This window comes from Spirosoma koreense (assembly GCF_054777875.1).
In genome coordinates, this window is the sequence record NZ_BAAHAC010000029.1 from 287,039 (window position 1) to 748,411 (window position 461,373).

General features: G+C 51.2%; 380 protein-coding genes, 5 tRNA genes, 1 pseudogene and 1 riboswitch (2 of these 387 only partly in view). Of the genes and pseudogenes, 208 read left to right on the top strand and 178 right to left on the bottom strand.

Annotated features, from left to right (window positions below; all coding sequences use genetic code 11):
- Positions 1–1,490: the 3' portion of a glutamine--fructose-6-phosphate transaminase (isomerizing) gene (gene glmS / locus ACYVC2_RS29065; protein ID WP_461108608.1), read on the top strand. Its footprint begins 364 nt before the window's first position; only the last 1,490 of its 1,854 coding nucleotides appear in the window; the start codon falls outside the window, past its left edge; it ends in the stop codon at positions 1,488–1,490.
- Positions 1,491–1,571: 81 nt separating this feature from the next.
- Here the strand turns inward: glmS and ACYVC2_RS29070 are convergent, their stop codons facing one another.
- Positions 1,572–3,770: a penicillin acylase family protein gene (locus tag ACYVC2_RS29070; RefSeq protein ID WP_461108610.1), complete on the bottom strand. Its 2,199-nt coding sequence runs from the start codon at positions 3,768–3,770 to the stop codon at positions 1,572–1,574.
- 547 nt (positions 3,771–4,317) lie between these two features.
- On the opposite strand from ACYVC2_RS29070, the gene ACYVC2_RS29075 reads away from it, so the two are divergent.
- The 4 genes from ACYVC2_RS29075 to ACYVC2_RS29090 all read left to right on the top strand — a co-directional run bounded on the left by ACYVC2_RS29075 (position 4,318) and on the right by ACYVC2_RS29090 (position 12,364).
- A complete protein-coding gene (locus ACYVC2_RS29075; RefSeq protein ID WP_461108612.1) occupies positions 4,318–4,998 on the top strand; it encodes a hypothetical protein in 681 nt (226 codons plus the stop codon).
- A 367-nt stretch (positions 4,999–5,365) separates the two neighbouring features.
- Positions 5,366–7,933 carry a TonB-dependent receptor gene (locus ACYVC2_RS29080; protein ID WP_461108614.1) on the top strand — a complete coding sequence of 856 codons (2,568 nt, stop codon included), beginning with the start codon at positions 5,366–5,368 and terminating at the stop codon, positions 7,931–7,933.
- 233 nt (positions 7,934–8,166) lie between these two features.
- Positions 8,167–11,031, top strand: a complete 2,865-nt coding sequence (locus ACYVC2_RS29085) for a TonB-dependent receptor plug domain-containing protein (protein ID WP_461108616.1) — start codon at positions 8,167–8,169, stop codon at positions 11,029–11,031.
- A 190-nt stretch (positions 11,032–11,221) separates the two neighbouring features.
- Positions 11,222–12,364, top strand: coding sequence for an acyltransferase family protein (locus tag ACYVC2_RS29090; RefSeq protein WP_461108618.1), 1,143 nt, complete (start codon positions 11,222–11,224; stop codon positions 12,362–12,364).
- Positions 12,365–12,423: 59 nt separating this feature from the next.
- Here ACYVC2_RS29090 and rpoC read toward each other — a convergent pair whose 3' ends face one another.
- From rpoC to mnmC2, 18 genes are all read right to left on the bottom strand, one after another.
- Positions 12,424–16,773 (bottom strand): DNA-directed RNA polymerase subunit beta', encoded by a 4,350-nt coding sequence (rpoC, locus tag ACYVC2_RS29095; RefSeq protein WP_461108620.1) that lies wholly within the window; start codon positions 16,771–16,773, stop codon positions 12,424–12,426.
- 102 nt (positions 16,774–16,875) lie between these two features.
- Positions 16,876–20,745, bottom strand: coding sequence for a DNA-directed RNA polymerase subunit beta (rpoB, locus tag ACYVC2_RS29100; RefSeq protein WP_461108622.1), 3,870 nt, complete (start codon positions 20,743–20,745; stop codon positions 16,876–16,878).
- Positions 20,746–20,996: 251 nt separating this feature from the next.
- Entirely contained in the window at positions 20,997–21,383 is a 387-nt protein-coding gene (rplL, locus tag ACYVC2_RS29105) for a 50S ribosomal protein L7/L12 (RefSeq protein ID WP_461108624.1), read from the bottom strand.
- Between the two features lie 58 nt (positions 21,384–21,441).
- The gene (rplJ, locus tag ACYVC2_RS29110; RefSeq protein WP_461108626.1) at positions 21,442–21,975 is read right to left on the bottom strand and encodes a 50S ribosomal protein L10; all 534 of its coding nucleotides are present in this window, start codon (positions 21,973–21,975) and stop codon (positions 21,442–21,444) included.
- Between the two features lie 3 nt (positions 21,976–21,978).
- On the bottom strand, positions 21,979–22,677 hold the full coding sequence (gene rplA / locus ACYVC2_RS29115) for a 50S ribosomal protein L1 (RefSeq protein WP_461108628.1): 699 nt from the start codon (positions 22,675–22,677) through the stop codon (positions 21,979–21,981).
- A 26-nt stretch (positions 22,678–22,703) separates the two neighbouring features.
- Positions 22,704–23,147 carry a 50S ribosomal protein L11 gene (gene rplK / locus ACYVC2_RS29120; protein ID WP_461108630.1) on the bottom strand — a complete coding sequence of 148 codons (444 nt, stop codon included), beginning with the start codon at positions 23,145–23,147 and terminating at the stop codon, positions 22,704–22,706.
- Positions 23,148–23,311: 164 nt separating this feature from the next.
- Positions 23,312–23,872 (bottom strand): transcription termination/antitermination protein NusG, encoded by a 561-nt coding sequence (gene nusG / locus ACYVC2_RS29125; RefSeq protein ID WP_461108632.1) that lies wholly within the window; start codon positions 23,870–23,872, stop codon positions 23,312–23,314.
- A gap of 93 nt (positions 23,873–23,965) precedes the next feature.
- Positions 23,966–24,157, bottom strand: coding sequence for a preprotein translocase subunit SecE (gene secE, locus ACYVC2_RS29130; RefSeq protein ID WP_012928967.1), 192 nt, complete (start codon positions 24,155–24,157; stop codon positions 23,966–23,968).
- Positions 24,158–24,170: 13 nt separating this feature from the next.
- A tRNA-Trp gene (locus ACYVC2_RS29135) sits at positions 24,171–24,244 on the bottom strand.
- A gap of 184 nt (positions 24,245–24,428) precedes the next feature.
- Positions 24,429–25,616, bottom strand: coding sequence for an elongation factor Tu (tuf, locus tag ACYVC2_RS29140; protein WP_461108635.1), 1,188 nt, complete (start codon positions 25,614–25,616; stop codon positions 24,429–24,431).
- 172 nt (positions 25,617–25,788) lie between these two features.
- Positions 25,789–25,860 (bottom strand) — tRNA-Thr (locus ACYVC2_RS29145).
- A 95-nt stretch (positions 25,861–25,955) separates the two neighbouring features.
- Positions 25,956–26,028 (bottom strand) — tRNA-Gly (locus tag ACYVC2_RS29150).
- Between the two features lie 91 nt (positions 26,029–26,119).
- Positions 26,120–26,205, bottom strand: a tRNA-Tyr gene (locus ACYVC2_RS29155).
- Between the two features lie 114 nt (positions 26,206–26,319).
- Complete coding sequence (locus ACYVC2_RS29160; RefSeq protein WP_461108637.1) at positions 26,320–26,763, bottom strand: hypothetical protein; 444 nt, start codon at positions 26,761–26,763, stop codon at positions 26,320–26,322.
- Between the two features lie 220 nt (positions 26,764–26,983).
- The gene (locus tag ACYVC2_RS29165; RefSeq protein WP_461108639.1) at positions 26,984–27,742 is read right to left on the bottom strand and encodes a metallophosphatase domain-containing protein; all 759 of its coding nucleotides are present in this window, start codon (positions 27,740–27,742) and stop codon (positions 26,984–26,986) included.
- Positions 27,743–27,863: 121 nt separating this feature from the next.
- The gene (locus ACYVC2_RS29170; protein ID WP_461108641.1) at positions 27,864–29,888 is read right to left on the bottom strand and encodes a M13 family metallopeptidase; all 2,025 of its coding nucleotides are present in this window, start codon (positions 29,886–29,888) and stop codon (positions 27,864–27,866) included.
- Between the two features lie 167 nt (positions 29,889–30,055).
- Positions 30,056–30,649, bottom strand: coding sequence for a thioredoxin family protein (locus tag ACYVC2_RS29175; protein ID WP_461108643.1), 594 nt, complete (start codon positions 30,647–30,649; stop codon positions 30,056–30,058).
- A gap of 146 nt (positions 30,650–30,795) precedes the next feature.
- The gene (gene mnmC2, locus ACYVC2_RS29180) at positions 30,796–31,461 is read right to left on the bottom strand and encodes a tRNA (5-methylaminomethyl-2-thiouridine)(34)-methyltransferase MnmC2 (RefSeq protein ID WP_461108645.1); all 666 of its coding nucleotides are present in this window, start codon (positions 31,459–31,461) and stop codon (positions 30,796–30,798) included.
- Between the two features lie 122 nt (positions 31,462–31,583).
- On the opposite strand from mnmC2, the gene ACYVC2_RS29185 reads away from it, so the two are divergent.
- The 3 genes from ACYVC2_RS29185 (at position 31,584) to ACYVC2_RS29195 (ending at position 38,272) form a co-directional block, all read left to right on the top strand.
- On the top strand, positions 31,584–32,057 hold the full coding sequence (locus tag ACYVC2_RS29185; RefSeq protein ID WP_461108647.1) for a DUF4293 domain-containing protein: 474 nt from the start codon (positions 31,584–31,586) through the stop codon (positions 32,055–32,057).
- A gap of 262 nt (positions 32,058–32,319) precedes the next feature.
- The gene (locus tag ACYVC2_RS29190) at positions 32,320–35,583 is read left to right on the top strand and encodes a S41 family peptidase (RefSeq protein ID WP_461108649.1); all 3,264 of its coding nucleotides are present in this window, start codon (positions 32,320–32,322) and stop codon (positions 35,581–35,583) included.
- 208 nt (positions 35,584–35,791) lie between these two features.
- Positions 35,792–38,272 carry a zinc-dependent metalloprotease gene (locus ACYVC2_RS29195; protein ID WP_461108651.1) on the top strand — a complete coding sequence of 827 codons (2,481 nt, stop codon included), beginning with the start codon at positions 35,792–35,794 and terminating at the stop codon, positions 38,270–38,272.
- 71 nt (positions 38,273–38,343) lie between these two features.
- Here the strand turns inward: ACYVC2_RS29195 and ACYVC2_RS29200 are convergent, their stop codons facing one another.
- Positions 38,344–40,773 carry a TonB-dependent receptor domain-containing protein gene (locus ACYVC2_RS29200; RefSeq protein ID WP_461108653.1) on the bottom strand — a complete coding sequence of 810 codons (2,430 nt, stop codon included), beginning with the start codon at positions 40,771–40,773 and terminating at the stop codon, positions 38,344–38,346.
- Positions 40,774–41,141: 368 nt separating this feature from the next.
- Between ACYVC2_RS29200 and ACYVC2_RS29205 the strand changes: the two genes are divergently transcribed.
- From ACYVC2_RS29205 to ACYVC2_RS29225, 5 genes are all read left to right on the top strand, one after another.
- Positions 41,142–41,771, top strand: a complete 630-nt coding sequence (locus ACYVC2_RS29205; protein ID WP_461108655.1) for a TetR/AcrR family transcriptional regulator — start codon at positions 41,142–41,144, stop codon at positions 41,769–41,771.
- 43 nt (positions 41,772–41,814) lie between these two features.
- Positions 41,815–43,176 carry a TolC family protein gene (locus ACYVC2_RS29210; RefSeq protein WP_461108657.1) on the top strand — a complete coding sequence of 454 codons (1,362 nt, stop codon included), beginning with the start codon at positions 41,815–41,817 and terminating at the stop codon, positions 43,174–43,176.
- Between the two features lie 9 nt (positions 43,177–43,185).
- Complete coding sequence (locus ACYVC2_RS29215; RefSeq protein WP_461108659.1) at positions 43,186–44,292, top strand: efflux RND transporter periplasmic adaptor subunit; 1,107 nt, start codon at positions 43,186–43,188, stop codon at positions 44,290–44,292.
- 57 nt (positions 44,293–44,349) lie between these two features.
- Entirely contained in the window at positions 44,350–47,499 is a 3,150-nt protein-coding gene (locus tag ACYVC2_RS29220) for an efflux RND transporter permease subunit (protein ID WP_461108661.1), read from the top strand.
- Positions 47,500–47,669: 170 nt separating this feature from the next.
- Positions 47,670–49,070, top strand: a complete 1,401-nt coding sequence (locus ACYVC2_RS29225; protein WP_461108663.1) for a hypothetical protein — start codon at positions 47,670–47,672, stop codon at positions 49,068–49,070.
- Positions 49,071–49,175: 105 nt separating this feature from the next.
- On the opposite strand, the gene ACYVC2_RS29230 is transcribed toward ACYVC2_RS29225, so the two are convergent.
- From ACYVC2_RS29230 to mdh, 3 genes are all read right to left on the bottom strand, one after another.
- A complete protein-coding gene (locus tag ACYVC2_RS29230) occupies positions 49,176–49,772 on the bottom strand; it encodes a DUF4190 domain-containing protein (protein ID WP_461108665.1) in 597 nt (198 codons plus the stop codon).
- Between the two features lie 171 nt (positions 49,773–49,943).
- The gene (locus ACYVC2_RS29235; protein ID WP_461108667.1) at positions 49,944–50,390 is read right to left on the bottom strand and encodes a DUF2846 domain-containing protein; all 447 of its coding nucleotides are present in this window, start codon (positions 50,388–50,390) and stop codon (positions 49,944–49,946) included.
- Positions 50,391–50,525: 135 nt separating this feature from the next.
- Positions 50,526–51,461: a malate dehydrogenase gene (gene mdh / locus ACYVC2_RS29240; RefSeq protein ID WP_461108669.1), complete on the bottom strand. Its 936-nt coding sequence runs from the start codon at positions 51,459–51,461 to the stop codon at positions 50,526–50,528.
- A gap of 172 nt (positions 51,462–51,633) precedes the next feature.
- Between mdh and ACYVC2_RS29245 the strand changes: the two genes are divergently transcribed.
- The 7 genes from ACYVC2_RS29245 (at position 51,634) to ACYVC2_RS29275 (ending at position 61,730) form a co-directional block, all read left to right on the top strand.
- Positions 51,634–52,113, top strand: a complete 480-nt coding sequence (locus ACYVC2_RS29245; RefSeq protein WP_461108671.1) for a YkvA family protein — start codon at positions 51,634–51,636, stop codon at positions 52,111–52,113.
- 162 nt (positions 52,114–52,275) lie between these two features.
- Positions 52,276–52,479 (top strand): Sec-independent protein translocase subunit TatA/TatB, encoded by a 204-nt coding sequence (locus tag ACYVC2_RS29250; RefSeq protein WP_461108673.1) that lies wholly within the window; start codon positions 52,276–52,278, stop codon positions 52,477–52,479.
- A gap of 157 nt (positions 52,480–52,636) precedes the next feature.
- Entirely contained in the window at positions 52,637–54,091 is a 1,455-nt protein-coding gene (gene gatA / locus ACYVC2_RS29255; protein ID WP_461108675.1) for an Asp-tRNA(Asn)/Glu-tRNA(Gln) amidotransferase subunit GatA, read from the top strand.
- Between the two features lie 152 nt (positions 54,092–54,243).
- Complete coding sequence (locus ACYVC2_RS29260; protein ID WP_461108677.1) at positions 54,244–55,860, top strand: lytic transglycosylase domain-containing protein; 1,617 nt, start codon at positions 54,244–54,246, stop codon at positions 55,858–55,860.
- A 133-nt stretch (positions 55,861–55,993) separates the two neighbouring features.
- Positions 55,994–56,581, top strand: coding sequence for a Holliday junction branch migration protein RuvA (ruvA, locus tag ACYVC2_RS29265; RefSeq protein WP_461108679.1), 588 nt, complete (start codon positions 55,994–55,996; stop codon positions 56,579–56,581).
- Between the two features lie 629 nt (positions 56,582–57,210).
- Entirely contained in the window at positions 57,211–60,348 is a 3,138-nt protein-coding gene (locus ACYVC2_RS29270; RefSeq protein ID WP_461108681.1) for a SusC/RagA family TonB-linked outer membrane protein, read from the top strand.
- An 80-nt stretch (positions 60,349–60,428) separates the two neighbouring features.
- Entirely contained in the window at positions 60,429–61,730 is a 1,302-nt protein-coding gene (locus ACYVC2_RS29275) for a RagB/SusD family nutrient uptake outer membrane protein (protein WP_461108683.1), read from the top strand.
- A gap of 68 nt (positions 61,731–61,798) precedes the next feature.
- Here ACYVC2_RS29275 and ACYVC2_RS29280 read toward each other — a convergent pair whose 3' ends face one another.
- Positions 61,799–62,875 carry a Gfo/Idh/MocA family protein gene (locus ACYVC2_RS29280; RefSeq protein ID WP_461108685.1) on the bottom strand — a complete coding sequence of 359 codons (1,077 nt, stop codon included), beginning with the start codon at positions 62,873–62,875 and terminating at the stop codon, positions 61,799–61,801.
- A 70-nt stretch (positions 62,876–62,945) separates the two neighbouring features.
- On the opposite strand from ACYVC2_RS29280, the gene ACYVC2_RS29285 reads away from it, so the two are divergent.
- Positions 62,946–63,383, top strand: a complete 438-nt coding sequence (locus ACYVC2_RS29285) for a hypothetical protein (protein WP_461108687.1) — start codon at positions 62,946–62,948, stop codon at positions 63,381–63,383.
- A gap of 78 nt (positions 63,384–63,461) precedes the next feature.
- Complete coding sequence (locus tag ACYVC2_RS29290) at positions 63,462–63,803, top strand: hypothetical protein (RefSeq protein WP_461108689.1); 342 nt, start codon at positions 63,462–63,464, stop codon at positions 63,801–63,803.
- A 2-nt stretch (positions 63,804–63,805) separates the two neighbouring features.
- Here the strand turns inward: ACYVC2_RS29290 and ACYVC2_RS29295 are convergent, their stop codons facing one another.
- The 4 genes from ACYVC2_RS29295 to ACYVC2_RS29310 all read right to left on the bottom strand — a co-directional run bounded on the left by ACYVC2_RS29295 (position 63,806) and on the right by ACYVC2_RS29310 (position 69,782).
- Positions 63,806–64,837, bottom strand: coding sequence for a galactitol-1-phosphate 5-dehydrogenase (locus ACYVC2_RS29295; protein ID WP_461108691.1), 1,032 nt, complete (start codon positions 64,835–64,837; stop codon positions 63,806–63,808).
- A gap of 60 nt (positions 64,838–64,897) precedes the next feature.
- On the bottom strand, positions 64,898–66,487 hold the full coding sequence (locus ACYVC2_RS29300; RefSeq protein WP_461108693.1) for an McrB family protein: 1,590 nt from the start codon (positions 66,485–66,487) through the stop codon (positions 64,898–64,900).
- Between the two features lie 68 nt (positions 66,488–66,555).
- The gene (thrA, locus tag ACYVC2_RS29305; protein WP_461108695.1) at positions 66,556–69,012 is read right to left on the bottom strand and encodes a bifunctional aspartate kinase/homoserine dehydrogenase I; all 2,457 of its coding nucleotides are present in this window, start codon (positions 69,010–69,012) and stop codon (positions 66,556–66,558) included.
- A 275-nt stretch (positions 69,013–69,287) separates the two neighbouring features.
- Positions 69,288–69,782 (bottom strand): DUF4126 family protein, encoded by a 495-nt coding sequence (locus ACYVC2_RS29310; protein WP_461108697.1) that lies wholly within the window; start codon positions 69,780–69,782, stop codon positions 69,288–69,290.
- A gap of 941 nt (positions 69,783–70,723) precedes the next feature.
- Here ACYVC2_RS29310 and ACYVC2_RS29315 point away from each other — a divergent pair.
- The 4 genes from ACYVC2_RS29315 to ACYVC2_RS29330 all read left to right on the top strand — a co-directional run bounded on the left by ACYVC2_RS29315 (position 70,724) and on the right by ACYVC2_RS29330 (position 78,702).
- The gene (locus ACYVC2_RS29315) at positions 70,724–72,079 is read left to right on the top strand and encodes a neutral/alkaline non-lysosomal ceramidase N-terminal domain-containing protein (RefSeq protein WP_461108699.1); all 1,356 of its coding nucleotides are present in this window, start codon (positions 70,724–70,726) and stop codon (positions 72,077–72,079) included.
- A 116-nt stretch (positions 72,080–72,195) separates the two neighbouring features.
- Complete coding sequence (locus ACYVC2_RS29320; protein ID WP_461108701.1) at positions 72,196–74,775, top strand: glycoside hydrolase family 9 protein; 2,580 nt, start codon at positions 72,196–72,198, stop codon at positions 74,773–74,775.
- Positions 74,776–74,861: 86 nt separating this feature from the next.
- Positions 74,862–75,155 (top strand): hypothetical protein, encoded by a 294-nt coding sequence (locus ACYVC2_RS29325; protein ID WP_461108703.1) that lies wholly within the window; start codon positions 74,862–74,864, stop codon positions 75,153–75,155.
- A gap of 118 nt (positions 75,156–75,273) precedes the next feature.
- Positions 75,274–78,702: an ATP-binding protein gene (locus ACYVC2_RS29330; protein ID WP_461108705.1), complete on the top strand. Its 3,429-nt coding sequence runs from the start codon at positions 75,274–75,276 to the stop codon at positions 78,700–78,702.
- A gap of 31 nt (positions 78,703–78,733) precedes the next feature.
- Here the strand turns inward: ACYVC2_RS29330 and ACYVC2_RS29335 are convergent, their stop codons facing one another.
- From ACYVC2_RS29335 to ACYVC2_RS29350, 4 genes are all read right to left on the bottom strand, one after another.
- Complete coding sequence (locus tag ACYVC2_RS29335) at positions 78,734–79,945, bottom strand: ATP-grasp domain-containing protein (RefSeq protein ID WP_461108707.1); 1,212 nt, start codon at positions 79,943–79,945, stop codon at positions 78,734–78,736.
- 92 nt (positions 79,946–80,037) lie between these two features.
- Entirely contained in the window at positions 80,038–81,516 is a 1,479-nt protein-coding gene (locus ACYVC2_RS29340) for a leucyl aminopeptidase family protein (protein WP_461108710.1), read from the bottom strand.
- A gap of 9 nt (positions 81,517–81,525) precedes the next feature.
- The gene (locus tag ACYVC2_RS29345; RefSeq protein ID WP_461108712.1) at positions 81,526–82,602 is read right to left on the bottom strand and encodes an alpha/beta hydrolase; all 1,077 of its coding nucleotides are present in this window, start codon (positions 82,600–82,602) and stop codon (positions 81,526–81,528) included.
- A gap of 88 nt (positions 82,603–82,690) precedes the next feature.
- On the bottom strand, positions 82,691–83,119 hold the full coding sequence (locus ACYVC2_RS29350; protein ID WP_461108714.1) for a response regulator: 429 nt from the start codon (positions 83,117–83,119) through the stop codon (positions 82,691–82,693).
- Positions 83,120–83,618: 499 nt separating this feature from the next.
- Here ACYVC2_RS29350 and pseF point away from each other — a divergent pair, with 499 nt between their 5' ends.
- From pseF to pfkA, 10 genes are all read left to right on the top strand, one after another.
- Positions 83,619–84,308 carry a pseudaminic acid cytidylyltransferase gene (gene pseF / locus ACYVC2_RS29355; RefSeq protein ID WP_461108716.1) on the top strand — a complete coding sequence of 230 codons (690 nt, stop codon included), beginning with the start codon at positions 83,619–83,621 and terminating at the stop codon, positions 84,306–84,308.
- 49 nt (positions 84,309–84,357) lie between these two features.
- Positions 84,358–85,389: a UDP-2,4-diacetamido-2,4,6-trideoxy-beta-L-altropyranose hydrolase gene (gene pseG, locus ACYVC2_RS29360; protein ID WP_461108718.1), complete on the top strand. Its 1,032-nt coding sequence runs from the start codon at positions 84,358–84,360 to the stop codon at positions 85,387–85,389.
- A gap of 30 nt (positions 85,390–85,419) precedes the next feature.
- Positions 85,420–85,911, top strand: coding sequence for a GNAT family N-acetyltransferase (locus ACYVC2_RS29365; RefSeq protein WP_461108720.1), 492 nt, complete (start codon positions 85,420–85,422; stop codon positions 85,909–85,911).
- 57 nt (positions 85,912–85,968) lie between these two features.
- A complete protein-coding gene (gene pseI, locus ACYVC2_RS29370) occupies positions 85,969–87,036 on the top strand; it encodes a pseudaminic acid synthase (protein ID WP_461108722.1) in 1,068 nt (355 codons plus the stop codon).
- A 92-nt stretch (positions 87,037–87,128) separates the two neighbouring features.
- Positions 87,129–88,622 (top strand): lipopolysaccharide biosynthesis protein, encoded by a 1,494-nt coding sequence (locus ACYVC2_RS29375; RefSeq protein WP_461108724.1) that lies wholly within the window; start codon positions 87,129–87,131, stop codon positions 88,620–88,622.
- 51 nt (positions 88,623–88,673) lie between these two features.
- Positions 88,674–89,480: an FkbM family methyltransferase gene (locus ACYVC2_RS29380; RefSeq protein WP_461109730.1), complete on the top strand. Its 807-nt coding sequence runs from the start codon at positions 88,674–88,676 to the stop codon at positions 89,478–89,480.
- A 56-nt stretch (positions 89,481–89,536) separates the two neighbouring features.
- Positions 89,537–90,511 (top strand): hypothetical protein, encoded by a 975-nt coding sequence (locus ACYVC2_RS29385; RefSeq protein WP_461108726.1) that lies wholly within the window; start codon positions 89,537–89,539, stop codon positions 90,509–90,511.
- Positions 90,508–91,815, top strand: a complete 1,308-nt coding sequence (locus ACYVC2_RS29390; RefSeq protein ID WP_461108728.1) for a glycosyltransferase family 4 protein — start codon at positions 90,508–90,510, stop codon at positions 91,813–91,815. Before ACYVC2_RS29385 ends, ACYVC2_RS29390 begins: the two co-directional genes overlap by 4 nt.
- A gap of 60 nt (positions 91,816–91,875) precedes the next feature.
- Positions 91,876–92,634, top strand: a complete 759-nt coding sequence (locus ACYVC2_RS29395) for a glycosyltransferase family 2 protein (protein ID WP_461108730.1) — start codon at positions 91,876–91,878, stop codon at positions 92,632–92,634.
- 220 nt (positions 92,635–92,854) lie between these two features.
- Positions 92,855–93,829, top strand: a complete 975-nt coding sequence (gene pfkA / locus ACYVC2_RS29400; protein WP_461108732.1) for a 6-phosphofructokinase — start codon at positions 92,855–92,857, stop codon at positions 93,827–93,829.
- An 87-nt stretch (positions 93,830–93,916) separates the two neighbouring features.
- Here pfkA and ACYVC2_RS29405 read toward each other — a convergent pair whose 3' ends face one another.
- Positions 93,917–94,723 carry a YdcF family protein gene (locus ACYVC2_RS29405; RefSeq protein WP_461108734.1) on the bottom strand — a complete coding sequence of 269 codons (807 nt, stop codon included), beginning with the start codon at positions 94,721–94,723 and terminating at the stop codon, positions 93,917–93,919.
- Between the two features lie 182 nt (positions 94,724–94,905).
- Between ACYVC2_RS29405 and ACYVC2_RS29410 the strand changes: the two genes are divergently transcribed.
- On the top strand, positions 94,906–96,381 hold the full coding sequence (locus ACYVC2_RS29410) for a thioredoxin-like domain-containing protein (RefSeq protein ID WP_461108736.1): 1,476 nt from the start codon (positions 94,906–94,908) through the stop codon (positions 96,379–96,381).
- A gap of 150 nt (positions 96,382–96,531) precedes the next feature.
- Here the strand turns inward: ACYVC2_RS29410 and ACYVC2_RS29415 are convergent, their stop codons facing one another.
- Positions 96,532–97,443, bottom strand: coding sequence for a DUF58 domain-containing protein (locus ACYVC2_RS29415; protein ID WP_461108738.1), 912 nt, complete (start codon positions 97,441–97,443; stop codon positions 96,532–96,534).
- A gap of 223 nt (positions 97,444–97,666) precedes the next feature.
- Entirely contained in the window at positions 97,667–98,101 is a 435-nt protein-coding gene (locus ACYVC2_RS29420) for a septal ring lytic transglycosylase RlpA family protein (protein ID WP_461108740.1), read from the bottom strand.
- A gap of 271 nt (positions 98,102–98,372) precedes the next feature.
- Here ACYVC2_RS29420 and ACYVC2_RS29425 point away from each other — a divergent pair, with 271 nt between their 5' ends.
- The 3 genes from ACYVC2_RS29425 to ACYVC2_RS29435 all read left to right on the top strand — a co-directional run bounded on the left by ACYVC2_RS29425 (position 98,373) and on the right by ACYVC2_RS29435 (position 100,657).
- Positions 98,373–98,699 (top strand): DUF3276 family protein, encoded by a 327-nt coding sequence (locus ACYVC2_RS29425; protein WP_461109732.1) that lies wholly within the window; start codon positions 98,373–98,375, stop codon positions 98,697–98,699.
- A 235-nt stretch (positions 98,700–98,934) separates the two neighbouring features.
- Positions 98,935–100,035 carry a redox-regulated ATPase YchF gene (gene ychF / locus ACYVC2_RS29430; protein WP_461108742.1) on the top strand — a complete coding sequence of 367 codons (1,101 nt, stop codon included), beginning with the start codon at positions 98,935–98,937 and terminating at the stop codon, positions 100,033–100,035.
- A gap of 52 nt (positions 100,036–100,087) precedes the next feature.
- Entirely contained in the window at positions 100,088–100,657 is a 570-nt protein-coding gene (locus ACYVC2_RS29435) for a Crp/Fnr family transcriptional regulator (RefSeq protein ID WP_461108744.1), read from the top strand.
- Positions 100,658–100,665: 8 nt separating this feature from the next.
- Here the strand turns inward: ACYVC2_RS29435 and ACYVC2_RS29440 are convergent, their stop codons facing one another.
- Entirely contained in the window at positions 100,666–101,958 is a 1,293-nt protein-coding gene (locus ACYVC2_RS29440; protein ID WP_461109734.1) for a type IX secretion system plug protein, read from the bottom strand.
- Positions 101,959–102,111: 153 nt separating this feature from the next.
- Between ACYVC2_RS29440 and ACYVC2_RS29445 the strand changes: the two genes are divergently transcribed.
- Positions 102,112–103,056 carry a bestrophin family protein gene (locus ACYVC2_RS29445; protein WP_461108746.1) on the top strand — a complete coding sequence of 315 codons (945 nt, stop codon included), beginning with the start codon at positions 102,112–102,114 and terminating at the stop codon, positions 103,054–103,056.
- 23 nt (positions 103,057–103,079) lie between these two features.
- Here ACYVC2_RS29445 and ACYVC2_RS29450 read toward each other — a convergent pair whose 3' ends face one another.
- Together ACYVC2_RS29450 and ACYVC2_RS29455 are read right to left on the bottom strand one after the other, a co-directional pair.
- Complete coding sequence (locus ACYVC2_RS29450; RefSeq protein WP_461108748.1) at positions 103,080–104,135, bottom strand: PA0069 family radical SAM protein; 1,056 nt, start codon at positions 104,133–104,135, stop codon at positions 103,080–103,082.
- A 114-nt stretch (positions 104,136–104,249) separates the two neighbouring features.
- Positions 104,250–106,238, bottom strand: a complete 1,989-nt coding sequence (locus tag ACYVC2_RS29455; RefSeq protein WP_461108750.1) for an ABC-F family ATP-binding cassette domain-containing protein — start codon at positions 106,236–106,238, stop codon at positions 104,250–104,252.
- A 163-nt stretch (positions 106,239–106,401) separates the two neighbouring features.
- On the opposite strand from ACYVC2_RS29455, the gene ACYVC2_RS29460 reads away from it, so the two are divergent.
- The 12 genes from ACYVC2_RS29460 (at position 106,402) to ACYVC2_RS29515 (ending at position 116,357) form a co-directional block, all read left to right on the top strand.
- Positions 106,402–106,474: transfer RNA gene (locus ACYVC2_RS29460), tRNA-Thr, on the top strand.
- Positions 106,475–106,657: 183 nt separating this feature from the next.
- A complete protein-coding gene (locus ACYVC2_RS29465) occupies positions 106,658–107,965 on the top strand; it encodes a site-specific integrase (protein WP_461108752.1) in 1,308 nt (435 codons plus the stop codon).
- Positions 107,966–108,074: 109 nt separating this feature from the next.
- Complete coding sequence (locus ACYVC2_RS29470) at positions 108,075–108,950, top strand: hypothetical protein (protein WP_461108754.1); 876 nt, start codon at positions 108,075–108,077, stop codon at positions 108,948–108,950.
- 90 nt (positions 108,951–109,040) lie between these two features.
- Positions 109,041–109,361, top strand: a complete 321-nt coding sequence (locus ACYVC2_RS29475; RefSeq protein ID WP_461108756.1) for a helix-turn-helix domain-containing protein — start codon at positions 109,041–109,043, stop codon at positions 109,359–109,361.
- A gap of 244 nt (positions 109,362–109,605) precedes the next feature.
- The gene (locus ACYVC2_RS29480) at positions 109,606–111,162 is read left to right on the top strand and encodes a DUF3987 domain-containing protein (protein WP_461108758.1); all 1,557 of its coding nucleotides are present in this window, start codon (positions 109,606–109,608) and stop codon (positions 111,160–111,162) included.
- Positions 111,147–112,172, top strand: a complete 1,026-nt coding sequence (locus ACYVC2_RS29485) for a BT4734/BF3469 family protein (RefSeq protein ID WP_461108760.1) — start codon at positions 111,147–111,149, stop codon at positions 112,170–112,172. Before ACYVC2_RS29480 ends, ACYVC2_RS29485 begins: the two co-directional genes overlap by 16 nt.
- A 40-nt stretch (positions 112,173–112,212) precedes the next feature.
- Positions 112,213–112,560 (top strand): hypothetical protein, encoded by a 348-nt coding sequence (locus ACYVC2_RS29490; protein WP_461108762.1) that lies wholly within the window; start codon positions 112,213–112,215, stop codon positions 112,558–112,560.
- 104 nt (positions 112,561–112,664) lie between these two features.
- A complete protein-coding gene (locus ACYVC2_RS29495; RefSeq protein WP_461108764.1) occupies positions 112,665–113,186 on the top strand; it encodes a hypothetical protein in 522 nt (173 codons plus the stop codon).
- Complete coding sequence (locus ACYVC2_RS29500) at positions 113,183–113,653, top strand: hypothetical protein (protein ID WP_461108766.1); 471 nt, start codon at positions 113,183–113,185, stop codon at positions 113,651–113,653. The genes ACYVC2_RS29495 and ACYVC2_RS29500 overlap by 4 nt, the downstream gene beginning before the upstream one ends.
- Positions 113,654–113,684: 31 nt before the next feature.
- The gene (locus ACYVC2_RS29505) at positions 113,685–114,089 is read left to right on the top strand and encodes a hypothetical protein (RefSeq protein WP_461108768.1); all 405 of its coding nucleotides are present in this window, start codon (positions 113,685–113,687) and stop codon (positions 114,087–114,089) included.
- Positions 114,082–115,683 carry a tudor domain-containing protein gene (locus ACYVC2_RS29510; RefSeq protein ID WP_461108770.1) on the top strand — a complete coding sequence of 534 codons (1,602 nt, stop codon included), beginning with the start codon at positions 114,082–114,084 and terminating at the stop codon, positions 115,681–115,683. Before ACYVC2_RS29505 ends, ACYVC2_RS29510 begins: the two co-directional genes overlap by 8 nt.
- Positions 115,684–116,132: 449 nt before the next feature.
- A complete protein-coding gene (locus tag ACYVC2_RS29515) occupies positions 116,133–116,357 on the top strand; it encodes a hypothetical protein (protein ID WP_461108772.1) in 225 nt (74 codons plus the stop codon).
- Between the two features lie 740 nt (positions 116,358–117,097).
- On the opposite strand, the gene ACYVC2_RS29520 is transcribed toward ACYVC2_RS29515, so the two are convergent.
- Positions 117,098–117,775 (bottom strand): hypothetical protein, encoded by a 678-nt coding sequence (locus ACYVC2_RS29520; RefSeq protein WP_461108773.1) that lies wholly within the window; start codon positions 117,773–117,775, stop codon positions 117,098–117,100.
- 1,601 nt (positions 117,776–119,376) lie between these two features.
- On the opposite strand from ACYVC2_RS29520, the gene ACYVC2_RS29525 reads away from it, so the two are divergent.
- Positions 119,377–120,192: a T9SS type A sorting domain-containing protein gene (locus ACYVC2_RS29525; protein ID WP_461108775.1), complete on the top strand. Its 816-nt coding sequence runs from the start codon at positions 119,377–119,379 to the stop codon at positions 120,190–120,192.
- 194 nt (positions 120,193–120,386) lie between these two features.
- Here ACYVC2_RS29525 and ACYVC2_RS29530 read toward each other — a convergent pair whose 3' ends face one another.
- The 3 genes from ACYVC2_RS29530 to ACYVC2_RS29540 all read right to left on the bottom strand — a co-directional run bounded on the left by ACYVC2_RS29530 (position 120,387) and on the right by ACYVC2_RS29540 (position 122,200).
- Positions 120,387–120,890, bottom strand: a complete 504-nt coding sequence (locus ACYVC2_RS29530) for a hypothetical protein (protein ID WP_461108777.1) — start codon at positions 120,888–120,890, stop codon at positions 120,387–120,389.
- Positions 120,891–121,157: 267 nt separating this feature from the next.
- Positions 121,158–121,730 carry a hypothetical protein gene (locus ACYVC2_RS29535; RefSeq protein WP_461108779.1) on the bottom strand — a complete coding sequence of 191 codons (573 nt, stop codon included), beginning with the start codon at positions 121,728–121,730 and terminating at the stop codon, positions 121,158–121,160.
- Between the two features lie 215 nt (positions 121,731–121,945).
- A complete protein-coding gene (locus tag ACYVC2_RS29540) occupies positions 121,946–122,200 on the bottom strand; it encodes a helix-turn-helix domain-containing protein (RefSeq protein WP_461108781.1) in 255 nt (84 codons plus the stop codon).
- 163 nt (positions 122,201–122,363) lie between these two features.
- On the opposite strand from ACYVC2_RS29540, the gene ACYVC2_RS29545 reads away from it, so the two are divergent.
- From ACYVC2_RS29545 to ACYVC2_RS29555, 3 genes are read left to right on the top strand one after another with little or no spacing between them, the layout of a single operon-like run.
- Positions 122,364–122,654, top strand: a complete 291-nt coding sequence (locus tag ACYVC2_RS29545) for a hypothetical protein (protein ID WP_461108783.1) — start codon at positions 122,364–122,366, stop codon at positions 122,652–122,654.
- Between the two features lie 40 nt (positions 122,655–122,694).
- Positions 122,695–122,964: a helix-turn-helix domain-containing protein gene (locus ACYVC2_RS29550; RefSeq protein WP_461108785.1), complete on the top strand. Its 270-nt coding sequence runs from the start codon at positions 122,695–122,697 to the stop codon at positions 122,962–122,964.
- Positions 122,965–122,994: 30 nt separating this feature from the next.
- On the top strand, positions 122,995–123,213 hold the full coding sequence (locus ACYVC2_RS29555; protein ID WP_461108787.1) for a hypothetical protein: 219 nt from the start codon (positions 122,995–122,997) through the stop codon (positions 123,211–123,213).
- 86 nt (positions 123,214–123,299) lie between these two features.
- Here the strand turns inward: ACYVC2_RS29555 and ACYVC2_RS29560 are convergent, their stop codons facing one another.
- Both ACYVC2_RS29560 and ACYVC2_RS29565 read right to left on the bottom strand, forming a co-directional pair.
- Entirely contained in the window at positions 123,300–123,461 is a 162-nt protein-coding gene (locus ACYVC2_RS29560) for a hypothetical protein (RefSeq protein ID WP_461108789.1), read from the bottom strand.
- A gap of 43 nt (positions 123,462–123,504) precedes the next feature.
- Positions 123,505–124,416, bottom strand: a complete 912-nt coding sequence (locus ACYVC2_RS29565; protein ID WP_461108791.1) for a hypothetical protein — start codon at positions 124,414–124,416, stop codon at positions 123,505–123,507.
- 409 nt (positions 124,417–124,825) lie between these two features.
- Here ACYVC2_RS29565 and ACYVC2_RS29570 point away from each other — a divergent pair, with 409 nt between their 5' ends.
- From ACYVC2_RS29570 to ACYVC2_RS29620, 11 genes are all read left to right on the top strand, one after another.
- Positions 124,826–125,653 (top strand): hypothetical protein, encoded by an 828-nt coding sequence (locus ACYVC2_RS29570; protein WP_461108793.1) that lies wholly within the window; start codon positions 124,826–124,828, stop codon positions 125,651–125,653.
- Positions 125,654–125,671: 18 nt separating this feature from the next.
- Entirely contained in the window at positions 125,672–126,883 is a 1,212-nt protein-coding gene (locus ACYVC2_RS29575; RefSeq protein WP_461108795.1) for a hypothetical protein, read from the top strand.
- Between the two features lie 60 nt (positions 126,884–126,943).
- On the top strand, positions 126,944–128,236 hold the full coding sequence (locus ACYVC2_RS29580; RefSeq protein ID WP_461108797.1) for an OmpA family protein: 1,293 nt from the start codon (positions 126,944–126,946) through the stop codon (positions 128,234–128,236).
- Complete coding sequence (locus ACYVC2_RS29585; RefSeq protein WP_461108799.1) at positions 128,233–129,174, top strand: hypothetical protein; 942 nt, start codon at positions 128,233–128,235, stop codon at positions 129,172–129,174. Before ACYVC2_RS29580 ends, ACYVC2_RS29585 begins: the two co-directional genes overlap by 4 nt.
- On the top strand, positions 129,171–130,436 hold the full coding sequence (locus tag ACYVC2_RS29590) for a hypothetical protein (protein ID WP_461108801.1): 1,266 nt from the start codon (positions 129,171–129,173) through the stop codon (positions 130,434–130,436). The genes ACYVC2_RS29585 and ACYVC2_RS29590 overlap by 4 nt, the downstream gene beginning before the upstream one ends.
- A gap of 76 nt (positions 130,437–130,512) precedes the next feature.
- The gene (locus tag ACYVC2_RS29595) at positions 130,513–133,995 is read left to right on the top strand and encodes an Ig-like domain-containing protein (protein ID WP_461108803.1); all 3,483 of its coding nucleotides are present in this window, start codon (positions 130,513–130,515) and stop codon (positions 133,993–133,995) included.
- Between the two features lie 104 nt (positions 133,996–134,099).
- A complete protein-coding gene (locus ACYVC2_RS29600; RefSeq protein WP_461108805.1) occupies positions 134,100–134,804 on the top strand; it encodes a hypothetical protein in 705 nt (234 codons plus the stop codon).
- A 35-nt stretch (positions 134,805–134,839) separates the two neighbouring features.
- A complete protein-coding gene (locus ACYVC2_RS29605; protein WP_461108807.1) occupies positions 134,840–137,893 on the top strand; it encodes a tubulin-like doman-containing protein in 3,054 nt (1,017 codons plus the stop codon).
- Positions 137,894–137,904: 11 nt separating this feature from the next.
- A complete protein-coding gene (locus ACYVC2_RS29610; RefSeq protein WP_461108809.1) occupies positions 137,905–138,582 on the top strand; it encodes a hypothetical protein in 678 nt (225 codons plus the stop codon).
- Between the two features lie 1,151 nt (positions 138,583–139,733).
- On the top strand, positions 139,734–139,979 hold the full coding sequence (locus ACYVC2_RS29615; RefSeq protein ID WP_461108811.1) for a DUF418 domain-containing protein: 246 nt from the start codon (positions 139,734–139,736) through the stop codon (positions 139,977–139,979).
- Positions 139,980–140,150: 171 nt separating this feature from the next.
- Positions 140,151–140,462 (top strand): hypothetical protein, encoded by a 312-nt coding sequence (locus ACYVC2_RS29620; RefSeq protein ID WP_461108813.1) that lies wholly within the window; start codon positions 140,151–140,153, stop codon positions 140,460–140,462.
- Here ACYVC2_RS29620 and ACYVC2_RS29625 read toward each other — a convergent pair.
- Together ACYVC2_RS29625 and ACYVC2_RS29630 are read right to left on the bottom strand one after the other, a co-directional pair.
- Positions 140,459–140,863, bottom strand: a complete 405-nt coding sequence (locus tag ACYVC2_RS29625) for a VOC family protein (protein ID WP_461108815.1) — start codon at positions 140,861–140,863, stop codon at positions 140,459–140,461. The two genes, ACYVC2_RS29620 and ACYVC2_RS29625, sit on opposite strands and share 4 nt — an antisense overlap.
- Before the next feature lie 183 nt (positions 140,864–141,046).
- Positions 141,047–142,816, bottom strand: a complete 1,770-nt coding sequence (locus ACYVC2_RS29630; RefSeq protein WP_461108818.1) for an arylsulfatase — start codon at positions 142,814–142,816, stop codon at positions 141,047–141,049.
- Positions 142,817–143,317: 501 nt separating this feature from the next.
- On the opposite strand from ACYVC2_RS29630, the gene ACYVC2_RS29635 reads away from it, so the two are divergent.
- Complete coding sequence (locus ACYVC2_RS29635) at positions 143,318–143,905, top strand: Crp/Fnr family transcriptional regulator (RefSeq protein ID WP_461108820.1); 588 nt, start codon at positions 143,318–143,320, stop codon at positions 143,903–143,905.
- Between the two features lie 114 nt (positions 143,906–144,019).
- On the opposite strand, the gene ACYVC2_RS29640 is transcribed toward ACYVC2_RS29635, so the two are convergent.
- Complete coding sequence (locus ACYVC2_RS29640; RefSeq protein ID WP_461108822.1) at positions 144,020–144,379, bottom strand: nuclear transport factor 2 family protein; 360 nt, start codon at positions 144,377–144,379, stop codon at positions 144,020–144,022.
- Between the two features lie 268 nt (positions 144,380–144,647).
- Here ACYVC2_RS29640 and ACYVC2_RS29645 point away from each other — a divergent pair, with 268 nt between their 5' ends.
- Positions 144,648–146,324, top strand: a complete 1,677-nt coding sequence (locus tag ACYVC2_RS29645) for a hypothetical protein (protein WP_461108824.1) — start codon at positions 144,648–144,650, stop codon at positions 146,322–146,324.
- Positions 146,325–146,573: 249 nt separating this feature from the next.
- Here the strand turns inward: ACYVC2_RS29645 and ACYVC2_RS29650 are convergent.
- The 3 genes and pseudogenes from ACYVC2_RS29650 to ACYVC2_RS29660 form a co-directional block, all read right to left on the bottom strand.
- A pseudogene (locus tag ACYVC2_RS29650) lies at positions 146,574–146,771 on the bottom strand (SDR family NAD(P)-dependent oxidoreductase); the annotation flags it as partial.
- 67 nt (positions 146,772–146,838) lie between these two features.
- Positions 146,839–147,429 (bottom strand): TetR/AcrR family transcriptional regulator, encoded by a 591-nt coding sequence (locus ACYVC2_RS29655; protein ID WP_461108826.1) that lies wholly within the window; start codon positions 147,427–147,429, stop codon positions 146,839–146,841.
- Between the two features lie 26 nt (positions 147,430–147,455).
- Entirely contained in the window at positions 147,456–149,045 is a 1,590-nt protein-coding gene (locus ACYVC2_RS29660; protein WP_461108828.1) for an ABC-F family ATP-binding cassette domain-containing protein, read from the bottom strand.
- A gap of 433 nt (positions 149,046–149,478) precedes the next feature.
- Here ACYVC2_RS29660 and ACYVC2_RS29665 point away from each other — a divergent pair, with 433 nt between their 5' ends.
- The 4 genes from ACYVC2_RS29665 to ACYVC2_RS29680 all read left to right on the top strand — a co-directional run bounded on the left by ACYVC2_RS29665 (position 149,479) and on the right by ACYVC2_RS29680 (position 153,095).
- On the top strand, positions 149,479–150,492 hold the full coding sequence (locus ACYVC2_RS29665; RefSeq protein WP_461108830.1) for a sterol desaturase family protein: 1,014 nt from the start codon (positions 149,479–149,481) through the stop codon (positions 150,490–150,492).
- 249 nt (positions 150,493–150,741) lie between these two features.
- Positions 150,742–151,596: a hypothetical protein gene (locus tag ACYVC2_RS29670; RefSeq protein ID WP_461108832.1), complete on the top strand. Its 855-nt coding sequence runs from the start codon at positions 150,742–150,744 to the stop codon at positions 151,594–151,596.
- Positions 151,597–151,711: 115 nt separating this feature from the next.
- Positions 151,712–152,188, top strand: coding sequence for a hypothetical protein (locus tag ACYVC2_RS29675; protein WP_461108834.1), 477 nt, complete (start codon positions 151,712–151,714; stop codon positions 152,186–152,188).
- Positions 152,189–152,429: 241 nt separating this feature from the next.
- Complete coding sequence (locus ACYVC2_RS29680; RefSeq protein WP_461108836.1) at positions 152,430–153,095, top strand: IS5 family transposase; 666 nt, start codon at positions 152,430–152,432, stop codon at positions 153,093–153,095.
- 90 nt (positions 153,096–153,185) lie between these two features.
- Here ACYVC2_RS29680 and ACYVC2_RS29685 read toward each other — a convergent pair whose 3' ends face one another.
- Complete coding sequence (locus ACYVC2_RS29685; protein ID WP_461108838.1) at positions 153,186–153,863, bottom strand: porin family protein; 678 nt, start codon at positions 153,861–153,863, stop codon at positions 153,186–153,188.
- A 197-nt stretch (positions 153,864–154,060) separates the two neighbouring features.
- Here ACYVC2_RS29685 and ACYVC2_RS29690 point away from each other — a divergent pair, with 197 nt between their 5' ends.
- Together ACYVC2_RS29690 and ACYVC2_RS29695 are read left to right on the top strand one after the other, a co-directional pair.
- On the top strand, positions 154,061–154,387 hold the full coding sequence (locus ACYVC2_RS29690; protein ID WP_461108840.1) for a PadR family transcriptional regulator: 327 nt from the start codon (positions 154,061–154,063) through the stop codon (positions 154,385–154,387).
- Between the two features lie 3 nt (positions 154,388–154,390).
- Positions 154,391–157,075, top strand: coding sequence for an ABC transporter permease (locus ACYVC2_RS29695; RefSeq protein ID WP_461108842.1), 2,685 nt, complete (start codon positions 154,391–154,393; stop codon positions 157,073–157,075).
- Positions 157,076–157,239: 164 nt separating this feature from the next.
- On the opposite strand, the gene ACYVC2_RS29700 is transcribed toward ACYVC2_RS29695, so the two are convergent.
- The 5 genes from ACYVC2_RS29700 to ACYVC2_RS29720 all read right to left on the bottom strand — a co-directional run bounded on the left by ACYVC2_RS29700 (position 157,240) and on the right by ACYVC2_RS29720 (position 161,824).
- Positions 157,240–158,583, bottom strand: a complete 1,344-nt coding sequence (locus tag ACYVC2_RS29700; RefSeq protein WP_461108844.1) for an erythromycin esterase family protein — start codon at positions 158,581–158,583, stop codon at positions 157,240–157,242.
- Positions 158,584–158,641: 58 nt separating this feature from the next.
- Entirely contained in the window at positions 158,642–159,277 is a 636-nt protein-coding gene (locus tag ACYVC2_RS29705) for a hypothetical protein (protein ID WP_461108846.1), read from the bottom strand.
- Positions 159,278–159,624: 347 nt separating this feature from the next.
- Positions 159,625–160,557 (bottom strand): hypothetical protein, encoded by a 933-nt coding sequence (locus tag ACYVC2_RS29710; protein WP_461108848.1) that lies wholly within the window; start codon positions 160,555–160,557, stop codon positions 159,625–159,627.
- Between the two features lie 101 nt (positions 160,558–160,658).
- Positions 160,659–160,982, bottom strand: coding sequence for a nuclear transport factor 2 family protein (locus ACYVC2_RS29715; protein ID WP_461108850.1), 324 nt, complete (start codon positions 160,980–160,982; stop codon positions 160,659–160,661).
- Positions 160,983–161,035: 53 nt separating this feature from the next.
- Positions 161,036–161,824: an SDR family oxidoreductase gene (locus ACYVC2_RS29720; RefSeq protein ID WP_461108852.1), complete on the bottom strand. Its 789-nt coding sequence runs from the start codon at positions 161,822–161,824 to the stop codon at positions 161,036–161,038.
- A gap of 128 nt (positions 161,825–161,952) precedes the next feature.
- Between ACYVC2_RS29720 and ACYVC2_RS29725 the strand changes: the two genes are divergently transcribed.
- Entirely contained in the window at positions 161,953–162,312 is a 360-nt protein-coding gene (locus tag ACYVC2_RS29725; protein WP_461108854.1) for a winged helix-turn-helix transcriptional regulator, read from the top strand.
- A gap of 171 nt (positions 162,313–162,483) precedes the next feature.
- Here the strand turns inward: ACYVC2_RS29725 and ACYVC2_RS29730 are convergent, their stop codons facing one another.
- Entirely contained in the window at positions 162,484–162,876 is a 393-nt protein-coding gene (locus ACYVC2_RS29730; protein WP_461108856.1) for a barstar family protein, read from the bottom strand.
- Between the two features lie 1,285 nt (positions 162,877–164,161).
- Here ACYVC2_RS29730 and ACYVC2_RS29735 point away from each other — a divergent pair.
- Complete coding sequence (locus tag ACYVC2_RS29735) at positions 164,162–166,576, top strand: ABC transporter permease (protein WP_461108858.1); 2,415 nt, start codon at positions 164,162–164,164, stop codon at positions 166,574–166,576.
- Between the two features lie 393 nt (positions 166,577–166,969).
- Here ACYVC2_RS29735 and ACYVC2_RS29740 read toward each other — a convergent pair whose 3' ends face one another.
- Both ACYVC2_RS29740 and ACYVC2_RS29745 read right to left on the bottom strand, forming a co-directional pair.
- The gene (locus ACYVC2_RS29740) at positions 166,970–167,887 is read right to left on the bottom strand and encodes a helix-turn-helix domain-containing protein (RefSeq protein ID WP_461108860.1); all 918 of its coding nucleotides are present in this window, start codon (positions 167,885–167,887) and stop codon (positions 166,970–166,972) included.
- Positions 167,888–167,892: 5 nt separating this feature from the next.
- The gene (locus tag ACYVC2_RS29745; protein WP_461108862.1) at positions 167,893–168,861 is read right to left on the bottom strand and encodes an NADP-dependent oxidoreductase; all 969 of its coding nucleotides are present in this window, start codon (positions 168,859–168,861) and stop codon (positions 167,893–167,895) included.
- A gap of 299 nt (positions 168,862–169,160) precedes the next feature.
- Between ACYVC2_RS29745 and ACYVC2_RS29750 the strand changes: the two genes are divergently transcribed.
- Positions 169,161–170,054: an alpha/beta fold hydrolase gene (locus tag ACYVC2_RS29750; RefSeq protein WP_461108864.1), complete on the top strand. Its 894-nt coding sequence runs from the start codon at positions 169,161–169,163 to the stop codon at positions 170,052–170,054.
- Between the two features lie 92 nt (positions 170,055–170,146).
- On the opposite strand, the gene ACYVC2_RS29755 is transcribed toward ACYVC2_RS29750, so the two are convergent.
- The 7 genes from ACYVC2_RS29755 to ACYVC2_RS29785 form a co-directional block, all read right to left on the bottom strand.
- A complete protein-coding gene (locus tag ACYVC2_RS29755; protein WP_461108866.1) occupies positions 170,147–170,761 on the bottom strand; it encodes an NADPH-dependent FMN reductase in 615 nt (204 codons plus the stop codon).
- Between the two features lie 103 nt (positions 170,762–170,864).
- The gene (locus tag ACYVC2_RS29760) at positions 170,865–171,914 is read right to left on the bottom strand and encodes a helix-turn-helix domain-containing protein (protein ID WP_461108868.1); all 1,050 of its coding nucleotides are present in this window, start codon (positions 171,912–171,914) and stop codon (positions 170,865–170,867) included.
- A 199-nt stretch (positions 171,915–172,113) separates the two neighbouring features.
- Positions 172,114–172,728 carry an NADPH-dependent F420 reductase gene (locus ACYVC2_RS29765; RefSeq protein WP_461108870.1) on the bottom strand — a complete coding sequence of 205 codons (615 nt, stop codon included), beginning with the start codon at positions 172,726–172,728 and terminating at the stop codon, positions 172,114–172,116.
- A gap of 305 nt (positions 172,729–173,033) precedes the next feature.
- Positions 173,034–173,948: a helix-turn-helix domain-containing protein gene (locus ACYVC2_RS29770; RefSeq protein ID WP_461108872.1), complete on the bottom strand. Its 915-nt coding sequence runs from the start codon at positions 173,946–173,948 to the stop codon at positions 173,034–173,036.
- Between the two features lie 54 nt (positions 173,949–174,002).
- Positions 174,003–174,866: an SDR family oxidoreductase gene (locus ACYVC2_RS29775; RefSeq protein WP_461108874.1), complete on the bottom strand. Its 864-nt coding sequence runs from the start codon at positions 174,864–174,866 to the stop codon at positions 174,003–174,005.
- 204 nt (positions 174,867–175,070) lie between these two features.
- Entirely contained in the window at positions 175,071–176,789 is a 1,719-nt protein-coding gene (locus ACYVC2_RS29780; RefSeq protein ID WP_461108876.1) for a PQQ-dependent sugar dehydrogenase, read from the bottom strand.
- A 258-nt stretch (positions 176,790–177,047) separates the two neighbouring features.
- Positions 177,048–177,560 (bottom strand): pyridoxamine 5'-phosphate oxidase family protein, encoded by a 513-nt coding sequence (locus tag ACYVC2_RS29785; protein WP_461108878.1) that lies wholly within the window; start codon positions 177,558–177,560, stop codon positions 177,048–177,050.
- A gap of 388 nt (positions 177,561–177,948) precedes the next feature.
- Here ACYVC2_RS29785 and ACYVC2_RS29790 point away from each other — a divergent pair, with 388 nt between their 5' ends.
- Positions 177,949–178,212, top strand: a complete 264-nt coding sequence (locus tag ACYVC2_RS29790; RefSeq protein ID WP_461108880.1) for a hypothetical protein — start codon at positions 177,949–177,951, stop codon at positions 178,210–178,212.
- A 208-nt stretch (positions 178,213–178,420) separates the two neighbouring features.
- On the opposite strand, the gene ACYVC2_RS29795 is transcribed toward ACYVC2_RS29790, so the two are convergent.
- Entirely contained in the window at positions 178,421–178,972 is a 552-nt protein-coding gene (locus ACYVC2_RS29795; RefSeq protein WP_461108882.1) for an RNA polymerase sigma factor, read from the bottom strand.
- Positions 178,973–179,709: 737 nt separating this feature from the next.
- Here ACYVC2_RS29795 and ACYVC2_RS29800 point away from each other — a divergent pair.
- Entirely contained in the window at positions 179,710–180,345 is a 636-nt protein-coding gene (locus tag ACYVC2_RS29800) for a response regulator transcription factor (protein ID WP_461108884.1), read from the top strand.
- 56 nt (positions 180,346–180,401) lie between these two features.
- Here ACYVC2_RS29800 and ACYVC2_RS29805 read toward each other — a convergent pair whose 3' ends face one another.
- From ACYVC2_RS29805 to pseB, 6 genes are all read right to left on the bottom strand, one after another.
- Complete coding sequence (locus ACYVC2_RS29805) at positions 180,402–181,088, bottom strand: CAP domain-containing protein (RefSeq protein ID WP_461108886.1); 687 nt, start codon at positions 181,086–181,088, stop codon at positions 180,402–180,404.
- Positions 181,089–181,220: 132 nt separating this feature from the next.
- Complete coding sequence (locus tag ACYVC2_RS29810) at positions 181,221–181,871, bottom strand: pseudaminic acid biosynthesis-associated methylase (protein ID WP_461108888.1); 651 nt, start codon at positions 181,869–181,871, stop codon at positions 181,221–181,223.
- Positions 181,872–181,883: 12 nt separating this feature from the next.
- Positions 181,884–182,549, bottom strand: coding sequence for a TylF/MycF/NovP-related O-methyltransferase (locus ACYVC2_RS29815; RefSeq protein ID WP_461108890.1), 666 nt, complete (start codon positions 182,547–182,549; stop codon positions 181,884–181,886).
- 93 nt (positions 182,550–182,642) lie between these two features.
- Complete coding sequence (locus tag ACYVC2_RS29820; RefSeq protein WP_461108892.1) at positions 182,643–184,235, bottom strand: hypothetical protein; 1,593 nt, start codon at positions 184,233–184,235, stop codon at positions 182,643–182,645.
- 12 nt (positions 184,236–184,247) lie between these two features.
- On the bottom strand, positions 184,248–185,444 hold the full coding sequence (gene pseC / locus ACYVC2_RS29825; RefSeq protein WP_461108894.1) for a UDP-4-amino-4,6-dideoxy-N-acetyl-beta-L-altrosamine transaminase: 1,197 nt from the start codon (positions 185,442–185,444) through the stop codon (positions 184,248–184,250).
- Positions 185,445–185,546: 102 nt separating this feature from the next.
- Positions 185,547–186,563, bottom strand: coding sequence for a UDP-N-acetylglucosamine 4,6-dehydratase (inverting) (gene pseB / locus ACYVC2_RS29830; RefSeq protein ID WP_461108896.1), 1,017 nt, complete (start codon positions 186,561–186,563; stop codon positions 185,547–185,549).
- Positions 186,564–186,786: 223 nt separating this feature from the next.
- Between pseB and bla the strand changes: the two genes are divergently transcribed.
- From bla to ACYVC2_RS29845, 3 genes are all read left to right on the top strand, one after another.
- Positions 186,787–187,869, top strand: coding sequence for a class A beta-lactamase (gene bla / locus ACYVC2_RS29835; RefSeq protein ID WP_461108898.1), 1,083 nt, complete (start codon positions 186,787–186,789; stop codon positions 187,867–187,869).
- A 157-nt stretch (positions 187,870–188,026) separates the two neighbouring features.
- Complete coding sequence (locus tag ACYVC2_RS29840; protein WP_461108900.1) at positions 188,027–188,701, top strand: chitosanase; 675 nt, start codon at positions 188,027–188,029, stop codon at positions 188,699–188,701.
- An 11-nt stretch (positions 188,702–188,712) separates the two neighbouring features.
- Positions 188,713–189,531, top strand: coding sequence for a peptidoglycan-binding domain-containing protein (locus tag ACYVC2_RS29845; protein WP_461108902.1), 819 nt, complete (start codon positions 188,713–188,715; stop codon positions 189,529–189,531).
- Between the two features lie 24 nt (positions 189,532–189,555).
- Here the strand turns inward: ACYVC2_RS29845 and ACYVC2_RS29850 are convergent, their stop codons facing one another.
- From ACYVC2_RS29850 to ACYVC2_RS29900, 11 genes are all read right to left on the bottom strand, one after another.
- Positions 189,556–190,140, bottom strand: a complete 585-nt coding sequence (locus ACYVC2_RS29850; protein ID WP_461108904.1) for a hypothetical protein — start codon at positions 190,138–190,140, stop codon at positions 189,556–189,558.
- Between the two features lie 135 nt (positions 190,141–190,275).
- Positions 190,276–190,674, bottom strand: a complete 399-nt coding sequence (locus ACYVC2_RS29855; RefSeq protein WP_461108906.1) for a hypothetical protein — start codon at positions 190,672–190,674, stop codon at positions 190,276–190,278.
- Positions 190,675–190,868: 194 nt separating this feature from the next.
- Complete coding sequence (locus ACYVC2_RS29860) at positions 190,869–191,672, bottom strand: mycofactocin-coupled SDR family oxidoreductase (RefSeq protein WP_461108908.1); 804 nt, start codon at positions 191,670–191,672, stop codon at positions 190,869–190,871.
- A 3-nt stretch (positions 191,673–191,675) separates the two neighbouring features.
- Entirely contained in the window at positions 191,676–192,233 is a 558-nt protein-coding gene (locus tag ACYVC2_RS29865; RefSeq protein WP_461108910.1) for a carboxymuconolactone decarboxylase family protein, read from the bottom strand.
- 26 nt (positions 192,234–192,259) lie between these two features.
- Positions 192,260–192,730 carry a DUF4395 domain-containing protein gene (locus ACYVC2_RS29870; RefSeq protein WP_461108912.1) on the bottom strand — a complete coding sequence of 157 codons (471 nt, stop codon included), beginning with the start codon at positions 192,728–192,730 and terminating at the stop codon, positions 192,260–192,262.
- Between the two features lie 20 nt (positions 192,731–192,750).
- Positions 192,751–193,923: a methionine aminotransferase gene (locus ACYVC2_RS29875; RefSeq protein ID WP_461108915.1), complete on the bottom strand. Its 1,173-nt coding sequence runs from the start codon at positions 193,921–193,923 to the stop codon at positions 192,751–192,753.
- An 18-nt stretch (positions 193,924–193,941) separates the two neighbouring features.
- Positions 193,942–194,211 carry a hypothetical protein gene (locus ACYVC2_RS29880; protein ID WP_461108917.1) on the bottom strand — a complete coding sequence of 90 codons (270 nt, stop codon included), beginning with the start codon at positions 194,209–194,211 and terminating at the stop codon, positions 193,942–193,944.
- Between the two features lie 17 nt (positions 194,212–194,228).
- A complete protein-coding gene (locus ACYVC2_RS29885; protein WP_461108918.1) occupies positions 194,229–195,161 on the bottom strand; it encodes a DUF1684 domain-containing protein in 933 nt (310 codons plus the stop codon).
- The gene (locus ACYVC2_RS29890) at positions 195,136–195,771 is read right to left on the bottom strand and encodes a peroxiredoxin family protein (RefSeq protein ID WP_461108920.1); all 636 of its coding nucleotides are present in this window, start codon (positions 195,769–195,771) and stop codon (positions 195,136–195,138) included. The genes ACYVC2_RS29885 and ACYVC2_RS29890 overlap by 26 nt, the downstream gene beginning before the upstream one ends.
- Positions 195,772–195,833: 62 nt before the next feature.
- Positions 195,834–197,060 carry a sterol desaturase family protein gene (locus ACYVC2_RS29895; protein ID WP_461108922.1) on the bottom strand — a complete coding sequence of 409 codons (1,227 nt, stop codon included), beginning with the start codon at positions 197,058–197,060 and terminating at the stop codon, positions 195,834–195,836.
- A 14-nt stretch (positions 197,061–197,074) separates the two neighbouring features.
- Positions 197,075–197,893: a phytanoyl-CoA dioxygenase family protein gene (locus ACYVC2_RS29900; protein ID WP_461108924.1), complete on the bottom strand. Its 819-nt coding sequence runs from the start codon at positions 197,891–197,893 to the stop codon at positions 197,075–197,077.
- A 361-nt stretch (positions 197,894–198,254) separates the two neighbouring features.
- Here ACYVC2_RS29900 and ACYVC2_RS29905 point away from each other — a divergent pair, with 361 nt between their 5' ends.
- Together ACYVC2_RS29905 and ACYVC2_RS29910 are read left to right on the top strand one after the other, a co-directional pair.
- Entirely contained in the window at positions 198,255–201,479 is a 3,225-nt protein-coding gene (locus tag ACYVC2_RS29905) for a SusC/RagA family TonB-linked outer membrane protein (protein WP_461108926.1), read from the top strand.
- A gap of 27 nt (positions 201,480–201,506) precedes the next feature.
- Positions 201,507–203,039: a SusD/RagB family nutrient-binding outer membrane lipoprotein gene (locus ACYVC2_RS29910; RefSeq protein WP_461108928.1), complete on the top strand. Its 1,533-nt coding sequence runs from the start codon at positions 201,507–201,509 to the stop codon at positions 203,037–203,039.
- Positions 203,040–203,199: 160 nt separating this feature from the next.
- Here ACYVC2_RS29910 and egtD read toward each other — a convergent pair whose 3' ends face one another.
- The 5 genes from egtD to ACYVC2_RS29935 form a co-directional block, all read right to left on the bottom strand.
- Positions 203,200–204,231 (bottom strand): L-histidine N(alpha)-methyltransferase, encoded by a 1,032-nt coding sequence (gene egtD / locus ACYVC2_RS29915; protein ID WP_461108929.1) that lies wholly within the window; start codon positions 204,229–204,231, stop codon positions 203,200–203,202.
- Positions 204,192–205,391 carry an ergothioneine biosynthesis protein EgtB gene (gene egtB / locus ACYVC2_RS29920; RefSeq protein ID WP_461108931.1) on the bottom strand — a complete coding sequence of 400 codons (1,200 nt, stop codon included), beginning with the start codon at positions 205,389–205,391 and terminating at the stop codon, positions 204,192–204,194. Before egtB ends, egtD begins: the two co-directional genes overlap by 40 nt.
- Before the next feature lie 80 nt (positions 205,392–205,471).
- Positions 205,472–205,744, bottom strand: coding sequence for a UBP-type zinc finger domain-containing protein (locus ACYVC2_RS29925; RefSeq protein ID WP_461108933.1), 273 nt, complete (start codon positions 205,742–205,744; stop codon positions 205,472–205,474).
- 96 nt (positions 205,745–205,840) lie between these two features.
- Positions 205,841–207,502, bottom strand: a complete 1,662-nt coding sequence (locus tag ACYVC2_RS29930) for an FAD-dependent oxidoreductase (protein WP_461108935.1) — start codon at positions 207,500–207,502, stop codon at positions 205,841–205,843.
- Between the two features lie 91 nt (positions 207,503–207,593).
- Positions 207,594–209,003, bottom strand: a complete 1,410-nt coding sequence (locus tag ACYVC2_RS29935; RefSeq protein ID WP_461108937.1) for a sensor histidine kinase — start codon at positions 209,001–209,003, stop codon at positions 207,594–207,596.
- 193 nt (positions 209,004–209,196) lie between these two features.
- On the opposite strand from ACYVC2_RS29935, the gene ACYVC2_RS29940 reads away from it, so the two are divergent.
- Positions 209,197–210,093: a ChaN family lipoprotein gene (locus tag ACYVC2_RS29940; RefSeq protein ID WP_461108939.1), complete on the top strand. Its 897-nt coding sequence runs from the start codon at positions 209,197–209,199 to the stop codon at positions 210,091–210,093.
- A 112-nt stretch (positions 210,094–210,205) separates the two neighbouring features.
- Positions 210,206–210,970, top strand: a complete 765-nt coding sequence (locus ACYVC2_RS29945; RefSeq protein ID WP_461108941.1) for an SDR family NAD(P)-dependent oxidoreductase — start codon at positions 210,206–210,208, stop codon at positions 210,968–210,970.
- 12 nt (positions 210,971–210,982) lie between these two features.
- On the opposite strand, the gene ACYVC2_RS29950 is transcribed toward ACYVC2_RS29945, so the two are convergent.
- Positions 210,983–212,056, bottom strand: coding sequence for a hypothetical protein (locus tag ACYVC2_RS29950; RefSeq protein ID WP_461108943.1), 1,074 nt, complete (start codon positions 212,054–212,056; stop codon positions 210,983–210,985).
- A gap of 85 nt (positions 212,057–212,141) precedes the next feature.
- On the opposite strand from ACYVC2_RS29950, the gene ACYVC2_RS29955 reads away from it, so the two are divergent.
- The 6 genes from ACYVC2_RS29955 (at position 212,142) to ACYVC2_RS29980 (ending at position 218,350) form a co-directional block, all read left to right on the top strand.
- Complete coding sequence (locus ACYVC2_RS29955) at positions 212,142–213,359, top strand: putative sugar nucleotidyl transferase (RefSeq protein WP_461108945.1); 1,218 nt, start codon at positions 212,142–212,144, stop codon at positions 213,357–213,359.
- A gap of 56 nt (positions 213,360–213,415) precedes the next feature.
- On the top strand, positions 213,416–214,537 hold the full coding sequence (locus ACYVC2_RS29960; RefSeq protein ID WP_461108947.1) for a DNA polymerase III subunit: 1,122 nt from the start codon (positions 213,416–213,418) through the stop codon (positions 214,535–214,537).
- A gap of 9 nt (positions 214,538–214,546) precedes the next feature.
- Positions 214,547–215,011, top strand: coding sequence for an ATP-dependent zinc protease family protein (locus ACYVC2_RS29965; protein ID WP_461108949.1), 465 nt, complete (start codon positions 214,547–214,549; stop codon positions 215,009–215,011).
- A gap of 54 nt (positions 215,012–215,065) precedes the next feature.
- On the top strand, positions 215,066–215,974 hold the full coding sequence (gene rimK, locus ACYVC2_RS29970; RefSeq protein WP_461108951.1) for a 30S ribosomal protein S6--L-glutamate ligase: 909 nt from the start codon (positions 215,066–215,068) through the stop codon (positions 215,972–215,974).
- Between the two features lie 96 nt (positions 215,975–216,070).
- Positions 216,071–216,625 carry a hypothetical protein gene (locus ACYVC2_RS29975; RefSeq protein ID WP_461108953.1) on the top strand — a complete coding sequence of 185 codons (555 nt, stop codon included), beginning with the start codon at positions 216,071–216,073 and terminating at the stop codon, positions 216,623–216,625.
- Between the two features lie 807 nt (positions 216,626–217,432).
- Positions 217,433–218,350: a TIGR01777 family oxidoreductase gene (locus ACYVC2_RS29980; RefSeq protein ID WP_461108955.1), complete on the top strand. Its 918-nt coding sequence runs from the start codon at positions 217,433–217,435 to the stop codon at positions 218,348–218,350.
- A 323-nt stretch (positions 218,351–218,673) separates the two neighbouring features.
- Here ACYVC2_RS29980 and ACYVC2_RS29985 read toward each other — a convergent pair whose 3' ends face one another.
- The 8 genes from ACYVC2_RS29985 to ACYVC2_RS30020 form a co-directional block, all read right to left on the bottom strand.
- On the bottom strand, positions 218,674–219,078 hold the full coding sequence (locus ACYVC2_RS29985; protein WP_461108957.1) for a hypothetical protein: 405 nt from the start codon (positions 219,076–219,078) through the stop codon (positions 218,674–218,676).
- Positions 219,079–219,154: 76 nt separating this feature from the next.
- Complete coding sequence (locus tag ACYVC2_RS29990) at positions 219,155–220,297, bottom strand: FG-GAP repeat domain-containing protein (RefSeq protein WP_461108959.1); 1,143 nt, start codon at positions 220,295–220,297, stop codon at positions 219,155–219,157.
- Positions 220,298–220,373: 76 nt separating this feature from the next.
- Positions 220,374–222,032, bottom strand: a complete 1,659-nt coding sequence (locus ACYVC2_RS29995) for a glycosyltransferase family 39 protein (RefSeq protein ID WP_461108961.1) — start codon at positions 222,030–222,032, stop codon at positions 220,374–220,376.
- Positions 222,033–222,241: 209 nt separating this feature from the next.
- A complete protein-coding gene (gene metH, locus ACYVC2_RS30000) occupies positions 222,242–226,063 on the bottom strand; it encodes a methionine synthase (protein WP_461108963.1) in 3,822 nt (1,273 codons plus the stop codon).
- A gap of 108 nt (positions 226,064–226,171) precedes the next feature.
- Positions 226,172–226,280, bottom strand: a riboswitch (SAM riboswitch).
- Positions 226,281–226,350: 70 nt separating this feature from the next.
- A complete protein-coding gene (locus ACYVC2_RS30005) occupies positions 226,351–226,713 on the bottom strand; it encodes an SxtJ family membrane protein (RefSeq protein WP_461108965.1) in 363 nt (120 codons plus the stop codon).
- 3 nt (positions 226,714–226,716) lie between these two features.
- Positions 226,717–226,866 (bottom strand): DUF5989 family protein, encoded by a 150-nt coding sequence (locus ACYVC2_RS30010; RefSeq protein WP_461108967.1) that lies wholly within the window; start codon positions 226,864–226,866, stop codon positions 226,717–226,719.
- Between the two features lie 19 nt (positions 226,867–226,885).
- Positions 226,886–228,043 carry an SGNH/GDSL hydrolase family protein gene (locus ACYVC2_RS30015; RefSeq protein WP_461108969.1) on the bottom strand — a complete coding sequence of 386 codons (1,158 nt, stop codon included), beginning with the start codon at positions 228,041–228,043 and terminating at the stop codon, positions 226,886–226,888.
- A 31-nt stretch (positions 228,044–228,074) separates the two neighbouring features.
- Positions 228,075–229,937 carry a carbamoyltransferase family protein gene (locus ACYVC2_RS30020; RefSeq protein WP_461108971.1) on the bottom strand — a complete coding sequence of 621 codons (1,863 nt, stop codon included), beginning with the start codon at positions 229,935–229,937 and terminating at the stop codon, positions 228,075–228,077.
- Between the two features lie 174 nt (positions 229,938–230,111).
- On the opposite strand from ACYVC2_RS30020, the gene ACYVC2_RS30025 reads away from it, so the two are divergent.
- Genes ACYVC2_RS30025 through ACYVC2_RS30035 form a run of 3 tightly spaced genes read left to right on the top strand, consistent with a single transcriptional unit; the run spans position 230,112 to position 232,929 of the window.
- On the top strand, positions 230,112–230,999 hold the full coding sequence (locus ACYVC2_RS30025; protein ID WP_461108973.1) for a Ppx/GppA phosphatase family protein: 888 nt from the start codon (positions 230,112–230,114) through the stop codon (positions 230,997–230,999).
- Positions 230,981–231,964, top strand: a complete 984-nt coding sequence (locus ACYVC2_RS30030) for a GNAT family N-acetyltransferase (protein WP_461108975.1) — start codon at positions 230,981–230,983, stop codon at positions 231,962–231,964. Before ACYVC2_RS30025 ends, ACYVC2_RS30030 begins: the two co-directional genes overlap by 19 nt.
- Positions 231,965–231,972: 8 nt before the next feature.
- A complete protein-coding gene (locus ACYVC2_RS30035) occupies positions 231,973–232,929 on the top strand; it encodes a hypothetical protein (RefSeq protein ID WP_461108977.1) in 957 nt (318 codons plus the stop codon).
- A gap of 79 nt (positions 232,930–233,008) precedes the next feature.
- On the opposite strand, the gene ACYVC2_RS30040 is transcribed toward ACYVC2_RS30035, so the two are convergent.
- Positions 233,009–233,932, bottom strand: a complete 924-nt coding sequence (locus ACYVC2_RS30040; protein ID WP_461108979.1) for a hypothetical protein — start codon at positions 233,930–233,932, stop codon at positions 233,009–233,011.
- 56 nt (positions 233,933–233,988) lie between these two features.
- Entirely contained in the window at positions 233,989–236,106 is a 2,118-nt protein-coding gene (locus ACYVC2_RS30045) for an aryl-sulfate sulfotransferase (protein ID WP_461108981.1), read from the bottom strand.
- A gap of 391 nt (positions 236,107–236,497) precedes the next feature.
- On the opposite strand from ACYVC2_RS30045, the gene ACYVC2_RS30050 reads away from it, so the two are divergent.
- Genes ACYVC2_RS30050 through ACYVC2_RS30060 form a run of 3 tightly spaced genes read left to right on the top strand, consistent with a single transcriptional unit; the run spans position 236,498 to position 239,411 of the window.
- The gene (locus ACYVC2_RS30050; RefSeq protein WP_461109736.1) at positions 236,498–238,120 is read left to right on the top strand and encodes an NADP-dependent glyceraldehyde-3-phosphate dehydrogenase; all 1,623 of its coding nucleotides are present in this window, start codon (positions 236,498–236,500) and stop codon (positions 238,118–238,120) included.
- A 60-nt stretch (positions 238,121–238,180) separates the two neighbouring features.
- Positions 238,181–239,170 (top strand): ABC transporter ATP-binding protein, encoded by a 990-nt coding sequence (locus tag ACYVC2_RS30055; RefSeq protein ID WP_461108983.1) that lies wholly within the window; start codon positions 238,181–238,183, stop codon positions 239,168–239,170.
- Positions 239,171–239,228: 58 nt separating this feature from the next.
- Positions 239,229–239,411: a hypothetical protein gene (locus ACYVC2_RS30060; RefSeq protein ID WP_461108985.1), complete on the top strand. Its 183-nt coding sequence runs from the start codon at positions 239,229–239,231 to the stop codon at positions 239,409–239,411.
- 52 nt (positions 239,412–239,463) lie between these two features.
- Here ACYVC2_RS30060 and ACYVC2_RS30065 read toward each other — a convergent pair whose 3' ends face one another.
- The 11 genes from ACYVC2_RS30065 to ACYVC2_RS30115 form a co-directional block, all read right to left on the bottom strand.
- Positions 239,464–240,426 carry an AAA family ATPase gene (locus ACYVC2_RS30065; protein WP_461108987.1) on the bottom strand — a complete coding sequence of 321 codons (963 nt, stop codon included), beginning with the start codon at positions 240,424–240,426 and terminating at the stop codon, positions 239,464–239,466.
- A gap of 84 nt (positions 240,427–240,510) precedes the next feature.
- Positions 240,511–241,887 (bottom strand): peptidylprolyl isomerase, encoded by a 1,377-nt coding sequence (locus tag ACYVC2_RS30070; RefSeq protein ID WP_461108989.1) that lies wholly within the window; start codon positions 241,885–241,887, stop codon positions 240,511–240,513.
- Positions 241,888–242,019: 132 nt separating this feature from the next.
- Positions 242,020–244,371, bottom strand: coding sequence for a peptidylprolyl isomerase (locus ACYVC2_RS30075; RefSeq protein WP_461108991.1), 2,352 nt, complete (start codon positions 244,369–244,371; stop codon positions 242,020–242,022).
- A 106-nt stretch (positions 244,372–244,477) separates the two neighbouring features.
- Complete coding sequence (locus ACYVC2_RS30080; RefSeq protein ID WP_461108993.1) at positions 244,478–245,257, bottom strand: hypothetical protein; 780 nt, start codon at positions 245,255–245,257, stop codon at positions 244,478–244,480.
- 37 nt (positions 245,258–245,294) lie between these two features.
- Positions 245,295–246,353, bottom strand: coding sequence for an agmatine deiminase family protein (locus tag ACYVC2_RS30085; protein WP_461108995.1), 1,059 nt, complete (start codon positions 246,351–246,353; stop codon positions 245,295–245,297).
- 57 nt (positions 246,354–246,410) lie between these two features.
- Complete coding sequence (locus tag ACYVC2_RS30090; protein ID WP_461108997.1) at positions 246,411–247,094, bottom strand: HAD family hydrolase; 684 nt, start codon at positions 247,092–247,094, stop codon at positions 246,411–246,413.
- Positions 247,095–247,174: 80 nt separating this feature from the next.
- Positions 247,175–247,438: a hypothetical protein gene (locus tag ACYVC2_RS30095; RefSeq protein WP_461108999.1), complete on the bottom strand. Its 264-nt coding sequence runs from the start codon at positions 247,436–247,438 to the stop codon at positions 247,175–247,177.
- 46 nt (positions 247,439–247,484) lie between these two features.
- Positions 247,485–248,189 (bottom strand): 3-keto-disaccharide hydrolase, encoded by a 705-nt coding sequence (locus ACYVC2_RS30100; RefSeq protein ID WP_461109001.1) that lies wholly within the window; start codon positions 248,187–248,189, stop codon positions 247,485–247,487.
- Positions 248,190–248,647: 458 nt separating this feature from the next.
- Complete coding sequence (locus ACYVC2_RS30105) at positions 248,648–249,106, bottom strand: hypothetical protein (protein WP_461109003.1); 459 nt, start codon at positions 249,104–249,106, stop codon at positions 248,648–248,650.
- Positions 249,107–249,439: 333 nt separating this feature from the next.
- A complete protein-coding gene (locus tag ACYVC2_RS30110; protein WP_461109005.1) occupies positions 249,440–251,002 on the bottom strand; it encodes a RagB/SusD family nutrient uptake outer membrane protein in 1,563 nt (520 codons plus the stop codon).
- Positions 251,003–251,033: 31 nt separating this feature from the next.
- Positions 251,034–254,267, bottom strand: a complete 3,234-nt coding sequence (locus tag ACYVC2_RS30115) for a SusC/RagA family TonB-linked outer membrane protein (protein WP_461109007.1) — start codon at positions 254,265–254,267, stop codon at positions 251,034–251,036.
- Between the two features lie 284 nt (positions 254,268–254,551).
- Here ACYVC2_RS30115 and ACYVC2_RS30120 point away from each other — a divergent pair, with 284 nt between their 5' ends.
- On the top strand, positions 254,552–255,835 hold the full coding sequence (locus ACYVC2_RS30120) for an isochorismate synthase (protein ID WP_461109009.1): 1,284 nt from the start codon (positions 254,552–254,554) through the stop codon (positions 255,833–255,835).
- Positions 255,836–255,905: 70 nt separating this feature from the next.
- Here ACYVC2_RS30120 and ACYVC2_RS30125 read toward each other — a convergent pair whose 3' ends face one another.
- Positions 255,906–256,085 (bottom strand): hypothetical protein, encoded by a 180-nt coding sequence (locus tag ACYVC2_RS30125; RefSeq protein ID WP_461109011.1) that lies wholly within the window; start codon positions 256,083–256,085, stop codon positions 255,906–255,908.
- A 51-nt stretch (positions 256,086–256,136) separates the two neighbouring features.
- The gene (locus tag ACYVC2_RS30130) at positions 256,137–256,397 is read right to left on the bottom strand and encodes an adhesin (RefSeq protein ID WP_461109013.1); all 261 of its coding nucleotides are present in this window, start codon (positions 256,395–256,397) and stop codon (positions 256,137–256,139) included.
- A gap of 191 nt (positions 256,398–256,588) precedes the next feature.
- Here ACYVC2_RS30130 and ACYVC2_RS30135 point away from each other — a divergent pair, with 191 nt between their 5' ends.
- Entirely contained in the window at positions 256,589–257,650 is a 1,062-nt protein-coding gene (locus ACYVC2_RS30135; RefSeq protein ID WP_461109015.1) for a glycoside hydrolase family 130 protein, read from the top strand.
- 28 nt (positions 257,651–257,678) lie between these two features.
- On the opposite strand, the gene ACYVC2_RS30140 is transcribed toward ACYVC2_RS30135, so the two are convergent.
- Entirely contained in the window at positions 257,679–258,356 is a 678-nt protein-coding gene (locus ACYVC2_RS30140) for a DUF6624 domain-containing protein (protein WP_461109017.1), read from the bottom strand.
- A gap of 79 nt (positions 258,357–258,435) precedes the next feature.
- On the opposite strand from ACYVC2_RS30140, the gene ACYVC2_RS30145 reads away from it, so the two are divergent.
- The 4 genes from ACYVC2_RS30145 to lysS all read left to right on the top strand — a co-directional run bounded on the left by ACYVC2_RS30145 (position 258,436) and on the right by lysS (position 265,021).
- Entirely contained in the window at positions 258,436–261,405 is a 2,970-nt protein-coding gene (locus ACYVC2_RS30145; protein WP_461109019.1) for a S9 family peptidase, read from the top strand.
- Between the two features lie 44 nt (positions 261,406–261,449).
- A complete protein-coding gene (locus ACYVC2_RS30150; protein WP_461109021.1) occupies positions 261,450–261,827 on the top strand; it encodes a retropepsin-like aspartic protease in 378 nt (125 codons plus the stop codon).
- Positions 261,828–261,980: 153 nt separating this feature from the next.
- On the top strand, positions 261,981–263,093 hold the full coding sequence (locus ACYVC2_RS30155; protein ID WP_461109023.1) for a hypothetical protein: 1,113 nt from the start codon (positions 261,981–261,983) through the stop codon (positions 263,091–263,093).
- Between the two features lie 167 nt (positions 263,094–263,260).
- Positions 263,261–265,021, top strand: coding sequence for a lysine--tRNA ligase (gene lysS, locus ACYVC2_RS30160; protein ID WP_461109025.1), 1,761 nt, complete (start codon positions 263,261–263,263; stop codon positions 265,019–265,021).
- A gap of 60 nt (positions 265,022–265,081) precedes the next feature.
- On the opposite strand, the gene ACYVC2_RS30165 is transcribed toward lysS, so the two are convergent.
- Positions 265,082–265,288, bottom strand: a complete 207-nt coding sequence (locus ACYVC2_RS30165) for a cold-shock protein (protein ID WP_461109027.1) — start codon at positions 265,286–265,288, stop codon at positions 265,082–265,084.
- A gap of 341 nt (positions 265,289–265,629) precedes the next feature.
- Between ACYVC2_RS30165 and ACYVC2_RS30170 the strand changes: the two genes are divergently transcribed.
- Positions 265,630–265,851: a PspC domain-containing protein gene (locus tag ACYVC2_RS30170; protein WP_420150149.1), complete on the top strand. Its 222-nt coding sequence runs from the start codon at positions 265,630–265,632 to the stop codon at positions 265,849–265,851.
- Between the two features lie 44 nt (positions 265,852–265,895).
- On the opposite strand, the gene ACYVC2_RS30175 is transcribed toward ACYVC2_RS30170, so the two are convergent.
- From ACYVC2_RS30175 to ACYVC2_RS30185, 3 genes are all read right to left on the bottom strand, one after another.
- Positions 265,896–266,924, bottom strand: coding sequence for a glycosyltransferase family 2 protein (locus tag ACYVC2_RS30175; RefSeq protein WP_461109029.1), 1,029 nt, complete (start codon positions 266,922–266,924; stop codon positions 265,896–265,898).
- 73 nt (positions 266,925–266,997) lie between these two features.
- Positions 266,998–267,321, bottom strand: a complete 324-nt coding sequence (locus ACYVC2_RS30180; protein WP_461109031.1) for a YbaB/EbfC family nucleoid-associated protein — start codon at positions 267,319–267,321, stop codon at positions 266,998–267,000.
- 515 nt (positions 267,322–267,836) lie between these two features.
- Entirely contained in the window at positions 267,837–269,678 is a 1,842-nt protein-coding gene (locus ACYVC2_RS30185; RefSeq protein ID WP_461109033.1) for a T9SS type B sorting domain-containing protein, read from the bottom strand.
- Positions 269,679–270,065: 387 nt separating this feature from the next.
- Between ACYVC2_RS30185 and ACYVC2_RS30190 the strand changes: the two genes are divergently transcribed.
- On the top strand, positions 270,066–271,358 hold the full coding sequence (locus ACYVC2_RS30190; RefSeq protein ID WP_461109035.1) for a bifunctional 3,4-dihydroxy-2-butanone-4-phosphate synthase/GTP cyclohydrolase II: 1,293 nt from the start codon (positions 270,066–270,068) through the stop codon (positions 271,356–271,358).
- Between the two features lie 72 nt (positions 271,359–271,430).
- Positions 271,431–271,736, top strand: a complete 306-nt coding sequence (gene trxA / locus ACYVC2_RS30195) for a thioredoxin (RefSeq protein ID WP_461109037.1) — start codon at positions 271,431–271,433, stop codon at positions 271,734–271,736.
- 82 nt (positions 271,737–271,818) lie between these two features.
- Here trxA and ACYVC2_RS30200 read toward each other — a convergent pair whose 3' ends face one another.
- A complete protein-coding gene (locus ACYVC2_RS30200; RefSeq protein ID WP_461109039.1) occupies positions 271,819–272,298 on the bottom strand; it encodes a hypothetical protein in 480 nt (159 codons plus the stop codon).
- Positions 272,299–272,465: 167 nt separating this feature from the next.
- Between ACYVC2_RS30200 and ACYVC2_RS30205 the strand changes: the two genes are divergently transcribed.
- Positions 272,466–273,515, top strand: coding sequence for a methyltransferase (locus ACYVC2_RS30205; RefSeq protein ID WP_461109041.1), 1,050 nt, complete (start codon positions 272,466–272,468; stop codon positions 273,513–273,515).
- 109 nt (positions 273,516–273,624) lie between these two features.
- Entirely contained in the window at positions 273,625–274,905 is a 1,281-nt protein-coding gene (locus ACYVC2_RS30210; RefSeq protein ID WP_461109043.1) for an MFS transporter, read from the top strand.
- Between the two features lie 32 nt (positions 274,906–274,937).
- Here the strand turns inward: ACYVC2_RS30210 and ACYVC2_RS30215 are convergent, their stop codons facing one another.
- Positions 274,938–275,549 carry a DUF1684 domain-containing protein gene (locus ACYVC2_RS30215; RefSeq protein WP_461109045.1) on the bottom strand — a complete coding sequence of 204 codons (612 nt, stop codon included), beginning with the start codon at positions 275,547–275,549 and terminating at the stop codon, positions 274,938–274,940.
- A gap of 189 nt (positions 275,550–275,738) precedes the next feature.
- Here ACYVC2_RS30215 and ACYVC2_RS30220 point away from each other — a divergent pair, with 189 nt between their 5' ends.
- Complete coding sequence (locus ACYVC2_RS30220) at positions 275,739–276,110, top strand: HPF/RaiA family ribosome-associated protein (RefSeq protein WP_461109047.1); 372 nt, start codon at positions 275,739–275,741, stop codon at positions 276,108–276,110.
- 142 nt (positions 276,111–276,252) lie between these two features.
- On the opposite strand, the gene ACYVC2_RS30225 is transcribed toward ACYVC2_RS30220, so the two are convergent.
- The 7 genes from ACYVC2_RS30225 to ACYVC2_RS30255 form a co-directional block, all read right to left on the bottom strand.
- A complete protein-coding gene (locus tag ACYVC2_RS30225) occupies positions 276,253–276,843 on the bottom strand; it encodes a hypothetical protein (protein WP_461109049.1) in 591 nt (196 codons plus the stop codon).
- A gap of 158 nt (positions 276,844–277,001) precedes the next feature.
- Positions 277,002–277,865 carry a helix-turn-helix domain-containing protein gene (locus ACYVC2_RS30230; RefSeq protein WP_461109051.1) on the bottom strand — a complete coding sequence of 288 codons (864 nt, stop codon included), beginning with the start codon at positions 277,863–277,865 and terminating at the stop codon, positions 277,002–277,004.
- A gap of 25 nt (positions 277,866–277,890) precedes the next feature.
- On the bottom strand, positions 277,891–278,997 hold the full coding sequence (locus ACYVC2_RS30235; protein WP_461109053.1) for an aldo/keto reductase: 1,107 nt from the start codon (positions 278,995–278,997) through the stop codon (positions 277,891–277,893).
- 94 nt (positions 278,998–279,091) lie between these two features.
- Entirely contained in the window at positions 279,092–280,123 is a 1,032-nt protein-coding gene (locus ACYVC2_RS30240; RefSeq protein WP_461109055.1) for an SDR family oxidoreductase, read from the bottom strand.
- A 279-nt stretch (positions 280,124–280,402) separates the two neighbouring features.
- Positions 280,403–280,591 (bottom strand): hypothetical protein, encoded by a 189-nt coding sequence (locus ACYVC2_RS30245; protein WP_461109057.1) that lies wholly within the window; start codon positions 280,589–280,591, stop codon positions 280,403–280,405.
- Positions 280,581–280,880, bottom strand: coding sequence for a hypothetical protein (locus ACYVC2_RS30250; RefSeq protein WP_461109059.1), 300 nt, complete (start codon positions 280,878–280,880; stop codon positions 280,581–280,583). The genes ACYVC2_RS30245 and ACYVC2_RS30250 overlap by 11 nt, the downstream gene beginning before the upstream one ends.
- Before the next feature lie 170 nt (positions 280,881–281,050).
- The gene (locus tag ACYVC2_RS30255; protein WP_461109061.1) at positions 281,051–283,531 is read right to left on the bottom strand and encodes a ribonucleoside-diphosphate reductase subunit alpha; all 2,481 of its coding nucleotides are present in this window, start codon (positions 283,529–283,531) and stop codon (positions 281,051–281,053) included.
- A 484-nt stretch (positions 283,532–284,015) separates the two neighbouring features.
- Here ACYVC2_RS30255 and ACYVC2_RS30260 point away from each other — a divergent pair, with 484 nt between their 5' ends.
- From ACYVC2_RS30260 to ACYVC2_RS30300, 9 genes are all read left to right on the top strand, one after another.
- The gene (locus ACYVC2_RS30260; RefSeq protein ID WP_461109063.1) at positions 284,016–284,258 is read left to right on the top strand and encodes a type B 50S ribosomal protein L31; all 243 of its coding nucleotides are present in this window, start codon (positions 284,016–284,018) and stop codon (positions 284,256–284,258) included.
- A gap of 79 nt (positions 284,259–284,337) precedes the next feature.
- On the top strand, positions 284,338–285,027 hold the full coding sequence (locus ACYVC2_RS30265) for a response regulator transcription factor (protein WP_461109065.1): 690 nt from the start codon (positions 284,338–284,340) through the stop codon (positions 285,025–285,027).
- A 99-nt stretch (positions 285,028–285,126) separates the two neighbouring features.
- Positions 285,127–286,494 (top strand): ATP-binding protein, encoded by a 1,368-nt coding sequence (locus tag ACYVC2_RS30270; protein WP_461109738.1) that lies wholly within the window; start codon positions 285,127–285,129, stop codon positions 286,492–286,494.
- A gap of 299 nt (positions 286,495–286,793) precedes the next feature.
- On the top strand, positions 286,794–290,474 hold the full coding sequence (locus ACYVC2_RS30275) for a S8 family serine peptidase (protein ID WP_461109067.1): 3,681 nt from the start codon (positions 286,794–286,796) through the stop codon (positions 290,472–290,474).
- 276 nt (positions 290,475–290,750) lie between these two features.
- Positions 290,751–291,593 (top strand): ThuA domain-containing protein, encoded by an 843-nt coding sequence (locus tag ACYVC2_RS30280; RefSeq protein WP_461109069.1) that lies wholly within the window; start codon positions 290,751–290,753, stop codon positions 291,591–291,593.
- 123 nt (positions 291,594–291,716) lie between these two features.
- Positions 291,717–292,985, top strand: coding sequence for a TolC family protein (locus ACYVC2_RS30285; RefSeq protein ID WP_461109071.1), 1,269 nt, complete (start codon positions 291,717–291,719; stop codon positions 292,983–292,985).
- Positions 292,986–293,052: 67 nt separating this feature from the next.
- Entirely contained in the window at positions 293,053–294,132 is a 1,080-nt protein-coding gene (locus ACYVC2_RS30290) for an efflux RND transporter periplasmic adaptor subunit (protein ID WP_461109073.1), read from the top strand.
- A gap of 129 nt (positions 294,133–294,261) precedes the next feature.
- Positions 294,262–297,387: an efflux RND transporter permease subunit gene (locus ACYVC2_RS30295; protein ID WP_461109075.1), complete on the top strand. Its 3,126-nt coding sequence runs from the start codon at positions 294,262–294,264 to the stop codon at positions 297,385–297,387.
- 130 nt (positions 297,388–297,517) lie between these two features.
- Complete coding sequence (locus tag ACYVC2_RS30300) at positions 297,518–298,081, top strand: hypothetical protein (RefSeq protein WP_461109077.1); 564 nt, start codon at positions 297,518–297,520, stop codon at positions 298,079–298,081.
- 9 nt (positions 298,082–298,090) lie between these two features.
- Here ACYVC2_RS30300 and ACYVC2_RS30305 read toward each other — a convergent pair whose 3' ends face one another.
- From ACYVC2_RS30305 to ACYVC2_RS30325, 5 genes are all read right to left on the bottom strand, one after another.
- Complete coding sequence (locus ACYVC2_RS30305; protein ID WP_461109079.1) at positions 298,091–299,491, bottom strand: OmpA family protein; 1,401 nt, start codon at positions 299,489–299,491, stop codon at positions 298,091–298,093.
- Positions 299,492–299,627: 136 nt separating this feature from the next.
- Positions 299,628–300,245 (bottom strand): hypothetical protein, encoded by a 618-nt coding sequence (locus tag ACYVC2_RS30310; protein WP_461109081.1) that lies wholly within the window; start codon positions 300,243–300,245, stop codon positions 299,628–299,630.
- 25 nt (positions 300,246–300,270) lie between these two features.
- Positions 300,271–300,525: a Txe/YoeB family addiction module toxin gene (locus tag ACYVC2_RS30315; RefSeq protein ID WP_461109083.1), complete on the bottom strand. Its 255-nt coding sequence runs from the start codon at positions 300,523–300,525 to the stop codon at positions 300,271–300,273.
- A 2-nt stretch (positions 300,526–300,527) separates the two neighbouring features.
- Entirely contained in the window at positions 300,528–300,782 is a 255-nt protein-coding gene (locus ACYVC2_RS30320; protein WP_461109085.1) for a type II toxin-antitoxin system Phd/YefM family antitoxin, read from the bottom strand.
- A 47-nt stretch (positions 300,783–300,829) separates the two neighbouring features.
- Complete coding sequence (locus tag ACYVC2_RS30325; protein ID WP_461109087.1) at positions 300,830–302,689, bottom strand: ABC transporter ATP-binding protein; 1,860 nt, start codon at positions 302,687–302,689, stop codon at positions 300,830–300,832.
- A 241-nt stretch (positions 302,690–302,930) separates the two neighbouring features.
- Here ACYVC2_RS30325 and ACYVC2_RS30330 point away from each other — a divergent pair, with 241 nt between their 5' ends.
- From ACYVC2_RS30330 to ACYVC2_RS30340, 3 genes are all read left to right on the top strand, one after another.
- A complete protein-coding gene (locus tag ACYVC2_RS30330; RefSeq protein WP_461109090.1) occupies positions 302,931–303,449 on the top strand; it encodes a thioredoxin family protein in 519 nt (172 codons plus the stop codon).
- 148 nt (positions 303,450–303,597) lie between these two features.
- Positions 303,598–304,152 (top strand): low affinity iron permease family protein, encoded by a 555-nt coding sequence (locus ACYVC2_RS30335; RefSeq protein ID WP_461109092.1) that lies wholly within the window; start codon positions 303,598–303,600, stop codon positions 304,150–304,152.
- A 147-nt stretch (positions 304,153–304,299) separates the two neighbouring features.
- Entirely contained in the window at positions 304,300–306,327 is a 2,028-nt protein-coding gene (locus tag ACYVC2_RS30340) for a PAS domain-containing sensor histidine kinase (protein ID WP_461109094.1), read from the top strand.
- Between the two features lie 6 nt (positions 306,328–306,333).
- On the opposite strand, the gene ACYVC2_RS30345 is transcribed toward ACYVC2_RS30340, so the two are convergent.
- The 4 genes from ACYVC2_RS30345 to ACYVC2_RS30360 all read right to left on the bottom strand — a co-directional run bounded on the left by ACYVC2_RS30345 (position 306,334) and on the right by ACYVC2_RS30360 (position 310,449).
- Positions 306,334–306,975, bottom strand: coding sequence for a biliverdin-producing heme oxygenase (locus tag ACYVC2_RS30345; RefSeq protein WP_461109096.1), 642 nt, complete (start codon positions 306,973–306,975; stop codon positions 306,334–306,336).
- Entirely contained in the window at positions 306,930–307,361 is a 432-nt protein-coding gene (locus tag ACYVC2_RS30350; protein ID WP_461109098.1) for a response regulator, read from the bottom strand. Before ACYVC2_RS30350 ends, ACYVC2_RS30345 begins: the two co-directional genes overlap by 46 nt.
- A gap of 11 nt (positions 307,362–307,372) precedes the next feature.
- Positions 307,373–309,610, bottom strand: a complete 2,238-nt coding sequence (locus tag ACYVC2_RS30355; protein ID WP_461109100.1) for an ATP-binding protein — start codon at positions 309,608–309,610, stop codon at positions 307,373–307,375.
- A 125-nt stretch (positions 309,611–309,735) separates the two neighbouring features.
- On the bottom strand, positions 309,736–310,449 hold the full coding sequence (locus ACYVC2_RS30360; protein WP_461109102.1) for a hypothetical protein: 714 nt from the start codon (positions 310,447–310,449) through the stop codon (positions 309,736–309,738).
- A gap of 177 nt (positions 310,450–310,626) precedes the next feature.
- Here ACYVC2_RS30360 and rbsK point away from each other — a divergent pair, with 177 nt between their 5' ends.
- The 3 genes from rbsK (at position 310,627) to ACYVC2_RS30375 (ending at position 314,400) form a co-directional block, all read left to right on the top strand.
- Positions 310,627–311,532, top strand: coding sequence for a ribokinase (gene rbsK / locus ACYVC2_RS30365; RefSeq protein WP_461109104.1), 906 nt, complete (start codon positions 310,627–310,629; stop codon positions 311,530–311,532).
- Positions 311,533–311,571: 39 nt separating this feature from the next.
- Complete coding sequence (locus ACYVC2_RS30370; protein WP_461109106.1) at positions 311,572–313,140, top strand: ADP-ribosylglycohydrolase family protein; 1,569 nt, start codon at positions 311,572–311,574, stop codon at positions 313,138–313,140.
- 69 nt (positions 313,141–313,209) lie between these two features.
- Positions 313,210–314,400, top strand: coding sequence for a hypothetical protein (locus ACYVC2_RS30375; protein ID WP_461109108.1), 1,191 nt, complete (start codon positions 313,210–313,212; stop codon positions 314,398–314,400).
- A gap of 16 nt (positions 314,401–314,416) precedes the next feature.
- Here ACYVC2_RS30375 and ACYVC2_RS30380 read toward each other — a convergent pair whose 3' ends face one another.
- Positions 314,417–315,031 carry an outer membrane beta-barrel protein gene (locus ACYVC2_RS30380; RefSeq protein ID WP_461109110.1) on the bottom strand — a complete coding sequence of 205 codons (615 nt, stop codon included), beginning with the start codon at positions 315,029–315,031 and terminating at the stop codon, positions 314,417–314,419.
- Positions 315,032–315,266: 235 nt separating this feature from the next.
- Between ACYVC2_RS30380 and ACYVC2_RS30385 the strand changes: the two genes are divergently transcribed.
- Positions 315,267–315,446, top strand: a complete 180-nt coding sequence (locus ACYVC2_RS30385; protein WP_461109112.1) for a hypothetical protein — start codon at positions 315,267–315,269, stop codon at positions 315,444–315,446.
- A gap of 103 nt (positions 315,447–315,549) precedes the next feature.
- On the opposite strand, the gene ACYVC2_RS30390 is transcribed toward ACYVC2_RS30385, so the two are convergent.
- Both ACYVC2_RS30390 and ACYVC2_RS30395 read right to left on the bottom strand, forming a co-directional pair.
- Positions 315,550–317,406 (bottom strand): outer membrane protein assembly factor BamB family protein, encoded by a 1,857-nt coding sequence (locus ACYVC2_RS30390; protein WP_461109114.1) that lies wholly within the window; start codon positions 317,404–317,406, stop codon positions 315,550–315,552.
- Between the two features lie 156 nt (positions 317,407–317,562).
- A complete protein-coding gene (locus ACYVC2_RS30395) occupies positions 317,563–318,555 on the bottom strand; it encodes a multidrug DMT transporter permease (RefSeq protein WP_461109116.1) in 993 nt (330 codons plus the stop codon).
- Positions 318,556–318,696: 141 nt separating this feature from the next.
- Between ACYVC2_RS30395 and ACYVC2_RS30400 the strand changes: the two genes are divergently transcribed.
- The 4 genes from ACYVC2_RS30400 to argH all read left to right on the top strand — a co-directional run bounded on the left by ACYVC2_RS30400 (position 318,697) and on the right by argH (position 322,697).
- Entirely contained in the window at positions 318,697–319,140 is a 444-nt protein-coding gene (locus ACYVC2_RS30400; RefSeq protein ID WP_461109118.1) for a DMT family transporter, read from the top strand.
- Between the two features lie 108 nt (positions 319,141–319,248).
- Complete coding sequence (locus ACYVC2_RS30405) at positions 319,249–319,860, top strand: PD-(D/E)XK nuclease family protein (protein ID WP_461109120.1); 612 nt, start codon at positions 319,249–319,251, stop codon at positions 319,858–319,860.
- Positions 319,861–319,964: 104 nt separating this feature from the next.
- The gene (locus tag ACYVC2_RS30410; protein WP_461109122.1) at positions 319,965–321,269 is read left to right on the top strand and encodes an MDR family MFS transporter; all 1,305 of its coding nucleotides are present in this window, start codon (positions 319,965–319,967) and stop codon (positions 321,267–321,269) included.
- Positions 321,270–321,362: 93 nt separating this feature from the next.
- Positions 321,363–322,697, top strand: a complete 1,335-nt coding sequence (argH, locus tag ACYVC2_RS30415) for an argininosuccinate lyase (protein WP_461109124.1) — start codon at positions 321,363–321,365, stop codon at positions 322,695–322,697.
- An 86-nt stretch (positions 322,698–322,783) separates the two neighbouring features.
- Here argH and ACYVC2_RS30420 read toward each other — a convergent pair whose 3' ends face one another.
- Positions 322,784–323,653 (bottom strand): SMP-30/gluconolactonase/LRE family protein, encoded by an 870-nt coding sequence (locus tag ACYVC2_RS30420; RefSeq protein ID WP_461109126.1) that lies wholly within the window; start codon positions 323,651–323,653, stop codon positions 322,784–322,786.
- Between the two features lie 193 nt (positions 323,654–323,846).
- Between ACYVC2_RS30420 and ACYVC2_RS30425 the strand changes: the two genes are divergently transcribed.
- Complete coding sequence (locus ACYVC2_RS30425; protein ID WP_461109128.1) at positions 323,847–324,056, top strand: hypothetical protein; 210 nt, start codon at positions 323,847–323,849, stop codon at positions 324,054–324,056.
- A 58-nt stretch (positions 324,057–324,114) separates the two neighbouring features.
- Here ACYVC2_RS30425 and ACYVC2_RS30430 read toward each other — a convergent pair whose 3' ends face one another.
- Positions 324,115–325,365, bottom strand: coding sequence for an MFS transporter (locus ACYVC2_RS30430; protein ID WP_461109130.1), 1,251 nt, complete (start codon positions 325,363–325,365; stop codon positions 324,115–324,117).
- 57 nt (positions 325,366–325,422) lie between these two features.
- Here ACYVC2_RS30430 and ACYVC2_RS30435 point away from each other — a divergent pair, with 57 nt between their 5' ends.
- A complete protein-coding gene (locus ACYVC2_RS30435) occupies positions 325,423–326,100 on the top strand; it encodes a phosphoribosylanthranilate isomerase (protein ID WP_461109132.1) in 678 nt (225 codons plus the stop codon).
- A gap of 150 nt (positions 326,101–326,250) precedes the next feature.
- Here ACYVC2_RS30435 and ACYVC2_RS30440 read toward each other — a convergent pair whose 3' ends face one another.
- A complete protein-coding gene (locus tag ACYVC2_RS30440; RefSeq protein WP_461109134.1) occupies positions 326,251–326,673 on the bottom strand; it encodes an Hsp20/alpha crystallin family protein in 423 nt (140 codons plus the stop codon).
- Between the two features lie 372 nt (positions 326,674–327,045).
- On the opposite strand from ACYVC2_RS30440, the gene ACYVC2_RS30445 reads away from it, so the two are divergent.
- Positions 327,046–328,386, top strand: coding sequence for a tetratricopeptide repeat protein (locus ACYVC2_RS30445; RefSeq protein ID WP_461109136.1), 1,341 nt, complete (start codon positions 327,046–327,048; stop codon positions 328,384–328,386).
- Between the two features lie 166 nt (positions 328,387–328,552).
- Here ACYVC2_RS30445 and ACYVC2_RS30450 read toward each other — a convergent pair whose 3' ends face one another.
- Positions 328,553–329,323, bottom strand: coding sequence for an AMP nucleosidase (locus ACYVC2_RS30450; RefSeq protein WP_461109138.1), 771 nt, complete (start codon positions 329,321–329,323; stop codon positions 328,553–328,555).
- 104 nt (positions 329,324–329,427) lie between these two features.
- On the opposite strand from ACYVC2_RS30450, the gene ACYVC2_RS30455 reads away from it, so the two are divergent.
- The 5 genes from ACYVC2_RS30455 (at position 329,428) to ACYVC2_RS30475 (ending at position 335,907) form a co-directional block, all read left to right on the top strand.
- A complete protein-coding gene (locus tag ACYVC2_RS30455; protein WP_461109140.1) occupies positions 329,428–329,871 on the top strand; it encodes a type I restriction enzyme HsdR N-terminal domain-containing protein in 444 nt (147 codons plus the stop codon).
- Positions 329,872–329,972: 101 nt separating this feature from the next.
- Entirely contained in the window at positions 329,973–332,336 is a 2,364-nt protein-coding gene (locus ACYVC2_RS30460; protein ID WP_461109142.1) for a penicillin acylase family protein, read from the top strand.
- A gap of 99 nt (positions 332,337–332,435) precedes the next feature.
- Entirely contained in the window at positions 332,436–334,235 is a 1,800-nt protein-coding gene (argS, locus tag ACYVC2_RS30465; RefSeq protein WP_461109144.1) for an arginine--tRNA ligase, read from the top strand.
- Positions 334,236–334,303: 68 nt separating this feature from the next.
- On the top strand, positions 334,304–334,924 hold the full coding sequence (locus tag ACYVC2_RS30470; RefSeq protein WP_461109146.1) for a glutathione peroxidase: 621 nt from the start codon (positions 334,304–334,306) through the stop codon (positions 334,922–334,924).
- A gap of 89 nt (positions 334,925–335,013) precedes the next feature.
- A complete protein-coding gene (locus ACYVC2_RS30475; RefSeq protein WP_461109148.1) occupies positions 335,014–335,907 on the top strand; it encodes a 1,4-dihydroxy-2-naphthoate polyprenyltransferase in 894 nt (297 codons plus the stop codon).
- Positions 335,908–335,915: 8 nt separating this feature from the next.
- Here the strand turns inward: ACYVC2_RS30475 and ACYVC2_RS30480 are convergent, their stop codons facing one another.
- Entirely contained in the window at positions 335,916–338,783 is a 2,868-nt protein-coding gene (locus tag ACYVC2_RS30480) for a metallophosphoesterase (protein ID WP_461109149.1), read from the bottom strand.
- 199 nt (positions 338,784–338,982) lie between these two features.
- Here ACYVC2_RS30480 and ACYVC2_RS30485 point away from each other — a divergent pair, with 199 nt between their 5' ends.
- From ACYVC2_RS30485 to ileS, 3 genes are all read left to right on the top strand, one after another.
- Positions 338,983–339,420 (top strand): hypothetical protein, encoded by a 438-nt coding sequence (locus ACYVC2_RS30485; protein ID WP_461109151.1) that lies wholly within the window; start codon positions 338,983–338,985, stop codon positions 339,418–339,420.
- Between the two features lie 158 nt (positions 339,421–339,578).
- Complete coding sequence (locus ACYVC2_RS30490; RefSeq protein WP_461109153.1) at positions 339,579–340,007, top strand: hypothetical protein; 429 nt, start codon at positions 339,579–339,581, stop codon at positions 340,005–340,007.
- Positions 340,008–340,234: 227 nt separating this feature from the next.
- The gene (gene ileS, locus ACYVC2_RS30495) at positions 340,235–343,750 is read left to right on the top strand and encodes an isoleucine--tRNA ligase (RefSeq protein WP_461109155.1); all 3,516 of its coding nucleotides are present in this window, start codon (positions 340,235–340,237) and stop codon (positions 343,748–343,750) included.
- An 84-nt stretch (positions 343,751–343,834) separates the two neighbouring features.
- Here ileS and ACYVC2_RS30500 read toward each other — a convergent pair whose 3' ends face one another.
- A complete protein-coding gene (locus tag ACYVC2_RS30500; RefSeq protein WP_461109157.1) occupies positions 343,835–344,422 on the bottom strand; it encodes a hypothetical protein in 588 nt (195 codons plus the stop codon).
- Positions 344,423–344,633: 211 nt separating this feature from the next.
- On the opposite strand from ACYVC2_RS30500, the gene recQ reads away from it, so the two are divergent.
- From recQ to ACYVC2_RS30515, 3 genes are all read left to right on the top strand, one after another.
- Positions 344,634–346,766 (top strand): DNA helicase RecQ, encoded by a 2,133-nt coding sequence (gene recQ / locus ACYVC2_RS30505; protein WP_461109158.1) that lies wholly within the window; start codon positions 344,634–344,636, stop codon positions 346,764–346,766.
- A 182-nt stretch (positions 346,767–346,948) separates the two neighbouring features.
- Entirely contained in the window at positions 346,949–348,016 is a 1,068-nt protein-coding gene (locus tag ACYVC2_RS30510; RefSeq protein WP_461109740.1) for a lytic transglycosylase domain-containing protein, read from the top strand.
- Between the two features lie 163 nt (positions 348,017–348,179).
- Positions 348,180–349,427, top strand: coding sequence for a lytic transglycosylase domain-containing protein (locus ACYVC2_RS30515; protein ID WP_461109160.1), 1,248 nt, complete (start codon positions 348,180–348,182; stop codon positions 349,425–349,427).
- A 257-nt stretch (positions 349,428–349,684) separates the two neighbouring features.
- Here ACYVC2_RS30515 and ACYVC2_RS30520 read toward each other — a convergent pair whose 3' ends face one another.
- The gene (locus ACYVC2_RS30520) at positions 349,685–350,395 is read right to left on the bottom strand and encodes a GNAT family N-acetyltransferase (protein ID WP_461109162.1); all 711 of its coding nucleotides are present in this window, start codon (positions 350,393–350,395) and stop codon (positions 349,685–349,687) included.
- A 385-nt stretch (positions 350,396–350,780) separates the two neighbouring features.
- Here ACYVC2_RS30520 and ACYVC2_RS30525 point away from each other — a divergent pair, with 385 nt between their 5' ends.
- Positions 350,781–352,103 (top strand): MFS transporter, encoded by a 1,323-nt coding sequence (locus tag ACYVC2_RS30525; protein WP_461109164.1) that lies wholly within the window; start codon positions 350,781–350,783, stop codon positions 352,101–352,103.
- A 43-nt stretch (positions 352,104–352,146) separates the two neighbouring features.
- Positions 352,147–352,956, top strand: coding sequence for an ion transporter (locus ACYVC2_RS30530; protein WP_461109166.1), 810 nt, complete (start codon positions 352,147–352,149; stop codon positions 352,954–352,956).
- A 4-nt stretch (positions 352,957–352,960) separates the two neighbouring features.
- Here the strand turns inward: ACYVC2_RS30530 and ACYVC2_RS30535 are convergent, their stop codons facing one another.
- The 5 genes from ACYVC2_RS30535 to ACYVC2_RS30555 form a co-directional block, all read right to left on the bottom strand.
- Positions 352,961–354,076: an ABC transporter ATP-binding protein gene (locus tag ACYVC2_RS30535; protein ID WP_461109168.1), complete on the bottom strand. Its 1,116-nt coding sequence runs from the start codon at positions 354,074–354,076 to the stop codon at positions 352,961–352,963.
- A 195-nt stretch (positions 354,077–354,271) separates the two neighbouring features.
- On the bottom strand, positions 354,272–355,567 hold the full coding sequence (locus ACYVC2_RS30540) for a hypothetical protein (protein WP_461109170.1): 1,296 nt from the start codon (positions 355,565–355,567) through the stop codon (positions 354,272–354,274).
- Positions 355,568–355,578: 11 nt separating this feature from the next.
- Positions 355,579–356,391 (bottom strand): carbohydrate ABC transporter permease, encoded by an 813-nt coding sequence (locus ACYVC2_RS30545; RefSeq protein ID WP_461109172.1) that lies wholly within the window; start codon positions 356,389–356,391, stop codon positions 355,579–355,581.
- 40 nt (positions 356,392–356,431) lie between these two features.
- On the bottom strand, positions 356,432–357,283 hold the full coding sequence (locus ACYVC2_RS30550) for a carbohydrate ABC transporter permease (RefSeq protein ID WP_461109174.1): 852 nt from the start codon (positions 357,281–357,283) through the stop codon (positions 356,432–356,434).
- Positions 357,284–357,333: 50 nt separating this feature from the next.
- The gene (locus ACYVC2_RS30555) at positions 357,334–358,620 is read right to left on the bottom strand and encodes an extracellular solute-binding protein (RefSeq protein ID WP_461109176.1); all 1,287 of its coding nucleotides are present in this window, start codon (positions 358,618–358,620) and stop codon (positions 357,334–357,336) included.
- 192 nt (positions 358,621–358,812) lie between these two features.
- Between ACYVC2_RS30555 and ACYVC2_RS30560 the strand changes: the two genes are divergently transcribed.
- A complete protein-coding gene (locus ACYVC2_RS30560) occupies positions 358,813–360,744 on the top strand; it encodes a DNA polymerase III subunit gamma/tau (RefSeq protein WP_461109177.1) in 1,932 nt (643 codons plus the stop codon).
- 112 nt (positions 360,745–360,856) lie between these two features.
- On the opposite strand, the gene ACYVC2_RS30565 is transcribed toward ACYVC2_RS30560, so the two are convergent.
- The 3 genes from ACYVC2_RS30565 to ACYVC2_RS30575 all read right to left on the bottom strand — a co-directional run bounded on the left by ACYVC2_RS30565 (position 360,857) and on the right by ACYVC2_RS30575 (position 367,458).
- Entirely contained in the window at positions 360,857–362,542 is a 1,686-nt protein-coding gene (locus tag ACYVC2_RS30565) for a RagB/SusD family nutrient uptake outer membrane protein (RefSeq protein WP_461109179.1), read from the bottom strand.
- Positions 362,543–362,552: 10 nt separating this feature from the next.
- Positions 362,553–365,543 carry a SusC/RagA family TonB-linked outer membrane protein gene (locus ACYVC2_RS30570; RefSeq protein WP_461109181.1) on the bottom strand — a complete coding sequence of 997 codons (2,991 nt, stop codon included), beginning with the start codon at positions 365,541–365,543 and terminating at the stop codon, positions 362,553–362,555.
- A 793-nt stretch (positions 365,544–366,336) separates the two neighbouring features.
- On the bottom strand, positions 366,337–367,458 hold the full coding sequence (locus ACYVC2_RS30575) for a tetratricopeptide repeat protein (protein ID WP_461109183.1): 1,122 nt from the start codon (positions 367,456–367,458) through the stop codon (positions 366,337–366,339).
- 99 nt (positions 367,459–367,557) lie between these two features.
- Here ACYVC2_RS30575 and ACYVC2_RS30580 point away from each other — a divergent pair, with 99 nt between their 5' ends.
- The 11 genes from ACYVC2_RS30580 (at position 367,558) to ACYVC2_RS30630 (ending at position 375,708) form a co-directional block, all read left to right on the top strand.
- On the top strand, positions 367,558–368,808 hold the full coding sequence (locus tag ACYVC2_RS30580) for a M16 family metallopeptidase (protein ID WP_461109185.1): 1,251 nt from the start codon (positions 367,558–367,560) through the stop codon (positions 368,806–368,808).
- 17 nt (positions 368,809–368,825) lie between these two features.
- A complete protein-coding gene (locus ACYVC2_RS30585) occupies positions 368,826–369,179 on the top strand; it encodes a nucleotidyltransferase domain-containing protein (RefSeq protein ID WP_461109187.1) in 354 nt (117 codons plus the stop codon).
- Positions 369,176–369,577 carry a HEPN domain-containing protein gene (locus ACYVC2_RS30590; RefSeq protein WP_461109189.1) on the top strand — a complete coding sequence of 134 codons (402 nt, stop codon included), beginning with the start codon at positions 369,176–369,178 and terminating at the stop codon, positions 369,575–369,577. Before ACYVC2_RS30585 ends, ACYVC2_RS30590 begins: the two co-directional genes overlap by 4 nt.
- A complete protein-coding gene (ispF, locus tag ACYVC2_RS30595; protein WP_461109191.1) occupies positions 369,574–370,053 on the top strand; it encodes a 2-C-methyl-D-erythritol 2,4-cyclodiphosphate synthase in 480 nt (159 codons plus the stop codon). The genes ACYVC2_RS30590 and ispF overlap by 4 nt, the downstream gene beginning before the upstream one ends.
- Before the next feature lie 24 nt (positions 370,054–370,077).
- Positions 370,078–371,208: an amidohydrolase family protein gene (locus ACYVC2_RS30600; protein WP_461109192.1), complete on the top strand. Its 1,131-nt coding sequence runs from the start codon at positions 370,078–370,080 to the stop codon at positions 371,206–371,208.
- 80 nt (positions 371,209–371,288) lie between these two features.
- Positions 371,289–371,489, top strand: coding sequence for a hypothetical protein (locus ACYVC2_RS30605; RefSeq protein WP_461109194.1), 201 nt, complete (start codon positions 371,289–371,291; stop codon positions 371,487–371,489).
- Between the two features lie 4 nt (positions 371,490–371,493).
- Positions 371,494–371,916: a putative toxin-antitoxin system toxin component, PIN family gene (locus ACYVC2_RS30610; protein WP_461109196.1), complete on the top strand. Its 423-nt coding sequence runs from the start codon at positions 371,494–371,496 to the stop codon at positions 371,914–371,916.
- 9 nt (positions 371,917–371,925) lie between these two features.
- The gene (locus ACYVC2_RS30615; RefSeq protein ID WP_461109198.1) at positions 371,926–373,023 is read left to right on the top strand and encodes a mandelate racemase/muconate lactonizing enzyme family protein; all 1,098 of its coding nucleotides are present in this window, start codon (positions 371,926–371,928) and stop codon (positions 373,021–373,023) included.
- 88 nt (positions 373,024–373,111) lie between these two features.
- On the top strand, positions 373,112–373,669 hold the full coding sequence (locus tag ACYVC2_RS30620; RefSeq protein WP_461109200.1) for a GNAT family N-acetyltransferase: 558 nt from the start codon (positions 373,112–373,114) through the stop codon (positions 373,667–373,669).
- A 60-nt stretch (positions 373,670–373,729) separates the two neighbouring features.
- On the top strand, positions 373,730–375,013 hold the full coding sequence (locus ACYVC2_RS30625; RefSeq protein ID WP_461109203.1) for a serine hydrolase domain-containing protein: 1,284 nt from the start codon (positions 373,730–373,732) through the stop codon (positions 375,011–375,013).
- Positions 375,014–375,066: 53 nt separating this feature from the next.
- Entirely contained in the window at positions 375,067–375,708 is a 642-nt protein-coding gene (locus tag ACYVC2_RS30630) for a cysteine hydrolase family protein (RefSeq protein WP_461109205.1), read from the top strand.
- A 105-nt stretch (positions 375,709–375,813) separates the two neighbouring features.
- On the opposite strand, the gene ACYVC2_RS30635 is transcribed toward ACYVC2_RS30630, so the two are convergent.
- The 3 genes from ACYVC2_RS30635 to accC are packed head-to-tail and all read right to left on the bottom strand — an operon-like array spanning position 375,814 to position 377,765.
- Positions 375,814–375,963 (bottom strand): type II toxin-antitoxin system HicA family toxin, encoded by a 150-nt coding sequence (locus tag ACYVC2_RS30635; protein ID WP_461109207.1) that lies wholly within the window; start codon positions 375,961–375,963, stop codon positions 375,814–375,816.
- A 53-nt stretch (positions 375,964–376,016) separates the two neighbouring features.
- Positions 376,017–376,250, bottom strand: coding sequence for a type II toxin-antitoxin system HicB family antitoxin (locus ACYVC2_RS30640; protein ID WP_461109209.1), 234 nt, complete (start codon positions 376,248–376,250; stop codon positions 376,017–376,019).
- A gap of 18 nt (positions 376,251–376,268) precedes the next feature.
- On the bottom strand, positions 376,269–377,765 hold the full coding sequence (gene accC, locus ACYVC2_RS30645; protein ID WP_461109211.1) for an acetyl-CoA carboxylase biotin carboxylase subunit: 1,497 nt from the start codon (positions 377,763–377,765) through the stop codon (positions 376,269–376,271).
- Positions 377,766–378,047: 282 nt separating this feature from the next.
- On the opposite strand from accC, the gene ACYVC2_RS30650 reads away from it, so the two are divergent.
- Positions 378,048–379,352, top strand: coding sequence for an aminotransferase class I/II-fold pyridoxal phosphate-dependent enzyme (locus ACYVC2_RS30650; RefSeq protein WP_461109213.1), 1,305 nt, complete (start codon positions 378,048–378,050; stop codon positions 379,350–379,352).
- A 145-nt stretch (positions 379,353–379,497) separates the two neighbouring features.
- Positions 379,498–379,680 carry a histone H1 gene (locus ACYVC2_RS30655; protein ID WP_461109215.1) on the top strand — a complete coding sequence of 61 codons (183 nt, stop codon included), beginning with the start codon at positions 379,498–379,500 and terminating at the stop codon, positions 379,678–379,680.
- A 99-nt stretch (positions 379,681–379,779) separates the two neighbouring features.
- On the opposite strand, the gene ACYVC2_RS30660 is transcribed toward ACYVC2_RS30655, so the two are convergent.
- On the bottom strand, positions 379,780–380,193 hold the full coding sequence (locus ACYVC2_RS30660) for a MaoC family dehydratase (RefSeq protein WP_461109216.1): 414 nt from the start codon (positions 380,191–380,193) through the stop codon (positions 379,780–379,782).
- A gap of 141 nt (positions 380,194–380,334) precedes the next feature.
- Here ACYVC2_RS30660 and ACYVC2_RS30665 point away from each other — a divergent pair, with 141 nt between their 5' ends.
- Positions 380,335–381,588: an acyltransferase family protein gene (locus ACYVC2_RS30665; protein ID WP_461109218.1), complete on the top strand. Its 1,254-nt coding sequence runs from the start codon at positions 380,335–380,337 to the stop codon at positions 381,586–381,588.
- Positions 381,589–381,647: 59 nt separating this feature from the next.
- Here the strand turns inward: ACYVC2_RS30665 and ACYVC2_RS30670 are convergent, their stop codons facing one another.
- Positions 381,648–382,079 carry a YybH family protein gene (locus ACYVC2_RS30670; protein ID WP_461109220.1) on the bottom strand — a complete coding sequence of 144 codons (432 nt, stop codon included), beginning with the start codon at positions 382,077–382,079 and terminating at the stop codon, positions 381,648–381,650.
- Between the two features lie 119 nt (positions 382,080–382,198).
- On the opposite strand from ACYVC2_RS30670, the gene fabG reads away from it, so the two are divergent.
- The 3 genes from fabG (at position 382,199) to ACYVC2_RS30685 (ending at position 384,667) form a co-directional block, all read left to right on the top strand.
- Entirely contained in the window at positions 382,199–382,936 is a 738-nt protein-coding gene (fabG, locus tag ACYVC2_RS30675) for a 3-oxoacyl-ACP reductase FabG (protein WP_461109222.1), read from the top strand.
- Positions 382,937–383,146: 210 nt separating this feature from the next.
- Complete coding sequence (locus ACYVC2_RS30680) at positions 383,147–384,025, top strand: diacylglycerol/lipid kinase family protein (RefSeq protein WP_461109224.1); 879 nt, start codon at positions 383,147–383,149, stop codon at positions 384,023–384,025.
- A 48-nt stretch (positions 384,026–384,073) separates the two neighbouring features.
- Positions 384,074–384,667 (top strand): DUF4230 domain-containing protein, encoded by a 594-nt coding sequence (locus ACYVC2_RS30685; RefSeq protein WP_461109226.1) that lies wholly within the window; start codon positions 384,074–384,076, stop codon positions 384,665–384,667.
- 11 nt (positions 384,668–384,678) lie between these two features.
- Here the strand turns inward: ACYVC2_RS30685 and ACYVC2_RS30690 are convergent, their stop codons facing one another.
- Both ACYVC2_RS30690 and ACYVC2_RS30695 read right to left on the bottom strand, forming a co-directional pair.
- Positions 384,679–385,095 (bottom strand): hypothetical protein, encoded by a 417-nt coding sequence (locus tag ACYVC2_RS30690; RefSeq protein ID WP_461109228.1) that lies wholly within the window; start codon positions 385,093–385,095, stop codon positions 384,679–384,681.
- A gap of 56 nt (positions 385,096–385,151) precedes the next feature.
- Complete coding sequence (locus ACYVC2_RS30695) at positions 385,152–386,390, bottom strand: sulfite oxidase (RefSeq protein WP_461109230.1); 1,239 nt, start codon at positions 386,388–386,390, stop codon at positions 385,152–385,154.
- 341 nt (positions 386,391–386,731) lie between these two features.
- On the opposite strand from ACYVC2_RS30695, the gene ACYVC2_RS30700 reads away from it, so the two are divergent.
- The 14 genes from ACYVC2_RS30700 (at position 386,732) to ACYVC2_RS30765 (ending at position 398,719) form a co-directional block, all read left to right on the top strand.
- A complete protein-coding gene (locus ACYVC2_RS30700; RefSeq protein ID WP_461109232.1) occupies positions 386,732–387,292 on the top strand; it encodes a YqgE/AlgH family protein in 561 nt (186 codons plus the stop codon).
- Positions 387,293–387,482: 190 nt separating this feature from the next.
- Positions 387,483–388,091 carry a porin family protein gene (locus tag ACYVC2_RS30705; RefSeq protein ID WP_461109234.1) on the top strand — a complete coding sequence of 203 codons (609 nt, stop codon included), beginning with the start codon at positions 387,483–387,485 and terminating at the stop codon, positions 388,089–388,091.
- 58 nt (positions 388,092–388,149) lie between these two features.
- Positions 388,150–388,617 carry an NADH-quinone oxidoreductase subunit A gene (locus tag ACYVC2_RS30710; protein ID WP_461109742.1) on the top strand — a complete coding sequence of 156 codons (468 nt, stop codon included), beginning with the start codon at positions 388,150–388,152 and terminating at the stop codon, positions 388,615–388,617.
- The gene (locus ACYVC2_RS30715; RefSeq protein ID WP_461109236.1) at positions 388,614–389,177 is read left to right on the top strand and encodes a hypothetical protein; all 564 of its coding nucleotides are present in this window, start codon (positions 388,614–388,616) and stop codon (positions 389,175–389,177) included. Before ACYVC2_RS30710 ends, ACYVC2_RS30715 begins: the two co-directional genes overlap by 4 nt.
- A gap of 6 nt (positions 389,178–389,183) precedes the next feature.
- The gene (locus ACYVC2_RS30720; RefSeq protein ID WP_461109238.1) at positions 389,184–389,765 is read left to right on the top strand and encodes an NADH-quinone oxidoreductase subunit B; all 582 of its coding nucleotides are present in this window, start codon (positions 389,184–389,186) and stop codon (positions 389,763–389,765) included.
- The gene (locus tag ACYVC2_RS30725; protein ID WP_461109240.1) at positions 389,765–390,724 is read left to right on the top strand and encodes a hypothetical protein; all 960 of its coding nucleotides are present in this window, start codon (positions 389,765–389,767) and stop codon (positions 390,722–390,724) included. Before ACYVC2_RS30720 ends, ACYVC2_RS30725 begins: the two co-directional genes overlap by 1 nt.
- 65 nt (positions 390,725–390,789) lie before the next feature.
- Positions 390,790–391,572 carry a sialate O-acetylesterase gene (locus tag ACYVC2_RS30730; RefSeq protein WP_461109242.1) on the top strand — a complete coding sequence of 261 codons (783 nt, stop codon included), beginning with the start codon at positions 390,790–390,792 and terminating at the stop codon, positions 391,570–391,572.
- Positions 391,573–391,655: 83 nt separating this feature from the next.
- Positions 391,656–392,939 carry an MFS transporter gene (locus tag ACYVC2_RS30735; protein ID WP_461109244.1) on the top strand — a complete coding sequence of 428 codons (1,284 nt, stop codon included), beginning with the start codon at positions 391,656–391,658 and terminating at the stop codon, positions 392,937–392,939.
- Between the two features lie 138 nt (positions 392,940–393,077).
- On the top strand, positions 393,078–394,325 hold the full coding sequence (locus ACYVC2_RS30740) for an MFS transporter (RefSeq protein WP_461109246.1): 1,248 nt from the start codon (positions 393,078–393,080) through the stop codon (positions 394,323–394,325).
- Positions 394,326–394,438: 113 nt separating this feature from the next.
- Positions 394,439–394,855, top strand: a complete 417-nt coding sequence (locus ACYVC2_RS30745; protein WP_461109248.1) for a hypothetical protein — start codon at positions 394,439–394,441, stop codon at positions 394,853–394,855.
- Between the two features lie 337 nt (positions 394,856–395,192).
- Positions 395,193–396,890, top strand: a complete 1,698-nt coding sequence (locus tag ACYVC2_RS30750; protein WP_461109250.1) for a sodium:solute symporter family transporter — start codon at positions 395,193–395,195, stop codon at positions 396,888–396,890.
- A gap of 5 nt (positions 396,891–396,895) precedes the next feature.
- Positions 396,896–397,210: a DUF6883 domain-containing protein gene (locus tag ACYVC2_RS30755; RefSeq protein WP_461109252.1), complete on the top strand. Its 315-nt coding sequence runs from the start codon at positions 396,896–396,898 to the stop codon at positions 397,208–397,210.
- The gene (locus ACYVC2_RS30760) at positions 397,207–397,452 is read left to right on the top strand and encodes a DUF4926 domain-containing protein (protein WP_461109253.1); all 246 of its coding nucleotides are present in this window, start codon (positions 397,207–397,209) and stop codon (positions 397,450–397,452) included. Before ACYVC2_RS30755 ends, ACYVC2_RS30760 begins: the two co-directional genes overlap by 4 nt.
- Before the next feature lie 31 nt (positions 397,453–397,483).
- Positions 397,484–398,719, top strand: coding sequence for an MFS transporter (locus tag ACYVC2_RS30765; RefSeq protein ID WP_461109255.1), 1,236 nt, complete (start codon positions 397,484–397,486; stop codon positions 398,717–398,719).
- 47 nt (positions 398,720–398,766) lie between these two features.
- On the opposite strand, the gene ACYVC2_RS30770 is transcribed toward ACYVC2_RS30765, so the two are convergent.
- The 3 genes from ACYVC2_RS30770 to ACYVC2_RS30780 all read right to left on the bottom strand — a co-directional run bounded on the left by ACYVC2_RS30770 (position 398,767) and on the right by ACYVC2_RS30780 (position 402,874).
- On the bottom strand, positions 398,767–399,363 hold the full coding sequence (locus ACYVC2_RS30770) for a hypothetical protein (protein ID WP_461109257.1): 597 nt from the start codon (positions 399,361–399,363) through the stop codon (positions 398,767–398,769).
- Positions 399,360–400,889: an amidase gene (locus tag ACYVC2_RS30775; RefSeq protein ID WP_461109259.1), complete on the bottom strand. Its 1,530-nt coding sequence runs from the start codon at positions 400,887–400,889 to the stop codon at positions 399,360–399,362. Before ACYVC2_RS30775 ends, ACYVC2_RS30770 begins: the two co-directional genes overlap by 4 nt.
- Positions 400,890–401,308: 419 nt before the next feature.
- Entirely contained in the window at positions 401,309–402,874 is a 1,566-nt protein-coding gene (locus ACYVC2_RS30780; RefSeq protein ID WP_461109261.1) for a M61 family metallopeptidase, read from the bottom strand.
- A gap of 221 nt (positions 402,875–403,095) precedes the next feature.
- On the opposite strand from ACYVC2_RS30780, the gene rpmH reads away from it, so the two are divergent.
- The 9 genes from rpmH to ACYVC2_RS30825 all read left to right on the top strand — a co-directional run bounded on the left by rpmH (position 403,096) and on the right by ACYVC2_RS30825 (position 412,142).
- Positions 403,096–403,263: a 50S ribosomal protein L34 gene (gene rpmH / locus ACYVC2_RS30785; RefSeq protein WP_405513662.1), complete on the top strand. Its 168-nt coding sequence runs from the start codon at positions 403,096–403,098 to the stop codon at positions 403,261–403,263.
- A 67-nt stretch (positions 403,264–403,330) separates the two neighbouring features.
- A complete protein-coding gene (gene rnpA, locus ACYVC2_RS30790; RefSeq protein ID WP_461109263.1) occupies positions 403,331–403,717 on the top strand; it encodes a ribonuclease P protein component in 387 nt (128 codons plus the stop codon).
- 71 nt (positions 403,718–403,788) lie between these two features.
- The gene (locus tag ACYVC2_RS30795) at positions 403,789–405,447 is read left to right on the top strand and encodes a S41 family peptidase (RefSeq protein WP_461109265.1); all 1,659 of its coding nucleotides are present in this window, start codon (positions 403,789–403,791) and stop codon (positions 405,445–405,447) included.
- A gap of 102 nt (positions 405,448–405,549) precedes the next feature.
- Positions 405,550–406,134: a Crp/Fnr family transcriptional regulator gene (locus ACYVC2_RS30800; RefSeq protein ID WP_461109267.1), complete on the top strand. Its 585-nt coding sequence runs from the start codon at positions 405,550–405,552 to the stop codon at positions 406,132–406,134.
- A gap of 327 nt (positions 406,135–406,461) precedes the next feature.
- On the top strand, positions 406,462–407,220 hold the full coding sequence (locus ACYVC2_RS30805; RefSeq protein ID WP_461109269.1) for an acetylxylan esterase: 759 nt from the start codon (positions 406,462–406,464) through the stop codon (positions 407,218–407,220).
- Positions 407,221–407,257: 37 nt separating this feature from the next.
- A complete protein-coding gene (locus tag ACYVC2_RS30810) occupies positions 407,258–408,700 on the top strand; it encodes a family 43 glycosylhydrolase (RefSeq protein WP_461109271.1) in 1,443 nt (480 codons plus the stop codon).
- A 605-nt stretch (positions 408,701–409,305) separates the two neighbouring features.
- On the top strand, positions 409,306–410,160 hold the full coding sequence (locus ACYVC2_RS30815; RefSeq protein ID WP_461109273.1) for an SDR family NAD(P)-dependent oxidoreductase: 855 nt from the start codon (positions 409,306–409,308) through the stop codon (positions 410,158–410,160).
- A 173-nt stretch (positions 410,161–410,333) separates the two neighbouring features.
- Complete coding sequence (locus ACYVC2_RS30820; protein WP_461109275.1) at positions 410,334–411,110, top strand: type III pantothenate kinase; 777 nt, start codon at positions 410,334–410,336, stop codon at positions 411,108–411,110.
- Positions 411,111–411,458: 348 nt separating this feature from the next.
- Positions 411,459–412,142 carry a hypothetical protein gene (locus ACYVC2_RS30825; RefSeq protein WP_461109277.1) on the top strand — a complete coding sequence of 228 codons (684 nt, stop codon included), beginning with the start codon at positions 411,459–411,461 and terminating at the stop codon, positions 412,140–412,142.
- Positions 412,143–412,453: 311 nt separating this feature from the next.
- Here the strand turns inward: ACYVC2_RS30825 and ACYVC2_RS30830 are convergent, their stop codons facing one another.
- A complete protein-coding gene (locus ACYVC2_RS30830) occupies positions 412,454–413,473 on the bottom strand; it encodes a LacI family DNA-binding transcriptional regulator (RefSeq protein ID WP_461109279.1) in 1,020 nt (339 codons plus the stop codon).
- Positions 413,474–413,828: 355 nt separating this feature from the next.
- Between ACYVC2_RS30830 and ACYVC2_RS30835 the strand changes: the two genes are divergently transcribed.
- The 5 genes from ACYVC2_RS30835 (at position 413,829) to ACYVC2_RS30855 (ending at position 422,481) form a co-directional block, all read left to right on the top strand.
- Positions 413,829–416,900: a SusC/RagA family TonB-linked outer membrane protein gene (locus tag ACYVC2_RS30835; RefSeq protein ID WP_461109281.1), complete on the top strand. Its 3,072-nt coding sequence runs from the start codon at positions 413,829–413,831 to the stop codon at positions 416,898–416,900.
- Between the two features lie 12 nt (positions 416,901–416,912).
- Positions 416,913–418,325 (top strand): RagB/SusD family nutrient uptake outer membrane protein, encoded by a 1,413-nt coding sequence (locus tag ACYVC2_RS30840; RefSeq protein ID WP_461109283.1) that lies wholly within the window; start codon positions 416,913–416,915, stop codon positions 418,323–418,325.
- Positions 418,326–418,392: 67 nt separating this feature from the next.
- Positions 418,393–420,291, top strand: coding sequence for a LamG-like jellyroll fold domain-containing protein (locus ACYVC2_RS30845; RefSeq protein WP_461109285.1), 1,899 nt, complete (start codon positions 418,393–418,395; stop codon positions 420,289–420,291).
- Positions 420,292–420,408: 117 nt separating this feature from the next.
- A complete protein-coding gene (locus ACYVC2_RS30850; RefSeq protein ID WP_461109287.1) occupies positions 420,409–421,137 on the top strand; it encodes a D-lyxose/D-mannose family sugar isomerase in 729 nt (242 codons plus the stop codon).
- 12 nt (positions 421,138–421,149) lie between these two features.
- Positions 421,150–422,481 (top strand): bile acid:sodium symporter family protein, encoded by a 1,332-nt coding sequence (locus ACYVC2_RS30855; RefSeq protein ID WP_461109289.1) that lies wholly within the window; start codon positions 421,150–421,152, stop codon positions 422,479–422,481.
- A 226-nt stretch (positions 422,482–422,707) separates the two neighbouring features.
- Here the strand turns inward: ACYVC2_RS30855 and tkt are convergent, their stop codons facing one another.
- On the bottom strand, positions 422,708–424,753 hold the full coding sequence (tkt, locus tag ACYVC2_RS30860) for a transketolase (protein WP_461109291.1): 2,046 nt from the start codon (positions 424,751–424,753) through the stop codon (positions 422,708–422,710).
- 543 nt (positions 424,754–425,296) lie between these two features.
- The gene (locus ACYVC2_RS30865; RefSeq protein ID WP_461109293.1) at positions 425,297–426,526 is read right to left on the bottom strand and encodes an alpha/beta hydrolase family protein; all 1,230 of its coding nucleotides are present in this window, start codon (positions 426,524–426,526) and stop codon (positions 425,297–425,299) included.
- Between the two features lie 470 nt (positions 426,527–426,996).
- Between ACYVC2_RS30865 and ACYVC2_RS30870 the strand changes: the two genes are divergently transcribed.
- The 5 genes from ACYVC2_RS30870 to glgX all read left to right on the top strand — a co-directional run bounded on the left by ACYVC2_RS30870 (position 426,997) and on the right by glgX (position 431,194).
- Positions 426,997–427,710: an OmpA family protein gene (locus ACYVC2_RS30870; protein WP_461109295.1), complete on the top strand. Its 714-nt coding sequence runs from the start codon at positions 426,997–426,999 to the stop codon at positions 427,708–427,710.
- A gap of 62 nt (positions 427,711–427,772) precedes the next feature.
- Positions 427,773–427,985 carry a hypervirulence associated TUDOR domain-containing protein gene (locus tag ACYVC2_RS30875; protein ID WP_461109297.1) on the top strand — a complete coding sequence of 71 codons (213 nt, stop codon included), beginning with the start codon at positions 427,773–427,775 and terminating at the stop codon, positions 427,983–427,985.
- Positions 427,986–427,990: 5 nt separating this feature from the next.
- On the top strand, positions 427,991–428,341 hold the full coding sequence (locus tag ACYVC2_RS30880) for a DUF3140 domain-containing protein (RefSeq protein WP_461109299.1): 351 nt from the start codon (positions 427,991–427,993) through the stop codon (positions 428,339–428,341).
- 118 nt (positions 428,342–428,459) lie between these two features.
- Positions 428,460–428,921 carry a ferritin-like domain-containing protein gene (locus ACYVC2_RS30885; protein WP_461109302.1) on the top strand — a complete coding sequence of 154 codons (462 nt, stop codon included), beginning with the start codon at positions 428,460–428,462 and terminating at the stop codon, positions 428,919–428,921.
- Between the two features lie 143 nt (positions 428,922–429,064).
- Positions 429,065–431,194 (top strand): glycogen debranching protein GlgX, encoded by a 2,130-nt coding sequence (gene glgX, locus ACYVC2_RS30890; protein ID WP_461109304.1) that lies wholly within the window; start codon positions 429,065–429,067, stop codon positions 431,192–431,194.
- A 41-nt stretch (positions 431,195–431,235) separates the two neighbouring features.
- Here glgX and ACYVC2_RS30895 read toward each other — a convergent pair whose 3' ends face one another.
- From ACYVC2_RS30895 to ACYVC2_RS30920, 6 genes are all read right to left on the bottom strand, one after another.
- Positions 431,236–431,961 (bottom strand): DUF3891 family protein, encoded by a 726-nt coding sequence (locus ACYVC2_RS30895; protein ID WP_461109306.1) that lies wholly within the window; start codon positions 431,959–431,961, stop codon positions 431,236–431,238.
- A 100-nt stretch (positions 431,962–432,061) separates the two neighbouring features.
- Positions 432,062–432,565 carry a pyridoxamine 5'-phosphate oxidase family protein gene (locus ACYVC2_RS30900; protein WP_461109308.1) on the bottom strand — a complete coding sequence of 168 codons (504 nt, stop codon included), beginning with the start codon at positions 432,563–432,565 and terminating at the stop codon, positions 432,062–432,064.
- A gap of 57 nt (positions 432,566–432,622) precedes the next feature.
- Complete coding sequence (locus ACYVC2_RS30905; protein WP_461109309.1) at positions 432,623–433,033, bottom strand: four-helix bundle copper-binding protein; 411 nt, start codon at positions 433,031–433,033, stop codon at positions 432,623–432,625.
- A 30-nt stretch (positions 433,034–433,063) separates the two neighbouring features.
- The gene (locus tag ACYVC2_RS30910; RefSeq protein ID WP_461109311.1) at positions 433,064–433,240 is read right to left on the bottom strand and encodes a hypothetical protein; all 177 of its coding nucleotides are present in this window, start codon (positions 433,238–433,240) and stop codon (positions 433,064–433,066) included.
- A gap of 307 nt (positions 433,241–433,547) precedes the next feature.
- Positions 433,548–435,020 (bottom strand): two-component system sensor histidine kinase NtrB, encoded by a 1,473-nt coding sequence (locus tag ACYVC2_RS30915; protein WP_461109313.1) that lies wholly within the window; start codon positions 435,018–435,020, stop codon positions 433,548–433,550.
- 64 nt (positions 435,021–435,084) lie between these two features.
- Complete coding sequence (locus ACYVC2_RS30920) at positions 435,085–435,525, bottom strand: response regulator (RefSeq protein WP_461109315.1); 441 nt, start codon at positions 435,523–435,525, stop codon at positions 435,085–435,087.
- A gap of 565 nt (positions 435,526–436,090) precedes the next feature.
- On the opposite strand from ACYVC2_RS30920, the gene ACYVC2_RS30925 reads away from it, so the two are divergent.
- Complete coding sequence (locus ACYVC2_RS30925) at positions 436,091–436,735, top strand: porin family protein (RefSeq protein WP_461109317.1); 645 nt, start codon at positions 436,091–436,093, stop codon at positions 436,733–436,735.
- A gap of 77 nt (positions 436,736–436,812) precedes the next feature.
- Here the strand turns inward: ACYVC2_RS30925 and ACYVC2_RS30930 are convergent, their stop codons facing one another.
- Together ACYVC2_RS30930 and ACYVC2_RS30935 are read right to left on the bottom strand one after the other, a co-directional pair.
- Positions 436,813–438,285 carry a sigma-54-dependent transcriptional regulator gene (locus tag ACYVC2_RS30930; RefSeq protein ID WP_461109319.1) on the bottom strand — a complete coding sequence of 491 codons (1,473 nt, stop codon included), beginning with the start codon at positions 438,283–438,285 and terminating at the stop codon, positions 436,813–436,815.
- Between the two features lie 88 nt (positions 438,286–438,373).
- On the bottom strand, positions 438,374–438,748 hold the full coding sequence (locus tag ACYVC2_RS30935; RefSeq protein WP_461109321.1) for a response regulator: 375 nt from the start codon (positions 438,746–438,748) through the stop codon (positions 438,374–438,376).
- Positions 438,749–439,208: 460 nt separating this feature from the next.
- Between ACYVC2_RS30935 and ACYVC2_RS30940 the strand changes: the two genes are divergently transcribed.
- The 4 genes from ACYVC2_RS30940 (at position 439,209) to ACYVC2_RS30955 (ending at position 441,909) form a co-directional block, all read left to right on the top strand.
- On the top strand, positions 439,209–439,376 hold the full coding sequence (locus ACYVC2_RS30940) for a lmo0937 family membrane protein (protein WP_405518652.1): 168 nt from the start codon (positions 439,209–439,211) through the stop codon (positions 439,374–439,376).
- A gap of 451 nt (positions 439,377–439,827) precedes the next feature.
- Positions 439,828–440,079 (top strand): YtxH domain-containing protein, encoded by a 252-nt coding sequence (locus tag ACYVC2_RS30945; protein ID WP_461109323.1) that lies wholly within the window; start codon positions 439,828–439,830, stop codon positions 440,077–440,079.
- A gap of 46 nt (positions 440,080–440,125) precedes the next feature.
- The gene (locus ACYVC2_RS30950) at positions 440,126–440,500 is read left to right on the top strand and encodes a YtxH domain-containing protein (protein ID WP_461109325.1); all 375 of its coding nucleotides are present in this window, start codon (positions 440,126–440,128) and stop codon (positions 440,498–440,500) included.
- A 278-nt stretch (positions 440,501–440,778) separates the two neighbouring features.
- Positions 440,779–441,909, top strand: coding sequence for an efflux RND transporter periplasmic adaptor subunit (locus ACYVC2_RS30955; RefSeq protein WP_461109327.1), 1,131 nt, complete (start codon positions 440,779–440,781; stop codon positions 441,907–441,909).
- Between the two features lie 148 nt (positions 441,910–442,057).
- On the opposite strand, the gene ACYVC2_RS30960 is transcribed toward ACYVC2_RS30955, so the two are convergent.
- A complete protein-coding gene (locus tag ACYVC2_RS30960) occupies positions 442,058–444,739 on the bottom strand; it encodes a sodium-translocating pyrophosphatase (RefSeq protein ID WP_461109329.1) in 2,682 nt (893 codons plus the stop codon).
- 1,137 nt (positions 444,740–445,876) lie between these two features.
- On the opposite strand from ACYVC2_RS30960, the gene ACYVC2_RS30965 reads away from it, so the two are divergent.
- From ACYVC2_RS30965 to ACYVC2_RS30980, 4 genes are all read left to right on the top strand, one after another.
- Positions 445,877–453,043 carry a right-handed parallel beta-helix repeat-containing protein gene (locus tag ACYVC2_RS30965; protein WP_461109331.1) on the top strand — a complete coding sequence of 2,389 codons (7,167 nt, stop codon included), beginning with the start codon at positions 445,877–445,879 and terminating at the stop codon, positions 453,041–453,043.
- Positions 453,044–453,325: 282 nt separating this feature from the next.
- A complete protein-coding gene (locus ACYVC2_RS30970; protein WP_461109332.1) occupies positions 453,326–456,622 on the top strand; it encodes a SusC/RagA family TonB-linked outer membrane protein in 3,297 nt (1,098 codons plus the stop codon).
- 29 nt (positions 456,623–456,651) lie between these two features.
- Complete coding sequence (locus ACYVC2_RS30975; RefSeq protein ID WP_461109334.1) at positions 456,652–458,082, top strand: SusD/RagB family nutrient-binding outer membrane lipoprotein; 1,431 nt, start codon at positions 456,652–456,654, stop codon at positions 458,080–458,082.
- A gap of 138 nt (positions 458,083–458,220) precedes the next feature.
- Positions 458,221–460,740 (top strand): PIG-L family deacetylase, encoded by a 2,520-nt coding sequence (locus ACYVC2_RS30980; RefSeq protein ID WP_461109336.1) that lies wholly within the window; start codon positions 458,221–458,223, stop codon positions 460,738–460,740.
- A gap of 75 nt (positions 460,741–460,815) precedes the next feature.
- Here the strand turns inward: ACYVC2_RS30980 and ACYVC2_RS30985 are convergent, their stop codons facing one another.
- Positions 460,816–461,172 carry a DUF4406 domain-containing protein gene (locus tag ACYVC2_RS30985; protein WP_461109338.1) on the bottom strand — a complete coding sequence of 119 codons (357 nt, stop codon included), beginning with the start codon at positions 461,170–461,172 and terminating at the stop codon, positions 460,816–460,818.
- Between the two features lies 1 nt (position 461,173).
- On the bottom strand, positions 461,174–461,373 hold the 3' end of the coding sequence (gene nudK, locus ACYVC2_RS30990) for a GDP-mannose pyrophosphatase NudK (protein ID WP_461109340.1). It continues 388 nt past the right edge of the window; only the last 200 of its 588 coding nucleotides appear in the window; its start codon lies beyond the right edge, outside the window; the stop codon is at positions 461,174–461,176.

The following is a 461,373-nucleotide window of genomic DNA, read 5'->3' on the forward strand; positions in this document are numbered from 1 at the left end:
GCGAAACCGATACCGAAGTGCTGGGGCAGTTTATAGAGGACATTTGGGAAAACCTGGGTGATCCGTCGCACGGCAGTACGCTGGAAGAGGCCGTTCGGCTGGCATTGCAGGAGGTGGTAGGCGCGTATGCCATCGTGATCATGAACGAAGCCGATCCGACGCAGTTAATTGCCGCCCGCAAAGGCTCTCCACTCGTGATCGGTGTCGGCGAAAACGAGTTTTTTCTGGCCTCCGATGCCACCCCCATTGTCGAATATACCAAAGATGTAATTTATCTGAACGATTACGAAATCGCCGTGATCAAAGACGGAGATCTCAAAGTGGTAACCCTCGATAATACGACCACGACACCTTATGTCCATAAAATCGAGCTGGAGCTGGAAGCGATCGAAAAAGGCGGGTTCGATCACTTCATGCTGAAGGAGATTTTCGAGCAGCCGCGCTCCATTGCCGATTCGATGCGGGGCCGGGTGCAGGCCGATGCCGGTACGCTTCAACTGGGTGGTCTGCGCGACTATCTGGATAAGCTGGCCAAATCGAAACGCATTGTGATCATCGGCTGTGGCACCTCGTGGCACGCCGGTCTGGTCGCCGAATACATTTTCGAAGAGTTGGCCCGGATTCCCGTCGAGGTCGAATATGCGTCGGAGTTTCGGTACCGGAACCCAATTATCAAAGAAGGCGACATTGTCATTGCCATCTCCCAATCGGGCGAAACCGCCGATACGCTGGCGGCCATTGAGCTGGCTAAATCGAAAGGAGCTACGATTTTTGGGGTTTGTAACGTCGTGGGCTCGTCCATTGCCCGGGCGACCGATGCCGGAGCTTACACACACGCCGGGCCGGAAATTGGCGTGGCCAGCACGAAAGCCTTTACGGCGCAGGTAACCGTGCTAACCCTGATGGCCCTGGCCGCTGCCAAACGCAAAGGCACCCTTTCCGATTCACTGTTCCGTCAACTGCTGGCCGAAATGGAAAGCATTCCGGCGAAAGTAGAGAAAGTGCTGCAGGCGGCCGATAAGATTAAAGAAATCGCCTACATTTTCACCTACGCCCGTAATTTCATTTACCTGGGTCGGGGACTGAATTTTCCGGTGGCGCTGGAAGGTGCTCTGAAGCTAAAAGAGATCAGCTACATCCACGCCGAAGGTTACCCGGCCGCCGAGATGAAGCACGGCCCTATTGCGCTCATCGACGAAGATATGCCGGTGGTCGTAATTGCCACGAAAGACAGTTCGTACGAAAAAGTGGTTTCGAACATTCAGGAAGTGAAAGCCCGGAAGGGTCGGGTCATTGCCATCACTACCGAAGGCGATACGCATTTACCGGCGATGGTCGATTTTACGATCGAGATTCCCAAAGTGCATGACATTTTGATGCCGCTGGTATCGGTCGTTCCCCTGCAACTGCTGGCGTACGACATTGCTGTCATGCGCGGCCGCAACGTCGATCAGCCGCGCAATCTGGCGAAGTCGGTAACGGTGGAGTAATTTGCTCAGATACAGCAAACTGGTTAAAGTATAAGCGTCTGGTGATTCTGCGTTCTAAACGATGAATCACCAGACGACGAGCTACTTCTCACCCGGATGGTACGTTTTTTCGATGTGCTGCTGTACATCTTCCGGATAAAACCAGACATCCTTAAATTTTCCGGCGCAATACAGTGGGGCCTGGTCCGTAAAATGCGTTTCGCCGGGTCGGCTGCTCTGGCCGCCCGTTACGACTGATCGGGCTTTTACCTTCTTCCCGAATTCGACTACCGCCACGAAACTGTTACCCACGTAGCCATATCGTTTTTTTGTGCCTGGATACGTCCGTGCACCATAGGCCGCCAGCGAACCCCAGGCGGAGGGCGTAAAGCCTACCGGTATGCTGGGCTGCTGATCATCATAGGTTTCCTGAATTTTTCCGGTTAGCCGCTGAAACCGGTTGATATCACCCCAGGGTGTTTTCCAGGTTCCGAAATCCCGTGTCAGTTCGGCCAGCGTTTCTTTCAGAGCGGTCACTTTTTCCTGCGGGGTCGTTTGATGGATCACGAAATCGGTGAAACTCAGAAAATCGAGTCGCTTGTCGGCCGGAACACGGCTTCGTGCCAGTCGCTGAATCCGTTCGCCCCAGTAAATCGCCACCGCCGTAGCGACTGAACCAGTGCCGTAGCCTTTATTCCAGTCTTTCAATGTCTGAATCGCTTCAGTCAGGTCATTCGGTTGTGCTGTCGACTCAGCAACAGTCTGATAAGCCGACAGTAGAGCGGGCAGCAGTTCATCGAAGGCAGCCAGATGCGGGTCATCGGCCGCGGCAATCAGCGAATCGAGCGTGAAAACAGGCTTCTGACTCAATACCCGAACGGCGTTGATTCCCCGATAATTTTCGGCGTCGGGTGCCATGTAGGCGGGATACCTGCTTCTTTCGGGACTACTGCTTCCTGACACCGTAAAAGGGGTTGAATTGCAATTCTGAATCCAGCCGCTGGCCGGATTGCGTACCTGAACCAGTTCCTCAACCGAGTGCAGCCCTTTCCAGTCTGTGTCAGGGTTGCTCCCATCGACGGGTTGGCTCCAGTCGAATTTCGGATCGCGTTTGGGCATGAAATTACCGTGCCAGTAGGCAATAGTACCATCGCGATCGGCAAAAACCGTGTTGTTGGACGCATTCCCGTTGAGCTTCATAACCTCCTTGAAACTCGCATAGCCGGTTGCCTTAGTGCGTAGATACGATTGCTCCAGCGCGTTCAGGGGCGTGTTCATCATATTGACGGTGAGCCATTTGCCATCTTTTTCGCCAACTACCGGACCATGTTGCGTCCAGTATAGCGTAAATTCTTTATGCTGGATGCCGTTACCCGTTCTGTAAGGCAGCTTTATCTTCTGCATACGAACCGGCTTGAGCGAGCTGCCATATCGATAAAACCAGTTGGCTCCTTTTTTCTCTACTGTTTCCAGATACTCATCCATCGAGTCGGCACCGCTCGACGTGTGCATCCAGCCACAGTGCTCATTAAACCCCTGATAGATGAAGAATTGGCCCCAGGTAACGGCCCCATAGGCATTCAATCCTGCCTGGCTATTCATGTGCACTTCCGACCGGAAATAAAACGACGTATGCGGATTGATCAGCAGCATGGCGTTTTTGGTGGCGCTTTTAGCTGGAGCAATTGCAAAGCCGTTCGAGCCGACAGGTTCGCGTTCGTACTTGTCAAAATCGTTGACGGAAGTGAATTTGTTGTGCTCATAAAATGCCTTCAGCCGGTCGATGGAAATCACGCTGATGTTCCCGCCAATGCTGCCTTCGCTGAACATCAGCGGCATCCAGGGTTGAAACCGAGTCAGTAAGCGGGGCTTTACGGCCGGATGGGTATAGAGGTAATAATTGGCTCCGTCGGCAAAGGCGTTCAGCAATTGTGTCATCCAGGCCGGGCTTTTTTTGTAAATGGCGATGGCCTGCGTCGAATCCAGAAACAGCCGGGCGCGCAAATCATGGTAAAGCGCGGCTTCGCCCTCTACCTCAGCTAGTCGGCCAATGGCGTCGAGGTAGTTTTCTTCCACGCGGGCAAAATCATCTTCGCACTGCGTGAACAGCACCCCGAACACGACATCGGCGTCGGTTTTTCCGTAGATGTGCGGAACGCCCCAGGTATCGCGCGTGATGGTTATCTGGCGGGCTCGTTGCTGCCAGCGGGCAATTTCGGTCTTGTTAAACGGTTGTCCCAGGGCGGACGTTGCCACCAGCCAGCCGACGAAAAATACTGCCTGTAAAGAAAATCGATTCATTTGAAGATGAGTGCAGGTAAAAGAGTAAGGTCGTTTTGAAAAATCCGTACGCAGCCAATTTGGTAAAAATCCAAACGAATAACAACCGCAGGTCGAAAGCCAACTCAGCCGCTTTTTGCTGCGCCAGTGCAGACGTACCCACAACTAACCCGACAAGAGTCGCCAGGATCAGTCGGTAAGTTGTAGGAATGATAATTTGATAGAACTGGCAACGCATTCGCATGGGGTTGAATGGCTGAATTTCTGCTGAAAAAGCAAATATAGACTACTGACGACGGATTGACCTGGTTCTCGAAAAGCTCATTAAAAACATCAAAATCCATCTTGCCAAATGCCTATCGGCTAATGGTTATAAGTGGCCGCTGCGGCTTTGCCGGATCGGTGTAAGCCGCTCTGAAAAACCGTCCGAATAGACCTGAATTTGTTTGACTTAAGCCTTTGTTTTCAGCGGGTTATTATGTATATTTACCTCCCCAATTTTCCAACAGACAACCATACTAATGAGCCAGATTTCGGTCATAAACCTCCATTTGGCAATCTACTCCGCATGAAAAAAGGACGCTCGCATCCAGCCCAACTTCAGATTGATTTTCTGGCCGCTTATCGCCAGATGCTCGTTAGCCTCGGCAACTCCGAAAATTTGCCGGTCAACGAAAATCTCTTTATGCGTATGACTGACCAGTGGGAGAATACACGTGCTATTCCGGCCAACCTGCTGTTCCAGAAAAGCCCCGTCGAAGCCGTCGTTTTCCGGTTACAGAAAACCGATGAGCGGCTGCGGTTTCCCGATGAGTTCATCGCCGGGGAAATCCGTGGGGAACAGGGTCTGACAGGTTTTTCGGCCAAATTCCGCGAGCAGGGCTGGGTTATTTTGCCCAGCGAGCTGTCGGCTATGTACAAAAACCTGTTTCTGAATATCCTGGCCGCTTCGATCGGTCTGGAATATTTATATCCATCCCGGAAAGAGTTGTTGGCCGAAGCTGAGCGCGTGGCGCTGGCCGCTATGCTGCCGGAAGCCGAAGTGCGTAAGTTCTTTGGGCTGCGCCTGTCGCGTTTTCCAGACAGCTTCCGCAGTGAAGTCGCCAACTACTTTAACCTCCCCTTCGATTATGTGTTGAAACGGGCCAATCACCTGGGCATGGTATCGGAACAGGTTATTGAAGAAGCTAATTCGCAGACGCTACGTTCGCCGATTCTGCGTCGACCACAAAGCAGTCGGGCCGCCTAAGTCTGTTTGCTTATTTTATTTTTCAGCGGGTTAGGGAGTCGTCCTTAACCCGTTTTTTGTTTTGTACTATTTACGTACAGTTTCTAATCGCTTCAACAACCCGTCTTATATATTGACTTATTCCGGGATTGATCATACCCCTGCCAGGAAAATAGACCAATCGAAGTAAATTTTTCCCGATTGAATTTGGAAGTCTTGTCAGGATAGCTGTGTTTTGCAAACCCTATCAATTCAATAGATTATAAGTACTAATAGTCTACCTACAACCGGGAGAATAGGGAGAATACATTATAAAAGCTGCTAAAGGCATCAGGTTTCTTTTCGCTCCGTGATGGTTGCATCACGAGTAGCACCAAACACAATGAGAATGAAACAATTTTTAAAGTCAGTACTTCTGTTGGGGTTCGTTACAATCCCTTTTGTTCTATCCGCTCAGAACGCTCCGGTTATCAATGCGACGATAACCGGTAAAGTTACCGACGCCCGCACCAACGAAAATCTGATCGGGGCTACGGTCGTCATCAAAGGAACCACCAACGGTGGAGCAACGGACCTGAACGGTGAATTTAAGCTGCTTACGGGTCAGAAACTTCCCTTTACGGTTGTCGTATCTTTTTTGGGTTACCAGACTAAAGAAGTCGTCCTGGACACGGATCACGCAGAAATCCGACTCGAAGAAGGCTCAAATCAGCTTTCCGATGTAGTCATCACCTCCCGTCGCCGTCAGGAGTCGGCTCAGGAAGTGCCCATCCCCATCTCGATTGTGAGCGGTAACCGCGCCGAAGATGCCGGTGCGTTCAACGTAAACCGGCTGAAAGAACTGGTCCCAACGGTTCAGTTATACGCTTCCAATGCCCGGAACACTACACTCAACATTCGCGGTTTGGGCTCTACGTTTGGGTTGACGAACGACGGCATCGATCCGGGGGTCGGTTTCTACGTGGATGGAGTTTATTACGCTCGCCCGGCAGCTACGGCGCTCGATTTCATCGATATCGAACAGGTGGAGGTTCTGAGAGGACCTCAGGGAACGCTCTACGGCAAAAACACAACAGCCGGCGCGTTTAACATTACGACCCGCCCGGCCGGGTTTACGCCAGGTGGAACCTTTGAACTGAGTTATGGCAACTATGGATACATCCAGGCCAAAGGATCACTGACGGGCCCTTTGAGCAGCAAGCTGGCGGCACGGGTATCATTTACGGGAACCCAGCGAAACGGAACCTTTTATAATGTTCATACCCAGCTACCCATCAATGATATTAACAACATTGGGGTTCGGGCACAACTTTTATATACCCCATCGGACAATGTAAAGATTACTTTGATCGGGGATGTTTCCCAGCAAAAACCGAATGGGTATGGCTGGCCCGTAGCGGGGGTCGTTCCCACCAAACGTCCGGCATACCGCCAGTTCAACGCCATCATCGCCGATTTGAATTACAAACTCCCATATACCAGCGCTTTTGAACGCATCGTCGATCTTGATACCCCTTCGAAAGCCGATAACAACCTGGGCGGGGTGTCGCTAAATGCCGATATTAAACTGGGGGGTGGTACGCTGACGTCCACAACGGCCTGGCGTCACTGGCAGTGGACACCCTTAAACGATCGAGATTACATCGGTTTGCCCGTTTTCACGATCTCTTCCGGTAACTCAGTCCACGACCAATGGTCGCAGGAGATTCGTTATTCCGGCCAGATTTCACCCCGACTGAGCGGTGTCGTCGGCTTTTTCGGGCTTTGGCAGGATTTAAAATCGGATCCTGTTCAGACCGAGGAAGCGGGTTCGGCCCAATGGCGTTTTGCCCAAAGTTCGACCAGCGCGCTCTGGAAAACACCTGGCCTGTTCGACAACTTTGGCATCCGCACTACCAACCGAATCCGTAGTACGGGCTTAGCCGTTTTCAGCCAGGCCGACTGGGCTATCACGGACAGAATCCACGTGTTACCCGGCATCCGGTATAACTATGACAAAAAGAGCGCGAACTATAAGCGGGAGACGTACGGTGGTCTGCAAACAACCGATCCGGCTTTACTAGCGCTGAAAAACGCCGTTTACACAAATCAGGCATTCGATACGGACGCATCGGAGGACAATTTCTCGGGACAGCTTACCCTGCAATACAGAGCTACCAATGCGCTCAATGCCTTCGGAACCTACGCGATCAGCTATAAACCCGTGGGGATCAACATCGGCGGCTTGCCAACTGCTAACGGGCAGGTATTACTGGATCTGGCCAAAGTGAAGCCTGAGTTTGTCACCCACCTCGAATTCGGTGTAAAAACGAAGCCAACGCCAAACTCAGTTCTCAATCTGGTCGTTTACAATACCGAGATCAAAGATTACCAGACCCAGGTACAGACACCCGAACCGGGGGTAAACCGGGGGTATCTGGCCAACGCCGAAAAAGTTCGGGTCATGGGGGTCGAGCTGGACGGGAACGTGCGAATTGCGAATCAATTGACGCTTAACGCAGCTCTGGCCTACACCGATGGCAAATATGTGTCCTTCAAGAATGCGCCCGTACCCCTGGAAGAAACCGGTGGTGAGCAAGCCTTTAAGGACATTTCAGGTGGTGTGTTGCCCGGTATTTCGAAATGGTCGGGATCCGTAGGGGGCGAGGTAACCTTTAAGGGAAGCCTCATCGGTTTAAAAGGAAATTACTTTTTTGGCCTGGATGGCTTCTATCGCTCCTCATTTTCGTCGAGCCCGTCGCCTTCGCAATACCTGAATATCGACGGCTACTCCCTCATAAACAGCCGGCTGGGTTTTAGAGCCTCGAACGGAATTTCCGTTTTTATCTGGGCAAGAAACCTGCTCAACACAAATTACTACGAGCAATTACTGGCAGCACCGGGAAGTGCCGGCCATTATGCCGGTATCGTTGGTGATCCCCGCACAAATGGTATTACGCTACGATATACCTTCTGATTGTGTTAACAAAAATTAGTACGACTACCCTATAATGTAGTTTAGTGATTCGATCGTAAAGGTCGAGTTTAAAGAAAGCCAACCCATAAAACATTTACTGGCTTTCACTAATTTATCGAAGCTGTTGCTGTTAAATTTACTTAACAGCAACAGCTTTTGTAGTTTTACGCATTTCCGGGCTTTATATGACCTATTTTTTGGGGCAGACGAAGCACACTCTTACATATCCAACTATGCGATTTTTTTTCCTGTTAATAACGCTTACGTTGCTAGGCATCACAGCCAGCCGCGCTCAGTTAAACCTGGCCGGACTGGTTACCGATGCTAAAGGGCGACCGCTGGAAGGAGCCATCATCATTATTCGGGGAACCAACCAGGGAGCGATTTCGAAGGCTGACGGTCAGTTTGCCTTTCTATCTACTGAAACCCTACCCTTCACTATTACCGTATCGTTTATTGGTCATTATCAGGAGAATGTACAGGTACGCGGGAATAACTTTCGCCACATTCTGGTGCAGCTTACCCCCGAGAGTATTTTAACCAACCAGATTACCACAGCCGTCAGCCGAGCCCCGGAGAACGTTCAGGAAGCGGCTCAGACCGTTGAAAAGCTGGGCGTCCAATCGTTTCAGCGTTCACCCGCACTTAGCCCGTTCGATGCGCTTCAGTACGTCAACGGTGTCGATTTTCTGACCCAGAGTCTAACGTTTAAGTCTGTTAACCTACGCGGCTTCGGCTCTACGGCCAACAGCCGGCTACTGCAACTGACCGACGGTATGGATAATCGATCCCCTGGCCTGGGGTTTGGCTTTGGCAATGTGGCGGGGCTGCCCGATCTGGATGTTGAAAGTATCGACCTCGTGGCAGGCGCTTCGTCGGCGCTCTACGGCCCCGACGCCATGCAGGGGCTCATGTCGACCACCAGTAAGAATCCTTTTACCTACCAGGGGCTGAGCGTCCAGGCAAAGGTGGGAATCAACAATGTCGATAAAACGATTTGGGGACCGAAGGCTTACACCGATTTCGGCATTCGGTATGCCAAACAACTCAGCCCACGACTGGCGATAAAAGCTAATTTTCAACGCCTGATGGCTACCGATTTTATTGCGGACGATTACACCGACCGTTCGACCAGCGCCCGGTCTGGCTTTTTTCTAACCGATGCCAGCCGGGGCGGTATTGCCACTGGTATCGGCTATGTACCTATTACTAATGCAAATACCAATTTCGAGTACGACGGGGTCAATATTTATGGAGACGATGTCAACAACGGCGGTGCCTTCCGGTTTCCGGATAACTATGCCAACATCCTGCTAAGCCGAAAATTAGTTACCCGTTCGGGATATACAGAGCTTGATGTATTGGGCAATAACGGTAAAGTGTTTAACAACCGGGCCGACGCATCGCTGCACTACCGATTTCCCAATAGTATGGAAGCTTCGCTGAGCTGGTATTACGGTAACGGTAATTTTATCCGGACGGCAAATTTCCGTGAGTATTTCCCTGATTATCAGCGGCATCAGTTCAAAGCCGAACTGCGGGGCGAAAACTTCTTCCTGCGCGCCTACACGACGCAGCAGCAGGCCGATGGCTGGAACATCGGGCAAACAGCCACCGCTATCAACAACACCTGGAAATCCCTGAATCAGTGGGCAACCGAGTTTGGGCAGGCTTATGTAGAAACTAAAGTCAGCGTTGGTCTGGCTCGTTCTGAGGCCAGCCGGGGGCGTTATGCACCCGGCACGGATCTGTTCAACCGAACCCGCGATGCCTACGCGAATACCTACGTTACGGATTTTATTCCTAATTCGACCATCGCCCGGGGTCGCCGTTTTCGCGATGATTCCCAACTTTGGCATTACGAAGGCATGTATACTTTCAAAGATGTCTTCGACGTCGTCGATCTCATGGCGGGAGCCAGTTACCGGCATTATTCACTGGAGTCGGGCGGCACCCTTTTTCCTAAACAAGCGGACGGGTCTGAATACGGTATGAATGAAGTCGGCGCTTACGTGCAGGCCTCTAAAGAGCTGGTTTTTGATGCCTTGTCTGTGAAGCCAACGGTGGCCGTTCGTTATGATAAAAATCAGTATTTGAAAGGTGTTTTCACTCCCCGGTTGGCGGCCTCGGCGAGTTACGGCAACCATCATTTGCGGGCATCCTGGCAGAGCGCTTTTCATAATCCTACACCCGAGCAGTTGTTTTCTCTGCCTTCGGTAGGGCAAAGCGGGCAGGTCGGTGGCCTGCCTCTAGCCTACGAAGCGGCTGGCTTATCGGGTAATCCGGGTTATTTGCAGGCCGACGTAACAGCTTACCAGGCAAACCCTCAGCCGGTAGCGTCTCCAAAACCGGTGGTCATCGATCCGGCCCGATTTACACCCGAGAAGATGACAACCTGGGAAATCGGCTATAAGACGCTGATCAAGAATAAGATTTTCATCGATGCTTTTTATTTCGCCAGCCGGTATACCAATTTCCTTACCACTCAAACAGTTTACCAGTTGCTGACCCCGGCGACCAGTACTACGGCCCTTCTATCGTCTGCCAACTATCGTACGCTCCAGGTAAATGTCAATAGCCCGAGCGATATGTACGTGCGGGGGGCGGGCCTGAGCATCGAATACGCGCTGGGGGGAGGCTTTACGGCGGGCGGAAACTATACGCACCAGATTGGGCTCATCACCCTGCACAACGAGCAGGGTGCCATCCGCAGTGATCTGGCCGGCGCGCCGGTTGTCAAGCGTAAAATGAGTAATCCGGAAGTGGCGCAGTTGGGACGAAACTACTTCAACTCACCCGAAAACCGGTATAACTTAACCTTAAGTAACGCCCGGCTCACCGATCACCTGGGCGCCAGCGTCATCTACCGCTGGACGGATAAAATGTGGTACGAACAGGGCATCACCGCGGGCGACATCTGGCTTCCGGCCTGGGCGAGTTTAGACGCTCAGATGTCCTATAAATTACCGTCGCTTAAATCCACGATAAAACTCGGCGGAACCAATCTTCTGAATAAATATTATGCGCAGGGATATGGCCTGGCGCAGGTTGGAGGGCTGTATTACGTAAGCATTACGTTCGATGAATCGATGCGCTGACCGGTATCAGGTCTAACTAAACGTGGATAGTCTGTACCTAATGCCTCTGGCCGTGTTTCGGCTTCTGTGCTGAGCATAGGCGGCTCTGAAACGAAGAAACGCCATATTCCCATACGGAGAAGAAATAAACATTACAGTCAATTTATTCCCTGGCTAAGCCACCGTATAGTACCCAATTTCGCTGCTGTTAATGAATAATCATAAACTTGCCACAAAGCCGCATTATCAATTATTAGATGGACTTCGTGGGGTAGCGGCCGTCATTGTGGTATTGTTTCATCTGGCCGAGCCGCTTTCCACGAACCACCTCGACAATGTGGTAAACCATGGGTACCTGGCCGTTGATTTTTTCTTTCTTCTTTCCGGCTTTGTCATTGGGTATGCCTACGACGACCGCTGGGATAAATTAACCATCGGCGGCTTTCTTCGGCGCCGGTTCGAGCGACTTCAGCCACTCGTCGTCTTGGGTATGACGCTCGGTGCCATAGGTTTTTACTTCACCGACTCAACGATATGGCCACTCATTCATACCATTCCAGTATGGAAGCTGATCCTCGTTATGCTGATTGGCTATACGCTTATACCCATCCCACTTTCTATGGATATACGCGGCTGGCAGGAAATGCATCCGCTCAATAGTGTTGGCTGGTCCTTATTTTTTGAGTATATCGTTAATATTCTTTACGCGCTGGGTTTACGGAAATTATCGAATAAAGCATTGGCGTGTTTTGTGGTGCTGGCCGGAGCAGTACTATTGTATTTTGCGGTGACTAACCCCAACGGAGACGTTACCGGCGGATGGACACTTAATGCTGAACACATGCGTATCGGAATCATCCGCAGCTTATTTCCTTTTTTTGCCGGTTTGCTCTTATCACGGATATCACAGCCTACCTATATCAAACATGCGTTCTTGTGGTGTAGCCTGGGGGTTGCGGTTGTTTTGCTGATGCCAAGAATAGGCGGTGCCAAACATCTCTGGATGAATGGTTTGTATGAAGCGTTCTGCATCATCCTTGTCTTTCCACTCCTTGTCTACATCGGTGCCAGTGGTGTGGCCCATACCCAGAGGGAAACTAAAATTTGCCAGTTCCTGGGCAAGCTTTCTTATCCCTTATACATGACCCATTATGTGCTGGTTTATTTTTACGTAGCCTGGGTAAGTAATCACCACGGCATTACATTATGGCAGGCCTGGCCCTATATCCTGCTCACCTTTGCAGGAACAATCGTATTGGCTTATGCCAGTTTGACGTTCTACGACGAACCGGTAAGAACCTGGTTGCGAAAAAAACTGAAGTACGAAAAAGAGAATATGGCTTACCGAGACTAAAAAAACAGCCCCAACCATCTCTGGTTGGGGCTGTCCTATTGTCAACTTTATTTCTACGTTTACACCGTTGCCCGTTTTTTGGTGCGGGCAAACTGTTCGCGCGATTCGGTGATCGTTTCCAGCTCTTCTTTGGAACCGACGATCGCGTTCTGGTAACGACGGATACCGGTACCGGCCGGAATCAGGTGACCCACGATTACGTTTTCTTTCAGCCCTTCGAGCATGTCACGCTTACCGCGGATCGACGCTTCACTCAGTACTTTCGTGGTTTCCTGGAAGGAAGCCGCCGAAATGAAGCTATCGGTACCCAGCGACGACTGTGTGATCCCCATCAGCGTGGGTTGCGAAACGGCGGCCATCGCATCGCGTACGGTCACTAGGGCCATATCCCGACGTTTCAGGCTTGAATTCTCGTCGCGCAGCTGACGGCTCGTGACAATCATACCGGGTTTGAAGTTCGGCGAATCACCGGCGTCCATGACCACTTTAGCATCAAGAACTTTGTCGTTCTCTTCGCGGAAGGCCCATTTATCGACAACCTGCCCTTCAAGGAAGTTCGTATCACCCGAGTCGATGATTTCAACTTTCTGCATCATCTGGCGCACGATGGCTTCGATGTGCTTGTCATTGATTTTCACCCCTTGCAGGCGGTATACTTCCTGAATTTCGTTCACCAGGTATTCCTGTACGGCCGTTGGGCCTTTGATCGCCAGAATATCGCTCGGCGTAATGGCACCATCCGACAGCGGAGCACCCGCCCGCACGAAGTCGTTGTCCTGTACGAGGATGAACTTTGACAGCGGTACGAGGTACTTTTTCTTCGTGCCGTCTTTCGATTCGATGAAGATTTCGCGGTTACCACGCTTGATGGCACCATACGTAACAACACCGTCGATTTCGCTCACGACAGCTGGGTTCGATGGATTCCGGGCTTCGAACAATTCCGTTACACGCGGCAGACCACCCGTGATGTCACGGGTTTTACCCACGTTACGCGGAATCTTCGCCAGCGGCTGGCCAGCTTTGATTTTCTGCCCGGCTTTCACTACTAGGCGCGAACCAACCGGCAGGTTATAGCTCTTCTGCAACGGACCACCGTCATTGTCGGGCAGGTGGAGCGTTAAAGTCGTCGTTCCCTGCACCACGATGGCTGGGTTTTTCGCTTTATCGCGGCTTTCGATGATTACCATTTCCTGGAAGCCCGTCTGTTCGTCGAACTCTTCGCGGTAGGTAATTCCATCTTCAATCGCATCGAAGGTCAGCGTACCGGTCAATTCCGACAGAATAACGGCGTTGTAGGGATCCCAGGCGCAGATATCGTCGCCTTTTTTCACTATATCACCGTCTTTCACGCGCAGGAACGCGCCGTATGGTACGTTGTTGCTGATCAGCACCTGGTTGCGATCGTTCGGGTTCACGATCCGGACTTCGCCCGAACGGCCCATAACAACCGTTTGTGCATTGCCTTCGGCATCTTCCGATTCAACCGTCCGCATTTCTTCGAACTCGATCAGACCATCGAATTTCGCTTTGATCGACGCATCGACCGCGATGTTCGATGCCGTACCACCCACGTGGAATGTACGCAGCGTCAGCTGAGTACCTGGCTCACCGATGGATTGCGAGGCAATGACACCCACGGCTTCACCGATGTCGACCATACGCCCCGACGCCAGGTTGCGACCATAACACTTGGCGCAAACACCCTGCCGCGATTCGCAAGTCAGTACCGAACGAATCTCGACGGTTTCAATGCTCGTCTCATCAATATGAGCGGCAACTTCTTCCGTTACCAGCTCACCCGAGGCTACGATTAATTCTTTCGTGAGCGGATCGTAAATATCGTGGACCGTCGTACGGCCCAGAATCCGTTCAGACAGGGGCTCAACGATATCTTCGTTGTCTTTCAGCGCCGAAACCTGCAGCCCGCGGAGCGTACCGCAGTCTTCTTCGCTGATGATCACATCCTGTGCTACGTCGTGCAGACGGCGGGTCAGGTAACCGGCATCGGCCGTTTTCAGCGCTGTATCAGCCAGACCTTTCCGCGCACCGTGCGTCGAGATAAAGTATTCGAGTACGTCGAGACCTTCTTTAAAGTTCGACAGAATCGGGTTTTCAATGATCTCGCCAACGGAGCCCTGCAGGTTTTTCTGTGGCTTAGCCATCAGACCCCGCATACCACCCAACTGACGAATCTGCTCGCGGGAACCACGGGCGCCCGAGTGCATCATCATATAGATCGAGTTGAATCCGCCCTGATCGGCTTCGAGCTGCTTCATCAGCGTCTCGGTCAGACGGGAGTTTACGCGCGTCCAGATGTCGATAACCTGGTTGTACCGTTCGTTCTCCGTAATCAGACCCATCAGGTAGTTATCCCAAACGCCCTGTACTTCGGCTTTCGCTTCTTCGACCAGCGGCTGTTTGGCTTCCGGAATCATCACGTCGCTCAGACCGATCGACAGACCACCTCTGAACGCCATCTGGAACCCTAGTTCTTTGATTTCGTCGAGGAACTGAGCTGTCCGTGCTCCACCCGAAATCTTGAAGATCAGCGCAATGATCTGTTGCAGCTTTTTCTTCGTAAGCAGTTCGTTGATGTAGCCAACTTCTTCAGGGACAGCCTGGTTGAACAATAACCGGCCAGCCACGGTGTCGATGACTTTAAACACCATCTCACCATTTTCGTCCCGTACACGTACCCGACACTTGATATTGGCGTGCTTCGAGATTTTGCCTTCGTTGATCCCGATAATTACTTCTTCAGCACCGTAGAAGGTCATACCTTCACCGGCAACCGGGTATTCAGGGGTGCTCTTGCGGCCTTTGGTCACATAGTACAGACCTAACACCATGTCCTGCGACGGTACCGTAATCGGCGCGCCGTTGGCGGGGTTAAGAATGTTGTGCGACGCCAGCATCAGCAGCGAGGCTTCCAGAATAGCTTCCTGACCCAGCGGCACGTGAACGGCCATCTGGTCACCATCAAAGTCAGCGTTGAACGCCGTACAAACAAGCGGGTGCAACTGAATAGCTTTTCCTTCGATCAGTTTGGGCTGGAAAGCCTGGATACCCAGACGGTGCAGCGTTGGAGCCCGGTTCAGCAGAACGGGGTGACCTTTCAGCACGTTTTCCAGGATGTCCCAGATCACAGGGTCTTTGCGGTCAACGATTTTCTTTGCCGATTTCACCGTTTTCACGATGCCCCGCTCGATGAGTTTGCGGATGACAAACGGCTTGAACAACTCAGCCGCCATGTCTTTCGGCAAACCACACTCGTGCAGCTTCAGCTCAGGACCGACGACGATAACCGAACGACCTGAATAGTCGACCCGTTTCCCGAGTAGGTTCTGACGGAAACGACCCTGTTTCCCTTTCAGCATGTCGGACAGCGACTTCAGGGCGCGGTTCCCTTCCGAACGAACGGCGTTCACTTTCCGCGAGTTATCGAACAGCGAATCGACCGCTTCCTGCAGCATTCGCTTTTCGTTACGCAGAATTACTTCCGGCGCCTTGATTTCGATCAGCCGCTTCAGCCGGTTGTTCCGGATGATAACCCGACGATATAGATCGTTCAAATCAGACGTAGCGAACCGACCACCGTCCAGAGGGACAAGCGGACGCAGTTCGGGCGGAATAACCGGCACCATTTTGATCACCATCCATTCAGGGCGGTTTTCAATACGGCCGTTGGCTTCCCGGAAGGCTTCGACCACTTTCAGCCGCTTCAGCGCTTCGGCTTTGCGTTGCTGTGAGGTGTCGGTAGCCGCTGCGTGACGCAGCTGATACGAAAGTTCGTCCAGTTGCAGCCGTGACAGCAGCATTTCCAACGCTTCGGCCCCCATCTTGGCGATGAATTTGTTCGGGTCCTTATCGTCGAGGTGCTGGTTGGTGCTGGGCAGTTTATCAATAATGTCAAGGTACTCGTCTTCCGTCAGGAAATCGAGCTGGTTGATGCCATCTTCGGCCTTCACGCCCGGCTGAACTACGACATAACGTTCGTAGTAAATAACCTGGTCGAGTTTTTTGGTCGAAAGACCCAGCAGGTAACCAATTTTATTGGGCAGGCTGCGGAAGTACCAGATATGCGCCACGGGCACCACCAGTTCGATGTGGCCCATACGCTCCCGGCGAACCTTTTTCTCGGTTACTTCTACCCCGCAGCGATCGCAGATAATGCCCTTATAGCGAATCCGCTTGTATTTACCGCAGTGACATTCCCAGTCCTTCACGGGCCCGAAAATGCGCTCGCAAAACAAGCCGCCCATTTCGGGTTTGTAGGTCCGGTAGTTGATGGTCTCCGGCTGTGTCACTTCGCCGTAGGAACTCTCCAAAATAGACTCCGGCGAAGCCAGACTGATCGTCACGCTGGCAAAGTCGCTGTTGAGTTTTTTGTTCTTTTTGAACGACATTGGTTGGAGATTATAGGTTTGAAAGAGAAGCACAGGGCGAAGGGCAGGGGGCAGGGATCGCTTTGCAATACCCATGTCCCTCGCCCTGTGCCCTTTGCTCCGTTACTCTAATGTAATTTCAAGCGCCAGACCGCGCAGCTCGTGCACAAGCACGTTGAACGATTCCGGAATATTCGGTTTCGGCAGGTTTTCACCTTTCACAATCGCTTCGTATGCTTTCGCACGACCCACAACGTCATCGGATTTAACCGTCAGGATTTCCTGCAGGATATTCGACGCCCCGAAGGCTTCGAGTGCCCACACTTCCATCTCACCGAACCGCTGGCCACCGAACTGTGCTTTACCACCCAGTGGTTGCTGGGTAATGAGCGAGTAAGGACCGATAGAACGGGCGTGCATCTTGTCATCGACCAGGTGACCAAGTTTGAGCATGTAAATGATACCGACCGTTACGGGTTGATCGAAACGCTCACCCGTCAGACCATTGTACAGATACGTCCGGCCGAACGACGGCAGACCGGCTTCGTTCAGCTCGTCGGCTACCTGCTGTTCCGTCGCGCCGTCGAAAATCGGCGTCGCATACTTGCGGTCCAGTTTCTGTCCGGCCCAGGCCAGTACGGTTTCGTAAATCTGCCCGAGGTTCATCCGGGACGGTACGCCCAGTGGGTTTAATACGATGTCGACTTTCGTTCCATCTTCGAGGAACGGCATGTCTTCGTCCCGTACGATCCGGGCAACCACCCCTTTGTTTCCGTGACGACCGGCCATTTTATCACCCACTTTCAGCTTACGCTTCTTGGCGATGTAAACTTTAGCCAGTTTCACGATACCCGCCGGCAGTTCGTCGCCCACTTCGAGGGTAAAGCGTTCCCGCTTGAACCGACCCGTGATTTCGCTCCGACGGTTGTTATAGTTTTTCACCAGCGACACAATCATCTCGTTGAGCTTATCGTCGTCCGTCCAGTCGTTCAGATTCAGATCAGCCAGGATGTTTGCCTCTTCCGGAACCGCATAACCGCTTTCGTCACGGTATGGGTTTTTATCCGGGAATAGGTTATCGATGATATTTTTCCGGTTGAACTTCACGCCTTTGCTGACGATTTCGTCACCAAACTTGTGCTTCACGCCGATACTGGTTTTACCATCGAGCAGCGCTACGGTTTTTTCAATCATACGAGCGCGGAAGTCATTCAACTCACGACCGTATTTTTTCATCAGCGCTTTTACTTCGTCTTTATGCTTACCCCGGTCTTCTTTTGCCGGCCGCGCAAATAACTTCGTATCGATGACAACTCCTTTGAGCGACGGTGGTGCTTTCTTGGAAGCATCTTTCACGTCGCCTGCTTTGTCGCCGAAGATGGCACGCAGCAGTTTTTCTTCCGGCGTCGGATCGCTTTCTCCTTTCGGGGTAATCTTACCGATCAGAATATCACCTTCTTTCACTTCCGTACCCACGCGCACAATACCGTTCTCATCGAGGTTCCGAACTGTCTCTTCCGATACGTTCGGGATTTCTGAGGTCAGTTCCTCTTCGCCACGCTTCGTATCACGAACCTCCAGTTCAAATTCTTCGATGTGGATGGAGGTGAAAATATCTTCCCGAACCACACGCTCCGAGATTACGATGGCATCCTCGAAGTTGTATCCCTGCCAGGGCATAAATGCCACTTTCATGTTACGGCCCAGTGCCAGTTCACCCGACTGCGTCGCATAGCCTTCGCAGAGCACGTCTCCTTTTTTCACCTTCTGGCCTTTCAGCACGGTTGGTTTCAGGTTAATGCAGGTATCCTGGTTAGTCCGACGGAACTTGATCAGGTTGTACGTCTTTTTATCTTCATCGAACGTAACAGCCAATTGGTCGTCGTCTAGATTATACCGAACGACAATCTTGGTTGAGTCAACAAACTCGATCACACCATCGGCTTCGGCAATAACCAGCGTCCGGGAATCGACAGCCACCCGGCCTTCCAGACCTGTACCCACAATCGGCGCTTCAGGACGGAGCAGCGGTACTGCCTGACGCTGCATGTTCGAACCCATCAGGGCCCGGTTGGCATCGTCGTGTTCCAGGAACGGGATCATCGAAGCGGCTACCGATACGATCTGGTTCGGCGCAATGTCCATAAAGGTAACGTTGGCCGGTTCAGCCATCGGGAAGTCGCCTTCAAAGCGAGCTTTCAGCCGATCGACCTGGAAATTACCTTTGTTATCGATACCAGCGTTAGCCTGCGCGATGTAATGGGTATCTTCTTCTTCAGCCGTCAGGTACATTACAGGCTTATCCATCGACACCTTACCGTTTTCGATAATCCGATACGGGGTTTCGATAAAGCCCATGCTGTTGATTTTCGCATAGACACAAAGCGACGAAATCAACCCGATATTTGGACCTTCCGGGGTTTCGATGGTACACAGACGGCCGTAGTGGGTGTAGTGTACGTCACGAACCTCGAAACCAGCCCGTTCCCGCGATAGACCACCGGGTCCGAGCGCCGACATCCGACGCTTGTGCGTCACTTCAGCCAGCGGATTGGTTTGGTCCATAAACTGCGACAACTGGTTTGTACCGAAGAAGGAGTTGATGACCGACGACAGCGTCCGGGCGTTGATCAGGTCAACGGGTTTGAAATCCTCGTTATCTCGAACGTTCATCCGTTCTTTGATCGTCCGTGCCATCCGGGCCAGCCCGACGCCGAACTGTGCGTATAACTGCTCACCTACCGTCCGGACGCGCCGGTTGCTCAGGTGGTCAATATCATCGACAACGGCCTTCGAGTTGATCAGACCGATCAGGTATTTCACGATCGACACAATGTCTTCCGTGGTCAACACCTTCATGTCCGACGAAATGTCCAGACCGAGTTTTTTATTGATCCGGTAACGACCTACGTCTCCCAGGTCATACCGCTTGTCGGAGAAAAACAGGCTCTGAATAATCTCACGGGCGGTTTGTTCGTCGGGTGCGTCGGCGTTCCGAAGCTGCCGGTAGATTTGCTCGACGGCCTCTTTTTCAGAGTTTGAGCTATCTTTCTGCAGCGTATTATAAATGATATTATAATCGGCCATGTTCATGTCCTCCTTATGCAGGATGACTGATTTCTGGCCCGAATCCGTAATCACGTCAATATCATCTGCCGAAATGGCCGAGTCGCGCTCCAGGAGCACTTCGTTCCGGCTGATGGAAACTACCTCACCCGTATCCTCGTCTACAAAGTCTTCCGTCCAGGTACGTAACACCCGGGCGGCTAACCGACGGCCGATGGCTTTTTTCAAATTAGCCGGGGTAGCTGGTACTTCTTCCGACAGGCCGAACAGATCAAGAATGTCTTTATCCGATCCGAATCCGATGGCTCGCAACAGCGTTGTTACCGGGAATTTCTTTTTCCGATCGATGTAGGCATACATCACGTTGTTGACGTCCGTCGAAAACTCGATCCACGACCCTTTGAAAGGAATAATCCGGGCCGAATACAGTTTCGTACCATTGGTGTGTTTACTCATCGAGAAGAACACACCCGGCGACCGGTGCAACTGTGAAACAATCACCCGTTCGGCACCGTTAATGACAAACGAGCCTTTCTCGGTCATGTACGGAATGTTCCCCAGAAACACTTCCTGCTCAATCGTTTCGAAATCCTCGTTGTCGGGATCGTTGTTCGACAGGCGCAGTTTAGCTTTCAGCGGCACCGAATAGGTCAATCCCCGATCGATCGACTCGTCAACCGAGTATTTCGGTGGGTCGACCGAGTAATCGATAAACTCCAACTTGAAATTCTCGCGGGAGTCGGAAATAGGGAAGTTTTCCTGAAATACCTTGAACAACCCTTCTTCCGACCGTTGGTTGGAAGGCGTGTCAAGCTGGAAAAAATCTTTGAAGGATTTTACTTGAATATCCAGAAAGTCTGGGTATCCAATCACTGGCTGAATCGTCGCAAAATTTTTGCGCGTACTGATTTTCGCGTTTGTCGCCAAGATTGTGCTTCGTTTAGTGCGTAACCGATTCTTAATGAGTGCGTTGCGAAGATTTGCCACGGCACTCGGACTAAGCGGCTGTTCAGACCCCGGGTGTCACCCAGCCCAAGGGGCGTGAATAGCTAACATAAGGCAATAAAAATAAGTTTGTCTTTTGCAATAGCTTTTAGACAAAAATAGCTCCAAACAGGAAAAGACCAGACGTTGGTCTGGCCTCCCCTATCTGGAGTAATATGCGAATAGGCAGTTGCTTACTTAACTTCTACTTCAGCACCAGCTTCTTCCAGTTGCTTCCGCAGTGCTTCGGCTTCGTCTTTCGCTACGCCTTCTTTCACTGGTTTCGGAGCCGTATCGACTAATTCTTTGGCTTCTTTCAGGCCCAGACCGGTCAGGTCTTTCACCAGTTTCACGACAGCCAGTTTAGCAGCACCAGCCGACTTCAGAATAACGTCGAACGACGTTTTCTCAGCAGCAGCCGGAGCAGCATCGCCACCACCTGCAGCCCCACCAGCTACCATTACGGGAGCGGCAGCTGCCGGCTCAATTCCGTATTCATCCTTCAGGATAGTAGCCAGTTCGTTAACTTCTTTAACCGTCAGGCCTACAAGCTGCTCAGCGAACGCTTTTAAATCTGCCATTGTAGTATTTTCTTAATTTGATTGTGATACAATATTGAACAATAGAATGTCGGAAAAATTAAGCTGCTTCCTCGCGCTCCGACAACGTTTTGAGGATACCAGCCAGTTTGTTGCCACCACCCTGCAATGCCGAAATGACATTTTTGGCGGGCGATTGCAGCAGACCAATGATTTCGCCGACCAGTTCCTGTTTGCTCTTCAGGGCGATGAGCGTATCGAGCTGGTCAGCACCGATGAACAGGCTATAATCGATCGAAGCAGCTTTTAATTGCAGTTTATCGTTTGTCTTACGAAACTCTTTGATAAGCTGCGCCGGTGCTTTTCCATTTTCGGGGTGAAACATCACCGCCGACTGGCCATGCAGCACCGTCTCGTTGAACGGCGTATAATCCGTATCCAGCGTTTCGAGGGCTTTTTTGATGAAAGCATTTTTCACCACTTTGTACTCGATTCCCCGCTCAAAACACATCCGACGTAATGTATTGACTTCAGCAACCGTCATGCCATTGGCTTCCGTGATGTAGAAGAAGGGAACGGTCTGGAACTTACCAGTCAATTCCTCAATAATTGCTCCTTTTTCCTCGCGTTTCATGGCTTATATACCGGCTACTGTGCCTTTGTCAATCGTTACTCCCGGACTCATCGTGCTCGACAGGTTGATCGTTTTTACGTACGTTCCTTTAGCCGACGAGGGCTTCAGGCGGAGTAGCGTAGCAATGATCTCCTGCGCGTTTTCGGCCAGTTTTTCCGGCGTAAACGACACCTTACCAATACTGGTATGAATGATACCGGTTTTGTCGACTTTAAAGTCGATTTTACCGGCCTTCACCTCACGAACCGCTTTGCCGACTTCGGGCGTTACCGTACCCGACTTCGGGTTTGGCATCAGACCACGAGGACCCAGCACTTTACCCAGCCGACCAACTTTAGCCATAACGTTCGGCATCGTGATAATCACGTCAACGTCCGTCCAGCCTTGTTCGATCTTCTGAATGTAGTCGTCCAGACCTACATAATCAGCTCCAGCTTCTTTCGCTTCGTTCTCCTTGTCCGGGGTGCAAAGCACCAGCACGCGAACCGTTTTACCCGTACCATGCGGCAGCGTAGCAACGCCACGAACCATCTGGTCGGCTTTACGCGGATCAACGCCTAACCGAACGTCAATATCCACAGAAGCATCGAATTTCGTATACGAAATCTCCTTCAGAATCTCGGCTGCCTGTTGGAGCGAGTATTCTTTAGCAGCGTCGTATTTCGATTGCGCTTCTTTTTGTTTTTTCGTTAACTTAGCCATTTCTGTGTTTGCTTAGGCAAGTCTGATTAATTCTCAAAGGGCGATGCACCCGTCACCGTAATGCCCATACTGCGGGCAGTACCTGCAACCTGCTTCATAGCCGACTCCACCGTGAACGAATTCAGATCGGGCATTTTCGTTTCTGCGATTGTCCGAACCTGTTCCCACGTTACCGAGCCAACTTTTTTGCGGTTTGGTTGAGCAGAGCCGCCTTTCAGCTTAGCTGCTTCCATCAGCAGAACCGGTGCTGGTGGTGTTTTAATCACGAAGTCAAAGGACTTGTCCTTATAGTACGTAATCAAAACCGGTAATACCATCCCCATTTTATCCTGCGTCCGGCCGTTGAACTGCTTACAGAATTCCATGATATTCAAACCCTTGGAACCCAGAGCCGGACCGATCGGAGGTGCGGGGTTGGCTTGCCCACCTTTGACTTGCAGCTTAACGTAGCCACCTACTTCTTTTGCCATTGTGGTAATTTAGTTACGACCGCATGAGCGGCCCCGCTACTACTTAGGTTCCTAACTGGTTCGTCACATAACCAATCCGCACACCGTTCGCAGCCAATCAACTGGTTTTGACGAGTCACCCACAGAGGGAAGCATAGGATGCCCGTCACGGATACCTGATTAAATCAGCTCTCCTTTTCTACTTGTGCGTAACTGAGTTCTACCGGAGTATTCCGGCCAAATATTTTCACAACGACGTTCAATTTCTTCCGGTCGTCGAATACTTCTTCTACTGTGCCAATAAAACCGCCAAACGGCCCATCGACAACTTTCACATTTTCACCTTTCAGGTAATTGGCCGTCGGAATAACCACTTCCTGCGTTTCCTCATCTACCTTACCCAGAATACGGTTTACTTCAGCCTGACGGAGCGGCACCGGAACCTTCGAGGTAGTCCCGACCTGTGAATTGCCCAAAAAGCCAAGCACTCCCGGCATATTGAGAATCATGTCGAGGGCCCGATTATTACCCAGATCAGCCGAAATCAGAATGTAACCGGGGAAAAAAGACTTTTCCCGAACACGCTTCTTACCGTTGCGCATTTCGTACACCTTTTCCGCCGGGATCAGTACCTGCGGGATCACTTCGTCCAATTTCTGCCGGATAATTTCGTTATCAAGATAGGATTTGATTTTCTTTTCCTGCCCCGACACCGCCCGAATGACGTACCATTGTATGCCGCTCATGTTTGTGGTCATTAAGTGGTCATGAGGTAGTCATTACTTATCATCGACTGTGTATTTACAATGAATGATGCTAATGACAACAAATGACTATTTTTAGAATGACTGATAAAATGCGTTCAGTCCGTTCTCAAATACTAAATCAATCAACCCGACGAGTAGCGCAAAAATCAGCGACGCTACCAGAACCAGCGTGGAGCTGGATTGCAGATCACTGAATTTAGGCCAAGTCACGTTGTGCTGAACTTCCTCCCACGAGGCTTTCAGAAACGAGATAAACTTGTCCATGTATTGTAAGGATTGGCACGGGTGGAGAGATTCGAACTCCCATCAACGGTTTTGGAGACCGCTATTCTACCCTTGAACTACACCCGTAGAATAATCTGTCATTGATGGTCAAAATCATCATTTATTGTAGTCCACAACTAACGACAATAAATGGCTGCCCAGCGAATGACAAGTAATGACTCTTTTTTAATCGGACTGCAAAAGTACGAAATAATATTAAAAAACAAGTGCATTCCCGGGAAGAAATGCACTTGTTCCTAATTACTTAGCCTTAGTCGAGGATTTCCGTTACCTGACCAGCACCTACGGTACGGCCACCTTCGCGGATAGCGAAGCGCAGACCTTTTTCCATAGCGATTTTATTGATCAGCGTTACGTCGATCGTGATGTTATCGCCCGGCATTACCATTTCTACGTTAGCAGGCAGCATGATCTCGCCCGTTACGTCGGTGGTGCGGAAGTAGAACTGCGGACGGTACTTATTGAAGAACGGGGTATGACGACCACCTTCTTCTTTCGACAATACGTAAACCTCAGCTTTGAACTTCGAGTGGGGTTTTACCGAACCGGGTTTGCAGATAACCATACCCCGACGGATATCGGTTTTTTCAATACCACGGAGCAGCAGACCTACGTTGTCACCGGCTTCGCCACGGTCCAGAATTTTCCGGAACATTTCAACACCCGTTACAACTGACTTCAGGTTTTCAGCACCCATACCCAGGATTTCAACCGGATCACCCGAGTTGATAACACCCCGTTCGATACGACCCGTTGCTACCGTACCACGACCCGTGATCGAGAATACGTCCTCTACCGGCATCAGGAACGGAAGATCCGTCTGACGAGGAGGCAGGGGGATAAAGCTGTCGACATTGTCCATCAGCTCTTCGATGGTTTTTACCCATTGGGCATCGCCGTTCAGACCACCCAGGGCCGAACCTTGAATAACCGGGATATTGTCACCGTCGAAGTTGTAGAAGCTCAGCAGTTCGCGGATTTCCATCTCAACGAGTTCGAGCAGCTCAGGATCGTCTACCATGTCTACTTTGTTCATGAAGACAACCAGCTGAGGTACACCTACCTGGCGAGCCAGCAGGATGTGCTCACGCGTCTGGGGCATTGGGCCGTCGGTAGCCGCTACCACTAGGATAGCACCGTCCATCTGAGCAGCACCCGTAACCATGTTTTTCACATAGTCAGCGTGGCCTGGGCAGTCAACGTGGGCATAGTGACGGTTCGCCGTTGCATATTCAACGTGCGATGTATTGATAGTGATACCCCGCTCTTTTTCTTCCGGAGCGTTGTCAATCGAGGAGAAGTCCCGAACTGCGGCCAGACCCTTTTCGGCCAGCACTTTCGTAATGGCAGCCGTCAGCGTCGTTTTACCGTGGTCAACGTGACCAATCGTACCGATGTTTACGTGCGGTTTCGAGCGGTCAAAATTCTCTTTTGCCATGTTTTTTAAAACGCTATTGTGAACTTTTGTGTATAATTGAATGAACTCGCTGAACGAACATTAAACCCAGCGAAATCATTCCGGTTGAGGTCTGACACCAGTTGGGCTTAAAACCGCAGGGACGTCGGCCGGCCGGAGCCATTCCGACAAAAAGGCTTCCGAAGAAGCCCGGAGCCGTTACGGGGACTTGAACCCCGGACCTCTTCCTTACCAAGGAAGTGCTCTACCGCTGAGCTATAACGGCTTGTTGTAAAAATGTATAATGGGTAATGTAAACGAATAATGCTTTTGGCTAGATTCAGCATTACACATTGTTCATTATCCATTTTTCATTAACTGAGCGGAAGACGGGTCTCGAACCCGCAACCTATAGCTTGGAAGGCTATCGCTCTACCAATTGAGCTACTTCCGCAAACCAAGTTAATCGCTGTTAATAAGTAGTCGATGATAGTTTGCCTGATCGGCAGAACCCTATTGACCAAGTACTGACAACTGTCAACTTTTGGTGGGGAGTGGAGGATTCGAACCTCCGAAGGCGTACGCCAGCAGATTTACAGTCTGATCCATTTGGCCACTCTGGAAACTCCCCGAAAAACTAGTGTTAAAGAACTTTTTCCGCCCCGCTTCCGGTTTTGGAGTTGCAAAATTACACGTTTTTACGGTGTTGTCAACAGATGATTTAAAAATAATTTCGACATCGGTTTTATTTGAGCAACTCCGTGAGCCTCTTTCCGTTTGGATACGTCATTTCCGTAATGCGCCATCGACTGGCTATCTGATTTAATTCGATCCGAATCTCCTCTGGCTTATTATTATTCAGGAAGGTTACGTAAACGATGGCTTTCGAACCACCGACGGCGGCTGGCTCTACCCACGTTTTTTTGACTGCCGAATCGGGAGCATCGAACAAGAGATTCGTTTTTGTTCGATTGATCTTACCAGAGCCTTTCTGCGCGTCGTTCCAGATTTGCTCTGCTACTGGCTTAGCAAAAAACTGCTCGATCAGTGAACGGTCTTTCGTTTCCCGAAACGGATTTTCTTTCGTATTGTGCTCGAAATAAAGCGCTCGAACCAGTCGGTCGGCGGCTGAGCGAGGGGCATCAGGTCCGGGTCTCTTTGCTAATAATGCAGCACTGTCTTCAGCCACAGCGGTTGTAGCCGTCGCAGTTTCAGTATCCTGCTTTTGTTTCGTCTGGCAGGCTACACTAACAAATAGCAGCAGTATAGCTAATAGTTTTCTATAGTCAGTTTGCCAGATCGAGAGAGCTGTGGATAGAAAATACCTATATTCAGTTATCATGACTCTTGCATATTTAGGTATTCGAAATCAGCTGAGTAACGGTGAAGCACTCACTATTATCAGAAAGTTATAAGTCTATAATGACTGGTTTTTTGCTGACCGAAAGATACATCTTAGCAGTAATTTGATGGTGCAATTTCCGTTTAATAAAGTTTAGTAAACGAAACAGGTATAGAGAAATGGCTAATCGATAAGCTAGTCTAGCTAGTCTGTTTTGTGCAAGTTTGCCTCCCACCCCAACGTTTGCTGCATTTACATATTGAATTCCCTCGAGGAGTACGTGTCCATATCCAGAATGAATATGCCCAAATACGTGTAAGCGAGGCTTAATACGTTTTTTTACTGCCTTTAATAAATCCTTGCAGCCTTCCTCTGAACCTACTTCGTTTTTGTCTAGTATTCCATAAGGCGGGCAATGTGTAACCAGAATATCGGTATTGGCCGGAATGCGCTGCCAGTATTCATTGATGGCAGAGCCTCGCCGAATGGCATAAATTCCATGTATGCCAAATTTTGGCGAAATAGGTGATACAGGAGAACCCCATATTCGTAGACCTTCTATCGTAACGCTACTATTGTTTAGATATATAGCATTTGTAAGTAACGATTCATGACCAGCACCGTCTTCTCCGAACCCGTAGTCATGATTGCCAGGAACTACAATTTTATAAGGGTGTGGTAGCTCGCCTAACCATTCGTTAAAATCTAAAACGGTCGATTTTTCACCATTTGAGGTCAGATCCCCTGCGTGAATTAATATATCACCGTTCGGAATTGCTAGCTGTCGGTGCAAACTATGGGTATCTGAAATACAGACTATGCGCATAATTTATGCTAAGATTTAGCTCTATGACGCATAACTATAGATAGCGTAACAACACGTTCCTACCGTTTAAATCAGTGGACTTGCTTAGACTCGAAAGTTTAACCAAGTCCACTTTACGAGATTACCAGACCTTGATTCGGTCCTCCGGCTTTTTGTACATCTTATCGCCCGGCTGTACGCTGAAGGCTTGATACCAGGCGTTAATATTCGACAGCGGACCGTTACACCGGTAAAGACCCGGCGCGTGTGGATCGGTCAGAATAAGCTGAGCTTCGGTTTCAGGCCGGACATTGATTCGCCAGACCTGGGCCCACGACAGAAAGAACCGCTGATCGGGTGTGAAGCCGTCGATCATGCTTTTTTTCCCGGACGATTTACCCTGAGCCGTTTTTTTGAAAGCGTCGTACGCGATAGCCAGCCCGCCCAGATCGGCCAGGTTTTCGCCCAGCGTCAGTTGGCCGTTTACCTTGATAGAGTCTAGTACCTTGAAGCCGAAAAACTGCTCTTTCACCTGATCGGCCCGTTTTTTGAAATTGTCGGCATCGGTTTTGGTCCACCAGTCGCGCAGGGTACCGTCAGCGTCGTACTGCCGACCCGAATCATCGAAGCCGTGCGTCATTTCGTGGCCGATCACGGCCCCGATACCGCCATAATTGATCGCATCGTCGGCTTCGAAATCGAAGAAGGGAAACTGCAGAATAGCCGCCGGAAACGCAATCTCGTTATTGACTGGATTATAGTATGCATTCACGGTTGGTGGCGTCATGCCCCACTCCGTCCGGTCGACGGGTTTGCCCAGCCGGTTGATCATGTAATTGTACTGCCACTTGCCTACTGACTTTACGTTTCCGTAAAAATCATTGCGCGCAATAGTAACTCCCTCGTAGGTCTTCCATTTATCGGGATAGGCGATTTTACGCTTGAAGGCCAGCAGCTTCGTCAGGGCTTTTTTCTTGGTGTCCTCGCTCATCCAGTCGAGCTTTTTAATATGCTCGGTATAAGAGGTTTCCAGATTGCTCACCAGAGTCATCATGCGCTGCTTCGCTTCCGGTTTGAAGTACTTCTGCACGTAAAGCTGACCCAGCAGATCGCCCAGCGAGCCATCGATCAGACCACTAATCCGCTGCCAGCGGGGGGTTTGTTCTTTCTGACCGGTCAGTGTTTTCGAGAAAGCGAAGTTCTGTTTTACAAACGCGTCGCTCAGGTAGGGAGCCGCTCCTTTTAGAATGTTCCAGCGCATGTACGTACGCAGGTCTTCGATCGGGGTGGCCGTTACCAGACTGTCGAGCGAGCGATAGAAAGCCGGGCTTTGTACCAGCACGGTATCCTGCCCATTGACGCCTAGTTTCGTCAGCAGACTAGCCCAGTTCATACCAGGCGTCTGTTTACTGAAATCAGCGACAGTCAGTTTGTTATAGGTTTTATATGGATCGCGCAGTTCGACGCGGGGCATCTGCGCCCTGGCCAGCGCCGTCTCAACCCGCATGATAATATCGGCATCCTGCGAAGCCTGGTTAGGTTCCTCGCCAATCAGGGCAAACATCTTCGTCAGGTGATCAACGTAAGCATCCCGGATGTTTTTACTGCGGGGGTCACTCTTCAGGTAATAATCGCGGTCGGGTAGCGTCGTGCCACCCTGACTGAACTGTGGCAGGTATTTGGAGACATTCTTACGGTCCTGGGCGACAAAGAAGCCGAATAACATGCCGTTACTCTGCGTCCGCTGATAAGCCAGTTCATCCAGAAAAGCGGCTTTATTGTTTACTTTATCCACCCGCGCCAGATCCGATTTGACCGGATCGAAACCCAGCTTCTCGATAGACAGGCTGTCCATTCCGCTCGAGTAAAAATCGCCGACCATCTGGTATAACCGGCCTTTGGTGGTTGTTGTCGAAGCTTCTTCCAGCAGCGACTTCATGGCATCGAGGCTTTTCTCGCGCAGTTCGTTGAAACTCCCCCACGAAGTTTTGGAAGCCGGAATAGCATTCTGCCGAAGCCAGTTTCCGTTGGCATACTGGTAAAAATTATCTCCCGGCTTGACGGAGAGATCCATATTGGCTGGATCGATGAATTTGCGGGGAGCTACTGTAGCCACCAGACCGCCCGTTAAAAGTATCGCAGAAAGGAGCGCGACAGACTTATTCATGTATGTTGATTAAGTAATTACCCGATAAAGGTACAAAAATACATAACGCGGACGGTGGGCCGCAGCCGTGGAAACCCATACTCGTGCTCTATCTTAAATAGATGCCTGATCGAGCGTAAGTTTTCACGGTTGCGGCCCACCGTCCGCGTTGTCTGGTGTATTACGAATTACTTGCTCGCCGTGAGCGATGATTGAAACTGGCGGGCGTAGGTTCCGGCTTTGTATTGGTCGAAGGGCTCTTTCTGGTGGTAGTCATTACCGAAATAGGTAATGATCTGGTGGAATGTACGTGGTTCCAGATAGCCCGGAATCGGTTGGATCAGGTTGAATTTCTCATCCAGAAACACCGTCGATGGATAACTCATCTGGTTCTTCAGCATGGCGGCTGCCAACTCATGAACGCCGTGACTTCCCCCCCGAATGAACTTGAAGGTTTCTTTGCCCAGGGTTACATCGGCTGTTTGTTCGGCATTGAAGCGAACCGGATAAAAATTCTCGTTGACATAATCGATGATAGCGGGTTGGGAAAATGTTTTGCGGTCCATCACTTTACACCAGCCACACCAGTCGGTATATACGTCTACGACAAATTTCCGGGGTTGCTTTTTGGTTAATGCATAAGCCTCCTGAATGGTCAGCCACTTAATCTGTTTATGGTCCAGATTGGCTTTGGTGGCGGGGGGCTCGGTCGGTAAAGTCGTGCGGAAGGCACTGGCCGTAACCAGAACAAAAGCCGCAAAAAAGAGAAGCAGACGGTTCATATCAAGTTGGATGTTGTTTACCTGATAACGACAGAAGATTAATAAAATTAGCGATCAGCATCGCTATAATGCATTAAAATCCGGCTATGAACACGTCGTCAGGATTTCTCCCGAACACCAAACTCCGGTGTCCAGGAGAACGTCTATTATTTGATTGCCCGCAGGATATCCCGCTTGTGCGGAGGCCCCGGATGCTTCTCGACCGTCAGGCCAGCCGCCCGCATGTTTCGCTGCACCTCGCTTTTAGAGCAATACGTGGTCAGGATACCACCCGGCCGGAGGAAGCTGGCTAGCTGCTGAAAAATATCGGCGCTCCAGAGTTCCGGCTGAGCCGTTGGCGCAAACGCATCGTAATAAATCAGATCGAATCGTTCGGCCGGCTGGAAATCCTGCAGCCGGCTCTCGTGTTTGAATAGTGTAAAATATGGATTTATCCGAGCAAGCTCATTCCATTCCGATTGATGCAACAACTGTAAATAATGAGTACCCAGCAACTCGTCGTAATTTAGCGGAGCGGCATCGGCTACCGACATCGGAAACGCTTCTACCGCGGTATACACTACCTGACGTTGAGCGACTTCGGCCTCCTGAGCAGTCAGCAACGCATTTAGTCCTGTCCCGAACCCCATTTCAAAAACTTGCAGAGGCTGACCGGAGAATTTCTCAAAAGCAGCCAGCAGGCCAAGTTCAATATAAACCCGCTGCGATTCCTGATAAGCGCCATGCACCGAATGGTAAGTTTTGTCGAGCACCTGGTTGATGGCCGTGTGCGATCCATCGGCGGTTACGATCAGCCGTACGTCTGCTTTCATAATCTATCGTTTTTGGCCTATTTTTGCCTCGGATTAATGTATAATGAATAATGTACAGTGGCTAATGTACGGTTCTTGCTATGCATTGTCCGTTGTACATTTTTCATTATACGTCTATATCAATGATTCAACGCGTTCAGACAATATTTTTGTTTCTTATTGCCATAGCCATGGGGGTCGCCCTGGCCAATCCTATCTGGGAAAAAGCGGGAACCAAACTACCCGAAATGGCACACCTGACGGCGCTCCAATATAGCTATCAGGACGGCGTGACCACCTATGTCAACACCGTCTGGTATTTAGCGCTGCTCATTGCTTTAGTCGGTCTGGTGGCGCTCTACGCTGTTTTTCAGTACCGCAACCGGCTGACACAAACCGCCCTTTGTGCCGTAAATGCGCTGATGCTGACGGCCATCATGGGCATTATCCTTTACCGAACCGTCTATCTGGGAAAAGGCTACGGCAGTCCGGATGATCAGGGAACGTTCCAGGCTGGCTTTTACGCTATCATTGCGGCACTGGTATTCAATGCGTTAGCCAATCGCTTTATCCGACGCGACGAACGGATGGTAAAAGATTCGAATCGGATACGGTAATGCATCCATAATTTGACTGACTGAAAACGGTATCGATCGCGATTTTTCGATCGATACCGTTTTTTAATTAATACTAATGCTGTCAACGCTCCGAACCGGGAACAGATGACGCAATAAAAACCTGATTCAGATTGGTTGGAAACGGCTGAAAGTTGGTAAATTCGGCTGCCAACTAACGGCTTTCAGAAAGCTCCCCGAATCTTCACAGCAAACCTCCGTTTAATCCATGTATCGCGTTAAACGTCTACATTTTTTTCTATCCTTGACCGTCTTATGGGCTTTTAAACCCGTTTCCCTGACCGCTCAGTCAAGCAGGCTAACCCCAGCATTTGCGTATGCAGAACCCGCCTTATCGCCCGACGGTCGGGAGATTGCGTTCGTATCGGGGGGCGATATATGGACAGTGCCCGTTAGTGGTGGCGAAGCCCGGCTCCTGGTCGCTCATGCCGACAATGAGTCGCGGCCGCTCTACTCTCCGGATGGCAAATACATGGCTTTTGGGTCAACCCGCTCCGGCAACGGCGATATTTACCTGCTGACCCTCGAAACCGGCGCCCTGCGTCGGCTGACTTACGACGATGGCGCTGAAACCCTGACCGCCTGGTCGAACGACAGTAAACTGGTTTATTTTCAGTCGACCAGCCGGGATATTTCAGGCATGAACGATATCTACCGGGTGGCCATCACCGGCGGAACGCCCATGCCTGTCACCGCCGACCGATACGCCAGCGAATTTTTCGGAACACCATCGCCCGACGGAACTTTACTGGCTTTCTCGGCCCGGGGAATTGCCGCAGCCCAATGGTGGCGGAGAGGCAGCAGCCACCTGGATCAAACCGAGATATGGACCTGCAAAATCGGTACGAAAAAAGGCGAGAAGCCCGTCTATGAACGGCTGACGGAAGGCGGAGCGAAGGAGTTATGGCCTCTGTGGAGCCCGGATGGGCAGACCCTGTATTATATGTCGGATCGGAGCGGAAACCAGAATCTATGGGCAAAGCCCCTGAAGGGCCAACCGACCATGCTGACTTCTTTTAAAGACGGACGAGTACTCTGGCCGTCCATTAGTCACGATGGGCGTACCCTTGTGTTCGAGCGTGATTTTCAGATCTGGAAATACGATATCGCTGCCAAAAAAGCAGAATCTGTGGCGATCAGGTTACGGGGAGCGGCCGCAGGGCAGGCTGTCGATCATCAGAAACTGACGAATCAGTTTCGGGATCTGGTCGTTTCGCCCGATGGTAAAAAAGTAGCGTTTACGGCGCATGGTGAAGTATTTGCCGTTTCAGCCCGCGACGGAGGAGATGCTGTGCGGGTCAGCGACACACCTGGTCTGGAGTCGCAACTGGCCTGGCTGCCCAACAGCCGCACGTTGCTGTATACCAGCACACGCGACGGAGCCGCCAGCCTGTTTCAATACGACTTCTCGACCCATACCGAAACCCAGCTGACCAATTCTCAGCAGGACGACAGCTCACCCGTCGTTTCGCCCGATGGGCAGTCGGTTGCTTATCTGCGCAATGGGCAGGAACTACATGTGCTGGAATTCAACGGCAAAAAAGATCGTACGCTATATAAAGGATACCTGGGCCGGGCACCCTTTGCGGGTTCGGGTTCGGTGACCTGGTCGCCTGATGGGAAATGGCTGGCCTTTTTTGTGTATGGAGCCAAAACCTTCCGGAATGTCTGGGTGGTGCCCGCTGCCGGTGGAGAGAGTCGGCCCATTAGTTTTCTGGCCAACACCTTCGGCGGCAACATCAGCTGGAGTCCCGATGGTAAATACATTCTCTTCGGAACGAACCAGCGGACCGAAACCGCGCAGGTAGCCCGCGTCGATCTGGTGCCGCGCCTGCCCAAATTCCGGGAAGATCAATTCCGGGATCTGTTCAACGAAGAAGTCCCTCGAAATATCCGTCCCACCACAACGCCTATTGCGCCAAGCCCAGCTGCTACCGAAAAAGCGCCGACGCGCGATACACTGGCCAGTTCGGCAACCCGCCCCAAAGGCACCGCAGCAACAAGCCTTGTTTTCGACGGCATTCGTCAGCGGCTGAGCCTGCTGCCCGTTGGGGTCGAAGTGAATGCTCAATCGATCAGTAAGGATGGGAAGACCCTTCTACTGACCGCCAGCGTGGCCGGCCGGCAAAACTTGTACACGTATCCACTGGATGAGACAAACAGCGAACGGGCCGTTGCCCGTCAGCTCACCACGACGCCCGGCCAGAAGAGCAACGCCCAGTTTACGGCGGACGGCAAAGAGGTCTTTTACCTCGAGCAGGGTCGGATTCAATCGATTACGCTCGAACGACGAGAACCTAAACCGCTGAGTGTAACGGCCGAACTGGACATCGATTTTGCCACAGAAAAATTACAGGTCTTCCAGCAAGCCTGGGATGTGCAGAACAAAGGGTTCTACGACCCAGAGTTTCACGGAGTCGACTGGAAAGCCGTTCGTACCCGCTACGAACCACTGGCCGCCGGTGCCCGTACGCCCGACGAACTGCGCCGGCTGCTGAGCCTGATGGTGGGCGAACTGAATGCGTCTCACTCGGGGGTATCGGGTCCGCAGGGAGCTACGGACATCAGTACCGGACGGTTAGGTCTGCGTTTCGACCGTATTACCTACGAAAATACGGGCAAGCTGCTGATCACCGAAGTTGTCGTACTGGGTCCTGCGGCCTTGGCCGGCTCGGTTAAACCCGGTGATTACCTGCTGGCTATCGACGGAAAAAGCGTCGATGCCAATACCAACCTGGACGAGTTGCTGAGCAACAAAATCAACCACCGCGTCACGCTGGCGGTTGCCTCGGAGCCCAAAGCGACGGCGAAGGAGGTGAGCGTGTTACCAATCAGTTTAGCGACCGAAAAAGCACTGCTTTATAAACAGTGGGTAGAGCAGCAACGAGATTATGTCAGCAAAGCTAGTAATGGACGGCTGGGTTACGTGCATATGTTCGATATGTCGGCCGAATCGCTCAACCAGTTGTATATCGACCTCGATGCCGATAATCAGACGCGGGAAGGCGTCGTCGTAGACGTTCGCAACAACAATGGTGGGTTTGTCAATGCATATGCCATCGATGTTTTTGCCCGGAAAGGGTATATGACCATGACGTCGCGCGGGTTGCCGCCAGCTCCGGCCCGAACTCAACTCGGCCAGCGCGCCCTCGAAGCCCCTACGATTCTGGTCACAAACCAGCATTCGCTCTCCGATGCCGAAGATTTTACGGAAGGCTACCGAACGCTGAAGCTGGGCAAAGTTGTCGGCGAACCCACCGCTGGCTGGATTATTTATACCTCGGCGGCTCAACTGATCGACGGCTCATCGATTCGCCTGCCGTTCTCGCGTATAACCGACAATACAGGCAAAAACATGGAGCTGATTCCGCGCCCAGTTGATATTCCGGTTTCGCGCCCCATTGGCGAGAGCTATACGGATCAGAATACTCAATTGGACGTAGCCGTGAAAGAGCTTATCAAACAGTTGGACGAAGCAAAGCCAAACCGGGTTAGCCAGGGGAAATAAGGGCCATTCGGCATCTATGATGCTAGCCCCTGTCGTAGTGCAAACGGTTGGCTGCCATACTTCGGCTTCATTCCCTCAAACCGTCGAGGTAACAGTTGAGTACGCCCCTCCGGGAGCGTACCCGGTACATGGATAACGCGCTCAACAGGTCTAACTACTATTTTACAGTACCCACTTTTATAATGCCTTACTAACAACCTCTGCCAGCATGAAAAAACGCTTATTTACACTTCTCTACGTACTACTGACCACCGCCTACCAGCTTTCGGCACAAGCGCCCGCCGGAGCCGGTGGTTCTTCCAGCATTTCCAGTTTCACCAATGGTATGGAACGCCATCCGGGCTTCATGACCTTTTACTGGGATGCTAAGAAAGGAAAAGTCTGGCTCGAAATCGACAAGTTCGACACTGAATTCCTGTATTATCCAACTTTGGCCCAAGGTGTTGGCTCCAACGACATCGGTCTCGACCGGGGGCGGCTGGGCCAGGAGCATATTGTAAAATTCCAGCGGAGCGGTCCCAAAGTGCTGCTCATCGAGCCGAACTACGCCTATCGGGCTATCAGCAACGATCCGCTCGAAAAGCGGGCGGTAGAAGAATCGTTCGCCAAATCGGTCCATGCCGGGTTTGATGTTACGGCCGAAGAGGGTGGGAAAGTGCTGGTCGACCTAACTCCGTTTCTGATGCAGGACGCAGTCGGCGCGGTGCAGGCCATCAGCCGGACCAAACAGGGGGCGTTCCGGTTCGATCCGGCGCGGAGCGCGCTGTATCTGCCCCATACCAAGGCTTTCCCCCAGAATACGGAGTTTGAAACGATCATCACGCTCACTGGCGAAAATCCCGGTGCTTTCCTGCGGGAGGTGGTTCCGACCCCGACCGCAGTGACCATGCACCAGCACCATTCGTTTGTGCAGCTGCCCGATGCCGGGTACAAACCCCGCCTGTTCGATCCCCGGATCGGTTACGGTGGCATCGAGTATTTCGATTACGCAACGCCCGTAAGCCAGCCGATCATGAAGCGCTACATTTCGCGGCACCGGCTGGAGAAAAAAGACCCGTCGGCAGCGGTGAGTGAAGCCGTTAAACCGATTATCTATTATGTCGACCCAGGCACGCCCGAACCGATCCGTTCGGCGCTGGTAGAGGGAACATCCTGGTGGAATCAGGCATTTGAAGCGGCTGGTTATAAGAATGCTTTTCAGGTTAAACTGTTACCGGCTGATGCCGATCCGATGGATATTCGCTATAACCTGGTTCAGTGGGTACACCGCTCGACACGGGGCTGGTCGTATGGTGGCAGCATCAGCGACCCGCGCACGGGCGAGATCATTAAAGGAAAAGTTACGCTGGGTTCGCTGCGGGTTCGGCAGGACTACCTCATCGCGCAGGGGCTTGTCGGCGATTACGCTGGGGCTACAGCGCCTTCATCGGACCCGATGATGCAGATGTCGATCGAGCGGCTGCGGCAGCTGGCGGCACACGAAGTTGGGCATACATTGGGTTTACCGCACAACTACATCGCCAGCACGCAGAACCGGGCGTCGGTCATGGATTATCCGACGATGGTTGCCAAGATCAAAGGAGCCAGCATCGACCTTTCGGATGCGTATGCTAAAAACATTGGTGAATACGACAAGTGGAGCATTCGCTATGGCTACGAACAGTTTCCGGCCGGCGCCGACGAAAAGCAGGCGCTGGATAAGATCGTAAACGACATGCACAAAGCCGGGCTGAGTTTCCTGACCGATCAGGATGCCCGGCCGGAAGGATCGGCCCACCCCGGCACGCACCTGTGGGATAATGGCGCCAACGCCGTCGATGAACTGAAGCGCGTATCCGACGTCCGTAAACTGGTGCTGTCCAACTTCAGTGAGAAGAAAATTCCGATGGGAACGCCCATGGCCACGCTCGAAGAAGTACTTGTGCCGATGTATATGTTCCACCGCTATCAGGTCGAAGCCGCGGCAAAAGTTGTGGGCGGACAAACCTACACCAATGCGCTGCGCGGTGACGGTCAGCCGGTTATGTCAACGGTTCCGGTACAGGAGCAGAAGCGGGCGCTGGACGCGCTGCTGGCCACCATCGACCCGGCTTTCCTGGCACTTCCCAAGCCAATTCTCAACCTGATTCCAGCGCGTCCGTTCCGGTACGATCCGAACTTCCGGGAGGTGTTCAAACGCCGAACCGGTATTACCTTTGACCCGATGGCAGCACCCGAAGCCGCGGCTGGTATGACGTTGCAAATGCTGTTCAATAGCGAACGGGTAAGCCGACTCGTGATGCAGTCAGCGCTCGACCCGGCGCAACTCAGCCTGGAATCGATGCTCGATCAACTGCTTGCTACCACCTGGTACAAAGCCGACCCGGCCGATGGGTATCAGGCTGAAGTAAAGCGCCTGACCGACAAGCTGCTGCTACAGAAACTGATCGATCTGGCCAATAACCCGGAAGCTACCTCTCAGGCGCGGGCCATTGCCGGTCTGAAGATGAGCCAGCTAAAAAGCAAGCTAACGGCGTCAGGTGCCAATCCGAAACTAGCGGCTCATCATCTGTTCGCCCTTGATCAGCTTCGCCGGGCGGAAGGCAACGTAGCGGATATCAAACCAACCACTCCGCAAACGCCCCCCGAGGGTATGCCCATCGATCCGGGTCAGGAATGGCTTGCCCCTGCCTGCGACTGGAAACCATAATTCACGAAACGGCCTAAAGAAAAACGGTATCGAAAGCTTCGATACCGTTTTTGGTCTACTGATATTTGGGCTTAAAATTTGTAAGCAACGCTTCCTACGAAACTTCTTAATTTCTGTGGGTTCATGGTGGTGTAACCAATCCAGTAATGCTGGTTGGTCAGGTTATCTACTTTGGCCGAAATCCGGAATTTCGGCTGATCATAGAAAGCGGATGCGTTCAGCACGGTGTAAGCAGGCAAAATAAACTCGCCCATACTAACGCTGTTCTGAATCTTGTTATCACTGGCATAATTTCCCCCAAAGCCAACTCCTAATCCTTTCACCATGTAATCGGGCAGTCGATAGCTTAGCCACAGGTTTGCCAGCACCGGCGAAGAAGCCGTGGTGGGCCGACGACCGTTGACATCGGCATCCGCTTTGTCCAGTTTCGAATCGTTGTAGCTAAAGCCAGCCACTACATTGAATCCGCTGAAGGGATTGGCCACTACATCGACTTCAAACCCTTTGCTCGACTGCTCGCCGTCCTGCGTCTGAGCAAAGCGGGCAGCTGCCAACGGGTTCGGGTCAGTGCGAAGCAGGTTACTGACCCGAATATTGTAATAGCTCAGGGTAGCGCTTAGTTTTCCAGAAAAAGCGTCGAGTTTAACCCCCGCTTCGAACTGGTTCGCCTGTTCGAGTTTGGCGAACCGCTGCGTCAGGCTATCGGAAGCTGTTACGTCGTATGCATTATAAATGCCCCGGTTGTTGAAGCTGTTCTGGTAGTTGGCAAACAGCGACACTTTGTCCTTCAGCGGCTGGTAGACTACCCCAAATTTCGGCGAGAACGCTGTCTGCTCATAGCCTGCTACAGCGCTCCCTTCGGTACCGCCTTTGTTGTTGAAATGGTCGACCCGCAGGGCAGCCAGTACACTCAGGTTGTCTGTGAGGTTCAGCACATCGGACAGAAAAGCGCTAGACGTATTCCGAATGCCGGTGACAGGATAGGTGAAATCAGGAGCTTTGCTGGCGTACAGAGCCATCAGAGCGGCTCCGTTAAACTGGCTGTAATCGCCGTTTGCCGTAATGGGAACAGTGTCGTAGGTACTGCCAAAGAATAACTGATTGGAATTGACGTGCAGGTAGTCCAGCCCCAGCACGATCCGGTTGCGCAGGCTACCCAGCCGAAAATCACCATTGAACAACTGCTGTACTTCCAGTACATCGTTGGTGCTGTTGCGGGTCGATTGATCCGCCCGGACCAGGTTGTTCACACCCAGGGTCGTTCCGCCGGGAATGATGTAGAAATACGGTCCGAAACCATTCGAATAGCTGTGGCTCGAACTGATATTCGTCGATGACGTAAAGGCGGACGACATCCGATAGTTCACCTGGCCGAACAGGTTGGTGCTACGTGAGTGCTGCGTCAGCCCACCCCCCATGTAAGAGTTGCGATAGTCGACGGATAGCTGGTCGGCCCGGGTAGCACCGAGGGTATAGCCCGGAACATAAAAGAAGAAAATCTGTTTGCCCACATTTTCGGAGCGGAAAATTTCCGCATCGAGCTGGACCGACAGGCGTTCGTTGGGCTTGAATAACAGACTCGGAGCCAGCGCAAAATTTCGGCTGAAACCGATTGTCTGAAAAGTGCCCTGGTGACTGAAAGCCGTATTGACGCGCAGCAACAGATTGCGGCGGCTGGTAACGGGGGTGTTCACATCCAGGCTAACCCGCTGAAAGTCATAACTTCCTGCCGACACGGCGACCTCTCCGCCGAAGGTTTCGTAAGGTTTTTTGGTCACCCGGTTTACCAGTCCACCGTAGGACGTAAGCGAACTACCAAACAACGTGGCCGACGGTCCTTTGATCGTTTCCAGTTTTTCGAGATTGACCGCGTCGATGTCGCTGGTAACGTTACCCGCCAGGCCGTTTCGAAGCTGGCTTTGCACAATGAAGCCCCGGGTACTGTAATAGCTGCCGCCGTCGCCGGCCCGACCGGTTGCTTCCCACATTTTCTGGACGCCGGGCGCATTCCGCATGGCTTCATCGACCGAGAACACCAGTTGTTCCGTTAGCAGCTCTTTACCGATGGTGTTGTATACCTGGGGATTTTCCAGATTCCGGAGCGGCATTTTCGACACATAATCGCTGCTGGTGCGGGCGAACCTGTTGATACGGCCAGCCGTTACAATGACTTCCTGCAACTGAGCGCTACTCTCGGCCAGGGTAAAGTTTAGCGTCGCGGCTTCTGAATCGCCGAGCGTAATGGTTACCTCACTTGTTTTTAGTCCGATTACCGAGGCCTGAACCACGTGTGTACCGGCTTTTACCCGATTGATAATGTATTCTCCTTTCGCATTCGTGATCGAGCCCTGCCCCCGCCCTTTCAGACTGACGGTTACATATTCGACCGGATCGCCGTCGGCAGTGGTTATTTTTCCGCGAATGGTACCCAGTTGCTGCGCAATCGACAGCACAGGTAAGCACAAGATTATAAGCAGAATGCGTACAAAACCTAAATTCATTATTCCCAGTAGAGGTTGATTCAGTCCGCAAAGCAACAGCAAAAAACACAGGAATAAAAATTATTTTTAATTAATCTAAATAACCAAAGAAGTATTTGCCAGCGTTTGTGGTCGGTTATCTCACTTGCTCCTGAAGCTAGCTTCCTACCGATCTGATGGTCGTTTAATCAAGTGGATGTGGGGGCTGCAAAAATCAGGAACAATAAAAAGTTAAGTTTGTATTTTTCTCATAAAGACGCTGTTACTCACTTATTAGAATAGCCTTTAATAGTTCATAGACAGCTATTTATAAAATTTTTGAAAAAATTCTTGTTTAACGAAACAAATAAAATCTACCTTTGTTAGATATTTTGAAAGCCGTTAGAAAAATGAGTGTTACTGATCGTCGAACGCGCCAGAAAGCCGAAATCCGCCAGCGTATTCTGGACGCTGCCCGACAAATTGCCCGCGACAAAGACTGGAATGCCGTTACCATTCGGAGCATCGCCGAAGCCATCGACTACACACCTCCGATTGTGTACGAGCATTTTCAGAATAAAGAGGATGTGCTGCTCAACATCGTAAAGGAAGGTCACCTCGCTAACCGCAGGGCATTTGATGAAACGCTGGCGATGGATCTGAACGCCGAAGAAAAAATCGTCCGGCTGTCGATGCTGCAGTGGACGTTTGCCAATGAACAACCTGAAGTATACCGACTGATGCACAATCCCGAGCGGATGGAACAGCAACGGGAAATGGTACGGGAAGGCATGCAGGAAGCTAAGCTAAAGATCGAAAGCCTGTTTCGGGAAGTCAGCCCCGCCACAGATAACATTTCTGAAGTGATTTTCAACTGGTTTTGTCTAATGCAGGGGTATATCAATCTGATTACCAGCATTCAACCTCACCAGGGCGCCAAACTGCTCAAGAAAATCGAAGACCCCAACATGGTAGCACTTTTTAAGCAACCTACCCTCCTCTTCGAGCGGGCCATCCGCCGGTTTATCAAAAGTTTATAAACACCATCTCTCACACTATCAGACATTTAGATTTCATAACCAAATGAAAGGCACAAGGCAGAGGCTACTGATCGTGCTGACGCTGCTGACCACCTGGGCCAGCGCACAGAATGCTCCCTCGGGTGGCTACACACTCGCACAGTGCGTTGAGTACGCACGGGTCAACAACCCCAACATCAAAATCGCACGGGTCAATGAGCAAATATCGACCGTGCAGACGCAACAGGTGATCGGTAAGAATTTACCGCAGGTTTCTGTGGCCGGATCGCTGCTGGACAACGTTAAAATTCCGGTTCAGCTGCTCCCCGGTGAATTCCTGGGGCAGCCCGGCACGTTCATTCCCGTACAGTTCGGTACGCAGTATAGCTCGACACTGACGGGTCGCGTCGATCAGAAAATCTTCGATCCGTCGTTTGGACTGGCACTTAAAGCGGCTAAGATTCAGACCCAGGTGCAGGCCCAGGCGACCCTCCAGGCCGAACAAACTCAGGCTTATAATATCGCCAAAGCATACTACCAGACGCTGGTGATCGACCTGCAGAGACGCCTGACCATCCGCGACCTGAATTCGTCGGATACGCTGTTGCAACAGGAGCAGGTTCGGCTTAAGAACGGTACCACCCGCGAGATCGACTTCGGCCGCATTCAGCTGAACCGCAATAATTTACAGTCGCAACTGGAGCAGTCAAACCGAAACTACGAGCAGGCGATCAATCAACTGAAATTTCAGATGGGAATGCCCCTGGCCGAAACCCTGGCGCTTCAGCCACTGGAGATTGAAAAAGAGCTGCAGGTAGCCGATCTGCCGAATGCGGAAACCCGATTTTTCGAACGGCGGCCCGACTTTCGGCAACTGGTGCTGAACACGCAGTTGCAGGACCTGAACCGCCAGTCGAACAACCGTGGGTATTTGCCATCGCTTGGTTTTTACGGTACCTACGCCACCAACGCCCAGCGACAAACCTTCAGCTTTTTCGATGGAAAGCTACCCTGGTTTAAAAGCTCGACGATTGGTCTGACCCTTGCCTGGACGCCCTTCGATGGCAACCAGCGCCGGTACCGTGACCGCGAAAACCGACTGAATCTCGAAACGCTGCGGTTGCAGCAAATTCTGACCCGCGAGTCGGCCCAGCTGAATCTGAGCAATGCGCAGGTTAGCTACCAGAATCTGGTAACCGACATCCAGCGCGAACGGGACAATATCGAACTCGCCCGCAAAATTCTGAGCGTTACTGAACTGGAATACCGGGAAGGCATCGCTACATCGGTGACGCTGATCGACGCGAAAGATGCCTTGACCACAGCCCAAAACAATTTAGCAAACAAGCTCATTAGTCTATATCAATCCCGGTTAGACTACGAAAATGCGCAGGGTTCTATTCTTGATTACGTTACTCAAAAATAAACAGTTACCATGAAACGAGTTATCATTATTGGAGCGGTAGCTGCCCTGATCGCGCTGATTGCTTTCCGCCTGGTTAATAACAAAAAAAAGATCGAGACCGCGAAGACCGCTACGGCGCAGTTTCAGACCATACCCGTTGTGCAGGTGCAACCCGTAACCTACGAGCGGCTCGATCAGAAACTGTCGCTGCTGGGAACGGTAGAAGCCCAGAACGAGGGAAATATCATCGCCGAAACTCGCGGGAAACTCCAGAACTTCAAGCTGCTGCTGGGTTCGGCCGTTAAGAAAGGCCAGCAGGTCGGTTATATTCAGGACGAAGTGCAGGGTATCGTGGTTGAAAACAACCAGACCGCCGTTGAAAACGCCAAACGCGAACTGGAGCGCTACGAACGACTGCTGAAAGGTGGGGCCGTTACACAGGAAACTTATCAGAAATACAAAGATCAGTATAACACGGCCATTCTGAATGCCAAACAGCAGCAGCGGGTGCTGGGCAACGGTGCCGTCATTGCCCCGATCAGCGGGTATGTTTACGACAAAAAAGTCGAAAATGGCGAGTACGTTGCCGTCGGTGCGGTGCTGGCCTCGGTCATTAATTTGCAGAACCTGAAACTGGTGGTGAATGTGCCGGAGCAGGCGGTTTATCAGCTTAAGCTGGGCGATAAGGCTACCATTACCGCCCAGGCGTTTCCGGGCGTGACCTTTACTGGGTCGGTTCACTACATCAGCCCCAAAGGTGATGATCTGCACAACTATCCGGTCGAGATTTACCTGAGCAACAACAGCAAAAATCAATTGAAAGCCGGCACGCTGGCCAATGCCAGTTTCACCTTTCGCAACGGAATCGATGGCCTGTTCATTCCACGCCGGGCTCTGATTGGTGGTGCCGATAGCGCCAGCGTGTACGTACTGGAGAACAACAATACGGTTCGGCTGCGCAAAATCCAGTTGGGCTACGACACCGGGGATCTGTACCAGGTCTTGAACGGCCTCAAAAAAGGCGATCCGATTGTAGTAAATGGCCAGCTGAATCTCAGCAATGGAGCCAAAGTAACGGTAAGTGGAAATGGGGCAGCTCAGAGCCAGTCAGATACGTCGGTAGCGGTGAATCCTTAACAATCCGGTAGGCGTCAGGCGTTTGCCCGACGAACCACCCTCAAAACAAACAAACGAATGTCAGTAACTGAAATAGCCATTAAACGCCCGACGCTGGTTGTGGTGGCTTTTACTGTCCTGGGTATTCTTGGTTTTATCTCGTATAAAAGCCTGAACTATACCCTTTTGCCGAAATTCGATGCGTCGGTGGTTACGATCATCACGGCGTATCCGGGGGCAGCGGCCGGCGAGGTCGAAAACTCGGTAACCCGGAAGATCGAAGACGCTGTTTCGTCGCTGGAGAACCTGAAAAACATCAGTTCGACCAGCCAGGAAGGGGCGTCGACAATCCAACTGGAATTGACCTCGAATGCGGATCCGAATCGGGCGCTGGAAGATGCACAGCGGAAGGTAAACGCCATTCTGTCGCAACTGCCGGATGAAGTGGAGTCGCCTACGTTGCTGAAGTTCTCGACCGACGATGTGCCGGTCATCCGGATGGGTATCCGGGGTAACTTGGAAGCGACCAAGCTGTACGACCTGGTCGATGACCAGATCCGTACGCAATTGACCAAAGTCGACGGGGTGGGCCAGGTGACGCTGACGGGTGGTCGTGAGCGCGAAATCCGGATTGGGGTCGACCCGAATAAAATCAAGCTCTACAATCTTTCGCTGTCGCAGGTGGTTCAGGCCGTCAACTCGGCCAACCTCGATTACCCGACCGGGCGCATCGAAACCGATCAGGCCCAGTACGCCATCCGGCTGGCGGGTAAATTTACCGACATCAACCAGATCCGGAATGCCGCCCTGAAAACCTCTCCGAATGGCACCAAAGTCGTGTTGAGCGACGTAGCGACGGTGACTGATGGCGTGGCCGACCCAACGACCATCAACCGGATCAACGGGCGCGAATCCATCGGGATCACGATTCAGAAACAGACAGATGCCAACGCGGTGGTGATCAGTCAGCAGGTACGCAGTATTCTGGGCGGCATCGAGAAGCAGTATGCCAACATCGGCCTGAAATTCGAAATCACCAGCGACTCCTCCACCTATACGCTGGCTTCGGCCGAGGGGGTAATATTTGACCTTGAGTTTGCCGTTGTGCTGGTAGCGCTGGTGATGTTGTTGTTCCTGCATAGCCTGCGAAACGCCTTCATCGTCATGGTTTCCGTACCGGCTTCGATCATTTCGGTGTTTGTGCCGATGTATCTGCTGGGATTCACGCTCAACCTGATGACCCTGATGGCCCTGTCGCTGGTCGTGGGTATTCTGGTCGATGACTCGATTGTGGTCCTGGAGAATATCTACCGGCACCTCGAAATGGGCAAAGACCGCCGAACGGCTTCGCTCGACGGGCGGAACGAAATTGGCTTTACGGCGGTGGCCATTACCATGGTCGACGTAGTCGTGTTTCTGCCGCTGGTGTTCGTGCAGGGTCTGATTGCCAATATTATCCGGGAGTTTGCCCTCGTGGTCGTGTTCTCGACGCTCATGTCGCTGATCGTATCGTTCACCATTACGCCCCTGCTGGCGTCACGGTTCGCGAAAGAAACGGATCTGAACGGACCCGGTCTCGGCAAACGGTTTCTCTCCTGGTTCGAAGGCCAGTTCGATTCGCTGAAACACGGTTACGCGCGGCTGCTTGCCTGGAGCCTAGGTCACAAACGCTGGGTGTACATTACGGCAATTGTTTTATTCGTGGCCTCGATAGGTCTGGTAGCCGGTGGTTTTATCGGTACAACGTTCTTCCCACAAAGCGACCAGGGCGAATTTATCGTTCAGATCGAAGGGGAACCGTTCAACAGCCTGGCCGAGACCAACCGCATTTGTCAGGGTATCGAAAAACAACTGATGCAGAACAAGCTGGTTACGAAAGTGAACAGCAACGTAGGGTATTCCAGCTCGGCATCGGGGGGCGGTCTGGGCTCAACGCCTTACCACAAAGCCGAGATTACGGTAACCATCGTTCCTAAAGATCAGCGCACGATTTCGGTCGATCAGTTTGCGGCCCAGACGAAGGCCCAGATTATGAAAACGCCTGGCCTGAACGTCAAATCTGCACCAGTGGGCATTACGGGTGGTGCGAATGCGACGCCGATTCAAATTCTCCTGCAGGGCAATTCGCAACAGGAGCTGCAACAGGCAGCAGCGATTGTTAAACAAGTGGTTAAATCGGTGAGTGGTACGACCGACGTAGAATTGGGTGTCGACGATCCAAAACCGGAGCTGAGAGTCAATCTGGACCGCCGAAAAATGGCTCAATACGGCGTTTCGGTAGCGAACGTCGGGGCAACGCTGCAAACTGCTTTCTCCGGAAATACCGATAGCAAATACCGGATCGGTAGCCGTGATTACGACATCCGCGTGGAACTCAACCAGTTTAACCGCCAAAGTAAGGATAACGTCGGCGACCTGACCGTTCCGGATGCCCAGGGAAATCTGATCGAGATTCGGCAGATTGCGGACCTACAACTCAGTACGGGTGCGACACAGCTGACCCGCTATAATCGGGTGGGTTCATTGTTCGTCAACTCGAACGTCATTGGCCGGCCAACCGGTACGGTGGGTGCTGAGATCGACAACATTCTGAAAACGAAAAAACTGCCTGGTGGCGTTACCTACGCGCTCAAAGGTGATCTGGAACGTCAGTCGGATGCCTTCGGTAGCCTGGGTATTGCCCTTGGTCTGGCCGTTATGTTCGTCTATCTGTTGATGGTGGCCCTGTATAATTCATACTTTCGCCCTTTCGTGGTCCTGTTCTCGATTCCGATGGCGGTTATCGGTGCCTTCCTGGCGCTGGCGCTGGCCGAACAGTCGATTTCGTTCTTCGTTATGCTGGGGATGGTCATGCTGATCGGTCTGGTGGCTAAAAACGCCATCCTGCTCGTCGACTTTGCCAATGCGCAGAAAGAAGAAGGAAAAAGCACCGTCGACGCCCTCGTAGAAGCAGGTCGCGAACGGATTCGCCCGATCCTGATGACCACCATCGCCATGACGATCGGGCTGTTGCCAATGGCTTTAGCTACCGGCGATGGCTCGGAATCGAAGAATGGTCTGGCCTGGGTGCTGATCGGTGGTCTGATCAGTTCACTGTTGCTGACACTGGTGCTGGTCCCGACGGTCTACCTAACTTCCGAAAATATCTTCAACGGTGTTCGTCGGGTATATAATCGGATCGGTGGCAAAAAAGACAAACCCGTTCCGGCCGACCCGGCGAAGGTATAACGAGCCTTAAAAAAGCCTTAAAAAAGCCGACCGAAGCATGCTTCGGTCGGCTTTTTCAGGTTACCCCGTAAGCGGTGCTATGATTTGTGCCAGGTTTCTGCCTTGGCAAGAAAAGCTAGAATTAACTTAGCCAGTACTAGTTTTGTGCCGATACCAAAAACGACACTAGTATGATTTCTTCCAAGGTTGGCTGGGCAGGCGCTTTGCTCATGATCTGTCAGTCAGCATTTGCTCAACAGCCCATTACCGATGCCCTTAAACCGACCGCCGAAAAAAACGAACTTCGCTATAACCTAAACGAATCGGGCACCCACTTTTTCAAAGCGACTTTCCTGAACCAGGCCTGGCTTCAGTTCAATCAGAGCAACCCAGGAACCACGGTTATCGGCGTTCCTAAAGACAATACCTTCTCCATCGGTCTGCGCCGGACCCGCATTCAGTTGTATGGCCAGCTCAGCGACCATGTTTTGTTGTACATGCAGTTTGGGATGAACAACTTCAACTACCTCAACGGTGGTTTCAATCAGACGGCCTCATCGCAGCGCAAAGTCCAGGCTTTTTTCCACGACGCCGTAGGCGAATATCTGGTATTCAAAAATAAAAACTACCTGAATTTGGGGGCTGGTCTGACCATCGTGAACGGTCTCTCCCGCTTTAGCGCACCCAGTGTATCATCTATCATGAGTCTGGACGTACCCGTCTTCGCGCAGGCAACCGTTGACCAGACCGACCAGTTCTCCCGCAAATTGAGTATCTATGCCCGCGGCCAGGTCGGCCATCTCGATTACCGCCTTGCCCTGAGCGATCCGTTTCCAATTCAAACCAACGGTTCTGCGCTACCAACATACGGACCGAATTCTATTTTCGCTCTGAAAGGTCATGAGAAACAATTTCAGGGCTTATTTATGTGGCAGTTCTTCGATAAGGAAACCCATACGGCTCCGGGTTATAACACCGGCACGTACCTCGGTGCCCGAAAAATCCTGAACCTCGAAGCGGGTTTTATCACCCAGAAGAACGCCATGGTGCACGTGGCCGCTCCCGGCGATACGGTCTACGAAAACATGAATCTGTGGTCGGTAGCCTCGTTTCTGGATATGCCGCTGAACAAAGCCAACGGAACGGCAATCAACGCTTACCTCGGCTATTTTCATACCGACTACGGGCAGAACTACATTCGATTCAATGGAGCGATGAACCCCGGCAGCGATATCGTGGCTGCCCAGCGGCCGGGTGCGCTGGGCGGTACCCAGGGAAACGCCTTTCCCATGTTTGGCACCGGTAGCGTTATTTACGGGCAGTTCGGCTATCTGATGAAACAAGACCTGTTCGGGTCTGGCAATGGAACCCTTATGCCTTATATACAGGCACAGCTTGCAAATTATCGGCGGGTTACCAACACGCTCGGCGTTTATAACATTGGGCTGAATTACCTGATAAAGGGTCATAACGGCAAACTGACCCTCGACTATCAGAATCGGCCTTACTACGAACCTTCTTCTGGTTCGTCGCAGCTTTCGGCCGGTGGCCGTCGCGGTCAGTTAACCCTTCAATATCAGGTATTTATTTAACGATGCTGGCCGATAAGGTGGATCACAAAAATCCCCATCCGTTTAGTATGGAGATTTTTGCCTCGCTTATTTAGTAAGAGCCATGGATAAACCCGTTGCATTTAATCAACGGGCAGCTAGCACGACCAGCAGAATCACAGTCGCCACAATACCCAATACTAAACCAGCGACGGCCATCCCCCGGCCCTTTAGGCCAGGCTCTTTTCTAATTTTCGACAAAGCCACCCCTCCGAAAATAATGGCCAGCGGCCCAAGAACGATCCCCAGCAGAAAGAAGCTAAGAATACCGCAAACCAGCGCAGCGATGGCTAAACCACTTGTCTGTCCGGGAACTTCGGTCACGGCTTTCGTCAGAATCAGTTTGCGTAATTGTGCCTTTTTGAGGTGGCTGTTTGTTTGAGTGGCAATCGTTTTTTCGGTTGCCGACGTGCGAACCGGTTGGGTATGCCAGACTGGCTTTGTTTGCTCATTCGGTATCTCCTCACTGGTGGAAGCCAGCATGTCGACAGGTGCAATAACTGCTACTGACTGAGCGGAATCGGATACCGAGCGACTTGGTTCGACGGGTGTTGGGGCAAGGGTACTAACGCGGGAAAATTGTTCGTGCGGAGCTCGCTGATACAACGCCTGCTCACGACGGGCACAGGAGGAAAAACTAAAAACTAGCGTAAGAAAGAACAGGGATCGTACAAAAAATATCATATGTACACAATGGAATAATTAGACCACACAATACAAAAGATATTTATCGTAAAAACAAAGAACAGGTATACTTAACAAGTAAAATTCGAGACCATAAAGGCGATAAATTTTAATATGAGATTCCATACCGATAGTAGGAAAGGCTTCTTACTATCAGTATGGAAAGGCTCATTACTTAGTCAGGGCTTCCTGACAGTTGTCTACGGTCATGCCGCTCATATCGCGCTTGGCCGTGTTTTCCGTTACTTCCGACAGTTCCAGACGAGCGCGGGTAATGCTGGATTTGATGTCGCCCCGGACGAAATACTTCTTTCCTGCTTCTACGTCCAGATCGAGGCCGGTTTCTTTCTTGAACACTTCTACCCCGCCGTTTCGGGCTGTTAGAGCCAGTTTTCCGGGTTTAACCTTGTACTCCAGAAACCGGTTGTTGCTGAGCTTACAGATTTTTTCACCATTCGCAAAAATGCTGTAGTTGATCCCCGAGCCTAAAAACTGGCCACCCCGATAGACGTATACCGTGGCGAAATCATCGGTTGGTGGTGCGATCAGCGAATCGCTACGGAATGCCGTGCCGAGCAGACTGGAAACGAGGAGTGTGAATAAAAACGTTGTTTTCATGAATTAGATAGAATGAATTTAAAATGCGACAGCAAAATTCATATGAGACGAAAGATTCGGTGCGAATGACTTATTTACCGTCAATAAAAACGGCTCCATTTACGGAGCCGTTCGATGAGTGTATGCTTATTGGGATTACAGATTCAGCGTGCTGAGCACACCGTTCATATTCCGTACGGCATCGGCCGATTTGTTGAAAGCCGCCTGCTCTTCGTCGTTCAGTTTGTAATCGATGATTTCTTCCCAGCCATTGCGGCCCAGTACGACCGGTACCCCCAGGCAGATATCCGATTGACCGTACTCGCCTTCCAGCAGTACGCAGGATGGAATCACCCGCTTCTGATCGCGCAGGATGCTTTCTACCATATAAGCACCGGCGGCTCCGGGCGCATACCAGGCCGACGTACCGATCAGACCCGTCAGGGTAGCGCCACCGACCATGGTGTCGGCCGCTACTTTTTTCAGGGTTTCGGCATCCAGAAACTGGCTCACCGGCACACCGGCTTTGGTCGCCAGACGCGTCAGCGGAATCATGGTCGTGTCGCCGTGACCACCGATTACCGATGCCTGCAAATCATTGGGCGAACAGTTGAGCGCCAGCGACAGGTAGGTTTTGAAACGGGCCGAATCCAGCGCCCCCCCCAGGCCAATTACGCGGTTTTTAGGCAATCCCGACGATTTCAGGGCTAGATACGTCATCGTATCCATCGGGTTGGAAATAATGATAAAAATGGCGTCGGGTGAATGTTTCAGAATGTTTTCCGTTACGCCCTTCACAATTCCAGCGTTGATACCGATCAGGTCTTCACGCGTCATACCGGGTTTACGAGGAATACCTGATGTAATGACAACGACATCGGAACCAGCCGTTTTCTCATAATCGTTCGTCGAGCCCGTCAGTTTCACATCGCAGTCGAGCAGCGTCGATGCCTGTAGCATATCGAGCGATTTGCCTTCACTGATGCCTTCTTTGATATCGAGCAGCACAACTTCATGAGCGAGTTCCCGGCGGGCGATGTTGTCAGCGCAGGTGGCCCCCACGGCCCCGGCACCTACTACAGTAACTTTCATAGGGTATTCAGAATTAAAAGGTTATCAAGCGAGCGCAAAAGTAAGGACCTGGCTCAAGACAAACCAACCCATTCGAATTAAACTTCTGGTCCGGTTACGCTGTTTATGTAGTATTCGAATTTTTTGTTAGATATCAACCCTTGTTTGCTTTCATACGTGGGCATCATTCAGCATGGCAGAGAAGAAATCAACCAGTAATAGTAATCTTATCGGGCGAATTTTATCCTCGATCTTTTTTAAACGAGCCAACGCTGGAGCCGTTCGTTATGCCCGGAATACGCGCAGTTTGCTAGGTCTCATTCAGGATGCCATCGAGAAAGGGGGCGGTCTGTCGGGAGCTAATATTGCCGCTTTTCGGGAGCAGTTGGGCCTTGTCACCCGTCTGTTAAAAGCCTATACGTCAGGTCAGTACCGGGCGCTGCCCTGGAAAACCCTGATTCGGGTGATTGCCGTCCTGATTTATTTTGTTTCGCCCATCGACCTGTTGCCCGATTTTTTACCCATCGTGGGCATCACCGACGATATTGCCCTGATGCTCTGGCTGTTTAGCGGTATCAAAGACGATATCGAAAAATTCCGGCAGTGGGAAATGACCGCGGCCGAGCCGGGCGAAGGTGGCCCTCGTGCCGCGCAGACGATTAAAATCGGCTAAGCATTTGCTTTTAAGCCAAAGGGTTGGTTTTCAGACGTCCGTCAACTTTTTTACGAGTAAGCTGAAACCCAATTGGTCGCTGGTACGTAAGTTTCACTACGTTTTAATAGGATTATAAAAGAGACTTTTGTTAATTTTGCATACATTCAAATCCCAGTAATCATGATTTCGGCAAGTATTTTTGCAATTATGGGTTTAGGCGGTCAGGAAATGGTTTTTATCTTCCTGGCACTGCTCCTATTGTTCGGCGCTAAAAAGATTCCCGAACTCGCTCGGGGACTCGGAAAAGGTATCAAGGAATTTAAAGACGCTACGAAAGACGTTCGCGAGAATATCGAAGAAGGTCTGAAAGAGTCGGAAAAATAAATTCTTGTTCAATATACAGACAATCAGACGGTCTCGACCAGGGGCCGTCTGATTGTCTGTTTTTATTAGTTTCCAGTTTGTGGCTGTTGGTGAATAAGCTGTTGTCCTGAATAGTGCATCCGTTCTCCCGGCAAGCCGTAAACACTAAGCGACTACCGTGATCCTTTACCGCAGCTTTTCCTCTGTACAGACCGACCTCACTACCGGTGCCATCACCTGCCGCCAACTGGTGGAGCAATACCTCACCCGCATCGATGAACACCAGCATCTGAACGCTTTTACCGAAATCTACGCTGATGAAGCCCGGCAGCGGGCCGCTCTTGTCGACCAGAAACTAGCCGCCGGAACTGCCGGACGACTGGCTGGTATGGTTATCGGTATCAAAGACGTACTGAGCTACGCAGGCCACAGCGTTCGGGCGGGTAGCCGGATTCTCGATAAGTTTACCGCACAATTTACCGCTACGGCTATTCAGCGGCTGCTCGACGAAGATGTGATTATCATCGGTCGGCAGAACTGCGATGAGTTTGCCATGGGATCCTCCAACGAAAACTCCGCTTTTGGCCCCGTCCGTAATGCAGCCGATCCGAGCCGCGTGCCGGGCGGCTCGAGTGGGGGGTCGGCGGTGGCGGTTCAGGCGGGTCTGTGTCTGGCTTCTATCGGGTCCGATACGGGCGGCTCGGTTCGGCAACCAGCCGCGTTTTGTGGCGTCGTAGGCCTTAAACCGACCTACGGGCGGGTAAGTCGCTGGGGACTGATCGCCTATGCCTCCTCTTTCGATTGCATTGGCCCTATTGCCAACGATGCCGGAGATGCCGCCTTACTGCTGGAGATTATGGCGGGCCCCGATGATTACGACAGCACCGTATCGAGCCAACCCGTCGATGCTTACAATACCGCTCAATTACCCGATCGTCCCTTGCGGATTGCTTACATTCGGGAAGGCGTCGAGAGCGAAGGCGTCGACAAAAGCATACGAGAATCGACTCAGAATCAGATCAGTGCCCTGCAACAAGCAGGCCACACGGTAGAACCGGTCGATCTGACGCTTTTAAATTATCTGCTACCCACGTATTATATCCTGACTACCGCCGAAGCTTCTTCGAATCTGTCGCGTTTCGATGGTGTCCGGTACGGGTACAGAAGTGTGACAGCGAATACATCCACTTCGGACATATCCATGCCGGACCTTTTGTCGTTGTACAAAAAAAGTCGGACGGAAGGGTTTGGTCCCGAAGTTCGTCGGCGAATCCTGCTCGGTACGTTTGCCCTGAGCGCCAGCTACTACGACGCTTATTATACGAAGGCGCAGCAGGTCAGACGATTGATTCGTCAGGAAACCGAACGGCTGTTCGAACAGTACGATTTTTTAGTATCGCCAACCACGCCATCACCCGCGTTCAGATTGGGCGAAAAAACCGATGATCCGCTACAGATGTACCTGGCCGACATTTTTACGGTGCAGGCCAATGTAGTGGGTTACCCGGCCATATCCGTTCCCAACGGCACCGACGCCAGCGGTTTGCCAATTGGGTTACAGGCATTGGCCCCACCTTTCGCGGAAGGAAAGCTGGTCGCCTTTGCGAAGCTATTGGAGAGTATGAATGAATAATGGATAACGCGAGAAATGGATAATGAAAAATGAATAATGGATAATGTACCGTACCAGGCATGTCGCACTAATTATTCATTGTTCATTATTCATTATTCATTATTCATTATTCATTATTCATTAACGATGTAACGAACCTAACCGAAGATCGCATGAAGTATCTGAACCTAAGCTTGCTCAGAACAGGCCTGTTAAGTACAGCGTTGGGTCTGACAATGATGGCTCACGCCGAAAAAGTACCTTCCTCCGAACCTCAGCCACTCCCCGGCTTCAGTCCAAATCAGGACACGCTTATTGTTGCTAATACCGTACCGGACAGCCTGCTCCGCGAACGGCTGGCCAAACTTCAGAAAGATGTTCCGCTAACCTACCACAAAGCGGTTCAGTCGTATATCGATTATTTTACCTTTCGCAAACCGAGCATCACCAAATTAATGCTCGAACGCCAGCCACTCTTCTTCCCGCTTTACGAACGGATGCTGGCCGAATACGAACTTCCGGATGAGTTAAAATACCTCTCCATCGTTGAATCCTCCCTGACTCCACGCGCGGTATCACATTCGGGGGCGGGTGGTTTGTGGCAGATCATGCCCGGCACCGGTCGCGACCTGAAGCTGTATCAGGACGATTACATCGATGAGCGTATGGACCCCGTCAAAGCAACCGAAGCGGCCTGCAAATACCTCCGCGATCTGTACGCTATTTTCGGCGATTGGGAAATGACTCTGGCCGCTTACAACTGCGGTCCCGGCGCGGTAAAGCGCGCCATGCGCCGGTCGGGGGGTAATACCTATTATTCCATCTACGATGCGCTGCCCAAAGAAACCCGTGGGTATGTGCCTCAGTTCGTAGCGTTTACGTATCTCATGAACTACGCGAATGACCACGGTATTTTCGCGGAGAAGTATGAGTACCCGATACCAATGGATACGGTTCATATTTCAGGGTATTTCAACCTGGAAACCTTCGCCAGACACAGTACCATGGCGCTGACCGATTTGCAGAAGATGAATCCGGCGATTACAACGACAATTTTGCCTCCGCACACGGTCCGCTATCCTTTGCGCGTTCCACGGCAGCAGTATAGCTATTTTACCAGCCATCGGCAGGCTATTCTGGATTCAGCTGGTCGGTTGCCCTCCCAAATGGAACATACCCTACTGGCTCAGACGGAAGATATCCGCTATGGAGCCGACTCGATGGGCACCTGGGCTGCGTTGGGCACGAACCCGTTAGCCAATATTAGCCGCGAAGCTACCGGAGAGCTGACTGCCAGCGCAGATAAGACTACGGGTAAAGCTCCAGCCCTGAAGACCCAACTCGCTGTAGCCGAATCGGCCGATGAGCCGGAAGAAGATCTGGAAACAGTGGTGACCCGCCGACCTCGTAAGCAGGTTTACGTCGTCAGGAAGAAAGATAATCTGAACGAAATTGCCGACCGCTACAATGTCGAAGTCTATGACCTGAAACGCTGGAACCATCTGCGCTCCACCGTCATTCACCAGGGTCAGAAGCTGGTTTTACTGCAGGAAGTAGCGGAAACACATTCTGAGCGGCTGGCCGATCAGGGAACTGCCAAACGGCGTAAAAAAGTCGAAGCCATTGCCAAAACCAAACAGTATAAACCCCGCTACCACCGTGTTCAGGACGGCGATACGCTCTGGAATATTGCCCAGCGCTACGACGGGCTGACCATCGACCGGCTTAAAAAAATGAACCACATCCGTAGCAATTCGCTCCGGCCAGGGCAAAAGCTGATTGTGGGTTGATAGGCCAGTAAAACCAGTTTCGGCAAGTGCAAAACACCTAAAACAACCCACGATTTTTAACGCAAAAGTCGTGGGTTTTTCGTATCTTTAACAGTAGACAACGGCCTTAAGAACAGGCTTTTTCAACGCACGAATGATTGCTTATTTAGACGGAATTCTGTCGTACAAAGAACCGACACATACCATTATCGACGTTCACGGTGTAGGCTATCTGGTTCATATTTCGCTCCACACCTATTCCGTTTTACCCGGCGGTGGCGAGCGCATCAAACTCTTCATTCATCACTTATTTCGGGAAGATCTGCAGTCGTTGTACGGCTTTGTCAGCGCCGACGAGAAATCGCTTTTTCTGGATCTGATCGGCGTATCGGGCGTAGGACCGAATACGGCGCTGGGCATGCTTTCGGCCATGCAGCCGGGTGATTTACGGTTAGCTATTCTGGGCGAAAACGTTCGGGCTGTGCAGGCCATCAAAGGAATTGGGGCCAAAACCGCCCAACGGATTATCCTTGAGCTGCGCGATAAAATGAAACGGGCGGGAGTCGTTCCCAATGGTCCGACATACCGGCAACAGGCGGCCAACCCGGTTCGGGAAGAGTCACTGGCGGCTCTTATAGCACTGGGCTTCCCTAAACCGACCGCCGAGAAAAGTGTAGATGAAACATTAACTGCCGAACCGAACCTGACCGTCGAAGAAGTCATCCGAAAGGCCTTACGATAACCATCGACGCCGTTGCCCGCGTAAGAAGAACTCCGGTGATGGCGTCGTAATTGCACCCTTTTTGCTAATCCGTTCTCAACCCGCTTTTGTGCATTGCTGAAACAAAAGCGCAGCGCAGCCTGGGCAGTACCCTAGCATGTGAATCCGCCTTTTTAGCCATTTATAGCGACCTCCTACGGAGGGCTGAAATTTAGTTTTTGTCCATGACCGAATGCGTAAGGAACACCTCTCCGATGAGGGGTTGTTCTTTGCTATGGCTCGACTGCTGAAGCTGCATTCCTACTGCCTCCAAACAATAATCCTTTTTTTCTACGTATAGCCAGGTGATTACCTGAAAGACGTAATACTTTTCTAGCGGTTTGTGCCTGGGCAACAGAGCGCTCAAAGCGACTAATTCAGCCTGTTGTGGTCGATCGTAAAACACATGGGACTTATCGAAGATTGAAATTTACTAAAAAAGGCATTTTGCCATTTATGCAACAACCGTATTCACTCCGTCGTCTTTAGGCCGTTTTTATTCTTATCTTTCCCATTAATTTTCTTTTAATTTTCACGTATCTACCAACTTTTACTACTGCCTTATGGACAACAGGTACAGACCTGTTAGCCAACGTATTCACTTGCTGTGGATGCTCTGGTTAACCCTTTTATTGTGTACAGACAGTTTTGCGCAGGGTACCCGCCTGGTCAAAGGGCGAGTGACCGATGCCAACGGTGCGGGTATTCCCGGCGTTACGGTGCAGGTTCAGGGAACGAATGTCGGCACAGTTACCGACGTGGATGGCAACTATCAGTTCACCCCCGCCGATGGCGGAAACAATACCCTGCGGTTTAGCGCGATCGGCTATCAGCCCGTTATGCAGACGCTGACGGCCAGCTCACCGGCTGCGCTGAATGTAACGTTAAAAGAAGACATTGCCAATCTGGATGAAGTAGTGGTTACTGGCTCGACCATCACGACTACCCGACGCGAACTGGGTAATGCCATCAGCACGATCAAAGCAGCTGACATTCAACAGACGGGCTCAGCGGGGCTGTTGAATTCGCTACAGGGGAAAGTACCCGGCGCGCAGATTACGCAAAACTCCGGCGATCCGGCAGGCTCGATTTCCATCCGGCTACGCGGTGTAAAGTCACTATCGGGCTCGTCCGATCCGTTGTATGTCATCGATGGGGTTATTATTAGCAACCAGAGCGCCAACGTATCGCAGTTGGCCGTGGCTGACCAGATTGGGTCGGCGCAACCGGGAACGAACCGACTAGCCGACATCAACCCTAACGATATAGCCAGTATCAACGTTATCAACGGGGCGGCTGCGGCTGCGCAGTATGGCTCACGGGCCGCCAACGGGGTCGTACTGATCACCACCAAACGGGGGTCGACGGGGGCTCCGCGCGTTACTTTCTCTGCCTCGTTCAACGTCAACGAACTTCGAAAAAGCGTACCGGTCAATTTGTACAACAAAACCTTCGGAAATGCACAGCAACGGCTTTTCCCAATCAATACGTACAACAATGCCAGCGCTCAACAGGCTGCGATTGCACTAAATCCGGCAACGACTTTTCTGCCAATCACCCGGGACGGAACCCAAAACTTTCTGCTTTCGAACGTGGTCGATAATGTTCCGCGCTACAACTACTTCGACCAGATTTTCCGGACGGGCTACGGGACCGACGATGCCATTTCGATTTCGGGTGGGCGCGACAACACGCAGTACTACGTTTCGTTCGGTTATCTGAAAAACGAAGGGATCATTAAAGGCACCGATTTCACGCGCTATAACCTGCGTGCCCGCCTGGATCAACGCCTGACCAACTGGGCAAAGCTATCGGCAGGGCTAAGCTACGTGAACAGCTTTTCCAACGAAAAAGCCAACGGCAACGTGTTCTACAGCCCGATGAACTCGGTGACTATTCTGAACAATATCTACGACATTACCCAGCGCGATGCATCGGGCAACCTGCAGGCCGTGGAAGGCCCCCGCGTGAACCCACTGTCGACCATCGAAGACATGAAGTTCACCCAATCGGTGAACCGCACCATCAGCGATATTCAACTGAACCTGACGCCCCTCAAGGGCTTGAGTGTCGATTACATTCTGGGCGTCGATACCTACGGGCAGGTCGGGCAAAACTACATTCGTCCCTACCCTTACTTGGCTCAGGCTTCACTGGGAGCCAACCTGTATCCGGGCGGGTTTTCGGCAACGGGCAACAATACGGTATTTCAGCTTAATTCCGACCTGAACGTCAGCTACGAACGTCAATTCAGCGAGCAGTTTAAGCTGAACGCGGTGGCTGGGTATAACTATCAGTATTTCCGGTCCGATTACTCTACCTCTCAGGGACAGAATCTCGCGCCTTTTATCGAAACCGTGCGAGGAGCTTCGAGTACGACCGTATTGGCCGATTACAGCCTGGACCGGTTCAACCTGAGTGGTTATTTTCTGCAGGCAACCCTGGGCTACCGCAATCTGGCATTCCTGACTGGTGCTGTCCGTCGCGATCAGTCGTCCAAATTTTCACCCTCCGTTACGAATCAGTATTATCCCAAGGTTAGCGGATCATTTGTCGTATCGGACCTGGGCTTCTGGAAAAACGGAGACTTCAACAAACAGGTCAACAGTCTGAAACTCCGGTTGAGCTATGGCGAAGCGGGTAATCTGTCGGGGGTCGGTTCCTACAGCCGGTTTTACCAGTTCTCGCCGGTGGCGTATCTGGGTAAAAACACCCTGCTGCCCGGCTCACAGCTGGCCAACCCGCTGGTACGACCTGAGCGCATGGCCGAACTGGAAGGAGGTATCGATGTCTCGTTCGTCAATAACCGGATTGGCCTGGGGGTTACGGCTTATAACCAGCAGATCAAAGACCTGATTGTCAACCGCGTGCTGGCTCCTTCGTCGGGCGGGTCGAGTATCGTCAATAACGTAGGAACGATGGAAAACAAAGGCCTGGAAGTGGTGCTGGACGTGGTGCCGGTTAAAACTAAAAACTTCACCTGGGATTTCACGGCTATTTTCAACCGCAACCGCAACAAGGTACTGTCATTGGGTAGCCCGGCCATTGCTATCTCGTCGCCCGCCGGGGCACCGTACTTACTTCAGGGCCAGCCAGCCAGCGTATTTTACGGAACTGGCTATGCCCGCGATGACAACGGTAACCTGATCTATACGAAAGAATATGGATTTCCCCAGTCGGAGCGAGCGTCTTCGCAGGTGGTTGGATCGACGGATTTTGTAAAGGCCCGTACGGCTGAAGGTCAACCGGATACGAAATTCCCAACGGCGAATATTGTCATTGCCAACCCAAACCCTAAATGGACCGGTTCGTTTACTACTAACCTGAATTACAAGGGAATTACGCTACACGTTCTGCTGGATATGGTTCAGGGTGTCGATGTGTTCAACGCCGACCGGCGCACCCGGCAGGGCGTCGGCATGGGCGATTACGTCGAGAAAGAGCTGAAAGGCGAGATCAAACGCGGCTATATTTTCGCGATCTACAACACCGAAGAATGGCGCGTAGAGAGCGGAGCGTATACCAAACTGCGGGAAGTTTCACTCAGCTATGCACTGCCCAAGCTCATCAAGTCGGTCAGCAACATCAATGTCTCGCTCATCGGTCGTAACCTGTACTCGTGGGATACCTACACCGGCTTCGATCCGGAAACCAACGCCGGCGGCACCAACGATCTGCTCCGCGGGCTCGATTTCGGGAACGTGCCCATTCCGCGTACTTATCAGGTTAAATTGTCGGCAACATTCTAAAATAGTAGATAGTGACGAGTTGTTAGTTCGTAATGCCTACGCACCAACAACATGACTATCGACTTATTCTTACTATTCATATGAAAAAATACCTTATCACGTCCTTATTATCGGGCCTGCTGCTGATGCAGAATGCCTGTACGCAGGAATATTTGAACCCCAGTACGGCCAGCCAGCCTCAGGTTGTTGGCTCGGCTGATGGCCTGATTACGGTTTGCAATAGCCTTCAGTACCGCTTTACGGTAGGCGGAGGAGGCAGTGTCATCGGTAGCGTTGTGCCAGGTGGTGGCCTGACCACCGGCGAACTGGTGGTGCTGAATCAGGGAAACGGTGAAGAATTTGCTTTGCAGCAGGGGCAGGCCAACGTGACCAATTCGAACGGGGTTGTCCGTACGATCTGGACCCAGTGCCAACTGGTCCGGGCGAATGCCGACCTGGTTCTGGCGAATACGGGCGTTGTGAACGATCCGGGCACGAAAAGTGGGATTGTCGCTTACGCATCGATCTTCCGGGCATTAGCGCTCGGTACACTGGCAGAATTTTTCCAGTCGGCCCCCATCGTCTCGCAGGACAACTCGCCTTTTGTCGATCGGGCGCAGTTGCTGAAAGAAGCCATTGCATCGCTTGAGTCGGCGGCTACCCAGGTAGCTTCGGCACCTGTATCGGCCAACTTCTCGAGCAAAATCGTGCCGGGCATCGACATTCCGAACACGCTGCAGGCGCTGATTGCCCGGTACGCCATCTTTGCCGGTGATTACGATAAAGCCCTGACGGCAGCCGCCAAGGTCGATCTGACAAAGAAATCGGTGTTTAATTTCGACGACAACTCCCGGAATCCGATCTTTTTCTACGCATTCGGCAACGTAAACGTCGTTGCGCCAACTAATGTCAGCCTGGGGTTGACGGGGGCGCTGGCTCCCGACCCGGCCGACAAACGGATCGGTTTTTACACGCAAACCGCCAACAGCAAAGCCAATCTGGGAACCGGCTTCTACACGTCGAACAGTGCGCCGATTCCGGTGTACCTGCCCGGCGAAATCCTGCTGATTCAGGCCGAAGCGTACGCCCGCAAAAACGACCTGGCTAACGCGGTAACGGCCTTGAACAAAGTGCTTACAAAGACAGCCGCTACGGATGCCTTCGGGTTAGGGGCTGCTCTGCCACCGTATAGCGGTGCTCAAACTCAGGATGCGATCTTGCTGGAAATCCTGCGGAACCGTAATATCGAGCTGGCCTATACCGGAGTTCGTCTCGAAGATAGCCGGCGCTTTGGGCGACCTGGTCCTGGAGCCGCCGGATCGGAACGGAACCGGAACTTCTTCCCCTATCCGCGAACTGAGCGCGATAATAACACCAGCACTCCGCCAACGGACCCAAGCTAAGGAATGCCGTCCATCCCGGTCGGGTGTGTAGAACATAGTAGTCTCACATCCGACCAGGACGGTCGGTATTACAATTTTACCGCTGCACCCGTGCGGGTCGATTCGTAAATGGCCTGAAACAGCGCCACAACCCGACGGCCATCTTCACCCGTAACTGATGGGGGACGATTTTCGCGAATGGCATCGCGGAACTCGGCAATCTGCAAGCCAAAGTAATACACCGTAGCGTCGATGGTGTTGAAGAACGCGGTGTCTTCTTCGACGAATTGCTTCAGTAACAACTCTTCACCCGGCACCGTCCAGAGGTCATTGACGGGTGGGTCTGTAATAGTCGACATCCCGGCGATAAACAATGCTCCGCCGTCGGTCTGCACACCTACCGATGCGCCATTCTGACCGTGAACGTGGACTTTACCGAAAATACCGGGCTTCTGTGAGTTGCTCACGATGATGTTGCCCAGCCCACCATTTTTAAATTTCACGATTGCCAGCGCCGTATCGTCGACCTCGATATACGGATGGTTCAGGTTGCGCCAGACGCCGTACACCTCATCTATCTCGCCCATGTACCACAGCAGCAGATCGAGCTGGTGGGGCGACTGATTGACCAGCACGCCCCCGCCCTCGTCGGACCAGGTACCCCGCCAGGCATCGCTTCTGTAGTAGGCTTCATCGCGCCAGCCCAGCATCTGAATCGTACCGAGTACGGGCTTGCCGATTTTTCCGGAGTCGATTGCCTGCCGAATGCGCTGGCTGGGGGCATAAAACCGGCGCTGACTGATGGTACCCAGATACCGGTTACTCTGTTGGGCAGCTTCGATCATAGCGTCGCAGTCTTCCAGCGACGACGCCAGCGGCTTTTCGACCAGAACGTGTGATCCCGCTTTGAGAGCGGCCACGGTGGGCTCCCGGTGGGCCGGGTGGGTCGTACAAACCAGGCAAAGGTCTACGTTTTCCCGGTCGACCATGTCGTAGATATCACTATACGCCCGGATGTTATACTGGTTAGCGAAATCTTCGGCTTTCTGATACGTTCGTCCATAGACGGCCACAAGCTCGGTGTCGGGGGTTTGCAAAACGGCTTTTGCGTGCAAATGCGCGACTTTACCGGGGCCGATGACGGCAATGCGAAGAGGGGTTGGCATAATAAATTTATGGGTCTTCCAACGAAATGCGCCCAACCGGAGTCATCTACTCAAAAAAACGACGAAAGATATGAAACGATTGGTATTTGGCTTTTCCCTATTAGTGCTAGGGCTGGTCGGTTGTCGTAAAGATCAGGACGTCGATCCTGATTTGTTATACCGCACCTGGCAGTTAACGAAGATGACAACGCTTGACGGAAAACCCGTCACGATTACGGCTAATCCTTCCAATATTCTGACGTTCCGATCGAACGGAACCATTCTATACGGAGCCGACGGGCGCTATGCAATTTGCTGCAATCCAATTGTGTTCAACCGGAAAGACAGTGTACTGGACTTCAAGGATGTGGCCTCCATTACGATCCCCGACGATGTACCCAGGGCTGATTGTAGCGCGGTGAGCTGCGTGATGATGGATGATCACTGGACCATCACGACCCTAACCTCAACTCAACTGGTTGTTTTCGGTAATAACCGCGGGATCGCCGTTTTCCAACCGTATCCCTGACTAAAAAATAGGATCTGGCTTACCGAAGTTGTGGTAGAGCGAGCGGAAATCTGCCCTATCACAACTTTATTCCCTTCAATGAAAACCAGCTTGCTTCTTACGGTGCTGACGGTATGGCTCACCGGTGCGTGCGGGCGTGACGATTCCGTGGGTCCGGCAGAGTTACTGTACAAGCGCTGGCATCCCTTTCAAAGCAAACGGGTTGGCGATGCCGCCTGGGTGCAGTATGATACCGATGCGTATTATGATACAGAATATCGGCTCGACAGCACCGTCGTTTATCGCCGGGATGGGGGCGTTATAACTACACCCTGCTGCGCCGGTAGCCGAAATGACCAGGCTACCATTACCGTCCTGAAAGCCGATCGACTCGAATTACAGACCGGCAACCAGCTTACGCAGTATGAACCGGCCCGATGAGATTACGGTTTTAGCACGACTTTAATCAGCCCTTTTTCTTTTTCGTATAACCGCTTAAACCAGTCGGCTCCTTCTTCGAGTGGTACTTCGGCGCTCAGGATCGCTTCGACGTTGATGCGACCGGATGAAATCAGCGCCAGAGCTGCTTCGTACTCGCCATTAATGGCGCAGGAACCCTGTAGTCGCAACTGCCGGGTAACCACCGCCTGCAGCGGAATCTCCACCGTTGGTGCCAGATTGCCCACCAGCGTGACCGTTGCACCCTTTCGAACGCAGTCAATCGCCGTTTTCACCGTTGGACCCGCGCCCACCACCTCGAAAGAAACGTCGGCTCCTCGTCCATGCGTCAGCGCCTGTACCTGTTTGGCGACCTCGCCCGAACGCGCATTAATCGCGTACGTGGCCCCCAGCGTTTGCGCCAGTGCGAGCCGGTCATCGTCCAGATCGATGGCGATGATGGCACCACAACCCGCCAGTTTCAGGGCCTGAATAATAAACAAACCGATCATGCCCGACCCTACTACCACCGCCGAATCATTGACCTGAATTGGTGTCAGACTCAAGGCATGGAGCGCCACGGCCACCGGTTCGACCAGCGCAGCCTGGGTAAAGCTAACGTTGTCGGGAATTGCGTAAAGGATGTGCTTTGGCACAGCTACAAACTCGGCAAACGCCCCCTGTCGCTTGAAATCAGGAGTCGATACGCCCACCACTTCGCGACCGTCGCTCAGGTTATACTGACCCCGGCGGCTGTACCAGTCGTCGAGCGCGTAGACAGTCGAGTCGAAGGTAACGCGGTCGCCAACTGCCCAGTCGCGCACGTCGGAACCTACTTCGGCAATGATTCCTGATGCTTCGTGGCCCATCACGATAGGCGGAATTCGGCGGCCGCTGCTCCCATCCATGCCGTGTACATCGGAGCCGCAGATACCTACGGCCTGAACACGCACAAGTACTTCATCGGAGCGTATGGCTGGCTGAGGTAAATCCTGAAGATCGAAATGATTGTATTCGGTTAGAACGAGTGCTTTCATAAGGCAGGCGGCTAAGAAGCTAGGTTGATCATTCGTATAAAAAGCGACTTCCCAGCCACTCTACTGCTTTTGGTAGATTGCCACAAACGCGTCGGCCGGTATCTGGTCGTACGCACCCTGCTGGAGCTGTGGGTTCACTTCGTAGGTAACCACTTCATCCAGAACCTCCGGCAGTTCACCAAACAGTTTGGTCGCCGTCGACGCGGTATATTTCTTTTTGACCCGAATCAGCCGATGGTCGGGGGTTTTGCCCCAGGCCGGATTATCGCCCAGCACCAGTTGAATTTTAGCCCAGTCGTTGAAGAAATATTCCTGCAGCAAGGGAATAATCCGGTTCCGAAAAGCGTCGCAGAGATCGGCATAGGCTTTGACGCCAGTCAGGTAAGCATGGCCGATCTGATGATCGCGGTCGAGCAGGCACTCGATGCGCTCGTTTATGGTTCGGAGCAGTTGACTCAGATCGACGCCCTCAATCGTACCCAGTACGGCCGGATCGGGCAGCATCTCCCGAAACGCAAACCGTCGCCGTAAGGCAATGTCCAGAAGCGCAATCGACCGGTCGGTTGTGTTCATAGTACCGACAATAAACAGATTCAGCGGCACGCCGAAACTTTCCCGTGAATAGGGCAAGGTTACCCAGAGTTCGTTTTCAGCCCCCAGCCGCTTATCAGCCTCCAGTAGCGTTATCAGATCGCCAAAAACACTGGCGACGTTGGCCCGGTTAACTTCGTCGATGAGCAGATAACAGGGGGGCGCTTTCTTCAACTTCTGGCTACGATTTTCGGGTGAATCGTTCACGCAATCGGCCAGCGTAGCGTAGCCCGCCAGATTGATCGCCGACAGGCAGGCTTTGTAGAAAATGCCTTTATTGATCTTGTAGATAATCTGTCGGTCAAGCACCTCCGGCCGAATTCCTTCTACAAACTCTTCGTAGCTGTACGAGGGGTGAAACGTAATCAGGCTCGCATTCCTGTCGTGCAGGTAAGGTTGTAAGGCAAACGTTTTGCCCGTGCCCGGTGGCCCGAATAGAATCAGATTATGCGGCTGATCCGGCAAAGCAGGCTCGGGTTCGTAGGCGGCTTCGGGCTCTTCGACAGCATAGCCGTTCAGAAGCCGCTCGCCCAGCGCGGGGTCGTCGGCCAGCCGGATTAAATCACTTAAAAAAGCTTCGTCTTCGGCGGCCTGATAAATGTCGGGGTTATGCCGGGCCGAATGCGGGCCGCGCTTGCTGGTTTCAACCAGTTCGAGCAGACAGTCTTCCCAGCAGGTTCGGAGCGTTGGGTTGAACAGCAAATGAACGTTGGATTGCCCAATGATGACGGCTAAATAATCCGACTTTTCGGTTAGCGGTTCGGGCACCAGTTCTTCAATGCTTTTAAGCCGGTCGTAGCAGGCTTTCTTGACCGTTAGGTGGTATTCGACTTCGCCCCGACGGGGTTTCTGAATGCGAAGTGCCTGAAAAAAGTTGACGCTCGCCACAATCGACGATTTATCCTGCCTGACCACAAACGCCAGCCGGGCATCGCCGTTGGGCAGGTTCACGATGTCGATCAGCTCTTTCAGCAATCCAAAAAATCGGCGGATGGCTTCAGGGTGACCGATGTCGCGGATACGTTCAATAAGAGCTTGTGACTGGGCGTCGGCGATCACAGAAAAATGGCAAATTGTCGTTCACGAAGTTACGATTTTTCAGCGGTTTTCCGGTAAATCTCTAGCATTTACGCCAGGTAACTCCCGATGCTGACCACATCCGCAAACACACCCGAGGCCGTCACTTCGGCTCCCGCACCCGGCCCTTTCACCACCAGCGGTCGGTCTTTATAGCGCTCGGTAGTAAACGAGACGATGTTATCGGCCCCGGTAAGCTGATAGAAGGGGTGTTCTGGCCCTACGGGTCGCAGGCCAATGATGGCTTTGTTGTTCTCGAAGCTAGCCACGAACCGCAGTTTTTCGCCCTTCGTTTCGGCGGATTTCAGCAGATCTTCGAAGTAATCGTTATTACGCTCCAACTCGTCGAAAAAGGCGGGGATAGTTGGAGCCGCCAGGCACGATTCGGGCAATAAGGTTTCAATGGTCACATCTTCCGGTTCTAGGGCAAAACCGGCCTCACGCGCCAGAATCAGGATCTTACGCGCTACGTCCTGGCCGCTCAGATCGTCGCGTGGGTCGGGTTCGGTATAGCCTTTTTCCTTCGCTTCCCGGACCACATCGGCAAAGGAAATACCCGGCCGGAACGTATTGAAAATAAACGACAACGTCCCCGACAGAATCGCTTCGATTTTCAGAAACCGGTCACCGGCCGTCATCAACCCCTGTACGGTATTGATGATCGGTAGACCGGCGCCGACGTTGGTTTCGTACAGAAATTTCACTCCCCGGTTCAGGGCCGTTCGCTGCAAACGCCGGTATTCGCTGTAGGGACCGGAGTTAGCTACTTTATTGGGCGTTACCACCGAAATGTTGGCGTCGAGCAGCGACTCATAAAATTGAACGATGTCTTTGTCCGAGGTACAGTCGATAAAGACCGAGTTAGGCAGGTTGTAATCTTTTATTTTTTCGACAAAAGCGGGCAGCGACGTCGTAACGCCCTCGGTCAGCAGGCGTTCGCGCCAGCCGTCGAGCGAAATGCCCTGCAGATCGAGCAGCATCTTCTTGGTGTTGGTCATCCCCACCACGCATACTTTCAGCAACTTCTCCGAACGCAGAAATTCCGACTGGTCGAAAATCTGCTTCAGCAGGGTTTTACCGATCAGGCCCGTACCGACCAGATACAGGTTCAGTACGCGCGCTTCGGACTGGAAGAAAATGTTGTGCAACGCATTGAGCGCCTTCGACAGGTTGTTTTTGTTGATCACCACCGAGATATTGATCTCCGACGACCCCTGCGCGACAGCCACGATATTGACCCCGTTTTTGCCCAGCACCGAAAAAAGTTTTCCGGCAATACCGGAGCTTTTCTTCATGCCCTCCCCCACGGTGGCAATAACCGACAGGTCGCGTTCGATGACGATGTTGTCGATATGACCGTGTTCGATTTCAACGGCAAACTCCGCGTCCAGAATCGCTTTCACGTTTTCAGCGCCCCGCGGGTCGATGGCAAAACAGATGGAGTGCTCCGAAGAGGCCTGCGAAATCAGAATGACGCTGATTTTGTGAGCCGCCAGCACCCCGAACAATTTGGCCGATACCCCCGCTACGCCGATCATTCCCGATCCCTGCACGTTGACGAGGGCAATGTCGTCGATGCTGGATATACCCGTAATCGTATACTGACGCCGGTCGGCTGTACGGCTAACCACCGTACCGTTATGGGTCGGATTAAATGTGTTCAGCACCCGAATCGGAATATTACGGGCAAAAGCCGGTTGCAGACTGGGCGGGTAAATCACTTTAGCCCCAAAATGGCTTAGCTCCATCGCTTCGGCGTAGGTGATCGTCGGAATGTTGAACGCGTTCGGCACCTTGCGCGGATCGGCCGTCATCATGCCGTCCACGTCGGTCCAGATGTCGATCACTTCGGCATTCAGCGCAGCCCCAATGATGGAAGCCGTGTAGTCGGATCCACCGCGCCCGAGGGTAGTGGTTTCGTTTTTTTCGGTCGAGCCGATGAAGCCCGTTATCATCTGCAAATCCGACGTTTTAGCGAAATACTCCTGAATGAGCTGATTAGTCAGGGTATAGTTTACTTCGGCCTGCCCGAACTGCGCGTCTGTTTTGATCAGTTTTCGGGCGTCGCAGAACTGCGCCGGAATTCCCCGACTTTTTACGCACTCGGTAATGACGGTTGTCGACAGGCGTTCGCCAAAGCTGGTAATCAGGTCGTGGGTCCGGAGCGTCAGCTCTCGGATCAGCGACACCCCCCGTAACAAATCTTCCAGTTCGTTGACAATTCCCCGAATGTGAGCAAAAACTTTACTTTGCTCCTTAACTGGAATCAGGGCTTTGACGACGTTGAAATGGCGGTCCTCGATCCGCCGAATCAATTCCATGTAATCGGTTTCGCCGGTGGTAGCCATCCGCCCGATTTCGATCAGTTGGTTGGTAACACCGCCCATAGCCGAAAACACGACGGCTATCTGATTGCCATTTCCACGGTGATTTTCAATGATTTGAATAACTTGCTTGATGCTCTCCACAGAGCCGACCGACGTGCCGCCGAACTTAAGAACCTGCATTGGTAATACGCGAATGAGTGAATGAGCGAGCGAGTGAACCGGCAGCATAAGCTCCTGCTGATGAGTTCATCCAATCGTCCTTTATAAAGTTGAGGAAGCGTAGAGAACCACAAAGATAAGACAATGCGCGCACCTGTTTCGTCAAATTACCGGATTCATTCGTCGTCAAGAGTATTCCCGGGTGTTTCCGACCCGGTCTGTTGAGCAGGCGGTGTATACAGGCGGTGCCACAGCTCTAAACCGTGGCACCGCCTGTATACACCGCCTGCATCTTTTTATTCATTCACTACTTCCGACGGACTTTCGTTGATCAATTGCCAGCCTGTGCCGATGGCAATGGCATCTTCGGCCAGTGCTACCAGCAAATCCGGCAAATCCTGTTCGTGAGTCAGCCAGCGACGCAGGTAGAAGAAGGCAAATGAACCAGCAGTGGCTCCTAAGGCTCCGATGAGGGCCCCGTACGCAACGGGTTGTCCGTCAGCTTCCGTCAGGGCTCCGCCCACCAGCGCCCCCGAAGCAATGCGTCCCCAGATTTGCGGCTGAGCGATGCGGTCGGGCGCACCGGGTATTTTATCACCAATCAACTCGCCCCCGGCCATGATGGCCAGCGCAGTTGCCACTTTTGGGGATGTGAGAAAATGAAGTTTTGAATCGGTAAGCGGCTCAGGTTTTGTCTGCGACAGTTTGTAGCTGACCAGCGCCGGGGCGGTCATACTACGCATGCCTGCCACGATGCCCATCTGAAAGGCTTTAAGCGCGGTTTGAATCATGATTTCTTTCGTTGAGTGTAGCGGTTGAACCCTACGTTTGAGCATTTGTTCACAAGCGTTTTACCGGCTGTCTGCTTTTGTCAGCGACAAAATGAGCCATTACCCTGTTGAACCGTTCTTCTGCCCGCAATCGAGCCGTTGATTTTACAATTAACGATAGGTTAAAGGCAATTGAAAGCAGTCTGGCACTCATGACCGAAAAACCGATCCACCTTTGCGCCTATTCACATAAGCCCGATCTCTATGATTCATATTCTGGCATAGATTCACATTGACGATTACGCCAAATTCACCATTGCTTTTACAATGCAGGGAGCAAAAGCCTGATACCGGCACGGTTGTCGGCGGACACAAGTGTACTCATCGACCGAACCTAACCAATTGGTTCTACTCTTCGACTGGTCGTCGAGGGCTGATTTCGAGAGTTTTCTAACTGGTCCCGTTGGTAGGGAAACGATGAGAGCCAGTGGTACGATGGGCCCGCCCTTTTCCACATTTATTTGCAAAATTGCGGAACTACCCGCCTGATGCGGAGCCGTCTTAAGCTTGAATATAAGCGCGGCAGTAATTACTTTTTCCTTTATACGTTATTTTAAAAGTCCCATTTTATATAAATTCGAGACTTTTTTGTATATTATTCAAAAAAATTGCAAACATTGTTAAAAAAAAGAAATCCAGACTCAGCGGTTTTTCGTAAATGTGTCGAACTGGACAAAGTCGGACGGTTCAATAAAATTGTATAAGCTACTGATCAGCGATTCGGCATTGGCAACGACCAGACCGTTTCCGGTAAAAAACATATTGAAGATCTAATAGGGAGGCCGGGAAACCGGCAGGGTGATGTGGAAGGCATCGGGGATTTTCTCCGGTGCCTTTTTGCTTTTCCGTACCACCGTTTTTTTGTTGCTTGCGTGTAAATCCGCTCTTACGGCGTCGTTCCTATGAAATTCCTGCGTATTTTTTTGAAAGTGCTGTTAGGCCTCGTGGTATTCATCCTTCTGTTCCTGGCCGTCAGCCTGGCGCCGGTCGATGAAACGCCGTATCAGCAGATGCCCTATTACCAGCAAACGAAACAACGACTGGCTCAGCTTCCGGCTCCTCCGGTAGCCAAAACACCCATACAAGCCGGTTGGGCCAAAGCGAATATAACCCCAGCCTATACAACTCCAACCGGCGGCTACGGCGCCCGACGCGGCAAGCACTGGCACGTGATCAGCGACTCTATTTTTGCCCGTGCGATTGTGCTCGACAACGGTAGTACGAAAGTAGCGATGGTCGGTCTGGATGTCCTGATTACGCCCCCGACGGTTGTGGAAGCGCTCAAAAAACGCCTGCCCGAAGTGGGACTGCGCTGGGAGAATATGTACATGGGCGCTATTCATTCGCACAACACCATCGGTGGCTGGGCGCCGGGGCTAGTTGGTCAGTTGATTGCTGGCGGTTACGACGAAAAAATCGTAACCCTGATTACCGACGGCGTACTGACAGCCATTCGGAACGCTCAGACCAATATGGCCCCGGCAACGGTCGGTTTTGGGCAGGTCGACGCAACCGATCACATCTACAACCGCATTGGTTTTTCGGGTCCAACGGGCCCGCTCGACGGCATGATCCGGCTGCTGAAGCTGCAAAAAAAATCGGGTGAATCGGCGCTGCTGTGCACGTTTGCCGGCCACGCAACTCTCTTCGAAGACAGCATGTGGAATTACCTCAGCCGCGACTATCCGGGTTCGCTGGTGGATCGGCTGGAGAAGAAGTCGGCCGACTTTGCGGTATTTATGGCCGGAGCCGTTGGCAGTACTGGTCCCGAAGCGCGCGGCAAAACCGACTTTCAGGAAATTCGAAACTACGCGGGCGATCTGGCCCTTCGCATCGAGCGCACCGTGCCGGGCATGTCGTTTAAGTCCGATAGTACGCTGGAAATTCTGACTCTGCCGATGGCTTTGCGCGAACCCCATCCGCGCGTAATTGGCAACTGGCGCGTTCGGCCGTGGCTGTTCTACGCCATTTACGGCGACTACCCCTCCGACCTGAAAGCCCTGCGCATCGGCAAAACCGTTCTGCTCGGCACACCCTGCGATTTTTCGGGCGAACTCTCGGCGGAATTACAACCGGTAGCGGCTAAAAAAGGCGTTAACCTGATGGTTACCAGTTTCGATGGCGGCTATATTGGCTATGTTACTCCGGATAAATATTACAACCGCCAGACCTACGAAACCCGTGACATGAACTGGTTTGGCCCTTACAACGGCGCTTATTTTGAGGAAATGATGGTAGGGTTGCTGAATAAGTTATAACCGAATCCAGAACCTTCAAAATAGCCACAATCTAAGAAGCTTATAGTGAAGCGATTATAGCAAGCTCCCATTTAGTTATTAACCGGTTTTCTGCCCCCTAACTGCACGTTAAAAAAATGTTCATTCGCTCGGCGCTATTTATCGCCCTCCTTATTAGCCTATTGGCTATCGACTTTCCCGACGAGCCATCGGCCGTTATTCGCGTAAATCTGCTTGGGTATCGACCTGGGTTTCCGAAGGTAGCCGTTTGGGGAAGTCTGACCGATCGAACGCTGGCTGACTTTCAACTCGTCGATGAGCAGACAGACCAGGTCGTTCAGCAATTACATACGGGAAAGAAATTTGGGACGTATGGACCGTTCCGGCAAACCTACCGGCTCGATTTCTCGGCTTATCGCAAACCGGGCCGCTATTACCTGCGGACGGCCGACGGAACGCGCTCACCAACGTTTCGCCTTGGTGACGATGTCTACGACGGGGCAGCTGATTTTTGCCTGCGCTACATGCGTCAGCAGCGGAGTGGTTATAATCCGTTTCTGAAAGATTCCTGCCATACGCACGACGGCTACACAATGTACGGACCTATGCCCGACAGCACCCACATCGATGTCTCGGGTGGCTGGCACGATGCTACGGATTATTTGCAGTACGTGACGACTTCGGCCAACGCCACGTACCATCTGCTGGCCGCTTTCCGTGACTTTCCCGGCGTATTCGAAGATCACCACCAGGCCAACGGACTGGATGGTACCAACGGTCGGCCCGACGTGCTCGACGAAGCCCGATGGGGCCTCGACTGGCTTCTAAAAATGCACCCCAAAGACGACTGGCTCTTTAATCAGCTCGCCGACGACCGCGACCATACCGGTTTCCGGCTGCCGAAAGAAGACCCGTTCTACGGCAAGGGTTTCGAGCGACCCGTTTATTTTGCGACGGGTCAGCCGCAGGGGTTATTTAAGTACAAAAACCGGGCGACGGGCGTAGCCTCCACGGCCGGAAAAGTGAGCAGTGCACTCTCGCTGGGCTATCAACTGCTTCGCAAACAACCCGTTGACAAGGCCGAGCAGCGGTACACCGATTTGCTTCAGAAGCGTTCCCGGACGGCTTATCAGCTCGGTTTGGCAAAGCCGGGAAACTGCCAGACGGCTCCAGGTCGGGCCCCTTATTTCTACGAAGAAGATAATTACACCGACGACATGGAGCTGGCTACGGTCGAGCAGTTGAACGGCCTAAAAGCAAGTGGCGATCAGGCTGGAACCTGGCTGAAAACGGCCTTCGATTTCGCCCGCGCGGAACCCGTGACGCCCTGGATACGGAACGATACAGCCCGGCACTACCAGTGGTACCCGTTCGTCAACGTCGGTCATGCCGAGCTGGCGAAAAAGCTGACGGGTACTCGTCGGGCAATGGTTACCGATTTTTATAAATCCGGCATCGAAACCATCTGGGCGCGCGCCCGGCAAAATGCGTTTTACCGGGGCGTGCCGTTTGTCTGGTGCAGCAATAACCTGACGACTTCCTTTGCAACCCAGTGCTTCTGGTACCGCCAGCTCACGAACGATACGCACTACCTGGCCTTTGAGCAGGCGAATTTTGACTGGCTGTTTGGCTGCAATCCCTGGGGAACCAGTTTCGTGTATGGGCTTCCGGCCAACGCCGACACACCCACTGACCCGCACTCGTCGTTCACGCATTTGCGCAACTATCCAATCGATGGAGCGCTGGTCGATGGGCCCATTCGCGGGATTATTTACGGAAAGTTACTGGGTATCGACCTGCACCGCCCAGATGCTTATGCGGCTTTTCAAAGCGATGTAGCCGTGTATCATGATGACTACGGCGACTACAGCACCAACGAACCGACCATGGATGGCACTGCTACGCTCATTTATTTACTGGCCGCCAAACAGGCTGAAAAACCGCTGGCCTCCCCAAAAGCCACTAGCCCTAAAAAATCGACTGATCCGGTCAGAAAAGCCGGCCAGCCAGCGGCTTCCGGAGCGCACGCAACTTATCTGAAAGGAGCCAAAATCAGGGGAGATACGACGGCTCGGCGGCTGGCGCTTGTATTTACGGGCGATGAATTTGCCGACGGTGGTCCGGTTATCGCCCGAACGTTGCGAAAGCATGGGGTTCGGGCTTCGTTTTTTCTGACCGGACGATTTCTGCGAAATCCCGCCTTTTCGTCGCTGATTTACCAGCTGGTTCAGGATGGACATTACCTTGGTCCGCACTCCGACCAGCATTTGTTGTATTGCGACTGGACGAAGCGCGATAGCCTGCTTGTCAGTCATGAGCAGTTTCTGATCGATCTACAGGCTAACTATGCAGCGTTGAGCCGATTCGACCGAGCGAAAAAAAAACGGCTGTTTTTACCTCCCTACGAGTGGTATAACGACAGCATTGCCTCCTGGACCAAAGCAGCAGGAAGCCAGCTTATCAATTATACGCCGGGTACGTTGAGCCATGCCGACTACACCACACCTACCGACCGGAATTACCGCAGCAGCGCTACCATCCTGGCTTCCATACAGGCTTACCAGCAGAAGCACCCGGCCGGTCTGAACGGTTTTATTTTATTGATGCACCTCGGTACCGCACCTGCCCGTACCGATAAACTCTATGACCATCTGGACAATTTTCTGACCGATCTGCGCAAAAAAACGTATCAGCTTGTCCGGGTCGACGCGTTGTAAAACTTAATACGGCGAAGTTAGTTGATGTAGGGGCGCTATATCCGGCTCAATCGGTACGGGTGCTTACTCAACAAACGATCACTTCTATGCGTCTGATTATTATTTGCTTCGCGCTGAGTCTATCCGGCTCGATTTGTTACGGCCAGTCCGATTCGACGAAAACGGTTAAACAGCCCGTTGAAAAACAGGTCGCTATTCCTGGCGTCGACACCCCCGTTTCTGGCGGAGGGATGACCGCGCAGGAACCTCTGAATGGCGACACCGCTCCCTTAACCAACCCAAAGAAACGCAAGGGAAAGACCCAGCCACCGAGCGATCCGCGCTCTTTTGGGGTTTCGATACCGGTTGGCAAAACCAAAAAGGACACTCTCAGGCAATAATGAAGACGTACTCCTTAAAAAACGGGGCTGATAGTGTCAGCCCCGTTTTTTAAGCCGTCGCATTACTGTTTACAATCTCTAATGAAGGTTGTACATTGCTGTAATAAATAGTAGCTGAATGAGTCAGGCCATAACTGAAATCGAATCATCGGAACAATTTTTAGCGGGAGGAGGAGAAATGGGGAAACTGATCCGGTCGATGGACTGGTCGACAACACCCCTGGGCTCTATATCTACCTGGCCCCAAAGCCTGCGAACTTCCGTCAGTTTATGCCTTTCCTCAACCTTTCCGATCCTGATTGCCTGGGGCCCCGAAACCATCCAGATTTATAACGACAGCTACCGGCCGATCTGCGGAGCTAAGCACCCGGAATCGATGGGCCAGAATTTCCGGATTTGCTGGGAAACGGCACTACCCGTCGTTGGCGACGCTTTTTCGCGGGGCCAGCAGGGCGAAGGAACGTACATAAAAGACCAGCGGATGTTTCTGGATCGATATGGCTACCTGGAAGAAGCCTTTATGACCTTTTCCTTTGCACCGATCCGCGATGAGTCGGGGGAAGTGGGAGGCATTTTTCACCCCATTACGGAAACAACCGATAAGATGCTGAGCGCTCGTCGGACGCAGGTTCTGCGGGATGCAGCCGCGTTGACCAGCCAGGCGAAGACCAACGCGGAGATTTACGCCAGCCTGAAAAATGGTCAGGTCGATTTTGCCCTTGATCTACCCTACCTCCTGTTTTACGAGCTGGATGAAGAAAGTCAGCACGCGCGGCTGGTCGACACGGCCGGGCTGGCGGTGGCTCATCCCCTGCCGGCCGGTCTGGAGGAGTTGAATGTGACCACAACCGATTGGTTAACGGATCTGACGCAAACCCAGGTTATCGACGATTTAGCGCATCGGGTAGGTCAGCTCGTCGGTGGACCTTATCCGGATTCACCCCATACAGCGGTTCGACTGCCCATTTTTCTTTCAACCAAAGAACAGCCGATCGGTTTTCTGCTGGCGGGTGTAAGTCCACACCGAGCGCTCGATTCGGATTACCTGACGTTTTATGCCCTACTGGCGAATACCATCAATACTGCTTTCTCCAACGTCTATGCCTATCAGGAGGAGCAGAAGCGAGCCGAAGCGCTGGCGGCTATCGACCAAACTAAAACGGCATTTTTCAGTAACATCAGCCACGAATTCCGGACGCCACTGACGCTGATGCTGGGCCCACTGGAAGAACTGCTCCACGACACCACGATTCAGCATTCAACCTATAAAGAACCGCTGGAAGCTACCCACCGCAACGCCCTGAGGCTCCTGAAGCTGGTGAATAACCTGCTCGATTTCAGCCGGATTGAAGCCAACCGCATGAAAGCCAGCTTTCGGCCAGTCGATCTGGTAAGTTTAACCACCGATCTGGCCAGCAGTTTCCGGTCATTGATCGAGGGAGCCGGTTTGCAGTTTGCCGTAACGTGCCAGCCCCTACCAGCCGGGGTGTACGCCGACCCGGAAATGTGGGAAAAAATCGTGCTCAACCTGCTTTCCAATGCGTTTAAATACACCTTGCAGGGCAGCGTTCGGGTCGAATTGACCGCAGAAGGGGAGTCGGCGGTTCTGCGCGTTTCCGATACCGGCATTGGCATTCCAGATCGGGAAATCCCGCACATGTTCGAGCGGTTTCACCGAGTTGCACAGGCAGGCGGCCGAACCTACGAAGGCAGTGGCATCGGCCTTTCGCTGGTTCATGAACTGGTGCGTTTACACATGGGCACGATCAGCGTAACAAGCCAGGAAGGCGAAGGCAGCACCTTTACCGTCCGCTTGCCGCTGGGAAAAACCCATCTGCCGGCCAGCCAGATAATCGAAGAGGGGTATCAGAACGAAATGAGCCGGTTGGCCGATTCGTTTCTTAAAGAAGCAGGAACGATACAGGCCGACCCAAAACAACCATCCGCGCCTGACGAATTCGTGGCCGACCCGGCGACGAGCATTTTGATCGTGGACGACAACGCCGACATGCGCGCCTATCTGGCCCGGCTGCTGGAATCTCACTTTACCGTACATACAGCCCTGAACGGAGCTGATGCACTCGAACAACTCACGCGCCATAGTCCGCAGCTTATCCTGAGCGACATTATGATGCCGGTTATGGACGGGAAGGAACTCCTGCATCGGCTAAAGCGAAACCCCGCTACCGCGCATATCCCGCTAATCTTTCTGTCGGCTCGGGCTGGTCAGGAAGCCCGGATCGACGGGCTTGAAGCCGGTGCGGACGACTATCTGGTGAAACCATTTTCGGGGCAGGAGCTGCTCACCAAGGTGCGAGCACAAATTACCCTGAACCAGTCACGCCGGCAGGGCGAAACCCGCCTGCGCAGTCTGGTTCAGCAGGCTCCGGTGGCTATGTTACTGGTCAAAGGAGACGATCTGGTTATCGAGCTGATCAATCAGGCTATGCTTTCACTCCTCCACCGGGAGGCAGATGTGCTGGGAAAGCCCTTACTGGAAGCGCTTCCGGAACTCAAAGATCAGGCATTTGTCGATCGTTGCCTGAGAGTCTATCAAACCGGCCTTCCGGATCAGGGTTGGACCGTACCCATACCTCTGCAGCGGGGGAACACCATGGAAACAGGCTATTTCAATATTCTGCTGACCCCTTATTATGAAGGCGACAAACGGGTGGGTGTGCTGGAGGTATGTACCGAAGTGACGGAACTGGTTCAGGCAAGCCAGGCGCTGGCCGATAGTGAGTCACGTTATCGCCAGTTGTCCGCCGAGTTGGATGAACAGGTGCAGCAGCGTACTGAGCAGCTACAGCTTTCGGTGTATGATCTGCAGCGATCGAACGAAAATCTGCAACAGTTCGCTTACATCGCTTCGCACGATTTGCAGGAACCCCTGCGTAAAATTCAGTCCTTCGGCGATTTGCTTCGGGATAAGTACGCAGACCGATTGGGAGAAGGAAGTCAGCATCTGGAACGGATGCAGACAGCTGCCAGCCGCATGTCGACCCTGATCAGGGATTTACTGAGTTTTTCGCGCATTTCCACGCGCCAGGCATCGACGGAACTGATCGCACTGCCCGACCTTATCGAAGACGTGCTGGTCGATCTGGAAATAACGATTGGCGAGGCTGGCGCTACGGTTCAGGTGGCCCCCTTACCAACGATCATGGGCGATCGCTCACAGCTGAGCCAGCTTTTTCAGAACCTGCTTTCGAACGCCCTGAAATTTCACAAACCCGGGATAGCCCCGCTAATTACCATACAGGAACACACTGTAGCAGCCACCGATCTGCCACCTGCCGTCAAACCAAGCCGGCTTGCTGCCCTGTATCATCGCATCGACGTGTCGGACAATGGCATCGGTTTCGATGAGAAGTATGTAGACCGCATTTTCCAGGTATTTCAGCGCCTGCACGGCCGGAATCAGTATCCGGGTACGGGAATTGGCCTGGCTATCTGCGCTAAAGTTGTCACGAATCATGGGGGTTCCCTCATTGCTACCAGCCGCCCGGGCGAAGGGGCTACGTTCAGCGTATACCTGCCGCAGTAAGGACGGTGGCCATCGGATCGCCGATCGACTATCAGTTCGTAGGCTTTTCCGGTACGGGGGCCGATGCGTGAAATTCCTCGTAGATCCGGTGCATGTAGTTGTCCAGTAGAGTCAGAATCCGTTCCCGTTCACTAGACTGGACAATCAGACCGACGTGGTATTCGCGTTTGATGCGCCAGAAGATTTCCGATTCGGTAAATACCGACAGATCAGGCCATTGCTGCCGGGCTAGCGACACAATCAGACCGGCGTAATTTCCGGAGTCGACAGGAGGAACATAATGTTCTTTGTGGGCGACGGCAACTTCGAGCTTGGCCCATTCGCTCCACAGGTTTACACCCGATGCCGCTTCTACCATCTCGGCAATATGGGCTCCGCCTACCCGCGAGGCCGTTTCAAGAAAGTAAAGCTCACCATCGTGATCGCCCCGAATAAACTCGGTATGTGAAGCGCTGTACTTCATTCCGAACGCGGCCAGCACCTGATCGTTCATCTGGTGCAGCGCGTCGGTTTCGGGCGTACCAAGCGTCAGCGTATTGGTGCGAAATACTCCTCCGCCATGCGCCACCTCCATCGGTGTAGCGAGGTATTGACTCACGCGGGTGAAAACAGCTTTGCCATCGACCGACAGCGCATCGACGTGGTACACCTTTCCGGGCTTAAACTGCTCGATCAGGTAGTGGTGCCGCTTATCGCCCAGTAAATGAATGGCCGACCAGGCTTCCTCCAGCGTATGTACTTTCCTGATGCCTGTCGTAGAGGCTTCGGAGCGGGGTTTGATAAGCCACGGTGCGTCTGTACTTTGCAGAAAATCGGTAACGGTCTGGTCGTGAAAAAGCGGACTGAAAGGCGGTATGCGAATGCCAGCCGAAGCCGCGCGCAGGCGCATCGCCAGTTTATCGCGGAAATACCGGGAAGTCGTCTGGCCCATCCCATCGATCCGGAACGTCTCTCGGATCAGCGCTCCTTTTTCGACGTCGAAATCGTCCAGCGCTACTACACGGTCGATTTGGCGCGATCGCATCGCATGAGCCAACCCGAGTATCATTTGCTCCAGATCTTTGGGTTCGTTGCTTGGCGAGGAGAGGTAAAAGAACTCATCGATCGCTTCGTGCGGCCAGGCTTCGTTGGCCAGTTTCTGGTCCGTCAGCAGGTAGACGGTGTTCCCCAACGCCTTGCAGGTACGCATAAAATCGTGCCCCTTAAAAAAGGTGGCAATGCACAAAAAAGACAACTGGCTCATAGTCGTGTAATTGGTCGTTTGTCTCTTAATTTATATGCCTTGTTGCTAATACTACCGCAAAAGATGCGGGTATTGACCCGTAGAACAATTTTTTATTGGCCCGATTTAGCAATTAACCTACGTATATACGCTGTTAACAACCGAATACCAAATCCGGTTGCATTTTTCTGCGAACCGAATTCGTTGTCGGTAAAGGCCATGCCCGCAATATCCAGATGCGCCCAGGCCGGATGTTTCTCCGTAAAGACCTCCAGAAATTTGGCCGCACTGATGGCGCCTGCCATGGGTTTTCCACTGAAATTTTTCACGTCCGCGATGTCTGACTTGATGTCTTCCCGATAGGCATCCCAGAGAGGTAACCGCCACAGCCGCTCACCGGTTCGATCGGCGGCTTCACTCAACTGGCTGGCCAGCTCATCGTTCTGCGTAAACAGACCAGCGGCCTGATAACCGAGCGTAGCAATTACACTTCCGGTCAGCGTTGCCAGATCGATGAGTACGTCGGGCTGGTAATGTCGGATCATATACCCCAGCCCATCGGCCAGAATAACCCGCCCTTCGGCATCGGTGTCGATTATTTCAATGGTTTTGCCAATGTACGACGTAATAACGTCACCAGGCTTGGTAGAGCGGCCATCTATCGCGTTTTCGGTAGCCGGAACGATTCCGATCAGATGAACGGGCAGTTTAAGCTTAGCCACCACCTCCAGGGTTCCGAGGACGGCGGCTGCTCCGCCCATGTCGCTCTTCATCAGGTGCATGTTCGTCGACGACTTAATCGAAATACCGCCCGTATCGAACGTCACCCCTTTGCCGACTAACCCGACGATGGGAAGGTTAGCGACGCCTTCCGGCTTATACTCACCAATGATCAGTACGGGCGGCACATCGCTGCCCTGACTGACACTCAGCAGCGCGCCCAGCTTCTGCTTTTCCAGTTCGGCTTTGTCGAGCACTGTTACGGTATAAGCATGCGTATGTCCAGAGGCCACAGCCCAGTCGGCCAGGGTTTGGGGCTGTTTGTAATTGGCCGGTGCATTCATCAGGTCCAGCATCTGGCGCTGCGTATGGGCAATCGCTTCGCCCCGATTCAGGGCTTCCTGAGCCGGCTCCAGCTCAGAAGCCTTCACGAAAATGGTTAGTTGCCCCGCTTCGGAGAAAAAAAGAGGGTTTTGGGGTTTATCGGTCTGATAGCGTTTCAGGTCGTAACCTCCTCCGCGAACACCCAGCACCACGGCTTCGACGATTTCGCCACCGAAAGCGGTCAGATCGATACCCATCTGAACCGGCAGTTTATCTTTCTGATCGAAAAACAGCTTCCGAAACGCCCGTAACCAATCCAGTTGCCCCGGATCACTGCCCAGACCCAGCAAGTAAGTTTTGCTGCCCGCCGGCGTATAAACGGGCAGCATATCTTTGGCTTCGGCCTTAAAATCGCGCTGCAGAACCGAATCGGGCAGGTTCAGTTGCTGCGCCAGTTGGGCCAGTTGGCCCGGTAGGGTTCCGGTCTGTAGAATAGGAACAACAACGTCTTGACCAGACGGGCGTAATGTGCTTAGGGTAATGTTCATAAGGTAGTATCAATAAAATAACCACTCGACCGCTTTCGGAAATTCGCGGCTCCAGTGCGATTCCTGATGCGTTCCGGTTGGATCGACCGATAAAAAAATGTCGATTGGGTTGCCACCGTAGTTCTGGCGGGCCAGCGCATCGTTGAAGCGCTGAATATTGGGAACCATATACTGGGATTCCTGTTCACCCCCGTAAGCATAAATTTTCATCGGCACAGGCGACTGAAAGCGAATCGCATCGAAATAAATTTTGGGCGAAATCCACAATGCAGGCGAAAACACCATCAACCGTCCGAATACCTCGGGGTGTAATAGGCCGGCATAAATACTGATCAGCCCACCCAGCGAGCTGCCGCCAATGCCCGTATGCGCAGCATCGGGCAGGGTTCTGAACGTTCGGTCGATGATGGGTTTGAGCGTCTGGCAGATAAAGTCCAGATAATATTGTCCGCGACCGGCTCCGGCGCGAGTCCGATACAGGGTAAATTCCCGAATGCGTTCGTCGTTGGCGTGGTCAATAGAAACCAGGATTACTTCGTGATGGCGCCGGGAGGCCAGCACCGCCATTTTCTGATCGATCTCCCAACTTCCGTAGCCAGACCCGCCACCAAACAAATTCTGGCCGTCGTGCAAATATAACACAGGATAACGCCGGTCGGTCTGGTTATAATCGTACGGAAGCAGCACGTGTACCCGCCGGGGCCGGTTCAGCTCAGGCACTCTGAAATCGTCGCCCAGCAGCTCGATTTTAGGCATGAAAACCGGATCGAACGGCAGACCAAACCAACGCCAGTGCGGTACGTACTCCGGCCTGACATCATCCGCACGCGACACGATCCGGTTCCCTACCGGGCCTGCCGAGGCATCCAGCTCGACATGATCCCAACCACCGCGGGTGTATTTGTATTCCAGGGTTTCGGGCAGGGGCATTCCCTCCGGAAAGGTGTACACAAACTGACCGGGCCCGACGGCCTGCATCTGAAACTGGGCTACATCCGGAAACCAGTCGCAGAAATTTCCCGACACGAATACGGGTCGGTCGTCGATGACCGGGGTAGTCAGCGCTAAACGTAGTGGTGGAGCCATATGTACAGAATCGGATACCGGGGGAAGTTGGTTCAGATTCTGTCTAAAAAGTCAGCCTGCAGGCCCGACAAAGATCGTTTGGAAAACCTCAGGCCAACTCCCATTTTTCTGTCAGCCCCTTCACCAGGCTCACCAGTTGATTGTAGCTGGTTGGCTTGATTAAAAACTGATCGGCGCCCAGGGCAAGGCTACGCTGCAGATCAGACTTATCGGAGGACGTGCTCATGATCACAACGGGCAAATGGGCAAACGCAGACGTGCTCCGAATTTGAGTGAGCGTATCGAATCCGTTCTGACGCGACATGTTGATGTCGAGCAGTATCAGCCGGGGAAGTTTGTCACAGGTGGCTAATTCGGGCAGTAACTGATCGCCGTCGTTGAGGGTCAGCACATCGATCGGTTTTTCAGTATCGCTAAAAGCGGACTGGATGAAGATTCGGTCATCTTCGTCATCGTCAACAACCCATACGGAAGGGGTAGTCTGTAGCATAAACCCTGTAAACAAGTGAAAAGCCATGACGAGCCGCTTTTAGGTGAAACGTAAATCGCTAAGCTTATTAAAAGATAACTCCTGAAGTAGAGAAAGAATCGGCAACGATAAACCCTACGTGCAAATTGGGATGCGCCCCTGAACGGCGTTATCTCTATGTAACGAAAAATACCCGCCGACTGGTGTGTAAACGGCGACGAACAGATCAAAAATAACGCTTAGTTTGCCAAATAACTAACGCTTATCACGACAATTAAGCAAAAATTAATAGCGGTTATTTATCGATTAAAATTTTGATAAACAGCGCTCTACGTCCGTGTGTGAAAGTACATGGACGCTATCACCCGGTGCCATTTTCGTCTCCTCCCCCACGCAGGGCTTGCGGGCCTGCTGCGTGCGTCCTAAGCCTATTCAGGGGCTACCGGGAAGCTGTACCGACCCGGTTCAATAAGCCTGGTTATTACCCGGCGTCCTTCCTGGCAGGAGCAACCACCGCCATTGGTTATATTTGCCCAAAAACCGTCGAATGAACAACCTGGCGATCATCCCGGCACGGGGAGGCAGCAAACGTATTCCGCGCAAAAATATCCGTCCGTTTCTGGGGAAACCCATCATGGCGTATGTTATCGAAGCGGCTCACCAGTCCGGGCTGTTTACGGAAGTGATGGTCTCTACAGACGACGACGAAATTGCGGAGATTGCCCGACATTACGGTGCGTCGGTCCCTTTTATGCGAAGCGCGGCAAGTTCCACCGATCTGGCCACTACGGCTGATGTACTTACCGAAGTACTGAAGCAGTATCAGCAGCAAGGGCAGGTATTCACCTACGCCTGCTGCCTATATCCTACCGCGCCGTTTGTCACCTCCCGCTTGTTGAACGAAGCCTTTTCAGTAATGACAGACAAACAGCTAGACACTGTCTACCCTATTCAGCGGTTCGGTTTCCCGATTCAACGGGCCGTATTTCTGCGAAATTCGACCGTGCAGTGGGTGCAGCCCGAACATGCCCTGACTCGTTCGCAGGATCTCGAACCGACTTACCATGATGCCGGACAGTTTTATTTTGTTCACATAGCTTCTTTTGCGAAAACACAGCGATTGATTACCAATAACTCTGGTGGTATCGTTATTTCTGAATTAGCCGCTCAGGACATTGACAGTGAAGACGACTGGCAGATTGCAGAGCTTAAGTTCAGCCTTACGCTTCGCAGCTAACCGAGTCTGTACGATGATTTGTTGTTTTCTTTACCTTATTCCCTAACCCATGCCCGGTCTACTCTTCCGCGCCGATGGAAACGCTCAGATCGGTCTGGGCCATGTCATGCGCTGTCTGGCGCTTGCCAATATGCTCGAGGGTCTTTTTACAATGCGGTTCGTTATCGTCGAACCGACGCCAGCGGTTCGGTTGTTGCTCGAAACAGCGAATATGACCGTTATTGCGTTGCCCAACTCGGCGGATGAAGCGGTTTTTCTGGCCCAAATTCAACCGGATGAACTCGTCGTGCTGGATGGTTATTCGTTCGACGAGTCGATTCAACGAGCGGTCCGGCAACGGGCCCGGAAGTTGGTTTTCATTGATGATCTGATCGAAGGGCATCAGGTTGCCGATCTGGTGATCAACCATGCCGGGGGGCTTGTTCAGACTCAGTACGAAGCCGAGCCGTACACGCAATTTTGCCTTGGTCCACAGTATGCGCTGCTAAGGCCCGAATTTTTACGGACCGTAGGGTTTGGGCCGGCTCCGGCCGACGGGACTATTTTTGTCAGTTTAGGCGGTGCCGATCCACAAAATACGTCACTGACGGTGCTGGAAGCCATTCGGCAGGTCGACCCTACTCTATCGGTACATATTATTCTGGGCCCCTTTCATCCGAACCGTCCAGCCATCGAGTCGTTCCGGAGCCAGTTGCCGAACCTCACCATTCTGCAAAATCTGGATGCCGCGCAGATGGTCGATGAGCTGCGGTCGTGCAGTTTGGCAATTACCGCCTGCAGCACGATTGCTTATGAAGTCTGTGCAGTCAATCGCCCGCTGATTGCGGTAGTGACGGCCGACAATCAGGCACAACTGGCCCAGTTTTTATCCGAAGAAAAACTGGCTTTGTCGGTTAATTTCCCAACGTTGCTGACCCGTTCGATTCCGGTCATCGCGCTGGATAAGCTCCTGAAACTATCCATTCAATCGGCTCAGTTTTCACCCGAACCCGTTGCCGAAACCCTTGCCAGTCAGCGCCGTTTTTTCGACGGTCGTTCACCAGAACGATTGCGGGAACGATTTCAGGAATTAAGTATGTAATTCGGCAAACACGCTTGTTCTGTTCTTACCATGCTCATCTACCGCCCAGCCCGCCTGACCGATGCCCAATTGTATTTCGACTGGGCCAACGACCCGGATACCCGACGACAATCGTTCAACTCCGATCCGATTTCGCTGGAAACGCATTTAAGCTGGTTCACGCGCAAGCTGGCCGACCCGCATGCTCTGCTGCTGGTTTTCGAAGATGAACTTGGTCAGGCAGTCGGTCAGGTGCGCTTCGAACGGACGCCCGTTGCCGATATGCCCGACGAAGTGGTCATCAGCTTATCCGTCGACGTCCATCAGCGTGGGAAAGGATTGGCTCTTCAATTGATCGAGCAGGGTTGTTCCGTATGCCGGTCGCATTGGGGCGAAGTGACCGTTCATGCGTATATCAAGCCCGAGAACCGAGCCTCTGCGCAAGCCTTCGAGCGGGCCGGTTTCACATTGTCGGGCGAAAGCGGTAAATTTGGGAACCCCGGCCAGGAAAGACCGAGTTTATTGTACAGTAAAACCTTATAGAATGGACCACTACCGCGGGTATGTTCTGGTCGAGAACCCATAAGGTTTCCTTCAATTATGATGAATAACCAACCGATTCAGGTTGCCCAGTTTACCATTAGCCCGATGCACCGGCCGTTTGTTATTGCCGAAATGTCGGGAAACCATAACCAGTCGCTCGACCGGGCGCTGGAAATCGTAGACGCTGTAGCCGATGCGGGTGCGCATGCGCTCAAGCTCCAGACCTATACCCCCGACACGATTACCTTCAATGGGGCATCTGAGGAGTTCTACATCCGGGATACCAAATCGCTCTGGGCCGATAAGAATCTGTATAAATTATACGCCGAAGCCTACACACCCTGGGAGTGGCATAAGCCTATTTTCGAGCATGCCCAAAAACGGGGGATGATTGCCTTCAGCTCTCCGTTCGACACCACAGCGGTCGATTTCCTGGAATCGCTCGACGTGCCGCTCTACAAAATTGCGTCCTTCGAAAATACCGACCATATCCTGCTCAAGAAGGTCGCCCAAACGGGCAAACCGGTCATCATGAGCACGGGTGTGGCTTCGGTTGCCGACCTCGACGAGTCGGTGAAGGTTCTCCGGGCCAATGGCTGCCAGGACCTGATCCTGCTCAAGTGCACGAGTACCTACCCCGCCACACCCGAGAGTACGAACCTCCTCACCATTCCGCACATGCGCCAGCTATTCGATGTACCGGTTGGTTTATCTGACCATACGATGGGCATCGGCGCGGCAGTAGCGGCCGTGGCGCTGGGTGCGGTAGTACTGGAGAAACACGTTACCCTGCGTCGGGCAGACGGGGGTGTCGATTCGGCTTTTTCGCTGGAACCCGACGAACTGAAAAACCTGGTCATCGAAACCGAACGGGCGCAGCTGGCCATGGGACAGGTGAGTTACACGCTAACCCCCAAAGAAGAAAAAAGTCTGCAGTTCAAGCGGTCGTTGTACGTGGTGCAGGCGATGCAGGCCGGTGATGTATTCACGCCCGACAATGTCCGCAGCATCCGTCCGGCCAACGGCCTGCACACCCGTTATTACGACGACATTATCGGCAAAAGCGCCACCCAGGCTATTGAAGCCGGAACCGCGTTGGCGTGGCCACTAATTGCCAATGAATAATGGATAATGAAAAATGGTAATGAGCAGGATTTTCCATCCCTGATACCATTATCCATTTTTCATTATCCATTATTCATTATTCATTGATCTACATGGGTATCATTAAACGGCAGACCATTCAGAGTTCGGTATACGCGTATGCAGGCGTGGCAGTGGGGTTTCTGACGCAGGGCATTTTCTTTCCGAACCTGTTCAGCAAGGCGCAGGTTGGCCTACTAAATCTGCTGATTGCGCTGGCGCAGGTGTTGGCGCAGTTCGCCAACCTGGGCACGAACGGAGCCGGTGGCCGGTATTTTCCTTATTTCCGGAACCCCGACCGGCAGCACAACGGGTATCTGTTCGTTACCAGCCTGACAACCTTAATCGGTTTCGGGTTGTGTGTGCTGGCCCTCTGGCTGGCACGCCCCTGGTTCATTGAAAATAATCAGGCGCAGTCGCCTTTGTTCATCGATTATTATTACCTGCTGATTCCGCTAACGCTGTTTACCGTTTATTTTACCGTATTCGATAATTACGCCCGGCTGCTGTATGACCCCGTTACGGGCACCATGCTCCAGCAATTTGCGCAGCGGCTGTTTATTTTGATCGCTGGTGGAATCTACTGGCTGGGCTGGGTCTCTTTCCCGCAGTTTCTGGGCCTGTGGATGCTGGCTTTCTTTCTGCAAACCCTCCTGATGATCTTTAGCGTTGCCCGCGACGAAGCCCTGTTTCTGAGCCGCCGGTTTCTGTCCATCGATCCGGAATTACGCCGAAACCTAACCCGGTATGCGGCCCTTACACTTACTACGGCGCTCTCCTCGCAAATCATTCTGACCATCGATAAGGTGATGATCAACAACGCCAAAGGGCTGGATGCCACGGGCGTTTATAGCATTGCGGCCAATTTTGCTACGGTGATCGCCGTTCCGGCGACGGCCCTGTACAAAGTATCGGGAACGCTGATTGCGGAGTCATGGAAAGTGAACGACCTCAAAAACATTACGGATATTTACCGAAAAAGCTGCCTGAATCAGCTCATTGCAGGCTGTCTGGTTTTTGTGGGCGTAGCCGCCAATTTGCCCAATGTTTTTCGTTTTCTGCCCGCTGGCTACGAAGCGGGTTATTACGTCATCTTGTGGCTGGGTCTGGGCAAACTGATCGACATGGCAACGGGTATCAACGGCATTATTCTAAACACGTCGCGGTACTATATCTACGATTCGCTGTTTTTTGTAGCGCTTACTCTGTTCACCATTGCCATCAATACTTATTTGATACCGCGTTTTGGCATGAACGGCGCAGCGATCGGCGGAGCCCTGGCGACTTTTCTCTATAACCTCGCCCGGACAACCTTCGTTGGTTTTGCGTTTCGGATGCAGCCGTTCACCTGGCGCAACCTGACTGTGTTGGTACTGGGAGCGGGCGTCTGGTGGATATCGGTGCAGGTTTCTTACCCAGGTCTGGCCGATCCTAAGTGGCGAGTCATTCTGGATGTTGCCTGGCGCTCGGCCCTGATCACGGTCTTGTTCGGTGCGGCCGTAATCGGGTTGAAACTATCGCCGGAAGTGAATCAGACGGTGACAGATTTAAGAAAGCGTTTTTTATAGCGGTATACGTTGTCCTGCTGATAAAGCATGCACGACAAAACAGAAATCAACATGTGGGTTTTTCGTTTTTTATTTACCGAAACCGCCCGGCTCCTGCGCTCGGTGGAAGGACGTCGGTTACTGGGTCTGGCCCTACGCTACGGCGGAAAGCCCCGAAACCAGCCCGTTGGAATTTCGTTCGGCAGGTTCCGGTTTCAGGTTCCCGACGCCTTATCCTTTCTCTGGCAGTTCCGCGAGATTTTCGTGGATGAGTTTTACCGGTTCTATACGACCAGTCCGGCTCCCGTTATTTTCGACTGCGGTACCAACATCGGCACGAGCGTCGCGTATTTCCGTCAAGCTTACCCCAAGGCCCGTATCGTTGCGTTTGAGGCCGATGAATCCATTAGTGCTATCTTACAGGAGAATCTACGCCAGAACCAGATTACGGGTGTCGATGTGGTTACTAAGGCCGTCTGGACCGACGACAACGGTATTTGGTTTGGCAGTGACCAGGCCGATTCGGCTTCTATTTTTTCGCAAACCGACCGCAAACTCGTGCCTTCCATCCGCCTGCGCGATTACCTGCTGCGCGAAGCCCGCATCGACATGCTCAAGATGGATATCGAAGGGGCTGAAACCACCGTATTGACCGACTGTCGCGATGCACTGGCTCACGTTCAGAATCTGTTTGTGGAGTTTCACGCCTATCTCGATCATCCGCAAACCTTGTCGGAAGTGATCCAGGTACTGGAAGCAAGTGGATTTCGCTATTATCTCAATACCAGTCAGTACCGCCATGCGCCCCTGGTCAACCATCGTTATAAAGGCAACGACAGCATGGATTTGCAATTGAATATCTTTGCGTACCGAAAATAGTCATTCATGGTCATTGGTAGTCATACATCGCCCACAATGTATGACTACCAATGACCATGAATGACTCGAATCAAATGATCGATAAAATTCTTTCCCGCCCCGAGTTCCAGACCGAGCCGCCCGTGCTGGTGGATATTGGGGCCTCCGGGCAGTTACATACGCGCTGGAAAGCATTCGCCAAATACGCCGTCTGCATCGCTTTCGATGCCGATGACCGTGATTTTGGCTATGTCGAAAGTGAGTCCGGCCACTTCCGGAAGCTGTATACGTTCAATCACATTGTAACGGATACCGACACCGAAACGGCTAATTTTTACCTGACCGAATCGCCCCATTGCTCCAGTCTGCTGCGGCCCCGGCCCGACCTGGTTGAGGAGTATGCGTTTGCGCCCAAATTCGAGCCTACAAAAGTTGTCCAGCTTAAAACCCGCAGTCTGCGCTCGACGCTCGACAACCTTAAAATCAGACAAGTCGACTGGTTCAAGACCGACTCGCAGGGAACCGATCTGCGGCTGTTCCGCAACCTCGGGGATGACCGCACCCGAACTGTGCTGACGGCGGAGTTCGAACCCGGCATTGCGTCGATTTATGACGGCGAAGATAAACTCTACACGGTGCTGCAATACATGGAAGAAACGGGTAGCCACTGGCTCGCCGAACTGCTGCCGAAAGGATCACCCCGCATTACACCCGCGCTACTGGATAGTTTCACGAGCAATCCGCTGGTGAAGAAGTTTGTCTTATTTTCGCTCAGAAACAGCGCCGTTTGGGGCGAAATGACGTACCTCAACCGCTTTGCCGACGAACGCATTCTTACCCAGCGAAATCTGATGCTGGGCTGGGTGTTTGCCACAACGCTGAAACAACACGGGTTTGCGCTCATTCTGACGCAGAAAGCCAAAAGCCGTTTTACGGACTCCATTTTTGCCGAGATGGAAGCATATTCACGTCGGCGGATATGGGGGCGCGTGTTTAGACTGGGATTCTGGCCCGAGGTAGTGAAGAAGTTCGATAAACTCTTCGGGCGGTGAGAGTCACGCACCTAAGCACGTACCATCTGTTCGGGGGCGCGGCTGTAGCGGCCAACCGGCTGCACCGGGCCCTGCAAAAGCAGATAGAGAACAGCCCCGTGGTTGAGAGTACCATGCTGGTTGGAACGGCCAACCGACTGGAACGACACCGTCCGGCACCGGGCGTTATGTACCTGGCCAATAATTTTCTGGCGGAACAAACGGCCTTCGGGCGGTTTGTTGCCGAACGCCTGTACTTTCTGCCCCACGAGCGCGATACCTCCGTGCGGTTTCAGTTTTCGCCCGCCCGCTTCGGCGCTGCGCTCGACTTTCATCCGGCTATTCAGCAGGCTGATCTTCTGCATCTACACTGGATCAATTTTGGCTTTTTGTCGCTGGGTGGGCTTCGGTCGCTTTTTTCGCTGGGCAAGCCCATCGTCTGGACCCTGCACGACCAGTGGGCGTTTACGGGTGGCTGTCATTATGCGCGCGGTTGCGATCATTTTCTGGAGCATTGCCAGCACTGTCCTTACCTGAAAAAGCCAGCCAGTCAGGATTTATCCTACCGCGTTTTCGAGCAGAAAGAAAGCCTGTTCAACCAGGCCAGCATACACTTTACCCCGCCAAGTCAGTGGCTGGCCAGCGAAGCCCGACGGAGTGCGCTCATCGGTAGATTTCCGTTCACGGTGATTCCCTATGCGATCGACCAGACGCTGTTTCGGCCCCTTTCCCGAGCAGAAGCCAATGCCCGGTTTGAGTTACCCAGTACAGACCAGCCCCGCTTGTTGTTCGGCAGTGCCAACGTGACTGACCCTCGAAAAGGGTTTCGTTATTTTGCCGAAGCCTTGACCTTGCTGCATCGGCAACAGCCAGACCTCACCCCCGAAATCCTGGTCTTCGGAAAAGGGCGCTCGTACCTGTTCGATGAACTGCCGTATCCGGTTCGGCATCTGGGATTGCTGACCAGCGAAGAAGACACCGTGGCGGCTTACAATGCTGCCGATGTCATGATCGTTCCTTCACTGGAAGATAACCTGCCCAACACGGTCATCGAATCGCTGGCCTGCGGAACGCCCGTCGTAGGCTTTCGGACGGGTGGCATTCCGGAAATGATCGATCATCAGCACAATGGTTATCTGGCAGCGGCTGGGTCGGCGCAGGAATTAGCCGACGGACTAGCGTTTGTTCTTACCCATTCACAAGCCGATGAACTCCGAATCAACGCCCGGCAGTCGGCCCAGGATCGCTTTTCGGAAGCGGTTGTTGCCAGGCAGCACATAGACCTCTATCAGCAATTAATCCAGGAACAAACGAAAATGAGCTAATGAACAATTAAGCCTTGGCTGGTATTCCTAATTTTTCATTATTCATTCTTCATTTATTCAATGCCTACGGTTTCCATCATTACGATCACTTACAACGCCGAGCGCTTTCTGGAACGCACGATTCAAAGCGTGGTGCACCAACAGGCGACGGACTACGAATACATTGTGATCGATGGAGCTTCGACCGATTCGACCCCGGACATCATCAGGCGTTATGAGCAATACATTACCCACTGGGTGTCGGAGCCAGACCAGGGGCTTTATGACGCCATGAACAAAGGATTGCATCGGGCGAGAGGCCAGTACGTCTGGTTTATGAACGCGGGCGACGAGTTGTATGATCCGCAGACACTACCTACCCTATTGGCCAGTATTTCAGCTACGCAGGCCGACGTTTACTACAGCGATGCGCTCTTCGTTCGTGACAACGGCAACCGACGTACGGGCACGCCTATTGGCCTTCGCAGTCAGGTGACCCCGCATACGCTACCCGAGCATTTGACCTGGCAGGATATGGCGCTGGGCATGAAAGTCTGTCATCAGGCGTTTATTCCTAAACGAACGCTTGCCCCCGACTATCTGACCACTAATTTAAGCGCCGATCTCGATTGGGAAATTCGTTGCCTGAAAGCCGCTGCAACCATCGAATGTCTGCCATTTGTCTTATGTAAATACCTGATGGGTGGCCTGTCCGTGCAACAACACCGCCGGTCGCTTATCGACCGATTCAGGGTTTTGGTAACGCATTTTGGCTTATTTGTAACGATTCGGAACCATCTGCGCATTGCGGTAAGAGCCCGGCAATTCAGACGGCAGTAGACTTTTCGAAGTACCAGAAAAATGGGTAATGATTAGACAGCGGAGGCCGTACGCTACCTGTAAAATGAGAACAGGAGCGTTTCGTGAAATTTGTGTGAAAACAATGGGATAATTCCTAGATGCATGTCTTAAGATCGGGAAATGCCAATAAATTTGTGAGGTCTATTGGAGTACTCGCCTAACCTTTTTGTGAAATTTCCTTAAAAAATTGTCCTTACCTATGAAACGAATAGCTGTTTTTACCTCGGGTGGCGACGCACCGGGTATGAACGCCTGCATCCGGGCCGTCGTCCGGGGGGCGGTCTATCACGGAATTGAAGTGTTCGGCATTCGCCGGGGGTACAGCGGAATGATAAATGGCGATATTTTTCAGATGTCTTCGCACTCCGTTAGTAACATTGTTCAACGCGGAGGCACGATTCTGAAATCAGCCCGCAGCAAAGAGTTCATGACGCCCGAAGGTCGGGCGAAAGCGTACGAGCAGCTGTGTAAACACGAAATAGAAGGCCTGGTGGCCATCGGTGGCAACGGTACCTTCACGGGCGCTACGCTTTTTTACGACGAATATGGCATTCCGACCGTGGGCGCTCCCGGCACCATCGACAACGACCTGTACGGAACAGACCACACCATCGGCTTCGATACGGCGGTCAACACGGCGTTGGAAGCGATTGACAAAATCCGGGATACCGCCGACTCGCACGACCGGATTTTCTTTATCGAAGTGATGGGCCGCGACTCGGGCTATATCGCCATTCAGTCGGGAATTGCCGGCGGAGCCGAGATGGTGATGGTGCCCGAAGTGCTTACGCCGATTTCGGAAGTGGTCGAAACGCTTAAGTCAGGCTGGAGCCGTCAGAAATCGTCGTCTATCGTAGTCATTGCCGAGGGCGAAGAGGCCGGTATTGCTACCGAAATTGCCGAAAAGATTCGTCAGCAGGTCGAATCGTCTATCGACATGCGGGTGACGACGCTGGGGCATATTCAGCGGGGTGGCATTCCGACAGCCTACGACCGGATTCTGGCGAGTCGTTTAGGGCTGGGTGCGCTGGAAGGGCTCATGAACGGCGAGAAGAACGTCATGGCGGGTGTAGTCAACAACGAGTTAGTTTACACACCCTTCCGCGATACTATCCGCCTGCCCAAACCCATTAGCGAGGACCTGCTCCGAATGGTGAAGATTTTAAGCGTGTAAGTTTCAATGAATAATGGATAATGAACAATGAATAATTTGCCCACCAGGACCATTATCCATTGTTCATTATCCATTATTCATTATTCATTAAACATATCCCATCACTTTATAGGTCAGGTAGCCGACCTGCTCGCGGATCAGGTAGTACGAATTAAAAAAAGCTTCTTCGTGTGGCAGTAGCCATTCGCCCGGCGCAAACGATCGGCGACCACTCAGGAAACTGCTGGGAAAGGGATCGACAGCAATGCCTTCCTTTTCGAAACAGGCAATCGCCCGGCGCATATGCCAGGCCGACGTAACGAGCACGCACCGATTCTTTCGAAACGTCTTCCGCAGGATTTGGGCCGAGTAGACAGCGTTTTCGTGCGTATTCCTCGACTTACTTTCTAAAAGAATATCCTCCGGCCTGACACCAGCCATGGCCAGAAACCGGGCCACCGTTTGTCCTTCGTCGCTGACGGCCGCTATCTGAAAGGGCAAGTCGCCCGTGCCGCCACTGATCAGGATTTTCTGTACGGCACCGGTCTTGTAGAGATACAAGGCCTGTACCGCCCGGTCGGCTTCGCGACCCAGCAAAACACGTTCTTCTGTCTTTTTCGTATTGCCTGGAATTTCTTTCATGGTGTTGACCATACCGCCCGTCAGCAGAACAGCTACCCGTGCAGTTGAATCTGTCGATGCTGGCACGTTGGCCTGGATGGGGTATTCCCAACCTATGGCCAGTTCATTCATCAGAAATGAATTGCCAAACGCCCAGAAGATTACCAGCGTAAGCCCAACCAGTTGCCGACGCAGACGCAGCCTTTTCGTGAAGAATGCCATCAATAACGCGGCAACCAGCCATCCGGCGGGGGTAAGCAGGTAGGTAATCGTTTTGGAAAAGAAATAAAACATAGACTATAAAAGGCCTGGCAAACGTTCTGTTAGCAATAATCCTGACTAGAGATCGGTTTGGGCTTTGGCTTAAAGAAACTCGTAGTCAGGTTGTTAAATGAGGTTTCCAACGCCTTGAACCACCGACTGATTTACCTAACTTTGTTCTCATCAGAATCTGCGAAGATACGTACCCGCTTTTTATGAAAAACCTGCTTCTGGCTGCGTTACTTACGTTATTTATCGTTCCGGCTACACAAGCGCAATCGACCGGTGAAACCCCATCGAATGGCTTTCACATCACCGGTCATATCAAAGGCCTGAAAGATACGACCTGCATTTTGGCCCACTATCTGGGGGCAACGCAGTATATTCCGAAAGACACGGCTCGCGTGGACGGGGCGGGGAATTTGGTATTTGAAGGTAAAAAAAGCCTGCCTCAGGGTCTTTACCTCGCCGTATCGCCCAGGAATCGCTACTTCGAACTGCTCATCACAGACGATCAGGAGTTTTCCTTCGATACCGACACGATCAATGCCATCAAAGCAATGAAAATTACCGGCTCGAAAGAGAACGAGCTATTCTATACCTACCAGCAGCAACTGGCGAAATTGTACAGCGAAGCGCAGGGACTAAACGCCCAGAAAAAAACGCCGGCGGATGCGGCTGCTTCAGCGGCTATCGATAAGCAGATGAGCAGCCTACAAAAACAGGCCAATGATTTCCGGGAAAAATTTCTGAGTGACAATTCGGCTACCTTCACGGTCAAGCTAATCAAAGCCAGTGCCGAACCCGAGGTGCCGCCCGCGCCTAAACTTGCCAACGGCCGGCCAGACTCAGCCTGGGTATTCAGTTACTTCAAAAATCATTTCTGGGATAATTTCGATTTTGCCGATGAGCGATTCGTGCGGACCCCGTTTTTGCAGCGAAAAGTGGACCGCTATATTCAGGAGCTGACGGTCCAGAATTCCGATTCGCTCATCAAAAGCGCCGATTACGTGGTGAGCAAAGCGCTGGCAGGTAAAAACAAGGAAGTAAAATACTACACTATTTATTACATCACTCAACCGTATGAGCAACCGAAGGTAATGGGCACCGACGGTCTGTTTGTGCATATGTTCGAGAAATATTACGCAACTGGTATCATGACCGTTTCCGATTCGTCGACGCTGAAAAGCGTGGGCGAGCGCGTAGCTTCCATAAAGCCAAATCTGGTGGGTAAGATCATGGTGGCGCCGGTGGTGACCGATACGCTCCGTAAACCGATCATCCTGCAGAATATCAAAGCCGACTACACGGTTGTATTTTTCTATTCACCGACCTGCGGCCACTGCCGGGAAAGCGCGCCCAAACTGCAGAAATTCGCGGATGCCTACAGAGGAAAAGGGGTTGAGGTACTGGCCATTACCATCGATCCGGACCTGAAAGAATGGAAGAAGTTCATTCACGAGTTCAAGCTCGGTAATGCCATCAACGGTGCTGACCTCGCCAACCGGACGAACTACTCCAAACAGTATGACGTCTGGACCACCCCGACGGTATATATGCTCGACAAAGACAAGCGGATCATTGCCCGTAAACTCCCGGTCGAGCAGATTGAAGACTTTATGCTGTTCTACAAACGCCAGCACCCCACCCCGAAAGCGCCTGCCAATGCCAAAGCGAGCGTGAAAAAGTAATACATAAGCCACCGGTGTAGCTGTATGTAACGTAAATTACAGTTAACCAGTGTTTGTCCTCCTGACGAAGGAAGGATCTAATGTCGCCAAATGATTTAGTCAGGAAGCCATAAGATCCTTCCTTCGTCAGGAGGATAAAAGCTTCAGGTATTATTTCATTTTCGTTCGTTTCACCAGGTAGGCGGTCAGAATCTGATCGAATCCCTGCGCTATATCGGCTTCGATAAAATCGATTTTATACTGACCGCACCGCATTTTCAGCTCCTGAAAATAAGTCCGCACCGCCTGTTGGTAGGTCTCCCGGACCTGACCCGGCTGAACTTTCACTTTCTCCCCGGTTTCGAGGTCGATGAATTCGTACGGGCGCTCATCGAATGCGAAATTCTCTTCGGTTTTCTTGTCCGTAACGTGGAACAGCAGTACCTCGTGCAGGTTATGCCGCAGGTGCTGGAGAGCCGAAAACAAGGCGTCCGATTTTTCACTGTTATCGAACATATCGCTGAAAATAACCACCAGCGACCGTTTGTTGATTTTTTCTGCCACCTGATGAATAACATCGGCGGCCGCCGTTTTTCGCAACGGCTTGGGTTGCTGCATCAGCAGATCCAGTTGCGTGAACAGCTTATGTACGTGCGAAGGCGTCGACTTCACGGGCGTTTGCACATCGATGGTATCGGCAAAGGTGGTCAGGCTGACTGCGTCTTTTTGTCGTTGCAGCATATAAGCCAGGCACGCAGCCGCCATTACGCTAAAGGTTATCTTTCCGTAATTGGCCTCCGGATAGTACATCGACGAGGAGGTATCGACCAGTAAATGGCAGCGTAGGTTAGTTTCTTCCTCATAACGTTTGACAAACAGCTTTTCGGTCTTGCCAAACACTTTCCAGTCGATGTGTCGGGTCGTTTCACCGGTGTTATAAAGCCGATGTTCTGCAAATTCCACCGAGAATCCGTGGAATGGTGATTTATGAAGACCGGTAATAAACCCTTCGACCAGCTGGCGAGCCAGAAATTCGACATTACCGAACGAGCGTACCTGACCCAGATTAAGCGATTGTTTCATGCGTCTTTACTTGAAACCGGTAAAGGAATGAATAATGGATAATGTAAAATGAATAACGAATCCAGGAAGCTGCTTGCCGCTGCCCATTACTCATTTTACATTATCCATTATTCATTCCCACTAAGCGTTTACAATCTAACGCAAAAAGCGACCCGTTCGACATCTCCGGCAGGAATTGCACAGGGAAATAGCGAACGGGTCGGGGAGCGGTAACCGGCGTTTTTTAGAGCGCGGGTTCCAGCATAGACTGATAAGCAATAGGAGCGCTGAAGGCTGAAGGAGACAGCGCAATAGCGTGACCTTTTCCAACGACACGCAGCGAAACGTTGGCAATGCCTTTCGAGACCATGCCAAGTGCATGAGCGGCTGCGTGGGTTAGGTCGATGATCCGGCCTTTCGAAAAAGGGCCCCGATCATTGATTCGTACAATTACTGACCGTTGGTTGTCGAGGTTTGTGACTTCCACCAACGTGTTGACGGGTAGGGTTAGATGGGCGCCCTCAAGGGCATTGGAGCTGACACGCTCACCATAATAGGTCTTCCGACCATTGAACTTCTTGGAATAAAAAGACGCTTTGCCTTTCTGTATGAGGCCCGGAAGGACCTCCGCCGATTTTATGTTGCTAAAAAACAACATAAGGGATACGATTAAACTCATACAGCTTTTGGTTACGTGAAAAAAATAGACGGATGTATGCTGATGACAACGCACATACCTTCCGTCCCCAAAAAGTGCAATTCCTGTAAAACAAAGATAGGTTACAGAGGCTTAATAACCAAGGATTTAGCGAAAAAACTGTGGAACGGCCGCCACAATCAGCGAACGTTTCGTGGTTTTTTCTCCACGAAATATATTTGCCAGGTTTCTTTTTGTTCTTTGCTGATTGCCCGTACTTTAGCGGTTGTGAACTGATTAAACCTTTATGAATGTGGACGAAAGAGACCGGGAGAAGATCTACTCAAAGCGGGTTCGGGCGGGAAAACGAACTTATTTTTTCGACGTTAAATCGACCCGTACCAACGATTATTACCTGACCATCACCGAGAGTCGGCGTCATCCGCAGGGCGATGGGTTTGTCTATGAAAAACATAAGATTTTTCTCTACAAAGAAGATTTCGATAAGTTTATCGAAGCCCTGAACGAGACCGTAGATCACGTTAAAACGGAGTTGATGCCGGATGTCGATTTTACGCAGTTTGCCCAGCGGGAACGCGATGAACAGGACGACTTCGCCAGTGAACTCAAATGGGAATGATCGCTTTACCACCTACTGCATGATTTAGACTTTACTTTCTTACTTCTCCCTGGTTCAAACGGGCTTTTTTCCTCAAAATCAAAGTTAGCCATCGGCACCAATGCCGGAGGCTTTTTTTGCGGTCCGCCGTTGCAGGTGTATTTTTGCGAAAAACTTAAAGAGCGAAAGCGCGGGAACGAAACAGAACGACACCTGCTGAGTGGTATTCTCTCATTCACCCATTCGCAATTGAACTATGGGACTACAATGTGGTATCGTGGGCCTGCCCAACGTTGGCAAGTCGACGCTGTTTAATGCAATATCGAGCGGAAAGGCCGAAGCGGCCAATTATCCGTTTTGTACGATAGAACCGAATGTCGGCGTAGTGACCGTACCCGATGAGCGCCTGATAACGCTCGAAGACCTGGTAAAGCCCCAAAAAGTGGTACCAACCATTATTGAATTTGTCGATATTGCGGGCCTGGTAAAAGGAGCCAGCCAGGGAGCCGGGCTGGGAAACAAGTTTCTGGCCAATATTCGGGAAGTCGACGCCATCGTCCACGTGATCCGGTGTTTTGAAGATGAGAACATCGTTCACGTGGAGGGAAAGGTGAATCCCGTAGCTGACAAGGAAATCATCGATGCAGAACTGCAACTGAAAGATCTGGAGTCGGTCGATAAGAAAATTCAGCGCATCGATAAAGCGGCCCGCGTGGGCGATGCCAAAGCCAAAGCGGAACTGGAAATTTTAAAACAATACAAAACCGCCCTCGAAGCCGGCAAGAGTGCCCGAACCGTACAGGTATCGCCCGAAGATCAGGAAGCGGCCATCGGCGACATCGCGCTGCTGACCGTGAAGCCGGTTATCTACGTGGCTAACGTAGACGAAGCCTCGCTACCGAACGGCAATATGTATTCGGATGCCCTGCGCGATGCCGTTAAAGACGAGGGGGCCGAAGTGATCGTCATCAGCGCCAGCATCGAAGCCCAGATCGCCGAAATGGAAGATCCGGATGAGCGCGAGCTGTTTCTGGGCGAATACGGGCTGACCGAATCAGGCCTGAGCAAGCTCATCAAAGCATCTTATAAACTACTGGGTCTGATTACCTATTTCACGGCGGGCGTCAAAGAAGTGCGCGCCTGGACCATCCACCGGGGCTGGAAAGCGCCCCAGGCCGCCGGCGTGATCCATTCCGATTTCGAACGTAAGTTTATCCGGGCGCAGGTCATGAAGCTGCCCGACTTTCAGCAATTCAGGACCGAAGCGGGCGTTCGGGAAGCGGGTAAGCTGGCCGTCGAAGGCAAAGAATACGTTGTGCAGGACGGCGATATTATGGAGTTTCTGCACGGAGCTTAATCCAGGAAGGGCGGACATCAAGTCCGCCTTTTTTGTATCGATAAATAAGGGAATGGAACCACTTCTGGCGCTTCTTCAATCGATTTACCCCATCTCCGACGCTCTTCGGGAAGAATTACAACGGCTGCTGAAGCGGGAAGAAGTCCACAAAAAGGAGTGGCTTTTACAACCCGGCGAAGTCAGCAACAAAATTTATTTCATTCAGAAAGGCTTGGTTCGCGGATATTACCTGCAGCAAGACAAGGAAGTTACGGTCTGGTTCATGAAAGAAAATGACCTGATTATCTCCATCGTCAGTTTTTACACGCGGCAACCTTCGGAGGAGTACATCGAACTACTGGAAGACGGCGTTGTCTGGTCGATCACGTATGCACAACTGCAGTCGCTTTTTCACCAGTTTATTGAATTCAACTTCGCCAGTCGGGTACTAACCGAGCGGTATTATGCCCTAAGTGAACGGCGGGCCCATACTTTACGCGTCGCTTCAGCGCCGGATCGCTATCAGCAGTTAGTCCAGGAAATCCCGGATATTTTCAACCGGACTTCGTTGAAGCACATTGCTTCCTTTCTGGGTCTCGCGCCCGAAACCATCAGCCGCATAAGAGCCAGGAAACTGACATGACGCAGGCGCTATTTCCGTTTGTTTACACCCAGACGCTTGTAGGCAATTAGCTGATCGGCACGGGAAGCTGGTGGGCGGTGATAAACAAAGATTTCGTAGTCGTTTTCGGTCGAGGAATAGCTGCCCTCAATGTAATTTTCGTCGACCCGGGGCGGCTGCCCCGTTGTTTTTACGATGTAATCGTAATTGTAAACACCCTGTTTGAGCAAAACCGAGCTCCGATAAGCGCCCAGCAGTGCATCGTAACTCATCTTGTTGCGATCGTTCAGTTGCCAGAAATTGAAAGCGCCATTGACGAATACGTCGACGCCCGGCACCTCAGCAATTTTAAGGGTGAAGACCGTTTCGATATAATCCGCATTGGTAGCCCCGTTGCTCGTTTCGCGGTGGTCGATCACGAACTGACCGTTGAAATCGTCGCTCTGGATGTACACTCCCCGGCTACGCGGCTGGTCGACCTGGACATAAGCCGTCGTATGGTCGGCTGGTCGGTCGATTCGATCGATGTAATTGGCGCGCGACAGTACAGTTCGGGTATCGAAAAAGCGGAACTCATTGCCTCCAGGCATGGTGTTGCTCCGATCGATCAGCCGGTACTCCAGGGTTTGGTCGAACGCCTGCACGTTGGTCGGACGCAATCCCCGGATTTCGCGGTCGTCGCGGTAGTTCTGGCGAATAACTACTTTAAAATCATCCTGTGGCGAGATCACCTGATACCCTTTGTAGTTGATGCTCAGATCAATCTGCTGATCGGCAAATTGACGGGCCGGATCAGACGAAAAACGCACGTCGGCCGCCACGTTGATGCGATTCTGGTAGGTGCTGAACCTGCGCGTAAAAATAATGTTGTTGCGGTTCCGCTCATCGTAGACGACAATCAGGTAATTACCGGGTAGCTTTACGCGCGGCAGGGTAAACCGGTAATGAAAATACGGAATCTTCGTGTTGATCGAAGTCTGATACTCCGTGATTGGGTTGTCGTTATATTCATAGGTAAACTCGATATCGTTCAGAATAGACCGCTGCCAGTCGGCATTGCAATGCACAAGCCGGGCACGAAACGAGCGGTAAGTGGCCGTCAGATCATCGAACTCCAGTTGGAGCGTGACCTGCTCATCGAGGGAAATAACCGGTGGGTTCAGAGTCAATGCCGGGTCGTTCGGGTTGGCACTGACCTGCGGAAACAACAGAACGGTCTGAACCTGTGGATCGTAAATGTGATCAATCGTCTGTAGCTGTTGTGCCAGCAGCGAAGTGGTTTGCAACCACAGGACCAAACCAATAGATAAGCGGAAAAGCATGCGCATGTAAGCTGATTTTTATCGAACAGGGGTTGCTACCTAAACGCTGGCAAACCGGTCGGATGATACAAATTTGTGAACACTGGCTGGATTTACCGTTGCGAACGTCGGCAAAATCGCGTATGATTAAGGTTTACTCGACTATCCAAAACTATGGTCAATTATAATCCAAAAGAATGGTATCGGTTCATCATCACGTTCAACCGGGCCGATACAGTCCGTAAACTAATGCCGGCACTCATCGGTGTAGGGCTTTATTCGTTCGTTATCGTTCACATCATCGAACTCCTCGATCTGAGCGCGAACCCCCACCTGAAGAATTTTTCGCTCATGCATACGCTGCTGAGCTTTGTGATTTCGATGCTGCTGGTCTTTCGGACCAACACAGCCTACGATCGGTGGTGGGAAGGCCGAAAACTTTGGGGAGCCCTGGTGAACAACAGCCGGAACTTGGCCCTGAAAATGGATCAGTTGCTGGAGGATACGCACGCCGAAGCGCGCCAGTTCTTCCGGGCCATGATTCCTAACTTCGCTTTCGCCCTGAAGAATCACCTGCGACAGCAGCCCTATGAGGAAGAATTTACCGGAACGACAACGTTTACCATTCAGAACCTCAACCTGAATGAACACGTACCCCAGCAGATTGCGCTCATTCTTTTCGGTAAAATCGCTGAACTTCAGCGCCGGGGCGTGTTGCTCCCTGAGCATCTGGTCATTCTGAACCCCGAAATCGATTCGCTGATGGACATCTGCGGTGCCTGCGAGCGCATCAAGAACACCCCGATTCCATTTTCATACAGCTCGTTTATTAAAAAATTCATTTCTATTTATTGCCTGACCCTGCCCATCGGGTACGTATCGAACCTGCATTATCTGGTGATCCCGCTGGTGCTTTTTGTCTTTTACGTGCTGGCCAGCCTCGAAATCATCGCCGAAGAAATTGAGAACCCCTTTGGTACGGACGCCAACGATCTACCGCTGGAGACGATCTGCAAGGGCATTCAGAAAACCATAACCCAGTCGTTCGACCATCAGATCACCTTGGGCGAAACCGAGCCGGTGAATACGAAGCTGCGGGGATTTTCGTACGAGAAGTAAAGCCAGCCAGAATGTTCTGGCCATTACTCAAATAACCTTATCTGGCCAGCCGGGCGAAACAAGGCGGTCGTGAGTTGCGGAGGCTGACGGTCGCTGAGGTATTTCTGGCAGGCAATCCGGTGCAGTTGCGCGATGTGCTGTGCATAATGGCCTTCACCCGCCATGCGCGTGCGGAAGCGCGAGTCATTCAGTTGACCACCGTGGCAATCCGCAATCTGATTCAGCACGCGCTCCGCCCGGTCAGGAAATGTTTTTGTGAGCCAGTCCGTAAAGAGCGGTCCTAGCGCTCCATTCAACCGAACGACCGTATAAGCCGCCCAGCAGGCACCCTGATCAGCGGCCTGTTTGATAAGCCCGGGAATTTCCTGATCGTTCAGACTGGGAATGATCGGAGCCGTCATAACCCCCACCGGCACGCCCGCCTGATGCAGCTTATTCACCACCTTCAGCCGTTGTGCGCCCGTAACCGTTCGTGGCTCCATCAATAACCGCAGGCTTTCGTTCAGGGTCGTTATAGAAATCGCGACACTGACCAGCTGCAGCTTGGCCAGAGGCTGAAGCAGATCCAGATCGCGGAGAATCAGGGCATTTTTCGTGATGATCGATACGGGATTGCGGTAACGAAGGCACAGCGCGAGCATCCGGCGCGTAAGCTGATAGGTTCGTTCGGCAGGCTGGTAACAATCGGTATTGCCCGAAAAATGGATGACGACGGGTTTATACGAGCGCGACTGAAACTGCTTCTCCAGCAATTCCGGCGCATTCTTCTTGACCATGATTTTACTTTCAAAATCCAGCCCTGCCGAGAAGCCCCAGTATTCATGGGACGGACGAGCGTAACAGTAAATGCAGCCATGTTCGCAGCCCTGATACGGATTGATCGACGCCTGAAAGCCTACGTCCGGGCTAATCGGTCGGCTGATGATTTGTTTAGCGGTCTCATCGAAAAATTGCGTTTTAACAGTTGGCTCCGGGAAATCGTCATCGAAATGAGCTTCCAAACCGGGCTCATAGCGATGCGACTCGAAGCGATTAGCGCTGTTAAATTGGGCTCCCCTACCCTTTCTGAAGTTGTCCATAACGCCACAAATAAAACATAAATATATTTTACTTGTATTATACAATTCAACTTTTACACAAAGAAAAGCCGGACCATTCGCGAATGATCCGGCTCAATTAGATAGGGTAATGACTTAAACTAGTTTCTTTTCTACTTCTTCGGCTTCCAGCATAGCTAGTTCCCATTCATCCTGAAGTTCGTTGATCTGGGCGATTATGCGTCGATACTCGTCATTTTTGGCTTGCATCAGTTTGTCGTCTCCGTAGGTAGACGGATCGGCCAGTTCGGCTTCAAGGCGTTTCTTCCGATCTTCCAGTTGAGCAATTTTAGTTTCTGATTCCTGGGCCTGGCGGGTCAGATTCTTAAGGGTTTTGTGCCACTCTTTCCGCTCCTCGTCCGATGGCCGACCGGTCGTAGCGGCCTTTCCGTTTCCGTTGGTCGAATGCCCATTGGTGGCGGGTGCCGGACTGACTACGTGTTGAGTTTTGGTTTGTTCAACCGGCTTGGCTGGCGTTATACCTTGCGCTTTGCGCTCTTCCTGCCACCATTCATATTCGTCGTAGGTTCCGGGGTATTCCTTGATCTGCTCGTCTTCGATATACCAGATTTTATTGGCAATCTGCGACACAAAATACCGGTCGTGGGAGACAACCACGTACGTCCCTTCGTACTGCTGCAATGCCTGAATCAGGATATTGACCGACTGCATGTCGAGGTGGTTGGTCGGTTCGTCGAGCAGCAGGAAGTTGGCCTGAGAGAGCAGTACTTTAGCCAGCGCTACGCGTGATTTTTCACCACCCGACAGCACTTTAATTTTCTTGAATACGTCGTCGCCCGAAAACAGGAAGCAGCCTAGTACCCCCCGCAGCTCACCGTCGGATTTGGTTGGGTTTGCCTGTTTGAGCTCGTCCAGCATCGAATCTTCGACGCGCAGTGACTCAAGCTGGTGCTGGGCGTAAAAACTGAACGAGACATTATACCCCAGCACCCGATCGCCGTCGATGGGTTCCGATCCGGAGATAATGCGAAGCAGTGTGGATTTGCCGCGTCCGTTGGCCCCGATCAGGGCTACTTTATCGCCCCGCTCAAGCCGGGCTGTTGAATGGGTCAGAATCCGTTTTTCGCCATATGCCTTCGAAATATCGTCCAGGTGCAGGATATGCCGACCAGGCTGCTGAGAGAAGTTGAATTTAAAATTAACCCGAGCATTGCTGTCGATCACATCGTCGACCAGTTCCATGCGTTCGAGTTGTTTGACCCGGCTCTGGGCCTGTTTGGCCTTGGAAGCTTTCGCCTTGAATCGTTCGATAAACCGCTCCGTTTGCCGAATCTTGGCTTGCTGGTTTTCAAAAGCGCCTTTCTGGATTTCGTTTCGCAGTGCTTTTTCTTCCATGTAGTACGAGTAGTTACCCGCATAGTAATTCAGCTTCGCGCCCGATACTTCGACAATGGTATCGACAACGTTATCGATGAATTCGCGGTCGTGGGAAACTACGATCACAGCCCCTTCGTAATTCTGAACGTATTTTTCAACCCACTGAATCGACGGTAAGTCCAGGTGGTTGGTCGGCTCGTCAAGCATCAGCAACGATGGTTTCTGGAGCAGCAATTTGGCCAGCATAACCCGCATCCGCCAGCCACCCGAAAACAACTTCAGTGGTTTGTGCAGATCGTCGGTCGAAAAGCCTAGCCCTTCCAGAATCTCTTCGGCTCTGGACTGGATCGTATAGCCATCGAGTGCGTCGAATTCTTCCTGAACCTTTCCTAATTTATCGACCAGCTCGTCCCGATAATTGGTTTCCATTTCGTGGAGCAACTCATCGATCTTGATCTGGAGCTCATTCTGCCGGGCAAACGCCTGCATGGCTACCGACAGAATGGAATCGTCGGTCTGATACGACAATAGATCCTGATTGAGGAACCCGAGCGTAACATCGCCCGCTTTGGAAATGGTGCCCCCGTCGGGCTGATATTCGCCATTGATAATCCGGAGCAACGTCGATTTGCCAGTCCCATTGAGGCCAATCAGACCGATTTTCTGGTTGGGCTTAATGTGCAGCGACGCATTTTCGTAGAGTGCCCGGCTACCGAGGTAGTAAGAGAGGTTTGTGATGGAAATCATGGATGCAAATTTACCAAAAATAGAACGGATACTTGCATTCTTAAATTCCAAACGGCTATATTTGCACCCGCTTTGGTAATGAATAATGTAAAATGAGCAATGAAGAACGGATGTCACTGAAGTTCATCATTCATTATCCATTAACAAGTATTCATTAAAAATTGCCTCCTTAGCTCAGCTGGTAGAGCGACGCATTCGTAATGCGTAGGTCGCAGGTTCGAATCCCGTAGGAGGCTCTCATTTTACATAAAGGCTAATCAGTTTTGGAGCGCAAAAGCTCACAATCAACTGGTTAGCCTTTTTTGCTTTATCACACTTTACGAATAATAATACGGTTTGATAAAGTAAATCCGTCAACTGATCCGTCAACCGTATTCCCTTTCTTTGTATCTTAGTCTTGACCAAACCAGGCAAGACGAATGAAAAGTATCTCCGATCAGGATATTAAGTTCCTGCTCAAAGAACCACGTGCTACTCACCCTACACTCATTTCGCTGTTTTACCGGTACGAGAACAAACGATTTGTTTATTCGACCGGCCTGACTATTGTCCCCAATCAATGGGATGCCGTAAGCCAGCGAGCCCGTACCGATCAAAAAAACCGCGTTGCCCGGGAGCCCTTCGAGATCATCAATGCCAACCTTGATCGCTGGCGCTCTGCGTTGAAAAAAGTACTGACATCGCTCCAGCTTGCCCAGATACCTCTTGGCAACGAAACCATAAAACAACACCTCGATACGGAGTTGGGCCGTTCGAAAAAGGCCAAATTGGTGGAGGTGGCTCCTGTAAAACAGGAATCATTTCTGGAGTATATCGAGCGGTTTGTGAAAGAAGCGCAGACAGGTAAGCGGCTCAACTCCCGTAGTGTCCATTACGCTGGCTATACGTTGGCGGGGTATATGAAGCTGAAACGAATTCTGGAGCGCTACCGGCTAGAGACTGGCAACTCGGTCGAGTACGATGCCTATAACCTGGATTACTACAATGCTTTTAAGTTATGGCTTACAGGACGTGGCCTGACGCTGAATTACGTAGGTACGTTGCTGAAAGATCTGAAGGTTATGTTGAAGCAGGCACATAACGACGGCATGCATACCAATCTAATTTTCCAGCATCGAGATTTTAAGAAATTAGTGGAAGATGTAGACAATGTCTATCTGACTGATGATGAACTGACTCACCTGTATAACCTAGATCTATCCAGTAACCCCCGGCTCGACCGGGTTCGTGATCTATTTCTGATTGGGTGCTATACAGGTCTTCGGTTTTCCGACTTCTCGGAACTTCGCCCAGAAAACATCACTCATAACGGCCGTATTCTAACGCGAAAGACAATGAAAACCTCCGAACGGGTTTCTATTCCGCTCAACCCCAAGATTCTGTCTATTCTAGCTAAATATGAAGGAATTCCTCCGCGAACAATTTCTAATCAGAAGTTGAATGATTATCTGAAAGAGTTGTGCCGTCGGGCTGATATAACCGATGCGGTAGAAGTGAGCAGAACAAAAGGAGGCAGGAAAGAAACGCGCTATCTGGAAAAATGTGATATGGTTACAAGTCATTCAGCCCGCAGATCCTTTGCAACAAATGCTTTTCTAGCCAAGGTTCCTACCGTTTCAATCATGAAGATTACTGGCCATCGTTCAGAGGCTGTGTTCTTACGATATATCAAAATTTCGTCAGAGCAGAACGCATTATTGATGCTAGAACATGCTCACTTCCAGTAATGTATCAAAGCGGCACATAGGTACTAACAAGTGAGTTTCTTAACTCTTAAAAAATGCTAATTGACCAGGTTAAAATATAAAATTAATACGGCTAGACTAAGTCACGAAGATGCAAGTACTAAGAAATACACTAGAAGAGTTAAGAGCTAACGATACACTAGAGTGCTCAGAAAACCTTCATTATTTAGTTATCAAGTGGCAGTTAGCTGTTGACTACTTTGAGCCGAATAGAGACAGAATAAATAAAATATTACTGGATAGTCAAGTTAAGAGGCAAATGCCCAAGCCGGGGGAAATCCCAAGCGCTCTCAATACACTAAAAAATCGAATTGATAAGATCAACTCTTTAGCTAAAGACTTTATCGAAGAGATGCGGCTTAATTCATATGAGTTAAGTGAGGGAGCTAAAAGAAATACATATGCCGTGGATTGTGCCACGTTTATTGAAAACTGTGAAGAAACAAGGAAAATTTTATGGTCTATTATCGATTCAATAAAAGATGAAAATTATAGTGCGTTGAAAGAAATTAGTTCAATTCTATCATCTTTTGCATCCAGTTTTCGCATTGGTCCATTTATAGATTCGTTCGAGCGATATTATTATAAAATTGAGGAATCATTTACTGATATGGAGGTAGACGATGACCAGACATCCGAAGAATCAGGCGCGGAGGTATTATCGACAACACAAGAGCAAGAGAATCAAGATCTAGGACTAAAACTTAAGTGGAATTGCAAACCCGCTATTGCTGGATATATTATATCCGAACTAATACGAGCCAGGTATATTGAGCCACCAACAACGAATGGAGAGTTAAGTTTTGCAAAGTTGGCTGGAATCTGCCAACAGATATTTGACATAAAGTATAACGGAAAACCTACCACCCTTGATCATTTGAAAAAAGTAGTCAATCCTGAATCCAATACATTACCTGATTATAAGCGTGCTAAGCTGAACTTACCCGACCTAGAGCAATTAACTTAACGAGTTAAGTCTACTGTCGCGACAGTAACGAGATATTTAGCGCTTGCCCTGACTTACCAACTTTGAGCCATAACCAACCCAGTTATGGTCATGTACGGCACAGTCATCCAATTAACAATGACGCCTGATCAGTTAAGCCAACTGTTCGATGAGCGTCTCGCAAAAGCACTTGCGAATTACACGCCCCCTACCCCTGAAGGTGCCAACCTTCCAGAACTTCTGACACGGCGGCAGGCAGCCGAAACATTACAGGTTTCTTTCACTACTCTTCACGACTGGGCAGTCGATACTGAAGAGCGTCCCGCAGTTTTAGTTCCCCTTAAAATCAACGGTCGGGTTAGATACCGCCGTTCTGATGTATTAGCAGCGCTAAAAGAGTCACGTCGATTCAAAAAGCTACAAACAGCATGATGGCTTTAGGGATACCTCACATCCAACCGGTGTTGCTCATCCATGTGGCCACCGAACTACGGGCTTCTAGCTATAAAATCTGGTCAGTTCTGAAAATTGATGCCGGTATCGAAGTCCGAGCCGAGCATGGTACTCGCCAGATCAGGCTAATCGTTCCTCGGCCCGGAACAAAATCAGTTAGCGACGTTACCACTGATCGTATCGCCCACTCGCACATTGTCCACACCTTGGCTGAATTACGCAATTGGCTGCGAGTACTGGACTTATCAGATTCCATTACTGCCTGATAAAAAAAGAGCAGACTAGCTCGCTACCACGACAAAGCTATCCTGCTCCTAATCAATTAATATCGATGCAAGCTACCCATAATCAACTAAATAGTCAACCTGCGGCTAACGTAGTCATTCCCCCCGGTACAGACTTTAATGTCCCAAAAAACATGGTGTCTCAGAATTGGGACGCAGGACAAATGGGACACGCAGACGAAAAACCGTTTGTTGGATTTAGTGAAGAGATTATCCATAATCTTCCTCTACCATTGCAAGAGGCCTGCCAACAATTCACAACAACTCAGGACCAGGGGACCTTTCTAGTCAGTGCAATCGGGGTAATTAGCGGACTACTACCCAATGTCATTGGCTTTTATGACGGCCGAACAGTAGGCCCCAATTTATATGTCTTCGTGGTTGCGCCATTCGGAACCGGCAAAGGTGGACTCGAGTACGCTCGACAACTAGGAATGTCCGTCCACAAGCATAAGCGTGAGTTGTTCGAGTCAGAGAAAAAGGAATACCAGCTTCAACTCCATCAATACGAACAGGCTTTACAGGCTTTCAAAAAGAACAAAGCACCGGCTGAAGCAGCACCGGTACCGCCAAAACGGCCGCCTAATCAGATGCTGTTCATTCCGGCCAACTCGTCAAAAACAGCGATAATTCAGGCCATTGCCGAGAATGACGGTCGAGGACTCCTCTTCGAAAATGAAGGGGACACACTAGCCGATGCGGTTCGTCAGGACTACGGAAATTTCAGCGATGTACTCAGAAAAGCCGCTCACCACGAACCTGTAAACTTATTGCGACGTGGGAATGATGGCGAATACATCGAGGTCCTTAGCCCTCATTTATCCCTGGTTTTGTCCAGTACCTTCGGCCAACTACTTAACCTCATTCCGAATGCTGAAAATGGCTTATTCAGCCGGTTTATTTTCTTTCAGCTGAATGCCACCCCTGAGTTTAAAAACGTGTTCGACCAGCGAAAGTCGGATTACGGCACCTTCTTCAGTCAGCAGGGCGACTACTATCAGAAACTGTACAATACGCTGAACAATCGGAAGCCGGACGATCCGGTTCAATTTGCCCTGACCCTGGAGCAGCAGGATAGATTCTGGTCTTTTTTTCAGGAGATGAAAAGGGAAACGGTCGAAAACGTCGGCCTTGATTTCGCCGGTTCGGTCAACCGCCTGGGCCTGATCTTTTTTCGAATCTGCATGGTCTTGAGCTTTCTGCGGGCGTACAGCGAAACGGATCGGCTCCCACAATATATAAGCTGTACAGATACTGATTTCACAAATGCCATGCGCATAATTGCCATCCTCAAGCTTCACGCGCTCAGCATCTATTGGCAGCTACCGAAAGCCAAAATCAAATCCTTGGATGAAGAAAACGATGAGACCAAACTGGAGCAAAAACGGAGGTGCCGGGAGCTGCACAAAACTGGACATACATACCGACAGATAGCCGAACTAGTATTAGGCTCTGCCAGCAAACGACAAACCGTTTATCGATGGTGTCAACTGTAACCATACCGGCAAAAAACGGCTGTCCCACTTGCGGGACGCGGGACAAATGGGACACGCCGGATAACAACATTGTCCCACTTGTCACATGTCCTGGTTCTGGGACACCTTGTTTTTCGGATTCAATTCTGAATGTCGAGGTTAGTCGCTTTGCCAACTTCAATACGCCTGGCAACCCCGCCAGTGTCAACTTACTGACTTGGTTGCACTCCGACGAATACGCGCCGACGGTTGAAAAAATACAGGCGCTTTCGACCAAAGAAGAACGGGATAATTTAAAAGCGACGTTAGCAGCCATCACTCCTTCCGGGGTATTTACATACCGCGAGGCCAGCCAGTTAGTTCATCACTCTGGGTTTTTACAATTTGACATTGACGGAAAAGATCACGCCCACATCGGCAATTTCGTTCACCTCAAACGCCTGATCGCCAACATTAATGTTGTTGCCTATTGTGGGCTATCCGTTTCTGGAACCGGTTTTTGGGGGCTGGTGAAGATAGCCTACCCTGAAAGACATAGCCAGCATTTCGATGCGCTTTACCGCTTGTTCAGCCAGTACGGAATTATGCTGGATACAAAACCCCGAAGTGTCGCTAGTCTGCGGGGCTACAGTTATGATCCCGACGCGTATTTCAATCATCAGGCCGCTACATTTCAAATCTACGACGAACCCGTCCGCGACAGGCCCAGCACTTTTCGTCCATCCGATGAGCGAGATGAGGCTAGAAAAGTAGAAGCCTGTATTGCCTACATCATTCACCATCAGCTAGATATCACGGGGGATTACGGCCAATGGCGTGACCTGGGGGCTAGTCTATTCAAGGCCTTTGGCGAACAAGGTCGAGACTACTTTCATCAGATCAGTCAATTCTACCCTAGCTATTCCAGTGTAAAAACGGATCGTCAGTTCAACGCCGGGCGCACATTAACTCAATTTGGATTGGGTACCTTTTTTAAGATCTGCGATCTACACAGCATCCACTGGAAAGATTTACTACCCGCCACTCATTGACAATCTAGCTCTTTCGCACAACCAGTAAACTACAAATACCATGCTTGAAACCAATCAACAAATCACTCTGCCATTGCGACCTATCGATGGTCATAAGCGCGCCAAGTTTACATCTGCTTTTCACCCCTTTGTCGATCAACATCCGGCAGTAAGCCAGTACCTGGCCGCTCCGGCTACCTACTACGAACGCGCCTTTCAGGGGGGCGAGCGGGATATTGAGGTATTGAAACTCCTGAACAGGGCCGATGCCGTCAGTCTGGAAGTTCGCCGATGGATGGCTACCCACCACGCCGACTGGCAGCGGCTGGATCGGGCGCTGGATAGCTTTCTGACCCACTCAGCTTCGGCAGCACAAACACTCATCCCTCAGGTGCTGGACCAGATTTAACACAAGCTGCTGCGCAAGGAATGGTACGAACTGATGGGCCTTTATCAGCAGGTCCGATCCTACGTCGAACAGAAGATGACTGTCCAACCCGATCACGCCAAACGATGAAGAAATCCACGCCAATTCCGACCCCACCGGCCTGGCTATGGGCCACCATCGGTGAGCGGCCCGCTTTCTGGACCCAGCCCCACCGGCTACTGGTCGATGTGCAGGGTACGGCGGTTTATGATCAGATTATTCAGGAATTATTGACGACGGGAAGCGTCTATTTCGAGGATGCCGATATGGTTGTGGTGATGGCATCCATGACAGCCGAGGAGAAAAAGCGGCTGACCCAGCTGAAACGCCTGGAGCGGGCAGGTTGGTTGCTCGATTCGTTTAGCAGCCGGGTGAGTCTGTATTACAGCCAGCAGCATGTAGGGTGCTTTTCGATGCAGGAAATGATGAGTCGGGGCTTTTACCCCCGGCCAGCTATTGCTAGTGATCGTCGCAACTATCCGGTCTACGAGGAGGGGCAACTGGTGGACTGTTTCGTGCCCATCGCCCATTGTCACGAGGCATTCATGCACTCAGCCTTGTCGCCCACTACTCCGGTTTCACTCCCGTTTATAACTGACCTCCTATGAAAACCACACGCCAAAAAAGACTGTCCCTGCTAAGCGAGACTTACCGGTATTCGCTGGTTTATAACACCCACGTCAAAGATGGTCCGAATGATCATCCACTGCTGACGCCCGCCATTCGGCTCCGGCTACCCTTGGATTGTACCCCCGAACGTCTTCGACAAATGCCCCTGACGGCAACCGGCCAATCAAGCCAACATGCATGCTTATGGTGGGCGAAATTAGTCCGCACTCCGCTACCCAGTATCTTTTACGATGCTGTCACCGAAGGGCAAGGAAGGTACTATCTTTTTTTCTACTTCCCCGACCTGCCACCCGCTAGCAAATTCGGCCTGGTGGAAGTAAGAGTGCCCCTGTTTCAGCTCACGGTGCTGGAGATAAACCGAAAGACGCCACGCCCCCCAGATCTGTGGCCCCTGTTGAGTCGCCAACTCGAAGAACTAACCCTACCCACGGCCAGCCGGTCATGAATGAACCACAGAACCGTAAACATGAACGACGATGAATGATAACGCAACCCCGCCGACGAATCCACTCAATAGCAACCGACCCCAGCTATTGCTGACTTACCTCAACCAGTCGCCCGGCTACAATCTGGCAGCCCTGCGAGGCAATGCGGGTGATTTGGCGACGGTGTTTATGGCCCATGCTGAACAGGTCGAATTCAGCCTGAAGCGCTACCTCTACGGGGATCGAACCCAACAGCAACTGTTTTCCCAGATTCAGGATTTTGTCAACCTGGATCGACAAGCAGCGACCGATTCGATTGGTCACTCGATATTCTACGTGTTTAGATCACTATTTGCCTTAGAAGCTTACGAACTACTCTCAATCTACGAGCTGCTTTGCGAGGCTATTGCCGACCAGTTTCACATTACACTAATAGACCCCGACGATAATGTCTAACGTACTCAATAACTACAGCCCCATGCAGTCGGCGCTGGCATTGCTCCAGCCCACGGTATCGTACGCCCAGAAACGAGCCGATGCTGACCGCAACCTGATGTATCAATCGGGCTTGGCGCAAATGGCGCAGCAGGACGCCGAAGCCGCTAAGCAGCAACAACTCCTGTTGAAACAGCAGCAGGCCCAGCTCGCCAGCGTACCCTTTCTGGAGCAGGACCAACGGCGCTGGCAGAGTTTGCTGGATCAGGGCAAGCAGAAGATTCGCTCGCGGATCGAGAAGGACTTCGGCGGTGACTATGAACAATACGCCCGGAGTGGTATGCTCGATCAGGACATGCAGAACATGGCCCTCGAAGCCCAGCGCCACCCGTTGTACGCTGGCTCGCTGCAACGCCGGAGTAACTTCTTACAGGCTCAGAAGGATGCGCAGGATGGGAAGATTTACCGACCCGTACAGTACCGGCTCCGTAATGGTCAGGTGAAAGTAGCCCCCTGGGAACAGGCATATCAGGACTTTGCGGACGATAACACGGAAGACTTACCCTACAATGGCGGCTTTAAAGTCGACGGCAAGTGGCAGAAGCTCATCACCGACAACTACTCGCCACGAGTCGGCCAGCTCGGTAAGTTTAAAACCGACTACGCCACGCCTGATGAGGTACTGACGGCACTGACGACCGGCGAAGGGTTAACGGCGCAGGATGCCGCAGAGTACTACCGACGCACGGCTCCGCTGCTGGGCCGGGTTCAATACAAAGTCGATGTCAGAAATCCGTATGAGGAGGAGCGTCTTCGTCAGGGATGGTCGAACATCGGCCTGCGCAAGCAGCAGCTCGCCGAGCAAAAGCGGCACAACCAAAAGTCAGAACAACAGGCGGGTCAGAGTCAGATCGACATGTGGGATGCAACGTTCAATAATCCCGACAATGTCATTACCCGGCAGGGCGGACAACCCAGTACGGTGAACGTAACCCTGTTCGATCCGAACATGCAGGCCACCGGTTCAGGTAAGTTGCAGGGATTCACCGGTAAGGTCGTCGGACCCGCGCTACTCGAAGCTACAGGAGCGAAGTACGATAAAAAAACGGGTTACTGGCAGGGGGCTGGTGGACAGGCGTATGTCTCGGTGCCGAATGCGGCGGGTGGGGTTGATCTTCGCCAAACTGATCTAAGTGGACTCAATTACACAACGAAGCCAGGTAACATATACCGCTATGAAACCCAGCCCACCGAGTACGAACGGGCAACGGGACGCAAGCCCTACCGCTACATGCAGGAGCAGACGATTGTTATTTCTTCGGATGAGGCTAAAAAAGCCCGCTCGGGTAATTTGTTTGCTAGTCCCCTGAGCCTGGGTAATGATTACTCGTCAGGCTTCAACCCGTTTGGCAACAGTGATACGCCGACGAGCAAAGGGGCGTACACCACTCGAAAGAACGAGAAGGGGAATACTGAGTACTTGTTTCGGATTCTACAACCGGTCGAACCCACGATGCTCGACCGGCAATCGGCGACTTGGAACAACATGCAGACTCAAACCAAAACCGGCCAAGCTGTACTAAGTGATGCGGATGATGATCTGAATTATTATTGATTTTTTGCAATTAGCAACGATCAAATCCTACTGCCTTGATAAACGAAGGCAGTAGGGTTTTACATTATGGGTAGCTGAGTTGAGTTTAGCTCAGATTATCCACAGGCGTTAAGGATTCGTAGTGTATATCTATCTGTTGGCTTGAAAACTAGACATTAGAATCCTGGATAGCAACTTGATAGCGATATGTCAGCAATAAGACACATTATAATGCATTATATATTTATTGACTTAGTAAAATGAGCGTTTACCAAAGTAGTATTTATATTATACTTACGTATTTTAACTAAAAAATAGCAGGCTCTTTAACGGAAATGGGCATTATAAGAAAAATTAATATCGTATTTCTTTCCAATCTCTGGTTATGTATCTCTTGTCAATCCAAGGCTAACTTTGACCAGAAAGGATGGCGGGAGCGAAAGGACATATGGTATCCCCGTAGGGAACGAATGGTGAACGACTTACTTTCAGACTATAAAATAAAGGGTAAAGGCATCGGTCAGGTCGTTGAATTATTAGGGCAACCAGATGGCGTTAATAGTAATACCATTTTTTACAAGATCACCGAAGAATTCAACTCAGATATTGACCCAATAAAGGGTAAGCATCTTGTTCTATTTTACAACAAAGATTCGACCGTGACGAATGTTAGATTAGAAGAATGGGGTAAGTAGCTATGCTGATTTCCTAAAAACGCTTATATAACAGTTTTATTTCTGAATTTTTTGTACTGTTTGTATAGTAAATAAACGACTACTATCACGTTAATAATATTCCAAATGCTTAGAGAAATTGAAATTATCCTATCAAATGACGTCATGCTTGCCCAACTCCAGTACTCACCTTTTGACTCATTATAATTATCATCGTAAGCCATCATAGAAATTCCTAGAGCAGAATACATAAATAGATCGACTAAAACTAGAAATACGACGATCAAAATTGCTTTAATTTTAGACATGTATTTAGAATTAAAATTTCAAACTAAGGTACATTGTGCCAATTTTTAATTAATCCTAAAATCTGATCCCTGTTTGCCAAGAGCAGGCCTATAACGATCAGGTATTGAAAGATTACTATACCATTTGCTATTGACTTGTACTTACTACTAGGGCCATTAGTGATAGGTAGCATATGTAGATAATTAGTAACTGGATCGACCTTAATTACCTGGTTTTCTCTATCATATAAATAGTGAAATAATGCCCTAAGCGGAAAATTGAGAAATAGTATTATAATTACTATGTACTTAAGTAGAGCCATTGCTTATATTCTGTTTCTGTTACATAATCTACTTGAGGTTAATCAACGCGTACAATTTTTGGCTATAAACGCTTATACCCTTCGCAATCTCAATCTCTGGTTATGATGACATACCGTGCCAAATTATCATCCTAACTACTGGGTGCCGTAATTAATAATAAACCTTAAACGTGTGATACTCATCAATCCCGGGAATCGTCACAGACAGAATATAATAATTTTTCTCCTTGGTCAGAATCTGATAACGGTATTTATCACCAGGTCGATTGTAGTTCTTTCTAAGTCTATTATTGCTCTCTATAAATTCTATCTCGAATTCACAGTCGCCGATCCAGTAAAATTTTAGCTTCGAATAAGTGTCATCTTTAAATTTGTCTACCCAGTACCCATCTTGGATGGCCAACTGAACGGTATCGCCTTTATCATCGTAATAGAAGTAGTTCCCGATTTTCAGGAACGCTTCGCAGGCTGGCTTATCGAGAATGCCCACGGGCTTTTTTTCTATCAGAATCATATCATCCTTGCTCCCATACTTTCTCTGAAGAATATGCTGGTATTCAGGACACACGCGCTGCAGACGCGCTGTAATAAAATAGTACACATCCTCCTTTTCATATTTAGAATACTTTTTCAGTAAGGGGATGATGTGCTGTTTATTGATTTCATCGATTCGAAATTTGTCTGGTCGATGTTGGTTGTCCAACAGCGTATTACAGACTTCCTCGAAAAAAGAGTCTTTTATTTGATCGATCTGAGAAAAACAGGGGTTGGAAAGGCAAAAGAGTTTAACCAGGCAACAAAAATATTTACGCATAAAGGCTTCGAGCATGTCAATAGATAAACTTAAGAAGGACTTATTAGAGTGGGTCGCCAATAATGGCTGAGCGAAAAATGGCTCCCTTTTTCGTTACTACACAAGGCCCTAAATAACTGAGTTACAAAAATAGTTAAGCTGACTTCTCAACCTTAAATAATTTACCCATCTGACCATTTTTCTTTTACGCTCGTCTTTTATGTTCAACGCACGTTAATAATACCATTCTATAGATATAAATCATTGAGGTGTTCAAGGTTTAATCGATTCGCCATTTGACCGCATTAGCAAAGAACTTGTCCGATTAGTGGAGCTGTCAGGATTCCTGACGCTGGTAGAATGCTGTTTTTGACGGGTTGACACTTAAGTGGAGGACTAGAGATCAGTTCGTCTACGGCTATGATTAGCTCAAGAGGAGCCTGCTTACTGACATGGTGACAGATAAGCGGAGGACTATCCATATTTATCCATATCCACCCACATCTCCTCCCTGTCTATTTACACCCCTGCTCAGCAACCCATATCCACCCCCTGTCCAGTAAAAAACAGCCCCCGCGCTTTTACTTTATATCCCGTGTAGAATTTCCCCAGTCACCGAGCTTATGATTGCATAATGCCCTATCGAACCGCCAAAACAGGCTCTACCAGCTAGTTAGGATTATATTGTATCTGAGCTAAGTCCTTGTCTATACCAATAACGTAATAGGTTTTTATCGATAGAGAACAGCGAAATTATAACGCTATTGGTATAGATTTTTTCGCCTGCATAACTGGCATGTAGTGCGGGTAACCTGGGACTCCTGCCGTTTTTTTTGCAACCCCCGGTAAGCAATGCATACCCATAGAAAAAGAAACTACCTAGGCAAAGGGTGTTCATCTTTTGAACAGGCTTGGTGGCTAATAATATCAGACGGCTGTGCAATCATTGAATATAACATAGCCATTGCTCCATAAGACTATCCCCCCGGTTCGGCCAATCGACGGCCCGTTTTTCCCCTACGCCCGGCTAGTCGTTCCGATGAGGTCAAAGGAATCACTTAGGGTCTAATGTTTATATCTGCCTACTGGTGGGTATGGTTTTAGGATGCAAAGCAATTACGTTAGTCAGGGTGCAGAATGTCAGCGGGGGTTGGGCTGTGAATGCAGTGTGTAAAACAATTAACGTCCTTGCTGCTGTAGTTGGCTCGGCCAATCCAACTTTGGTTTGGCTATATGCCTGCCACTGACCTGGATTCACTTCGGGAATACAAAGAAACTTAGTAGAGTAGAAAATAATGAAATAAACGCCATTTTAGATCAGTAAAAGCCTGGCTCTTTTTGCCCTTCTTATATACCAATACAACTACTCTCTCTTTACCATGATTAAACTTTACGCCACAATAGTCGGGCTTGTGTGCCTATTCTGCAATCTGAACGCTTTTGCCCAGCGGAGCACTGACCCTGCTGTTACTAGTCGGGACCTTCAGCCTGCTCCATTGGAAAACGTTGGCTCAGTCTTCTCAATGACCTTTACCATAGGCAATAATGGCGTTGTTCCGATCGCTGGGAATAAGGCTGATAACCGCATGGGTTTTGCCATCTGTTTTAGTAAGTGTAATTTGTCCACTGCTAATCCCATGGATGCTATCTCGGGGGAGCTGTTAGATTATTTTAATATCCGTGTCAATTCAGTGACTGGCTGTATTGATGGGGTGCAGAAGAACATTGCTATTCCTGCTTCCCAGGTATATAACATCGTTCTCTCAATGGTAGTGACACAGGCCTCTTCTGAGCCATACGTCAACAATATCGGCGCTTCCTGTACGATTGCTCCTAACGTGTCGGCTATTCTTCAGCCAACCGATAATGACTTTTCATCTATTTATACTCACACAACAACCTTAGAGCTTCCCGTTTCCCTGGTCAACTTCACCGTTAACGCCCAGCAGGATCACACCGCATTGCTCAACTGGAGCACTTCCTGGGAGCGGGGCAACCAAAAATACGTGGTCGAACGCAGCAAAGACCTGACCCACTTTGAAGCTGTCGGCGAGGTTATTGATGTGGCAGGCACCAGCACCAGCATCAGCGTCTACCAGTTCGTAGATGCTAGCCCGTACCGAGGCACCAGCTATTACCGCCTGCGGCAGGTAGACCATGATGGCAGCAGTCAGACATTTGATGCCCGATCAGTGGTCATCGATGGTCAGTATGGAGTGTATCCAAATCCAGTGGTGAGCCGTAGTGGCTTCACGCTGCAACTCGATGAGCCCGAAACGGCCGGGCTGCGTCTATATTCCATCACTGGCTCGGAGACGGGTCTGACGCGAAAAACAGCGGGTGATCAGCAAGTACAGCTCACTCCTGCTGCCGGTTTGTCCCCCGGTCTTTATATCCTGAAAGTTCAGGAGCGAGGCACGGTCCGGGAGCATCGACTTATGGTTCAGCCGTAGCAAACTGAAAGCAAACTGAGCGTTCCTGCTGCGCTGTGGAAGATGATTGTCGTATTACCGGTAGGTTCTCGGACTAGCCTTGTCTAACCTGTCGCAGCAGAATAACAATTGGTGATAATCAGACCGGCCTGTTTGGCTGTAGACGGATAGCCCGTAAAACCAAGTTGAGATTTTAAGCAAATACATACTGTCGCTCAGTAGGGGTAGAGTGAAAGTTTCAACCCTACATTCCGTTTGTACAAGCTTTTCACCGTATCGATGGCGTAGTTGGCTGTAACATGAAACTCGCTAATCTGGATGTAATTATCCTGGGCAGTGTTAGGCGAGAGATAATAGGTTAGGTAGCCGACGGTATCATACTTGACGAACAACCGGTTGTTCCTGGCGTCGCCGATATAGTGCTGATTAGTGATTTCATTGTAGCGATGTTGCAGGGTATCATTTTTGTAAAAAGCCACATAGTTTAAAGACCGGTCCCACCCTTTGGGATTGTCCTCTATGGCTTGAGCCAATTGTTTAGTGTAGCCAACCATCTGGGGCGTGATGATGCCGCTAGGCGTGGTTGTACTCACCCAGTCAAAATAACCTCGGGTAAAGCCGTATAGATCAACTGGCGTGATGGAGTGCTTGCAGGTGATGAGACTGAACAGCAACGTACATAAGCTAATACGCATCGAGCGAAGCAGAACGGCTTTCATAAACTAGCTCTTTACACATGTGACTCCTTTAGACTAGCGAAGGTTGTAATCTGTCTATTCTAATCAACCCTAGTGGCTACTGATAAATTAGCGGAACAGTAGTGCCCCTGTAAGCTGCTTGTAATCAGCGTCGATTTGAAATCTAAGGGTAATTAGCTGTGGGAGTCGGGAGATTCTGGGGTGAATAGTTGCTTTTTGGCAACTTTTTTTTGCCGATGTTTCGGCTTACCTATGAGCAGCAGGGGTTTGCTGTTCAGGACAGTATCCTCACAGTCGTATTAACTGATAGGATAACCCTATTTGCCAATTCTGATTGGTGAAAGAGTAAGTGCCACTACTCGTTAGCTGATACATAGTCAATGCCCTGAAATAGCCTCCTGTTATGCCTATTCGGTTAAATTGGTAACGAGCCCGACCTGTTAATCCAAATTCAGCAGGCTTCCCCTCAGACCTATTGAGGAGTATATTCAATTCCGGTCCAATAAAAAGAGTCAGCGGATTGATGGGGCTAAACCCGACTGTTGGGCTAATGCCGAGGTAATTGTAGGGGATTGTTACTGTCTTGCGTTCTAAGTTTTGAGTCTGAAAACCTTTCTGCTGAAAGTGCATCTCCACCTGGCTGGTCCAGCGGTCTGACAATTGATGCTCATAAGCCAAGCTTACATAAAAGCCTGCTTTGGGTTCGGGCGGGATGACTCCAATCAACAGTGGATTTTCTATTGCCACGATTGTAGCTGAATGGATATAGCCAGCACCTAGATTGACGTGGTTCTTTGATTGAGCTGCCAACTTAAAATGGCTGCTTAGTACAATGGCTATCGAAAAGAAAAGATACTTCATTGTGTAATGTCTAGGGTTCAAATCGATAACTGCCTGATAATGAGAATTACCATTTTCGCTGGTAATTAACAAACAAGTCAGAATTTAATGATTATAGAATAGGAGAAAGAGAGGAGAAGTTGCTAAATGGCAACTTTATAGGCACACCCCGCCCTGGGGAGTGAAACCAGGAGCTGTTTGTTAGTTCCTGTCGGCATAGAGGATGGCACTTCTTTTTACTCTTTAACTAAGGCACTCCGTCGAAACAAATAACCTTTTCCCAGCGGGTTCTGCCGGATGTCTTTCGCGGAAATTTTTCCAGCTTTGATGGCATTGTAAAGCGTCTTTCGCCCTTTTCCGCAAAGTTTTAATACTTCAGCCTCGTTGGCCCATACATCCGAGAGCATCTTAGGAACTCGCTGCTGACTAAACTCTTGCTGAATAACAATGCGAATGGTAGCCGCAATCTGTTCAAGGGTTGGATTTTCCATAAATTTATAAGATTAAGTATGCTAAATGAAAGGCATTTAGGTTAGCAAATTACCACTTAATCAATATCAGATCATTTATTTTTTTATATCAAATTTGATATATTATCTTTGCTATTGTCAAACAAGAAGAGACGGCAACTCTATAAAACGGCGATCTAACCTTATGGCACATGCAGCCCAACATTTCAATCTTATGTTTTCCTTACCTATCTCAACACATGTGGGAAAGCATGATTCGGACTCTCAGTTTGAAGTTCTGATGTATTCTTTGGATATGTACCGGGAATACACATTGAATTTAGCTGAAAAGAACATAGCCCTTGGCGATGAAGAAACGTACTTAAGATGCTTAGGGACAGTCAAAACAATCAACGAAATGACTATTAGATTGGCCAGCACTCTATGCTTGGCTGACCAATTCCGAGTAGGAGAAGCAGTTGAGCTATCTGCTTAACTGGCATAATCAGACAGATTGCAAACGAAAACATATCATTATGAGCGAGGAGTATAAAGAACTATCTAAAGAGCAATCTCAATCGGTTTGTCGTAATCTTAGCAAGCTAGCAACAGATTTGCGCATCAAGCAGGAGGCCATTGCTGAAAAAACGGGCTACAAGCAAGCAAACATATCCCGTCTATTCTCAGGTCGTTATTCACCTCGTTTAGAAATCATTTTCACGGTTTTGAATGCTATCAATGAGCTGTCAGGTAAGAATTATACTTTGAAAGATATCGACCTATCAACTGATAACTCAATTCGATAGCCGTCTATCACTTTCTAAACAACAATCATTATGACTATCTCCGGCGAAGAATTTTTAGAAAAACTACGAGTGCTTTGTAGAGATTATGGCGTTCGTGAATTTGGCATTTACGGGCGCTTCAGTCCGAAACTAAACGGTAAAGCCTCAAATTTACCGCCCGGCCGCATGATCTGGCTGGAAGGCGATCAGGTAGTGGCCGAAGAAGCCGCCTACCACTTTCAGCGCAAAGCCGACGGATTTATGTATTAGAGTCTGCCATTTAGAACTCGACATACGTGTCGAACCGTTGACAATCAAACGCCCACACTGCGCAGTGTGGGCGTTTTCTATATTTACTATTCTGAGCAGGCAACGCATTCTTCACCGTTTCGCTGAGCCTCTATGCTGTAAGCCGTCTGCGCCATATTGTCTTTAATGAACTTATTGAACAGGGTTGAATGCGTGACCTGTTGACCTCTGCTTAGGCCGTATTTGCTGGCTACCTGTTCGGTGACCATGGCAGGATTTGTAACGAACCATTAAATACATGTTATAATAGAATTAGTATGAAGAAACTCTACCTAAGGATAAAGAGAGGTCCGGATTATTTTTTAATGTCAATACCAACGAGTCATTCTTCCAAACATAGTAATTACTTGCTGAATCCTGCGCTGGACCATACTTAGCTACTAGCAACGTGGAAAGCCTATAGAAAGCGGTCGAATCCTGTGGCTGAAATTCGATGCGGTCCAGCCTGCCATCTTTTAACCAATAGTTAAATCTACCTCCTTCCTTAGCATATTTGGTTTTTTCGGCGTGGTAGCTACCATCAGATTGGCTCCTCAGCTTCGTTCGCTCTTGATGCTTAATTTCTTCTAGCGTTGAACCAATGCTTAAATTTTTAATTGTAAGCGCAGTCTTAGGGGGTGATGCTAGTTTTTGCTTTGAATTATACAAGTGGGCAAGAATCAAAAATGTAATGAGGATAATTAGCTTTAGAAAACCTTCGACACGAGACAAAATTCGTTGTTTATCATTATACGGAATGGTCACTGATTTGTCAACGACTAGTTTACTTCCTTCATACCGACGTCCTGTTTTGTATCGGCGATCGGAAACATAAATGTTCTCCTCTTTTATTCCATAGCTATAATTTGTAAATAATGGTCTGTATATCCATACCACGAATAATAATACACTCACTGGTATTGTAAACCAGAAAGAAGCAAAAGCTACCCAAAACAGAAAAAGAAACGAACTGATGAATGTGAATGCTATAATACTAACAGTGACGCGAGTCACTGTGGGCAGTTTTACTTCCGCAGCCGAAGCAGCATAACTACTCCTCCCGACCTTGCTTGAGCTATACGGAAGTTGAAAGGTTAGACCCGGAATTCCGGTTCGAACTGAAGCGCTATGTTTGTTAAAAGTGACTCGTCCAATTTTTAATCTTGGTCGGTATCTAAAACCCATATATGTCTTTTTGATGCAAATAACATCTATCGCTATATACAATGTAGGAAAATTTGCTTAAAGGGTTATTTAACTAGTCCTCAGGCCCTAACAACATTCATTCTAAATATTGCTATCATTAAGTATGAAATGAAACAAGTGTCATTCGAAACGATAAATATGAAAACGTATACATATTGTACTTACCGAATAGTAAACCTATTTGTACACTCAAACAGGTAATCATAGATTTATCCCTAGAAGCTTAAAAGATTGGAGGTTTTAAGGGAAATTTAATGTCGAATTGAATGTATAAATTGAATAGATTTAGACTAGAATGGCCTTAATTATATTGCTTATTCTGCCTTGCAGTATATATATTTCTATTTTTAGTTAATTACAATTGCTATCCACCTGTAACTGTAAGTATATGAAGCAAAACTACTTTCCCTTACTTTTTCTTGCCTTACTTTTCTCAAGTTGTAGCCAACGGGCAGTGGTTCGTTTCACTCAAAAACCACCAGAATTAATTTCGGCGGATGTTTTAACCGAGATTATGCTCGTCAATAAGTCCCCCAGAATTGTACTCCGTGTTCCCAACACCCGGAAAGGTGTCACCAACACTCAGGGAACCAATAATCAACAATCAAATGGAATCAATCCTGTTGTTGTTAGACAGGCTAATGGTAATCGATCGGGCGCTAAGATTCAATACGTCGAATCACAATACGATGAAACAGCTTTGTACAACGCCATTGAAAAACAATTATTTAAAGAAGGGTTGAGTGTTCGCGACCGTGGCTTATTCAATGAAGTTCTGGATGACAATCAAATTGCGGATTACTCAAAAATCAATTCATTAACGAATACTGATCTTATTCTGGAGCTCGTCAGACTAGACGATAGAGTGGGATATTCTACTAATGTTTGTTATACAGACCCAGATGATCAACAAAAATTGATAAGCGAATATCGTAATGTAGGCGGTGCCTCCGTAGAGTTCAAGCTGGTGTATGTTAAAACGAATGAAATCGTTGGTTCTTACAAGATTCATTCAACGCCATGCCTAGAGGGTTGCCGGGGTTTTTACAAAAAGGGAGGCTCAAAAGGCATCTTTATCAGTAGCCCTTGGCTAAAATCGGGCGAAAAAGAGCAGATCCGTAAACTTAACCGCAAGGCTTATCAGGAGCTTGACCAGGATGCTTTAGAGGCATTTATTGCCAATGCTACACATCAATTAGTAAAAACCATGCGCTAATATTTTATAGAGCCATTCATGAAACAACTTATACTGTCCACGCTTTTTACCGTTTGTTTTACTTTGTCCTTGTCGGCCCAGGATGCTATCTATACAGCGAACGGAAACCGACTTGATAATGCACAACTTATTGATATAACAGAAGATAAAGTTTCTTTTACTGTTCAAAGGTCTGGTCAAACAAATACGTTAAACTTTCAGCGGCAAAACGTCCTTTTCGCCTTTAATAAGATGGGAAATTTTTTGGTCATCAACGACCTTAGTCGCGATCTAACGGAGGCTAGGAAGCAACTAAAGGACTATTTGTCAGGACCAACTAGACATGAAGGAAAAGATATTATTGTAAAAGCCGTTCCCTTAACTGTACTACCTGCCATTATCTCCTACGAAAGCGATGACGTTGTTAATTATAGGAACATTGATGGTAAACCAGCGTCAATATCCAAGAGTGAATTAGTTTTGATAATATACAAGGACGGTCGCCATAAGTTACTGCGTGAGGCTACCGATGTTGCTCCCTTGTTAAATGACGTAAAAAAACAACTAGAAACCGACGGTCCAACAATAGTCACCCCGGCCGCATCCACGTCTGCTGCTCCTTCGTCTCAACCTGATAAATTAAGTCCTACTACCCAACCAACTGCAACAGCGCCAACTAAAGAGTTCCAACAAAAAGCAGATGAATCGGCGGTTTCAACAGAAGTTAAAACAGTATCAGGAAGGCCTAGTCTAGATGAAGCTGACTATCAACTTTATCGTAAGAAAGCCTTACAAAAGGTCGATGAGTTTGTATCCTATTTGAATATAATCACCGACAAAAAACTGCCAACATACGAAAAGGATAAAGCAATAGCCCAAGCCGCCAAATTATTTATGCCAGCGGCAACTATCGAAGTTACGTCCGCTAACAGACCCGGTTCTCGTCGCTACCCTATACGGGAGTACCTGGTTAGGCTTAAATTATTACCCTATAGTTCTGCCAAAATCGAGTGGTCAGAAGTACAATATATTAAAGAAATGTCACAGGCTGTTGACGGTAACTACTACGGCGTCATAACAGGCCAGCAAACGTTCATGGGCTATGGCACAAATAACGATAATGTCGTCTATAGCGACGTAACGCAAAAAAGGGTTCGGGTTAAACTTGAGCCTTATCAGATCCTATTCGATGGCAAAAATATTACCAAATGGAATCTGCTATTAGGCAATATTGGTGTGGCTGCTCAATAACCAGGAATGACCGTGACGAATCTATTGATAGGCTTGTATTTGAGCAGTACAGCGATCTGTATGCAAGTGACAGATCCAGAATCTTGCTTTCATTTAGAAGGCAAAGTGATTGATTATAAGACGCATGAACCTCTAAACAAGGCTGACTTATTTGCTAAACTCCCTACCGGGTTACGTAAGGTAAGCGTCAGTAAATATAATGGTCAGTTTTTGGCAAGCATTCCGTGTGAAGCAAAAGCAATTATAATAGAAAGAACAGGATATCGACGACAAATACTAACACTGCACTACCCTGATAATCATCTACCGACAAGGCGAGTAACAACGTTGATTCCCCTCGTTACTGTTGATCACCAAGACAGGGACAAAACCTATCTTCAAACTGAACAAACTGAGTACGTTCAACAAATCAGCGATCCTAAATCAGATAAAAATACAAAGCTTTTACAGCATGGTATATTCACTATCACAGATGCCGTTAGACAAACCCCTCAACAAGCCCATGTTTGTTTTTACTTTACTAAGAATAGCGAAAAAAAATGCATTGAAACAGATTATAAAGGGCAGTTAAAGTTAGATTTTAATCAGGCAGATATAATAGCAGTAGAAGTTGAAGCGGCAGGTTACCAGACCTACAAGGGTAACTTACTTGTTGAGAAATTGGATGGTCGTACAGTTAAGCATAATATAGGTCTACAGCGTGAGCTAACAATAATCTCTATTCAGGATGATAAGGCTACCAGCTGTGAGTTGATTGGACAAAATAAAACGGTTTCAATAGCAAGCGTACAAGGGCGATCAGGGTGGTTTAGCTCATTTGACGTCTCGCCCGGAAACTACGAATTAGTAGTAAAGCAGACTAAACAAACCATACGCCAGACGGTAAAACTTTATGATGGACTTAATTATAAACTCTTTGTGCCATTAAAATCCGACTCAGCTATAACGAGCGGAAATGTGACAAGAGTTAGTGTCCCTCCGAATAAACGTCCGGCTTCCAGGCTTCTGCTACCTGATAGCATACCAGTAATTTATTTTGAACAGGGAAGTTATCAGCTTCGATCTGATTCGCAGGAGGTACTGCGAGAAGTTGCTCACTATTTAAAGAACAACAGGCATTATTTAATTGAAATTGCTGGTCACACAGATAACGTTGGAAATGAGCGATTGAACAGAAGTTTATCTGAATTTCGGGCAAACGTTACGGCTATTTTTTTAACCCGACAGGGTATTGATGAAAGCAAGGTAACTAAGCTTGGTTATGGAAGTCAATACCCGATTTCGCCTAATGATACAGAAGCGAATAAAGCGCTTAACCGTAGGGTTTCGCTAAAATTAATTGCTACTCAATGAAGAAACTCTACTTACAAAATCAATTTTTCTGGCAAATTTTTCTATTAAGTGGGGCTATTGGATGCCATCAAGAGCCATTGGTGCCAAAATCGGCTATACCATTTACCTGTCGAATTGGCCAACTGATCAGCATTGATGAAGCCACTCGCGATACAACTACGTTCAGCTATAATGCTTTTGGCAATGTGGAGAGAAGCCTTTATCGAAAATGGGTGAGTAATCAGTTGGTAAATAATACTGAGCAGACGTTTTCCTTTACGGCAGATCATTATTTGTTCACCCAATCAGATCGGATTACTACTCGGTCTTCAAATGGCAATCAATCTCAGGAGATTAAAGGGTACTTATATACTTATCAAAACAATAAGCTTCAAGAAGTCAAGCTTAATAATGGTTTAAACAATGCCACGATTGGCTATAAGCAATATACGTACGAGGGCGATTTGCTTAAAACTTACACTGAAACAGACGGGAATAAATCTATTATTAAACGCTATACCTACGATGGAACAGGTAAGCTGATGAAATTGGAAACACCTACTTCAAAAATCAGCACGGTGATAACCAACGGAAGGATTAGCCAGCAGGTCTATCCAGACAGTACAATAAATACATATGAATACGACTCCCAAGGGCAGCTAATTAAACAAATCACTACTTTCTCTGGCAGTAGGTCACAATATATGTATACGTATGACAACAATCCCTACTGGACCAAAACTCAACTAAATCAGCGAGGTATACCCTCCCCTGATCTAGGTGAAGGTATACAGGTACATAACCTGAAGACCTCTACCTTCCAGCGATACCTTAATGACAAGTTAATACTGGAGCAAAAGTTAACCTATAATCACGCCTACAATAAACAAGGATATTCGCAAGGTTTTGGCCGAAGTGATGGGTTTCGTCAGGTTAACTATTACACCAACTGCCCATGAAATACCTCTATTTAATTGTCCTGTTTATTGGGTTTGCATCTGTGCCATCTTCCGCTCAGAAGAAAACGACAAAGGTATATGTTGCCCAAGTAGATGACGCACCAAAGGCCCCTTCTGCGGTCCAAAAACGACGCGACGATGAGATAACTTTTCAGGCTAAAAGTAAAATCAACAACAACCTTTTAGACCTATTTAACACGTTAACAGCTGATAGCCTTGGCGATTCGGAACGGAACGCTGTTATTAATAATAGCTTTTTACCAAATCCCGCCCAGATATTTTATTCGGACGGGGTCATTATTGAAGATGACATCGATCCTGCCCATAATTCAGCTGAAAATACAGTCGACTTAGGTGTTGAAAGGTACCTTCGAAACCTTGACTTATTTTATGCGAAATCGGATACGTTCTCAATTGTCTTTTCTCAGGTAATCACCTCAAAAGTTGAAGAAGCAAAAGATTTCCCATACATAAAGGTGTTTTTTACATCTTATTTCAAAGGAAAATATACGCAGGGTAATATTGCTTACCGCCCTGTACAGCGTGTCGCAGAATTAAGAGCAGAGAGAATTGACGGAAAATGGCGGACATTTATTGTAAGATTAGGTTTTCTGAAGCCAGGCGAAGGAATAAGTACAACTCCATCAATTGGTAAAGATAGTGACCTTGGCTCCCTTATTAACAGCCCAGAAATGATATTTCAAAGCCGGAACAATCCAACTGATTCTATCACAGTTAAATGGGATAACTCACGGCTTAGTGTAGTCCGGTCATCAACTTCCTCCATACCCTCAGGAATCTTTAAACGAAGTAAATCAGAAGACAAAAGCGCGGGTAGCATTAGCATTAAACTTAGTCGTGAAGACCACCTACTTACATTTAATTCGGTAAATGGTCATCCAATTTCTTTTGATTTAAAGTCAGCAATCAAACCACCAAATTATCGCTTACGTGGCTGGCTTCAGATAGCTTCTGGAATTATTTCTTTAGGGGCGAGCTATGCCGGATACAGCTCCCTTCACAATAGCTACAATGACTATGCAAGTAAACTAACGGCTCTGAATGCTGAATACGCAGTTTGGCAGTCACTTTCTCAGCAGCCTGGCTCCAACCCGGTTGCACCTATGCCCTTTTCTGATTATGCTAGACCTGGTATATATGCCGTATACGGAGGGGGTATTGTTGGTGGTGGGTTACTTATCAACGGTATCAGGCAATTAATAAAAGCTGGTCAAGGAAAAGCAAAAATTCAGAGAAGATAAATCCGCTATAGATCTGCACAGAATGAATAGAGCAATATACATACTTTGTCAGTCCTTAACAGTCGTTCTGTTCTGTTTGACGACTTTAAAAGCCCAGACATTGAAACTTTATTATGGTGACCCTCAAAGAGATCCACAGGAAGCTTTTGATGGCAATGTCTTCCGAGCTGGATCTCAAATTGGTAACGCATATATCTATGCAGTACTGGATTCAGGTGCTAGGTCATTTCAGATTTTTTCTCCAGGGGAAAATGTAACAAAGACAATAACATCTACTGGCGGATTCACCATACTACCGATAAGTAGTATGGTAATCGATAAAGATAAGATTCTTAATTTTTCAGGCACGGTAACTGGCTCCGTGTCAATAACAGTGAAGACTTTAACTATCAGCACATTAAGTGCCAATGTTTCTACTGAGGTGGCACCCGGATCGGAACTCACCGTATCATATATTACTGGAGCAGGTACCTTTCCTGTAGACCTTGCCTTAGGTAAATTTAAGGTTCAACTATTGGACGTAAATGGAAACTACGTAGGTGACCTATTGAATTCTACAGACCAATACGCAGGTAAAGAGAAATCTAGTTCAAGTGGTGGGGGAACTAGATTTATAAAGGCAACAATCCCTTCCGCTATTAATACTGGCACTTACCGAGTTCGGGTAATAACACAGGGATTAATATCGAACGTCATTGGCACGCCCAGCAGTGCCTTTTCTATACGCAGTAGCACACAAGCAATTGCTACAAGCGGAGTGGGAACAAGTAGTTTCTGCTCTGGTGCAATTGTTTCCTTTCCATTTTCAACGACGGGGGCATTCCCCACAGGGAACTTGTTTAAAGTTCAAATAACTGACGCAACCGGTACCATCACACAAGATTTGACTGCATCGAGCGCAACTTCTCCTATAACTGCTCAACTGCCGTCCACACTTTCCGCGGGCTCATACAAGTATAGAATTACTAGTACGACAACGAGTGTTGTCAGTAATACTAGCCCTATAAATGTATCTATACTCCCTACTCTTTTTATTTCAGGAAGCGCTAGTATTGTAGCTGGTAACCAGGCTACTGTTAGAGTCAATCTGACAGGTACTCCCCCATTTACTGTTGAATATGTTGACTACAGTTCAGACGTATTTCCGGGCTATAGCCGGGTATTAATGTCTTCGCTTAGCTCTTTTAATATAACACCAACCCTTTTTACTACTACGACATACGATAAGGGCTATATCAAAAAATTTTCAGATAGCGGCTGTGGGAATGGCACCGTAATCTCTGGTTCTGCACAAGTTAATGTAACCCCAATAACCATTACGACTGGAACAATTTCAGGCACATATTGCCCTGGATCTGCATTTTCGGTAGCATTCACAACCAGCAGTTCCTTGCCTGCTGATGCTGTTCCACAAGTTCAGATTTCAGATGAAAACGGCAGTTTTCTCAATGGTCAGATTATTGGTACAGGCACGAGAACAAGTCCTGTTAGTGCGACAGTACCCCTGGTTTTAGCTTCGGGCACTGGCTACAAAGTGCGCATCGTTTTAAAACAGCCAACTCAGCAGGGAGCCGTTGACTATAATAATGCAATCGTTACGACATCTGCATCATTAGCAATTAGTCGACCAGATGTTCCTAAAGTAGCTGACATCTATTTTTGCCAGGGTTCGTCGCTCAACCAGCTAACCGCTACTGGATCAAATTTAAAATGGTACGCTAATAGTTCAACAACGCAAGCACTGCCTAGTGCACCAATACCGCCCAACGATCGTACTAGCCAGTATTTTGTCAGCCAAACAGTCAATGGATGCGAAAGTCCACGTGCTACTATAAATGCATTTTTAAAAACTACACCTTCAGCGCCAGCGATAAGTAGCGTTGCGCTTTGCCAAGGGACGCAAGGCCAGTTATCTACATCAATTCCAAATGCATTATGGTATACAAGCGCTTCCGGAGGTGTGGGCACCCCGCAGCCACCGCCAATAAATAGTCAAAATTCTGGAAACCAGACGTTCTACGTTACGCAAACAATCGACGGTTGTGAAAGCCCACGTGCCGCGGTTACCATAACTATAAATCCGATTCCTGCTGCACCAACCGCGCAGATCCCTAACCCACTTTGCCAGTATGCGCCAAGTATAAGCCTTTCTGCGAATGGACAGAATTTATCCTGGTATGATCAAAAAGGAAAATTAGCGGGTGCACCTAGTCCGGAAACATCAACATCAGGCACTAAATCATATTCTGTTACTCAGACAATAAACGGATGTGAGAGTCCACGCACTCTGATTCAGCAACTGATACGCCCAGCCCCAGCAAACCCAACGGTGAGTTCTGTTCGCTACTGCGTAGGGGATGCTCCTCGCTCACTTTCAGCTACTGGTACGAACCTAAGGTGGTATACACTGGCCACTGGGGGCAGTAGTTCACCTACTTCGCCCGCGTTTTTTACTGAATCCGCTAACGTATTTACTTTTTACGTATCACAAACGGATGATAATTCCTGTGAAAGCCTAAGGCAACCATTATCTGTCTCTGTAGTGGCCGCTCCATCACCTCCATTAGTTACAGCGAATCAAGTAGTTTGTCAGTTTGCCAAAGTAGGACCCTTATCGGCCTCGCCTAACAACGGATTGATATGGCAGGGTACAGGAATCGCTGGGACAAGTGAAATCGCGCCTACGCCAGTTACTACCCAGCCTGCAACGTTTACGTATTCTGTTTCGCAGAAAGCGGGTAGCTGTACAAGCCCTCCCTCAACGATAGTATTTACTGTTCGCAAGACGCCGGACGCCCCTAAAGTAGTTTCTCCTACTGCTTACTGTATTGGACAAAATAACTCTCCCCTTACCGCAGCAGCCGACGGCCAGCTTACTTGGTATACGAATCCTGACCACAGCGGATCTTCATTCTCGCAGATTGTACCTAATACCCAACAGGCTAATGTAACGACTTATTATGTTACCCAGACTGATGCCTTCAAGTGTGAAAGCCCTAACAGCATAGTAGAAGTCCGTGTTGCTGAAAAGGCGACTGCTCGACTAACAGGTGACGGTGAAATCTATCCTGGAGATAGCACTGCAATTCGTGTTCGACTGACTGGTGACGGCCCCTGGAAATTCACAGATTGGAATAATAAACAAGTTACTACCTCTGACTCATTGTATGTCATTTGGGAAAAGCCCAAAGCTACTCGCACTTACACTATCACCAATTTAGCCAGTTCATGCGGTGTAGGAGAAATAAAAAACAACTATACCATAGTGGTTAGGACGCCACTTGCTACTCAGATAGTAACTGAACCAGTTTTGGTTAAAGTTTATCCTAACCCTACTAACGGCGACCTATTCATAGAATGGAGTTCGGAGTCAAAACAGTTGATTAGTCTACAAATTGTAAATGTTAATGGTATAGTTGTCAAAGAAATTTCAAGGCAATCTACAAGTGTTTTACAAACAGAAATTCTCAACATAAGTAACAGCCCAACTGGCACATATTTTTTGCGGGTAAAAACAGCTCAAAATGGAATATCCACACGAACCGTGTTGAAGAAATAAGATTATTATTCCCAATAAATAATATGTAAATGTCTACACTAATCGAATTACTAAGTCTATTGTTAAAGGGCGTTTCGTTGCTAACGTTAGATAAGTCGGCCTTTATGATCACAATTTTATCTGCATTTATTTTAGCTGGTTTGTCTTGGTATTTATGTAACAACTATGTAAGACTTTGGAATAAACGTTTTCGATTAACTACAACACATCAAGTACTGGCAATACTTTCCAGCATTATGACTTTCTTTTTTGTATTGGCTTTCGGAGGGCTTAAGTATATGAGGACTGTTACAGATAATATTGTAAGCTTTTGGGAAGCCAATGAAATTAAGGCTGATAAGAATTGGAGCAATTCCACATTTAAAGAGGCTTTTTATAAAGTAAAAGCTCTGAATATAGAAGACTTTAGTGAATATATCTCACCGGAAAGTGGTGGTGTTAAGATACCGGCTAACAAAAAGCTAGCCCAAGAGACAGCAGCAAAAGTTTATGCGATAGCAGCAAGTGATCATTTTAGTCATGACCATAGATTTCTTAGCAAAATTATTTGGTCTGATCCTGAGCAGTCAGCAGAAAAAATTTCGAGAGATGTGATAAGCTACTTCAAGGTTAATCCAGGCAGTAGTTATTCAACTGAGGATGCAATTAATATTGCCGCTGAAACAATCAAAACCCAGCTTAGTCAACAAACGCAAAGAACTGTAACTATTTCAAGAGTATTCTTGATAGTACTATATTTTTTTGTCATAGCCATACCGTTGGGACTTATTGGTTACGCTGCTTATAAAGATATTCGCATTCAAAAATAAACCTCATTTAGCAGCAGCTTCAAGACATACTGATTATGGCAAATCATTTACTAATCGGCCTTGGTGGTACAGGTGGGAAAGTCATTCGTGCTTTTCGTAAAACTATTTATCAAGAATTTCGTAAAACCAGTCCTGACAAAACCCATATAGGCTATTTGTACGTCGATTCCAGCGAAGAACTGATGGGCATTGAAGACCCTACCTGGAAAATTCTAGGTAAGAGCGTTCAACTAGGTGAAAATAGTAAAGTTCGTATAAAGGGACAAGACCTTAAATCTGTGCTTAGCTCCGTCGACCAATATCCTGGTATTCAGCCGTGGATTGGAGACCGCTCCATTTGGAATGACGTCTTGGGTAGCCTAGTTGGTGATGCTGCCGGTGGGCAGAAGCGACGCTTAGGCCGTTTCCTTATGGCAACGAATATCCAAGCTGTCAACAATGCACTACGGGCACAGGTGCAAGACCTTCAAAAAGCTTCGCTGGACCAAAACGTAACCTTTCATATTTGTTGTGGTCTGGCTGGTGGTACCGGTAGTGGTACGGTTGTAGACATGGTTTCACAAATAAGAAAACAATACAGACCAACGGTACCAGGTCAGTATCGGATTGTGATCTATGCGTTTTTACCTGATGAACAGCCTAAGCCAAATCGGGATATGACCGGATTTTATCATGCTAACGGCTATGCGGCTCTGCGCGAACTGAATGCTTTAAGTATTGGTACATTTAAACCGGTTGACTTAACGGCTGAAAACGGCACGCAATTACAATTAGACCTCCAAGACCCATTTAACGGCTGCTATCTATTTTCTAACCAGAATGAGAACGGCTATCTGGTTGATGTTGATCAGCGATTACCAGAAGTTATTGCCGACTTTCTTTATCAGAAAATAGTTGCGCTTGATACTGTGCAAGTAGCAGGGCAGCAAACTCATCCTCAGGCCGAGTTTAGCCGTCAGGAGAACGCAGAGAATGGCGATAGTAGTCCGGAACCTTCGCCAAACGATCCGAATATGATGGAGCGAAGCAAACGCTTTCTAACGTTTGGTTTAAAGCGGATTGCAATTCCAGAAGAAGAAATTCGAGAATACACGACACTAACGCTAGCAAATCAGGCCACTCAGCACTTGCTGTTCAACAACTGGAACGATAACACCGGCTGGGATAATAAAGCTAAAAATATCGATCTCACATCGTACATACAGGACAAAGCAAATTTGGAAGCTTGGTCGCTTACCAACGAACATTTAATTTATTCTAAAGGCATACTAGAAAGCGACAAAGCAAATAAGAACTGGCGTTTAATCAACGAGTATTGGCCTGTGGTGGCTGGGCCAATGATGAATACAGCCATGAGTGAGGACTGGTCACAGTGGTTGCGAGAGGTTGAGAGATTGTTCGCTGAAAAGTTTGAAAATGAGTATCGCGGGGCTGGTGTAAAGACTTTTTATGCCAATAAGGAATCGGCTAAACACGCTATTGCAACTGAAATGATACAGACATTGGAAAACAAACTGATCGAATCATGGAAAGTCGGCCAGTATTCAATGTTCGACATTCAGAAAATCACCGAGCAGCTTAGCGTTTGGGTGCGCGATAAAATAAATGAAGTCGAAGGCCGTATAACAAAACTTCGAGAGGATATTCCCAATGAAGAAGCTAAGCTAAGCGCTAATAATAAAGAGTACAGCAATATTGGTGTACTAGCGAGAGGAATGGGTAAACATAAAAATATGCTCATTGCCCATACGGAGGTCCTCTCACAATGGTATCGTATGCGCACTACATTAGTGGGTTGGGAATTTGCCAAATCGTTGCTCGGCAGTTATGATATTCTTCTGGCCGCTCTACAAAAAGACATTGCTAAAACAGTTCAGACACTTTCGGTATCAATTGAAAAGTTTGACACCGAATTGAAGGAGCGTTTGCAAGATAATGGGCGGGATCTGAATGAACATGTCGTACGCTTTTATGACAAAAATAAAGTTACTCAGGCACTGCCAAGTTTCGTCCTCAACAAGAATCTCCAGCATACCACAGCTGGGAATGTTCGTAGTAAACTGCTGGGAATTCTAGGAAGTAATACGACATTCGGCAACTTCAACAGCAAAATCACCTCAACAGTTTTTCAGGACACATTATCCGAAACATCGGAAGAAAACGCAGCTGTATGGCATGCCAGTCTCAATAAACCACAGCAATTTATGGGACAAAGCATCATCGATAAATTACAAGAGGAATATGCTGGCAACCCTAACGCACTGACAGTTTTCATTCGAGACATCGTCAAGCAGTCAGGCAGTTATCTTCGGTTTAATTCGGATGAGATCAACAAGAAAGGTGATGGTATACCGGTGAAGCCTGGTAGAGTCACTACTTACACGATCATAATACCCCACGTACCTAGCTCACAGGTATTTGTTGCGCAATTGGAAGAAGCGTTTCGTCAGAATATTTCAACAACGGGGAACGTGAGCGTTTCTATTGTACCGCAGAACGATCCGCGTCGGCAACACGAAATTGTCTTAATGACGGTGACAAATTTGTTCCCACTGCGTTTTGTTAGTCAGTTAAAGTACTTGAAAGAAGGCTACGACCGGCAGGCGGTTTATCATCCAAATGCTGCCGAGAAAGCAAAGAATCGGATGCTCCTCCATCTGGAAGGCGATGGTACGCAACACCCGGATTTATATATTAAGACGGTTACTCGTAACGAATACACTCCTTTCCTAATTATTGCCGTGGCGATGGGTCTGTTCGCTGAACTCGAAGACGAACGGGGTATAAAGCAACTAGCCTTGCTCCGAAAAGACAAGTATGGCCTTGATGCCGACCCTGTCTTCTTGGGTGGCGACTTGCACCATGCACAGGAAAATATGCCTATTAAGGATTTAGCTGCACTCAAGCAAGAGGTTGAAGCTAAATTGTCCGGTGAGTTTCTACATATAAGCAAACGGAAAGAACTCCAAGAGCAGGTCATCAAAGAAATTAACGCATTTAAGCTCAAAAGAGGCAATAGTATCACCGACCCTGTTTTTGTCGCGTTCCGAAATGCTGGCACCCAAGCACTTGATATCATTAACTCGTAATCTCCACCATTATGAAAAATTACATTTGCTTAAATCACGGTGAATGTCATTGGGCCGACGAGGTTCCTCCAAGGGAGTTTACACTTGTTGACGGAGAAGTGAACTGTCCTAATTGCAATAGTGTCAACATTCGTGAAGCAGTATATCCTCCAAAAGTTCCCTGGAAAAAGATTGGAATTGCTGCCGGTGCTTTGCTGCTGATCTTAGTAGTAGTGTGGGCATTAATTCCTTATCCTCCAAAGCCACTTCAAATATCCTTAAATGCTAACTGCGCTAATAATACAGTAACGGTAATGACCATAGGAGGGGATGGAAGTCCTATCGCTTTCAATTCGCCAGAACTTGAGAAAAGGCAGATAGATTCGGTTTTCTTAATACCATCGCAGAAGCGGTCTAAAGTGACCCTGACCTTCTGGGCCGTTCAAGGAATTGATTCTGTGAGGAGTAGCTTCGTGACTGATTGTGAAAAAGTTGATATTCCACCGAGAGAAAGTGGTGGTTCCCGAGATCCCCGGCCTCCCGGACCAACTGAAATAGACAACTTTAATTCTGTTGTCTGGAGCCGGGTGAAAAATAGTGAATTTTGTGTAAGTGATTGCGTCGTTGAGTACACAGAACAGGACAATCTAGGCCACACTAGAGTACGTAGGATTAATAATTACGATAAGTGCTGTCCGGCTGAGAAATAAATTAAAGTATAAAAATAGGTCGGGGGAACCACCCACCCGACCTGATGAGTCTAGGGAACCACCCGCCAGACTCTGACCAAACCAAGCGACCAGAAAGGCCACTCAATTCATAACAAAAATACACTTGGATAAAGTGTACTTGTCAACTAACCCAAAATATTTTGCAGATTTTTTAATTCGTCAACCAATCCGTCAACTACTAAAAAACTGCTCTATAACTGACTGATAATCAACGTTAGTTCAAGTCCCGTAGGAGGCTCTTGTTTTACATAAAGGCTAATCAGTTTTAGAGTATAAAAGCTCTCTATCAGCTGATTAGCCTTTTTTGCTTTTTCAGGGTTTATCAAAAGGCAGACGGTCAGGCAAGGCGGTCTCCTTACTGGATATCATCAACGATCTGGGGCCACTCAATCCACGAAAGCCTGGCTGAGGAAACCATTAAGTTCCTGCTCAAAAAAGCCCATGCCAATCAATGCTCACCAGTCTTATTTTTCGTGTCGGCAGATAACCCGTTTAATCCCTCAACTCTGATTGCGGTATACATCTATGATCCCTACTCTGTCCAGTACATCAGGAGCAAGTTTGACAGGGGAGGCAAGCTCATAAAAAAGGCCCGGTAATCTAACCGGGCCCGTTCATTTAACCTATCAACTGATTTCTTATCACTTACTGATGCATGGCGGCAAGGCTTAAAGCTGAGATAGAATCATCAGTAAGGAGCCTTGCCTGGTAACCGCTACTTAGCCCGGAGGCTATCCATAATATATCCCCTACGGTTAATTCAGTGCCAGAGAATAAACCGTACTCGGGGGTACGAAATAGGTCCGCGCCGTGGGGGACGAGCCGAAACCAATGCTGGTTACCAATTTCGTTGAACTCATGGGTAGCAACATAATACTCAACATCCTCTCGGGTGAGAGCAGGAATGAAAGTGTGGCCCTCGATACTCATAGTGGTATTATTTAAAGATGTTTTTGTACCTACATAACGCAATAGAGGGGTCAAAACGTTTAAAAAAGCACATTAAAACTTACGGGCAACTATAGAAGGTTTCCAACTTTCCGGAAAAACAGTTTATTATTCAGTGATGCCTCTATGAATATAGGCAGGCTAACCGAACTAACCTCAATCCTTCACGTACTTGGCGTTATTTGTTCCACCATAGTGGCGGGTTAGTATCTTTTTATAATAGCTCTATACTCCTGCTAGCTATCGTTTATCGAATCGAACTATCACTATTTTCCCTAAATCAGACACGTTTTGCTCGTCGGGTAAGCCACGCTGGCAGAATGGAGTTGAGCAATCATCTAGTGCACACACCCTTGTGCATGCTCCTTTTTTGTGGACATGCGCTAGGCCTGTCCGGTCAGTTGACATTCCCTGAATCGTCTCGGTAGTAATTGGTATCTATGCCTTTCAAATAGCATTCAGCAACTGGTGACTCCATCATTATCGACAAGTCTCTACAGAATATCTCTGGCATCCGATACAGGCCAGGACAAGACATTTTTTCACTATATGACAACATTGTTAGACCGCTGAGGGTCTATCTGTAAAGAGACTTAATTATGACCAATAGCGTAGGTACTGTTTATTTTTCGATAGGCTTATTATTTCTGGCTTGTACGTCACTTGTCACATCCTGTGTCAGATCAAAGCCTTTTTCAATCAAAGGCATCATTCAACAAATTGAGCCTGGTAAGGATGGTTATACCGCTAGCCTGCGCGATGAGCAGGGTAAAGAGTTTGATGCCCTGGTAAGCCGGGTACGCATGCAGCAATCGTATCGCCTGTTGCGAGTGGGCGAAAAAGTAAGGCTAGTCGGTGATACGATCCACCTCGATGGGCGCGTACGCGTACTGGTCAACCAAATTCACTAATCTTTCAGCTCAATCTGGGTGGCAATGGACCAATGATTGCCTGCAAAATCGGTAAATGTTCCTCTCCGATCAGGATCGCCTTCTCGCTCAGTAGGTGGTTCAACCAGTTGGCAACCATGCTGCAGGGCTTTGGCGAAGGTCTCATCTACATTCACTACATAAACATGAAGCCACATCGGATAAGCGGGATAAGCATCGGTAGCATCAGCGATCATCAGAATGGAGTCGTCCAACTGCACTTCTCCATGCATGATCTGGCCGTTCGATCGGTCATAACGCCTAAGCGGTCTGGCATCAAAGACAGCCACCAGCATATCAATGAGCTGTTGCGCCCCCGCGACTATCAGGTAAGGAGAAAGCGAATTATAGGTAGCTGGTTTAAAGCTCAGCGATTCAGTCATGGGCAGTTAATAGTTAGCAGGCTAGAAAATAGGGTCGACAAGCAGTAAAACGGATAACGCTCAAAGCTACCTTCCTTTTCTGCTTATGAATCAAATAAACGTAGGGTATGTGACCTGTTTAGGACAAGCCACGCGGCTTTAACCGAACATCTTACTACATACAGGCTACAATCAGCGGGTAGACTAGTCGGGTGTAGTTAACAGCAGAGCCTTCACGTCAGCTACTTTTCCGTTAGGCACGGATGGCGCCCGCAGCAGAATCCGGTGATGGCCACGAGGCAACTCGAGCCTGCCCAGTGGCAACCAGGCCCAGGCCTTTTCGTATACTTCCTTGCGGGGAATCCGATCGGGGCTGGGTTTTAGCGGTGGGTCAAAACTGGTTTGCAACGTCTGTTGCAACGTCTTGTTATCAGCCGCAACCGTCAGGATGGTTCCGCGAGCGGCATCGGGGCAGGTATATTGCAAGCTTAGGTCATAAGACCCGGGTCGCGCTACGTCGACATCCCACCAGATCGAATCGGCCGGCGACTGCCAGTCGATGAGCCAGTCATTCGCCCAGCCGTTGCCCTGTTTGTAGCGTACTTTGCCCGAAAATCGCGCTTCCGGTGCCTGCAAGAGCACTCGCCTGGCTGCTACGGGTGCAACTCGGGTTGGACTTATCATTCGGGACACTTCCCTAAACCAGCGGTCGTAGGCGGCTTGCAGCGCTTGCAACTGCTGGGGCTGCCCGGCAGCCAAATCGGTCGTCTGCGCCGGGTCATGGCGCATATCAAACAACTGGGTCTGCCCTTTTTGCCGAACCAGGCGGTACTGAGCGGTGCGGACGCCCCCTGGTTCGGCCGGAAGGCCCGTGCTGGTCATTCCGGCTACGTGCGTAAAAAGCATTCGGTCAGCCAGCGTATCGGTCCGGCCCAGCAACAGTTCTGAAAGGCTACGGCCATCGAGCGGGTGAGCCGCCTTAAAGCGTAGCCCGCATAAGTCGACCAGGGTCGGCAGCAGGTCGATGTGAGCTGCATTGGGCCGAATCCGAGTTTGGGGACGGATTTTAGTCGGCCAGCGGACAAACAGCGGTACGCGCACGCCCCCTTCGTCGACCGACCCTTTAATACCCTTCATGTCGCCGTTGAAGCGGTGGCCATTGGGGCCATTGTCGGTCGCAAATACCACAATCGTGTTTTGCGTTAAACCCAGTTGGTCCAGCTCTGCCAGCAGTCGCCCCACGTTATCGTCCACGTTTTCGACCATGCCATAGATGCTGGCCTGTTCATCGTCCAGCCCCTTGGCTTTGTACTTATCAAAATATCGGTCAGGCACCTGGTGGGGACTATGGGGGGCGTTGAACGGCACGTAGCAAAAGAAGGGGCGGGCTTTAGTTTGGCGAATGAATCGCAGCGCAGCATCGGTCAGTACGTCGGTAATGAATCCTTTGGTAGCCACCATGCGGTCGTTGTGCTGCAGTTCAGTATCGAAGTAATTATTCCAGTGGCCCGCGCAAAAGCCCAAAAATTCGTCAAACCCCTGCCCATTAGGGTCTTCGGGTGCGTGTTCGCCGTTGTGCCATTTACCGAAACAACCGGTAGCATAGCCGTTTTGGCGGAACACCTCGGCCAAGGTAAGCTCATCGCTACGCATACGTTCCCATCCCTGGGTTACCGAAACCGTGCCGGTACGAAGGTGATAGCGACCGGTGAGCAGGCTGGCGCGGGTGGGGGCACAAAGCGGGCTAACGAAAAAACGATCGAACTGCGCTCCGCTTCTGGCCAGCCGGTCGAGGTTGGGTGTTTCGATAAAGCGATTGCCGTGTAGGCTCAGGTCGCCCCAGCCCTGGTCGTCGGTCAGGATGAACAACACGTTGGGTCGAGCAGCGGCTGCCAGCGGGCTAATATCCGGCTGAGGGCCAATCCATGCGCCGATGAGTAGCGCAGCCATACCTATCCAAAAAGGAGGGTTCATCGCTGGTAAGTACTTGGTCAATCCTAATCGGTTGTTAACGGTTCAGGGGCTATGGTAGGCCCGTTAACAAAAGAAACTATGCTCTTTCTCTACTGAAAAATGTTTATGTAAACGTCCGAATGATGTCTGATTAATAAATCAGTTGATGAGTATACCTGGTGGTCTGTACGTGCATGAAGATGAAGGCTAGCTAAAAATTCGGCTTCGTAAACAACCTGCTCCTTTACACCCACAAATCCGTGTTCTGCCAGAGCCCTAATCAGGCTGTTTTCTGTCGCCACTTAGAGCTGACCGCGTTTGATCACCTAGCAAAACTGATCGACCAGTAAGTTTAATAATCTATTCTCATTCAGCACCTTATACCGTCAGTAATGACTGTCTTGATACTCTTTTTCCCGGCAAATGCGGTCTAGCCAGCTATTCGCTTCACAAATTTAAGCGTTTGAAACGGACGCTTCAGGCAAGTACTTTTGTAGTATTCAGTTTTACAACCTTGTTTCGATGTTCACTTCGCTACTACATTATATACAGGAGCGATCGTCTATTCCCGTATCTGAAGCAGATATCAGCCTGATCGAGGAAGCTTTCATTCCTAAAAAATTAAGAAAAAGACAGTTTCTGTTACAGGAAGGCGAAGTCTGCAAATACATCGCCTTTATTGTGAAAGGGGCTACACGCCAATATACCGTCGACGAAAAAGGGGATGAGCATGTGCTTAATTTATGCATCGAAAACTGGTGGACGTCCGACCGCGAGAGCTTCCACAAAGAAACACCGTCTATTTTCAATATAGATGCCTGGGAAGAAACCGAGCTACTCCTGTTGCCAAAGGCAAATGGGTATTACGACCGGGTAAATGCGATTCCTGCCTTCAACGAAATGCGGATAAAGCTTGACGATAATCAGCACATGGCGGCTCAAAGACGCTTGAATATATCAATGAACCATATGGCTGATTATCGCTATGCAGAATTGATCAGACTATATCCTGAATTTTTGCAGCGTTTTCCCCAACATATTATCGCGTCTTATCTGGGTATAACCAAAGAAACATTGAGTCGCATTCGCCATCAATCGGTAAAAAAATAAACCGATCTATCAACTAGTGCCTCAGATTTGGCTTAGGTACTCTTCAACGGATGAGCGTGGAAAGAACATCATTTTTAACAAACAAACAGCCTTGATCTGGCAAGCAGTAGACGTTTAGTCAGCATCCATAAAAACAAACAGATGCGCTACTTTTTCATTTTCTACGACAAAAAAATCCATGCCGGTCAATACATTCGGCTGAGGACCTGTCCGAATATTCCAGTATAACCGGGCTCCGTGTTGCGTACTTTCTAAGGGCTTTGTTACGGTAAACGTGAAATTGTCATCACCCGCAAACAGCTTGTCGATAAAGTCAGAAACGGCGGCCATACCGGTAAGGATAAAATCCTTGTCGTACATCTTTATATTGTCGGCATAGATGGTTCGCATCAGTGCATCACGCGTTGTGCGGTCTTTTTCATTCCAGACGGCGGTATGGGTTTGCTGGAGCGTATTCATTGACTGAGCATTCATTAGTAGAGGGGTTGGTTTGTTTTCGAAAACGATACGATGTTGGCGCCCAAAAGTAAGCGTTGCCCTGGGTGCCAAACGTTGATGTATATCAATAAAGAATGTGGACGTAATCTCGCCTTCAGGTATTCGCTCACGCCGGTAATTAAACCTGTTGATGGAGATCAATCTGTTCGGGCCTCTTCTCTGAACCATCAGTGTAATTGTTCACATTCCACGGGCTTCGTCCTTCCTTGAGTAAATGGCCCTAATCCGCCACTTTCCCATATTTATGACGACTACGCTAACTCATGTATTGAAGGATAGCCTGCTAACAATTCTCTTAGTACTAGGCGCATTAGTGACACAAGGGCAGCCCAAAGGTTCACATGACCAGGTCGTGATCACTTTCAATAAAGGGAAAACCCAGGTATCCATCAATGAAAACGGCGACTTGCTGCTAAACGTATCCCCAAAGGATGTCCGTAAATATAAAGCCGCCGGCCTGGTTCGTTATGGTGATTTCGGTGCCAGAGGGGATGGCAAAGCCGATGATATGAACGCAATCGCTGCGGCCCATGCCTTTGCCAATCGGTACGGCCTGTTGGTCAAAGCCGACCCGGGAGCTACTTACTACATTGGCGGCAAAGAGCGCACAGCGCTTATTCAGACAGACACGGATTTCAGCACAGCCTCCTTCCTGATTGACGACACGCAGGTACAAAATCGTAATGCGTCTGTTTTCACGGTCAGTTCAGAGCACAAATCCTTTACTCCCGAAAAGCTACCAGCCCTGAAGAGAAATCAGCAAAAAATTGACGCGTCTTTGCCGGGCCGCTGTCTGGTCACGGTCACCAATGCGAACGTAAAGCAATACATCCGGTTTGGTCTCAATCAAAATAATGGCTCTTCGCAGACCGATATTTTTGTCGTCGACAAAAACGGCAACATCGATATGAACGCCCCCGTCCTCTGGGATTTCGATCAGATCACCGACATCTCTGCGCTGCCCATCGACGAGAAACTACTGACGATCACGGGGGGGCGTTTCACCACGATTGCCAATAAAGCCGAATCGAAGTATACCTATTATGATCGAAACATCGCCATCAGACGATCCAATGTGCTGGTTGAGGGACTGGAGCACCGCATCACGGGTGAAGAAGCGCACGGTGCACCCTATGGCGGTTTCATCAATATTGGTGACTGCGCCTATGTCACGGTAAAAAACACCATCCTGACCGGTCATAAAACCTATAGCACCATTGGGGCGGCCGGTAAGCCTGTCTCTATGGGTACGTACGACCTTTCGGTCAACCGGGCGGTTAATGTGTCCTTCGTGAATTGCAGTCAGACCAATAACATCGACGACAATACGTACTGGGGAATCCTGGGTTCTAACTTCTGCAAAAATCTTCTTTACGATCAGTGCACTCTCTCGCGGTTTGATGCTCACCAGGGAGTTGCCAATGCTACCATCCGCAACTCTACCCTGGGCCATATGGGAATCAACGCCATTGGCAGCGGAGTCTTACTGGTAGAAAATTCGACCATTCGCGGCAGGAGCCTGGTCAACCTGCGCCCCGACTATGGGAGTAGCTGGCAGGGCGAGCTAGTGATTCGCAACTGTGTTTTCGTGCCAGCAGGGGGTAAATTCACCGGTGCCGACCTACTAAGTGGCTCCAATTCCGGTCAGCATGATTTCGGCTATACCTGCTACATGCCGGAACGAATCACAATTGACAATCTGCGTATCGACGACTCCAGTCATGGGGAAAATTACCGGGGGCCTGCCATTTTTGCCAATTTCAATCCGCAACTGACGGACAGTTCCTACCAGGAAAAGTTTCCCTACGTTATCACCAAAGAGGTCATTCTCAGAAATGTAACGACTACCAGCGGAAAAACATTGAGAGTCAGTGATAATCCGTTCATGTTTCGGAATGTAAAGGTTAACACCGGCCAGTAAAGCGGCACACCCAGAATGGCATAAATGCTTACTGAAAATAGGGTTCTTATGATTCAAATGAATGAAAAAATATACCCGCAAAACGTCACGCTCACGACAGGAACAGCCGCCACCTGTGCCGAAGTGAATGAGCCAGTTGGTTCGTGCGGAGCCTATATATCTGGCTAAAGGGATCTGGCTACGGGACAAAAGTAAGGGGTGGGCCCAAAGCACCGGTTGCCCAAATCGGCCAATGTTAGCCACCTCTCCCGAGGTGAAGTAGGCACCTTTAAAATTGACGTTCATAACGGTATCGAACGCGTCTTCGGTTGCCTGCTCGATGCTGGATCCTCCGACAATGCCTGCGTTGATAAAGAGACTATCTATTCTGCCGTAGGTATTCCTCATACAAGCGGCCAGTTCGTCTATAGCGGCCAGCTGACCCTGATCAGCGACTGTACCAATTATTCCTAATTCTGTGGCCGCCGTTAACTACGCCAGCCGATATACATCAGATGACTGATTTCGCCCTCTATCAGGCTCTGAAGAGCACGCGGGCAATGAGGTCTTTACGTTCATTCATCAGCGTCTTAAACGCAGACTCTGAGAGATCAAAGAACTGACGATAAAGCGGGGCCATGATGAGGGGGTAAGAAAGAAGCGAAAACAGATTCATCAGAAAATGAATGGGGTTCATTTTCTCCAGGGTTCCCTTCTTCATCTCCTGTTCTATTTCGGCCAGAAACGTATTCGTCGGGTCGATATTTATATGCTCGATCAAGTGGTGCCCTACGGTATTGAGCTGCGTAATCAGAAAGGTTTCCTGGTAGGGATAAGCAACCATGTCGGCCAGAAAAACCTCGATCAGCTCCTCGATTTTTTCCCGGAAAGGTCTGGGAGATTTCATAGCGCTGGCCAGCCGTTGGCTGAGCGCCTGCATAGCTTCCTGAAAAACCGTGTCAATCAACTGATCCCGAGACCGAAAGTAGTAATGCAGGGACGCCCGGTTAACCCCGGCCGCGTCGGCGATGTCCTGCGTGGTGGCGAGCAGCTTGCCTTCGGCAAAAAAAATCCGTTTCGCCGTTTCTTTAATCAGTTGTTCAGTTCCGGTGTCTTTAGATGGCATGTGCGTAAGGGTAAACCGTTCATTTTTCAGGCTATGTGAATTCGGCTGGCGATTCCAACTTCCTGGATAAAATAGGCATCGTGCGAGATAACCAGCAACGTACCGTTGAAATTCTTTACGGATGCCGTAAACACGTCTAAGCTTTGCCCATCAAGGTTGTTCGTCGGTTCATCCAGGATCAGCATGTCGGGCGTGTGGTTACTGACGGCTAAACAGCATAAAGCCAGCTTCATTTTTTCGCCCCCACTCAATCCGCGGCATGGTCGCTCGAACATATCCTGCCCAAACTGCGAATAAATCAGTAGTGATTTTACTTCGTGTTCGGGTAAGTGTCGACTGTTGTAGTGCTCCACCTGTTCATACACCGTTCGGTTGGGATCGATCATCGTATAATCCTGGTCAAGATACAGGTAAGTGAATGAGGTTCGTTGAATAGTTCCCCGCAGAGGCTCCAAACTGCCGGTCAGCAAGCGTAACAGAGTTGTTTTTCCGGCCCCGTTGTCACCCTCGATTTGGATACGGTCGCCGGAGCGGATCTGGAACGTCAGCGACTTCCACAAGGGCGTGTCACCGTACCCAAAACTAAGTTGCCTGGCATCGATCAGCACTTTTCCACGGTGTAGCGAAGAAGCGCCAATATCGATTTTCAGGACCTGATAAGACTGAATCTGCGACCGAATCTGCCGAATGTTTTCGGCGATTCCCGCAACCTTCTCGTTGTGGGCGTTCAACAGGTTGGCGGTGCTTTGCTCAGCTTTATTTTTCCGCCCACCGGCAATAATGCGCGGTAGCGACTGGCTTTGCCCAGCAGCCCTGCCGGTGGCTTCCTTTTTTTGACGCTGCTGGACCATATCCCGCGCCTTTTGCTGACTTTGTTTCAAGGTTTTGGCCTGCTCGTCCAGTTGTGCTTGCAAAGCCCCAACCTGGCCTTCTTTCTGCTCGCGATAAAAATCAAAATTCCCGCCAAAAACGGTTAGGCCGCTTTCACTAAGCTCCAGGGTTGTCGGCAGTAAATTGAGCAAGGTGCGGTCATGACTCACTACCAGCAACGTAGCGGTACTCAACCTGACAAAACGATACAATTGCTCCCGGCTATGCGCATCCAGGTGATTGGAGGGTTCATCGAGCAAAATGATACCCGGCTTATGAAGGACCATGCCTGCCAGAAATACCTTCGTTTTCTGCCCACCACTCAACTCCCCTAGCCGCTGATCGGCCGTTACATGCGTCAGATCCCAGCTCGCCAGGGCAGTCACTACAGCCTCTTCGATTTCCCAGTCATCGGCCAGGTCCGTAAAAAACTGCGGGTCGGTTTCGCCGGACAGGATTGCCTGGATACTGCGTAGTTTTCGATCAACGCCTAATGCCTGAGCAACCGTCAAGCTGTCGTACTGGCCCAGGTGCTGGGGTATATACCAGGGCGTTTCAGTCGCAATGAGCTGGCCCGCTGATGGAAGCAGTTTTCCGGCAATGAGCTGCAAAAGGGTTGATTTCCCCGTTCCGTTGTTACCCACCAGAGCGGCTTTTTCGCCGGCATTCAGGGTAAGGTTCAGATCCTCAAACAGCAACTCCTTATCGGGATGTTTATAGATTAATGACCGGATCGTTAAACTCATATCAATAGGTGTACAGACGGGTAAACGACACTGACAGTCGTCGTATCGTCAAACAACAGGCAAATTTAACAATTTTGTTTAACAAAATTGTTAAATTTAAAAAATGGGTATCCCTCTTGAAATCAACGCTTTCCCAGCCGTTTATTACGGGAGTCCAGAATCAATCTGTCCAGCTGCCGGTTTGTGCGTCGCTATCAGGCAAGGAAAAAGTCCCTGGCTTTCTGGCCTGTATAGCGAATCGCTGATCTGAAAGACTAGCTCAGGACCACGACAGATACTTGTCAGTTACCTGCGGTACTGCTTTAAAAGAGGTAATAACCCGACAGACCATTGACCAAATTACTCGAATCTAACTAGCCATCAGTAGGCTTTTTCCTTTTTTAGCTTCTCTTTTTTGGAGAACTTTACTTTTTCAACTCTTAAGCAACTCACGATGACAGATACTATTCAGCTTCTTGTTGACGAGCTTACCGGCTTCCTGGGTATACACCATTGGATGGAGATGTTTCGCTCCGGTGATTACCAATCCCTGCTCACCTGGAAGGGCATCCAGTCCGCTCTCTCGCCCCTGATTCCGTTGCTATTACTGATCGAACTCATTCGGGGCGGCTTATACCGCAACTTTAAGGTGGAAAATTATAAGATGCCCTTTTTGATCTACATCTTTAACCGCTTCGTTTCCCGCTATCTTTCCATTGGGGCAGTGGCTTACTGCATTGCGCTGTTTGAAGAACACGCCTTGCTGAAGACTACCCTTACCTGGTACTGGTTCCTCTACGGGTATGTCGTCTGGGAACTAGCTCACTTTGTTTATCATTACCTGGGACATAAAGTGCGGCTGTTGTGGTGCCTGCATGCTACCCACCATGCTCCGGAAGACATGAATCTGTCGGTCACCTATGCCCACTTTTTTTTGGAAGCTCCCTATGCCGACGTTGTCCGGACTACCATTTGCCTGTTACTGGGGGTAAATCCTCCGCTTTTATTTCTCATCATGTTTATCGATGGGACCTGGGGTGCCTTTATTCACGTGGGAGAAAACCTCTTGAAAGACGGCCGGCTGGGCTTCCTCAATCGCATTCTGCTTACCCCCTCCCACCACCGCGTGCACCATGCCAAGAACCCACTTTACATGGATACTAACTTTTGTAATCTATTGCCTATTTGGGACAAAGCATTTGGTACCTTACAAACCGAAGAAAAAGAGTTGAAAATTGAATATGGCATATCCCGGCAGATCAGACGGGGGCATTTTGGTGATGCCTATTTTGGCGAATTCTACGCCTTGTTTATTGATATAAAGCGGGCTCCTGGCTTAAAAAATAAGCTCTTATACATAGTTATGCCGCCTGGCTGGAGTCACACAGGCGATCACAAAACGGCGAAAGTGGTTCGCCACCATTATCTGCAGGAGGCCACTGATACCTCGGCGGCTCCAGTAAGCTAAGCCTACAGTAACGGGTGTGTTTACAACCGGGCAGGACGACGGCCGACCTAAACCGCACAGTCCTTCCTGGGTCGGCATACCGATTGTGCCGGGTCGCCATTGATCCCCGGTCTGATCAGTACAGCTCATTCTAGAAGCTTATTCCTCTCCTGTTGGGGACCTTTACCGAGAAAACGTCGTTTACGGTAGTTGTCCGAGTAATGTGTGATTGGCCAACTCAATTAGCTGGATTTGCCGCCCCACCTGGTCATGATCAACCGACAAGCACTCAGCCGGTTCTACCTTACTCTTGTTCCCTTTTTAGCCGCTGGTGTGGCTTTAGGGCTAGGCCACAGTAAACCCCAACTTTATCTATCCATCTGGCTGGCCCATGCAGCCTTGATGGCCATCGCCGTTTGGAGCCTGGGAAAGCCTTATTTCACCAATCCCGATCCTGGCCAAAGACAACTCGGTACCATTGCTCTGCTGGTGATTATCCCCTGGATCGGTTTCAGCCTTTTCGCCGGCATGGGACCTCCGCCGACTTCTATACCCGAATGGGTGGCCACCGCTACCGAGCAACAGATCCGCTATGCCCTGCTGATAGCGGGGGGAATCCTGATCACGGTTGGCTTCGGCTTGCTGACCGACAAACTCCGCCAAAGCGGTGAGAAGACCTATTCCTTACTGGGCTTACTGACAATGACCATGGCTCTGCCTTTATTTATTGCCAATATGGCTTACTGGGGCAGCTTTTTAGTGGAATCGTTCGCCAACTTTTCGGCCTCTTCAATTGCGAAAAGACCGGATTGGTACTTGTCAATGCGGGCTCTTTTTAGCTGGATCAGCGGGGTGGAGGTCGCCCTTTTGTATTTGGCTACGGCTGCTTTTGCGCAAGCTTTACAGTCGGCAGGTTGGTTCAGGCCCAGCGCCTGTAGGCTCTATATGGTCTTCAGTCTAATGGGCGCTTTGTTGAGTGTGCTGCCTTCGGTTTCGGTCGAACCGGTCGAAATGGCAACTTATTTAGTGTCCATTCCTGCTTTCCCCTTCATTATGCCCTATCTGATGGCACTCAATTTGTTGAACTTGGTCAATCGTATTCCGAACGCGACTCAGGATCGATGAACGCCTTTTTGTCGCTAGCAGACAGGTTTGAAGCGACAGTGGATACATGAGTATATGGTCCGAAGTTTTGTGCTTTGGTCACCCTGAAAGCACTTACATAAAACAGGTATAGATCATGAAAAACACACTGATTAGGACACTGCTTTTAATGATTTTTTTGGGCTTTATATCAACTCCTTATTCCCTAAAAGCCCAGGCAATCCCGAATAAACAAGCGTTCGATTACCACGAACTTAAAGGGCTGCTTCTCAAGCATAAACCAACTATAGAAAGCATACTTAGCATGAAGCGATTCAAGTTTGCTTCGAGTAAAGAACGACCAGAGAGCACTATTTATGCCTACAGGAAGGAAAGTGATACGACACAAATTCTTGTCCGGATTCGCAAAAGCGATGGACTTGTGAGCGAAATAGCGTGGAATGAGGGATCATCGACACTCGCCTATCTGACTCATGATGCAATTGATGATGGCTTTGTGCCGGTGGCAGGCAATAGCCAGTACTACAATCGCTTTCAAAACATAGTGCTCTTAGTAAATTACAAATTGGCTGAAGACAAAGTTGTGCCCTGCATTTTAAGGGCAATTCAGTAAGCGTATCGAGTGCGGTTTGTAGACCCCGCAATTGTAATTTTTACTAGACCTGGCACTTTTTAGAGTGTGTTGGGGAATTGAGAAATATTGAGAGTCGTGCCAACTTTGTAGCGACCAAGCAGCAAAGTGATGACCAAACAGTTCTTAAAACTGACCGACCCTCAATGGGTCGCAATTTCGCCTTTCTTTAACCGCTCCAGCGGCCTGGCTTAAACGCAAGCGAAAACACGATTTACGTCAGATGATTAACATCATTTTGTGGCTCCTGCGAACAGGGAGTCAGTGGCGAAATCTGCCTGAAGAGTGGCCTAACTGGCAAGCCGTATACTATTATTTTGATCAGTGGAAGCAAGACGGTACGTTTGAGCGAATTAATGTAGCCCTGAATCAACTAGATCGTAAACGGGTTCATAAAGAAGCCAATCCCTCTGCATTATGCATTGATTCACAAAGTGTTAAGCTAAATCCTATGATCTGCGAGTATCGAGGTTTAGATGCCAACAAACGTGTCAATGGCCGCAAGCGACAGTTTGTTGTCGATACCCAAGGCCGACTCTGGGTGGCAGCGGTTCACCCGGCTAATCAAGCCGATGGTCCAACTGCTGTTACGCTGATTGGCACTATACTTTGGCGGGTGGGCGAACGGCTAGAAAAAGTGTATGGTGACCAGTCTTATAATGGCGTTTTTGCCCAAGTATTAGCCGATTGGAGCATTGACTTTGAAAAGGCATCGCGTCCCGAATCGGCCCAGGGCTTTGTGCCCATTGCTAAGCGCTGGGTAGTGGAACGCATCATTGCTTGGACAAATTACTTCCGCCGAATCGTCAAAGATTACGAGTACACGCTATTATCTTCGGTCAGCTGGCTGTATTTGGCCAACATTCAACTAATGCTTCAGCGAATCTAACTCCACTGCCAAATCTAATTCCCCAACACGCTCTAAAGAGTTCCCATACCTGTATTTGTAGAAAGAAATCAAGTCAGGAAAGCAATGGACTCAAAAGTAGTAGTTCAGATTCAGAGACCATACACGATTATACCATTTGGTTGCCCGATAAACTGTAGGCACACCCGTTAGTGGGTCAGGAGCGGTATAATCGGCTAAAATGGGATGAAGTCCATAGTAATAGCGGCCGTCAACAACTACGTAATTACCCAGCCGATAACCAACCCCTCCAAGCAAGCCCAGATCAAACTTATGGGTATGACGAAATGAAGTAGATTGATTTTTAGCAGAAGCAAAATACCCTTTGCCATTTAGTAAATAACCACCCTGGACACCCGCCTGGAGGAAAAAGTTTTTCGATTCTCGGGTAAAGCGCATCATTATTGGCAAAGTTAAATAGTTGAGTTCATTGATTATTTTATCATTACCGCCCAGACCCATTACGGGGTTGCTACTGCCTTGCTTAGCGTACAATACTTGATAAGCCATAGTTAGGGCAGATGAAAAACGTTGTTCCAGAGTTAGACCTGCATTGTAACGCCAAAATAAGTCAGACAGCTCAGCCTGCTTGATTTGAGCGGCATTGACCCCGGCTGTTACTCCCAATCTATAAGTTACTGAGGACTGAGCCATCGTATAACCAATACTTACAAGCAGCATACTACTTAGAAGTGCTAGTTTCCTACCAACGTGATCGATAATCATTTTAGATCTGTTAAGTGTCGCCATGTTGTCTACGTGTTGTGGGTACGGTCCGCCGGTAGTCAGCCACGTCTGGCTATCGTTCAGGAACGGACATAGCCTGTACGTTTTCGGACAACTAAGCTAGTGCAATTCAGTATAAATCATTGATAGTATGCCGGTTAGATTTGTGGCACCCGATTTGTTTAGCAAATAACAAGAAAATGAATCGCTAAGCTAAATTTATGGGCAGAACCTATCTGGGAGAATTTGAAGAACTCGTCCTGCTGACCGTAGCCATCCTGAATGGAACCGCTTATGGACTAGCTATCGCTGAAGAGTTAAAGCAACGAACCCACCGCCCGATTAACCTCAGCGGGGTTCATGTGGCCCTGTACCGCCTGGAAGAAAAAGGATTCGTCAAATCGGCATTAGGGGGCGCTACAGCCGCTCGGGGAGGGCGTCGAAAGCGGCTCTTCTCGGTTACGGCCTATGGTAAACGCACCCTGGATGACATACGGCTGGTGCGCAACGACTTGTGGGCGGCTATACCCAACTTATCCTTCTCGTAAACCATGCCACAACCGCCACCTACCCCGTCACCGCCAGCCTGGGCCGATCGGTTACTACGACTTGTCTGCCCGGCTGAGTTACAGGAAGAATTACTGGGCGACCTGCATCAACAGTTTGACGAGCAAGTGGCTCAGGTAGGCGAATCGGCCGCCCGGCGGTTGTACGGCTGGGAAGTCATCCGCTTTTGTCGACCTTATTTTATCAGTCGCCGACTTCGAGCAGTTACAGTAAACATAAACTCATCGCCCGCAAGCCGCCGGGCCGACGTTCGAACCATCTCTTTCCTTCATCCTACCATGCTACAGAATTATGTCAAAATCGCCTTTCGAACGCTCACGAAAAATAAAGGGTATTCCGCCATCAACATTGGTGGGCTGGCCGTGGGCATGGCAGTCGCGATGCTCATTGGCATCTGGATCGATGATGAATTATCGGCCAACAAACACCATAAAAACTACGGGACCCTCTATCAGGTAAAAATGAACCAAACCTTCGAGGGCCGTCGGGGTACGCAGGATGCCATACCGTTTCCGTTAGGCGACGAACTGAAAGCCAACTACCCTGACTTTAAGGCGGTTGCTATGTATAGCCGGGGCGGAGGCCAGCGTTCGCTGGTTGTTGCCAACCAAAAATTCCTTAAAACCGGGCTTTACATTGGCCAAGATGCCATCGACATGTTTTCGCTGAATATCCTGAATGGGAATAAAAACCCACTTAGGGAACCGTATTCAATTGTTTTGACTGACGAAACCGCTCATGCACTTTTTGGCAATCAGGACCCGATCGGTAAGACCCTCCGAATGGATAATACGGTCGATCTGAAAGTAACAGCCGTGGTTGCCAAACAACCAACGAATGCTACGCTGCAATTCGATTATCTGCTTCCCTGGCAGTTGCAGGAAAAGCTCTACGATTGGGTAGTGAAATACCACAAAACGAACTGGGCAAATAATTCGTGGGAGGCCTTCGTCCAACTCAAAGAGGGTATCGATCCGGCGCAAACTAACGCAAAAATAAAAGATGTAGTGCTAGCCCACTTAACGAATGATCCTAATGTAAGAAAGCTGGTGAAGCCTGCCTTGTTCCTGCATCCTATGGCCAGATGGCGACTTTACTCGGAGTTTACCGAGGGAAAAAATGCGGGCGGTTTTATTAAATACGTACGGCTGTTCGGGGTTTTCGCTCTATTTATTCTGGTCATTGCCTGCATCAATTTTATGAATCTGAGCACAGCTCGTTCGGAAAAACGAGCAAAAGAAGTGGGTGTACGGAAAGCCGTGGGTTCGGGCCGTAAACAACTGATTGGACAATTTTTGAGCGAATCGACCCTAATTGCTGTGCTGGCCCTGATGCTGGCTTTAGGCATTGTCCTGATATCACTGCCTTATTTCAATACGCTTACGGAGAAAACGATGACCATCAAATTTGGCAATCCCATTTTCTGGGCCGTGCTTATCGTTTTCACGCTATTTACCGGTTTACTGGCCGGCAGTTACCCGGCGCTTTATCTGTCGTCCTTCAACCCCATCAGGATTTTAAAAGGGGGAATCCATATCGGGACAGGCGCATCATTACCCCGAAAAGCCCTGGTTGTCGTTCAGTTTACGTTTTCCGTTGTGTTGATGATCGGTACCCTCATCATTTATGAGCAGATACAGTACGGCAAAAACCGACCGGCTGGCTTTACCAATAAAGGCCTCATTTCGGTCAACTCTTCCAGCAATTTAATGACCCATTTTGACGCCCTTCGGGCCGAATTACTGGCTACGGGCGTCGTCTCTTCAATTTGTCAAACCAATTCGCCACCTACAGAAATCTGGAGCAGCAATAGTGGCTGGGATTGGAAAGGATCAACACCCGACGATAAGTCGGCTATTTTCACGACCATTACGACCAATTACGATTACATTAAAACCCTGGGCATTACGCTCAAAGAAGGACGCGATTTTTCGAGGGATTTTGCGACTGATTCGTCGGGGGTCATTCTAAATGAATCGGCGGTCAAACGCATGGGCCTGAAGCACCCATTGGGTGAGCGACTACGATGGGGAGGAAAAGACCGAACCGTTATTGGGATAGTGCCTGACCTGGTTATGGAATCGCCTTATCAGGCCATCCGTCCGTTGACGATTGTCTTTGAAAACTGGACAAGTTTTCTTGCCGTGCGCATCAATCCAGCGGTAGCCCCATCCGTAGCTATCCAGAAAATGACGCCCATTTTTGATAAGTACAATCCTGGTTTTCCATTCGACTATAAATTCGCCGACACAGAGTACGCCAAAAAATTCAACGACGAAGAGCTCATTGGTAACCTTTCGGCTATTGTTTGTATGCTGGCCATTTTCATTTCCTGCCTGGGTTTGTTTGGCTTGGCCTCGTTTATGGCAGAGCAACGTACCAAGGAAATTGGTATCCGCAAAGTGCTGGGAGCCAGCATAGCGAATGTGTGGGGACTACTTTCAAAAGACTTTGTCCAGTTAGTCATGATTGCGGCTGTCATTGCGTCGCCCATTGCCTGGTACGCCATGCAAAAGTGGCTGGAAGCGTATACTTATCGAATAAGCATTGGCGTCAGCGTCTTTTTGATCGTGCTTACGGCTGCCCTGCTAATCACGCTGTTAACCATCAGCTACCAAGCCATCAAAGCGGCTTTAATGAACCCGGTGAAGAGCTTGCGAAGCGAATAATAGACATCCTTGTGTCGGTCGACTACCAGAGGCATTAACATGGAGTGAGTGCCTTTGGTAGTTTACAGCTAATGTAGGGTTCAGGAAGCGGCCAGTTGAGAAGCAGATACGACGGTTCGCTCGCCTTACGCAGGAGTGCATTTTGAGAATACTGTAAGTATAGCTTACAGAATGTGGGTTGGCGTCGTATCCCGAAAGTGGATCAGAACATCGAAGCTACCCCTTAGCGGATACGTATACAGAACCTGTTGCAGATTACGATTATCGTAGTTAGCCGCTATCAATAGAAATGGCTGAGCCGTCTGGAGCCAACTACGCAACGAGGAATCCGCAGGTGATTGGGTCAGGTTAAGCATAAAATTAGGGTACTGAACCTTACCTAACAGGTAGTTCGAGGTGCTTTTGATCGACTCGGCCTGAATCGATAAGCTACTGAGAGGGCGATTGGCTTGGCTCTCATCGATCGCCGTGAAGGTGCCACTGGAAAAACTTGTCCCCACAATCAGATACTTATTGCCCAACTGTTGCTTGAGCAAATACCCCATCGAAGCAGAGCCGCAAACCGAAGCCAGGTTAGCGACATGACCACTGTGCGCCCATAAGCCTAGTTTAGTACTACCCAGGGTCTGGCTGAGCCACTGAATGTTTTCGGCCATATACTGGTCCCGTTTCGAATAACTCAAACAAGTCGCCTGATTACTGCTGATGACATCCTGATTTTGAATCAGTACCCGCACGGCATGACGGGCCAGTTGATACGCCCGCTGACCACCCGCAGCCATCCATTGCGTCTCGTGGCTAACAAACAGATTGTATAAAGGAGGTAAACGCTGGGAATACTGCCCCCAGGCAGCCCGGCTGCTGGAGCCCCCACTCAGAGAATATAAACTCGCCAGCGAATCCAGCTGGCCGACCGAAGCCGGATCGACCGTCGTTAGAAAGTCGCGGATCAGGGGAAAGTTATCATCGGCCGACTGGCAATCGAAGCCATAAAACGAGAGTTGCTGATCAGCAGTTTTACCCTTATTGTAGTCTTTCATCCACTGCAGCAGATCGCTCACTTCGGTAACCTGCCAGGGCAACAGCCGCAAACTTCGGGCGGCATCGGTGGCCCAGCCGAAAGCGGTACTTTCTCCATGAATAAACCGATTGACCGTAACACAAAGACCAAAGCTAGCTTCAAAGCCAAGCGCCCGACCACCGTGGCGCTGAACGATATACCGAAACAAGCGGTCTTTCATTTGAAAAAACTCGTGGGTACCGTGGGAGCCTTCTCCCAGTCCAATCAATTGGGCGTTAGCCAGGACGCTATCCAGTGGGGCCAGGTCCGTAAAACTACGGGTCGGATCAGCGTCCTGAATCGGTAAGGCCACCTGGTTCAGCGCCCGAACGACGGCGAGCTGGCTGGTCGATAGCCCCTGATTCGGATCAGGTTCCGTGTGGTTACAACCTGCCATGAACAGCCACAGGCCCAGAAGCCAGAGCAGCCCATAGGTTGGTGAGAGCATAACCTTATCCAAATGCGCCGGTCAATTGAGGGTTAGGTTGTCGGAAATCGTAATGTACTTAATTAACCGCTAAAGACACGTCATCGTAGTAAGCTGTACCAGTCGTGCCTGGCAAAAAGAAGAGTAATACATACACGTTGTAGGTGTTCGCCGGAAATGAATCAAAGCTGATGGTGTACTCCTTAAAATCATTGGTCCCGGTGATCGATACTTTCCCTCTGGATTCGGCAAAGAATGCCGACGCATAGTTCCTATCGGCTCCATAGCTGCCACCAATGGCGATGGAGATACCCTCACCCTTCATGTTGACGGTCTTGATTTTAGCCTTCATGGTTAACTTAGCCCCAGCTGGCACCGATATGACCTTAGCCCCGGCCGGGGCTGACGAGTTGGCCATATAAAAATCCTGCTGGAAGAGGTGATAGGTGGAATCATTGTAGGCGGCATTGCAGCTCACCTTAATGGAATGAGTGGGTGAGGAAGCCGCTTCTGTGGTGTAGTCGACAGTATAACTGTTAGGTTTTGCCAGTGAGTTTCGGTTGATGTCCGAGCGCCAGTCCTGATAGGGAGTCGCTTCAAAATCGCCGTTGATCACTGCATTAGCGATGGACTGGGGCTGAGTTTCCTGCTTTTTACAGGCACTGACGAGGATGAGTAAGGCAAATTGAACGACGAGCCCGATAATGGCTTTCATAACTTCGTGAGATAGCGAAACGTAAGTAGGGCGAAAAGAGCAGCTACAACTGAAACTACTACCCTTAAAAAAAGATAATTAAATAGTAGTTAAATATAATATCACGAAATAAAGCTTATCGATCTGTCAGAGAATCAACCTGAAGTGGTTTTTTAGGCCATACGGAGCTAGCTTAAGATGAAGGCGACCGGTCGGATTTACCAAAACCACGAAGAAAAATGCCAATGACTCGGAACCCTTTTTCAACCAAATACAGGTATTGATATTCGTATATCGCCTTGTTCAGGGACCATCCGTAAGTGAACACTACCGGCTGGCCCTCACTGGGGTCCACGACGTAGAGTCAATCACTGCGCATAAAAAATCGCTAGTTGATCCAATCGCTGTTTTACGAGTGAGTTCTTCATGGGTTCGAATCTGGCCAGCTCACTACTGTCTTTGGTGACGACCACATAAAACGGTTGCTTCAATTGGGTGGTGAGGTGATAGATCGTGGCTAGCTCAGCCACATCCTCCGACCAGGCGGCCATGGCATATAACGACGCATAGGGCGTTTTCGAGAGCTTTCTATAAACCTCCGGCGCCAGGCTGATCGGCACCGCCTTTCCACTTCGGAAACGGGTTTTTTCCAGCAGCGGATCAAGGTACGCAGTGACGGGCACGTTCATTAAGCGCCATATACCGTTGGTAAACCGTGTCGGTTCAATCACTGAATTTATTTCGGCGGGATGTGGGGTAATCTCCTTCACCGCGTCGACAATGTGTGTGGCCTCATGCATGAGCACGTAAACGATCGCATCCATATTACCCCCTTCAACGCGAACTCTATAATCAGCCTTATCTGCCGGCTCAAAGCACGTATTCTCTTTCGCCGATGCCCATTCTGAAATGGTCTCATCCAGTAAACCCGCCCGAAAAGTAATCGTAAACCGCTTGGGCAGGCCGCCAGAATCGACGGGCGAAGTCAATGCCGTGTTGGGCATATTATCCATAAAGCTGATGCTGTGCAAATGCTGTTTTAAAATTTGCTGATGTAAAGGGGGCAACAGCGCAAATGCATGGCTCACCTTTTCTTTTTGAGCGGGCGTCAGATTGCGATTAACGGGCTTCATGCCGGCCTCGCGGAACATATTGAAGACGCTTTCAGGAGCTATTCGAATCCGTTGCAACAGATCGGTTGTGGTGCGTACGGAATCCACCGGTTGTGCCGACGTACCTGCGGAGAAAAATAGCAGGACTAACGCTGAAATCGCCAGTATATTCCCTGGTTTGCCAATCATAGGGTTGTTCAATAGGTAAGCTTGTCCTGTTTCTTCCGAACGGCTCCGTTGGAAAGTACGTGTTCCCCGGAGCCGTTCGGGTCTATTTATGAACAGACCGTTTATCCAGTGATCCTCAATGAGCGAATTAAGGTATCGTCCAGTTCAAGGTGGTAGTGCATAAGAGCCGGGCTTCCATCAAATGTACCGCTTACTTCGACAGTCAACTCCGCCATTGAGCCGGTTTGATTGAAATCGATAGGTTTTAGCTGCATATGGTACTTTTCGGTTGCCTGATGTATCCATTGCTTAATTTCGTCTCTGCCCGAATAAGCAGATCCTTCATCGGAAACGGTGGCTTCAGCTGTAAAAAACGCAGCAAAGGCGGTGCTGTTTACATTGTTCTGTGCCTCAATAAGGCCTTCTAGGTTATCAGGTAGTTGCATGATTCGTAGGATTTACGTGGCTATTCCAGACTACTAGTTTACAAAATGCCTGCCTAAACAGTGGGTATCGTTCCACCGTCAATCACAAAGTTGGTGCCGGTCAGGTAAGCCGCCCTGGGCGAAGCCAGGAAGCCAACCAGTTCAGCCACTTCCTCGGGCCAGGCCGCTCTACCAAAGGGAATGCCGCCTAAGGCGTTCATTACATCGGTAGCCGCCTGTTCAGGGGTACCACCCGAACTCTGAGCGATACGGTCCATCATTCGGCTCGAAGCCGTGGTCATAATCCACCCCGGCGATACGGTGAGTACACGCACGCCTTTCGGTGACACTTCATTAGAAAGGTTTTTGCTGTAATTGACTAGGGCCGCTTTCGCAGCGGCATAAGGCAGGGTAGAATCATACAAGGGCAATTTCGCCTGGATAGACGCGATGTGGATAATAACCCCCTCGTGCCGATCGATCATGCCCGGCAAAAAACCACGGTCTAGCCGGACAGGAGCCAACAGATTAGTCTGAAACGACGACTCCCAATCCTGGTCGGTCAGCACCGCAAACCCACCACCAGGCGTTTCGGCACCCCCTAGATTATTCACCAGTATGTCCAGATAGCCAAACTGATCGAGTACTTGGTCGACTACTTTCCGGGCTTCATCCGGCTTGCTTAAATCGGCAGCAATGAAATGGGTGGCATTCGTTTCGCCTTCCGGCTTGTTTCTGGCCGTAATGATCACCGTTGCCCCTGCTTTCAACAGGCGATCGGCGATTGCTTTACCCGTTCCTTTACTACCTCCGGTAATCAATACAATTTTACCCGCCAGCTCGTCATCAAAGTTAAAGTCCATAAGCATGTCATTTTGTTTAGGGCAAATTTCGGGCGTATGGCAGGTGCTGACAAGTACGGACTTACGAATCAGATAGGGATAAATTTATCCCTATTGAAGGGCCCAGCGCCCCTGGTTATATTTGTCGTATGTACGAACGAAAAACATTGCCCGAGTTGAACTGCGGGCTCGACCTGATTGGCGAGATACTATACGGTAAATGGAAGATGCGGCTTTTGTGGTTTATCCACGAAGGATTTACACGTCCCAGCGAGTTACAGCGAAAAATTCCGGGGGCTTCCCGGCGTGTGCTGAACGTACAGCTAAAGAAACTGGAAGGACACGAGTTGGTAGGGAAGATAATTTACCCGGTTGTCCCGCCCAAAGTAGACTACTATCTCACCGAATTCGGCAAATCCCTGATTCCTGTTATTGGAGCAATCGGGCAGTGGGGTGACCAGCATGACCAGCGTTTGCGGACGCTCATTCTGAAGTCCCTCACCCCTTAATCCCGATGATAACCATCCTGGCCAGTTGAAATGCACTTCTTTGGCGTCCCATAAAATCCGAAAATGGAGGCATCGCTTACATTGTCTCGGGAGGGAGCAAGAAGTATTCGCGGCTTTAGATGAGAGAAACTGTCAATTGCCTGCCCAGAGCCTGACTGACAAAACCTAACTTCACTGACTAATTACTTTAATTTTCGGATGCTCAGCAATGATGGCCATGATACTGTCGAAATACGTTTCTCCAACGCCATTTTCCAGAGCGCTCAGCTTTTCTTCAAACAGCTTTTTATCATAGGGGGATCCGGGCCTTAGCTTATCCAGATAGTAACTTCGAGTAGTTTGATAGCCTAATGTATCCCGGCTATGGGCAATATGGCGCCAGACAATTTCAACCGACTGAGCTCCCTGCAGAATGCCATAGCCCCCATACAGTAAATCATTAAAGGCGTCGAGGCTCTGACTGATCAGCCAGCTTTCTCCCCCCATAAATACCCGGTTGATCTCTTCATAAAAGGAGGCAATGTCGTTGATGGCGTTTCCGTTAATTTCAATCTGTTTAATCATAGTTCACTTCCGGGTCAGTACATACCAGGCTATCTCATTAATGGTAAAAAACCGACTTTCATACGTAGTCCTCTCGCCTAAACTATGAATTTTCAGCAGCAAAACAGGCTGCCATCATCGTCTTAGGTTAGAGTATTTTTTAAAACGAGCAACTACGTTTGTTCACAAGCTATCGCTTTGGCATGAGTGCCAGTGGCTAACGTTGTTTTCTACTAGTAGAGTAGATGAACAGTCGCTAAGGCTTACTTTCAGCAAAGAATATCTTGATTGTTAGTTAACTAATTTTACTAGCTATGGACATACTCGAAGTGCTCGCTAAATGGTTTTTTTGGCTCTTTGATGGAATCGGTATCAACCTCATTCTTAAGAAAATTGCTAACGTATTCGGAAAAAAGAATGAAGACAGCACAAATTCGAATAGCAATTCGCTAATCAGCCAAAAGGTACCCCAGGTATAATTTAAAAATCATTAGGCAACTCTCAGCAATCCAGGCTTGTGGTCGTTATGAGGTCCTGTAAGCGTATGAGCCAACCCGTAGAACCATAAAAATAAGGTTTTGCTCTTGCTGCTAGTCGCTTTGAGAATCATCAGTTGTCACAAAACAACCGCGATTGAAATGTGCGTGATCCGGGCTTATATATTAATAAGAATTGCATTAAACAAACCCTTCAAACCTACTTTAAGACTTGCCCGATTGATAGTGTGAATCAATGAATCCATTGCCAACAGAACCCTTTTCGAGTTTAGAAACCCATTATGAATCATCTATGAATTTGATTCAGGTTTTAAGTGCACTCCCCATGCTGGTTATTGTAAATGGACTATAGTTTGCACTTAAATTATCATGAATCAAGCGGGATACGACGGCCGCGTCGGTTCCCGAAGCTCCATTATGTTTTATTAACAACATCATTTTCAGGGTCTTTTCCGGAGAAGCGAATGGTTGGTTGCAGCACAGCCTAATGCGATAAACAATAGTTTGCCTGACCCTCGATGCCTTTCAAAAACAGATTGCGGGCTTAAGGATTTATATTCTCATAAACCGCTCCTTCTTAAGACGAAGTCTCGTTCATGTAACTGCGTTAAAAACGGGGTGTTTCATAGATGAGACATACCTTTCTAACTCAAAAACACCCCTCCTACTTATTTGAATAGAATCCTTGATGGTTTGCGAAAGCGACCAGAGGCAAAATTTATCTTTTATATACAGGTAAATTATATATAGATTTAACTTATACTTACGTAATTTCTAATTGTATCAACCAACCGATCCCCAACACATCCATGTTCAGCAACCATATCAAAATCTCTCTGCGCAATCTCTGGCGTAATCGCAAAATCAGCGCCATAAGCATCATTGGCTTATCCATTGGCCTGGCTTGTGGGATCGTGATTTTTCTACTGGTAAGCTACCTGTTCAGTTTCGACCGCTATCACGCGAAAGCAGACCGAACATACTGGGTTGTTACCGACATTCGGCAGGACAACGTCATTCCCACCGACGCTACACCCCGACCGCTGGGCGACGTGTTACGGCAAAAATTTCCGTTTGCCCAGAGCGTCGTTCGGATCGAAAATATGTTCGGACGCATGATTAGCGTACCGGACGGTAAAGGAGGATTTGCGAAGAAGTTTGAAGAGTCCCGCAATCTGTGCTTTACAGAGCCTCAATTTTTCGACATTTTCGATGTAGAATGGAGGAGCGGCAATCCAAAGACGGCGTTGTCAGCCCCCAGCACGGTAGTGATTTCCGAACAGTACGCCCAAAAGTATTTCGGCTCAGTAAATCCCATCGGAAAAACGCTACGCTTTGATAACCAGATAGACTTGACAGTTACGGGGCTTGTGAAAGACTTACCCTCGAATACGAAACTGCACTACGATATTTTCATTTCTTACGCGACCATCCCCGTGCTGTCGGGTGATCAGGGGAAGCAGGCGATGCAAAATTGGGAAAGCGTTTCAACCGTGTGTTTTGTTACATTGCGTGAAGGAACACCCGTCGCCCGGCTCATTGATGGTCTGAATGGAATCCGGCAGCATTATCTGACGACGCAGGAGGCTAAGAAGCTTACGTTTCACGTCCTTACGCTCGACAATCTGAATCATAATCCGCAGTACGGTGGACGAGCCCCTCGGCCGATTCTTTATGCCTTGATTGCCGTCGGACTCTTTCTGGTCCTGGCGGCCTGTATCAACTTCATCAATCTGACGACAGCCTTCGCCCTAAAGCGATCGAAAGAGGTGGGTGTCCGTAAAGTGATGGGCAGTTCACGTCGGCAGTTGACGGGGCAGTTTATGACCCAGACAGCTCTCGTTACGTTAGCGGCTGTTATCGTCTCTCTTTTGCTGGCTCAACTGGTCCTGCCTTTACTGAACCAGGCGCTGGCTATTCTTCATACCGACCTGTCAATCCTCGACATTTTTAAACCCAATGCCCTGGTGTGGTTTGGCAGTTTACTCGTCGGAGTCATTTTAGTAGCCGGTTTTTATCCATCGTTAGTCCTGTCCCGGTTCAATCCGGTAGCGGCTTTGCGGGCTGGTTACGGGCAATTGACGGCTAAGCAAGTCGGAAGCCTGTCCGTCCGTCGCGGCTTAGTGGTCATGCAGTTTTTCATCACGCAACTTTTTATGATTGGCGTGATTGTGATGATCGCGCAGGTGCGACACATGCAACAAACCAACTTAGGGTTTCAGAAAGAAGCGATTTTGATGGTATCTGTTCCGCCAACTAACTCCCTAAAACAGGACGTAGTACGGAATCAGTTGGCGCACCTCGCGGGCGTGGAGCAGGTTTCCCTATGCGTCGAGCCGCCCGCTTCGCACCGCCGGATTCCGGTGCCGTTTACGTACGATACGCATACCGAAACCGAGAAATTTCCAACCACCGTTAAAGTCGGTGACAAAAATTTTGTTCCGTTGTTTGGCATCAAACTCGTAGCTGGCCGCAACTTTCTGAACAACGACACAACGAACAGTGAAGCACTTGTCAACGTAACGATGGTCAAGCAGTTGGGTTTGCACGCACCGGATGACGTGCTTGGCAAACAGCTCAAACTATGGGGGAGCACCAAAACCATTGTCGGTGTTGTGAACGATTTCCATACCAGCGAATTACGCGAAGCCATTCCGCCGACGACTATTCTGAATTTTTACCGTGAAAACCACATGATCGCGCTCAAGCTGAATCCAGTCGATCTGCCTGCCACAGTAAAAGCAGTTGAAACCAACTGGAATCAGCTTTTCCCGGACCACGTCTTCAAAGCTGATTTTGTGGATGATCTGCTGAACCAGTTTTACCTCACCGAACGGATTCTGCTGGGTCTGGCCGAAGTGTTTTCTCTGATCGCCATTCTGCTCGGCTGTCTGGGCCTGTATGGACTTGTAGCCTTTATTGCCGAAGCGAAAACCAAAGAAATTGGCGTCCGTAAAGTATTGGGTGCCAGCGCCAATGAACTCCTGTGGTTGTTTGGCCGTGAATTCAGTCGTCTGCTGGTCATCGGTTTTTTGCTGGCCGCACCCATTGGCTGGTTTCTGATGAACAACTGGCTGCGGGGATATGTCTATCACATTCCGTTTGGCTGGTGGATCTTTGTTGTTACGTTGCTCTCTACCGTTCTCATCACCATTCTGACGGTTGGTTATGAATCCAGAAAAGCGGCTTTAATGAATCCAGCCGTAGCGCTTAAAACCGAATGATCGTGAGTTGCAAAACGCATAGTCGATTGGGCAGCGGAGTGGTCATTAGCATACTAGCACCTGACCGATTTTTTATATACTGATCCACTTTTGCAACAACGACGTTAGTTATAGAACGAGTCTATAATTATGGCTTCTGCGGCTAATTCATTACTCGTGGGATCAGGGAAATGGCCCCTTCGACCACTTGGGTACGAGAAGATGGGTTGGTAATTCGACCGCCTGCCTGTTCAACGGGTTGCAGATTGCTTTCTAAATCGTCAGCCCAAACGCGCTTCGCCTGGAAAGAAGTAGTTACCTATAAAGAGTCGTTTAGAGATGACCACGCTGAACAAACACAAAATCTGCCCAGCTAATAGCGGCAGGCTTGTTGACAGGCGGTGAGTTCAATGGCTAGTTTTTGAACGACTGCCTGAAGCCCAGGGGAGTTAGATGGGTCTTCGCTTTAAACAGACGGCTAAACGATTGCACATGTTCAAAGCCCAATTCGTACGCGATCTCGCTCATGGAAAGCTCACTGGTGGATAGGCGTTCTTTAGCTTTTTGAATCAATTTTTCGTGGATATAATGCTGGGTATTTTGCCCCGTATGCATTCTTAACAGGCTACTCAGGTATTTGGGGGAGATGTTGAGTTGACCGGCTATCTCGTTTACAGTGGGTAATCCCTGGATGGCCGCTTGCCCGCTGTTCAAGTAATCAGTCAGTACTTTTTCCAGCCGATCCAGTAGCTGATGGTTCGCGTTTTGGCGAGTAATGAACTGGCGGGTATAGAACCGCTCAGCGTAGTTGAGCAGGCTTTCCAGCTGGGATAGAATGATCGGCTTGCTGAATGTATCAATACTAGCGTGCGTTTCGCGGTATATATTCTGAACGATACTAAGGATAATCTCCTCTTCTTTTTCTGAAAGAAACAAGGACTCGTTGACCGCATAATCCCAAAACGTATAGCGTTTGATGGTGTTGGCCAGGGGCGTGTTCCACAGAAAATCGGGATGAATAATCAAATGCCATCCCGATTGCTTTATTTCGACGTCTTTTTCGACAGCAAGGCTGGTCACCTGGCCAGGCGAGACGAATGCCATAATCCCCTCGTTGAAATCATACGGTTGCTGCCCGTATTTCAACTTGAGATCTTCGGCACCGCTAACCCGCTTGATCGCGATGCAATAGAAGTCACAAAAACTGGTCACGGCATCGCCAGAGCCCATCACTCGGGTAGCCTCTACTTGAACGACACTGATCAATGGATGTTCAGGTGGTGGCAAGTGCCAGGCCCGGAACCAGTCGCTGATCGTCTTATAGTGCAGCATATAGGTTAATCTTCCTTTCGGATCTGGAGTACAATTTTCCCCCGGACATGTTTGGTTTCGACGTCGCGATGGGCCTGGGGAGCCTCCTCCCAAGGATACACTTTATTGACAATCGCTTTCACCTTGCCCGCGTCAATCAGCCTGGTTACTTCAGTCAGAATTCGCTGATGATTAATATCGACCCCAGCCATGAAAACAGTCGCCTTTTTTCTGGCCAGTAATTGCTTAAACTCTTCGTTGGGCCAGACCCCATGCGTACAGACAAAGATACCGCCTTCTTTTAATACAGGAACCGATCTCAGTCGCAACGCTTCATCAACTGTAGTGGTGTGGCTAGCATTAAAGATCACATCGATATCGCTCACAATATCCTCAAATTTCTGAGTGTTATAGTCAATCACTTCGTCAGCACCCAATTCCTTTAAAAAATCAGCATTATGGGCCGATCCTGTACCAATGACATAGGCACCGTAGGCTTTGGCGAACTGCAGGGCCAGGCTACCGATACCCCCTGCCGCACCATGAATCAATACCCGCTGGCCTGGCTGTGCTTTTGCTTTCTCAACCATGCCATTATAGGCCATACGGGCGCAGGCGGGTATCGAAGCGGCTTGGTTAAAGTTGATGGTATGCGGCATCAGGGCGAACTGGTTGGCTTTCGCGGCCAAATATTCCGTGTAGCTGCCATCTAAATAATTGGGGACTCCATACACCCGGTCACCTGTTTTAAATTCCGTTACACCACAGCCTACCGCTTCGACCATTCCTGCCGCGTCCAGGCCTAAACCCAGCGGCAATTTCAACAGCGGTTTTAAGCCTTCATTTCCGCCCCGGCGTACGATGTAATCGGCTGGATTTACACTGGCCGCGTACACTTTTACTAAAATCTCGTCGGCTGCGGGTACCGGGCGTTCTACCTGGACAATTTTCATCACGTCCGGTTCGCCAAACTCCTCAATTCGGATTGCTTTCATCGTTGCTCATTTTTAGACAAAAGTCTGCAACGATGGAGGGTTATCTTTAACCGAAATGCCTATTGTTTTAACCGAAATGGCAACTTTGGATCCGTTCGAAAATTGGCCAGTATTTTAGTACCGATACCTGAACGTCCATTGTCTCAAAGACCAGGATTGCTCATGACAGATGAAACATCAAAGAAAGAATTCATTAGAACGCCCATACTAGTTCGTCACTCTATTCATCGGTGGTCGAACAGCAGTGCATGAACGAAAAAAGGCAGCGGAGATAAGGAAAGGAGTATGGATTTTCTTAAATGCATGCATCACCCTTAAAAAGAGGTCTTTACTCAACTGCTATGAGAACCTGGTTGCTCTTCTTTTTCCTGTCCAATGGCATATACCTAAGTTATGGGCAGGATGGATTTATAACCGGTTCGCCCAAACTGGCTTACTGGCAAATAGGCCAAAACCCAACCACCGTCATTGTCCTGCATGGGGGGCCAGGGGCCACGCATCAATACCTGCGCCCGGAATTTGATAACTTAACGAAGACCGCCCGACTCATCTACTACGATCAACGAGGCTGTGGCAAAAGTGATCCAGCTTCTGGCTATACCTGGCAGGAGCATGTGGCTGATCTGAAACGACTGCTTACTACCCTGGCCAAAAATCAGCAAGTATTTTTAGCGGGCTCCTCCTGGGGCAGCTTCTTAGCCATTCTTTATGCCTATACCTATCCCCAGGATGTAAAGGGCCTGATTTTGACTGGAACAATCGCCTGGCCAGGCCAAGAGCAGGTTTATCGACGAGACTCCTTGCTTACCAAGCGGGTCGTTAAAGTCCTACAAGGATCAATCGGCGAAACAGGTCTGGTTTTTCGACAAACGCCAGGCAGTGCCATTCAGCAAGACACGGTTAGCATTTCCAAGCCAATTGAAATGACTTCGGGATTGCCTCAATATGAACCCGTTCATAGCCTGATAGCAGCGCCTAAGGCCGAACGCCTAAAGCAGATAAAGGTGCCCATTTTATTGTTCAATGGCACCAAAAGCGTCCAATTTGATGGGGCTAGCGAGTATCTGACGTTGTTTCCCAACGTGCGCATTCAAACGGTTCATGATGCGGGGCATGACCCTTGGCTAAGAGATCCGAATTTGTTTTTTTCGATCAGTAACGAATTTATTAGCGCCCATACAGATACGCATTGACCAAGGCTATACGGATCGGGGTGGTAATCGGTTTTCCTTGTATTCTCAAACCTTAGCTACCGCCCACCGAGGTTATCTCACCTGGGCTCGCTCTAGGCTACCAAACTCGCCTTCTGCTCGCGTACGCTACGCATGCCTTTTGCCCAGGCCAGCAGTTGGGTAAACATAAGAGTTACAGCGGTCGTCAGGGGGGCCGTGGGAACAAATACCCCGGTTTCAAACGTAGCATGGGTCGACACGCAAACCTGCGCCCGCACAGTGGCTAGTTGAAGTTCCGGCAAGATAATCCGTAGGGCCTCAGCGGCTCGGCAACCGGCGGCCCATCCCCCATAGCAGACAATACCGGCGGCTTTATCATTCCACTCCTTGTAAACATAGTCCAGGGCATTTTTCAGCGCGCCCGGTATCGAATGGTTGTACTCGGGGGTGATAAAGACGTAGCCGTCGAAGCTATCGATCAGCTTCCCCCAAATACGGGTGTGCTCGTGCTGATACTGCTGCAGAGTCGGATTGCCGGGCTCATCAAGGTTACCCAGATGATAGTCGGCCAGGTCAATGAGTTCATACCTGGCCCCGCCGTGGTGCTGGGCGGTGTCGAGTATCCAGGAAGCCAGCTGATCGCCCCGACGGCCAGGACGAGTGCTGCCCAGGATAATGCCAATGCGGAGTTGGGTAGGGTCGGTACTTGGGTGATGATCGGTTTCCATACGTGATAAGGCCGTTAAGGTTGTATTTCTTATCACAAAGGTCCCGCGCTATTATCGAACAAAATAGCCCATTCAGTCGCACTATTGTTCGTATCTGGCGAAATCAATGCGTGACCTTTGGCGATAGGGCCGCTTGATAGCGCTTGGGTGTGAGGCCATATTGTCGTTTGAAGAGCTGAGCAAAATGGCCCAGGTTAGTAAAACCTAGCTGATGGCCTACGTCCGATACCGACCATTGGGCCAGCAGGCGCCTGGCTTCCTGTAAGCGAGCCACTTGATAGTAAGCATAGGGGCTGGTACCGAATACCTGGTGGAACAACTGCTTAAGTTTGGTTTGTCCCATACCCGCCGTCCGCGCTAGTTGAGCTAGGCTGGGTGGGTTGTCCAGCGTGGTGAGCAGAACCGTTCTAACCTGAAAAATGGGCGCTACATCAGTCGGATGCAAGGCCCGGGTGTTGCCAATAGAACGCTGGCCCAGTTCGCAAAACAACCCGTAGAGCAACTCCTGAACTTTAATGCGGTAAAATAGCGAATTCAGTTCGTGATCAGGGCGTGGCGTTGTTATCTGCTGCAGAGCCGTCTGAATTTCGGGAGTTAGCAGGGCCTCAACCAGCCGCGGTTGCTGATCAGCGAATAAGCCAATTGACCTGGCCTGAGGGTTGCCCAGCCAAGTAGCCAATACGGTTTTCTCTACCACAAGACCGACGAAGAAAATGAGTGTGTGAGCCGGTAGCACGGTATTGAAGGCAACGGTTGTGGAAGCGAGTTGTGCCGTCGACAAGTGACCCGCTGCGGACAGGGCTGGGTCGAAGGATTGAAACGAAATCAGCAATCGTTCCGACTGGTTCTCTTCGGCCAGGCGCTTTACGAGGGTTTCCTCTTCCAGATAATAGCGGTGGATGGTCAGCAGTAGACCAGGTTCTATGGACACCAGTTTAATAAAGCCGGTACCCACACTAGGGGGCAGGTTTAGGCAGCCATCTACCAGTTGTCCGCCTTCGGCCAACGCCTTGTCAAAAAGCATACGCAGGCCGTTTGCAACTGGGATCGACATCGTTGGCATAAACACAGGTACTAAGGCAAAATCATAAGGCGTTACGGAGCGCTTGCCGGTAATGAAGCTAAGGAGCAACGTATATACACCAACACGCATCGAACGAAGCAAAAAGCCGGTTATAGAACCTGATCGATGAGCCGGACAACCGGTTCAGGCTGGCAAAGGCTATGGTCCGACTGTTCCAATCAATACCGGATGCGGCTGCTATAGTAGCCCGGCGTAACGGTGGCATGATTCGCCGTTACACCGGGCTTTCCGGGCTAATTATTCCTCAACAGGATTGAACCGACATCCGTTACTTTTTTGCGCCATCACTCACTCTGATCAGGTCGACGATCGATAAACTGCCGCCCATATCCTGTAGTTTTCCTCCTTCGTGTAATGTTCCCAGATCAATCGAAGAAAAGCCCATCGATGAAATAAGCTCAGCCACCGTTTTTTTGGCAGCCTTGTCATCTCCGCTTAGTACAATCACCCGATTGCCGGCTGAGCTAACTGGATTCGAGGCCAGAACAGCCGATCCCAGGGTATTGAACGCTTTGACAACATGAGCCCCTGGCAGTAAGCCCGCAACGACTTCACCGGATGTTTTTCCCTGAAGATCTTCCAGTGTAAAAGGGCTCATGGACAGGATGTGGTTGGTTGTATCGATGACAATTTTGCCTGTCCAATCCGGTACTTCACCGACCACTTCCTTTACTTTTGGCCAGGGAACGGATAAGATAACGAGTTCCGCCTTACTGGCTTCCGCGGCCCATACAGGCCGAACATTGGCGCCTAGCTGGGTCGCTAGTTCGCTGAGTGAATCTGGTCCTTTGCTGTTACTGAGCAGCACCTGATGGCCAGCCTCTGAAAGGTGGCCAGCGAGTGCCTTACCGATGTTTCCAGCACCTAATATTCCGATCGTCATGGGTAAAAAGAGTTTTTGGTTTCACAAAGCTACTTCGAATAACCCATCACCCAGACTTTGTTCGACGGGTAGCAGAAAACTTTATGCTAAGTAAAATCAACCTAACTTATTCTTGTCTTGTCTTCAACTATAAAAACAGAAGGTGTATCATCGCAATTAGTCCTTTTTGCCTGCTGCAGGCACGAGCACAATCAGGCCTGTTTCACCTGCCCGGCCGCCCGGAACACCGCTGTGCCATCTTTCAGGAGGCCAGGTGCCAGGCCCAGTCAAATGACGATAAAAGCAGGCGGTTCGCGGAGTTGGTCTCAATCGAATGAATGACGAAATTCCAGCGGAGAAGAATTGGTCTTGCTTTTAAACAGCTTACTAAAAGATTGTGGATGCCCGAACCCCAATTCATAAGCAATTTCGCTAACCGACAGCGTACTGGTGGAGAGCATTTCTTTGGCCTTTCCAATCAGCTTCTCATGGATATGCTGCTGAGGGGTTTGGCCGGTTAGCGTTTTCAATAAGCTGCTTAGGTACGTAGGCGATAGGTGGAGTTGCTGGGCCATATATCCTACCGTTGGCAAACCGGTTTTAGGCAACTCGTGGTTTACCAGATAAGCCTCCAGCACGGCCTCGAACCGGTCGAGAAGTTCGTGGTTGACAATCCGGCGGGTAATGAACTGCCGCTGGTAAAACCGGTCCGCGTAATTGAGCAATACCTCCAGTTGAGCGATAATAATAGCCTGACTGAATCTGTCGATGGGCGCCTGATACTCCCGCTGAATCTGCTGAATGATGCCGACGATCAGTGATTCTTCCGTTTCAGACAAAAACAGGGCTTCGCGAATGGAATAGTCGAAATAGTCGAATTGTCGAATTCGTTTGGCCAAGGGGGTATGCCACAAAAAATCAGGATGAATCATCAACAACCAGCCCGTATGCGCCTGTACTTCATCCGTCGTTATGGCAAGCACCTGACCCGGGGCTAAAAAAACCATTACCCCTTCGTCGAAATCGTAGGGCTGTTGTCCGTACTTCATACGGCCGTTGAAATTTCGTTTCAGCGCAATCGAATAGAAATTATTAACTATGCTTTTGGGCATTTCAGCCCGTTGCGGTCTGATGTCTTCGAAACGGACTACACTAATGAGTGGGTGAACTGGTTTAGGCAGCCCACCCAACTGATGATAGGCGGATATAGTGTCGATCCGGTGAAGCGACTCGGCTGGCATTATTCGACGAATTTAGGAGCTGGATTTATTTCGTATGAACCCAAACGTAAGCTGTTAGAACGTGTATAATGAGGCTAAACCTTCTTTAAGCGCCGTTGGCTTGCGGCCAAGCAATGTTTCCAGATCTGGGCTTATCGCGTCTTCCTGTCCATTGGCAATATCGGTAATAAAGCCGGTGATGCGTCGGGCCACAGTCTGCGACAAACCCCGTTCGAGCAGTTGTGCTTCAAACATGGCTGGTTCCGCCGGCGTGTAAGCTACTGACTTGCCAGATAAGTTGGTCAGGGCAGCGGCCACGTCATAAAAGGAATAAGACTCGCTACCCGTCAAACGATACGTTCTATTGCCTTCGTATTGATCAACCAGGGCATTCGCTATGGCTTCGCCGAGTTCACTACGCAGCGCCAGCGCAACGCTGCCCTGCCCGGCCGGTACGTAGATACCCCGCTCGAAAACGGCGCTACCGCCCACAAACTGCGGAATGGCATCCATATACAGGCTATTTTGAAACAACATATAGGGTATTCCACTGGCTTTGATGTAGTCCTCGGTCTGAAAATGGCTCTTCATCAACTGGTTGACCAATGTTTCCGGATTTTTTAGCGCACGACTCGTATAAGCAATTCGCCGACTACCCGCTTTTTTAGTTGCATCTACAACGTTCTGGTGTTGGTTTACGCGCTTTTCTTCGTCTGTACCCGCAATCAACAGGACTGTCTCAATACCCTGCATGGCCCGATCGAGAGCGTCAGGATCATCGTAGGTCCCCACGTGTATGGGTACACCCTGTCGAATGAGGTTGGTGGCTTTGGCTTCGTCCCGCACGAATGCGGCTATCTGACTGACTGGTATTTTTTGCAAAAGCTGATGGATAACGGCGGTGCCTAGCTGGCCTGTAGCTCCAGTTACTAAGATCATAATGTTGGGCTGGTTTGAATAAGACAAAGGTCCGCTATTGGCCAAACACCGATGAAGCTAAATTTATGATTGTTGTAGCCAAATCAATTGCCAGGCATACCGATGGTGCTTATTCAGAAAACACCCGATTGAGCAGGCCGTCTCCGTCCGTTGCCAGGCAGTTTTCTACCCAGACGCTCCAGGTTCTTACCCGTCCACGTTTACTCAACGGCCTTCCGCCCTTTTGATCCGCCTGATCTTACCGTCGCTTTTGGTCAGGATGTACAACTGTTTGGTAAACTGATTGTAACCGATGCGAAGATCAACGCGCTTTGACCCGGTCATGTCGGCCAGGCTAGTGACTTTCCCAGCCTGTAGTATCCTTAGTTCATGCACAGACGAATCGGTCAGGTCCTTATCGATCGTAGCGAAGAATACCCGGCCCCTGGCAATATCCCCAAACACGTACTTGTGAGCCAGAGCCTTGATGGGTCCCTCATAGACATACCCTCCGCTGATGGCGTTACCGTCGATATGGTCGTATTGCAGAAACGGCTTGATGTACGGATCAGATTTAGCATCGGCTACAGGATACACGTGCTTCAAATCCGTCCAGGAGAGGCCATAGTTACCTTCCCGTACATTCCACCCGTAATCGCCCCCTTTCCGGATGACATTCACTTCTTCGAAATTAGACTCCCCTACATCGGTGCAGAACAACCGGCCCTGATACCAGGCCAGCCGGTGTGGATTACGGAACCCATAAGCATAAATTTCCCGGTACACCGCCGAATCGCTGGCAGCCACAAACGGATTGTCGGCGGGGATACCATACTGTCCATTTCTGCTGTTATGCCCCTGCGGATCGATCCGGATCAGCGTGCCCAGCAGGGAAGTTCGCCGGTGGCAGAGTTCGGGGTGCTTTTCGATCGTCGATCCTCCATCGCCAATACCGATGTAGAGCTTCCCATAATCCGGGTCGCCTTTGACCGCTGCCGGATTAAAGCCGATGTCCTGCATACCATGCGCTGGAGACGGCATATTCACTCGCAGCAACTCCCTTCGTTTACCGCTGAATACCCGCCCGCGTACGTCTTCCGTTTTCCATTCCGAAACCACCCACTGCAACGCCACCTCTACCGAGTCGCTGTAGGCGTAATCCGCGCGTTTGGTTTTAACGGCTTCAGTGTGTGTACTGTAGAGGAGTCCATTGGTTAAATAGTCGGGGTGAAAAGCAAAACTACCCAAGCCCGTTCCCAGTCCCGGCTTGTCGATGAACGACTCGATCAGGGGACGAACGTCCAGAAAAAGACGGACCTCACTGCCTTCGATGCGGTAAATCAGGCCACGCTGGTCACTCACGTACTGCGAACCGTCGCCTGAGGGGTCAGCACGCAGGGTGGCGATCCGGGTAAGGGGCATCTTATCGCTGGAGGGCGGAATGGTCACGACATCGTCCAGTTCGATGGTGAGGGTCGATTTGGCCACCGGCTTTGTCAATCGCACGGTTCGTCTCTCCGGATCGTTACTGACCACCAGCGGTTGACGATTATGTGTTTCAGTGTCCTGGGTTATATAAGCCACAATGGCTTTGAGCTCATCGTCCTTCAGAAAATCGAAAGACGGCATAATCATCTTGTAGCGTTTAGAAAGATTCACTGCCCGCTCATTGCCCGATTCAATCGCTTTAGTAGGCTTCTTCACAAAAGCCATTAGTTCGTTGGAGGAAAGCAGGCGGGTAATCCCCCCCAGTCGGGGTCCGATTCCATCCTGTTCCAACGAATGGCAGGATACACAGTGCGTTTGAAAAAGTACTTTCCCCAGAGAGTCGGCTCGTGTGGGCTGAGTTCGTTCTGCAACTGGCCAGGTAAGGCTATTGAGCGTATTGAAGCCTACCCATGCCAGCAAAGAAACGCTGTAGAGATAACGTAGTGAAGTGGCCATATAGAAAAGGTCAGGCCAATAAAAGCGTCATTATCCCCGCAACTACCAATCCCGGAACGACATTCACTCGATTTAGCGGGTGGCCAAAGGTCCATTGCTCTACCTGTGTTATCCGAAAATGCAATCGGCCGTTTTTTAAAACCATGAGCGACTCGACGCAGCAGCCGAACCACTGCAGGCTAACCGCCTTTTTTTTTAGCGTAAAAAAACTCAGCGGGCCTAACTTTTTTAGCAGGCCCGCTGAGGAAATCACTCGTCTTACTGCGGCTCGTCGCCGAACTTCTCGTTGCGGCCTGACTTATCCGGATCGCCGGTCAGGGCACCTTTCGCCATCTCAAATAGCTTTACCATTTTGCCGCCCGGCCGGTCCCAGTACTCACCGGCATGGGTCGTCACTTTCAGCAGCGCAATATGGGGATCTTCTTTACCTTGTGGAAACCAGGTTTTCAGGAAATCGCTCCACAGCTCATTGATCTTTGCCCGGTCTTTGACAATTTCGGCGTAGCCCGAGGTAGATACGTAGAGTTCCGAACCAGGATCGGCGAAACCTAATCCTACCCGAGGATTCTGGTCCAATTCATGAATTTTATTCGAGTTGTCGTAGGTGAAAAACCACATGGTTCCATCGGAGTCCATCTCGTGGGCGGCCATGGGCCGGGTGTGAAAATCGCCGTCGGCTTCCTGGGTCGTCATCATGGCGATCCGGATGTCCTTGATCTTGTCACGGAGCGTTTCTAGCTCCAGCGAATTGAGGGTGCGTTGCGCTTGCATAGACTTCTGAGGGGTTGTTGTCTTAGCCGGAAGCGCTTGTGGAAGCGGAAGGTTTTGCTAATTTGGGAGAATTAAGCGAAAAGTGATATACGGGCACCGAGCCAATTCGAGGTGTTTAAACTCGAATCCTCCGCTCATCCAGCTGAGCATTTTTTTTAAGCGTACTTATCTATCTCCGTGTTCATAGCACTCTCGTCGTTCGTATTCATCCAGGTAATTTATCGGGATTAACCGACTTATCACTGCTTTTCGGATAGCGAAAATTGCGGCCTGGCAAGCTGACGAAAACTGAGTAATGTTACTCAATACGCCGTTCAGTAAAATTCGGGAAAAATCCGCCTAAAGTGTGCTTATTTTGTCGGTATAAACTTCTGACAATCTGGCTGATATGGAACAAGTGTTTTTTACCTGTCTAACCCCACAGGGCGAGTTTCGCGAGTGTCGATTTTTTGGTCCCGATACCGAAGCCTGCTTTGAGGCTCTGAACGGATTAGTCAGTGCCAACTGGACCTTGCTCAGTGCCTCGCTCATCGACAGATCGTTGGGCATCCGTGCGCTTCCACTGGTTGCCTTCGATGGGAAATCCATTAACGAGCCGCTGTCCTGCCTCCAAAAACAGTGGCAAGAGGTGCTGTATGCCGTCGAGGAGTAGCCTTTCCTGGTCAGGCCAGACTACCATTATTTCTAACCGCTGTTAATCGGCAGTAGCCAGTAGCTGCCGCTGCCCTGGGCTGTGTTCATGTTATGGTTGACAAACGTTCTTCCGTTTGTCAGAGACGCGCAAAAGCCCGGTTTATTCCAAGTCAGGTCTTTTGTGAGCGACTGTCAGGCTGTCGTATCAATCCACTCAATTTCTGGCTTTACGGCTCCTGCTGCCGGGCGCAATACTGCTCGATTTTGGTGCGACTTCGCCGAAGTCGCATCTTGATCACACCGATGTTAAGGTCATACATGCCCGCCAACTCCCGGATACTGACGCCCTGCTCATACTTTAGCTTAAGTAAGGTCTGTTCCCTAACCGAGAGGCTCTCCAAAGCCTGACCGAGCAGTTGCATAGTTTCCTCGCGAAGCATCCATTCTCCGCTATCGTCCCAATGCCCTCCTACCCGTTCGTCGAGTAGGGTCGTCGTCAACCGGCGGTCGCGACGCATCTGGTCAATACAGTAATGATAGGTAATCGAATAGAGCCAGGTCGAAAAGCGGGATCGCTGCTCGAAATGAGCCAGTTTGTCGAAGACCTTGATGAAAATATCATGCGTAAAATCTTGTGCCTTATTCGTATCCTGGGTAATGGTCAGGCATTGCCGATGTACTTTTTCTGCGTAACGCCGATACAGTACATCGAAACAGAGGGTAGGCTGCTGCGGTAAATAACAACAGATCAATTGCTCATCGGTAAGAGTAGGCGGCATGAAAACAAATGGCTAAGGTCATAACAAGGGGCTGGTCAGCACTGGCTTCATAAATAAGCCACTCATTGGCTACTAATGACGGTTTGGCCACTGTTCCGCTGAGCCTGTCCTGGCGGGCCCACCGGCTCACCTATAATCAGAAAAAACACAAACGTCACTTCATTGGCCGGGTGGCTGACTGGTGTCAACTTACCCGGTCAAGCCCTACAGCCAATGAGTAAATAGGGGCCGACTATTGCCAGCAGTCGATTTTGCCGCTCACGTACTTATTATCGGAAATCACTTCCAGGTGCGCCTATGCTACTCGTACTCACCGTCGACATACCGCTGCTGGCAGGGCAGTGATAGCAGCAGAAAATAAGGTAGCATCCCGTATCCGCACTTTGCTTTATAAAACCCACATTTATTGGACATAAGTAAGACAACAAGTTAAAATCAACTCCTACATCAGTGGCTTTTTAGCCTTACTCATTACTACACCCAGACAGCTTAACTGAGCAATTTTTTTTGTTACTTAAATTTCTCAAAATTAGATATTCAATAGTTCATTTAAAGATCTTTTTAATAATCAGTTATATAGAATTTTCATTATAAGATATAAGATACATTTTAGTGTATTTATATAGTATTGATCGCTATATAAACATCGAACTATTTCTATTTGGCACCTAGTAGATATTCTATATTTACCCAACACGTATTTGTTGTATTTTTGAAGGATTTAACTCCTTCCTCCTATGACCATTCTCATCGCCGACGATCACACAATTGTTCGACTTGGGCTCGAATTGCATTTGTCCGACATCCTGCCGGAGGCCGAAGTCCTTTTATCTCAGTCTTTTCCGGAAGTGCTGGATATACTCCAGCAGCATGCCATCGACCTAATCGTGCTCGATGTGGATATGCCGGGTTCTGAGAATAGTAAGATGATTGAAAAGATCAGGCGATTAAGACCTGAGGTACTCATTCTGATCTACTCTGGCATGGATGAACAGCTTTACGCGTTGCCCTATATAAAGGCCGGTGCCGATGGCTACCTGTCGAAGAATGCCCCGTTCAGCGAACTAACAGAAGCTATTACGGCCTTATCCGAGCATGGCAAATACGTAAGTCGGGTCGTTCAGCAGCAGATGCTCCATAGCCTGGGCCAAGCGGAACCCAACCTATCAGGCAATCCATTCCAGAGCTTATCCCAACGGGAGCGAACCGTACTGAACCTGCTACTTGAAGGAAAAGGAACGAAACTGATAGCGAATACGCTCCAGTTGGAACAAAGTACCGTGAGTACGTACAAAAAGCAGGTATTCGAAAAATTCGATGTTACCAGCACCGCCGAATTGATCCAGAAAGTGGCTTTCTACAAACATATTTAAACTAGCCGACTCCCCTGCGGCTGTAAGCGATCCAGCCGCAGGGAGTTAGTGTCTGCTTATGGGCTTGCCTGAGCGGGCGCGCGTGGCGCACCAAAATTTTGCACCAACCGTCCAAAAGGTGCCCGGCGTTCCTTGTAGGGATCCGTGGTTAAGCGTGCGGCACAACCAACGTGAGTAAGCAGCGGATTGAGGAGGTTGAGTCGATGATGGGGCGAGTTTAGCCATTGAACGACGGCATAGCGCGCATACCCCGCATACGTATACGGCCGACAGACCTGTTTGGTCTCAGGGTTCAAATACTCATAAAGTCCGGTCCGGGCATTGAGTCGTATGCTATACCAGTCAGGTGTATCTATCGTCTGGTATTGACCAATATTTTCGGCCATTCTGACAAACCGGCTGGTTTGCTTCTCGATTCGTTTTCGCAATGTAATTTCAGCCAGCCGGTACAGATCATCGTGGCCATAGTAATTATGCTGGATCATCGACTCCGCATGGCTGCGGGCGGCCTCGTAGAGCGCTGGGTCGTACTGCAGAATGGGCAAACCCGCCCGACGACGGGCTTCGTTGGTGGCCTGAAACAAAGCTATATCGAGCAGGAGCGTATCCGGTTTCTCCAGCACCAGGACCTGCTGGCTGGCCGGTTGGGCAAAAAAGGCTTCGTCGCTCAACAGGTATCCCGCCGGTGGGCTGCTCCACTGAATTACCCATTGGATAAGTTGCCACCACATCCACCCGTTCATACCCAGCCAGTTTAGCGTAGAAGCGCGAAAGTCTCTGCTATCCCAAAGCTGCTTTTCTGCGTACTTTACTCCCAATCAGCGCATACAGCATGAGCGATCCTGGCCGGGTAACGGTCTGACGGAACTGCGTACTTAAGCGGTTTTTTCCAGCAGGTACATACAATCGACGTTACCGCTTTCGACCGCATTGACGTACGGATAAAGCTCCTGTTTGACCAGCCGCAGCGACGGGTGTCGTTGCTGAAACAAGGCCGCATAATCGGCTTTCCAGAGAAAACCCTGATTGCCCCGGTACGGAATGGCTTTCAGCTCAGGATTGTAGTATTCGAACCCCCAGATGTACCGGCGGCTGCAACGGACCATCTCGTCCATAATTTTGGGGAGGTCATCCGGGGCAATGTGAATCAGGACTCCATTGGTACAGACCACGTCGAAAAAGCCATCGCGAAACGGCAGATCGAAGGCTGATCCCTGCACGATGTTGATCCGTTGGGTAGTCTGCTTGGCTTTCTCGACGGCGTAGGGTTGCAGTTCGACCCCGTATAGTTCCATAAATCCGGCGTCCTGGAGGCCACGCAACTGCATACCCGTATTGCAGCCCACTTCAAGAATACGCGTGTCGGGCGTCCAGCCGGTGCTGAAGCGATCGTTCATTTCCCGTTTGGTCAGCCCCCAGTTCTGCCGGTAGAACTCGTCCCATTCGGCGCGGTCGCGGGTATTGCGGTCGGTGTATTCCTGACCAAATTCGCCAGACCAGAAATTTTCCTGTGTAGTTGCTTTCATCAGAGAAGTTGATCAGGGTTTTACAAGATAACAGGGCGTCACGGCAAAAGGCAACCGTTTGACGAGTACATTTTTACCGGTCAGGAATTCTTCGACAGCGGCATTGGCCCCCGGAAAAACATTGGCGTAATCGTCCAGCATGATCACCCCGCCCGGCACGACTCTCTCGTAAAGGTACTCCAGTGCAGCGCGGGTTGGCTCGTAGACGTCCACATCGATATTCAGCAGGCTAATGCGCAGCTCGGGGTGTTTTTCCAGATAAGCGGGAATGGTTTCACACACGTCGCCCTGAACCAGCTCGACGTTCTGACCGATTCCCTTGTGGTTCAGTACCGTCATGAGCTGGTCGACGTCGATGCCTTCTTCGCCGGAGTCGCTGATGAATTTTACCCGCCAGACTTTATCACCAGTAAATTCGGTTTCCGGAAACCGACCGAAGGCATCGAAACCAATGACTTTTTTAGCGGTTGGGTTACTCAGCAATTGCCGGAACGTAGCGAACCGAATCAGCGACGCCCCTTTGAAAACGCCACATTCGACAATGGCTCCCGGCACATCGAGCGTCAGTTTATACAATTCATAATGGGCCATCACTTTGGCCATTCGGTTGACATCCGACGCCCAGTAGTAGTTATTTTCGTACTCGAACGAGCGGGTAAAATCAGGCAGTTGAATCATGAGAAGAGTCTTCGAGCCGTAAAAGTACCGCAGACTTTAGTCCGCAGGACCGCAGGCTATGTTATTTTTATACGACCTGAAGGCCGCCATAGCTTAGAATAAATGATCGGCTGCCACCGCGCCGTTTGGGTGGAAGTCAAAATAATAGCCGTTCAGAAACGGATTGTCGGCCCGGGCGATCAGCCAGCCACTGGCCACTCCGAAAAACTGCCTGAGTTCTTCATCGTCGGCTAACCGGATGGTAAACAAGCCGTTGGGCGGTACGACACAGGTGCGTTCCAGAACGGTTTCGTCGGCTTCCCGGTAAAACGACAGAGCTACGTTGGCCGGCCGATCGTAGGTGCGCAGGGGAGCCGAATTGGTGAGAACAACCTCCGACTGACCGACATTGACAAACGGCGCCCATTTGAACGTACCGGGTTTGTCCAGTATCTTCGGATTACCCACCTGGGGAGCAAAACAAACGTTACTGGGCAGATCGGACGAGCGTCCGTGCCGGCCTACGTTGAGCCCAAATTTCAGCCGGGTCGGAATGCGCAACGCGTCGGCCCAGTGCGCAATCAACTGCGCCGTTTTGGCTCTTTCGGTCGAAACCCCCGCCTGCTGTGCCAGATCGCCCAGATCGATCTGAACGTACTGATGATCGGCCGAACGAAACAGCCAGGCGTCGGTTGTTTCGCCCAGAAACGTGCCGTCGGCATCGAAGAACCGGAACGACAGGGTAAAGTCCGAGGGCGAGAAAATCGGATAAACGACCAGCCGGGTAAAAAAGTCATCGGTCAGGTAAAGCGGAATGGACGTCGAAGAGTCCAGAAACCGATTATCCTGACGTGGCCAGTAAGCGCGGCTGTCGGCCACTACCGAACTGTCGTAGTACGAGTGCGTGATGCTGACACTGTGGGCGGGCAGGTCGAGGTTACCAACCAGAAACCGGGGAAAGAATCCCGTAAAATTATGACCGAACCGAATCATGCCGGGCTCATTACCAAGCAGGGTTTCCAGATCGATATGGTCTTTCAGATACAGAAAAACCGTTTCGTAGGGCTTCAGAGCGGGCAGAGAAAACGTTCCGTTGGTTACGCGGTGCTGCGCATCGACCACTTCGTAGGTTACCTGAGGAGCTTCGGTAAGCAGCGGTCCGTTGGTGAAGCTCAAAAACGGAGCCAGTCCTTCGCGACCGTAAATATCGAATCCAGATTCGCTGACCTGGTATTCGTTGTTCTGCTGCAGGTCTTCGATATCGTTGTACACGCGCCCTACCGTATGGACCACGCTACTGGATGTTTCGTTGTAATACACCAGCACAAAAGCCGGATAAGGAAACACCAGGTCCTGAGTCGAGAAAACTTCCAGTTCCAGCGAGCCCGTAAAATTCTCCGATTCGGCTCGCTCGTCCAGTAGTTCAGTGTATTCGCTCATCTGTACCGACCAGGCTTTGGCCGAATCGATCAGAACGTATTTCCGGGAGAGCAGCGTACCGGCCGCATTCCGTAGGGTATATAGTAAGCCCACTTCGCGGATGTTCCGTTTCAGCAGCCAGTACCCCATGAAAATGATTTTACTGGAGTACGTATCGGTATGCATCACCGGAAAAATAGCCGATGACCGCAGCACCGGCTTTCGATTGGCTACTAAAGCCTCGCCCGCACTCTGCGTGGCCTGAAGATGACTTTGATAAGAGCGCATCGTGATAAGGTTCTATTGACCGGCTTTCAGAAACGTGACGACGTTATCGATTACATAATCCTGCTCCTCGTTCGTCAGGGTTGGATACAGCGGCAGGCTCAGGCACTGGGCATAGTAGCGTTCGGCAGCAGGAAAATCGCCGGGCTTCCAGCCAAATTGCCGGTAATACGGCATCAGATGCACCGGGATATAATGTACCTGCGCCAGAATGTTCTTCGTCCGCAGAAAATCGTACAGCCCTTTCCGATCCGGCGTCTGAATCACGTACAGATGATAGGCATGCCCCACACCCGCCGGCGGAACGATGACCTGCACCGGAACCCCGCGATCGGCAGCCCCGGCAAATGCCTGATCATAGCGGGCAGCCAGTTCACGACGGCGGTCGAGCATCGTATCGGCGCGGGTTAACTGACTCAGCGCCAGGGCCGCCTGCATATCGGTCAACCGGTAGTTGTACCCTAGCTCCTGCATTTCCATGTACCAGCCGCCCCGCTCCGGTTCGCCTTCATAAGGTGCCGTAAACTCGGCGGGCTTGTTGGTGATGCCGTGCGTCCTGAGCCGGAGCAGATGCTTGTACAACAACTCATCGTTGGTTGTAATCATACCACCTTCGCCAGCCGCAATGTGTTTGACCGGATGAAAGCTGAAAATAGCCAGTTCGGCCAGGGAGCTATCCCCACAACGGTGTTTGGCTCCGGTTTTGTCGACAAAGGAAGCACCCGGCGCATGACAGGCATCTTCGATAATCCACAGACCGAATTCGTCGGCCAGTTGCCGAAACGCCACCATATCGACTGGATAGCCCGCAAAGTCGACCGGAATAATCCCCGAAAAATACCCCTTCGGATAGCGTTCGAGCAGCGCGCGCACTGCCTTAGGGTCGAGCAGGACCGTATCAGGCTCGACATCTGCGAAGTAGACCTCTCCTCCGCAATAACGAACGCAGTTGGCCGAAGCCGAAAATGTAATCGGGGTTGTGATGACCCGTGTGTCTTGTCCAACGCCCAGCGCCAGACAGCACAGGTGCAAAGCCGCTGTGCCATTGGCAACCGCCACGGCATAGGTCGATCCGATGTAGTCGGCAAACGCCTGTTCGAGTTCACCGATCTTAGGGCCCTGCGTCAGATAAGGAGACCGGAGCACCGCATTTACTGCCGCAATGTCCTCGTCTGTAATATGCTGACGACCGTAGGGAATGGGTTGATGCATAGCCTATAGAATGGGTTTCTGGCCCCTTCAGCCGCTGAAGGCGGCTAACTTTTAATTCGCTTTGTAGCCACCTTCAGCCGCTGAAGGTGGCTACAACTCGTTCTATACCGTAAAGGCCGGATCGACGTGGGTCCGGATTTGTTCCCGCAGCTGGTCAACGGTGAGCCAGTCGGTGTTCGTGCCGGAATTGTATTTGAATCCCATCTCCACCCGCCGGCCGTCGAATGACTGCAGGTAGTCGTCGATACTCCAGGTAGGTGTCGACGGGGTAATGACGTAGTACCTGTCCGTTTCGATGGTGTTCAGCGAGTCGGTTTCGGTGATCATCTCCTCATGCAGTTTCTCGCCTGGCCGAACGCCTACAATCTGCTGTTCGGCGTCGGGAGCAATGGCTTCGGCCACGTCCGTAATACGGTACGATGGAATCTTGGGCACGAAAATTTCTCCGCCCCAGGCGTGTTCGAGCGCATAAAGCACCATCTCGACCCCTTCTTCCAGCGAGATATTGAAGCGCGTCATGTCGGGGTGAGTAATGGGCAACACCCCGTCTTTGCGTTTGTCCAGGAAGAACGGTACGACCGATCCTCGCGAACCGATCACGTTTCCGTACCGCACCACCGAAAACCGCAGATCCCGGCTACCGCGCATGTTGTTGGCAGCTACGAACAATTTATCGGAGCAAAGTTTGGTCGCTCCGTACAGATTGATGGGCGCGGCCGCTTTATCGGTCGAAAGCGCCACCACCCGCTTTACACCATTGTCGAGAGCGGCATTGATTACGTTTTCGGCCCCGAAAACGTTGGTTTTAATGCACTCCATCGGGTTATATTCGGCCGCAGGCACCTGCTTCAGCGCGGCCGCGTGAATGATGATATCGACCCCTTCGCAGGCGCGTTTGAGCCGCTCAGCATCCCGCACGTCACCAATGAAAAACCGGATGGATTTATAGACAGCCTGCGGATAATGCTGTGCCATCTCGAACTGCTTGAGTTCATCGCGGGAGTAAACGACCAGGCGCTTCAGATTGGGGTACCGCTTGTACACCATCTCTACGAATTTCTTGCCGAAAGAGCCGGTTCCTCCTGTAATCAGAATGGATTTATTGGTAAGATCTAACACGTTCCTGTAAGTTCTGTCAATCAGCCAATTGCTTCGAAAACCCGAAACAAACTGGCAACTGGCCTTAAAATAAAAGCGAATATGCCCATCGATTGGGCTTTTCCATCACAAAGGTAGCCTATCTGAGGGTAGCAAAAAAAAGCGGCTTATCCGAAGCGGTCTTTTGCACCAGTAGCCCTGTTTGTGTATATAGCGCAGATTTTCATTCATTCTTGCTAACCTTATGAAACTACTCTATCAACGAACCTCTTTCCAAGTAGCCTACCCTTCCCTGAAACGTACATTTGTGGCTGCGCTGTTTAGTGTGCTCGCTGTTTTTATTAGCCTGCCTGCCCTACCCCAGTCGCAGATGGCCGCTAAACCGACTGCAGATCTGGCTACCCAGCGCGTACAGCAGGAACTGCAACGCATCGCGAAACTGGCCAGAGGAAAGGTCGGCGTCTGTGCGCTTCACCTGGAAAGCGGCAAACAGCTAAGCCTGAACCCACAGGATCGGTTCGCCATGGCCAGCACCGTGAAAGTAGCCATCGCTACCCAGCTGTTTACGAAGATCGAGAAAGGGGAATTGTCGCTCATGACCATGACCGAACTGAAACCCACCGACCTGCATCCGGGCAGCGGCACACTGGAGGTGCTGTTCGCCAAACCGGGGGTTCAGCTGTCGGTGCAGAACCTGCTCGAACTGATGATGGTCATCAGCGATAACTCAGCTACGGATATTCTGATTCGGCTGGCGGGCGGTACCGAAGCGGTACAGAACCGGTTGAAAGCGCTGGGGATTCAGGGGATGTCGGTCGATCGGACCATTATTCAGCTACTGGCCGATCTGGACGGTATTACGCTTCCTCCGGCCAGTCAGTGGACGGCTGGCTTTTACGCCAATCTGGAAAAAGGCATTACCCCGGAAGCCCGCAAAGCGGCCCAGGATAAATTTAAAGACGATTTTCGCGACACATCCACCCCCCAGGCGATGGTCGACCTGCTGGCGCAGATTCACCGGGGAACGGCCCTCAAGCCCGCGAGCCGCGACACGTTGCTGGCCGTTATGCAGCGCTGCCGGGGTGGTCAGCAACGGCTGAAAGGGTACCTACCGCCCGAAACCCCCATTGCGCACAAAACCGGTTCGCTGGACGGCAATGCAACCGATGATGTCGGAATCATCACCTTGCCCGACAATGCCGGCCATGTAGCGATTGCGGTTTTTGTCGGACCGTCGCCCCAACCGCTGGAAGATCGCGAAGCCACGATTGCCCACATTGCGCGGACGGTTTACGATTATTTTCTATACCAGCCACCCGGCCGGTAAACCATGGTGCGAGAGAAAAGGGGCGGTGCCGCATTTCGACCATTCACTCAAAAGAGCGCGGTTTTCTGATCGGCTGGCTATAACATTTGCCGAACGGTAGGACCCAGTGCTTTCGATCTGGTCAGTTGCCGGCATCTACCCTTAACCACCGCACACCATGATTACACTTTCCGTCAAGATTAAAGTCGAACAGATCGTCAACGTGTTTGAAACCAGCACGATCGAGGGGAAATACGATGCTCTGGTTGTTCTCAAAGATGGCCTGAACGATACCCGGCAGATTACTTATGGCCGCAGTCAGACGACCGAGCAGGGGAACCTGAAAACGCTCGTCGAGATGTACATCACGCGAAACGGCCTTTTTGCCAATGAATTCAAGCCTTACCGTACGAAGATCGGCAAGGTTCCGCTGGCCGACGACGATGTTTTCAAGAACCTGCTGCGCAAAGCGGCCCGGCAGGACCCCATCATGCGTACGGCGCAGGACGAATTTTTCGATGTGCTGTATTACATGCCTGCGCTGGCTTTTTTTACCAACTTAGCCTTCACGCTGCCCCTCAGTCTGCTGGTTATTTACGACAGTTTTATTCATTCGGGGGGCGTACCTGCTTTTTTGCGCGAACGTTTCCCCGAACTGCCGCCCTCGGGAGGTGGCGACGAAAAAGCGTGGATCAAAGCGTATGTAAAGACGCGCCACCAGTGGCTGGCCACGAACAAAAAAGTCGTTCTTCAGAAAACGGTCTACCGGACGCAATGCTTTCTGGATCAGATCAAAACGGCCAACTGGCAACTGACTCAGCCCGTCAACGCTAATGGTGTGATCGTTCCCTAGCCTACGTCGCCATGCAAAAGACCTCATTTCAGAACGAACTGCTTATCAGCAGCACTCAGCAGCGAAACGGCGCTGGCAATACGAAGAAAGATGTCCGGAAAATCCAATCCTGGCTCACCCTGTTTGCCATGACTCATCCGGGTGCAGCAACGGCCACCGGCATCGACGGCGATTTTGGGAAGGCTACCGAACAGGCTGTCAAAAATTTCCAGAAAGCGAAGGGAGTGCCCCAAACCGGTATTGTGGACCAGGCCACGTTTACGCTACTGGCCGACCCACAGCGCAAGGCCTTCACAACACAGGTTACAGGAAGTGACATGCGCACGTTGATCGTCAATACCGCCAGAAACCACCTGACCAACCACCCCCTCGAACTGGTTATCAACCAACAGACGAACTCGGGCCCCTGGGTACGCGCTTACATGGATGGCAACGAAGGAACCGACTGGCTGTGGTGCATGGGCTTCGTGCAAACCATTATCGACCAGGCGGCATCCAGCCAGGGAAAAGATTTTCAGCAGTTGATGCCCCTCACCTACAGTTGTGATACGGTCGGCACGACGGGTCTGCAAAAAGGCATCCTCTTTCGGTATACGCAAATCCGGAACAATCCTTCGCTGATGAAACCCGGCGACCTGTTTCTGCTGCAAAAATCGCCAACGGACTGGGTTCATGCTGGCCTTATTGTGGCCATCGACGACGACATCATTGAAACAATCGAAGGCAACACCAACGACGGCGGATCTTCCAACGGGAACGCGGTGCTGAGCCGGATGCGTAACTTCCGGAAATCGAAGCTGGATGTGTTTTCGATTCAGGGTTTAGTATAGTCGATCGTTTGGGATGAGAACCTGTCAGACAGTTTCCCAGGACTCCGGCAACCGGTCGATCAGCCACAGAAAAAAGACGGCTTCAAAAACCAGGGTAAAGGGAATGACGGAAATGTTTTTGACGAACAGAATCAAGACCCAGACAGAAGCCTGTTCGGAAAGAAGCTGACGGGATTTCAGGGTTATGTATAGGCAGGTTTCGTGCGCAATATGATCGGTCAGGGCGTTGAACAGGAAGGCAATGACCAGAAAAGCCCCAAAATTGACGAGAATAGCCCGCCAGTTCTGGCCTACGTTATGCCGAATAGCCTGTCCGTTCTTCCGGCGCTCTGCTTTATTGGTCACCAATTGAATAACCGTCTGTAAGCCCGCTCGAATACGGGTTAGCCCCAGCGCATAAAAAAAGAGCAGTATTCGGGCCGTCTCGATGATGATTTCCAGTAAAATATGGCCCAATGGACTAATGGGGCCAAACGCTTGTAGCTGAATGGCACGCCCGAAGGCGGCTACGAGTCCAAGCCCGAAGATTACCAGAAAATGGTCTCTGATGAACCGGGCGGTATACAGTGTCGAATCCAGCAGGCGGAGCAATCTGGTTGGTGAATCCATACGAAAGAATTGGTTTAGAAAACGAATAAACGCAGCTGCGGAACCGGTTCAGACGGGTTCCGCAGCTGCGGCCTGATGTATCTGTTGTTTACTAAACTAAGCTGAATGGTGGGCCTTCGTCTGCGAACGAATCGGTTAATTGATCGCTACCAGACGACTGGGTGTGGTGGGTTGTTGCGTTGATAATGTAACGGCATGGGTGGTTGTGTCTACACCGTTGGTAATTTCTACCTGATATACGCCGTCGGGCAGCTCGTTCATATTCAGGCGTGTCCGAAATTTGCTGTCGTTCTTACCAACGTGCTGATTGTAGACGACTTCACCCGTGGCACTTTTCAGCCGAATATCGACACTACCACCGACCTCTTTGTCAAGAGCAATATGGAGTTTACCGTCGATTGAAGTGTAAATACCGGTTTTGTAGGCGGTAGCAGTCGTCGTACGGCCGCCGGGGTTGGTTTCAGCAAAGGTAGCGGCTGAAGTAACAACGGCTAACGACAGAGCAAAAGCGAGTGATTTGATGAGGGTTTTCATGGCTTGTATATGTTTACCTTCTATTTTGTAGTGAGTCGGGATTGTCCCGATTGGTGAAACAAAGATATAGGCCGTGAATGGTACTATGCATTACAAACTAGCGGAATGGTCGTTGCTCCTGATAAGCGGCAGGAAATTCAGGACGACTGATTGAGTGGCCAGCAACAAAGCCAGCGCTTTTAGTTTCTCCCGGCTTATCGAGTCAGCAAACCGGCATCCAGCACAAACTGCGAACCGGTTATGTAGCGGGCTTTGTCGGAAGCCAGGTAGAGCACCATGGCTGAAACATCTTCGGGCTCGACCCAGGGCACCGGGAGCAGGTTTCCCGCCGATCGTTCGGCAATTTCCTGGGTAGTGGTGCCTTCCAGTTCGGCCAGCCCGTCGTTCATCGGCGTATTCACACCGGTTGGATGAATAGAGTTAACGCGAATGGCATGGGGGGCCAGTTCGATGGCCCAGGATTTGGTTAAGCCGACCAGGCCCCATTTAGAAGCTGCATAATGGCTCAATCGGTTCATGCCGCGCAGTCCGGCAATGGATGAATTATTGATGATAACCCCCGACTTCTGTTCGATCATCACCGGAATAACCCGACGTGCCACTAGCCAGGCCCCTTTGAGGTTGATGTCGATCATTGCATCCCATTCGTCTTCGGGCAGTTCGTGGGCTAATCCGTAGGCGCAGATACCCGCATTGTTGAACAGAATATCTATCCGGCCAAAATTACTCAGCGCGTCATCGACAGCCTGTCTGATGTCGTCATCCCGCCGGACATCCCCCTGTACCGTCAGGCACCAGGTTCCGAGCGCTTCCACTTCCCGCTTCAGGCTGTCCAGTTCCGTTTCAGAACCGAGCGCATAGCCCGGATACGTCAGTGGTTTTGCCAGATCGAACGCAACGATGTTGGCCCCTTCTTTGGCCAATGCCAGAGCCACCGCCCGGCCCTGACCGTGAGCCGCGCCGGTAATAAACGCTACTTTTCCCTCGAAATCAGCCATGAGCTATGGATGAACAGGTTGTTTGGTGAGTGGAAGATACGGATAGAGGTACTCGTCGATGTTCACCTTCAATACGTTGTTGAATACGTTCGTGGCCATCATCTGCCCCGCAAACGCAACGAGGACAACCACTTGCTCATCGGTATATTGTTCGGCGATTGGCACGTAGCGTTCATCGGGAATTTCGCCTTTGTTCCGGGCAATCGCGCTTCCGAAGTCAAGCAAAGCCTGTTCCTGACTGCTCAGCACCAGATCCTCCGGACGTTCGCCGTTGTCGATGATGATGCGCCGAAAAAAGGTAGTACAGAGCGGACAATCGGTACCTTCCGAAATCGCGTGTGCGTATAGATACGCCAGTCGGTCACCCACAATTTTTTTCACTTCCCCGTACAACGGATACCAGTCCATGTACACCTGAAACGCCAGTAGCGACCGACCGAGCGTAGCTTTCATGTTTGTGATCCGGCTCCCCGGATAGTCGGTAACGTGCGCATCGAAAGCAGCCTGAACAGCCGGTGTAGCTTCTTCGGGTGGTAAAGGCGTTATACGAGGGATCGACATAAAATTTGAGTTTATACCCGAAAGAGTCATTTCAACGCCCGGCTACTCAACAGGGGCTTCAGGAACGTGTAGACATAGCAACCCGCGCAGAAACCGGCGAAGGCCTCCAGGGCTGCAAACAGGGCCAGTATACCCGCCGGAATCAGCGCGTTGATCCCTACAGCCTGCAAACCCAGTATCACCGCAGCAAAAACCAGTCCTACACCAGCCGCAAACCGCTTCGGGACCTGATCGATCATCACAACCGGCAACTGCAGCCCCCTAACGACTGCAGCACTTAATGAGGCCAGCGGGCTGTATTTCCCATAGTCGAACGCACGAAGACCAAAGTCGACCAGCATAAACAAAGGCAGAACCCAGGTGGAGGTCAGTAAGTAAGTCACTGTAACCAGAAACACAAAAGCCGCAGTCGTACGCACTTTGTTTTCGTTTACTTTCACGCCATCTACCGGGCAGTCCAGCGCCGGCAGAAGTTGATTATCGGGTACCATTTTCATAACGCATTGATTTATTGACATTACAATCGACTTAGTCGCGCTGCGGCTTCCTGCAAGACCGCGTCGTCTTTGGCAAAACAAAAGCGCAGCATCTGGTAATCATTTTTCTGGTGATAAAACACCGACACCGGAATGGACGCTACCCCGATTTCGTTGGTCAGCCGCACCGCCAGATCATAGTCGGGTTCGTCGGAAATGGCGGCATACGAAAGGGTCTGGAAGAAACTTCCTTCGGCGGGTGTGTAGATAAATCGGGAACGCTTCAGGCCAGCCAGAAACAAATCGCGCTTGCGCTGGTAGAAGTCCGGCAGTTGTCGGTAATGCACCGGTTCTTTCAAAAAATCAGCCAGCGCATGCTGAATGGGTGTCACAGTGCTGAAGGTTAGAAACTGGTGAATCTTCCGGAACTCAGTGGTCAGTTCGGCGGGGGCCAGGCAATAGCCAATTTTCCAGCCCGTAATGTGAAACGTCTTTCCGAACGAACCGACCACAAACGTACGAGCCTGCAATTCGGGGTGGGTCATCAGCGAATGATGCACCTGCCCGTCGAAGACGATATGCTCGTAGACTTCATCGCTCATTACCCAGATGGTGCGATCCCGGATGATATCCGCCAGGTGTTGCAGATCCTCGCGCGCCCAGATGTGGCCGGTCGGATTATGGGGGGTATTGACTAAAATCAACCGGGTTTTATCGGTGATTTTCTCCGCCACTTCCTGCCAGTCGATGGCGTAGTGCGGGGGTGTCAGGGTTACATAAACCGGTACGCCCCCGTTCAGTTCAATGGCTGGCACGTAACTGTCGTAGGCTGGCTCAAGCACTACTACCTCGTCGCCCGGACGAACTACGGCTGTGACAGCGGCAAAAATTGCTTCGGTCGCGCCCGACGTGATTGTAATTTCCTGGTCGGGGTCATAGGCGATGTTATACTGCTCGAACGTTTTCTGCGCCAGCGCTTCCCGCAGGGCCGGAACGCCCGCCATCGGCGCATACTGATTGAAACCGTTTCGTAGATAATAGGTCACCCGCTCGGTCAGCTCCGGAGCGCAATCGAAACCCGGAAATCCCTGTGACAGGTTCAGTGCACCAGTTTCGGTAGCCAGTTTCGACATAACCGTAAAAATGGTTGTGCCTACATTCGGGAGTTTCGAGGGTATGGTCACCGCAGTGGGCGTACGTGAATGCTTGGACATTGTGTTCAGTTCGCTGGGTTAAAGCCGCAGGCTGTCGAGCGAAATCCGGTCAAGGTACGGCTCCAGCTCATTCGTGGTATCCAGCATACGCACTAACGTAACGCTGTATCGACGCTGGCAGACCCACATTTCGACAAAAAAAGAATTGACCGCGTACAGATGCAGCCAAAACCCCGGCAACCGCCGGGCTTCGAGCAGTACCCCCCGCTGCCAGACCAGGTTTACTTGTTCCTCATACGGAAGGCTATGAAAATAAGCCGCTCCGTTACGAGGATAGTTGCTCTCCATAATCACTCCGCGCGGTTTTAGTGGCCGCCATAGCGCTTTTCGCCAGCGGTTACGGCCAAAGCCAGTTTATTTTGTTTCGGAGGTAGCGGGCAGGTCGCGTAGGGCGTGAACGCACAGGGCGGATTGATGGCCTGGTTGAAGTCCAGGGTGGTTGTGCCATCCGGACCGGCTTTGTCGGCGTACAGAAACCGTCCGGCCCCGTAGGTGTCGTGTGCGTTGGTTGCATCGGCAAACAGAATGAACAGCTTGTCTTCTTCGCCAACAGCATCCAGCCGGTATGTTTTCCCCGCCCGTTCGAAGACAAGCGTACCCACCAGCGGGGTTGGCGTGGTTTGGCCCAAAACGTTCAGAATGGGAATGGTACGGGGCGTGGTCGGTTGTTCGAGTTTCGCTTTGATCCGCCAGTTCTCATCGACCGGATAGCGCCCGACGGTCTGAAATTCTTTCAGAAACGGACTTTCCAGGTCGCGCAGCCGAACGCCATATTTATCCCCGCGCTTGATAATGACCCACCGGAGCGAGCCAGTACCCAGGGTAATAGGTTTATCAGCAGCCGAAAAAACAACCAGCGATTCGGTAACCGGTTTTCCATTCGCCGATACCTCCGCGCCGGACGTAAGCTCGAAGCGTACCTCGCCGTTTTGCAGCGTCAGCGCCCCCAGGTCGGTGGGCTTGCTCACGACAGGAAACGGCAGGTCGAAGTCCGATCCACGACCAAGCGAATTTTCCCCTTCTTTCAACCAGAACAGGCCCGCCAGATTCAGCCAGCCATTATCACTTTTCAGGGCATTTACCCGCTTCTGATGCCACTCATCGATCTGCGCTTTGTAGGAAGGCCCATCGGCCAGACGGAAACCCGCCGACCAAACCATTGCAACAAACCAAAAACCAAAAAAACAGCGCGAATACGGATTCAGCGGTTTCTCAGATTGCCTGATACGTCGGTTCATACTGTTTGTCGTTCAGATGTTTAACAAGATTAACGATAGACTGCTGATCGAGGGCCTGATCGAAATTTTCATCCAGAAAATGATACGCAATCCGCCTATCGGCCCCGAGCACGTACAAAGCTGGCGTAAAAGCCTCGCCCGAAATACCGGATATACGATCCCAGATCGGGTCATCTTCACTATAGACGCCAAAGCGTTGGGCTACGGTCGATTCGGCATCGTACGCTACCCGAAAATCCAGGCCTTTTACCTGCCGCTCCAGCACGCTGAGCGACTCGTTCGAGAACACAACCAGATCGGCGTCGGCCAGGAGTAATTCCTGATAGAGCTGCACCAGCGATTCCAGATAAGGCCGGGCGTAACGGCCCCAGCAGGGGCAATAAAAACTAACGACTAACGGACGGACACGAACCAGATCCAGCACAGACGTTCCCGGCTCGGGAGTATGTTGCGCAAAAACCGACGCCCGCCAGTTGGTCGGCGCACCGGTAAGACTAAAATAAGGAGCCAGGTCACCGGTGACTAACGGCCGAAGGCGAATCGACCGGTTACGTTCCTGCGTACTGACTGTTCGAATATGCCCTAATTCATTTTCAAATTCAAGTGTCATGAGTCCAGAAGTTTACTTTATGCCAATAGATTATAAAAAATGTTGTTTATAGCCATATTTAATTAATGCTGGCCATATACCAGTCGATAGTAACGCTTCTGCACTAATGAAAAATAAGCCCAAAGCGACAGGCCACCGATATACCCCAGCACAAGGAGCATGGGATATCCCAGCAGGCCGTATAAGGCCAGCCAGAGAATACTCAGTCGACCGATTTCCAGATAAAGCACCCACTGGCGCTGTTCGAGTAAAGCTCCGCAGTTGATCAGCGTAAGCAGGATAAACAAAGTCGTCAGGAACTGAAGATAAGCCGGTACATAGGCTTCGAGCAGCAGAAACATGAACAGAATCAGTAGCGTACCGGCCAGTTGCCCCGCCACGTAGCCCCGAAACCGCCAGCGCTTATTCGACGCTATTTCCCGACGTTCAACGAGAGTCGATAGAAACCGACGTTCCAGCGCGTCGCGAATACCTGGATCGATGCGGTCGGGCCGCCCGAAAAGAATGGCCAGCTTATTCGCCCAGCCTGTTGTCTGATGGGCAGCAGCCAGCACTTCGAGCAGACCATGAACATGCTGCCACAAAAAGCTGTGACTTTCGAGTGGTTTGGTCAGCCCATAGATGGGTTCTTCGGCTTCTTCGGCAAACGTATGGAACAGTTTATCCCAGATGATAAACATGTCGCCGTAGTTCTTATCCAGATACTGCGGATTGCTGGCATGATGCACCCGATGGTGTGAAGGCGTAACCAGGATGTATTCGAGCCAGCCCAGTTTACCAATGGTCCGGGTATGGATGAAAAACGGATACAGCCCATGAATCAGCAGCACCGTCGTAATCATTTCGGCGGGAAAACCGATCAGGGGCAGGATCGACCAGAAGCCGGTTCGTACGGCCGCCTGAAATACCGTAATCCGAGCCGAAACCGTGTAGTTGAAATCGTCGCTCTGGTGGTGTACGACATGAACCGCCCACAACACATTGATTTCATGCGCCAGCCGATGATACCAATACCAGACAAAATCCGTAGCCAGCAACAGCCCTACCCAACCCCAGGTATTCGCCGGAATCTCGAACAGTGCATAGTGCCGATGCAGGTAATCATATACGAAGTAGAATCCGCCGACCGTGAAGCTATCCAATAATCGCTCGGCAATGCCAACGTTGAGGTTCGCAACCGACGTATCGAACCGGAAGTACGATTTCTTCTGCCACTTTGCCACGAGGTATTCGAGCCCCATCAGGCCCAGAAACAACGGAACAGCGAATGCAAGCCAATTGAGAACCATACCAGTATTAGGGGCTAACGGAAAATTTTGCTACCCAGCCGGTGATAAAACGGGGTTTTGCTGGATGCGCTTTTGGGCTGATACGCCCCCGTAACGAGCGGAATGTACATAACCCGACGTCGGCTTTCTGCCCCCAGCTTCGGCGACTGCTCGACCCGGTGCCACAGACTGCCGTTATGAATCGTGAGGTCACCCGCTTCGATGTCGAAACCAACTTCGCGGGGGTCGGGGCGGTGGTCGATAAACTGGCGCTTCCGGAACAAGGTGAGCAGGGTGTTTTGCTTATGCGTACCCGGCAAAACCCGCAGGCCACCATTAGTTTGGGGGCAATCGTCCAGGTGCAGACCCACATTCAGCATGGGTCGGATGCGATGGCCCAGGAACAGATCCCGAGGGCTGTCGGTATGCCAGCCCATCCGTGAGAAATTACTCTCGGGTGTCCGAACGTAATGATTCACCACCAGCCCATCTTTTTCTTCCTCACCAATTCGTCCGTCGTAGGGTTGCAATAGCGTAGTGAGACCCTGGAGTCGCTCATCCTGCAGAAAGTCATGGAGCACGGAGCTGAACAGCGAAGCAAAGGCAAACCGCTGCACAATGGGTTGCCCGTTTTCGTCGCGGCCATATTTGATCGGTGTACCGTTGATCTTATCGACCTGTTCGGCAATCCAGTGAGACTCGATGCGCTGCAATTCCTGAATAAACTGCTGAACGGCAGTACGGTCGACAAAGCCTTTTATATGTAAGAATCCGTTTTTATCGAAGAAGGCGGTCTGCTCGGCGGTCAGGGTATAAGCAGACTGAACAGGAACTGGATATTTCGTAAGTACCATCGGCGTACGCGTTAAATATGAATTGAATTTACCTACTTACTATACAGATTTAGTATAGTATTTTAGTTTATGAAAAGGCAAACGAACGTTTGCCGAAAAAATACTCTCCTGGTATGCCCCTGTCGGTTAGTCGATCGTGTGCCGGTGCCAGCGAACAGGTTTAACTTTCGAACCTCCAGATTTAGTCTGCTAGTTCAATAGGCAAAGGTGAATATGGATCAGTGTATTTCCAAATTTTTTTCTGGTGAATATAAAAATAGTAGTAGATACGTTAAATAGAGCACTTTAGTTATTTTTACTTATTAATGAATAAATTAGCTTTTTTAAATAATTAAAAAACCATTAACTGTTACTATCTGTGATGAAACACATTCTACAACAGAAGATTAGCGCTTATAGCTTTATACTGCTATGGGTGGCTCTTCTCTTGGCTCCGAAACTCCAGGCACAGGACCGCCGGGTGACTGGAAAAGTCATTTCCGGAAAGGACCAACAACCCATTCCAGGGGTCAATATTTTAGTAAGAAACACGCAGTTGGGAACGACTACGGACGGCAACGGAAATTTCGCCCTAAATGTCCCCCCCAATTCAACGCTTGTCTTCAGCGCCATTGGCTACGCCGGCAGCACCGTTGAAATCGGCAATCAATCCCAACTGACGGTAACACTACAGGAAGCCGAACAGAGCCTGGGCGAAGTGGTCGTAACGGCCCTCGGGATTAAAAAGGAAGCCAAACGACTAGGATACGCCACGGCAACAGTAGCCCCGGAGCAGATCACAACCAACCGCACGGTCAACTTTATGAACGCGCTTCAGGGGAAAATTGCGGGGGTGAACATCAGCAGCCTCGGAACGGGAGCGGCCGGAACCAGTAAAATCCGGATCCGGGGTCAGTCGTCGTTTTCTGGGCAAAACAGCCCGCTGATCGTAATCAACGGGGTACCGATCGATAACTCCAACTTCGGCCAGAACAATGGGAACGTCGGGGGCGATAACGCGATCGGCAGCCGCAATGGCGACAACTACTCCGACGGGGGCGATGGGCTGTCGTCTATCAACCCCGACGACATCGAAGGGATGACCGTACTGAAAGGCGGCACGGCAGCTGCGCTATACGGTTCGCGGGCGAAGGATGGCGCTATACTCATCACGACCAAAACCAAAGGAACCGGCCAGGGGATCGGGGTCACCTACAACACCAACTTCACGACCGATCACCCGCTGGATTATACGGATTACCAGTACGAATATGGGCAGGGCGAATACGGCGTTCGACCGACGGCCCCCAACCCAACCTCGGGCGTGTGGAGCTTCGGCGAAAAATTTGCCGGTCAAACGCAGGTACTGTTTGGTGGGGTAACAGTGCCGTACGCGCCCGTTCGGAATCGGATCAACACGTTCTACCGGGATGGCTCCACCTGGACCAACTCCATCGCGGTTTCGTCGAGCAGCGAAAAAGGCGGATTCAACCTATCCGTTTCCAATACCGACAATCAGGGCATTACCCGCAACAACAGTTTCAGCCGGAAAACGATCAACCTGGGCTTCAGCTACAACCTTTCGTCACGCTTGAGCGTGACGGGTACACTGAATTACTCGAACGAATATAACAAGAACCCACCCCAGATTGCCCAACAGGACAACAGTACACCGACGGTTATTTATACCCTGGCCAATTCCATGCCGCTAGACGTACTGGAAGCGAACCAGATCAACCCGGCAACCGGCAATGAGTTTATTTATTCGCGGTTTATGAACCGGACGAATCCGTATTTCGTCCTCAATTACAAGTTCGAGAACATTCGCCGGGATCGGTTATTTGGGAATATTTCAACCCGCTACAACTTCACCGACTGGCTTTACCTGCAAGGGCGAATCGGCCAGGATTTCTGGGCGCGCGATCAGGATTACAACTTCCCCACGGGTCAGGCGTCGCTGGCTGCGGCCCCCGCCGGTTTCGTCAATGGCCGGTACGTGCAGGATGCCCGCCGGTTCCGTGAGCTGAACACCGATTTCCTGATTGGTGCGAACCGTAAGTTCGGCGTCTTTGGTGTCGACCTCACCTTGGGCGGTAACCAGTTGTATCGCCGGAGCGACCTGAACAGCGTACTGGTGACGGACTTCGTTGTCCGGGGTTTGTATGTACCGCAGAACGGTCGGGTAAAAGACCCGCTCTACAGCCTCAGTGAGCGCAAAGTCAATTCGCTCTACGGGGCCGCTGAATTTTCGTTTAAAGATTTCCTTTACCTGAACGGCACCCTGCGCAAGGACTGGTTCTCGACCCTGGCTCCGGGTAACGGTATTTTATACCCATCCGTAACCGGAAGTTTCGTGTTCTCGCAGGCCTTCAACAACATGCCCAGCTGGCTGAATTTCGGTAAATTCCGGGCGGCTTATGCCGAGGTAGGCAGCGACGGCGACGTGTCGCCTTATTCGAACGGGCTTTTCTACGGCGTCAACGCTAACTTGTTCCCGAACCCGGCCGGGCAGGGTCAGCCAGTAGGGTACATCACCTCCTCTACCGTTCCTAATGCGGCCCTCCGGCCGAGCCGGGTTTCGGAAGCCGAATTAGGGCTGGAACTGAAGATGCTGAACAACCGGATCGGTCTGGACGTAGCCGTTTACAGCAAACTGACCAAAGATCAGATCGTACAGGTCCAGTCGTCCGATGCTTCGGGCTACACCAGTACCCTGATCAACAGCGGCCAAAGCCGCAACCAGGGAATCGAGGTTTTGTTAAATCTTTCTCCGATCCGCTCGAAGGATTTCTTCTGGGACATTACCCTGAACGGCTCGTATAACAAAACCAAACTGTTGCGCCTGCAAACCGACGATGACGGTACGCCCGGCAAAGATTACAACAACGACCAGCAGGCAGAAAAGATCGTTGTAGGAAACGGGATTTACGTGGGCGAACTTCGGCAGGTGGTCGGTCAGGAGTTGGGCCAGCTCTACACCTACGGGTACGTGCGCGATGCACAGGGGCGGATTGTGCACGGGGGCGACGGGCAGCCGGTGCGTTCTGCTGCGCCGGTTTCGTTTGGTTCGGCTCTGCCTAAATACATCGGTGGGATAACGAACACCTTTAATTATAAAGGCATCAACCTGTCGTTCCTGATCGATTTCAAACTGGGCGGCACAATGATTTCCGGCACGAACCTGAATGCCTTCCGGCACGGCCTGCAGAAAGAAACCCTGGTGGGCCGGGGCGATCCCGACAACAAGATGGTGGGCGCGGGTGTCAACGAGAAAGGAGAAGTCAACACGGTTCGGGCGTTTGTGCAGGACTATTATTCGGTGGGCCGTACCAAAAGCCTGGGCGAACAGGTTGTATACAACTCCGGTTTCTGGAAACTTCGTCAGATCAGCCTGGGCTACGACTTCACCAAATTCTTACCCAAAACGCTGTTCATCAAAGGCGTTCGTATCAGCGCCGTGGCGAACAACGTAGCGATTCTGAAAAAATGGGTGCCCAACATCGACCCCGAACAGTTCGGTTTCAGCTCGGATAACCTGATCGGTCTCGAATCGACGGGTTTGCCAACTACCCGCAGCATTGGCTTCAACCTGAACGTCCGGTTCTAATTTTGTCGTTAGTACTACTTTATACATATGAAAAAGACAACCCTTTATATACCGTTGGTTGCACTGCTAGCCTGTCTGAGCAGTTGCGAAAAAGGATTCGAACAGCTCAATACGAACCCAACAGCGGCCAGTGCCCTGAATCCTGTATTCACGTTTAACAATGCGATCGTCAACACGTCGTTTCCGGGCTCGACACTGGTTTTCGAGGAAGCGATTGTGCAGCAGATATTTACGCCCAACTCTGGTATCAACTCGGGTGGGAACTTCAACATCGACAACCGCGGGCCCACGGGCAACAACGGTGGTATCTGGCGGCAATATTACCAGAACACGATCCGGTATCTGGTCGACGTAATCAACCAAACCAAGTCGGATGCCAACCGGACCAATCTGTATAACATGGCCCGTATTCATAAAGCTTATTCGTTTATGGTGCTGACGGACACCTATGGTGATATTCCGTATACGCAGGCAGGGACAGGCTATATTGCGGCCAACGTTACGCCAAAGTATGATACGCAGGAAAGCATCTATAACGACATTCTCAAAGAGCTAACCGAAGCCTCGGCCGCGCTGGATGCGTCGAAACCAACCGAAGCGGGCGATATTCTGTACGGTGGCGATATCACGAAATGGAAAAAATTCGGCTACTCGATACTGCTTCGCGCGGGCATGCGGCTCTCCAAAGTGAATCCGACGCTGGCTCAGTCTACCGTTCAGAAAGCCGTGGCGGGTGGGTTAATTGCCTCAAACGCCGACAATGCCGTGGTGCGTAATAATGCCAACTACACCAATGGCGTGGGCGCTACCCTCAATTCGACCGAAGCAGCCAACTACTACCTCACCGGCAATTTCGTCGATTACCTGAAAGCTACATCCGACCCCCGGCTACAATCTATCGCCGTCCGGTACATCGGTGCAAAAAGCGGACCTGAACAAACAGCCGCCAAAGCCAGCCGCGATCCATCGGTCCAGATCGGCATGCCCCTCGGTTACGACAATGGCACCATCCCGCCAAAAGCGCTCGCCGACGGGTTGGCCAGTTTTTACGATTATTCCCAGCTCGACCGTACCCGCATGGGTAGCCAGTTTGCACCTTGTTATCTGGTAACTTACGCGCAAAACCAACTGCTGCTGGCCGAAGCGGCACAGCGCGGCTGGACGACGGGCAGTGCGGCCGATTACTACAATGCAGGCATAACGGCACACATGAAGCAGTTGGGCGACTACGATGCAACTTCGCTGGTGTCGGATGCCAACATTGCAGCCTATTTGCAAAAAAACCCTTACGTAGCGGCCAAAGGGCTGGAGTTGATCAATACCCAATACTGGGTGGCTTCGTTACTCAATGGCCCCGAAGTCTTTGCTAATTTCCGGCGCAGCGGCTTTCCAACGCTAACACCCAATCCGTATCCAGGCAAAGAAATCAAGGGGAATTTCATTTATCGCTTATCATACCCGGATTCCGAACAGTCGGTAAATACCACGAACCGGCAGGAAGCCGTGAATCGACAAGGTCCTGATAACTTAGATACACACGTCTGGTGGGATAAACAGTAACAAAAACGGTTTGCGGTAATCAGGATAGGCTCAGCGCGCAAGGCTGAGCCTATTTTTTGCGGTAGTCTTTAGCAAGCCGTGCTACATACCTGCTAACCGTGGCACGGCTTCAGACGTTTTCCACCTGGTACAACAATGACCACAAATGACTTTTCAGTACCTACCGTTCGAAGACCACGTCGGCGAAATAGCCTTTGCAGTCGGTAAACCATCCGGCAAGCGTAAAACCCGTCAGTTGAGCCAGTTCCTCGATTTGAGCGCGCGTAAACTTTCGCGAGATTTCGGTATGGATAATTTCGCCGTAGTCGAAAGGCACCGTCATATCCAGCGCTCTAATCGGCACCACCTGTTTTTTCTGGCTCACCAGATACGAGCGCGCTTCTCCCGTTTCGGGGTTATAGGTTTCGTAATGATCGAAGGCCGTCAGGTCGAAGTCGGCGTCGAGTTCGCGGTTGATACGCCGGAGCAGATTTAAATTGAACGCCCGGGTCAGCCCCCGGCGGTCGTTGTAGGCGGCATGAATCACGGCCGGATGTTTCTGCAGATCGAAGCCCGTCAGTACCCGATCGCCGGGTCGGAGCCGGTCGTGCAACTGCCGGTAAAAATCGACGGCTTCACTAGGCTGAAAATTACCGATGTTCGAACCTAGGAACAGAACGACCCGCCGAACGTCCGACGCTGCAGACAGTTGACCGAGTGCCTCAAAATAGTCGGTATGCTGCGGATTCAGCCGCAGATCAGGCCACTGCTGGCGTACATCGACCACTAAACTCTCCAGCGCATCGACCGAAATGTCGACGGGCGCGTATGTAAAGTCGGCGGCTTGCTCGGTAAAAAAGTGGAGTAGAATCTTCGTCTTCAGTCCATCGCCGGCCCCTAACTCGACCAATTCGAACGGCAGCCTGTCGGGTCTGAACAGTGCCAGTAAGTCTGCTTTGTAGGTATCCAGAATTTCATACTCCGACCGGGTCAGGTAATAATCCGGTGAGCGCATGATTTCCGCAAAAATCCGGCTTCCTTCCCCATCGTAGAAAAACTGCGACGACAGGCGTTTGGGTGTTTTCTGTAAGCCACTTTTAACTTCATCGGCCAGCGGTGACGAAGCCGGGGCAGGCGATACGGCCTCTATTTCTATGCCCTCTGCCCTACCCGCTACAGGCGCTCCACCAACCGTATTCCCGTAAATTGCCATCGTTTGTCAGGTTGAAAAAAGTTGCGGTACGTCGACCGCGAATGTCCCGCGGGTGTTGCGACCGATGCGCCCCGCAGAACCAGTTGGTTACTCATAAATTTCCCGTTGTATTCGCCCACAGCGCCGTCGGCCGTCATAAATCCCGGATAAGGCAGGTAAGCCGAATTGGTCCACTCCCAGCGCTTACCCCAGTTGAGCTGATCCGAAGCCGCTTCCCACTCGAATTCGGTCGGTAAGCGCATGCCGCACCAGCGGGTATACGCATCGGCTTCGTATTGGCTAACGTGGCATACCGGCGAATCCGGATCGACCGGCTGCAGGCCGTCGAATGTGTAGTTCCACCATTCGCCGTCGATCTGGTGCCAGTATAATGGAGCCTGAATGTGATTGGCATTGACCCATGCCCAGCCATCGGAGAGCCAGTACCGAAAGCTACGATAACCGCCCGCGGCCATGAATTCCATGTATTCCCGATTGGTAACCAGAGTTCCAGACAGGGTTGTCCTGTTGAGGTAGACTTTATGGCGACCCAGCTCATTATCGAAGTGAAACGAGCCGGTTTCCTGACCGGATAGAACCTGAAAACCGATTTCGTAGACGCCTTCTGTGAGCGTAACAGCTGGGCTGGTGCCGCTTACAGGCATACGACTTTCCAGCCGCGTTACGGCGGGCATGGCAACGGCGGGTAACAATGGATTATGCCCAAGAATATACTTAATGTCGGTAATGAGCAGTTCCTGATGCTGTTGCTCGTGATTCAGGCCAAGCAGAATCAGCGTGTGTAAGTCGTCGGATAAATCTGCGGTATCCAAAAACCGGCTCATATGCTCGTCAACGTAGGCACGATAGCTATATACCCCCGCCACGGTGGGGCGGCTAAGGTTCCCACGGTCGGTACGCAGCACCCGTTTCCCGACCGTTTCGTAATAGCTGTTGAAGACGTAGCTGTAATCGTCGTGAAAGATGCGGTAACCTGCCGCGTGCGGAACCAGCACGAAGGTTTCCCAGAACCAGGTCGTATGGCCCAGATGCCATTTGGGTGGACTCACATCCACAACGGGCTGTACAACGTAATCTTCGGTTTCGAGACCCTGGCAAATGGTTTCCGAGTGCGCCCGGACACGTCGGTATTGCTGGGTAATCGTCTGTTCAGCGATCATGCAGGTGTATAAAAAACGGCTTACAGGCTACAAAGACGGAGTCTGTTCGCTTATCATAAACCGGAAATCAGCTCCCTTGTTTAATAACTAGCCGCTTGCTCGTCCACAAAACACCAGAGCCAGCGCTCACCTGCTTCGGCAGACATGATGACGGGATGATTGCTGGCCAGCGCGTGTTTCGACGCGTGTTTGTTTGGCGATGAGTCGCAGCAGAGCGTGGCCCCACAGGTCTGGCAGGTGCGCAAATGCACCCACGAAGCACCCGTTTTGACGCACTCCTCACAGATGTGTTCCTTCGGAAAGCGAAGTTCGGTCAGGGATGACAGATGTTCGCAAATAGTTTGTTTAGCCATAAAATAAGGAAGGCGGTCGGTTCGCCGATTCGGTGGAAGTTCACCCTTGGTTATTGATTGCGCAATTTGGTTGCTCTGGACCCGCGTGTGGTTTCGTTAACTTTCTGCCAGGTATTTATGCACAAAGCTAACGGCCATGGCCCCTTCGCCGACGGCCGACGCCACCCGATTCATGGCGCCTGATCGAACGTCGCCGGCCGCAAAAATGCCGGCACTACACGTCTCCAGGGCAAACGGTTCGCGCGGGTAGCGCCAGACTTTTTTGAAATCTGCGTATTTAGCCAGATCACGACCGGTGGCGATGAACCCTTTCTCATCTTTGATGATGTCCATCTCGATCCAGTCTGTAAAGGGCTTGGTTCCGATGAAAATGAATAGCCCGGCCGCTTTGACGGTTCGTTGCTCGTTTGTGTTCATATCTTCCAGCACCAGGCATTCCAGTTGATCTTTACCCAGCCCTTCAATCACCTCCGTGCAGCCCAGTACGGTAATGTTAGGCGTGTCGTTGATCTGGTCGATCAGATACTGCGACATCGTATCGGAGAGGTTGGGTCGGCGCACGCAGATATACACTTCAGAAGCCGTCCGCGACAGGTACATGGCACCTTGCCCGGCGGAGTTTCCGCCCCCGACGATGTACACTGGTTTGCCTTTAAAAGCAAAGGCTTCCGTAGTGGCGGCTCCATAATACACCCCCGCGCCGGTAAGCTTTTCCAGACTTTCGTTGGCCAGCGTGTGATACGATACACCCGTGCTCAGAATAACCGACCGCGTGACGACCTCACTGCCATCGTTCATGCTGATGTGCTTATACTGCCCTTTCGACTTGATGGAAACGACCTCCTGAGGAGCCAGAAACTCGACCCCGAAGCGCTGGGCCTGGGTAATGGCCCGCCGGGTCAGATCGGCTCCGCTCAGGCCATTTGGAAAACCAAGGTAATTTTCGATGCGCGAACTCGTACCGGCCTGACCGCCTGGCGCCCGTTTATCGATCAGAATCGTTCTTAACCCTTCAGACCCACCATATACCGCAGCGGCCAGTCCGGCCGGCCCCGCGCCGATAATGGCCAGATCGTACAAGCTTTCGGAAGCAGTGGGTTTCAGACCCAGTTTTTCACCCAGATCGCTCAGGGTAGGCTGGGTCAGAATGGCGCCCCCTTCGAGCACAATAGCCGGCAAGTCGCTGCGGGTAAGCCCGTGCAGATCAATCAATTCCTGTGCTTCCGGATCGCTCTCGATATCGAGCCATTTGTACGGAAAGAGGTTGCCCGCCAGAAAATCCTTCAGTTCGTGCGAACGGGACGAAAACTGGTAGCCGACGAGCTTAAGCCCTTCGAAGGACGGACGGTAATCGGATTGCCAGTCTTCGAGCAAGTCATCCAGCACCGGATACAGTTTTTCTTCGGGCGGGTCCCAGGGTTTGGCAATGTAATAGTCGAGCTGCACCTCGTTGATGGCCCGCACGGCCGCGTCGATGTCTGAGTAAGCCGTTAGTAACGCCCGCTTGGCATTCGGAAAAATCTTACGGGCTTTCGCCAGAAACTCGACCCCGGTCATAGCCGGCATGCGCTGGTCGGAAAGAAACAGCGCGACCTCCTCCCCTTTTTTCTTTAGTTCGGGCAGTGATTCGAGGGCTTCCTGCGCCGAATCGGTACAGATAATGCGGTATTTCTTGCGGTATTGCTGCCGCAGATCGTGCTGAACGGCCTGTATGACCTGAGGGTCGTCGTCGATGGAAAAAATGATAGGAAGGCGCATGTTTTTAACTATAAAATAAATAATGAACAATGGGCAATGATGCGGTCGCTGATGAAAACACACCGCTTCCTTTTACAGCGCTCATTGTCAATCAGTTGGTTGGCAGGCATACACAAAACTCGGTATGACCCGGTTTCGACATTACTTTGATGGAGCCGTTGTGGTGCTTGACGACGCCCTGAACCACGTCGAGGCCCAGGCCCGTACCCTGACCGATGGGCTTGGTGGTAAAAAATGGTTCGAAGATTTTATCCTGAATATCCTGCGGAATTCCCGGCCCGTTATCAATAATTCTCGTCAGCACAAACGTCAGGCCACCGGCCTGGTGATCGGACTGACTCGAAATTTCGATCTTCCCCCCATCGGGCAGGGCATCGATGGCATTGTCGATCAGGTTGGTCCAGAGCTGGTTCAGCTCGCCCGGCCATCCACAAACGGTTGGCAGATCGTCGGGAATCGTAAGGGCCAGGTTAATGTGTTTGTGTCTGACCTTATGGTCCAGTAACGTCAACGTATTCCGGATGCCCTCACCCAATACTACCTCTTCTTTGCCCACGCCCCGATCCATATGGGTGTAATTTTTGATCGAGTTGACCAGCGTCGAGATCCGTTTCGACGCTTCGCTGATGTCGACCACCAGCTTTTCGGTTACCAGGTTATTGACCAGCCAGTTGGCTACCCCGGCCAGGTTCTCATCCCCGATTTTATCCAGAATCCAGTCCAGATCCTCGACGGTAAAGCCGAACTCGACCAGAGGGCCGGCCAGATCCATGCTGTCGTCGATGCCATGATCATCCAGCCAGTCCGTCAGTTCATCCTCCCGATTGCTGCGCTCCATCAACGTCAGCCGTTGGTTCCCAGCCGTCCGCTGCTGATCTACTTTTTTAAAGAACATTTCCTGCACGGTATCGACCTGTTTAGCGGTCAGCTCAAGCTGCATGATGCTCTTGAAAGCCTCGGGCGTAGCGCGCAAATGGGTTTTAAGCGTATCGGCCGAACGGACCACGGCCGCAACAGGATTATTCAGTTCGTGGGCTAACCCCGCCGACAACCGCCCCAGCGACAGCATTTTTTCGTTTTGCTGGGTCATTTTGGTAAAGTCGCGGACGCGGGTGGTCATCCGGTGTACGAATGCAGCCGTCATTTCATAACATTCGTGAATGAGCCGGGGCAAGTTACTCCGGTGCATCTGGAGTACCTGCGTATGCGGCTCGGCCACTACCCGGTTCGGAAAATTTTTCATCCGCGAAAACGGCATCACCCCCAGAATGGACTGTGGCTCGTGGATAATCATTTCATTACCCAATCCGCTGGCTCCGTTTTCAATCCGGATACGGCCCGCCAGCACCAGTATCAGGTAATCGACGGGGTCGTTGGGTTTGAAAACGGTGGTTTCTTCGGCAAACGTTCTATCTTCGGCGTGATCGATAAACCACTGAAGCTGTTGATCAGGAACGCCTGCAAAAGACGGAAACTGCCGGAGCATTTCTAAAAAATCCATGTCGATAGGAAGAAATAAGCGGTGGTATTGGATTTGGATTCGCAAGTTCGCGAATAGGCCGCTTCCGAAAGATATAAACTTTCGGGCAGTTCCCGTAAAAACCGGTAACGAATTCTAAACGCGATTGGTTACTGGGGAAACAACCGTGTTCCGTCCTGTCGGCCTAGCGGCAGGCCGATCATGATTTATCTTCATGCGCTTTACCCTGTGCCTGCTCTGTTTACTGGCTTTTGCCTTCCGGTCCGACAAACCGGCGTATCGCCTTTACACGCCCAATCTCAAAGCGACGTCTTACACGAAATTACTTCATCAGGCTACCCAGGCAGATGTGGTTCTGTTTGGTGAGCTGCATAATAATCCGATCTGCCACTGGCTTGAGCTGCAACTCGCCAAAGACCTTCAGATCGAAAAAAAAGGGGCGCTGGTGCTGGGTGCCGAAATGTTTGAAGCCGATAACCAGACGGCACTTACCAATTACGTGCAGGGCCGAACGTCTAGTAAAGACCTGGAAACTCAGGCCCGGCTATGGCCCAACTTTTCGACGGATTACAAGCCCATTGCCGATTTTGCCCGCGAACAACACCTGGCGTTTATAGCGACCAATGTGCCGCGTCGATATGCCCGGCTGGTATCTCGCCAGGGGCTGGCCGCCCTCGATACGGTATCGGCCGAAGCCAGACAGCAGATGGCTCCGCTCCCACTGACAGTCGATCTGACGCTACCGGGCTACAAAGGCATGATGGACATGATGAGCGGCTCACCGCACGGAACGACTACCTCTAATCCGCACGCGGCCGATACGGATATGTCAGCCAATTTTGCCCGGGCGCAGGCGATCAAAGATGCAACCATGGCCCATTTTATTTTACAGAATCTGAAACCGGGCCAGACCATGCTTCATTTTAACGGGGATTATCACTCGAAAAATTTCGAAGGGATTGTCTGGTACCTGCGCAAACAACGGCCTGACCTGAAAATTCTGACCCTGTCGTCGGTAGAGTTGCCTGATCCTGAACATCCGGCTGGCGAAAATCGGAACCTGGCGGATTTTGTCCTGGCCATTCCCACGGATATGACCAAGACTTATTGACCAGGGCTTTAGTCCCGTAGCCGTCTCATTTTCTAAATTTTTAATCCATTGTTCCGGATTACGGGTTTAATCGTTGGGTATTTATCCGATGTATACTATGCCACGGCTCAGCATGACTAAAAACTTATTCAATCTCGCCGGGAAAAACGCCCTGGTAACGGGTTCCAGTCAGGGCATCGGACGGGCTATTGCGCTGGCACTGGCCGAATTTGGGGCCAATGTGATCGTGCATAACCGAAAGGGCGACGAAGAAGCCCAAACCGTAGCGCAACAGATTCGGCAACGGGGAGTCAAAAGCGAAGTAATCGGCGTAGACCTCCTGCAGGCAGAGGCTATCGAGCAGCTATATAATCAGGCTACGCAGTCGTTGGGCTCCATCGATATTCTGGTTACCAATGCGTCGGTCCAATTACCCGAAACCTGGGAGAAGACCACGCCCGACGAATTTGACAAACAGGTGAACGCCAACTGGAAATCGACCTTACTGCTGATGCAGCGGTTTGTGCCCGATATGACCGAGCGGGGCTGGGGGCGGCTGCTGACTATCGGTAGCGTTCAGGAAGAAAAACCGCATCCGGCTATGATCGTATATGCAGGTACGAAAGCGGCCGTTGCCAATACCGTTCGAAACCTGGCTCTGCAACTGGCCCAAAAAGGAGTGACCGTCAATAACCTGTCGCCGGGAGTGATCGATACACCCCGCATCGACGAACCCACCCCGCCGGTTCCCAAACACATCAGCCAGCGCATGGGCATTCCGGTCGGTTATAAAGGTCAACCCGACGACATAGCTGGGTTGGCGGTGCTGCTCTGCTCCGACGCCGGCCGTTACATCACCGGCCAGACTATTTTTGTCGATGGCGGAATGAGCCTATAAGGAAAGTTGATCCTACACAAATAAAGTAGCCCGCTTCATCAGCGCCCTGTATTCGGCAATCAGCGCCCAGCTGTGGGCTTCACATTGCCAGCGCATCTGCACCAGTGGTCGGTCGGCAAACTGCTGAAGCCAGGGCTGCTGGTAGGCGGTCAGTAAGCCCGCAATGAAGAAATGAAACGTACCGATATCCGACTCGATTTGGTCCAGATCGATCGGCGGAACCGGTTCGCCAAGCCGTAGCAGGGCAGTGCCGAGCAGGATCTGTTCGACGCGGTTCGTGGCTTTTGCCAGTTCCTGCACTCCGTCAGTAATCAGACGGGGCCGAATAACTTCCAGTTCAGGAATTGTAAAAGCGTCTATCAGTCGGGCCAGGTGGTAAATGATCAGCGAGGTTCGGGCGTAGTGGGGTGCACAGCGAAAAGGTTCTTTACGATACCGGCCCGATTCGACGATGGCGCGCAGGTAGTGAAGCGAATCCGTATCGTGCTGATCGCGGGGCAGATCGTAGTGAAAAATACAATACAGCATATTGCTCAGGGCACAAGCATCGAAATCGACGCCCATATTCTTCCCAAACCAAGTCGAATAAGCCCGCAGATGCCGGTAATCGGCGTAAGTGTTTCGAATTTGTTGCGGTTGGCTACCGTTGGCATGTTGCGCCAGTTTATCCTTCAACCAGAGCTGCTCCGTACGGCTGGGGGTTGTGGTCAGGTACACCATGGCCGTATCGTCGATGTCGTCCGGGATTCGGAAATGCTCGAACCGGTGAAACAGATAACCATTTGGAAAATGCCGCGACGGACGTGTAGGCCAGAAATTGTACGTGTTCAACCCATCTTTGTTCCTAAACATCGGGTAAGCGCCAACCGCTTTTTCCCGAATCTGATCGACCAGCCTCTGCGACCTGAGCGACAGCGAATTACACAGTGTCTGCAGGGTAAACACAGTAATAGCCGTAAAAAAAGCATTCGTATCGGCGCGTCGATACCCAATGCGGGAATTGTACCGAACCGCTGGAAACAGCCCCGTTTCGTCCTGCAATTGGGCAATTCGCTGAAGGATAGCGTCCGTCGACAAGGCAGTCATAATTTTGGTAAAAGTACAGTTTGATCCGTTCTTTTTTTCGGGATTAAGGTTAGATATTTGCCAACTGATCTCCTTGACAAAAGCCATGGCGAACCTGATCTTATTCGACGAACCGGGCATCCGAACCGCGCTGTTGCCCTTTACCTTCACGCGCCCCGTGGCCGGTATCCGCATCGGGATTCAGACGCTGGCCGAAAAATGGGCTGACCTGCTGAAACTGACGCCTTCGTTTCTGACGGTCGGGTATCTGCAAGGTAAGTTTGCGGAAACCGTCACCGACGACAACTGGTACGTTAACGGGGCTGTATGCCCGACACCCGCCCTGCAGGAGGCTCTGGCGGCCATACCCGCCGGATCAGGCTTGATTACCTCCGATGGTCTGGTACTCGCCGTGCGGACAGATCACCGGTTATCGTTTCCACCCACCATCAGTGAAGAATACGAATTCCAGACCTTCCATGAACCGCTGACTATCGTTTACAACCCCTGGGATATTTTTGTGCACAATGGCGACCAGATCCGGGCTGATTTTGCCCGGCTAACCGCGGGCCGAAGTTCACAACCGATTACCGATCCGTTTACCCGATGTTATGCGCCCGAACATATTTTTGTCGAAGAAGGCGCGACCATCCATGCCGCCATCCTGAATGCCGAAGGGGGCCCGATTTACATCGGCCGCAACGCTACCATCAGCGAAGGCGCCATCGTGATCGGTCCTTTTTCACTAGGTGAAGAATCTACCGTCAACTGGGGAGGAAAAATGCGCAGCAACACCACCGTCGGGCCGTTCTGTAAAGTGGGGGGCGAAGTGGGCAACTCTGTTTTTTTCGGCTACAGTAACAAAGGGCACGATGGGTTTCTGGGCAATTCGGTCATTGGCGAATGGTGTAATCTGGGCGCGAATGTGAATAACTCCAACCTCAAAAACGACTACAGTAACGTCAAGTTATTTTCGTATGCCACCCGCCAGCTGGAAGATACAGGCCGAATCTTCTGCGGGCTGATGATGGGTGACTTCACCAAAGCGGGCATCAGCACCATGTTCAACACAGGCACGGTGGTCGGCGTCAGCGCCAACGTATTCGGCAGCGGCTTTCAGCCCAAGCACATTTCGTCGTTTTCGTGGGGAGGGGCCATCGACGGCTTTACCACCTATCGGCTCGAAAAAGCCCTGGCGGTAGCTGCCGAATCGTTTAAACGGCGTAACCATGTTTTCGATGAGCAGGAGGAAGCGATTCTGCGGGAAATTTTCTCTCAGGAACGCACCCGAACGCTCGACTCAAAAATTCGGTTTGACTTGTAGCCAGCCTATCCACTGCTCCCCCTCCGAATTAGCCTGCCGGGCAGTTTAATCAACTTATGCAATTCTCCGAAATTATTGGTCAGGACGACACCAGGCAGCTCCTGTTGCGGGCGGTTCATACAAACCACCTGGCCCATGCTTTACTGTTCGATGGGCCCGTCGGTAGTGCCAACCTGGCCCTGGCCCTGGCCCTGGCTCAGTACGTCAACTGTGAAGACCGGCAACCGACCGATTCCTGCGGACATTGTGCTTCCTGCATAAAAATCCAGAAACTGGTTCATCCGGATTTACATATGGTTTTTCCGGTGGCCAATCTGGCGAAAGGCAAAACCTCGGAAGCGTACCTGGCCGACTGGCGGAAATTTCTGCTCACCCAGCCGTATCGCACGCTATCCGAGTGGCTCGAAACGGTCGGCGCCGACAACAAACAGGGAAATATTTCGGCCGAAGAAGCCCGAAATATCCTCCAAAAGCTATCGCTGAAAGCCTACGAAGGGGCTTATAAGATCATGCTGATCTGGCTACCTGAACTGATGAATGCAAGTTCAGCCAATGCCCTGCTGAAAGTGCTGGAAGAACCGCCCGCTCAGACACTCTTTCTGCTGGTGACGAATCAGCCCGATAAATTACTGATCACCATTCTGTCGCGGACGCAGCGGGTGGCTGTGCGGGCGTTTACGGATGAAGAGATAGCCACGTACCTCCGCCAGTACCAGAACCTCGACGAAACCACCGCCCGGCGCGTGGCCTACCTGGCCGATGGGAATCTGGCCGAAGCCCTGAACCTGAGCCGGCAGGATACCGATTCGGCCGAACAGCATACCTGGTTTGCCGACTGGATGCGTACCTGTTACCGGCAGGATTTGATCGCGCTGATCAAACAGGCCGACCAGTTCGATGGTTTCAGCAAGGAAAAACAGAAGGGTTTACTCGATTACAGCATCCGCATGTACCGTGATCTGTTTCTGTGGCAACAGGGGGCGGGCGAATTGCTGCGCTTACCGGATGCAGAAATGGCTTTCGTCAAAAACTTTGTCAAGGTGCTGTCCGTACAGCACATCGAACGGATCGTCGCCGATCTCAACGAAGCTGCGTATCATCTCGAACGAAACGCCCGGGCAAAAATGATTATGCTCGACGTATCGCTTACTTTCAGCCGGTTAATCCGAACCAATTGATTCTTCATCATGAAGGCCCAACCACCCAAACCCATGCAGATTATTGGCATGACGGACCTGGTCGATTTTCCCGATTTAGGGCTATTCGACGTACAGGCAAAGGTGGACACGGGTGCCTATACGTCGGCGCTGCACTGCAAAGACGTTCAGGTAGTGAAATCGGGGCTTCGTAAGAAATTAAGTTTCTGGCTGATCGATAATACCGGCAGTCCCAGCCGGCAGTTTTTCAGCGACCAGTTCAGTCAGCGCATGATTCGCAACTCGTTTGGAGTGGCCGAACTGCGCTACGTGATCAAAACCCGCATTGTCTTGTTTGACCGAACCATCCGGGCCGAGTTTACCCTGGCTGACCGCGAATTGCTCCGGAATCCGGTCTTGTTGGGTCGCAAATTACTTCGTAACCGATTCATTGTAGACGTCTCGCAAAAAAACCTGTCCTATCAACAGAAGTTGTCCGCTGACAAGCAGCAATAACTCCTGTCGACAGCCTCCATCGACTTCAGACCAACGACTTTCGACTCTGCTCTTATGCGTATTGCCATTTTATCGGCTAATCCGAATCTATATTCGACCCAACGATTGCTGGCGGCTATCCAGCAGCGCGGTCATGAGGGACTCCTGGTCAACCACCTGCACTGCCAGGTGATGATTGAGGGTGGGAAACCCACGGTTTTGTACGAAGGCCACGAACTGGACGCCCTGGACGCCGTGGTACCGCGTATCGGAGCCTCCGTAACCGACTATGGCTGTGCCGTAGTTCGGCAGTTCGAGATGATGAAAGTTTTCACCACGGCCAAATCGCAGGCTATTACCCGCTCGCGGAATAAACTGCGCAGCTTACAGATCCTTTCAAAAGCAGGGGTCGGTCTGCCGAAAACTATCTTTGCCAACCACCCGAAAAATGGTGACGTCACGCAGCTGATCCAACTCGTTGGCGGGCCGCCGGTTGTCATTAAATTGCTGGAAGGCACTCAGGGCATCGGCGTGGTGCTGGCCGAAACCACCAAAGCCGCCAAGTCGACCATCGAGGCTTTTTATGGCCTGAAAAAGAACGTGTTGATTCAGGAGTTCGTAGCTGAAGCCAAAGGAGCCGATATCCGGGCTTTTGTAGTGGGCGGCCGTGTGGTGGGAGCCATTCGGCGGCAAGGTCTCGACGGCGAATTTCGTTCCAACATTCACCGGGGGGGCAATGCCACGGCGGTACAGCTTACCCCCGACGAAGAACAGACCGCCGTTGAAGCGGCCCGGGCGCTGGGTCTGAAAGTGGCCGGTGTCGACATGCTACCCTCCGACCGAGGCCCGCTGGTGCTGGAAGTCAACTCGTCGCCGGGCCTGGAAGGTATCGAAACCGCCACCGGCATCGATATCGCTTCACAGATCATTGCTTACATCGAAGAGAAAATCCGCACCGACGAAGGCGATATGGTTGGGGTTTAGGATAATGAATAATATACAATGAATAATGGATAATGTAGTTTTGTAGCAAGCTGCCTTATTCCTTATCCATTGGCCCGTATCCATTATTCATTTCCAATGCCCGCTCTTGACCCGAATCTGAAGAAAGCCATTGTCCGCATGCCAGGCGCGGAAAAAGACAAGCTGCTGCTACGCCTGATCGCCAAAGACGTCGTTCTGACCGAAAAGCTTCAGTTTGAGCTGGTCGAGGAAGGCAAGACGGTTGACGAACGCCGGGAACTGATTCGGGAATTTATTGACCGTACGGCTAAGCTGCACGCCGATTCGTCAGGCTGGCTGATGATGGACATGCGCACCGTGAGCGGCTATATCAGTCGGCACCTCAAAGTGACGAAGGACAAATACGGCGAAGTTGATCTGATGCTGTACATGCTCAATACGTTCTACGAACAAAACGCGCATCTGCTTCAGAAATACAACTCGCGGACCGATAAAGCGGCCGAGTACATCGCCAAACGCACCGATCAGGTAATCAAAAAAGCCACCAAACTAGATCCCGACTATCATATCGAATTTGCCGACGAAATCAATCGGTTGCTTAGCTGGGTACACTATACTGCCCCAGCGCATTACGCACGACAGCTGGGGCTACCGAAAGAGTGGACGGTGTAGAAATTATCGTTTTATATTTGGTAAAACTTCAAGAGTATGGCGACTATAGATCTAAAGTCAATACTGCATCAACAAATTGATCAGCTACAGGATCCCCAGGACATTCAGGATTTACTACTCACTGTGAGTGAATTTATTGGTCAGCGTACGAACGTCTTTACAGAAACACCCGAATTACTTACAGCACTCGAACACGCACTTTCATCAATATCCACAAATCAGTTGACTTCTCACGATACGGTAGCCACGGAAGCTAAGCAATGGATTACACGATAGTCTGGACCGACGAAGCCAAAGAGAACTACCGACTCATTGCTTTATACCTGCTGGATGCATTTGGCTTTACCATAGCGGATCAGTTTACAAATACAATAAATGATAAACTCCACATTCTAGAGACAATGCCTTTTATTGGCAGAAGGCTGGATGGTCTGAATTCAGTCCTAAGGTCCCTATTCAGCCTCACAATATTATTTATTATACTGTCGTAGAGCGTCAGGTCATCCTTCTTAATTTACTGGATAGCCGACGTAGTAATACGCTTTGAGTGATCTGTAACTACTTCAATCTTATACCCAGCCGCCTAAATGAGTGAAATTAAGCACGAAGGGGTAGATAGCGACTTAGTTGCCAACTGATAAATCACAGCATTGGGTAAAGCGTTCTGCAAAAAAATCGCCCGACCGAACACTCTCAACAGGTATCTAAAGATCAGTGGTTTGTCTGACCATGGATGCGGTCTTCGCCTAACGGTCAGAAACACCCAAGCCTGCCGGTGTGTTATGTTCCTAACCCACCCTTTAGTGTATGGCTCAAACTGTTTTAATTACCGGCGGCACCGGCACAATTGGCCGTCGCCTTACTCAGCTTCTTCAACAACAGGGGTTTCAGGTCTCGCTGCTCAGCCGATCCAGAAAGTCTATACCCAACGTAACGGTTTATCAGTGGGATGTTAAGAAAGGACAACTTAATCCAGAAGCTATCGCCACCGCTGATTATATCGTCCATCTGGCCGGCGAAGGCATTGCCGACGAACGCTGGTCGGATGACCGTAAAGAGGAGATTCTGACCAGCCGTACCCAGTCGACCGAATTGCTGGCCGATGCGTTGGATACCACCAAACATCATGTAAAAGCGTTCGTGGCGTCGTCGGCTATCGGTTATTACGGTGGCGATACCGACGACCGACCGCTGACTGAAACGAGCGAGGGAGGAAATGACTTTCTGGCTCAGGTCGTACGAGCCTGGGAACGGGCTGAAGATCAGGTAGCCGCGCTGGATATTCGTACTGTAAAGCTCCGAACGGGAGTGGTCCTTACGATGGAGGGAGGAGCCTTGCCTAAGCTGGTTCAGCCGATTCGATTGGGAGCAGGAGCGCCCATCGGTTCAGGACAGCAGTATGTTTCCTGGATTCACCTCGATGATCTGTGTCAGATGTATTGTTCAGCGCTGACAGACAAATCCTGGCAGGGCGTTTACAATGCCGTCGCACCTACTCCCGTTACGAACGAAACCCTGACCCGAACGATTGCCCAGCTTCTGCACCGCCCCGTATTACTGCCCAGCATACCCGAGTTTGCCGTAAAATTACTATACGGCGAAATGGCTATTGTGGTGACGGGCGGCAATTATGTACTAAACAAGCGCATTGCCGACGATACCAGCTTCCAGTATCAATACGCTGATCTGACCAAAGCGCTGGAAAATCTACTCAAACAGGCTTAGTTGCCCTCGAGTGCAGGATCTGCCCTTTGTAAATGTAACCTCTGTAGTTCCTGACGAGCGTGCTATAGTAGAGCTCTCCCACCGGCAGATTCTGCCTATCGGTGCTGATCTGCTGCCATTGCGCTTTATTGCGGTCCGGGAGTAGCCAATGGATGAGTTTGGCCCAATGCTTACGTAAGAAATGGATAGCCTGTCTCATGATAATGACGAGTTTCGGAATCAGGAACTCAAAATTATAAAAACCCGCTGAAGCACCGGTATCGCGGACTTCAATCCGCACCCAGCCGAAAAAGCGGATTGAAATCCGCGATACCGGAGTCTTTCTACGCTCGCTTTACAAACAGCGATTCCACCATTGTTCGCAGGCGGCTGTGCGCTACATACGCCCAGATGAGGAGCATATACATGGAAAAATCCTGATACGATATCGGAAACGCCATGCTGTTGATGTAATAGCGCGTCGAGGTGAAATCGAGGGAGGGTGTAAAGCCCAGCAGGTTTTCATAACCCAGGATCAGCGTCAGTCCGAGCGCATAGAATAAATACTGCGGCTTACGAAACGCCCACAGAACGCCGGCTACTGCCGTAGCGCCAAACCCTAAATAGTGTTGCCAGGTCAGCGACAGGTCGGTGGTTGACGCCACATAAACCGAGTAAACCTGAACAACAGCCAGAACAAACAAAATCAGCCCATAGCCATAAAATTCCTTTAATTGAGTACGCTGCATAAACGGATACGTTACGGAGGAGAGAAATACGAAAAATAAATTTACGGATAAAACTACTATGCAGGTAGGCTAACCCTTATTTATTTTTCGAAGTCCCTTCATTAAAAAATACAAATAGTCCGTCTTTTCCCGCTACAACGATGTCTTTCCGGCCCGTTTTGTGCAAATCGGCTATAGCAAAATAAATTCCCGTTCCTTTGCCAACGCCCGCCTGTCCATAGGAAATGTCATGCTTCATAAACTGCTTGTGTGCAGCATCCCAGGTAAAATAATATAGTCCGACCGGATCATAAGCCCCTGCATCGCCGTCGTTATGCGCCCGGTATCGTTTCCCCGTAATAAGATCAGGCCGGCCATCGCCAGTGATGTCGGTCCATTCCAGGCAGTGGTATTGCGAATTTTTTTCGTCGATCAGATGCTTCGTCCAGTTGCGCTGCCCGCCGGTTGCGGGGCTTTGCTCATACCAGTGAAGCCCGTAGCCATGCCCCTGCCCAACGATCAGGTCAGCTAGTTTATCACCATTGACGTCGGCCACGATAATGGGTACGCTGGCCGTACCCAACGTAAATTCTTTGTGTAATGTCCAGTTTCCAGCGGTGCGGTCCTGCGGAGCTTCGAGCCAGCCATCGCTGACGATTAAATCGCCCCGACCATCGCCGTTTACATCCCCAAAGCCCAGGCCGTGCCCCTGTGTGGGAGCTACAGGAATCTGTTTAAACGTACCTGGGCTCGTCAGCTTCAGGTATTTCAGCGGATGCCCCGGGTTATTGGGTACAATGTCGATTACGCCATCGCCATCGATGTCCCAGGCACGGGTCGTTTCCACGTTACCGACCTTGCCGATTTCATGCAGCGGCCAGATGGCTTTGCCATTCCCCGGATTTTCGACCCAGCGCAGAGTCTGGTCGAACCAGCCGCCGGTCACAAAATCCAGCCGGCCGTCGCCATTCACGTCCAGGGGAATCGTTGAAAAGTCATCGAAGTACTGATCTTTCCGGGGCTCATTTCCGATCAGGTGTCGGCGCCGAAACAAAGGCCCTTCATACCAGAAGTCACCGGAAACCAAGTCGAGCGTATCGTTCTTGTCGACATCGAACACCCCGACCGACTCGTAACTTTCGGCGGCCACGAAATAGCGATTGAAGTGAAGCGTAGGTTCGGGCGCAACCAGACCCACAGACAAAAGAAACACAAGCAAGCCACCACCGATTCGGAGCATAAAAACAGGGATTTAGAGGCTAAATGTAGAATTTTCTCCGGAATTAACTTTCTTATTCTTACACAGTCGGTGGAGATTACAGCGCTCTACGGCCCAATGAATCGCTTTTCGACAACTGACCGTGCTTGACGGGTACGCTGGTAATCTTATACACTTTGATGGTGTCGATCGGCAATTTTGAGTAGGCCCAGGTCGTCCCGTGTCCGTAGAAACAGTTATAAAAGCTGGTCGAGAGGAACGTCCATCGGCTGGGCGGAGCCGTGAAAAAAGCGGTTTGCTCAAGCTGAACACCTTTGGGCATCTCCTGGCTATCGACACCGACCGGTTTCACCAGATAATCGCCGGGCTGAAACTGCATGGAATCGGCCTGCACTTCTTTAAACCCATTCTGTTGCCCATACCATTGCCAGCCCCAGTGGCCTGTCGTCCAGGTCCGGGTATGTGGTGGTAAAGCATCGGCGGCTTCCTGGGCTTTTTTGCGGTAAAAATCGGCATACCGCCAGTCTGAAATGGCTAGCATAACACCAAGCCCAAGCGCTAGTAAAATGGCTTGTGAAGCATTGAAAATCGAAATCGAGTCCAGCCAGCGCCCACCCAGAAACAATACGGGCGGCATGATCAATAAAACGTGGCGGCTGGCAATAAAAGGCGCAAACAAAATAATAAATCCACTAACCGCCAGAATCCACGTCAATAGAATAATATCTGCCGTGTCAATTGTTCTGTTTGCAGCAAAATTATGACGCCAGATACTAGCCAGTACAAAGACAATCAGCAACAAGCCATTCAGCAAAAAAGCCGTCGATAAAATATCGTTTGATGTCAGAATAAAAATTCGATTTTTATCGGTAGCAATGGTCAACCCAACAAACAGAAAAGCGATAGTAGGAACGATAAAATTAGAAATTTTGAATCGGGAAAAATAGCCCGCACCGAAAGCAAACGTAAACGGCGAAATAGCGCCCAGACAGGTAATGAAATCCACTACGTTTTGCGTAAAGCGCTCCATCGTCATCGGATTTCTCGGTCTGTTTACGATGTGAATCCCCCCAAATTCGACGTAATTCCATACCGACCAGAGCCCTAAAACGCCAATTGGAACCAGTACAATGTATAGGAGTCGGAATTGCCTTCGCCAGAGCAGCGTAATCAGTAAGACCGTTAGTAAAGGGATATTGGTGTATTTGATCAATAAGCTAAGGCTCAGCACCAAGCTGGCTTTCCAATAGCGCCTGGTTTCCGATGGAGGATTTTTCAGCAGTAAATAATACAGAAACCACAAACTGATGCTCAACAAAGGCACATCGATCATTAAGTTCTGATTGACCAGAAAAGCCGGACAAACCGCCAGAAAAGCCGTGAGCAATAAGCCATGTTTTAACTGCAGTAGCTGGGTTATTTTATAAAAAACTAGTAAAGCAAAAAGTGTAAAAATCGACTGAAAAAGGTGCATAACGATTTCACCATTCCCGAATAATGTACTGACCAGCGCTACGAAATAAAAATAGAGTGGCGGCTGATTTGCCACGTACATAGGCTCTTTGTTTTCGTCCCAGTTGATGAGCCCCGACATGGGAGTCAACGGATGATGTTTAATCCAGTTACCAGCCTCCAGGTGAAAGGTATCATCGATGTGATACGCCTTATTGATATTGATCAGGGTCGCCACAAGGTAAAGCAGACCAATGGCCATCCATTCTGTACGCGACAGTTTAAAAAATTTAGTTTTCGGCATTATCCACAAAGACAACTACAGAGGAAGTAGCGACTTAGCATAAAGTCACTTGAACATGTCAAAAATAGAACTCTTTGCGAATTGTCTCATTCAAATATTATAATCCGGGCAATCGTCACTCATTCATTAGGTGTTATCAGATTAACTTCATTAAAAAATCCCTTGCGGAAACTAGCAAGGGATTTTTTAATACAGGACTCATAGACTGGTCAGGCATCGTAGCTTAGCACCGGGGCGAGCCACCGTTCGATTTCGTCAACCGGCATATTTTTTCGGTGGGCATAATCCAGAATCTGGTCTTTGTTGATTTTACCCACAGCAAAGTAGCGAGACTCCGGATGTGAGAAATAGAAGCCGCTGACCGACGAAGCCGGATACATGGCGTAGCTTTCTGTCAACTGAATATCGATTCTGCCAGCATCGAGCAGGTCGAACAGGGTGCCTTTTTCGGTATGGTCGGGGCAGGCCGGATAACCCGGCGCCGGACGAATGCCCTGGTATTCTTCTTTGATCAGTTGTTCGTTCGTGAAGGTTTCGCTGGCAACATACGGCCAGAATTCCGTACGAACACGTTCGTGCATCCGCTCCGCAAAGGCTTCGGCCAGCCGGTCGGCGATGGCTTTAACCATGATACTGTTATAATCGTCGTGGTCACGTTCGTATTTTTCGAGCAGCGCTTCGATGCCAATCCCCGCCGTTACGGCAAACCCGCCGATGTAATCTTCCCGACCGCTTTCGAGCGGAGCGATAAAATCCGACAGACAATAGTTGGGCAGGCCCGGCGCTTTCTGATTTTGCTGACGCAGAAAATGCAGTACGGTCTTGGTATCGTAGATCAGTTCTCCTGCCGGGCTGACGGCCGTTTGTGACTCAGCCCGTGAGATTTTGTACTCGATGTGCCGGTGCGACCCGTGCCGTTCGCAGGGAATGTCACGTGCCTGTTCCTCAAAATCGTGCAGCAGCACATCATCGTCGGCCGAGTTGGCCGGATAAAAGCCCACCACAGCTTTCGCTCTGAGGAGCTTTCCATCAATAATTTCCTGCAGCAGTTTATTCGCATCCTCGAACAACTGGCGGGCTTCGTTGCCAACCACGGCATCCTCGAAGATTGCCGGATACTTACCGCTCAGTTGCCACGTCTGAAAAAATGGCGTCCAGTCGATGTACTTTGCCAGTTCGGCAATGTCATAATCCTCGAAATACCGATTTCCAAGGAAGGCTGGTTTAGTCGGTTCGAAGCTGCTCCAGTCGATGGCCGTCCGGTTTTCGCGGGCTTTATGGATCGTTAGGCTGGCTTTCTCCTGCCGACGACGCGCGTGGTCGTCGCGTAGCTTGCTGTATTCGGCTTTGATCTCGGTGAAAATAGTGGTTCGCGTTATGACCTGTTCACTCGTCAACCGCCCCGCCACGGGAACGCTTCGGCTGGCATCCAGCACGTGAATGACCGGTCCTGAATAGTGCGGGTCAATCTTAACCGCCGTGTGTGTTCGTGAGGTCGTTGCTCCACCGATAAGCAGGGGTAGGGTAAATCCCTGCCGCTCCATTTCTTTGGCAACACCCACCATCTCGTCCAGCGACGGGGTAATCAGGCCGCTCAGCCCAATGATATCGACGTTGTGTTTGCGGGCTTCCTCCAAAATCTTCTGCGTCGGCACCATTACGCCAAGATCGATAATTTCGTAATTATTGCAACCCAGCACCACGCCAACGATGTTTTTACCAATGTCGTGTACATCGCCTTTAACGGTTGCCAGCAGGATTTTTCCGGCTGACGACGATTCTCCTCCCGACTTCTCGGCTTCGATAAACGGGGTCAGGTAGGCGACGGCTTTTTTCATCACCCGCGCCGATTTGACAACTTGAGGTAGAAACATTTTACCCGCGCCAAACAGATCACCCACCACGTTCATACCGTCCATCAACGGCCCTTCGATGACGTGCAGCGGCCGTTCGACCTGATGCCGGATTTCTTCGACATCCTGATCGATATAATCCGTAATACCTTTCACCAACGCGTACTTAAGCCGTTCCCGAACGGGTTCACTCCGCCAGCTTTCATCCTGCACAACTGCTTTACCTTTGGCCTTTACGGTTTCGGCAAATTCGACCAGTCGTTCGGTGGCGTCGTCCCGGCGGTTCAGCAACACATCTTCGCAACGCTCCAGCAAATCTTTCGGGATGTTGTCGTATACTTCCAGTTGACCGGCGTTCACAATGCCCATGTCCATACCGGCCCGAATGGCGTGGTACAGAAACGCGGAGTGCATGGCTTCGCGCACCACGTCATTACCCCGGAAACTGAACGAGATATTCGAAACGCCCCCGCTTACTTTCGCCAGCGGCAGGTTTTCTTTGATCCAGCGGGTTGCATTGATGAAGTCGACAGCGTAGTTGTTGTGCTCGTCGATACCCGTTGCCACGGTCAGGATATTTGGGTCGAATATGATATCCTGTGGTGGAAAACCGACTTTATCGACCAGAATTCGGTAAGCTCGTTCGCAAATTTCGATCCGGCGTTCGTAAGAGTCGGCCTGGCCGGTTTCGTCGAACGCCATTACGACAGCCGCAGCTCCGTACCGTTTCACCAGGTTAGCCCGTTCGATAAACGCTTCTTCGCCTTCCTTGAGTGATATCGAGTTCACGATGGCTTTGCCCTGTACGCACTTTAAACCCGCTTCGATCACTTCCCATTTCGATGAATCGACCATAATCGGCACGCGGGCAATGTCGGGCTCGGAGGCAATCAGGTTTAAAAAGGTCGTCATGGCTTCCACCGAATCGAGCATGCCTTCGTCCATATTGACGTCGATCACCTGCGCTCCGCCTTCCACCTGCCCGCGGGCAATGCTGAGAGCTTCATCATAATTGCCTTCCTTAACCAGCCGGGCAAACTTTTTCGAGCCCGTTACGTTGGTCCGTTCGCCAACGTTGAGAAAATTAGTCTGCTCGGTTATTTTCAGTGGCTCCAGCCCGCTCAGCTTCTGATACGGTTCGGGCTGTGGTAATTGCCGGGGAGGATATTTGGCAGCCGCCTGTGCAATAGCCTGTATATGATCGGGGGTGGAGCCACAGCAGCCGCCGACAATATTCACGAAACTGTCGCGAATGAATCCTTCGACCTGAGCTGCCATCATCTCCGGAGTTTCGTCGTACTCGCCGAACTCGTTAGGCAAACCGGCGTTCGGATAAGCAGACGTGAAAAAAGGCGCTTCTTTGGCAAGCGTCTGAATATAAGGCCGCATCAGTTCGGCGCCGAGCGCGCAATTCAGGCCCACACTTAACAAGGGCAGGTGCGAAACTGAATACAGAAATGCTTCGGTTGTTTGTCCCGACAAGGTACGACCGCTGGCATCCGTAATTGTGCCGGAGATCATGATAGGTAAGGGCATGGAGCGCGGGGCATGATGGGGAGTATCCTCTGCTCTTTGCCCCCGGCCCTCGGCAAAATACTTATCGATGGCGAACATAGCCGCCTTGGCGTTGAGTGTATCGAAGATGGTTTCTACCAGCAGTAAATCGGCACCGCCTTCTACTAACCCGCTGACCTGCTCATAATATGCATTGACCAGTTCGTCGAAGGTAATGGCACGATAAGCAGGGTTATTGACATCGGGCGACAGCGAAGCCGTACGGTTGGTCGGGCCCATAGCTCCGGCCACAAAGCGCGGTTTATCGGGATTCTGACGAGTCACTTCCAGCGCCACTTCTTTGGCGATCCGGGCCGATTCGTAGTTTAATTCATACGCCAGCTCTTCCATGTGGTAGTCGGCCATGGCAATGGTCGTTCCACTGAACGTATTGGTTTCGATAATATCGGCGCCCGCTTCCAGATACTGCCGGTGTATCTCCTGAATAATGTCTGGTTTCGTTAGCGACAGCAGGTCGTTATTTCCTTTCAGATCATGTGGCCAGTCACGAAATCGTTCGCCCCGATAGTCGGCTTCGGTTAGCCCGTATCGTTGAATCATCGTTCCCATTGCCCCGTCAAGGACGAGGATACGCTCACGCAGAAGTTCTTGTATCGTTTTCAAAGCCAGTAGTGTAAGGCATGGTATCGAGCTGACAACAACCCATGCGCTCAAAAAAGTCCAAAACTACAAAAAGAGGCTTATGGCAAAAAGACAGGTAGCCGATGGCTAATCTTATCTGCCCCGGCACATAACCGGGTGGAAATTGGCACCGTTACCGGAGTGTGGTCGGTTGCCAAGACATCATCGGGTCCTCTCCCTCCGTCTTTCTGGATAAGCTGCAACAAAAATAGGTAAAAAATAAGGCACACCAATATATAGTGTGCCTCAATGATTCGATTCGCGGCCGATTACCAGGTCTGCTCCAGATCTTCTTTGGTATACAGGTGATTCCGTTCGTTGTAGAACGACTTCGTGTCCATCCGTTTAATAGCCAGCGGATTTTTCGCCGTCATCCGGTACAGGAGCGCAATAGGAAACAGGAAGACAAAAAATAGTATCGACAAAATTATTTTGCCGTTGATGTTTCCCAGTACTTCAGCCAGTTTGAACCAGGCTTTCACGATCAGGTCGCCTGCCACCGGGATGGCCAGACTCAACACCCCAACAGCAGCCGCAGCGTAGAGCCACCAGGGTGACTTAAACACAAAATATAAGACGACCAGCCCGGTCACAATGACCAGTTGTGCTTTTACTTTCTCGGTAACGTCCATGTTTTAGAACAGGGTGTAAATGAAAGGCGCCACGGCCGATCCGCCACCGATAACAATCAGAATACCAATGAGTAACAGCAAGACAATCATGGGGGCCAGCCACCATTTTTTGCGCTGTTTCATAAATTTGAAAATGTCCTGTAAGAATTCCATAGCTTACTTGTCAGGTTTATTAATTTTGAGTAGTTGGCGTATGCGCTACGGCAGGTTTCGACTCGATCAGCTGAAACAAAGCCTCCCCTACGCGGTGGTTCACCAGGGCACTGGCGTGTCCATCGTTACGTCCGACGACACGATCTTTGACGTCAATATCCCCGATTAGTCTCCCGACCTCCAGGACTGGTACGTTTTGCTGCTTAAAAAAAGCAACGACCGGCCTGGTATATTCGGCCGACTGTTCCAGGTTATGAACGAACGGAAACAAAACCACGTACAGCTGCGCGTTATTTGCTTTGGCGTATTCGACGAACTGGTTCAGATCGCTCAGGTGATCGTTGATGATCGCGGGCGTTCCGTAGGCTGTTCGGGCATACGTATCGAACGGTGCAAAATTACCGTGAGGGAACTGCCAATACAAATAATTGAACAGGTACGACTTGATAAACAGGGACTGAAACGCCCGGGGGATATCCGAGAACGGCGTAAAAGCCGCAGGTTTCAGCCCGTGCTGGGCCGCTACTTTCTCGATGTCGTTCGGGAAATACTGTAAAATCAGCACATCGGGCCTGACTTTAAACTTTGTCAGCCGTTTGAATTCATCGCGGGTGTCGGAGCCCGATATACCCAAATTGTAGGTTACGAATTGTTTATCTCCCAGTTTTTCGGCCAGTACATTCCCATACCGGTCGCTGGCGGAGGTAAGACCGTGTCCGGCCGTAAACGAATCGCCCACAATCAGGACTTTCTTTTTACCCACCGTATCGGTTTTGGGCGAATCGCGGTAGTCGTCCGGGGTCATGGGCAACCAGTGGCGTTCAAACCAGATGTGGGAAGCCAGGGTTATGCCGCCTTCCTGACTCTGGGCAATAAACATAAACGCCATCTCCAGCGCTACCAGCAACAGTACAATGGGCAGAAACAACGTAGCCAGGTTGCCAAGGAGTTTGGGCGGGTTCGGGTTTTTAACAACACCGTAATAGTATATCCGCAGGAGTTCAATAACGATTAGCAGAAGTAAGCAACATTTCGCTAATCGTATATATACATTGTCAAATAAACCTTTGTGCGGGTAATCGAAACTAATTCCCCAATGATCGCCGTAGAACAGAATTAAGGCTAAAAATCCCAGGAACAGTAAGCGTACGCCACTGGAAACGAGCTTTGATTGCATTAAAAGAGGATGTTCGTCAGTTAAGTAACTGCTAATCTAAAACAAATTCTTCTTTCCAGTTGTCTTTTTCCTGCCATTCGGGCTGCTGCCGCTTATCGAACAGGAAATTTCCAACGACCAGATAATCCATTTCAGTACGCATAAAGCACCGGTAGGCATCGTCGGGCGTCGACACGATCGGTTCGCCCCGTACGTTGAAACTGGTGTTGACAATAACCCCGTAACCCGTCAGCTTCTTGAACGAATCGATCAGCTGATAGTACCGGGGATTGGTGTCTTTGTGCACCGTCTGAATTCGGGCCGAATAATCGATGTGTGTGATCGAAGGCAGATCGGACCGCTGGTAGTATAGTTTCTCGCGCAACGGAAAGCTCGCGTAATCGGCGGGCACCGGCGTCCGGCGTTTTTCGGCTACCGGATGGACCAGCAGCATGTAAGGCGAAATACCGTCGTAATCGAAATATTCAGCGCAGTCTTCGGCCAGCACCGACGGAGCAAACGGTCGGAACGATTCCCGGTATTTAATTTTCAGATTGAGTTTCTTCTGCATCTCGGCATTTCGCGGATCGCCCAGAATACTGCGGCCACCCAGTGCCCGTGGCCCAAATTCCATACGCCCCTGCACCCAGCCTACCACGTTTCCTTCGGCCAGGAGTTTGGCCGTTTCGTGACTCAGTTCTTCAAAATTGGCAAAGTGTTGACCAACGGCTTTGTATTTGACCGCCATCAGCTCGACATCCAGATCGGAGAAGGTTGGTCCCAGGTAAGACCCGCGCATAGCATCGCGCTCGGTGGTTACGATCCGCTCTTTCCCGAAATAAATGTGGTAGGCAGCCAGCGCAGCCCCCAGCGCTCCACCGGCGTCTCCGGCAGCGGGCTGAATAAAGATATCTTTGAAAAGACCGGCCGCCTGCAGTTTCCCGTTCGATACGCAGTTGAGCGCCACGCCCCCCGCCATCACCAGCGCATCGGCATTGGTCAGGCGTTTGGCTTCGCGCCCCATATTCAGCACCACTTCTTCGGTCAGTTGCTGAATGGCCAGCCCCAGGTTACAGTGGTAGTCTTTCAGCTCATCTTCGGGCTGGCGCTTCGGAAAGCCAAATAACTGCCCCCATTTGCCTTCGTCTACCATTTTCAGACCGGTAGCATAATCGAAATAGTCCTGATTCAGCCAGACCGACCCATCGGGTCGCAGCTCGACCAGGTTTTCTTTGATCAACTTGATATACCGCTCGATATCCGGCGAATGTGGGTCGCCGTAGGGAGCCAGACCCATCAGTTTATACTCGCCGGAGTTTACACGGAAGCCGAGGAAATACGTAAAGGCGGAATATAAGAGCCCCAGCGAATGCGGAAACCGCATTTCTTTCAGTATCGAAATGTTCTTCCCTTCGCCCAGGCCAATAGAAGCTGTCGCCCACTCTCCTACTCCGTCGATGGTCAGAATAGCAGCTCGTTCGAACGGTGACGGATAAAAGGCGCTGGCCCCGTGCGAAAGGTGGTGCTCCGGAAACAATAATTTAACCTTGCGCGACGAATCATAACCTATCTTTTCCAGCTCTTCGCGGATCAATCGCTTCAGAAATAGTTTTTCTTTGAGCCAAACCGGTATCGACATCAGAAACGACCGGAGCCCTTTTGGTGCGAAAGCGTAGTAGGTTTCCAGCAGCCGCTCAAATTTGAGCAACGGTTTATCGTAGAAAACGATGGCATCAAGCTTGTTGATGTCCGTACCGCTGTACTGGAGACAGTACTTGATGGCCTGTGCGGGAAAACCCGGATCGTGCTTTTTACGGGTGAAACGCTCCTCCTGAGCTGCCGCAACGATGCGACCATCTTCAATCAACGCAGCTGCCGAATCGTGGTAAAAAGCAGAAATACCTAGTATGGTCATGGACTGTTATGCTGACAAACAGGGTCAAAAGTAACGGTTTTTTCTGGCAAACATAGAACGGTGCGGACTATGACTTAGCTACTGGTCTACTAAGGGTCCTTAACCAGGCTAGGTCATGCGCTATGAAAATAAACTATCTTTGGCCGTTTTTCAGCCATTGTTATTTGTCTTCCTGTGAAACTGGCAGCTATTGATATCGGTTCTAACGCAGCGCGGCTGCAAATTTCGACGGTCTTGCACAACGATGATATCGTTAGTTTCAAGCGTGTCGAATACGTTCGTTTTCCGCTCCGGCTCGGCCACGATGTGTTTAATTTCGGAGCCTTAACTACTGAGAGTGAAGCCCGTACGACCAAGCTCATGCAGGCCTATAAACTCCTGATGGAACTGCATGAGATCGAAGGGTACATGGCTTGTGCGACCTCGGCCATGCGTGAATCATCCAATGGTCATGACATCGCTAAACGAATCGAAGCCTCAACGGGAATAAAAATTCACATCATCGACGGTCAGAAAGAAGCCGAGCTGATCAATAATGTGGTCGTCCAGGCGCTGGACGACCGCCAATACCTGCACATCGATGTGGGCGGAGGCAGCACCGAGCTAAATATGTATGTCAATCGGCAGAAAATAGCCTCCAAATCTTTCAAGATTGGTTCGGTCCGGTTGCTGGAAGGCAAAGAAACGAAGGGAGCCTGGCGAAAAATTGAAGACTGGGTCGAAGATCATGTCGATGCCTCGCAGGGCATTACGGCGGTCGGTACGGGGGGCAACATCAGCAAACTGTTCAACTTAGCCTCGAAAACGTCGGAGACCGAAACGACCCGGTCAGAAATCGAGCGGATCCGTAATTACATTGCCAGCTTTAGTCAGGAAGACCGAATCAACAAACTTCGCCTGAATGCCGACCGGGCTGACGTGATCGTACCGGCCGCCGACATCTACATCTCCGTAATGAAGTGGGCCGGCGCAACGACCATCGTGGTTCCTGACCTGGGCCTAAAAGATGGCATTATCCAGCTCGTTTACAGCCAGCTAAAGCGTTGCAAACCTCCGTTCTGACGACCATAACAGGTTATAGCCTTTTGTGCCAATACAGGCCTTCGCCGTCTGTTGTTCCAACCTTTTGCCAGCCTGGCTTTTTCTTCAACGAACCTGAACACGTTCAGCAGCAATCGTCGGGGCCGTTTTATGTGCTCACCGCCCTGAATACCCATACGGGCCTGGCCGAAGCACGGTGTAGTTTTTTTGCCGATTCCGACAAAGTCGTCAGCCCAATGGCAGCTCCCTTCGGTTCCATTGAATTTACAGGAGCCCTGCCCGATGCGGTGCTGGATCAGTTCCTGAATACGCTGATCGAAACGGTCCAGACAAGCGGGCGTGTCAGCAGCCTTCGGCTCGTGAATTACCCACAGTGCTACGCGCCCGAACAAGTAGCCCGACTATCGGTGAAATTATCCGAGCGGGGATTCCAGCTCGTCGGGACAAACCCAACGTTTTTTCTACCGATCACAGACATTTCCTTCGAGGCAGTCGTCGTACCTGCCGAGCGCCGGCGACTGCGCAAATGTCGAAAAGCAGGGTTCCAGGTAGCTCATGGGCCATTACCTGCTGTTGCGACCGTTGTGAATTTCATTGGAGAAACACGGCAATTTCAGGGATATCCGCTAACTATCCATCCAGATTACCTAACAGATTTGTTAAGGCGATTTTCAGAGCACTTTTTAGTCTTTAGCGTTTGGGATGGGTCCCGGTTAGCCGCCTTGACGATAGCCATACGGGTGCGGCAAGATATCCTGTATACATTCCTGCCAGCTACTCACCCCGATTACCAGCGTTTCAGCCCGATGGTCATGCTGCTCGATGGCTTGTTTGTTTATTGTCAGCAGCACCGGATTCAGTTGCTCGATTTAGGAACAGCGCTCGATGAAAATGGTCAGCCGAAGCCTGGCCTGATGCGGTTCAAACGAAATGTAGGCGCGCAGGAATCTCCCAAACTGGTTTTCGAGAAGCGTTTCCGGAGGTGATAAGCCCCATGTTTTTGCGTAATTTTGCCGGATCAATCGTTCGTATTTCCATGCTCGAAACGCTCTTTAACGCTATTGCAGCTTTCTTTTCCAACCTGATTGCATCGGTCTTGTCGCTGGCCAAAGTGCTGATCCGGTCGCGGTGGCAGGTTCAATTACCGGCTCGGGAAAAAGCCCGCTGTTCGGTACTTGGAAACGGCCCTTCGCTGAACGATTCGCTGGCCAACCACCTCGACTTCCTGCAGGAAACCGAACTGATATGCGTCAATGGATTTGCGATCACCGATTATTTTACACGGCTTCGTCCGGCCAATTATATTCTGGCCGATCCAAACGCGTTTACGTTTCACGACGCAACGACCGGGCGCGAAGACCTGCATCAAATTCTAAAAGCGATGATTACCCAGGTCGACTGGCCGATGCGCCTGTTCGTTCCGAGCTTTGCCAAAGGATCTTATTTTATTCGGCAGATCGAAGCGGGTAATTCACGTGTCGAACTTATTTACTTCAATCCGACCGTCGTGCGAGGGTTCAGGTGGTTCTGTTATTGGCTGTACAAAGCGAACCTGGGTATGCCACAGGCGCAGACGGTTATCGTAACGGCTTTGTTTCTGATGATCAATCGCCGGTTCGATGAGATTTTTTTATTTGGTGCCGACACGTCCTGGCACGAACAAATTCGCGTCAGCGACACGAATCAACTGGAAATTAAGCAGGTACACTTTTACGATAAACCAAAAGACGTGGCGTTCATGCCCGTTTACAGTGATGCGCACCGTACGCAGACCTTCACAATGGCGAGTCAGTTTCTATCCTTGCATAAAGTATTTCGTGGTTACGAAATTCTGCGCAACTACGCCGATTATCGGAAAGTTCGGGTTCTGAATGCCAGCAGCAAAAGCTACATCGATGCCCTCGAACGGGTTGTAATCAGTCAGCCAATTGACCAGCCGACGAACAAGTAAGGCAGAACGAATTGAATAAAAGAAAGCCAGATAACCGAAGTCGTCTGGCTTTCTTTCGAAGAATCAAAAATTGGCTGACTTATTGATTAAAATACTCGACTTTGTTAACCACTGCATTGTTGGTCAATTCCTGCTCACCCTGATCACCAACAACGATAGAACTTATAGTCATTATTCCTACAGTAGCACCTGGATTGAGCGTCCCATTCAGACCAATCGACATTTGTCCCCCAGCCGCCATTGGTTGCTTAGAGGTTAAAACGTAGTAGCTAGGCTGTGAGCTATCGAAGTCCCATAAGCTATTCTGAACAGGGCGCCCTCCTATTGAAATTTCGGCTGGATTAAAGCTTAGATTAAGCTTGGAGTCGCGCGAGATCTTGATAGTAATAGTACCGTTCGTCGCTACCGAATTCAATTCAAATACATCCACCACTACGCTGACAGGAGCAACCCCATTTACCGTAGAAGGTCTGGCAAAGATCGCTGCCGTTAAATCCGTCTTAGGAGCGGCAACTACAATTGATGTAGTGCTATTATCGTTGAAGTCCTGATTACCCGCCGTTACGGCTCCCTGGAAACCCAACGTAGCCGTAACGATTCCTGCATTACCGGGTGTATCGAGAATATCGCCCTGAACTGTTATAAGAAATGAACTACAGTTCGAATTCGATAAGGCAACGGCATTCGATAAGGTCATTGTCTTACCACTATTAGCTAGGATCGTAAAGTCGGTCAGTGGGCTACCGTCTAAAGTGGTTACACCTAGAATGGTTACGTTTGAACCGACCGAGATCTGAGGATTGAGTTTACCAACAGGGGCAGTAACGTTACCAGGGTCTGTGTTGCAGATATCAACCTGGATACTACTGGTTCCATAAAGCGGTAATGTTGCCGGTGTACTCAGGACATTTATTGAGACATCTTGTGCCTTAGCGGTGGTCATTGCCAGTAGACATCCTAACCCAACCGATAAATATATATGGAGAATGTGAAAATTTTTCATGCTGTTTTTGATTGGATTGACAATTCAAGCCTAAACAGAGATTAGGTTTAGTTTACTCAGGGATAAGCACTTATTTTTCTCGCCCGGTGAAAGCCCCATAGATTAGCCGACGAAATACTTATCTCCGACACAACCTGTTTAGTAGCATAATCGATCTCTACAATTTTTCCGCCTTGACCATTCGTATTTGGAACTTGATAACCCGGACTAAATACAACATGGTTAGCAGTGGGTAAAAATTGTGCACTACTAACAATTGCAGAATAGGTATCCGCCCCCCGATCTTTTCCGTACGTCCATATTTGCTGAACAGTTTTGTTTCCAGAGTCAATTTTATATCTCACTACTCGGCTATATTTTGACGTAACTGATGGATTAAACTCCCGAACCGTACCATTATCGAACATCATCCAATCACCATTAGGTAAATGACTTATGTTATGCTGATACCAGTTCCATTCGAAATCAGGGGCAATTGTCGTACCATCGATGATTCCTGCATCGGAAATTAGATTTCCATTAGCGTCAAGAGGCTTTAATAAAAATTGTGTTAAATCCTCTCCTCTGCGATTTGTGGTCCAGCCTTTATGAGCAGCCAGAATCCATTTAACATTGTTATTATAATCTAATTTTACTATCCCCTGCGACCGACCCGATACGACAATCGTATTATCGGTAGAATCATACATAACCGCATTCCCGTGAAACCAGTCATTGGCTTGTTGAATAACATCTTGCGTAACACTATACCGGGTTTCATCAAGTGATTCTTTCAAATCCCAAACGGTTAGAAGATTACCATTTTGGCGATCAATTTCAATAACAAAATCTTCAACAGTCGGACTTACCCCATCTTTGTAGGTGCTACCCGGTTTAGTAGCATTTAGCAGAAAGTTTCCGTTAGGCTTTTCGTGAACTTCATGGTGAAATACATAGCCAGATAATCCCCAGTTGTTGATCAATTTACCAAGTAGATCAACTTCATATATCATTGGCGTTGTCGTACTACCAAAGTAGAAGTTACCGTTTCTCAAACGACTAATGCCATCGTCATAACTTAGTGTATTTAACTGAGGATGGTTTCGAAAATCCAGTATCCATCTGATATCGCCATAATTATCCAGAAAATAAGGGCTTGATGGCTTTCCTGTGCCTATATTACTAAAGCTGCTCACCAGAATTAACCCCGGTGCAACATTAGCTTCGTCAAAGGGAGCTGCTACAATTGATGTCGGCAAGGGAATACCGCTTGACAAAGGAGCGGTCTGAATGGTAATAGAACTCTTAGCCAACGTATCACCCCCTGCACTGACTATACGCACGTCTACCGTGTTTGCATAGTTTGCGTACAGACCAATTAGTGGTATAGAATGCTGCAGACCGATATCATTGAATGTATGTTCGACATTGGTGATCTTACCATGCTTTCCACGCACACGGATGTACGTTTTTCCTAACGCAGATACCGAAAAGTTGACCAGGGCAGATAAAGGAGCATATCCATAAGGGTCTAATTTTATGGAGTCTGCCGAAATTGAGAACAGTAAGGGAGAAACCACATTCGTAGCATTCACTTTGAAGCCAGTAATGTTATTGGATGCCTCCCCTTCTCCACCTGAATTAGCGGCTATAGAAACCGTAACATTTTGCTGTGTATTCTCAGGAATATCCGCTCTGCGAGCAATACGAAAGCCGACCACTTTACGGCTCCTGGCGCTTATAGCCGTCCCTGCCTTACTCGTAACACTAATGTAGTGATCTGTCTCCAGAAAATCCCACTCACCGTTGGTAGTAGCCATACCAGGATATACATCCGCATTTCCACTCGAGGTAGAATAAGTGATCATAAAGGCGGATGGCTTGAAAACCTTAAAGCTGATAACTCCATTGGTTGCAACACTATTGATTTCATTGATCATGACCGAGAAATCACGTGTAACGCCCACCGATGCTGTGCTAAAATTCAGATCATTCATCAGGATGGTAGGCGCCAGATCAGGTACCGCTGCTTTCCTCAGAGAAGTGCGCTCTGGGGGGGAAGATCGCTTGGTGGGCGCTACGTGAGCCGCTGCATCCGCTTTTCTTGATGCGTTACCGCTCTTATACTTGGTCTGGGCCTGGCTAATTATAGTAGCCGGAAGCAAGCAGAAAAAGATAAAGATTCGTTTTTTCATAAATCAGAACAAAGCGTTTAACTTATACCACTTAATAGATAATTTCCTGCAATTAAAGATAATTTTTTATAATATAAATACTAGTAGTCACTGTTTTCACATATAGATGTAATATTCATTATTTCTTATGATCATACATGTTTGATAATAAGAGTTTTCCCAAAAACTTACCTACGCTAGTAAATGCAATAAAACAGATATGCCTTGCTGAGTGTCCTTTTGGTGCCATCAACCTAAGTGAAACCCTGTGCGCCTGTTTCACCTGACTGCTGTTTACCCTTGATTTAATTAGTCGATGCGCTTGTAAACGACATTTTTGTTCGTAAGTGGATTGGATTTTGCCGGATGAATGGCGACGTTTGCCTCGTTTTTACCAGCTGATTTCCTCCTGATGAACGATCCGCAACTTACCCAGCTGTTTCCAGCTGAAGACCAGATTCCAGCCGAATACCGAATCGAACCCATCCACCAGCGTGAATACCTGCTAAATGGTGAAATGAAATCCTGGGATGGCCCTGTTTCTGAAGTTTATTCGCCCGTATGTATTCCCGATCAGCAGGGGGTGCTACAGCGTCAGTTGGTGGGTAGTTTTCCCGTAACTGGCCCTCAGCAGGCGCTCGAAGCACTCGAAGCCGCTTATATAGCTTATAACAATGGCCGGGGTGAATGGCCCCAGATGGCCGTTGCGGACCGCATCGGCTGTATGGAAACCTTTGTAGGCAAGATGATCGAGCAGAAAAAACTGGTCGTGAATCTGATCATGTGGGAAATTGGCAAAAACCTCGCCGACGCTACCAAAGAGTTCGACCGGACCGTAACCTATATCTACGACACCATCGATACACTAAAGACTATGGACCGGAATTCGTCCCGGTTCCGGATTGAAGAAGGAATTATTGGTCAAATTCGGCGATCACCGCTGGGCGTCGTTCTGGCGATGGGTCCGTTCAACTACCCACTCAACGAAACTTACACTACGCTTATTCCGGCCATTCTGATGGGGAACACGATTCTCTTCAAGACACCCAAACATGGCTCACTGCTGCACTACCCGCTCCTGGAAGCGTTTCGAACCAGTTTTCCGAAGGGCGTTGTCAATTCGCTCTACGGGCGCGGAGCCGATGTCATTCCGCCGGTCATGCAGTCGGGGAAAGTTAATGTGCTGACCCTGATCGGTTCCAGCCGCGTGGCAGACCAGTTGCAGCGTCAGCACCCGAAACTAAACCGGCTCCGGTCGATCATGAGTCTCGATGCTAAGAACGCGGCCATCATCCTGCCCGACGCCGATCTGGATGTGGCCGTCAAAGAATGCCTGTTGGGTACGCTGTCGTTCAACGGCCAGCGCTGCACAGCCATTAAAATCATTTGGGTTCACCGATCCGTAGCTGATTCGTTTCTGAGCAAGTTCGGCCCGGAAGTCAGCAAGCTGAAACCAGGGATGCCCTGGGGCAGCGGGGTGCAGATTACCCCCTTACCCGAACCCGGCAAGCCCGATTACCTGACCGATTGCATTCGTGATGCCGAATCCGGCGGAGCTACGGTTATCAACGAAGGCGGGGGCAGTGTAGCCGGCTCGCTATTTAAACCGGCGGTCGTTTATCCGGTTAAGGAAGGCATGAAGCTTTACCGCGAAGAGCAGTTTGGTCCGGTCATTCCGGTAGTGGCTTACGACGATGTCGAAGAGTTCATCGACTACCTTATTACAGACGACCACGGTATGCAGGCCAGTATTTTTGGTACCGACACCGATGCCATATCCCGATTAATCGATCCGTTGGTCAATCTGGTGAGCCGGGTCAATATCAATGCACAATGCCAACGCGGACCAGATACTTTTCCGTTTACAGGACGTAAAGACTCGGCGGAGGGAACCCTTTCCGTAGAAGATGCGCTGCGGTCGTTCTCGATCCGGTCGGCGGTGGCCACCAAAGATACTCTTGCCAATAAGCAAATTCTCAACGATATCGTGGGGCATCATAAATCCGAATTCCTCAGTACCAATTTTATCTTTTAACTAACGCGGTCTATCCCGGTCCTCAAAGAAACGTCGACTGGGATGGACCGCGTTATGCCTATGCTCAGCGCTAGCAAAGTTTCTAAATCCTACACCGACGTGGCCGCCGTCCGGAATGTGTCGCTGACGCTGGAGTCAGGCCGGATTATGGCACTGGTTGGCGCCAGTGGTTCGGGAAAAAGTACCCTGCTCCATTTGCTGGCAGGGCTGGCCGACGCTGATGCGGGTGAGATACGGCTCAATAATAAACGCCTGCCGGGCCCATCGGAGGTACTGGTTCCGGGTCACGACGACATTCGGCTGGTGCATCAGGAATACCAGTTGATGCCCAATGTGTCGGTGCGGGAAAACATCGCTTACGCGCTCCGTTTTTTTGAGAAAGCTTACCGGGAATTTCGCGTCGATGAATTGTTAAAGCTCTGCCGCTTAACCCACGTTCAGGACCGAATCCCGCGGCAGGTGTCGGGCGGAGAAAAACAGCGCACTGCCATTGCCCGCGCTATTGCCGACAAACCCGCGGTGTTGCTGCTCGATGAACCGTTCAGCCATCTCGATTTACCCAATCGACTTATCGTACGGGATCTGCTGTTCGACCTGGTCCGCCACGAGCAGACGTCCTGCCTTTTTGTAACACATGATGCTACAGACGCTCTTTCCATTGCCGATACGCTGGGCATTTTGTGCGACGGAAAACTGATCCAGGAAGGAAACCCCGTAGAGGTATACCGATACCCACGCACGGCCTATGCCGCCCGTATGACCGGCCCCGTCAATCTTTTCAAAGCGAAGCAACTAGCCGTCTTCGGCCTGGCTGATGCGTATCAGCCCGACGAACTGCTTTGTCTGCGTCCGGAGCAGATTCAGTGGAGCGATACTGGTATATCAGGTGTAGTGCGTGCTGTTTATTTTAAGGGGAGCCACTACGAAATCGATCTGGACGTCGCACGGTATCTCTCGCTACGTTTCCTGACCACCCGCACAGACATTTGGCCGGAGCAACGAGTAAGCGTAACCCTGGATGAAAGTGCCATCCGACGATTGAAAAACTAACTTTCCATAACCATTCGGAATCGCGTCGGTTGTTTCAGTAACCAATCAACGATACAAGATGAATGTCAACGATAAACCAGAAGATCCCGGCCAGGATGAACCAAATGGAACGGGCGACTTTTTAGTCGGCGAAAAAACGGAGAATGTAAAACCGACGGGCGTCGACGATAAATCGACGGGCATGGGAGAAGGAGACAGCGACTATCTTGGTTTAACCAACCGGGATGACAACGAAGAATAAAAAGCCATGATCAGTCGATAGCTACCAGTTGCCGATAGCTATCGACTGATCATCACAGCAACCGCTTGATGAGTTGCTCAACCGAAATCCCTTCGGCTTCCGCCTTAAAATTCCGAACGACACGGTGGCGCAGAATGGGCATCGCTACCGCTCTGACATCTTCAATATCGGGCGAATATTTTCCTGTCAACAGGGCATTGCACTTAGCGGCCAGAATCAGCGCCTGCGAGGCCCGGGGCCCTGCTCCCCACTCCAGGTATTGATTGGCATCTGGTGCCGCCATATCGGTGTTGGGTCGGGTTTTGTGCACGAGTTTGACGGCATATTCGACCACATTGTCGACAACCGGCACCCGCCGTACCAACTGCTGAAAATCCCGAATCTCTTCTCCCGTAATCACCCGCTTAACATCGTAGCGATTGTCGGACGTGGTATTCTTCACGATATCCAGCTCTGACTGATAAGATGGATAATCGAGGTAAATGTTGAACATGAACCGGTCCAGCTGCGCTTCGGGCAATGGGTAGGTACCCTCCTGCTCAATGGGGTTTTGCGTAGCCAGCACGAAGAATGGGCGGCCCAGGTTATACTTCTGCCCAGCAATCGTAACGGCGTATTCCTGCATTGCTTCCAGCAGGGCCGACTGCGTTTTGGGCGGGGTCCGGTTGATCTCGTCGGCCAGGATAATATTGGCAAAAACGGGGCCTTTGATGAATTTGAAATTCCGCTCCTGATCGAGGGTTTCCGAGCCGAGAATATCCGACGGCATCAGGTCGGGGGTAAACTGAATCCGATTGAAATCGAGGTCCAGGGCACTGGCGATAGTTTGAATCAGCAATGTCTTGGCCAATCCCGGTACCCCCACCAACAGGCAGTGGCCCTGGCAGAAGATGGCCGTTAGCAGCAATCGGACGGTTTCATCCTGGCCGATCACTACTTTGGCGATTTCATTTTTTAACTTTTGATAGGAATTGGTAAGGGCTTCTGCAGCCGCGACATCCGATGAGTAAGGCACAGTTTCTTTAATTAAAAATGAAGAATGATGAATGTAGAATAGGAGTGAAAAGCAAACTATTCAAAACTCTTCACTCTTCATTCTTCATTCATTACTGCCAAGCGTAGCAGCGCTGTTTTGAGTCGTGCCGAATATACGACAATTATGAAATTCAGGGTCAACGGTAATGTAGACGTCGGCCACCGATTTTCGGAACCAGTCGTCGATAGCACGATTCTTCTTATTTTGCTGCACGATCGTCTGCAGCTTTTCGAAATCCTTGCTGAAATCGGCCGTGTGGGGTGCCTGTTTGCTCTTGAAATACAAGATACGCATGGCGCTTTTTCCGTCTTCGGTCCGATACGGCAGCGGTTTTGAAACAGAACCGACCTGCATAGTATCGAGCATCTGAAACAGGGCGTACTCCATCGTTCCGTCCATCGCCATCCGGCTGCCCCCCGACTGCGCATCACGCAGCAATCCTCCGGCGTCGGCGGTATTCTTATCTTCGGAATAATCCTTGGCGGCTTTGTCGAACTTCAGCGAATCGATTTGAATCAGATTCCGGAGGCTATCCAGGTATTTTGTCGGTCCCGTCAGATCCAGTCGGTTGTAATCGGGTCGCAGCAAAATGTGCCGGGCGTGGTATTCGGCCCCCCGGGTTTCGATGAGCTGAATCAGGTGCAATCCAAAATCCGACTCCACAACGTCCGACAATTCGTTGGGTTTCAGCTTCAGCGCAGCTCCTTCGAATGGTGCCACCATCATGCCTCGTTTGGCAAAACCCAGGTCACCCCCTTTCTCCGCCGACCCGACGTCCTCGGAATTTTCTTTGGCCAGCTTGGCAAAATCTTCGCCATTCTCAATCCGCTTTTTCAGGTCCTGCAGGCGCTGACGTAAGGCTTCTTTCTGCTCTTTCGTGGGTTTGGCAAAGCGTACAATTTGCCCCACTTCCACTTCAGCGGGCATGTAGGGCAGGCTATCTTTCGGAATGGCATCGAAGAATTTACGCACATCGCGGGGCGTTACCTTCACGTCGTTCGTTATTTTGCTTTGCATTTTCTGAACGATTTTCTGGTCTTTCACCTGCTGCCGAAGTTCACTCTTGAGCATTTCCAGGCTCTTGCCATACGCTTCGATGATGTTTTTCTCCGAACCGAACTGCTGCGCCATGTACTGCATCCGCTGATCGAGTTCGTTATCGACCAGCTTCTCCTCTACGACCACCGAGTCGATCTCCGCTTTAGCCAGCATCATTTTGTTGATGACCAGGCTCTCCAGTAGCTGGCATTTTTGTGGGGGGGTCTGATTCTGCCCTACGTACGACTGGTACGCTTCTTCCAGATCGGACCGAAGTACGTAGTAATTATCGACCTTCGCGATTATTTTGTTCAGGCTAATGCCCTGCCCCTGTCCAAACGTTGGCGCAGCCAGGAAGCAGCCGACCAAAACAGCGAGCACATTGCTAATTACTTTTTTCATGTTATAAATATACGCACAGAACGGCTAGCGGTCTGGGTTTTAAGCATTTTTAAGAGGGTTAATTAGGCAAATGGCTTACGATCATTGAAAAAACGATTCCCCTGTCTTCCAAAGTGCGCTTGCCGGCCAATCTTACTTGGCTAGTCGTCTGATTTCTTCTTCGTTGACTTTTACCGGATACTTTTGCCGAAGCTGTGCCAGCCACTGCTTTTCGAGCATTCCCTGATAATCGTTAATGACCGATCCGCGGGCTTCGGCGAACGTTTTTGGCCGGGCGGGTTCGATCCGCTCGATGATCACGGCAACGGCTTTATTGTCTCGCCGGAATGTCGATGTGCCTGCTTGCCAGGGGTTAACGCTATCCAGATAAGCATTGCTTCCTTTGGCAAACACACCTTCCGTAATCACAATGGCCGGCTCGCCCGAAGGCAGCGGATGTCGACTATTGATAACTTTGGCTACGTCGTCTTTCGCCGTGCTGAAGTACTGAAACGTTACGTTTCGCTGGGCCTCTCTGTTCGCCCCCGGCCGTGCTCCCTGGTAATCTTTTTCCATGATTCGGCTGAGGGAAACGCCATTTTTTTGTAAGTACCGCACCACGGACCGAATGCGTCCGGCCGAAACAGAATCCCGCTCCGTCGGGTCGTGCGAACTACTAACTTCCACTACGTAACCCGGATTACGCATCATGACTACCAGCACATCGAATAAGCTTTCGCTCAGCGCGGGTGTCAGAGCCGTTTGGTTTTTGACAAAGCTCAACGCGGGTGCCGACCGGCGAAGCTGATACGGTGGCCGGCCCGCCAGCAGGGCTGTCGCCTGTTTCAGCAGGCTGTCGTGCTGAGCGACGATCAGGGTAGCAACGGCCCGATCGGGAAACTGGTAGCTCGCTTTGTGCTGCTCGAAATACTGCCGCTGGCCTGTGGAGTCGATCATCGACCGCTCCCAGACGTTTTGCTCCATCATCTGCGAGAGCAACACCCCGTCGCGAATTTCGCTCAGCAACGCCCGAAACTCGGGCGATTTTTTATCCAGATTTGATTCTTCCATGTTAATCAACTGATCGCCGACGAATCGGTCGAACAACCGCTGCATCACCACTTTTGGCGCTCCCGTACTCATTGTACCCATAGCTGCGGATGCGGACGTCATGCCTGGATTACGCGGAGGCTGTTGCCGCTGACGGACATAGTCGAAGAACTGGTTGACCGTATAGGGTCGACTGGCGATCGTAACGATGGGCTTGTTTTGCAGCGTCGGATTGAGCGGCTCGGTATACTTCCATTGACCGCGCAGTAAGCTACTGTCGGCGGTAGCCAGCGCACTTTCCAGCATCGCCCTGTCTTCGCGCACGGCGTATTCTTTCTGGAGTCGCTGGATGGTAGCCAGCCGGAGCACTTCGGCCCGCGTATCGGTCGTTACCCGCTGGCGCAGTGAGGCCGCCATAGTCGTATACGACTCCAGTTCTTTGCGCTCGATGAGTTTAATGATGTGCCAGCCATAGTTAGTGCGTACCGGTTTCGAGTACTCACCGGGTTTGGTCAGCGAGAAAGCGGCATCTTCAAAAGCAGGTACCCAGCTGCCTGGCTGAAAAGTAGGAAGGACGCCCCCGTTCCCTCGGGATGTCGCGTCGTCCGATACGTCGCGGCAGACGGCCTCAAACGATTCTCCTTTCTGCAGACGTGCATAAGCCGCGTCGATCCGGGATTTGGCGGCTTTCTGACCAGCGTCGTCGGCTCCTGGGCTCATGCGCACCATGATGTGTGCAACGCGGACCCGCCCCCGGCTGGGCCGTCGGGTGTTCACTTTGACCAGATGATAGCCGAACCGGGTTCGAACCGGTTGCGAAACACCACCGATCGGGGTTGTGTAAGCGGCTGTCTCCAGCGGATAGACGATGCTGAAAGCGCTGATGTAACCCAGATTTCCTCCTGTCTGGGCCGTGGTCACATCTTTCGAGTGCTCCTGAGCCAGCTTAGCGAAATCTTCGCCATTGAGAGCCAGTTTGCGCAGGGATTGCGCGGTCTGGTAAGCGGCTAATGTATCGGCGGGCAACGCATCCTCGGCTACCGGGATCAGTATGTGTGAGGCATTGACTTCTTCCTGCATCCGCTGGTACGCTTCGGCCGCCAGCGATTCGATCAGGACTTTATCGGTCAGGTACGACTGCGCCAGTTGTTTCCGATACGTTTTCATTTCCTCCCGAAACGCTTCCGTCGTGTCGCGCCCTTCGGCTTCGGCCGCTAGTACTTTCAATTTCAGGTTCGTGTACAGATCGAAATACTCTTTTACATCGGTTCGCTGGGACGAATCGGAAGAAAGCTGATTTTTGGTAAATGACTGAAAAAAATCGTCGGTCGAGAAATCTTTCGTACCCAGTGTCAGGATAATGGGCTGTGGGGGCGTTTGCTGAACAACCGGCGCGGCCGTTTTGCAGGCCCATAGGACCGTTGCCAGCAAGAGTCCACCTAGGAGTTGGCGCATAGCGTCTGAAATGGTGATTTTAACGTAAACATGAAACAGCATCGGTAGCAAAAACATTCGTTTCCGACCTGGTGTCTTTGCCATAAGGAACGATCGATCAGGGGAGTTATTGGCGGCCAGGTCGTACAGAGAATGTTTTTAACAGAACGTCATAAGTCAGATGATACAGGAAAGCATCCTGCATGTTTTTACCACTAAATACGGCGGGGACCTGAATAAAGCGTTGCTTTTTCTGCCGTAAGGCCGCTTCGTATAGCTCCACACTGCTTTGTCCCAGCAGATCGTCCGTGTCGAATTTATCGGCCAGTTGCAGTCCGATTCCCGAAGCGACTAACCCCGCCGACACGTATTTCAGGGGCGTCAGCACTTCGGTGGCCGTCAGCAACAACCCAACCGGCACGGCTACGATATTATGAACCTTCTGAATTTTGGCCAGGGTTTGCTTCGCCTGACTGTAATCGTCGACTTCGATCAGCACCAGCGAGGCCACGATTTTTCCGTTTTTGGGTATCGGCAGTTGAATCGGTTTAGCCACAGTCGTCCCGGCGACATTCCGTTCAGATGGCTGGCTATCGGGGATTTGAAGGTCCAGTTTTTGACCTTTTTTCACCGGTTCGACTCCCCAGCCGCCATTTACAACCCCAACCGGTTTGTTCTGGGCGTCATAGCTCGTCAGTGTATACGCGAGCATGACTTCATCACGGCCGCTAATGGTTTCTTCCAGGTTTTCAGCCATCAACGAACGGGGCACTAGTTCCGCCACTAGCGCCGGTTGCCGGGCACATCCCGTTAGCACCAGCCACAAAGCCAGTAGCTGACAAAACCTATGTTTCCCCCTGCGGAACAGCATACGACTCTTTAGTCGCTGCCTATCATGGTCATTCATACGAATCAGTTAAATCCTGTCGGGTTGCCGCTGCGGTTCAGACCGCCGGTTCCTGCTGGCTCAGGCAATGAAAACTGCCCAACCCCCAAACTATATCCGTCGAATCGATGCCAATGACTTTACGGTCCGGAAAGCACGAACCGATGATATCCAGGGCGGGCTGGTCTTTCACGCAACGAAACGTTGGGACGATAACGGCACCGTTCGTAATCAGGAAATTCGCGTACGAAGCGGGCAGCCGCAGTCCGTCACTTACAACCGGGTCGGGCATGGGCAGTTCTACGATGGTCAATTGTTTCCCATTCAGTAGCCGCATGGCCTTCAGCTCGTGGTGAATTTCCTGCAAGAACGGATAGTTCGCGTCATTCTTATCCGGCTCATAAGCAGCTACGACGGTGTCTTCGCTAACGAACCGGACGGTGTCATCAATATGGCCGTCGGTGTCGTCGCCAACGATTCCCTCCTCGACCCAGAGTACCTGCTGAACCCCATAATAATCACACAGATACTGCTCGATGTCGGCCTGAGTCAGGTGCGCATTGCGGTTTTGGTTCAACAGACAGGCCCGGCTGGTCAGCACCGTTCCGGCACCGTTGAACTCAACCGAACCGCCTTCCATGATGATTCCCCCAGTGGATGCTGCCGGCGTTACGTACGGTAATTGTCGATAATTGGCAATTTCGACCGGAATCAGGTCATCCCGATCATAGGGCGGGTATTTGCCTCCCCACGCATTATAGCCCCAATTGACGATCATGCGCTCTTTTTTCGCCGGATTGATCAGAAATGCGGGTCCGTGATCGCGGCACCAGGAATCGTTTGTGGGATGGGGCAGCAGCGTAATCCGGCTCATATCAGTACCCGCAGCCAGCAACCGCAGTTTTGCTGCCTGCATCACGATCTCATTGTGTGCGTTGATGCAAACGTGCTCACTCTCGCTGATCGCTTTGATAAAGTCTATATAAGCCGGAAACATCAGTTCCTGCCGTTCAGCTGTCCAGGAAGCCTCGGTATGTGGCCAGCTAAGCCAGGTTGCTACGTGTGGATGCCACTCGGCAGGAAAGAAAAAGCCCTCGCGGGCGGGAATAAACGACATGGATGTTTTCAGGGTTGACAACGTATTGGGCACAAAGGTACGGCAACGAAGGGAATCTTACTGGATCAGCGACCGGACCTTCTCCACCGTCAGTTCCGTGAAGTCAGCTACAATAAGTGATACGCCCATACCGGCCAATTCCTCGCGTGTGTGGGTGGTAGCCAGCGCAACCACCTTCATGCCCGCCCGAAGACCCGCTTCGATTCCGGCAAACGCATCTTCGAACACCACACACTTCGCTGGTTCAATGCCTACCCGTTCAGCCGCCGTCAGGTAAATTTCCGGATCAGGCTTACCGCGGTGAATCATGCTGGCGTCCACAATGGCGTCGAAATAAGGGCGTAATGGCAGGCCGTCGAGCGTAAAATGCACGTTGCTTTCCGGAGCTGACGTCCCCACGGCCAGCCGTACGTGCTGTGCTTTCAGGGCGTCCAGAAAAGCCAGCAAACCCGGAGCGGGTGCAAGGTGGGACCGGTATAGCTCCCGGTAAATGGCTTCCTTTTCTTCGGTCAGCACAATCAGTTCGCCGGGCGAAACAGGTCGCTGAAACACGTACGCCATCGCATCTGCCGAGACGTGACCGTTGATGTTCTCCACGTATTGCTCTTTCGTCAGCGGTCGGTCGTGCTTCTGCGCAAATTGCAGCCAGGCATTAACATGAAAATCGGTATTGTCGACTAAAACCCCGTCCATATCGAACAGAGCTGCCCACGAGGGGGTAGCAGAATGTGTATCTTGCATAAGCAGTAAAATACAGAGCCGCAATTCCTTGCGGCTCCCATCAGATTAGCGTAAACGATACAAAGAAAGCAGATTGCCGCTTATATCGGTTTGCTGGGGGGGATTACAGGCGGAATTTCCAGCAAGGTATCCCCCGCCAGAATAGCCGCTTCGTGAAGCAGCTCGGTAGCGGCCAACTCGTCGGTCACCTCCTCGATATACTCATCCAACGTCTCTATGCCTTCGGTAGTCGTCAGCGAAGGAGACTGCATACCCAGAAGAAATCGACCGACGTACAATAAGCTCAGCGAAAAACGGAGTTCGGGTAAGACGCGATCGTGCCGGGTATGGAGTTCAGTTTGCATAACACCCTGACAACATCAGCCACCCGTATTTGGGTTCGGCCAGTATCTATAATGTCTTGATCTTGATATTTCGGTAGTAAATAGGGGCACCGGCGTGTTTTCCCTGCAAACCGATGTATCCATGCAGTGGTAGGTCAGCGGGTGGTTTGCTAAGCCAGGCCGGCACTTCGGAACCATCGGGATTGGTTTTAGTGGACGTAAATTTAGCCAGGTCGATGGTATTGATCAGTTCGTTGTTCAGAACGACGTAAATAATTTTCCCCTGGCAGGTGATGGTATAGCGGTTCCACTCATCCGTTTTTTTTACGACTCGTTGTTTAATCGGTGCCTGATGCCCAAAAAAAGCGCCACACTGCCAGTTTTTGGGCGATTCAGCCCATTTCGGAGCATAATCGTCGGCAATCTGAATTTCTACCGAGTTCGGAATCCAATTAGCGGTATCGCTGGCATGAACAACCACGCCACTGTTGGTTCCATCGGCCGTTTTGAAGAGTAAATCCAGGATAAAATCATCGTACGGAACAGCTGACCAGATCGCTTTATCTTCTGTAGCCGTCAGCACCCCGCCATCGTCTACGCTCCAGACGCCTTTCGGGTAAGACGCTTCGGACAGATCGGAGCCGAACAACGACTTCCAGCCGGGTCCACTTGGATTCGGGTGACCTTTCGGGGGAGACACGGGCGGTGCCGTCTGTGCTGCTAGCGGATAAGTCAGGATTAAGGCGAATAGGAACAGTAGCCAGGTTTTCATCGGTTTTAATCGGATTTTCATCATAAAGATAACGACCGACACGATTTTCTCATCGTTGCCGGTCGTTAGGCTGAAGTAAACAGGGGTATAGGAATTGTCAGGGTAAGCTATTGGGCACTTGTCACTTTGCGAAGTTGATAAACTAATTTCTCGAGCAGGCGGCTGTCTTCAGTGACAATTTCGGCAGAAGCACTCATGCCGGATTTAAAGGATAGCTTTTTACTGTATGTTGTCTTCAAACCGGCGGGCAAGATAAGAATACATTGTCTTTCAGAGGAATGTCAGCAATTGTCGAAATATAAATAAAGTTTATGTCTTTGGACGTAATACTCTTCACTCAACTTCTTAGAGTCAGACGTTTCAGCCCGACAAGGCACATACTATGAGGCTAAAAAGTCAACATAATTAATGGTAGACGGGCGCGAAAAGTCTACAAAAAACTTCCGTCTTTCCATTTTTCAATACAATGGTAAATTATAAATAAACTTGTTTTTTAGTGGGACTTTTTCACCCGATTTATTTTGAGCAACAAGGAAAACTTGCAATTCATAGCGATCCCCAGGCTGAGCCATTGAGTGAAAAACATTCATCGGCTCAACTCCTCCAGGTTGCCATATAGTAAAAGCTGTGAATTTATTATAGCGAAACAAAGTAACCTTTGCTTCACTAATCATAAGTTTGGCATAATACTTTTTTACACTAATAGATGATGTGTCAAAAGAAAAAGAAAACTCTCTAAGCTTTATATCTTTCCTAACGCCAGTCCAATCATTAATTAAATTATGATCAGCATAAATCTGTACATCATCTAATTCATTGAGTAGCTCAATTGCCTCATTGATTTCATTTTGTCCAAAGCTGTAATGAGCTAAAAATAAGAATCCAACAATTGGAATTAAAATCAAGTATTTCTTCATAGCTATTTATTGATGATATATACAAAGTTTAACGAAACTACCCCTATAAGTGTACGACTCCTGAATGATTACGAGCCTATTCTCCTCCTAACACGAAGACAAACGACAAAGCGCACAAGCCACTGCTGGATGAGGAAGAAAAGACGATTGAGTTGTAAAACAGCCTATGTCGAATTTCTAAATCTTTTTATCGAATACACACAAACCGTCTGGCAAAAATACGTCAACGGCACTGTCCGCTAGCCCGGCAAATTCCTGACATACAAAACTCTATCAACAAAAAGGCCCTTACCATTCAGAATGGTAAGGGCCTTTTTGTTAAAACTACACTTATTAAACGCCTGGATACCCTGGGTTCTGCGGACGCAGGTTAGGGTTGTTCAGCAGTTCCTGTTTCCCGATCGGGAACAACAGGTGTTTCTCCTGCAAAGCCTGCTTCGAGCTTGGGTTGACGTGCCCTACGAAGTTATCGAATCCGTTGGTGGATTCGTTATAAACTTTCCGCAAACGAACCATGTCGAACCAGGTGATCTGCTCATAGCACAGCTCATGCCACCGCTCCCGCCAGACGGCCTCCCGGAAACTAGCCTGTGTGTACGAACTCAATGCGGGGGTGGTCAGACCCGCCCGGTCCCGAATGCGTTTGAAAGCGTCGTAAGCAGCCTGCGTTGGTGCACCTAACTCATTCTGGGCTTCGGCATACATTAACAATACTTCTGCATACCGTATTTGCGGTACGTTCAGGTTATTGAGACGGGACCCAGCCACACCCGACGTACCATTGGCTGTCCGGTTGAAGTGCTTGAAAATGTAGGGGCCACCCAGATCGAACGGAGCGCCGTTACCGTTGGTGAAATAGGTGGTATAGAAATACCCCTGATCTTTAGCCCGTAAATCCCCTTTTTCGTAAGAGTTGTAAAAAGCCAGGGTAGGCACTGTGCTGCCTGTACCCGACGGACCGTTATAGGTAACGGGCTTAAAGTTCGGGTACATATTGTCCATTGGATTGCCCGCTACCAGCGTATTGTACTGAAGCATAAACAAATGCTCGACGCGGTTTTTGGTGCTTTCCTTGTGCACATCCTCGTAGGTCGTAAACAAGTTGATCGTCGTCGGATTGGCATTCGCATACGTAATGATTTCAAACGCTTTGTCAGCGGCCAACTTATAATACGCTGCGCCTTTGTTCAGAGGTTGTCCAGCCATAGTCAGGTACACACGGGCCAGTTGCGCTTTTACGGCGGCCAGATTGGCGCGACCACTAACATCCATCCAGGCCAAACCAGCCGCTTCGGCAGCCGTCAGGTCTTCGATAATTAGCTTATAAATGTCTTCCTGAGATGACCGTTTCGGATAAAAATCCTCTGAAGTGGCCGACTGTGGTTTAACAATCAGCGGAGCATCTCCCCAAAGGCGAACGATATTGAAATAAGCCGTCGCCCGCAGGAATCGCGTTTCACCCAGAATTTTCGTTTTCAAAGCGGCATCCATCGGAGTAATGCCAGGTATTTTGTCAAGCGCCTGATTTGCCTGAGCCACAACGCGATACCAGCCATTCCAATAGTTAACGATGTGCTGGGTGTTGCCATCATATACTAACCCATACAGGTTATTCAAATCAGAGTTCTGAGCTGTTTCTGTCGTCGACGTACCCGTAGGGGCTTCAAGCATTTGCCAGTTCGACGAAAAGATACCGGAACCATCGCCCATAAACCGGAGGTTGTCATAAACAGCGGCCAGAGCGGCTTCGGCATGGTCAGGAATCGTATAGAAATTATCGGGTGTCAGGTTCGAGGGCGCCTTCTCTACCAGAAAATCCTTACAACCAATAGGACCAAGCAGCATCGCTCCGCCGAGCAACACCTTGCCTACTTGTTTTGCTACTATATGCTTCATTGTGAATTTCTTTTGAATACGGTTGACTAGATTATAAACCAATTTGTAAACCGACCATGTAAGTCGTTGGCTTTGGGTAGTTGTGCCAGATTTCACCTTGCGAGAAGGCGCTGCTGTCGTTACCCTGGTTGGTTGGCGTCACTTCCGGATCACCGATAATTTTATCGGATACCTTCAGGAAGAAATTCTGCGCCGATGCATACACTCTCAGCCGGTTCAATTTGATTTTATTGGTTAGCTCTGCCGGGAATGTATAGCCCAGCAACAGGTTTTTGCCCCGCAGGAAGGAACCATCATAAATCCAGTGGCTATCAACGTTGGTTACGTAGCCTGCCCGCGTTTCGCGTATTTCAGCGATCGGTGTGTTCTGGTTTGTTGGTGTCCAGGCATTCAGGACGCTTTTATAGCTATTGGCAATGGCAACCCGGTCTTCGCTGGGGTGGAAATTCATCATCATGACGTCGTTACCACCCGAAAACTGAAGTTCGAGAGTCAAATCGACGCTCCTGTATTTCCAGGTGTTCGTGAAGGCGCCCCAGAATTTTGGGCTACCGTTCCCGATGATGCTCCGGTCAGCGTCCGTAATGGCTTTGTCACCATTCACATCCAGATATTTAAGGTCACCAGGCAGAATCGTCAACCCATTCCGATAGCTGGTAAATTTAGCAGCTTCTTCGCGCTCAGCTTCACTCCAGGTACCTAAGCGGGTCAGTCCCCAGAACGAGCCAACGGGCTCGCCGATCCGGATGATGTTGGTCTGGTTAATAAAGTTAGGACCACCTACGCCGAAAATATCGGAGGGTGTCGCCAGCGAGAGCACTTTGTTGCGGTTAAACGAGATGTTGAAGGTGCTGTTCCAGGTAAATCCGCCCCGATCGATGTTGACCGAGTTTATCCCAAACTCAAAGCCCCGGTTCTCCATCGAACCCACATTCCGACGGATGGTTGCGTATCCGCTGGTACGCGGTACTGGTGCATCCAGCAGCATATCGGTAGTAAGCCGGTAATAATAATCGGCTTCCAGCGTAAGACGGCCTTTGAATAATCCTACTTCCAGACCCACATCGGTCTGGGCAGTTTTCTCCCAGCGAAGATCCGGGTTTGCTAAACGGCTGATACCCGTTCCACCCGTTCTGGCCTCGTTGTAAATCGTAGCATAGTTCGAACTGAGCAGCGATAAAGATGAGTAAGGCGGAATTTCAGAGTTACCCGTCAGGCCATAGCTCGTGCGTAGTTTCAGGTTAGAAATTACCGGATTACCTTTCAGGAAGTTTTCTTCCGAAACACGCCAGGCCAGGGCGGCCGATGGGAAGAATGCAAATTTGTGGTTTTCCCCGAACTTAGACGAACCATCGGCCCGACCCGTAAAGGTCACCAGGTATTTATCCATCAGGTTATAGTTGATACGCCCGAAGTAAGAGTTAAATGCACTCCGGTCAGCAAACGAGCTTACAGTCGGTTGTGTACTACCAGCACCTAAGTTGTTGAAGGTAAAATAATCCGTTGCAAAATTCCGAACACTGGCACCAATGCCAAAACGATCGGTTGCCTGCCACGAAATACCCACCAGAGCCGTAATGGCATTCTTCTCGTTGATTTGCTTATTATAGGTCAGATAGTTTTCCAGCGACCAGAACGTAGTGCGGTTATTATTGGCCGATGCCGTACCATTAGCACCGATATCCAGTGTGCGGGTCTGAGACTGGTCGATCTCCTGCGTCTGAACATTAGCGCCAACAACCGTCTTCATTTCCAGGCCTTTAGCAAAGGTAATATTGGTATACAGGCTCCCGATGGTTGTTTGCGTATTCTGGATATATTTACGATCCATCAGTCGGTGCACCGAACTCATTGTACCTTCAGCCGACGGATAATCCCGGTTTTCAGCATATTTGCCATCCGCATATTTCACAGGCAGGAACGGAAAATCTTCGACAATTTGCCGGGCTACCGCATCGTTGATATCGACGAGGTTTTCAGTCTGGTTATTGTAACTAAGCGTACCGCCGATTTTCAACCATTTCTTTACCTGATCGTCAATCGTAAACCGGCCCGAAAACCGTTTCAGATAAGACGTTTTGATTAGCCCTTCATCGTCCCGATAGCCGACAGATAGCGCATACTGCGTACGCTCGCTACCACCACTGAATCCTAACTGGTGATTTTGGGAAAGCTTGTTCTGTGAAGATTCTTTGAACCAGTCGGTGTCATATAACGGATTGAGGTTGGCATCGAAAACACCTGGGTGAGCGGCACTAAAGGCCGTCCGTCTAACTTTTGGATCCAAAAACGTCCATTTACCGGCGGCCCAGCCGACGGGATCATATTTTGCCATATTGGCATACGCCAGATCTTCGGTTGCCAGGTATTCTTTGGCGTTCAGTACCTGAGGCCGGTTAGGGCCAATGGTATTCACGCTGAACTGACCATCATACGTAACGCGTCCTTCACCGGCTTTTCCTTTCCGGGTTTGCACCAGAATAACCCCGTTAGCGCCCCGCGCTCCGTAAATAGCGGTCGAGGAAGCATCTTTCAACACTTCGACGGAGACAATGTCACTAGGGTTGATGTAGTCAATTGGGTTGCTGAACTGATCCCCGGTACTCTGAGGAAGCATAACCCCATCGACCACATACAGGGGGTTGTTCGAGGAGTTGATCGAGCTGAAACCACGAATCCGGATCGTAGTCCGGCCACCGGGACGGCCCGAGTTCGTGTTTACCTGCACGCCAGGCATCCGACCCGAAAGGGCCTGGTTCAGCGACGGTGCCGGACGCTCCATCAGTTGGGCTTCTTTAACACCTGCAACGGCGCCCGTCAAGTCCGATTTTTTCGTGGTACCGTACCCGATAACGACGATTTCATCCAGCACTTTGCTGTCGGCTTTCAGGTTGACATCCAGCGACGTCTGGCTTCCAACCCGCACTTCCTGCGATAAATAACCGACAAACGAAAACACCAGTACTGCATTTCCTTCCGGAACATCGATCCGATACCGACCATCGGCATCCGTAACCGTACCCCGTTGAGTTCCCTTCAGAATGACACTCACACCAGGCAAAGCTGCGTTGCTCTCATCGGTAACCCGACCCGACAGCGACCGATCGACGCCCAGTCGGGTGGCGATGTGCCTAGTTCCCAGATTGCCATTGGAAGCTTCGACAGCGTAAGGGGCGGTGCTACAGGCAAAGAAGAGAAGACCGGGCCCGAGAGCCATCCTCACAATCTTACCCGACAGCATCTGTGGAGGAAGAAGTTTTTCCATAAATTTTACATCTCGCTTTAACGAGAGTTTAGGTTTGAACAGACAGAAATTAAAATGGCAAGTATAAATTCCTATGCTAGAAATAGGATGGTGAGGATATCTACTTACGTTTTACCGAGTTTTATTAAAAAAATTTTAAAATTGAATTAGAACTAGGTTAAAAGCTTAATTACTAGGCCACTATTGGAAACAGGTTTGGTATGAGTGCTTACGGAGTATATTGGGCACAAAATCGCTCCATAAACTGTTACCTATACGGCCGCGTCTGACCTGGCTGTTTTTATATGCAACCTGATTATTCCGTTCATACTTCTTCAACAACACATACCGCCAATCCCCGGCTGAACGCAGCCGACCTTTGGGATACGGCTCATTCGCTGGGCATTCCGGCCGCGCTATGGCGGCTTCCAAATCAGCAGAGCAAGCATTTGATTGTATCGTTCGATGAAGTGCTTCCCCGGGTAACGGTCGATCTGGACGAGCTTCCGGCGGGTTTTCTGCTTAGCCCATTCGATAATTTCGCCGATGGTTCTGGCAATGATGGTATAGACAGACCTGCCCGTACGCTTTTCCTGCGCGCCGACATTCAGGCTGTTTTTTCCGAAAATGCACAACCGGAGTTCAAAAGCACGACGAGCCAAACGGCGGACCTGTTCTGGCGCACCTTACATACCCAGGCTGAACAGCCAGCCGAGTCGCTGACCAGTACGCCTACGATAACGGCTTTGCCCGACCCGGATGCGCAGATACAATACACTACGGGTGTAGCCAAAGCGATTGAGGCCATGCAGCAGGGGACCTTCTGCAAGGTGGTGCTGTCGCGAACGAAGCGGATTCAGTTTAGCGATGCCCCTAATCCGGTTACCTTTTTCAACAAGCTTTGTCAGGCATATCCTACAGCCTTCGTATCGGTGGTTTCGATTCCGGAACGGGGCCAGATCTGGATTAGCGCTACCCCCGAACGGCTGGTCAGCACCGATGCCGATGGAATTTTTCGGACGGCAGCCCTGGCCGGAACTCAGTCGGCTTTCGATCAGAACGGAGTGCCCAAGCGACCATCGGAGGCCATGTGGTCGCAGAAAGAGATTGAAGAGCAGGCGATCGTATGCCGCTATATCATTAGCTGCTTCAAGAAGATCCGGCTTCGCGAATACCTGGAAGAAGGCCCCAAAAGCATCGTTGCGGGTAATTTGATGCACCTGGGAACCCAGTTTACGGTAGACACACAAGCGGTGCGGTATCCACAACTCGGTACGGTTATGCTTCGGTTGTTACATCCGACTTCGGCCGTGTGCGGAACCCCGCGCGATGCCGCCTTTACGTTTATCAGTCAGCAGGAAGCACACGACCGCGAATTTTACAGCGGCTTTCTGGGGCCTGTCAACATTCATTCGACGGAAGGTACGGCAACGGATATCTTCGTGCATATCCGATGTATGAAACTGGAAGGGAAACTAGCCACGCTGTATGCCGGTGCAGGACTGACCGAAGATTCGGTTCCCGAACGAGAGTGGCAGGAAACTGAAATGAAATGCCAGACACTACTGGCAGTTATTAATAATGAATAATGAAAAATGGATAATGAATAAAGGCTGCTACCAACGCATCATTCATTATCCATTTTTCATTATTCATTAACTACGCCCCTTCGGCCGGGTCGTTGGGTGCCCGGGAGCCATCTTCTGCCGTACGGTCACCCGCTTCGCTGGCGGCCGACGATTGGGTATCAGCATCGGGGGCGGTGCTGTCGGTATCAGCGTTTGCGGTTGTAACGAGCTGTTCTTCCGCAGGGTCTGGTGTTGATTCGGAGAGTGCCATAAGGGGATTCAATTAAAAGGGGTTGAGTATAACGAAGCGGCCACAACTGGTCTACTCCAGGCTATCATCGTCCAGATCGTCTTCGATATCATCTTCATCGAGATCTTCCAGATCGTCTTCATCGAATTCTTCATCTTCAATATCTTCCAGATCGTCGGCTCCGTAGCCACTGGCGGCTCCTGAGCCCAGTTCATCGAATTCGGCGCCGTCCTCGTCGAAGTCATCTTCATCATCGTCGAAAGCAGCCGATTCAGGGTCTGGGTTTAGCATTAATACATCGTCGTCCTGATCAATCGCTGGCTGGTAAATCATGGTTATATAGAGTCTAAAAGTTAATTCATTCCTCATAACGCGGCTCTTTCCCCGAAGGTTTTGCCCGTTTCAAAACTAATAGAATAATTGATTCAAAACCTCACGATTCGATTTTCGGTTCTGAAACTATCCGCTGGCAGGCCTGTCTGGCATATCGTGGCCCGCGTAAACTTACTACACAAAACAATTTGATGAAAAATTATCGGCTCCAGCGCTTATCCGATCAGCCCATCATAGAGACGTCCGACGTAAAACCGTTCATCGACGGTTTCGAGGTGCTGGGCGCTTTCAATCCGGCCGCCTGTTATGTCAACGACGAGATCCTGCTACTTCTGCGCGTAGCCGAAGCGCCAAAACCTGAAGCAGGGTATATTGCCATTCCACTCCTCGAAGAGCAGGACGGCGTGCCAACACTGACCATCAAACGATTTCGGGAACCCGAAGAACCTTATGATCCTCGGGTATTGTGGTTCGAAGGTAAAACCTATCTAACCTCGCTTAGCTACCTACGTCTGGCCCGTAGCCGCGATGGCATTCACTTTACCATTGATGAGCAACCGTTTATGTTTCCGGCCCGTATGGACGAATCGTACGGCATTGAAGACGCCCGCATCACCTTTCTCAACGGCCGGTACTGGATTACGTATACCGCCGTGTCGGAGCACGGTCCGGGCGTCGGCCTGGCCGTTACCACTGACTTTGTACAGGTCGAACGGCTTGGCATGATTCTTCCGCCCCCCAATAAAGATGTGGCCTTATTCCCCGAACAGATCAACGGAAAATACGTACTGCTACACCGCCCGATGGTATCGGATATCGGCAAGCCTTCGATCTGGCTGTCCGATTCGGAAGATGGGATTCACTGGGGAAATCACCGCTATTTGTTCGGCGGCCGTGGACAGTCCGAAACGGAGCCGTTTGCCTGGGAAGGCGCGAAGATCGGCGCCGGCCCCGAACCAATCCTTACCGACGAGGGCTGGTTAGTTTGTTACCACGGTGCCGACCCGACGCACGCCTATTCGCTGGCGCTGGCCCTGCTCGACAAAAACGACCCCTCCAACGTACTGAACCGTTCTGACATGCCGTTGCTGTTGCCCGAGCTTTCCTGGGAGCGGGAAGGCTTCTTTCCCAATGTCGTGTTTTCCAATGGATGGGTAAAATGGCCTGAGCAGAGCGAACATCCAGGAAAAATCTGGGTCTATTACGGAGCTGCTGACTCAGGCGTGGGTCTGGCCGAATTGACCCAGGAATAAGTTACCCGAACTTGCAGATACCCAGTACTCACCTGCGATCGAATACATACGTTCGATGGACGTCTTCCAGTGTCAGCGCCGGTTCATAAGCCGCATTCAGTCGATTGGCATTTTCCTCGACGGTCAACTCAAAACCCGCCTGTTCGCGTCGCTCATTGACGGCTTTGGCGTTGGCGATGGGCCAGACAAAACAACGCGCCTGCCTGGTTGTCTGTAGTTGCCGACACGAGACCTGCGTACCATATAATTGTGGTTTTCCTTCGTACATCAGTGAGCGATCGAGCATCATGGCGTACTGCGAAAAGGGCAGCTCCCCTTGATCGGCGGCTTTTTTTATCGCAGATAGGTAAACCGGAATCTTGTTGGAATGCTGAATGATGTAGAAAACCGTTTCGTTGGTTGGTACACCCACCAGTGATTTTCCGGGGTAGCCATACTGCTTCAAAATCACTTCGGCCCGGCGCAGATTGCTGCTATCGATTTTCGATTGTTCAGCCCATAGCACACCCGACAGTTGGGTGCGGCTGGTTTTGTAAACGGTTGTCAGACTATCCGTCAATGGCTGATTATTACCCAATTTGGTTAACCACTCCCGGTTACGCTGGTCTAGAACATACATGCTGTCTAGCTCCTGTTTCAGCTTTTTGTTGGCCTGGCTATAGGCGAAGATGGGTAAGATACAGAGTAAGAATAGGACTAATTTCATAAGTAACATAAAGGCTGGAAAACACCCCCTGAAGACGGTGTGTTTTTAGTAGTTTCGTAGAACCTAACTTTCCTCGTTTATGAACCACTTCATTCAACTTTTACTCCTGTTCTGGCTAGGCCTGTGTTCTTCTTTACTGGCCCAGATTCCGAAACGACCACTCGCAGCGGCAGATTATGACCGCTGGCAAAGTGTGCGTTTTGAAAAGATTTCAGCTGACGGACGGTGGATTGCCTATCAGGTCGATCCACAGGACGGCGACGGTCGGCTGGAAGTAACTGCTACTGGTATCAACTCCAATTCCAGGCCGTATGTTTTCCCTCGTGGTTACATGGCGCAGTTTACGCCCGACAGCAAGTTTCTGGTTATGCGCCTGAAAGTGCCGGTTGCCAATGTGCGTAAAGCCAAACTTAAAAAGAAAAAACCAGATGAAATGCCGAAAGACAGCCTGTTAGCGCTCAATCTTTCGACCGGTAAATCGATCAGGGTGCCAAACGTCAAATCATTTTCCTTTGGTAAAGATGCGGGTTCGTGGCTGGCGATAATGCAGGAACGAAAAGAAGAAAAAGAAAAGCCAGCTCCCAAATCTGTTGCTCAGACGCGGAATGATACGCTGAATCCCTCGTCACCGGTTTCTACAACCACGGTAGCCACACGCAAGGGACCATCGAAAAAACCGAAAGGCGATGATCTGACGCTGCTGAACATGGCCGATGGATCGCGTACGACCGTTCGTTACGTTTCCAATGTAGTCGTATCCGACAATGGGCAGGCCGTTTTTTACAGCAAAGAATCGGCCAACGACTCCCTCAAAACTGGCGACAACAGCATTCCGGGGGTGTTTTTGTTCAATCCAGCCAAAGGGCAAACCATGCTGATCGATACCAGTTCGAAACGCAAACTATACAAAGGGCTGGCTGTCGATAAAACCGGGCAGCAGTTAGCCTGGATGGCTTCGGCCGACAGTGCAGGAGCCGACGTGAAGGTCTTTTCATTGTATTACAAGAGCCTATTGCCCGCTGCGCCAGGCAAAGGCAAAAAAAGTAAAACCGCTTTACCAGCAGCTCCCTTCCGGGTTTTGGCCGACACGTTGACAGCGGCCCTGCCCAAACGCTGGTCGGTCAACGAGTTTCGGGAGCCAAAATTCTCGGAAGATGGCAAGCGGTTGTACTTCTCGACTTCGCCCATTCCGCCCAAGCCCACCAAAGACACCCTGACGCCCGATGATGAAAAGGTGAAAATGGACATCTGGACCTGGACCGACACGCGGCTGCAACCCATGCAGCAACGCCGATTGAAGGAAGAAAAAGAACGGGGGTTTCTGACCCTCTATGACCTTACCGCCGGTAAAATTATTCCGCTGGCGAACCGCGAAATCCCGACGGTCGAGTTCGATGCCAAAGTCGACACGCGCTATCTGCTCGGTCTGAGCGATTTACCATATCAGGTGCAGGCCTCCTGGGACCCTGGACATACGGACTTGTACCTGATCGATACGCAAACGGGTGACAAAAAACGGATCGCCAACGACATAATGGCGTCGCAGCCGAAACTATCGCCCGGCGGAAAGTATGCCTACTGGTTCGATGAGCGCGATTCACTCTGGCGGGCTTGGTCGGTCATGGAAGGCAAACGTATTGACCTAACCCGCGGCTTACCCAGTAAATTTTTCGACGAAGAGCACGATACGCCGAACCTGCCCGGTGCCTACGGATCGGCGGGCTGGACCGAAGGCGACCGGTACGTATGGCTCTACGATCGCTACGATCTCTGGCAGATCGATCCGACAGGTCGTGAGAAACCGCTGAACCTGACTATGGGCTGGGGACGTAAAAACAACGTACGACTTCGTCGAGCCGACGTGGACAGTGATGATGACACGCCCGGCCGACGCGCAACCTCTACCGAAAAAGCGATCGACCCGAAAACGGAACTCTTCATGACCGGCATCTGGGAAAGCGACAAGTCGACCGGAATTCTGAAAAGTAAAAGCGGTCTTTCGGCCCTCGAACCCGTCGTGCTGACCCGGAGCAATCATCGCTATTCGGGTTTGAACAAAGCGAAAAACGCGTCAGTGATGACGTTCTACCGAGGAAATTTCCAGGAGCCAATCAACCTCTTTCTGACCGACACAACCCTGGCTTCGCCGAAGCAGTTGACCCGGATCAACCCGCAGCAGGATAGCATTCGGTGGGGTAGCGTGGAGTTGGTCAAATGGATCGGTACCAACGGCATCAAACTGGAAGGGCTGCTATACAAACCCGAAGGGTTCGACCCGAAGAAAAAGTACCCCATGCTGACGTATTTTTACGAGCGCAATGCCGAAACCCTGAACGACTATAAAGTACCCGCACCGAGTCGCTCGACCATCAACGTTTCCTACTGCGTTTCAAATGGTTACCTGGTCTTCATTCCTGATATCGTTTATACTACCGGTCAACCAGGACCCAATGCCTACGATTGTATCGTACCCGGTGTATTGAGTCTGCTGGACCGTGGCTTCGTAGACCGCGACCGGCTCGGTATTCAGGGGCAAAGCTGGGGCGGATATCAGACTGCCTACATTATCACCCGTACGAATCTGTTCCGGGCAGCCGAGGCCGGAGCGCCTGTTGCCAACATGACGTCGGCCTACGGGGGTATTCGCTGGGAAACGGGAATCAGCCGGGCGTTTCAGTATGAGAAAACGCAGAGCCGGATCGGCGGTACGCTCTGGGACAAGCCGATGAACTACATCGAAAACTCTCCGCTTTTCTTCGCCAACCGGATTCAGACGCCCCTGATGATGACTCACAACGATGCCGATGGGGCCGTTCCCTGGTATCAGGGTATCGAGCTTTTTTCGGCCCTGCGCCGACTCAACAAACCGGTCTGGATGCTGGTCTACAATGGCGAAGGGCACAATCTGACCCAACGCCATAACGCTAAAGACCTGAGCATTCGGTTATACCAGTTTTTCGATTATTACCTCCAGGACGCACCCATGCCGGTCTGGATGAAAGAAGGGCGCACAGCCGTTGAGAAAGATCGGGGCGAAATGAAATATTGATCTATGTTGGATTTTATGTAACTTTGGCTAAACAATCCGACGACATGTCCATCATCAAGCAGCCGTTACTCTACGCAGGTTCTCAGGGGGAAAAGTATTTATACACCTTGTTCGACAGCGGAGCAAATCTATCCTGCATTCATCCGGAGCACGTTCCAGACCTGGCGCATTTGGAAAGCCTGGGACGGGTACGACGTGTTGCCACGGCTGCGGAAGGGCATTATATTGAGATAAGACATGCCGTTCGGCTAGACTTTTATCTGCAGGATGTTCTCTTATCCGATGAGTTTTTAGTCGTGCCAGGGCTAAGCGAAGAAGCGATCATTGGCGCGGCCACGATGCAGAAGTGGCGGATTAAACTCGACTTTGAACACGATACTGTACACGTCGACCCCAAGGTTGCCAAAATGCAGTTGATTTAATCAATCGGTGTCGCTTGTAGCCAGTTAAGCGACACCGGCTGATTTCTACCCACACGGCGCCTTTCCCTAAAAACCCGTTCGGAAATCCTGATTCGGAAATTCGTTTTGCGGCTGCAATCCACGAGATTTGCGGCTGTTCATCCGCAGTTTCCTATGCATTACCGATTATTTACCCTTACCGTAACCCTTGTTCTACTGGCTTTTGGCTGTAAAACCACCCGACTTCCTGTAAAGGCGACTTCCGTAACCGCTTCTATTACGGATGAAGGACTGCTTACCTGTTTCAGTCCCGGAACCTCAGTAAATGGACAGCTTGTCTGGTGCGAAGCGTCGGCGGTTTTGTACGATGGCAAACACATTCTTTTCGCTAACGACAAAGACATGCCACCGGGCCAGAGTCCGGTTTTTATGAAAACACCTGAAACGCTGGCCGACTCAGCACAAGCGCCTGTTTATCTGACGCAACCGACGTTTTCGCAGGGAACGAAATATGAAGATTTTGCCCAGTCACCCGACCGACGACTGGTTTTACTGACGACTGCTTTCGACCGGGTAAAAGCTGGCAGCCACGATTGGGACCGATTCAATACCATTTTATACTGGCGTTCCGGCGACGAATCCCATCCGAAGGTTTTAGCGCCCGACGACACCAGCCGTACGTCGATTGCCTACCGACAGAAAATAGCGCAGGTGCTGGCTACCAGCGAATTTCCCGGTACGATTCCGTATTTTAAAATAGAAGGGCTGGCAGCTACAGACCGCCAGTTGTTTTTCGGAATCCGGGAAGAAGGGAAATCCTATGAGAGCTTTACATACCGGGCCAAAATTATCAGCGTTTCTTACAAGCTTGACCAGTCGGGCGAAAGCGAACGGATCCGCATTGGCGATGACTGGAAAATTATCAATGACTTCGACATCGCCAGGGCAGAACCGGGCCTTCCCAAACCACTGGCTATTTCCAGCCTCGAATACGACCCCCATCGAAACCTGTTCTGGATGCTGACTTCGCTCGAAGCAAACGGTCAGTTCGATACATATCTGTGGAGAATATCCCCCGACGATCTGTACGCCGGTAAACCCTTTACGCTTGTCCGAAATGCCCAGGGGCAGCCCGTTCACACGCCTGGACACAAAGCCGAAGACGTAACTCCGCTGGATCGGAATCGGCTTTTGCTCATCTGCGATGACGACCGGACCCAGACAACCGTTGGGCCGCGCGTTCGTCAACCGAATCAGGCGCCGTATGTGGTGCTGACCCTTGACTGATACCTTCCACCTCCCGAGCAGACGGCTTACTCTCCCAGACTGTAGCTTCGGGAATCCGGTCCGGAAAATAAGCTACTTCATCCTGGGGCAGACAAACGCCGATCCTTTTCGCTATTTTTGAGCCTCAAATACGGGCCATGCTCTGAATGGCCAACTGATTGACGAACATGCTGCTGAGTGAACAAGAAATAAACCGCCGACAGAAGCGCGAGGAATTGATGCGGATGGGAATCGACCCCTACCCCGCCGAACTTTTTGACGTTACCACCACCATTGCCGATATCCGCGCGGCTTTTCAGCCCGGCACTATCGAACCGGAGACAGATCTTTCCGGCGACGAGCGCTGGGGAAATATCCAGTTGGCCGGACGAATGATGGTATTTCGGATTAGTGGCAGCGCTTCTTTTGCCGAAATTCAGGACGCTACCGGTCGGATGCAATTTTATTTTCGGCGGGACGATCTTTGCCCCGGCGAGGATAAGACCCTGTATAACACCGTCTTCAAAAAACTGCTGGACATCGGCGACATCATTGGTGTACGTGGTCATGTGTTCACGACCAAAACCGGCGAGTTATCGGTGTATGTAAAGGAATTTAAACTCCTGAACAAATCGCTGCGGCCGCTGCCAGTGGTCAAAGAAGTGGTGAATGAGCAGGGCGAACGAGAAACCTACGATGCGTTTACGGATCCCGAACAGCGGTATCGTCAGCGTTATGTAGATCTGATCGTCAACCCGCAGGTGCGCGACGTATTCGTCAAGCGTACGAAACTAGTGAATTCGATCCGGCAGTTTCTGAGCGCCCGTGGGTACCTCGAAGTGGAAACGCCGATCCTGCAGCCTATCCACGGGGGAGCCACGGCACGCCCCTTCCGCACACACCACAACACACTCGACATGACGCTTTACATGCGCATTGCGAATGAGCTGTACCTGAAGCGATTGATCGTGGGCGGATACGACGGCGTCTTCGAGTTTGCCAAAGATTTCCGAAACGAAGGCATGGACCGTACCCATAACCCGGAGTTTACGCAGGTCGAATTTTACGTGGCCTACAAAGACTACCTCTGGATGATGGATACCATCGAAGAGATGGTCGAGAAAGTAGCGCTAGATGTGGCCGGTACTACAAAAGTGACGGTTGGCGAGAATATTATCGACTTTAAGCGCCCCTGGAAACGACTCACCATGTTCGAGGCCATTCAGACATACACTGGCGTGGACGTATCAACCATGGACGAAGCCGAACTACGGCAAGTGGCCGAGAGTCGGGGTATAAAAGTGGACAGCACGATGGGCAAATCGAAACTAATCGACGAGTTGTTTGGCGAAGCCTGCGAACCCAACCTGATTCAGCCCACGTTTATTACCGACTACCCCGTTGAGATGTCGCCCCTGACCAAGAAACACCGGAGCAAACCAGGTCTGGTCGAACGGTTCGAAGCCATTTGCAACGGGAAGGAAATCGCCAATGCGTATTCGGAGCTGAACGATCCGCTCGATCAGCGCGAACGATTTGAAGAACAACTGCGGCTGGCTGAACGGGGCGATGAAGAGGCTATGGCGCTGGATGAGGATTTTCTACGGGCTCTCGAATACGGTATGCCGCCAACGGCGGGCGTAGGGCTGGGGATCGATCGGCTCACCATGATCATGACCAATCAACCTTCGATTCAGGACGTCTTGTTTTTCCCGCAGATGCGTCCTGAAAAGAAACTGGAACAGTCGGAAGAAAGCGATTTCACGGCCGTCGGTATTCCGGCCGAGTGGGTTCCGGCTATTCAGAAACTAGGCTTTCTAACGGTAGAGCAACTACGTACGGCCAATCCGAACAAAGTATTTAACGATTTGGGGGGCGTTCGGAAAAAGTTGAAGCTGGAGGCTAAAATGCCCACGCTCGACGAGGTAAAAAGCTGGATCGGCAGGTAAGTGCAAAAACCCCACCTGATGATCAGGTGGGGTTTCCATCGTCTGTTCTGACGGTATAAATTAGTAGCCAGAGTCTATCTTTTGCACCTTTACGGCGTTAAGTCCTTTTTTGCCGTCAACCACTTCAAACTGTACCCGGTCTTTTTCGCGGATGGTAATGCCATTCAGGCCGGTGATGTGGACGAAGATGTCCCGGTTGGTATCGTCTTCGACAATGAAGCCATAACCTTTACTTTCGTTAAAGAATTTTACTACACCTGTTTGCATAAAACGTAAACAATTAAACAATTAAACATTAAAAGGGTCAGTTATTATTAAAGATCACGGTACAGATACCCAGGCGTTCGAGCAAGCAGGATATTTGATTGACAATCAACGAGCTTTGTTAAAAATATAACCGGAGAACAGCCTAAATAAGTAGTTAGCCCCGTTACAACACAAAGAAAATAAAAATGTTCTGACTTCAAGTGGCTTGAGACCACTTTTTAGGTATTTTCATTACATTTATACTGATCTTTTGTGTAAACGGCAAACAATCTGTTTAAAACAGTCGTTTAACCAATCCGGTTATATTCAAGGTTTATCCACGTGCCCAGCACTTCAGAGACATGAATAAGATCCGTTTTTTTGTTGAAAGTCAAGCATTTGGCGTCTGCTCGCGCTTAGGGGAGAAGATGAACATATCGGCCAGCAGCATCCGACTGTATTTTATTTACACCTCTTTTCTGACGCTGGGCTCGCCTGTCATCCTCTACCTCATTATGGCGTTCTGGATGGAAATGAGCAAACACCTGCGCCGGCATGCCCATCCGACGGTCTGGGAGCTATGACTAGCCAGACACGATAACGCCTTCGCATGTATAGGTTGATCGATCTAGGCTCCTATTTCTCTGAAGGTTTTTTTCCCTTTTGCAAAATATTGCCAAACAATACTACGTGGGAAAAGCCGGACGTCGGTCGTCTGTAGTTTTTGTAACTGAGCCCGTTGGCGGTGCAGCACGGGTAAATGTCGGTAAAAAGCGAAGTGTGCCCGCACGATGGCCCATACATCACGCCATTCGCCTAGTTGCATGAACAGCAGCGAAGATGCCCCATCCAGTAGCAATCGGAGTAGAATTTTAGGCCACAGCCAACCATCAGCCGGCCAGTTTTTATACAACATGAATAAACTGTTGCGGTAATTCAGGTACGTCTTGAACGGGTTGGATTTATGGAGCGTTCCCCCGCCGACATGGTATACAGTCGATTGGCCGCAGGTCCAGACTTCGTGGCCCAGCCGCTGCAAACGCCAGCACCAGTCGATCTCTTCCATGTGGGCGAAAAAGGATGCGTCGAAACCGCCCGTCTGGTGAAAGACCGCCGTGCGTACGAACAGACAGGCTCCCGTAGCCCAGAATACCCGCCGATTGTCGTCGTACTGACCCTGGTCTGTCTCGAAGGTGGCAAATACCCGCCCCCGGCAGAATATATACCCCAGCCAGTCTACAAACCCACCAGCCGCCCCGGCATGCTCGAATAACTCGCGCTCACTATACGATCTGATTTTGGGCTGGCAGGCAGCAATTTCCGGATTAGCGTTCATTAACGTCATCACGGGCAGTAGCCACCCTGGCGTTACTTCAATGTCGGAATTGAGCAGCACATAATACGTTACCGGATCGTAGTGCGTTCGTATGTAATCGAGAGCCCGGTTGTAGCCACCCGCGTAGCCCTCATTCTGAGCCAGTTCGATGACGTTTACCTCGGGAAAATTTGTCCGTAACAGCGAAACGGAGGAATCCGTAGATGCACTATCGGCTACATAGACTCTGTGCCCATCGGCATTGGCAAGTACGGTAGGTAGGAATTCAGCTAAAAACGACTGGCCGTTATAGTTAAGAATAACGATGGCAAGGGTATCCACGAGGTAAATTTATGGGGTACATACTACGAGTATCGAATCGACACTCGTAGCCTGCAAGCCCTTCAAGGCTTCATTAAAACAGGCCATCCAGATTCAGACCAGGAATATTCGGCAGCAGGCCTTCTGTAGCCTGACGGAGATGTTCGCGGGCTTTGCTTTCTACATTGCTCATGGCTTTGTTGGTAGCGGCCACGATCAGATCCTGCAGCATTTCCCGATCATCGGGCCGGATCAGATCCGAATCAATTTCGATTTTCAGAACGTTTTTCAGCCCGTTGACCGTCACTTTGACTAATCCGGCTCCCGATTCGCCCGTTTCGGTAACGGTACTTAAGGACTCCTGGGCGTCTTTCATCCGGGCCTGAACTTCCTTCATTTTCCCAAACATGTCCATCATAACCTTGTACGAAATTGTGCGAAACCGGCGTTTCGCAGTGAGTTGAATAATAGCAAGTTAAACCTTTTTTCTGAACCAGTTTTACCGCTTTTGCCAGTTGGTTCAGCAAGGTGCTAACAGGCTACAGGCATGTTTCGTTCGACATCTTTGGCGGTTGACTGAACGACGGTTTGCCCGCACAAATATACCGAATTCCTGCGGTCTGTGCGGGTTTGTTTCATTTAACAAGTATGCTGGTGGGTTGCAACAGCACCGTCCTCACGTTTATCAAAAAATAAAGCGAACTGACATCGTTAGTTCGCTTTGGTCAATCCTATCTCTTACTCGTTGGGAGTAAGCACCAAAGGTAAGAACCCTCACCGCCTTTGGACCGAAGAATAGACAAGGACATTAAAAACACCGACAAGTCACCCCTTTTAGTCGATAGGAACGTCAACGATCGCTTTTTATTCAGCCAGAAAACGCGGGGTTACATAAACAACCTGCGGTTGCAGGTCGCTTTAGGAGCAAACCACTTACCGGAGCAACAGCAGCGTCCCGGTCCGAACCGTTTTCTGCCCCGCAATGTCTTCGACCTCCACCCGATACATATACTGCCCCTGGTTAGCCGGCAGGCCATTGACCATGCCATCCCAGCCCGTTGTCTTGTCGGTGGTACTGAACACCACTTCGCCCCATCGACTATAAATGTTCATGATAAAGTGATCGGCAAACAATCCCTTGGGTAAAAAAGAATCGTTGACATGATCGCCATTGGGCGTAAACGCATCCGGTATAGTAAACCGGTCTTCGCGGGCAAAAGTGTAGTAGTTGGAATAACTGGTGTTACCCCCAGAGGTAGCCACAATTCGGTAGGTGTAAACGACTTCGCTCAGATCACGATCGTAATGCGTCGTGGTGCCAACGCTTTTTGTAGGAATTCCGGTCCTGGATGAATCGATCAGTTCGACGGCGTAATTACTTACCGAGCCAGGAACGAATGGCGACTGCCCGGTCCAGTCGATCGAGGTTTTAGTAGAAGAATTTAAAAACACGGTACAAACCGGTTTCGATGGAGGCAATCCAATACCGCAACCACCCTGATAACTAACCTGATAGCAGTAGGAACCCGTAGCGGCATTGGCATTATCGTCTACAAACGTATCTTTATCGACCAGCGTCGTCAGCGGACTAAACGTTCCGGATGCGCCTTCGGCGCGGCTGATCTGCAGGGTATAACTGGTAGGCGCTCCGGTCGTCAGGTGCGTAACTAAAGTTGGCCGGTTGTTTTCGACCGATACGACTACCGTTCCTAAGCTATCCAGAACAGTGCCGCTGACCCCCGTTACGCAGACCGGAGCCGACGTAACCTCCGTCTGTGCCGTACCGTCGATTGTGGCTACCAGACTATAGCAGTATTGCGTACCGCATTCGATGGCATTATCGTCCGTAAAGGTACTGGTGTTCTGGTTTGTGATCGTAGCGGCCAGCGGTGCGTTGTTGCGCAGGATTCGGTAATACCGGAACCGGGAAGTCGACGAAACTTTTCCGGCGTAGGATTGCCAGGTAAGGTTATTTTTTTTGTTGTCTGCTTTTGCATCCAGTACCAGGCTACAAACCTCGTCGGACTCCAGCGAAGCACTGCCACAAACGTCCTGCGAAGTTACTTTAAAGCATTGCACCTGTTTGGCGTCGGTTTTAACGGTAAAGGTACCCGGTCCCGTAGCCGTCTGATTGATAGCCGTGTAGGTACCGTTTACGCGTTGATACACCTGCACGGGCGAAACTGCCCCGACCTGATACTGAATGGTTATGGTGCCGGCATCGACCGTTTTCAAGGCCTGAATAACCGGTTGCGTTACATCGGAAGCCAGCGCGACCGTTTGCTGATTCGGTGAGCGGCAGATCGGCGTAGTCAGAGAGCCGTATACCCCCTCCACAGTAACCGTTGGCGTATTGGATGAATTAGCCGGATAGATGTGCTGTGGGTTCGCTTCCATTTGAGCCCGGTTCATCTCGACCGGAATGGAACCGTCGCCCCAGTTAATCACATAGGTATCGTATTGACCCAGCGTAGATACGTTCGTTTGTATGGTTAGCTGCCGTCCCGTACAGGCTTTCAACGAAAACTGCACTGGATCGAGCGGCAAAACGGTAACCGTCTGGCATTTTACCGAACTTGTTCCGTTCAAAGAACCGACCTGAAGGATGGTGTACGTACCTGGTCTGTCGTATGTAAAAATACCTGTTAGCTGCAAGCTACCGGTAGGAATACCATTTCCCTTGTAATCAGCAATATAAGCGATATTTGACAGCCCTGCCGGGATACCGCCGACAACACTTATTTTATCATTCGGGCAGATTCGGATTTTGTCCAAGGTGAATCCACCTTCTACTGAACCCTGGCGGTTGAGGCAGTAATTATTATTTGGGTCTACATTCTGGGCTAAGGAAGACACCGGCTGAAGGCATAATAGGACTAATCCACTGAGCAGCCACCGACTAAACGCACGAAATCCCATCCCAGCTTCAGTTAGCCTTACCTGTAAAAAGAGCACGGAGAGTAAAGTTTATCGTTCCTATAAATCAAGTAGTTCCTGTACGTTGACAACGCCCAACGGGACATTTTCGCATCCGGCGAAACGTATCTTTCTTAAAATCAGTTTTCAGGTCAAACCCGAGGATTACCCACTTAACTCGGATTTCCTATATAACCGGTCGACCGAATCTCAAAGATAGCTCCACCGACACGCATCAACCAAATAATGAACCAGAATAGTAACAATATCGAGCCGCAAAGCCAACCCCTTCCGGATCAATCTGCGCCCGAGCCCATTCGGCTGGACCGGATCGAGGAAGCCATCGCTGATATCAGGGCGGGCAAAATCGTGATCGTCGTCGACGATGAAGATCGCGAAAACGAAGGCGACATGATCTGCGCTGCGGAAATGGTCACGCCCGAGATGGTCAATTTTATGATCCGCGAAGCCCGGGGCCTTATGTGTGCCCCGCTCACCCAGGAGCGTTGCGAAGAGCTGGGCCTGGACATGATGGTCACCAGCAATACATCTATCCACACCACGCCGTTTACGGTTTCGGTCGATTTGCTGGGATATGGTTGTACAACAGGGATCTCGGCCGCCGACCGGGCCAGAACGATCCAGGCGCTGGTCGATCCCACTACAACACCCGATGACTTAGGGCGACCTGGTCATATTTTCCCGTTGCGTGCCGTTGAGGGTGGTGTGATTCGCCGGGCTGGTCATACCGAAGCCGCCGTCGATCTGGCCCAGCTGGCAGGTTTATCACCCGCGGGGGTGCTGATCGAAGTACTGAATGAAGACGGCACCATGGCTCGTCTGCCCGAACTCCGGGTGATGGCCGACCGCTTTGGCATGAAGCTCGTCAGCATCCAGGACCTGATCGAATACCGGCTCCGGACCGAAACCCTGATTCGGCGCGAAATCGGTGTCGATATGCCGACTCAATGGGGCCACTTCGACCTGATTGCTTACAAACAAAGCAACACGGGCGATACGCACCTGGCGCTGGTGAAGGGCAGTTGGGAGCCTAATGAACCGGTATTGGTTCGCGTACACTCGTCCTGTGTGACAGGCGACATTTTCGGTTCCTGCCGTTGCGACTGTGGCCCACAGCTTCATGCTTCCCTGAAGATGGTCGAAGCGGAGGGTAAAGGGGTTGTCGTGTATATGTTTCAGGAAGGTCGGGGTATTGGTCTGATCAACAAACTGAAAGCGTACAAACTTCAGGAAATGGGCCGCGATACCGTCGAAGCCAACCTCGAACTGGGTCTGCCGATGGACGCCCGCGATTATGGCGTAGGCGCGCAGATTCTGCGGGATCTGGGCATCCGCAAACTTCGGCTGATCTCCAACAATCCTAAAAAACGGGCGGGCCTGATGGGTTATGGACTCGAAATTATCGACACCGTGCCGATCGAAATTCCATCCAACCCACACAACGAACATTACCTACGTACGAAGCGGGACAAAATGGGGCATACCATTATGAATGAGCCCGTTAATGAAGAACAATAACGATCGTTCGCCGGTTGATGCCTACAATAATCTTATGGCCTTATAACCAGCGAACCACGCATACGAACGACGATGAACAAGCAATCCTTCAACGATCTGATTCACGGCGATAAACCCGTGCTGGTCGATTTTTACGCAGACTGGTGTGGTCCCTGTAAACAACAGGCACCGATCCTGAAACAACTTACTGAGCGGGCGGGCGATAAGGTCCGCGTCATCAAAATTGACGTCGACAAAGCACAGGCAGCGGCTCAACAATACCAGATTCGGAGCATTCCGACCATGATTATGTTTAAAGACGGCAAGATCGTCTGGCGACAGTCGGGCGTGCAGCCGTTACATACCCTGGAAGGGCTGGTGAAACAATTTGGTGCCTAAGTAAACCCGCAGCTTGGGCATTGGGCGTGAAGCAAACTAACTGCTAAATCACGTCTAATGCCCGAGCTGCGGGTTTACGCCATTACTTACTTTGCGCTAACGCGAAATTTTTCAGGTTGGTTAGCGCAATCACGTTAATAATCTTCCATTCGCCGTTCAGCTTCTCGACAACCCGGCTTTCTTTCGAGGTTGTTTTACCGTGGCTATCGACCAGCGTCTGATCGTAAGTAACAAACGCCATGTTGCCGTTCTGATGAATCGTATAATTGGCATTCTGCACCGTTACTTTATCCGTCACTTTCGAGCTTTTAAATTGACTGGCAAACTGTTTCTCCAGATTCGTCCAGCCCTGAATCAGTCTGAAATCGCCCCCGTACAGATTAGCGGCAAAGTTGACGTATGGCGCATGCGCCCAGGCATTGGCCCACCGGGCTTTATCCCGCGTGAAAAAACCTTCGGTTTCGTTATATAAAACGCGCTTAATGGCATCGTTGTCGGCTTGCGCCAGACCACGCGAAACGGCACTCAACAGAAGCAGGGTCACTACAAGTGAGGTTTTCATAGCCGTAAAAGGTTTATTTAGCGGTCAAGGTAGGCGCTTTTATAGTAATTATCAAGTATAGTTTTGCATTTTTATAGGCTGAATTAGATAAATAAAAACGCTGTGCCCGTACTCTAAAAAGCGGGGTTATTTTTGGCTTTCCTTAACTCAACAGCCTTTTTAAACCCATGCCTGATTTCACGCTGCCCGATCTGGCGCCCATTACCCGCCACCTGCGGGCTATGTTCGGTTCCCGACTGTTGATCGCGGCCGTTCATCACCTGCACGTTTTCGATCACCTGCTCGACCAGTCGCTTTCCATAACGGACCTCAGTCAGCGGCTTCGTCTGAGCGAGCGTCCGGCCATGGTGCTTTTTCCGGCACTTTGCGCGATGGGTCTGCTCAACCACGATGAAGACGGTCATCTGTCGATCACCGAACTCGGGCGGTACGTAACCAAAACCCATACGCCAAATCTGACGGGTTATATCGGCCTGGAGAAAGATGATCCGGGCGCATTCGAAATGGCCGTCCGGCTCCGGAACGATGGGCCGCTGGATGCTCCTCAGGGTATTTCGTTTGTCAAAGAAGGCGAAGGCCCTTCGCCAATGGATGACCCTAAACTGTCCCGCAAGTTTACTCTGGGCCTGGCGGGCCGTGCCCGGCATCTGTCTCCTATTGTGGCTGCCAGCCTGTCGAAGCGCGAAGGGCATTTGCTCGATGTAGCGGGTGGTACGGGTTTTTATACCTACGAATGGCTGCTGGCCAACCCGGCCTCGACGGCGACGATCCTGGATCGGTCCGCCGTGCTGACCGTTGCGGCAGAACTATTGGATGAATTTTCCCGAAGTGGCCGTCCGGGTGCCGAAACCGTCAAAAACCGGGTTACTTTCCTGCCGGGCGACATGCTGACGGATGCCCTGCCGCAAACCGATCTGCTGCTTGCCGCCAGTTTGTTCCATGACTGGCCGACGCCGACCTGTCAGTCGCTGGCTCAACGGTTTGCCGACGCCTTACGACCCGGTGGTGAGTTGTGGGTTCACGACGCCTTTCTGAACGATGCGCTGGATGGTCCCCTCGCCGTTACCGACTATTCGGCGCAATTATTCTGGGGAACGAAGGGCCGCTGCTACAGCCGCGCCGAATACCGCAACTGGTTTGCGCAGGCCGGGCTAAAGCCAACCGCCGACAACATCCCGACGCAGATGGACTACGGACTGATCTGGGCGAAAAAGTAAGTCTTATCAGGAATTGTTGACGAGATACCAGGCCGATGGCAGTAGAGTCCGCTTGTCAGGCTCCTTTGCATTACATACAACCTGACAGGAAAATTTGAGGTAGCCGACTATGGAAACGACAATGGCGAAAGCGCGCTGGTACCGACTTCTCCCGATTGCATTTATCACCTACAGCCTGGCTTACCTCGACCGGGCCAATTTTGGGTTTGGTGCCGCCAGCGGCATGGCAACTGACCTGCATATTACCCCGGCCATGTCGTCCTTGCTGGGCTCGCTGTTTTTTCTGGGGTACTTCTTCTTTCAGGTGCCGGGAGCGGTATATGCCGAAAAGCGCAGTGCGAAGAAGTTGATCTTCTGGTCGCTGATCTTTTGGGGTGGGCTGGCCGTAGCAACCGGCGTTGTCAGCAACGTATCGGTGCTGATCGTCATTCGGTTTATGCTCGGAGTCGTTGAAAGCGCAGTCATGCCGTCGATGTTGCTCTTTTTGAGCCGGTGGTTTACTAAAGCCGAACGATCGCAGGCCAATACGTTTCTAATTCTGGGCAATCCGGCCACCATTCTCTGGATGTCGATTCTGTCGGGCTATCTGGTACAGTCGGTGGGCTGGCGCTGGATGTTTGTTCTGGAAGGATTACCCGCCATCGTCTGGGCTTTTTTCTGGTGGCGACTGGTCGACGAAAAGCCTGAAGACGCTACCTGGCTGACCGATGCCGAGAAACAGGCCGTAGCCGAACAGCTTCAGCAGGAACAGCAGGGCATTAAACCGGTTAAAAACTACGGCGAAGCGTTTAAGTCCCGCGTGGTTATTCTGCTGAGTTTACAATATGCATTGTGGAGCATCGGTGTGTATGGTTTTGTCATGTGGCTGCCATCTATTCTGAATGCAGCTCCCAACATGAATATTGTAAAAACAGGCTGGCTGTCGGCGGTGCCGTATGTGCTGGCCATTATCGGCATGTTGAGCGCGTCGTATTTTTCGGATAAGACCCTGAATCGTAAAGCGTTTGTCTGGCCGTTCCTGCTAATCGGTGCGGTTGCCTTCTATGCTTCGTATCTGATCGGCATCGATCAGTTCTGGCTGTCGTTTACGCTGCTGGTCATTGCGGGCGGAGCCATGTACGCGCCCTACGGTCCATTTTTTGCCATTATTCCAGACTTACTGCCCAAAAACGTAGCAGGTGGTGCCATGGCACTCATCAATAGCTTCGGGGCCTTAGGGTCTTTTATCGGTGCGTTTATCGTCGGTTATTTGAAAGACATAACGGGTGGCTTCGGCGCATCCTACGTTTTCATGGCCGGTTCGTTGCTGATTTCCGCCGTTATTACCCTGATTGCCGTGAAAGCGCCCGCTACGCTCAATAAGCCTAAGCCCGAATCACTAACCGTGTAATTCGTTTGTACCGTGGAAGATTGGCGTATGGCTCAATGCTCTTTTCCGTAGGCTTTCTCGCCGGCTTTAATGGCAATGGATAGTACGTTGTTTTTGGGCGGAATCGGGCACGGATACCCTTCCTGAAAAGCGCAGTAGGGATTATAGGCTTTGTTGAAATCCAGGGTTACGCGCCCATCCTGAATGTCGCCTTTGCGCAGGTCCATATAGCGCCCTCCGCCATAGGTTTCCTTTCCCGACGTTGCGTCTTTAAACGGCAGAAACAAATAATCGCGGTATTCGGGTATTCGAATCGCATTCAGGTTCCGATACAGCGTCAGTTGCTGTTTTTTTCCGTTGAGAACAAACGACAAAATACCATACACGACATGAGGCCTGGTTTTTCCGTTATAGGTCGGCATGTCGAAGGGTTCGGCATTGGGCGTGAGTTTCAGTGTAGCCATTACACGATATGTCGAATCGGGCGCGAAGAACTGCACGTATCCTAAATCGCTCTCTTCCTGAATGGGGCCGCCCGCCGATGTCAGCAAGTCTTTTTTATATTTTTCGCGATGTTGAGCCAGCTGATCCGCAAAGGGCGTTTGAGCAAGTACCTTGCCCATTGACAGGCTTACTAACAGGAACAACAGGAAAGGCATACGCATCAGTATCAGCTTGGACAGATAGTTTATCAAAGATACAAAAAGCGGGTTTGAGCGACCAACTACAAAATCTGTCAGCACATACAGCGCTATTACAGCTACCGGTTTTTAAAACAAAACAGGGGTATTGGGCTTTATAGAAAAAGCTGTAGCCCTCAACGAACAGCTTTCTCAACGTAAACCACGAGTGCCATGCAACAAGACGAAAGTTTAGATAATGTACGCTTAGATATCGAGGCCGTAGGATTTACTTTGGACGATGACCTCCAGGCTTCCGTCCTGGACGCGCTGTCGAAGCTTCGGCGTTTCTACAAAGGCGACGTCATCACGGCGGATGTATATTTAAAGCTGGAACCTAACCAGCGCAGCAACGAAAAACACGTCGGTATCAAATACGGCGTACCGGGTAACGACGTATTCGCTGATGACTCCGGCGACAACTGGTACGAGCTGATTAACAACGTGGTGGCTAAGTTACAGCGTCAGTTAGAAAAACGCTTTGGTAACCACACCAACGCCAACCGGGCTGATCTCAGCGAAATTGACCCGGCCAGTTTACCATAACTTTACTGACTTTACAGAAAAACGGCTGATCTTCTCTAGATCAGCCGTTTTTTTGATCTACGCAAAAACGTCGTCTTAAGATTAAGTAGTAGCCATTCTGCAGATTGTGTCAACGATTATGGAGTCTTCTGATACAGCTACCTTATTTATTTGCTGTATCACTATTTGCAGTATTGCGGTAAATTTGAGAATGTGCTTCCAGATAATCGATTAATGTGTTGAAAAGCGGATACAAGACAGTCTGGTCGCTAAACCCTTTCCACATATAATCGACATGTACTTCACTGATTAACAGATCCTGCATTGTTTTAGCGCTAAGCATTTTAAGTTGAAGGTACTGTCGACTTCCCTTTACTTCCTTTGAAAAAGTTAGATATACAAATGGTTTATATTTTCGGGCTGCGTTGTTCATTCCGATCAATGAATTGACAGATTGAATCTCATTGGTAAGATTCGCGGAAATAATCTGTTTTTCTAACTCTTCTATAGTGATTACTGTATCGAAATAGCCAATATTTTGTGCCATATTCTTTATATAATCACTGTTTGGCACAACCGCTATAGCTTTGAGTGTGTCCATATTTATTTCTGCGGATTTTATTATTTTAGCGGTATATCCTGTAGTAAAACGCCCAGTGGCTGAGTCAGTTTTTGCTACTTTCATCACCGTACAACTGATTTGCAGACAACTTACTACCAGAGTAATAGAGAAAAAGATAAACGATTTTTTCATGGTTAGTTACGGTTATTGTATTCAATAAAATGGCTTGCAATAATAATTAAAACAACACTCCCAGCCATATCGGATACAGCCGGGAGCTTAAAATGTCCAGCAATGAGCTTCACCAATGAACTATATATCTCATCTGGCAAGCCTACCATGAACCTTACTTACAAAATGCCAGCCAAAGCCACCATTGTTTCTAGCTCACTGTTAGTGCCTTGACCAGGCCGTTTATCCGTTGGGTTATAGCCGAACTGCTTCTTGAAGGCAAAAGAAAAGTGGGACAGGTTCTCGAAGCCCGCATCGATATACACTTCCGACGGTTTTCGTCCGTTTACAACAATCTGGAAGTGAGCCAGCTCCAGCCGTTTTCGGGTAAGCCATCGGCCGGGTGGCGTTTTGTAGATTCGTTTGAAATCTTTTTTAAACGTAGTCAGGCTTCGTCCGGTTAAATAGCCGAATTTCTCCAGCGGCAGATTGAACATATAATGCTGCTCCATGTAATCCGCCAGATTTATCTTGCCCGGTTCGTGAAACGAACCCAGTAACCGACTCGCCTGCTGATCGCAGGCACGAAGAATCGTCAGGGTCTCCTGGATTTTCAACCCGGCAATGTCGGCGGGTAATTCCTCGTGCATGTCGAAGTAAGGCAGGAGCGAATTGAACAGGCTTTCCAACAGCGGATGTCGAGCGAGCGGCCGATGGCTGGCACTTTTTTGGTCCCACTCGGTCACGGGGTGCGTGGCATAATAGCTTCGGAGCAGTTCTTCCGGAAAAAGCAGAGAAACCGATTTGAACGGACTTCCCTCCTCTGGTAGTTTAGCCAGCCTGCCGACCTGATTTCGGGGGATCAGAACCGTATCGCCAGCCCGAAAAACCAGTGTGTGGTTGGCGTGATAAATCGTCAGTACGCCCGAAAAGATATGGACAAGCGCATGCTCTTCAAGAATCACTTCCCGGCTGTAGTGCTTCTCTTTGATACAGGACAGGAAAATTTTTCCTTTACATGCTGCTCCTGGCGGGTATTCCATAGCCTAAAGGTACAAAACGTAATGGTTAGTATTTCCCCGGCTGCATCTGCTGCCAGTCGGCCAGCGGTGCTGGTTTTATCCCGTTGATGTCGATTCCACCGTGTGTAAACATACGGGCGTATTCCCGATAGTCGGTCACAAATGTCGGCGGTGGCGCCGATAACGCATCCAGTTCGGCCATATCATCCACACTCAGAGATACGGAGAGCGCGGTATGATTGGCCTCCAGTTGATCCAGCGTTCTTATCCCGAGAATGGTGGATGTCGATGCGGGTTTGTTCAGCACCCACGCCAGCGCGATGGCAGCCGGAGTCGTTTCGTGTTTACCGGAAAGCTCTCTAAGCTTATCCAGAATAGCGACCTCTTTGTTAGTCAGTGAAACACCGGCTTTAGTCAACCGGCTATCGGTTGCGCTATTTACTGCCTCTGAATTGTACTTACACGACAGTATACCGCCTTTTAAAGGCGACCAGGGGGTAATACCCAAACCCAGTTCCGCAGCCATCGGCACCAGCTCATCTTCTATGGTCCGTTGCAAGAGCGAATATTCGATCTGCAGGCCCACAAAAGGCGTCCAGTCTTTCAGCATCGCGGTGGTTTGCGCCTGCGCTATTTTCCAGGCGGGTGCGTAGCTGACACCCAGATAACGCACCTTGCCACTGGCTACCACCCTGTCGAGCGTACGCATGGTTTCGTCAAAGGGAGTGTTCCAGTCCCACTGATGCACCCAGTACAGGTCGATGTAATCGGTCTGTAACCGGCGCAACGACTGATGCAGATTCTCCAAAATCGACCGGGTGCTGGTGCCACCGGTATTTGGATTTCCGGGGAAAGTATTCGCGCTCACTTTGGTACCAATCACCATGCCGGTACGCTTCGACGAGTGTTTTCCGATGGTATCGCCAATGATTTTTTCAGAATGTCCGCCGGTATACACACTGGCCGTATCGATAAAATTACCGCCCAATTCTACGTACCGGTTGATGATCCTTGCGGACTCAGCTTCATCGGCGCCCCAGCCCCAGTCGTCGCCCAGCGTCATACCGCCCAGGCAAATCGGACTTACTTTCAGACCCGATCGGCCCAGCGTTCGGTACGAGGTCAATGTTCTTGGTTGTTGTTCTGTTTGCATGCTGTCAGGTGGTTGATCACGACAAAAGTAGGAAAGCGGTATGGTCCTGATTTTGCCCAAAAGGCGCATTTGCTTTGCTTAAAAGGCAGGTTATCTACTTAACAAGACCCAGACTGAGCAGACTTTCGGCCGTAGCCAGAACGGCTTCTTCGTTGGACCGGGGTTGCCAGTTCAGCAACCGGCTGGCTTTCTCGTGGCTGGCCTGCTTGGTCAATCCCAGATGAGGAACGATCAGCCGCACCTGCGGATTAAACCTGCCCACTATCCGTATCAGCCAGTTGGGCAATTCGCGGGTTGGCACGTTGGCCGCTCGTTTGCCCAGATGCGACCGGAGGAGATTCGCCATGTCCAGCATCGAGATCGATTTGCCCGCAACCGCAATAAATCGCTCGCCTTTTGCCTCCGGCGACGTCATGGCTTTGAGGTGCAGGTCTGCCACATCGCGCACGTCTACGTACCCAGAACGTATTTTGGGACAACCAGCTAATTCTCCGTTCAGCATCCGGTGAATGACCTGAATCGAATGGGAGTAATCAGCCGACAGAACCGGCCCTAATACGCCCATCGGGTTGACGGTCGAAAGCTCCATACCGTGTCCTTCATTCGCTATAAACGCCCAGGCGGCCTGCTCAGCCAGCGTTTTGGATTTCTGATAAGGCGGAACATCCTGACTCAGGTCGGTCCAGTCTGCTTCGGTATACGGTGTCGTTTTCGAACTGCCGTAGCCAACCGCACCAAATGCCGAGGTCAGCACTACCCGCTCGACACCAGCGTCACGAGCCGTCCGCAGCACCCGCAACACGCCCTCCCGGGCGGGCCGGATGAAATCGTCTTCATTGGTTGTCTGCACAGTGGGCGTAGGCGAAGCCACATGCAACACATACGAGCAGCCAGAAACGGCTTCTGCCCAGCCCCTATCGCTGGAAAGATCCGCTTCGACAAACGTGAGTGCTTCGAAGGAGTCGATCCCACCGACTTTAAGCATCGCCCGTACGTCGGCAGACCGGGTTAACGAGCGCAGTGTTGCCCGGACCTGATAACCGGCCTGCAACAACTGAATGATACAATGCGATGCGATAAAGCCAGAACCGCCCGTGACTAATACGATCTTCTTTTTGCCTTCCATAGGTTTTTTTTGAGGCAAAACTAAAAGCTGGCACAACGACCAGCTTTGTCCAAAAGACCGAAGTTACTTTGTTTAAAAGGCGCGGGTTATTAAGGCAATTGCGAGTTAACCCATAAACAAAACTCCCGGCCATGTCAAGCATAGCCGGGAGGATGGAATCGTTACAGACGCTTCGTTTAATACTGTTCTCGAACAGTAATTCCTCACTAGCCCATGGTTCAACTGCGAAGAATATTTCTTATTGAGGTGTGCTAAATTTTGCCGAGGTTCCTGCCCAACTTAAGCGGGACGTTTTTTCTGCTCTGCTTCAGCAGCAATTTCTTCAGCCAGTTCATTTCTCAGGCGATTGACCTCGTGTCGCAACGTAGCCGTCTTAACGACCAGCTTATCTGCTTTTGCCAAAGCATCGGCTACTATGGCTTCTCCTTTATGTGCTGCTTCCTCGACTTTATCCTGATTATTCGTCATCAGCGTTTCGGCTTAAGTTCTCTATCATAAATTTACAATGCGAGATATCTAATTCCAAGTCATCAATCTCACGTACCAGGACTTCATGTTTCTTTCGCAATCGAACAAGACCTGATTTCAAATTCTCTAATTTCGGATTGTCATATTCATCTATCTCGCTCATCTCCTGTAACAACTTCCGTACATCATAAACTGCTAACTCTATCTGTAATACCTCCCCAACAATTTCTAATTGTGTATATTGTAATTGATGCAATAGGCTCTGGTAGTACGCTTTATCTTTATTCATTCAACTGTTATTGAAGCAATAGGTCGTTCATCATCTCAGCATTACAAATGTAAATATTATCTATTTAACATTTCTTTTCCTACTAATTGATGCTCCTGTTAATACTCTATAATGAAAACTCCCGGCCATGTCAAGCATAGCCGGGAGCAAAACCTTAGAGCCAGAATTTATTACGAACCGCACATCTCGCAGCCTTCCGGATCGTCCAGCGAGCAGGTCATGGCGGCATATTGCTGTTCGAGGTCGGTTACCATCGGTACGGGTGTTGGCATCGCGTTGGTCGCGTGCTCTTTCGCGTACTGAGCGTAGTCGAGTGGTTTTTCGACGGGCGCGGTTTCGGCCATTGCCGGTTCCAACTGAGGTTCGGCCTGTGGTTGCACGACGGTGAATTTAACCGCGTCGGCAGCCGCTTTCGTACGCAGGTAATACATACCCGTTTTCAGACCCGCTTTCCAGGCGTAGAAGTGCATCGACGTCAGCTTACCGAAGTTCGAATCCTGAATGTGGATATTCAGCGACTGCGACTGGCAGATGTACGCGCCCCGATCGGCGGCCATGTCGATGATGTGCTTCTGCTTGATCTCCCAAACCGTTTTATACAGGTCTTTGATGTTCTGCGGAATGTTCGGAATCTGCTGAACCGAGCCGTTGGCCAGAATCAGGTTATTCTTCATCGTATCGTTCCACAAGCCCAGTTTCACGAGGTCTTTGAGCAGGTGTTTGTTCACCACTACGAATTCACCCGACAGTACACGACGCGTATAGATGTTGCTCGTATACGGCTCAAAGCATTCGTTATTGCCCAGAATCTGCGAAGTGGAAGCCGTTGGCATCGGTGCCAGCAGCAGCGAGTTCCGGACGCCATGCTCGACAACCTCTTTCCGCAGGCTTTCCCAGTCCCAGCGATTCGATTTGGGTTTTACGCCCCACAGGTCGAACTGGAATTGACCCTGCGAAATCGGCGAACCTTTCCAGGTTTCGTACGGACCGTATTCTTTAGCCTGCTCCATCGAGGCCGTCATGGCACCGAAGTAGATAGTCTCGAAAATGTCTTCGTTCAACCGACGGGCCTCGTCCGACTCGAACGGCATCCGCAGCATGATGAACGCATCGGCCAGCCCCTGCACACCCAGACCGATCGGCCGGTGGCGCATGTTGCTCCGACGGGCTTCTTCAACCGGATAGTAGTTGATATCGATGATCTTGTTCAGGTTCCGGGTCGCCGTTTTGGTTACCTCATACAGCTTCTGGTGATCGAACCGCAGGATGCCGTCGGTGCCGCGGGTAATGAATTTCGGCAGCGCAATCGACGCCAGGTTACAAACCGCTACTTCGTCGGGGGCGGTGTACTCGATGATTTCGGTGCACAGGTTCGACGATTTGATCGTACCCAGGTTCTTCTGGTTCGACTTTTTGTTGGCCGCGTCTTTATAAAGCATATACGGCGTGCCGGTTTCAGTCTGCGATTCCAGAATCTTGAACCACAGTTCCTGCGCTTTCACCGTTCGGCGGGCACGTCCTTCGCGTTCATACCGCTCATACAGAGCTTCGAACTCGTCGCCGTAGCAATCGGCCAGGCCAGGGCACTCGTGCGGGCAGAACAGCGACCAGACATCGTCATTCTCCACACGCTTCATGAACAGATCGGGCGTCCAGAGCGCATAGAACAAATCGCGGGCGCGGCCTTCTTCTTTACCGGAGTTCTTTTTCAGATCCAGAAAGTCGAAAATATCGGCATGCCAGGGTTCCAGATAAATGGCAAACGAGCCTTTCCGCTTCCCACCGCCCTGATCGACGTAGCGGGCCGTGTCGTTGAAGACGCGCAGCATCGGCACGATCCCGTTCGAGGTACCGTTGGTGCCTTTGATATACGTGCCTGTGGCCCGAACGTTATGAATGCTCAGCCCAATACCACCCGCCGACTGCGAAATTTTGGCGGTCTGTTTCAGTGTATCGTAGATTCCTTCGATGGAATCGTCCTTCATCGTCAGTAAGAAGCAGCTCGACATTTGCGGCTTCGGGGTACCGGCGTTGAAGAGCGTGGGTGTGGCGTGGGTGAACCACTTTTCCGACAGCAGATTATAGGTTTCGATGGCAGCATCCACATCGTCCATGTGAATCCCGACTGCCACGCGCATCAGCATATGCTGCGGGCGTTCGGCAATCCGACCATCGGTTTTGAGCAGATATGATTTTTCGAGGGTTTTGTAGCCGAAGTAATCGTAGCCGTAATCCCGATCGTAGATGATCGTCGAATCGAGCAGGCCCGCGTGCTGGCGAACCACATCGTATACCTCTTTCGAAATCAGCGATGCGTTTTCACCGGTTTTGGGATCTTCGTAGTGGTAAAGCTTTTTAATGGTTCCCGAAAACGACTTATTGGTCTCTTTGTGCAGGTTCGAGATCGCAATCCGGGCGGCCAGAATGGCGTAGTCCGGGTGTTTGGTGGTCATCGAAGCGGCTGTTTCTGCGGCCAGATTATCGAGTTCGGTCGTTTTGACACCGTCGTACAGGCCACTGACGACTTTTACGGCGACCTCTACCGGCTGTACATAGGCCGGATCAAGGCCATAGCACAACTTCTCGATTCGAGCAGTGATTTTGTCGAATTTGACAGATTCCCGGCGGCCATCTCGTTTGATTACGTACATGAGTTTGGGCTGGATTTTATATATGAATAAATGATAAATTCAGATCGAAAGAGGGTTAAAGTTGTTCCGAAATAGACGGAAAAACAACCTGAATAGTTCGGACGTTTTTTTGAATAATTGAAATGTTCAACTCTACCGGGAAGGTTACGAAATTGTTAAGTCGTCACTGTTAGCGCTTTAACAATAGCCTATTGGAGAGATAGTCTTAGAAAGAAAAAAAGAGATTTTTTTACCGGGCTGTGCAGTGAAACCTCGCCCGCTAGTGTTCTTTGATGTACAAGTATCGGTCTGGAAAAGTAGCAAGAAAGCCATTCAGACACAAGGCTTTGTTACCGGATTATTAGTGTGCGGTCCAGAAATATTAATTTACGAATAAAGGACCAAAAGATCAACAAAAAAGGTTGACCGATCTGCAAAAACACCGTACCTTTGCAATCCTTTTCGGTCGGAAACCGAGAAGATGACCAGCAAAAGACATTAAACCATGAAAAAGGGCATTCACCCGGATTACCGCGACGTGGTATTCCACGACCTGTCGAGCGACTATAAGTTCCTGACGCGCTCAACGGTTCAAACGAAAGACACTATCGAGTTCGAAGGTAAAACCTATCCGCTCGTTAAAATTGAAGTGAGCTCGCAGTCGCACCCGTTTTATACAGGCAAGAATGTACTGCTCGATACCGCGGGTCGTGTGGACAAGTTCCGCAAACGCTACGGTACGAAGTAAGCCACGTCTTACACTACCTAAAAACTCCCCTGCCGCGCCCAACGTAGCAGGGGAGTTTTTTACTTTTCGACTTTTCGCCATGAAGAAAATCTTAATCATAGAAGATGACCGGCGTATTGCGCAGAATATCAGCCGCGGGCTTCAGGGCGAAGGCTATGCGACAGAAGTCGTTTATGAGGGGCTCAACGGGCGGCAAATGGCCCTCCAACCTGGCGTCGATCTGCTGATTCTGGACATTAACCTGCCCGGCCTGAGCGGCTTTGAAGTCTGCCGCAGCGTCCGGGCCGAGAAGCCGCAACTACCGATCATCATGCTCACAGCGCTGGGTGAAATTGAGGATAAGGTGGAAGGACTTTCTCTGGGAGCCGACGACTATCTGGTCAAACCGTTCGATTTTCGTGAGCTGGTGGCGCGGGTGGCTACCTGTTTTCGCCGGGTCGTCCACAGCACCGAGCGCCCCATAAGCGACGAAGTCTGGCAGGTGGCCAACCTAATAGTCAACCTGACGACTAAAGAAGTGCTTCGGGGCCGGGTTCCGATCGATCTGACCGCCCGCGAATTTGCTCTGCTGGAATACCTGATGCGCAATCGGGGTCGGGTTCTCTCGAAAATGGACATTGCCGAAACGGTCTGGAACCTGAACTTCGATCCGGGCACCAATGTCGTAGAAGTATACGTCAATTACCTGCGTAAGAAAATCGATAAGGATTTCGAGCCCAAACTGATTCATACCCGCCCCGGTATGGGGTACGTGCTTAAAGAGGAATGAGTTAGCAGAGGGCATGGGGCGCGGGGCATAGGGGGCAGTAGCCAGGCCCCATTCCCTTACTCCAACGCCCTCTGCCCCATGCCCTTGCCCCCACCCGCTATGACCATCCGAAACCGCATCGCCCTTCAGTTTTCGCTCATCGTAGCGTCGATTCTGGTCATTTTTTCGGTCCTGATTTATCTGGTCTCGGCAACCTACCGACGGGAGGAGTTTTACGAACGACTGAAGAGCAAAGCCCGGACCACCGTCCGCTTTCTGATCGAGGTAAAAGAAGTAGACCGGGAGTTGCTCAAAATTATCGATCGGAATACACTGACGGCCCTGTTCGATGAAAAGGTGCTGATCTTCGACGCCAAAAATCACCTGATTTATTCCAGCGTCGACGATCAGGTCATCAATTACAAGGCTTCGTTGCTGGATGAAGTCCGGCGGCTGGGCGAAGTCGAAACCTTCAATGGTCGCAATGAATTGGTCGGGCTCCTGTACCGGCAAAACGGTCGCGATCTGGTCGTGCTGGCGTCGGCCTATGACCAGTTTGGGAAAAGCAAGCTCGATAACCTGCGGTTGACGCTCGGCTGGGGACTACTGGCGGGTATCGGTATCACCATCGGGCTGGGTATTTTCTTCGCGGGTCAGTCGCTGCGACCCATCAGTCAAATCAACCAGCAGGTTTCGACCATTACCGCCCGTAACCTTCAGCAACGGCTGGACGAAGGCAACCGGCAGGATGAAATTGCCCGGCTGGCAATGAACTTCAACAACGTGCTACAGCGGCTGCAGCAGGCCTTCGAGCAACAGCGCAGTTTCGTTTCGCACGCGTCGCACGAACTTCGCACCCCACTGGCTGCGCTTAAATCGGAGATTCAGCTAGGCCTGCTCCGGCCGATCTCGGTCGGTCAACACGAGGAAATCCTCAACAACCTGCTGTCTGATGCCGACCGACTTATCAACCTGACCAACAGCCTGCTGCTGCTGGCCCGTACGATGGAAACCAGCAACCAAGTGTCGTTTCAACCGATTCGCATCGACGATATCATCTTCACGGCTAAGGATGAGTTATTAGACGCAAAACCCAATTACCACGTCGAAATCGACTACACGAATATTCCAGAAACCGAAACCGAAACCCTTATCCAAGGTAATGAACATCTGCTGAAACAGGTGCTGCTGAATCTGCTCGACAATGCCTGCAAGTATTCGACCGATCACAGGGCTCAGGTTCGCATCAGTACCGACGAACAACAGTGCCAGATCACCATTCAGGACCGGGGCATCGGCATGTCGGACGCCGACCTGGCGCATATTTTCGAACCTTTCTACCGGGCGCAGAACGCGCTGGGTTACGAAGGCTTTGGCATTGGCTTATCCATTTCCGCCAAGCTCATCGAACTGCACCGCGGCACCTTAACCGTAGTCAGCCAGTTGAACGACGGGAGCACGTTCACAATTTTGTTACCACACATGTGACTCAGTTACGTTCTAGCGGGCATTTCCCCGATCAAGGCAACTAGAAACCGCCCGTTCAATAACAAACGAAATTTGCGACGCAATTGCCGGAATTTGTGCCATGCAGAACCCCAGGTTTGCGTATCTTAAGCCAGAGTATAAAGCTTAGTATATTATCTAGTTATACCCGTTATCAATAGACTAGCTGTAGCGTAGGTGGAAACCCATATGTCCGGTCGATAAGCGTGAGTTAGACCCACGCTATAGCTAGTTTAAGTAGCCTCATATTTCCTCTTTTTTAAAACCAATTCCATTGATCAATGACTCATTTATACACTTTTTTGTCGACACCGATCCGCGCAGGCTTACTTAGCCTATGCCTGTTGGTGTGTGGTTTGCCGTTCCGTGGGCAGGCGCAGGTAAAAAACCTACCGCTGCCCGGTCAGGCTCAGTCGGCTATATCACAGCTTAATGGCCAGGTTCAGGCCAGTGCCAACCGGTCCCTCGCCGGCCAGTACATCGTCGTGTATAAGCCAACCTCAACCGTCCAGGCGCGTGTTATGGCGGTCCAGCCTTATCCGCAGCGGCAGCAACTAATGCGGAATGAAGCCACGGCCACGCTGGCTAAAAACAGACTCGTCGGCAAGCCAGTACTTCACGTATACGATACGGCTTTGAAAGGCTTCGCCGTGAGTGGCTTAACGGGCGCGGACGTCGAGCAGCTTCGCCGGGACGATCAGATCGATTACGTGGTCGCCGACCAGCCTGTTTTCGGATCAGAATATGGCGCTCCGGCCCCGTTGGCGGCAAGTTGCAATGGTCCTTCCATTACCCTCAATGGGGTGACGAACTACAATGTCGGGCTAGCCACGTTTGGCTCCACGGCCGCCGTTTCTGGGCAGGTCGTTCTGGCGATCGATGGCGCCACTCCCTTCAATGACGCCTGTACCGCCATTCAGAACAATGTTTCGGGTAAGATTGCGCTGATCGACCGGGGCTCCTGCGATTTTATCACAAAAGCAACTGTGGCCCAACAGGCGGGAGCCATCGGGGTCATCATTGTCAACAATGCGGCTGGTGATGCCCCAGGCATGAGTGGCACGAGCAGTGTGGTGACGATCCCGGTAATGTCGCTGAGCCAGGCCGACGGGAATGCCCTGAAAACAACCCTGAACGCCGGTACTATCGTTACGGCTATTCTGGACAGGCAGTTACCCGACAACAACTCGCAATGCAAACCCTGGGGGATTGCCCGGGTAGGCGGGGGCGGCTCGGGCGTGGGGAAACGGGCGTGGATCATTGATTCGGGCATCGACCTTACCCATCCTGACCTCAACGTCAACACAGCCTTATCGACCTATTTTGTTGGCACCAGCCCTGCCGATGGCAATGGGCACGGAACGCACGTGGCCGGTACGATAGCCGCTAAAGACAACGGTTTTGGCGTGGTTGGGGTGGCAGCCGGGGCCGAGGTCGTAGCCGTAAAGGTTCTGGCCGACGATAATGGCAGCGTCGGGTCCAGCATCATAGCTGGCGTAAACTACGTGGCGGCCCACGCGGCCAGCGCCGATGTGGCCAACATGAGTCTGGGCGGCCCGCCCAACAAGGCACTGGATGATGCCGTTCTGGCGCTGTCGAACGTGTGTAAGGTAGTTGTGGCCGCCGGAAACAACGCCCAGAATACAAATTATTACAGCCCCGCCCGGGTCAATGCCCCGAATATTCTCACCGTCTCGGCCATGGATATTTATGATAAGCTGGCCAGTTTCTCCAATTTCGGCAATGGCCCCGTCGACTATAGCGCACCGGGCGTCAATATCGCTTCCTGCTGGCCGGGTGGAGGGTATGCTTATCTGAACGGAACCTCAATGGCGGCTCCCCATGTCAGCGGACTCCTGCTGCTGGGCACGATCTGCGGGATCTCGAAAATTACGGGCGACAAAGACAATGTTCCTGACCTGATCGCCAGCCTGTACAACGCGGCAAACGATGTCGACAACGACCACGATGGCTATACCGTTTGCGCGGGCGACTGCGACGACAGCGACCCAACCGTTCATCCGGGAGCCGCCGAACTCTGCGATAACAAAGACAATAACTGCAACGGACAGATCGACGAAGGCAATGTCTGCTGCCCGGGCGGTACGACGCTGTACGTAAATGCCAGTGCAAGTGGAGCCAATACGGGGGTTTCCTGGGCGAACGCCTTTACCTCGTTGCAGGCAGCGCTTACGGCAGCCAAACGCTGTTCGCAGATCACCCAGATCTGGGTAGCCAAAGGTACGTACTACCCAGGCATCGATGCCTTAGGCCAGACCGCTCCGCTCGACCCACGAACCAAATCCTTTGTCATGCAGAATAATCTGGCTATCTATGGCGGTTTCATTGGCAACGAAGCGAATCTGTCGCAACGCAATCCAGGTCAGAACACGACTACCCTCAGTGGCGATATTCAGCAAGACGGCCAGATAGCCAACAATGCTTATCACGTTATTCAGAACATTCCGGAGTATGGCTCCTCGCTCAACAGTACAGCTATTCTGGACGGATTCATTGTCCGGGACGGGTTTGCCAATTTCGTCCTGACCAGTGGAACGACTTCATCGGTGTCGTACCCGGATAGTTACGGGGGTGGCCTCATCAATTACAACGCGAATCCTACGATCCGGAATTGTATCATGTTCAACAATGGCGCGTATTACGGCGGTGGACTGGCGGATAATTTTGCCAGCCCCGCCCTGATCAACAATCTGTTTGTGGCCAATGCCGGATCATTTGACGGAGGAGCCATTATTAACGAATTAAGCTCATCACCCACGCTCATCAACTGCGCTATTCTTCAGAATAGTGCCCGGCACGGCGGGGGTATCGAAAACAATAACAGCTCGAATCCTGCATTGACGAACTGCTCATTTTCGGGCAACAATGCTTCGGTAGCGGGTGGGGGCATGTACAATTACGACGGTTCGGCGCCTGTGGTTAAGAACAGCATCTTCTGGGGGGATGGCACTGAAGTAACTAATGAACCCGCATCCGCAACGATAGCCGCCAGTAATCCTACCATCACCTACAGCATCATCCAGGGAGGCTGGACTGGGTCAGGCGCTAACAATCTGAACGCCGACCCCAAGTTTACCAGCCAGCCCACCTACGGTCAAAATACCATCGGCGACCTTAGCCTGACCAATTGCTCCCCGGCTGTTAACGCTGGCGATCCGGCTACAACAACGGCTATGGCCGGTGCCGGTGACCTGAACGGAAACCCACGGATTATAGCGGGCAGAGTCGATATAGGAGCCTACGAAGTAGTTTCGCCAAACTTCCCCGTTGTTGTTCTGACCCAGCCGACGGCCAGTTCCGTCGTCTGCGAGGGAGGTACCATTACGGCCAGTGTCAGTGTAAGCGGCACCATCTCGGGCTATCAGTGGTATAAAAACGATTTATCGAGCCCCGTAGCGGGCCAGACCCTGGCAACCCTCTCCATCCCGGCTGCAACGACCGCCGATGCGGGTAGTTATTCGGTCGTGGTAACAGGCGCCTGTAATGCGATTACCTCCACAGCTTTCAGCCTGACCGTGGCCTGTACCGACCTGAGCCCACAGGTAACCGCCCGTCCTTCGACAATCAGAGGAACCAACAACGTCTTTCTGGTCGTCGACGTCTATGAGCTTAACTCCCTGCCCACTACGGCTCCGATAACCGTCAAGGTTGCCAAAGATCCGAAAGTAACGTTCAGCTTCGACAACAGCCTCACGTCGGTTGGGGGGAAAACCGTGCAGAACAGCGCCTGGAGTATCAGCGGGCCAACGGGTGGCTATTATAGCCTGACAACGAATCAGACAATTGCAGCTGGGGCAACGCTGTCGTTTGGATTGAATGGTGTGCTGACTCCTGGGTCCACAACGGGAGTTCTAACAGCCAGCGCGACGCTTCTGGGAGGTGGCGAAGTGGAATTAGGCAATAATACGGATGCCGACAAGATCGAGTATTTTCAACAATAGCCCCGAATCAGGCTTTTTCGCCTGATTCACTCAACCAAAAAGTCCGCTGATCTTCAGCGGACTTTTTGCTTTTATACCACTTGATTTACCTTATCGAGGTCGGGAGCCCGCAAGAAGCACATGGTGCTAACAGTGGTCGATTTGCCAGGAAAAATGCATTAAAGACAGTAATTGTCGAGCCGATATGGTTTTATGTTTGTGCACGGAGTTGATCAAAACCGTCGATCATCGGGTGCCAAGTTCTTACCGCCAAACCAGAGACTATCTCCTAAAATCATGCCCTTTGCAAGTCGAAAAACACTGCTGGCCGTTGCTTTTTGCCTATTCTATCTGATTTTCAACCTTCGGGCGCAGACAAAGACTACCCCCTTCCATGTCGTTGCCTTCTTTACCGGCAAAAACGACAAAGCCCACATCAGCTTCGTACACGAAGCCAATCGATGGTTCGCCAAAATAGCGCCTACTTATCAGTTCACCTACGATTCTACCTCGGACTGGACTAAACTAAACGCCGAATTTTTATCTCATTATCAGGTAGTTCTATTCCTCGACACCCGCCCCGACGAACCGGAACAACGGGCGGCTTTTGAAACCTACATGAAAAACGGCGGAGCCTGGATGGGATTTCATTTCGCGGCCTTTGCCCTGACGCCCTCCAAATACCCGCAGAACTGGAACTGGTACCACGATGAGTTTTTAGGAGCCGGGCAATACAAGAGCAACACCTGGCACCCAACCCCGGCTACGCTGCGGGTCGAAGACCGGAAGCACCCGGCCACCAAAGGCTTACCCCAAACTTTCAAAACCGCCCCGAACGAATGGTATCGCTGGGAAAAAGATCTGAAAGCCAACCCAGACATTGATATTCTGCTCTCGATCGATCCAGTCAGCTTTCCGCTCGGAACCGGTCCTAAACCGCACGAAATCTGGCATAGTGGCTATTATCCGGTGGTCTGGACCAACAAAAAATATCGCATGATCTACCTCAACATGGGTCATAACGACATCGACTACGATAATAAAACAGACAAAGAACTGTCGTTTTCGTTCGCGAATGAAACGCAGAATAAACTCATTATCAACAGCCTGCTATGGCTGGGCAACGGTAAGAAACCGTGACCGCAGGGTAGAATAAGCCGGCTTCTAATTTTTTTCTAAGCTTTTTCTAAACCTCTTCTAAGCGTACTGTAAGCCTGCTGTAACCTGGACGGCAGACCTTTGCGACCGTATACTTTTTTATCCATGCGGTCGCTTCTTTTCCTGTTTTTTTCTATTCTGAGTACTTTCTGTCTTTGGGCGCAAACCCCTCCCCGACAGGACTCCCTGGTGGTAACGCTCCGGCAGGCCGACAGTCTGTTCGTAAAAAACAACCTGCTGCTACTGGCCGAACGTTTCCGCATCGATGCCAGCCAGGCGCAGGTATTACAGGCTAGCCTGTACGATAACCCAACCATCACGGTTGAACTAAGCGCCTACAATAGCGAAGCCCGGCGGGTGCTGGATGTGGGGAAGCAGGGGCAGAAGACCCTGGCTATTCAGCAGTTGCTTTACACGGCCGGCAAGCGAAACAAGCGGATTGCCCTGGCATCGGAAGCAGCCCGACTGACGGAGTTTGAACTGCTCGATTTGCTGCGCGGCCTACGCTTCGATCTGCGGAGCCGCTTCTATTCCATCTATTTTCAGCAACAAACCCTCGCCCGTTTCGATCAGCAAATCGCTACGCTTCAGACCACCGTATCGGCCTATGAAGTACAGTACAACCGCAATAACGTTTCCCTGCGCGAACTGCTGCGGCTGAAGGCGCTGCTGTTTCAGTTGAACAATGACCGCACCACGCTGGTGTTTCAGCTGGCCGACGACCAGCGGACCCTGCGAACGCTGTTATCCGTCGATCAGCCCATCAAACCGGTGGTTCGCAACGAAGCGCTGACCCGCTACCATTTGCCGACGCAGTCGGAAGATACGCTGCAACAGATGGCCCTGCGCAACCGGCCCGATCTGAAAGCGACCGAATCGCTGACGCGACAGGCCGAACTGAACTATAACCTTCAGCGTGCTTTAGCCGTACCCGATGTGCGCGTCGGTGGCGCCTACGACCAGGCCGGTAGCTACATTCAGAATTACGTTGGGTTGTCGGTATCGACCGATATACCGCTGTTCAACCGAAATCAGGGAGCCATCCGGGCGGCTCGTAGCCAGATTGGCTACCAGAACCAGGTGCAGCGGCAAAAAGCTATGCAGGTGACGAATGAAGTCGCCACGGCACTGCAGAAAGTACGGGAAGTGGAACGCCGGGTGCAGTCGATCGAACAGCAGTTTACGATTCAGTTCGACCAGTTGAATCAGGGCGTAGTGACGAGCTTTCAGAAAGGAAATATCACCCTGCTGGAGTTCGTCGATCTGATCGAAGCCTATAACGACAGCATCAGTCAGCTCAACCGCCTGCGGTCCGACCGGGTCAGCGCTTACGAAGAACTGAATTACCTGATTGGCGACGATTTATTTAAGTAGTACCAGACGGATCTCAACGTCAACGAATTCACCTATTTCATAGCCGGACGTTCCGTTCGGTACGACCATGAAAACCAACCTTGCTTTTGTCCTTGGCAGCCTCTACCTGCTGAGTTCCTGCACCCCAAAACCAGCCCACGAAGAAGCCAAAGCTTTTATGCTCTCCGACACGATGATGCGCCGGATTCGGCTCGACAGCGTGACGACCCAGCCCGTCCGCAGTGAACTGACGCTGGTCGGAAAAATCGTGGCCGACGAAAACCGGGTCATCAAAGTGTTTCCGCTAGTGGGTGGCAATGTCGAAGAAGTAAATGTCGAACTGGGCGATTACGTCCGCAAAGGGCAGAAACTGGCGTCGATCCGGTCGGGCGAAGTGGCTGATCTGGAACGGCAAAGCATTCAGGCGCAGTCAGATTTGCTGGTAGCGGAGAAGAACCTGCGGGTGGCGCAGGACCTGTTCGAAACCAAGCTAACCTCCCAGCGTGAAGTGGTTGCGGCTCAAAAAGAGGTCGAAAAAGCGCAGGCCGAAGCAACGCGGGTGAAAGAAGTGTTCCGGATTTATGGCATCGGCCAGGCGTCGATGTATACCGTCAAAGCGCCCATCGATGGCTACGTCATCGAAAAAAATGTCAACCGCGACATGCAGTTGCGCTCCGACAACGCCGATAACCTGTTCACCATCGGTCAGATCAGTGAAGTGTGGGTACTGGCCAATGTCAACGAAAGCGACATTCAGCGGGTTCGTGTCGGTATGGCCGCCAGCATCCAGACACTCAGCTATCCCGATGAACTGTTTACGGGCAAGGTCGACAAAATTTATACGGTGCTGGACCCTAACACAAAAGCCATGACCGTCCGGATTCGGCTCCAGAATAAAGGGATGAAACTCCGTCCCGAGATGCATGCAACCGTAACCTTGCGCTACGACGACGGCGGCCAGTTAGCCACGGTTCCGGCAGGCTCGGTCATTTTCGACCGCTCCAAACACTACGTCATGGTGTTCCGGGGCCGCTCCGACATCGAAACCCGCGAAGTCAACGTGTTGAAGTCCCTGGGCAATGTCGCGTACGTGCAAGCCGGTGTCAAGCCCGGCGAAAAAGTCATTTCCAAAAATCAACTGCTGGTGTATAACGCGCTCAATAATTAGCAGAGGGCATGGGGGTAAGGGCAGAGGGCATTGGGTAAAGGGGCAAGGGTGTTGATCAAAGGATATTGTGCCCCTATTCCCTTACTCCCATGCCCTCCACCCTTACCCCTCTGCCCCAGCCCCCTTCCCATGAACAAACTCATCCGAAACATCGTCGGCTTTTCGCTCAGGAACCGCTTCTTCGTCTTTTTCATGACGGTGGCTCTGGTCATAGCCGGTATTTATAGTTACCTGAATACGCCCCTCGAAGCGTTTCCTGATGTCACGAATACGCAGATTATCGTCGTCACGCAGTGGAACGGTCGCTCGGCGGAAGAAGTCGAACGGTTTGTGACGGTGCCGATCGAAGTAGCCATGAACTCGGTTCAGCGGAAAAGCAACGTCCGCTCGACGACCATGTTCGGTTTGTCGGTCATGAAGATTATTTTCGATGACGGGGTCGATGATTTCTTTGCCCGCCAGCAGGTCAATAATCTGCTGCGGAACGTGTCGCTACCCGACGGCGTCGAACCCGAAATTCAGCCACCGTACGGACCGACCGGTGAAATTTTCCGCTATACACTCGAAAGCCCGAACCGCGACAGCCGCGAACTGCTCACCCTGCAAAACTGGGTCGTCGACCGGCAACTGCGGGCCGTACCGGGCGTAGCCGACATTGTGGCGTTTGGCGGGCGCGACAAAATCTACGAACTCCGCGTCAACCCAACTCAACTCACCAAGTACGACATTACGCCCCTGGAAGTGTACCAGGCCGTTACGCGCAGCAACATCAACGTCGGGGGCGACGTCATCGAGCGTAACGGGCAGGCGTATGTCGTACGCGGCATTGGGTTACTGACGTCGGTTCAGGACATCGAAAACATCCTGATCGAAGAAGCGGGCGGCAATCCGGTGCTGGTCAAGAACGTGGCCGAAGTGGCTGAGTCGAACCTGCCGCGCGTGGGTCAGGTTGGGCTGGACAAAAACGACGACGTCGTGGAAGGCATCATCGTGATGCGGAAAGGCGAAAACCCGAGCGAGATTCTGGCGCGGGTGAAAGACAAAATCGAAGAGCTGAATACTCGGGTGCTGCCCTCGGACGTGAAGATGGTGACGTTCTACGACCGCGACAACCTCATCGAATTTTGTACGAAAACCGTGCTCCACAACCTGACCGAGGGAATTATTCTGGTTACGGTCATCGTCTTTCTGTTCATGGCCGACTGGCGGACCACGCTGATCGTGTCGATCATCATTCCACTGGCATTACTGTTTGCGTTCATGTGCCTGAAACTGCGCGGCATGTCGGCCAACCTGCTGTCGATGGGCGCGGTTGATTTTGGGATCATCATCGACGGGGCGGTGGTGATGGTGGAAGGAATTTTTGTGTCGCTGGATCATCTGGCGCACAAAACAGGCATGGCTCGCTTTAACCGGATGGCCAAACTGGGCCTGATCCGCAAAACCGGTGGTGACCTGGGAAAAGCCGTTTTCTTCTCCAAACTGATCATTATTACGGCGTTGCTGCCCATCTTCTCGTTCCAGAAAGTGGAGGGTAAAATGTTTTCGCCCCTGGCCTGGACCCTCGGGTTTGCGCTGCTGGGTGCGCTGCTGTTCACGCTGACGCTGGTGCCGGTGCTGTGCTCGATGCTGCTGAAGAAAAACGTTCGTGAGAAAAATAACCCCATTGTCAGCTTCTTTAACCGCATCGTCATGGCTGGTTTTGGCTGGTGCTTCCGAAACCGGCGGCTTAGCCTGATTGCATCGATTGGTTTTATGGGCGCTACGTTTTTCTCGGCTTCGCTGCTCGGTACGGAGTTTTTGCCGCAACTCAATGAAGGCGCTTTGTGGGTGACGGCCGAGCTGCCCATGAGTATGTCGTTGCCCGAAAGCGTCGATATGGCCAAAACCATCCGGCAGGATCTGAAGACGTTCCCAGAAGTCAGGCAGGTGCTCTCGCAGGTGGGCCGCTCCAACGACGGCACTGATCCCAACGGCTTCTATTTCTGTCAGTTTCAGGTCGATCTGAAGCCTAAAGATGAGTGGACACGCAAAATCACAACCGAGCAGCTCACCGACGAAATGGATGCGAAGCTCAAAAACTACGCGGGCATTCTGTACAATTATTCGCAGCCTATTATCGATAACGTGGCCGAAGCGGTGGCCGGTTACAAAGCCAGCAATGGGATCAAGATTTTCGGTCCGGACGTCTACGAGCTGGAAAAATACGCCAGTCAGGCGATGGAAGCCGTCAAAAACGTGGAGGGGATCAAAGACCTGGGTATTATCCGCAATGTCGGGCAGCCCGAGATGAGTGTCTTGTTTCACGACCACAAAATGGCACTCTACGGCGTATCGACGGCCGATGCGCAGGCGGTGATCGAAATGGCGATTGGTGGTAAAACTGCGTCGATTCTGTACGAAGGTGAACGCAAATTCGATATCCGGGTGCGGTTTCAGCCCGAATACCGGCAGAGCGAAGACGACATTATGCGGCTGATGGTGCCGACTATGAGCGGGGGGAAAATTCCGCTGAAGGAAATTGCCACCATCCGGCAGGTGACCGGTCCGGCGTTTATCTACCGCGATCTGAACAAGCGCTTCATCGGCGTCAAGTTCTCCGTACGCGGCCGCGACCTGGGCAGCACCATCGCCGAAGCGCAGCAGCGTGTGCGCGAGAAGCTCAATCCGGCGAAGGGTTACTCGGTCGAATGGGTGGGTGAGTTTGAAAACCAGGTGCGCGCAACGGGCCGTCTGGGCCAGGTGGTCCCCATCAGTATCGCGGCTATTTTCGTGATCCTGTTCATCACCTTCGGCAATGCCAAAGATGCCGGGCTTGTGCTGCTCAACGTACCGTTTGCGCTGATCGGTGGAATTCTGGCCTTGCACGTCACGGGTATGAACTTCGGCATTTCGGCGGGCGTGGGCTTCATTGCGCTCTTCGGCATCTGCGTCCAGAACGGGGTGATCCTCATTTCGGTATTTAATAACAACAGACAGGCCAGAATGCCACTCGATCAGGCGATTCGCGAGGGGGTCCAGTCGCGCATCCGGCCCGTCGTGATGACGGCACTGATGGCCGCGATCGGATTACTGCCGGCTGCCGTTTCGACCGGTATAGGCTCCGAAACCCAGAAACCACTGGCCATAGTGGTAATCGGCGGACTGATCACCGCAACGATTCTGACGCTGCTGATTTTTCCGATCATCTACCGGCTTTTCTACCGTCGGGAAACCCACAGGAAACCCAGAGCGTTGGCCGTGGCTGAGGTATAAATAACACAGGAGTTGCCTCATACTCAACCGAATCTACCGTTCACTAAATGACTGGCGGTGAAGAGCCGAGCTTGCCATAAACTTTGTGTTAGTGACCCAAAAATATCGTAAACCCCTAACACATAAGCGTATGAAACCGGTAAAGTTTGAGAAGAATAAGGTGAATTTCGAAGACTTCAAAGCAGACACGTCCACCGAAAAGTTGCTGGAGACATTGGCCGTTCCGGATAGTGCCCTTTTGCCGTGGTTCTTTTCAATAGACGTGCTGAGTGTAACCAAAACGGTCGGTAAAGGTCGCACCAACCTGACGTTCATCAAACCGGATATCGTTCAGGCCGATGCGACAACGCCTTACGCCAGTTTCAACCGGCAAAATTCACCGCAACGCAATCCAATCATCCAGATGCATTTTGAGCCGAGCGCCTACGGAATTACCACGGTTTCAAACTACATCATGGTCTTTTCGGTAGAAACGTCGGGGGCTGCGGGCTTCAACCTGCAGGGATATGCGGGGGCGGGTTCGGTCGGAAATGCCGGACCAAGAACGCTGAATGGCAAACAAACGGCTTCGCTGACGTTCAACAACGTTCCGCCGACACAGCAAATTTACGGCTATATGGAGCAAACCTCCGGGGCTGCATGGAGCTACTACACTACCTCCATGCGCTTTCCGATCATCATCTTTCAACCCTGAAAAGCCGGGCTAAAGCACCACGAACTCGACCCGGCGGTTCTTTTTGCGGTTTTCTTCGTTGTTGTTGGGCGCGACCGGATCGAGCGGACCGCGCCCAACGGCTTTCAGGCGGTTTTTCCGGATACCCTTGCCGACCAAATAGTCGATCACGGCCTGGCAGCGGTCACGCGAAAGTTGCGTATTGAGATCAAAATCACCCTGATTATCAGTATGCCCGTGGATTTCGATCCGCAGTGATGGGTATTGCGTCAGGACACCGTATAACTGATCGAGTTCCGTGTAAGACTCAGACCGTAACACCGGACTGCTCTGATCGAAGTAAATTTTGTTCAGCCGGATACTCTTTCCCTTTTCAATCAAACCGAAAGACTTGGTTTTTACGGCCGACACAGATGCTACACTGGTGACCTCGACAGCGGGGGTGGTTTCAACTTCATCGGGTATCGGCTCCTCATTCGGTAACCGCGCAACAAGCCTGATCACTTCTTCGGTTTTTTCTTTATGGATCACCAGCGACTTAGTAAAGCTTTCGTAGCCTTTGGCGGAGCCGGTCAGCTGATACACACCCATATCCGGCAGAACAGCCGTAAACTGCCCAATCCGCGGACTCGGCACAAGCGTAATCGGTGCCTGGCCAACTCGCCCCATCAGGGTAAACTGGCCACCCAGTATGGATTTGTCGGTCCGGCTATCGACCGACCGAATCGTCAGGCTGATGATGAGTTTATCCAGCTCGGCATCGAGTTCATACAGCTTACCGGAGGGCGGCACGTCGATCGTTAGTTGCCGGCCCACCGACTTGTGGCCGGGTGCGCTGACCTGGATATCGAGGTTATCGGGTTCGGTAAACTTCCGTTGAACCCGACCATTTTTGATTGGCAGTCGTTCGGATTTGCCGGTCGTGCGCGACGTAATGGTCGCAACAGCGGTCGATAAGGGTTGATTAATTTTTCCGGAAAAGGCTTTTATGGTCAGCACACTGGGTTTCAGGTGCGTCAGCTTCATGATGAGTTGCTGCGCGATCGCCAGGTTGATCACGCGGGTTTTGGCCGGCAGGAAAGCCGGAGCCGAAGCCTGAATGCTCAGATAGGAACCGGGCGGAGCCGCCAGTCTGAATCCCACACTATCAGACACTGCGGGAATAGCTTGCCCGGTTTTTTCGTCAAGTACGGTTATTTTCCCATGCGTTACCACCGTATCTGATTCGGTATCGACCAGACGAACGGTAATGCTTAGCAGGGAGGCCGGTTTGAGTTTGCGAGCTGAATCCGCCAAAGCCATCGGCCGCACCTGTAATGGGGCGGCCGTCAGGCTTTTTTCTGTACTGATATAGCCTACGATCAGCAGATACGTCAGTAGCAGTCTAATGAGCGGGCCACGACCTATTGCTATGGATACGAGTTGACACATTGTTTCCTGCCTGTCTCCTTGTCAGAAAGCAAACATATGCATTAACATCCATTTAGCCACTTCACCAATTGACTCTCGGTGTAGCGCGGGGCTTCGCTCGTTCTGCAGTAAGCCTGGCCTCTGCGGGATTTGTCGATTAATGCGCTGCGGTTGTCGACATCGGCGGATTGATCATGATGTGCGCGCGGTGGGTGCCGGGATCCATGATCCAGGGCATGCCCGGCGCTTCGGGTTTGGTCGGCAGGCCCGTACTCTCGGCCGTAGCATAGGGAATATACACGACGTAGCGCAGGTAGCCGTTTTTCACCTCACCCGTTGCCGGGGTATACTCTTCATCTTTAGCCGTGTACGAGAACAGCGACGACGGATGGGCCGGCATCGTCAATTTCTTATCCTTCACTTCCTGCTCACGGGCAGCCAGAATTTCGGCTGGCTTTTTCCCTTCTTTTTTCAGAACCCGGCCCCGCTCCATAAATGGGTCCAGGTCTTTATGATAACAGGACACGCTCAGGCCTTTCTGGGCCGGATCATCGGCGAGGCACACCAGTTCATTGGTTCCTTTTCGCAGTACTACAAACTCATTTTTAGGCGAATAGCCATACACCGTTGCACCATCGCGCTTATCGGCCGGAGCCGCCAGCACCGCCGTTTTGATCTGCACCTCAGGGGATGGAATAACCGGCGTTTGCGCCAGAGCGGCCAGCGCGAAGCCAGAAAACGTACAGCCAGTCAAAAGGGAAGCAATGATTTTCATGGTCGGGGTTGGGTTTGGAAAACAATTAGTAATGAAATCGGCACTGAATAATGTGTAGTCGACCGGCTTCAGCTCTGTGGACGAGCCGGTGTTCGTCCGTTATACGACGGGACCAGAAACCTGACAGGTTTTCCTTCAACGGTTCAGGCTTGCCTTTCCCATCGAAGGGGGTTCGCAAACACTCTTTTATAAGCTCATTAATTCGTCGGAGAACCGCCTTATCTGTCTGCTGCCAATATAGATAATCTTCCCAGGCATCCTTATCCCAAGACAAATCCATATCTATTCCTCCAGCAAGCTATGGTTTTCGTAGTCTCCCCGGTTAGCCCGTTCGACAGCATCCATCAATCGATTCCGATTTTTTTCAGAGCTCAGTAGGTGAAGCGTTTCTTTGAGCGAATTATATTCCCGAAGCGAGATAAGCACAACGTTCTTATGTTCACTACGGTTGATAATAACGGTATCGCCATCATCACTGACCTGATCGAGCTTAGCCTTCATCGAACGCCGAAACTCTGAATAATTAAGAACCTGCATCGTTAATCACTTATTTACGTACGAATATACGTACTTAATTTATAAAACTATTGATACCCCCGCGCCTGCAGGCCAAACAGTTCTGCATAGCGCCCGTCTTTTTCCAGTAGTTCGTAATGCGAACCGATTTCGAGGAGCGTGCCATTTTCCAGTACCAGAATCCGGTCGGCCATGCGAACGGTACTGAACCGGTGCGAGATAATCACCGACGATTTGCCTTCGGTTAGTTGGGCAAACCGTTGAAATACCTCGTATTCGGCACGGGCATCAAGGGCCGCCGTGGGCTCATCCAGAATGATCAGTTGGGCATCGCGCATATAGGCGCGCCCCAGCGCTACCTTCTGCCATTCGCCCCCCGACAGCTCTACGCCTTTTCCGAAGGAGCGGCCCAGTTGCTGATCATAGCCTCCGGCCAGTTTGGCAATCACCGTATCGGCCAGGCTTCGTTGCGCGGAGGTTTCGATGCGCGGCTGGTTTGTTCGTTCGTCGATGTCGCCAACGGCAATGTTGATACCGGCCGACATCTTAAAACGGGTATAATCCTGGAAAATGACCCCGATGTTGCGTCGCAGTTCCATCAGATCGTACTCACGCAGGTCGTAACCGTCCAGCAGAATGCGTCCTTCGGCCGGATCGTATAGCCGGGCCAGCAGTTTGACCAGCGTCGTCTTTCCGGCGCCGTTTTCGCCCACTAACGCTAGTTTTTCGCCCGCCTGGAGCGTGAACGACAGGTTGCGAAGCGCCCAACGCTCGGAGTTGGTATATTTAAATCCAACGTTCTCGAAGACAAACCCGTCCCGAATCGGACGAGGAAAAGGGCGGGTCGTTTTGGGTGAATGAATGAGCGGCTGGATAGCGAAATAGTCGAACAGATCCTGCAAATAGATGGCTTCCTGCGTCAGGCTACTGAACTGAAGCAGAATACCTTCCAGCGAACCGCGCACCTGCCGGAACGAGCCCGCCAGAAAAGTCAGATCACCCAGAGAAATATGGCCGTTTACCGCCCGCATCACGATCCAGACATAAGCGCCGTAATAACCCGCCGTACCCAGTATAGTCAGTAAGGTGCCCCAACTGGCCCGACTGATGGCCAGTGCCCGATTTTTCAGAAAATACGCCCACGACAAGCTCCGGAACCGGTCGATCAGAAAATCGGACAGGCCGAAAATTTTAACTTCTTTGGCCGTTTCATCGCTGGCACCTACGTAGCGAAGGTAGTCGAGTTCGCGCCGTTCGGGCGTCCAGGAGCGGGAAAGTGAATAACTACGCTGGTTGAAATAGTTATCGCCGATAAACGAGGGCGTAACGGCCACCAGAATCAGCAGCAGGAGCCAGGGGTTATAAACGGCCAGACCAGCCGCCAGAAAGCCCACCGAGATCAACTCCTGCACCTGACCGAACACGCCAGACAGCAGCACCGTCCGACCGCTTGTCTGACGCCGGGCACGTTCGAGTTTGTCATAGAACGTTGCGTCTTCGAACTGTTCCAGGTCGAGCGTAGCCGCATGTTCCATCAACCGGATAGAGGTCTGATTGGCAAACAGATCGCCCAGCAGGCTATCCATGAGCGCTACTGCCCGGCCCAGTGCGGTCGAGAAAATAGCCAGTGCAAATTCGGCGGCTATGAGCCACCATAAGTAGTGTGTATCGTGAACTGCTGACTGATCTTTGGTGAGCGCAACGACCTGATCGATGATAAGTTTACCTATGTAAAGAGTAGCCGCCGGAATTGCTGCCCGCATCAGGCGCAGAGCCGCGTTACCCAGAAACAAGCCCGGAGAAACCTGCCAGACCAGCTTGAAAAAGGCGGGTAGATTACCCAGCGCTGCAAAGCGTTCGCGCCAGCTTACGTCTTCCTTCGTCTTAGCATCGGTCAGCGGTACATGTGGATTTTGTGTTTTTGCCATACACAAAAAAGACAAGCACTACCTTCATTTAGTTCAACGCGTCTGGCTTTCCGGCGGGTCTTAAAAAGCCGGGCCATTTCGGCGTTAATTTATTGAGAATGACAAGGAATCATAGTAGCCCACCCCTCTCCCGGGCCAGCCAACCGCCTGCTGCTGTTTGTCGATCTGACCCCTAACTCCATACGCATTTTCGAAAGACGGCATAAGCAGGTTTGAGTAAATTACTGCCTACTTTTGAGCAATGAAATACTTTACCTTTCTGGGCCTGCTTCTTTGTTTATTAGCCAGTGTCGTTCGCGCCGACGAGCCGACGGGTATTCGGTTCTTTACGGGCTCCTGGCCGGAGGTGCTGGCTGAAGCCAAACGACAGAATAAACCCATCTACGTCGATTTTTACACAAACTGGTGCCCACCCTGTCGGCGCATGGCCCGGGAAGCCTTTCCGAACCCGCAGATCGGAGCCAAATTCAACGAATATTTTATCAGTTATCAGGTCGATGCTGAAGCGGGTGAGGGTGTCGATCTGGCAAAACGATTTACGGTTCAGAGTTACCCCACGGCGTTGTACATCATTCCGACTGGCGAATTAGTGCATCGGGCCGTTGGGTATGCGGGTGTTGGCGCCATGCTTCAGCAGGCCGACATGATTTTGAAAATGCCTAAAGTGCGCCAGTCCAGACGGAAGCGAGTACATACGACCGACCTGCCCATTTCGCCCGCTCAACCCGATACCGTAGCCGGGCAGACGTTTCCCCGATAAGCTGTAAAGTAGCTTTCCACTTCATTATAGCCAGTACCGGCGAAGTAGCGGGCTGCTCGTCTTGGCTTACTGATTAAAACGATTTAATCACACAAATTAAATGGCCAGTCGTTAAAAAGGTATTCAGTTTAATCAAACATCCTGCCACGTGAAACAAAATGCATCGGTTAATTTTTTCGAGCGATTTGCCTCCAGAGCTACGCAATCTACGGGTTCTTCCAGTGCTTTTCTGATCGCCCTGCTGACGGTCATTATCTGGATCATTACCGGACCGGTATTTCACTACTCCGATACCTGGCAACTGGTTATCAACACCGGAACTACCATCATCACGTTTCTGATGGTGTTTTTGATTCAGAAATCGCAGAATAAAGATTCTCTGGCAATGCAGATCAAACTCAACGAACTCATCGCCGTCAATCGCAAAGCCAGCAACCGGCTGCTGAACGTAGAAGACCTGACCGAAGAGGAACTTCGGGCGCTGCACCGCTTTTTTGGCGAGCTGGCGACTAAAGCCAAAACCGAAGCCAGCCTGTCGGAATCCCACTCGGTGGAGGAAGCCGAAGATATTCATGATGAGAAAGTAGAGGCTTACAAAGAACGGGTTTTTGCCCGCCGGAAGGATCGCCCAGCCACGAAACAATTAGCCTCCCACCCCAAAAAATCGCCGGATAAGAAATCGAAGAAACCGGACAACAGCTAAAACCCAGTGGCTGAGTAGCTATCTTACTGCTCCCGATCCGACGTCAGGCAGGTTCTTCGTGAATCGCCCGCTTATGAACAGTTCCTGATCTCGGAACGTTATAAGCAGACAATATAGCTAATTCTATTTCTCAGATTGTTTCACCGTATGGATCAGCCAGCATCGGCTCAGTTACCCTATTCCGACGAAGCAACCTTACTCCGGCGTTCCTACGATCAGCTACAAACGGCGCTTAGTATTGGCCTGATCGCCACCTGGTTCTGGGATATTGGCAACGACAAAGTGTATGGTGATCCGAATCTCTTCCGGCTGTTCGGTATCGCCGAACCTGAGCTCTCGGCCGGGTTGCCGATCAATACCTTTACCAACGTTATTCATGCCGACGATCGGGAGCGGGTGCAGACGCTCATCGAGGAGGCCGTCGGTTCGGGGCAGATTTACGAAGCGGAATACCGTATTATCGATAACGTTTTCGAAAGCCGGTGGGTGCTGTCCCGGGGCCAGGTAAGCTTCGACGAACAGCGCAATCCACTTTCTTTTTCGGGGGTTCTGATCGACGTGACAGGGCGAAAGCTGGCCGAAGGGCGCTCGCAGGTGGCCGAAGATCAGCTGCGGCTCGCCCTCGAAGCCGCTCAGCTCGGCACCTGGGATTTCAATCTACTTACGAAAGAACTACTCTGGTCGGACCGCTGTAAAGAATTGTTCGGCCTCTCCCCTACCGCTCATGTCGATTATTCCGTCTTTTTACAGGGCCTGCATCCCGATGACCGGGACCGAACGGACCGGATCGTTCAGCGGGCCTTACAGGGAGAAAACGGCGGCCGGTATGATACTGAATACCGAACTGTTGGGCTCGAAGATGGGCAACTTCGCTGGATTCGGGCCAATGGAAAAACGAAGTTCAATGATGAAGGTGTAGCGACGCATTTTATTGGTACGGTGATCGATATTACCGACAGCAAACAGGCCGAAACTGTGCTGCAACAGCGTATCGCCAGGCACTCGCAGGAGCTGGAGCGGCAAACCCAACAGCTCCGGACCACGCTTGACGCGTCGCTGAACAGCATTATTGCCATGACGGCCATTCGCGACGACAGCGGCACCATTGTCGATTTCATGATGGATACAGCCAATGAGGCCGTCATCCGAAGCAATTTTATGACCCCGGAGGAAATAATCGGGCGGTCGATGCTGACGGTTTTTCCGGGAAATAAAGACAACGGTTTCTTCGATCTGTACGTAGATGTTGTCAATACGGGCAAACCGCAGCGAAGCACCCAGTACTACCGCGACGACCTGGGCCTGGAAGGCTGGTTTGAGGTGTCGGCCGTCAAACAGGATAACGATGGTGTGGTCGTGACGTATAATAACATTACCGAACGGAAGCAGGCTGAACTGGCGGCTCAACGACAGGCAACCGAGCTGCGGGAAGCCAATGCCGAACTTAAGCGTTCGAACGAAAGTCTGCAGCAGTTTGCCCACATTGCATCGCACGATCTGCAGGAGCCGCTCCGCCGTATTCAGTCTTTCAGCGACCTGCTGAAAACCCATTTTGCCGATAGCCTTTCCGATGGTGAGCGCGACATGGTCCAGCGGATTCAGCGATCGGCCCACCGGATGCAGTTATTGGTCAAAGACCTGCTTACGTATTCCAAACTAAGTACGTATCGCGAACCGTTCCTGCCCGTGTCGCTGAACGAGGTGATTCAGGACGTCGTCAATGATCTGGAGATGAGCATCAGCGAAAAAAACGCGGTTGTTTCCGTTTCCGATTTGCCCGAAGTGCTGGGTAGTGCATCGCGGCTTCGGCAACTGTTCCAGAACCTGATCGCCAATGCGCTGAAGTTCAGCCCACCGGATACAACGCCAGTCATCAGCATAGCCTGTCATTTGGCCCAGCCGCAGGAATTACCGTCCGATTTACAGGAAGCGGTCCATACATCATACTGGCTGATTACCGTAGCCGACAACGGCATTGGCTTCGACGAACGCTACAAAGACCGCATTTTCACGCCTTTTCAGCGGTTGCATGACCAGGCTGCTTACGGCGGCACCGGTATTGGTCTGGCTATCTGCCAGCGCGTAACCGAAAGCCACGGTGGGGCGATGGACGTCAGCAGCCAGCCTGGTCAGGGATCGACCTTCAAAGTTTTTCTTCCGGTATCAAGCCAGTAACCCCGCTCAAGCCGGATACAGGCTACCCGAAACCGGCGTTTCGGTCTGTCTGAAAACTGTCTGGTACTGCTCGAAGGCTTTTTTAGCGGCCTCGACAACAGCATCGGGCTGCTGATCACCCTGTTGCAACGCAAAAGCGCCAAAGCGTTTCCACTGGCTACCCGTCGATGGGCCATATCCCAGGTAAAACCGGGCATCAGCCAGCAGCGGCTGAATTTCGACGTTGTTCTGCAACAGGCGCCAGATCACCGTGCCCCCCAGCATTGACCCTTCGCCTACGTAAGCCGCTCCCAGCAGCGCCATAGGCGACCAGTCGGAAAATAGGGCCGATGAGAACGCCGGCTGCGGTTCATGCAGTTGCGCCAGATCGGCCTGGAGCCATCCGGTTTTCCGTCGGGTTTCAGGTTCATAGGCCCGAAAAAAACCAGGATACCGATCGATGGCCGTTTCAAGAGCCTGGTGGTAGTTCAGGTGCGTACGAAGTAGATGCCTGTACTGCTCGACGGTGAGTGTGCCATTTTGCAAGGCCTCGGTGTAAAAAAGCTGCTCGGTCTGTTCGTGTTGTAGCCGGGTTTCCTGCCGCAGGCGGTCGAGTAAGGTCGTCATTTGTACTCCGTTCGGATATTGCTTTCCAGCCAGAAAGCGCACAGCTTTCCGATTACGCTTCCGGTGGCATGGTAACTACCCGGTTTTATGATATAGGCATTGACGCCAGCTTCGTAAGCAGACTGGACGTCGTTTGGATGGTCGGAGGTGCTGAAGGCCACGATAGGTACGAACCGACTCCGGTCGAGTGAGCGGGCCTGCTGAACCACGTCGAAGCCACTGAGTCCGTTCAGGTTTAAGTCTACCAGAATGAGTTTGGGTAAGGTATACATCTCCCCCCGGTAACGGCCTCTGCCGGTCAGGTAGTCGACTGCTTCGGAACCACTCTCAAGGACCTTGAAGGTAAGTGCCTGATCTATTTTTCGAACCAGGCGACTAAATATATCCGCATCGTTCGGATTATCTTCCACATATAAGATGTCCATCATAAGCCAGATCGTCAGGGGGTAATGACCGGGAAAGAGACACTGAAGGTTGTGCCTCGGTTAGGTTCGCTCTGAAACCAGATTTTACCCTTGTGCCGATTGATGATTCGTTTGACAATGGCCAGCCCAACGCCGGAGCCTTCGAACTCGCGGGCGTTGTCCAGGCGTTTGAACAGGTCAAACATCTTGCTCGCCTGCTTCATATCGAACCCAATTCCATTATCGACAACGGTATAAACAACCTCATCTTCTATTTGTTGCCCATTTACCCGTATATAGGCTTTCGGAGCAAGCTGCGTATATTTAGCGGAGTTGCTTAACAAATTGGCGAACAGCTGAAAGGCCATCGTAGTATCCGCAATAATGGGGGGCGTATCGCCAATTTCGAGCACCAGCGCCCGCCCTTTGTTGGTAACCATAATTTCTTCGCGAAGCCCTTCCAGCAACTGCCGCATATCTACCGACTGCATGGTCAGCTCCGTTCGCCCCATGCGCGAGTAATACAGGATGTGCCGGATCAGGCCCCGCATGCGCTCGGTCGAGTCGATTACTTTCTGAAACAGATCCCGGGCGTCGGGCTTGAAATCCTGTCCGTATTCTTCGAGTAAAATTTCGGAATAACACCGGATAGACGACAGGGGGGTGCGCAGATCGTGGGATACCGTGTAGCTGAATGCATCCAGCTCTTCGTAGGCGACCTGGAGCCGCTGATTGAGCAGACGTATTTCGTTGGCCTGCTTAGTCACGACCTGCAGGATATCCTCGCGCAGCTTCACCACTGAGCCAATTTCGGCTTCGCTCCAGGGTTCCGATGTATTCCGGACCAGCTCCGTCCAGGCCGCAAAGCTCGTTCGGGGCGTCAGTCGCGATAACCCGTCTTCATCGACCGTCACGGGTTTGTTGGGGTTACCGGCCCAGGTAACCTGCTGAATCTGTTCGGGTTTAAACCAGAGCAGGTACTCGTTGAGTTCGCGCGATAGCACAATGGTCAGCAAACCCGCGCCAACGTCCCGGAACGCTTCAGCCGCCGGATATAGCGTCGGCAAGCGGTTGGTTTCCAGGAAGGTTTCTGTATTTGTCGTACGCACCCAGTCGGCCAGCGCCCGAACGGCTGCTTCATCGGGCGTTTTTCCGAGCAGGTATACCTTATCGTTGAAAAGCAGGGCCGCACCGGTAGCCTCGGTTACATCCAGCGCCGTCACCGGCGATTTGATCAGTGCGCGCACCACATCGTCGCTCAGCAGCAACTGCTCATGCAACCGCTGAATGCGTTGCCCGTACTGCAACTGACTCGTTTTATCTTCCTCATCTTTGCGAAACTCCAGCGCAGCCGATAGCAGCTGGCTAACGAATTTGGCGGCCTGCCGCGCCGGATAATCGACAAAGCGGGGCGTGGTATTGTGGCAGGAAATAAGCCCCCAGAGCTCTCCCCGGTACATCAGTGAGATACTCATGGACGCCTGAATACCCATATTTTTCAGGTACTGAATATGCACCGGCGACACAGCACGCAGCACGGAATGCGTCAGATCCAGCGGGCGATCGTTGGGCCATCCGGGCTGCGACAGAATGCGGGAGGGCGTGCTACCGACGTCGGCAATCATCCGAACCAGGTTGATTTTATAAAGCTCCCGGGCCTGCCTGGGTATGTCGGATGCCGGATAATGCAGTCCCAGATACGGCTCCAGATGTTCTTCTTTGGCTTCAGCCACCACGTGCCCGTGCCAGTCTGCGTTGAATCGGTAGACCATCACCCGGTCGTAACCGATAATGGTTTTCACACGTTGGGCCGTGTTCTGTAAAAGATCGGCCAGAGTTCGGCTAGCCTGTACCTGTGTCAGGGCCTGAGCAATCAACTGCTGATTGATCAGCGCGGCCCGTTCATCACCTACCGGCTCCCACTCCATCAGAATAAGCCCTTCGTGCTGGTGGATGATCAGGTTCCAGGGGGTGCCCTTCAGCATGATCCGGTGCGGATTCATGGTTTCCCAGGATTCATTCCGCTTTACGACGTTCAGCAGTTCGGTAAGCGTGTTTTCGGGTAGGTCAGTCTTTGCTACTAATGCCGTAAGGGGTTTACCAACCAGTTGAGCGGCTGGTACGTCCACTAAATCAACAATGTTTTCGCTGGCATGAACAATTGAGTATGAATCAGGCTGAATGGCAAGCAGATAACCATGCGACTGGATATGCCCCAGAATATGAATAGGTTCCCGTTCGCAGTTAGTCAGGTCAACAGGTAATAAATCCATTGAGTGAGTTAGAGGATTGATTCCGAATGGGCTCATCGAGCCCCATTGTAAAGATATTAACCAATAGGCTAACTGGGTGTTCTTCGAAACACTATTTTCTTTGACGCTCCGGACGAAAGCCGACCTCACTGGAAGCCATCGTAGTAGGCTACGGTTTCGGCCAGTTCATAATCGGTCAGCTTCTTGCTGGTCAGGTGTTGCGTCAGCCGTCCCAGTTGGTCACCCAGCGCATGCAGCACGGATTTACGAGTTAGGTCTACCCGTTTAGGCGCTTCGTTTTCTTTCTGAATGTAGTACAGCTTTTGCTGCTTATAGATCCCATCGAAGCCCTCCATCGAATCGTAGGCGTCGGTCTCGTGTAACACCAGTTTGCTTTTGACTTGCTTCAGCAATTTGGTTCGGCCTGCGTACAGGACCATGTAATACACGCGTTGGGGCTTACCTAACTGGTTACTGATCTGACTGATAAACCGTTTTCCATCAACGGTGAATGCGTCTGCGGCAATGGCATACTCCCGATTATCTCCGTCAAACCGGCATCGTAGCTCATTGGTCACTACATTGTAGGCAATCTGACAGGAAATCGACTTCTTTGTTTGGTATATTTCCAGCGTACCGGGTTGCCAGATGGGAAACGTCAAATATTCACTGCCCAGATAAACGCTCCGCGACAGAGCCTGACTCCGATCGGGCCGGTTAAGCAAAAACCCGCCCGACGACGGCCGGTTATCACAGGTTGTCACAAGGCGCTTCTGCTCATCCAGCGAAACTACACACTGGCCATAGCCGACCAGCGGCAGCATCAGCCAACTGATGAACAGGGTTAAGAGATATTTCATAGCCGTTGTCTCAGAACTTTAGATCTTTTTTTTATGAATTTAGTAAAAAATAGACACTCGTATGGCCCCGCTCTTTCGGTTGATCCGTCAGGATAAACAGTCATCTGCTCACTAGACCAGTAAATGCTGATTGCCCGATGCATTTATACATACATAGTAGCTAGACACCCCCCATTCATGCCAAATCAGATTCTGGTAATTGGTAGCTCGAATACCGATATGGTCGTCAAGACCGACAAATTACCCGCTCCCGGCGAAACGGTTCTCGGCGGTACATTTCTGATGAACCCTGGCGGTAAAGGAGCCAATCAGGCAGTAGCGGCCGCCAGACTGGGCGGCCAGGTCACCTTCGTAGCCAAGGTTGGAGACGATATTTTTGGGCAGCAGGCCGTTGAGGGGTTTCGGCGGGAAGGCATCGATACGGCCAACATCGTGATGGACACCGATCACCCGTCGGGCGTAGCACTTATCAACGTCGATGCGTCGGGCGAGAATTGCATAACCGTCGCGCCCGGAGCCAACGCTCACCTAAAACCCGCCGAAACGGAAGCGGCTCTGCAAGCCGGTGGACCCGGTGCGCTGGTTCTGCTCCAACTCGAAATCCCGCTACCGACCGTCGAGTATGTGGCCCGGCAGGCAGCAGCGCGGGGCTTACGGGTTATCCTGAATCCTGCACCAGCTCAGTCACTTCCGGCCGCCTTGCTGCCGCACCTGTTTCTGATTACGCCCAACGAAACCGAGGCTGAGTTGCTAACCGGTATTCGCGTCGCCGATCTGGCTACAGCGGAGCAGGCGGCTCAGAAACTATATACGGCCGGCGTCACCAACGTCGTTATCACGCTCGGTTCAAAAGGTGCCTACCTATACACCGAAACCCATAAGCAACTAATCACCACATCGGCCGTTAAGGCCATCGACTCGACAGCGGCCGGTGACTGTTTCAACGGGGCGCTGGCGGTGGCTTTAGCGGAAGAAAAATCACTGGTCGAAGCCGTCGCTTTTGCCTGCAAAGCTGCATCGGTTTCGGTTACGCGCATGGGCGCACAGGCGTCGATGCCTACCCGAGCTGAAATCAGGGAATGAATCTCATCCAGTCCATCGTATAAAACGACCCTTTTCCTCATGAAAACTGTGTGTATAGCCATCCTGGCACTGCTGTCGGCTGCAATTCCGCCCGGCAAATTACCCAAAACCGCAGCTACGATAACCCTTTCGAAAACAGCGCTTCAGAACAAAATCAAGGGCGGCTGGGCGGGTCAGGTCATCGGCTGTACGTTTGGTGGCCCGACCGAATTTCGGTTCAATGGAACCATGCTCAATGATTATCAGCCGATTCCGTGGTATGATGGCTATATAAAAAAAACCATGACCGAAAATCCGGGGCTGTACGACGACTTATACATGGACCTGACGTTCGTAGATGTTTTTGAGCGAAAAGGCCTCGATGCACCCGTCGCCGAACACGCCAACGCTTATGCCAACGCGAGTTACATGCTTTGGCACGCAAACCAGGCTGGCCGCTATAACCTCCTGAACGGCATGAAAGCGCCCGATTCGGGCCACTGGCTAAACAACCCCCACGCCGACGACATCGACTTTCAGATCGAAGCCGATTTTTCGGGGCTGATGGCTCCGGGCATGCCCAACACGGCGGTGCAGATCGGCGATCCGATTGGTCACATCATGAACTACGGCGACGGCTGGTACGGGGGCGCTTATGTAGGAGCTATGTATGCGCTGGCATTCCGGCCGGGCAATCAGGCAGATCTGCCGGGTCAGGTGAAATCCATTGTGAAAGAAGCCCTCAAAACGATACCCGCGCAGAGCACCTTCTACCAGTGTATTGCCGACGTCATCAACTGGCATGAGCAATTCCCGAACGACTGGAAACGGACCTGGTTTGAGATCCAGCGAAAATGGGCCGATGAGGTTGGGTGTCCGGAAGGCGTATTTTACCCGTTCAACATCGATGCAAAGATAAACTCGGCTTATATCGTTCTGGGGCTGCTGTACGGCGGGGGTGATTTCACGAAAACCATGGAAATAAGCACCCGGGCCGGGCAGGACTCAGACTGCAATCCGGCATCGGCGGGGGGTATTCTGGGCACCTTGCTCGGCTACGACAAAATTCCGGCCTACTGGAAGCAGGGGCTCGCGGAAGCCGAAGACATCGACTTCAAGTACACCACTATGTCGCTCAACGACGTGTACGCCATGAGTACGAAGCACGCGTTGCAGGTCATCGAACGGAACGGGGGGAGGCTCAACGGCGACCAGGTGACCATTGCGCTGCAAACGCCCAAAGCGGTTCGGCTCGAACAGGCTTTTCCGGGCCATCATCCGGTGCTGGTGACGAGCATCCGGAAAGACCTGGACAATGAATACAGCTTCGATTTCGATGGTATTGGTTTTGTGGTCAAAGGCGAGGCCAAACCGAAAAACCGGAGTTCGTGGGGCTATGAAAGCAACTTCGCCTTCAACACGGAGCTGTATCTCGATGGCCGGAAGATCGAGACGGCGAAACTACCCGTCGATTTCACCCATCGCCGGTACGATCTGTTCTGGAAATATCAGCTGCCCAAAGGCAAACATACCGTACGGGTCAAGGTACTCAATCCCGACTCGGAACATGTCGTACGGATGAACGAGGTGCTGGTTTACAGCGACCAGCCGGTCAAATCGAAACTATAGGTTGACGAACACAGCAGCACAGAGAACACAGCGGTACAACGGACGGCTCGGTGTTCATTCCTTTCAGCGATGTACCTAAAATACTGCCTTCTGCTGCTGATTACAGGTTCGGCTTATGCTCAGCGGTTAACGCCACCGACCATTTTTGCCGAACCGGAACAGGCCTTGCAGGCTTACCAGGCAAACCTGGCGCAACTTCGGCAGGTGCACCGCAACCACCGCGAGCTGCCCAATCTGAAGTTCTTCCTGTTCGGCATGGGCGATCGGCTCAAGCTTATCTACCGCAACGGCCGCTTGCTGAACGCCCTGACCGGTAATATCGAAGAGCAGTGGCCGGTGAAGCGCGAAATCATCGTACCCTCGGAATACCTGGTTCAACTGACCCTGGCCGACCAGCAAATAATCCAGATTCGCGAGGATGAAACCGGCGTCTGGATACTTCAGCCCAACAAACGCCCGCGGTTGATTGCCGGGACGCGCAGTCGGATCAATCTGCCCCGTTTTGCGGCCAAAACGTTTGGTCCGCTACTGCGGGTATTGCATCAGGAAGTGCTGATCAATGTTATCGACGGCCGACCTATGCCAAATTTCCTGGTTTACCAGAAACCCTGGTATCGCGATGCGGCCCAGATGGCTATGGTGCTGCGCGAGACGGCAAATCTGCACCTGGTTCAGGACTGGCTTATGGCCCTGCGCGACCCCTTCGACCGCAACAACCAGCTCGAAGCAGACAACCTGGGGCAAGTGCTGTTTCTGGTATCGCTGGTGGCCGACAAGAACCATCCGATTGTACCTGTCGTGCTGGATTCAGTTCGAAAATTCCGAAGAGAAAACTATATCACGGGCATAACCGATGGAGCCGAACACCCTGTTTATCAGACTAAATGGCTCAAATATGGGCTCAAGTCCCTCAAATTACCCGACCCATATAGCATTCCGAAACAGTACGACAGTTACGCTGGACTGGTATGGTGGGAGTATAAAAGTGACCCTGTCGGGGGCGAACGATTCGACGAGGCCACCAGCCGTAACTCACCTTTTCTGACCTGGGCCGAAGATCATTTTTATAGCCGGTCCGGCGCGCCCGAAAACCATGGTATGGTTGGTAGCATCGACTATCCGCTCAGTTGGCAGCAGAGAGACCTGGATGCGCACTATCCGGCCCTGACCGTCCTCGACCGGGAGTTGGTCAAGCAGAAAATCGCCTTCCCGCACGCCTGGCATGCCGCCGAAATGTTTCTGCTGTTAATCGAGCAATGAAGGAATCGTGACCTCTTTACTTATCGCTGCCACCACCGATGGTAAAGCCCACTTTGGCGGTTATGTACGAATTACGGGCTTCTAGCGTCCGGTTGGTAGCCACAATATGCACCTGCGTGTTGCTGACCAGGTTATAAGCCAGGTCCAGATTACCGCGCCCCATTTTCACCCCCACTCGAACCAGACCACCAAGCACCGTAGTGGTAGGCAGTGGGTAAGACGTTGTAATGCCAAACCGCGAATCCCGCTGTGTGCTCGGATCGGTGTAATAAAGCCCGACGCCAAGTCCGGCATAGGGTTTCAGAATACCACTGGTATTGACAATGTAGTTGGCCGTAATTACCCCCGACATGAAAAATTTCGCGTTGGTCTGAAAGACAATCACCTTATCGATAAACTCAGGGCGCTGAACAAAAGCCTGCTCCAGGCGTAAACCCAGGTCAACATTCTTGATAATGCGGTACTGCGGCTCCAGACTATAGGCAAAACCGCCTTTACTGATCGCATCGCTGTTCGAATAATCGCCGGTTACGCCATAGCCAGCCGCTACGTTCACTTTGAAGGGTTTCGAATTTTGAGCGCTCAAAACAAAAGGAACCAGCACTAACACACTGAGGAACAGATATCTCATGGAGAATTTTATGATTTTACTACGTACTTACATTTACTCATCCGGGTAAGCGAGTCATGCTGAAGATTCGCATAACGTCGGTAGGGTTGGCAGACCAGCGCAAAATATTCTTTTGTGTTTGCCGACCGATTGGCAACAGGCTTTCTCTTCTGTACAAGAGATTTCGGGTTTCCGTTGCACACCCTGCCCACAAAACCGCTTTCACTGACCTGTCAGGCGTTCATTCACTTACAAGATGAAGCAATTCCATCGGCTGCTCTACTTGCGGTTCAGCTTTCTGTATAGCCAGCCAATGATTCAGCCGACAAAGATACGCGACGTATTGGTTATGCCGTTTGGTTGCACCAATCAGATTGTGCACAAGCTCAAAACCGGCCCGGCCCGCATACCCTACACAACGAACCTTACTGGCTGATGCCTACACGCTTGCCTGCATGAAAACGGGTATCTGTCGAATTGAGAAATGTTAGAAGCAACAGGGTAGCGTTCCCGAAAATGGGTGTTCAGGAAGCCATCCATCAGTTAGCCACTCCGAAAGCGAGCAATACGTTCCCCGGAATTTCGCCGAATGAGCCGTACCCCGAGTTGACAAACAGCATTCCATCGGCAATCACCGGCGATGGCCCGTCGATGGCTCCACCTTTGCCTGGTACACCATTTACGGTCTGATAGTCTTTGACCGTATCGTACTCCCACAGGATTCTGCCATCCGTCGTATCATAAGCCCGCAGATGGCCATCCAGCGCACCGGCAAACACGACGCCGGGAATTACGGTCGGTGCCGCAGAATTGGCTTCGAGGCAACCTTTTCGGCCGGTGCAGGATGGCGCGGGGGTATTCCAGATTACCTTGCCCGTTGTTACGTCCAGTGCAAATAGCCCCGGCGCAGGTCTGATGAGTGAATCGACTTGCGGATCGATCCCATATTTATTATCGGCATTGGCGGCATAAACGAGCTTACCATCGGTAGCCATTCCCCAGTGGATGCCACCCAGGGCTCCGCCGTGGCCGATGCGCGTCTGCCAGATGACTTTTCCACTTTCGGGCGACAGGCCATAGACGACTCCCGATTTCTGCCCAACCACCAGTAGCTCACCACCGCCTGGCTGCTTCACCAGAATCGGTGCCATGCCAAAATCATGATCAGGCCCTATTTTCTCGGGACAGTTGGGGTTGCCCGGACACGCCAGATTCCAGGTATCGTTTTTCGTTGCCTGAAACGACCAGACCAGTTTACCCGTTTTAAGGTCCAGCGCCTGAATGGCATCGCTACTGGTGGTGGCCGGAGCCGTGTAGTTCTCGCCGGTTCCGAAATAAAGTAGCCCTCGTTTGGCATCGACGGTGGGGCTGCTCCAGACAATCGCGCCGGATGGTCCGAACAGGGGCGAGCCATCTTTCTTTTTGCCCACCACCCGTGCTTCGTCCGGGATGACCCGATGCCGCCAGACTTCCTGCCCTGAACGCGTATCGAGGGCAACGATCTCACCCGATGACGAACAACAGGGGTAGCCCGGGTCCAGCACCGATGCCACTTCGATGGATGTCAGCGGTATGTAGACCTGATTGTCATACACGGCAACCGAACCCGTAACTCCTGACTGCGGATGCCGGCCACTTTTGCTTTCCCACAGCAGCTTCCCCGTTCTGACGTCGAGGGCGTAGACGTTCGTGTTGTTATCAGCAAAGAAAGCCTGGATGGTGTTGCCGCTCTGAACCACACTGATTGCCCCCCGAACGGCCGCCTTGGCCAGAAACCGCCAGCCGATTTTACCGGTGTTTTTATTCAGGCAATAAATTTCTCCGAACTGGCTACCGACAATCAGCCAATCGCCCACAAGGGCGGGTTTGCTGCGAACCTGGTTGGCTTCGGGAAAAGCGAACGCCCATTTGAGTTTCAGTCGCCCAACATTCGCGGCCGACATACCCGCCTGCTGCGCCGATCGATACCCGGTACCTTCCAGATTTCCGCCCCAGCCGGAGTGGTGTACCAATGGGTTTTTAGTGGCTGGCAGGGTAAAGGGGCTATAAGCTTCTTGCGGAATCGACGGGTCGATCAGTGGCTTGCCAGCTATCCATTGCGCAACGGCTTTCCGCTGTTCGGTAGTCAGTTCTTTCGCCTGCACCCGCATTTTACCGGTTTCCAGCGCGGCCAGAATGGCCCTCGGAGGCATTTGAGCCAGTACCAGATAGCCGGGTGCGCCAACGTTCGCGTCGGATTTGTGGCAGGCATTGCAGGTTTTTATGTACAGCGCCTGCCCTTGCATGGCTACGGTCGAATCGAGTTTCTGAGTAAAGCCGAGGCTGGATTGGAGGAACAGAAGACCAAGGGCCATTCCAGACCAGTTGAGCTGGTAAACCCAGGAATCGTTTTTCATAAGGAGTCAGCGTTTAAGTCAGGGTCTTGTCGATCCAAAGGTCGACAGGCGCTGTCGTCAGTCCTTGTCTTTTTGGACAAATGGCTGTTAACTACCCATAAACGACTGATTCTACAGGATGAAATTTCCCTGCTCATTCACTGACCGGAGCGAGCACTATTTAGCAGAAATGATCAGGACCAGCCCTAATACGTAGCAAATTCCCATCAGCAACAGATACCGGCTCGAAATGACAGGGGCGCTCCGGAACTCCTGCCAGATGAACACCCCCCACAAAACAGCAATGATGGTAGCGCCCTGCCCCAGACCATAGCTGATGGCGTAGCCAGCCGCCCCCGACGCCAGCAAACTCGACGCCATGCCCAGGCACCAGATCATTCCCCCCAAAATGCCGATTCGATGGCTGCGCCCACTTACGTCGAGGTAGCCGATTTCGTCGTCGGCAGGCTTGCTCGTGAAGCGACGGAGAACCGGTAAGAACAACGGGGTGCTGACCACAACTCCCAAGCCGAACATGACCAGGGCCGTATAGGGGGTCAGCAGCCCCGGAGCCGGATGGGCAAAATCGGTTGCCATGGCCCGGGCCACAAAGTAGAAGAAGAAACTCATCAAAAAGCCGCCCACCAGCGAAATCACCAATCCGCGCGTACTAACGGACTTATCGGCGGTAGCTTTGGATCGGTAGGCCAGCGCGCTGAAAACGACGGCCAGAAAAATGGCGAAAACTCCGCCCGACAGCAGCCCGACCCGCCCGACAGGCGACAAAATATAGTTCACCACAACCCCCAGAATCAGGGCTAGTCCAATACCGACAGGCATTGCCACCGACAAACCCGCCAGTTCGATACCCACCACGATGAGAATATTGGCGATGTTGAACACAAATCCGCCCGCCAGCGCAAAAACGATATTCTGCGTTTCGGCCTGGCCAAAATCCGTCAGAAACGACCGGCCCTGCGACCCTATACTCCCCAGAGTGAACGCCAGTAACAAGCTCAGTATCAAAATACCATATGTATAATCCCGGTAAAAAATGGTTGTCGGTACTGATTGTGTCGTCAACTTCTGGGTGTTCGCCCAAGAGCCCCAGCAGAACATAGTCAGAAAACAAACGACAACGGCCAGGGGATAATAGGAGATAATGAACATGGATGTGTATATGCAGGTTAAGATAGGGATTCGTAAAAATAGCACAAAAGATCGAATATCTATAATATTCGTAAGTATATATACTCATTGCCAGGTATAAGGGAACACTAAAGCCTGTGGTTGTTTCCTACCTTTGCGTTTATGAATTACATCTACGTTCTTTTCGCGTTTTTGGTGGGTCTGGCCATCACGGTTCAGGCCGGGGTCAATGCCAATCTGCGCCAGGCTATGGCCAGCCCTATTCTGGCCGCCATTATTTCGTTTGGGTCGGGCTTCATCGTGCTGGTCCTGTTGTTTCTGGCCTCCGGCGATTCGATTCCGGATAACACCACCATTCGACAGGTGAGCTGGTGGAAATGGACAGGCGGAGCGATGGGCGCGCTATACATGATCACCGTCATTGTCAGCGTTCCAAAGATTGGAACGGCCAACCTGGTCAGCCTGAGCGTAGCCGGTCAGTTAATTGCGGCACTGGTGCTGGACCATTACGGCCTGCTGGGCTTTGCGCAGCACCCGGCCAACGGCTGGCGTCTCCTGGGAATCATGCTGATTGTTTCGGGAGTTTTACTGGTAGTGAGAAATTAATGGATAATGAAAAATGAAAAATGGATAATGGATAATGGGGAATGGCTAAATCGAACAAGCGTTTGTGCTCGTTGTTCATTCTACATTATTCATTGTACATTAATTATTATGCCGATCAATTACCGCTTCTACCCTTCGTTGCTGAATGTCTTCTCGCGCTATTTACAAGGCGGCAATTTTTCGATGCAGGAACTGATCGACTCGATTAACCGCATTCCGACGCCTACGACGGTGGCTCAGGAACGCGGAATTTCGTTTGAGGAAGCAATTGTCAAAGGCACCGACGAGGCTCGCTTCGATCCGGCGATCATCGCCAAGGTTCGCAAATTGCTTCCGCGACCGATCGTCGATACCCAGGTGTATTGCCAGTGGGAAATCGACGACGTGCTGTTTTATGGTTATGTCGATTTGATCGGCAAATTCAAAGCGGTCGATTTAAAAACGACGTCGTCCTACCAACCAGGTCGTTACGTGCATAATCACCAGAATTTATACCTCCATGCGCTGAAACGCAAAGGCATCAAACTCATGGAGTATGTCATTACGGATTTTAAGGAGGTATATGTGGAAAGTTACGCTCTGACTCACCCCATTGAGAAGCAACTGGAAGAAATACGGCTATTCAAAGCTTTTCTGGAAGAGCACCGCCCATTGATTACGGATGCCAAAATATTTGTAACACCGGGCGCCGATCCCGATGCACGCCGACGGCCCGCCTGACGACCCGTGAAAATACCGCTCATTGCCAGCAAAGCCGTCGGCTTACCAGCCCACTTGCTCAATTACACCTAGCAGTCAGACTGCATTCGTCGTACCTTTCCGGTATGATTCGGCAAACGCTTCATCTGTACCAACGCGCTTATCGGGGGCTTTCGCCATCAGTCTGGTTGCTGGCGGGCGTGATGCTCATCAACCGCTGCGGAACGATGGTACTGCCTTTCATGACGCTTTACCTCACGCAATACCTGCATTATTCGGTTACGCATACGGGAATCGTCATGGCCGTTTATGGAGCGGGCGCTTTTGTGGGAACTTATCTGGGCGGCAGGCTGACCGACCGGATCGGATTTTACTATGTCCAGCTAGTCAGCCTGTTGTTCGGTGGAGTAGCCTTAGTAGCGCTCCAGTTCGTCGTCAATTTCTACGCGCTTTGCGGTAGCGTATTTATTTTCACTCTATTTGGCGACGCTTTTCGCCCGGCCAACCAGGCGGCCATTGCCCATTATTCCGATCCGGAAACTCGTACGCGGGCTTTTTCGCTCAATCGGCTGGCTATCAACCTCGGCTGGGCGGTTGGCGGTGGCCTGGGTGGCTGGCTGGCCAGCCTGAACTACAGCCTTCTGTTTTGGACCGACGGGCTGACCTGCCTTACGGCGGGGGTTGTGCTCTGGGTGTTTTTACCCGTGCCTCCCATCGACTCCAGGAAGCCGGTATCGGTGCTGGTCAGCAGCCTGAAAGAAGACCAGCCAGAGCCTCAAAGCCCGTATCGTGATCGGCTGTTCGTTGGGTTTGTCGTCTGCGCCACATTGTATTTTACGGTGTTTATGCACTTGTTTTCGATTGTGCCGCTCTTCTTCAAAGAAATCCTGCGCATCGATGAGCAACTGATTGGCAGTTTGATGGCGCTCAACGGTCTGCTGATCGTAGTCGTCGAGATGGCGCTTGTCTATACCCTTGAGCAACGAAATCGATCGAAGCTGGGCCTGATTACCGCAGGTACTACGTTACTGGCCGTCGCTTACCTGTTACTGTCTGTTCTGCCGAACTGGGCCATTCAGCTAACTCCGGGAACAACGCACGGGATTGCAGTGGCGTTGCTCTTTATTGTCGTCGCTACTGTCAGCGAAATGCTGGTGATGCCTTTCCTGCAGTCCTTTACCGTTGGCCGGTCGAGCCCTTCCACCCGTGGGCAGTACCTGGGACTTTACGCCATGGGTGGGGCAGTGGCCCAAACGGCAGCACCCGCTTTTGGTTCAGCGATGGTGGCACGGGCTGGTTTTTCAATACATTGGCTGGTTTTAGCCGGTATCAGTATGGTGGCTGCCGGTGGGTTCTGGTGGCTGGGCAGGCAGGTGCAAAATCAGGCACAGCAGCACCTGATAGTTGAGGAAAAGCCATTGGCGGACTAACCTGCTCCTTGCCTCCCCAACTTTCTTTACGACCTTTGCCGACGCAAACGAGCGACTATATGATTCGCTCTTTCACCCGTTTGCTCACTGACATTGAAACTCTGGCAAAAAGAAGGCGTTACAACGGCCGACCAAATCGAACGCTTTACCGTCGGGCGCGACCGCGAGATGGACCTTTATCTGGCCCCGTTCGACGTGCTGGGTAACCTCGCACACGCACAAATGCTGCAGACTATCGATCTGCTCTCGCAGCAAGAACTGGAGCAATTGACGGGTGAACTAAAGGTCATCTACGGGCAGATCGAGGCCGGACAGTTTGCGATCGAAGCAGGGGTCGAGGATGTACACTCGCAGGTAGAACTGATGCTGACACGGGCACTGGGCGACGTGGGCAAAAAAATTCACTCCGGCCGGTCGCGCAATGATCAGGTGCTGGTCGATCTGAAACTCTTCACCCGCGACCGGCTCTGGCGGGTAGCAGAAGCTGTTGAGCGGGTTTTTACCCGGCTCATCAGCCGGTCGGAGCAACACAAAGCCGACCTGTTGCCGGGTTATACACACCTGCAGATTGCCATGCCTTCGTCGTTTGGGCTGTGGTTCGGGGCTTACGCCGAAGCCCTCGCCGACGACATGCTCACTCTGCAGACCGCTTACCGGCTCGCCAATCGAAACCCGCTTGGATCAGGGGCGGGCTATGGCTCGTCGTTTCCGCTAAACCGGACGCTGACCACCGAATTGCTCGGCTTCGAAGGTATGCATGTAAATGTGGTATACGCGCAGATGAGCCGCGGAAAAACCGAACAAACTGCTCTAACCGCTCTGGCTGCCGTAGCCGCTACCATTTCGCGGATGGCAATGGATATCTGCCTGTACAACAGCCAGAATTTCGGGTTTCTGATCCTGCCGGATGCGCTGACCACCGGTTCCAGCATTATGCCGCACAAGAAGAATCCCGACGTAGCCGAACTGCTGCGGGCGAAAACCAACCGGCTGAAAGCGCTTCCGATGGAAGTAACCCTGGTGATGAGCAACCTGCCATCGGGCTATCACCGCGACATGCAGCTGCTGAAAGAAATACTGATGCCCGCTTTCGACGAAATCCTGGATTGTCTCGATATTACCGAGTTCATGCTCGAACATCTCCAGGTTAAGCCCAATCTGCTGGATGACCCGAAATACGATCTGCTGTTCAGCGTTGAGCGGGTCAATGAACTGGTGCTGCAGGGAGTACCATTTCGGGAGGCTTACCGGACGGTCGGGAAGGAAATTGCCGAGCATACGTACCAGCCTCCGCGCCAGCTACATCATACCCATGAAGGCAGTATCGGCAACCTCGGCAACGAACTGATCGTGCAAACGATGAACCAAACCCTCAGCGGTTTTGGCGTGGAGCGGACCCAGGCCGCTATCAGGCAGTTGCTTTCCTGAAGAAACGGCCTCTCCCTATGCATTTGATCTAAAGCCGGAGAACCGTGGCACGGTTCTCCGGCTTTAGATCAAAACAAACGTCAGCCCTACTCGACGCGGTAAGCCACCAGTTTATTCTTGAAAAAAGTAGGGATAATCAGCAGCTTTTTCTTTGCTACGTACTCAATATCGGCGGCATTCACTTTTTCGCCACGAGTGTCCAGCAACTGTTGCTTCGCCCCGTCGGCGCTGACATGAAAGACCTGCCCGTTCCAGTCTGAGACGAAATAACTGCCTTTGTCGGCCGGCACGATCCCATCGGTATTGGCCATGCCGTCGGCTACCGTTGTCATAGCTTTAGTCGTCAGATCCATGGTGCGCAAGGCCCCAATTTTTGTACTACCCACCATGAGCTTGTCCTTGCCAACCGCCAGAACTCCGTTGGGTTTATTGAGCTGTTCGCCTGCCACCAGCACTTCCCAATTTCCCTCTTTCAGACGGTAGATCTTATCCGCGCGGCTGTCCGAAACATACACTGTACCATCTTTATCGACTGTCACGTCGTTCAGGAAAGCTCCCTTTCCAACTGCATCCCAGGTTTTTTCGGCTTGCCCGTTGGCGGTATTGATGCATACCAACCGGTAAACGTCCGTTACGTACAGCTTATCCTTGTAGAGGCCCATACCTTTGGGTGCATTCAGGCCCGAAGTCCAGCGCAGATTTTCAATTTTACCATCCAGCGAAACCTTCGAAATAAACCCACTACCATCCAGCGAATCTGATTTGCCGTCGATGTTCGCTACGTACAGCGTGTTGTTGCCATCGAAAAGAACCGATTCAGGCGTACGAAGCGTGGTATCTGTCTCCCAGGCTTTTACCAGCTTGACCGGCTTCGGACGGTGAGGTGGGGGTATCAACGCCATAAGGCTGACAATGGCCAGAAGAGCGCCGGCAACGAGAAAAACAGGCTTTAGCATCTGCTTGATAATCAACTATAAAAGTTTTTGCGAAAAATTTAATTGTACCGGTCCAGGTTAACTTACGGTTTCTGGCTTACTACGAAAAGTAACAATATAATTATTCTAACGGCCTGTTTGTTAGCAGGCTTTAGTAAGAGAACAATCTAATAGCGAGTGTGTTTAGGAATCGGCACGTTAACAAACTCAGGTTATGGAAAACTATCCGTCTCTCACTTCGCGAGCGCAGACACCGATGGGACAGTTGAAGGAAAGCATTCGTGATATGGTCCGGCTGCAACGTGATTATCAGATCTCAGACGAACTCTTCTGGGAAATTTTCAACGCCCGCGTTTTACTCAACGAGCCGATTGATGTCGACACATTCTTGCTGAATTTGAATCGATCGTTGGCCCGGTCTTAAACGAAACCTCACTCGTATTCAGTCTACACCGGTCTTCAACCCGGTGTTTTTTATGCGGTCAACTTAGCCGTACGGTAAACAATTCTTTCGATTTCGTGTAGACATACCCCGCAACCAGTAAAGTCACCACACCACCCAGCGCTACCGATGGCACGGTGCCCAGCAACCGCGCCAGCAAACCCGATTCGAAAGCGCCAATTTCGTTGGACGAACTCACGAAGATTCCATTCACCGCGGCCACCCGTCCGCGCATATGATCGGGCGGAAAAATCTGCAGAATCGTTTGCCGGATGATTACGCTGACGCTATCGAAAGCACCGGTAAGCCCAAGCATCAGCAACGACAGGTAGAAGTTGGTAGACATTGAGAAAATGATGGTTGCGACACCGAAGCCAGTGACGGCCAGCAACATATTTCGCCAGGCATTGTGCGTGGGCGGGTGCTTTGTCATATACGCCATCGTCAGCAAAGCACCCACCGAAGGAGCCGCTCGCAAAAAGCCCAGTCCCTGCGCGCCCACGTGCAGAATATCTTCGGCAAAAACCGGCAGGATCGCTACGACGCCCCCAAATAGTACTGAAAATAAATCGAGCGAGATGGCATAAAGTACGATCTGGGTCTTGAAGACAAACCGGAAACCTTCCTTGAGGCTTTCGCGGAAGCCCTGATTTGGCTCCTTATTGATCGGCACGGGCTTTCGCTCGATAAGCGTAATCAGAAAAAAGCAAACGACGAGCAGGCCAATCACTACGATCAGCGAGTTGTCGAATCCAACCCAGTTGTACAGAAACCCGGCCAGTCCAGGCCCTACGATAGCCCCCGCCTGCCAGAAGGAACTGTACCACGTGGCCGAGTTGGCGTAAAGTTCGCGCGGTACTAAAAACGGCTTCAGGGAGGAACTGGCTGGCGAATAAAATCCTTTGGCTGTACCGATCAGCATCAGTACACCGTAGATGGTAGCCAGTTGAGCGGTTCGTGACAAACCGCTTGCCACCGAAGGTTGAAAAACCAGATAGAGAATTACCGAACTCAGGACAATGACCAGCAGGCTCCAGAGCAGAATACTTTTCTTGTCGCGCCGATCGGCCAGGTGCCCCCCAAACAACGACAGAATGATAAAGGGAATGGCTTCGGCCAGCCCCACCAACCCCAGCATCAGCGGATCGTGCGTAAGCTTATAAAGTTCATACCCCAGAGTAACTTCCTGAATCAACAGCGTAACCGTGATCAGGAAACTGTTCATGACGAAGTAGCGGAATTCGGGGATGCGGAGCGATGCGTAAGAGTCGTTGGTGTATTGTTCAACCATTCGTTTAGCCAGCGAATCGTAAATTTGCTGTCTTGTTTAGTCAATCAACCGAAAAGAATGGAATCTCAGTTCAGGACACGGGTTAAAATTTGTTGCATTAGTAGCTTGGACGAAGCCCGACTGGCGATCAGGCTCGGTGCCGATGCGCTGGGATTGGTTGGCCGGATGCCCAGTGGTCCTGGTGTAGTGGGTGATGCACTGGCTGCGGAGATTGTACGGGCAACACCCCCACCCGTAGCTATGTTTATGCTCACCAGCGAAATCAATACCGAGGATATCCTCGCCCATCAGCAGCGGGTGGGTGCCAACACCATTCAGCTTGTCGATGCGGTAGCGCCCGAAACCTACGCTCGATTACACGAGCTTCTGCCTGCCACAAAGCTGGTGCAGGTTATTCACGTCGTTGATGAACGAAATATCGACGAAGCGCTTAAAGCGGTGCAGGACGGTGCCGACGCCCTTCTGCTCGACTCGGGCAATCCAACACTGGCCATTAAAGAGCTGGGTGGCACAGGCCGGGTGCACAATTGGCAAATCAGCCGTCAGATTGTCGGGCAATCGCCGGTTCCGGTATTTCTGGCGGGCGGCCTGAACCCGGACAATGTTCGTCAGGCTATCGACATGGTACAGCCTTTCGGCCTGGATATCTGCAGTGGGGTTCGAACAAACGGGAAGCTGGACGAGCGGAAGTTAGAAGCGTTTATGGTGGCGGTGGAGAATAGGCATAGGGCATAGAGGTAAGGGTGTGGTCTGGACACTGGACACCTCGCTTACCCTTATGCCCCATGCCCTTGGCATAAAACAAAAAAAGCCCGCACAAATCAGTGCGAGCTTTTTTACTGATGAAGCTATAGGCTCCTGAGCCCCTGCCCCTATGCCCTTTACTTAGGCAACCGAAATTTCTTTGACGGTTTTTTCGTCTTTTACCTCAATTTTAGGCAATTCGACTGTCAGTATACCATCGGCATACGCTGCCTTGATTTCGTCGGCATTAACCGTTTTAGGCAGCCGGAAGCTCCGCTCGAACGAGCTGAAACCGAACTCCTGCCGGGTAAATTTCCCGGTAGTTTCTTCCGATTTCACTTCCGATGCATAAGCGATCGTCAGCTTATTGTTTTCGACGTTCACTTTCAAATCCTCTTTTTTCAGACCAGGAGCGGCCAGTTCGAGGTGGAAAGCTGTTTCCGTTTCTTTGACATTAACAGCCGGTACGTTTGGTGTCGTATTCTGGAAGCGATTGATAACAGGACGGCCGTAGAAAGGATTAAAGAAAGTAGGGAAGTTGTTATAACGAACTAAAGTTGCCATGATTTTATGTGTTATGTTGGGTTGTTCAGTGTCAAATACACTTGCTATATGGCAAACCTTGTACCAGTGTAAAAAAGAATGCACATACTGCCATTTTGACTTATATTTTTGACATTAGAATTGTTTTTACGACAAAATGTCACTTATTAAAAAAGGAGAGCTGACGATTCATCAATTAGTAGCCTCTTTGAACCAAATAGCAACCAACTGACTGATGGCTCACCCGTTTATTTAGCCATCGTTTCACAGGTTTAATAGCCAATTCTATAATATGTTCAATTTTACCTGCGTAAGCATTGGCTAACTAAATTCTAACGGCTAATTTAGCCTCCTCGATTACCCGTACTCACCGAAAACTTCCAGACTTACCCTATGAAGCGACATGTACTGTCGTTGGTTGTACTTTGCCTGTACGCCAGCTTTCCTCTCTCTGCTACCGCTCAGAAAACAGCCGCTGAATTCTTCGAAAGTGGCCTTACTAAGAGTAAGGCAAATGATTTTACCGGAGCGCTGCAAGCGTTCAGCATGGCCATTTCGATGAATCCGGAAAATGCACCCAGTTATTACAACCGGGGCCTGGCGAAAGCAAATTTGAAAGACCACCGGGGAGCCATTCTGGACTACGACCACGCCATCGATCTGAACAATAAAGACGCGCTGGCCTACCTCAGCCGCGGAGTCAGCAAGAGCCGCCAGGAAGATCACCGCGGAGCCTTACCCGATTTTAGCCGATCGATCGAACTGAACCCCGAAGACGCTCAGGCTTATTACTTCCGGGGCGTCAGCCGGAGCCGGCTCGAACAGAACCGGGGTGCGTTGGCCGATTTTACGAAGGCGATCGAGCTGGACCCCACCAATGCACAGACTTATTTTGTGCGGGGCGTTGCAAAACAAAAGCTCGACGACTACACGGGCAGCCTGCCCGATTTCACGAAAGTGATCGAATTAACTCCCAAACGGTCGCAGGCGTATATCCGCCGGGGAATGTCGAAAGTTGAACTCAATGATTTTACAGGTGCGATAGCCGATCTCACCAAAGCCATTGAGCTAACTCCCGAAGACGCCGAAGCGTATTTATTTCGTGGTTATGCCAAAGGAAAAACAAACGAGTATAAAAGTGCTCTGGCCGATTACGACCGCACCATAGCCCTCAAAAGCGATAACTACGGAGCTTACTACGGTCGTGGATTCTGCCGTAGTAAACTGGGCGATCAGAAAGGTGCTATTCAGGATTTCAATCAGGCCATTGAACTTGACAATATCAACGTCGAGTCGAAGGTCGTTTATAGCGGTCGTATCACGCGGGCTACGCTCGACAACCTCCGGAACCTGGTTCAGGAGCGGAGCAAAATCAGCGAATTGAGTACCGAACGGGCCGAAGCGTATTATAGTCGGGGTATTAGCAAAAACAAACAGGGCGACGCAAAAGCGGCTATCACTGATCTGAACAAAGCGATCGAGCTCAGTCCGGCCTATGCCGAGGCTTATTTCAGTCGGGGGCTAATCAGGTCGGCACAGGGCGATCAGCGAGCGGCTATTATGGATTGTAATACGGCCATTAAACTAAGCCCGGCTTATGCGGAAGTTTATTATGTGAGGGGTATTATCAGACACAGCCTGGGCGACGAAAACGGGGGCTGCCTCGATCTCTCCAAAGCGGGCGAACTTGGCTACAATCCTGCTTATAAAGTCATCAGCGACTATTGCAATTAAACAGCACCTGTCAACCTGGCCGCCAAAGGTGCTTATCTGGTTTTGGTAGCAGAGAAAGATTATTGATTGTTCATAGAGGCACGGAGAACACGGAGTTTTGTACTGGATAACCCCGTGTTCTCCGTGCCTCTGTGAACAATTAATCTATCAAGGTCCTTAAACCTGCCTACTCAAACCGCAGGTGTTTTACCGAATCGCCCGACGATTCGAGTTCGAGCAGCGCGTCGATACCGATTTCCAGGTGTTTCGTCACGAACTGACCCGTTACGCGCTTATCGCTTTCTTCGGTCTTAACGCCCTCAGGCACTAGCGGATTATCGGAAACGAGCAGCAGCGCGCCGTGTGGAATGGAGTTTACAAAGCCAACCGTAAAAATGGTGGCGGTTTCCATATCGATGGCCATCGCCCGAAGCTCCCTCAGGTAATCTTTAAACGTTTCGTCGTGTTCCCAGATCCGACGATTCGTCGTATAGACGGTGCCGGTCCAATAGTCCAGTTCGTATCGCTTAATAGTCGACGATACGGCCCGCTGCAGCCGAAACGACGGTAGCGCCGGAATTTCGGGGCGCATGTAATCGTTGCTGGTCCCTTCGCCCCGAATGGCCGCAATGGGCAGAATCAGATCGCCCAGCTGAGTTTTCTTCAGCCCACCGCATTTTCCCAGAAACAAAACAGCTTTCGGATCGACGGCCGAGAGCAGATCCATCACCGTAGCAGCCATAGCGCTGCCCATGCCAAAGTTGATGATGGTAATGTTATTGGCCGTTGCGGTTTGCATGGCCCGGCCAACGCCGAAAATCTCGACGTTAAACTTCTGGGCAAACAGTTCGACGTAATTAATGAAATTGGTCAGCAATATATATTCGCCAAACTGCTCGATGGGTGTCCCGGTGTAGCGGGGTAACCAATTCTGAACGATTTCTTCTTTTGTCTTCATAGTCAGTACATAGGCGCGTCAAAAATGAATCAGCTTCGGTAGGACTCCGGCATATTTTTACCGACACTTTCGCTATTCACTCGTCCGCTCGTTAAATTTGGGTTATGGTTGCGCTGAACCTCCCCCCGTTTGATCACAAAACTAAGCAAGTCGACGGGAAACCCTATATTTTCGATTTATTACGGCGGAAGTACGTACGCCTGTCGCCCGAGGAATGGGTTCGGCAGCATATCGTCAATCTACTGCTGACGCATTATGCTTATCCCAAAGCGTTGATCCGCTCGGAAGGCGGCCTTATGCTGAACCAGACGCAGAAGCGTACGGACATCGTGGTCTTCGACCGACAGGGCCAGCCCTTTCTGGTGGTCGAATGCAAGGCTCCGCATATTACCCTCACCCAAAGCGTTTTCGACCAGATCAGCCGCTACAACCACGTACACCGGGCTCCCTACGTCGTCATTTCCAACGGCATGATGCATTATTGCTGTTGCATCGACCATGACACCGCCGACGTTCGGTTTATGGACGATTTCCCGGCTTTTGTTTAACCCAAGCGTACGAACTAAAGCCAGGAAGCAGCCGCATAAAGAGATCCCTGAAGTTTCAGGGTGCCGCTTGTTGCCGTATCTTAACCAAAATTCAGGATCTCATGCGTTATCTGCTTTTCGTTTTCATAAGCGTCTTCACCGTTCGCTGTTATGCTCAGCCCAAACAGACCATCGGAACACCGGGATTGCATCAACCCGTCGAAATTATCCGGGATCAGTGGGGTGTAAACCACATTTATGCCAAAAACGAACACGATTTATTCTTCGCCCAGGGATATTCAGCGGCTCAGGACCGGCTGTTCCAGTTAGAAATCTGGCGCCGACAGGCCACGGGCACGGTAGCCGAACTGCTTGGCCCGCAGGAAACGAAGCGGGATATTGGTACCCGACTCTTTCGGTTTCGTGGCAACATCGACCAGGAACTGAAGCATTACCACCCGCATGGGCCGCAAATTGTTCGGGCGTTTGTTGCCGGGATCAACGCATACATCACCGAAATTCTGAGAACCCCCGAAAAGCTTCCCTTCGAATTTCGGGTACTGAACACAAAACCAGCTTTCTGGACGCCCGAAATCGTGATCAGCCGACACCAGGGCTTATTAGGCAATGTTCGCGATGAGTTGAATTACGGGCGGCTTGCCAAACTGATCGGTCCGGATAAGCTGCGCGAGTTGCAGTGGTTTCATCCCACCATGAAAGCAACTGATCCTGACCTGACGCTGCACGTAAACGGCGATGAGTTGTTTCAGCCGATTCTGGAATTATACGAAGCGTTTCGCCTGCCGCTAAAAGATGGCGGAAAAGCCTCTAAAATCGACGAAGATGAGGTCCGGCGGTCTGAAAAATCGATAGATGACTGGTTCGATACGGAAAAGCAGTACGTAGGTTCGAACAACTGGGTGCTCTCCGGCCGTAAATCGGCGAGTGGTTACCCGATGCTGGCTAATGATCCGCACCGGGCTCAATCGACCCCTTCGCTGCGGTACTGGGTCCATCTGAACGCTCCGGGATGGAATGTCATTGGAGCCGGTGAACCTACCTTACCGGGTGTTTCAATCGGCCACAATGATTTTGGGGCCTGGGGCCTGACGATTTTCGAAACCGACAACGAAGATCTGTATGTATACGAGACCAACCCTAAAAACCCGAACCAGTACCGCTACAAAGGAAGCTGGGTGACGATGAAAATCCTGACCGAGCGAATACCGATGAAAGTTGGCCAACCGGTTACTACTACCTTAAAATATACCCGACACGGTCCGATTGTCTTTGAAGATACGAAACATCACAAAGCCTACGCCGTTCGGGCAGGTTGGCTCGAAACGGGCTGCACCCCTTATCTGGCCAGCCTGCGCATGAACCAGGCCCGTACCTGGCCGGAATTCCGGCAAGCTTGTGCATACAGCCGTATTCCCGGCGAAAACATGATTTGGGCTGACCGAAACGGCACCATTGGCTGGCAAGCTGTAGGATTGTCGCCGATTCGGAAAAATTTTACCGGACTGGTGCCCGTACCCGGCGACGGGCGGTTTGAGTGGAGTGGGTACCTACCCATTCAGCAGTTGCCGAACAACCTGAATCCGGCCGAGGGCTACGTCGTCACGGCAAACAACAACCTCACCCCGGCCGATTTTCCGCACCGGAATGCCATCGGCTGGAGTTGGACAGCCCCGAGCCGCGCACACCGCATTGAAGAAGTTTTGAACGACGGTAAGCGAAAAAACCTGGTCGACTTCATGGCGTTGCAGGCCGACTATCTGTCGATCCCGGCCCGCACCTTAGTACCGTTGCTACAGAACCTAGCCTCACCCAATAACGGAACCGAACAGGCACTGAGTTACCTGCGTAAGTGGGATTATCAGCTCAAACCCGAGTCCGTGGCGGCAGCGATTTATGTCGCCTGGGAAGGCCGTCTGAAACAGGCTGTCTATCAGCAAAAGGTTCCGCAAGTGGCTCGCCCTTACCTGAAAACGTTACCATCTAAACGTGTCATCGACGCGCTACTGATTCCGACTGCCTCCCGCGACAGCCTGCTACTGGCCTGCCTCGATCAGGCGGTCGGCGAACTGACGGAGCGACTGGGCAGCGATACCGACGACTGGGCTTATGGCCAGCGGAAGAATAAACACATTACCCTCACGCATCCGCTCAGCGGCTTAGTGGATAAAGCCATGCAGAAACGCATCAATCTCGGCCCTGTATCACGGGGGGGTTATGGCGAAACCGTCAATGCTACGAGCAACGACCTGAACCAAAGCCACGGCGCGTCGTTCCGGATTCTGGTCGACACCGAAGACTGGGACAAAACCCTGGGCATTAACAGCCCTGGTCAGTCGGGTAACCCCGACAGCCCGCATTATGGCGATCTGTTTCCGATCTGGGCTGAAAACAGCTATTTCCCGGCTTTCTTCTCAAAAGAAAAAATCAGGAGCGTAGCCGAACAAACGACGCTTCTGCAACCGTAAGGTACCGCGCCCCTGGTCCGCACCGGTCAGACGTAATTCGTGTTAGGTAATACAGACTAAAGTCTGCTGTACCCTAATATTTCATACTTTTGCAGCCTAATGGATATTCAGGCAGAATTACAAAGCGCTATTCAGCGCGCCGTTGTTGAGTTGTATCAGCAACCGATCGATGACGTTACCTTACAACCGACTAAAAAAGAATTTGAAGGACTTTACACGTTCGTAACCTTTCCGCTCACCAAAGCGCTCCGACAAGCCCCGGCACAAATCGGGCAGGCCATCGGTACGTGGCTTTCTGCGAATAGCCCGATTGTCAGCAGATTCAACGTCGTACAGGGGTTTCTAAACATCAGTATTGCCGATGCAGCCTGGGTTACGGTGTTGAACGATATTGCCCGTAATCCCGATTTTGGCACATTACCCGCCAACGGGCAGTCGGTGATGGTCGAGTTTTCGTCGCCCAATACCAACAAACCGCTTCACCTCGGCCATTTGCGCAACAATTTTCTGGGCGATTCGGTCAGTCGGATTCTGAAAGCGAATGGCTATGCGGTTGTGAAAACCTGCATCGTCAACGACCGGGGCGTGCATATCTGCAAATCCATGCTGGCCTACCAACGCTTCGGAACCGATATGTCGGGCCGCGCCGAAACGCCCGAATCGACGGGCATGAAGGGCGATCATCTGATTGGCAAATATTATGTGCTGTTCGATAAAGCGTACAAACAGCAGATCGAAGAGTTGGTCAGTCAGGGAATCCCAAAGGAAGAAGCCGAAAAGCAGGCTCCGCTGATGCAGGAAGTTCAGCAGATGCTGCGGCTTTGGGAACAAGGCGATCCGGAAACGGTGGCGCTCTGGCAAAAGTTGAATAACTGGGTATACGCGGGCTTCGACGCGACGTACCGAAGCATCGGTGTCAGTTTCGACAAGACGTACTATGAGTCGAATACGTACCTGCTGGGGAAAGAAATTGTGGAGGAAGGATTGCAAAAGGGCGTTTTCTACCGCAAAGCCGACAGCTCGGTCTGGATTGACCTGACCGAAGAAGGGCTGGACCAGAAGCTTGTGCTGCGTTCCGATGGCACGTCGGTATACATGACCCAGGATCTGGGCACGACCGATCTGAAGTTCCAGGATTTTCATAACGACCGTTCCATCTGGGTCGTGGGCAATGAGCAGGATTACCATTTTGCGGTGCTGTTTGCCATCCTGCGCCGACTAGGGCGCTCCTACGCGAATGAGTTGTACCACCTGTCTTACGGTATGGTTGATCTGCCGACGGGCAAGATGAAATCCCGCGAAGGCACCGTTGTCGACGCCGATGATCTGATTCAGGAAACCATCGAAGCGGCTGCTACAGCCGCCGACGAAGCCGCCAAAGGCAAAATGGACGAGTTCAGCAAAGCCGAAAAAGAAACTCTTTTCCACATGCTGGGCCTGGGGGCGTTGAAATACTACCTGCTGAAAGTCGACCCACAAAAGCGCATGCAGTTCAATCCGGCGGAATCGGTCGATCTGCACGGCAACACAGGTCCCTATATCCAGTATGTTCATGCTCGGATTCAGTCCGTCCTGCGGAAAGCGGCTGCAACGGCCGTGACAATCGGCGAGCCGGTGCAAGTCAAGCCGTTGGATGAACTGGAGCAGCAGCTGGTCTTTTTACTGAGTCAGTATCCGCAACGGGTAGCCGAAGCAGGCACGGCTTATGCCCCCTCTTACCTCGCGCAATATGCGTATGAGCTGGCGAAGACATTCAACCAGTTTTACGATAAGCTGTCGATCCTGAAAGAAACCGACGCCGTCAAGTTGCACACTCGCCTGGTTTTGTCGAAAGTGGTCGGTGAAACTATTCGGAAGACAATGGGTTTATTGGGCATAGATGTTCCAGAGAAAATGTAGAACAAACTATTCAATTTCAGTACCTTCGCATTCGCTTACCCAATCCTTTACATATCGTCAAACTTATCATGAAAAAGAATCTTGTCTTCAGTCTGATCGCTCTGGCGTTCGTATTTACACTTTCCAGTTTCATGTCTCTATCAACGCTCGTTAAAGGTATCTTCGCCGACAAGCGCGAAGTGGCAACTGCACCGGCCAATGCACCGGCACCAGCCAAAACCCTGTATGACTTTACGGTCAAATCGCTCGACGGTAAGCCGGTGTCGCTTAGCGGCTTCAAGGGCAAGAAAGTCGTTATCATGAATGTCGCGTCGAAATGTGGCTTTACTCCACAATATGCCGACTGGGAGAAGTTCTACAAAGAGCATGGCGACAAAATCGTGGTACTGGGCTTTCCGGCCAACAATTTCAAAAGCCAGGAACCAGGCTCCAATGAAGAAATTGGCGAGTTTTGCAAAAAGAACTACGGCGTAACGTTCCCCATGTTCGAGAAAGTATCGGTGCTAGGCGACGACCAGGCCCCTATTTACAAGTGGCTGACCACCAAAGACCTGAACGGCTGGAACGACAAAGTGCCTACCTGGAACTTCTGCAAGTACGTGATCAACGAAAAAGGCGAACTGACCCACTTCTTCGCGTCGAAAGTGAAACCCGAAGACGAAGAGTTCAAGAAAGCCGTCGGCATTTAGTGTAAAATGAGTAATGAATAATGGATAATGACAGGATTGGCCTACCCGCGATCTGATCATTATCCATTATTCATTTTACATTATCGATTATGAAGAGCTGGATTGCGGCCGCCCGCCCGCGTACCTTACCCCTTTCGTTAGCCAGTATTATTCTCGGTAGTTTTCTGGCCTATGCCGATCATCGGTTTCGGTGGTCGATTACTCTTCTGGCCGTTCTGACGACCATTTTTCTGCAAATCCTGTCCAATTTCGCGAACGACTACGGCGATGCCGTTTCGGGGAAAGACACCGAACTGCGCGTTGGGCCACGTCGGGCGGTGGCTACCGGCGACATTACCCGGGAAGCCATGTTGCGGGGCATTATTCTGATGTCGGTGCTGTCGCTGATCAGCGGGATTGGCCTGCTGATCGTTGCGTTTTCGGCCGCCGGCGCTCAGATTTTCTGGTTCTTTCTAATTCTGGGCCTCCTCAGTATTGCAGCTGCGATCGGTTATACCAATGGAAAACGCCCTTATGGGTACGCAGGCTTTGGCGATATCGCCGTGCTGATTTTCTTTGGATGGGTAGGCGTGCTGGGTACGTATTTTCTGCACACGCTGTCGTTCGATCCGATCCTGTTACTACCCGCTACCAGCGTGGGCTTGTTTGCCACAGGCGTCCTGAATGTCAACAACATCCGCGACATCGAAACCGATACGATGACCGGAAAACGTTCCATTCCGGCCCGGCTGGGCTTACCGCTGGCCATTCGGTATCACTGGGGACTGTTGCTCACGGGCATGTTCTGCGCCGTTGCTTACTCATTCCTGACGGGAGCCTCCTGGTTCAGCTACCTGTATGTGCTGGCTTTTCCGCTGTTTTTCCTAAATGGTCGGGCCGTTGCTACCCACAAAAAACCCGTCGAGTTGAACGCCCGGCTTGGGCAGCTTGCGCTTACGACCCTGCTGTTTGTCCTCTTGTTCGGTATAGGGCAGGTATTGTAAGCTACGAGTTACTGCCGTACAACTTTCCGCGTCAGCGTACTTTCGCCCGCCTTCACCCGCAACAGGTAGGTTCCGTGCGGGTGTGGCATAGGGATCGACTCGGTCAACGAGTTTACATGCTCAGCCTGCTTTTGAAAGATTGTCCGCCCATGTATATCGAACAGGGTTAGCGTTACGTCTTTCTTCTGCGTGATGCTCAGTTCGACATGCAGCACGTCATGCGTAGGGTTGGGATAAACCTGAAGCTTCCCCCCCGCAAACTCTTCCTCTCCCGTTGGAATCAGTACCGTCACCGCCACCTGTCCGGCGCTGGTACCCTTGCCACAGCCGTTTTCGACGGTGGTAACTGTATACGCTTTCGAGTCCGTGGGTTTGATGCTGACGGTTGTTGGGCTGGCCGTTGCAGAAAAAGCCGTTTCGTCGGACAACGTACCTTTCCAGGGACTATCGCCGGTCAAAGTGATTGACAGCGACAGTGACTGCCCCCGCGTGACCGTTGTCGAGCCCAAACTGGTCAGAGTTGCTGTGGGCAGAGGCTTTATCGTAATCGCATCCGTTGGGATCAGTTGGGCATAAACACCCTGCGGGCGCACTTCCAGCCGATATCCCGAGCCAGCCGACAAGCTGGTCGGAAACGTTGCTTTCAGCTCACTGACTGTTCCTGAACCGACGATTATCTCCCGATTGAAATTACCCGAAGCATCCGACAGTAACACGTCATATTTCGCGTCGGCAGGCTGAGATCCGTTTTCAAGGGTAATCGTCACCGGAATGCTTCCGCCAGCGCAAACCGATGTTGAGGTTTTAGCCATTACTTTCATGGCTTGTTGTACTATCACCGAAACCTTGCCTGTAGCGGTCCCTTTTCCGCAACCATTTTCGAGGCTAGTGATAGTATAGTCCGTCGTCTGGGTTGGCTTGACGGACAAAACAGTCGGATTAGTCGTAGCTACGAATGTCGTTCCATCCGATAAAGCACCGTTCCAGGGGCCTTCGCCGGTAAATTTGAGGGTAAGTTGAGCCGCCTGCCCCTGCAGAATGGTTGTCGACCCGGCCAGGGTAGCGGTTGGCTGCGACTTGATATCGATGTTGTCGCTGGAGATCAGATCCACGTAGGGCGCATTCCGGGGCCGTATCCGCAGCCGATACCCTGAGCCTGCAGTCACACCGGGCGGGATGGTCACTTTTAAGTCGCTGAGCCCCCCCGAACCCACAAGCTGTTCATTGGAGAAATCGCCTGAGGCATTTGATAACAGTACGTCATACTGCCAGCCGTTAACTTTGGTGATGTTCTCCAGTGTCCCCTGAACACTCATGCTGCTTCCGGCGCAGATCGACGCGGAGGCCGCTTTCGTGGTTAGCCGGGGCTGGGTGACGGTGAAGCGAAAAACATCTGACAGGCAATCCAGATTGTCTTTGACCGTAACCGGAAAAGTACCCACCTGATTGACAGTATACCGGATGCTTCGGCTGGTCTGCCCGTTCGCCCAACGGTAATCGCCGGGCCACGAAGCCGTCAGTTGAAGCGTATCGCCGTACTCAGCTTTTAGCGAGGTCGTCTTATCGACATTTTTGAGGATCGTAAACTTGTCCAGCACCGAGCCATCGGACATGACCAACTGCGCATCCAGCCGGTTATCGTTCACATCCAGAATCATGGAGCCGCCCAGCGTGACGTTGTTATAAACCGTAGCGGGATGTGGGAAATCGGGGGATTGCCCACCCAACTGCCCGCCCGACCCATTGACTACGTATACCGTTCCTTCACCCTTCGTCAGAATCGGGCAGGAGTTCGCCGAACCGTCGTAGCGAGCGGTGGTATTCTCAGCGATGTTTTTGGTCTTATCGAACGTATTGGCCATACCCCGCAGGCCCTTCAGGCGATAGGTTCGTTCGTAGCCGTGGCTATGCCCGTTTAGCACCAGATCGACGCCATAACGCTCCAGAATAGGCGTCAGGTTTTCGCGGATGTGAATCAACTGAGCTTCCGTATCGGAGTTATGCCCGCCTTTGCTGTACGGCGGATGGTGAAAAATGACAATGACCCAGGGTAATTTATTGGCCGCCAGATCCCGTTTCAGCCATTGCACCTGGGTTGAAGTCGTATCGTAAAGCCGGAAGCCATCCTCCGGCTGGTTTGCCTGTGAGTCGAGCGATATCAGGTGAACATTACCGTAGTCGGCGGCAAAATACGATTTTGAATTAGAGGAAATTCCACCCGATTCGCCTTTTGCGGGAAAGGAAAACAGGTTGTAATACGGAATGTTGAAGTTGGTCCGGCTGTCGGCATAATCATGATTACCGGGGGTTGTGAAGATCGGCAGATTTCGTAAGGTTGGTGGATAGACGTCGAATACGTACTGCTGATATTCCTGCTCCTGCCCAGCTCCGTACGCATTATCACCCAGCCATAACCAGAGGTCCGCCGGTCGGTTGGCGGTGGCATTCCGATAGGCTTTATACACATTATACTGGTTCTCAAAGCCGCTGCCAAAATCGCCCAGCACCCAGAACCGCTGGGCTCGGGTGTCTCCCGCCGGAACAGCCGTTTTTACATAATAATCGGCACCCGATGCCAGTTGAGTATCGTCATACCCAACGGCATAGAGGTATTTTGTGGCCGGTTTCATCCCCGCAAGCGTCAGGCTATGCTCCAGTCCGGCTTCCGTTTCCTGCACCGTAGCCGTCAGCTGACCGGCCGCCAGCCCATACCAGGCCCGTCCTTTGGTGGGCTGGTCGGTACGCCAGCGCACAACGACCGACGTTGTCGTCAGAACCTGAAGGTAAGGGCCGCGCGTGATTTTCGGGGCCTGAGCAAGGGTCTGAAGGCTGAAGAGAAAAAGAAGCAGCGAAGCTAAATAAGCGGTGTATTTCATGAACCAAAAATGAGCATTGTAAAAATAAACAAGCCGGTCGGCATATCCTATTGCCGCTCGATATCTCTATGAATCAACCTATTAATAAAACTTCCTCTTTACATTCAGCTTTTTCCTAAACCGGAACACGCTTCAAAAATCTCTGGCAAAGAAGCGTTGAATTCAGCGTTTTTCTCTTTTCGATACGGGGTTTCTCCCGTTGAATGGGTTGCCGAACCTGCCCACTTTTGTAGCGTACTATATCAGCAATTCGCAATGGAAAAAACAGCTCCACCCAGACCTGGCCAGGGTCACGCACGCCTTGAGCGTGGCCTCGACGAAACCTATCGTTCCCGTATCCAACCTTTATTATTCAGGCAAAAATCTATACGGCAAAAAAGAGGATAACGGCAAAAAAGATACGACGAGTTTTACGTCCGATGTAGCTCATGTGAAAGTAGGTTTACAGGTTATTCCAATCAAAAACATACTAAGCTTTTATGCAGACGTAAATTCCCTAAAAACGGTGGTAAACCGAGATCCGCTTATCGCTTATAATTCTGCACTAGCGAGCCGATTTACAAATTATTGGAACTTTGAAACAATTTTTTTCTGGCAAACGGGGCAACAAACTGTTGAAAGTATTCGTCGATTTTAGCTTTACGTTAGCTGACAGAAATACCAAGGTCGTTTATGCAACAAACGATGCCTGGATTCCCAGATTGAGTATCGGTGGCACAGCCTCATTTTAAAGCCATATAGATATCTCATTCTTAAAACTTATATAAGAATTTACGACACTATAATTTTATTTCTATGGACACGAACGAACTATTACAAGACATTTTACTCGGGGGTATATTAGGACTCCTCGGACAGGGTATTCGGGTGCTGGCGGGTTTAAAAAAACTTTCGGAGAGCAAAAAAGTAGCCGGAGAAGATTCATTTGACACTAGGCGTCTGATTGTAAGCCTACTGCTGGGTTTTATAGCAGGCGGAATAGGCGTTTTAACGCTTTTAAGCGACGATGGAAGTCTGAAACTGACCAGAGACGCCCTGCTTACGTTGATCGGGATTGGCTATGCGGGTGTTGACTTTCTGGAATCGTTTTTAACAAAATACATCCCTAAACCAGCGCAACAAGACCTGTCTGAAACGGCTCCGACAGAGGAAGATATAGCCAATGGCATGGCCAGGCCGAAAACGCTGGTACAAGTAGCCAAATTACCGTATTCCTCCAACTAGCCTGATCCAATCGCCCGATCAATACAGCTTGCGATCAGTTCGTCTGTGAGCCCCGAAGCCTGTTCAGTTCCGCTTTTTGTTACCCAATTGCTCCCCCGGTATTTTCAGCGAATATCGGGGGAATCGTTTTTTCAACAGGACTCACCAGTTATCGCAACGACCTGTGAACGTTATAAACTATACCCGTTGTTCACTTTTTATGGAGGTAGCCAGAAATGTGGACGCGTATGCAGCCCACCCTATGCGCTAAATTTCCGTATCTTTGCACTTATTTTTTTACCAAACAGGCCGTTCCGGATACGATCGGGAGCTACCTGCGTTGTTTGACCTTATCAGGCGTGAAGTATCAACAATATGACTCCCTCGATTACGCGCAGATCGCGGCCGAGGTACTGACCTACTGGAATCAGCATCAGGTGTTTGAGCAGTCCGTTGCCATCCGCGAGGGCCGCCCGAGCTTTACGTTTTACGAAGGCCCGCCATCGGCCAACGGAACGCCGGGTATTCACCACGTTATGGCCCGGACCATCAAGGATATCTTTTGCCGTTACAAAACCCTTCAGGGCTTTCAGGTCGAGCGAAAGGGCGGCTGGGATACCCACGGCCTGCCCATCGAACTGCAGGTCGAAAAAGAACTCGGCATTACCAAAGATCATATCGGCAAACCCGAATCGGAAGGGGGCATCAGCGTGGAAGACTACAATCGCAAATGCCGCGAAACGGTCATGCGCTTCACCGACCAGTGGAACGACCTTACCCAGAAAATGGGCTACTGGGTCGACCTGGAAAATCCGTATGTTACTTACAAAAACGAATACATCGAATCGGTCTGGTGGCTGCTGAAGCAGTTATACGATCAGAATCTACTGTATAAAGGCTACACCATCCAGCCATATTCGCCCAAGGCCGGGACGGGTCTGAGTTCGCACGAGCTGAACATGCCGGGTACCTACAAGGATGTTCGTGATACGACCATTGTGGCGCAGTTCAAAGTGAAACCCAGCGGCAAATCGGGTTTTCTTTTCTTCGATTCCGACGACGCCGATGTGTACATCCTGGCCTGGACGACGACGCCCTGGACCCTGCCGGCCAACTCGGCACTGACCGTCGGGGCCAACATCGACTATGTGCTGGTAAAAACCTACAATCCGTATACGCATAATCTGGTGCACGTAGTGCTGGCTAAAAACCTGGTCAGTCGCTGGTTCAACGAAAAGGGGCAGGTCGATTCGGCAACCCGACCATCTGCTTTCGATGCGTATCTGCCCACCGATAAGGTGATTCCCTGGGCTTTGGTATCGGAGTTTAAGGGCGAACACCTAGAAGGCATCGAATACGAGCAATTAATGCCGTATGTACAGCCCGACAAACCCGCTTTTAAGGTCATCCTGGGCGATTTCGTAACGACCGAGGATGGTACGGGCATCGTCCATACCTCGCCCACCTTCGGTGCCGATGACTTCCGCGTGGCGCAGGCAGCGGGTATTCCGCCCATCATGGTGAAGGATGAAACCGGTAAAGACGTACCGATCGTGGACAAACACGGGCAGTTCGTAGCCGAAATTACCGACTACGCAGGCCGCTATGTCAAGGAAGAATATTATTCCGACGAAGAGCGGGCCGATCCGGATTTCAAACCCACGGATGTGCTGATCGCCATCAAGCTGAAAGAAGAAAACAAAGCCTTCCGGGTAGAAAAGTACGAACACCCCTACCCGCACTGCTGGCGTACAGACAAGCCGATCCTGTACTATCCGCTCGATAGCTGGTTCATCCGTACAACAGCCAAGAAAGATCGGCTGGTCGAGCTCAATAAAACCATCAACTGGCAGCCCGAAAGCACCGGTACGGGCCGCTTTGGCAACTGGCTCGAAAACCTGGTCGACTGGAACCTGAGCCGCAGCCGGTTCTGGGGAACGCCCCTGCCGATCTGGCGCTCGGATATCGGGGAAGAAGTGTGCGTCGGTTCGGTCGATGAACTGAAAGAGTATGTGCAGAAAGCCCAGTGGAGCGACGCTCTGACCGGTGAGCAACGGCAGAAAAACGGCGCCTTTCTGGATAAGCTGACGACGCATGACTATGATCTTCACCGGCCGTATGTCGATGAGGTGTATTTCGTCTCCGCATCCGGGCGGGTAATGCAGCGTGAACCGGACCTGATCGACGTGTGGTTCGATTCAGGCGCTATGCCCTACGCACAGTGGCACTATCCGTTCGAGAACAAAGATGTGTTTGCCAACGCCTTTCCCGCCGATTTCATCTCGGAAGGTGTCGACCAGACGCGTGGCTGGTTCTTTACGCTGCACGCCATCGCGGGGATGCTGTTCGATTCAGTAGCGTTCAAAAATGTCGTGTCGACAGGTCTGGTGCTGGATAAAAACGGCAATAAAATGTCGAAACGGCTGGGAAATGCGGTCGATCCGTTTGCCACGCTGGCGCAGTACGGAGCCGATGCTACCCGCTGGTACATGATCACGAACGCCGAACCCTGGGACAACCTGAAATTTAACAGCGACGGCATCGGCGAGGTACAACGAAAACTATTCGGCACCCTGTCGAATACCTACAATTTCTTTGCGCTCTACGCCAACCTGGATCGTTTCTCGTTTACTGGGCGAACCGTGCCGGTGGCCAACCGCCCTGAGCTGGATCGCTGGATTCTCTCGAAGCTGCAGTCCCTGATTCTGGAAGTCGAGCAGCAGTTCGATAGCTACAACCCAACCAAAGCGGGCCGGGCTGTTCAGGATTTCGTCAACGACCAGTTGTCGAACTGGTACGTTCGGCTGTCGCGCCGGCGTTTCTGGTCCGGGGTAACGTCCGATGGAGAGATGACGACCGACAAACGAGCCGCTTACGAAACCCTGCACGAATGCCTTACCACGGTGGCGCAGTTGATGTCGCCGATCGCGCCGTTCTACGCCGACTGGTTGTACCGGAACCTGACCGAAGGTGCTACGTCGGTGCACCTGACGGATTTCCCCGCCGGTGACCGGGCATTGATCGATCTGGAACTGGAGCAGTCGATGGAAGCTGCGCAAGGTGTATCCTCGCTGGTACACTCGCTTCGGAAAGGACATAAACTGAAAGTGCGGCAACCGTTGAGCCGGGTGCTGATTCCGGTATTGAACCCCGATACCCGTCGGCAGATCGAGCACGTAGCCCCCATCATCATGTCGGAGGTCAACGTGAAAGCCGTCGAGTTTGTCGATGATGCAAGCGGTATCCTCAAAAAGAAAGTGAAACCGAATTTCAAGGCGCTCGGCCCCAGATTCGGTAAACACATGAAAGATGTAGCCGCTGCCATTACGTCGATGAGTGAGGTCGATCTGTCGACGCTTGAGCAGACCGGTATTCTGCGGCTGGCTCCCTATGATCTGCAATTGTCGGACGTCGAAATTCTGACGGAAGACATTCCAGGCTGGCTGGTTGCCAGCGAAAGTGGATTAACGGTGGCGCTGGACGTTAACGTAACCGACGAACTACGGCGGGAAGGCATTGCCCGTGATTTTGTCAACCGCATCCAGAACCTGCGAAAAGACCAGGATTTTGCCGTGACCGATAAAATCACCATTGCCCTGGAGCGGAACGACGAACTACTGGCCGCGGCCGTCGAAGCCAATCAGGAGTACATTCGGCAAGAAGTGCAGGCCGTTTCGCTCGATCTGGTGAATGACCTCAACGGGTCGGCCACCGAGATTGCGATGGACGAATTTTTATTACGGGTAAAAATCGACGTTGCCTGACACCCCCGTTCGCTATAAAACCAACGCCCCACCCAGAATATGCTCTGGGTGGGGCGTTATCGTTTCTGTTTGAGACTTAACCGGCTATTTTACGCTGCTTAGATAAGTTTTGTTGCCATTCTTGTTGATATAATATTTGCCACCCCGCGGGCCAGTCATGACTTTTTCGCCGTTCGGCCCTTTCATCGACGCATCTACGGGCGCTTTGTAGTCGGCTGGCGTAGCTTTTTCCTCCTTCATGGATGACTTCGATGCCGTTGCCATTTTATCGGTTCGGGTACTCTTATCCGTTTTATCGGCCGTCGCCGACTTGCTCATTTTATCATCTTTCAGGCCTGCGTTAGCGGCTGTGTTCGCCGTATTGTCGGCCCCACCCTTGGCAGCATTCTTTGCGGCTTTGGCGGCTCGGGCGGCTGCCATCCGATCGTTGATGGCCGCTTGCTTGGCCGGATCGACGGCGGCTGTGGCGGCCGTTTTAGCATCGGCTTTCGTTGCCTTGACAGCCTCTTTCGCATCTTTCTTTTCTGCCTTAGCGGCTGCCTTCGCCGATGCATCGGCTTCCTTCATTTCTTTTTTCGCCTTGTTTTTCGACGGCTTATCCTCCTGCGCTGCACCGCTGAAGCCAATAAGTAAACTGCATACGAAACACAGCATTGACAAAGTCTTTTTCATGGGTATTGATTTAGATTTGTGAAAAAATGGTGAAAATTTAGTCATCAGGGCAGAAAGTTGAGGATAAATTAACGAATAACTCCACCCAAATGACTTAAAATTTTCTTAAATTTGGTATAGCGTATAGTCGCTACAAATCAGCGCTTAGCCCGTCTCAACGACTTGAGATTATCGCCAATATCTACCTATTGTATAATAGGCCCAGCCATCAATGACCGTAACTACAAGCCCCAGTACGCAGAATCCTGCCGACTACCTCAAGCGATATTATGGATACGACCGCTTTCGGCCTATGCAGGAAGCGATTATCCAGTCGATTCTGAGCGGGCGCGATACAGTGGTGCTGATGCCAACCGGGGGTGGCAAATCGGTCTGTTTTCAGATTCCAGCCCTGATGCTACCCGGCCTTACGGTCGTTGTTTCGCCCTTAATCGCGCTGATGAAAGACCAGGTTGGTGCGCTACACATGAACGGTATTCAGGCCGCTTATTATAACAGCACCCAGACCGCTCGCGAACAACGCGATATAGAAGACGACTGCCTCAGTGGTAAGCTTAAACTGCTTTACGTTTCTCCGGAAAAACTGCTCACCGAATCGTTTTTCTCGTTTTTGCAACGGGTAAATATCTCCCTGTTTGCCATCGACGAAGCACACTGCATTTCATCCTGGGGACACGATTTTCGGCCAGAATACACGCAGCTGCACGTGTTGAAAGAGAAGTTCCCGACGGTGCCCACCATTGCCCTGACAGCTACTGCCGATAAACTTACCCGACAGGATATCGCCACCCGGCTCGGTATGATCGATCCAGCGGTATTCGTGGCGTCGTTCAACCGGACTAACCTGAGTCTGCAGGTACTACCTGGCCAGAACCGAATTCAGCAGATCATACGATTGCTTCAGCAAAAACCCGACACTTCGGGGATCATTTATTGCCTGAGTCGAAAATCGACCGAATCGCTGGCGGCTAAATTGCAGGAAAAAGGCTTTAAAGCGGCTTTTTACCACGCCAAAATGGACCCCGACGACCGCTCCCGGACGCAGGAAGCCTTTCTGCGCGACGATGTCCGGATTATGTGCGCGACAATTGCTTTTGGCATGGGCATCGACAAATCGAACGTGCGCTGGGTGATTCATTATAACCTGCCCAAAAATATCGAAAGCTTTTACCAGGAAATCGGACGGGCGGGCCGAGATGGTGCGGCTGCGCAGACAGTGTTGTTTTATAGCTTTGCCGATGTAGCCACCTATAAGGAAATGCTGTCCGAAAACAGTCCGGCAAACCTGGGACTCCAACTGGCGAAACTAGAGCGGATGCAACAGTATGCCGATGCGCACACTTGTCGCCGTCAGATTCTGCTCTCTTATTTTTCGGAAGAACTTTCGGAACCCTGTGGTAACTGCGACGTCTGCCGCGATCCTCGGGTAACGTTCGATGGCACCATTCTGGCTCAGAAAGCTCTTTCGGCGATCATTCGCACGGGCGAGCGGGTGCCCATGAACCTACTGATCGATATTTTGCGGGGGTCGCGCAGCCAGCAGGTACTACAGGGTGGTTACGATCAGGTAAAAACCTACGGTGCCGGACGGGATATTCGCTTTGAAGACTGGCGAAATTACCTCCACCAGCTTATCAACATCGGTGTGATCGAAATTGCCTACGATCAGCACTATGCGCTGCGCCGGGGCATCCTGTCCGATCAGGTGCTGTACGGTGGGCGTAAGATCGACCTTGTCCGACCTGACGATGCGCCTAAACCCGTCGTTGAGAAACCCCGCACTAAAACCGAAGCCCAGCGCGATGACCTGTTCGAGCGCTTACGTGTGCTGCGCAAAAAACTGGCCGACGCACAGAACGTACCGCCGTACGTTATTTTCACCGATACGACCCTCGAAGATATGGCACGCCAGCGACCGATTACGCCCGACGCCCTGCGGAACGTCAGCGGAGTGGGAGAGCGTAAACTTCAATTGTTTGGTAAGCCGTTTTTAGATGAGATTTCAGGCTACATCCGGGGGCGGGTACAGGCGGGCGAAAAGCCCAAAGGGTCGACGCAACTCATCACATTCGATCTCTATAATCGGGGATTGACACTGGAAGAAATCGCGGTCGAACGACAGCTTACGACCGGTTCCGTTGCGGGACATTTGGTGCAGCTTTCGCGATCTGGATACGCCATCGATTTATTGGCCCTGATTGACCCTGTTGAACGGCAGGAAATCGAAAAAGCGTTGGCTGTCATTGGCCTCGAAGAAGGCCGTTTAAAGCCTGTTTTCGATTATTTGGGCGGTCGTTACGACTACGGAAAACTTACGATTGTAGCCGGCTTAGCCGGCTTATAAATGCGCCCGTTTACCAGGACCATTGGATAATTCGCAGAGCGTTTTTTTGGTATATTGCAGAGTATCAACTACATTCGTATTAGCTTATTGGACTGGCCCGTCATTTTTGTACGGGCTTTCTCGTCTAAGTGTATCACATAAACCACGTTATCTTGATTAAAGAAGTAAGTTTTTCGTTGCTCATGGCCGCTCTGAAACCGGCCTTCGCGCTTCCCTATTTTGGAGCCGACACGAGCCGGTCGCTTCCGTCGTCAAATGGCCTGAATACCCCCGAATTATTAGTTGCCGACTCGACCAAACACCTGTTTCCTATTTATTTCTGTGGCGAAGAAGTCCCCGTCGATGAGCCACGCGTAGCCCGTCGGTGGGCCCAAACGCTGAAAGCCTATGGCGCACAGCAGGACTTTTTGTTCGACCTGCGCACGAAGGCGTCTACCTTTTTTCAGGTCATCGACCCGATCCTCCGCAAGTACAAAATCCCCCGCGATTTTCGGTTCATGCCGCTGGCCGAAAGTGCACTGATCAATAACAGCGTGTCGTACAAAGGCGCATCGGGCTACTGGCAACTGATGCCTGGTACGGCCCGCGAACTGGGCCTTACGGTTAATAAAAAGGTGGATGAACGCTACAACCTGCCCAAGGCCACTACAGCGGTCTGCCGCCATCTTCACCAACTGTACCGTGAGCTAGGTTCCTGGACATTAGTGGCGGCCGCCTATAACGGAGGCATCACCCACGTTCGGCACAAAATGGAACAGCAGGGTCACTCCAATTACTATCGGCTTCGGCTGCATCGCGAAACCAGCCACTATCTGTTCCGGATTCTGGCGTTCAAAGAATTACTCAGTAATCCGCGTCAATATTCGATGCTGCTGCAGGGTTCGACGCTGGCTCAGCTGATGAAACCTCTCCCCCGCTGGCACAAACCTTTGGCACTCACGAAAAAAAATAAAGATGCGCCAATCGTTGAGCTGGTTGACGACGAGTCGACCCTGGTTACCTGGGGCCCTCGCCCAACCAATATGGCCTTGACCAAAGCCCCCTCGGATACTCAGCAGCTCATTGCGCAGGCAGCTTCGATCAAAGTGCTTCCCAATGCGCCCGATGCTAATCTCGAAAAACAGGGGCCGCATTTTCCGATCCGGAAACTGATGATGGGCCTAATTGTACTTCGTTTTCGCCGGCCCCGTTTTCTGAGCTGGAAGCCAGGCCAGGGCAGCCGACCGCTCCATTTCTGGGACTGGATTTAAACAGGGATCAGTCGATTCGGTTACCATACAGGATGACGCAATCGAAGAGCGTACGTCATACCTCTATGCTATCCGAATTGGTTATTGCCTTGTGGACGATCTACTACGAACTAAACGCCGACGCCCGATCGTTGTCTATGGGTTCAACAAACAGCTTCTTATTTTGAACTCGATTTCACGATACGCTGCCCTGTTGATTTCGGGCGGGTTATTGCTGAACCAGTCGGTACTGGCCCAGCCGAAAGTAAGACCTATCAAACCCAGACAGGGGCACCCACTCGCCACAAAACCCCGGTTGTCGCCACAGGGGCTCAGCCCGCAACGGCTCCACTTCTGTGGTGAAATTGTTCCGACGGCGCAGGGCGACGTTTCTGCCAAGCTGGCTTTTGCTCTGGCCAGTAGTTCGGGGTATGTCCATCACGTCAATGCTTTAAAAGCCCGGTCGGCTCCTTTTTTTGCCGTTATCGAGCCGATTTTGCAAAAGCATAACATTCCGAACGATTTCAAATACCTGCCCCTGATCGAGAGCGCCTGGCAGGCCAATGTCGTCTCTTCAGCAGGTGCCGTTGGCTATTGGCAATTCATGGATGATACGGCTCAGGACATGGGCCTGTCTATCGCGCCGGATAACGACGAACGAACCGATTTGCGCAAATCGACGGAAGCGGCCTGCAAATACCTCAAATTTCTGCATTATAAACTAGGCTCCTGGACGCTCGTTGCAGCTGCCTACAACGGAGGGGTGGGTATGCTCCAGCGAAAGATTTCGAAAGTAGGGCACCGCGATTACTACTCCATGACCATGAATCCGGAAACCGGCTACTACCTCTACCGGATTCTGGCGATGAAAGAATTATTTACCAACCCGGCCTATGGTGTTGGTTCAGCCGGATTGCTGCTGGCATCGGCAGGAAATGCCTACGAACAGGAGCGCGAACAAGCCCGACGCATGGGCTGGCTCCAGGATGAAGACCCAGAACCCGTAGGCGTTCCTATCGAGTCGTTGTATGGGCCCACCACCTCGCACCGAAGCGAAGCCATTGTGATGGACAGTGTACTGACCGGGCTGCTCAAAAACCAAGGGGCTGCTGCCCCGGTTTTTATCGCCGATGTAGCTGCCCGGCTAGTTCAGGCTGGCCCGTTGAAGGTAGGACAAAGCTGGTCGTTTGCCCTAACAGAAGCCATTCAGATTGGCGAAGATGAACTTAAAGCGGGCGATATTATTTACGCAGTCGTCGACGATATCGATATCCGAGGAAATCTGTTTCTACGGGCAACCAAAGCCATTTCGGCACAGACTAAAACCACTATTCCTCTCACTCTGATCGCTATGGACCCCGCCACAGGCCTGGCCGGTGTGCCGCGTCCAAAAGCAATCAAGCCGGGCTGGGTTGTGCAGTGGAAACTGTAGAATGCCAGCTAAAATCGCTGACGGGGTTATTTGTATTTTTGTAGGCCCACTTATTGCTGTGGCATAAAAACTTCCCTGAATACGGTGAAAGAAGATGGTTATTACCAGGACACACCGCATGTCGAACCGGCTGGTCATACAGCCTATGTGGGGCTATTGGTAGTGCGATTTGTTAGGCCAGAAAAGATAATGAAACAGCGCTCCCCCAGGGGAGCGCTGTTTCAGGTATAGAATCAGGCACTTAGCGAGCCCACCGATCAGGCGGGTTCCAGTTCACGGTCCTGTTTGCTGGAACGCGAACGGTCTGATGGGTTGATGCGAAGCAAAATGCGTTTTTTGATGCGCATCCAGCGTTCATATAATTTGGATTCCTTCAGGAAATTCCATTTTTCATCTTTTTCTTCCTTCTTGTGCTCTTCCGGATCGTAAAGCATCCCCGTGCAAAGGCAGTGCTTCCGGTTGGTGCGCGTCAGAATGTCGAAGTTGGCGCAAGTCTGGCAACCTTTCCAGAAGGCTTCATCGCCCGGCAGTTCACTAAGAGTTACGGGTTGATAGCCCAGGTCGGAGTTGATTTTCATCACGGCCAGGCTCGTAGTGATTCCGATAATCTTAGCGGTCGGGAACATAGTTCGCGACAGTTCGAAAGCTTTAGCTTTGATGTGCGTAGCGATACCGCTCTTGCGATGGTTGGGATGGACGATTAGACCGGAGTTGGCCACGAACTTACCGTGCTCCCAAGTCTCGATGTAGCAGAAACCAACCCACTCGCCCGACAGGGTCATGGCGATAATGGCTTTGCCTTCGAGCATTTTCTCCATCACATAAATGGGCGACCGCTTGGCAATACCGGTTCCCCGGGCCTTGGCGCTCTCTTCCATTTCGCGGCAGATGGTTTCGGCCAGCCGCAGGTGATCTTCATTGGCGACCTGAATGATATATTGATCGTTAACTACTTCAGGGGTGATCATTGTCGTTTATTGGGCGGTTGTGAAGCCGAAAAAACGGACCGGAATGCCGTTGTACACAGCGTAGTCCGGTACTAATCTGTTGGTGAAAATTAAACGAGAAAAAAAGCGGAAACGTCTACCACATAGGCAAACAACATGAAATAGTCCTTTCGGACCTAAACCGAAATGGCGTAGTATGGAAGAAGGTCGGTATGTAAACGAGCTTGGCCATTGGTTTTACGCGAAAAAGCGGACAATGTTAGAGAGATTATCCGGGTCTTGCAATATCATAACGGATTTTTTTTAGTATAGTTCGTGAATGGTCAAAACATAATTCTTACTCAATAAGTCCTATACGTCCCGGCCGCAAAGCAACCCTCTCTGCTACTGGATTTTACTCTGACGTATGGCTGCTTCATTCGTAACATCTTCTTACCCGCTTACCCTCAGCCGAAGCCAGCCATTACGGTATTTCGTTTTTTTTTACCTCTACGTGATGCAGGGGTTACCCGCTGGTTTTTCTCTGACCGCGTTGACCAACTACCTGACGGCCGAAGGCGTAAAACCAGCCATTACCGGTTCCTTCGCGGCTGTTGCCGGACTGCCCTGGGCATTTCAGTTCATTTGGGGGCCACTGATCGACCGGTATCAGCGCTCACCGATGGGGCGTCGGAAACCCTGGGTGGTTGGGGCGCAGGTGCTGGCGTTTCTGGCCTCACTGGGCATTTTACTGGTCGACAACCCCCTGACGCAGGTGTCGGTGCTGGCCTGGCTTTTCTTTGGTCATAGCACGTTTGCCGCCATTCAGGATGCCAGCGTCGATGCAATGGCGATTACGGTTATTCCTGAAGATGAACGTGGCCGCGTGAATGCCTTCATGCGGGGTGGATTTCTGATCGGTACGGGGCTCGGTGCGACCATATTCTCACAAATTCTGCGCTCGTCGGGTTTTTTCAGCGCGGCCCTAACACAATCGCTTTGTCTGTTAGCCCTGACGCTACTAACCTTTTTTATTCGGGAACGGCCCGAAGATCAATTGCTTCCTTTCTTTGGGCGTCGCACTGACAAAACTGCTGAAATCGAGAGTCTGCCCCTGCCGACTACAGAACCCGATTTTCGGTGGCTGTTTACGGAATTATTCAAAGGGTTATTTTCCAGAAGAAGCCTGCTGCTATTTGGAGCTGTGGTAGCGGCTTACGTCAGCATCAGTCTCTTTCTGCGCGCTTACAACTATCATCTGATCCAGAAGCTGGGCTGGGCCGACACGTCGGTTTCCCTCCTGACGGGTACCTATGGCATGCTCGTCGCAACGGTCGTAGCGCTGGCGGGCGGTTTCATCGCCGACCGCATTGGCCCGCGTCGGTTGCTGGTTGTCGTGCTGGCCGGCGTGGCTGCTTACCTACTCATCTTCAATAGCCTGTCACCTTTCTGGATACAGCGTGAAATAGCCCAGACCGGTCTGGTAGCGCTGTATTTCATGGACCCCAGCATTAGTGTGGCCGCCATGCCCCTGCTAATGACGCTCTGCCGGAAAGGCATCGAGGGCTCGCAGTTTACAACCTACATGGCTTTTGTCAATCTATCCGACATTGCCGGATCGTTTCTGGCAGGACACGCCCTGGCTTACGTTCAGGCACCCACACTTGGTTTACTGGCTGGTGGTCTGGCCACGGTCGCTACCATCAGCATCTGGCTAACGCTTCGCTATTATCGGTCGATCCATCCGTAGTTCTGCCCAGTCTGTGTAGCTTGCAGAACCGACCGTATCAGCCATGCACCGACTTCGTAAATCACTCTACCGTATTCTCGAAACCTCCGCAGGAAAGCGCCGGGGGGCAAGCCTGCTCTTCAATCTGGTGCTGATCAGCATCATCACCCTGAACGCCATCGCAATCGTTTTACACACCGTACCCGAATACAACCGACGCTTTGCAGGCCTGTTCTCCGATTTCGAACTGTTTTCAGTCGTCTTCTTCACCGTAGAATACCTGCTGCGTATATGGGCCTGTGTCGAGAATGAGAAATACAGCCACCCGGTTTGGGGCCGACTGCGGTACATCTTCTCCGGCCCGGCTGTGATCGACTTTCTGGCCATCTTTCCGTTTTATTTTACGCTATTTGCTACCGACCTGGCGATTGTCCGGATTCTGCGGCTGTTCCGGATTTTCCGTCTGTTTCGCATGTCGCGTTATGCGCACGCTTTCCGGCTGATCCAGAACGTCGTTGCGGAGAAGAAAGAAGAACTGATTCTGAGCGCCACCCTCGTCATTTTCATGCTGATCATTATTTCCAGCATCATGTACTACGTCGAACACCCCGCCCAACCCGACCAGTTTTCGAGCATTCCGGCAACCATGTGGTGGGGCGTTACGGCCATGACGACGGTGGGCTACGGCGACATTCACCCCATTACGCCCCTGGGTAAGTTTCTGGGTGGTATTTCAGCCATCATGGGCATTGGGCTTTTCGCCTTGCCGACCGGTATTCTGGTATCGGGTTTCAATGAGCACATGCGCATTCATCATAAAAAGCCCAGAACCAGCTACTGTCCACACTGCGGAAAACCCATCAGCGATTATTGAGCAGCTACCGAATAGCCTGTTCGGTTTCGGCATCGAAAAAATGAATTTTGTCGACCTCCCAGAACAAAGTCAGCGACTGGCTAAGACTGACCAGTGAATCGCCGGGCAACCGGGCAACAAATCGCCGGTGATCGATCATAAAGTAGGTCAGTATTTCATTACCCATGTGTTCGACGGCGTCAATTTGCTGGACCGATACGGCCAGATACTGCCCCCGGCGCGAACCGGCCGGCTGCCGACGGATGTGTTCGGACCGAAGACCCAGCACGACCTCGCGATTCTGGTAAGCGGTCAGGGCGCTCAACTGGTCGGAAACCGATAAGTCGATCCGGACCATACCGCCTGTACTTCTGAAACTTAATTTCCCATCCGTATCGACCAATTGACCGAGAAGCAGATTCATGGGTGGCGTACCGATAAAACCGGCCACGAACAGGTTAGCAGGTCGGTTGTACAGCTCCAGGGGCGTGTCGTACTGCATGACATCGCCGTTGCGTAAGACGACAATCCGGTCGCCCAGGGTCATGGCCTCGACCTGATCGTGGGTCACGTAAATCGTGGTAGCCTGCAATTCGCGGTGGAGTTTCTGCAACTCGATGCGCGTTTGTCCGCGTAGTTTAGCGTCCAGATTACTCAGGGGTTCATCGAACAGAAACACTTTCGGATTGCGCACGATGGCCCGTCCGATGGCTACGCGCTGGCGCTGGCCGCCCGACATATTTTTGGGCTTTCGGTCGAGAAGGCTTTCGATTTCCAAAATTTTTGCCGCCTGCATCACCCGTTGATGAATGTCTACCTGACTCATATGCCGCAACTTCAGCCCGAAAGCCATGTTGTCATAAACGCTCATGTGCGGATACAGGGCATAATTCTGAAATACCATGGCAATGTCGCGGTCTTTCGGAGCCCGGTCGTTGATACGTTCTCCGTCGAGTAGCAGCTCACCATCGGTAATTTCTTCCAGGCCGGCAATCATCCGTAGCAGCGTCGATTTCCCACAACCGGACGGACCTACCAGTACAACGAATTCCCGATCCTGCACGTCGATCGAAACGTCTTTGATGACCCGCGGTCCACCGGCGTAGGCTTTGGCAATGTGACGGAGTATAACTTCAGCCATAAGGCGATTTATTGAGTACTAAGTGGTTGAGTATGATAGCGGACTGTTTTTTGTCATTCCGACCGCAGGGAGAAATCTTAAAGCTCCTCATTGGTCACGTTCAGGATTCCTCTCTCCGGTCTGAATGATATAAGAATATATCTTTTCCCCGAAAAGAGTAACCGGTTTATTTAAAGTTTGGTCGGCTACCGACGATCAGTTAGCTTTTCCCAGAGCTTTCAGGGCTTCGGGGTATTGTTCAAGGCGCTGAAACATCCACAGCGACTCGATCGTCGATTCGGCACCGGCATTTCGGTTGACCTGATGCGCCGACACGATTCCGTCATAGCCCCGGCCGGTGGCAGGATCATACATGGGCGTACTGGCAACATTTTTTCCTAAAAACCAGCTGGCTAACTGCCCGGCCAGCGAAGCATATTTAACCTCCCGGGTCTGATCGTAGGCTTCGAGCGCTGCCCAGACCATCGGCCGGATGCCGTAGGCGATCTGCGAAAACTTACTGCGCTTAAACTCCCGAAGCTCCGTGCCCGTCTGGGTGACCTCGAACGATTCCAGAAATCCCTGCCGAAGCAGATATGGATAGAAATAGGTTATTTCCTGCCGGGCTACAGCCTGCCATTCGGGCTTGTTCAGGATTTTCCCGGCCCGCTGAAGCGCATACGACTGGTCGCTGGCGTAGGCATGCCAATTATTTTCGTAACTCAGAATAGCGCCGTACGGAAACCTATCCGGTCCGCCGTGCCGCATCGCCACGATGCCCTCCCCCAACTGTTCGATCAGCGTCAGTACAGCAGGCGAAGGCGCTTGCTGATAGAGGTTCAGCAGTCCCAGCAGCATAATAGCCGCCTGATCGGAGCCAGACCCAAACGGTAGCCAGGTGGGCACCTCAACGCCCCGTATGGTTGTCAACGTACGGGGTTTCGTTCCAAAATCACGAAGCATAGCCGTAAGCAGTTTCTGGTTGGCTGCCTTGATTCGGTCGGCCAGTTCTTTGTGGTTCTTTTGAAAATACGGGTAGGCTTCCGATAAATACCAGAGTGCTCGCCAGGACCAGAAATTAGGTTGAGGACGGCTCGTCACAAACGTTTTGTTGATGTCGGGCCGGTCCAGCGATTGCATAAAATTGTAATAATAGCCGGCGGCTGTATCGGGCGTGGTAGCCTGAAGGTGCAGGACAAATTCCGTCAGTTTCTGCAACTGCTGTTGCTTCTCCGGATTCGTGGCCAGATCGGGTTCGTGCAGTAGAAAAAAAGCGCCCCGCGCCACGTCGTCGACGCAGGCAAATCCTTCGTCGGCATCGCCAACGAGCTTGTAATCGGGGGCTTCGCAGTAGATGAAAATTGTTCCCAGTTCAAGGCCGCTCTTAAGCTTGACCGGTCGGTAAAGGTGGTTGAAATGATCGACGTTAACGTAGCGTTTCCTGACGACAGGCTGCGCGATGAGTACCTCACCGGTCCACCCAACCCATAAGAGTAAAACCAATAGTCGCATCGATACGCTCATTAATCTTTCAGGCCCGAAGAGGCCATGCTTCGGATAAAATGTTTCTGAAAAAACAAATACAGAATGACAATCGGAACCGCCAGCAGAACCGCAGCCGCAATCTTAACCCCCAGTTGCCCCTCGGCGCGTCCGCCCACCGAAAACAAGGTTACCAGCTGCGGCATGGTCATGACCGATTCGTCGCGGATTACGATTAGCGGCCACAGCGCTTCGTTCCACAAGCCCATAAAGGTCAGAATGGAAATTGTCAGTACCGTCGGTAAGCAGTTAGGCACCAGGATCTGAAAAATGATCCGAAGCTCTCCGGCTCCGTCCATTCGGGCTGCGTCTATCAAAGCTTGGGGTAAACTCTGAAATGCCTGCCGAAACAGCAGAATTGAGAACGAATTAAGGGCAAACGGTATAATCAGCGCCAGGTAAGTATCGACCCAGCCAAATTTCACCATCGTGATGTAATTCGGAATCAGGGTGATCTGAAACGGCAGCGTCATGGTAAAAATGAGCAGGTAAAAGATCCAGTTGCGCCCTGCAAAATCGAGCCGGGCCAGCGCATACCCAACCATTGCCCCTGAAATAAGCACTAATGTGGTGGTTAATACGGCTACCAGTACGCTGTTCATAAACGCCCGGTCCAGCGGAATTTTAGAAAATACCGTTTCGTAGTTGCTCCACGTAAACCCGATCGGCAACAGGGTCAGGTTGGCTAATCCACTGACCGACGACAACGACGCACTGACCATCCAGATGAATGGATAGATAAACGACAAAGCCGCCAGCGTCAGTAACGTGTATTTTAGGATGCTTCGGATCATTTACTGGTTATTCGTGGTCATTGGTTGTCATGAGTGACCATTAAACTTCCTGCTCAACATATCGCCGTTGTACAACAACGACAAACAAAATAATCAGGGCGAAACAGAAGCCCAGGGTGGCCGAATACCCCATGTGATAATACTGAAATGCCTGTCGGTAAATGTACATCACAGCTGAAAGGGTCGAGTTCAGGGGCCCGCCTTCGGTCATGATATACGGTTCGACAAAGAGTGAAAATCCGCCAATAGTCGAGAGAACGACTACAGTAAACATCGTCGGATTGATCATCGGCAGGGTAATGTAGCGAAACTTCTGCCAGTCGGTGGCGCCTTCCAGCTCCGCAGCTTCGTAATACTGAGTCGGCACCGATTGTAGCCCAACCAGAAACAGAATAATGTATAGCCCAACGTTTTTCCAGGTCGCCATGATGGCGATTGAATACATGGCCACCTCCGGGTCAGCAAGCCATGGCACCCGTGGCAGGCTCAACGCGATCAGCATCCGGTTCAGGATACCGGCATTGAAGCTCAGTAGCTGCTGCCAAAGAATGGTCACGACCACACCCGAAACGATGACCGGTAGAAAAAAAGCCGCCCGAAAAAACGCAGCACCACGGACTGTCCGATTCAGCAATTCGGCCAAGGTCAGTGCCACCAGAATCTGCAGCGGAATATGCACCATTAGAAAACGCACAGTATTCCAGACTGCCTGCCAGAACAACCGATCCTTAAACAGATGCTCATAGTTCGCCAGACCGACGTATTGCATGGGCGAAATGATGTTCCAGCTATGGAACGTCAGCACCACCGAGAACACGACCGGAAACGCTACAAATACCGCAAAATGCAGTAAATAAGGCGAAACGAGCAGGTAAGGCATCCATTTTTTCATTCGTTGTCATTCATGGTCACAGATGGTCATTCGTTGTCATTTAATAGTCATTAATGACTCAACAACACATCCACCGCTTTGGCCGCATCGGCAATGGCCGCTTCGGGAGTTTTTTTGTTGAAAATGACGCAGGCTTCGTATTCCTGCGAGATAATATCGAAAACTTCTACGATGACTTCGCTGTTGTCCACTCCTTTGATATAGCGCGTTTGTTGCGCGAAAGGCTGAAGACGAGGATTTTTGCGCAGAAAAGTGGCGAAATGCGCATCCGTATCGACGTTTCTCCGGCGCGGAAACTGGCCTGTCAGCTCCATCAGTCGCAGATCGCCGGCTGTATCGATGAGAGTTCTGACAAACTCCCAGGCCGCCTGCGGATCGCGACAGGTATTGAAAATAACAATGTTTTTGGGATCGCCGTAGGTATATACCGGCCCGCGATGACTGTCGGGAACTGGCATCGAGTAGGTCTGGTACTCAAAACCAGGATCTTTGAATTTTTCCAGAAACTCGATCGTCCAGGGACCCGTAAACTGCGATACAATCTGTTGAGACATAAATGGATCGCGGGTGGCCGAAAGCCGCTCCTGGGCGAAATAATTGTTTTTGTACAGCGTCTGTAAAAACCGAAAGACCTCAATAGCGTACTGATTATTGAACGCAGCCCGGTTATTGACAATCAGCGGAGCGCCGTTGGAGGCCGCCAGATACAGAGGATAGAAATTAAACAGCCGCTCGTACCAGATGGCTTTCACTTCAGTATATCCCAGCCATTGATCGATGTATCCATCGCCGTTTCGATCCCGCTTAAACTGGCGACCGGCGTCCAGATAGCGCGCATATGTATAAGGCGGACGGCCGTTTGGCAGCGTGGCCACCGCACGAGTATTGCAGAGAAGCATGATCGGGTTTACTTTCCACGGCACCTGATAAATATGTCCATCAGACGAGGTAATCTCCCGAATAACGGCGCTGTCGCAGCGGGCGCTGATAAATTCCCGAAACCCTTTCAGCGTATCCAGTGGAATCAGCACGCCCGATTTGGCGTACATCTCGACGTTTCCCTGCCACATGTTGGCGTAAATATCGGGCGTGGTTTTGCCCACCACCGATGCCAGAATGATCTCCTCGCTCGACTGCCCCTCAGGAATGGGCTGATAGCGCAGGGGTTTGTCGGGCCGGCTGCGTTGCCACTGGGCTGTAAATTCTCTGGCGAAGGCAATTTCACCGGCGTTGTTAGAGCACCAGAACGTGAGCGGACGATCGGCGGTCTGCTCAGGACGGCATCCGGTCAGGAGCGTCGACCAACCCAGCAGGCATAGCAACAGACGAACAGGCATTCGAGTAAGGCTGAAGAAATTTTCGGGCCGGAAATACTACAGACAAACCTACAAATAATCGTATTGGTTTAGAATAAATCCAGCATTCCTTCGCAAAATCAGCGGTTTGGTAGCTATGAACCCCCTCAAATTCTGACGGAACAAGCTAGTGGCTTCGTTTGCCTTTCCGCCCCGGCCGTACTAACTTTGGGTATGGAAAATTTCGTGGTCTCGGCCCGCAAGTACCGCCCCGCCACCTTCGACACCGTCGTGGGTCAGGAGCACATTACCACTACGCTTAAGAACGCCATCAAGACCAATCACTTAGCATCGGCGTTTTTGTTCTGCGGCCCGCGTGGTGTCGGTAAGACCACCTGCGCCCGTATTCTGGCCAAGACCATCAATTGCCAAAACCTAACCCCCGAAGGTGAAGCCTGCGACCGGTGTGAGTCGTGCGTCAGTTTCAACCAGAACGCATCCTTCAACATTCACGAGCTGGATGCAGCCTCGAACAACTCCGTCGAAGACATCCGTAACCTGATCGATCAGGTGCGCTACCCACCTCAGTCGGGCAAATACAAGATCTACATCATTGACGAGGTGCACATGCTCTCGTCGGCGGCTTTCAACGCGTTTCTGAAAACACTGGAAGAGCCCCCAGCCTACGCAATTTTCATTCTGGCCACGACCGAAAAACACAAAATTCTGCCCACGATTCTGTCGCGCTGTCAGATTTTCGATTTCAACCGGATTCAACCGCAGCATATTGCCGATCATCTGGCTAAAATTGCGGAGAAAGAAGCGATTACGGCCGAACCTGAAGCCCTCGACCTCATTGCCCAGAAAGCAGACGGAGGGTTGCGCGACGCGCTGTCGATGTTCGACCTGAACGTTACCTTCTCTACCGACCGCGTCATCCGGTACAAAGAAGTACTGGATAACCTGCACATCCTGGATTACGATTATTATTTCAAACTGACCGATTTGTTGCTGACAGGTAGCCTGCCACAGAGCTTACTGACGGTCGATGAAATCCTGCGCAAAGGCTTCGACGGGCACCAGTTTGTGGTTGGCCTGTGCCGCCACTTCCGCGATTTGCTGGTTTGTAAGGATGCCGCGACGGTGCAGTTGCTCCAGGTCACCGAAAACGTTCGTCGGCAATACCTCGATCAGTCGGCGCGGGCACCTATGTCGTTTTTGCTGTCGGCCCTGAGTACGGGCAGCCAGTGTGATCTGAACTACAAGCAGGCCAAAGATCAGCGGCTACACACCGAACTATGGCTGATGAAACTGGCCAATCTGCGTAACCTGCTCAACTGGGAGGCCCTGCCTGATTTACCCCTCAACGGATCGCGCCCCGCAGAAGCCCTCACCTTACCAAGACAGTCTGATCCGCTGTCTGCTGAAAAAAAAAATGGCAATCCACAGCCCTCAGCTAACAACAGTGGGCCACTAACTGAAACGCACCCTACAACAAGCGAACCCGTTAGCGGGTATCAGCCGACCCCATCAGCTGCGAATGGCAGTGCGACTAACGGAGCGGCCAGTAACGGATTACCGACGAAAGAGGATGTTCATCCGAATGGGCATTCGGTCGCTACGAACGGGACAGTTATTACCGACCGACCAGCGGTTGCTGCACCGAAGCTCGCGATTGTTCCGCCAACCCGGCCCGCCGGCAGTCGTCTCCGGTCTACCGTTCCGCTGACCGCCGGACCAACTCAGGCAACGGCCGAAACGGAAGAAGCGGTGGTGGTCAAAGCACCGAGTCGGCCCGACAAGCCCTTTACATTTGAGGACTTGCAGGATATGTGGCATTCGTTTGCCCGCCTGCGTCGCCAACAGAACGACATTACGTCGGAGCAGGTGGTGCTGAACCGGGAGCTCGTCCTGGACGGAACGACCATCCACCTGACGCTCGACAACACCCTACAGGTCGATTTTCTGACCGAACTTAAACCCGACCTGCTGGGCTACTTACGAAAGGAGCTTCAGAACAGCCAGATTCAGATTGAGCACAAGGTGGTCGTGCAGGAAGTAAAGAAAATGATTTACAGCTCGCAGGACAAATTCAATTACCTAGCGGAAAAGAACCCTGCCCTGCTCGAACTGCGAAAAGTGCTGAATCTGGAGGTCGATTATTAATCTGAACCCGGATTTATGTGATTTTATTGACCGACTGTGATTCTGTTGATCGCTTTTGTGGAAAGCAAAAATCACAGTTGATCAGTAAAATCATATAAATCCGGGTTCAGACTTAATACCCGTCGTTCTGTTTTAAATACCCAGGCAGATTCGAAGCGCCGTCGATCGCGGTTTGAGGGATCGGGAAAATCCGCTTCTGCTTGTCGGTATTGGTCTTTTCTGTCCAGGTGCCCTCGTACTTGCCAAACCGGATCATGTCCGTCCGGCGCAGCATCTCCCAGTAGAACTCAAAGCCCCGCTCCCGGAACAACAGGTCCAGGCTCATGCTCGTCAGCGCAGGTGGGGGCGTCGTTACTGTTCGGGCCGCTCTAACAGTATTGACATCGGCCAGCGCGCTGGCAGCGTCACCGCTCTTGCGAAGTTTGGCTTCGGCCCGCATCATGTACACGTCGGCCAGCCGAAGAATGACGATATCGGCTTCGCCGAAATTCCGGCCGCTCACCGATTTCTTGCTGAACTCGTATTTTTCGACCCGGTAGCCCGTATTGTAATTGCTGCCTGCCACCGTAAAATCGATTTGCTCGGTGAAATCGACGGCCAGCGTAGGTTTGTTTCGGGTATCGCTAAAGAGTTTTCCCACTTTATATTTACCATCCGGACATTTTAAAAACACCCCATTCCGCCGAATCAGTCCATACTGCTGTCCCCGCAGAATACCACGGTTGATGTTATAATCAGCTTCAGCTACGCACGAGTCGCCCGGATTCGAGTAGATCGTCAAATTCTGTTTATAAAACCGTGGATCGACCGATGGATCTTTGGGCGCATAGGCATTGACCCAGGTCCGGTAATAATCGGGGGTAATCGCTGGTCCATCCGTACCATTGGCGTTCGGATAGGCCGGAATCGGAAACTGATCCCCGGAGATCGAGAAGTAAGCCATCCGGTTGTGCCCGTTTAAGTCGGCCCGTTGATCGACCGCAAAAATCAACTCTTTATTATCGTGGTTATCTGAGTTGAACAGGGCGAAATAGTCCTTCGATAGTTGATATTGCCCCGAGTTGATAATCTTGTCGCAGTATTCAACCACCTTGTCCATGTCCTCGGGCCGGAACGTAACCTGAGCGGCAAACCGGTCGCGATAAACACCCGCGTTTAGATACAAACGAGCCAGCAATCCCCAAACTGCGCCTTTCGTCAGTCGGCCCGGGCCTACCGTTGTTTCCAGATTAGGTTCCACGGCAAGCAGCTCGCTTTTAATATATTCGACGGCCTGATCACCCCGCAGAATGGCCGATGTAGCGCCCGGATCATCTTTTACAAAAACCAGCCCGAACAGATCCAGCGTTAGCATGGAATAATAGGCGCGCATACCTCTGGCTTCGGCCAGATAAGTTTTTGTAACGGGGTCTTTCAGCGTTGGCAGCGTATTCAGAGCGGTAATGGATCTCGATACGCCCTGTAATATCAGGTTCCAGGTACTGTTCAGGTTGGGGTCCGTACTGGTCGTCGTATGCTGGTGCATAGCCAGGTAGATACCATTGTCACCCCAGTCGGCTCCCCCCCGATACGGCAGGATAGCCTCATCGGTCGAAATCTCCTGAACCGTAAAGTAATTGGTATGCAGGAAGATATCCGGCAGCCGGGCGTAAACGGGTGCCAGGATCCCGTCGGCGGCTTGCCGGTCGGAAAGCCCCGAAACGGAGGCCTCATCCAGTACGTTTTCGGCCAGGTTCGTACAACTGTATATACCGATCATGCTGACCAGTGCCAGCATAGAAATAAGTTTCTTTTTCATGACTTGTCTTTTAGAAAGTAAGATTGAGGCCAAGCACGTACGTTCTGGCTTTCGGATAGCTCAGGTAATCGATGCCGTAGGATGAAATACCATTCACGGTACGGTCGGTGTTCACTTCCGGATCGTAGCCATCATATTTGGTAATCACGAACAGGTTCTGGCCCGTAGCCGATATCCGAATGCCCTTCACCCAGCGGTCGATTCCGATGATTTTTGGATCGAGACTGTAGCCTAGCGAAGCGTTGTTTAACCGGAAGAAAGCACCCGTTTTCAGGTATCGGGTCGAAACCGGAGCCGAATTATTGATGGATTCGTTCGGATATTGAATCGCTTCCGGGGTCGTATTCAAGCCTTTCGACAACCGCAACTTATAGAAGTTGGCGTTGGCAGTATTGTCATACAGTTTGTTGCCGGATACTCCGTTGAAATTGATCGATAAATCAAATCCCTTGTAGGCGATGTTGGTGTGGATATTGAACTGTTTGGTCGGGAGCGCACTGCCCGCAGCTATCCGGTCTTTGTCGGTTATGATTCCATCCCCATCGACATCCCGGTATTTGCTAAGTCCTTTGTCGTCGAGGCCAATAAATTCTTTCAGGAAAAAGGTACCGATGGGTTGCCCACTGATGTAGCCGTTGATATTGGCCGATGTCAGTCCGGAACCCGTCGCATTGCCGGAGGCAATGACGGTATAGGGTGAGTTTTTCACCTCATTATTGATGAACGTAATATTGCCACCGATATCGAACCGGAACCCGCTCAGGCTCGCGTAGCGGTAGTTCAGATCCACTTCGACGCCCTGGTTTGTGATGGTCATATTCGGTACGTTGGTCCAGAACGTACCCGCCGGCTGAACGGGGTCAGAGGGTATGACTTCCAGCAAAATATTGTTCGACACTTTCCGGAAATAATCGACCGAGCCCGACAAAGCGCCTTTGAACAAAGCAAAATCAAGCCCCAGATCCGTCTGCGTTGATACTTCCCACTGAATATCCGGGTTAGCCAATCGGGTGTATGACGTGCCAGCTGGATAAGGACCGGTAGCCGTTAGTGGGTAGCTCGTTGAGGCTGACACCTGAGACGTAAACAGGGCCTGGGTAATCTTCGACGGGATTTCCTGGTTACCGGTTTGTCCCCAGCCCGCCCGTAGTTTCAGGTCGGTAAACGGCCCCGATTTCAGGAAGCTTTCTTCCGAAAGCCGCCAGCCCGCCGATACCGAAGGGAAGATACCGTATTTATTATTGGCCCCAAATTTTGACGAGCCATCTGCCCGGACCGTAGCCGTCATCAGGTATTTGTCTTTGTAGTGATAACTGACGCGCGAGAAGAACGACTGGAGTTCATTTTCGTAGGCGTAGCCGCTGGGCTTGTTGTTGGCCAGCGTAAGATCCTGCCCCAGACCAGGGTTATAAATCGGGTCAATGGGCGAAATCGGGAATTTATTGATACTGGACCGCCGTTCCTGCACAAAAATTTTCTGGTACGAATGACCCAGCAACGCCGTCAGGTTATGATCCTGTTTCGCCAGTGTGTAGGTAAAGTAATTCTCGACCAGGATGTTCCGATTCGTTTTATAGATCGATTCGAGCCGTCCGTCCTGCAACGGCACCGCGCTGGGCAACGACTCCAGGTCCTGGACCGAGTTGGCATAGTCGACGCCGAGGTTCAATTTATAGACCAGGTCTTTGGTGATTTTGAACGAGGGCGAAAAATTGGCGATGGTGCGATTAATAGTCGTGATATCCTTTTGCAGCGCCAGCGTAATCAGCGGGTTCGTACCCGCCTGATACTTGAACGGCGAACCGTCTGTATCCAGCGCGGGTATGGTGGGGTTGGTCGAGATAGCCCCGCCAATCAGACTTTCGGTGGGTGGTCGTTTGTTCAGCGTATAGGTTGCATTGAGGTTTACATCCAGACTGAGCCGGTCTTCCAGAAACTTCTGCGACACGTTGATACGCCCGGTATAACGGTCCAGCTTGCTGTTTTTCAAAATTCCTTCCTGGCTCTGAAGCCCGAAGGAACCGTAATACGTTAGTTTGTTGGCGCCCCCTCCGAACGAGATGTTGTGGTTCTGCGTATAAGCGGTTTGCGTGATTTCTTTTTGCCAGTCGGTCGAAGCCTTGAAGTCTTCGAGCACCCCGCCTACTGCCGGAACCTGACGCCGGTATTCGTCGGGCGAAAATACCGGTAGTGGCCGGGCCAGATTCGAAATACCGATGCTGGACGAAATGTTAAAGGTCGACGAACCCGCCTTACCTTTTTTGGTCGTAATCAGCACCACCCCATTGGCTCCCCGGGAACCGTAAATCGCCGTTGCCGACGCATCTTTCAATACGTCGATCGACTCGATATCCTGCGGGTTTAGGAAGTTCAGCGGGTTGGTCCCGCCACCCGTGCTGGAATTGTCCAGCGCAATTCCATCCAGCACGAACAAGGGTGTACTGCCGGTCCGGACGCCACCCGGCCCCCGAATGGTGATACTCTGATTGCTGCCCGGCTCACCACTGGCTGACGTCACATTTACTCCGGCAACTTTACCCTGCAGCAGTTGCTCGGGTGAATTGATAATTCCCCGGTTGAAATCGGCGCTTTTGATCGACTTTACCGCGCCCGTCATGTCTTTCTGCGAAGCGCTGCCGTACCCAATCACCACCACCTGCGACAACTCGTTGGACGTAGCCTTCAGCGCCATGTTGATTACACTGCGGCCTTTTACCGGCACTTCCTCCGACACAAAGCCGATAAAGCCAAATACCAGCACTGTATTGCCGTCGGGCACAGCGATTTTAAAGTCGCCATTCGCATCGGTAGTCGTTCCTTTCTGGGTTCCTTTCAAGACGACATTACAACCGGCGAGCGGTTCATTGGTCGCTGCATCGGTGACCCGCCCGCTAATGGTGATGTCTGCTGAAGGCTTACCGGACAGACCGGCGGTCGTTTTCGAAGGCGGCCATCCGTAGTTTTCCCCAAATGCGGCCAGGGTCGTTATGGCCTGTAACATACAAAAAAGTAAGCCCCATTTACGGATAAATGGCGGTGGGGAGAAGTAATAATGCTTCATAGTTGTCGTATAGCATGAAGGTAGAAAAATACTTATGAGCTGCAATTTGCAATTCAACCAGCAAGTATTAAAAAAAAATTAAGAACACTGCTATATCCGACAGATTTATTACGCAACTAACATATGACAAACGGAACAATAAACTCTGAATGACCGGGTTATTAGCCGCCCAAAATGAGCTTAACAGCATAATTAACAATTAATTAATAAGCTCTTCATAAAATTTCCCGAGGATTGAGGCTGCCTATGGCTGAACGCAAACGAGCGGCTACTGCTTACAGCCAGCTGCGTTGGCTAACAGCTTACAGTTGCTCTATTAACGGCTGTCCGTCAAATAATAAACTAAGTACTTTTCCTGCCTGCCAAAGGCTTTCGCTGGATTCCAAGTCAGGAATCTTTCCGGGTAAAACCGTGCCTATCTAGTGGTGGTAGTAATTGCCTGAGCAAACCGATGTAAGGCTAGCCGGGGGTATGCCTATCGGACTTGGGCTGGATCGTACTGCTGGCATCGAGCGAGACAAGTCGAGCAGATACGTGTTTTCGGAGCGCGTTGGGCTTGTACTGGTATTTGGGATGCTCCAGGTAACGGTCTAACCCATACGTTAGTATAGGACTCCTATGTCAGCCAGTAAACGGGGCGAAACAATCGATGGAAAATCGTGTCGTAATCGACATATGACGAGCTTAGTCAAGTCTCTGACACAAGCGGGTAATCACAAAAGGCTGTAATCCATTATGACTTCGTATACGCCTTTGCTTCCCGGATCAAGGATTTGTATTCACCGACAGCAAGGGCTTTTTTGTAGTACATTTTAGCCCGGTTCCGGTCGTTGGCACGGGCCGCAATGCGCGCCAGACCGACATACGCAAAAGCCTGATACTCTTTCGTATAAGCGTCGTTATAGGGCTGTTTGAGCGCAGCTTCGTAGAGTTCTGTGGCGGCTTTATCATCTTTATCGATGTATTCGGCCAGCATACCCGAAAAGGCATGGTAGGCCAGCGGCACCAGTTTATTCCGCATCGTCCGGAGTTTCTGAACGTACGGTTTCGCTTCGGCATAGCGCCCCGACAACAACAGCGCTTCGGCGTAGCTCATGGCAAACAGCGGATTGTTCGGATATTTTTCTACCAGGTATTTGGTGTATACGGCCGCCCGACCGGCGTTCGTCTCGTGCTTCATCAGGATGTGCGACAGGTAATAATTCGCCACGGGCCGCATGAACAGCGCTTTTTGCGTGGCAGCCTCCATCTGCTTCAGTCCCAGGGCCATATCGCCGTCGGCAAAGAAAAACATGAATGGCCGCACAATCGGGTGGTCGATGGGGTAGCGTTCGACGTAATAGTTATATAAGCCGCTGGTGAAGTAAAAGTCCGGATTTTTGTCCATTAGCTTGAACCCGTCGCGCAGATAACTGTAGGCTTTCCGCGACTCACTCACCGCTTTCAGCGATTCGCCCCGGTTGTGGTACATCGACGCCATGTAGCTGTGGCAGGTCAGCATAAAAAAAACAGCCTCCGGATCGTCTTCATTCTTCTCCAGCATGCGTTTCGACATCTCCATGCCCTGGTTTACGACCTGAACAAATTGAGCCGTAGCCGCTTTATTGTCGGAAAGCGGTAAATTCTGTATGTCGAGTTGGGTTGCCCGTAGAATCGGTCCGATCGGGTGTTGCGGGTATCGGGCCTGTATCTGACGAATCTCCGTATCGGCCTGCGCGAATTCCATGTTATAGATATCATCCAGGGCTTTCAGCACAAGTTGCTGCGCCGACGGATCGCTCATTACCTGCGCCGGAGCTCGGTAGGATACACATAATCCCAGAAACAGCAGTAGTGTATAGTTCAGTAAGGACAAAGCAGTGGGTCGATTGATGTCGTTTGATTCTATACGGCTGGAACCGTACTTTTGTTCAATACGTCTTACCGAATAAGGGCTATATGCAACCCTTTTGCTATGATTCATTACGAACAGTTTGTCTTAGATAACGGCCTGCGGGTATTCGTCCATGAGGACGAGTCGACGCCGATGGCCGCCGTCAATATCCTTTACAACGTGGGCTCGCGCGACGAAGTACCCACTAAAACCGGTTTTGCGCACCTGTTCGAACACCTGATGTTTGGCGGTTCGCAAAACATCCCGGTCTACGACGAGCCCTTGCAGAAAGTTGGGGGTGAAAACAATGCCTTTACGAGCCCCGATATCACCAATTACTACATCACACTACCCGCGGCTAATCTGGAAACGGCGTTCTGGCTCGAATCCGACCGGATGCTTAGCCTCTCGTTCGATCCGCAGGTGCTGGAGGTGCAGCAGAAAGTGGTGATCGAAGAGTTCAAGCAGCGCTACCTGAACCAGCCATACGGCGATGTCTGGCTCAAACTTCGGCCATTGGCCTATAAGCAGCACCCCTACCGCTGGGCCACCATTGGTAAAGACATCAGCCACATCGAAGAAGCTACGATGGACGATGTAAAAGCTTTTTTCTTCAAATACTACCTACCAAACAACGCCATTCTGGTGGTGGCCGGCAACGTAACCGTCGATCAGGTAAAGCAGCTCTGCGACAAATGGTTTGCGCCCATCCCGGCGGGCGAGCCCTACATCCGGCAGTTACCCACCGAACCAGTCCAGATCGAAGCCCGCAAGCTGGAAACTTCTGCCAAGGTACCCCTGGACGGTCTCTACAAAGCGTACCACATGCCCGGCCGCTTCGAGCCCGACTTCCATTCTGCCGACCTCCTGAGCGACATTCTGGGCCGGGGCAAGTCGTCGCGGCTGTATCAGAAACTGCTGCGCGACAACGCCCTATTTAGTAGCATCAATGCCTATAGCACTACCTCTATCGATCCGGGCCTGCTGGTCATTCAGGGCAATCTGAACAAAGGTGTCTCGCTCGAAGAAGCGGATGCCGCCGTTGAAGCCCTTGTCCAGGAATTGATCGACCAGCCCGTTACGGACCAGGAGTTGATGAAAATAAAAAACCAGGCCGAAGCTACCCTGGCGTTCTCGGAAGTTGAATTGCTCAACCGTGCCATGAACCTGGCTTATGCCGCCAATGCGGGCAACCCCGACCTTGTCAATCAGGAAGCGGCCTTCATCCAGGCAGTTACGCCGGAAAGCCTGCAAGTGGCGGCTGGTCAGGTGTTGCGGAAAGCCAACTGCTCGACCCTGTATTACCGAAGCGCGGACGCGTCGGCGGCTTAACGCCTGCACAAACAGCCATGGAAATACCGTATCACCCCAAAGCACTCACACCCGACGAACTGCAGGCGCTCTCGCGGGACGTGAAGCAGGCGCTTACAGACCTCTACGGCGACCGGCTCGATCGGGTGATTCTGTACGGTTCCTACGCCCGGGGTGATTTTCATGCCGAGTCGGACGTCGATTACATGGTGGTGTTGCGGGATGATGAGGTTCGGGCAGGGCAGGAGATAAGGCGGATGTCGTCAGTCATTGGTCCTTTGGCTTTAACCCATGCGATAGAAGTCTCAATTTTTCCGGTGTCACTTACTAAATATGCATGCGGCTATCCGCTGCTTTATCAGGCTGTACAACAGGAAGGAATACCTGTATGAATGATAAGAACCGCGCTGTAGACTATTTGAAAAAAGCGGAGAGTGATCTGACTGAAGCACGACTTTTACTAGAAGCTGGCCATCCAGACGGAACTTGCAACCGAGCGTACTATGCCCTGTTCGACAGTCTATTAGCACTCCTTCATTCAACAGATGGCCAGGTTCCAAAAACTCATACAGGCGTTCATAATGAATTCCGAAAACGGTTCATCTTGACAGGAATTTTTGATCGCAGGTATAGTAATACCATAACTGAGTTGTTCAACCTGCGACAAGGTGGTGATTACGAAATAGATTTTGATATTTCTCAAGAGGATGCTCAGGATGCCGTTGAGCGAGCCGTCGAGTTTCTGCTTCAGGTCGAGGTTTATCTTCGTCAAAATAATTTTACTTCATGAAAATTCGTGTAGGGCAGGGATATGATGTTCACCGGCTGGAAGAAGGTCGGCCGTTCTGGCTGGGCGGCATTCAGATTCCCAGTCTGTTCGGCCCCGTAGGCCACTCCGACGCCGATGTAGTCTGTCATGTATTGTGCGATGCCCTGCTGGGGGCGGCCAACATGCGCAACATTGGCTACCATTTTTCGGATAAAGATCCGCGCTGGAAAGGCGTCGATAGCAAGCTGCTGCTGGCTGAAGTGCTGCGCATGGTGCGGGGCGCGGGTTACGAGGTTTCGAATGTAGACGTAACCGTTGTGTTGCAGGAACCCAAACTCAATCCACACATTCCGGCCATGAAAACCTGCCTGGCCGACGTGATGGCCATTCCAGAAGAGGATATTTCCATTAAAGCAACAACTTCCGAGCATATTGGCTTCGTGGGTCGGGGCGAAGGCATTGCCGCACATTGTGTAGCGCTTATCTTTAAGGATTAGTTTGAGCAATACAGCCACCAGTTTATGAAAAATCTGCTTTACCTTCCTGCTCTGCTGCTGCTGGGTACCGTTGCCTATGGGCAATCCACCAAGTCGAACCAACCCGATATGCCGCTGGGGTTCGAAGAATACGATCCGGTTTCCACGCTAAAAGTGCCGGAGCACAAGCTCACGCGGGCTAAATTTCCGTTCATAGACGTACATAACCACCAGTGGGATATGGACAAGGCCAACCTGAAGCCGCTTGTTGCGCAGATGGACAGCCTGAACATGGAAATCATGTGCAATCTGAGTGGCCGGGGCTGGGGCAACGTAGAGCAGGGTACCAAATTTTTCGATGGTGCTTTGACCAACGCAGCCAAGACAAACGCCAAGCGGCTTGTCCTGTTCACCAATCTCAACTTCGACGAAATCGGGCGGAAAGGCTGGACCGAAGACGCGGTTAAGCTGCTGGAAGAAGACGTCAAAAAAGGAGCGCACGGTCTCAAGATTTTTAAGAATCTGGGCCTGACCAATAAAGACGAATCAGGGCATCGGGTGCGGGTCGATGACCCACGCCTGGACGCGATCTGGGCCAAATGTGGGGAGTTAGGCATTCCGGTGCTGATTCATACGGCCGACCCCAAATCGTTCTGGGACCCGATGGATCGCTACAACGAACGATGGCTCGAACTCAAACTCCACGCCGGTCGGAAGCGCTCCCCCAACGACCCCGTCCCCTGGGACCAACTCATTGCCGAACAGCATAACGTTTTCCGCAGGCACCCTAAAACGACCTTCATTGCTGCCCATATGGGCTGGTATCCGAACGACCTGCGTAAGCTGGACAGCCTGATGACCGTTTTCCCAAACATGAACGTCGAAATCGGGGCAGTCATCGCCGAATTAGGGCGTCAGCCCCGGGCCAGCCGGAAATTCTTCGAGAAATACCAGGACCGGATTCTGTTCGGCAAAGACAGCTGGGTACCCTCCGAATACGCAACCTATTTCCGTGTACTCGAAACCGACGACGAATATTTCCCGTACCATAAAAAATACCACGCCTTCTGGCGAATGTATGGCATGGCGCTGCCCGACGAGATTCTGAAAAAAGTTTATTACAAGAATGCGTTGCGGATTATTCCGGGTCTGGACAAAAGCCTGTTTCCGAAGTAATTGGTATCTTTGAAAAACGCAGTTCTATTAGTCGGGAATTATTTATGGCAATAACATCTCAGTCCGGAAAGCTAAATCCTATGCAGTTGCACTTGCTCCGCTTCTTTAGCGAACATCAGGTGTCAGAGGAGGAGACTGCTGAGATTCAACAACTTATTGTCAATCATTACGCGCAGAAAGCCGACGAACGCATGGATGAAATCTGGACAGAAAAAGGCATTTCAGAACAGACTATCGATGAAATTCTAAATAGTCCGCTGAAAAAGCCAACTCAGCCTTGAACTAATGCGTATTGTTGTTGATACGAATTGTTTATTAGCCTCTGTTCCTAAAAGATCACAGTACCGGTGGCTATATGATGCTATTTTGAATGGTCAGGTCCAGCTCGTGGTGACGACGGAAATTTTAGCAGAATATGAGGAACAATTGGGCTTGTTTTACGCGCCTGATTATGCTGAGTTTGTACTCATTGCGCTTCTCAATCTGCCTTCGTTGATGCGCATTAATCCATTGTCATTCTACTGGTTATTGATCGAGAACGATCCAGACGATAATAAGTTTGTGGATGCTGCCATCGCTGCCAATGCAGATTACATTATTTCCAATGACAGGCATTACCGCATTTTGCAGGAAATCCCTTTTCCACAAGTAAATTGTGTGCGATTAGCCGACTTTAAACCCATTCTGGATAATTTCCTGGATGACTAACTGGCTTTCATGAAAATCACCCGAATTAATCTCTATCGCTTCGACATTCCGCTTAAAGCGCCCATTACCATTTCGCTGGGTACGATCGAGAACGCTCAGAACATGCTGGTCGAAGTGCAAACCGACGAAGGCCTGACGGGATGGGGTGAAGGGTCGCCGTTCTGGATGATCGTTGGCGAAACCCAGGCGTCGGGCATGGCGGCCGCGACCGATATGGCCCGACTCCTCATCGGTCGCGATCCGCTCGATATCGAGGGGTGCCTGACAACCTTAGTCCGTTACTTACCCGCTCACCCCACAACCCGTTCGGCCTTCGACATGGCCTTGTATGATCTGGCGGCTAAAGCCGCCCGGATGCCGCTTTTCCAGTTTTTGGGTGGATCGAAACGGCCACTCGTGACCGACGAAACGATCTACATCAACACGCCCGAGCGCATGGTGGAAGACGCGTTACGGATTAAGGAAAAGCAGGCCGAAGCAATCAAAGTAAAACTAGGAACGAACCTGCGGGATGACGTAGCTCGGGTAGCAGCGATCCGAAAAGCCATTGGTGACACCATTCCGATTCGGACCGATGCCAACCAGGGCTGGGATGTCGTGACGGCGTCGGCGGTACTTCGGGCAATCGGCGGCTGGAATGTGCAGTACTGCGAACAGCCAATCAAACGCCATGACATTGTCGGGTTGCGTCAAATCCGCCAGCAATCGCCCGTGCCGATCATGGCCGACGAAAGCCTGTTCGATGCGACCGACGCCATCCGGCTCGTGCGCGAAGAAGCCGTCGATTATTTCAACATCAAGCTATCGAAAAGTGGAGGTATTTTCGAAGCCCTGAAAATCAACGCCATTGCCGAAGCCGCTGGTATTCCCTGCATGATCGGCTGCATGTCCGAGTCCCGGCTGGCGCTGACCGCGAACGCCCATTTTGCGGCTGCCCGTCAGAACGTTACGTTCTGCGATCTGGACGGCTGTTTCGAGCATGCCGAAGACCCTATTTATGGAGGTATCACCTACAACGGTTACCAGATCGATCTCCCCGAAACACCGGGTATCGGTGCCGAAGTCGACGCTGATTTTTTGAAAAAATGCAGTAGGATTAATGTATAATGGTTAATGAATAATGGATAATGCATTGTCTCGCAGTCATTATCCATTATTCATTAACCATTATACATTGTGTGTAACTAGCCCACACATGATCATCACCACCGTTCAATCCGACGCCGACGTTCAGGGTATTCTGACTTTGCAACGGGCGAATCTGCGCAAAAACGTTCCGCTGGTGACTCAGCTCGATCAGGGCTTTGTAACGGTTGAACATGATCCGATCGTTTTGATGCGCATGAACCAGGCTGCCCCAAGCGTTATCGCCAAAGATGGAGACACCGTCGTCGGGTATGCTCTGACCATGTTGCCCGAATTCGGCACCGATGTTCCTGAATTACTGCCCCTTTTTACTCTGATCGATACCCTGACCTACCGTGAAAAGCCCCTGCGCGAGTACGCGTGGTATGTGATGGGACAGGTTTGCGTCGGCGAGGAATACCGGGGGCAGCGCGTGTTCGATCGAATGTATCAGCACCACCGCGACGTGTACGGCGATCGGTATCAGTTGCTCATCACCGATATTTCGGCCAATAACGTCCGCTCATTACGTGCACATACCCGCGTTGGCTTCGAATCGCTTCATGAGTTTTATGACCCGGCTATTGGCGAAACGTGGGTAGTGGTAGCCTGGGACTGGAACCGGTAAGCTGCTCTGCTCACCGTACCTAAAATCAGTATATTGCCAAACCTAAATCCCTAAACCTCGATGCGCTTCGTTGCCTTCTTCCTGCTTCTCACGTCTACCGTATTCGCCCAGTCGCTCCCCCAAACGTTTACCACCGCCAAATCGCCCGCTGATGCCGGTTTTTCGGCCGATCGGTTGAAGCGTCTGGATACCTGGCTGCAAGGTTTGATCGATCAGGACCTGGCACCCAACGCGGTTACGTTCGTTGCCCACCGGGGGAGGATTGTGCACTATAAAGCATTCGGTTATAGCAATTTGCAGAAGAAAACTCCCTTGAAGCGGGATGATCTGTACCGCATTGCCTCGCAGTCGAAAGCGATCACAACGGTCGCGCTGATGACGTTGTTTGAGGAAGAGAAATTTCTGCTCGATGAGCCGATTGCCAAATACATTCCGGCGTTCAGGCATCCAAAAGTGCTGGTGAAATACGATAAAAAAGACCCGGCACACGGCACGTACGAAACCCGTCCGGCGAAGCATGAAATAACAATCCGGCAGTTGCTAAGCCATAATGCGGGAATTCCCTATGAGCATCCGCTCGACCAGCGTCCCGAATTCAAAATCCCATTTTACAATTCGACCGCTCCCGACAAGCTCGAAGACGTCATCAACAAACTCGCTACCCGACCGCTTCTGCGCGACCCCGGCACCGACTCCACTGGCGCGGGTTTTACTTACGGGCTGAGCATCGACGTCATTGGCCGGCTTGTTGAAATTCTTTCGGGAAAGCCTTTCGACGTCGCTATGCGCGAGCGCGTGCTGGAACCACTTGGCATGACCGACACGTATTTCTATCTGCCCGATACCAAAGCCAGCCGACTGGTTGAGCTGTACAGCAAACCAAGCCTGGATAAACCGCTGACGCTGCATACTAACGAAGCGTATCGGAACTCCGCCGTATCGGGTGCGAAGACGTATTTCTCGGGCGGTGCCGGCCTGATCAGTTCAGTGGAAGATTATGCGAAGTTCTGCCAGATGCTACTCAACGGCGGTACGTTCAACAATAAGCGCATTCTGGGCCGGAAAACCGTCGAACTGATGCTCCGGAATCAGATAGGCGCTGCAGAAGTCTGGGATCGGAACGATAAGTTTGGACTAGGGTTTCAGCTCATCACCGAAAATTCGCACTACGGGGATCAGGCTTCGCCGGGTTCGTACACCTGGGGCGGCATGTACTGCTCCGAATTTACGGTCGATCCGAAAGAAGAGTTAATCCTGATCATTTTCACGAACGTGCAGCCCTACGCTTATTACAGCGATTTCGTAAAGAAATTCCGGATTGCGGTCTATCAGGCGTTGGAGTAAACGGTAGTGTTCGGGCGCTTTTGATGCCAATGTATCAATAAAACAGAATCGCTATGAATCCGCAGAAAACCGCCGTTGTTCTCATTGAGTATCAGAACGATTTCACCTCGCCGGGAGGTAGTTTACACGATGCTGTGAAGGGCGTCATGGCCTCGACGAATATGCTGGCGAACACACTTGACCTGGTTGCCAAAGCCCGCGAAGCCGGAGCCGTGATCATTCATTCGCCGATTAGTTTTCAGGAAGGGTATGTCGAGATCACGAAGCATCCCTATGGTATTCTGAAAGGCGTCGTCGACAGTCAGTCGTTCCGGAAAGGCTCGTGGGGCGTCGATATCATCGATTCACTGACCCCACAGCCCGGCGATATTGTACTGGAAGGAAAGCGTGGTTTGGATGCTTTCGCCAGTACGAATCTGGACTTTATTCTGCGCAGCAAAGGAATCGAAACCATTGCCCTGGGCGGCTTTCTGACCAACTGCTGTGTCGAATCGACGATGCGCTCGGGTTACGAAAAAGGCTTTGACGTAATTACGCTGACAGACTGCACGGCCACGCTCAGTGAAGAAGAACAGACGTTCGCCTGCGCCAAAAACTTCCCGATGTTTTCCAAACCCATGACCCACGACCAGTTTCTGGACGAACTGACCGGCGAAACGGTTCAGGAAGTAGAAACGCGCGGGTATTCGGCCTGACAGGTCAGTGTTTGTAGTGAAAGAGGCTGTGCCACGGTTTAGAACCGTGGCACAGCCTCTATATAGATCAAATTCTGCAGCAAGACTATATTCGTAAGAAACTTGCTACAACTCACTTTCGTCAATACCTGCTGTTTTTAGTAACGCCCTCAGCAACCCTATTTTGAGCGGCTGATTCCCGTGTACAGGTACAGATAATCGTTCAGATCGGCCCTGCATGACGAAAATATGATGGCTGCCATTAATTCGTTTCAATTCTCATCCTCGTTGCTCCAGTAAGCGACACAGGGCTTTACCTGATACTTGCTTCATACAGCGATTTCCATAATCCGCGCATCTGCATCTAATGTTGGTTCATCAATATCCACAGATAAACACCCCTCTACAGCTTCGTGTAAATTTGTGAGCAATTCATCAAGCGTCTCACCCTGAGTCATACATCCGGGAATAGCAGGAACTTCTGCCCAGTACCCCCCTTCTTCGGCATTATGGACTATTACTTTCAAATTCATAGTATACTCTATAAAAATGGTCTTTATCAAAGATACATAGTTTAACACTTACCCCACCCTATTCTCTTTCCACTTACTTCGCTGTGCCGCAGACTGACTACTGACACCGTTCGTTTTGGGCTTATTGTTCTCCAGCAGATAAGCCGCCAGCACAGCCGCCAGTCCGGTTTCGGTAGCGTCGGGTGCTGGAATTAATTTGTCGGGGGTGAAGTAGTGGCTCACAAAGCCCGTGTCGAACTGACCGGACCGGAAGGCGTCGTGCTCCATCACGAACCGGCAGAACGGCAGAGTCGTCTGTACACCCGAAATCTGGTACTCGTCGATGGCGCGGATCATTTTCTGGATAGCTTCCTCGCGGCTGTCGCCGTAGGTAATGAGCTTGGCAATCATCGGGTCGTAATAAATCGGAATGGCCATGCCCTGCTCGAAACCGTCATCGACCCGAACCCCGTTTCCCTGCGGCCTGACATAGGTATCGAGCGTACCGACATCGGGCAGGAAGTTGTTGGCGGGATCTTCGGCATATACCCGCACTTCAACCGCATGACCTTTAATTTCCAGCTCTTCCTGTTTGATGGTTAGCGGCTTTCCTTCGGCGATGTAAATCATCTGCTTCACCAGATCGACCCCCGTAATCTGCTCTGTAACCGGATGCTCGACCTGAAGCCGGGTGTTCATTTCGAGAAAATAGAAATCGAGATTGTCGTTCACGATAAACTCGACCGTACCGGCTCCGTAATACCCACAGGCGCGGGCAACGTCGACAGCCGCCCTGCCCATAGCCTCGCGAATTTCAGGCGTCAGGATAGCCGACGGTGCTTCTTCTACGACCTTCTGGTGACGGCGCTGTATGGAGCACTCCCGCTCGAACAGGTGAATGATGTTGCCGTGCTGATCGCCTAATACCTGGATCTCGACATGCCGGGGCGAAGTCACGTATTTTTCGATGAATACCGATCCGTCGCCAAAAGCCGACTGGGCTTCGCTGACGGCCCGGTCCATCTGCTCATCGAAATCGGCCTCCCTATCGACCACCCGCATGCCTTTTCCGCCCCCGCCTGCGCTAGCTTTGATCAGAATCGGATAACCGATCTGTGCCGAAATGGCTTTGGCTTCGGTCCGATCCGTAATAGCTGAAGGAGTTCCCGGCACCATCGGGATGTTGTAGTTGGCCACAGCTGCTTTGGCCGCCAGCTTACTGCCCATCACCTCGATACTCTCGGGCGACGGCCCGACAAAGATTAAACCGGCATCGCGGACCAGCCGGGCAAAATTGGCATTCTCTGACAAAAATCCGTAGCCAGGGTGAATAGCGTCGACGTTCAGTTGCTTACAAACGTCGATGATGACATCGGCCCGTAAATACGACTCCGATGAGGGAGCCGGACCGACGCAAACAGCTTCATCGGCGTAGCGGACGTGCAGTGCATTCCGGTCGGCTTCCGAATAAATGGCTACGGTCTGAATGTCCATTTCGCGGGCGGTCCGCATGATGCGCAGGGCAATCTCGCCCCGGTTGGCAACGAGTAATTTTTTAATATTCATGGGTAGGCTTGCGGGTCGTTGATCGGCATTAGGGGATCATTCTGTGGTCATTGCTTGTCATTCATAGTCATTGGTTGCTGCTGGGTCTATGACAACTACCTAATGACTGATAATGACAATCAATGACTACAAACATCAATTATGATCAATAATACGATTTTGTTACAAAACGATTATCGAATTGAATTTTCCAATATCAATTTGCGCTACCAAAACTTAACCGTATTTTTGCACTTACCGTATAAAAAAACAGGGCTTTTGCCTGATAAACACCAATAAAAAGTGGATTTATTTGAGAAACTGCGTAATAACCTGGGGCCGATCGGTTCACCAGCACGGGAGTTCAATGGTCACCACTACTTCGCATTCCCCAAACTCGAAGGTGAACTAGGGCCCCATATGCGCTTTCGGGGCAAAGAAGTGCTGAACTGGAGCCTGAACAATTACCTGGGTTTAGCAAACCATCCTGAAATCCGGAAAGCCGATGCTGAAGCCTCGGCGCAATGGGGGCTGGCCTATCCGATGGGCGCCCGAATGATGTCGGGAAACAGCGACCTTCACGAACAGTTCGAAAAGGAGCTGGCTCAGTTTGTCGGTAAAGAAGACGCTTTCCTGCTCAATTATGGTTATCAGGGGGTTATGTCGGCCATCGAGGCTGTCGTCGACCACCGCGACGTCATCGTATACGATGCCGAGTGCCATGCCTGCCTGATCGACGGCATCCGGCTGCACAAAGCTAAAATGGGAGAATACTACAAATTCAACCATAACGACATGGACAGCCTGGAGAAGAATCTCCAGCGCGCTACCAAGAAAGCGGCCGAAAAAGGTGGCAGTATCCTGGTGATTACCGAAGGCGTATTTGGCATGTCGGGCAAAGTTGGTAGCCTGGACAAGGTCGTGGCGCTGAAAGAGAAATATGAATTCCGCTTGCTGGTCGACGACGCACACGGTTTCGGCACGATGGGCGCTACGGGCGCGGGGGTTGGCGAAGCACTGGGGTGCCAGGAGGGCATCGATCTGTATTTCTCGACGTTCGCTAAGTCGATGGCGGCCATTGGTGCATTCATTGCCGCCGATCACGACATCATTATGTACCTTAAGTACAACATGCGGTCGCAGACCTACGCCAAAGCCTTACCGATGCCGTATGTCGTCGGTGGTCTGAAGCGACTGGATATGATTCGCAACTCGTCGGAATTCCGCGACAAACTCTGGGAAAATGTACGGGCGCTGCAAAGCGGTCTGCGCGAGCGTGGTTTCGACATTGGCGATACGCAATCGCCGGTAACACCGGTTTTCCTGCACGATCTGGAAGGGGGGGTAGCCGAGGTGGCCGCGCTAACCAAAGACCTGCGCGAAAATATGGGCGTGTTCTGCTCCATCGTCGTTTACCCGGTCGTTCCGAAAGGCACCATCATGCTCCGTATTATCCCTACAGCCGCTCATTCGCTGGACGATGTGGAATATACACTGAATGCCTTTTCCCAAATGGGTGAACGCCTTAAACTGGGCGCTTACCGGCAATATGTGCCCCCAGTTGACCAGAAAACGCTGGAAGTATCGGCCGAAGCAGCCACTGAATAGGGTTTTAGCCAAAAAATTGCATTTTTTAGCTATTTTTTTGGCTTAGCTATTGCGCTGTATGAGAGAATGACTAAATTTCAGCCGGAAACCGCGTTTTTAGCGGAATTTGGGCATTTTTCACACACTTAAACCCATACGCATCGCTATGGCACGCTTCGATGAAGTAAAGAATCTGGTTATGTCGCTGGAAGGCGATTTCGAGAAATTCTACGAGAAAAATAACCAGGCTGCCGGTACTCGCGTCCGGAAAGGAATGCAGGATTTGAAAACGCTGGCACAGGAAATCCGCTCGGAAGTTCAAAACACTAAAAACACCGCCAGCAAGTAAGTCAGCCTATCTGACCGAACCTATAAAACTCCCTCACGCAGGCCGGTCCTGATGAGGGAGTTTTATTTTTGTCTATGTAGAGCCGCAATCCGTTGGGCTCTACGACGCGATTTTTTCCCGATGCATCAGCGTGGCAATGCCGCGGGTTGTCACCTTACCCGTCTGCGTATCCCGAATTTCACCCAGAATCTGAGCGGTATGTTTAGCGGCATCGATAGACTGGACCGTAAACGTCGCTTCGTAGTCGGTATCGACAAACATCGGTCGCAGAAATTCCAGGGTTTGGCCTAGATAAACCGAGCCATAACCCGGAAACTCCGTACCAAGCACCTTCGTAAACACGCTGGCACCCAGCATACCATGAATAATCGGACGCTTAAAGGGCGTCTGTGCCGCAAAGTCCGCGTCGAGATGGAGCGGATTATTATCGCCGGTTACGCGGGCAAAATCGGCTACGTCGGCCTGCGAAAACCGAAACGTGTAGCGGTGAACCGCTCCTGGTCCAAATTCCATAGGGTCAATAAATAATGGATAATGAGTCCGGACAAAGTTCGCTACATAATTTGATTCTTCACGGTTCATTATACATTGCACTTCCTTCATTAACCATTATTTATTGAACATTATTCATTGCCCCGTACCTTCGTGCTACGTATGCTGAAAAAACTGTTTTCGCTCGACTCCGGAGCAACCAGGCGCGTATTCGGGCTAGATGTGATGCGGGCGCTGGCCATTCTGATCGTGGTCGATGCCCATGCCACCATTGCGCTGGAGAAATACTACAGTGGGGCCTTCTGGCATCACCTGCTGCCCGACGGCGTCGAGTTATTCTTTGTGCTAAGTGGCTTTCTGATCGGTGGAATTCTGATTCGGTCTTACGAAAAAAAAGGACGTTTCGACCGCGAACTGTTGCTTAATTTCTGGACGCGCCGGTGGTTCCGGACCCTGCCCAACTATTACCTGGTGCTGGTCGGGCTCATTCTTTTCGCGGTGTTGCGAGCCTGGCGAAGTGGTCTGACTCCGGTCCTGCCCGATGGTGGTACGCTGGCCAGCTATTTCGTTTTCCTGCAGAACTTCGCCAGCTACGTTCCCGATTTCTTTCCCGAAACCTGGAGTCTGGCCATCGAAGAGTGGTCTTACATTACCCTGCCTCTTATTTTATGGGTTATGCACAGCCTGCTGTCGGCCCGGTGGTCGCGCCAGCGGATTGTGCTGGCCACAATTCTAACGGTGATCATCGGTACGAATTTATACCGGCTGGTTCTGGCCATGCAGATACCTATTTCCGAAGGAGAGCTTGGCTTCCGGGGCATCGTCATGACCCGGCTGGATGCCATTTCGTATGGCGTACTGGGCGCCTATTTCCGGCATTACTTTCCTGCTTTCTGGACAAACGTAGCATTACGTCGCCGGCTGGGGCTTCTAGGGCTCGTGCTGACCGTACTGATTGCTTTGTCTGCCTCTATTTTCATCTTGCGTTTTTACGTCGATCTGGGCATCCTGTCCGGTTATATCTTTTATAAGCGTACGGTTTATTTTCTGGCAATTGGCTTAAGCATGGCGCTCCTGCTACCTTATATGGATGGCTGGCGAAGCGCTTCCGGCCTGTGGGCTCGTTTCGGCATTGCCCGCGCCATTACCCACATCAGCCTGATTTCGTATTCGATGTATCTGCTGAATTTGACGCCGATCATGATGAATTTCGTCGGCCGAATTCCCACGACTTCGCTTACCGTCGGCTGGCTCAAGGTCGGACTATTCTGGCTCCTGGTACTTGTTCTGTCGACGCTTTTGTTCAAATTCTTCGAGAAGCCCGTTACCGAACTTCGCGAACGCCTGTCCGCCAAGGAGCCGACGCAGTTGCAGGAGCAGAGAGCAGAAGGGGTAGGGCAAAGGGCTGAGGGGTAAGGGGCTGAGGATTATACGGTTTCTCCGGCCCCTTACCCCTCAGCCCTTTGCCCTACCCCCTAACTCGAATGATCGCTGATGATGACCCAGCGTTTCTTGATCTTACGCCATAATAGCGTGAAATGTCCGGTTGCGTCACCCATCTTGGGGCGGGTCAGGTGAAAGCGGCCAATTACGTAGGCTATGCCCGGTGCTGGCAGATCCAGTTCGAGAATATCGAATTTAAGCGTCCCCATCGACTCACGGCTGGGATAGCGCTTTCTGTAGTTCGCCAGCGTCGCCTGATAGCCGTACGTAACCCCTGCTTTTCCTACGAACGTAAGCGAATCGGATTCCCAGTAGCCATTCATAAACTTATCGACGCGACCGGCATTCCAGTCTTCGGTCTGCCGTTTCAGGATTTGCAGAATAGCCCGACGATCCTGAGCCGGTTGGCTTAGCGCAGGATAGGCAAACAACGCGAACAGGATAAGTGCAGAAAGTTGTTTCATGCAGGCAGTTTTTGGTACGATGAACAAACGATTGTGGGAACAAATTAGCTTCCCGACAGGTATTTTACCGTTATTGACCCCCGATTGTTTCTGAACAGGTTCGATTCTACCGCAAAGCCATGAGACTACAGGATAAAGTTGCCATCATTACCGGCGCAGCCCGGGGTATTGGGCAGGGAGCCGCTGCCGTCTTTTGCCACGAAGGTGCCACCGTCATTATCTGGGATGTGCTGGATGAAGGCGAAACGAGTGCGCAAGCCCTGCGCGCTCAGGGGTTTCGCTGCGAGTTTATGCACGTGAGCACCACCGATCCGGTGGCTATCGAAGCGGCTGCCCGCGATGTGTATGACCGCTATGGCCGAATCGATATCCTGATCAACAATGCCGGTATCACCCGCGACAAAACCCTGCTGAAAATGTCGTTCGAAGAGTGGCAGCAAGTCATCGACGTCAACCTGACGGGGGTTTTCAACTGCACAAAAATTGTGGCCCCCTACATGGCCGAGCAACGTTACGGCCGGATTATCTGCACCTCGTCCATCAACGGTGTGCATGGCGCATTCGGTCAAACCAATTACGCAGCTGCCAAAGCGGGTATCATCGGCATGGTTCGCTCATGGGCGAAAGAACTGGGCCCAAAAGGCATTACGGCCAATGCGGTAGCCCCTGGCTTCATTCAAACGGCGATGACCGATGCCATGCCCGAAGAAGTTCGGAATCAGGCAGTTGCCAGTATTCCTGTACGCCGGATCGGTAAACCCGAAGACATCGCCTATGCCTACCTGTTTCTGGCGTCCGATGAAGCTTCGTTCGTCAATGGACATGTTCTGGCGGTCAATGGTGGCCAGGCGTTGTAAAGGGCCGGATCGATGATGCCGGGTTCTTCAGCCCAGCGTTACGACCGATTCCAGCAAACACCGCTTATCTTTACGTAGGCATCACCGTAACGATACATGAAAAAGATTCGGAAATTTTACGACGATTACAAGCCATACATTTTTTCGGATGGTTGGTACTACGTCTTTATCGTGATTTTTATCCTTGTGTTATTTATTTTCTTCTCGTAAGTGGCTACTCGTTCGGCTGTTTTAGCCATTGTCAATCCGCTATCCGGCACTACGTCGGCTGAGCAAAAAAAAGCGCTCCAGGATTCGTTTATGCGGCAGGCCGACGCGCTTGGTTACGCGCCCGATGTGATCCAGACTACGCACCCTGGCCACGCCACCGAACTGGCCACAGCCGCGGTAGCGCAGGGTGTTACCCGTATTCTGACCATCGGGGGAGACGGTACCATCAACGAAACAGCCCAGGCCCTCCGGCGAACTGCTACAGCGCTGGGTATCGTGCCGATCGGATCGGGAAACGGGCTGGCGCGACACCTGGGTATTCCACTGAACCCGATGAAAGCCATCGAACGGGCGTTAACTGGTCGTCCGGTCGTGATCGACAGTGGCGAAATCAACGAGCACCCATTTTTCTGCACGGCCGGTATGGGTTTTGAAGCCTACGTAGCGCATGAATTCGCTCGCCAGCCCATTCGGGGGTTATCTACGTATGTGCGCACGGCTTTCCGGGCTTTCTGGGCGTATAAACCCCAGCGCTTTCAGTTCGATGGCCAGGAAAAAGAGTTGTTTTCGATGACGTTTGCCAACGCCGGACAATTTGGGAATAACGCCTGGATGGCTCCCACCGCCAACATTGCCGACGGCCGCCTGGAACAGTGCGAAATCCGGCCGTTTCCGGCGCAGGCCGCTGGGTTGCTGACATGGCGACTGTTCAACAAAACCCTGAACCAATCGGCTTATTGGCGCGGTCATTCCATTACGAAAGCGCAGGTAACAGCCGAGGGGCCTCTGCTGATTCACGCCGACGGCGAACCGCTGACCCTGCCGACCGGCCGGGCCGAGGTGCGTATTCTGCCCGGAAGTTTATTGGTATTGCTCTGATTTTCGTTAATCAATCAGGAAAAGCTGCTTTCCCGCTAACAACAAACCATGTTCCGACTCCTTAACGCGCTGATCCGTCTGTTCATTCTGGCAGTCATTGTTGTAGGGCTAATCGCCGTCTGGGAGCAGATTCGGGGCGTCAGTGTGCTGAGTCGGTTTCGCCGGGGCGATTCGACCACGCAGAGCATCGTTCTGAAAGAAGTAACGGCGCTGGGAAAACTGGAACTGGTCAAATACAGGTTTAAAGACATTGTCGAGCACGAACAGGTCAATACGTTTCTGCCCAACGCCAATGCAGTACTGATTGTCGAAGGCGAAGCCACCGGCTGCCTCGACCTGACGCAGATTTCGGCCATGGACATTACCACCACCAACGATTCGGTTATCGTACAATGCCCGAAACCTGAGCTCTGCGGCTGGAAAATCAACCATGAGCGTTCGCGGGTGTACGATACACATTTTTCATTCCTGAATGAATCCCAACTGGTAAGCGACGCCTACAGGCGGGCCGAACAACAGGTTCGCCAATCGGCTTTGAACAGCGGAATTCTGGAGCAGACCCGTCAGAACGCCGATCGAATGCTGCGCCCGCTGCTGGAACGTATTTCAGGTAAAAAAGTCAGAATCACGTTCCGGAGCTAGGTGGCCTAAACTCAATTCAGCTTATACCACTGGGGCTTCTTCAACGGTGCCCGGCGGAAAGGCTCGTTGAGCGAGGCCGTCTGCGGCCCGTAGTGCTTTTCGAGGTAATCCAGCACGACCTTTTCCGAGTCGCCCAGATCCCAGAGTTTGTGGTACTTCTGCATCCACCGAATCCGGTCCAGCCAGCCCGCCCGCGTGAAGCGGTGCTGCAAAATAAGTTTGGAGGAATGACAGGCGGTGCACTGAGCTTTCACCATCGTCAGGTTCGGATCGTTGGCCAAACCCGTTTCCGGATCGACCTTTACGGTATCGGTCATCGCCACCGGCGACGTTGAAGCGGTTACGGGCTGGCCCACCGAGAGGCTGCGGAAACTAACCATGCTGATAACCCCTGCTCCGATCAGAAAAATGGCAAGCGCTGTTTTCATTCCGTTGGTTTGATTCGTATTGACCTTACTTATCGTTAAGCGTAACGCACGACTCGCTACACAATCGCTTTTACGGCAATCCGGTGGCAGGCATTGTTGAGGTAACCGCCCGGATTCCACTGCGGAATCACCACCGGTTGCATAACGCCAGTGCTGTCGGTAGCGCGCACCCACACCTCGTAATAGCCCGGTTGCGGAAATGCAATGCTGGCCGACCAGTGTTGCCAGGCGAGCCGGTTTTTTGGCCGTTCCAGCTTTGCTTTTTGCCAGCTGGCTCCGTAATCGATCGATGTATGTACGTCGGCCACTTCCCGGTCGCCGGCCCAGGCATGTCCCCGCAACGCCAGCCCTTTCTTCACATCGAACATGGCGCCTGTTTTGGGGAAGGTAATGAGAGATTTTACGGGCATCGATTCAATGATCCGGAAGTTTTCGGGAGTTTCTGCGATTTTCTCGCCGGGCTCCACGGGCCGGATCGGCATTCTATAGCTGTGCCCTTCCATCTTCGCACCATCGTGCACGATGTTACGCACCGCAATCGTGTGCAACCACTTTCCGGATACCGACGCCGGCCAGCCACCGATCACCAGCCGAAGCGGATAGCCGTGCGCCAGCGGAATATCCTGCCCGTTGACCGCCCAGGCAATCAGCGTCTCGTCTTCAAGCGCTTTTTTCATGGGCACTCCGCGCGAAATGGCCACCTTGGTCGGGTCCTGGCTCAGGTGCGGATCTTTGCTATAATACCCAATATAAACAGCATCGTCTTTTAAGCCCACATCGGCCAGAATGTCTTTTAGCCGAACACCGGTCCATTGGGCACAGCTAACGGCGCCCTGATCCCAGGGGTTTCCCGTCGTCTGCGGCTCGAAGCCCGCCCGCCCGTTGCCCCCGCACTCGAGCACTAATTGGTAGGTGTAGGGTTTGAATCGTTTTTTCAACTCAGCCAGTGTATACGTCTTACTGCTCTTTACCGACTCTCCGTTGATAGTTAAGGTCCACTTTGTCAGATCGGCAGGGGCAGTCGGAATCAGGCCATTGTTGCGGATAAACATTTTATCGACGGGCGTAACGGCATCATCCAGCAAATGAATTGGCGACTCCACGTTCCAGGGCTTATCGCCCAGCACTTTCATCTCAGGACTTTTTCCTTTCAGTGGATCGTAGTCGAACGCCAGAGGAATATAATGCGGAGGCATCTTATCAGCGAAAACAATATCCGCACCCACCAGAGCCGTCAGGGCCGTTAACGCACTTTTTTGAAGAAATCCCCGTCGATTATGCATCTGATTTTGCATACATTCGCTTTTATATTGTATAATTCAGAAATTTGGTAACACCGCCCCAGCGGATTATTTCATACAAAAGGAAAAGGTGTACTGCCAACAAAGTTAACGCTCTGGCTTGGCTAAAATACATAAGTCGGCGGTTGTAAGCCGATTTGTCTTGCTAAATTTCGATCTTCGGCTGAAGAGCGTGTTATGACATCTGATGGTTACCCAAGAATAATAGCCCAGTCCTCAGTTGAAGACTGACGAAAAATTCTTGCTGAACCACATAATGTATTTAAGATGTTTTAACCAATATCGTGTCTTAAAAGGCGTTTGTCCTATACGAATACGTTAACCGCATGGATGTCATGAATACGACCCCACCCATTGTCACGAACGGTGATTTACTAATTGCCGAACCCTTCATGGGCGATACGAATTTTGAGCGAAGTGTGGTGCTGGTCTGCGAACATAGTCCCGCCGGTACGTTTGGCCTGGTGCTTAACCAACGAACCGACATCCACCTGAGCGATGTCATTGAAGAAGTTCATCCGGATGTAGCGCTGTACGTGGGTGGCCCCGTCCAACAAAATACCCTGCATTTCATTCACCGGCGTCCCGATCTCATCGACGATTCCATCCGGGTGGTCGATGGCTTATACTGGAGCGGTAATTTCGAGCAGGTAAAACGAGCCGTCAACCTGGGCACGCTGACCGAACGCGACATTCGTTTTTTTATTGGCTACTCGGGCTGGAGCGAAGGTCAGCTAGATGCCGAACTAGCCCAGAAAGCCTGGATCATCAGCCGTACCAGCGCCGACTTTCTATTCGACACGCCCACCAAGGAGTTCTGGCGCGGTGTGCTGAAGCGCATGGGTGGTGAATACAAAGCCATGGCCCACTACCCGGTAGACCCACGGCTCAATTAGGCGGACAAACAGGGCGATCAGGAGCCAACGGGATTTGTTAAAAATTCTGAACTCCAGCCTACAGAATACCTTTAGCAGGCGTTACCATACTGCACTCCTAACTTTTTTAACCAATTTTGTGCAGTCGGCAAGTCCGGTCATTCGATAATACAACGTTATCGAAGCGATGACTTCCTTTCTAACGTGCTGTATGAATACAAATCGATTACTGGTTTTTCTTTTTTTAGTAACCTCGCCCTATTGCCTGTTGGCACAGAGCAACAAGCCTGTCGGCGGTCATTTTGGCGTTAAAATAGGCGCTACCTTCACACAGGTACACATCAGCGGCACCAGTGTAAATATCGCGAAGCGTTCGCTCGAACCGCATCTGGGTCTGATGTACCGCTACCGGCTTCATAAGTTCGTTCTGCAGCCAGAAGCTCTGCTGGCCATCAAAGGCGGTACTTTTCAGCAGGAACAAACTACCGGCGGGCGGACCACCACAAAGAACCCATATTACTACGCCAGTCTGCCGATTCTGCTGGGCTTTATTCCAACCGAAGGCTTAACGGTACAGGCCGGGCCCGAATTCAGCTACGCACTGAGTACCAATACGACCAGCGGTCCATCGGCCAAGGGCGATCTTGGCCTGGCCGTTGGGGTGCATTACGACTTCCTGGATATGCTGTCGCAATGCAGCCTGCACATTCGCTACATTTACGGGTTCAACAACGTTTCGCCGGAAGCCAGCGCGCTTTATTATAACCGAAACCTGCAGATATCGCTGGTGTATAACCTGTTTCCGAAAAAGAAAAAGTAAGTTTACGAACAGCATAGAACCGATGCTCCGGTCCTGTTCGATACAACCCGTTCGCTGCATGCTCTCCGACTTTGGCATCATCCTGTTGTTCATTCTGGCGGCTTTCGCATTCATTGCGGTGGTGCTGTTCGTGGCGCGTCTGCTACGGCCCGATCGGCCGAACATCGAGAAAAACAGCACCTACGAGTCGGGAGAGGAACCGATTGGCAACGCCAACGTGCAGTTTAACATCCGGTTCTACGTCATAGCACTGGTCTTCGTACTGTTCGACGTCGAGTTGGTTTTTTTATTCCCCTGGGCCACGGTATTCGGGCAGGCCAAACTCATCAAAGCGACCGGTGGCCTATGGGGCTGGTTCGCCCTGGCCGAAGCCATTTTATTCGTCGTCATTCTAGCGCTGGGACTGGCCTACGCCTGGGTTAAAGGTTACCTCGACTGGGTAAAACCAAACCCAAAACTCCCGACGGTGGAAACGAAAGTGCCGCTGGATTTGTATAAACAGGTAAATGAACGGTATAAACGTTGAGCCTGGTTCTGCTTCGCTACCCATGGCAACTGCTGCTCCTGCTGGGGCTGGCGACGGTTCCTGGACTGGCTCAGCGGCCGGCCGTCGCTACGTACCGTGTGAAGGTCGTAACGACCGATGGAGGCCGGTTTAACGGCCTGCTAAGCGACGTTGATGCGTCGTATCTGTACCTGAGCGAGGAAGGTAGCGGCTGGCATACGGACGACGGACGAATTGCGGTCAACACCATTCGTAAGGTGAGCCTTCGGCGTCAGAAACAAACCCCCGCACTGATTACAGGGGCTATTCTCGGCGGATTGGCTGCGGGGTATCTCAGCAACCGATCCCTACTGGCTCGTCAGACCCGCAGTCCGGTTACGCACGCGCTGACGTTGACCTTTGCGATAGCGGGCGGAGCGGCCATCGGCCTGCTAGCCGGAGCGGCTGCTGGTAGGATCACCCACCGGGTTGTTCGACCGACGAACCAACCGGACGCTGGGCTTAACCTGGTTCGGCAACTGGAACCCTTTAGCGAACGCTACCAGCTTGAGTTCATTAACCGACTACCCAAAAAACCTTAGCGCGCTATGACATCACAACCTCCCTCCGATAAAACCGGCGACACCAGTGTAATGCTGCTGCGCTCGGAAGATCTGCTAAACTGGTCGCGGGAAAAATCGATGTGGCCCATGGGCTTCGGTCTGGCCTGTTGTGCCATTGAAATGATGCAGACCTTTGCCGCCAATTATGACCTGGAGCGATTCGGTATTTTTCCGCGGCCTTCCCCCCGACAGTCCGATGTTATGATCGTATCGGGTACGGTAACCTATAAAATGGCCGACCGGATTCGGCGGCTGTATGAGCAGATGGCTGAACCCCGCTACGTTATTTCGATGGGTTCCTGTTCCAACTGTGGTGGTCCGTACTGGCAGCACGGCTATCATGTGGTGAAAGGCGTGGACCGAATTATTCCCGTAGATGTGTATGTGCCCGGTTGTCCACCCCGACCCGAAGCCCTGATCGATGGGTTTCTGAAACTACAGGAGAAAATCCGGACAGAACACCCGCTGCTTGCTAAGCTGGCCGCAGACTCACAGTCGTCAGAAACGGCCGTATCGGCGAGCGAGCCGGCTCAACCCGGCAGTCACGACCTTACTCTACCTGCCTGATGAACGCCCTGGCTGTTGCGCTTCGCCAAACGATTCGTTCGGCTCGGCTGCTAGGGCTGCTGTATGGGATTACGTTGACCCTGGGACTTATAGCGGCCTTACCATTCTACAATACACTACTCGTTGAGGACCAGAATTCGCGGGCGTTTCTGGCTCTGCTCAATGGCTTCGATTACACCGTTTTCTCGGACTTCATGCACCGCAGCCAGAGCACTCTTGCTCCGCTCATGAGCGTAGGGCGCTGGCTGGGTCTGCTGTATCTATTCCTGAGCGTGTTTTTTTCGGGCGGTATTCTGGTACGCTTTACCCAGTTTTCGTCTGCACGACTGGCAGAACCTTTCACTGCCGGGCTGTTCTGGCAGGCCTGTAGCTATTACGCTGGTCGGTTGTTCCGGCTGTTTAGTGTTACGTTGCTGTTTGTGCTGATCGGGGCGGGCATCTGGCTTGTGATCGGTACGCTAGTGGGTGTACTGCTGGAGGACTCGCTGACCGAGCGGGGCGAGTTCTGGATTGGCCTGGGCTTTTTTGCGTTGGCGGCCCTGCAGGCAACGCTTTTCCTCTGCATCGGCGACTATGCCAAAGTGCTTATGGTCCGGGAAGACGAGACCAGAGCGTTTCGGGCGTTCGGCCGGGCCGGACGCCTGGTACTTCGACACCTGGGTCGTACGTATGGCCTGTACGGATTGCTGATCCTGATCGGGACCGGTTTATTCGGGGTTTACTTTCTGATCGACAACGCTATTTTGATGAGTGGATGGCTGACGATCCTGCTCATGTTCTTAGTCCAGCAGGCGTTGATCTTCATCCGCGTTGGCTTAAAAGTCTGGGCGCTGGGAACCGCCTATAATGTCTACGAAGGCCTGCCTAAACCGGCTCCGGTACTTCAGCCAACGCTCCCTGCAGAGCCGACTACCGATGTTGTTTCCGACCAGGAAAACCCTTCGCCCGAACCGGAGTAACTTCTTTGTGTAGTAGTGCCGGCTATAAAGCGCCTTTACCCTGCACACCCGATTGTATTCACTTCATGAAGACTACCCTCATTTTCGTCAGCGTTCTACTGGTACTGGCGTTCCGGCAGGACGTACCACCACGGTTGAAGTTATTTCTACTCATTGGTCAGTCGAACATGGCAGGCCGGGGTGTTCCCGAAGCGGCCGATCAGCAGCCCACTCCGCGCATCTGGATGCTGACAAAAGACCTTAACTGGCTACCCGCCCGCGACCCGATGCATTTCGACAAACCGGCGGTCATTGGCGTCGGTCCCGGCCTGGCTTTTGCCAAGCAACTAGCCAACGCCTATCCGGCCATGACTATCGGTCTGATCCCCTGCGCCGTAGGGGGCTCAGGCATCGATGTCTGGAAACCGGGAGCGTATTATGAACCGACGAAGTCATATCCTTATGACGATGCCCTGCGCCGGGCCAAAAAAGCACTCGAAAACGGCGAACTGGCGGGTTTTCTGTGGCATCAGGGCGAATCGGACTCGAGCCCGGACAAAGCCAGCGCTTACGGTCCGAAGCTGGCGGAACTGGTTCAGCGCTTTCGCAAAGATCTCAATGCCCCTCATGTTCCGTTTGTGGTCGGTACCTTAGGCGATTTTGTCGTGAACCGGAATCCGGATGCCCGAACTGTCAACCAGGCACTTCAGCAGGCTCCGCAGCAGGTTCCCGATCTCTATTGCGTTGTTTCGGCAGGCTTAACCGATAAAGGCGACTCGACCCATTTCGACACCCCCTCGGCCCGCACGCTTGGTCGGCGATACGCAGACGTGTTTATCCAGAAGCGTCTGTTGGCCGATAAACCCTAACGGAATTCGCAAATTGGCCCAATCTTCCCTTGGCATTTTGTATAATTGCAGAATAGTTTGCTTTTACTCTTTGCTGTTGCCGCATGGCTGTTCCTATTTCTTCGTCGAAGACCCAGGCCAATCCTCAGGCTGCCCCGGCCGTTGGGCTGTTCAGTTTACCCGTCATCGTGGCTGCTCTAGGCTATTTCGTTGATATTTACGACCTATTGCTTTTCGGGATTGTCCGGGTTCCCAGCCTGAAAGACCTCGGTCTTTCGGCCGAACAGATTTCTACCGTTGGTGCCAGCATCCTGAACTGGCAGATGGGCGGTCTGCTGCTGGGCGGGATTCTCTGGGGTGTGCTGGGCGACAAACGGGGTCGGCTGTCGGTGCTGTTCGGCTCGATCATCACCTACTCCATTGCTAATATCGCCTGTGGCTTCATCACCAAAGTCACGTTTATGGCGCCCGTCGACTATTACGCCCTGATGCGCTTTGTGGCGGGTATCGGGCTGGCGGGCGAGTTAGGTGCGGGGATTACGCTGGTCAGCGAAATTCTGCCTAAAGAGAAACGAGCGATTGGCACCTCACTGGTGGCGGGTATTGGCTTGTTTGGCGCCGTAGTGGCTTATTTTACGGTAAAGCTGTTCGACTGGCAGATGGCCTTTTTTGTCGGCGGAGGGCTGGGCGTTGGCCTGCTATTACTACGCGTCGGGGTCGTCGAATCCGGGATGTTTACGGAAGTGACCGGGCAAAAACACGTCAGCCGTGGTAATTTCCTGTCTTTTTTCACCAACGCCAACCGACTCAGTCGCTACCTTAAATGCATTGCCATTGGCTTACCAACCTGGTTTGTGATCGGTATTCTGGCCACGTTCAGCAACGAGTTCGGTAAAGCGATGCACCTTGGGGAGGAAATTCAGCCGGGCTTAGCCATTATGTGGTGTTACGTGGGGCTGGCCATCGGCGACCTGGCCAGTGGGTTCATCAGCCAGCGCCTGGCATCGCGCCGGAAAGCGGTGGCCTTACTCATGGGTGTTGCACTCATTTTCGGATTAGTCTACCTGTATTTCGGTATCCAATCGGCAACTGCACTCTATGGCCTGTGCCTGGCCATGGGCTTCGGAATCGGCTACTGGGCCATGTTCGTCACAATCGGCGCGGAGCAATTCGGTACCAACCTTCGGGCTACGGCCGCCACGACGGTTCCGAACATGGTGCGCGGGCTGGTAATTCCCATGACTCTCTCCTATCAGGCGCTCAAACCCTCGCTCGACGTTATCAACGCCGGAGCCGTTGTGGGGCTGGTAAGCTTCATTCTCGGTTTCTACGCTATCCTGACAATTCCCGAAACCCACGGCAAGGATCTGAATTATCTGGAAGAGTAATCAGAACCGCATCGGTGACCCGGCAGGATTTATGTGATTTTACTGACAGACTATGTTTATTCAATAAAGGCTTTCAGAGGAAGCAAAACTCACAGTTGGTCAATAAAATCACATAAATCCCGGTTCTGACAGTTATTTATGGAAAAACCTCCACCCCCTTCATCGCGTACTTCGCTCCGTCCGCTATTTGCCTTGCCGGTCATTGTTTCGGCACTCGGTTATTTCGTAGACATCTACGACATGGTTATTTTCACCATTGTTCGGGTGCCGAGTCTGCAGGCGCTGCACTTGTCGAAGGAAGAAATTTCGACGGCGGGTACGTTTATCTTCAACTGCCAGCAAGCCGGGTTACTGCTGGGCGGTTTCCTATGGGGAGTGCTGGGCGATAGGCGCGGGCGGATGTCGGTGCTGTTCGGCTCGATCGTAACGTATTCCCTGGCTAATATTGCCTGCGGCTTTGTGCAGGATGTGAACGTATATGCTCTGTTTCGCTTTATCGCGGGCGTCGGGCTGTCGGGCGAGATTGGAGCGGCTATGGTGCTGGTCTCCGAAATTCTGCCTAAAGAAATTCGGGGATACGGTTCGTCGCTCATTGCGGGCATTGGCTACCTGGGCGCCGGAGCCGCCTACCTGACCGCCGATTTCTTCGACTGGCGGATGGCCTTCTGGGTCGGTGGTGGCATGGGCGTACTCCTGCTATTACTGCGGGTAAGTGTTTTCGAGTCAGGGCTATTCAACCGACTGGGCGTCGATCATAAAGCGGTCCGTCGGGGCAACTTTTTCTACTTTTTCAGCAGCCGGGCACAACGGCTGAAGTATTTCCGCTGCGTGGCCGTCGGCGTACCGACCTGGTTTGTGGTAAGTATTCTGGCTGCGTTTGCCAATGAGTTGGGCGAAGCACTCACCATCGACGGGGGGCTTAATCCGGGTCGTTGCGTCATGTTTATTTACGTGGGCTTTGCCATCGGTGATTTCCTCTGTGGCCCGCTGAGTCAATGGCTCCGGTCCCGACTCAAAGCCATTATCGGCATGCTGGTAGTTAGCACGTTGCTAAGTGCAGCCTACTTATCCGGCAGCATCCATACTGCAGCGGGAATTTACATAATCTGCCTGCTCGCCGGTATTTCGACCGGCTATATCGCCATGTTCCTGACGATGGTTGCCGAACTCTATGGCACCAATCTGCGCAATACCGCTACCACGTCGGTGCCGAGTGTCGTGCGTGGCACCGCCATCATCATGACTTTGTCCTATCAGGCGCTGAAGCCGTCGATTGGGGTGTTGGCCACAGCCGCCGGGCTGGGCTTTGTTGTTTACGGGCTGGCATTCTGGTCGCTCAGCCGCATGGAAGAGACGTTTGGCAAGGAGCTGGACTTCGTCGAATAGGCGCGACCGCTTATCCTTTATTTTAACCGCTACTCCAGATTCGAAGCGTTCGGGAGAAATACCAACATCATTGGGTGGACAGCTAAAGGTTCTAAACTTAATCGTTCAACACAATGAAAACCTCCATCAAATCGATCGCTACTGCTTTATTCCTGAGTCTGACTATACTCGCTTCTCTGCCCGGTATGAGCCAGGACGATTACTACACCGAGAAAACATTTGCGGCCGCTATGTACCCCGCCAAAGCCGATTCCAAGCTTTGGTTATCGCTGGAACAGTACAAACCACAGGAAAAACTAAAACTTGAATTGATCAATCAGAAAGGGCAGGTATTGTTCAGTGAGTTTCTATCGGGAAAAATCAATCAACGGAATGCTTATCGCCAACAGTTCGACATGAGTCAGCTCACCGACGGAAAATATACCTTCCGGATTTCATCGGATACGCATAAGGAAGAATTTACCTTTAAACTCTCTACTCCTACTTTAGAGCAAACCCTGCCTACGCGACTCATCGCCATCAACCAGTAAGGCAAGTCTTTATTTACGTGATTCATAGATCAAAAAGGTACGGAATGAACGCCGTACCTTTTTTGTGTTTATAGCCCCCGAATACGGTCCATCACTTTTTACTCGGCTAATTACCCAACCCTGCAATCGGTAACCTTTATATAGCGCAGGCGGTTGGCCGCAGCCACGAAACCCCGCGATTTCAGGCTACTAATGATGGGGTTTCCGGCGTGTTTCCTAAAGTCTATTATACTGAATTAGCCAATCTCTAAATGATTTTCACTTAGAGTAAGCCTATTTAGAGAAATAATTGCTTTTTTACAGGCTGATTACAAAAACCATTTTTCGGGCTCCCAAAATGAACCAGCTTAACCAAATCGATTACATCATTTTTTTCCTGTACTTCATTGGCGTCTCTTCGTACGGCTACTGGATTTACAAGCGAAAACAAACTACTAAACTCGACACAAAAGATTTCTTTCTGGCCGAAGGGTCATTAACCTGGTGGGCCATCGGAGCCTCGCTGATTGCCTCGAACATCTCGGCCGAGCAGTTCATCGGTATGTCGGGCAATGGGTTTACTTTCGGTGTAGCGGTGGCGGCCTATGAGTGGCTGGCGGCTGTCGCGCTGATCATTGTAGCAGTGTGGTTTATTCCGATTTATCTAAAAAACCACATTTACACCATGCCGCAGTTTCTGAAAACGCGGTACAACGAAACGGTCAGTCTGATCATGGCCATTTTCTGGCTGTTTCTTTACGTATTTGTTAACCTGACCTCGATTCTGTTTCTGGGGGCGCTGGCCATCAGCAGCCTGGTCGGCACCGAATCGTTTCACCCCATCGTTATTGGCCTGAGCATTTTTGCGCTGATCATTACCCTGGGCGGCATGAAAGTAATTGGATACACCGACGTGTTTCAGGTCGTTGTACTGGTGCTGGGAGGTTTAGTGACCAGCTACATTGCCCTGACACTGGTGAGCCAGAAATTCGGATTAGGTAACGATATCGCTGCGGGTTTCTCGGCCATGATGCGCGACGCAGATGATCACTTCCATCTGATTTTCGAAAAGCCGGGGCCTAATACGTCACAGGTTGAAGTGAACAAGTACCTGACGGTGCCGGGTATTACGATGTATTTTGCCGGCCAGTGGATCGTGAACCTCAACTACTGGGGTTGTAACCAGTACATTACCCAACGGGCGCTGGGTGCCGACCTGAAAACGGCCCGCACCGGTATTCTGTTTGCCGCGATTATCAAGCTGTTTATGCCGCTGATCGTGATGCTACCCGGTATTGCGGCTTTCGTATTGTATAAGAACGGCAGCCTGCAGAACGAAATGGCTCCGGGGGGCAAACTGCTGGCCGACAACGCTTACTCGGCAATTCTGTCCTTTCTGCCCAACGGGCTGAAAGGCTTATCGATGGCGGCTTTGACAGCGGCTATCGTGGCTTCGCTGGCCGGTAAAGCCAACTCGATCTCAACGATTTTCACACTCGATATTTACCACAAATACATCAAGAAAGACGCGACGGAAACGCAACTGATCTGGGCTGGCCGCATCACGATTTTTATTGCCATGCTGATGTCAATTGCTCTTACCTGGCAGGATGCGCTCGGTATCGGCCGTGAAGGTGGATTTACGTTCATTCAGAAATATACGGGGTATCTCAGCCCCGGTATCTTTGCCGTGTTCCTGCTGGGCTTCTTCTGGAAGCGCACCACAGGCGCAGCCGCCGTGGTTGGTATTCTGGGCGGCTTTGCACTGACCACGCTGTTCAACAACTACGCACCTGACCTGTTCGGTCCCGAAACGATCCTGTATACGGCTTTCAAAAATGCCGATGGGGTATACGAGATTCCATTCCTGGTAGCGATGGGCTGGGCCTTCTTCTTTACCGTACTGGTGATGGTAATAATGAGTCTGGCGGGTCCGGCGGTCAACCCCAAAGCCTTCAAGATCGATACCAATATGTTCAAACTGGCCCCATCCGCAACAGCCATGATTACCGTAATCATGCTGGTGCTGATGGTTCTCTACATTCGATTCTGGTAAGCCAGATGGCCGTCGTTGGAGAAGTGATTCTGGATACCCGGAAGATTACTCATTATCTACTGACGTGGAAAGCCGAGAGTGACAAATCGGCTTTCCTCAAAAAGCTAGGTTATAATCAGGATAATTGGCAGGCGTTGGAACAAGATATTCTTCAGATTATCCGTACAGGTGATCCGGTTTACTCACGTGCAGCCCCATTCGGAGGGGATTTGTACACAATAAGTGGTAGATTACGTAACTTCGGCGTCGTTACGATTTGGCTTTACACAAGCGAACCTTCAACATGGCCTTTTATAACCCTATATCCTGAAAAGCGATGAAATTTGACTTGTTCAGCCGGGCCATTCTAAATAAAGACTTTCCGCAGTACGGACTGAAGAAAGGCGATGTGGGTATTGTAGTCGAACACATTTTCCGTGCTGGTCAGGATGACGGGTACATTCTTGAGTTTTTTGATGCACAGGGGAATACAGTCGACGTATTACCTGTCCTGGAGTCCGATCTGGAAGCTACGCGCCCGAATACCATTTTGACTTATCGAGAGATGAATCGGGCAGCATAATGTGGCCTGGTTCATCTCCCCGAACAGTTCTATGCAAGACGTTTCTCCTGCCGTTCCTTCGCTCCGTCCGCTGTTTGCCCTGCCCGTCATTGTAGCCGCGCTGGGTTATTTCGTGGACGTGTACGACCTGCTGTTGTTCAACATCGTGCGCGTACCGAGCCTGAAAGACATGGGCTTGTCCGAGGCCGATATTTCCCTAATTGGTGGTAAGATTCTGAATTATCAGCAAGCTGGGTTGCTGATCGGCGGGATCCTGTGGGGGATTCTCGGCGATAAACGCGGGCGGCTTTCGGTACTGTTCGGGAGCATCATTACCTATTCACTGGCCAACATCGCCTGTGGATTCGTACACGATCCACAACTTTATGCCTGGCTTCGGCTCGTGGCTGGCTTTGGGCTGGCGGGCGAGTTGGGTGCTGGAATTACGCTCGTGAGCGAGATTTTACCGCCACACCTGCGCGGGTATGGGTCCTCGCTGGTAGCCAGTGTAGGCTTGCTTGGGGCGGTTGTCGCTTATTTCACCGTTACGCTGTTCGACTGGCGCACCACCTATTTTATAGGCGGAGGACTGGGCCTGGGCTTGCTGCTGCTGCGGGTAAGCGTGCTCGAATCGGGCATGTTCAAGCGCGTCCAGGGCACAGGTGTAGCGCGCGGAAATTTTGCGGCTCTGTTTCGCGACTGGCCCGCCGTCTTGCGCTACCTGCGCTGCATGGGCATCGCGCTCCCGACCTACCTGGTTATTGGCATTCTGGCGACGTTTAGCAATGAATTTGGTAAAGCCGTGGGCGTCCAGGAAGCGATTCAGCCGGGCCGGGGGGTTATGTTTACTTACATCGGCATCGTAGCCGGCGATCTCTTCAGCGGTATCCTAAGCCAGTGGCTGCGGTCGCGCCGAAAAGCAGTTGGCCTGATGATGGGCTTTACGTTCGTGGGTATTGTCGTTTATCTCTTCACCGGAATTACTTCCGCCAGCGTATTCTACCTGGTACTGCTGGCCATGGGCTTCGGCATTGGCTACATCGCCATGTTTCTGACCATTACGGCGGAGAGTTACGGAACCAACCTTCGCGCTACAGCTACGACATCCGTCGCGAATAACGTCCGGGCCACGACGCTGCTTACCATTCCGGCTTACCAGGCGATGAAGCCTTCACTGGGACCCATCGGCGCGGTAGCTATCGTTGCCCTAGTCTGCTTTCTGCTCGCACTTTGGTCACTCACCACAATTAAGGAGACATACGGCAAGGATCTGGATTATAGCGAATAGGCAACTGCTTTATATAAATTCAGACTTAATAACAGGCCGTTTGGAATTCATTCCGCTGGTTGAGCTACGATAACAACGTCCGGCGGGGATGAAGGTTTAGGAATGGTCGAAGAACCAGCCAGGGGAATCACCAGACCACCCACGGTCCGCTCGTAGAAGAATCCGGTGAATCTACCGACCCGCCCTTCATAGCCGGAAGAGCCGTTGGCTTTTAGTAGGGAAAACTGGTAATCATAGTTGGTAAGGCTGACAAAAACCTCTTTGCTGAAAGTAGACTGCAAGCCATTGCGCCAATAATCGGTTCTTACGCTAAGCTGATCCGAACCGATAACATCCATCGCTACGGTGAAATTATCAACGCCAATTTTATTTATTCCAGGTTTGTAGCCTGTTGAGCCGCGCACTAAGGAGAACAGGGTATCCTCCGACACGACATAGGCCGTCACTATATACCGACCCGAGGCACCGGCAGCGACCCCCGTAAGCTGGTCGTTGGCCTGACAACTAAGTAAACCGACGGAGCCCAGCAGGAGGAATAGACTGCCAAATGGATTGATGCGTATCCTATTGCGTTCCAGGCCGCTTTTTAGGACGGTCGGATCAATCACTCCGACTGGATTTGTTCTGAATCCACGCCATTTCATAAACTCGGCCGCTTGTCGAACCAGGGGCGCTCCCTCTCCAACTGCCCCGCCAGCCGGAACAGAGTGGCTTCGTCCGCGTGTCGGGCGGCAAACGTCACGCCAATGGGTAAGCCATCCGGCGACCAGTGCAGAGGCACCGACATCGACGGCTGACCGGTCATATTCGAGATCACCGCAAACGAGATATAGCCCAGCGAGCGTTCGGCCAGATCCTTCACAATTTTACTACCGTTCAGGTATTTCAATCCGCCCAGATTATCGACCAGCTTCAGCAACCGTTGTTCGGATGCCGTGTTCTGAAACGTCCCGATGGCAATGGGCGGTCGGGGTAAACTTGGCGTCAGAAACACATCGTAGGTTTCGTGCAGTTTACCCATGATGCGGTTGAGGCTATTCCAGCGCCGTTTCTGATAGGCAACATCGACCGCCGAAAAGCCTTCAGCCAGCCGGGCCTGCGCCCAGGTATTCAGTTCTACGTCGTCCCGCCGAACGGGTCGGCTGAGGTAGTTACCTAATTCACGCAGCACACTGGCTGTTTCGCTCAGTACATTCAAGAAAAAAGCTTCGGTCACGATTGTTTTTTCGTACGGCAGCGGGATTTCTTCTACCGTGTGGCCTAGCTGTTCCAGTAGGCGGGCCGTTTCCTGAACAGCCCGGATGCATTCCGGGTGCGTTGGCTGCGATTCGATCAGTGCCTGGGTCGAAAACGCAACACGCAGTTTTCCCGGCTCCCGACCAACTTCTTCCCGAAACGGACGCTCGGGTTGAAGAATGCTGTAAGGATCACCAGCCAGCGGTCGATACGTGGGTCCGCCTGCCGTTATGTCCAGCAGCCCCGCACTATCACGCACGCTCCGCGTCACGGCGTGGGTCGTTACGGCCCCATTCCACAGCTCCCCAAATTGCGGTCCGAGTGTAACCCGTCCCCGCGAAGGCTTCAGTCCAAACAACCCGCAACAGGAGGCTGGCGTCCGGATGGAACCACCCCCGTCGGAGGCCGTAGCGGCCGGAACGATCCCGGCCGCTACGGCAACGGCCGACCCACCACTCGACCCACCGGGCGAATGCGTGAGTTTCCAGGGATTCCGCGCGGGTCCATACAGTTTCGACTCGGTATAGGGCGTCAGGCCAAATTCCGGCGTATTTGTTTTCCCGAAAAACACCAGTCCGGCGGCTTTCAATCGCTTTATAACTTCGCTGTCTGTTGTCGATACGTAGTGCTGATAACCCCGACATCCCGATTTCAGGGGTGTTCCGGCCCACTCAAGTTCCAGATCTTTCAGTAAGAACGGGACCCCGCGAAAAGCACCTGACGTCGGTAAATGCGCAGCCATGTCGCGACCTTTGTCGTAGAGCGGGGTCACGATGGCATTCAGTTGCGGGTTTACGGCTTCGGCGCGGGCGATGGCCGTTTCCAGCAGTTCGTCGGCCGAAACTTCTCCGGTACGGACAAGTTCGGCCAGGGCCGTGGCATCGTAGCGGGCGTATTCATCGAAAGAGAGGGTTTGCGAACGGACGGTTTGCATAGATCAGGCAGAGTTAGGGGCTGTAATGTACTGAAAAACGACATTAGCCTGGTTTGTCTGACACGTTTTTCCAACCACGCGTTTCCACTTAAGGTTATGGCTCGAAGTCACTAACCGATCCGTATGCACCGCACCATCGTTGTCTCCTTACCACCGACCGACTCATCAGCCAGCTTGTCGCCGTTGCTATGATGGCGAAGGATCCGCCTAAGGATATCATCGCCTTGTACTGGACGTCGTACTGGTTACCCTGTCCTGCTTAGTTTTATTGAGTCTGAAACAGGCTTTGCTGCCTACACGAAACCCTATCGTTTAAGGTCATAAGGCGCCAATTATATAACCCGTTCCCTTAGTTGTGTATCTTGTATGACCCTGAAAGGGTCATACTCATGCTCTATCACATAGATTAACCTGACGGTTTATTTCGCCACGACGTTTTTTCCCAATTTGTCTTCCGGCACTAATTGTTCTTCGTGGGGTGGTTCGGTTAGCACGCCACCAAACCAGTGTCTCCGTTCCAGCCGCCCCTTTTCGTCATCTAGTTCCAGCAGCCGGATACCGCCCGGATGATCGGCAGTCGGCTCTTCGTAAACGATCTGCAAACCTACCCAGGCCAGGTATTCGTTGAGCTTTGCTTCGAGCGGCTCGTTTCCAAAAATACAGAGATCGTAATACCAGGCCAGCGGTTCGCCCGCCACTTCTTCAGTGACAGACCGGTACTCCTCCAGTGAGTAGCCCAGGAAGGGTTTTCCAAAACGTTGCCACATCAGCCGCATAACGTCGTCCAGCGAACGGTTGTGATCGGTCAATCGGCGGATATGCAGGTCCAGGATCAGCGCAGCGATGGCCCCTTTGTGGTATACCGACACTTTCCGATCGGGCACGCCCTTGTCGTAGCCATCGAGCCAGAGATCCCAGGACGATTCGACTAGTGACTGAAACGCCCGGCCATTGTGCTCAAAATGGCGCTTGAACAACACCTGCAATTCTTTCAGATATGCTTCATCAGTAAATACCCCCGACTGCCGAAGCATCAGATCGCCGTAATATGTGGTTACGCCCTCGGCGACAAAGCAGGTCGGAAAATAGTTTTCCTTCGTGAAATCATAGGGCAGCAATTCGATCGGGCGAATCCGAATGATATTCCAGGCATGAAATAACTCATGCGACGATACGCCCAGCAGATCCTGGTATAAGCCCTCGCCTTCGTCGGCCGGACCGAGTACCAGCACCGTCGAGTTGCGGTGTTCAACACCATGATAGTAGGGCACGGGCAGCACCAGCGTTAGGAAGTGATAATCGCGCTCCGGAAATTCACCGTAGAGCCGAATTTGTTTGGTCGAAAACAGGCTGAAATCCTGCATGATCCGCTCAGCGTCGAATGTAGGGGTTCCATCGGTGCGCCAGCCGCCCTGAATCCAGACGTGAAACTGAACCCCATCTACTTCATATCGAATATCCTGCAGGGCCGGCCCGGCGATCAGCGGACAGTCGACCAGCTCGTAAAAATCAGTTGCAGCGAGTGTTTTAGGACCGGTTTGGGGTAGCCCACAGGCAATGGTCCAACCGTCGCGAATAGCCAGTTCGAGCGTGCAGGGCTCATTGATGCGGCCTTCGGCATACAGGCATAGGTTAACAGGATTGACGTATAAAAGCTGATCGCTTATGAAACTGCTCCCCGCATTCAATAAGTTAGGCGTCGGCAGCAGGGCGTAATAATTATAGCGGGCCGTCAGTTCGGTCGAGCCGTTGGTCTGTACCCGCCAGCGATCTTTGGTAATTTTCCGAAAAGGCAACGGGTTACCATCGCCATCGACAATGGTAAAGCGCTGGATATTTTTGGCAAACTGCTGCAATTCATACCGGCCGGGTCGCCAGGCCGGTAATTGCAGATCGACTTCCGGTTGGCCGACGATATTCGTCAGTTGCGCTTCAACGGCAATATAATGAGGCTGTGTTTGATCGACGGACAGGCGGTAATGCATAAATAAGAGGAATAATGGACAATTTACAATGAATAATGTATAATGAACAATGGATAAAGGTGCAGCTGGGCGAACTGTTCATTAATCATTGGCCATTATTCATTGTTCATTATCCATTATTCATTCCCTGCTTTTTATAAAGAGGGCTTGATAAACTGACACGATTCGTCTATCTTTGCGGACTCATTTGGAAAACAACGATTTTTTAGGGAAGATAGATCATGAAAAGAACGTACCAACCATCGAACCGGAAGCGGAAAAACAAGCACGGCTTCCGCGAGCGGATGTCAACCGCCAACGGCCGTCAGGTGCTGGCCCGTCGTCGTGCAAAAGGTCGCCACAAATTGACCGTATCAGACGAGAAAAAAGGCGAACGCTTTAAAATCTAGTCAACAGTCGATAGGAGACAGTCGTTCGGAACGGCATTCTCTATCGGCTGATGCCAGTTGACTGCTTATGCCGCAAACCTTCAGTAAACCAGAACGGCTTTGCAGCAAAAAAACATTAAGTGAATTATTTAAAAAAGGTAGTGCGTCGGTCGGAACGTTCTACCTTTTCCCGTTTCGGGTACTTTATCTTCCCCCTCCTGAAAGCAACGTTCTGTGGCCGGCCATTGTCATTACGGTGCCCAAACGAATCTTCAAACGCGCGGTCGACCGCAACCTCATTCGCCGGCGCGTGCGGGAAGCTTACCGGCTCAACAGGCATCTGTTAACTCAGTCGGCGCGTCCGGCCGCTTACATTGCCTTTTTATATACCGCCAAACAAATAATTTCGTTTGAAGAGATAGAAAAAGGTATGAAATTAGCCTTAGTAAAATGTATAGTGAAAAACGAAAAATGAAAATGGGCTGAACAGGCTCTTCATTATCCATTATACATTTTTCAGTATACATTCTTCCATTAAGAGGTACTATGCGCTTCCCTAAACGTCTTACACTCTTAGCCTCTTCAGCCCTCGTAGCGGGTGGCATCGGCTTCTTCTCGTTTAAAACAGACGACCGCTTTTTTGAGATCGCTCGTAACCTCGACATCTACGCGACGCTGTTCAAGGAACTGAATCTTTATTACGTCGATGAGGTGAACCCGAACCGCATGGTCAAAACCAGTATCGACGCGATGCTGAAAGCCCTCGACCCGTATACCAACTTCTTCGCCGAAGACGAGATCGAGGATTATATGACCATGACCACCGGTCGGTACAACGGTATCGGTGCGCTCATCGGCCAACGCCAGGGAAAGAGCATCGTGCTGATGGTGTACGAAGGCACGCCCGCCGAAAAATCCGGACTTCAGATAGGCGATGAGGTGGTTAAGATCGACGGCGTGACGCTCCGAAATCTCAAAGGGGCCGATCCGGGCAAACTGCTGAAGGGCCAGAACAACACAGCCGTCAAACTGACCGTCCAACGATTTGGCCAGAAAGACCCGCTCGACCTGAGTGTTATCCGGGACGTCGTCAAAATGACCAATGTGCCCTACTATGGCATGATCAATGACGAAGTCGGCTACATCGATCTGAAAGATTTCACGGCCACGGCAGCCCGGGAGGTGCGTACGGCCTTTCAGGAACTGAAGGGTAAGGGAATGAAAAAACTTATTCTCGACGTTCGGGAGAACCCCGGTGGTCTGCTCAATATGGCCATCGATATTTCGAATCTGTTCATTCCGAAAGATTCCGAGGTCGTTACCACGAAAGGTAAAGTTACCGACTGGAACAAAACCTACACGGCCCTGAATCCACCCGTCGACCTGGAGATGCCTATCGTGGTTCTGACGAACAGCCACAGCGCTTCGGCCGCCGAAATCGTTTCGGGCGTTATCCAGGATTACGACCGGGGGGTGCTGGTAGGCCAACGCACGTACGGCAAAGGCCTTGTGCAAACCACGCGTGAGCTGTCGTTCAACACGAAGCTGAAGATCACGACGGCCAAATACTACATTCCCAGCGGTCGTTGTATTCAGGCCATCGATTACAGCCACCGCAACCCCGATGGCAGCGTCGGTAAAATTCCGGATTCGCTGAAAACGGCCTTCAAAACAAAAGCGGGGCGGGTTGTATACGACGGTGGTGGCGTGTTGCCCGACGTGCTGGTGGAAGCGCAAACGCCCACGCCCATCACGCTGAGCCTGACCAACAAGGGGTTGATCTTCGACTACGCCGTAAAGTATCGCCACGAGCATCCGACTATCAAACCTGCGCGTGAGTTTCAGTTGACGGATGCCGAGTACCAGGCGTTTACGAAATGGCTCACCGATAAAGAATATGATTATACCACCCAGGTGGAAAAAGACCTCGGTACGCTCGAAGCCTCGGCGAAGAAAGAGAAATATTTCGATCAGATCCAGGATCAGCTCAAGTCGCTGAAAACCAAAATGTCGCATAGCAAAGATGCCGACCTGAATACGTTTAAAGCCGAGATCAAAACCCAGCTGGAACAGGAAATTGCCGGGCACTACTATCTGCAGAAAGGAATCAAAGAGGCCTCGTTTGCAACCGATCCGGAAATGAAAGCCGCGCTGGCGCTGTTCAAAGACATGGCCCGATACAACGCGACGCTCAAAAAACAGTAATCGGATTCACTTGCAAGGGGCCTGCTTCCTGCGCAATCTAAAAATTAAGCGTTCTTTGCAGATCAAACCGTTGATTTGTGAGAACGCTTAATTTTTGATTCTGTGTACGAGGTTTTTCAACAGTATCTTGACCAGCATATCGCCCTGACCGACGCGGAAGCCGAACGGATCAGGTCGCTCAGCAGCCTGAAAAAGCTACGAAAAAAACAGTATCTGCTTCAGGAAGGAGAGGTCTGGATCTATAATGCATTCATTACCAAAGGTTGCATGCGTTCGTATTCCGTAGACGAGCGCGGCCAGGAACACGTCATCGGGCTGGCGGTTGAAAACTGGTGGATCGGCGACCGGGAGAGCCTGCTATCCGGGCAACCGTCCCGATTCAATATCGATGCCATCGAAGACAGTGAACTGGTGTTGATTACAAAGGCCAATAATCAATTGATCGAGCAGGAAATACCGGCGTTCGGGGAGATGATCAATGCCATCCTGCAAAAAAGTTTTATTGCTTCCCAGAACCGCATTCAGGCGGCTATCAGCTACTCGGCGGAAGAAAAGTATCTGAATTTTGTCAGTAAATACCCGGCTTTCGCCCAGCGGGTGCCGCAGAGCATGATCGCGTCTTACCTAGGAATGACCCCCGAAACCCTAAGCCGGGTCCGAAATCAATCGGCTAAAAATAAAAAGTAAAAAAGTCTGCTTTCAAATGGTTCATCCAGCTTCCGGACCGACGATCGAAAGCCTGTTCTGGGCGCTTTGGGTAAAACTAAAAACAGCCCTTATGGGCGACTCATCAAATCAGCGGTCGGCCGCTGCCGTCACTGGGGTGGTTCTGCGGAAAAGTATACAGTTCATCAGTTGACCCAGTTGTTGCCAGTAGCCGTCACATGATAAGAGCGTTTGAAGAGATTGAGTTGCCATCGACTATAATACCTCTTTGAAAACACAGAATGTCCAGTAAAACGTAGCCCGTTCTGCTTTAATTAGAAACAGTACTCATCATAAAAGGAACAGGCTATGAAGACAAAATACAAATACGTATTGCCGTTTATATCGTTTATCGTTTTATCCGCATTACAAATAAGTAGCCATACCGCTTTTGCCCAGGGACCAGGTCCGGGACAAAGAATACCTCTCCCACCTATACCGATAAAAGGCGATACGACTCATACCCTTTCCAGGCACTTTACTATAGCCTCTGCCGCCAAAAAAGCACCGGATGCCAAGGGTTTTATCCAACGTTGGCTGGTGCTGGAACCCATCAAGAAAGATATAGTCCGAAATAATATATTCACCGATAACTACCTCAAAACAACGTTTTCGGCCGATAATTTTTCCAGCGATTACACCATCATTCCCCGAAATGGCGAAACGGTAAAGGTGGGAAACCAGGAGCTGAAGTGGTATGCTCTGGACAGCAAGGCATTCAATGTCAATTTATACCATTTTACCTACGCCCTCAACAAACCGAAATACGGAATACTCGTCTGGCTTGTCACGGTCATCGATTGCCCCGAAGAAATCCAAAACGTCAGGATGGCGGCCGGATGTAATTCCGGCAGCATGTGGTGGTTGAATGGGCAGGAAGCCTTGCTGCTTTCCGGCGACCGGGATATGATTGCCGATAATGGTACCTCTGCCCGTTTAACGCTTAAAAAGGGAAAGAACATCATCCGTGGAGCCGTCATCAACGGACCGGGTATGGCCAATTTCTGTGTTCGTTTCCTGGATGAAAACGGATCGCCCGTAAAAAACCTCAGTATCAGTTACCAATAATAGGTAGTCATCTGCTTACGCTAAACCAAGCTCTTACATGAAACGAATGAACGTATCCGGCCTGACAACCTTATTCGCCTTATTGATAACACAAACCGTACTGGCCCAGATCGGAAGACCCTTTATCCATGATCCCTCGACCGTCACGGAATGCGACGGCAAGTATTACACATTCGGTACCGGCGGTGGCGGATTAATTTCCGAAGATGGCTGGACATGGCACGGTGGCGGGGTGAGACCGGGTGGTGGAGCGGCTCCTGACGTCATCAAACTTGGGGATCGGTACCTGGTCATCTATGGAGCAACCGGTGGTTCGCCCAACCACAAAGGCGCTATTCTAACCATGTGGAACAAAACACTGGATCCCAAATCGCCCGATTTTAAGTATTCGGAACCCATTGTTGTGGCCACCTCGGATGGCTACGAAGAAAACGACGCCATTGACCCCGGTGTCATGCTGGATCCAACGACCGGACGCCTTTGGCTCACCTACGGCACCTACTTCGGCTTCACCCGCCTGATCGAATTAGACCCTAAAACCGGAGGCCTCAAGGTCGGAAATAAACCCGTAGACGTGGCTATCGTATGCGAAGCCAGCACGTTAGTGTATCGCGACGGTTGGTACTACCTGCTGGCCACGCATGGCAGTTGTTGCGATGGGGCCAACTCTACCTACAATGTGGTGGTGGGTCGATCCAAAAAAATAACCGGCCCTTACCTCGATAATGTCGGCAGAAGCATGCTGGAAGGGGGCGGTAAACTGGTGGTAGCCACCCGTGGAGGATTAATCGGCCCCGGCCATTTTGGCCACCTCATGCTGGAGAAAGGCGTTGAAAAAATGTCCATTCATTATGAAGCCGATTTAGCGCAGGGTGGCCGAAGCGTATTAGGCATTCTTCCGGTGGTTTGGAAAGATGGCTGGCCGGTTGCCGGTGAAAAGTTTAAAGAAGGCACGTATGAAATTGAATCCGTACGCAGAGGCTATGCATTAGAATTGGCCGTCGATTTTACCAGAATGGCTGTTGGACCACGGGGATTCGGCCAGCCCAACAACGACCCTATAAAGCCCGTTCCGGCTCAGCAATTAGCCGATGTACTGAAAACCTGGCCGACCGGTACGATTAACCTGCGAATAGGCGACTACATGTCGCGTCCCCATCAACAATGGACGATTACCGATGCACCGGATACCACCGGGTATTTGGGTGGCCCCTATTATAGAATTGTCCTGGCAGGAACCGACCGGGCCCTGGCAGCAACTGCCGATGCCGAAGTCATAACCGTACCGGCCTTTACGGGTGCACCCGAACAGTTATGGCGAATCGATCAACTGACGGATGGCACCTACCGAATCATGCCGAAAATGGTACCAAATTCAGGAAAGAAGCTAGCGTTGGTATCTTCCGGAGACAGCACACCGACCCTGGCCGAATTTGATTTTAACAGCGATAATTCTAAATGGAATTTTAGGGTTCCTTGAGAATATTCTTTTACCCCATGGCTGCGGTGAGGATCGCCTGTTGGATTACTTGCTTCATTGTTCTGTTCGTTGCTGACTGTTGAGTGAGGCTTATAACGAGGGTCTGGCGAAAAGACATTCTTAGTCTGTATACACTAATTGGGCCAGATAACCGCTAATTTTTGGAAGTCCTCACGTTGGGAAACTCAAATTAATCATGAATTCGCTTCACCAACCCATCAACTTGATAAGGAAAATCAACAGCGGGAAGCTTACGTCGATGTGATGCCTCGATTAACAGGTCCGATCCAGATCGTTGACTATCAGGCTAATTGGTCAGAGCTATTTCAAAAGGAAGCCGATAATATTCGTCAAATACTGGGCAATCTTAGCGATACGTGTGGGTTTGTAAGACGATAGCTTTTACCACATCATGGCGACGGCCAACCATCAATTCGATGGGCCGTCACGACACCGGCCACTCTATGCCGTCTGTTTTTAGCCTTATCTCGCTTTGCTGTATTCAGTCAATTGATTTAGATCAATTTCTTTCTTACGATACATCAATGCGTCAGTTTGGCGGATGCCCCACCTTTGTGCTGGTCAAACAACACGAACCAGAAATCATGCCAAACGTAGTTTTTATAACCGGAACCAGCACAGGTTTTGGAAAGTTAACCGCTCTTACATTAGCCAAAGCAGGCCATATCGTTGTGGCCGGCATGCGTGGCGTCAGTACGAAAAATCAGGCGGCCGCTCAGGAACTAGCTGCTCTCCCCAATATAGAAGTCGTCGAAATCGACGTAACCGACGATGCTTCCGTTCAGACGGCCTTTGCGCAGGTACTGGCAAAATATGGCCATATCGATGTGCTGGTCAATAACGCGGCCGTGGCGGGTTTCGGTTTGCTCGAAGGGTACTCCCTGGATCAGATACGGGCCATGTTCGAAGTCAATTTTTACGGCGTCATTCGAACGTATCAGGCTGTGCTACCGAGTATGCGGCAGGCTAAAAACGGGCTGATCATCAATATCACCTCGGGAGCCAGCGGACATACCTTGCCCTTTATGGTTCCGTACCTGGCCTCCAAATTCGGAGTCGAAACCATCACCGAAGGCCTCCAGGATGAATTGAGCGAATACGGCATCGAAAATGTCAGCATTCAGTCGGGTGTATACCCCACCGAAATGAACACCGGTGCCAAAACTGGCGTAAATGCCGACAAAGCCGGAATTGTAGCCGAATATGGCGAAGCAGCAGCCCAGAAATTCAACGCGATCGGTCAGTCGTTGTTTGGTAAAATGGTTGAGTTCAAGATGAATCCCCAAACGATTGCCGACGGCATTCTGGCGCTGATCAACATGAAAAAAGGAACCCGGCCCCTGCGGTTTCCGCTGGACGCCATCGCGCAGGGTACAGATCAGGAATTTATCGATGCCCGGGCGGCCACGAAAGCCAAATGGCTCGCTGCTTATAACTGATCTGGTATCGGCCCGCTGGAGCGCGTAAAGCGATAGCGGGCCGCTTCTTTCCCTCTTCAAGGACAGTGGTAGTTGTGCGCGCAAGGCGAGCCGGAGGGAATCATCGCGTGTTGCTGCGGTTATCTGACTTTTTTCTTCGTACTTCGCCCCGATAACCGTCCTATTTAGCTTCTGTGCAAATCATTGTAGATATCGGCAACACGGATGCCGTTTTCGGGCTCTACGACCAAACCAGTTGGCTACACGTATGGCGCACCTCGGCGCAGCGCGACGAAACGGCAGACTCCTACGAGCGTCGGCTGCGCATGTGGTTGCTGGAAGCCAGTCTGCCGTTGAGTGCGGTACAAACAACCGTTCTTAGTAGTGTCGTGCCGGGGCTGACGCCCACCATACGAGCCATGCTGACCAGCCTGTTCGGCTTCTCCCCTATCGTCGTTGGGCCAGGTATTTATCCGTTATTACCGATCGAAGTGCTGCGTCCGCACGAGATTGGAGCCGATCTGGTCGCCAATGCATTAGCGGCTTATTCACGCTATCAGCGTAACTGCGTAGTCGTCGATTTTGGAACGGCTCTGACATTCACTACTGTATCGGGCGAAGGAAAAATCATTGGCATCGCCATTGCACCCGGACTAAAAACAGCAATTCGGTCGCTGTTTACCAATACAGCGCAATTGCCGGAAGTACCGATCGAAGTGCCCGCTTCGGCGTTGGGAACCTCTACCACGCACGCTATTCAGGCGGGGGTAGTGCTGGGCTATGAAGGGTTAGTTCGGTCCCTTCTGGATCGCATCCGGACTGAACTCGACGGCGATTGCATAGCGGTAGCTACGGGTGGGTTATCCGGCCGTATTCCATCACTGCACGATGCCTTCACAGAGGTAATCCCCTCTCTGACTCTGGAAGGAGTCCGGCTCATCGGCGAACTCGTCGCGACTTCAACTTCCTAATCTCTGCTTTTTAAGGCTTTCCACTTACCGATACGCTCCATACAGAGCGTATTTTTTGCATTATATCAAGACTGCAAAAAAGTTTTCATTTTTTTATCGGCCGCATAATAGATGTTTTTACATTAATTATTATACGAATAAACTGAAAAATAGAACAATTTTATTCTTTTCTCATACCAGTTCTATTTGACCTTTATTTTTTCAAATAATCAGAAATTGTACAATTTTTTAGCTGATAACTAGATACTTATCTGTTTGTTAACTTGCTATCAGACGATTGGCGCCAGCGTACGAATGCCAAGAGCCTGTCTACGAAAATTTATATTTCAGGGTAAATTATCAACAACTATGAAAACATTTTACAAACTTATTTGCCTCCTTATCATTGTACTTTTTTTAGTCAATTCTGCTCAGGCTGCTATGCCCAAACCAATCTGGCAATCAGGGCAGATTACCCTTTGGGACAAACAAACGATAGAAGGGCAGATCACCTACAACTGGCTGGCCGAAATGATCATGTTCCGGCAGGAAGATGGGCTGGTACGTACGTTCTCTGCCGATCAGGTCTACCGGTTTGGCTGGTTCGATTATTCGATAAGTAAATACAGAGCTTTCCGATCCCTGCCAGCCACCGACAACAAATACCGCAACCAGTATGCTTTTTACGAAGTATGCATGGACGGACCCATGTCGGTAGTCCGGCGGTTGAGACGCCCCCACGGCTTATGGAAACGCGCCTTTGGGCATCCCAGTCATTATACCGACCAGCCCGTTCTGGCGCAGGATACTGACCACTTCGATTATTTTGTTCAGGACGCCAGTCAGCTGATCAATATGAATCAGTTTTACCTCGAAATTTACTCCCCGCTTATGACAACCTACGACAAAGAAATTCAGGATTACGTACTGCGTCATAACATCAATACCCGGAGTCTGCACGGACGTCTGGTCATGATCGATCATTACAATTTCCTGGTACAGCACGACACCCGCACAGCCTCGGCCCGAGAGTATGTGAAGGGGCAGGAGTAATTATGCTTTTCGCTTTGTAGTAAGTCTAGGTGTCGTAGTTCTCTGCTACCCAGACGCACTACGAAGACCTTTCAGGAAAAAATTACCCCGTTGAAGCCTGCCCTAAGCGTTTAGACAGATAACCAGATTCTTCGTATAAAACCAGAAAGTCTGACCAGGATGGTGGTTATTTTCAAATGAAGCTACCAACTCTGCGGCTTCCGGTACCGCAGTTGCGCCGATCTTAACCAGGTTCTTCATATCCGGATGAAGCCGTTGATGAAATCTCCCGCAGTAATAAACATGTTTTCTACTTCAGGTATTTCAAAACCCTAAAGGCTTCGCGTCGATTGCCGAACGACCAGGTGCGCGTCGAGCACGGCCGTTTGCGGGAGAAAACGCTGCCCTTCGGCCAGTTGATAGAGCAGCAGATGCGCCGATTGCCGACCTATTTCGTGTAGAGGCTGCACGATAGCCGTCAGCGGTGGGGTGATAAACGAGCTATGCGGAGCATTCGAAAAGCCAACCAGTGAAATATCGTCGGGAATCGTTAAGCCATTTTGCTGAATACAGATCATGGCTTCGATAACGGTCGGGTCATTCACGGCAAACAGGGCGTCGGGCCGGTCGGCCGCATCGATCAGTTGCTGGGTATACGTTCGGGCCTTCCCTTCGACAAAATCACAGGGCATAATCAGCCGTTCGTCGATGGGGAGCTGATACGCTTTCAAGGCATCCAGATACCCGTTCAGCCGGTTACGACCGATGGACAGATTTTGCGGGCCCGCCAGGTGAGCAATGCGCCGGCAACCCGTACCGATCAGGTGCTCGACCGCCATGAACGCCCCCCGGTAATCGTCCACCATCACTTTCGAGCCAGGTAATTCATCGACTATCCGGTTGAAAAACACGATCGGCAACCCTTTGCGCTGAGCCGACAAAATGTGTTCGTAATCGTTGGTTTCCCGCGTAATGGCCAGAATCAACCCGTCGACCCGGCTAGTAATCATAGCCTGTAGGTTATGCTTCTCCGTCTCTAGCGATTCGCCCGACTGCATGATCATCACCTTATACCCGGCGGCATTGGCTACTTCCTGAATGCCCAGAATTACACTCGGGAAATAGGCATGCACAAATTCGGGCACCATCACGCCAATAATGTTGGTCTTGCTCTTGCGTAAGCTGGTCGCAATCGTATTGGGCTGGTAGTCGAGTTGCTGGGCCAATTCCAGCACGGCCCGTCGCGTCTCGGGGTTAATGTCCGGAGCATTGCGCAACGCCCTGGACACCGTAGAGATCGACACATTCAGCTTGATGGCAAGATCCCAGATTGTCGGTTGTTTGCTTCGCATAGAGGTATGGGCACGGGGCAAAGGGGGTGGGTTATCGGCTCAGGATTGATCTTTTTTGATACCAGCCTTTTAGTCAAATATCGACGCGAAACCGACCACCATTGATCGACGCTGGCTGCGTTTGCCAACCACCAAACGATTCGGCCGGAAATCTCATGATACCTCACCGTTACCGGCAACGTTACCGGTAACGTTTTTTCACAATAAAACCTCGAAAAGGGCCAATTCTACTTGGTATTTCCCGCAAACTCGCCCTACATTCGATGGTATAGCCGGTCCGGAAACAAGCTGAGTTTTCACCGTTTGTACTGGCGAACTGGCTGCCGAATATAACTATTCCAATCCTCATAACTGTATGAAGGTATCTTTAAAACAAGTCGGATGGATACTTTTCTTCCTGTCCTGTCTGACGGCACTTACGCAACCCGTAGCCCTGGGTTTACAGCCGGCCTCCGGGGCGATTTTGGTCAGAGGAACGGTCTCGTCAGAAACTGGTGAGACACTGCCCGGTGTCACGATTGCCGTTAAAGGCACGACGATCGGCACAACCACCAACGAAAACGGGCAGTTTAGTCTCAGCGTTCCTGACAGAAACGCGGTGCTCGTTGTCAGTTCGGTTGGGTACGAGAAACAGGAAGTAACCGTCGGTAATCAGACAACCATCAACGTGACGCTGACCGCCGACTCCAAAGCCCTGAGCGAAGTAGTAGTCGTTGGTTACGGCACCCAGCAGCGCCGGGATCTGACCGGTTCGGTAGCGTCGGTCAAGGGAAAAGAGCTGGAGAATCTGCCGGTTCAGGGCCCACTCGAAGCGCTGCAGGGGCGCGTGGCCGGGGTGCAGATTACCAACAACAGCGGTTCGCCCGGTTCCAGTCCGAATGTCCGGATTCGGGGTGTTACTTCGCTCAACGCCGGTAACGACCCCCTCTACATTGTAGATGGCGTACCGATTACGGGCAGCATCAACGTAGTGAATCCCAACGATATCCAGTCGATGGAGGTGCTGAAAGATGCATCCGCAACGGCCATTTACGGCGCGCGTGGAGCCAATGGGATCATCATCGTTACAACCAAGCGCGGGAGAGCCGGAAAAACAGCCGTGGGGTTCAGCGCCTACACCGGAATTATGGACGTACGGAAAACCATCCCCATGCTCGATGCCTACCAGGAGCGGGACTACATCCTGAATGCGGTGGCCAATGCGGGCGTTGCCGAAGTGCGACTGGGGCTGGATACGCTCTTCCGAAACGGAGTGGCCGTCTACAACACCAACTGGCAGGACGAAATCTACCGGCGGGGGGCCACATCGAACTATGAAGTATCGCTGCGGGGAGGTAATGACAAAACCAGCTATTCGACCAGTCTGGGGTATTTTAACCAGAAAGGGGTCATCCTCAGCTCGGGTTATGACACCTACCGGGGGCGGTTCAGCATCGACCACCAGGCATCTGCCCGGTTCAAAACGGGAGCCAACATTCTGCTCTCGACGGCCAAACGCGACCGCATACCCGAAGGCGACGACATCAACGCCGTCATTCCGAATGCCATGCGCAACCTGCCGTTCTCGCCCGTCTACAACCCCGACGGCTCCTACACGTACCTGGATCAGATTCAACGGCCGAACCCGGTTGGGCTGGCCATGCTGACTTCCTGGTTTACAGTCAGTAACCGACTAGTCGGGAATGTATACGGCAATTACGATATCTGGAAAGGACTGACCCTGCGCTCGACCCTGAACATCGACTATGCCGGCACCCGCGACGAACGCTTTACGCCCAGCACCATTCAGGGTGGCTCGGCCCGCCCCGGCACGGCATCGTACGGAGACGTGTTTACGTGGGTCAACGAAAACACCCTGAACTACACGCATACCTTTGGCCAACACAGCCTGACGGGCTTACTGGGCTACAGCGTGCAGTCGTCCAAAAGTTTCAACCTGTCGGCGTCGGCCAGTCAGGGCGCAACCGACAACATCACCACGCTGAACGCAGCCGCCAGCCCAACCGGGGCTTCGAGCAGTAAGTCGTCCTGGGGGCTAGTTTCCTATTTTGCCCGGGTCAACTACAGCTTCAACGATAAGTACCTGTTGGCAGCAACCCTGCGTCAGGATGGATCATCGCGGTTCGGGGCTGAAAAGCGCTACGGGCTGTTTCCGTCGGTATCGGCGGGCTGGCGCATCTCGCAGGAGTCGTTCATGAAAAGCCTCTCATTCGTCAGTGACCTAAAATTACGGGCCAGTGTCGGTGTCGTTGGCAATCAGTCCATCAGCGATTTTGGCGCACAGGGCCTGTACAGCACCGGCAGCAACTACCTGGGCAAAGCTGGTATCGCCCTTTCGGCCATTCCGAATCCATCGCTAAGCTGGGAATCGACTACCCAATCCGACATCGGACTAGACGTTTCCTTCCTTAATGATCGGTTCAGTCTGACGGCCGATGCGTACCTGAAACGAACCAACGCGCTGCTGCTTTCGGTAAACTTACCAACCACCACAGGCTTTGGCTCGGCGCTACAGAACGTAGGCAACACGCAGAACAAAGGGCTGGAATTCAGCCTTTTCAGCCAGAACATAACCTCGCCGGGCGACGGATTCAAATGGAGCACGAGCTTCAATATCTCGTTTAACCGGAACAAGATCATCAGCCTGTCGAACAACAACGCCGACATTATCCAGGCTAGCCCCGATGCAACCTTCTATGGTACCGCTCCGCAGGGCATCGGTCGGGTCGGCGAGCCAATCGGGGTTTTCTTCGGCCAGGTTTACACCGGACGTGTGTATGCTACGACGGAAGAAGCTAAAGCAGCGAACATGCGCGATGGGAGCGCATCGGGGCCGTTTTACGTAGCCGGGGACATGATCTACAAAGACCTGAACGGCGATGGCATCATCAACGATGCCGACCGCACCATCATCGGCAATGCCAACCCCAAACACGTCGGTGGCCTGACCAATACCTTTTCTTATAAAGGTTTCGATCTGTCGGTGTTTCTGCAATGGTCGTACGGAAACGATATTTTCAACGAAACCCGCGAGGCTTCCAACCGTAGCTTCGTATACAATGCCGCCACCACCGAAGTGCTGCGGAGCTGGCGCAAAGAGGGCGACATTACCGACGTGCCCCGCGGTACACCCAGCACAATTTCCCGCAACGGATTTCCCTCCAGTCGCTGGGTCGAAGATGGGTCGTACCTGCGGGTGAAGACCGCTACATTGGGCTACACGTTTCCGTCGGCGCTGCTGAAACGCATCCGGGTCGATAATCTGCGACTGTACGTTACGGGCCAGAACCTGTTCACGTTTACCAATTATTCGGGCATGGACCCCGAAGTGAACTTCCGCAGCACCGCTCCGCTGTTGCAGGGCATCGACCTGGGCACCTACCCGCTGGTGCGCACTATCACCTTCGGTCTCAATCTGGGCTTTTAACCGGCTATACCCATGAAAAAATACATCTTTTCTGCCTTACCGATCGCCCTGCTCCTACTGGTCGGCTGCTCCGATGTCATCGAGCAAACGCCGGTCAGCGCCCTGACCCAAACCTCCTTTTTCCAGAACGCGGCCGACGCCGAAGCGGCTATCATTTCGGGCTATGATGCCCTCCAGGGCGACGAAACCCGCTACCTCGCCTGGGGCGACGCCCGGGCCGACAACCTGCGGGTGCCCGTTGCCGAGATTGGCATTACCGACGGTGGAATACTCGACTTCCAGAACGACAACATCAGTACCAGCAGTGGCTACGCTACCTGGAGCCGGTTCTATGCCGGCATCAACCGGGTCAATAACGTGCTGGCGCAGGTGCCGACGATTCAGAGTCCGACCATCAACAGCGTTCGGAACCGAATCATGGGCGAAGCGTATTTTCTGCGGGCATTCAATTATTTCAATCTGGTGCGCCTGTGGGGGGCAGTTCCGCTGGTGTTAGACCCTACGCTGTCGCTGGATAAGAACCTGCAGCCTGCCCGAACCCCCGCCGATAAAGTGCAGGAACAGATCATCGCTGACCTGAAACAAGCCGAAACCCTGCTTCCTGTCAGCTACCCGACGGCGATCGAAACCCGCGGACGGGCAACTCAGGGTGCCGCTCAGGCGCTGTTGAGCAAAGTCTACCTCTGGCGGAGTTCGTACAATCAGACCGGCGAGTGGCAGCTGGCGGCTGATTATGCCACTAAGGTGCTGGCCAACTCGACGTACGCCCTGGTTCCGGGTGTCAATTATGCGACGATTTTCACCACCAAAAACACGTCGGAATCGATTTTCGAACTTCAGTTCAATTACAACAACCAGGAAACGAACGGGCTGTCGGCTTATTTCCTTCCCCGCAGTAGCAAAGTCACGACAGGCGGCAACCAGACCCTGATTCCCAGCCAGAAACTGGTCGATGCCTTCGCGCCGGGCGATCTACGGAAAGCCGCCAGCATCTACCTGAGCAACCCAGCTACGGATCAGTTTCCCAACTTACCCACCGTGGCCAAGTATCTGGGAACCGTCGTGGGGACCACGCGCTACAGCGACAGCAATTTCATCTTCCTGCGGCTGGCCGACGTGATCCTGATGCAGGCCGAAGCCTTTGCGCAACTGGGCAAAACTGCCGAATCGGCCGCGCTGGTCAACCGCATCCGGAACCGGGCGGGGCTGAGCAACACGACAGCCGCATCGAAAGAACCGCTCCTGCTGGCCATCGAGCAGGAGCGGTTCGTAGAGCTTTGTTTCGAAGGACATCGCTGGTACGATCTGCTCCGGACGGGTCGGGTGAAGGCCGTTCTGGGCTCGGATAAAAAAGCCTTGCTGCCCGTTTATTACACCGAAATTCAGCTGAATCCGAATTTACTTCCTCAAAACCCTGGCTATTAAGTCGTCGTCAGCTTTGTATCGGTAGGTACTGGTACAAAGCTGGCTTTATTCCAAAACCATCCATCGTATGTACGCGCTTCTCCGCTTACCAGGCTTCTGCCGAACCGTACTGACCGCCCTGCTCGTCGGTCTGACGGGCTGGCTTTATGCCCAGGACAACCGACACATCACTACCGGAACCATCATTCCCGACGAAACTTACAGCGACCAGCCGTATATCGTAAAAACCAGTGATGGTGCCTGGCTGTGCGTGCTCACCACCGGCAGCGGGCACGAAGGCGCGTCGGGCCAGCACATCATTACGCAGCGTAGTCTCGATCAGGGTAAAACCTGGATCGACCGGCGCGACGTCGAGCCCAGCGATGGTCCCGAAGCGTCGTATGCGGTGCTGTTGAAAGCGCCGTCGGGCCGCATCTTCGTGTTTTATAATCACAATACCGACAACATCCGGGCCGTAAAAGGCGATAACCCACCCTATCCCGATGGGCTGGTGAAACGGGTCGATAGCCAGGGCTATTTTGTGTTTAAGTATTCGGACGATGGGGGTAAAAGTTGGTCCGACAAACGAATAACCATTGCAATCCGGAACTTCGAGATCGACCGTAAGAATCCGTACCAGGGCAAGATTCAATATTTCTGGAATGTCGGAAAGGCGTTTATCGACAAAGGCGCGGCTTTTGTGCCCGTGCATAAGGTCGGTGGGTTCGGCGTCGGCTTTTTTACGTCCAGTGAAGGTGCTTTGCTTCGAAGCCCGAATTTATTGACGGTAAAAGACCCTGCGCAGGCCACCTGGAATACCTTACCCGACGGCGAGATTGGCCTGCGAACGCCCGCTGGCGTCGGTGGCCCAATTGCTGAAGAGCAAAGTTTTTCGGTTTTGAGCGACGGTTCTTTCTTCTGTGTGTACCGCACCATCGACGGGCACCCGGCCTATACCTACAGCCGCGATGGAGGCCATACCTGGGAGCCTCCGCAGTACCTACGTTATGCCAACGGACGGTTGGTCAAGCACCCACGCGCGGCCAATTTTGCCTGGAAATGCGAAAACGGTAAGTTTTTGTACTGGTTTCATAACCACGGCGGCCACTTCATCCGCGACCATCCCAACCGGCGAAGCATGGCATACGAAGACCGGAATCCGGCCTGGGTTATCGGCGGAATCGAGGCCGACTCGCCCAAAGGAAAAATCATTCGCTGGACCCAGCCCGAAATTTTGCTTTACGACGACGATCCGCTGATTCGGATGAGTTATCCCGATCTGGTGGAAGACAAGGGAGCTTATTATATCACAGAAACCCAGAAAGACATTGCGCGCGTCCACAAAATAGACGAAACTCTATTGACCAATCTCTGGAACCAGTTGGATAACAGAACGAAAGCAACGGATGGGCTGGTCGCCAACTGGAGCGCTCAGCCGGGTAAGTTTCCGCAAACCATCGCGGCTCCAACCCTACCCGAATTCTACAAACGGGACACGAAAAAGCTGGAACAGCCGGGCGTGAGTGTACCCGCCGGCTTTACGGTCGATCTGGCATTCACTCTGAAAAAATTAAGCCCGAATCAGGTCCTGGCTGATGGACGCGACAGCACCGGCAAAGGCTGGATGGTACGCACGACGGACAAAAAAACAATCGAAATTGTTCTGAACGACGGACGAACTCAATCGTCGTGGGCCTGCGACGAAGGGATGCTTGGCGAAAACCGGCGTCATTACGTCAGCATCATTGTCGATAGTGGTCCTAAAATCATTTCTTTCGTAGTCGACGGTATTTTCAACGACGGGGGCGATACGCGGCAGTTTGGCTGGGGGCGCTTCAGTCCTTACCTCAAATCGGTAGTCGGGGCCCGGCAACTCACGCTTGGCACAGCGCTGGACGGACAACTGACACAGGTTTCGGTCTATAACCGCGCTCTCATGGTTTCGGAAGCCATCGGAAACGCTAACGCCTACAAACGCCAGCAATAGTACTTATGACTCGTCGGTAACCTCCTCCCTTCAATTCGTTAATGGGCCTACTAGTCGCTCCTACAGCAGGAGCCAGGCCTCGTTTTGTCTCTAAATCAACGATAATCCGCAACTCTTATGCAGTTAAAACGCTCCATTGTGAACGCCAGCATCGACACGGCGAAAACCGTTATTGACCATTTTGGCATGCATCTGCCTCCTTTTGCGCACTGGTCCGTCGAGCAGTGGCAGAAAGCCGGTCCCGAATACAATGAAATCCGCGATTGCATGCTGGGCTGGGACGTCACGGACTTTGGCAGTCAGAATTTTCATATCATCGGACGGACGCTGTTTACAGTTCGTAACGGTCGCCTGAACCAGCCCGGTTATCCGAAACAATACGCCGAAAAGTGGTTGATCGATCCGGAAAACCAGCGCGCTCCGGCCCATTTTCACCTGTCGAAACGGGAAGATATCATTTGCCGGGCCGGGGGTAATGTGCTGGTTCAACTCACCAAAGCCGATGCAGACGGCAACCCATCGGCGGAAACCTTTACGACGCAGGTAGACGGCTGCACGCGCCGGCTGGGACCAGGCGACATTGTCCGGTTACGGCCGGGCGAAAGCCTCACCATTCATCCGCGCACGATTCACCAGTTCTGGGGTGAAGAGGGCACCGGCTGGCGCGTCGACGGGGTAGGGTATACGCTCAGCGCTGAAATTTCGAGTGTGTGCGACGATTTGAACGACAACGTATTTCTGGTCGACTATGGGGTTCGGTTTCCTGAAATTCTGGAGGATGAAGCCCGGCGGTACTATCTGTGCCATGAGTATCCAGGGGCGGAAGTCGAACTTGTCAATCCGTAACCACTGTCCGTTATGAATCGCTTTTACCGAATCCTGCTGGTGCTGGCCGTAGGGCTGCTGATTAGTATAGGCATCGATTATTTGCTGGGAAGCGCACTGCCCGTCGGCCCGTTATTGATCGTCGCCCTGGCTTCACTGGCTATCGCTTTTCGGGGTTTCCAGCCATTGAAAGGGTTTTCCTACACCGTCTGGATACTGGCAGCGGTTAGTCTGGCGATGTTCTACCCAGGTTATTTCTTTACGGTCGGCGATTTTCAACTTAAGCGACTGATCGTGCCGTTCGTGCAACTGACAATGTTCGGCATGGGCTCACACATGAGTTTCAATGATTTTAAAGGAGTGATCAAAATGCCCAAGGGTGTACTGATTGGCGTCAGTTGTCATTTCACCATCATGCCACTGGTCGGTTTTGGTTTGTCGCAGTTATTCGATTTCGAGCCGGAAATTGCCGGCGGGGTTATTCTGATCGGCTGTGTATCCAGCGCTATGGCCTCCAACGTGATGTCGTATTTATCAGGAGCAAACCTGGCGCTGGCCGTTACTATCGGTGCCTGCTCGACGATTCTGTCGCCATTTATCACGCCTTTTCTGATGAAAGGGCTGGCCGGTCAGTACGTAGCCATCGATATTGCGCACATGATGATCGACATCACTAACATGATCATTATCCCGATTGTGGCGGGGTTTATCTTCAACCTGTTTTATTACGGACAAGAAACGCGGCAGGCCCGAACCGCCCAGCTCCTGGCTTTCGCTGGCATAATTCTCGTCACGAATTTGGTGATGCTGCTGGTGATGCAGCAAACCCTTGGCGATTTTCTGCTGACTCTACTCACGTCGTTCAGTTGGTTTTATCTGCTCCCGATGCTGGCAGCCGTACTGTTCAAAAATGTATTGAGAATTGACCGGACGACGATCGAAAACGGCCTTTCGTTTGTGGCCATGCTGGGCATCGTTATCAACACCGTTATTATCACGGCTTCGGGTCGTGACAACCTACTTCAGGTGGGAGGGCTATTGATACTGACCTGCCTGCTCCACAACCTGACTGGTTTCAGCGTGGGTTACCTGACGGCCTGGTTATTTGGTTTACCCGAGCGCGACCGCCGGACAATTGCCTTTGAAGTAGGCATGCAGAACGGCGGAGTGGCCACCGGGCTGGCCCTACAGATGGGTAAGGTAGCAACCGTAGGGCTGGCATCGGCTATTTTTGGCCCGTTACAGAACGTCACGGGTTCGGCTCTGGCCAACTGGTTTCGGAAACGCCCCACCGGTACGGCTGACCAGCCTGTCGTTTTTTCACCTTCTACAGACGCGAGTGTGAACGAAAACCAGTTGACCTGATCAACTGGGTACATTTCCACAGCTATATATTAATTCGGGTGTCAATATATGTATGACCCCTACAGGGTCAAATAGATATAGCATATTTGGTTTCTATACCTATTTGACCCTGTAGGGGTCATACATATATTGACGCTTTGCTGGTATTAAAATTTTCTCGTTAACTTACGCTTCGCCCGGGGTAAGACTACTGTTGACTGACAACTCATATCCAGACCGTTCGTCTCTAGGATAGCACTTCTTTTTTCTCCATACCCTCGGGTTCGCCTTTCAGTACCGCTTTGGCTTGTTTCACCACGTTTTCGACGGTAAAACCAAAGTACGCCATCACTTCTTCGCCAGGTCCCGACAGGCCGAATCGGTTCATGCTGATGGTTGTCCCTTCGTCAGTAACGTATTTATGCCAGCCAATGGGAGAGCCCATCTCAACGGCCAGCCGCTTACGAACGGCCGGCGGCAATACCTGATGGTGGTAGCTGATATCCTGCTGCTCGAACAATTCCCACGAAGGCATGCTGACCACCCGCGCCCGGATACCCTGTTTTTTTAGTTCGGCCTGCGCTTCCAGAATCAGGGACACTTCGGACCCGGTTCCGATCAGAATAATCTCGGGAACCCCTTCACACTCGCTCAATACATAAGCGCCTTTTTCGAGTCCACGCGCCGAACCGTATTTACTTTGGTCCAGCACCGGCAATTTTTGCCGGGATAAAATCAATACAACCGGTGTTTTGGGCTGCATCAGGGCTACGCGCCACGCTTCGACGGTTTCGTTCGCATCGGCCGGACGAAGCACGATAATGTTCGGGATGGTCCGGAGCGAAACGACCTGTTCGACGGGCTGGTGCGTAGGGCCATCTTCGCCCAGACCGATGCTGTCGTGCGTGAACACGAACGTAACCGACGATTCAGCCAGGGCCGTCAGTCGAATGGCACCCCGCATGTAATCGGAGAAATTCAGGAACGTACCGCCGTAGGGATGAACCCCACCATGTTGCGCCATACCGTTGAGCGCAGCTCCCATCGCGTGTTCGCGTACGCCGAACCAGATATTCGAATTTTCGTAATGACCCGGCTGAAAACTAACGTCACCTTTGGTCGGCATGTCGTTGGAAGAAGCCAGATCGGCGGAACCACCAAACAAATAGGGAACGGTTTTCTTCAGGGCTTCGAGGGCTTTGCCCGATGCCTGCCGGGTGGCCAGCGGACCATCGGCGGGCGCAAACGTGGGCAAATCGGCGTCCCAGCCTTCCGGAAACTTCCCTTTGAACGACACATTGAACTGCTCAGCCGCTTCAGGAAATTTCTCTTTGTAAGCCGCCAACCGCTTTTTCCACTCGGCCTGCAAGTCAGCGCCCCGCTGGCCGGGTTCGAGCAGATAGTCCTTTACCTCTTCAGGAACGACAAACGATTTATCGGGGTCCCAGCCAAAAAATTCTTTCGTTTTCCGGACATTTTCTTCGCCCAGCGCGCTGCCGTGCACTTTGCTGGTGCCTTCCTGCGGGCTACCGTAACCAATAATAGTGCGTACCGCAATGATCGACGGGCGTTCGGTTTCGGCCTGCGCCTGTTTGATAGCTGCTTCGATAGCGTCTAGATCGTTGCCGTCGGCTACGTGCTGGGTATGCCAACCATAGGCATCAAAGCGGGCCATTCGGTCTTCGGTGAAAGCCAGGTTGGTAGGTCCATCCAGCGAAATCAGGTTGTCGTCGTAGAGATAGATGAGCTTACCCAGTTTAAGATGCCCCGCCAGCGAAGCTGCTTCCGACGCAATACCTTCCATCAGATCCCCATCACTGACAATGGCATACGTGTGATGATCCACCAGTTTGTGTCCATCCTGGTTGTAATTGGCCGCCAGAAAGGCTTCGGCCATAGCCATACCCACGCCGTTGGCAAACCCCTGCCCTAAAGGTCCGGTCGTCACTTCAACGCCGGGTGTCAGGTTCGATTCGGGGTGGCCGGGCGTCCGGGAGTGGAGTTGCCGAAAGTGCTTTAGGTCGTCGAGCGTGAGGTCATAGCCATACAGGTGCAACAGGCTATACAACAGGGCCGAACCATGCCCGGCCGACAGTACGAACCGATCCCGATCGGGCCAGTGCGGGTCTTTAGGGTTGAAGCGGAGAAAACGTGACCAGAGCACATAAGCCATAGGAGCCGCCCCGAGCGGCAGGCCCGGGTGGCCGGAGTTTGCTTTTTGAACGGCATCGACCGACAGAAGTCGGATGGTATTGATGCTAAGTTGGTCGAGGTCAACCGATTTGTTAGCCATAATAAACAAATGATAATAATGAGTATGCCGTTCTAGCTGGCTTTAGGCATCAGCAGGGCGGGTTGTATATCTAACTATCGGAAGACCAAAGAGGCTTGAAAAAAGTAGAGAATCTCGGCAGACTCGACCAGCTAAAGGGGTTTCTGGAGCATAAACCCCGTTAGCTGGTCGGGCATTTGTCGGCGGAGTCGTAAAGCCCGAATCGGTGCCTGGCAGGAAGTACCTGAACCTTAGCGTCGTGAGCAGACTTATCGGTCAGGATGGCCTGCTCTGCTCCTGCGGTCACGAACAAACCAATCGGTCGCCCCGGCGATGGAGGCTTCGATGCGGATAGCCGAACTCAAAAAAACCTGGTTGTTTCGACTGACCAGGTAGGCACGAAATGTCGACAATATCCGTCCTTTCCTCTGGGGCATATACCCACAGTCGTTTTATGGTGTTGGTATAAGGGACGGATATTTTTCGCCGACCAGCAACATCGAGGTAGAGAATTTGTGCCGCTTACGAGCGCCCAGTGCCCTAACCCAGGGCGCTTAGCGACGCCTACAGCCCATTGGGCGCTGGCTGGCGATTCAACCGGAACTGGGTGCTGCCAAAGTACGTGTATGTTCCCTGAATGAAGCTGAGAACGGTGGTTTCGTGCGTCCCCCCCTCAATTGGAACAAGTTGCACACTGGTTGAACCCCGGTTTTTCATGGCCGTAACCGCATTCTGTGCGTTCAGAAACAAGACAATCTCATCGGCGGTGCCATGATAGAGTTGTGTCGGGGTCTTCGGTTTCCAGTCGTGCACATCATTGTCCTGCACAGCCGCCAGAAAATCCTTGTCGGTCCCATCGTTGACGGCTTGTCTAAAGCTGTCGGTAAAGATCGTATTCAGGCTGACATTGATCGAAGCATTCATACCCTGACTGGCAATCTGGGAAGCGTACGGCTCCTTGAAGTAGTAGGTCATGGGCCGGTTCAGACCGTAAATTCGGTCGTAGGTCAATAATACCCAGACGTACAGACGATTGATGTAATCGACTCCCGCGGTTTGACCGTTGATAACCTGCTTCATAAAAGCGGGTTTATCGTAAGCTCCGCCCCCACAGCTCGACGCTACCAAGTTGAACTCACTGCCCGTTTCCTCTTCGATTTTCTTCTGCAACGACATTGTCGCATAGCCGCCTTCCGAATAGCCCGCAATGAACAGTCGTTTATCCCAATTGATGTTCTGGTTGCTCAAAAACTCCCGGGCCGCCCGCAGCATATCGAGCGAAGCGGTAGCCAGGCCGTTCCGGTGCTCATACGTATGAGGCTGGTCTTTCGAAGCCCCGTAACCGATGTAGTCCGGCGCAGCAATAATGTAACCTTGTGAGGCAAAGACCGAGCCGTAAGTATAGGCTTCACTACTGGATTTGAAGTTGGATGGTGCGTCGTTGTCGCTTGTGATGGTCCCGTGCTGCATGCTCAGCATCGGTACGGGTGTCGTCACATCGGGTATAATCAATGCCCCGGAGGCCGTAACGGTTTTTCCGTCGGTATTAGTGGTCTTGTACTCCAGCCGATAGGCTTTGATACCGGATTGAATAAACAGTTTCAGCACCGCACTAGCCCCCGTAAAACGACTGCGTAGCTGATCGGCGGAGTAGGTACCGATTGGGGAGCTATTGACCAGAATACCGGTCGGCACCGATGGATTCGGGTCATTGGCAACCGATGTTTTACAGGAGGTAGGAGCAACAAGCAATAGACTGCTCAGCAGAAGCAGTAGGGGTTTAATCGTCAGCATGAAAGGAAGTCGATACTTAATAACTGGTATACTTTTAACGTTTGCGCGTAACTTTTCGTTTGTTTCAGTCAGCCGAATACGATGAAAATAAGCGTCTCGCAAGAAGCTAATTATCAGCTTTTTACATATGATCGTTTTAAAATCAGGAAACGTATAGTCTATTTCGATGAAAGCCGTTGCCGCCTGATGAAATCGGGCAAATCACCTCTGTGGAACGGACTCCACAACAATAGGCATTCGACTTCCCGCTTACTCTATCAAATTACTTCTTTTGATCCGACAGTTTAGTTAGCCCTTAAGATAAACTCACCATAAAACTTCCTATCAGTCAACCGGTTAGCCCGACTCCTGTCTCATTTACCAGGCCGGTGCACCAAACTGGTACGAGGTTTGGACAATAGTGGTCAGTACCAAATGTTCACAACACTATGACCAATCAGTTGAACACAGTCGGCACAAAAACCTTTGTCATGCTTTTGACAGCTGGGGTTTTATCCGGCCATGTTTTAGCGGGCTGTAAATCGTCAAAACAACCAATCAATAGTAAGCAAACAGCGGGTAAGTCGGCCAAGAAGCCGCTGAACAAGACACAAAAAGGGGCTATAGTAGGAGCTAGCGGTGGTGCTGTAGTAGGTGCCGTTATCGCTCAGAAAAGTGGAAATACCGCTTTGGGAGCTATTCTCGGGGCAACGGTCGGTGGAGCTGCTGGAGCGGTTATCGGCCGTCGTATGGACAAACAAGCCGAAGAAATGAAGCGGCAGATGCCCAGTGCTCAGGTAGAGCGTGTCGGTGAAGGAATCAAGATCACATTTGGGTCCGATATTCTGTTCGATACCGACTCATACGCTCTTAAACCGGAAACGAAACAGCAACTGGACGACTTTGCCAAAACGCTGAATAAATACGAAGACACTGACATCCGAATCGAAGGGCATGCTGATGCAACGGGCACGGATGATCACAATTTGAAATTATCTAAACAACGGGCCGATGCCGTTGGTAGCTATCTGGAGACGCTTGGTGTCAAAACCTCCCGGATCGCCGAAAAGGGATACGGGGAAGCGCAGCCAGTAGCCGACAACTCGACGGAGGCTGGTCGCCGAAAAAATCGCCGGGTCGATGTAGCTGTGTTTGCCAACAAGAAGATGCAGCGCGACGCTCAGGACGGTAAGCTCGGTGATTAATTAGGGTACGGTCTGGCTAACACAGATGCTTCAGGTCAGATGAATGTCAAACGATAAATAAAATGGCTACGGTGAAAAAGGGCGATAAAGTCGAATGGAACTACGGCAAAGGCAAAGGCCAGGGCACCGTAGCGGAAGTTCATCAGGACGATGTGCAGCGTAAGGTTCAGGGCGCCACGGTAAAACGGAAAGGCTTTAAGGAAGAACCGGCGCTGGTTATCGAACAGGGCGACAAGAAGGTCATTAAATCGGCCAGTGAGGTCAGCAAAAAATAACGAACATGGCAACGACGACCACGCTTGACGACCAGGCAAAAAAGACAATTCGGACGGAATTCGGCAGCGTCGTGAACATGTCGGCTTCGCAACTGGAAAAATGGCTCCAGACCGATGAGTCGAAGGCTGTAGGGCAGAAGAAGGACGGAAGCGACGAATCGATCGGTCATCAGTCGGGTAAGCACATTATCCGGATTCTGGGTAAAAAAGTCCAGGATCTATCAGACGATGACTACTCGCACATGGAAAAAGTAACCAGCTATGTCAGACGGCACAGCGCTCAACGACCCGATCATGTTGCGGGTTCCAACTGGGCATATTCTTTAAAAAATTGGGGTCACGATCCCGAAAAGTAAAAGCGGTTAGCGGGTGCGGTCGGGCCGGCAACGGTGACCCCTGCGAATGGCTTTCTGATTTACTCAACAACGGAAAAATTAATAAGTACCATCAGTTACCTACTAAACAAAACACGTTATGAATGTCAATGTGAAAGAAACCCGGGGTGAGATACTGGACCAGTTGAATCGACTGCTAAGCCTCAATCGGGATGCGGAGAAAGGCTATCAGGAAGCCGCCGATAATGTCAAGGACAATGAACTGAAAAGTCTGTTTTTGACCCAGTCACGGCAGCGGGGCGAATTTGCCCAGGAAATCGACCGTGAAATTCGGGCGCTAGGCGGAGAACCTGATAACAGCACCAGCCTGGCCGCTGATCTGCACCGGGCCTGGATCAACATAAAGGCAACCTTTACAAGCGACGACGATAAGGCAACCGTACAGGAATGCCATCGAGGAGACAAAGAAGCCCTGGAGGACTACAATACCGTTCTTCAGGAAACGGACTTAGCAGCCAGTACGCGGGAGTTATTACTTCGCCAAAAACAGAGCATCGATACCGCGAACGCGTCGATGGCTCGCCTGGCCTTGGTAGTGTAGTGAATGGTGGGATTGGAAAGCCTGCTTCCCTTGGAAGCAGGCTTTTTTGTGTTGATACACATATGAAAACAATCCTTATCAACGCCCGGTTAGAGTAGATATCGGGCTTCTAAAGCCAACACATTTATTTTCATGTTTTACCGATGAGCACACCTTCTAAAGCAGATAACGCTTCTGATACAATCCAGTCGAAACCAGGTAAACCCTATCCGCTCGGTGCTACCTACGACGGCGAAGGAGTCAACTTCGCCCTGTTTAGCGAAAACGCCACAGCTGTTAATTTGTGCCTGTTTGATGCCAAAGATCCTGGTCAGCAGACAGCTTGTATTCCTCTGGTCGAACGGACCGAACTGGTATGGCATATTTACCTCGACGGGCTGCAACCTGGTCAGCTCTATGGGTTTCGGGTCGAAGGCCCGTACGACCCGCAGGCTGGCCACTTCTTCAATTCGAATAAGGTAGTACTGGACCCCTACGCCCGGGCTATCAATGCGCCAATCACTCACAATGACGACTGGCTAGGATACGACCGCCACAAGCCTACCTCCAGCGAGGAAGGAACGGATGAATACCTGGAGATGAGCCCGGTAGACAGCGGCCCGACCATTCCTAAAAGCGTAGTCGTCGACCCTATGTTCGACTGGGGCAAGGACACACCGCCGGGTACGCCCCTGCACCGGTCCGTCATTTATGAAATGCACGTAAAAGGATTTACGCATTTGCATCCAACCATGAAAGAAACCATTCGTGGTACGTATGCGGGCGTTGGAGCACCGGAAAGCATCGATTACCTTAAAAAACTGGGAATTACGGCGGTGGAACTGTTACCCGTTCATCAGTTCACGGACGAAAGCTACTGGGGATATAACAGTATCGGTTTTTTTGCCCCCCAGAACACCTATGCCTCTACTGGCATGGCAGGTCAGCAGGTTGTCGAGTTCAAGCGGATGGTCAAAAACCTGCACGCAGCCGGCATCGAGGTTATTCTGGATGTGGTGTATAACCACACGGCCGAAGGCAACCAGTTGGGTCCTACCCTATCGTTCAAAGGCATCGACAATCGGGTGTATTATCATCAGGTAGGCGATAAACCCGAGTACTACATGGATTATACGGGCACCGGAAACACCTTTAACCTGAGCCATCCGCGAGTGCTTCAGCTCGTTATGGATAGCCTGCGGTATTGGGTGACAGACATGCATGTCGACGGGTTCCGTTTCGATCTGGCTTCGACGCTGATCCGCACCGACGAAGAGTCGGGCAGTGTGTCCTCCTTTCTGGATACAGTGGCTCAGGACCCAATTCTGGCGCAGGTCAAACTCATTGCCGAACCCTGGGATATTCAGTCGTATCACGTAGGTGGTTTTCCCGTACGGTGGTCGGAATGGAACGGCAAATACCGCGATACGCTCCGGGCTTTCTGGAAAGGCGATAGTGGCAAGGCGGCTGAAACCGCCCTCCGGCTCCTCGGTAGCCCCGATCTGTATGCCAACGACGGTCGCTCACCAGCCAATAGTATCAACCTGATTACGGCCCACGACGGCTTTACGCTCAATGACCTGGTGAGCTATAACGACAAGCATAATGAAGCCAATGGCGAAGACAACCGCGACGGTGCCAACGATAACCTGAGCTGGAACTGCGGAGCCGAAGGACCTACCGACGATCCGGCGATTAATGAATTGCGCGAGCGTCAGAAACGAAACTTCCTGACGACCATGCTGCTCAGTCAGGGAACACCCATGATCGTAATGGGCGATGAATGCGGGCGCACCCAACATGGTAACAACAACGGCTATAACCAGGATAGTGAAATAAGCTGGATGGACTGGCACTGGCAGGAAAAGCAGCAGGCACTGTTCGAGTTTACGAGCCAGTTGACCGCTCTTCGCCAGGAAATTCCTTTACTAAGCCGACGCAAATTCTTCGGAAGTGAGCAGGTCGCTTACTTACACGCCGAAGGGGGTGAGCTTACCAACGATGATCTGAATAATCCGGAAACGCATTGCCTGGGCTTGTTCATCGATGGTATGCGCATTGAGGAACAGACCGAAGATGGGCAGGACATCGGCGATGAACAACTCTTATGGATTCTGAACGCATACTGGGAGGATATTCCATTTATGCTGCCTAAAATCGGGCGTAAGAATTCGCAATGGGAGATTATTCTGGACACAACCACAGGACAGATTTATCCTAAAAATGAGCCGCTCAGGGGTGGTCATCCGGTTACGGTAACCGCCCGCTCCTCGATGCTGCTGCGCGTTAAATAAGGTAACGGCCCCCAGGAAGTAAGTTTCTGGGGGCCGTTACCTTATTTTTCAAATTTCCATTCTTTCAGCTCGATAGGCGCACTCTGCATCAACGTATACAGTTCTTTGTCGTCTTTGAAGACCAATTGCTGGAGCTGAAACGTTTCGACATGAACCGAAAATTCAGCCGTATCGAATGGCCAGGGATCGATGCAGACGCTTCCGTTGCGACGTTGCAGGATATAGTAGCTGATACCGTCGGGCCCTACACTGACTTCCAGACGGCGCTCATCGGGCGGCAGTTGCTCCATACACAGGATCAGTGAAAGCGCATCGAACCATTGCAGGAATGCATACGCATACTGAGCTTCGGCTTTAGAGGCCTTCCACTGTTTCCGCCAGTGAGTCTGGTTAGCGGTCTGTTGGTCCAGAAAGGTATCCAGCTCTTTGTCGGTACCGCGTTTGGGCTCGTATAAAAATGAGGTGTGCATCGACATCAGCAGCGCATTCCAGCGGCTTTTCTGCAACCCGATCTGGATAAGGTTGCGGCACTGAGCCATCGAATACTGGAGGATCTGAAAATGGAGCGGTCCGCCAGCTTTGGTCAAGTGGTTGTGCCCTTCCCAGGTATCCTGCCCGTCGTCGTGTTCCGTCAACGCGATCAGTGTCTCTGCCCAGTGAACCGGACGGTTGGCTAATGGCCAGTGAAGAGCCAGTTGCACGGCCAGTAATCCGTGGGCTTGCTGGTTGATCACCTGCCAGCCCGTGTCTGTTTGTGTAACAATCATAAGAAAAGAGCCCAGAGCACTCCAGCAAAAAAGGCGAAAAGGAAGTAAGAAGTCCCTTTCGCCTTTTTTGCTGGAGTGCTCTGGAGCAGAGTCAGCCCGATTAGTTATATACCTTTTGGTTCTCGCCCATTTTGGGAGGATTACCCGTAATGGCAGCGGTGGCTTGCTGAAAAAACCGAACCATTTTGCTGTCGCTGGCGCTCCAGTATTCGGCCATGTCGGTATGTACTTTCAGCATCACCAGCTCTGGATCATCTTTTCCTTCAGGAAACCAGGCCTTAGCCTGCGGATTCCAAAGTTCATCGATTTTAGCGCGGTCGTCCAATTCCTGGGCTCTTCCCGAAATTGACACGTAGTCGGCGTCGCTTACTGAAGCAAAGGATAAATTGACCCGCTGGTCGTTCTGTTCGATTTGCTCTACTTTAGGCGACGACCGCTTGGTAAAGAACCAAATCGATCCATCTTCATCGACCTGTAGCGCGGCCATGGGTCGGCTGACCAGATTTCCTTGTCCGTCGATGGTCGTCATCATCGCCATGCGAATATCGCCGACCAAATCGCGGACCTTTTCTAGTTGGCTGTTAGCCTGTGGTTTCGTTTCCATAACGTTATTATAAAATCAATACCCGACAGCTTCTCAAAACGGGCAGTCAGCTATCAACTAGTTATAAAGAGTTTGCCGTACGTCGATTCCGTAGAATATAGAAGCCGGGGTCACGGATGGATTGGGGGTTTCGGTCACCAGCGCCATGTCCAGGATAGCAATGCAGCTGTGGATGGTTTGCTGGCATAGCGCATATATCTGCTGGCAACGCTCCGAACTAAACTGGCTTAATTCCTGTGCGCATTTTTCGCACACCTCGATGCAGGCCTTGGCCAGCAGACGGGCATTTTCGGAACCCCGCACGTAAAGCGCAGACAGATGCCGGCACATATCGGCACAGTCGAGGCTCAGGAAAATACTGCGATACCAAGTCTCAATATCTTCGGCATTCGAGCATTCGGTTGCAAATTCGTTACAAACGGTAGCGCAGGTTGTCAGAGAATCGTAAATATTCTTTTTCCAGATCATGGCAGTGTAGGTTTATTCAGTTGATAAGCTTCAGGCGTAAAGGGGTTGTTCCATCAGTGGCCACATCTGTCCCCCGGAGCGCGCCCATCGTCGGGCCGCATCCACACTCATGGAAACCACATGCTGTTTGTCGAAACGACCTTGTTCCAGCAGTTGATTCGCAATCTCAATCGCTTTAGCTCGGGTGCTTGGGTTGAGAGACCGCATAGCAGACGGAAAGTGTGTTGTAGACCACATGGCGATAGAACGGATTAGTTCAGATATACAAATCGTATAGCTTTAATTATGCCATTTTCTAACGGCTACCAGCCAACGAAATACAGCTATTACCAACTTACTGTCTTTCAGTAACTTATCAACAAGTAGCTTTATGCGTTTAAATTTTTCGTTTAGCCAGTCTGCCAGACTCTGTGGAATTCGACAACAGGTGGGGATATTTTTACCCGCTCTTTTCCACAAAAAAACCAGCTCTTGCCGGAGCTGGTTTTTAACCAAGTAGTAAGTAATCGAAACACTATTTCGGAAAGTACAGCCGGAACGTCGTTCCCTGACCGACCTGACTTTCTACATCGATAGAGCCTTTATGACTATTTATAATATTCTGCGTAGCTGTCAGACCTAATCCCATACCGCCCGACTTTCCGGTGAAAAATGGATCGAACAGGCGCTGACGATCGGCCTCACTGATTCCTCCGCCATTGTCGCTGACTTCCACATATACCCGGTTGTTTTCCGTACAACCTGTTCGCACCATCAGAACGCCTTTTCCTTCCTGCATGGCCTCAACGGCGTTGACTAAAATATTGAGCAACGCGGTTTTTACCTGATCGCGGTCTAGCAAAGCGGTGCAGTCATCGGCAGAAAAGTGGGTTTCAAGCCGCATCCGTTTCAGTTTGATACGGTCGCTGACAAGCCGCAGCGTTTCTTTGACAACCGCGTTGAAATCCTGTTTCTTCCGGTCAAGGTCGCGCGGCTTGGACGAATTGAGCATTTCGGTGATCAGTTGCCCAATTCGATCGACGTTGCGCCCGATGATGTCCGTAAACATCGTGACGTATTCACTATCGGTATCGAGTTCATCTTTGAGTTGCTCCAGGGCCAGGCTCAGGTTAGTAAGCGGGTTACGCACTTCGTGGGCAATACTGCGTGCGATTTTACCCGTCATACTCAGTTTTTCGGCCAGAATCAAATCCTGCTGTGCGCGCTTCTGGTCGGTGATATCCCGAACGATTCCCTGATACCATTCAGGCTTGCCGATCAGGTCTTCCACCGCCCAGACGGAAATCTGACAAATGCGCTTGCGGCCGTTCTGGTGGAGCAATGTAGTTTCGAAATCTTTAATCTGGCCGTGCTCCCGGACGTTGAACCGTAGCTTGCGCAACTGATCCAGATCGGCAAAAAGACGAGCTGGATTCAGCAGGCGAAGTTCTTCGCGACTATAACCCAGTAACCGTTCGACGGAGGGGTTTGCATCCTGAAAGTGAAGTTCGTTGTCGGTTACGAAAATCGCATCGATGGAGCGCTCAAACAGCGTTCGGTATTTATTTTCCTTCTGAGCTACTTCGGCTAGCACACTGGCCTGACGCAGGGCATACCGAATACTGCGGCCCAGCAATTGAGCATCAATACGGCCTTTAACCAGGTAATCGGCAGCACCCAGCTCCAGCGCCGACTGGTCGACCGTCAGGTCGTCCTGACCCGTGAGTAAAATCATGGGGGCCCGGCAACCGATCCGAAATGCTTCCTGAATCAGCTCGATACCGGTATATGGTCCCAGACGATAATCGACGAGAAAAACATCGTACTTGCCGCTCCCGATGGCTGTCATCGCCTGCTCGTAATTATCGACCCAGTCGAGTTTGATCGTACTATTTTCTTTAGCCGAAACCAGGGCCTTGGTCAGCAGGTAGTCGTCTTCGTCGTCTTCAATGAGCAGAACGCGAATGGTTTCTTTTTCTTCAATAACATCGAGTGTGATGGGTATCATAGGCAGCGAAACGACAGATCGTCGTCAGTGAGTGGTAAGCAGCAGAAGATTAATCGGCATTTCCTCAAGGCAATTTAACGGTATCCAGCCAATACGTTTTTAGGGCACCGACCATTTCAACCAGCCGATTGAAATTAAAGGGCTTTGTCACGAATGAATTGACGCCCAGGTTGTAGCTTTTCATCACATCTTCATCATCCGATGAGGTAGTCATAACAACCACCGGTAACCGACGCAGGATCGGATCCTCTTTAATTTCGCTCAGCGCCTGCAGGCCATTTTTTCGGGGCATATTCAGGTCCAGAATCAATAAGTCAGGCCAGGGTGCATTGTGCTCATTATAACGACCTTCCCGACGGAGGTAGTGCATTAACTCTTCGCCATCCTCAACAAACTGGATAACCTGGCTATAGCCACTCTGTCGGAGTGCCCTATCCATAAATAACCGATCGTCTATATCATCATCGGCTATCAGGATGGTCACAGACGCAGGCTTACGGTGCATAGAATTAGTAAGTACAAACGATCAGAAGTGGTTGGGGCACGCTGGGCTGTTCACTAACCAAACGGTGCGTATGTTCCTTCCGAGATTACGGTAGATCAACAAGAATTTGCTTCGTTCAAAAATAGCTAAAAACCATAAACTATATTTCTTTTATAGACAATAAATTATGGTTAAATCAGAACTGGCCGTGGTTATCCGATCATTCTGCATTCACAACTGATTTATTGATCGATACGCCTACTCATCTTCGCTTTATCTTCCCTCCAAACTTTATACCTGGTGTAGAAAGCAGTTTGCTGGCCCTATAGCCGTTGTTCAATCTGAGCGTTCTGCGTAGCTTCTTGCCAGGAGAGACAGTTTGTGAGCGTCTACAAATTGGGGATTTTTTTACCCAAAAGCTGACCATTAATAAGTAGGCAATCGAATTCAGAAAAATCATCAAAACCCGTATAATCCAATAAGATAGGCCTTTTCAGAGCGTTTTAAGGGGATTTGGCACGAATTTAACACATTATTAAGTGGCAGACCTGCTTTAGGAAATTTGCCATTAACTCATTTCTGTGTTATGAAAACATACGTAAAAACATTCATTGCCGCTACGCTTTTATCGGTCATTTTATGGAGCCTGAATCCTGCTGTTTCAATGGCCCAGGGCACTGTACGTACGGGAATAAAAGGTGGTCTTAACGCTAGTTCGCTGTTCTACGATAGTCAGGGGGCTACAAACAAGAACGAGCGCATCGGTTTCCACGTAGGCGTATTTGCGCAGGCACCCATCGGCGAATTTTTTGCGATTCAGCCCGAATTGCTTTACATGACCAAAGGCGCTTCAGCCGATTATAACTTTGTCGGCTTTCAGGGCCGGAATACCTTCAAACTGAATTATGCCGAGTTACCGGTACTGGCTACGTTTAAATTAGGCAAGGCGGTAGAACTGCAGGCAGGTCCTTATGTATCGTATCTGCTCAATTCCAACATCAATACGAATGGAGATTTCGGCACCGGGTCGTCGGCCATCAATCGGGATAACTTCAACAAAATCGATTACGGTCTGGCGGGTGGTCTGAACCTGTATTTTGGGAAAGCCTTTATCGGCGCTCGTTATGAACAGGGGCTACAGCGAATTGCCGAAAGTGGCGGGGCCCGCACGCTGCTGGGCAATGCTAAAAACAGTGTCGGTCTGCTCTCGGTTGGCCTCAGCCTGAACTAACCAACGCGTCAGCAAAAACGAAGAGGGCGATAAAGCTACGTTAGCTTTATCGCCCTCTTCGTTTCAATGCATTTATTTTACAGGTGTATATCGTATGCTTTAAGTTTGTTGTAGAGCGTTTTTCGGTCGATGTTAAGCACTTCGGCCGCCTTTGTCTTGTTGTAACCTGTCTTCTCCAGCACTTTAAGAATAGCTGCCCGTTCGGCATTTTCAGAAACCGATTTCAAATTGGCTGCCGACTGGCTAAACACCGGTACACCAGGTCTGGCAGGATCGTAGTTGATCTGCACATTCTCGACGCCCGCATCACTCGGCGTCAAGTACTGGGGCGAGACAATTTCCTGAGGCAGCACATCGGCTTCGATATAATCCCCTTTCGTCAGCAGTACGGCCCGCTTGATCACGTTTTGTAATTCGCGCAGATTGCCGTGCCAATAGTAGTTTTTCAGCTTCTCTTTGACGTCTTCCTCAAAGCCCAGAATGTCTTTCTCCAGTTGCTGATTAGCTAATTCCAGAAAATGATCAGCGAAGATCATTATATCGGCCTTTCGCTCACGAAGGGGAGAAAGGTGCATCTCGAATTCAGCGATTCGGTGGTATATGTCTTCGCGGAACTTTCCCTGACGAACAGCTTCACGAAGGTCTTCATTGGTCGCTACGATGATCCGTACATCGACGGGAATATCCTGATTACTACCGATCCGACGAATTTTTCGCTCCTGCAACACCCGAAGCAGCTTGATTTGATTATCGTAGGAAAGATTGCCGATTTCGTCCAGAAAAATGGTGCCGCCGTTCGCGAATTCGAAGCTACCGGCTTTGTCGGACATAGCCCCGGTGAATGAGCCTTTGACGTGTCCGAAGAGCTCGCTACCGGCCAGCTCTTTGCTTAGAGCACCACAGTCGATCGCGACGAAAGGTTTATCGGCCCGTTTACTTTTTAAATGAACGGCATTGGCCACGAACTCTTTACCGGTGCCGGTTTCGCCCGTGATAATGACCGACATGTCGGTGGGCGCGATTAGATCGATATGTTCCTGAAGCTGTTCCGCTACGCGGCTTCTACCGAAAATAAACCGTTTTCCATCGGGAGCCAGACTGGCTTTGGCCGATGCCGATTTGGTTGCTGTGGCTTTGGTTGTTGAGGGAGTAGAAGGCGTTGTGCTTTTGGCCTGATTCATCGCCTGCATACGTCGTTCAAGGGCCGCTTTGATCGTGTACAGGATTTCGTCGGGATAAAGCGGCTTGGTTACGTAGTCATAGGCGCCATGCTTTACCGTCTGCACGGCCATCCGGACATCGGAATACCCGGTAATAATAATAACGGCCGTTGTGGGATGCATGACCTTAATTCGGCGAAGCATCTCCAGGCCGTCGATATCAGGAAGTTTAAAGTCGCAGATAACCAGTTCAAATGCTTCCCGACGTAACAGCGCAAGCCCATCGTCGCCCCGCTGTACCGACGCGGTTTTATACCCTTGCTTACTCAGAAAACGCTCCAGCAGCAGGCATATATCATTATTATCGTCAATGATCAGAATTTTTTCCATGAAGAGGAGTACACTTACTCAGACAGCCCATGCTCAGCAAGTATGCACTTATGAATATGCCTATTGGTGGCTGTATGAACAAAGTTACTCAAACCTGAATGGTTTGCAAAGCCATCTCGACCGATCGCCGGGTAAAGGGTTTACCAATAAAATAATCGGCTCCCTGCTCCGTTGCCCGCCTGCGTTCGGCCTGTCCATCGAAGGCACTGATCATAATTACTTTGGCTTCGTGTTGGTCCTCTTTGATATGGGGAAGGAGGTCAAAACCAAGACCATCAGGAAGATTCAGATCTAGAAAAACAGCGTCAAATCGCTGTGTGTTCAGACACTGGCGACCTTCTTCTATAAAATGGGCGCAGGTAGGCTGGTAGCCCAGGCGTCGTAATAATCCCGATAAGAGTAGACAAATATCAGCTTCATCATCTACTATCAACACGCGTTTTGCAAGCGTTGCTGTATTCATTACGGCTGGTCTGTATGGCTGTCCCGCGCTAACCCCTGTTGTCATTCTCACCACGGCTAGTGTTCGTTACTTGTGTGTTCACGCTACACGATCTCTGTACAAAATATGATGCCGAAACTGTAGGGTTATTCCAAATCAGGTAGTTATACGTAGTAAAGCTCGGTATATTAACCACTTGCGAATGTTCTCTTATAAATCGTATGTATATTATTCCTCTGGATTATGCGTCTTTTTTCTACGGTAATTCTACACCTGTAGAATTTAATCTACACTTTTCAGCACAGATAAGTTAGCTAGTTGCGATTACTTGATTCAGGCATCCATACCATTTAAGACCTCATTTACAAGCGTATAGAGGCAGCCGCCGAATTTATGACGATTTCTTACGACGTTTGGCACAACTTTTTCTAATAGAATTGTCGATTGCGAGATAGCTTATTCTGATTTACTCAATATAGTCATGGGAAACCTCCTTTACACGATTGCTGTCATATTGATTATCATTTGGCTCCTGGGTTTTTTAGGTGTCTTGGGAACCGGTATCGCCAGCAGTAGTCTGATTCACATCCTGCTGGTTATTGCAGTGATTGCGATCATTCTGCGTCTCATTCAGGGTCGTGGCGTTTGAGGGCAAGACACAACGAACAAGAAATATAATCCTGCAGCGCTTACACAGTTGCAGACTCGATATTCCTAACACGGTTAGGCGCAGGTTGACCTGCAGAACTTCATTTTAGGTTAAGTACAAGTTACGGTGGGTACGGAATCCCTGCGCCAGATTGAGCGCGGGGATTTTTATTTGGTCGATTAGTGACGATGACCCGACCAGGCTGTCGTAAACGCTAACGATTTCTGCTCATCAGTACAGCCGGTTCTACAGTATGGGGCAGTCAGCTGGCGTAAACTGTGGACGCTCTGTAGAAAAAAATCCTCATAAGTCGTTAGTAAAATCAGCGGGCAACCTGTAGTTAATTATCTTACTAACAGAAGATTAACACTATTTTTAGAGAAATGGTACAGTATTTTCTAGCCTATTCGCAACATTGGTATAGTCAATCATTCACAAACGATTAGAAATCATGAAATCACTACCCGGAGTATTAGTGGGGTTAGCATTTGGCGCAGTTATCGGTATTCTTCTGGCTCCAGAAAGCGGTAAGAAGACCCGCAAACGCATCTCCTCGGAGTCGGATTCATTCTTTAAAGATCTTCAGGATCAATTACAATCCGGCCTGGACAACATCAAGAGCCAGTACAATGATTATATTGATGCGGCCGCCGATAAAACCAGTGACCTCGTTGGTCAGGCAAAACGGAAGGCCAAGCAATAGTTTACCAATAACTACACGTAAAAGACTCACCTAAAAACAAAAAACAATGAGAAGCACACGAGATTTTCTGACCGGTATCATCACCGGAGTTGTCATCGGCATCTTAACAGCCCCACGCAGTGGCAAAGAAACCCGCGACAAACTAACCGAAGAAGCGAACAAACGAACAGGCGATCTGAAAGATCAATGGGAGAAAGGTGTTTCTCAGGTAAAAGAAGGCTTTGAGCAAGCGAAAACTCAGGTAAGTGAGTATACCGACAAAGCGAAAGAGCAATACAATCAGTATAAAGATCAGGCTCAGGCTACTCTCAACAAAAATAAAGAAGAGTTTAAAGATCAATACAACGATAAAGTAGACCAATTAGCCGACGATGCCAAATCCGGTGTCGACGATGCCAAGTCATCTGCTAAAGTCAGCTAGGTATAAGTACCCAGCTACTCCAATTTTCTTACATACTCAACGTTCTTGAAAAAAGGCCCTCCCTGGATAGTCATCCGGGGAGGGCTTTGCTTTGGTATGGGTTTAATCGTCTTTTAATTCTTGTTTAAGAAGCCTTTAACTGCCATTTGAGACCTTTGTCAGGGAAATAAATTCTTATGCAAAGGCACTCGTTCATTTGGCCTTCCGGCGGGCTACGCCCTTGGCGGAAGCCGGCTAGTGAAAAGTACTTAATGGGTCTACAGGAAAGCTTATCAAACATGATCGTTCAAAAAAATAACCGTTCCGTAGCCAGGCTTCTACGCCATCAGGGGTTAGTCGCTTCGGTCTGCCTGTGCCTGCTGGGCGGCTCGATGAGTTGTGGGAGCGCGGCTAAAACAGATGAACAGCCGACGGCCAAGGGGCATCATGAAAATAATCTGCTGGCAACGGCAACCTTCGATACCGCCCGACTGGAAAAAACTCAGAATGAGTTGAACCTGACCGGCAAAATCACTTTCAACCAGGATCAGGTCGTCAAAGTGTTCCCGCTGGTCGGTGGCCATATCGAAACCCTGAAAGCGGACCTGGGCGACTACGTAAAAAAAGGGCAGATTCTCGCCGTCATTCGTTCGGGCGATCTGGCCGATCTTGAGCAGCAGGCCGTTGCCGCCCGGGGCGAACTGGCCGTAGCCCAGAAAAATCAGCAGGTAACGGAAGATATGACCAAAGCGGGACTTAGTTCCCAGCGCGAACTGGTTGCCAGCCAGGAACAACTCCAGGCTGCCAAGGGCGAATTGAACCGGGTAGCTGAGCGACGGCGAATTGTCGGCGGCAATGGCTCCGTATACCTGGTAAAAGCACCAATGAGTGGTTTTATCGTAGAAAAAACCGCTTCTCAAGGTATGGAACTTCGCTCCGATGATCCGGAGAACCTATTCACCGTATCGAATCTGGATCGGGTCTGGGTGTTAGCTAATGTCTACGAGTCAGATCTGGCTAATGTACACGAAGGCGACCCGGCAACTATCACCACCATTTCGTACCCCGATAAAATTTTCCACGGCCGGATCGACAAGATTTTCAACGTGCTGGATGCCGACAGCAAAACCCTGAAAGTACGGGTTACGCTCAATAATGCCGATTACCGACTGAAGCCCGAAATGTTTGCAAACGTAAGCGTGACGTATGCTGGCCATGATCAGCGGACGACCATTCCGGCTAAAGCCGTTGTCTTCGACAAGAACCGCAATTTTGTCGTAGCCGTCAATAAAGAGAATCAGCCCATCGTTCGGGAAGTCGACATATACAAAACTATCGGCCCGAAAACGTATTTGGCCGGTGGGCTGGCTCCCGGCGATCGGGTCGTCACGACGAACCAATTATTGATATACAACGCTTTAGGCAACTAATTCTGCGGCCTAACTGCATTTTCATACCAACTACTGGGTACAAAAAAGGCGGCTTTTCATGAAAAGCCGCCTTTTTTGTGTAGAACCTGTTCAAAATTTCCTCTTCTCAAGTAGTATAGAAAGCGCAAACAGCCTTCCGATCAACAACTCATTTTTTCGTCACCCGTATCGAGATCCGGCGATTCTGCGCCCGGCCTTCTTCCGTATCGTTAGAAGCCACCGGGTGTTCCTGCCCGTACCCTTCCGCTTCCAGGCGACCTTTGTCGATATCCATTTTCTCTAGTTCGACCCGCACCGAATTCGCCCGGTCCTGCGAGAGTTTGAGATTGCCGGCCGCTGGTCCGGTATTATCCGTATAACCGCCCAGTTTGATCGCTACGGCGGGATAGGCTTTCAGAATCTCGGCAATATTTTTCAACTGCTCCTGCGACTCGGGTTTCAACGTAGCGCTGCCCGTTTCGAAAGTTAGCCGGTCGAAGTCGAACCAGGTTTCCTTATCGACGGGTTTGTCGCTTTTGATAAACCCCAGCAGTTTATTCTCGACTCCAAACTCAGGAATATTCAGTTCAACCCCACTCGTCAGCTTCTGAAGGCTGAACTGGCCGAGCTTCGCATTAGGTGTGCTAACCTTGTTATTGTCGGCGGCTGTCGACTCCTCGAGCGGAACCTCCGTACCGGCGGCTTCTTTCCCCTCCAGCTTGTAGCCTGGTGTATCCGACGACTGAACAGCGATGTAGGGAGCAATGACCAGCGACACGATCGACATCAGTTTGATCAGGATGTTCATGGATGGACCGGATGTATCTTTGAACGGATCACCAACGGTATCGCCCGTTACCGACGCTTTGTGCGGCTCTGACTTTTTATAATAAGTCTGCCCGTTAATCTCCACTCCTTTTTCGAATGATTTTTTTGCGTTGTCCCAGGCGCCACCGGCGTTGTTCTGAAAAATACCCATCAACACGCCCGAAACCGTTACACCAGCCAGCAGGCCACCGAGCACTTCCGGCCCGAAGATAAATCCGACAATAACCGGCACCGTAAGCGCTATAGCGCCTGGCAGGACCATTTCGCGGATGGACGCCTGCGTCGAAATGGCCACGCACTTATCGTACTCTGGTTTACCCGTACCTTCGAGAATACCCGGAATTTCGCGAAACTGCCGGCGGACTTCTTCGACCATTTTCATGGCCGCACGACCCACGGCGGCAATAGCCAGCGAGGAGAATATAAACGGAATCATGGCCCCTACGAACAGCCCGGCCAGCACATCGGCTTTATAAATATCGATGGCTGAAATTCCCGAAATACCGACAAAGGCAGCAAACAGTGCCAGCGCCGTTAGAGCCGCCGACGCAATGGCAAAGCCTTTACCAGTTGCCGCGGTTGTGTTACCCACTGCATCCAGAATGTCGGTACGACCCCGCACTTCTTCGGGCAGGTAGCTCATCTCCGCAATCCCACCGGCATTATCGGCAATGGGTCCGAAGGCATCGATAGCCAATTGCATGGCTGTTGTGGCCATCATACCCGCAGCCGAAATGGCTACTCCGTACAGACCCGCGAAGTGGTAGGACGTGTAAATTCCGGCGGCCAGCACCAGTATAGGAAGTACAGTCGATTCCATCCCGACCGACAAGCCGCCGATGATGTTAGTAGCCGCACCCGTTGCCGACTGGCGAATGATGGACAGTACCGGCCGACGCCCCATAGCCGTATAGTATTCCGTAATGGACGACATCAGAGCACCAACCACCAGACCGGTAACGATGGCGTAGAAAACGTCCATACGGTTAAATTCCACCCCGCGAATTTCCATTGTAACATCGGGCAGGTAGCTTGTCACCAGAAAGTACGATGCCACCAGCGTCAGCGCGATAGACGCCCAGTTACCCAGATTCAGAGCGCCCTGTACACTCCCGTTATCGTCTTTTACCCGTACGAAATAAGTAGCGATGATCGAGAAGATCAGACCCAGACCAGCGATCACCATCGGCAGTACGATCGGCGCATGCCCGAAAATATTCGCGTCTGCCGGAATCCGGATTTCGCGCCCCAGAACCATCGTAGCCAGGATCGTAGCGACATACGAGCCAAACAAATCGGCACCCATACCGGCTACATCGCCTACGTTATCCCCCACGTTATCGGCAATGGTAGCCGGATTGCGCGGATCATCTTCGGGAATACCCGCTTCTACTTTACCAACAAGGTCGGCGCCAACGTCGGCAGCTTTGGTATAAATACCACCGCCTACCCGGGCAAAAAGCGCAATCGATTCGGCACCCAGCGAAAAGCCAGCCAGCACTTCGAGGGTTCGCTCCATGGGTAGGCCATTTACATCACCTGTAGGGCTTACGTAAAGCTGATAAAGGATGATAAACAAGCCGCTTAGGCCCAGTACCGCCAGTCCGGCCACACCGATACCCATAACCGAGCCGCCCGTAAACGATACGTCGAGGGCGCGGGTCAGACTGGTGCGGGCGGCATGGGCCGTGCGAACGTTTGCCTTGGTGGCAATCGTCATACCGATGTAGCCGGCCAGCGCTGAAAGGAAAGCGCCCAGTATGAATGACAAGCCAATAAGCGGACTCGAGTTTTCGACCAATGTACCCGAATAACCAAGCAGAATGGCTACGATAATTCCAAAATACGTGAGCACACGCCACTCGGCTTTGAGAAAAGCGATGGCTCCATCGGCAATATATCCGGCAATTTCCTGCATCCGGGCATCGCCTGCCTCCTGGCGCGAAACCCACATAAACTTCGTAAACATCACCAGCAGGCCAACAACACCCAACAGGGGAACCAGATAGACACTGTAATTCATGCGATTAAGTAAGGTTTTAGAAACGTGAACTGCTCGCAAAGATAGAATTTGACTGTGCATTACCAACCTGAAAAACTGCCTTTTTTGACTTTTTTCGAGGATAATTGAGGTTTTTTGAGGAGTTTTTTTCGGCAGTCGTTCGAACTCGGAAGCGGTAGAATGAGTGTGTAGATTGAAAAGAGAAAGTAGTTCACTAATTGCACCGTTCCTATTCAGTCCGTATCGATGCCTGCTCCCTTACGTCTGATTTGACTTTGTAGCCGGTCGCGAACAGCCTCGTTCGTTAGTTTCGTCAATATGCTGGTTACGCCCAAGCGTATGGGTAAAGACAAGAGCCGGCCTTTCGTCCGACAAACCGTAAATCGCTCTGGACCTGGCAGGGAATTAGTCGGGTTATTTCGGCAACTGAAGGAGTGGCGCAAGCTTCCTTCAAAAAATGTTTGGCAGTTGCCAGAAGTGGGTTTCGTTATCCTTATTGAACACGACCCCGATACGGCTGATTTGTGGTAGTCTATCTAATAAGTTTAGGCATCGATGAAAAAAATATCTATCGAGATAAGCCATATATCCATAAAAAAAGCGGACGAAATTCTGTCGATTTTTCAACTAAGCAAACAGCCATTATTCTTTAATAGAATTATAAGTTTTGTTAACAAATACTATATTATAAATTTTAATGATAACATAATTTTATAGCTTAGAATGAAATCGTATACATGATTGATAATCATTAACTTATGCTTTGTATACATGATAGTTTTAGGGTAATGATGTTCAAATTCAAATCAATAAATTAAATAAAATTTTAGTGTTTTAATTAGCAGTAATTAATAATTACGATCTACTTATATATCCTCGTTTTACCCTCCTCTCCAATTTATGATTATGTGCCTTCAAAGCTCTTTTGTTACCAATATGACCTAAACAAGTAATACTTGTATTCAAAACTTATAATTAACACCTATAGCAAAGCTTTCTTCCGTCTATACCAATCTAATTTCTTTTCACTTAATCCACAATTTCATGAAGCATGCGTACCCTTTATTTCCCTTCTGCCGACTATTCAACAGGACGGCTACCTTACATCCCCGGTTTGCTGACGCTGCTCAGGAAGCCGCAACATCTAACCCTTACGCTATGAAAACTTCTTTTACTAGACGTATTTGTTACGCTTTGCTTCTGCTGACAACAGTATGGGCATCCACAGCCAGGGCGCAGGTATACCAGCATAATTTCAATAACCTTTCGAATCCGCCGGGCAGCCCCATGACAGCAGCCCCCACTGCGCTGAACGCCAATATTGTCTCCTCCCAGTGGACATCGGGTGCGGGTACGTTCGGTAGATCCTCCTTCAACGGAGCTGATGACTATGCCCTGGGCAACACGAATGCCGCTACGTTTACCCTTACCCTGACTGTAGCACAAGGGTATTCCATGGCGATAAGCAGTGTATCGCTGCAACACAGAACCTTTGCCGTCGACGCAACGTACAAACTGCAGGTTAATGGCGCCGATTATGGCTCTCCTTTTCTGATTAAAACGTCAACCTCCAGTACGACTCAGACCGCTGCAGCCTCGAATCTGGCGGGTACGGTTACTGTAACGCTGGTATATGTCAATAATGCGGGAGGGACAACGTCCAACACGGCCATCGATGATTTTACGATCAACGGTACAGTTACTCCCCTAACTACCTTATGGGTTAATGACAACAGCATCGCCGACGGCGGTTCTACTACCGCTGTAGGGAATGATAATAACGCCGGAACGCAGGAGTCGCCTTTTCTGACCCTTGGGAAGGCCATTGCCATAGCCCAGGCGGGTGCCACGATCAAGGTCGATCCGGGCACTTATTCGGAAGACATTACCGTCTCGAAATCGCTGACCATCAGCGGTCCTAATGCGGGTGTAGCGGGTACGTCGGGATCTCGGGCCACGGAAGCAAAGCTGGCCGACGGTACGATCAGCGTGTCGGGCACGGGCAACGTAGTTATCGACGGGTTTCATATTTACCAGACCAATAACACCCAGAATATTATTCAACTGGCGGGCGAAACGCCGGTAACATTCCAGAATTCGAAACTGGAGCGGGTTGGTACCACACCGGGACAGACGGTCCGTGCCATCGTTACCTCATCGGGAAGCGGGGTAAAAACGATTGCGAACAACCTGTTTACGGGCTCAGATACGGGCGGCTTATTTAGTAACCACGTTACCTGGAACAATGGCATTTACATCAATGGCTCAGCCAGTACGGTGAATGTGACGGGCAACACGTTCGAGAAAATACGGTCGGCCCTGAATCTGGACGATTATAACCCGGGGGTCAACATTTCGGGCAACACCTTCAATCCAAACGGTACGGACATTTCGTTTGGTGGAGCAACTCCCACCAGCGGGGCGCATACCCTGGGCGCGAACACCTTTTATCGCCCGCTCGATGGCCTCATTAACCTGAGCAATGTCGATAACACATTCCGGCTGGACATCAGTTCATCGACCTTCACGGGTACTAACTTCAACACGTCTACGCTAGCCGATCTGTTCGGCATTGAGACGACCATCTATCACCGGGGGCGGTCAAACCGGAAAGGCCTGGTTTACTACAAAACCGGTAATCAGTACGTCGTCAATACGCTCACGACCCTTCAGTCGGCGGTCGATTATGGAGCCACTAACGATATTATCCACGTCAGCACCGGCACCTTCAACGAAGAGATCACGGCAAATAAAGCCCTGACCTTCGAGGGTGCCAACGTGGGCGTAGCGGGAAATGCATCGCGCACAACCGAAACGATCATCAGTGGAAACAACGGGGCTCATGCCGGCTTTGTCGTAACGGCCAATAACGTCACCATCGACGGTTTTACGATATCGGGGGCAGGGGGCACATACGGCGCAGGGGTCTATAGCAGTCCAACGACCAGCGGTCTGGCGCTGCAGAACAACATTCTGACCGACAACGTTATCGGCGCTTACCCATCCTCCAACGGCGCGTCCTCGGTGAAGCATAACCTGTTCAATGCCAACAACCGGGCAGGTGCGGCCGGTGGGGCAGGTATTTACGTGGAAGCTACCAATGGACTGACGGTTGAAGACAATGAGTTTAAGGGACATACGACCAATTCGGCGGTCATCTTTGGGGCCTCGGCTGCCAATGCCCATCAGAATCTGACCTTCACCAAAAACTACATCCACGACAACAACGACGCCAACTCCATGGTCTACCTGCTGGGGTTGAGCAATAGTACGATCAGCTACAACACCATCCTGCAGTCGGGCGCTACGGCAATCAAAGTGGCCGGTGGCAACGCGGGTGTCAGCATCCTGAACAATATGCTCGATGGCAATACCACGGCGATCAAGCTTCAGAATGATGCGATTGGGCCTAATACGGGTATCCAGGCGCATAACAATAGTCTGGTCAGCACCAAATCGATCGATAACCTGGACGCGGCCACCGTCGACGCGAGCTGTAACTGGTACGGTAGCAGCGTGCCGGGGGACATAACGGCCAAGATTTCCGGCCCGGTAACCTACGCACCGTATACGACGGTTGGCACGGATGGCAACGGCAATGCTGCCGGCTTCGAACCGGCCCCCAATAGTTGCACAGCACCCGTTCGGAACATCACCCAAAATAAGTACTTCGCCACCATTCAATCGGCAATCAATGATCCGGTTACCGTTAATGGCGACGTCATCGAGGCCAGCAATGGTACGTTCAACGAAGACGTGCTCATTACCAAGTCGATCACCCTGCAGGGAGAATCGCGCAATGGAACCATTGTGAAGGGATTGCTGAAAGATGGTACGCCAGCGACGGCTGCCGCCAGTGCCCGGACTATTATCGTCGCTACTGACAACGTAACGGTTAAAAACCTGACCATTACCCGCGACTACGGCGGCAACCAGGCTGGCTGGAACGCTTCTCAGAAAACCGAGGGGATTATTATCGAGAACAAAGACAACCTGACTATCGATAACGTGCTGGTAGTGGACAACCGCAACGGTGTCTACCTCCATAATACGAAGAACTCAGTGGTCAAGAATTCAGAAGTTATTGCCAACCGCACAGGCTTCCAGGTCTGGGGGCCGCTGGATAATGATCAGATTATCAATAATATCATTACGGGCAATTTTACCCATGGTATTCTGTTCAACTTCGATCAGGGTCCGACTAGTGCGCCCGGCATGAAGATCAGCAACAACAATATCAGCGGCAACTGGTACAGCCAGATCAATTTCCAGCGCAGTTCTGGCACACCAGCGGGCAACGTGGGTGATTTCAGTACGCTGGATCTGAGCTGCAACTGGTACGGCGCCGTGCCAACCGCAACAGTAGGTGCTGTGATCGTACCAGGTTACACGGCTCAGACTACGTCTCAGTTCGGTGGTATGGCACCAGCTACTACCCTGTACATCGCTGGGGAAGAGGCTGCCGGTAAAAACTATGCTCCGTATCTGAATAATGGAACGGATAACGACCCATCGGCAGGCTTTCAGCCCGTACCCAACAGCTGCGTAGCACCCGTCAGAAACACAACGCACCCCAAATACTTTGCCACCATCCAGTCGGCAATAAACGACCCGATTACTGTTAATGGCGACGTGATTGAGGCAATGAACGGCACCTACAACGAAGACGTGGTTATTACCAAGTCGATTACCCTGCAGGGCGAATCCCGTGACGGGACTATTGTGAAAGGGTTGCTGAAAGATGGTACACCGGCAACTGCTGCCGCCAGCCCCTATTCATTTGTCGTCAATGCCGATGATGTGACGGTGAAAAACCTAACCGTTACCCGCGACTACGGCGGCAACCAGGCTGGCTGGAATGCGTCCCAGAAAAGCTATGGACTTATCATCGAGAACAAAGACCGGTTGACAGTCGATAATGTACTGGTAGTAGACAACCGCAACGGTGTCTACCTGCACAACACTAAGAACACGGTTGTTAAAAACTCTACCATTCGAGCCAACCGTACCGGTTTTCAGGTGTTTGGTCCGCTGGACAACGTTCAGATTATAAACAACTTCATTACGGGCAACTTCACCCACGGATTCCTCTTCAACTTCGACCAGGGTCCGACCAGCGCACCCGGCATGAAGATCAGTAACAACAATATCAGCGGCAACTGGTACAGCCAGATCACCTTTCAGCGTAGTTCTGGCACACCAGCGGGCAACGTGGGCGACTTCAGTACGCTGGATCTGACTTGTAACTGGTACGGAGCGGCACCGACTACCACGGTCGGTACTGTAAGCGTGCCGGGCTATACTGATCAACTCACCTCACAGTTCGGTGGTAACGCCCCCGCCACTACCCTCTATATAGCCGGGGAAGAAGCGGCCGGCAAGAACTACGTCCCCTTCCTCAACAATGGAACGGATAACGACCCAGCGGCAGGCTTCCAGCCGGTGCCGGGTAGCTGTGCATCACCGGTGCACAACATCACGCGCTCGAAAGACTTCGGTACTATCCAGGCCGCTATCAACGATCCGGCTACCCAGCCTGGCGATGTGATCCGGGTAGATGCCGGTTCATATTCTGAAACCTTGTCGATCACGAAGAATCTGATCTTCGAAGGTGCCAACCGGGACGTTTGCGGTACGACCACCCGAACGGCCGAAACCGTTCTGGTAGCCCCCGCTACGGCAACGGGCCTGATTTCACTGAGCGGTCCGGTGAGCGTCACATTCAACGGGTTTAAAATTGATGGTCTGGGCGTGGCTTATCTGAACGACTACGGCCAGAACCTGACAATCAACAACTCGGTCTTCGAGTTGGACTTCATTCCCGCCCAGAACAACCTGTATTCGAACGCGGGGTCGGTAAACCTGAACTGCAATTATTTCAAAGCAATCGCGGGTACGAACGACGGGAGCGCTTCCCACATCTTCATCGGTCACGGAGCGCTGACGGCCACCAACAACAAATTTACGTCGGAGACGGCCATCGGTGGAATTACACCTTCGTCAAACAGCCTTCCGGTATGGCTCAACCTGACAGCGGATGCCAATAACCTGTCGGTGCAGAACAACGAGTTTACGAAAATAGACATCGGTATTCTGCTGGCCGCCAACGCCGGAAACGCGGTTATCCAGAACAATGAATTCAAGGAAGCAAAACGGGATGCCTATGCTTCGGGCGCGGGTTACGGAGCGGGCATTGCCTTCTTCGAAAACTACACGCCCGCTGGACCGGTAGCGATCCGGAACAACAAATTCAGCAGTAGCGAAACTGGTATCCGTACCTCTGCCGGTGGTGTCGGGCCTTATACTTTACCAGCAACGAATCTGCTGACGGTCTCGTACAACTCCTTCGAGTCTATCACCGTAGCCGCCGTTCGCCTGAGCGACGCTTACAACGCCAGCGCCAACAAGCTGAACGCGCTCTGTAACTGGTACGGTGGCGTAGTTGGCCCAACGGTGAGTACCAACGCAGGTGCTTCGGGAACATCGCCCATCGTCGACGGTGGAAATAAGGTGCTCTACAAAAACTGGCTTGGATACGGCAATGACGCCGATGCAGCGCTGGGCTTCCAGATACCGACGGGTGTTTCGGTGGTGCCGGGCAACAACGTCAGCCAGGCCGAAAACAACTACCGGGTGCTGAGTAACGCGGTAGGGTGTCTGGTTAGTGGCCAGACGCTGACCCTGAGTGGTACGTTTGACTGGACCCAATCGATTGCGCAGGCAGAATGGGCAAAAGGTAACAATGGTGAAGCCGGTGACGGTGTCGGTTCGTATACCGGTACGGGCGATGACTATACCATCACGGCTCCGACCAATGTCACAAACGTAACGATAACGGCCGCTTCGCTGGGCAGCGCTACGATCCTGGGACCGGGCGACCTGCCGGGGGTTTCGCTGGAAACACCGCTGTTCCTGAATGCCAACACGCCAACGAGCAGCTTCAAAAACTGGACGATCAGCAATCTAACCTTCAACGGGTTCGACACATCGATCGATCTGGATAACAACGGTGGTCCGGTGGATGCCTACGATAATCTGAAAATAACGAACAACGAAATCCGGATTCCGGCAGACCTGAACGCGGTAGAGGCCATGGCCGATGACATTCAGAACCTGGGAATTTACTATACGTTCGGCAAAAACATCGAGATCAGCGCCAATAAGATCTACATGGATGGTAGCGGCCAAAGCGCAGATGCTACGTCGAAATATGCCACCACGGTCGGGATTCAGAGCGCAACCAGTGGCGGCACGGCGTACGACGGACTGAAAATCATAAACAACCAGTTTGTAGTTACGGGGCTTCCCAAAGCTACCCAGCCCGCCATTATCCGGGGCATCTGGGAGAATGGGCATAACAAGGATGCGTCGATCACCATCAGTGGTAACAAGTTCACGAACGAGAATGCCGGCAACACCGGCGACGTAAACCGGCAGCTAGCCTTCTGGGTCACGTCACGTTCGGGAGCCTCTCACAGCGTCGTGTATCAGAACAACGAGGTAAGCGGCTACAACACCGGTATCGCCTGGTTAGGAGGGCCCTATACGACCTATTCGGCACCAGATTACGAAGCCGATGCAACGCCGGTTCAGATTCTGAACAACAAGTTCGATGGCGTTAGCAATGCGGTCGTGGTTCGCAAGTCGGCGGCTAGTGCCAATACCGGTTCGCCGGCTGTTATCCACAACAACAGCTTCACGAATTTGGTCTACGCTGGTTTCGACATTACCAATGCGTCGATGGGCACGACCGACGCGACCTGTAACTGGTTCGATCATCGTCCGGAAGTAAGCATCACGGGCGGTGGCGATGTGACGTATCTGCCCAGACTGACATCGGGCACGGACGAATCCGGCGATACAGGTTTCCAGCAGGCCAACCCATCCTGTTCGAGTCCGTCCGATCTGTCGCCCCGTCTGACCGTAAGTCCGTCTACCCTGAATGGCAACCGTGCTTTGACCGCCGTCGTCGAAGTGTTCAATCTCGGAGATGCGCCTACCAGTGGAACGATTACCGTTTATGTCAGCAAGCAATCCAGAGTAACATTCACGTTCCAGGCAGATGCAACAACGGTTAACAACCAGCCTGTCCAGAACGGATCGTGGCAATTCGACGGAACGTCCAATGCCAATTTCTACATTCTGACGACTACCGCTACGATTGCCGCTGGTGACAAGCTTTCGTTTGGGCTGAATGGCAACATCACACCCAATGGCACGTCGGGTAAGCTTTCGTTCGGCGCATCGGTGGTGCAGGGTAGCGGTAGCGAACTGGATGCCGACAATAACAGCGACGTAGACAGCGCTGAATCGTTCGCGCAATAAGCCGTGTAGCCCTGCGCTACCTGATTCGCAGGAATGTTTCTTTAGGAATCCCCGGATGGTCATGCCATCCGGGGATTTTTTTTGCGTGTATCCGTAATACATCGGCTAAGTATTTTTCCTTAAGCGCGATACATACCTAAGAAATATAATTTATTTCATTTTAATTTTAATAGTTAAAATATAATTCTAAATATTTATTTTATTTAAGAATAATATTTTTATATAAAATTCAAGATAATACTTTTGCGAACAGCACTTGTATTTCTTAATCTACCTAAAGCTATGAAGCAATCACTACTGGCAAGCCTATTACTCATAGGCTTCAGTTACTCAATGGCGTGGGCGCAGGGCCGAAAGATCAGCGGTACCGTAGTCGCTGAAGAAGGCGCAGGCGGTTTTGCGGGCGTTACGGTCGTGGTGAAAGGCACGACAATCGGTACCATAACCGACACAAAAGGAGAATACAGCCTCAACGTACCGACGACCGGCACCACCCTCGTTTTTTCGGCCGTCGGGATGACCACGGTCGAGGAACTAATCGGCTCTCGTAAAACCATCGATGTTACGCTCAAGAGCGACGCCAAACAGTTAGGGGAAGTCATTGTCACTGCCCTTGGCCTGCGCGAAGAGCGAGACAAATTTGCTTCGTCGGTGTCGACAGTATCCGGCAAGAACATCAGCAAATCGGGAGAAACCAGCCTGCTGACCGGCCTGAGCGGCAAAGCTTCCGGGGTTCTGATCACCCGAAACGGCGGTGATCCGGGAGCGGGCGCCTACATCCAGATTCGCGGGCAGAACACCATCAACGGGAATGCCCAGCCGCTGTTTATTGTCGATGGAATTCCGGTCAGTAACTCCAGCGACAACAACGGATCAGCAGCGGGCAACTCCATTGTGCAGCAGTCGCGCATCAACGACATCAACCCTGAAGATATCGAAAGCATGGAAGTGCTGAAGGGCGCGTCGGCAGCAGCTTTGTGGGGCACACGGGCCGCCAACGGGGTGATCGTCATTACCACTAAGAAAGGCAAGGACTCCAAGGGCAAGGTCAACATCACGTTCAAGTCCACCGTATCGTTCGACCGGGTCAATAAAATGCATCCCTTACAGACTACCTACGGGCAGGGTAGCAACGGCCTCTATAGCCAGGGAAATAAGGTTAGCTTCGGCGATCTGATTTCCGACCGGAAAGGCGGGCCGGATACGTACATCACCGACCCGACGGCGCCTGGTTACCAGGGTTTCGTTACGTTTCCGGATGGGACGAAGCGGTACGCGATTGCGGCTGGTACGACGGCGAATCCGCACGGTGGCAAAAATTCCAGAGAGGTGTTCGATCACGTAAACGACGTGTATCAGACCGGCCATTTTACCGACAATAGCCTCAACATCAGCGGTGGAAATAACCGATCCAATTTCATGATCAGTTATTCGAATCTCAACCAGGAAGGGATTGTCAAAGCGTTCAGCAATTACCAGCGCAATACCGCCCGGGTCAACGTAGCCAGTCAGTTTACCGACTGGTTTCGGGCCTCGGCCAACGTGGGTTATTCGAAAGTATTTTCGTCCCGCAACCAGCAGGGCGACAACCTCGACGGTATTTTGCTGGGAGGTACGCGAACCGCCCCCGACTTCGATAATTCCTACTACACCGGAACGTATACCAACGCGGCCGGGCAGGTATTCAACAATGCGCACGTCTCGTACCGCAATCCGTTGGGTATCGATCAAAATTCGATTTACTCGAACCCGGTCTGGAACATCAATAATAACAAAAACACCACCGACGTCGATCGGATTACGGGCAACGTAGAACTGAATATTACCCCCAACTCGTGGCTGACCGTTACGGGCCGCACGGGTATCGACAACTTTACCGATGCCCGGCTGGAACGCTTTGCGCGGAATTCATCGACTTACCTCGGCGGTTATCTGTCGAAAAACTGGATCACCGAGAAGCAGTTCAATACGGATGTGTTTGCCAACATGACCAAAACATTCGGCAGTGACTTCAATGGGTCTTTGCTGGTGGGTGTCAACTACAACAGCCGCCGGAAAGCCATTTTATCGGATGCGATCACCAATCTGATTGTGCCTACCGCCCCCGACATTCTGACGAATGCCCTGAACTCGAACCTGACGGCGAGTAACTACAATTCACTGATCCGTACGTATGCCTACTACGCACAGGCCGAAGCGCAGGCGTACGACATGCTGTTTCTGACCCTGACGGGCCGGAGCGAAAGTGCCTCGACGTTTGGCGCCAAAACCAACAGCAGCTTCTTTTTCCCGTCGGCTGCGCTAGCCTGGCAGTTCAGCAAGCTCAAAGGCCTGGAAACCAGCTCAGTGCTGAGTTTCGGAAAGTTGCGACTGACCTGGGGCCAGGTGGGTATTCAGCCGCAGCCCTACCAGAACTTCACGACTTTCGTGCCCGTAACGCCCTCCATCTACGGCGATGCATTTGCCGGGGGGCTGTCGTCGGCCAGTTCGCTGTACGGAGGTGGGTACGTACGCAGCACCACAGCGGGCAATGATTTCCTGCGCCCCGAGCGAAAAACCGAAACCGAAGTAGGCGTCGACCTACGCTTTCTCAACAACCGCATCAACTTCTCGGCAACGGCTTATAGCAATTCGACCAAAGATGTCATTCTGTCGTTGAACGTACCGAACGAAACCGGGTATACGGTCCGTAACATCAACGCGGCCGAGCTGTCCAACAAAGGACTCGAATTCGAAGCCGGGGCCGACCTGCTGACCCTGGGTGATTTCAAATGGAATCTGGCGGCTAATTTTTCCCTCAACCGGAATAAAGTCATCTCCCTGGCCGGGGCTACGGTCTATACCCTGCCCGACAGTTATCAGGAGAATTCGTCGTTGATTCCGGGGCAGCCCTTCGGTATTTTTTACTCCACCGATTTCCTGAAAGACGAATCGGGCAAATACAAGCTCGATGCCAACGGGTTTCCACAGGGCGGCACCGACAACGAGATCATCGGCAATCCGAACCCAAAATGGCGGGGGGGCTTAGGAAGCACGTTCTCCTATAAAGGGCTGTCGCTGTACGTTCTGTTCGATCGGGTATCGGGCAACGACTTTTACAACGGCACCCGTGGGGCACTCTACAACATCGGTACCCACGGCGACCAGGGTCATACCGCCATTGCACCCGCGGGAGGCATCAAAGACGTGACCGGAAAAACCATTGCCGCCGGAACCGCTTTTCAGGGCGAAATCAAAGATTTTGGTGCCGGACCCGTCGCGCTGAATCAGGCCTGGTATCAGGGTCGGGGAACGGCCTTCAACTCCGCTTCCTACAAGCAGTTTATCGAAGACGGCAGCTCGACCCGGATGCGCGAAATTACCCTGAGCTACAGCCTCCGCAGCGAAAAATTCCGCCGGTTTACCCACCTGTCTTCGGTCGACTTTGCCCTGACCGGCCGGAATCTGGTGTTGTGGACGAACTATACGGGTACGGACCCGGAAGTGAACATTACGGGCGCTGGCTTATCGCGCGGACAGGACTGGTTTACCAACCCTAACACGAAATCACTGCTTTTCTCGCTGAAAATCACCTACTAGCCATTCGGACACGTAAACGTACGCTGATCATGAAAACATCATTTGCCTATAAAGTTACCCTTGTTCTGCTAGCCGTCAATCTGCTCAGTAGCTGTCAGGATTTATTCAATGAGTCGAACATTCAGAGCAACCCGAACGCCGTTACGGACGTCGACGTGGCCACGCTCCTGTCGGGTACGCTGCTGGGCGTGTCGCTGCTTCACGAAGATACCGACGTGCGTATTTCGGCGATCTGGTCGGGCGCACTCAACGGGCTGGCCCGTCAGCACCAGGGCTATGCCGACTACATCGTTTCGTCGCAGAATTTCTCCTGGAACCCCCTGTACCCCGTAGCCAGCCAGACCCGGCTGATCCAGACGAAAGCTGATGCCGTGGGCGATAAATGGACGAAAGGCGTTGGGCAGGTACTCGAAGCCCTGCTCATTGCCAAAGCGACTGATTTCTACGGCGACATTCCTTATAGCCAGGCTTTCGACGACGTGAAATACCCGACGCCGGTATTCGACAAACAGGCCGATGTGTACGCGGCTCTGCAGACCACCCTGGACAACGCCATTCAAAACCTGTCGGCACCGGCGGGTCTGGCCTTTTCCAGCCAGGACTTCATCTACAAAGGTAACGTGGCGAAGTGGAAAGCAGCCGCCAATACCCTCAAAGCCCGGCTTTATCTGCACACCGGCGAATACGCCAAGGCAGTTGCCAGTGCGGCTTTGGGCATCAGCAGCCCGGCGGGCGACGCGCTGGTACCGCATGGCACCAGCCAGGGTGTCGATTACAATCAGAACTACGATTTTTTTCGGGTCAACCGGGCGGGTGATACGGGCTTTGATGGTGCCTACCTGCCCACACTGATGAAGTCCCGGATAGGCTCGACCAACACAAAAACCGCCGAAACCGGGCTGTATAATTTTTACTTTAAAGTAGGCATAACCGCTACCGGCAGTTTAGACCCTAACGTAGTCGATGGCGCCTTCAAATCGACGGCCCCTCACCCTATCCTGACGTACTACGAAAACCAGTTGATTCTGGCCGAGGCTCAGGCCCGGCTGAGCGATTCGGCGAAAGCACTGACGGCCCTCAATGCGGTCAGAAGTGGGCTGGCGGGTGGTTATCTGAATGGCCAAACGCTACCGGCAACGGGCCTCAAATATGATGCTTATACACTGGACGATTTCAGCCCGACCGGACTGGCCAACCCGACCAAAGCGACTTCCGTACAAACGGCGCTGCTCTACGAAATCATTACCCAGCGGTATATTTTCTTCCTGATGCAGTACGAAGCCTTCAATGATGTGCGTCGGTTGGCCAAGGCCACGCCCGTGGTTCAGTTGCCGATTCCGCTCTATACCGGCACTCAAAAGCCCCAGCGGTTCATTTATCCGCAGGGCGAAGTCAATACCAATCCGAACGTACCGAAGCCTCTACCCGATCAGTTTCAGAAGATACCGATCTTCCAATAGTCCATTTTGTTGTTAGGTAACGTATGGTAAAAAGCTACTCAGATTGGGTAGCCTTTTCTTTTTGTCATTCGCCAGCTCTTGGCCGAATACGGCTGGAATCGTAAATTTGTCTGATTCGCCAATAATCTACCTCCAAACGTGACGTTCCGTACTCTCCTCCCGGTTTTTATTGTAAGCTGTTTTTTCTCCCAGACCACGTTCGCCCAAGTTCCCTACGGCCCCATCAAGCCGACGCCCGCCGGCGAAATTCTGTCGAACCTGAAAAAACTGAACGTGCTGGGCACGGTTCTGTACATAGCGGCTCACCCCGACGACGAAAACACGCTTTTTCTGGCCTACATGGCCAAAGAACGGCTGGTTCGCACGGGATATCTGGCGCTGACCCGGGGCGACGGCGGGCAGAATCTCATCGGGCCGGAACAGGGCGAAAATATCGGCGTCATTCGTACCCAGGAGCTGCTGGCGGCCCGGCGCATTGATGGTCCCGACCAGTTTTTCAGCCGGGCTTATGACTTTGGTTTCTCGAAATCGACGGACGAAGCGGTTCGGACCTGGGGCCAGGATAAAGTCTTGTCGGACGTGGTCTGGATGATCCGCAAATACCAGCCCGACGTGATCATTACGCGCTTTCCACCCGATGCCCGCGCGGGGCACGGTCACCACAGCGCGTCGGGGTTTCTGGCCGAAGAAGCGTTTAAGATTTCGAACGATCCGACGAAGTTTCCTGAACAATTGTCCTACGTAAAGCCCTGGCAGACCCGGCGGATTATGTGGAATGTTTTTATTCCGGGTGCATTTCTGAGCAACAAAAAGCCCGAAGAAGCGGGTAACCTCATCGGTATTGAAACGGGATTATATAACTCGCTACTGGGCCGGTCCTACGGTGAAATTGCCGCCGAAAGCCGCAGTCAGCATAAAAGTCAGGGGTTCGGTGCTTCGGCGAACCGGGGCGCCCGCGTCGATTATCTGCTCTTGAAAGGCGGTGATCCGGTGCAGAAAGATCCGCTCGATGGCATCGATATAAGCTGGAAGCGGGTGAAAGGAACCGACGCCATTCAAACACAGGTGAACCAGTTGATCAGCGCCTTCCGTCCCGACCAGCCAGCCGCTTCGGTGCCCGCTCTGGCACAACTGTACGGCGCTCTCGGCCAGCTCGATACGACTAATCTGTACGTTAAAGCCAAGCGGCAGGACGTTCAGACGATCATTCAGCAATGTCTGGGACTTTGGTTCGAGACGAATCCGGCCGCTTTTGCTGCTACGCCCGGTTCATCCATTCCGTTATCGACCAACATCGTGAGCCGGGCCGACGCGCCGGTTACGCTCGTGAGCGTTCGGTATTCGACCGGTAAAGACACTACGCTCAACCTGGCGCTCAAACCAAATGATGTGGTGGTGTTACCAACGACCGTGTCTATTCCGGCCACGCAAAAAATTTCGCAACCCTACTGGCTCGAAAAGCCCATCGTAAAAGGCCTGTTTCAGGTCGACAATCAACAGTTGATCGGCTTGCCTGAGAACCCGCCTGCGCTGTCGGCCAGCTACACGTTTTCCATCAACGGCCAGCGCTTTACTTATACCCGGCCTGTGGTCTACAAATCGACGGACCCGGTCGATGGGGAGATTTACCGGCCGTTCATCATCCAGCCCGAAGTCACGGCTAACCTGACTGAACGGGTGTATATCTATGCCGACAACAGCCCCAAAACCGCCGAAATCGTTCTGAAAGCCGGGCGGGCGAACGTATCAGGCACGCTGAAACTGGATGCTCCGGCGGGCTGGCAAATCGAACCCGCTTCTCAACCGTTTTCGCTGGCCGCCAAAGGCGAAGAACAGCGGGCCACATTTAAGGTTACTCCAACCGCACAGGCTAAAGACGGCAAACTACAGGCGGTGATGACCACGCCGACCGGTACGTTTACGACCAGCCTCCGCCAGATCGCTTATAAACACATTCCGACGCAAACGCTGTTTCCGCCCGCTGAAGCCAAATTAGTTAAGCTGGACGTGAAAGTAACGGCCAAAAACGTCGGTTACATCGTCGGTGCAGGCGATGAAGTACCGGCCGCGCTGCAACAAATGGGTTGTCATGTTACCCTACTTGGTCCGGCTCAGCTAAACGGCAATCTGTCGGTTTATGATGCCATCGTAGTGGGCGTTCGGGCTTATAACACCGACGATTTTCTGGCTATTTACCAGCCAAAGTTGATGGATTACGTCAAAAACGGTGGAACGATGGTAGTGCAGTACGTTACGCCAGGCGGCTCGGGCTTCATTCAGAATGGCCTGAAAGTAAATCAGTTAGGCCCGTACCCGTTCAAAGTCGTGAACGAACGCGTGACGGAAGAAGATGCGCCGATGACGTTTATCAACCCGCAGCATCGGCTGCTCAATTACCCCAATAAAATCACCCAGGCCGATTTCAACGACTGGATCCAGGAACGCGGGATTTACTTCGCGCAGGACTGGGATAAAGCCTACGAGCCCATTTTCTCGGCTCATGACCAGAACGAAGCGGCCAAGCAGGGTAGTTTGATCTACGCCAAATATGGCAAAGGTCATTTCATGTACACAGGGCTGGTCTTTTTCCGCGAGCTGCCCGCCGGTGTACCGGGCGCGTACCGGCTGTTCGCTAACCTGATCTCCGTGGGTAAATAATCAGGATGTCGAATTCTGGGTATCGTTGATAAAGGTTTCCCTTACGCTGCCTGTTGTTTCATGAACACGTCTCCTTTATGAAATGACAGGCAGTTCGTCTAATCTCCAGAAGAGCTGTTTTTCTTTCATTTTAGCTTGTTTCATCATTTCATCAGCCCCGGTCGATGGACCACCCACGCGTAAAACGCCATCGCAGTGATCAATCAGTTGCAGGGCGACCGGGTGGAAAATTTCGTTGAAAACCGGATCACCCAACCTCGTCGATCCCGCCTGCCGGATGAGCGGCAAAGCAATCCATTCGCCACAGATCGGTGTATGCCCTCGGCGATATACGGCCAATGCAGCTTCTTCCATACTGTGCATGTTAGCTGCAATCAAGTCTGGGTTGTCGGTCGTGTTCGAACGGTACGGCCCCGCAATGAGAATGAGCATCTTAATTTGGGTTGTTTGCGAGTTGACGTAAACGCAGGTATTGCAACAGCATGATCGTTTTGCCATCCATAATCTCGCCCCGCTCCATCATGACCAGCGCCTGACTGACAGGCAGTTCCAGGATATCGATTTCTTCTTCGTCGATACCTCCACCCAGGTTACGCTCGGTGTCGGACGTGTACTCGGCGAGGTAGAAAAACA

Excerpts from the sequence above, each read along its gene's own strand:
- ACYVC2_RS29070 (WP_461108610.1), bottom strand. The coding sequence starts at position 3,770 with ATGAATCGATTTTCTTTACAGGCAGTATTTTTCGTCGGCTGGCTGGTG.
- ACYVC2_RS29075 (WP_461108612.1), top strand. The coding sequence starts at position 4,318 with ATGAAAAAAGGACGCTCGCATCCAGCCCAACTTCAGATTGATTTTCTG.
- ACYVC2_RS29080 (WP_461108614.1), top strand. The coding sequence starts at position 5,366 with ATGAAACAATTTTTAAAGTCAGTACTTCTGTTGGGGTTCGTTACAATC.
- ACYVC2_RS29085 (WP_461108616.1), top strand. The coding sequence starts at position 8,167 with ATGCGATTTTTTTTCCTGTTAATAACGCTTACGTTGCTAGGCATCACA.
- ACYVC2_RS29090 (WP_461108618.1), top strand. The coding sequence starts at position 11,222 with ATGAATAATCATAAACTTGCCACAAAGCCGCATTATCAATTATTAGAT.
- rpoC (WP_461108620.1), bottom strand. The coding sequence starts at position 16,773 with ATGTCGTTCAAAAAGAACAAAAAACTCAACAGCGACTTTGCCAGCGTG.
- rplL (WP_461108624.1), bottom strand. The coding sequence starts at position 21,383 with ATGGCAGATTTAAAAGCGTTCGCTGAGCAGCTTGTAGGCCTGACGGTT.
- rplJ (WP_461108626.1), bottom strand. The coding sequence starts at position 21,975 with ATGAAACGCGAGGAAAAAGGAGCAATTATTGAGGAATTGACTGGTAAG.
- rplA (WP_461108628.1), bottom strand. The coding sequence starts at position 22,677 with ATGGCTAAGTTAACGAAAAAACAAAAAGAAGCGCAATCGAAATACGAC.
- rplK (WP_461108630.1), bottom strand. The coding sequence starts at position 23,147 with ATGGCAAAAGAAGTAGGTGGCTACGTTAAGCTGCAAGTCAAAGGTGGG.
- nusG (WP_461108632.1), bottom strand. The coding sequence starts at position 23,872 with ATGAGCGGCATACAATGGTACGTCATTCGGGCGGTGTCGGGGCAGGAA.
- secE (WP_012928967.1), bottom strand. The coding sequence starts at position 24,157 with ATGGACAAGTTTATCTCGTTTCTGAAAGCCTCGTGGGAGGAAGTTCAG.
- tuf (WP_461108635.1), bottom strand. The coding sequence starts at position 25,616 with ATGGCAAAAGAGAATTTTGACCGCTCGAAACCGCACGTAAACATCGGT.
- ACYVC2_RS29165 (WP_461108639.1), bottom strand. The coding sequence starts at position 27,742 with ATGCGCATAGTCTGTATTTCAGATACCCATAGTTTGCACCGACAGCTA.
- ACYVC2_RS29170 (WP_461108641.1), bottom strand. The coding sequence starts at position 29,888 with ATGAATAAGTCTGTCGCGCTCCTTTCTGCGATACTTTTAACGGGCGGT.
- ACYVC2_RS29175 (WP_461108643.1), bottom strand. The coding sequence starts at position 30,649 with ATGAACCGTCTGCTTCTCTTTTTTGCGGCTTTTGTTCTGGTTACGGCC.
- mnmC2 (WP_461108645.1), bottom strand. The coding sequence starts at position 31,461 with ATGAAAGCAGACGTACGGCTGATCGTAACCGCCGATGGATCGCACACG.
- ACYVC2_RS29185 (WP_461108647.1), top strand. The coding sequence starts at position 31,584 with ATGATTCAACGCGTTCAGACAATATTTTTGTTTCTTATTGCCATAGCC.
- ACYVC2_RS29195 (WP_461108651.1), top strand. The coding sequence starts at position 35,792 with ATGAAAAAACGCTTATTTACACTTCTCTACGTACTACTGACCACCGCC.
- ACYVC2_RS29200 (WP_461108653.1), bottom strand. The coding sequence starts at position 40,773 with ATGAATTTAGGTTTTGTACGCATTCTGCTTATAATCTTGTGCTTACCT.
- ACYVC2_RS29205 (WP_461108655.1), top strand. The coding sequence starts at position 41,142 with ATGAGTGTTACTGATCGTCGAACGCGCCAGAAAGCCGAAATCCGCCAG.
- ACYVC2_RS29210 (WP_461108657.1), top strand. The coding sequence starts at position 41,815 with ATGAAAGGCACAAGGCAGAGGCTACTGATCGTGCTGACGCTGCTGACC.
- ACYVC2_RS29215 (WP_461108659.1), top strand. The coding sequence starts at position 43,186 with ATGAAACGAGTTATCATTATTGGAGCGGTAGCTGCCCTGATCGCGCTG.
- ACYVC2_RS29220 (WP_461108661.1), top strand. The coding sequence starts at position 44,350 with ATGTCAGTAACTGAAATAGCCATTAAACGCCCGACGCTGGTTGTGGTG.
- ACYVC2_RS29225 (WP_461108663.1), top strand. The coding sequence starts at position 47,670 with ATGATTTCTTCCAAGGTTGGCTGGGCAGGCGCTTTGCTCATGATCTGT.
- ACYVC2_RS29230 (WP_461108665.1), bottom strand. The coding sequence starts at position 49,772 with ATGATATTTTTTGTACGATCCCTGTTCTTTCTTACGCTAGTTTTTAGT.
- ACYVC2_RS29235 (WP_461108667.1), bottom strand. The coding sequence starts at position 50,390 with ATGAAAACAACGTTTTTATTCACACTCCTCGTTTCCAGTCTGCTCGGC.
- mdh (WP_461108669.1), bottom strand. The coding sequence starts at position 51,461 with ATGAAAGTTACTGTAGTAGGTGCCGGGGCCGTGGGGGCCACCTGCGCT.
- ACYVC2_RS29245 (WP_461108671.1), top strand. The coding sequence starts at position 51,634 with ATGGCAGAGAAGAAATCAACCAGTAATAGTAATCTTATCGGGCGAATT.
- ACYVC2_RS29250 (WP_461108673.1), top strand. The coding sequence starts at position 52,276 with ATGATTTCGGCAAGTATTTTTGCAATTATGGGTTTAGGCGGTCAGGAA.
- ACYVC2_RS29260 (WP_461108677.1), top strand. The coding sequence starts at position 54,244 with ATGAAGTATCTGAACCTAAGCTTGCTCAGAACAGGCCTGTTAAGTACA.
- ruvA (WP_461108679.1), top strand. The coding sequence starts at position 55,994 with ATGATTGCTTATTTAGACGGAATTCTGTCGTACAAAGAACCGACACAT.
- ACYVC2_RS29270 (WP_461108681.1), top strand. The coding sequence starts at position 57,211 with ATGCTCTGGTTAACCCTTTTATTGTGTACAGACAGTTTTGCGCAGGGT.
- ACYVC2_RS29275 (WP_461108683.1), top strand. The coding sequence starts at position 60,429 with ATGAAAAAATACCTTATCACGTCCTTATTATCGGGCCTGCTGCTGATG.
- ACYVC2_RS29280 (WP_461108685.1), bottom strand. The coding sequence starts at position 62,875 with ATGCCAACCCCTCTTCGCATTGCCGTCATCGGCCCCGGTAAAGTCGCG.
- ACYVC2_RS29285 (WP_461108687.1), top strand. The coding sequence starts at position 62,946 with ATGAAACGATTGGTATTTGGCTTTTCCCTATTAGTGCTAGGGCTGGTC.
- ACYVC2_RS29290 (WP_461108689.1), top strand. The coding sequence starts at position 63,462 with ATGAAAACCAGCTTGCTTCTTACGGTGCTGACGGTATGGCTCACCGGT.
- ACYVC2_RS29295 (WP_461108691.1), bottom strand. The coding sequence starts at position 64,837 with ATGAAAGCACTCGTTCTAACCGAATACAATCATTTCGATCTTCAGGAT.
- thrA (WP_461108695.1), bottom strand. The coding sequence starts at position 69,012 with ATGCAGGTTCTTAAGTTCGGCGGCACGTCGGTCGGCTCTGTGGAGAGC.
- ACYVC2_RS29310 (WP_461108697.1), bottom strand. The coding sequence starts at position 69,782 with ATGATTCAAACCGCGCTTAAAGCCTTTCAGATGGGCATCGTGGCAGGC.
- ACYVC2_RS29315 (WP_461108699.1), top strand. The coding sequence starts at position 70,724 with ATGAAATTCCTGCGTATTTTTTTGAAAGTGCTGTTAGGCCTCGTGGTA.
- ACYVC2_RS29320 (WP_461108701.1), top strand. The coding sequence starts at position 72,196 with ATGTTCATTCGCTCGGCGCTATTTATCGCCCTCCTTATTAGCCTATTG.
- ACYVC2_RS29325 (WP_461108703.1), top strand. The coding sequence starts at position 74,862 with ATGCGTCTGATTATTATTTGCTTCGCGCTGAGTCTATCCGGCTCGATT.
- ACYVC2_RS29330 (WP_461108705.1), top strand. The coding sequence starts at position 75,274 with ATGAGTCAGGCCATAACTGAAATCGAATCATCGGAACAATTTTTAGCG.
- ACYVC2_RS29335 (WP_461108707.1), bottom strand. The coding sequence starts at position 79,945 with ATGAGCCAGTTGTCTTTTTTGTGCATTGCCACCTTTTTTAAGGGGCAC.
- ACYVC2_RS29340 (WP_461108710.1), bottom strand. The coding sequence starts at position 81,516 with ATGAACATTACCCTAAGCACATTACGCCCGTCTGGTCAAGACGTTGTT.
- ACYVC2_RS29345 (WP_461108712.1), bottom strand. The coding sequence starts at position 82,602 with ATGGCTCCACCACTACGTTTAGCGCTGACTACCCCGGTCATCGACGAC.
- ACYVC2_RS29350 (WP_461108714.1), bottom strand. The coding sequence starts at position 83,119 with ATGGCTTTTCACTTGTTTACAGGGTTTATGCTACAGACTACCCCTTCC.
- pseF (WP_461108716.1), top strand. The coding sequence starts at position 83,619 with ATGAACAACCTGGCGATCATCCCGGCACGGGGAGGCAGCAAACGTATT.
- pseG (WP_461108718.1), top strand. The coding sequence starts at position 84,358 with ATGCCCGGTCTACTCTTCCGCGCCGATGGAAACGCTCAGATCGGTCTG.
- ACYVC2_RS29365 (WP_461108720.1), top strand. The coding sequence starts at position 85,420 with ATGCTCATCTACCGCCCAGCCCGCCTGACCGATGCCCAATTGTATTTC.
- pseI (WP_461108722.1), top strand. The coding sequence starts at position 85,969 with ATGATGAATAACCAACCGATTCAGGTTGCCCAGTTTACCATTAGCCCG.
- ACYVC2_RS29375 (WP_461108724.1), top strand. The coding sequence starts at position 87,129 with ATGGGTATCATTAAACGGCAGACCATTCAGAGTTCGGTATACGCGTAT.
- ACYVC2_RS29380 (WP_461109730.1), top strand. The coding sequence starts at position 88,674 with ATGTGGGTTTTTCGTTTTTTATTTACCGAAACCGCCCGGCTCCTGCGC.
- ACYVC2_RS29385 (WP_461108726.1), top strand. The coding sequence starts at position 89,537 with ATGAATGACTCGAATCAAATGATCGATAAAATTCTTTCCCGCCCCGAG.
- ACYVC2_RS29395 (WP_461108730.1), top strand. The coding sequence starts at position 91,876 with ATGCCTACGGTTTCCATCATTACGATCACTTACAACGCCGAGCGCTTT.
- pfkA (WP_461108732.1), top strand. The coding sequence starts at position 92,855 with ATGAAACGAATAGCTGTTTTTACCTCGGGTGGCGACGCACCGGGTATG.
- ACYVC2_RS29405 (WP_461108734.1), bottom strand. The coding sequence starts at position 94,723 with ATGTTTTATTTCTTTTCCAAAACGATTACCTACCTGCTTACCCCCGCC.
- ACYVC2_RS29410 (WP_461108736.1), top strand. The coding sequence starts at position 94,906 with ATGAAAAACCTGCTTCTGGCTGCGTTACTTACGTTATTTATCGTTCCG.
- ACYVC2_RS29415 (WP_461108738.1), bottom strand. The coding sequence starts at position 97,443 with ATGAAACAATCGCTTAATCTGGGTCAGGTACGCTCGTTCGGTAATGTC.
- ACYVC2_RS29420 (WP_461108740.1), bottom strand. The coding sequence starts at position 98,101 with ATGAGTTTAATCGTATCCCTTATGTTGTTTTTTAGCAACATAAAATCG.
- ychF (WP_461108742.1), top strand. The coding sequence starts at position 98,935 with ATGGGACTACAATGTGGTATCGTGGGCCTGCCCAACGTTGGCAAGTCG.
- ACYVC2_RS29435 (WP_461108744.1), top strand. The coding sequence starts at position 100,088 with ATGGAACCACTTCTGGCGCTTCTTCAATCGATTTACCCCATCTCCGAC.
- ACYVC2_RS29440 (WP_461109734.1), bottom strand. The coding sequence starts at position 101,958 with ATGCTTTTCCGCTTATCTATTGGTTTGGTCCTGTGGTTGCAAACCACT.
- ACYVC2_RS29445 (WP_461108746.1), top strand. The coding sequence starts at position 102,112 with ATGGTCAATTATAATCCAAAAGAATGGTATCGGTTCATCATCACGTTC.
- ACYVC2_RS29450 (WP_461108748.1), bottom strand. The coding sequence starts at position 104,135 with ATGGACAACTTCAGAAAGGGTAGGGGAGCCCAATTTAACAGCGCTAAT.
- ACYVC2_RS29455 (WP_461108750.1), bottom strand. The coding sequence starts at position 106,238 with ATGATTTCCATCACAAACCTCTCTTACTACCTCGGTAGCCGGGCACTC.
- ACYVC2_RS29465 (WP_461108752.1), top strand. The coding sequence starts at position 106,658 with ATGAAAAGTATCTCCGATCAGGATATTAAGTTCCTGCTCAAAGAACCA.
- ACYVC2_RS29470 (WP_461108754.1), top strand. The coding sequence starts at position 108,075 with ATGCAAGTACTAAGAAATACACTAGAAGAGTTAAGAGCTAACGATACA.
- ACYVC2_RS29475 (WP_461108756.1), top strand. The coding sequence starts at position 109,041 with ATGTACGGCACAGTCATCCAATTAACAATGACGCCTGATCAGTTAAGC.
- ACYVC2_RS29485 (WP_461108760.1), top strand. The coding sequence starts at position 111,147 with ATGGTGTCAACTGTAACCATACCGGCAAAAAACGGCTGTCCCACTTGC.
- ACYVC2_RS29490 (WP_461108762.1), top strand. The coding sequence starts at position 112,213 with ATGCTTGAAACCAATCAACAAATCACTCTGCCATTGCGACCTATCGAT.
- ACYVC2_RS29495 (WP_461108764.1), top strand. The coding sequence starts at position 112,665 with ATGAAGAAATCCACGCCAATTCCGACCCCACCGGCCTGGCTATGGGCC.
- ACYVC2_RS29500 (WP_461108766.1), top strand. The coding sequence starts at position 113,183 with ATGAAAACCACACGCCAAAAAAGACTGTCCCTGCTAAGCGAGACTTAC.
- ACYVC2_RS29505 (WP_461108768.1), top strand. The coding sequence starts at position 113,685 with ATGAATGATAACGCAACCCCGCCGACGAATCCACTCAATAGCAACCGA.
- ACYVC2_RS29510 (WP_461108770.1), top strand. The coding sequence starts at position 114,082 with ATGTCTAACGTACTCAATAACTACAGCCCCATGCAGTCGGCGCTGGCA.
- ACYVC2_RS29515 (WP_461108772.1), top strand. The coding sequence starts at position 116,133 with ATGGTGAACGACTTACTTTCAGACTATAAAATAAAGGGTAAAGGCATC.
- ACYVC2_RS29520 (WP_461108773.1), bottom strand. The coding sequence starts at position 117,775 with ATGCTCGAAGCCTTTATGCGTAAATATTTTTGTTGCCTGGTTAAACTC.
- ACYVC2_RS29525 (WP_461108775.1), top strand. The coding sequence starts at position 119,377 with ATGGATGCTATCTCGGGGGAGCTGTTAGATTATTTTAATATCCGTGTC.
- ACYVC2_RS29530 (WP_461108777.1), bottom strand. The coding sequence starts at position 120,890 with ATGAAAGCCGTTCTGCTTCGCTCGATGCGTATTAGCTTATGTACGTTG.
- ACYVC2_RS29535 (WP_461108779.1), bottom strand. The coding sequence starts at position 121,730 with ATGAAGTATCTTTTCTTTTCGATAGCCATTGTACTAAGCAGCCATTTT.
- ACYVC2_RS29540 (WP_461108781.1), bottom strand. The coding sequence starts at position 122,200 with ATGGAAAATCCAACCCTTGAACAGATTGCGGCTACCATTCGCATTGTT.
- ACYVC2_RS29545 (WP_461108783.1), top strand. The coding sequence starts at position 122,364 with ATGGCACATGCAGCCCAACATTTCAATCTTATGTTTTCCTTACCTATC.
- ACYVC2_RS29550 (WP_461108785.1), top strand. The coding sequence starts at position 122,695 with ATGAGCGAGGAGTATAAAGAACTATCTAAAGAGCAATCTCAATCGGTT.
- ACYVC2_RS29555 (WP_461108787.1), top strand. The coding sequence starts at position 122,995 with ATGACTATCTCCGGCGAAGAATTTTTAGAAAAACTACGAGTGCTTTGT.
- ACYVC2_RS29560 (WP_461108789.1), bottom strand. The coding sequence starts at position 123,461 with ATGGTCACCGAACAGGTAGCCAGCAAATACGGCCTAAGCAGAGGTCAA.
- ACYVC2_RS29565 (WP_461108791.1), bottom strand. The coding sequence starts at position 124,416 with ATGGGTTTTAGATACCGACCAAGATTAAAAATTGGACGAGTCACTTTT.
- ACYVC2_RS29570 (WP_461108793.1), top strand. The coding sequence starts at position 124,826 with ATGAAGCAAAACTACTTTCCCTTACTTTTTCTTGCCTTACTTTTCTCA.
- ACYVC2_RS29575 (WP_461108795.1), top strand. The coding sequence starts at position 125,672 with ATGAAACAACTTATACTGTCCACGCTTTTTACCGTTTGTTTTACTTTG.
- ACYVC2_RS29580 (WP_461108797.1), top strand. The coding sequence starts at position 126,944 with ATGCAAGTGACAGATCCAGAATCTTGCTTTCATTTAGAAGGCAAAGTG.
- ACYVC2_RS29585 (WP_461108799.1), top strand. The coding sequence starts at position 128,233 with ATGAAGAAACTCTACTTACAAAATCAATTTTTCTGGCAAATTTTTCTA.
- ACYVC2_RS29590 (WP_461108801.1), top strand. The coding sequence starts at position 129,171 with ATGAAATACCTCTATTTAATTGTCCTGTTTATTGGGTTTGCATCTGTG.
- ACYVC2_RS29600 (WP_461108805.1), top strand. The coding sequence starts at position 134,100 with ATGATCACAATTTTATCTGCATTTATTTTAGCTGGTTTGTCTTGGTAT.
- ACYVC2_RS29605 (WP_461108807.1), top strand. The coding sequence starts at position 134,840 with ATGGCAAATCATTTACTAATCGGCCTTGGTGGTACAGGTGGGAAAGTC.
- ACYVC2_RS29610 (WP_461108809.1), top strand. The coding sequence starts at position 137,905 with ATGAAAAATTACATTTGCTTAAATCACGGTGAATGTCATTGGGCCGAC.
- ACYVC2_RS29620 (WP_461108813.1), top strand. The coding sequence starts at position 140,151 with ATGACCAATAGCGTAGGTACTGTTTATTTTTCGATAGGCTTATTATTT.
- ACYVC2_RS29625 (WP_461108815.1), bottom strand. The coding sequence starts at position 140,863 with ATGACTGAATCGCTGAGCTTTAAACCAGCTACCTATAATTCGCTTTCT.
- ACYVC2_RS29630 (WP_461108818.1), bottom strand. The coding sequence starts at position 142,816 with ATGAACCCTCCTTTTTGGATAGGTATGGCTGCGCTACTCATCGGCGCA.
- ACYVC2_RS29635 (WP_461108820.1), top strand. The coding sequence starts at position 143,318 with ATGTTCACTTCGCTACTACATTATATACAGGAGCGATCGTCTATTCCC.
- ACYVC2_RS29640 (WP_461108822.1), bottom strand. The coding sequence starts at position 144,379 with ATGAATGCTCAGTCAATGAATACGCTCCAGCAAACCCATACCGCCGTC.
- ACYVC2_RS29645 (WP_461108824.1), top strand. The coding sequence starts at position 144,648 with ATGACGACTACGCTAACTCATGTATTGAAGGATAGCCTGCTAACAATT.
- ACYVC2_RS29655 (WP_461108826.1), bottom strand. The coding sequence starts at position 147,429 with ATGCCATCTAAAGACACCGGAACTGAACAACTGATTAAAGAAACGGCG.
- ACYVC2_RS29660 (WP_461108828.1), bottom strand. The coding sequence starts at position 149,045 with ATGAGTTTAACGATCCGGTCATTAATCTATAAACATCCCGATAAGGAG.
- ACYVC2_RS29665 (WP_461108830.1), top strand. The coding sequence starts at position 149,479 with ATGACAGATACTATTCAGCTTCTTGTTGACGAGCTTACCGGCTTCCTG.
- ACYVC2_RS29670 (WP_461108832.1), top strand. The coding sequence starts at position 150,742 with ATGATCAACCGACAAGCACTCAGCCGGTTCTACCTTACTCTTGTTCCC.
- ACYVC2_RS29675 (WP_461108834.1), top strand. The coding sequence starts at position 151,712 with ATGAAAAACACACTGATTAGGACACTGCTTTTAATGATTTTTTTGGGC.
- ACYVC2_RS29680 (WP_461108836.1), top strand. The coding sequence starts at position 152,430 with ATGATTAACATCATTTTGTGGCTCCTGCGAACAGGGAGTCAGTGGCGA.
- ACYVC2_RS29685 (WP_461108838.1), bottom strand. The coding sequence starts at position 153,863 with ATGGCGACACTTAACAGATCTAAAATGATTATCGATCACGTTGGTAGG.
- ACYVC2_RS29690 (WP_461108840.1), top strand. The coding sequence starts at position 154,061 with ATGGGCAGAACCTATCTGGGAGAATTTGAAGAACTCGTCCTGCTGACC.
- ACYVC2_RS29695 (WP_461108842.1), top strand. The coding sequence starts at position 154,391 with ATGCCACAACCGCCACCTACCCCGTCACCGCCAGCCTGGGCCGATCGG.
- ACYVC2_RS29700 (WP_461108844.1), bottom strand. The coding sequence starts at position 158,583 with ATGCTCTCACCAACCTATGGGCTGCTCTGGCTTCTGGGCCTGTGGCTG.
- ACYVC2_RS29705 (WP_461108846.1), bottom strand. The coding sequence starts at position 159,277 with ATGAAAGCCATTATCGGGCTCGTCGTTCAATTTGCCTTACTCATCCTC.
- ACYVC2_RS29710 (WP_461108848.1), bottom strand. The coding sequence starts at position 160,557 with ATGATTGGCAAACCAGGGAATATACTGGCGATTTCAGCGTTAGTCCTG.
- ACYVC2_RS29715 (WP_461108850.1), bottom strand. The coding sequence starts at position 160,982 with ATGCAACTACCTGATAACCTAGAAGGCCTTATTGAGGCACAGAACAAT.
- ACYVC2_RS29720 (WP_461108852.1), bottom strand. The coding sequence starts at position 161,824 with ATGGACTTTAACTTTGATGACGAGCTGGCGGGTAAAATTGTATTGATT.
- ACYVC2_RS29725 (WP_461108854.1), top strand. The coding sequence starts at position 161,953 with ATGTACGAACGAAAAACATTGCCCGAGTTGAACTGCGGGCTCGACCTG.
- ACYVC2_RS29730 (WP_461108856.1), bottom strand. The coding sequence starts at position 162,876 with ATGATTAAACAGATTGAAATTAACGGAAACGCCATCAACGACATTGCC.
- ACYVC2_RS29735 (WP_461108858.1), top strand. The coding sequence starts at position 164,162 with ATGTTCAGCAACCATATCAAAATCTCTCTGCGCAATCTCTGGCGTAAT.
- ACYVC2_RS29740 (WP_461108860.1), bottom strand. The coding sequence starts at position 167,887 with ATGCTGCACTATAAGACGATCAGCGACTGGTTCCGGGCCTGGCACTTG.
- ACYVC2_RS29745 (WP_461108862.1), bottom strand. The coding sequence starts at position 168,861 with ATGAAAGCAATCCGAATTGAGGAGTTTGGCGAACCGGACGTGATGAAA.
- ACYVC2_RS29750 (WP_461108864.1), top strand. The coding sequence starts at position 169,161 with ATGCATGCATCACCCTTAAAAAGAGGTCTTTACTCAACTGCTATGAGA.
- ACYVC2_RS29755 (WP_461108866.1), bottom strand. The coding sequence starts at position 170,761 with ATGGAAACCGATCATCACCCAAGTACCGACCCTACCCAACTCCGCATT.
- ACYVC2_RS29760 (WP_461108868.1), bottom strand. The coding sequence starts at position 171,914 with ATGCGTGTTGGTGTATATACGTTGCTCCTTAGCTTCATTACCGGCAAG.
- ACYVC2_RS29765 (WP_461108870.1), bottom strand. The coding sequence starts at position 172,728 with ATGACGATCGGAATATTAGGTGCTGGAAACATCGGTAAGGCACTCGCT.
- ACYVC2_RS29770 (WP_461108872.1), bottom strand. The coding sequence starts at position 173,948 with ATGCCAGCCGAGTCGCTTCACCGGATCGACACTATATCCGCCTATCAT.
- ACYVC2_RS29775 (WP_461108874.1), bottom strand. The coding sequence starts at position 174,866 with ATGATCTTAGTAACTGGAGCTACAGGCCAGCTAGGCACCGCCGTTATC.
- ACYVC2_RS29780 (WP_461108876.1), bottom strand. The coding sequence starts at position 176,789 with ATGGCCACTTCACTACGTTATCTCTACAGCGTTTCTTTGCTGGCATGG.
- ACYVC2_RS29785 (WP_461108878.1), bottom strand. The coding sequence starts at position 177,560 with ATGCAAGCGCAACGCACCCTCAATTCGCTGGAGCTAGAAACGCTCCGT.
- ACYVC2_RS29790 (WP_461108880.1), top strand. The coding sequence starts at position 177,949 with ATGGAACAAGTGTTTTTTACCTGTCTAACCCCACAGGGCGAGTTTCGC.
- ACYVC2_RS29795 (WP_461108882.1), bottom strand. The coding sequence starts at position 178,972 with ATGCCGCCTACTCTTACCGATGAGCAATTGATCTGTTGTTATTTACCG.
- ACYVC2_RS29800 (WP_461108884.1), top strand. The coding sequence starts at position 179,710 with ATGACCATTCTCATCGCCGACGATCACACAATTGTTCGACTTGGGCTC.
- ACYVC2_RS29805 (WP_461108886.1), bottom strand. The coding sequence starts at position 181,088 with ATGAACGGGTGGATGTGGTGGCAACTTATCCAATGGGTAATTCAGTGG.
- ACYVC2_RS29810 (WP_461108888.1), bottom strand. The coding sequence starts at position 181,871 with ATGAAAGCAACTACACAGGAAAATTTCTGGTCTGGCGAATTTGGTCAG.
- ACYVC2_RS29815 (WP_461108890.1), bottom strand. The coding sequence starts at position 182,549 with ATGATTCAACTGCCTGATTTTACCCGCTCGTTCGAGTACGAAAATAAC.
- ACYVC2_RS29820 (WP_461108892.1), bottom strand. The coding sequence starts at position 184,235 with ATGCGCTCTTATCAAAGTCATCTTCAGGCCACGCAGAGTGCGGGCGAG.
- pseC (WP_461108894.1), bottom strand. The coding sequence starts at position 185,444 with ATGCATCAACCCATTCCCTACGGTCGTCAGCATATTACAGACGAGGAC.
- bla (WP_461108898.1), top strand. The coding sequence starts at position 186,787 with ATGAAACTACTCTATCAACGAACCTCTTTCCAAGTAGCCTACCCTTCC.
- ACYVC2_RS29840 (WP_461108900.1), top strand. The coding sequence starts at position 188,027 with ATGATTACACTTTCCGTCAAGATTAAAGTCGAACAGATCGTCAACGTG.
- ACYVC2_RS29845 (WP_461108902.1), top strand. The coding sequence starts at position 188,713 with ATGCAAAAGACCTCATTTCAGAACGAACTGCTTATCAGCAGCACTCAG.
- ACYVC2_RS29850 (WP_461108904.1), bottom strand. The coding sequence starts at position 190,140 with ATGGATTCACCAACCAGATTGCTCCGCCTGCTGGATTCGACACTGTAT.
- ACYVC2_RS29855 (WP_461108906.1), bottom strand. The coding sequence starts at position 190,674 with ATGAAAACCCTCATCAAATCACTCGCTTTTGCTCTGTCGTTAGCCGTT.
- ACYVC2_RS29860 (WP_461108908.1), bottom strand. The coding sequence starts at position 191,672 with ATGGCTGATTTCGAGGGAAAAGTAGCGTTTATTACCGGCGCGGCTCAC.
- ACYVC2_RS29865 (WP_461108910.1), bottom strand. The coding sequence starts at position 192,233 with ATGTCGATCCCTCGTATAACGCCTTTACCACCCGAAGAAGCTACACCG.
- ACYVC2_RS29870 (WP_461108912.1), bottom strand. The coding sequence starts at position 192,730 with ATGAAAATGGTACCCGATAATCAACTTCTGCCGGCGCTGGACTGCCCG.
- ACYVC2_RS29875 (WP_461108915.1), bottom strand. The coding sequence starts at position 193,923 with ATGTCCAAGCATTCACGTACGCCCACTGCGGTGACCATACCCTCGAAA.
- ACYVC2_RS29880 (WP_461108917.1), bottom strand. The coding sequence starts at position 194,211 with ATGGAGAGCAACTATCCTCGTAACGGAGCGGCTTATTTTCATAGCCTT.
- ACYVC2_RS29885 (WP_461108918.1), bottom strand. The coding sequence starts at position 195,161 with ATGAACCGACGTATCAGGCAATCTGAGAAACCGCTGAATCCGTATTCG.
- ACYVC2_RS29890 (WP_461108920.1), bottom strand. The coding sequence starts at position 195,771 with ATGACACTTGAATTTGAAAATGAATTAGGGCATATTCGAACAGTCAGT.
- ACYVC2_RS29895 (WP_461108922.1), bottom strand. The coding sequence starts at position 197,060 with ATGGTTCTCAATTGGCTTGCATTCGCTGTTCCGTTGTTTCTGGGCCTG.
- ACYVC2_RS29900 (WP_461108924.1), bottom strand. The coding sequence starts at position 197,893 with ATGGTACTTACGAAATATCCAGTTCCTGTTCAGTCTGCTTATACCCTG.
- ACYVC2_RS29905 (WP_461108926.1), top strand. The coding sequence starts at position 198,255 with ATGAAACACATTCTACAACAGAAGATTAGCGCTTATAGCTTTATACTG.
- ACYVC2_RS29910 (WP_461108928.1), top strand. The coding sequence starts at position 201,507 with ATGAAAAAGACAACCCTTTATATACCGTTGGTTGCACTGCTAGCCTGT.
- egtD (WP_461108929.1), bottom strand. The coding sequence starts at position 204,231 with ATGGCAATTTACGGGAATACGGTTGGTGGAGCGCCTGTAGCGGGTAGG.
- egtB (WP_461108931.1), bottom strand. The coding sequence starts at position 205,391 with ATGATCGCTGAACAGACGATTACCCAGCAATACCGACGTGTCCGGGCG.
- ACYVC2_RS29925 (WP_461108933.1), bottom strand. The coding sequence starts at position 205,744 with ATGGCTAAACAAACTATTTGCGAACATCTGTCATCCCTGACCGAACTT.
- ACYVC2_RS29930 (WP_461108935.1), bottom strand. The coding sequence starts at position 207,502 with ATGCGCCTTCCTATCATTTTTTCCATCGACGACGACCCTCAGGTCATA.
- ACYVC2_RS29935 (WP_461108937.1), bottom strand. The coding sequence starts at position 209,003 with ATGGATTTTTTAGAAATGCTCCGGCAGTTTCCGTCTTTTGCAGGCGTT.
- ACYVC2_RS29940 (WP_461108939.1), top strand. The coding sequence starts at position 209,197 with ATGCGCTTTACCCTGTGCCTGCTCTGTTTACTGGCTTTTGCCTTCCGG.
- ACYVC2_RS29945 (WP_461108941.1), top strand. The coding sequence starts at position 210,206 with ATGACTAAAAACTTATTCAATCTCGCCGGGAAAAACGCCCTGGTAACG.
- ACYVC2_RS29950 (WP_461108943.1), bottom strand. The coding sequence starts at position 212,056 with ATGACTGCCTTGTCGACGGACGCTATCCTTCAGCGAATTGCCCAATTG.
- ACYVC2_RS29955 (WP_461108945.1), top strand. The coding sequence starts at position 212,142 with ATGGCGAACCTGATCTTATTCGACGAACCGGGCATCCGAACCGCGCTG.
- ACYVC2_RS29960 (WP_461108947.1), top strand. The coding sequence starts at position 213,416 with ATGCAATTCTCCGAAATTATTGGTCAGGACGACACCAGGCAGCTCCTG.
- ACYVC2_RS29965 (WP_461108949.1), top strand. The coding sequence starts at position 214,547 with ATGAAGGCCCAACCACCCAAACCCATGCAGATTATTGGCATGACGGAC.
- rimK (WP_461108951.1), top strand. The coding sequence starts at position 215,066 with ATGCGTATTGCCATTTTATCGGCTAATCCGAATCTATATTCGACCCAA.
- ACYVC2_RS29975 (WP_461108953.1), top strand. The coding sequence starts at position 216,071 with ATGCCCGCTCTTGACCCGAATCTGAAGAAAGCCATTGTCCGCATGCCA.
- ACYVC2_RS29980 (WP_461108955.1), top strand. The coding sequence starts at position 217,433 with ATGGCTCAAACTGTTTTAATTACCGGCGGCACCGGCACAATTGGCCGT.
- ACYVC2_RS29985 (WP_461108957.1), bottom strand. The coding sequence starts at position 219,078 with ATGCAGCGTACTCAATTAAAGGAATTTTATGGCTATGGGCTGATTTTG.
- ACYVC2_RS29990 (WP_461108959.1), bottom strand. The coding sequence starts at position 220,297 with ATGCTCCGAATCGGTGGTGGCTTGCTTGTGTTTCTTTTGTCTGTGGGT.
- ACYVC2_RS29995 (WP_461108961.1), bottom strand. The coding sequence starts at position 222,032 with ATGCCGAAAACTAAATTTTTTAAACTGTCGCGTACAGAATGGATGGCC.
- ACYVC2_RS30005 (WP_461108965.1), bottom strand. The coding sequence starts at position 226,713 with ATGGACGTTACCGAGAAAGTAAAAGCACAACTGGTCATTGTGACCGGG.
- ACYVC2_RS30010 (WP_461108967.1), bottom strand. The coding sequence starts at position 226,866 with ATGGAATTCTTACAGGACATTTTCAAATTTATGAAACAGCGCAAAAAA.
- ACYVC2_RS30015 (WP_461108969.1), bottom strand. The coding sequence starts at position 228,043 with ATGCAATCAAAGCTCGTTTCCAGTGGCGTACGCTTACTGTTCCTGGGA.
- ACYVC2_RS30020 (WP_461108971.1), bottom strand. The coding sequence starts at position 229,937 with ATGACCATACTAGGTATTTCTGCTTTTTACCACGATTCGGCAGCTGCG.
- ACYVC2_RS30035 (WP_461108977.1), top strand. The coding sequence starts at position 231,973 with ATGTTTTTGCGTAATTTTGCCGGATCAATCGTTCGTATTTCCATGCTC.
- ACYVC2_RS30040 (WP_461108979.1), bottom strand. The coding sequence starts at position 233,932 with ATGAAAAATTTTCACATTCTCCATATATATTTATCGGTTGGGTTAGGA.
- ACYVC2_RS30045 (WP_461108981.1), bottom strand. The coding sequence starts at position 236,106 with ATGAAAAAACGAATCTTTATCTTTTTCTGCTTGCTTCCGGCTACTATA.
- ACYVC2_RS30050 (WP_461109736.1), top strand. The coding sequence starts at position 236,498 with ATGAACGATCCGCAACTTACCCAGCTGTTTCCAGCTGAAGACCAGATT.
- ACYVC2_RS30055 (WP_461108983.1), top strand. The coding sequence starts at position 238,181 with ATGCTCAGCGCTAGCAAAGTTTCTAAATCCTACACCGACGTGGCCGCC.
- ACYVC2_RS30060 (WP_461108985.1), top strand. The coding sequence starts at position 239,229 with ATGAATGTCAACGATAAACCAGAAGATCCCGGCCAGGATGAACCAAAT.
- ACYVC2_RS30070 (WP_461108989.1), bottom strand. The coding sequence starts at position 241,887 with ATGAAAAAAGTAATTAGCAATGTGCTCGCTGTTTTGGTCGGCTGCTTC.
- ACYVC2_RS30075 (WP_461108991.1), bottom strand. The coding sequence starts at position 244,371 with ATGCGCCAACTCCTAGGTGGACTCTTGCTGGCAACGGTCCTATGGGCC.
- ACYVC2_RS30080 (WP_461108993.1), bottom strand. The coding sequence starts at position 245,257 with ATGAATGACCATGATAGGCAGCGACTAAAGAGTCGTATGCTGTTCCGC.
- ACYVC2_RS30085 (WP_461108995.1), bottom strand. The coding sequence starts at position 246,353 with ATGTCGTTTATTCCCGCCCGCGAGGGCTTTTTCTTTCCTGCCGAGTGG.
- ACYVC2_RS30090 (WP_461108997.1), bottom strand. The coding sequence starts at position 247,094 with ATGCAAGATACACATTCTGCTACCCCCTCGTGGGCAGCTCTGTTCGAT.
- ACYVC2_RS30095 (WP_461108999.1), bottom strand. The coding sequence starts at position 247,438 with ATGCAAACTGAACTCCATACCCGGCACGATCGCGTCTTACCCGAACTC.
- ACYVC2_RS30100 (WP_461109001.1), bottom strand. The coding sequence starts at position 248,189 with ATGAAAACCTGGCTACTGTTCCTATTCGCCTTAATCCTGACTTATCCG.
- ACYVC2_RS30105 (WP_461109003.1), bottom strand. The coding sequence starts at position 249,106 with ATGAAGAAATACTTGATTTTAATTCCAATTGTTGGATTCTTATTTTTA.
- ACYVC2_RS30110 (WP_461109005.1), bottom strand. The coding sequence starts at position 251,002 with ATGAAGCATATAGTAGCAAAACAAGTAGGCAAGGTGTTGCTCGGCGGA.
- ACYVC2_RS30115 (WP_461109007.1), bottom strand. The coding sequence starts at position 254,267 with ATGGAAAAACTTCTTCCTCCACAGATGCTGTCGGGTAAGATTGTGAGG.
- ACYVC2_RS30120 (WP_461109009.1), top strand. The coding sequence starts at position 254,552 with ATGCAACCTGATTATTCCGTTCATACTTCTTCAACAACACATACCGCC.
- ACYVC2_RS30125 (WP_461109011.1), bottom strand. The coding sequence starts at position 256,085 with ATGGCACTCTCCGAATCAACACCAGACCCTGCGGAAGAACAGCTCGTT.
- ACYVC2_RS30130 (WP_461109013.1), bottom strand. The coding sequence starts at position 256,397 with ATGATTTACCAGCCAGCGATTGATCAGGACGACGATGTATTAATGCTA.
- ACYVC2_RS30135 (WP_461109015.1), top strand. The coding sequence starts at position 256,589 with ATGAAAAATTATCGGCTCCAGCGCTTATCCGATCAGCCCATCATAGAG.
- ACYVC2_RS30140 (WP_461109017.1), bottom strand. The coding sequence starts at position 258,356 with ATGAAATTAGTCCTATTCTTACTCTGTATCTTACCCATCTTCGCCTAT.
- ACYVC2_RS30145 (WP_461109019.1), top strand. The coding sequence starts at position 258,436 with ATGAACCACTTCATTCAACTTTTACTCCTGTTCTGGCTAGGCCTGTGT.
- ACYVC2_RS30150 (WP_461109021.1), top strand. The coding sequence starts at position 261,450 with ATGTCCATCATCAAGCAGCCGTTACTCTACGCAGGTTCTCAGGGGGAA.
- ACYVC2_RS30155 (WP_461109023.1), top strand. The coding sequence starts at position 261,981 with ATGCATTACCGATTATTTACCCTTACCGTAACCCTTGTTCTACTGGCT.
- lysS (WP_461109025.1), top strand. The coding sequence starts at position 263,261 with ATGCTGCTGAGTGAACAAGAAATAAACCGCCGACAGAAGCGCGAGGAA.
- ACYVC2_RS30165 (WP_461109027.1), bottom strand. The coding sequence starts at position 265,288 with ATGCAAACAGGTGTAGTAAAATTCTTTAACGAAAGTAAAGGTTATGGC.
- ACYVC2_RS30170 (WP_420150149.1), top strand. The coding sequence starts at position 265,630 with ATGAATAAGATCCGTTTTTTTGTTGAAAGTCAAGCATTTGGCGTCTGC.
- ACYVC2_RS30180 (WP_461109031.1), bottom strand. The coding sequence starts at position 267,321 with ATGATGGACATGTTTGGGAAAATGAAGGAAGTTCAGGCCCGGATGAAA.
- ACYVC2_RS30190 (WP_461109035.1), top strand. The coding sequence starts at position 270,066 with ATGAACCAGAATAGTAACAATATCGAGCCGCAAAGCCAACCCCTTCCG.
- trxA (WP_461109037.1), top strand. The coding sequence starts at position 271,431 with ATGAACAAGCAATCCTTCAACGATCTGATTCACGGCGATAAACCCGTG.
- ACYVC2_RS30200 (WP_461109039.1), bottom strand. The coding sequence starts at position 272,298 with ATGAAAACCTCACTTGTAGTGACCCTGCTTCTGTTGAGTGCCGTTTCG.
- ACYVC2_RS30205 (WP_461109041.1), top strand. The coding sequence starts at position 272,466 with ATGCCTGATTTCACGCTGCCCGATCTGGCGCCCATTACCCGCCACCTG.
- ACYVC2_RS30210 (WP_461109043.1), top strand. The coding sequence starts at position 273,625 with ATGGAAACGACAATGGCGAAAGCGCGCTGGTACCGACTTCTCCCGATT.
- ACYVC2_RS30215 (WP_461109045.1), bottom strand. The coding sequence starts at position 275,549 with ATGCGTATGCCTTTCCTGTTGTTCCTGTTAGTAAGCCTGTCAATGGGC.
- ACYVC2_RS30220 (WP_461109047.1), top strand. The coding sequence starts at position 275,739 with ATGCAACAAGACGAAAGTTTAGATAATGTACGCTTAGATATCGAGGCC.
- ACYVC2_RS30225 (WP_461109049.1), bottom strand. The coding sequence starts at position 276,843 with ATGAAAAAATCGTTTATCTTTTTCTCTATTACTCTGGTAGTAAGTTGT.
- ACYVC2_RS30230 (WP_461109051.1), bottom strand. The coding sequence starts at position 277,865 with ATGGAATACCCGCCAGGAGCAGCATGTAAAGGAAAAATTTTCCTGTCC.
- ACYVC2_RS30235 (WP_461109053.1), bottom strand. The coding sequence starts at position 278,997 with ATGCAAACAGAACAACAACCAAGAACATTGACCTCGTACCGAACGCTG.
- ACYVC2_RS30240 (WP_461109055.1), bottom strand. The coding sequence starts at position 280,123 with ATGGAAGGCAAAAAGAAGATCGTATTAGTCACGGGCGGTTCTGGCTTT.
- ACYVC2_RS30245 (WP_461109057.1), bottom strand. The coding sequence starts at position 280,591 with ATGACGAATAATCAGGATAAAGTCGAGGAAGCAGCACATAAAGGAGAA.
- ACYVC2_RS30250 (WP_461109059.1), bottom strand. The coding sequence starts at position 280,880 with ATGAATAAAGATAAAGCGTACTACCAGAGCCTATTGCATCAATTACAA.
- ACYVC2_RS30255 (WP_461109061.1), bottom strand. The coding sequence starts at position 283,531 with ATGTACGTAATCAAACGAGATGGCCGCCGGGAATCTGTCAAATTCGAC.
- ACYVC2_RS30260 (WP_461109063.1), top strand. The coding sequence starts at position 284,016 with ATGAAAAAGGGCATTCACCCGGATTACCGCGACGTGGTATTCCACGAC.
- ACYVC2_RS30265 (WP_461109065.1), top strand. The coding sequence starts at position 284,338 with ATGAAGAAAATCTTAATCATAGAAGATGACCGGCGTATTGCGCAGAAT.
- ACYVC2_RS30270 (WP_461109738.1), top strand. The coding sequence starts at position 285,127 with ATGACCATCCGAAACCGCATCGCCCTTCAGTTTTCGCTCATCGTAGCG.
- ACYVC2_RS30275 (WP_461109067.1), top strand. The coding sequence starts at position 286,794 with ATGACTCATTTATACACTTTTTTGTCGACACCGATCCGCGCAGGCTTA.
- ACYVC2_RS30280 (WP_461109069.1), top strand. The coding sequence starts at position 290,751 with ATGCCCTTTGCAAGTCGAAAAACACTGCTGGCCGTTGCTTTTTGCCTA.
- ACYVC2_RS30285 (WP_461109071.1), top strand. The coding sequence starts at position 291,717 with ATGCGGTCGCTTCTTTTCCTGTTTTTTTCTATTCTGAGTACTTTCTGT.
- ACYVC2_RS30290 (WP_461109073.1), top strand. The coding sequence starts at position 293,053 with ATGAAAACCAACCTTGCTTTTGTCCTTGGCAGCCTCTACCTGCTGAGT.
- ACYVC2_RS30295 (WP_461109075.1), top strand. The coding sequence starts at position 294,262 with ATGAACAAACTCATCCGAAACATCGTCGGCTTTTCGCTCAGGAACCGC.
- ACYVC2_RS30300 (WP_461109077.1), top strand. The coding sequence starts at position 297,518 with ATGAAACCGGTAAAGTTTGAGAAGAATAAGGTGAATTTCGAAGACTTC.
- ACYVC2_RS30305 (WP_461109079.1), bottom strand. The coding sequence starts at position 299,491 with ATGTGTCAACTCGTATCCATAGCAATAGGTCGTGGCCCGCTCATTAGA.
- ACYVC2_RS30310 (WP_461109081.1), bottom strand. The coding sequence starts at position 300,245 with ATGAAAATCATTGCTTCCCTTTTGACTGGCTGTACGTTTTCTGGCTTC.
- ACYVC2_RS30315 (WP_461109083.1), bottom strand. The coding sequence starts at position 300,525 with ATGGATTTGTCTTGGGATAAGGATGCCTGGGAAGATTATCTATATTGG.
- ACYVC2_RS30320 (WP_461109085.1), bottom strand. The coding sequence starts at position 300,782 with ATGCAGGTTCTTAATTATTCAGAGTTTCGGCGTTCGATGAAGGCTAAG.
- ACYVC2_RS30325 (WP_461109087.1), bottom strand. The coding sequence starts at position 302,689 with ATGGCAAAAACACAAAATCCACATGTACCGCTGACCGATGCTAAGACG.
- ACYVC2_RS30330 (WP_461109090.1), top strand. The coding sequence starts at position 302,931 with ATGAAATACTTTACCTTTCTGGGCCTGCTTCTTTGTTTATTAGCCAGT.
- ACYVC2_RS30340 (WP_461109094.1), top strand. The coding sequence starts at position 304,300 with ATGGATCAGCCAGCATCGGCTCAGTTACCCTATTCCGACGAAGCAACC.
- ACYVC2_RS30350 (WP_461109098.1), bottom strand. The coding sequence starts at position 307,361 with ATGATGGACATCTTATATGTGGAAGATAATCCGAACGATGCGGATATA.
- ACYVC2_RS30355 (WP_461109100.1), bottom strand. The coding sequence starts at position 309,610 with ATGGATTTATTACCTGTTGACCTGACTAACTGCGAACGGGAACCTATT.
- ACYVC2_RS30360 (WP_461109102.1), bottom strand. The coding sequence starts at position 310,449 with ATGAAATATCTCTTAACCCTGTTCATCAGTTGGCTGATGCTGCCGCTG.
- rbsK (WP_461109104.1), top strand. The coding sequence starts at position 310,627 with ATGCCAAATCAGATTCTGGTAATTGGTAGCTCGAATACCGATATGGTC.
- ACYVC2_RS30370 (WP_461109106.1), top strand. The coding sequence starts at position 311,572 with ATGAAAACTGTGTGTATAGCCATCCTGGCACTGCTGTCGGCTGCAATT.
- ACYVC2_RS30375 (WP_461109108.1), top strand. The coding sequence starts at position 313,210 with ATGTACCTAAAATACTGCCTTCTGCTGCTGATTACAGGTTCGGCTTAT.
- ACYVC2_RS30380 (WP_461109110.1), bottom strand. The coding sequence starts at position 315,031 with ATGAGATATCTGTTCCTCAGTGTGTTAGTGCTGGTTCCTTTTGTTTTG.
- ACYVC2_RS30385 (WP_461109112.1), top strand. The coding sequence starts at position 315,267 with ATGAAGCAATTCCATCGGCTGCTCTACTTGCGGTTCAGCTTTCTGTAT.
- ACYVC2_RS30390 (WP_461109114.1), bottom strand. The coding sequence starts at position 317,406 with ATGAAAAACGATTCCTGGGTTTACCAGCTCAACTGGTCTGGAATGGCC.
- ACYVC2_RS30395 (WP_461109116.1), bottom strand. The coding sequence starts at position 318,555 with ATGTTCATTATCTCCTATTATCCCCTGGCCGTTGTCGTTTGTTTTCTG.
- ACYVC2_RS30400 (WP_461109118.1), top strand. The coding sequence starts at position 318,697 with ATGAATTACATCTACGTTCTTTTCGCGTTTTTGGTGGGTCTGGCCATC.
- ACYVC2_RS30405 (WP_461109120.1), top strand. The coding sequence starts at position 319,249 with ATGCCGATCAATTACCGCTTCTACCCTTCGTTGCTGAATGTCTTCTCG.
- ACYVC2_RS30410 (WP_461109122.1), top strand. The coding sequence starts at position 319,965 with ATGATTCGGCAAACGCTTCATCTGTACCAACGCGCTTATCGGGGGCTT.
- ACYVC2_RS30420 (WP_461109126.1), bottom strand. The coding sequence starts at position 323,653 with ATGCTAAAGCCTGTTTTTCTCGTTGCCGGCGCTCTTCTGGCCATTGTC.
- ACYVC2_RS30425 (WP_461109128.1), top strand. The coding sequence starts at position 323,847 with ATGGAAAACTATCCGTCTCTCACTTCGCGAGCGCAGACACCGATGGGA.
- ACYVC2_RS30430 (WP_461109130.1), bottom strand. The coding sequence starts at position 325,365 with ATGGTTGAACAATACACCAACGACTCTTACGCATCGCTCCGCATCCCC.
- ACYVC2_RS30435 (WP_461109132.1), top strand. The coding sequence starts at position 325,423 with ATGGAATCTCAGTTCAGGACACGGGTTAAAATTTGTTGCATTAGTAGC.
- ACYVC2_RS30440 (WP_461109134.1), bottom strand. The coding sequence starts at position 326,673 with ATGGCAACTTTAGTTCGTTATAACAACTTCCCTACTTTCTTTAATCCT.
- ACYVC2_RS30445 (WP_461109136.1), top strand. The coding sequence starts at position 327,046 with ATGAAGCGACATGTACTGTCGTTGGTTGTACTTTGCCTGTACGCCAGC.
- ACYVC2_RS30450 (WP_461109138.1), bottom strand. The coding sequence starts at position 329,323 with ATGAAGACAAAAGAAGAAATCGTTCAGAATTGGTTACCCCGCTACACC.
- ACYVC2_RS30455 (WP_461109140.1), top strand. The coding sequence starts at position 329,428 with ATGGTTGCGCTGAACCTCCCCCCGTTTGATCACAAAACTAAGCAAGTC.
- ACYVC2_RS30460 (WP_461109142.1), top strand. The coding sequence starts at position 329,973 with ATGCGTTATCTGCTTTTCGTTTTCATAAGCGTCTTCACCGTTCGCTGT.
- argS (WP_461109144.1), top strand. The coding sequence starts at position 332,436 with ATGGATATTCAGGCAGAATTACAAAGCGCTATTCAGCGCGCCGTTGTT.
- ACYVC2_RS30470 (WP_461109146.1), top strand. The coding sequence starts at position 334,304 with ATGAAAAAGAATCTTGTCTTCAGTCTGATCGCTCTGGCGTTCGTATTT.
- ACYVC2_RS30475 (WP_461109148.1), top strand. The coding sequence starts at position 335,014 with ATGAAGAGCTGGATTGCGGCCGCCCGCCCGCGTACCTTACCCCTTTCG.
- ACYVC2_RS30480 (WP_461109149.1), bottom strand. The coding sequence starts at position 338,783 with ATGAAATACACCGCTTATTTAGCTTCGCTGCTTCTTTTTCTCTTCAGC.
- ACYVC2_RS30490 (WP_461109153.1), top strand. The coding sequence starts at position 339,579 with ATGGACACGAACGAACTATTACAAGACATTTTACTCGGGGGTATATTA.
- ileS (WP_461109155.1), top strand. The coding sequence starts at position 340,235 with ATGCAGCCCACCCTATGCGCTAAATTTCCGTATCTTTGCACTTATTTT.
- ACYVC2_RS30500 (WP_461109157.1), bottom strand. The coding sequence starts at position 344,422 with ATGAAAAAGACTTTGTCAATGCTGTGTTTCGTATGCAGTTTACTTATT.
- recQ (WP_461109158.1), top strand. The coding sequence starts at position 344,634 with ATGACCGTAACTACAAGCCCCAGTACGCAGAATCCTGCCGACTACCTC.
- ACYVC2_RS30510 (WP_461109740.1), top strand. The coding sequence starts at position 346,949 with ATGGCCGCTCTGAAACCGGCCTTCGCGCTTCCCTATTTTGGAGCCGAC.
- ACYVC2_RS30520 (WP_461109162.1), bottom strand. The coding sequence starts at position 350,395 with ATGATCACCCCTGAAGTAGTTAACGATCAATATATCATTCAGGTCGCC.
- ACYVC2_RS30525 (WP_461109164.1), top strand. The coding sequence starts at position 350,781 with ATGGCTGCTTCATTCGTAACATCTTCTTACCCGCTTACCCTCAGCCGA.
- ACYVC2_RS30530 (WP_461109166.1), top strand. The coding sequence starts at position 352,147 with ATGCACCGACTTCGTAAATCACTCTACCGTATTCTCGAAACCTCCGCA.
- ACYVC2_RS30535 (WP_461109168.1), bottom strand. The coding sequence starts at position 354,076 with ATGGCTGAAGTTATACTCCGTCACATTGCCAAAGCCTACGCCGGTGGA.
- ACYVC2_RS30540 (WP_461109170.1), bottom strand. The coding sequence starts at position 355,567 with ATGCGACTATTGGTTTTACTCTTATGGGTTGGGTGGACCGGTGAGGTA.
- ACYVC2_RS30545 (WP_461109172.1), bottom strand. The coding sequence starts at position 356,391 with ATGATCCGAAGCATCCTAAAATACACGTTACTGACGCTGGCGGCTTTG.
- ACYVC2_RS30550 (WP_461109174.1), bottom strand. The coding sequence starts at position 357,283 with ATGAAAAAATGGATGCCTTACCTGCTCGTTTCGCCTTATTTACTGCAT.
- ACYVC2_RS30555 (WP_461109176.1), bottom strand. The coding sequence starts at position 358,620 with ATGCCTGTTCGTCTGTTGCTATGCCTGCTGGGTTGGTCGACGCTCCTG.
- ACYVC2_RS30560 (WP_461109177.1), top strand. The coding sequence starts at position 358,813 with ATGGAAAATTTCGTGGTCTCGGCCCGCAAGTACCGCCCCGCCACCTTC.
- ACYVC2_RS30565 (WP_461109179.1), bottom strand. The coding sequence starts at position 362,542 with ATGAAAAAGAAACTTATTTCTATGCTGGCACTGGTCAGCATGATCGGT.
- ACYVC2_RS30570 (WP_461109181.1), bottom strand. The coding sequence starts at position 365,543 with ATGTTACAGGCCATAACGACCCTGGCCGCATTTGGGGAAAACTACGGA.
- ACYVC2_RS30580 (WP_461109185.1), top strand. The coding sequence starts at position 367,558 with ATGATTCATTACGAACAGTTTGTCTTAGATAACGGCCTGCGGGTATTC.
- ACYVC2_RS30585 (WP_461109187.1), top strand. The coding sequence starts at position 368,826 with ATGGAAATACCGTATCACCCCAAAGCACTCACACCCGACGAACTGCAG.
- ACYVC2_RS30590 (WP_461109189.1), top strand. The coding sequence starts at position 369,176 with ATGAATGATAAGAACCGCGCTGTAGACTATTTGAAAAAAGCGGAGAGT.
- ispF (WP_461109191.1), top strand. The coding sequence starts at position 369,574 with ATGAAAATTCGTGTAGGGCAGGGATATGATGTTCACCGGCTGGAAGAA.
- ACYVC2_RS30600 (WP_461109192.1), top strand. The coding sequence starts at position 370,078 with ATGAAAAATCTGCTTTACCTTCCTGCTCTGCTGCTGCTGGGTACCGTT.
- ACYVC2_RS30605 (WP_461109194.1), top strand. The coding sequence starts at position 371,289 with ATGCAGTTGCACTTGCTCCGCTTCTTTAGCGAACATCAGGTGTCAGAG.
- ACYVC2_RS30610 (WP_461109196.1), top strand. The coding sequence starts at position 371,494 with ATGCGTATTGTTGTTGATACGAATTGTTTATTAGCCTCTGTTCCTAAA.
- ACYVC2_RS30615 (WP_461109198.1), top strand. The coding sequence starts at position 371,926 with ATGAAAATCACCCGAATTAATCTCTATCGCTTCGACATTCCGCTTAAA.
- ACYVC2_RS30620 (WP_461109200.1), top strand. The coding sequence starts at position 373,112 with ATGATCATCACCACCGTTCAATCCGACGCCGACGTTCAGGGTATTCTG.
- ACYVC2_RS30625 (WP_461109203.1), top strand. The coding sequence starts at position 373,730 with ATGCGCTTCGTTGCCTTCTTCCTGCTTCTCACGTCTACCGTATTCGCC.
- ACYVC2_RS30630 (WP_461109205.1), top strand. The coding sequence starts at position 375,067 with ATGAATCCGCAGAAAACCGCCGTTGTTCTCATTGAGTATCAGAACGAT.
- accC (WP_461109211.1), bottom strand. The coding sequence starts at position 377,765 with ATGAATATTAAAAAATTACTCGTTGCCAACCGGGGCGAGATTGCCCTG.
- ACYVC2_RS30655 (WP_461109215.1), top strand. The coding sequence starts at position 379,498 with ATGGCACGCTTCGATGAAGTAAAGAATCTGGTTATGTCGCTGGAAGGC.
- ACYVC2_RS30660 (WP_461109216.1), bottom strand. The coding sequence starts at position 380,193 with ATGGAATTTGGACCAGGAGCGGTTCACCGCTACACGTTTCGGTTTTCG.
- ACYVC2_RS30665 (WP_461109218.1), top strand. The coding sequence starts at position 380,335 with ATGCTGAAAAAACTGTTTTCGCTCGACTCCGGAGCAACCAGGCGCGTA.
- ACYVC2_RS30670 (WP_461109220.1), bottom strand. The coding sequence starts at position 382,079 with ATGAAACAACTTTCTGCACTTATCCTGTTCGCGTTGTTTGCCTATCCT.
- fabG (WP_461109222.1), top strand. The coding sequence starts at position 382,199 with ATGAGACTACAGGATAAAGTTGCCATCATTACCGGCGCAGCCCGGGGT.
- ACYVC2_RS30685 (WP_461109226.1), top strand. The coding sequence starts at position 384,074 with ATGTTCCGACTCCTTAACGCGCTGATCCGTCTGTTCATTCTGGCAGTC.
- ACYVC2_RS30690 (WP_461109228.1), bottom strand. The coding sequence starts at position 385,095 with ATGAAAACAGCGCTTGCCATTTTTCTGATCGGAGCAGGGGTTATCAGC.
- ACYVC2_RS30695 (WP_461109230.1), bottom strand. The coding sequence starts at position 386,390 with ATGCAAAATCAGATGCATAATCGACGGGGATTTCTTCAAAAAAGTGCG.
- ACYVC2_RS30700 (WP_461109232.1), top strand. The coding sequence starts at position 386,732 with ATGAATACGACCCCACCCATTGTCACGAACGGTGATTTACTAATTGCC.
- ACYVC2_RS30705 (WP_461109234.1), top strand. The coding sequence starts at position 387,483 with ATGAATACAAATCGATTACTGGTTTTTCTTTTTTTAGTAACCTCGCCC.
- ACYVC2_RS30710 (WP_461109742.1), top strand. The coding sequence starts at position 388,150 with ATGCTCTCCGACTTTGGCATCATCCTGTTGTTCATTCTGGCGGCTTTC.
- ACYVC2_RS30720 (WP_461109238.1), top strand. The coding sequence starts at position 389,184 with ATGACATCACAACCTCCCTCCGATAAAACCGGCGACACCAGTGTAATG.
- ACYVC2_RS30725 (WP_461109240.1), top strand. The coding sequence starts at position 389,765 with ATGAACGCCCTGGCTGTTGCGCTTCGCCAAACGATTCGTTCGGCTCGG.
- ACYVC2_RS30730 (WP_461109242.1), top strand. The coding sequence starts at position 390,790 with ATGAAGACTACCCTCATTTTCGTCAGCGTTCTACTGGTACTGGCGTTC.
- ACYVC2_RS30735 (WP_461109244.1), top strand. The coding sequence starts at position 391,656 with ATGGCTGTTCCTATTTCTTCGTCGAAGACCCAGGCCAATCCTCAGGCT.
- ACYVC2_RS30740 (WP_461109246.1), top strand. The coding sequence starts at position 393,078 with ATGGAAAAACCTCCACCCCCTTCATCGCGTACTTCGCTCCGTCCGCTA.
- ACYVC2_RS30745 (WP_461109248.1), top strand. The coding sequence starts at position 394,439 with ATGAAAACCTCCATCAAATCGATCGCTACTGCTTTATTCCTGAGTCTG.
- ACYVC2_RS30750 (WP_461109250.1), top strand. The coding sequence starts at position 395,193 with ATGAACCAGCTTAACCAAATCGATTACATCATTTTTTTCCTGTACTTC.
- ACYVC2_RS30755 (WP_461109252.1), top strand. The coding sequence starts at position 396,896 with ATGGCCGTCGTTGGAGAAGTGATTCTGGATACCCGGAAGATTACTCAT.
- ACYVC2_RS30760 (WP_461109253.1), top strand. The coding sequence starts at position 397,207 with ATGAAATTTGACTTGTTCAGCCGGGCCATTCTAAATAAAGACTTTCCG.
- ACYVC2_RS30765 (WP_461109255.1), top strand. The coding sequence starts at position 397,484 with ATGCAAGACGTTTCTCCTGCCGTTCCTTCGCTCCGTCCGCTGTTTGCC.
- ACYVC2_RS30770 (WP_461109257.1), bottom strand. The coding sequence starts at position 399,363 with ATGAAATGGCGTGGATTCAGAACAAATCCAGTCGGAGTGATTGATCCG.
- ACYVC2_RS30775 (WP_461109259.1), bottom strand. The coding sequence starts at position 400,889 with ATGCAAACCGTCCGTTCGCAAACCCTCTCTTTCGATGAATACGCCCGC.
- ACYVC2_RS30780 (WP_461109261.1), bottom strand. The coding sequence starts at position 402,874 with ATGCATTACCGCCTGTCCGTCGATCAAACACAGCCTCATTATATTGCC.
- rpmH (WP_405513662.1), top strand. The coding sequence starts at position 403,096 with ATGAAAAGAACGTACCAACCATCGAACCGGAAGCGGAAAAACAAGCAC.
- rnpA (WP_461109263.1), top strand. The coding sequence starts at position 403,331 with ATGCCGCAAACCTTCAGTAAACCAGAACGGCTTTGCAGCAAAAAAACA.
- ACYVC2_RS30795 (WP_461109265.1), top strand. The coding sequence starts at position 403,789 with ATGCGCTTCCCTAAACGTCTTACACTCTTAGCCTCTTCAGCCCTCGTA.
- ACYVC2_RS30805 (WP_461109269.1), top strand. The coding sequence starts at position 406,462 with ATGAAGACAAAATACAAATACGTATTGCCGTTTATATCGTTTATCGTT.
- ACYVC2_RS30810 (WP_461109271.1), top strand. The coding sequence starts at position 407,258 with ATGAAACGAATGAACGTATCCGGCCTGACAACCTTATTCGCCTTATTG.
- ACYVC2_RS30815 (WP_461109273.1), top strand. The coding sequence starts at position 409,306 with ATGCCAAACGTAGTTTTTATAACCGGAACCAGCACAGGTTTTGGAAAG.
- ACYVC2_RS30825 (WP_461109277.1), top strand. The coding sequence starts at position 411,459 with ATGAAAACATTTTACAAACTTATTTGCCTCCTTATCATTGTACTTTTT.
- ACYVC2_RS30830 (WP_461109279.1), bottom strand. The coding sequence starts at position 413,473 with ATGCGAAGCAAACAACCGACAATCTGGGATCTTGCCATCAAGCTGAAT.
- ACYVC2_RS30835 (WP_461109281.1), top strand. The coding sequence starts at position 413,829 with ATGAAGGTATCTTTAAAACAAGTCGGATGGATACTTTTCTTCCTGTCC.
- ACYVC2_RS30840 (WP_461109283.1), top strand. The coding sequence starts at position 416,913 with ATGAAAAAATACATCTTTTCTGCCTTACCGATCGCCCTGCTCCTACTG.
- ACYVC2_RS30845 (WP_461109285.1), top strand. The coding sequence starts at position 418,393 with ATGTACGCGCTTCTCCGCTTACCAGGCTTCTGCCGAACCGTACTGACC.
- ACYVC2_RS30850 (WP_461109287.1), top strand. The coding sequence starts at position 420,409 with ATGCAGTTAAAACGCTCCATTGTGAACGCCAGCATCGACACGGCGAAA.
- ACYVC2_RS30855 (WP_461109289.1), top strand. The coding sequence starts at position 421,150 with ATGAATCGCTTTTACCGAATCCTGCTGGTGCTGGCCGTAGGGCTGCTG.
- tkt (WP_461109291.1), bottom strand. The coding sequence starts at position 424,753 with ATGGCTAACAAATCGGTTGACCTCGACCAACTTAGCATCAATACCATC.
- ACYVC2_RS30865 (WP_461109293.1), bottom strand. The coding sequence starts at position 426,526 with ATGCTGACGATTAAACCCCTACTGCTTCTGCTGAGCAGTCTATTGCTT.
- ACYVC2_RS30870 (WP_461109295.1), top strand. The coding sequence starts at position 426,997 with ATGCTTTTGACAGCTGGGGTTTTATCCGGCCATGTTTTAGCGGGCTGT.
- ACYVC2_RS30875 (WP_461109297.1), top strand. The coding sequence starts at position 427,773 with ATGGCTACGGTGAAAAAGGGCGATAAAGTCGAATGGAACTACGGCAAA.
- ACYVC2_RS30880 (WP_461109299.1), top strand. The coding sequence starts at position 427,991 with ATGGCAACGACGACCACGCTTGACGACCAGGCAAAAAAGACAATTCGG.
- ACYVC2_RS30885 (WP_461109302.1), top strand. The coding sequence starts at position 428,460 with ATGAATGTCAATGTGAAAGAAACCCGGGGTGAGATACTGGACCAGTTG.
- glgX (WP_461109304.1), top strand. The coding sequence starts at position 429,065 with ATGAGCACACCTTCTAAAGCAGATAACGCTTCTGATACAATCCAGTCG.
- ACYVC2_RS30895 (WP_461109306.1), bottom strand. The coding sequence starts at position 431,961 with ATGATTGTTACACAAACAGACACGGGCTGGCAGGTGATCAACCAGCAA.
- ACYVC2_RS30900 (WP_461109308.1), bottom strand. The coding sequence starts at position 432,565 with ATGGAAACGAAACCACAGGCTAACAGCCAACTAGAAAAGGTCCGCGAT.
- ACYVC2_RS30905 (WP_461109309.1), bottom strand. The coding sequence starts at position 433,033 with ATGATCTGGAAAAAGAATATTTACGATTCTCTGACAACCTGCGCTACC.
- ACYVC2_RS30910 (WP_461109311.1), bottom strand. The coding sequence starts at position 433,240 with ATGCGGTCTCTCAACCCAAGCACCCGAGCTAAAGCGATTGAGATTGCG.
- ACYVC2_RS30915 (WP_461109313.1), bottom strand. The coding sequence starts at position 435,020 with ATGATACCCATCACACTCGATGTTATTGAAGAAAAAGAAACCATTCGC.
- ACYVC2_RS30920 (WP_461109315.1), bottom strand. The coding sequence starts at position 435,525 with ATGCACCGTAAGCCTGCGTCTGTGACCATCCTGATAGCCGATGATGAT.
- ACYVC2_RS30925 (WP_461109317.1), top strand. The coding sequence starts at position 436,091 with ATGAAAACATACGTAAAAACATTCATTGCCGCTACGCTTTTATCGGTC.
- ACYVC2_RS30930 (WP_461109319.1), bottom strand. The coding sequence starts at position 438,285 with ATGGAAAAAATTCTGATCATTGACGATAATAATGATATATGCCTGCTG.
- ACYVC2_RS30935 (WP_461109321.1), bottom strand. The coding sequence starts at position 438,748 with ATGAATACAGCAACGCTTGCAAAACGCGTGTTGATAGTAGATGATGAA.
- ACYVC2_RS30940 (WP_405518652.1), top strand. The coding sequence starts at position 439,209 with ATGGGAAACCTCCTTTACACGATTGCTGTCATATTGATTATCATTTGG.
- ACYVC2_RS30945 (WP_461109323.1), top strand. The coding sequence starts at position 439,828 with ATGAAATCACTACCCGGAGTATTAGTGGGGTTAGCATTTGGCGCAGTT.
- ACYVC2_RS30950 (WP_461109325.1), top strand. The coding sequence starts at position 440,126 with ATGAGAAGCACACGAGATTTTCTGACCGGTATCATCACCGGAGTTGTC.
- ACYVC2_RS30955 (WP_461109327.1), top strand. The coding sequence starts at position 440,779 with ATGATCGTTCAAAAAAATAACCGTTCCGTAGCCAGGCTTCTACGCCAT.
- ACYVC2_RS30960 (WP_461109329.1), bottom strand. The coding sequence starts at position 444,739 with ATGAATTACAGTGTCTATCTGGTTCCCCTGTTGGGTGTTGTTGGCCTG.
- ACYVC2_RS30965 (WP_461109331.1), top strand. The coding sequence starts at position 445,877 with ATGAAAACTTCTTTTACTAGACGTATTTGTTACGCTTTGCTTCTGCTG.
- ACYVC2_RS30970 (WP_461109332.1), top strand. The coding sequence starts at position 453,326 with ATGAAGCAATCACTACTGGCAAGCCTATTACTCATAGGCTTCAGTTAC.
- ACYVC2_RS30975 (WP_461109334.1), top strand. The coding sequence starts at position 456,652 with ATGAAAACATCATTTGCCTATAAAGTTACCCTTGTTCTGCTAGCCGTC.
- ACYVC2_RS30985 (WP_461109338.1), bottom strand. The coding sequence starts at position 461,172 with ATGCTCATTCTCATTGCGGGGCCGTACCGTTCGAACACGACCGACAAC.